This window comes from Fimbriimonadaceae bacterium, from assembly GCA_019454125.1.
GTDB lineage: Bacteria > Armatimonadota > Fimbriimonadia > Fimbriimonadales > Fimbriimonadaceae > JALHNM01.
In genome coordinates, this window is the sequence record CP075365.1 from 624,046 (window position 1) to 1,083,793 (window position 459,748).

Annotated in this window: 448 protein-coding genes, 8 tRNA genes, 1 rRNA gene, 1 other RNA gene, 1 CRISPR repeat array and 1 riboswitch (2 of these 460 running past the window's edge); of the genes, 256 read left to right on the plus strand and 202 right to left on the minus strand. The window is 63.5% G+C overall.

What is annotated here, in order from left to right; genetic code table 11:
* The 4 genes from KF733_03060 to KF733_03075 all read right to left on the minus strand — a co-directional run.
* Positions 1-1,070 carry the 5' portion of a recombinase family protein gene (locus tag KF733_03060; GenBank protein QYK56463.1) on the minus strand. The gene continues 484 nt to the left of window position 1, outside the view, so 1,070 of the gene's 1,554 nt are visible here — the first part of the coding sequence; the start codon lies at positions 1,068-1,070; the stop codon falls past the left edge of the window.
* 293 nt (positions 1,071-1,363) lie between these two features.
* Positions 1,364-2,560, minus strand: coding sequence for a hypothetical protein (locus KF733_03065; protein ID QYK56464.1), 1,197 nt, complete (start codon positions 2,558-2,560; stop codon positions 1,364-1,366).
* Between the two features lie 148 nt (positions 2,561-2,708).
* Positions 2,709-3,182, minus strand: a complete 474-nt coding sequence (locus KF733_03070; GenBank protein QYK56465.1) for a hypothetical protein — start codon at positions 3,180-3,182, stop codon at positions 2,709-2,711.
* The gene (locus KF733_03075) at positions 3,179-3,793 is read right to left on the minus strand and encodes a hypothetical protein (GenBank protein QYK56466.1); all 615 of its coding nucleotides are present in this window, start codon (positions 3,791-3,793) and stop codon (positions 3,179-3,181) included. Before KF733_03075 ends, KF733_03070 begins: the two co-directional genes overlap by 4 nt.
* An 84-nt stretch (positions 3,794-3,877) precedes the next feature.
* On the opposite strand from KF733_03075, the gene KF733_03080 reads away from it, so the two are divergent.
* Positions 3,878-5,701: a DUF4209 domain-containing protein gene (locus tag KF733_03080; protein QYK56467.1), complete on the plus strand. Its 1,824-nt coding sequence runs from the start codon at positions 3,878-3,880 to the stop codon at positions 5,699-5,701.
* Positions 5,702-5,734: 33 nt separating this feature from the next.
* On the opposite strand, the gene KF733_03085 is transcribed toward KF733_03080, so the two are convergent.
* From KF733_03085 to KF733_03110, 6 genes are all read right to left on the minus strand, one after another.
* Positions 5,735-6,757, minus strand: coding sequence for an SAP domain-containing protein (locus KF733_03085; protein QYK56468.1), 1,023 nt, complete (start codon positions 6,755-6,757; stop codon positions 5,735-5,737).
* Between the two features lie 216 nt (positions 6,758-6,973).
* On the minus strand, positions 6,974-7,492 hold the full coding sequence (locus tag KF733_03090; protein QYK56469.1) for a hypothetical protein: 519 nt from the start codon (positions 7,490-7,492) through the stop codon (positions 6,974-6,976).
* Positions 7,489-8,655, minus strand: coding sequence for a hypothetical protein (locus KF733_03095; GenBank protein ID QYK56470.1), 1,167 nt, complete (start codon positions 8,653-8,655; stop codon positions 7,489-7,491). The genes KF733_03090 and KF733_03095 overlap by 4 nt, the downstream gene beginning before the upstream one ends.
* Before the next feature lie 14 nt (positions 8,656-8,669).
* Positions 8,670-10,205, minus strand: coding sequence for an SAM-dependent DNA methyltransferase (locus tag KF733_03100; protein ID QYK56471.1), 1,536 nt, complete (start codon positions 10,203-10,205; stop codon positions 8,670-8,672).
* Positions 10,205-10,879, minus strand: a complete 675-nt coding sequence (locus tag KF733_03105) for a hypothetical protein (protein ID QYK56472.1) — start codon at positions 10,877-10,879, stop codon at positions 10,205-10,207. The genes KF733_03100 and KF733_03105 overlap by 1 nt, the downstream gene beginning before the upstream one ends.
* Positions 10,876-13,095, minus strand: coding sequence for a DEAD/DEAH box helicase family protein (locus KF733_03110; GenBank protein QYK56473.1), 2,220 nt, complete (start codon positions 13,093-13,095; stop codon positions 10,876-10,878). Before KF733_03110 ends, KF733_03105 begins: the two co-directional genes overlap by 4 nt.
* Before the next feature lie 135 nt (positions 13,096-13,230).
* Between KF733_03110 and KF733_03115 the strand changes: the two genes are divergently transcribed.
* The 18 genes from KF733_03115 (at position 13,231) to argH (ending at position 31,468) form a co-directional block, all read left to right on the plus strand.
* Complete coding sequence (locus KF733_03115; GenBank protein ID QYK56474.1) at positions 13,231-13,602, plus strand: helix-turn-helix transcriptional regulator; 372 nt, start codon at positions 13,231-13,233, stop codon at positions 13,600-13,602.
* On the plus strand, positions 13,586-14,191 hold the full coding sequence (locus KF733_03120; GenBank protein ID QYK56475.1) for an ImmA/IrrE family metallo-endopeptidase: 606 nt from the start codon (positions 13,586-13,588) through the stop codon (positions 14,189-14,191). The genes KF733_03115 and KF733_03120 overlap by 17 nt, the downstream gene beginning before the upstream one ends.
* A 177-nt stretch (positions 14,192-14,368) precedes the next feature.
* Positions 14,369-16,114 carry an ATP-binding protein gene (locus tag KF733_03125; protein QYK56476.1) on the plus strand — a complete coding sequence of 582 codons (1,746 nt, stop codon included), beginning with the start codon at positions 14,369-14,371 and terminating at the stop codon, positions 16,112-16,114.
* Positions 16,115-16,167: 53 nt separating this feature from the next.
* Positions 16,168-16,773: a hypothetical protein gene (locus KF733_03130; protein QYK56477.1), complete on the plus strand. Its 606-nt coding sequence runs from the start codon at positions 16,168-16,170 to the stop codon at positions 16,771-16,773.
* Positions 16,774-17,928 carry an exonuclease SbcCD subunit D gene (locus tag KF733_03135; protein QYK56478.1) on the plus strand — a complete coding sequence of 385 codons (1,155 nt, stop codon included), beginning with the start codon at positions 16,774-16,776 and terminating at the stop codon, positions 17,926-17,928.
* A complete protein-coding gene (locus tag KF733_03140) occupies positions 17,909-20,269 on the plus strand; it encodes an SMC family ATPase (GenBank protein ID QYK56479.1) in 2,361 nt (786 codons plus the stop codon). The genes KF733_03135 and KF733_03140 overlap by 20 nt, the downstream gene beginning before the upstream one ends.
* A gap of 1,160 nt (positions 20,270-21,429) precedes the next feature.
* Positions 21,430-21,651, plus strand: coding sequence for a hypothetical protein (locus KF733_03145; GenBank protein ID QYK56480.1), 222 nt, complete (start codon positions 21,430-21,432; stop codon positions 21,649-21,651).
* Positions 21,652-21,698: 47 nt separating this feature from the next.
* A complete protein-coding gene (locus KF733_03150; GenBank protein ID QYK56481.1) occupies positions 21,699-22,043 on the plus strand; it encodes a hypothetical protein in 345 nt (114 codons plus the stop codon).
* 30 nt (positions 22,044-22,073) lie between these two features.
* Positions 22,074-22,334, plus strand: a complete 261-nt coding sequence (locus KF733_03155) for a hypothetical protein (GenBank protein ID QYK56482.1) — start codon at positions 22,074-22,076, stop codon at positions 22,332-22,334.
* A 243-nt stretch (positions 22,335-22,577) separates the two neighbouring features.
* Positions 22,578-22,982: a hypothetical protein gene (locus tag KF733_03160; protein ID QYK56483.1), complete on the plus strand. Its 405-nt coding sequence runs from the start codon at positions 22,578-22,580 to the stop codon at positions 22,980-22,982.
* The gene (gene argG, locus KF733_03165; GenBank protein ID QYK56484.1) at positions 22,979-24,172 is read left to right on the plus strand and encodes an argininosuccinate synthase; all 1,194 of its coding nucleotides are present in this window, start codon (positions 22,979-22,981) and stop codon (positions 24,170-24,172) included. Before KF733_03160 ends, argG begins: the two co-directional genes overlap by 4 nt.
* Positions 24,169-25,224, plus strand: coding sequence for a hypothetical protein (locus KF733_03170; GenBank protein ID QYK56485.1), 1,056 nt, complete (start codon positions 24,169-24,171; stop codon positions 25,222-25,224). Before argG ends, KF733_03170 begins: the two co-directional genes overlap by 4 nt.
* Entirely contained in the window at positions 25,217-26,254 is a 1,038-nt protein-coding gene (gene argC / locus KF733_03175; GenBank protein QYK56486.1) for an N-acetyl-gamma-glutamyl-phosphate reductase, read from the plus strand. Before KF733_03170 ends, argC begins: the two co-directional genes overlap by 8 nt.
* A complete protein-coding gene (locus KF733_03180) occupies positions 26,232-27,380 on the plus strand; it encodes an aminotransferase class III-fold pyridoxal phosphate-dependent enzyme (GenBank protein QYK56487.1) in 1,149 nt (382 codons plus the stop codon). The genes argC and KF733_03180 overlap by 23 nt, the downstream gene beginning before the upstream one ends.
* Entirely contained in the window at positions 27,377-28,381 is a 1,005-nt protein-coding gene (locus KF733_03185; GenBank protein ID QYK56488.1) for an N-acetylornithine carbamoyltransferase, read from the plus strand. The genes KF733_03180 and KF733_03185 overlap by 4 nt, the downstream gene beginning before the upstream one ends.
* Positions 28,372-29,256, plus strand: a complete 885-nt coding sequence (argB, locus tag KF733_03190) for an acetylglutamate kinase (GenBank protein QYK56489.1) — start codon at positions 28,372-28,374, stop codon at positions 29,254-29,256. The genes KF733_03185 and argB overlap by 10 nt, the downstream gene beginning before the upstream one ends.
* Complete coding sequence (locus KF733_03195) at positions 29,253-30,272, plus strand: M20/M25/M40 family metallo-hydrolase (protein ID QYK56490.1); 1,020 nt, start codon at positions 29,253-29,255, stop codon at positions 30,270-30,272. Before argB ends, KF733_03195 begins: the two co-directional genes overlap by 4 nt.
* On the plus strand, positions 30,269-31,468 hold the full coding sequence (gene argH, locus KF733_03200; GenBank protein QYK56491.1) for an argininosuccinate lyase: 1,200 nt from the start codon (positions 30,269-30,271) through the stop codon (positions 31,466-31,468). The genes KF733_03195 and argH overlap by 4 nt, the downstream gene beginning before the upstream one ends.
* 23 nt (positions 31,469-31,491) lie before the next feature.
* Here the strand turns inward: argH and KF733_03205 are convergent, their stop codons facing one another.
* Entirely contained in the window at positions 31,492-31,782 is a 291-nt protein-coding gene (locus tag KF733_03205; protein QYK56492.1) for a metal-sensitive transcriptional regulator, read from the minus strand.
* Between the two features lie 305 nt (positions 31,783-32,087).
* Here KF733_03205 and KF733_03210 point away from each other — a divergent pair, with 305 nt between their 5' ends.
* Positions 32,088-32,528 carry a hypothetical protein gene (locus KF733_03210; GenBank protein QYK56493.1) on the plus strand — a complete coding sequence of 147 codons (441 nt, stop codon included), beginning with the start codon at positions 32,088-32,090 and terminating at the stop codon, positions 32,526-32,528.
* A 9-nt stretch (positions 32,529-32,537) separates the two neighbouring features.
* Here the strand turns inward: KF733_03210 and KF733_03215 are convergent, their stop codons facing one another.
* The 3 genes from KF733_03215 to KF733_03225 all read right to left on the minus strand — a co-directional run bounded on the left by KF733_03215 (position 32,538) and on the right by KF733_03225 (position 34,739).
* Positions 32,538-33,218: a hypothetical protein gene (locus tag KF733_03215; GenBank protein QYK56494.1), complete on the minus strand. Its 681-nt coding sequence runs from the start codon at positions 33,216-33,218 to the stop codon at positions 32,538-32,540.
* Between the two features lie 110 nt (positions 33,219-33,328).
* Positions 33,329-34,087, minus strand: coding sequence for a MinD/ParA family protein (locus KF733_03220; protein QYK56495.1), 759 nt, complete (start codon positions 34,085-34,087; stop codon positions 33,329-33,331).
* Between the two features lie 10 nt (positions 34,088-34,097).
* A complete protein-coding gene (locus tag KF733_03225) occupies positions 34,098-34,739 on the minus strand; it encodes a hypothetical protein (protein QYK56496.1) in 642 nt (213 codons plus the stop codon).
* Between the two features lie 83 nt (positions 34,740-34,822).
* Here KF733_03225 and KF733_03230 point away from each other — a divergent pair, with 83 nt between their 5' ends.
* A complete protein-coding gene (locus tag KF733_03230; GenBank protein ID QYK56497.1) occupies positions 34,823-36,250 on the plus strand; it encodes an aldehyde dehydrogenase family protein in 1,428 nt (475 codons plus the stop codon).
* Here the strand turns inward: KF733_03230 and KF733_03235 are convergent.
* Positions 36,247-37,146 carry a dihydrodipicolinate synthase family protein gene (locus tag KF733_03235; protein QYK56498.1) on the minus strand — a complete coding sequence of 300 codons (900 nt, stop codon included), beginning with the start codon at positions 37,144-37,146 and terminating at the stop codon, positions 36,247-36,249. The two genes, KF733_03230 and KF733_03235, sit on opposite strands and share 4 nt — an antisense overlap.
* 516 nt (positions 37,147-37,662) lie before the next feature.
* Entirely contained in the window at positions 37,663-39,213 is a 1,551-nt protein-coding gene (locus KF733_03240; GenBank protein QYK56499.1) for a 5'-nucleotidase C-terminal domain-containing protein, read from the minus strand.
* 76 nt (positions 39,214-39,289) lie between these two features.
* Between KF733_03240 and KF733_03245 the strand changes: the two genes are divergently transcribed.
* On the plus strand, positions 39,290-40,333 hold the full coding sequence (locus tag KF733_03245) for a hypothetical protein (protein QYK56500.1): 1,044 nt from the start codon (positions 39,290-39,292) through the stop codon (positions 40,331-40,333).
* A gap of 75 nt (positions 40,334-40,408) precedes the next feature.
* Positions 40,409-42,073, plus strand: coding sequence for a hypothetical protein (locus KF733_03250; protein QYK56501.1), 1,665 nt, complete (start codon positions 40,409-40,411; stop codon positions 42,071-42,073).
* 27 nt (positions 42,074-42,100) lie between these two features.
* Here the strand turns inward: KF733_03250 and KF733_03255 are convergent, their stop codons facing one another.
* Both KF733_03255 and KF733_03260 read right to left on the minus strand, forming a co-directional pair.
* Positions 42,101-42,991 (minus strand): aldo/keto reductase, encoded by an 891-nt coding sequence (locus tag KF733_03255; protein QYK56502.1) that lies wholly within the window; start codon positions 42,989-42,991, stop codon positions 42,101-42,103.
* A gap of 59 nt (positions 42,992-43,050) precedes the next feature.
* A complete protein-coding gene (locus tag KF733_03260) occupies positions 43,051-43,806 on the minus strand; it encodes a DUF1698 domain-containing protein (GenBank protein ID QYK56503.1) in 756 nt (251 codons plus the stop codon).
* A 79-nt stretch (positions 43,807-43,885) separates the two neighbouring features.
* On the opposite strand from KF733_03260, the gene KF733_03265 reads away from it, so the two are divergent.
* The 4 genes from KF733_03265 to KF733_03280 are packed head-to-tail and all read left to right on the plus strand — an operon-like array spanning position 43,886 to position 51,195.
* Positions 43,886-45,538, plus strand: a complete 1,653-nt coding sequence (locus tag KF733_03265; GenBank protein ID QYK56504.1) for a tetratricopeptide repeat protein — start codon at positions 43,886-43,888, stop codon at positions 45,536-45,538.
* Positions 45,535-47,322: a tetratricopeptide repeat protein gene (locus KF733_03270; protein QYK56505.1), complete on the plus strand. Its 1,788-nt coding sequence runs from the start codon at positions 45,535-45,537 to the stop codon at positions 47,320-47,322. The genes KF733_03265 and KF733_03270 overlap by 4 nt, the downstream gene beginning before the upstream one ends.
* Positions 47,315-49,405, plus strand: coding sequence for a tetratricopeptide repeat protein (locus KF733_03275; GenBank protein QYK56506.1), 2,091 nt, complete (start codon positions 47,315-47,317; stop codon positions 49,403-49,405). The genes KF733_03270 and KF733_03275 overlap by 8 nt, the downstream gene beginning before the upstream one ends.
* On the plus strand, positions 49,402-51,195 hold the full coding sequence (locus KF733_03280) for a tetratricopeptide repeat protein (GenBank protein ID QYK56507.1): 1,794 nt from the start codon (positions 49,402-49,404) through the stop codon (positions 51,193-51,195). The genes KF733_03275 and KF733_03280 overlap by 4 nt, the downstream gene beginning before the upstream one ends.
* Before the next feature lie 75 nt (positions 51,196-51,270).
* Here KF733_03280 and KF733_03285 read toward each other — a convergent pair whose 3' ends face one another.
* Positions 51,271-52,665, minus strand: a complete 1,395-nt coding sequence (locus tag KF733_03285; protein QYK56508.1) for a hypothetical protein — start codon at positions 52,663-52,665, stop codon at positions 51,271-51,273.
* 176 nt (positions 52,666-52,841) lie between these two features.
* Between KF733_03285 and KF733_03290 the strand changes: the two genes are divergently transcribed.
* The 8 genes from KF733_03290 to KF733_03325 all read left to right on the plus strand — a co-directional run bounded on the left by KF733_03290 (position 52,842) and on the right by KF733_03325 (position 61,252).
* On the plus strand, positions 52,842-53,255 hold the full coding sequence (locus KF733_03290) for a hypothetical protein (GenBank protein ID QYK56509.1): 414 nt from the start codon (positions 52,842-52,844) through the stop codon (positions 53,253-53,255).
* 41 nt (positions 53,256-53,296) lie between these two features.
* Positions 53,297-54,172 carry a N(4)-(beta-N-acetylglucosaminyl)-L-asparaginase gene (locus KF733_03295; protein QYK56510.1) on the plus strand — a complete coding sequence of 292 codons (876 nt, stop codon included), beginning with the start codon at positions 53,297-53,299 and terminating at the stop codon, positions 54,170-54,172.
* A 1-nt stretch (position 54,173) separates the two neighbouring features.
* Positions 54,174-56,027 (plus strand): selenocysteine-specific translation elongation factor, encoded by a 1,854-nt coding sequence (selB, locus tag KF733_03300; protein QYK56511.1) that lies wholly within the window; start codon positions 54,174-54,176, stop codon positions 56,025-56,027.
* 94 nt (positions 56,028-56,121) lie between these two features.
* A complete protein-coding gene (locus tag KF733_03305; GenBank protein QYK56512.1) occupies positions 56,122-56,526 on the plus strand; it encodes a hypothetical protein in 405 nt (134 codons plus the stop codon).
* A 355-nt stretch (positions 56,527-56,881) separates the two neighbouring features.
* Positions 56,882-58,390 (plus strand): 16S ribosomal RNA (locus KF733_03310).
* 684 nt (positions 58,391-59,074) lie between these two features.
* Positions 59,075-59,650 carry a hypothetical protein gene (locus KF733_03315; GenBank protein QYK56513.1) on the plus strand — a complete coding sequence of 192 codons (576 nt, stop codon included), beginning with the start codon at positions 59,075-59,077 and terminating at the stop codon, positions 59,648-59,650.
* A 471-nt stretch (positions 59,651-60,121) separates the two neighbouring features.
* Positions 60,122-60,733: a hypothetical protein gene (locus tag KF733_03320; protein ID QYK56514.1), complete on the plus strand. Its 612-nt coding sequence runs from the start codon at positions 60,122-60,124 to the stop codon at positions 60,731-60,733.
* Between the two features lie 42 nt (positions 60,734-60,775).
* Positions 60,776-61,252 carry a hypothetical protein gene (locus KF733_03325; GenBank protein QYK56515.1) on the plus strand — a complete coding sequence of 159 codons (477 nt, stop codon included), beginning with the start codon at positions 60,776-60,778 and terminating at the stop codon, positions 61,250-61,252.
* Positions 61,253-61,620: 368 nt separating this feature from the next.
* Here the strand turns inward: KF733_03325 and KF733_03330 are convergent, their stop codons facing one another.
* From KF733_03330 to KF733_03385, 12 genes are all read right to left on the minus strand, one after another.
* Positions 61,621-62,589: a bifunctional hydroxymethylpyrimidine kinase/phosphomethylpyrimidine kinase gene (locus KF733_03330; GenBank protein ID QYK56516.1), complete on the minus strand. Its 969-nt coding sequence runs from the start codon at positions 62,587-62,589 to the stop codon at positions 61,621-61,623.
* Positions 62,586-63,386: a prolipoprotein diacylglyceryl transferase gene (locus KF733_03335; GenBank protein ID QYK56517.1), complete on the minus strand. Its 801-nt coding sequence runs from the start codon at positions 63,384-63,386 to the stop codon at positions 62,586-62,588. The genes KF733_03330 and KF733_03335 overlap by 4 nt, the downstream gene beginning before the upstream one ends.
* Positions 63,387-63,430: 44 nt before the next feature.
* Positions 63,431-64,189, minus strand: coding sequence for a hypothetical protein (locus tag KF733_03340; protein QYK56518.1), 759 nt, complete (start codon positions 64,187-64,189; stop codon positions 63,431-63,433).
* Positions 64,170-65,492 carry a dihydroorotase gene (locus tag KF733_03345; protein QYK56519.1) on the minus strand — a complete coding sequence of 441 codons (1,323 nt, stop codon included), beginning with the start codon at positions 65,490-65,492 and terminating at the stop codon, positions 64,170-64,172. Before KF733_03345 ends, KF733_03340 begins: the two co-directional genes overlap by 20 nt.
* On the minus strand, positions 65,489-66,421 hold the full coding sequence (locus tag KF733_03350) for an aspartate carbamoyltransferase catalytic subunit (GenBank protein ID QYK56520.1): 933 nt from the start codon (positions 66,419-66,421) through the stop codon (positions 65,489-65,491). The genes KF733_03345 and KF733_03350 overlap by 4 nt, the downstream gene beginning before the upstream one ends.
* Positions 66,418-66,963, minus strand: a complete 546-nt coding sequence (gene pyrR / locus KF733_03355; GenBank protein ID QYK56521.1) for a bifunctional pyr operon transcriptional regulator/uracil phosphoribosyltransferase PyrR — start codon at positions 66,961-66,963, stop codon at positions 66,418-66,420. The genes KF733_03350 and pyrR overlap by 4 nt, the downstream gene beginning before the upstream one ends.
* Positions 66,964-66,997: 34 nt before the next feature.
* Complete coding sequence (gene rnhC, locus KF733_03360) at positions 66,998-67,717, minus strand: ribonuclease HIII (protein ID QYK56522.1); 720 nt, start codon at positions 67,715-67,717, stop codon at positions 66,998-67,000.
* Positions 67,624-68,757: an aminopeptidase gene (locus tag KF733_03365; protein ID QYK56523.1), complete on the minus strand. Its 1,134-nt coding sequence runs from the start codon at positions 68,755-68,757 to the stop codon at positions 67,624-67,626. The genes rnhC and KF733_03365 overlap by 94 nt, the downstream gene beginning before the upstream one ends.
* A gap of 88 nt (positions 68,758-68,845) precedes the next feature.
* Positions 68,846-69,592 (minus strand): PEP-CTERM sorting domain-containing protein, encoded by a 747-nt coding sequence (locus KF733_03370; protein ID QYK56524.1) that lies wholly within the window; start codon positions 69,590-69,592, stop codon positions 68,846-68,848.
* Between the two features lie 221 nt (positions 69,593-69,813).
* Positions 69,814-70,545 carry a PEP-CTERM sorting domain-containing protein gene (locus KF733_03375; GenBank protein ID QYK56525.1) on the minus strand — a complete coding sequence of 244 codons (732 nt, stop codon included), beginning with the start codon at positions 70,543-70,545 and terminating at the stop codon, positions 69,814-69,816.
* Positions 70,546-70,677: 132 nt separating this feature from the next.
* The gene (locus KF733_03380) at positions 70,678-71,502 is read right to left on the minus strand and encodes a hypothetical protein (protein ID QYK56526.1); all 825 of its coding nucleotides are present in this window, start codon (positions 71,500-71,502) and stop codon (positions 70,678-70,680) included.
* Positions 71,503-71,578: 76 nt separating this feature from the next.
* Complete coding sequence (locus KF733_03385; GenBank protein ID QYK56527.1) at positions 71,579-73,645, minus strand: DNA gyrase subunit B; 2,067 nt, start codon at positions 73,643-73,645, stop codon at positions 71,579-71,581.
* A gap of 210 nt (positions 73,646-73,855) precedes the next feature.
* On the opposite strand from KF733_03385, the gene ubiE reads away from it, so the two are divergent.
* The 5 genes from ubiE to KF733_03410 are packed head-to-tail and all read left to right on the plus strand — an operon-like array spanning position 73,856 to position 78,407.
* Positions 73,856-74,575: a bifunctional demethylmenaquinone methyltransferase/2-methoxy-6-polyprenyl-1,4-benzoquinol methylase UbiE gene (ubiE, locus tag KF733_03390; GenBank protein ID QYK56528.1), complete on the plus strand. Its 720-nt coding sequence runs from the start codon at positions 73,856-73,858 to the stop codon at positions 74,573-74,575.
* Positions 74,572-75,579, plus strand: a complete 1,008-nt coding sequence (locus KF733_03395; protein ID QYK56529.1) for a polyprenyl synthetase family protein — start codon at positions 74,572-74,574, stop codon at positions 75,577-75,579. Before ubiE ends, KF733_03395 begins: the two co-directional genes overlap by 4 nt.
* Complete coding sequence (locus tag KF733_03400) at positions 75,576-76,325, plus strand: HAD-IIA family hydrolase (GenBank protein QYK56530.1); 750 nt, start codon at positions 75,576-75,578, stop codon at positions 76,323-76,325. The genes KF733_03395 and KF733_03400 overlap by 4 nt, the downstream gene beginning before the upstream one ends.
* Positions 76,326-76,341: 16 nt before the next feature.
* Positions 76,342-77,382 (plus strand): dipeptide epimerase, encoded by a 1,041-nt coding sequence (locus KF733_03405; protein ID QYK56531.1) that lies wholly within the window; start codon positions 76,342-76,344, stop codon positions 77,380-77,382.
* A complete protein-coding gene (locus KF733_03410) occupies positions 77,379-78,407 on the plus strand; it encodes a DUF1611 domain-containing protein (protein QYK56532.1) in 1,029 nt (342 codons plus the stop codon). Before KF733_03405 ends, KF733_03410 begins: the two co-directional genes overlap by 4 nt.
* Here KF733_03410 and KF733_03415 read toward each other — a convergent pair.
* Genes KF733_03415 through purS form a run of 3 tightly spaced genes read right to left on the minus strand, consistent with a single transcriptional unit; the run spans position 78,404 to position 80,103 of the window.
* Entirely contained in the window at positions 78,404-79,150 is a 747-nt protein-coding gene (locus KF733_03415; GenBank protein ID QYK56533.1) for a C40 family peptidase, read from the minus strand. The two genes, KF733_03410 and KF733_03415, sit on opposite strands and share 4 nt — an antisense overlap.
* A gap of 39 nt (positions 79,151-79,189) precedes the next feature.
* The gene (purQ, locus tag KF733_03420; GenBank protein ID QYK56534.1) at positions 79,190-79,873 is read right to left on the minus strand and encodes a phosphoribosylformylglycinamidine synthase subunit PurQ; all 684 of its coding nucleotides are present in this window, start codon (positions 79,871-79,873) and stop codon (positions 79,190-79,192) included.
* Positions 79,870-80,103, minus strand: a complete 234-nt coding sequence (purS, locus tag KF733_03425; protein ID QYK56535.1) for a phosphoribosylformylglycinamidine synthase subunit PurS — start codon at positions 80,101-80,103, stop codon at positions 79,870-79,872. Before purS ends, purQ begins: the two co-directional genes overlap by 4 nt.
* A gap of 124 nt (positions 80,104-80,227) precedes the next feature.
* On the opposite strand from purS, the gene KF733_03430 reads away from it, so the two are divergent.
* From KF733_03430 to KF733_03440, 3 genes are read left to right on the plus strand one after another with little or no spacing between them, the layout of a single operon-like run.
* Complete coding sequence (locus KF733_03430) at positions 80,228-80,578, plus strand: hypothetical protein (protein QYK56536.1); 351 nt, start codon at positions 80,228-80,230, stop codon at positions 80,576-80,578.
* Positions 80,579-80,637: 59 nt separating this feature from the next.
* Positions 80,638-82,389: an ABC transporter ATP-binding protein gene (locus tag KF733_03435; GenBank protein QYK56537.1), complete on the plus strand. Its 1,752-nt coding sequence runs from the start codon at positions 80,638-80,640 to the stop codon at positions 82,387-82,389.
* Positions 82,382-83,131, plus strand: a complete 750-nt coding sequence (locus KF733_03440) for an ABC transporter ATP-binding protein (GenBank protein QYK56538.1) — start codon at positions 82,382-82,384, stop codon at positions 83,129-83,131. Before KF733_03435 ends, KF733_03440 begins: the two co-directional genes overlap by 8 nt.
* Before the next feature lie 2 nt (positions 83,132-83,133).
* On the opposite strand, the gene dapF is transcribed toward KF733_03440, so the two are convergent.
* The gene (gene dapF, locus KF733_03445) at positions 83,134-83,976 is read right to left on the minus strand and encodes a diaminopimelate epimerase (protein QYK56539.1); all 843 of its coding nucleotides are present in this window, start codon (positions 83,974-83,976) and stop codon (positions 83,134-83,136) included.
* Between the two features lie 37 nt (positions 83,977-84,013).
* Positions 84,014-85,966, minus strand: coding sequence for a hypothetical protein (locus tag KF733_03450; protein QYK56540.1), 1,953 nt, complete (start codon positions 85,964-85,966; stop codon positions 84,014-84,016).
* A gap of 175 nt (positions 85,967-86,141) precedes the next feature.
* On the opposite strand from KF733_03450, the gene KF733_03455 reads away from it, so the two are divergent.
* Positions 86,142-86,417 (plus strand): MerR family transcriptional regulator, encoded by a 276-nt coding sequence (locus tag KF733_03455; protein QYK56541.1) that lies wholly within the window; start codon positions 86,142-86,144, stop codon positions 86,415-86,417.
* Here KF733_03455 and KF733_03460 read toward each other — a convergent pair.
* Together KF733_03460 and KF733_03465 are read right to left on the minus strand one after the other, a co-directional pair.
* Positions 86,414-86,950 carry a VWA domain-containing protein gene (locus KF733_03460; GenBank protein ID QYK56542.1) on the minus strand — a complete coding sequence of 179 codons (537 nt, stop codon included), beginning with the start codon at positions 86,948-86,950 and terminating at the stop codon, positions 86,414-86,416. The two genes, KF733_03455 and KF733_03460, sit on opposite strands and share 4 nt — an antisense overlap.
* Positions 86,940-88,223 carry a hypothetical protein gene (locus KF733_03465; GenBank protein QYK56543.1) on the minus strand — a complete coding sequence of 428 codons (1,284 nt, stop codon included), beginning with the start codon at positions 88,221-88,223 and terminating at the stop codon, positions 86,940-86,942. The genes KF733_03460 and KF733_03465 overlap by 11 nt, the downstream gene beginning before the upstream one ends.
* A 96-nt stretch (positions 88,224-88,319) precedes the next feature.
* Between KF733_03465 and KF733_03470 the strand changes: the two genes are divergently transcribed.
* The gene (locus KF733_03470; protein ID QYK56544.1) at positions 88,320-89,555 is read left to right on the plus strand and encodes an NAD(P)/FAD-dependent oxidoreductase; all 1,236 of its coding nucleotides are present in this window, start codon (positions 88,320-88,322) and stop codon (positions 89,553-89,555) included.
* Here the strand turns inward: KF733_03470 and KF733_03475 are convergent.
* Complete coding sequence (locus KF733_03475) at positions 89,552-90,664, minus strand: DNA cytosine methyltransferase (protein QYK56545.1); 1,113 nt, start codon at positions 90,662-90,664, stop codon at positions 89,552-89,554. The genes KF733_03470 and KF733_03475 overlap by 4 nt on opposite strands.
* 182 nt (positions 90,665-90,846) lie before the next feature.
* Here KF733_03475 and atpD point away from each other — a divergent pair, with 182 nt between their 5' ends.
* A complete protein-coding gene (gene atpD / locus KF733_03480) occupies positions 90,847-92,280 on the plus strand; it encodes a F0F1 ATP synthase subunit beta (GenBank protein ID QYK56546.1) in 1,434 nt (477 codons plus the stop codon).
* A gap of 352 nt (positions 92,281-92,632) precedes the next feature.
* Here the strand turns inward: atpD and KF733_03485 are convergent, their stop codons facing one another.
* The 11 genes from KF733_03485 to KF733_03535 form a co-directional block, all read right to left on the minus strand.
* The gene (locus KF733_03485; GenBank protein ID QYK56547.1) at positions 92,633-93,337 is read right to left on the minus strand and encodes a hypothetical protein; all 705 of its coding nucleotides are present in this window, start codon (positions 93,335-93,337) and stop codon (positions 92,633-92,635) included.
* A gap of 290 nt (positions 93,338-93,627) precedes the next feature.
* A CRISPR array of direct repeats spans positions 93,628-94,348; the repeat unit is 37 nt; unit sequence GTTTCAATCCTCATCCCCCCGTTAGGAGGGATGCGAC.
* Positions 94,349-94,502: 154 nt separating this feature from the next.
* Complete coding sequence (cas2, locus tag KF733_03490) at positions 94,503-94,805, minus strand: CRISPR-associated endonuclease Cas2 (protein QYK56548.1); 303 nt, start codon at positions 94,803-94,805, stop codon at positions 94,503-94,505.
* Positions 94,802-95,908, minus strand: a complete 1,107-nt coding sequence (gene cas1c, locus KF733_03495; GenBank protein ID QYK56549.1) for a type I-C CRISPR-associated endonuclease Cas1 — start codon at positions 95,906-95,908, stop codon at positions 94,802-94,804. The genes cas2 and cas1c overlap by 4 nt, the downstream gene beginning before the upstream one ends.
* Positions 95,905-96,567 carry a CRISPR-associated protein Cas4 gene (cas4, locus tag KF733_03500; protein ID QYK56550.1) on the minus strand — a complete coding sequence of 221 codons (663 nt, stop codon included), beginning with the start codon at positions 96,565-96,567 and terminating at the stop codon, positions 95,905-95,907. The genes cas1c and cas4 overlap by 4 nt, the downstream gene beginning before the upstream one ends.
* Positions 96,568-96,579: 12 nt before the next feature.
* Positions 96,580-98,772, minus strand: coding sequence for a CRISPR-associated endonuclease Cas3'' (locus KF733_03505; protein QYK56551.1), 2,193 nt, complete (start codon positions 98,770-98,772; stop codon positions 96,580-96,582).
* Position 98,773: 1 nt separating this feature from the next.
* On the minus strand, positions 98,774-99,682 hold the full coding sequence (locus tag KF733_03510; protein ID QYK56552.1) for a type I CRISPR-associated protein Cas7: 909 nt from the start codon (positions 99,680-99,682) through the stop codon (positions 98,774-98,776).
* Positions 99,683-99,698: 16 nt separating this feature from the next.
* Positions 99,699-101,708, minus strand: coding sequence for a hypothetical protein (locus KF733_03515; GenBank protein QYK56553.1), 2,010 nt, complete (start codon positions 101,706-101,708; stop codon positions 99,699-99,701).
* Positions 101,698-102,318 carry a CRISPR-associated protein Cas5 gene (gene cas5 / locus KF733_03520; GenBank protein QYK56554.1) on the minus strand — a complete coding sequence of 207 codons (621 nt, stop codon included), beginning with the start codon at positions 102,316-102,318 and terminating at the stop codon, positions 101,698-101,700. The genes KF733_03515 and cas5 overlap by 11 nt, the downstream gene beginning before the upstream one ends.
* Positions 102,315-103,217: a CRISPR-associated endonuclease Cas3'' gene (locus KF733_03525; GenBank protein ID QYK56555.1), complete on the minus strand. Its 903-nt coding sequence runs from the start codon at positions 103,215-103,217 to the stop codon at positions 102,315-102,317. Before KF733_03525 ends, cas5 begins: the two co-directional genes overlap by 4 nt.
* Before the next feature lie 45 nt (positions 103,218-103,262).
* Positions 103,263-103,490, minus strand: a complete 228-nt coding sequence (locus KF733_03530; GenBank protein QYK56556.1) for a hypothetical protein — start codon at positions 103,488-103,490, stop codon at positions 103,263-103,265.
* Between the two features lie 260 nt (positions 103,491-103,750).
* The gene (locus KF733_03535) at positions 103,751-104,071 is read right to left on the minus strand and encodes a hypothetical protein (GenBank protein ID QYK56557.1); all 321 of its coding nucleotides are present in this window, start codon (positions 104,069-104,071) and stop codon (positions 103,751-103,753) included.
* Between the two features lie 492 nt (positions 104,072-104,563).
* Here KF733_03535 and KF733_03540 point away from each other — a divergent pair, with 492 nt between their 5' ends.
* Complete coding sequence (locus KF733_03540) at positions 104,564-105,220, plus strand: hypothetical protein (protein ID QYK56558.1); 657 nt, start codon at positions 104,564-104,566, stop codon at positions 105,218-105,220.
* A 251-nt stretch (positions 105,221-105,471) separates the two neighbouring features.
* Here KF733_03540 and KF733_03545 read toward each other — a convergent pair whose 3' ends face one another.
* Entirely contained in the window at positions 105,472-106,281 is an 810-nt protein-coding gene (locus KF733_03545) for a hypothetical protein (protein QYK56559.1), read from the minus strand.
* Positions 106,282-106,504: 223 nt separating this feature from the next.
* On the opposite strand from KF733_03545, the gene KF733_03550 reads away from it, so the two are divergent.
* The 4 genes from KF733_03550 to KF733_03565 all read left to right on the plus strand — a co-directional run bounded on the left by KF733_03550 (position 106,505) and on the right by KF733_03565 (position 110,072).
* Positions 106,505-107,764 (plus strand): hypothetical protein, encoded by a 1,260-nt coding sequence (locus KF733_03550; GenBank protein QYK56560.1) that lies wholly within the window; start codon positions 106,505-106,507, stop codon positions 107,762-107,764.
* The gene (locus KF733_03555) at positions 107,701-108,138 is read left to right on the plus strand and encodes a hypothetical protein (protein QYK56561.1); all 438 of its coding nucleotides are present in this window, start codon (positions 107,701-107,703) and stop codon (positions 108,136-108,138) included. The genes KF733_03550 and KF733_03555 overlap by 64 nt, the downstream gene beginning before the upstream one ends.
* A gap of 690 nt (positions 108,139-108,828) precedes the next feature.
* Positions 108,829-109,269: a hypothetical protein gene (locus tag KF733_03560; protein ID QYK56562.1), complete on the plus strand. Its 441-nt coding sequence runs from the start codon at positions 108,829-108,831 to the stop codon at positions 109,267-109,269.
* Between the two features lie 125 nt (positions 109,270-109,394).
* Entirely contained in the window at positions 109,395-110,072 is a 678-nt protein-coding gene (locus tag KF733_03565; GenBank protein ID QYK56563.1) for a hypothetical protein, read from the plus strand.
* Between the two features lie 67 nt (positions 110,073-110,139).
* Here KF733_03565 and KF733_03570 read toward each other — a convergent pair whose 3' ends face one another.
* Complete coding sequence (locus KF733_03570) at positions 110,140-111,411, minus strand: hypothetical protein (GenBank protein ID QYK56564.1); 1,272 nt, start codon at positions 111,409-111,411, stop codon at positions 110,140-110,142.
* Between the two features lie 98 nt (positions 111,412-111,509).
* Between KF733_03570 and KF733_03575 the strand changes: the two genes are divergently transcribed.
* Entirely contained in the window at positions 111,510-112,289 is a 780-nt protein-coding gene (locus KF733_03575; GenBank protein QYK56565.1) for an alpha/beta hydrolase, read from the plus strand.
* On the opposite strand, the gene KF733_03580 is transcribed toward KF733_03575, so the two are convergent.
* Positions 112,286-113,089 (minus strand): CHAD domain-containing protein, encoded by an 804-nt coding sequence (locus tag KF733_03580; GenBank protein QYK56566.1) that lies wholly within the window; start codon positions 113,087-113,089, stop codon positions 112,286-112,288. The two genes, KF733_03575 and KF733_03580, sit on opposite strands and share 4 nt — an antisense overlap.
* 86 nt (positions 113,090-113,175) lie before the next feature.
* Here KF733_03580 and KF733_03585 point away from each other — a divergent pair, with 86 nt between their 5' ends.
* Complete coding sequence (locus tag KF733_03585) at positions 113,176-114,891, plus strand: YbhB/YbcL family Raf kinase inhibitor-like protein (protein QYK56567.1); 1,716 nt, start codon at positions 113,176-113,178, stop codon at positions 114,889-114,891.
* A complete protein-coding gene (locus KF733_03590; protein QYK56568.1) occupies positions 114,884-115,285 on the plus strand; it encodes a nucleotidyltransferase domain-containing protein in 402 nt (133 codons plus the stop codon). Before KF733_03585 ends, KF733_03590 begins: the two co-directional genes overlap by 8 nt.
* Here KF733_03590 and KF733_03595 read toward each other — a convergent pair.
* Complete coding sequence (locus KF733_03595) at positions 115,282-116,001, minus strand: DUF899 domain-containing protein (protein QYK56569.1); 720 nt, start codon at positions 115,999-116,001, stop codon at positions 115,282-115,284. The two genes, KF733_03590 and KF733_03595, sit on opposite strands and share 4 nt — an antisense overlap.
* Before the next feature lie 102 nt (positions 116,002-116,103).
* Here KF733_03595 and KF733_03600 point away from each other — a divergent pair, with 102 nt between their 5' ends.
* The 3 genes from KF733_03600 to KF733_03610 are packed head-to-tail and all read left to right on the plus strand — an operon-like array spanning position 116,104 to position 118,846.
* The gene (locus KF733_03600; protein QYK56570.1) at positions 116,104-116,976 is read left to right on the plus strand and encodes a UDP-2,3-diacylglucosamine diphosphatase; all 873 of its coding nucleotides are present in this window, start codon (positions 116,104-116,106) and stop codon (positions 116,974-116,976) included.
* Positions 116,943-117,716, plus strand: a complete 774-nt coding sequence (locus tag KF733_03605; GenBank protein ID QYK56571.1) for a hypothetical protein — start codon at positions 116,943-116,945, stop codon at positions 117,714-117,716. Before KF733_03600 ends, KF733_03605 begins: the two co-directional genes overlap by 34 nt.
* On the plus strand, positions 117,713-118,846 hold the full coding sequence (locus KF733_03610) for a hypothetical protein (protein QYK56572.1): 1,134 nt from the start codon (positions 117,713-117,715) through the stop codon (positions 118,844-118,846). The genes KF733_03605 and KF733_03610 overlap by 4 nt, the downstream gene beginning before the upstream one ends.
* Here KF733_03610 and KF733_03615 read toward each other — a convergent pair.
* The 6 genes from KF733_03615 to KF733_03640 form a co-directional block, all read right to left on the minus strand.
* Positions 118,843-121,203 carry an MFS transporter gene (locus KF733_03615; GenBank protein ID QYK56573.1) on the minus strand — a complete coding sequence of 787 codons (2,361 nt, stop codon included), beginning with the start codon at positions 121,201-121,203 and terminating at the stop codon, positions 118,843-118,845. The genes KF733_03610 and KF733_03615 overlap by 4 nt on opposite strands.
* A gap of 79 nt (positions 121,204-121,282) precedes the next feature.
* Complete coding sequence (locus KF733_03620; GenBank protein ID QYK56574.1) at positions 121,283-122,110, minus strand: hypothetical protein; 828 nt, start codon at positions 122,108-122,110, stop codon at positions 121,283-121,285.
* On the minus strand, positions 122,107-123,174 hold the full coding sequence (locus KF733_03625) for an aminopeptidase P family protein (GenBank protein ID QYK56575.1): 1,068 nt from the start codon (positions 123,172-123,174) through the stop codon (positions 122,107-122,109). The genes KF733_03620 and KF733_03625 overlap by 4 nt, the downstream gene beginning before the upstream one ends.
* A gap of 5 nt (positions 123,175-123,179) precedes the next feature.
* Positions 123,180-123,635 (minus strand): type II 3-dehydroquinate dehydratase, encoded by a 456-nt coding sequence (aroQ, locus tag KF733_03630; GenBank protein QYK56576.1) that lies wholly within the window; start codon positions 123,633-123,635, stop codon positions 123,180-123,182.
* Positions 123,625-123,807: a hypothetical protein gene (locus KF733_03635; GenBank protein QYK56577.1), complete on the minus strand. Its 183-nt coding sequence runs from the start codon at positions 123,805-123,807 to the stop codon at positions 123,625-123,627. The genes aroQ and KF733_03635 overlap by 11 nt, the downstream gene beginning before the upstream one ends.
* Positions 123,804-124,859 carry a glycosyltransferase family 4 protein gene (locus KF733_03640; protein ID QYK56578.1) on the minus strand — a complete coding sequence of 352 codons (1,056 nt, stop codon included), beginning with the start codon at positions 124,857-124,859 and terminating at the stop codon, positions 123,804-123,806. Before KF733_03640 ends, KF733_03635 begins: the two co-directional genes overlap by 4 nt.
* A gap of 77 nt (positions 124,860-124,936) precedes the next feature.
* Here KF733_03640 and KF733_03645 point away from each other — a divergent pair, with 77 nt between their 5' ends.
* Genes KF733_03645 through KF733_03665 form a run of 5 tightly spaced genes read left to right on the plus strand, consistent with a single transcriptional unit; the run spans position 124,937 to position 127,793 of the window.
* Positions 124,937-125,323, plus strand: a complete 387-nt coding sequence (locus KF733_03645; protein QYK56579.1) for a hypothetical protein — start codon at positions 124,937-124,939, stop codon at positions 125,321-125,323.
* A gap of 31 nt (positions 125,324-125,354) precedes the next feature.
* Complete coding sequence (locus tag KF733_03650) at positions 125,355-125,723, plus strand: hypothetical protein (GenBank protein QYK56580.1); 369 nt, start codon at positions 125,355-125,357, stop codon at positions 125,721-125,723.
* Positions 125,720-126,313, plus strand: a complete 594-nt coding sequence (locus tag KF733_03655) for a hypothetical protein (protein ID QYK56581.1) — start codon at positions 125,720-125,722, stop codon at positions 126,311-126,313. The genes KF733_03650 and KF733_03655 overlap by 4 nt, the downstream gene beginning before the upstream one ends.
* A gap of 23 nt (positions 126,314-126,336) precedes the next feature.
* Positions 126,337-126,984, plus strand: a complete 648-nt coding sequence (locus KF733_03660) for a thioredoxin fold domain-containing protein (protein ID QYK56582.1) — start codon at positions 126,337-126,339, stop codon at positions 126,982-126,984.
* Positions 126,981-127,793, plus strand: a complete 813-nt coding sequence (locus tag KF733_03665) for a nitroreductase family protein (protein QYK56583.1) — start codon at positions 126,981-126,983, stop codon at positions 127,791-127,793. Before KF733_03660 ends, KF733_03665 begins: the two co-directional genes overlap by 4 nt.
* Here KF733_03665 and ftsZ read toward each other — a convergent pair.
* The gene (gene ftsZ, locus KF733_03670) at positions 127,790-128,908 is read right to left on the minus strand and encodes a cell division protein FtsZ (GenBank protein ID QYK56584.1); all 1,119 of its coding nucleotides are present in this window, start codon (positions 128,906-128,908) and stop codon (positions 127,790-127,792) included. The genes KF733_03665 and ftsZ overlap by 4 nt on opposite strands.
* A gap of 173 nt (positions 128,909-129,081) precedes the next feature.
* Between ftsZ and purE the strand changes: the two genes are divergently transcribed.
* The 4 genes from purE (at position 129,082) to KF733_03690 (ending at position 132,803) form a co-directional block, all read left to right on the plus strand.
* Complete coding sequence (gene purE, locus KF733_03675; protein QYK56585.1) at positions 129,082-129,567, plus strand: 5-(carboxyamino)imidazole ribonucleotide mutase; 486 nt, start codon at positions 129,082-129,084, stop codon at positions 129,565-129,567.
* A gap of 48 nt (positions 129,568-129,615) precedes the next feature.
* Positions 129,616-130,467: a bifunctional 5,10-methylenetetrahydrofolate dehydrogenase/5,10-methenyltetrahydrofolate cyclohydrolase gene (locus KF733_03680; protein ID QYK56586.1), complete on the plus strand. Its 852-nt coding sequence runs from the start codon at positions 129,616-129,618 to the stop codon at positions 130,465-130,467.
* Between the two features lie 40 nt (positions 130,468-130,507).
* The gene (locus tag KF733_03685; GenBank protein QYK56587.1) at positions 130,508-131,224 is read left to right on the plus strand and encodes a DUF4397 domain-containing protein; all 717 of its coding nucleotides are present in this window, start codon (positions 130,508-130,510) and stop codon (positions 131,222-131,224) included.
* 88 nt (positions 131,225-131,312) lie between these two features.
* Positions 131,313-132,803: a glutamine synthetase gene (locus KF733_03690; GenBank protein ID QYK56588.1), complete on the plus strand. Its 1,491-nt coding sequence runs from the start codon at positions 131,313-131,315 to the stop codon at positions 132,801-132,803.
* 89 nt (positions 132,804-132,892) lie between these two features.
* Here the strand turns inward: KF733_03690 and KF733_03695 are convergent, their stop codons facing one another.
* Both KF733_03695 and KF733_03700 read right to left on the minus strand, forming a co-directional pair.
* Positions 132,893-134,554: a hypothetical protein gene (locus tag KF733_03695; protein ID QYK56589.1), complete on the minus strand. Its 1,662-nt coding sequence runs from the start codon at positions 134,552-134,554 to the stop codon at positions 132,893-132,895.
* Between the two features lie 75 nt (positions 134,555-134,629).
* Positions 134,630-135,667 (minus strand): hypothetical protein, encoded by a 1,038-nt coding sequence (locus KF733_03700; protein QYK56590.1) that lies wholly within the window; start codon positions 135,665-135,667, stop codon positions 134,630-134,632.
* Positions 135,668-135,779: 112 nt separating this feature from the next.
* Between KF733_03700 and KF733_03705 the strand changes: the two genes are divergently transcribed.
* Positions 135,780-137,303 (plus strand): M28 family peptidase, encoded by a 1,524-nt coding sequence (locus tag KF733_03705; protein QYK56591.1) that lies wholly within the window; start codon positions 135,780-135,782, stop codon positions 137,301-137,303.
* A gap of 746 nt (positions 137,304-138,049) precedes the next feature.
* Complete coding sequence (locus KF733_03710) at positions 138,050-138,868, plus strand: hypothetical protein (protein ID QYK56592.1); 819 nt, start codon at positions 138,050-138,052, stop codon at positions 138,866-138,868.
* 113 nt (positions 138,869-138,981) lie between these two features.
* On the opposite strand, the gene aroF is transcribed toward KF733_03710, so the two are convergent.
* Complete coding sequence (aroF, locus tag KF733_03715; GenBank protein ID QYK56593.1) at positions 138,982-140,025, minus strand: 3-deoxy-7-phosphoheptulonate synthase; 1,044 nt, start codon at positions 140,023-140,025, stop codon at positions 138,982-138,984.
* 94 nt (positions 140,026-140,119) lie between these two features.
* Here aroF and KF733_03720 point away from each other — a divergent pair, with 94 nt between their 5' ends.
* Complete coding sequence (locus tag KF733_03720) at positions 140,120-140,950, plus strand: dienelactone hydrolase family protein (GenBank protein QYK56594.1); 831 nt, start codon at positions 140,120-140,122, stop codon at positions 140,948-140,950.
* Here KF733_03720 and KF733_03725 read toward each other — a convergent pair.
* The 5 genes from KF733_03725 to KF733_03745 all read right to left on the minus strand — a co-directional run bounded on the left by KF733_03725 (position 140,947) and on the right by KF733_03745 (position 147,061).
* Positions 140,947-141,681, minus strand: coding sequence for a hypothetical protein (locus KF733_03725; protein QYK56595.1), 735 nt, complete (start codon positions 141,679-141,681; stop codon positions 140,947-140,949). The two genes, KF733_03720 and KF733_03725, sit on opposite strands and share 4 nt — an antisense overlap.
* Before the next feature lie 35 nt (positions 141,682-141,716).
* Entirely contained in the window at positions 141,717-143,924 is a 2,208-nt protein-coding gene (locus KF733_03730) for a DEAD/DEAH box helicase (protein ID QYK56596.1), read from the minus strand.
* A gap of 2 nt (positions 143,925-143,926) precedes the next feature.
* Positions 143,927-144,733, minus strand: coding sequence for a twin-arginine translocase subunit TatC (gene tatC, locus KF733_03735; GenBank protein QYK56597.1), 807 nt, complete (start codon positions 144,731-144,733; stop codon positions 143,927-143,929).
* 11 nt (positions 144,734-144,744) lie between these two features.
* Positions 144,745-146,286, minus strand: coding sequence for a hypothetical protein (locus KF733_03740; protein QYK56598.1), 1,542 nt, complete (start codon positions 146,284-146,286; stop codon positions 144,745-144,747).
* Positions 146,287-146,473: 187 nt separating this feature from the next.
* Positions 146,474-147,061 carry a prepilin-type N-terminal cleavage/methylation domain-containing protein gene (locus tag KF733_03745; GenBank protein ID QYK56599.1) on the minus strand — a complete coding sequence of 196 codons (588 nt, stop codon included), beginning with the start codon at positions 147,059-147,061 and terminating at the stop codon, positions 146,474-146,476.
* A 160-nt stretch (positions 147,062-147,221) separates the two neighbouring features.
* Between KF733_03745 and KF733_03750 the strand changes: the two genes are divergently transcribed.
* The 6 genes from KF733_03750 (at position 147,222) to KF733_03775 (ending at position 153,195) form a co-directional block, all read left to right on the plus strand.
* On the plus strand, positions 147,222-148,046 hold the full coding sequence (locus tag KF733_03750; protein QYK56600.1) for a helix-turn-helix transcriptional regulator: 825 nt from the start codon (positions 147,222-147,224) through the stop codon (positions 148,044-148,046).
* A gap of 144 nt (positions 148,047-148,190) precedes the next feature.
* Positions 148,191-149,474, plus strand: a complete 1,284-nt coding sequence (gene serS / locus KF733_03755; GenBank protein QYK56601.1) for a serine--tRNA ligase — start codon at positions 148,191-148,193, stop codon at positions 149,472-149,474.
* Between the two features lie 48 nt (positions 149,475-149,522).
* Positions 149,523-149,984 (plus strand): DinB family protein, encoded by a 462-nt coding sequence (locus KF733_03760; GenBank protein QYK56602.1) that lies wholly within the window; start codon positions 149,523-149,525, stop codon positions 149,982-149,984.
* Between the two features lie 95 nt (positions 149,985-150,079).
* On the plus strand, positions 150,080-150,808 hold the full coding sequence (locus KF733_03765) for a hypothetical protein (protein ID QYK56603.1): 729 nt from the start codon (positions 150,080-150,082) through the stop codon (positions 150,806-150,808).
* 279 nt (positions 150,809-151,087) lie between these two features.
* A complete protein-coding gene (locus KF733_03770) occupies positions 151,088-152,455 on the plus strand; it encodes an FAD-binding oxidoreductase (protein ID QYK56604.1) in 1,368 nt (455 codons plus the stop codon).
* A gap of 11 nt (positions 152,456-152,466) precedes the next feature.
* Positions 152,467-153,195: an SDR family oxidoreductase gene (locus KF733_03775; protein QYK56605.1), complete on the plus strand. Its 729-nt coding sequence runs from the start codon at positions 152,467-152,469 to the stop codon at positions 153,193-153,195.
* On the opposite strand, the gene KF733_03780 is transcribed toward KF733_03775, so the two are convergent.
* Complete coding sequence (locus KF733_03780) at positions 153,176-154,042, minus strand: dihydrodipicolinate synthase family protein (GenBank protein ID QYK56606.1); 867 nt, start codon at positions 154,040-154,042, stop codon at positions 153,176-153,178. The two genes, KF733_03775 and KF733_03780, sit on opposite strands and share 20 nt — an antisense overlap.
* Positions 154,043-154,126: 84 nt before the next feature.
* Between KF733_03780 and KF733_03785 the strand changes: the two genes are divergently transcribed.
* Positions 154,127-155,419 carry an HlyC/CorC family transporter gene (locus KF733_03785; GenBank protein ID QYK56607.1) on the plus strand — a complete coding sequence of 431 codons (1,293 nt, stop codon included), beginning with the start codon at positions 154,127-154,129 and terminating at the stop codon, positions 155,417-155,419.
* On the opposite strand, the gene hutH is transcribed toward KF733_03785, so the two are convergent.
* The gene (gene hutH / locus KF733_03790; protein QYK56608.1) at positions 155,416-156,921 is read right to left on the minus strand and encodes a histidine ammonia-lyase; all 1,506 of its coding nucleotides are present in this window, start codon (positions 156,919-156,921) and stop codon (positions 155,416-155,418) included. The genes KF733_03785 and hutH overlap by 4 nt on opposite strands.
* A 16-nt stretch (positions 156,922-156,937) precedes the next feature.
* Complete coding sequence (locus KF733_03795; protein ID QYK56609.1) at positions 156,938-158,002, minus strand: hypothetical protein; 1,065 nt, start codon at positions 158,000-158,002, stop codon at positions 156,938-156,940.
* A 79-nt stretch (positions 158,003-158,081) separates the two neighbouring features.
* On the opposite strand from KF733_03795, the gene coaD reads away from it, so the two are divergent.
* The 8 genes from coaD to KF733_03835 all read left to right on the plus strand — a co-directional run bounded on the left by coaD (position 158,082) and on the right by KF733_03835 (position 164,151).
* Positions 158,082-158,564 carry a pantetheine-phosphate adenylyltransferase gene (coaD, locus tag KF733_03800; GenBank protein QYK56610.1) on the plus strand — a complete coding sequence of 161 codons (483 nt, stop codon included), beginning with the start codon at positions 158,082-158,084 and terminating at the stop codon, positions 158,562-158,564.
* Between the two features lie 100 nt (positions 158,565-158,664).
* Entirely contained in the window at positions 158,665-159,237 is a 573-nt protein-coding gene (locus tag KF733_03805; GenBank protein ID QYK56611.1) for a hypothetical protein, read from the plus strand.
* Positions 159,238-159,610: 373 nt separating this feature from the next.
* Positions 159,611-160,867, plus strand: coding sequence for an FAD-dependent oxidoreductase (locus KF733_03810; GenBank protein ID QYK56612.1), 1,257 nt, complete (start codon positions 159,611-159,613; stop codon positions 160,865-160,867).
* The gene (locus tag KF733_03815) at positions 160,864-161,850 is read left to right on the plus strand and encodes an FAD-dependent oxidoreductase (GenBank protein ID QYK56613.1); all 987 of its coding nucleotides are present in this window, start codon (positions 160,864-160,866) and stop codon (positions 161,848-161,850) included. The genes KF733_03810 and KF733_03815 overlap by 4 nt, the downstream gene beginning before the upstream one ends.
* Positions 161,847-162,482, plus strand: a complete 636-nt coding sequence (locus KF733_03820; protein ID QYK56614.1) for a hypothetical protein — start codon at positions 161,847-161,849, stop codon at positions 162,480-162,482. Before KF733_03815 ends, KF733_03820 begins: the two co-directional genes overlap by 4 nt.
* Complete coding sequence (gene dapB, locus KF733_03825; protein ID QYK56615.1) at positions 162,479-163,285, plus strand: 4-hydroxy-tetrahydrodipicolinate reductase; 807 nt, start codon at positions 162,479-162,481, stop codon at positions 163,283-163,285. The genes KF733_03820 and dapB overlap by 4 nt, the downstream gene beginning before the upstream one ends.
* Before the next feature lie 67 nt (positions 163,286-163,352).
* Positions 163,353-163,703: a transfer-messenger RNA gene (gene ssrA / locus KF733_03830) on the plus strand.
* A 160-nt stretch (positions 163,704-163,863) separates the two neighbouring features.
* Positions 163,864-164,151, plus strand: a complete 288-nt coding sequence (locus KF733_03835) for a hypothetical protein (GenBank protein QYK56616.1) — start codon at positions 163,864-163,866, stop codon at positions 164,149-164,151.
* Between the two features lie 366 nt (positions 164,152-164,517).
* Here the strand turns inward: KF733_03835 and KF733_03840 are convergent, their stop codons facing one another.
* The 19 genes from KF733_03840 to KF733_03930 all read right to left on the minus strand — a co-directional run bounded on the left by KF733_03840 (position 164,518) and on the right by KF733_03930 (position 174,253).
* Positions 164,518-165,564 (minus strand): site-specific integrase, encoded by a 1,047-nt coding sequence (locus KF733_03840; protein ID QYK56617.1) that lies wholly within the window; start codon positions 165,562-165,564, stop codon positions 164,518-164,520.
* Positions 165,485-165,727 carry a hypothetical protein gene (locus tag KF733_03845; protein ID QYK56618.1) on the minus strand — a complete coding sequence of 81 codons (243 nt, stop codon included), beginning with the start codon at positions 165,725-165,727 and terminating at the stop codon, positions 165,485-165,487. Before KF733_03845 ends, KF733_03840 begins: the two co-directional genes overlap by 80 nt.
* A gap of 18 nt (positions 165,728-165,745) precedes the next feature.
* A complete protein-coding gene (locus tag KF733_03850) occupies positions 165,746-166,048 on the minus strand; it encodes a hypothetical protein (GenBank protein QYK56619.1) in 303 nt (100 codons plus the stop codon).
* Positions 166,048-166,386 carry a DUF3850 domain-containing protein gene (locus KF733_03855; protein QYK56620.1) on the minus strand — a complete coding sequence of 113 codons (339 nt, stop codon included), beginning with the start codon at positions 166,384-166,386 and terminating at the stop codon, positions 166,048-166,050. Before KF733_03855 ends, KF733_03850 begins: the two co-directional genes overlap by 1 nt.
* Entirely contained in the window at positions 166,379-166,567 is a 189-nt protein-coding gene (locus KF733_03860; protein ID QYK56621.1) for a hypothetical protein, read from the minus strand. The genes KF733_03855 and KF733_03860 overlap by 8 nt, the downstream gene beginning before the upstream one ends.
* Positions 166,560-167,156, minus strand: coding sequence for a hypothetical protein (locus tag KF733_03865; protein ID QYK56622.1), 597 nt, complete (start codon positions 167,154-167,156; stop codon positions 166,560-166,562). The genes KF733_03860 and KF733_03865 overlap by 8 nt, the downstream gene beginning before the upstream one ends.
* A 12-nt stretch (positions 167,157-167,168) precedes the next feature.
* Complete coding sequence (locus tag KF733_03870; protein QYK56623.1) at positions 167,169-167,477, minus strand: hypothetical protein; 309 nt, start codon at positions 167,475-167,477, stop codon at positions 167,169-167,171.
* 21 nt (positions 167,478-167,498) lie between these two features.
* A complete protein-coding gene (locus KF733_03875) occupies positions 167,499-169,526 on the minus strand; it encodes a DNA cytosine methyltransferase (GenBank protein QYK56624.1) in 2,028 nt (675 codons plus the stop codon).
* A complete protein-coding gene (locus KF733_03880; GenBank protein ID QYK56625.1) occupies positions 169,523-169,735 on the minus strand; it encodes a hypothetical protein in 213 nt (70 codons plus the stop codon). Before KF733_03880 ends, KF733_03875 begins: the two co-directional genes overlap by 4 nt.
* Positions 169,736-169,829: 94 nt before the next feature.
* Positions 169,830-170,327 carry a hypothetical protein gene (locus KF733_03885; protein ID QYK56626.1) on the minus strand — a complete coding sequence of 166 codons (498 nt, stop codon included), beginning with the start codon at positions 170,325-170,327 and terminating at the stop codon, positions 169,830-169,832.
* The gene (locus KF733_03890) at positions 170,261-170,689 is read right to left on the minus strand and encodes a hypothetical protein (protein QYK56627.1); all 429 of its coding nucleotides are present in this window, start codon (positions 170,687-170,689) and stop codon (positions 170,261-170,263) included. The genes KF733_03885 and KF733_03890 overlap by 67 nt, the downstream gene beginning before the upstream one ends.
* Complete coding sequence (locus KF733_03895; GenBank protein ID QYK56628.1) at positions 170,686-170,901, minus strand: KTSC domain-containing protein; 216 nt, start codon at positions 170,899-170,901, stop codon at positions 170,686-170,688. Before KF733_03895 ends, KF733_03890 begins: the two co-directional genes overlap by 4 nt.
* A gap of 11 nt (positions 170,902-170,912) precedes the next feature.
* Positions 170,913-171,152, minus strand: coding sequence for a hypothetical protein (locus KF733_03900; GenBank protein QYK56629.1), 240 nt, complete (start codon positions 171,150-171,152; stop codon positions 170,913-170,915).
* Positions 171,149-171,796, minus strand: coding sequence for a host-nuclease inhibitor Gam family protein (locus KF733_03905; GenBank protein QYK56630.1), 648 nt, complete (start codon positions 171,794-171,796; stop codon positions 171,149-171,151). The genes KF733_03900 and KF733_03905 overlap by 4 nt, the downstream gene beginning before the upstream one ends.
* Before the next feature lie 4 nt (positions 171,797-171,800).
* Positions 171,801-173,249 (minus strand): AAA family ATPase, encoded by a 1,449-nt coding sequence (locus KF733_03910; GenBank protein ID QYK56631.1) that lies wholly within the window; start codon positions 173,247-173,249, stop codon positions 171,801-171,803.
* A 47-nt stretch (positions 173,250-173,296) separates the two neighbouring features.
* Entirely contained in the window at positions 173,297-173,518 is a 222-nt protein-coding gene (locus KF733_03915; protein QYK56632.1) for a type IV toxin-antitoxin system AbiEi family antitoxin domain-containing protein, read from the minus strand.
* Positions 173,515-173,850, minus strand: coding sequence for a hypothetical protein (locus KF733_03920; GenBank protein ID QYK56633.1), 336 nt, complete (start codon positions 173,848-173,850; stop codon positions 173,515-173,517). Before KF733_03920 ends, KF733_03915 begins: the two co-directional genes overlap by 4 nt.
* On the minus strand, positions 173,850-174,089 hold the full coding sequence (locus KF733_03925) for a hypothetical protein (GenBank protein ID QYK56634.1): 240 nt from the start codon (positions 174,087-174,089) through the stop codon (positions 173,850-173,852). Before KF733_03925 ends, KF733_03920 begins: the two co-directional genes overlap by 1 nt.
* Positions 174,086-174,253, minus strand: a complete 168-nt coding sequence (locus KF733_03930; protein QYK56635.1) for a hypothetical protein — start codon at positions 174,251-174,253, stop codon at positions 174,086-174,088. The genes KF733_03925 and KF733_03930 overlap by 4 nt, the downstream gene beginning before the upstream one ends.
* A 334-nt stretch (positions 174,254-174,587) precedes the next feature.
* Between KF733_03930 and KF733_03935 the strand changes: the two genes are divergently transcribed.
* On the plus strand, positions 174,588-174,947 hold the full coding sequence (locus tag KF733_03935) for a hypothetical protein (protein ID QYK56636.1): 360 nt from the start codon (positions 174,588-174,590) through the stop codon (positions 174,945-174,947).
* On the opposite strand, the gene KF733_03940 is transcribed toward KF733_03935, so the two are convergent.
* On the minus strand, positions 174,944-175,579 hold the full coding sequence (locus KF733_03940) for a LexA family transcriptional regulator (GenBank protein ID QYK56637.1): 636 nt from the start codon (positions 175,577-175,579) through the stop codon (positions 174,944-174,946). The genes KF733_03935 and KF733_03940 overlap by 4 nt on opposite strands.
* A gap of 108 nt (positions 175,580-175,687) precedes the next feature.
* Here KF733_03940 and KF733_03945 point away from each other — a divergent pair, with 108 nt between their 5' ends.
* Positions 175,688-175,900: an HTH domain-containing protein gene (locus KF733_03945; protein ID QYK56638.1), complete on the plus strand. Its 213-nt coding sequence runs from the start codon at positions 175,688-175,690 to the stop codon at positions 175,898-175,900.
* Positions 175,897-176,499 (plus strand): hypothetical protein, encoded by a 603-nt coding sequence (locus tag KF733_03950; GenBank protein QYK56639.1) that lies wholly within the window; start codon positions 175,897-175,899, stop codon positions 176,497-176,499. The genes KF733_03945 and KF733_03950 overlap by 4 nt, the downstream gene beginning before the upstream one ends.
* Positions 176,500-176,611: 112 nt before the next feature.
* On the opposite strand, the gene KF733_03955 is transcribed toward KF733_03950, so the two are convergent.
* Positions 176,612-176,680 (minus strand) — tRNA-Arg (locus KF733_03955).
* Positions 176,681-177,379: 699 nt separating this feature from the next.
* Between KF733_03955 and KF733_03960 the strand changes: the two genes are divergently transcribed.
* The 44 genes from KF733_03960 (at position 177,380) to KF733_04175 (ending at position 210,604) form a co-directional block, all read left to right on the plus strand.
* Positions 177,380-177,730: a hypothetical protein gene (locus KF733_03960; GenBank protein ID QYK56640.1), complete on the plus strand. Its 351-nt coding sequence runs from the start codon at positions 177,380-177,382 to the stop codon at positions 177,728-177,730.
* On the plus strand, positions 177,727-177,921 hold the full coding sequence (locus KF733_03965) for a hypothetical protein (GenBank protein ID QYK56641.1): 195 nt from the start codon (positions 177,727-177,729) through the stop codon (positions 177,919-177,921). The genes KF733_03960 and KF733_03965 overlap by 4 nt, the downstream gene beginning before the upstream one ends.
* Positions 177,914-179,635, plus strand: coding sequence for a DEAD/DEAH box helicase (locus tag KF733_03970; GenBank protein QYK56642.1), 1,722 nt, complete (start codon positions 177,914-177,916; stop codon positions 179,633-179,635). The genes KF733_03965 and KF733_03970 overlap by 8 nt, the downstream gene beginning before the upstream one ends.
* A complete protein-coding gene (locus KF733_03975) occupies positions 179,632-180,009 on the plus strand; it encodes a VRR-NUC domain-containing protein (protein ID QYK56643.1) in 378 nt (125 codons plus the stop codon). Before KF733_03970 ends, KF733_03975 begins: the two co-directional genes overlap by 4 nt.
* A 14-nt stretch (positions 180,010-180,023) precedes the next feature.
* Positions 180,024-180,254, plus strand: coding sequence for a hypothetical protein (locus KF733_03980; protein QYK56644.1), 231 nt, complete (start codon positions 180,024-180,026; stop codon positions 180,252-180,254).
* Between the two features lie 15 nt (positions 180,255-180,269).
* Positions 180,270-181,268 carry a hypothetical protein gene (locus KF733_03985; protein ID QYK56645.1) on the plus strand — a complete coding sequence of 333 codons (999 nt, stop codon included), beginning with the start codon at positions 180,270-180,272 and terminating at the stop codon, positions 181,266-181,268.
* The gene (locus KF733_03990) at positions 181,265-181,615 is read left to right on the plus strand and encodes a hypothetical protein (protein ID QYK56646.1); all 351 of its coding nucleotides are present in this window, start codon (positions 181,265-181,267) and stop codon (positions 181,613-181,615) included. The genes KF733_03985 and KF733_03990 overlap by 4 nt, the downstream gene beginning before the upstream one ends.
* Positions 181,612-181,926 carry a hypothetical protein gene (locus KF733_03995; protein ID QYK56647.1) on the plus strand — a complete coding sequence of 105 codons (315 nt, stop codon included), beginning with the start codon at positions 181,612-181,614 and terminating at the stop codon, positions 181,924-181,926. The genes KF733_03990 and KF733_03995 overlap by 4 nt, the downstream gene beginning before the upstream one ends.
* Positions 181,917-182,705 (plus strand): hypothetical protein, encoded by a 789-nt coding sequence (locus KF733_04000; GenBank protein QYK56648.1) that lies wholly within the window; start codon positions 181,917-181,919, stop codon positions 182,703-182,705. The genes KF733_03995 and KF733_04000 overlap by 10 nt, the downstream gene beginning before the upstream one ends.
* Before the next feature lie 175 nt (positions 182,706-182,880).
* A complete protein-coding gene (locus KF733_04005; protein QYK56649.1) occupies positions 182,881-183,282 on the plus strand; it encodes a M15 family metallopeptidase in 402 nt (133 codons plus the stop codon).
* Positions 183,279-183,566 carry a hypothetical protein gene (locus KF733_04010; protein ID QYK56650.1) on the plus strand — a complete coding sequence of 96 codons (288 nt, stop codon included), beginning with the start codon at positions 183,279-183,281 and terminating at the stop codon, positions 183,564-183,566. The genes KF733_04005 and KF733_04010 overlap by 4 nt, the downstream gene beginning before the upstream one ends.
* A 9-nt stretch (positions 183,567-183,575) precedes the next feature.
* Entirely contained in the window at positions 183,576-183,839 is a 264-nt protein-coding gene (locus tag KF733_04015; protein ID QYK56651.1) for a hypothetical protein, read from the plus strand.
* Between the two features lie 47 nt (positions 183,840-183,886).
* Positions 183,887-184,246 (plus strand): hypothetical protein, encoded by a 360-nt coding sequence (locus tag KF733_04020; GenBank protein ID QYK56652.1) that lies wholly within the window; start codon positions 183,887-183,889, stop codon positions 184,244-184,246.
* Between the two features lie 8 nt (positions 184,247-184,254).
* A complete protein-coding gene (locus KF733_04025; GenBank protein ID QYK56653.1) occupies positions 184,255-185,052 on the plus strand; it encodes a hypothetical protein in 798 nt (265 codons plus the stop codon).
* Entirely contained in the window at positions 185,012-186,418 is a 1,407-nt protein-coding gene (locus tag KF733_04030; protein QYK56654.1) for a hypothetical protein, read from the plus strand. The genes KF733_04025 and KF733_04030 overlap by 41 nt, the downstream gene beginning before the upstream one ends.
* A gap of 36 nt (positions 186,419-186,454) precedes the next feature.
* Entirely contained in the window at positions 186,455-187,891 is a 1,437-nt protein-coding gene (locus tag KF733_04035) for a DUF935 family protein (protein ID QYK56655.1), read from the plus strand.
* A 240-nt stretch (positions 187,892-188,131) separates the two neighbouring features.
* The gene (locus KF733_04040; GenBank protein QYK56656.1) at positions 188,132-189,181 is read left to right on the plus strand and encodes a minor capsid protein; all 1,050 of its coding nucleotides are present in this window, start codon (positions 188,132-188,134) and stop codon (positions 189,179-189,181) included.
* A gap of 164 nt (positions 189,182-189,345) precedes the next feature.
* Positions 189,346-189,639, plus strand: a complete 294-nt coding sequence (locus KF733_04045; protein ID QYK56657.1) for a hypothetical protein — start codon at positions 189,346-189,348, stop codon at positions 189,637-189,639.
* A gap of 8 nt (positions 189,640-189,647) precedes the next feature.
* Positions 189,648-189,785: a hypothetical protein gene (locus KF733_04050; GenBank protein ID QYK56658.1), complete on the plus strand. Its 138-nt coding sequence runs from the start codon at positions 189,648-189,650 to the stop codon at positions 189,783-189,785.
* Between the two features lie 17 nt (positions 189,786-189,802).
* Positions 189,803-191,029, plus strand: a complete 1,227-nt coding sequence (locus KF733_04055) for a hypothetical protein (GenBank protein QYK56659.1) — start codon at positions 189,803-189,805, stop codon at positions 191,027-191,029.
* Positions 191,029-191,799, plus strand: coding sequence for a head decoration protein (locus KF733_04060; GenBank protein QYK56660.1), 771 nt, complete (start codon positions 191,029-191,031; stop codon positions 191,797-191,799). Before KF733_04055 ends, KF733_04060 begins: the two co-directional genes overlap by 1 nt.
* 16 nt (positions 191,800-191,815) lie before the next feature.
* Positions 191,816-192,934 carry a major capsid protein gene (locus KF733_04065; GenBank protein ID QYK56661.1) on the plus strand — a complete coding sequence of 373 codons (1,119 nt, stop codon included), beginning with the start codon at positions 191,816-191,818 and terminating at the stop codon, positions 192,932-192,934.
* A 67-nt stretch (positions 192,935-193,001) separates the two neighbouring features.
* Entirely contained in the window at positions 193,002-193,337 is a 336-nt protein-coding gene (locus KF733_04070; protein QYK56662.1) for a hypothetical protein, read from the plus strand.
* Positions 193,338-193,787 carry a hypothetical protein gene (locus KF733_04075; protein QYK56663.1) on the plus strand — a complete coding sequence of 150 codons (450 nt, stop codon included), beginning with the start codon at positions 193,338-193,340 and terminating at the stop codon, positions 193,785-193,787.
* Positions 193,756-193,992, plus strand: coding sequence for a hypothetical protein (locus KF733_04080; GenBank protein ID QYK56664.1), 237 nt, complete (start codon positions 193,756-193,758; stop codon positions 193,990-193,992). Before KF733_04075 ends, KF733_04080 begins: the two co-directional genes overlap by 32 nt.
* A gap of 15 nt (positions 193,993-194,007) precedes the next feature.
* Entirely contained in the window at positions 194,008-194,391 is a 384-nt protein-coding gene (locus KF733_04085; GenBank protein ID QYK56665.1) for a hypothetical protein, read from the plus strand.
* The gene (locus KF733_04090) at positions 194,384-195,028 is read left to right on the plus strand and encodes a hypothetical protein (protein ID QYK56666.1); all 645 of its coding nucleotides are present in this window, start codon (positions 194,384-194,386) and stop codon (positions 195,026-195,028) included. Before KF733_04085 ends, KF733_04090 begins: the two co-directional genes overlap by 8 nt.
* A 3-nt stretch (positions 195,029-195,031) precedes the next feature.
* Positions 195,032-195,409, plus strand: a complete 378-nt coding sequence (locus KF733_04095) for a hypothetical protein (GenBank protein QYK56667.1) — start codon at positions 195,032-195,034, stop codon at positions 195,407-195,409.
* Complete coding sequence (locus tag KF733_04100) at positions 195,409-195,783, plus strand: hypothetical protein (protein QYK56668.1); 375 nt, start codon at positions 195,409-195,411, stop codon at positions 195,781-195,783. Before KF733_04095 ends, KF733_04100 begins: the two co-directional genes overlap by 1 nt.
* The gene (locus KF733_04105; GenBank protein QYK56669.1) at positions 195,780-196,214 is read left to right on the plus strand and encodes a hypothetical protein; all 435 of its coding nucleotides are present in this window, start codon (positions 195,780-195,782) and stop codon (positions 196,212-196,214) included. The genes KF733_04100 and KF733_04105 overlap by 4 nt, the downstream gene beginning before the upstream one ends.
* A 234-nt stretch (positions 196,215-196,448) precedes the next feature.
* Positions 196,449-196,919 carry a hypothetical protein gene (locus tag KF733_04110; GenBank protein QYK56670.1) on the plus strand — a complete coding sequence of 157 codons (471 nt, stop codon included), beginning with the start codon at positions 196,449-196,451 and terminating at the stop codon, positions 196,917-196,919.
* The gene (locus KF733_04115) at positions 196,919-199,201 is read left to right on the plus strand and encodes a hypothetical protein (GenBank protein QYK56671.1); all 2,283 of its coding nucleotides are present in this window, start codon (positions 196,919-196,921) and stop codon (positions 199,199-199,201) included. The genes KF733_04110 and KF733_04115 overlap by 1 nt, the downstream gene beginning before the upstream one ends.
* On the plus strand, positions 199,201-199,602 hold the full coding sequence (locus KF733_04120; GenBank protein QYK56672.1) for a hypothetical protein: 402 nt from the start codon (positions 199,201-199,203) through the stop codon (positions 199,600-199,602). Before KF733_04115 ends, KF733_04120 begins: the two co-directional genes overlap by 1 nt.
* Positions 199,603-199,628: 26 nt before the next feature.
* Positions 199,629-199,799 carry a hypothetical protein gene (locus KF733_04125; GenBank protein ID QYK56673.1) on the plus strand — a complete coding sequence of 57 codons (171 nt, stop codon included), beginning with the start codon at positions 199,629-199,631 and terminating at the stop codon, positions 199,797-199,799.
* Positions 199,800-199,835: 36 nt separating this feature from the next.
* Complete coding sequence (locus KF733_04130; GenBank protein ID QYK56674.1) at positions 199,836-202,436, plus strand: hypothetical protein; 2,601 nt, start codon at positions 199,836-199,838, stop codon at positions 202,434-202,436.
* A 23-nt stretch (positions 202,437-202,459) separates the two neighbouring features.
* Positions 202,460-203,095 (plus strand): DUF2460 domain-containing protein, encoded by a 636-nt coding sequence (locus KF733_04135; protein ID QYK56675.1) that lies wholly within the window; start codon positions 202,460-202,462, stop codon positions 203,093-203,095.
* Positions 203,096-203,110: 15 nt separating this feature from the next.
* The gene (locus KF733_04140; GenBank protein QYK56676.1) at positions 203,111-203,347 is read left to right on the plus strand and encodes a hypothetical protein; all 237 of its coding nucleotides are present in this window, start codon (positions 203,111-203,113) and stop codon (positions 203,345-203,347) included.
* Entirely contained in the window at positions 203,347-203,574 is a 228-nt protein-coding gene (locus tag KF733_04145) for a hypothetical protein (GenBank protein ID QYK56677.1), read from the plus strand. Before KF733_04140 ends, KF733_04145 begins: the two co-directional genes overlap by 1 nt.
* A 46-nt stretch (positions 203,575-203,620) precedes the next feature.
* Positions 203,621-204,235, plus strand: a complete 615-nt coding sequence (locus tag KF733_04150; protein QYK56678.1) for a hypothetical protein — start codon at positions 203,621-203,623, stop codon at positions 204,233-204,235.
* 25 nt (positions 204,236-204,260) lie between these two features.
* Positions 204,261-205,145: a DUF2163 domain-containing protein gene (locus KF733_04155; protein QYK56679.1), complete on the plus strand. Its 885-nt coding sequence runs from the start codon at positions 204,261-204,263 to the stop codon at positions 205,143-205,145.
* Complete coding sequence (locus tag KF733_04160; GenBank protein QYK56680.1) at positions 205,142-205,606, plus strand: C40 family peptidase; 465 nt, start codon at positions 205,142-205,144, stop codon at positions 205,604-205,606. The genes KF733_04155 and KF733_04160 overlap by 4 nt, the downstream gene beginning before the upstream one ends.
* Positions 205,607-207,982 (plus strand): phage tail protein, encoded by a 2,376-nt coding sequence (locus KF733_04165; protein QYK56681.1) that lies wholly within the window; start codon positions 205,607-205,609, stop codon positions 207,980-207,982.
* 9 nt (positions 207,983-207,991) lie between these two features.
* The gene (locus KF733_04170; protein ID QYK56682.1) at positions 207,992-209,071 is read left to right on the plus strand and encodes a hypothetical protein; all 1,080 of its coding nucleotides are present in this window, start codon (positions 207,992-207,994) and stop codon (positions 209,069-209,071) included.
* 24 nt (positions 209,072-209,095) lie between these two features.
* Positions 209,096-210,604 (plus strand): hypothetical protein, encoded by a 1,509-nt coding sequence (locus tag KF733_04175; protein QYK56683.1) that lies wholly within the window; start codon positions 209,096-209,098, stop codon positions 210,602-210,604.
* A 207-nt stretch (positions 210,605-210,811) separates the two neighbouring features.
* Here the strand turns inward: KF733_04175 and ftsY are convergent, their stop codons facing one another.
* Positions 210,812-211,684 (minus strand): signal recognition particle-docking protein FtsY, encoded by an 873-nt coding sequence (gene ftsY, locus KF733_04180; protein QYK56684.1) that lies wholly within the window; start codon positions 211,682-211,684, stop codon positions 210,812-210,814.
* A gap of 82 nt (positions 211,685-211,766) precedes the next feature.
* Here ftsY and KF733_04185 point away from each other — a divergent pair, with 82 nt between their 5' ends.
* Entirely contained in the window at positions 211,767-213,458 is a 1,692-nt protein-coding gene (locus KF733_04185) for a serine hydrolase (GenBank protein ID QYK56685.1), read from the plus strand.
* Here KF733_04185 and KF733_04190 read toward each other — a convergent pair.
* The 8 genes from KF733_04190 to KF733_04225 form a co-directional block, all read right to left on the minus strand.
* Positions 213,436-214,209, minus strand: coding sequence for a hypothetical protein (locus tag KF733_04190; protein ID QYK56686.1), 774 nt, complete (start codon positions 214,207-214,209; stop codon positions 213,436-213,438). The two genes, KF733_04185 and KF733_04190, sit on opposite strands and share 23 nt — an antisense overlap.
* Positions 214,210-214,258: 49 nt before the next feature.
* Positions 214,259-216,055 carry a translation elongation factor 4 gene (gene lepA, locus KF733_04195; protein QYK56687.1) on the minus strand — a complete coding sequence of 599 codons (1,797 nt, stop codon included), beginning with the start codon at positions 216,053-216,055 and terminating at the stop codon, positions 214,259-214,261.
* A gap of 141 nt (positions 216,056-216,196) precedes the next feature.
* Positions 216,197-216,811 (minus strand): PEP-CTERM sorting domain-containing protein, encoded by a 615-nt coding sequence (locus KF733_04200; GenBank protein ID QYK56688.1) that lies wholly within the window; start codon positions 216,809-216,811, stop codon positions 216,197-216,199.
* Positions 216,812-216,942: 131 nt separating this feature from the next.
* A complete protein-coding gene (locus KF733_04205; GenBank protein ID QYK56689.1) occupies positions 216,943-218,115 on the minus strand; it encodes a saccharopine dehydrogenase NADP-binding domain-containing protein in 1,173 nt (390 codons plus the stop codon).
* Between the two features lie 100 nt (positions 218,116-218,215).
* On the minus strand, positions 218,216-219,163 hold the full coding sequence (locus KF733_04210) for a 1-phosphofructokinase family hexose kinase (protein QYK56690.1): 948 nt from the start codon (positions 219,161-219,163) through the stop codon (positions 218,216-218,218).
* Entirely contained in the window at positions 219,160-220,122 is a 963-nt protein-coding gene (gene pfkA / locus KF733_04215; GenBank protein ID QYK56691.1) for a 6-phosphofructokinase, read from the minus strand. Before pfkA ends, KF733_04210 begins: the two co-directional genes overlap by 4 nt.
* A 102-nt stretch (positions 220,123-220,224) precedes the next feature.
* On the minus strand, positions 220,225-220,557 hold the full coding sequence (locus tag KF733_04220) for a TfoX/Sxy family protein (protein QYK56692.1): 333 nt from the start codon (positions 220,555-220,557) through the stop codon (positions 220,225-220,227).
* 145 nt (positions 220,558-220,702) lie between these two features.
* The gene (locus tag KF733_04225) at positions 220,703-221,329 is read right to left on the minus strand and encodes a hypothetical protein (GenBank protein QYK56693.1); all 627 of its coding nucleotides are present in this window, start codon (positions 221,327-221,329) and stop codon (positions 220,703-220,705) included.
* A gap of 14 nt (positions 221,330-221,343) precedes the next feature.
* Here KF733_04225 and KF733_04230 point away from each other — a divergent pair, with 14 nt between their 5' ends.
* The 3 genes from KF733_04230 to KF733_04240 are packed head-to-tail and all read left to right on the plus strand — an operon-like array spanning position 221,344 to position 227,377.
* On the plus strand, positions 221,344-224,211 hold the full coding sequence (locus tag KF733_04230; protein ID QYK56694.1) for a hypothetical protein: 2,868 nt from the start codon (positions 221,344-221,346) through the stop codon (positions 224,209-224,211).
* A gap of 25 nt (positions 224,212-224,236) precedes the next feature.
* A complete protein-coding gene (locus KF733_04235; GenBank protein QYK56695.1) occupies positions 224,237-226,504 on the plus strand; it encodes a UvrD-helicase domain-containing protein in 2,268 nt (755 codons plus the stop codon).
* A 15-nt stretch (positions 226,505-226,519) separates the two neighbouring features.
* Positions 226,520-227,377 (plus strand): hypothetical protein, encoded by an 858-nt coding sequence (locus tag KF733_04240; GenBank protein ID QYK56696.1) that lies wholly within the window; start codon positions 226,520-226,522, stop codon positions 227,375-227,377.
* Here KF733_04240 and rplA read toward each other — a convergent pair.
* A complete protein-coding gene (rplA, locus tag KF733_04245; protein QYK56697.1) occupies positions 227,374-228,099 on the minus strand; it encodes a 50S ribosomal protein L1 in 726 nt (241 codons plus the stop codon). The genes KF733_04240 and rplA overlap by 4 nt on opposite strands.
* A gap of 86 nt (positions 228,100-228,185) precedes the next feature.
* Between rplA and KF733_04250 the strand changes: the two genes are divergently transcribed.
* The 3 genes from KF733_04250 to KF733_04260 are packed head-to-tail and all read left to right on the plus strand — an operon-like array spanning position 228,186 to position 230,658.
* A complete protein-coding gene (locus tag KF733_04250) occupies positions 228,186-228,548 on the plus strand; it encodes a YbjQ family protein (protein ID QYK56698.1) in 363 nt (120 codons plus the stop codon).
* A 56-nt stretch (positions 228,549-228,604) separates the two neighbouring features.
* On the plus strand, positions 228,605-229,681 hold the full coding sequence (gene gmd, locus KF733_04255; protein QYK56699.1) for a GDP-mannose 4,6-dehydratase: 1,077 nt from the start codon (positions 228,605-228,607) through the stop codon (positions 229,679-229,681).
* A gap of 23 nt (positions 229,682-229,704) precedes the next feature.
* Positions 229,705-230,658 carry a GDP-L-fucose synthase gene (locus KF733_04260; protein ID QYK57154.1) on the plus strand — a complete coding sequence of 318 codons (954 nt, stop codon included), beginning with the start codon at positions 229,705-229,707 and terminating at the stop codon, positions 230,656-230,658.
* Positions 230,659-230,660: 2 nt separating this feature from the next.
* Here KF733_04260 and KF733_04265 read toward each other — a convergent pair whose 3' ends face one another.
* From KF733_04265 to KF733_04275, 3 genes are all read right to left on the minus strand, one after another.
* On the minus strand, positions 230,661-230,888 hold the full coding sequence (locus tag KF733_04265; GenBank protein ID QYK56700.1) for a hypothetical protein: 228 nt from the start codon (positions 230,886-230,888) through the stop codon (positions 230,661-230,663).
* Between the two features lie 180 nt (positions 230,889-231,068).
* Entirely contained in the window at positions 231,069-233,195 is a 2,127-nt protein-coding gene (locus tag KF733_04270; GenBank protein QYK56701.1) for an adenylate/guanylate cyclase domain-containing protein, read from the minus strand.
* Positions 233,196-233,500: 305 nt separating this feature from the next.
* The gene (locus KF733_04275) at positions 233,501-233,914 is read right to left on the minus strand and encodes a TSUP family transporter (protein ID QYK56702.1); all 414 of its coding nucleotides are present in this window, start codon (positions 233,912-233,914) and stop codon (positions 233,501-233,503) included.
* Between the two features lie 560 nt (positions 233,915-234,474).
* Between KF733_04275 and kdpF the strand changes: the two genes are divergently transcribed.
* From kdpF to KF733_04310, 7 genes are read left to right on the plus strand one after another with little or no spacing between them, the layout of a single operon-like run.
* Entirely contained in the window at positions 234,475-234,564 is a 90-nt protein-coding gene (kdpF, locus tag KF733_04280) for a K(+)-transporting ATPase subunit F (GenBank protein ID QYK56703.1), read from the plus strand.
* Position 234,565: 1 nt separating this feature from the next.
* Positions 234,566-236,308, plus strand: a complete 1,743-nt coding sequence (kdpA, locus tag KF733_04285; protein QYK56704.1) for a potassium-transporting ATPase subunit KdpA — start codon at positions 234,566-234,568, stop codon at positions 236,306-236,308.
* A gap of 4 nt (positions 236,309-236,312) precedes the next feature.
* Positions 236,313-238,406, plus strand: a complete 2,094-nt coding sequence (gene kdpB / locus KF733_04290; GenBank protein QYK56705.1) for a potassium-transporting ATPase subunit KdpB — start codon at positions 236,313-236,315, stop codon at positions 238,404-238,406.
* Positions 238,403-238,975, plus strand: a complete 573-nt coding sequence (gene kdpC / locus KF733_04295) for a potassium-transporting ATPase subunit KdpC (protein QYK56706.1) — start codon at positions 238,403-238,405, stop codon at positions 238,973-238,975. Before kdpB ends, kdpC begins: the two co-directional genes overlap by 4 nt.
* Entirely contained in the window at positions 238,972-239,394 is a 423-nt protein-coding gene (locus KF733_04300; protein ID QYK56707.1) for a hypothetical protein, read from the plus strand. The genes kdpC and KF733_04300 overlap by 4 nt, the downstream gene beginning before the upstream one ends.
* A 7-nt stretch (positions 239,395-239,401) precedes the next feature.
* Positions 239,402-242,077, plus strand: a complete 2,676-nt coding sequence (locus KF733_04305) for a sensor histidine kinase KdpD (GenBank protein QYK56708.1) — start codon at positions 239,402-239,404, stop codon at positions 242,075-242,077.
* A complete protein-coding gene (locus tag KF733_04310; GenBank protein QYK56709.1) occupies positions 242,070-242,768 on the plus strand; it encodes a response regulator in 699 nt (232 codons plus the stop codon). The genes KF733_04305 and KF733_04310 overlap by 8 nt, the downstream gene beginning before the upstream one ends.
* Positions 242,769-242,957: 189 nt before the next feature.
* On the opposite strand, the gene KF733_04315 is transcribed toward KF733_04310, so the two are convergent.
* The 4 genes from KF733_04315 to ileS all read right to left on the minus strand — a co-directional run bounded on the left by KF733_04315 (position 242,958) and on the right by ileS (position 246,695).
* Positions 242,958-243,032 (minus strand) — tRNA-Val (locus KF733_04315).
* 61 nt (positions 243,033-243,093) lie between these two features.
* Positions 243,094-243,399 carry a hypothetical protein gene (locus tag KF733_04320; GenBank protein QYK56710.1) on the minus strand — a complete coding sequence of 102 codons (306 nt, stop codon included), beginning with the start codon at positions 243,397-243,399 and terminating at the stop codon, positions 243,094-243,096.
* Between the two features lie 9 nt (positions 243,400-243,408).
* Positions 243,409-243,921: a signal peptidase II gene (lspA, locus tag KF733_04325; protein ID QYK56711.1), complete on the minus strand. Its 513-nt coding sequence runs from the start codon at positions 243,919-243,921 to the stop codon at positions 243,409-243,411.
* The gene (ileS, locus tag KF733_04330) at positions 243,918-246,695 is read right to left on the minus strand and encodes an isoleucine--tRNA ligase (GenBank protein QYK56712.1); all 2,778 of its coding nucleotides are present in this window, start codon (positions 246,693-246,695) and stop codon (positions 243,918-243,920) included. The genes lspA and ileS overlap by 4 nt, the downstream gene beginning before the upstream one ends.
* An 84-nt stretch (positions 246,696-246,779) precedes the next feature.
* Between ileS and KF733_04335 the strand changes: the two genes are divergently transcribed.
* Genes KF733_04335 through KF733_04345 form a run of 3 tightly spaced genes read left to right on the plus strand, consistent with a single transcriptional unit; the run spans position 246,780 to position 248,966 of the window.
* Entirely contained in the window at positions 246,780-248,117 is a 1,338-nt protein-coding gene (locus KF733_04335; GenBank protein ID QYK56713.1) for a hypothetical protein, read from the plus strand.
* Between the two features lie 20 nt (positions 248,118-248,137).
* On the plus strand, positions 248,138-248,734 hold the full coding sequence (locus tag KF733_04340; protein QYK56714.1) for a sigma-70 family RNA polymerase sigma factor: 597 nt from the start codon (positions 248,138-248,140) through the stop codon (positions 248,732-248,734).
* Positions 248,727-248,966: a zf-HC2 domain-containing protein gene (locus tag KF733_04345; GenBank protein ID QYK56715.1), complete on the plus strand. Its 240-nt coding sequence runs from the start codon at positions 248,727-248,729 to the stop codon at positions 248,964-248,966. Before KF733_04340 ends, KF733_04345 begins: the two co-directional genes overlap by 8 nt.
* 4 nt (positions 248,967-248,970) lie before the next feature.
* On the opposite strand, the gene KF733_04350 is transcribed toward KF733_04345, so the two are convergent.
* From KF733_04350 to KF733_04360, 3 genes are read right to left on the minus strand one after another with little or no spacing between them, the layout of a single operon-like run.
* Positions 248,971-251,079, minus strand: coding sequence for a S9 family peptidase (locus KF733_04350; GenBank protein ID QYK56716.1), 2,109 nt, complete (start codon positions 251,077-251,079; stop codon positions 248,971-248,973).
* Complete coding sequence (locus tag KF733_04355) at positions 251,076-251,843, minus strand: DUF554 domain-containing protein (protein QYK56717.1); 768 nt, start codon at positions 251,841-251,843, stop codon at positions 251,076-251,078. The genes KF733_04350 and KF733_04355 overlap by 4 nt, the downstream gene beginning before the upstream one ends.
* Positions 251,844-251,873: 30 nt before the next feature.
* Positions 251,874-253,400, minus strand: a complete 1,527-nt coding sequence (locus tag KF733_04360) for a glycosyltransferase family 39 protein (protein ID QYK56718.1) — start codon at positions 253,398-253,400, stop codon at positions 251,874-251,876.
* A 185-nt stretch (positions 253,401-253,585) separates the two neighbouring features.
* Here KF733_04360 and KF733_04365 point away from each other — a divergent pair, with 185 nt between their 5' ends.
* Positions 253,586-254,302 carry a hypothetical protein gene (locus KF733_04365; protein QYK56719.1) on the plus strand — a complete coding sequence of 239 codons (717 nt, stop codon included), beginning with the start codon at positions 253,586-253,588 and terminating at the stop codon, positions 254,300-254,302.
* On the opposite strand, the gene mntR is transcribed toward KF733_04365, so the two are convergent.
* Entirely contained in the window at positions 254,299-254,721 is a 423-nt protein-coding gene (gene mntR / locus KF733_04370; GenBank protein QYK56720.1) for a manganese-binding transcriptional regulator MntR, read from the minus strand. The genes KF733_04365 and mntR overlap by 4 nt on opposite strands.
* Positions 254,722-254,806: 85 nt before the next feature.
* On the opposite strand from mntR, the gene KF733_04375 reads away from it, so the two are divergent.
* The gene (locus KF733_04375; protein QYK56721.1) at positions 254,807-256,264 is read left to right on the plus strand and encodes an Nramp family divalent metal transporter; all 1,458 of its coding nucleotides are present in this window, start codon (positions 254,807-254,809) and stop codon (positions 256,262-256,264) included.
* On the opposite strand, the gene KF733_04380 is transcribed toward KF733_04375, so the two are convergent.
* The 4 genes from KF733_04380 to KF733_04395 form a co-directional block, all read right to left on the minus strand.
* Positions 256,261-257,454 (minus strand): FAD-dependent oxidoreductase, encoded by a 1,194-nt coding sequence (locus KF733_04380; GenBank protein ID QYK56722.1) that lies wholly within the window; start codon positions 257,452-257,454, stop codon positions 256,261-256,263. The two genes, KF733_04375 and KF733_04380, sit on opposite strands and share 4 nt — an antisense overlap.
* 93 nt (positions 257,455-257,547) lie before the next feature.
* Positions 257,548-258,273, minus strand: coding sequence for a PEP-CTERM sorting domain-containing protein (locus KF733_04385; protein QYK56723.1), 726 nt, complete (start codon positions 258,271-258,273; stop codon positions 257,548-257,550).
* A gap of 187 nt (positions 258,274-258,460) precedes the next feature.
* Positions 258,461-259,189, minus strand: a complete 729-nt coding sequence (locus tag KF733_04390) for a PEP-CTERM sorting domain-containing protein (GenBank protein ID QYK56724.1) — start codon at positions 259,187-259,189, stop codon at positions 258,461-258,463.
* Positions 259,190-259,376: 187 nt separating this feature from the next.
* Entirely contained in the window at positions 259,377-260,147 is a 771-nt protein-coding gene (locus tag KF733_04395; GenBank protein QYK56725.1) for a hypothetical protein, read from the minus strand.
* Between the two features lie 70 nt (positions 260,148-260,217).
* On the opposite strand from KF733_04395, the gene KF733_04400 reads away from it, so the two are divergent.
* A complete protein-coding gene (locus KF733_04400) occupies positions 260,218-260,784 on the plus strand; it encodes a hypothetical protein (GenBank protein ID QYK56726.1) in 567 nt (188 codons plus the stop codon).
* 85 nt (positions 260,785-260,869) lie between these two features.
* On the opposite strand, the gene KF733_04405 is transcribed toward KF733_04400, so the two are convergent.
* The 4 genes from KF733_04405 to KF733_04420 all read right to left on the minus strand — a co-directional run bounded on the left by KF733_04405 (position 260,870) and on the right by KF733_04420 (position 265,205).
* Positions 260,870-260,945: transfer RNA gene (locus tag KF733_04405), tRNA-Arg, on the minus strand.
* A gap of 28 nt (positions 260,946-260,973) precedes the next feature.
* The gene (locus tag KF733_04410) at positions 260,974-263,058 is read right to left on the minus strand and encodes a hypothetical protein (GenBank protein QYK56727.1); all 2,085 of its coding nucleotides are present in this window, start codon (positions 263,056-263,058) and stop codon (positions 260,974-260,976) included.
* Positions 263,059-263,114: 56 nt separating this feature from the next.
* Complete coding sequence (gene selD / locus KF733_04415; GenBank protein QYK56728.1) at positions 263,115-264,104, minus strand: selenide, water dikinase SelD; 990 nt, start codon at positions 264,102-264,104, stop codon at positions 263,115-263,117.
* A gap of 99 nt (positions 264,105-264,203) precedes the next feature.
* Positions 264,204-265,205, minus strand: coding sequence for a hypothetical protein (locus tag KF733_04420; GenBank protein ID QYK56729.1), 1,002 nt, complete (start codon positions 265,203-265,205; stop codon positions 264,204-264,206).
* Between the two features lie 338 nt (positions 265,206-265,543).
* Here KF733_04420 and KF733_04425 point away from each other — a divergent pair, with 338 nt between their 5' ends.
* From KF733_04425 to KF733_04445, 5 genes are read left to right on the plus strand one after another with little or no spacing between them, the layout of a single operon-like run.
* A complete protein-coding gene (locus KF733_04425) occupies positions 265,544-267,688 on the plus strand; it encodes a glycosyltransferase (GenBank protein ID QYK56730.1) in 2,145 nt (714 codons plus the stop codon).
* Positions 267,689-267,732: 44 nt separating this feature from the next.
* Positions 267,733-268,674 carry a ring-cleaving dioxygenase gene (locus KF733_04430; protein QYK56731.1) on the plus strand — a complete coding sequence of 314 codons (942 nt, stop codon included), beginning with the start codon at positions 267,733-267,735 and terminating at the stop codon, positions 268,672-268,674.
* Between the two features lie 11 nt (positions 268,675-268,685).
* On the plus strand, positions 268,686-268,895 hold the full coding sequence (locus tag KF733_04435; protein QYK56732.1) for a DUF1003 domain-containing protein: 210 nt from the start codon (positions 268,686-268,688) through the stop codon (positions 268,893-268,895).
* Complete coding sequence (locus tag KF733_04440) at positions 268,892-269,488, plus strand: hypothetical protein (protein ID QYK56733.1); 597 nt, start codon at positions 268,892-268,894, stop codon at positions 269,486-269,488. Before KF733_04435 ends, KF733_04440 begins: the two co-directional genes overlap by 4 nt.
* 47 nt (positions 269,489-269,535) lie before the next feature.
* Complete coding sequence (locus KF733_04445) at positions 269,536-270,009, plus strand: DUF421 domain-containing protein (protein QYK56734.1); 474 nt, start codon at positions 269,536-269,538, stop codon at positions 270,007-270,009.
* Positions 270,010-270,080: 71 nt separating this feature from the next.
* On the opposite strand, the gene mutS is transcribed toward KF733_04445, so the two are convergent.
* The gene (mutS, locus tag KF733_04450) at positions 270,081-272,654 is read right to left on the minus strand and encodes a DNA mismatch repair protein MutS (protein QYK56735.1); all 2,574 of its coding nucleotides are present in this window, start codon (positions 272,652-272,654) and stop codon (positions 270,081-270,083) included.
* Positions 272,655-272,782: 128 nt separating this feature from the next.
* On the opposite strand from mutS, the gene KF733_04455 reads away from it, so the two are divergent.
* Both KF733_04455 and KF733_04460 read left to right on the plus strand, forming a co-directional pair.
* On the plus strand, positions 272,783-274,129 hold the full coding sequence (locus KF733_04455) for a hypothetical protein (GenBank protein ID QYK56736.1): 1,347 nt from the start codon (positions 272,783-272,785) through the stop codon (positions 274,127-274,129).
* Positions 274,126-275,253 (plus strand): hypothetical protein, encoded by a 1,128-nt coding sequence (locus tag KF733_04460; GenBank protein ID QYK56737.1) that lies wholly within the window; start codon positions 274,126-274,128, stop codon positions 275,251-275,253. The genes KF733_04455 and KF733_04460 overlap by 4 nt, the downstream gene beginning before the upstream one ends.
* Before the next feature lie 3 nt (positions 275,254-275,256).
* Here KF733_04460 and KF733_04465 read toward each other — a convergent pair whose 3' ends face one another.
* From KF733_04465 to KF733_04485, 5 genes are all read right to left on the minus strand, one after another.
* Positions 275,257-276,789 (minus strand): cryptochrome/photolyase family protein, encoded by a 1,533-nt coding sequence (locus KF733_04465; protein QYK56738.1) that lies wholly within the window; start codon positions 276,787-276,789, stop codon positions 275,257-275,259.
* 10 nt (positions 276,790-276,799) lie between these two features.
* Positions 276,800-278,038, minus strand: coding sequence for a competence/damage-inducible protein A (locus KF733_04470; protein ID QYK56739.1), 1,239 nt, complete (start codon positions 278,036-278,038; stop codon positions 276,800-276,802).
* A 23-nt stretch (positions 278,039-278,061) separates the two neighbouring features.
* On the minus strand, positions 278,062-278,535 hold the full coding sequence (locus KF733_04475; protein ID QYK56740.1) for a protease complex subunit PrcB family protein: 474 nt from the start codon (positions 278,533-278,535) through the stop codon (positions 278,062-278,064).
* A 20-nt stretch (positions 278,536-278,555) separates the two neighbouring features.
* The gene (locus KF733_04480; GenBank protein QYK56741.1) at positions 278,556-279,119 is read right to left on the minus strand and encodes a hypothetical protein; all 564 of its coding nucleotides are present in this window, start codon (positions 279,117-279,119) and stop codon (positions 278,556-278,558) included.
* Between the two features lie 38 nt (positions 279,120-279,157).
* Positions 279,158-279,243: transfer RNA gene (locus tag KF733_04485), tRNA-Leu, on the minus strand.
* Between the two features lie 81 nt (positions 279,244-279,324).
* On the opposite strand from KF733_04485, the gene KF733_04490 reads away from it, so the two are divergent.
* Together KF733_04490 and KF733_04495 are read left to right on the plus strand one after the other, a co-directional pair.
* Positions 279,325-279,786, plus strand: coding sequence for a hypothetical protein (locus KF733_04490; GenBank protein ID QYK56742.1), 462 nt, complete (start codon positions 279,325-279,327; stop codon positions 279,784-279,786).
* Positions 279,787-279,902: 116 nt separating this feature from the next.
* On the plus strand, positions 279,903-280,256 hold the full coding sequence (locus tag KF733_04495) for a hypothetical protein (protein QYK56743.1): 354 nt from the start codon (positions 279,903-279,905) through the stop codon (positions 280,254-280,256).
* 34 nt (positions 280,257-280,290) lie between these two features.
* Here the strand turns inward: KF733_04495 and KF733_04500 are convergent, their stop codons facing one another.
* Positions 280,291-280,734 (minus strand): SRPBCC family protein, encoded by a 444-nt coding sequence (locus KF733_04500; GenBank protein ID QYK56744.1) that lies wholly within the window; start codon positions 280,732-280,734, stop codon positions 280,291-280,293.
* Between the two features lie 131 nt (positions 280,735-280,865).
* On the opposite strand from KF733_04500, the gene KF733_04505 reads away from it, so the two are divergent.
* Positions 280,866-282,068 (plus strand): M48 family metalloprotease, encoded by a 1,203-nt coding sequence (locus KF733_04505; GenBank protein ID QYK56745.1) that lies wholly within the window; start codon positions 280,866-280,868, stop codon positions 282,066-282,068.
* Here the strand turns inward: KF733_04505 and KF733_04510 are convergent.
* Positions 282,019-283,236 (minus strand): hypothetical protein, encoded by a 1,218-nt coding sequence (locus KF733_04510; protein QYK56746.1) that lies wholly within the window; start codon positions 283,234-283,236, stop codon positions 282,019-282,021. The genes KF733_04505 and KF733_04510 overlap by 50 nt on opposite strands.
* Positions 283,237-283,291: 55 nt before the next feature.
* On the opposite strand from KF733_04510, the gene KF733_04515 reads away from it, so the two are divergent.
* From KF733_04515 to KF733_04555, 9 genes are all read left to right on the plus strand, one after another.
* On the plus strand, positions 283,292-284,875 hold the full coding sequence (locus KF733_04515) for a hypothetical protein (GenBank protein ID QYK56747.1): 1,584 nt from the start codon (positions 283,292-283,294) through the stop codon (positions 284,873-284,875).
* Complete coding sequence (gene purH, locus KF733_04520; GenBank protein QYK56748.1) at positions 284,872-286,404, plus strand: bifunctional phosphoribosylaminoimidazolecarboxamide formyltransferase/IMP cyclohydrolase; 1,533 nt, start codon at positions 284,872-284,874, stop codon at positions 286,402-286,404. Before KF733_04515 ends, purH begins: the two co-directional genes overlap by 4 nt.
* 61 nt (positions 286,405-286,465) lie before the next feature.
* Complete coding sequence (locus KF733_04525) at positions 286,466-286,756, plus strand: hypothetical protein (protein ID QYK56749.1); 291 nt, start codon at positions 286,466-286,468, stop codon at positions 286,754-286,756.
* A gap of 127 nt (positions 286,757-286,883) precedes the next feature.
* On the plus strand, positions 286,884-287,951 hold the full coding sequence (locus KF733_04530; protein ID QYK56750.1) for a rod shape-determining protein: 1,068 nt from the start codon (positions 286,884-286,886) through the stop codon (positions 287,949-287,951).
* A 50-nt stretch (positions 287,952-288,001) separates the two neighbouring features.
* Positions 288,002-288,748: a rod shape-determining protein MreC gene (locus tag KF733_04535; protein ID QYK56751.1), complete on the plus strand. Its 747-nt coding sequence runs from the start codon at positions 288,002-288,004 to the stop codon at positions 288,746-288,748.
* Positions 288,745-289,224 (plus strand): hypothetical protein, encoded by a 480-nt coding sequence (locus KF733_04540; GenBank protein ID QYK56752.1) that lies wholly within the window; start codon positions 288,745-288,747, stop codon positions 289,222-289,224. The genes KF733_04535 and KF733_04540 overlap by 4 nt, the downstream gene beginning before the upstream one ends.
* A gap of 6 nt (positions 289,225-289,230) precedes the next feature.
* Positions 289,231-290,481 (plus strand): Glu/Leu/Phe/Val dehydrogenase, encoded by a 1,251-nt coding sequence (locus tag KF733_04545; protein QYK56753.1) that lies wholly within the window; start codon positions 289,231-289,233, stop codon positions 290,479-290,481.
* A gap of 131 nt (positions 290,482-290,612) precedes the next feature.
* A tRNA-Leu gene (locus KF733_04550) sits at positions 290,613-290,698 on the plus strand.
* A gap of 556 nt (positions 290,699-291,254) precedes the next feature.
* Positions 291,255-293,426: an alpha amylase C-terminal domain-containing protein gene (locus tag KF733_04555; GenBank protein ID QYK56754.1), complete on the plus strand. Its 2,172-nt coding sequence runs from the start codon at positions 291,255-291,257 to the stop codon at positions 293,424-293,426.
* On the opposite strand, the gene KF733_04560 is transcribed toward KF733_04555, so the two are convergent.
* Positions 293,423-294,085, minus strand: coding sequence for an LON peptidase substrate-binding domain-containing protein (locus tag KF733_04560; GenBank protein ID QYK56755.1), 663 nt, complete (start codon positions 294,083-294,085; stop codon positions 293,423-293,425). The two genes, KF733_04555 and KF733_04560, sit on opposite strands and share 4 nt — an antisense overlap.
* Before the next feature lie 100 nt (positions 294,086-294,185).
* On the opposite strand from KF733_04560, the gene KF733_04565 reads away from it, so the two are divergent.
* Positions 294,186-295,907, plus strand: coding sequence for a GAF domain-containing protein (locus KF733_04565; GenBank protein ID QYK56756.1), 1,722 nt, complete (start codon positions 294,186-294,188; stop codon positions 295,905-295,907).
* 13 nt (positions 295,908-295,920) lie between these two features.
* Here KF733_04565 and KF733_04570 read toward each other — a convergent pair whose 3' ends face one another.
* The 9 genes from KF733_04570 to KF733_04610 form a co-directional block, all read right to left on the minus strand.
* On the minus strand, positions 295,921-296,982 hold the full coding sequence (locus tag KF733_04570) for a bifunctional phosphoglucose/phosphomannose isomerase (GenBank protein ID QYK56757.1): 1,062 nt from the start codon (positions 296,980-296,982) through the stop codon (positions 295,921-295,923).
* Positions 296,983-296,984: 2 nt separating this feature from the next.
* Positions 296,985-297,389: a single-stranded DNA-binding protein gene (ssb, locus tag KF733_04575; GenBank protein ID QYK56758.1), complete on the minus strand. Its 405-nt coding sequence runs from the start codon at positions 297,387-297,389 to the stop codon at positions 296,985-296,987.
* Positions 297,386-297,685, minus strand: coding sequence for a 30S ribosomal protein S6 (rpsF, locus tag KF733_04580; protein ID QYK56759.1), 300 nt, complete (start codon positions 297,683-297,685; stop codon positions 297,386-297,388). Before rpsF ends, ssb begins: the two co-directional genes overlap by 4 nt.
* A gap of 116 nt (positions 297,686-297,801) precedes the next feature.
* A complete protein-coding gene (locus tag KF733_04585) occupies positions 297,802-298,458 on the minus strand; it encodes an HD domain-containing protein (GenBank protein ID QYK56760.1) in 657 nt (218 codons plus the stop codon).
* Positions 298,459-298,505: 47 nt separating this feature from the next.
* Positions 298,506-299,234, minus strand: a complete 729-nt coding sequence (locus KF733_04590) for a polysaccharide deacetylase family protein (GenBank protein ID QYK56761.1) — start codon at positions 299,232-299,234, stop codon at positions 298,506-298,508.
* A gap of 176 nt (positions 299,235-299,410) precedes the next feature.
* Positions 299,411-301,927, minus strand: a complete 2,517-nt coding sequence (locus KF733_04595) for an NTP transferase domain-containing protein (protein QYK56762.1) — start codon at positions 301,925-301,927, stop codon at positions 299,411-299,413.
* A 44-nt stretch (positions 301,928-301,971) separates the two neighbouring features.
* Complete coding sequence (locus tag KF733_04600) at positions 301,972-303,081, minus strand: peptidoglycan DD-metalloendopeptidase family protein (protein ID QYK56763.1); 1,110 nt, start codon at positions 303,079-303,081, stop codon at positions 301,972-301,974.
* A 23-nt stretch (positions 303,082-303,104) separates the two neighbouring features.
* Entirely contained in the window at positions 303,105-304,001 is an 897-nt protein-coding gene (locus KF733_04605) for an ABC transporter permease (GenBank protein ID QYK56764.1), read from the minus strand.
* On the minus strand, positions 303,994-304,743 hold the full coding sequence (locus KF733_04610) for an ATP-binding cassette domain-containing protein (protein QYK56765.1): 750 nt from the start codon (positions 304,741-304,743) through the stop codon (positions 303,994-303,996). Before KF733_04610 ends, KF733_04605 begins: the two co-directional genes overlap by 8 nt.
* Positions 304,744-304,838: 95 nt before the next feature.
* Between KF733_04610 and KF733_04615 the strand changes: the two genes are divergently transcribed.
* Positions 304,839-305,495, plus strand: a complete 657-nt coding sequence (locus KF733_04615; GenBank protein ID QYK56766.1) for a hypothetical protein — start codon at positions 304,839-304,841, stop codon at positions 305,493-305,495.
* A 16-nt stretch (positions 305,496-305,511) separates the two neighbouring features.
* Positions 305,512-305,961 carry an acyl-CoA thioesterase gene (locus KF733_04620; protein QYK56767.1) on the plus strand — a complete coding sequence of 150 codons (450 nt, stop codon included), beginning with the start codon at positions 305,512-305,514 and terminating at the stop codon, positions 305,959-305,961.
* Here the strand turns inward: KF733_04620 and KF733_04625 are convergent.
* Both KF733_04625 and msrB read right to left on the minus strand, forming a co-directional pair.
* Positions 305,917-306,903: a proline racemase family protein gene (locus KF733_04625; protein ID QYK56768.1), complete on the minus strand. Its 987-nt coding sequence runs from the start codon at positions 306,901-306,903 to the stop codon at positions 305,917-305,919. The two genes, KF733_04620 and KF733_04625, sit on opposite strands and share 45 nt — an antisense overlap.
* A gap of 80 nt (positions 306,904-306,983) precedes the next feature.
* Positions 306,984-307,424 (minus strand): peptide-methionine (R)-S-oxide reductase MsrB, encoded by a 441-nt coding sequence (msrB, locus tag KF733_04630; GenBank protein QYK56769.1) that lies wholly within the window; start codon positions 307,422-307,424, stop codon positions 306,984-306,986.
* Positions 307,425-307,633: 209 nt separating this feature from the next.
* Between msrB and KF733_04635 the strand changes: the two genes are divergently transcribed.
* Together KF733_04635 and KF733_04640 are read left to right on the plus strand one after the other, a co-directional pair.
* A complete protein-coding gene (locus tag KF733_04635) occupies positions 307,634-308,530 on the plus strand; it encodes a hypothetical protein (GenBank protein QYK56770.1) in 897 nt (298 codons plus the stop codon).
* Positions 308,527-309,690 carry a class I SAM-dependent rRNA methyltransferase gene (locus KF733_04640; GenBank protein ID QYK56771.1) on the plus strand — a complete coding sequence of 388 codons (1,164 nt, stop codon included), beginning with the start codon at positions 308,527-308,529 and terminating at the stop codon, positions 309,688-309,690. The genes KF733_04635 and KF733_04640 overlap by 4 nt, the downstream gene beginning before the upstream one ends.
* 2 nt (positions 309,691-309,692) lie before the next feature.
* Here the strand turns inward: KF733_04640 and KF733_04645 are convergent, their stop codons facing one another.
* Positions 309,693-310,547, minus strand: coding sequence for a radical SAM protein (locus tag KF733_04645; protein QYK56772.1), 855 nt, complete (start codon positions 310,545-310,547; stop codon positions 309,693-309,695).
* A gap of 98 nt (positions 310,548-310,645) precedes the next feature.
* On the opposite strand from KF733_04645, the gene KF733_04650 reads away from it, so the two are divergent.
* From KF733_04650 to rpsI, 9 genes are all read left to right on the plus strand, one after another.
* Positions 310,646-311,599, plus strand: coding sequence for a proline iminopeptidase-family hydrolase (locus tag KF733_04650; GenBank protein QYK56773.1), 954 nt, complete (start codon positions 310,646-310,648; stop codon positions 311,597-311,599).
* 121 nt (positions 311,600-311,720) lie between these two features.
* Positions 311,721-311,834, plus strand: coding sequence for a 50S ribosomal protein L36 (gene rpmJ / locus KF733_04655; GenBank protein QYK56774.1), 114 nt, complete (start codon positions 311,721-311,723; stop codon positions 311,832-311,834).
* A gap of 8 nt (positions 311,835-311,842) precedes the next feature.
* A complete protein-coding gene (gene rpsM, locus KF733_04660) occupies positions 311,843-312,220 on the plus strand; it encodes a 30S ribosomal protein S13 (protein QYK56775.1) in 378 nt (125 codons plus the stop codon).
* Positions 312,220-312,612 carry a 30S ribosomal protein S11 gene (gene rpsK / locus KF733_04665; protein ID QYK56776.1) on the plus strand — a complete coding sequence of 131 codons (393 nt, stop codon included), beginning with the start codon at positions 312,220-312,222 and terminating at the stop codon, positions 312,610-312,612. The genes rpsM and rpsK overlap by 1 nt, the downstream gene beginning before the upstream one ends.
* 6 nt (positions 312,613-312,618) lie before the next feature.
* On the plus strand, positions 312,619-313,605 hold the full coding sequence (locus KF733_04670) for a DNA-directed RNA polymerase subunit alpha (GenBank protein QYK56777.1): 987 nt from the start codon (positions 312,619-312,621) through the stop codon (positions 313,603-313,605).
* Between the two features lie 15 nt (positions 313,606-313,620).
* A complete protein-coding gene (gene rplQ, locus KF733_04675) occupies positions 313,621-314,070 on the plus strand; it encodes a 50S ribosomal protein L17 (GenBank protein ID QYK56778.1) in 450 nt (149 codons plus the stop codon).
* Positions 314,057-314,860, plus strand: a complete 804-nt coding sequence (gene truA, locus KF733_04680; GenBank protein QYK56779.1) for a tRNA pseudouridine(38-40) synthase TruA — start codon at positions 314,057-314,059, stop codon at positions 314,858-314,860. Before rplQ ends, truA begins: the two co-directional genes overlap by 14 nt.
* 22 nt (positions 314,861-314,882) lie before the next feature.
* Positions 314,883-315,323, plus strand: a complete 441-nt coding sequence (rplM, locus tag KF733_04685; GenBank protein ID QYK56780.1) for a 50S ribosomal protein L13 — start codon at positions 314,883-314,885, stop codon at positions 315,321-315,323.
* Complete coding sequence (gene rpsI, locus KF733_04690; GenBank protein QYK56781.1) at positions 315,320-315,715, plus strand: 30S ribosomal protein S9; 396 nt, start codon at positions 315,320-315,322, stop codon at positions 315,713-315,715. Before rplM ends, rpsI begins: the two co-directional genes overlap by 4 nt.
* 73 nt (positions 315,716-315,788) lie before the next feature.
* On the opposite strand, the gene KF733_04695 is transcribed toward rpsI, so the two are convergent.
* Positions 315,789-316,262, minus strand: coding sequence for a hypothetical protein (locus KF733_04695; GenBank protein QYK56782.1), 474 nt, complete (start codon positions 316,260-316,262; stop codon positions 315,789-315,791).
* Between the two features lie 142 nt (positions 316,263-316,404).
* Here KF733_04695 and gap point away from each other — a divergent pair, with 142 nt between their 5' ends.
* Genes gap through KF733_04715 form a run of 4 tightly spaced genes read left to right on the plus strand, consistent with a single transcriptional unit; the run spans position 316,405 to position 318,670 of the window.
* Positions 316,405-317,415, plus strand: coding sequence for a type I glyceraldehyde-3-phosphate dehydrogenase (gap, locus tag KF733_04700; protein ID QYK56783.1), 1,011 nt, complete (start codon positions 316,405-316,407; stop codon positions 317,413-317,415).
* Between the two features lie 55 nt (positions 317,416-317,470).
* The gene (locus tag KF733_04705; GenBank protein QYK56784.1) at positions 317,471-317,911 is read left to right on the plus strand and encodes a hypothetical protein; all 441 of its coding nucleotides are present in this window, start codon (positions 317,471-317,473) and stop codon (positions 317,909-317,911) included.
* A gap of 38 nt (positions 317,912-317,949) precedes the next feature.
* Positions 317,950-318,372 carry a flagellar export chaperone FliS gene (fliS, locus tag KF733_04710; GenBank protein ID QYK56785.1) on the plus strand — a complete coding sequence of 141 codons (423 nt, stop codon included), beginning with the start codon at positions 317,950-317,952 and terminating at the stop codon, positions 318,370-318,372.
* Positions 318,353-318,670, plus strand: coding sequence for a hypothetical protein (locus KF733_04715; GenBank protein ID QYK56786.1), 318 nt, complete (start codon positions 318,353-318,355; stop codon positions 318,668-318,670). Before fliS ends, KF733_04715 begins: the two co-directional genes overlap by 20 nt.
* Positions 318,671-318,988: 318 nt before the next feature.
* Here KF733_04715 and KF733_04720 read toward each other — a convergent pair whose 3' ends face one another.
* Positions 318,989-320,986 carry a hypothetical protein gene (locus KF733_04720; GenBank protein QYK56787.1) on the minus strand — a complete coding sequence of 666 codons (1,998 nt, stop codon included), beginning with the start codon at positions 320,984-320,986 and terminating at the stop codon, positions 318,989-318,991.
* 245 nt (positions 320,987-321,231) lie between these two features.
* Positions 321,232-322,737 carry a hypothetical protein gene (locus KF733_04725; protein QYK56788.1) on the minus strand — a complete coding sequence of 502 codons (1,506 nt, stop codon included), beginning with the start codon at positions 322,735-322,737 and terminating at the stop codon, positions 321,232-321,234.
* A gap of 103 nt (positions 322,738-322,840) precedes the next feature.
* Here KF733_04725 and prfB point away from each other — a divergent pair, with 103 nt between their 5' ends.
* The 5 genes from prfB (at position 322,841) to KF733_04750 (ending at position 329,788) form a co-directional block, all read left to right on the plus strand.
* Positions 322,841-323,917 (plus strand): peptide chain release factor 2, encoded by a 1,077-nt coding sequence (gene prfB / locus KF733_04730; GenBank protein ID QYK56789.1) that lies wholly within the window; start codon positions 322,841-322,843, stop codon positions 323,915-323,917.
* A gap of 9 nt (positions 323,918-323,926) precedes the next feature.
* The gene (locus tag KF733_04735) at positions 323,927-325,477 is read left to right on the plus strand and encodes a hypothetical protein (GenBank protein QYK56790.1); all 1,551 of its coding nucleotides are present in this window, start codon (positions 323,927-323,929) and stop codon (positions 325,475-325,477) included.
* Positions 325,478-325,885: 408 nt separating this feature from the next.
* Positions 325,886-326,749 (plus strand): hypothetical protein, encoded by an 864-nt coding sequence (locus KF733_04740; protein QYK56791.1) that lies wholly within the window; start codon positions 325,886-325,888, stop codon positions 326,747-326,749.
* A gap of 94 nt (positions 326,750-326,843) precedes the next feature.
* On the plus strand, positions 326,844-328,064 hold the full coding sequence (locus KF733_04745; protein QYK56792.1) for a diguanylate cyclase: 1,221 nt from the start codon (positions 326,844-326,846) through the stop codon (positions 328,062-328,064).
* Between the two features lie 68 nt (positions 328,065-328,132).
* The gene (locus KF733_04750) at positions 328,133-329,788 is read left to right on the plus strand and encodes an AAA family ATPase (protein ID QYK56793.1); all 1,656 of its coding nucleotides are present in this window, start codon (positions 328,133-328,135) and stop codon (positions 329,786-329,788) included.
* Between the two features lies 1 nt (position 329,789).
* Here KF733_04750 and KF733_04755 read toward each other — a convergent pair whose 3' ends face one another.
* A complete protein-coding gene (locus KF733_04755) occupies positions 329,790-331,802 on the minus strand; it encodes a hypothetical protein (GenBank protein ID QYK56794.1) in 2,013 nt (670 codons plus the stop codon).
* Positions 331,803-331,858: 56 nt separating this feature from the next.
* Between KF733_04755 and KF733_04760 the strand changes: the two genes are divergently transcribed.
* The 3 genes from KF733_04760 (at position 331,859) to KF733_04770 (ending at position 335,736) form a co-directional block, all read left to right on the plus strand.
* Positions 331,859-332,149 carry a hypothetical protein gene (locus tag KF733_04760; GenBank protein QYK56795.1) on the plus strand — a complete coding sequence of 97 codons (291 nt, stop codon included), beginning with the start codon at positions 331,859-331,861 and terminating at the stop codon, positions 332,147-332,149.
* Between the two features lie 67 nt (positions 332,150-332,216).
* Positions 332,217-335,306 (plus strand): preprotein translocase subunit SecA, encoded by a 3,090-nt coding sequence (locus KF733_04765; protein ID QYK56796.1) that lies wholly within the window; start codon positions 332,217-332,219, stop codon positions 335,304-335,306.
* Between the two features lie 19 nt (positions 335,307-335,325).
* Complete coding sequence (locus tag KF733_04770; GenBank protein ID QYK56797.1) at positions 335,326-335,736, plus strand: hypothetical protein; 411 nt, start codon at positions 335,326-335,328, stop codon at positions 335,734-335,736.
* A gap of 21 nt (positions 335,737-335,757) precedes the next feature.
* On the opposite strand, the gene KF733_04775 is transcribed toward KF733_04770, so the two are convergent.
* Entirely contained in the window at positions 335,758-336,759 is a 1,002-nt protein-coding gene (locus KF733_04775; GenBank protein QYK56798.1) for a CapA family protein, read from the minus strand.
* Between the two features lie 358 nt (positions 336,760-337,117).
* Between KF733_04775 and KF733_04780 the strand changes: the two genes are divergently transcribed.
* The 5 genes from KF733_04780 to KF733_04800 all read left to right on the plus strand — a co-directional run bounded on the left by KF733_04780 (position 337,118) and on the right by KF733_04800 (position 339,463).
* Positions 337,118-337,600, plus strand: coding sequence for a DM13 domain-containing protein (locus KF733_04780; GenBank protein QYK56799.1), 483 nt, complete (start codon positions 337,118-337,120; stop codon positions 337,598-337,600).
* A gap of 45 nt (positions 337,601-337,645) precedes the next feature.
* Positions 337,646-338,050 (plus strand): hypothetical protein, encoded by a 405-nt coding sequence (locus KF733_04785; GenBank protein QYK56800.1) that lies wholly within the window; start codon positions 337,646-337,648, stop codon positions 338,048-338,050.
* 167 nt (positions 338,051-338,217) lie between these two features.
* Positions 338,218-338,661, plus strand: a complete 444-nt coding sequence (locus tag KF733_04790) for a hypothetical protein (GenBank protein QYK56801.1) — start codon at positions 338,218-338,220, stop codon at positions 338,659-338,661.
* Positions 338,662-338,685: 24 nt separating this feature from the next.
* Positions 338,686-339,195: an RNA polymerase sigma factor gene (locus tag KF733_04795; protein QYK56802.1), complete on the plus strand. Its 510-nt coding sequence runs from the start codon at positions 338,686-338,688 to the stop codon at positions 339,193-339,195.
* Positions 339,196-339,211: 16 nt separating this feature from the next.
* Complete coding sequence (locus KF733_04800; protein QYK56803.1) at positions 339,212-339,463, plus strand: hypothetical protein; 252 nt, start codon at positions 339,212-339,214, stop codon at positions 339,461-339,463.
* Between the two features lie 118 nt (positions 339,464-339,581).
* Here KF733_04800 and sufB read toward each other — a convergent pair whose 3' ends face one another.
* The gene (gene sufB, locus KF733_04805; GenBank protein QYK56804.1) at positions 339,582-341,135 is read right to left on the minus strand and encodes a Fe-S cluster assembly protein SufB; all 1,554 of its coding nucleotides are present in this window, start codon (positions 341,133-341,135) and stop codon (positions 339,582-339,584) included.
* A 157-nt stretch (positions 341,136-341,292) separates the two neighbouring features.
* Between sufB and KF733_04810 the strand changes: the two genes are divergently transcribed.
* Positions 341,293-342,447 carry an efflux RND transporter periplasmic adaptor subunit gene (locus tag KF733_04810; GenBank protein ID QYK56805.1) on the plus strand — a complete coding sequence of 385 codons (1,155 nt, stop codon included), beginning with the start codon at positions 341,293-341,295 and terminating at the stop codon, positions 342,445-342,447.
* Positions 342,448-342,498: 51 nt separating this feature from the next.
* Here KF733_04810 and KF733_04815 read toward each other — a convergent pair whose 3' ends face one another.
* The 4 genes from KF733_04815 to KF733_04830 form a co-directional block, all read right to left on the minus strand.
* A complete protein-coding gene (locus KF733_04815) occupies positions 342,499-343,842 on the minus strand; it encodes a hypothetical protein (GenBank protein QYK56806.1) in 1,344 nt (447 codons plus the stop codon).
* A gap of 210 nt (positions 343,843-344,052) precedes the next feature.
* Positions 344,053-345,363: a hypothetical protein gene (locus KF733_04820; protein QYK56807.1), complete on the minus strand. Its 1,311-nt coding sequence runs from the start codon at positions 345,361-345,363 to the stop codon at positions 344,053-344,055.
* 221 nt (positions 345,364-345,584) lie between these two features.
* The gene (locus tag KF733_04825) at positions 345,585-347,951 is read right to left on the minus strand and encodes a hypothetical protein (protein QYK56808.1); all 2,367 of its coding nucleotides are present in this window, start codon (positions 347,949-347,951) and stop codon (positions 345,585-345,587) included.
* Between the two features lie 165 nt (positions 347,952-348,116).
* Positions 348,117-350,486 (minus strand): hypothetical protein, encoded by a 2,370-nt coding sequence (locus tag KF733_04830; GenBank protein QYK56809.1) that lies wholly within the window; start codon positions 350,484-350,486, stop codon positions 348,117-348,119.
* Positions 350,487-350,773: 287 nt separating this feature from the next.
* Here KF733_04830 and nuoG point away from each other — a divergent pair, with 287 nt between their 5' ends.
* From nuoG to ndk, 7 genes are all read left to right on the plus strand, one after another.
* Complete coding sequence (gene nuoG, locus KF733_04835) at positions 350,774-352,951, plus strand: NADH-quinone oxidoreductase subunit NuoG (protein QYK56810.1); 2,178 nt, start codon at positions 350,774-350,776, stop codon at positions 352,949-352,951.
* Between the two features lie 78 nt (positions 352,952-353,029).
* Positions 353,030-354,364: an NADH-quinone oxidoreductase subunit H gene (locus tag KF733_04840; GenBank protein ID QYK57155.1), complete on the plus strand. Its 1,335-nt coding sequence runs from the start codon at positions 353,030-353,032 to the stop codon at positions 354,362-354,364.
* Positions 354,361-354,873 carry an NADH-quinone oxidoreductase subunit J gene (locus KF733_04845; protein QYK56811.1) on the plus strand — a complete coding sequence of 171 codons (513 nt, stop codon included), beginning with the start codon at positions 354,361-354,363 and terminating at the stop codon, positions 354,871-354,873. Before KF733_04840 ends, KF733_04845 begins: the two co-directional genes overlap by 4 nt.
* A gap of 1 nt (position 354,874) precedes the next feature.
* Positions 354,875-355,225: an NADH-quinone oxidoreductase subunit NuoK gene (nuoK, locus tag KF733_04850; GenBank protein ID QYK56812.1), complete on the plus strand. Its 351-nt coding sequence runs from the start codon at positions 354,875-354,877 to the stop codon at positions 355,223-355,225.
* Positions 355,226-355,229: 4 nt separating this feature from the next.
* A complete protein-coding gene (nuoL, locus tag KF733_04855; protein ID QYK56813.1) occupies positions 355,230-357,404 on the plus strand; it encodes an NADH-quinone oxidoreductase subunit L in 2,175 nt (724 codons plus the stop codon).
* A 4-nt stretch (positions 357,405-357,408) separates the two neighbouring features.
* Positions 357,409-359,139 (plus strand): NADH-quinone oxidoreductase subunit M, encoded by a 1,731-nt coding sequence (locus tag KF733_04860; GenBank protein QYK56814.1) that lies wholly within the window; start codon positions 357,409-357,411, stop codon positions 359,137-359,139.
* A 64-nt stretch (positions 359,140-359,203) separates the two neighbouring features.
* Positions 359,204-359,620 carry a nucleoside-diphosphate kinase gene (ndk, locus tag KF733_04865; protein QYK56815.1) on the plus strand — a complete coding sequence of 139 codons (417 nt, stop codon included), beginning with the start codon at positions 359,204-359,206 and terminating at the stop codon, positions 359,618-359,620.
* On the opposite strand, the gene KF733_04870 is transcribed toward ndk, so the two are convergent.
* The 3 genes from KF733_04870 to KF733_04880 all read right to left on the minus strand — a co-directional run bounded on the left by KF733_04870 (position 359,617) and on the right by KF733_04880 (position 363,838).
* Positions 359,617-360,201: a helix-turn-helix transcriptional regulator gene (locus KF733_04870; protein ID QYK56816.1), complete on the minus strand. Its 585-nt coding sequence runs from the start codon at positions 360,199-360,201 to the stop codon at positions 359,617-359,619. The genes ndk and KF733_04870 overlap by 4 nt on opposite strands.
* A 107-nt stretch (positions 360,202-360,308) precedes the next feature.
* The gene (locus KF733_04875; GenBank protein ID QYK56817.1) at positions 360,309-361,589 is read right to left on the minus strand and encodes a carbohydrate ABC transporter permease; all 1,281 of its coding nucleotides are present in this window, start codon (positions 361,587-361,589) and stop codon (positions 360,309-360,311) included.
* Positions 361,586-363,838, minus strand: coding sequence for an extracellular solute-binding protein (locus tag KF733_04880; GenBank protein ID QYK56818.1), 2,253 nt, complete (start codon positions 363,836-363,838; stop codon positions 361,586-361,588). The genes KF733_04875 and KF733_04880 overlap by 4 nt, the downstream gene beginning before the upstream one ends.
* 698 nt (positions 363,839-364,536) lie before the next feature.
* On the opposite strand from KF733_04880, the gene KF733_04885 reads away from it, so the two are divergent.
* The 3 genes from KF733_04885 (at position 364,537) to KF733_04895 (ending at position 366,255) form a co-directional block, all read left to right on the plus strand.
* Positions 364,537-365,730, plus strand: a complete 1,194-nt coding sequence (locus KF733_04885; GenBank protein ID QYK56819.1) for an MFS transporter — start codon at positions 364,537-364,539, stop codon at positions 365,728-365,730.
* A gap of 48 nt (positions 365,731-365,778) precedes the next feature.
* Positions 365,779-366,144: a hypothetical protein gene (locus KF733_04890; protein QYK56820.1), complete on the plus strand. Its 366-nt coding sequence runs from the start codon at positions 365,779-365,781 to the stop codon at positions 366,142-366,144.
* Positions 366,145-366,178: 34 nt separating this feature from the next.
* A tRNA-Pro gene (locus tag KF733_04895) sits at positions 366,179-366,255 on the plus strand.
* Between the two features lie 118 nt (positions 366,256-366,373).
* On the opposite strand, the gene KF733_04900 is transcribed toward KF733_04895, so the two are convergent.
* The 4 genes from KF733_04900 to KF733_04915 form a co-directional block, all read right to left on the minus strand.
* The gene (locus KF733_04900; protein QYK56821.1) at positions 366,374-368,035 is read right to left on the minus strand and encodes a hypothetical protein; all 1,662 of its coding nucleotides are present in this window, start codon (positions 368,033-368,035) and stop codon (positions 366,374-366,376) included.
* 64 nt (positions 368,036-368,099) lie between these two features.
* On the minus strand, positions 368,100-368,768 hold the full coding sequence (locus KF733_04905; GenBank protein ID QYK56822.1) for a hypothetical protein: 669 nt from the start codon (positions 368,766-368,768) through the stop codon (positions 368,100-368,102).
* A 321-nt stretch (positions 368,769-369,089) separates the two neighbouring features.
* Positions 369,090-370,259 carry a CofH family radical SAM protein gene (locus KF733_04910; protein ID QYK56823.1) on the minus strand — a complete coding sequence of 390 codons (1,170 nt, stop codon included), beginning with the start codon at positions 370,257-370,259 and terminating at the stop codon, positions 369,090-369,092.
* A gap of 116 nt (positions 370,260-370,375) precedes the next feature.
* Positions 370,376-371,080: a hypothetical protein gene (locus KF733_04915; protein ID QYK56824.1), complete on the minus strand. Its 705-nt coding sequence runs from the start codon at positions 371,078-371,080 to the stop codon at positions 370,376-370,378.
* A gap of 69 nt (positions 371,081-371,149) precedes the next feature.
* Here KF733_04915 and KF733_04920 point away from each other — a divergent pair, with 69 nt between their 5' ends.
* On the plus strand, positions 371,150-371,992 hold the full coding sequence (locus KF733_04920) for a YihY/virulence factor BrkB family protein (GenBank protein QYK56825.1): 843 nt from the start codon (positions 371,150-371,152) through the stop codon (positions 371,990-371,992).
* On the opposite strand, the gene KF733_04925 is transcribed toward KF733_04920, so the two are convergent.
* Positions 371,989-372,615 (minus strand): HAD-IA family hydrolase, encoded by a 627-nt coding sequence (locus KF733_04925; protein QYK56826.1) that lies wholly within the window; start codon positions 372,613-372,615, stop codon positions 371,989-371,991. The genes KF733_04920 and KF733_04925 overlap by 4 nt on opposite strands.
* 57 nt (positions 372,616-372,672) lie before the next feature.
* On the opposite strand from KF733_04925, the gene KF733_04930 reads away from it, so the two are divergent.
* On the plus strand, positions 372,673-373,617 hold the full coding sequence (locus KF733_04930) for a GDP-mannose 4,6-dehydratase (protein QYK56827.1): 945 nt from the start codon (positions 372,673-372,675) through the stop codon (positions 373,615-373,617).
* Here KF733_04930 and KF733_04935 read toward each other — a convergent pair.
* Positions 373,614-374,348: a sugar phosphate isomerase/epimerase gene (locus KF733_04935; GenBank protein QYK56828.1), complete on the minus strand. Its 735-nt coding sequence runs from the start codon at positions 374,346-374,348 to the stop codon at positions 373,614-373,616. The genes KF733_04930 and KF733_04935 overlap by 4 nt on opposite strands.
* Positions 374,349-374,443: 95 nt before the next feature.
* A riboswitch (TPP riboswitch) is annotated at positions 374,444-374,556 on the plus strand.
* 81 nt (positions 374,557-374,637) lie between these two features.
* Between KF733_04935 and KF733_04940 the strand changes: the two genes are divergently transcribed.
* From KF733_04940 to KF733_04985, 10 genes are read left to right on the plus strand one after another with little or no spacing between them, the layout of a single operon-like run.
* Positions 374,638-375,399 carry a prepilin-type N-terminal cleavage/methylation domain-containing protein gene (locus KF733_04940; protein QYK56829.1) on the plus strand — a complete coding sequence of 254 codons (762 nt, stop codon included), beginning with the start codon at positions 374,638-374,640 and terminating at the stop codon, positions 375,397-375,399.
* Between the two features lie 29 nt (positions 375,400-375,428).
* The gene (locus KF733_04945) at positions 375,429-376,877 is read left to right on the plus strand and encodes an NADP-dependent isocitrate dehydrogenase (protein QYK56830.1); all 1,449 of its coding nucleotides are present in this window, start codon (positions 375,429-375,431) and stop codon (positions 376,875-376,877) included.
* A gap of 58 nt (positions 376,878-376,935) precedes the next feature.
* Entirely contained in the window at positions 376,936-377,970 is a 1,035-nt protein-coding gene (gene egtD, locus KF733_04950; protein ID QYK56831.1) for an L-histidine N(alpha)-methyltransferase, read from the plus strand.
* On the plus strand, positions 377,967-379,253 hold the full coding sequence (locus KF733_04955; GenBank protein ID QYK56832.1) for an SUMF1/EgtB/PvdO family nonheme iron enzyme: 1,287 nt from the start codon (positions 377,967-377,969) through the stop codon (positions 379,251-379,253). Before egtD ends, KF733_04955 begins: the two co-directional genes overlap by 4 nt.
* 12 nt (positions 379,254-379,265) lie before the next feature.
* Complete coding sequence (locus KF733_04960; GenBank protein ID QYK56833.1) at positions 379,266-380,000, plus strand: ABC transporter ATP-binding protein; 735 nt, start codon at positions 379,266-379,268, stop codon at positions 379,998-380,000.
* The gene (locus KF733_04965) at positions 379,997-381,478 is read left to right on the plus strand and encodes an ABC transporter permease subunit (protein ID QYK56834.1); all 1,482 of its coding nucleotides are present in this window, start codon (positions 379,997-379,999) and stop codon (positions 381,476-381,478) included. Before KF733_04960 ends, KF733_04965 begins: the two co-directional genes overlap by 4 nt.
* On the plus strand, positions 381,475-382,200 hold the full coding sequence (locus KF733_04970) for a hypothetical protein (GenBank protein ID QYK56835.1): 726 nt from the start codon (positions 381,475-381,477) through the stop codon (positions 382,198-382,200). Before KF733_04965 ends, KF733_04970 begins: the two co-directional genes overlap by 4 nt.
* Before the next feature lies 1 nt (position 382,201).
* Complete coding sequence (locus tag KF733_04975; GenBank protein ID QYK56836.1) at positions 382,202-383,509, plus strand: hypothetical protein; 1,308 nt, start codon at positions 382,202-382,204, stop codon at positions 383,507-383,509.
* Between the two features lie 33 nt (positions 383,510-383,542).
* Complete coding sequence (locus tag KF733_04980; GenBank protein ID QYK56837.1) at positions 383,543-385,234, plus strand: cation:proton antiporter; 1,692 nt, start codon at positions 383,543-383,545, stop codon at positions 385,232-385,234.
* Positions 385,235-385,239: 5 nt separating this feature from the next.
* Positions 385,240-386,640 (plus strand): hypothetical protein, encoded by a 1,401-nt coding sequence (locus KF733_04985; GenBank protein QYK56838.1) that lies wholly within the window; start codon positions 385,240-385,242, stop codon positions 386,638-386,640.
* Here KF733_04985 and KF733_04990 read toward each other — a convergent pair.
* From KF733_04990 to KF733_05005, 4 genes are read right to left on the minus strand one after another with little or no spacing between them, the layout of a single operon-like run.
* Positions 386,617-387,567, minus strand: a complete 951-nt coding sequence (locus KF733_04990; protein ID QYK56839.1) for a glycosyltransferase — start codon at positions 387,565-387,567, stop codon at positions 386,617-386,619. The genes KF733_04985 and KF733_04990 overlap by 24 nt on opposite strands.
* Positions 387,537-388,235, minus strand: a complete 699-nt coding sequence (locus KF733_04995) for a hypothetical protein (GenBank protein QYK56840.1) — start codon at positions 388,233-388,235, stop codon at positions 387,537-387,539. Before KF733_04995 ends, KF733_04990 begins: the two co-directional genes overlap by 31 nt.
* Complete coding sequence (locus KF733_05000; protein QYK56841.1) at positions 388,232-388,945, minus strand: hypothetical protein; 714 nt, start codon at positions 388,943-388,945, stop codon at positions 388,232-388,234. Before KF733_05000 ends, KF733_04995 begins: the two co-directional genes overlap by 4 nt.
* Before the next feature lie 27 nt (positions 388,946-388,972).
* Positions 388,973-389,119, minus strand: coding sequence for a hypothetical protein (locus KF733_05005; protein ID QYK56842.1), 147 nt, complete (start codon positions 389,117-389,119; stop codon positions 388,973-388,975).
* Between the two features lie 75 nt (positions 389,120-389,194).
* On the opposite strand from KF733_05005, the gene KF733_05010 reads away from it, so the two are divergent.
* From KF733_05010 to KF733_05020, 3 genes are all read left to right on the plus strand, one after another.
* Positions 389,195-390,205, plus strand: coding sequence for a hypothetical protein (locus tag KF733_05010; GenBank protein ID QYK56843.1), 1,011 nt, complete (start codon positions 389,195-389,197; stop codon positions 390,203-390,205).
* Between the two features lies 1 nt (position 390,206).
* Positions 390,207-391,286, plus strand: coding sequence for a hypothetical protein (locus tag KF733_05015; GenBank protein ID QYK56844.1), 1,080 nt, complete (start codon positions 390,207-390,209; stop codon positions 391,284-391,286).
* 422 nt (positions 391,287-391,708) lie between these two features.
* Complete coding sequence (locus KF733_05020) at positions 391,709-392,266, plus strand: GNAT family N-acetyltransferase (protein QYK56845.1); 558 nt, start codon at positions 391,709-391,711, stop codon at positions 392,264-392,266.
* Here KF733_05020 and KF733_05025 read toward each other — a convergent pair.
* A complete protein-coding gene (locus tag KF733_05025; GenBank protein ID QYK56846.1) occupies positions 392,263-393,318 on the minus strand; it encodes a YchF family ATPase in 1,056 nt (351 codons plus the stop codon). The two genes, KF733_05020 and KF733_05025, sit on opposite strands and share 4 nt — an antisense overlap.
* Entirely contained in the window at positions 393,315-393,455 is a 141-nt protein-coding gene (locus KF733_05030) for a hypothetical protein (protein ID QYK56847.1), read from the minus strand. The genes KF733_05025 and KF733_05030 overlap by 4 nt, the downstream gene beginning before the upstream one ends.
* A gap of 78 nt (positions 393,456-393,533) precedes the next feature.
* On the opposite strand from KF733_05030, the gene KF733_05035 reads away from it, so the two are divergent.
* The 4 genes from KF733_05035 (at position 393,534) to KF733_05050 (ending at position 397,583) form a co-directional block, all read left to right on the plus strand.
* On the plus strand, positions 393,534-394,346 hold the full coding sequence (locus KF733_05035; GenBank protein QYK56848.1) for an ABC transporter permease: 813 nt from the start codon (positions 393,534-393,536) through the stop codon (positions 394,344-394,346).
* A 16-nt stretch (positions 394,347-394,362) separates the two neighbouring features.
* Positions 394,363-394,905 (plus strand): hypothetical protein, encoded by a 543-nt coding sequence (locus tag KF733_05040; protein QYK56849.1) that lies wholly within the window; start codon positions 394,363-394,365, stop codon positions 394,903-394,905.
* A 66-nt stretch (positions 394,906-394,971) separates the two neighbouring features.
* A complete protein-coding gene (locus KF733_05045) occupies positions 394,972-396,492 on the plus strand; it encodes an NADH-quinone oxidoreductase subunit N (GenBank protein ID QYK56850.1) in 1,521 nt (506 codons plus the stop codon).
* A 137-nt stretch (positions 396,493-396,629) separates the two neighbouring features.
* A complete protein-coding gene (locus KF733_05050) occupies positions 396,630-397,583 on the plus strand; it encodes a GGDEF domain-containing protein (protein ID QYK56851.1) in 954 nt (317 codons plus the stop codon).
* A gap of 8 nt (positions 397,584-397,591) precedes the next feature.
* On the opposite strand, the gene KF733_05055 is transcribed toward KF733_05050, so the two are convergent.
* Positions 397,592-397,677, minus strand: a tRNA-Leu gene (locus KF733_05055).
* A gap of 152 nt (positions 397,678-397,829) precedes the next feature.
* On the opposite strand from KF733_05055, the gene rpmG reads away from it, so the two are divergent.
* Together rpmG and rpmF are read left to right on the plus strand one after the other, a co-directional pair.
* Complete coding sequence (gene rpmG, locus KF733_05060; GenBank protein ID QYK56852.1) at positions 397,830-398,000, plus strand: 50S ribosomal protein L33; 171 nt, start codon at positions 397,830-397,832, stop codon at positions 397,998-398,000.
* On the plus strand, positions 398,000-398,182 hold the full coding sequence (gene rpmF / locus KF733_05065; protein QYK56853.1) for a 50S ribosomal protein L32: 183 nt from the start codon (positions 398,000-398,002) through the stop codon (positions 398,180-398,182). The genes rpmG and rpmF overlap by 1 nt, the downstream gene beginning before the upstream one ends.
* Before the next feature lie 8 nt (positions 398,183-398,190).
* Here the strand turns inward: rpmF and KF733_05070 are convergent, their stop codons facing one another.
* The 9 genes from KF733_05070 to KF733_05110 form a co-directional block, all read right to left on the minus strand.
* The gene (locus KF733_05070; protein ID QYK56854.1) at positions 398,191-399,312 is read right to left on the minus strand and encodes a phosphopentomutase; all 1,122 of its coding nucleotides are present in this window, start codon (positions 399,310-399,312) and stop codon (positions 398,191-398,193) included.
* Positions 399,309-400,313, minus strand: coding sequence for a Holliday junction branch migration DNA helicase RuvB (gene ruvB, locus KF733_05075; protein ID QYK57156.1), 1,005 nt, complete (start codon positions 400,311-400,313; stop codon positions 399,309-399,311). The genes KF733_05070 and ruvB overlap by 4 nt, the downstream gene beginning before the upstream one ends.
* Before the next feature lie 32 nt (positions 400,314-400,345).
* The gene (ruvA, locus tag KF733_05080) at positions 400,346-400,942 is read right to left on the minus strand and encodes a Holliday junction branch migration protein RuvA (protein ID QYK56855.1); all 597 of its coding nucleotides are present in this window, start codon (positions 400,940-400,942) and stop codon (positions 400,346-400,348) included.
* Between the two features lie 15 nt (positions 400,943-400,957).
* On the minus strand, positions 400,958-402,592 hold the full coding sequence (locus KF733_05085) for a DUF4127 family protein (protein ID QYK56856.1): 1,635 nt from the start codon (positions 402,590-402,592) through the stop codon (positions 400,958-400,960).
* Positions 402,593-402,620: 28 nt separating this feature from the next.
* Positions 402,621-404,126, minus strand: coding sequence for a YifB family Mg chelatase-like AAA ATPase (locus KF733_05090; GenBank protein ID QYK56857.1), 1,506 nt, complete (start codon positions 404,124-404,126; stop codon positions 402,621-402,623).
* A 21-nt stretch (positions 404,127-404,147) separates the two neighbouring features.
* Positions 404,148-404,816: a hypothetical protein gene (locus tag KF733_05095; GenBank protein ID QYK56858.1), complete on the minus strand. Its 669-nt coding sequence runs from the start codon at positions 404,814-404,816 to the stop codon at positions 404,148-404,150.
* The gene (locus KF733_05100; GenBank protein ID QYK56859.1) at positions 404,813-405,076 is read right to left on the minus strand and encodes a hypothetical protein; all 264 of its coding nucleotides are present in this window, start codon (positions 405,074-405,076) and stop codon (positions 404,813-404,815) included. The genes KF733_05095 and KF733_05100 overlap by 4 nt, the downstream gene beginning before the upstream one ends.
* 73 nt (positions 405,077-405,149) lie before the next feature.
* Positions 405,150-406,553: a pyruvate kinase gene (pyk, locus tag KF733_05105; GenBank protein QYK56860.1), complete on the minus strand. Its 1,404-nt coding sequence runs from the start codon at positions 406,551-406,553 to the stop codon at positions 405,150-405,152.
* A 42-nt stretch (positions 406,554-406,595) separates the two neighbouring features.
* Positions 406,596-407,153, minus strand: a complete 558-nt coding sequence (locus tag KF733_05110) for a redoxin domain-containing protein (protein QYK56861.1) — start codon at positions 407,151-407,153, stop codon at positions 406,596-406,598.
* A 62-nt stretch (positions 407,154-407,215) separates the two neighbouring features.
* Here KF733_05110 and KF733_05115 point away from each other — a divergent pair, with 62 nt between their 5' ends.
* A complete protein-coding gene (locus KF733_05115) occupies positions 407,216-408,433 on the plus strand; it encodes a hypothetical protein (GenBank protein QYK56862.1) in 1,218 nt (405 codons plus the stop codon).
* Here KF733_05115 and hutI read toward each other — a convergent pair.
* From hutI to KF733_05130, 3 genes are all read right to left on the minus strand, one after another.
* Positions 408,418-409,644, minus strand: coding sequence for an imidazolonepropionase (gene hutI, locus KF733_05120; protein ID QYK56863.1), 1,227 nt, complete (start codon positions 409,642-409,644; stop codon positions 408,418-408,420). The two genes, KF733_05115 and hutI, sit on opposite strands and share 16 nt — an antisense overlap.
* Positions 409,641-410,561, minus strand: a complete 921-nt coding sequence (locus KF733_05125) for an agmatinase family protein (protein QYK56864.1) — start codon at positions 410,559-410,561, stop codon at positions 409,641-409,643. The genes hutI and KF733_05125 overlap by 4 nt, the downstream gene beginning before the upstream one ends.
* A gap of 473 nt (positions 410,562-411,034) precedes the next feature.
* On the minus strand, positions 411,035-412,825 hold the full coding sequence (locus KF733_05130) for a DUF2207 domain-containing protein (protein ID QYK56865.1): 1,791 nt from the start codon (positions 412,823-412,825) through the stop codon (positions 411,035-411,037).
* Between the two features lie 105 nt (positions 412,826-412,930).
* Here KF733_05130 and KF733_05135 point away from each other — a divergent pair, with 105 nt between their 5' ends.
* The gene (locus KF733_05135) at positions 412,931-413,422 is read left to right on the plus strand and encodes a hypothetical protein (protein ID QYK56866.1); all 492 of its coding nucleotides are present in this window, start codon (positions 412,931-412,933) and stop codon (positions 413,420-413,422) included.
* Positions 413,423-413,487: 65 nt separating this feature from the next.
* Here the strand turns inward: KF733_05135 and KF733_05140 are convergent, their stop codons facing one another.
* On the minus strand, positions 413,488-414,405 hold the full coding sequence (locus tag KF733_05140; GenBank protein ID QYK56867.1) for an AraC family transcriptional regulator: 918 nt from the start codon (positions 414,403-414,405) through the stop codon (positions 413,488-413,490).
* A 138-nt stretch (positions 414,406-414,543) separates the two neighbouring features.
* Here KF733_05140 and KF733_05145 point away from each other — a divergent pair.
* The 3 genes from KF733_05145 (at position 414,544) to hutU (ending at position 416,766) form a co-directional block, all read left to right on the plus strand.
* Positions 414,544-414,620: transfer RNA gene (locus KF733_05145), tRNA-Pro, on the plus strand.
* 16 nt (positions 414,621-414,636) lie between these two features.
* Positions 414,637-415,080 carry a hypothetical protein gene (locus tag KF733_05150; protein QYK56868.1) on the plus strand — a complete coding sequence of 148 codons (444 nt, stop codon included), beginning with the start codon at positions 414,637-414,639 and terminating at the stop codon, positions 415,078-415,080.
* A 42-nt stretch (positions 415,081-415,122) separates the two neighbouring features.
* A complete protein-coding gene (hutU, locus tag KF733_05155; protein QYK56869.1) occupies positions 415,123-416,766 on the plus strand; it encodes a urocanate hydratase in 1,644 nt (547 codons plus the stop codon).
* A gap of 13 nt (positions 416,767-416,779) precedes the next feature.
* Here hutU and proS read toward each other — a convergent pair whose 3' ends face one another.
* Entirely contained in the window at positions 416,780-418,285 is a 1,506-nt protein-coding gene (gene proS, locus KF733_05160; GenBank protein ID QYK56870.1) for a proline--tRNA ligase, read from the minus strand.
* Positions 418,286-418,356: 71 nt separating this feature from the next.
* Here proS and KF733_05165 point away from each other — a divergent pair, with 71 nt between their 5' ends.
* Positions 418,357-419,997, plus strand: a complete 1,641-nt coding sequence (locus KF733_05165; GenBank protein QYK56871.1) for an FAD-dependent oxidoreductase — start codon at positions 418,357-418,359, stop codon at positions 419,995-419,997.
* On the opposite strand, the gene KF733_05170 is transcribed toward KF733_05165, so the two are convergent.
* From KF733_05170 to KF733_05185, 4 genes are all read right to left on the minus strand, one after another.
* Positions 419,994-421,331, minus strand: coding sequence for a hypothetical protein (locus KF733_05170; GenBank protein QYK56872.1), 1,338 nt, complete (start codon positions 421,329-421,331; stop codon positions 419,994-419,996). The genes KF733_05165 and KF733_05170 overlap by 4 nt on opposite strands.
* 45 nt (positions 421,332-421,376) lie before the next feature.
* Positions 421,377-422,201 (minus strand): prepilin-type N-terminal cleavage/methylation domain-containing protein, encoded by an 825-nt coding sequence (locus KF733_05175; protein QYK56873.1) that lies wholly within the window; start codon positions 422,199-422,201, stop codon positions 421,377-421,379.
* Between the two features lie 41 nt (positions 422,202-422,242).
* Positions 422,243-423,553 carry a hypothetical protein gene (locus KF733_05180; GenBank protein QYK56874.1) on the minus strand — a complete coding sequence of 437 codons (1,311 nt, stop codon included), beginning with the start codon at positions 423,551-423,553 and terminating at the stop codon, positions 422,243-422,245.
* A gap of 95 nt (positions 423,554-423,648) precedes the next feature.
* Positions 423,649-424,938, minus strand: coding sequence for a hypothetical protein (locus KF733_05185; protein ID QYK56875.1), 1,290 nt, complete (start codon positions 424,936-424,938; stop codon positions 423,649-423,651).
* Between the two features lie 107 nt (positions 424,939-425,045).
* On the opposite strand from KF733_05185, the gene KF733_05190 reads away from it, so the two are divergent.
* The 7 genes from KF733_05190 (at position 425,046) to speD (ending at position 433,503) form a co-directional block, all read left to right on the plus strand.
* Positions 425,046-426,992, plus strand: coding sequence for a hypothetical protein (locus KF733_05190; protein QYK56876.1), 1,947 nt, complete (start codon positions 425,046-425,048; stop codon positions 426,990-426,992).
* 234 nt (positions 426,993-427,226) lie between these two features.
* Positions 427,227-428,474, plus strand: coding sequence for a type II secretion system F family protein (locus KF733_05195; GenBank protein QYK56877.1), 1,248 nt, complete (start codon positions 427,227-427,229; stop codon positions 428,472-428,474).
* 126 nt (positions 428,475-428,600) lie between these two features.
* Entirely contained in the window at positions 428,601-429,866 is a 1,266-nt protein-coding gene (locus tag KF733_05200; GenBank protein ID QYK56878.1) for a sigma-70 family RNA polymerase sigma factor, read from the plus strand.
* 123 nt (positions 429,867-429,989) lie between these two features.
* Entirely contained in the window at positions 429,990-430,661 is a 672-nt protein-coding gene (locus KF733_05205) for a RibD family protein (GenBank protein ID QYK56879.1), read from the plus strand.
* Complete coding sequence (locus tag KF733_05210) at positions 430,651-431,853, plus strand: ABC transporter permease (protein ID QYK56880.1); 1,203 nt, start codon at positions 430,651-430,653, stop codon at positions 431,851-431,853. The genes KF733_05205 and KF733_05210 overlap by 11 nt, the downstream gene beginning before the upstream one ends.
* Positions 431,850-432,512, plus strand: coding sequence for an ABC transporter ATP-binding protein (locus tag KF733_05215; protein ID QYK56881.1), 663 nt, complete (start codon positions 431,850-431,852; stop codon positions 432,510-432,512). Before KF733_05210 ends, KF733_05215 begins: the two co-directional genes overlap by 4 nt.
* A gap of 385 nt (positions 432,513-432,897) precedes the next feature.
* On the plus strand, positions 432,898-433,503 hold the full coding sequence (speD, locus tag KF733_05220) for an adenosylmethionine decarboxylase (GenBank protein ID QYK56882.1): 606 nt from the start codon (positions 432,898-432,900) through the stop codon (positions 433,501-433,503).
* Between the two features lie 103 nt (positions 433,504-433,606).
* Here the strand turns inward: speD and KF733_05225 are convergent, their stop codons facing one another.
* On the minus strand, positions 433,607-434,719 hold the full coding sequence (locus KF733_05225) for a PD40 domain-containing protein (GenBank protein ID QYK56883.1): 1,113 nt from the start codon (positions 434,717-434,719) through the stop codon (positions 433,607-433,609).
* A gap of 107 nt (positions 434,720-434,826) precedes the next feature.
* Between KF733_05225 and KF733_05230 the strand changes: the two genes are divergently transcribed.
* The 3 genes from KF733_05230 to KF733_05240 all read left to right on the plus strand — a co-directional run bounded on the left by KF733_05230 (position 434,827) and on the right by KF733_05240 (position 437,022).
* Positions 434,827-435,606: a hypothetical protein gene (locus KF733_05230; protein QYK56884.1), complete on the plus strand. Its 780-nt coding sequence runs from the start codon at positions 434,827-434,829 to the stop codon at positions 435,604-435,606.
* A 110-nt stretch (positions 435,607-435,716) separates the two neighbouring features.
* Complete coding sequence (locus tag KF733_05235) at positions 435,717-436,658, plus strand: hypothetical protein (protein QYK56885.1); 942 nt, start codon at positions 435,717-435,719, stop codon at positions 436,656-436,658.
* Between the two features lie 43 nt (positions 436,659-436,701).
* A complete protein-coding gene (locus KF733_05240) occupies positions 436,702-437,022 on the plus strand; it encodes a hypothetical protein (protein ID QYK56886.1) in 321 nt (106 codons plus the stop codon).
* Between the two features lie 61 nt (positions 437,023-437,083).
* On the opposite strand, the gene KF733_05245 is transcribed toward KF733_05240, so the two are convergent.
* The 6 genes from KF733_05245 to KF733_05270 form a co-directional block, all read right to left on the minus strand.
* A complete protein-coding gene (locus tag KF733_05245; protein QYK56887.1) occupies positions 437,084-438,172 on the minus strand; it encodes a SurA N-terminal domain-containing protein in 1,089 nt (362 codons plus the stop codon).
* A 130-nt stretch (positions 438,173-438,302) separates the two neighbouring features.
* Complete coding sequence (locus KF733_05250; protein ID QYK56888.1) at positions 438,303-439,085, minus strand: FliA/WhiG family RNA polymerase sigma factor; 783 nt, start codon at positions 439,083-439,085, stop codon at positions 438,303-438,305.
* Between the two features lie 11 nt (positions 439,086-439,096).
* Positions 439,097-439,357 carry a hypothetical protein gene (locus tag KF733_05255; protein QYK56889.1) on the minus strand — a complete coding sequence of 87 codons (261 nt, stop codon included), beginning with the start codon at positions 439,355-439,357 and terminating at the stop codon, positions 439,097-439,099.
* 92 nt (positions 439,358-439,449) lie between these two features.
* On the minus strand, positions 439,450-440,220 hold the full coding sequence (locus KF733_05260) for an MBL fold metallo-hydrolase (GenBank protein QYK56890.1): 771 nt from the start codon (positions 440,218-440,220) through the stop codon (positions 439,450-439,452).
* On the minus strand, positions 440,220-440,828 hold the full coding sequence (locus KF733_05265) for a hypothetical protein (GenBank protein ID QYK56891.1): 609 nt from the start codon (positions 440,826-440,828) through the stop codon (positions 440,220-440,222). The genes KF733_05260 and KF733_05265 overlap by 1 nt, the downstream gene beginning before the upstream one ends.
* Before the next feature lie 176 nt (positions 440,829-441,004).
* Positions 441,005-442,348, minus strand: a complete 1,344-nt coding sequence (locus tag KF733_05270; GenBank protein ID QYK56892.1) for a hypothetical protein — start codon at positions 442,346-442,348, stop codon at positions 441,005-441,007.
* 39 nt (positions 442,349-442,387) lie between these two features.
* Here KF733_05270 and KF733_05275 point away from each other — a divergent pair, with 39 nt between their 5' ends.
* From KF733_05275 to KF733_05285, 3 genes are all read left to right on the plus strand, one after another.
* Complete coding sequence (locus KF733_05275) at positions 442,388-443,800, plus strand: SLBB domain-containing protein (GenBank protein ID QYK56893.1); 1,413 nt, start codon at positions 442,388-442,390, stop codon at positions 443,798-443,800.
* Between the two features lie 225 nt (positions 443,801-444,025).
* Complete coding sequence (locus tag KF733_05280; protein ID QYK56894.1) at positions 444,026-445,774, plus strand: polysaccharide biosynthesis protein; 1,749 nt, start codon at positions 444,026-444,028, stop codon at positions 445,772-445,774.
* A gap of 270 nt (positions 445,775-446,044) precedes the next feature.
* Entirely contained in the window at positions 446,045-448,213 is a 2,169-nt protein-coding gene (locus KF733_05285) for an ABC transporter ATP-binding protein (protein QYK56895.1), read from the plus strand.
* Positions 448,214-448,257: 44 nt separating this feature from the next.
* On the opposite strand, the gene KF733_05290 is transcribed toward KF733_05285, so the two are convergent.
* Positions 448,258-449,040 carry a hypothetical protein gene (locus KF733_05290; protein ID QYK56896.1) on the minus strand — a complete coding sequence of 261 codons (783 nt, stop codon included), beginning with the start codon at positions 449,038-449,040 and terminating at the stop codon, positions 448,258-448,260.
* Positions 449,041-449,153: 113 nt separating this feature from the next.
* Here KF733_05290 and KF733_05295 point away from each other — a divergent pair, with 113 nt between their 5' ends.
* The 4 genes from KF733_05295 (at position 449,154) to KF733_05310 (ending at position 453,315) form a co-directional block, all read left to right on the plus strand.
* Positions 449,154-450,092, plus strand: coding sequence for an NAD-dependent epimerase/dehydratase family protein (locus KF733_05295; GenBank protein QYK56897.1), 939 nt, complete (start codon positions 449,154-449,156; stop codon positions 450,090-450,092).
* A 55-nt stretch (positions 450,093-450,147) separates the two neighbouring features.
* A complete protein-coding gene (locus tag KF733_05300) occupies positions 450,148-450,660 on the plus strand; it encodes a DUF4142 domain-containing protein (GenBank protein ID QYK56898.1) in 513 nt (170 codons plus the stop codon).
* A 97-nt stretch (positions 450,661-450,757) separates the two neighbouring features.
* Positions 450,758-452,377, plus strand: coding sequence for a menaquinone biosynthesis decarboxylase (locus KF733_05305; protein QYK56899.1), 1,620 nt, complete (start codon positions 450,758-450,760; stop codon positions 452,375-452,377).
* 311 nt (positions 452,378-452,688) lie between these two features.
* Positions 452,689-453,315, plus strand: a complete 627-nt coding sequence (locus KF733_05310) for a PEP-CTERM sorting domain-containing protein (protein ID QYK56900.1) — start codon at positions 452,689-452,691, stop codon at positions 453,313-453,315.
* Positions 453,316-453,344: 29 nt separating this feature from the next.
* On the opposite strand, the gene KF733_05315 is transcribed toward KF733_05310, so the two are convergent.
* The 7 genes from KF733_05315 to KF733_05345 all read right to left on the minus strand — a co-directional run.
* Positions 453,345-453,686 (minus strand): helix-turn-helix transcriptional regulator, encoded by a 342-nt coding sequence (locus KF733_05315; protein QYK56901.1) that lies wholly within the window; start codon positions 453,684-453,686, stop codon positions 453,345-453,347.
* Between the two features lie 42 nt (positions 453,687-453,728).
* A complete protein-coding gene (locus KF733_05320) occupies positions 453,729-454,187 on the minus strand; it encodes an SRPBCC family protein (GenBank protein QYK56902.1) in 459 nt (152 codons plus the stop codon).
* A gap of 83 nt (positions 454,188-454,270) precedes the next feature.
* Complete coding sequence (locus KF733_05325) at positions 454,271-455,080, minus strand: hypothetical protein (GenBank protein ID QYK56903.1); 810 nt, start codon at positions 455,078-455,080, stop codon at positions 454,271-454,273.
* Positions 455,081-455,087: 7 nt separating this feature from the next.
* The gene (locus KF733_05330; protein QYK56904.1) at positions 455,088-456,368 is read right to left on the minus strand and encodes a DUF1015 domain-containing protein; all 1,281 of its coding nucleotides are present in this window, start codon (positions 456,366-456,368) and stop codon (positions 455,088-455,090) included.
* A gap of 107 nt (positions 456,369-456,475) precedes the next feature.
* Positions 456,476-458,602, minus strand: coding sequence for a hypothetical protein (locus tag KF733_05335; GenBank protein ID QYK56905.1), 2,127 nt, complete (start codon positions 458,600-458,602; stop codon positions 456,476-456,478).
* A gap of 55 nt (positions 458,603-458,657) precedes the next feature.
* Positions 458,658-459,407, minus strand: a complete 750-nt coding sequence (locus tag KF733_05340) for a class I SAM-dependent methyltransferase (GenBank protein QYK56906.1) — start codon at positions 459,405-459,407, stop codon at positions 458,658-458,660.
* Positions 459,386-459,748 carry the 3' portion of a polyprenyl synthetase family protein gene (locus KF733_05345; protein QYK56907.1) on the minus strand. It continues 504 nt past the right edge of the window, so 363 of the gene's 867 nt are visible here — the last part of the coding sequence; its start codon lies off the right edge, out of view; its stop codon occupies positions 459,386-459,388. The genes KF733_05340 and KF733_05345 overlap by 22 nt, the downstream gene beginning before the upstream one ends.

Genomic DNA, 459,748 nt, shown 5'->3' on the forward strand with positions numbered 1-459,748 from the left:
AAGTCAGGGAGGACGAGTCCCTCCAAGAGTGAGACGAAGAAATCGTCAAAAACCTCTTCGCGGACGAATGGGCGCGCGCACTCGTGCATGCCCGTGCAGTGATAGTAGGTGTATTTGCCCTTCTTGACCTCCCCCGACATTTGGTGACCACAGGCGCAGCGCAGCATTCCTCGATAAGCAAGGTTCTTGGCTCCGTAACGGACGCGACTCGTGCCACGACCCGACATCACATCCTGAATGGTTTGCCATGTAGCTTCGGAAATCAGGGGCTCATGAACTCCGTCGTGGTCAACACCGTTCCAGCGGATTATCCCGCAGTATGCTGGATTGCGAAGAATGTCCTCCATGCCGCTCTTATGGACGCGTTTGCCCTTCTTCGTCCTCAATCCAAGCTCTTCCGCTCGCACCGCTAAGGTCTTGATCGAGTGCGCGCCGCTTGCATATTCGAGCATCAACTGCCGCACGATCGGGCCGCGCACCGGATCGATGGCAATCATCTTGCGCTTGGTTCCCGGCTCGGGTACGTTCAAGTATCCGAGCGGAGCATGTGTGGGATAGATGCCCTGCTGAACCTTTTCGTCTAGTCCCTTTCGAATTTCTTCCGAAAGGTTGTCTGAATAGTGTTCGGACATCAAGACCTTGAAATTTTGAACTAGTCGTTCGTGGGCCCTGGCGTCAGGCAACCACCACCGGTTTTCTCGTAGAAAATATGCCGAGACACCCATAGCCTCCAAGGCCAATGCATCCTTCCGGTTTCTGATAAGCCGGTCAGTCTTTTCGGTGATGATACATGCTCCAGGAAACTCAGCGAGCACTCTCAACATTCGTGCAAATGCTGGCCTGCCTTCTCGCTTGGCAGAGTGGCTCTCAACGAAATCGTCAAGGATCCTGTACCCATTTCGCTCAGCCCATTGCCTTGCCTCACGCAGTTGGGAATCAAGGCTCCAGCCCTCGTCTTCCTGCTCCTTCGTCGACACGCGCCGATAGAGCACGCACTCCTTAAGGTCGGGGCCAGATGGTGTTAAGACTTGTCGTCCAGCAGATAGTTTTGATTTGAGGTTGCTTTGCATTTTCGGAGTCCTGTAAGGAAATCGCGCAGCCGTCGCTTCGCACTATCGGCTTCTTCGAGAGTCACGTGGCGGCCGTAAGCTCTTGAGAGGTATGAACGGAAATCGTCGTGACAATTGGAAAGTTCGTCGTGAATCGGATCGCGGCGAAATCTACGTGGTCTGGGCCAATAGGGTGCAGGTCGGAATCGAAGGCATGCGGTCATATATGAATATGTTCGTTCTTTTTGGATCAAAATCGGTCGACAAAATGAGAGTGGGCACGAAATTGCTCGTGCCCACCTTCTGACTCTTCCTTAAACCGCGTCTTGCTCGTCGTGGATTTCGCTGGACGCGACACCCGACCAACGAACGAGCAAGAAGTTAACGCGCTCAACTAGAGCGGGCGCGAGTTGGCAATCCTCGTCGCGCATCAATAGTTCGATGAGCACCGTTTCAGCGATGTACGAATCCGCGCCATCGACCTTGGCGTAACCGGGAAAGTTCTTGTTGATTTGAACGACGACTTTGCCATCCTCTTCGACAAGCGCCGAGCGAACCTCAGGGCTTCCCGCGACGACTTCAATTTCCGGGCAGTCCTTGCCATTCTTGAGTCGACGCATCAGGCGACGCAGGGTTCCCACGGCTCCGTCCGGTGCCGGAGATTTCGGCGTGTTCTCGCGGCCCGTCTTCTCACCCTTGGGCTCTTTGGAGCCCTCGGACTTCTCCCTGGGTTCTCGTGGCTTGCGGCCCTCGTTTCCCTCACCAGTCGGGGTCTCTTGCACTTCGACCGGCTCATCCCCCACGCCTTCGGCAAGATGCTTGAACATCTCTTTGAGTTGTCCACGAACTCTTTTTGCCGTCTTCTTCTCACGGCCAAGAATTTTCTCGTCGTGACCTTCGCGAAGTTGCCTTATGAGGGCTGCACACTCCTTCAGAACTTCACGACCCAGGTCTTTGTAGACCTGATCGTCGCGTTCGACGAAGCCACTCTTGTTGAGATTTGGGGTCAGACCGTCAATCTCAAGTTCGGAGACGAACTGATTGAGAGAGCCCTTTGCGGCGAAGTTGAAGCCGAACGATTCGTTTTCGACCATCATGCGGCCCTTAGCAAAGAGCCGGAATCCAGCCTTGACGTATCCGTCTTTCAGCTTTCCGCGTTCCAGTCGACCTGCCCAGCCTCTCGCGGTCACATCGCCAACTTTGACGTCAATCGGGATTTTCCCGATCGACGCATCGAGCGGCAAATCGACTGGCTTGACTAGCGAGCCGTTCACGACAATCTGAAGCTGCCCAAATCGGAGAAGCCGGTCGTACACAGTGGCAAGGTCCCGCATGAGCGAATCGACTCTCCACTGACGGCCGTTGATGACGTCCTCGATTTCGATGCGAACACACCCTGAGTTCAGAGAGCATCGTTGGACGGTCGCAGGAGCGCTTGCTGGGTCATGGGGTGTGGGAGCACCGAAGTCTGCAAAGTCCGTTCGATTTCGCCAGTTGAGGTCCTCGAACATCCAAAGTTCGGACTCTCCCGCCTTCTTTGCCCATAGACGCAGGGAGTCGCCCAGATATCCACAAGCAGATTTGCCGCCTTGGCCATAGTGGCCAATGTCGCTGTCCGTGTGATGGTCGCCTTCACCCCAGTTGAGCCATGTCGCGATTTCAGCGAGCCCACTCCAAAAGCATCGCGTCGAACTCAGAGTCATTGACGCCCTGGCGCTTCTTGAAAGTTGACCTAACTCGATCCGTATCCGCCTTGACCAGCTTGTAATATGCGATGTCGGCATACGCACAGAACTGAAGACAGAGGTCTCGGGTGGTCTTCTCTTTCGGTGTGCCCCGCTTGTCGCGGCGTCGCGGACCACTGTAGAAGATGTAGCAGAGATTGACATAGGCCTCGACGGCCGATCGTTGAGGGATGTGACCTTCCTCGTCGAGCCCCTTCTTTGCAAGGAGGTCACTCGCTATGGCCAGTCGCGTTAGCCTTAACGCGATGGCGAAGAGGACGTTGACTTCGGTAGCCATCGCGGTTGCTTTGACGATCGGGCGGAACTTACGAACCATTTCGCCCCAGCCTGACTCAACGATCGCACTCATCGAGTGCTGGATGGAAATCTCCCTAACCTCCTCGCTCACTGTGAATCCTCCTCTAAGCCTCGCCATAGCTCAACGAACGCTCTTGCTTCGGACCGGAGCAACGGCATTAGGTTGGCCGATGGGAACGGCGACGTGATCAGGTTGGCGCTGGGAATGTCGAGGATCGCCATCTGCGTTCCCTCTTCGACCAAGGGCCCGAGAACGGCGTGCATCATATAGAGGATCATTTCGACCTGCCTCTTTGTAAGCTGGGCTTCCTTCCAATAGAGCTTGATGACCGTACTCGTGCCGTTCCAGTTCAAGCCAAGCTCAGGATTGAGTCTAACGACGAGTTCATCGAAGCGCCACTCGCTCTTCGGTGGCGCGAACCACACGACCCGCTTTCGCCCCAGAAAGCGACGATAGGCTTCAAGCCGCGCCGGACACTTGCTTCCCTTGTGGGTGCTGACATGAACCGAGACGGATTTCTCCAGGATCGTGCCATCAGATGAACCCGCAGCGTGGAACTCAACGATGGCTTCCCTCAACCCCTTGTAGTAGTCCGTGGCAGGACTATATGGACCGCGCTTCCTCAGGGAGTTCACGTGCGTCATCCGGGACGTGCCCGTCTTGACGATGAAGTCGACAAATTCGGTGAGTGAAATTTCCATCAGTTCGTGTCCTTGACTTTGAATGAGTGTTCAGTATACACTAAACACTCACGGATTGCAATCCGCTGATATGGAGAATGCGAATTGGAAGAACACACCCCAGAAGCACCGAAGCTGATGTTCACGGACCTGCACGTCACGGCAGACGACTTGCGCGTAGTCCCGTGGCTTGACACGATCGAGCAAGACAAGCGAGACGAGGTTGACAACTATTCAACCCCGCTCTTCGCCGCCGCCAGAGTCGCCGCTGAAGCTGGAGACAGACGCGCAGAGCAAGTCTACGTGCTGCTTGGATCGGCGTCGTCGATGTTCTATGACTCAAACGACGCAGCCGAGCCGCTGAAGCCCATGTTTGTCATGGCGAACTCGCGATCTGCCGCGCTGAGTGATTTCGAGGATCAACACCTTGACCCAATCGCGGCCGTGTACGCCGAAATCGCCGACCGAGAAATGAAAGCAAGGTTGGCCGACATCCTTTGGATTCGGCGAAAGGATCACCAAGCAGCGCGGGTCGCGGCCGCCGCATATCTGGAGGGTGCCAAGGCGTTGATGGACCCCGCTGAGTGGGTGCACGGATTTCACCGATTGCAGCGAGCCATGCAGATCGCCGGAGCGCTGGGTAAGCAGAGCGCAGAACGCAATGCGGTCGCGGACTATGCTCTCGAACTCCTCGCCAAGTTGGACGGGAGCGATCCTCTGTACTTGACCAGATCAATCATCGACCTCGCCCTTGCATACAAGATTGGTGATCCCGCATTGCTGGCGGGTTACGCGGAAAAGTCCGCAGAGGGCGCTGAAGGTCGCCAAGACTGGATAACCGCTGCCGACTATTGGGCCCTCGTCGCAACGTGTAGAAGGAAGGCGGGGAACGAAGCGGGCGCTACCGAGGCTTCGCTTCGTCAGGGAGAAGCTCAAATTTCAGTCGGAGAGACGATGGCTGGGAAGCCAGGACTCGCTGCTGAGCATTGGTTTGAACAGGGTTTGCTCACGCTGAGGCAGGCAGGTGCTCCCAAGGAACGGCAAGAGGAACTCATGAAGCGCCTTCACGAGCTTCAGAAGGAGCGATTGGAGCACCTGGGCAAGATCGAAACCAGCGTCCCGATAGATCCACAACTGATCGAGCACATCGAGAAGGTCAAGGGTATGAGTCTCCGAGATGCCCTGGCATTCTGGGCAATTCAGGTCCGACCAATCGGCAAGGAACGCCTACGTGAGATGGTCCGAGAGCACGTCACCCAGAGTCCTCTTTCGAGCATCTTCTCGAACTCCATCTTGCGCGAAGACGGCAAGGTCGCCTTCGTGATCCCCGCAATGCCGCTGAATGAGGAGCCAAGCGACGAGTTGCTCCAACTACACATGTGGCGGATGGCGGAGATGACCAGACCGGTGACCGCGTGGATGGCCGAGCAGATCCGACACATGATTGCTGGCGAGCACCCGTGGGAGGAAGGTTGTCTGGACTGGCTATTGAACGACAATCTCTTCGTCCCGAAGGGACGTGAACCGATTTTCGCGCGCGGCCTTCAATCGGGAATTGAAGGCGATTACCTCATTGCGACGCACCTGCTCGTACCGCAGTTGGAGAACTCATTCCGGCACGTGCTGAACCAACACGGCGTTCTCACCACCTTCTTGCGCCAAGATGGGACGCAGGACGAGTTCCCGATCAACAAGATCGTGGAGACTGAGGCATTCAGCCAGATCTTCGGACAAGACCTCGCCTTTGAGTTGAGAGGCTTGCTGGCCGAGCATGCTGGGGCGAACCTTCGGAACAACGTCTCACATGGGCTTGTTTCGGCGGGAAGTTTCTACAGCCCGAGCAACATCATCCTAGTCCCGCTGACCCTTTGGCTGCTGCTTCATGGAGTCGAGCGGGCGAGTGAGAATCAAATCGAGCACAACGACTAACCGAAACAGGACAGCTTCTCCTGATAAGCAATGTTAAAGGTCGCTCAGTCTTGTCACCGGGACGTATACACACCGGCATCCCATGTCGTGAGTGCACTCTGAGTGAGGCAATGGAGGCACGGAATCGAGCGGATAGCGGCCGACTCTGCTCTTGCAGAAGTCGCATGAAGATTGGGCGGCGAGGATCTCTACAGCGATGATCACGTCTCTGTTCGCCCGATAGCCTTCAAGTGTCCTCTCATGGTTTGCTCGGAATGCTTCCATTCGTGCGGCCACCTCCGCTGCCTTCTCTTCCGGTGTGCGGCGTCGGCGTTTACTGGAATCGGACGGTTCCTTGGGGAGCCACTTCTCCGGTCCCGTCCCCCAGAGCAAGCCCATCGCTGCTGCGATCGTGGTCGGCGGTGCTGTCGAAGGTGGTTTATCCTGGAAGAGCGCCACCAGCAGTCCAAGCTCGTGCGAAATGTCGGGATTGGACCAGTCAACGCCCATGCCTCTCGGAAGAGGTTGACGCGCTTCGAACCGCCGCACGATCTGGCAAGCCTGCGCCAGTTCACCTCGTTGGAGCGCATCCATACATGAATCCTCAGCTTCTTGCCGAGCCGCGTCCGCCTTCTGCTTATAAGCGTCAGCCAAGGTAGTCCCAACCTCAGTGCATCGCAGGGGATGCACGTCTGATGTCATGGAAGCGATCTCGCTCGGACTGACTCTTTCGACCAGCGTAGCAATCAGTTCCGCTTTCTTGCCCTTGTGAGCGAGGCCGTGACGTTTGCAGATGTCGACAAGCTCCGGGACGCGGAACTTGACTTCAAGCTTCTCCGCACTGTCGCAGGTGCGCAAAAGACCTTGCGTCACGAAGCCATCGAGGACTCGCGCGGGCTCCTTACCCAATGAAGCTCGCCAGACGTCATTCCATCCTGGCCCCGTAATGGTCTGCCGGAGCCGAGGTTTCAGGAACAACGACAGCAGGAACAACTCCTGCTGAGACAAGGGCTGCGGTTCATTGACCGGTCGCGGCGTGGCGGTTTCGCGCTTGGAGAAGAGTGAACGCAAGTTCATTTCGCAACTCGTGTGAGCCTCACCAGCATTACTCCTCGACCTCCGGAATCATCCCTTCGGGCGTCACGAATGCGGCAAACACAACGCCACCGTAGAACTGGAAGACCCACACTCCAAATCCAGTAGACGCTCCATCAACGGTCCTGTAAGTGAATTTGGTGTGGCTGCCCAGCACCACCGGATCTGGGGCCCCGATAGCTTGAAGTTGCTCCCGGATCAAGCCGTATGAGCCGGGTAATAGCGACCAAGATCAAGATCAAAGGCTTCTGCAAACCGTGTGTTGCTGAGTGCCATAGCGATTCCCTTGATAACCAGACTAAACCACGGAGTGAAAGGATCGTCCGACAGCTTTGTCCCCATCCCCTCAGCGAGAACGATGCCATCCGCACCAACTATGCGATCAGGCGACATGGACTTGGCGAGTTCAAGTAGCGCATTGCGGTGTCCAAGCTCAATCGAACGCTGCACACTGCGTTTGATCTTCCCAGCCATGAGCTTTTGCGCGGTTTCGTGGTTGCCTCCGAAGATATCGATTGCAAAGAGGTCCCTCACCCTCGAATCGAGTTTCGACTTTTCGCCGTTGCACCTCGTGCATGCCCAAACGATGACCGGTTCCCAGTTCGCGGCGTTTTCTGCTTCGAACGAACGCGGAATGACGTGTTCCTTGGTCAAGTCTTCGTTAGAGCCGCAATAAGCGCACTCCTGAGGCAGGTCAGCGATGTTGTTGAAACTCAAAGTTCACCTCGGAAGGCTTTCGAAAGGATCGACCGACGTAGAGCGTCGGCATCCCGTTGAAAGGTGTCGGTTGCTGTGAAGCGCCGCTGGGCGGTGAGGACTTCGGCGATGCGCTCCTGCTCTGGCATAGGTGGCACCCAGGCTTCGTGTGCGAGGATCGCGGGAGGCTGAACGCGTTGGCGTCGGAGGCCAAGTCCTTTGCTCTTTGCAGAAAGTGATTGCCAGATGCGCTCGGGCTTGAAGTGGGCAAATACGAACTCAGCCCGACACTCATTTGGATTGCAGGTGAAGGTTGGGTATTCGCCTGAGACGTAGAATGCGTCGAAGTCGGCCGAAACGTAGCCATACGAACCCTCGAAGGCAAAGAGGCGGCTGAAAATGAACTGTCCCGACTGCACTCGGTTGAGAACCGCCGCGCTTGTCGCCAAACCTGAGATCGGCGGCTTCTCGAACAGCCCCTTAGCGAAGCTGTAGATGCCAAGGTTCGGATAGTCCTCGCTGGGGTCGACTTTAACGGGATCGAGGTCAAGATGCATGACATCGCCGAGACGGAGTTTGCGCCAGCCGCGCTCGCGCTTTTGGTCGTCAGTCAGATCATCGCGGTGGGCGAGGGCGATGAGGAGGCGGTCGAAGTCGGCGACAGTTTGGGCGTGGAATGTGGCCGCGCGATCCAGCGCCCCCATCGCCTCGTGAACCTTGGCTACTATGCGCCTCTGCTCATCGAGCGAGGGGAGGGGGATGGTGAGGGCAAGGAACAGGTCCTCCTTAATCCGAACTCGATTTGTGGAACCCTTGCTCGCGCGCTTGCAAAGCTCCACGAACTCCTCGGCCTTAATTACGAGCGACAAATACTCTGGGATGACCCGCGCAATGTTGAAGTCAAAGAGAGGAAAGTCGTTGGTGACAACGGCTCCATCCAAGGAGTCCGGCAGGAGGGCTACTGCGCCGTGTCGCGCGTCGATGCGGGAAAGGATTAGTTGGCCCGCTCGCGCAAGGTAACGGCTCTCGGACGCGATCTCCGCCCCACGAACCTTTCGGCGCAACTTTGCACCATTGCCATTTAGGCGAACTGTAACCTCGGAATACTCTGCATCCAAAGCAAGTCGCACTGTCTCCGTCGAACGTTGGAGCAATTGACCGAGTGGTACGGGCTCGACCTCCATCGTGCTGGCGATGGTCACGCCGAGCCCTCTCGAACTAGGTTGTTAATGTCCTCAAGAAGGCCGCCCACCAGTCTCTGGTTCTCGATCATGCGTGCCACGATCTCATGCGGGGCGGCATCGTCTTCGACAGAACTGCCTCGCGGATTCTTGATGTCTAGGTTCAGATCGCCAGCCTCAATGTCCGCAATCGGTACACGCCACGCCCGGTCCGACTCTTTCCGATCCATCCACCAGTCGGCGGCGGGTTGGAACTCTTCTTCCAACATCGGAGCGGTCTTGCTGTACTTCTTCTTCCCCTCGGGCAGCGCTACTTCGTAGTACCACACCTCGCGCGTGGGGCCCTCGCGATCGAAGAACAGGAGGTTGGTGGGGATGTCGGTATACGGCGCGAACGCCCCAGAGCCAAGCCGCACGATGGTGTGCAGGTTGAACTCCTTGAGCAAGTCCTCCTTGATACGGGCGCAGATACCATCCCCGAAGAGCACGCCGTTCGGCACAACGACTGCAGCGCGACCTGGTTTGGGCTGCCGTCGAAGTCTGCGCATGATGAGTTGCAGGAAGAGGAGCGCGGTTTCGCTTGTGCGCTTGTCGGCGGGGAAACCGTTCTGGATCGAGCGCTCTTCTTCGCCGCCGAAAGGCGGATTGGTGGCGATGACGTCCACGCGCTCGGCGTCGCCGATTTCAGTGAGCTTGACGGCAAGCGAGTTGCCGATGGTGATATTGGGTGACTCGACGCCGTGGAGCACGAGATTCATCTGAGCAAGGAGATACGGCAAGGACTTGGCTTCGTTGCCGAAGAGCGTGTGCTCTTGAAGCACGCGATAGTGCTCTGCCAATCGAGCTTGCTGTTTGATGTGCTCGTAGGCTTCCACTAAGAAACCACCTGTTCCACAAGCCGGATCGAGCACGGTCTCACCGAGCTTGGGATCAAGCATCTGGATCATGAACTTGACGACGGGGCGAGGGGTGTAGAACTCGCCAGAGTCGCCCGCCGCGTCGCGCATCTCTCGGAGCATCGACTCGTAGAGGTGGCTAAGGGTGTGGATGTTCTCGCTCGACGTAAATTTGACCTCATTGATCTTGTTCACCACGTCGCGCAGAAGATAGCCATTTGCCATCCGATTCTGAAGTTCGCGGAAGACGTACGCAAGAACGTCTCCCCGGCCACCCGAACGAGTCTTCAGGTAGGCAAAGAGGCCGAGTCCGCGCGTCCCGTCTGGCCGGATGGCTTCGTCTTGGTTGATGAACGCTTTGAGTTCGTCGCCGGTCAAACCATCCACGGGTCCAGCCCAATCTCGCCATCTGTATGGCGGCTCGATCAACTCCTTGTGGGGCCGCCCAGCAAGCTCATCGCTGACCTTGTGCATCTCGTCGGAATCGTCGAGGAACTTGAGGAACATCAGCCACGTGAGCATTGGCAGCCGGTCGAGGTCACCGTTCAGGCCCTTGTCCTTCCGCATGATGTTGCGGATAGTCTTGATGGTCGAGCTTAGGGACTCTCGCGTAGAGAGCGGCGCGGCGGCATCGGTGTTTTTCTTTCCTCGGGGCATTAGAGGTCCACTCCCGTGATCGTTTTCAAGTGAGTTGAAACAAGCTTGTCGGTCTTCTTGACAAGCCTCTCGATGTGATTCATCATGCGCTTGGCCGCATCTTTTCGAACGGCACCCAAGTCCTTCTTCCCGTGGGCAAGGTCGCCTCGAAGTGAAATGTATTCGTCTAGCTTGGTCTGGGCGCTGGATGCGGTCATCTTTGACCAGAACCACTGGTCTTCGATCTTCTCAAGGCCCAGCGTATTACTGATCAACGAGGAGGCTTGAGCAGTCTTGGCGGTGTTGAATTCATTTCCCGTCTTTGGAAGGGTGTTGGCGACGCGCTTGGCATTATCTCGGAGAAGGTCGCCAAGGGATTTGGAAGCGAAGTCCCACAGTTTGGAGGCGTCACCTTTGATGATTCCTTGCGAGTGTTTCTCAATCTCGCCAATCAGGTACGCGGGCAGTTTCGTACGATCCGTGCAGTTGGTCGCAAGATGGTTTATTGACTCCTCCACCAGATCTTCGATGTACGCTTCCCAAATGGCTGCACAGAAAAGAATCGCAGACTTGTTCAAAATTTGGTGCTCAGGTGGTCGCCGTCCACGCTTCGCTCCGCTAAGTTTTGAATGGAACCCCAGCAAGTCCTCAACATCCTGCTTGTTCGCTTCGAACCGACTAAGGGACTGACTCATCCGACCTCCGAGATATAGAGCATTTCCTGTAGCTTCGTCACCGCGTCACGCAGTTGAACTGGACCGCCGAACTCAGAGGCAATTTCCTGGATTGAGCCGTGCTCTGAGATGGGGGGAACTTGGAGAACATCGGGGATGACGAACTGACTCGCACCCACCTCCTCGTATTTCGCGAGTAGCTCTTCGAGGATCATCCTCGCGGTCGGACCGAATTGGTCGAAGAACTCGGCCTGCCGCTTCTTGAGGTTCTGCGCGCGTTCTCGCCTGGACCGCAGGGGTGCACCATATGCGAGATGGCACATGAGGTCGAAGGGATCGGCGTCTGGCTTTCCCGCAACCTTAGCAAGTTCGTCAAACTCAATCCCTCTATCACGAAGGGCTTCGATGATCTGCGTGCGCTTGTCCGGCTTCGACCAATCCGCGAGCAAGTCTTCCGCACTTGGATAGAGCCTCCGAACTTGCTCTTTGGTGAAGTCTGTGTATTGAATGACACGAAGTTGGTTGCCGTTCGCATCGAGTTCGTAGACCACATGCGCGACCACCTGAACTACTCCGTCGTCCACGTAATACTTGCGACGTCCTTCTCGAACCTGCGGCGGTTCGCCGTCTCCCCCACCTCCAGGCTCGTCAGGTGGCAATGGCTCGCCGTCGAAGTCTGGATCAGCGAACATCGTGACCGCTGTGCCGGTGTAGTCGAGAATATTGAAAAAGAGCTTGCCGTAGTCTTCGCGCACGCGCGTACCGCGTCCAATGATCTGCTTGAACTCAACCATCGATCCGATGATGCGAGCGAGAACGACATTCTTGACAGTCGGGGCATCGACCCCGGTCGTCAGCAATTGGCTCGTTGTGAGGATAACGGGCGTCGATTTCTCCAAGTCTTGGAAGTCGGAAAGGTGTCCTTTGCCTAGGTCTCCTTCGTCGGCCGTAACGCGACAGACGTAGTTTGGATGCTTCTTAACCAGGTCAGAGTTGAGGTTTATCAACTCCTGCCTCATCTCAGCGGCGTGTTCTTGATCGACGCAGAAGACGATCGTTTTAGCGAACCGATCGTGTGCTTTCATGAAATCTGTCAAGTGCTTCGCGATCGCCTTAGTGCGCGCCCGGAGGGCAATCGTTCGCTCAAAGTCCTTCGTGCTGTACTCACCGTCCGGGATCGCCTGACCGAGCCGATCTACCTCGCCCTGACTGGGCCGGTAGCCAACCGCGTCGTAATGCGTGACGATGCGATGGACTCGGTATGGAGCTAGGAAGCCGTCTTCAATCCCTTGCTTCAGCGAGTAGGTGTAGATCGGATCGCCGAAGTAGTCGTAGCTGTCGCCATCGTGCCGCCTTACTGGTGTGGCGGTGAGACCGAGTTGGAATGCAGGCTCGAAGTATTCCAGGATATCTCGCCAGACCGAATCCTCCCTCGCGCTGCCCCGGTGGCATTCGTCGACGATGATCAAATCGAAGAAGTCCGGAGCATATTCCTTGTACAGCCCCGGTCTGGATTCATCCTCTGCGATGGCCTGATAGGTCGCGAAGTAGAGTTCGCGGGACTTGATCGCGTTCCCGCGCTCGATCTTTCCCCTAGCATCACCGAAGGGAGCAAAGGTCTTGTCCTTCGGGTCGTCGACCAACACCGTTCGATCAGCCAAGTAAAGGATGCGAGGCTTGCGCGTGGGGTCGTTCCTGGCATTCCACTTTGACGTCCAGAGCTTCCAGCAGATTTGGAATGCGGTCGGAGTTTTGCCTGTACCCGTTGCCATGACGAGTAGCACACGCTTCTGCCCACGGACGATCGCCTCAACCGTCCGGTTGATGGCGATCTGCTGGTAATACCGTTCCTCATGAGAGCCAGCGGAATAGATCGGCGCAAGGACATGGGCCGTCTGATCGGCGTCCAACGGCTCCGTGCCATTGAGCCGATGCCAAAGTTCCTCTGGAGTGGGAAACTGACTGACGTTAGCCTCAACTCCCGTGGTTAGGTCGATCTCGATGATATCGTGCCCGTTCGTCGAATAGGCGAAACAGAGTCCGAGCATCTGCGCATACCGGATGGCTTGTTGGACCCCATTCGCAGCAAGCTCCGACTCAGCCTTAGCCTCGACAACCGCGATGTTGAAATCACCCGTGTATTTCAGCAGGTAGTCGGCCTTCAGCGCCTCCCTACGTCGCGCAACCTGGCCCGCGACCACGATTCGTCCTTTCGTGATCCTGTATTGCTCGGTCATCGAGTGAGGACTCGACTCCCAGCCCGACTCCCGAAGTTTTGGTTCGACGAGTTCTCGGCAAGTGTCGTTTTCGTTGCGCACAGGCTCCAAGAGCTTGACATATTCGCGGCCATCGTGTAAAGTGTGCAGTTGACAATGACGGAAGAAGTGGGTCCATCCAATCGCTACGGAGCCAAGCAGCGGGATCTCCGGGTTGCGAAGGGCCTGACGCTCCGGAAGTTCGCAGATGCCCTGGGCGTCAGTCCAACCTATGTGAGCGGGGTTGAGAACGGGACCTTGCCGCCACCAACGCCCGATCGACTCACCAAAATCGCGGAACTGCTCGAAACTTCGCTTGATGATCTAATTGGACTCGCCGGTCGATGGGATGACGTAGCCAAGCAAGCCGTGGAGGATCGACCCGAGTTCGTCAGGTTGTTCCGAGCGGCAAAGGACCTCTCCCGTGAACAGGTCGAACAGCTTTCTAAACTAGCTGAGGAGCTTTCTGAGGATGGCGACGGAGTTTGATCCTGTACCGGCATGCTTCTGCGGAGTGCAGTTTCTACCAGTTGCCCGACTAGAGCGCATCGTCCGGGACAAGCTGGTGCGCTTCGAGCGCGAAACCGGAACCCGGCCCGCACTTCCTATCGACATCGAAGCCCTAGTCGAAATCATGGAGAAAATCGAGGTCGAATACTTCGATGACGACCATCCTGAGTTCGAACCCGATGTCCTTGGCGCGTACGACTTCTCACGGGACAAGATGTTTGTTCGCGAATCGATCGCGCACGAGGGTCGACGTAGGTTTACGTGGGCCCATGAATACGGCCACTACATTCTCCACAAGCCCCATTTTTTGCAGGGAGTCTTCGACTTCTACACAGAGTCGTCAAAGGCAGTCGTTCAGTTGCACCGGGGCGCGGGGGGCACCCGCAACAAACTGGAGTGGCAGGCAAACATGTTTGCGAGCCACATTCTGATGCCGACCGCGCACGTATCCCAACTGTTCCCAAGTGGGTGGACATCGATTGAGGAAGCAGCCAGGATGCTCTCCAGCGAAGCTAATGTCAGCCTCCAGTCGGCACGCATTCGCCTTGAGAACTTCAACAGAAAATGATTCCGACAACCCTTGACACGGCCGAAACGTCTGGTATAGTTGTGCAGTGCGCACTGAACACGTTACACTCAGAGAGGATAGATCGTGTGAGGTTGATTGCGGCTCAATGGCAATAGCGATTCAGGTTCGGATCCAAGCCAGACCTGCCATAGTCTTAATCCCGAGGGCAGAAACCGTATGAATGAAGAGATTGGTCCAGGAATGCCTATCGAGGATCAGGCATCTAGCATCGCAGTCGGTAGAGTACTAGGAACAGAAGACTCTACTCCTCTGGAGTTCTGGGTCGCTGTTGAACCCGGACAGTTCCTTCAACTGGATGACGTGGTTGCCGTGACCCGCGAGGTTCCCGGCCGCGAATCGATAACTGTCTATGGTGTCGTGAACAATGTCCGTGCACGTCACGAAGGTGCTCGCTTTGACAGCGATGTGTTTCTCATATCGCAAGGATTGTTGCCGGCTGAAATTTGTGAAGCCGCGCAAATACTCGTGACCCGCTGTGAGCCCGAGGTCTTCCTGCCGCCGCGACCTGGGCAGGAGGTGCGCAAAACGCAAGGAGCCGAGAGAGCTTCCGCGCTGTACTTTGACGACATGCTGGGGCAAGTTCCGGTGGGCCTCACGCGAGAAAACGAGCCTGTTTATGCGAGTTTGGAGTTCATCGACGGGACTAAGGGAGCCCACATCAACATCAGTGGCATGTCGGGAGTCGCAACCAAGACAAGTTACGCTCTTTTCCTGCTATACAGCCTTTTCGAATCCGGTGTACTCGGTGCCGAGGTAACGAACTCCAAAGCTCTCATCTTCAACGTAAAGGGAGAGGACCTCCTTTTTCTGGATAAGCCCAATTCCGCCTTGTCGGACTCTGACCGAGCAAGATATGCGGCGCTTGGGCTTGCTCCCGGGCCGTTTGAGAGCGTTGCATTCTGGGCACCTCCTCGCCGAGACGATCAGAATGGCGTTCCCGACGTCAATAGTCGAACGGACGGAGCAGTTCGGTCGTTCTTTTGGACACTGCATGAGTTCTGTCGTGACGGTCTCATGGAGTTCTTGTTCGCTGACGTCGATGATGACCGCCAGCAATATACGATCGTTGCACAAAACGTCATTGCCCAACTGCGCCGGGCAGAGGCTGCAGAGCAAGGAGCCATCCGTATTCGCGAAGACAACACCAGCCGCACTCTAACAACATTCGACGATCTCGTGGAGTATGTTACGGTTCAGGTTGAGGGCGCAAATCAACAATGGACGGGATCATCGATCACAACCGGCACAATCAATGCATTCATACGGAGATTGCAAAGCGCTCGACAGCATCTTGGCCATCTCATCCGGGCGGATCTGGTCAATGCCGATCAGCATCGAATTGAGCTTGAGCGAAGAGTCACCGTCGTCGATATCCACAGTCTCAATGATCGAGCCCAGCGATTCGTGGTCGGCGTCTTGCTGCGGAAGACGATGCGCGATAAGGAAGCTCAGGGGCGATCGAGGCCGCTTTGGTTTGTCGTCCTCGACGAGCTAAACAAGTATGCCCCGCGCGAGGGGGGCAGCCCTATCAAAGAGGCTTTGATCGACATCGCGGAACGAGGTCGATCCCTAGGAATGATTCTCATCGGAGCCCAGCAGACGGCAAGCGAGGTTGAGCGCCGCATTACCGGCATGTCTGCAATACGCGTTGTCGGGCGTTTGGATAGCGCTGAAGCAACTCGTTCTGAATACGGATACTTGAAAGGAGCGCTCCAGGCTCGTGCCGTGATTCTTAAGCCCGGCACGATGATCGTATCGCAACCGTTGGTGCCAGTGCCTCTCTCTGTCGAGTTTCCTTTTCCATCTTGGGCAACACGGTTTTCAGAAGTCGATATGAACGCAAGCGGACTCAGCAACCTGTCCCCCGACGAAGATCCCTTTGCTAGAATGGGCGGTAATTGATGGGAGAAGTTCAAGGAGAATCTCCAATGTGCCCCCTAATTCGGGGTGGTTGTGTGAAGAAGCAGTGCATGATGTGGCGCGAAGATGATTGCATCATTGCACTTTGGCTCCAGTTTGGCGTGCGGGCCCCTACCACCGAGAACTCTGAGTATCTAGACGTCGCCGAGCATTTAGCAACTAGGGTCAGCCGCTGGGAGGATGATGACGAGGATCAAGAGTGCCTGCCGAAGTGGTTCCTTGAGACTCAACCAAGCGATTTAGCATCGGAAGCCATAAGCTTTGCTTTATCCAGTGAAGCAGGCGCTCCCGTCAGCCGGCTAAATCCGTTTATGGTTCTGCAAAGCTACTTCACGTCAAAGGGCGTCGAACACGTACACGATTACAGCTTGCCGTCCAACCAACGCAGTCAGTTTCGCAAAGTGCAGGAGTCCATCGCTCAACAACTCCCTGTTGCGGTGGAGCAGGAGACCGCAAGGCGTCGGGATGCACTGGAAGGCTACGTGGCCGAGATCGTCGAAGTTGCTCAACGACGTGGGCTAAAGCGTTTGACTCAATCTGATGTCGACGCGTTCTTCGATGCTCGTGGGGAGCGATACGACTGGGAGTACAAGAGGCAGATTTGGTCCAGCGCAAATGCCAAGTTGAAGGGGTTTATGTAAATGAAGATTCTACATACTGCAGACTGGCACGTTGGGCGCACACTCCGGAACCGCTCACGCGCTACCGAGCACCGTGAGGTCCTGAAGGAAATCGGAGCCATTGCGCTCGGAGAGGCGGTTGATCTGGTTATCGTCGCCGGTGACCTCTTTGACTCAGTATCTCCCACTGCGGAGTCGGAGGACATTGTGTACGAAGCTCTGCTGGACCTCGCGGCGACAGGCGCTCAAGTGGTTGTGATCTCGGGAAACCACGACCACCCTCACCGACTGAGCGCCATCGCACCCCTGCTCAGAAGGGTGAATGTCACTGCCGGCGCTCTCCTCGCGCGCCCCGAGAGCGGGGGAGTCATCTCCGTCCAATCGAAGTCTGGCGAGAAGGTTGCCATCGCCCTTATCCCGTTCCTCTCGCAAAAAGGTGCGGTTAAAGCTGACGCAATCATGTCTGTAGAACCCGCTCAGAACGTCCTTACCTACCAGGAGATTTGCGGCAACATCGTGCGACGACTCTGTGAGGGTCTTGAGGAGGGATGCGTCCAACTCGCAGTAGCTCACCTCGCCGTCCAGGGTGGCAAGGTGGGAGGCGGCGAGCGCGCGGCCCACTCGATCTTCGAGTACTACGTGCCAGCCATGATCTTCCCGGCAACGCTGCACTACGTGGCTCTAGGGCACCTGCACGCCCCGCAGAAAATCGCGGCTGGCTGCCCCATGTGGTACTCCGGCTCGCCGCTTCAGCTTGATTTCGGAGACGCGGAGGTCACGAACTCTGTGCTCCTGGTCGAAGCCCAGGCAGGTACTCCGGCTGAGGTGAGGCCGATTCCCCTCAAGAGTGGGCGTAGGCTGCGTCAACTCAAGGGCACGCTAAACGAGCTTAAACTTCAGCAGGGAAATGTCGGGGACGACTACCTGAAGCTCATCGTCAAGGAATCCCCGCGGGTTGGGTTGGCCGATGAGCTTCGGGAGTTGTTCCCCAATGTCGTGGATGTCGTCCTAGAGTACAGCACCAGCATCAAAGTCGACGACAGGAGCGACCACGAACAAATGACGCCAGCACAGTTGTTCCGCGCCTATCTGGTCGAGGAGAACGAGGAAGAAGATGCAGTAATCGCGGCTTTCGAGGGGATTTTGGAGGACAACTATGCGTCCCGTCAGACTTGAGATCGAAGGTTTTGCCTCTTTCAAAGAACGAACCGTAATCGACTTTGATGGGGTGGAGCTTTTTGCCCTTACTGGCCCGACGGGGGCGGGCAAATCTTCGATTCTTGACGCGATCGTGTTCAGCCTCTATGGTTCGGTGCCCCGCTACGACCGGAAGGCTGTGATGCCGGTGATCACGCAGGGCAAGCTCGAGGCAAAGGTTCGACTGGATTTCAGCGTTGGCGAGGAGCAGTTCTCTATTGCACGTCGGGTGCGGCGAGCCGGAAACCCCACCTGCTCTTTCGAGAAAGAGGGACAGGCGATTGCCGCCGGGATACGAGATGTCCAGCCGGAGATTGAACGCGTGATCGGCCTCACCTTCGATCAGTTCACCAAATGCGTGCTGCTGCCTCAGGGAGCGTTTGCACGATTCCTACACGACTCAGGGGCAGAACGCAATGAGTTATTGCGCAAGCTGATGAGCCTGGAGATCTACTCCCAGCTTCGGCACCGCGCCGTGAATCGGGCCAACTGCCTCAGGAGTGCTCTGCAACTCAAGCAGGGTGAACTCCAGGGAATCGGCGATTTCTCTAGTGCAGGCCTCAAGGCTGCTGAAGAAAGGTCGGCTGTTCTAACTGACCTGTTCGATCGAGTCGACCTTAGTTGGAAGAAGATCGAGGATCTGGAAAGGGAGCGGTTGCGAGCAAGGAGCGAAGCAACTGCTGCAGGCAAGGACTTGGAGTTGCTCGGAAAAGTCGCCATCCCTCCCGAAGTCACAGCTATCTCCGAAACCATTGCCAGAGCCCAAACAAACTTGGAAGTGGCAACGAAGAACGTCGCTGCCGCTCGTGAAACTGTTACAAAGAACCAAGAGATTAGGGACAGGCTCCCTCCCATCGATAGCCTGAAAACACAGATCGGTAGCTATGAAAAGCTGACGACCTCCGAAGCTGACCTAAAGAAGCTCGAGCGAGAGGTCAGTGCCGCAACTGAGGCCAGAGATGGTGCAGTGGCAAAGGAGAAAGCTGCCTCAGAACGCTTGGACGCGTGTAGGACGAAGTTCGAGCTAATCAAGACCTCTCATCAGGGATTTACAGTAGCAAAGCGCCTGAGCGTAGGTGATCCATGCCCTGTTTGCGGAGGGTCGTTCGAACGTTGCCCGACGGAAGAGCCTGAAGACTACAAAACCGCACAAGAAGAAGCCAAGGCTGCAGAAGAAGAGCATGGGAAGATCTTTAAAGCCGTTGTTGAAGCCGAATCACAGGTTAAAAGCAGGAGTGGTCTGCTGACACAGAAACAGGGGGAGGTCCGTGCACAGCTAGAGGAGATTAGTTCCTTGCCAGGAATTGCTGATTTAAAAGCGGCGCTTGCCGATGCGGAAAGAGCGCAGGAGGCCTGCGACGTGGCTCAACGGGCACTCGTCCAAGCCCTCGAGGACGAGGGAACGCGACGAGCAGAACTGGAAACAGCCAGATCTGCAGCCACAATAGTAGCCAGCCAACTCACCGAAACAAAGCAGAGCTTGGTCCACCTCAATCCACCCAGCGACCTTCCGGACGATCCCGCCAAGGGATGGCAAAATCTGCACGATTGGGCGAAGACCACCACAGAACGCGTCGAAACAAGGGCCACGGACGCCCTAACTCTTGCCACAGAGTCGGAAATGCAGCGAGAAGCCCTAGAGAAAGGGCTTTGCGAAGAAGCGGCGAAAGTGGGCGTTCTGCCCGACGACAGGAATATCCGGGATTGTTGCATGGAGGCGCTTTCCAGTGCCAAGCAGCATCTTACAAACTATGGTGCCAGCTTGGAGCGCGCCAAAGCGATCCGAAATGAAATCAAGGAACTAGAAGCCGACGAGCGGGTCTACCGAAAACTCTCGGAGCATCTAAAGACAAACCGTTTCGAGACATGGCTGCTGAACCGATCGTTCCGCGAGCTATGCGATCTTGCTTCTGTCAAGCTCTGCGAGTTGTCTATGGGGCAGTACTCCCTTGGGGTCACCGACGCTAACGACTTCCAGATCATTGACCATGCGAACGCTGACGAGCGGCGCTCAGTCAAATCCCTCTCCGGAGGGGAGACATTCCTCGCCTCCCTGAGCCTTGCCCTTGCGCTGGCCGAAGGAGTTTCCTCCCGTTCGGCTACCGGAGCGCGCCTAGAGTCACTCTTCCTCGACGAAGGCTTCGGCACACTCGACTCGGAAACACTCGAAACCGTGGCGGGAGCGGTGGAAGAGCTTGGATCCAAGGGTCGGATGATCGGAGTTGTTACCCACGTCCGTGACTTTGCCGAACGTCTTCCCGTCAGATTCGAAGTCCGAAAAGATACTGGCGGGTCGAAGGTAGAGCGGGTGCAGGTTTGAGATTCTCGGTCGAGCAGTGGCAGCCAGAGTTCGGATCTCCTATGGAGGCTATGAATGATGAAGCCTCCCCGCAGGCCATTGACCTGGACGTTGAAGTCTCATCCAGCGAGTGGCGACCCATTGCTGCGCGTCCAGAAGCTGCGATTTCACGGATCAAGTTCATCGACGGAGTTCGACGAATTGATGCCCGGGTGTGGATCGAGCGAGAAACCGACGTCCTTCTGGGTCTTTGTGCGTCGTGTGCCGCCGGCGTGGTCTGCTGTGATGGGGCGGCAGAGATTGAGCAGGCTATCGTAAAAAGGCTCCTCATTACTCCTTCACCTGAGGGTGCCCTCGTCACGAAGCACGCAAACTATGCCCCACGTGCAGCTTCGGACGATCGGCTCGATAGCCTATTGAACGGCCTTGCTGCCGGTCTTAGCGCACTGGAGGTCGAGGTGGCCGCAACTAGCGGATCATCGGATATGACCGTGATCGACGGACCCTTACGGGGGCGAGAGCAGATACCAGGGGCCATTGGATACATCAAAAGCCACCGTGTCGGCTATCTTACGCCTGAGTTGAACTCGTTGCTTAGAAATCTTGGCGCGCGTGAACGCAGCCCTGTCTTTCTCGTTGAGACCAGTTGGACTCGCTATTCATGGTACATGAGGCTGGAAGAAGCTGTCGGTCATCCGTGGGCTGGAATTGTGCGCTGCGAAGCACCCGCAACGAATTCACGCTATGAAGTCGTCGGTCTCGCTGACGCTGCCGTTGCTACATTTCCGCGATTCGCATCTGAGCCCCACAAGGATGGTCGGGCACCGCAGAACCTATACCCCATCAAAGGTCTTGAGAATTGTCTTCGTAGTCGGCTTGGCAGTGCTGAACTTCTCTATCGCTCAATTGGGCTGGCATCGAGCCTGGTCCCTTGAGGCCTTACGTTCTGCGTGTCAAACAGTCTTCGTCCGTCGCGCACGCGAGACAGGAAGCTTTTGGTGCGGTGATCGGCACGGACCTGAATGTCTACTAGATGATGGCTTGACTCCGCTACAAGTTCGAAGTGCGTCCACTAATCTCCACCAGATCCCACCGGATCAGGACGGTCCCTAAGGTTGGTTCCTTGCCGGAAGGCCCTTAAGCGCCGTTACTGCCGCAAGTCGCCTAGGATGCCCCGGCCCGTGACGCCTCCGACATCGGTGCACGTTTCCTCGATGCACGCCATGAGGGGATTGGAGAAAGGCGTCGTCCAGAGCGTCCTGTACTGGAGCTGGGCGCCTGCCTGTGACGAAGTGCCGATGCCGCCTGGGTCGTGGTTGGACGCCCCGGTGACGGGGCCTGGCCCTAACTTCTTGAACGGGCCAGTCCGGCGCCCAGCCCGACCGTTGGTCGACCTCTCCTGACCAGGACGCTCCGCGCCCGCTTGCTGCGTCCCTCAGGATAAAGAGTCATGTACGAAAGCAAGAAGCAGCCGCTTTTGCCGCGAGGGGACTTCAATGCCCGCGTTGCCCGCCATATCGCCTTCGCACTGGGAATCATCGCGGCGGCGCTCGGGATCGGCGTGCTGGGCTACCACTATATTGCCGGGCTGGAGTGGGTGGACGCCCTTCTCGACGCCTCGATGATCCTGGGGGGAATGGGGCCGGTCAGCAAGCTGCCCACGGACGGGGCAAAAGTGTTCGCCTCGGTCTACGCGCTCTTTTCCGGCCTGGCGTTCATCGGGATCATGGGCGTCGTGCTCGCTCCCTTCGCCCACCGGATCATGCACCGCTTCCATGTGGAAGAGGGGGAGTAGCCGAGGCTGGCTTCCGAGGTAGAAAGAGACATGCCTAACAAGCACTTCACCACGGAGCAAGCCAAAGAGATCGGGGAGGCCCTCGGCATCGATTGGAGCCGGTTCGATGTGGAGCAGTTCCGCATGGGGATGGACGTCGAGCTGGAGCACGGGAGCCGCGACCCCGCGACGGACGTGACCGGGAACGACCCCGTACTGACGGGCAAGATCGCGCTCGCCCATCTCAACGAGTTTCCCGACTACTACACACGCCTCGACAAGATGGAACGCGAGGCTGAAGCGGGCGGCTGAACCCCGCCGTCAGATCGGCCCGTCGTGGACGCAGTCCACGGCTTATTGGAGGGGGACCGATGCGGCTGTCATGGCGGGCGTCAGTAAGAGGAATGGTGTCATCTTTTCTTCATCCGTGACGCGGGCTGGTGCGGCGGGTCTAACACACTCCCTTTAGCGATTGCCCCAAACCGACGAGAACCTTCATGGGGGCCTAGTACCGAGATGCATAATTATGCGAGTGACGTGCATAATATGCATCTAGTGGAAACCAAGGAGGCCAGGCACGCGTTTATCCGTTCTTCGCTCGCGACGCGGCAGATCACGAGCCAACTCATGCTCGTGCGCGAGCTGACGAGGGCCGGGTTCTCCGTGACCCAGAGCAGCGTCAGCCGCGACTTGGCCGAGCTCGGCGTGGCAAAGGCGAACGGCAAGTACGTGCTGCAGGACGTCCCCTCCATCGGAGTGGAATCCTGCGTCGCGGCCGGGCCGAACTTGCTGGTGCTGCGAACCGGAATCGGGGCGGCGCAGGCGGTGGCCTATCGCTTGGACCAGCTCAACCTCTCCGAGATCGTGGGGACGATCGCGGGCGACGACACGATCTTCGTCGCCTGCGCCTCGCGGAAAGACCAAGAGGCGATCCAGAGGGCACTCGGGGTCGGGCAATGAAAGTCGCCCTGGCCTATTCGGGCGGCCTGGACACGACCTGGTGCATCCCCGTCCTTCGCGACGCCGGGTTCGAGGTCGTCACGGTGACGGTCGACGTCGGCGGCCTCACGCTGGAGGATCTGCAAGAAGCGGCCACGCGGAGCAAGAAGCTCGGTGTGAAGGAGCATGTGGTCGTGGAGGCCGCGGAAGCGTTCTTCGACGAGATCGTGCGATACCTGATCGCCGGCAACGTCCTGCGGGGCGGCTCCTATCCGCTGTGCGTCGGGGCGGAGCGGGCGCTCCAGGCGCGGGAAGTGGCCAAGATCGCGCGCGAAGCGGGTGCGCAGGCGGTGGCCCACGGGTGCACGGCCGCCGGGAACGACCAGTTTCGGTTCGAAACCGCCCTTCGCACCCTCGCTCCAGAGCTCGACGTGCTTGCCCCGGTGCGGGACAAGGCGCCGAGCCGGGGCGACCAGGTCGCGCTTCTCGGCCGGCTCGGGCTTGAATTCCCGGCCGGCAAAGCCAAGTACAGCATCAATTCGGGCCTCTGGGGCGTGACCATCGGGGGCGAGGAGACGACCGGCACGGAGCGGTCCATCCCCGAAGAGGCCTGGCAACGCACACGCGGGGCGTTCGAATCGGCCAAGCCTCCGACGAACCACAGGGTCCGTTTCCACGAGGGGGTCCCGGACGCCCTGGACGGTCGCGCCATGTCGCCGGTGCGCCTGATCGGCGAGCTGGACGCGCTCGCCGCCAGCTATGGCATCGGCCGCGGGATCCACCTGGGCGAGACGATCCTCGGGATCAAAGGCCGGGTCGCGTTCGAAGCGCCGGCGGCGACCGTGCTCGTCACGGCCCACCGCGAGCTCGAAAAACTGACCCTCACGAAGCGCCAGCAATCGCTGAAGGACTTGGTGGGGGCGTTCTACGGCGAGTGGGTGCACGAGGGCCTCTTCACGGAGCCGGCGGCCCGCCAGGCGGAGGCGCTCTTCCGGGAGAGCCAGCGTCACGTCACGGGCGAGGTGAGCTTCGAGCTGCGCCCTGGCTCCCTTTTCGTGACGGGCGTCAACTCACCCCATTCGATGCATGCGGCCTCCCGCGCCGTCTATGGCGAGGCGGCCGGAGAATGGACGCCCGAAGACGCGAAGGGCTTCGCCCGGCTTCACGGCCTCTCGGGCATCCTCTTTTCGCGGTCGGAGGGGGCGTCGTGAGGCCCGTCATCCTGGACAAGATCGCGTCGGTCGCGCTGAACTGCGGGTTGCGCCGCGAAGTGCGCGTTTGCGACGAATATCGCTGCCGGGAGGGGGACGTGGTCGCCGTCCGGCTCTTGACGAGCAAGCCCAACTACAACTCGCTGGAGCTCGTCACGGGGCGCATGTCCACTCTCAAAAAAGGCGACGTTTTTGTCGGGGCGCTTGGCCATAGGAACGCGGTGCAGGGATACGCCGGGGTGGTCCCTAAAACTTTAGCGACCGGCGACGAGATCAACCTCCTGAACCTGGGCGGGGTGTTGGGAGTTTGCGAGTCCTATTCGCCTTTGGTCGGCACTCCGCACATCTGCGAAGTCATTGGGGGGGTGCTCTCGTTTCCGGACCTCCACTCTCGCCGAGGGGTGCCCGCGAACATCGCCTCGAACTGTCCCGAGTTAGATGATAAATTAAACTCGGATTGTGCGCCGATCATTGCCGTCGTCGGAACGAGCATGAACAGTGGGAAGACAGAAGCCTGTCTCACAATAATCCAGCAACTCGTCCATTCCGGATATCACGTTAACGCGGCTAAGACGACGGGCGTAAGCCTCCGGAGAGATATCTTAGGTATGGAGGACGCGGGCGCGCGGGAAGTCTCGATCTTTACCGATTTTGGAGTCGTGACGACCCAAGGTAAGAACGCGCCCCAATTGACGAAGACGATGGTGAACCGATTGAGCCAGTCGAAACCGGACGTCATCGTGCTGGAGCTTGGAGACGGCCTCATCGGCGAGTATGGCGTGAGGGAGATCTTGGGCGATCCAGAAATCGCTAAGGCTTTGCGAGCGATCGTGCTTTGCGCGTCCGACCCGGTGGGTGCTTTGGGCGGGGTCTCCGTGCTTCAGGATCGTCATGGATTGCGGCCGCACCTCGTCACTGGGCCCGCGACCGACAACACGGCCGGCATCCGGATCGTGGAGCGGGAGACAGGAGTCCTGTCGCTGAACTCGCGCCACCACGGGGACGAGATCGTCGAGAAACTCTTGGAAAGACTAGAGGTGGCACATGCTTAAGAAAACCATACCTTCCATCGTCTTAGGAGGAGCCGGATATGTCGCAGGGGAGATGCTCGGTCTCCTCTTGAACCACCCCTCGTTCTTTGTAGAGACCGTTGTTTCTTCTACGCACCAAGGGGAGCGGGTGGACTGCGTCTTTCCCCACTTAACGGGCGTGGCGGGAGACCAAGTCTTTGCGGAGATCGATTCGTGCGCCGAAAGGTTACAAGGGAAGAGGCAGGTCGCTTTATTCAGCGCGCTTCCCCATGGAGAGTCGGCAAAAATCCTGGACCAAGTTATCGGCCAAAGTCCAGCCGTCCGTGTGCTCGACGTTTCCGCAGACTTTCGATTCTCCGACCCCGACCAATACGAAAGGATTTACGGGAGGCCGCATCCCGCTCCCGATCTCCTGAAGAGGTTTACGTGCGCCTTGCCGGACCTCGCGCGCGGGGACGTCGGCGACCTGGTTTCGCATCCCGGATGCTTCTCGACGGGCATCAGCCTTGGGCTCGCCGGCCTGCGCGAGGGCGACTGGATCGAGCCGGAAGTGCAAGTGAGTGCGGTCACGGGGAGCACGGGCGCCGGGCGCCAACTCGGGCCGGGCACCCACCACCCGCACCGCCAAAGCTCGATGTGGGCCTACCAACCGCTTCACCACCGCCACCAGCCCGAGGTCGAGACGCTGCTGCCTGGTCTCAAGGTCGCGTTCGTGCCTCACTCGGGGCCGTTCTCCCGCGGGATCCACTCCACCATCTTTGCGCGGCTGAAGCGTCGGGCTTCCGCGGAAGAACTCGCGGACGCCTTGGCCGAGTACTACGCATCGACCCCGTTCGTGAAGGTCTCGACCCAGATGCCGACCCTGAAGGAGGTCGTCGGGACGAACCGCTGCCACCTCGGCGTCGCCGTCGCGGACGGCCAGCTCGTGGTGACATCGGTCATCGATAACCTCGTGAAGGGGGCCGCCGGCGGCGCAGTCCAGTGGATGAACCGGCTCTTCAGCCTCGACGAGAAGGAGGGGCTGGTCAATGCCGTTCCTGGCTGGATCTGAACCCGAGCTTTCCGTCTACACGCGGCTGCCGGTCACCTTGGTGCGGGGGCACGGGTGCCGCGTCTGGGACGACCAAGGCAAGGAGTACGTGGACTTTTACGGCGGCCATGCCGTCGCGGCCCTGGGCTATGGCCATCCGGCCCTCGTCTCCGCGATCCAGGCGCAAGTGGCAGAGCTGCTTTTCCAGACAAATGCGGTCGACTTGGCGATCCGCGGCGAAGCGCTTGCCAAGCTCGTCGAGACCGCGCCGCCCCATCTGAGGCGCGCGTTCCTGGTGAACAGCGGGGCCGAGGCGGTCGAGGCCGCGTTGCGACTGGCGTTCCTCAAGACGGGGCGCACACGGGTCACCGCGTTGCGCGGGGCCTTCCACGGGCGGACCGCGGCAGCGGCGGCCATCACCGACGGCAACGACACGTGGTACGGGTTTCCCAACGCGCCGTTCGCGGTGGACTGGGTCGGCCCGGAGGACTTCGACCGGCTAGACGACGTGCTCACGGAAGAGACGGCCGCGTTCATCTTCGAGCCGGTGCAAGGAGTCGCGGGGGCGGTGGACCTTTCGCCGGGCTTCCTTCGACAGGCGGCGCGGCTCTCGGCCGAGCGCGGCGCGCTCCTTATCGCGGACGAGGTCCAGACCGGCATCGGCCGCACCGGGACCCTCTACGCGGTGGAGCAGCTCGGAGTCGCCCCGGACCTCCTCACCACGGCGAAAGGCTTGGGCGGGGGTTTCCCGGTCTCGGCTCTCCTCACCACCGATGAGGTCGGCCGAGTCGCCAAGCCCGGGTCGCTCGGCACGACGTTCGGGGGCGGGCCCGTCGCATGCGCTGCGATGAAGGCGGTCCTCGAGACCGTCAGCGAACCGGCCTTCCTGGCAGGGGTCCGCGAGCGGTCCGCGAAGCTCCGGATGGGGTGCCTCTATGCGGGCGCGCGGCGCGTCACCGGCATGGGATTTCTGCTCGGGGCCCACGTCGGGCGGCCGGTCAAGGACGTGCGGGCGGCGCTCTTGGAGCGCGGCTTCCTCACGGGTGACGCGAAGGATCCCCAGGTCTTGCGGCTCCTCCCCCCGCTGACGGTATCCCTGGAGGAGATCGACGCCTTCTGTTCTGCGCTGGGCGAGGTCTTGGCGTGAGGCACTTCCTCAGCCTCGCGGACTTTAGCCGGGAGGAGGTGCAGGGCCTTGTCGATTTAGCGCGCGCGCTGAAGCGTGAGCCCGTCGGGGAGCGACTGCTCCGCAAAGTGGTCGGCCTGCTCTTTATGAACCCGAGCCTGCGCACCCTTGCGAGCTTCCAGGCCGGAGTCGGCCAGCAAGGCGGGACTTCGTTCGTCGTGCAACCCGGCGCCGGCAGCTGGACGCTCGAACTGGAGGACGGGGCGGTGATGGACGGCAGCGCGGTCGAGCACGTCCGCGAAGCGATCCCGGTGCTGGCCTCCTACTGCGACATTCTCGGGGTCCGGTCGTTCGCGGACCAGGCGGACTTGAGCGCAGACCTCGCGGACGCGCGCATGCGCCGCTTCGCGGACCTGAGCCCGAAGCCCCTCATCAATATGGAGTCGGCGAGCGACCATCCCTGCCAAGCCCTGGCCGATTGGACGACCCTCGACGAACTGGGCGTGCCCCCAGACGGCCATTTCGTGCTTTCCTGGGCGTGGCACCCCAAACCGCTGCCGTACGCCGTCCCCGCCGCCGCCCTCCGCATGGCGGCCCAGCGCGGGATGCGGGTGACCGTGCTCTGCCCGGATGGCTACGCCCTTCCCGAAGACCTGACCAATGCCGCCGCCAGTCTCGGCGCTAGGGAAGTCCGCACGGTCCACGAAGTGGGGGAAGGGATGCGGGGCGCACACGTGCTTTACTGCAAGTCTTGGTGCTCGCCGGAGTTCTATGGCCGGCCCACGGAAGAGGCCGGACACCGCGCGGGCTTGCGCGATTGGTGCGTGAAGGAATCGTGGTTCGAGACCGCACACGAGAGCGCGAAGTTCATGCACTGTCTTCCCGTTAGGAGAAATGTAAAAGTGGCAGACGAAGTCCTCGACGGCCCTCGTTCGGCCGTGCTGCAACAAGCCGAGAACAGGCTTCACGCCCAAAAAAGTGTAATGGTCTCGATAGTGCAAGGGAGCGGGCCTTGGAGCTGATCTCAGTCCAAGGATTGCGGGCAGCCCTGCCCTATATCCGCAAGTTTTCCGGCAGCCTCTTCGTCTTTAAGCTGGGCGGTGAGGCGCTCGAATCGACGAAGCCGCTGGACTCGATCGTCGAGCAACTCACGCTGCTGCACCAGCTGGGCATCCGGTTTGTGGTCGTCCATGGGGGCGGGAGCCAATCGACCGAACTGCTTGGGCGGCTCGGCGTCGCAAGCGAGTTCGTCGACGGGCGCCGCGTGACCAGCGCGGAGGCAATCAAGGGCATGGTGATGTCCCTCAATGGCACGGCGAGGACGGCGATCCTTTCCTCCTGCCGGAGACACCGCCTCCCCGCCATCGGCCTTTCAGGCATCGATGCCGCCATCATCCGCGCCGAGAAACGGCCGCCGACGACCGCGACGAGCGGCGCGCCAGTGGACTACGGCTTCGTCGGCGACGTCCTGGAGGTGGACCCCGCTCCGCTACGGCATTTGCTGGATGCGGGGATCGTCCCGATCGTCAGCTGCCTTGCGGCCGACGACGCGGGCACCGTGCTCAACATCAATGCCGACACGGTCGCTTCCGCCCTGGCGGTGAGCCTGCGGGCGGCCAAGCTCATCGTCCTGATGAAGCCGCGCGGCGTGCTCCAGGACGTCTCGGATCCGCTCTCGCTCCTCTCGGAGCTCACCCTCGCCGAGCTCAAGGGCCTAGAAACCGATCAAAGGCTCAACGGCGGGATGCTGCCGAAGGCGAAGGCGATCGAAGCGGCGATTCTTGGCGGGGTCGGGACCGTGCACCTCATCTCCTATGAGGTTCCAGACTCGATCATGGTCGAGGTGTTCACGAACGAGGGTTGCGGCACCATGGTCGTCGCCGGCGAGGGCGTGTGATCGAACGCGCCGCCCTGCTGGAGCTCCATGCGAAGCTGATCGAGGTGCCTTCGGTCTCGCACCATGAAGGGGCGATCGCGGACTTCGTTCAAGCGCGGCTCGAAAGGACGGGGGTGCGCGTCTGGCGGGTCGGCGACAACGTGATCGCCAGCGGGTCGGAAAGGCCGCCCAAGCTGCTCCTCAACTCCCACCTGGACACCGTCCCGCCGAACGAAGGCTGGGCTCGCGACCCGTTCGTCGCCCAGCGCGAGGGGGGCAGGGTCTATGGGCTCGGCTCGAACGACACGAAAGGTTCGGTCGCGGCGATGGTCTTGGCGTTCGAAGCGGCGGTGGCCCTCGGCCTTGACGAGGTCGCCGTGATGCTGGTGCCGGAAGAAGAGACGGGCGGCAAAGGGACCGAGACCGCCTGGCCCTACGTCCGCGACGAACTTGGCTGGCGGCCGGAGGGGGTGCTGGTCGGCGAGCCGACCGAGATGCAGCCCGCCGTCTCCCAGAGCGGACTGGTGGTGCTAGAGCTCATCGCGCGGGGTGAGGCGTGCCATGCGGCCAACGCCACCGCGAACCCGCTCTTCACCCTTGCGCGGGACCTCGGGCGGATCGAAGGGCTCGGGGGGCAGCCCACCGTCGTCACCGGCTCGACCGCTCGGAACCAAGTGCCGGGCCTCGCCAGCGCCTATGTCGACTTCCGAACCGAGCCCGGGGTTTCGCACGAGGAACTGGTGGGCCGCATTTGTGGGGAAACGGAGTGTGAGGTCCGCGTGGTCTCCACGCGGTTGACCCCTTATGCTTGTCCTGCTGACTGTGCCCTCCTCACCGCGATCGACCAGGCGATCGGGGGGAAGAGGTTCCATAGCCGAACCATGTCGGACCTCGTCTATTTCTCTGGGTGCAACGCCGTAAAGATCGGCCCTGGCGTGTCTGCCCGGAGCCATACGGCAGACGAGTACATTCTGGAAGAAGAAGTGGTGCAAGGCGCGGCAGGATATCTGGCGATTATCAGGGAGTTCCTACGATGAAACTGGCCCGTTTATGGGATAAGGGGGACAACATCGACGACCTCGTTCTGCGATTTACAGTCGGCGACGACCAGTTGCTGGACGCCCGGCTCGTTCCGTACGACGTTCTGGCCTCGATCGCCCACGTCCGCATGCTCGGCCATTGCGGCCACCTTTCGGACCAAGAGGTGCAAGACCTGGTCGAGGCGCTGGAACGTACCGGGCAGGAGTTCGAAGAAGGGCGGTGGGAGATCGCGCTTGAGGCCGAGGATTGCCACACGGCGCTCGAACAGCAGATCACGGCCGACCTTGGCCCGCTGGGCGGGAAGGTCCACTTAGGCCGCTCCAGAAACGACCAAGTCTTGACCGCCTTACGGCTTTACTTGAAGGAATCTATCGGCGAAATCGAATCGCTGCTAGAGTCGGTAGTCGTCAGCTTAGAGGAAATCAGGGGCCGTCAAGGTTCGATCGCGATTCCCGGCTATACACACGGCCAGCAGGCGATGCCAAGCTCGGTCGATCTGTGGGCTGGCGCGTTCGCGGCCGAGTTAAAAGACTGCGGCATTCTTCTCGACGCCGCGAGGCAACTGTGCGACCAGTCTCCGTTAGGTTCGGCCGCAGGTTATGGCACACCGGGGCTGCGCCTGGATCGCGAGTTTTCTGCACGGCTGATGGGCTTTAGCAAGGTACAGGACCCGGTCACCGCGGCCCAACTCAGCCGGGGTAAAGCGGAGTCCGCTTATGGGTTCGCGCTTGCGCGGATCCTCGACGACCTTGGCCGCTTGGCCGCCGATCTCTGCCTTTTTGCCACCCAAGAGTTCGGCTTTGTCCGGCTTGCGGACGAGATCTCGACGGGATCCAGCATCATGCCGCAAAAGCGGAACCCCGACGTGTTCGAACTGGTCCGCGCCCACGCTTCCCAAGCACAAGCCGATCTCTTCGCGATCATGGGCGTCGCTTCGCGGCTGCCGTCCGGCTACCACCGCGATCTGCAACTGATGAAACAGCCCCTCTTCCGAATCATCGACCGTGCGGAGGCGGTGCTTTCGGTCATGGCCCACGCCCTAACGAAGATAGGCTTCGATGAAGAGCGGGCTAAAGAAGTCACGACTCCAGGGCTTTATGCGGCGGAGAAAGCCTTCGCCCTTGTCGCGCAAGAAAACATCTCGTTCCGCGAGGCTTATCGCCGAGTGGCCCAAGAGAACAGCCTTCCTTAGGGCCTGCACGGAACCGTTACCCGTTAACGCACAAGTCTCTTTAACGTCGTTCTCAGTTCGTCGATAAGGTCGTCCTTGGACATTTCCAGGGCCTGCACGTGCCCGTTCCCCTTTTCGTGGCCGATGATGCAAGTCTCGACGTGGTTCGCGGCGATTTCGACGGCGGCTTGATCCAGGGCAGACCGGACAGCGGCCATCTGGACGAGAACGTCGCAGCAATAGTCGCCGCCGGTAACCATCCGTCGCAAGCCTCGCACCTGCCCCTCGATCCGGGCAAGGCGTCTGTCGACTGACTGTCGGTTGCATGTCTGCATGCCTTCATGATACTGGTAAGGGTATATCGAAAAACGTCTTTCAGACCAAAAGGGTGTGGTAATTTCTTTGGACATAGTTCGCCGCGGGAAAGGTAGGTTTCGTTCCTTTGCGAAAGCTCTAAGGTTGGCTATTTAGTGAATCTCCAGAGTTCAGAAATCATTGAATGTTCGCGAAGGCAGGATATCCCGTAACGCCCTTCTGGGAGTCCGGCCGGCCCAAATTGCCCGGAGAAAGTCACGGGATTTGGTTTGAATTTGGCCCACCACCGGTTAGGCTTGCGCGTCTATGTGCCGAAAAGAAGGTTGTGCCAGAGTCGGGCGGATTCTTAACGACGTGGACGGCGTGGGTCTTCTTGGTCCCGCTCGCCCTCACGTCGCTCCTTTGCCTGGGGCTCCTGGTCTCCAACGCCCTCAACCGGCCCGTGGCGGACCTTGAGGAGGACGAGGAACTCGAAGAGCTCCCGGTCCCGCGGTGGGCCGTCTTCCTGGGCTTCGACGTCGTGCCCTGGAGCGTGCAATTGATGGCGCTCCTGGGCTCCTTCGGCATCGCCGGCCTTGCTGTTCTGACTGCCCAAGCCTCCCAAAGCCTCAAGAACCCGGAGCCGTGGGCGAGCCTGGCCATCGCCCTTGTCTCGGCCGTCATCGTTAGCCGCGGGGTCCGCGCCGGCTTCCTGCGGACAGAGCTCAAAGAAAAGCTCTCCGGGGACGGGGAACCGTCCTCCGAAGAGCTGGACAAGGCCGCTTAAGCCGAAGGCTTAGTTGCCGCCGCCACCGCCGAAGCGGTTCTGCGGGCGCCAGTTCGGATCCATCTTAAAGGGAGCGCCGCCGAGCTCCTTCAGCTTGGCTTTCTGCTCCGCGGTCAGCACCGCACCCATGGCCTCTTCGTTCTTCTTGCGAAGGTTCTGGGTCTCAGCCTGGGCTTCCTCGCGGTCGATCTCTTGGTTCTGGACGCGGTCCATCGTCTCGCGCATCGTGTCGAACATGCGCTGCTGAAGGTCCGCGATCTGCTTCTTCTGGTCGTCGCTCAGCCCCAGTTTCTCCTGGATTTCCGGCCGGACCAGCACGCCGTTGCCCGCGATCTGGATGTCGAGTTCGTCTAGGCGCTTAGCCTGCTGCGGGGTGAGGATCTCCTTGACGGCCTTGTCGTTCTCCTGGCGCATCTTGGCGAACTCCTGCATCATGGCCTGGCGGTCGCCGCCCTGGCCCGCGTTGCCGCGCATCCCCTGCATGGCGTCGCGCATTTTGGCCTGGAGGGCATCGAGCTTTGACTTTTGGTCGGACGTCAGCTTAAGGTCGGCTTGGACGTCGGGTCGCTGCAGCAAGAAGGTGGATCCGCCGCCGCGGCCCATCATCATTCCGCCGCCGCCTCGGCCCTGGGCAGAAGCCAACGCCGCAAAGACGGCGAGCCCTAACGCGAGTACAAGTTTCGTTTTCATGGTCGTGACCAGCTCTCTATACCTCGGTACACACCGAAAATTCTCCTTCGACAAGGAAACTTTGGCGTGGATCAATACGGAATGGACGTGCGTCCGGGCCGGCGGTTCAGTTAGGCTGCCCTTTCGTCCGCGTTCTGCTCACCGATGAGAGTCGCGGCCAGGTTCGCCAAATCCTGTGTGGCCGGTGAGTTCGGCTTGGAAATCACGAACGGTTTCCGGGCTCGGCCACCCTCGATGACGCCTTCATCGCGGCGCACGACTCCGGCAAAGGCGAGGTCCTTCTTGACGTAAGCCTTCGTCACACGCTCTAACGCCTCAAAGATCTCGCGGCCCTCTTTCTCGTCCTTTGCCATGTTCACGACGACCCGCACGACCGCGTTCTTCTTCACACGGAAGAGGGTCTTGACGGTCGCATAGGCGTCCGCCACGCTGGAGGGGTCCGGCGTCGTCACGAGGAGGACTTCATCGGCCTGCTTCAGAAAGGCCATCACCTTGGCGTCAAGCCCGGCGCCCGTGTCAAAGAGCAGGACGCCGTAGTCCGACGCGAGTTCGCCAAGCTGTTCGAAGAAGGCGCCCAGCCGCTTCGGGCCGCTGCGCATGAGGGTCGGAACGCCGGAGCCTCCCGCAATAAAGCCGACTCCGTCGGGGCCTTCCGCGACGATCTCACTGATCCGTTTCTGTTCCGCCACGACGTGCTGCAGCGTCCACTCGGCCTTGCAACCGAGCTGGACTTCGACGTTAGCGAGGGCTAGGTCTGCATCGAAGATCACGGTCTTCGCGCCCTGTTGCGCCAGGCAGACGCCGAGATTGACGGTCAGGCTCGTCTTGCCGACTCCGCCCTTGCCGCTCGTGACCGCAATTGTCTTCATGGTTGCTTCTTCACGCGGCCCGCGTGACGGCCTCCAGCAGTTCGAAACGATCGTCGTCGGCATAGATCTTCACGGGCCGCTTTCGTCGCGGTGGTTTGCCGCCCGTCGCGGGCGGGGCAAAATTGAGGCGGTGGGGCGGTTCCGCCGGCGTCAAGCCGGACTTCGCCACCTCGTGCGCTCGCTTGGAGTGGGGGTCAAGCTGGTAATGGCGGACGATGGCGTCGAAAAGCGGGCTCGGGGCCGAGAGCTGGAAGTCCACGGCGCGCCCTGCGAGGCGCATCAGGGAATCGGTCAGCCAGATGTCGAGCGGGTCTGCAACGACGCAGAACATCTTGTCGTTCGTCAGCCGCACGGGGAGCACGAGGCCGGTGATTGCCGTCATTGCGGGCACAATCTCGAGCGCTTCCGGTTCAGGGACGATCGTATCGAGGTCGACGACTTCATAGCCGTACTGGTCGGCAAGGCAGAGGGTGACGTCTTCCTCTGTCACGTAGCCGAGCGCTGTCAGCACTTCGCCGAACCGCATGTTGGAGCTGAGCTTTGCCTTCAGCGCCTCCTGCAGCTGGTCTTGCGACAGCAACCCCTTGTGAATCAGCATCTCGCCGATGCGCTGGAAATGGACCATGGGCGACCCTGAGAAGATTCTCGGCAACTCTAGCAACCTTGTTCAGGTCTCTTCGCGCAAAAGTCAAGGCGATCCTGCAGTGTCGTGAGGAGCGGGTGTAGCATTGGCGGATGCCCCTCGACCTGGCCCACTTCATCGCGAACGAACCCTTCCCGGCCCACGACGGGGCGTTCACGGACTCCATCAACCCCTCGAACCCAGGCGAGACCGTCGCCCGCAGTCCGAAGGGTGGGGCAGAGGCGGTCGATAGGGCGGTCGCGGCGGCGGGCGAGGCCTTCCGCAAGAGCTGCAAGACTCCAGGCCCCGTCCGGGGCAATTGGCTTTCCGCCTGGGCCGAAGCGATCGCCGCCCGCCAAGAAGAGCTGGCCCAGGCCGTGGCTCGCGAGGTTGGGAAGCCCATAGGCGAGGCCCGGGGCGAGGCGGGTCGCTGCGTCGCGATCCTCCGCTACTTTGCGGGAGAGTCCGTCCGCCCTTGCGGGCAAGTGATTCCCGCCATTGCGGAGGACTCCCTGCAGGTTTCGCTCGACGCGCCCCTTGGCGTCGTCGGTCTCATCACGCCTTGGAACTTCCCATTGGCGATCCCGCTTTGGAAAGCCGCGCCCGCGTTGGCGTTCGGCAACACCGTCGTCCTAAAGCCCTCGGAAGAAGCGCCCTATTGCGCGTCTCTGTTAGCCGAGACCGCCCTTGCCGCGGGCCTGCCGCAGGGGGCTTTTAACGTCGTTTACGGCCTTGGCGAGACCACGGGCGCAGCGCTGGTGGAGCACCCCGAGGTGGCCGCCGTTAGCTTCACAGGGTCGGAAAGTGTCGGCCGCAAGGTGGCGGTCGCCTGCGCCGCCCGTGGCGCGAAGTGCCAGACCGAGATGGGCGGCAAGAACCCGGCCATCGTCTTCTCGGACGCGGACCTCGGCTTGGCCGCGAACTTGGTGGCGGCCGGGGCGATGCGTTTCGCCGGGCAGAAGTGCACCGCCACAAGCAGGGTGGTGGTGGAGAAAAGCGTCCTGCCCAGCTTCCTAGAGGCGCTTGCCAAGGCGATCGACGCGTTGCCCATCGGGCCCGTCACGGACGCGGCGACGGCCCTCGGCCCCGTGGTCACGGACGAGTCCTTGCAGCGATTGGAAGCGGTGGCCGCAGGGGCGGCGGAGCCGGTCGCCTATCGCGCCAGCGGCCAGGGCGAAGGCTTCTTCTTCGCCCCCACCGTTTTCCGCGACGTCCAGCCAGAGTCCGTGCTGGCGCAGCAAGAGCTCTTCGGCCCCGTCCTGGCGGTGATAGAGGCGTGCGACCGCGACCAAGCCATCGAGCTCGCGAACGCCTCGCGCTACGGCCTTTCCGCGAGCCTCTTTACGAACGACTTACGCTCCGCCATGGACTACGTCCGCCGCATCGAGGCGGGCATGGTTCGCGTCAATGCGGACACCACCGGGGTCGACCCTCACGCGCCCTTCGGCGGCTTCAAGGCGTCCAGCTCGGGCACCCGGGAGCAGGGCCCGGCGGCGCGGGCCTTCTACACCCAGACCAAGACCGTCCAGATAAACGCTTAGACCTTCGGGCGGGTGTCCAGCGCCGCCCGGATCTCTGCGAGTGCGGCCTCGCGCTCCGGGCCTGTGACGGGGAACCGCGGGGGCCGAACGACCTCGGTGCCGCGCCCTGCCTCGTGTTGGGCCAGCTTGATCAGTTGCACGAACTGGGGCCCCGTGTCCATGCGGAGCAACGGCAGGAACCACCGGTAGAGGTCGAGGGCGAGGCCCCACTCCTTGCGACGGCACAGCTCGAAGAGCTCCACGGACTCCCGGGGCAGGGCGTTGACCAGCCCCGCCACCCAACCCGAGGCGCCGATCGCCATGCCTTCGTAGATCATGTCGTCCAGGCCGACGAAGATCGCGAGGCGGTCGCCGAGAAGGGCGCGGATCGCCGTGATGCGGCGAGCGTCGCCCGAAGACTCCTTCACCGCCACCAGGTTGGGATGGGCGTCCGCGAGCTCTTTGATCTGGTCGGCGCGAAGGTCGGTGCCATAGGCGGCGGGGTTGTTGTAGAGCATGCACGGGAGGGCGGTGGCCGCCAAGAGCGCCTCGAAGTGGTCGTCCACCTCTGTGCGCGAGCCCTGGTAGACGTAAGGCGGCAGCACCATCAGCGCCGCCGCCCCCTGGCGCTCGCATTCGATCGCGAAGTCCACCGCCTCCTGGGTGGAAAGGGCGGAAACCCCCGGGATCACGGGCGCACGCTGCCCCACTGCCTTCACGCACGTCCGCACGACCTCGATGCGCTCGTCGTGGCGCAGGGTCGCGCCCTCGCCGAGCGAGCCGCAGGGCACGATGCCTTTGCAGCCGTTGTCGATCAGCCACTCGCAATGGGCCGCCAGCGCCGCATGGTCGACGCTCAGGTCGTCGAGGAACGGCGTCGTCACGGCCGGCATGACCCCCTTCCAAGTCAGTTCCATCCTCAGATTCTATACCCCATCGCCCCCGGTTCGAGGCGCCGTGCTTACACGCATGCTCCAGCTATGTTCCCGGCTTCATGCTTCTTGAGGGACAAAGCGTGAGACCAGTTTGTCTCCTTGGGCGTTGCGCCCCTCCCCCTGGCCCCCTCCCCAAGACGGAGAGGGGGGGTGCGGCCCTCCCCCTGGCCCCTCGCCAAGACGGGGAGGGGGGATGCGGCCCTCCCCTGGCCCCTCGCCGAGGCGGGGAGGGGGGATGCGGCCCTCCCCTGGCCCCTCGCCAAGGCGGGGAGGGGGGATGCGGCCCTCCCCCTGGCCCCCTCCCCAAGACGGGGAGGGGGGATGTGGGCCTTCCCCCTAGCCCTCCCCAAGACGGGGAGGGGGGATGTGACCTTCCTCCTGGCGTCTCGCCAAGGCGGGGAGGGGGGAAGCTGCCCTCCCCCTGGCCCCCTCCCCAAGACGGGGAGGGGGGTGCGGCCCTCCCCCTGGCCCCCTCCCCAAGACGGGGAGGGGGGGTGGTCAGCCCTTAACGACGACCCGGCCTTCGCGCCGGGCGATCACGGGAGAGTTGGACTTGAAATACTCGATCAGGGCGTCGATGTCGAGCAGGCCCGTGTCGGAGCGCTCGCCTTTGGCGTCGCGCAGCCCCTCGTGCCCATCGCCGCCAGCGGCCGTGAAGCTATTGAACGTGATCCGATAGACCTGTCCGTCCTCGACGGGGGAGCCGTCGATGGTGAGCGTCGCCATGCGTTGGCCGGAAGGCTTCGCCGGGTCGAACACCATCTTCACCCCCCGCGAGGGATAGAGGAACCCGCCGCCGAACTCAGGCAGTTTTGAGCCGCCGTGCTCCAGCGCGGCCCTCAGTTCGGCGCCGGTCAGGTCCAGCACGACCAGGGTGTTGTTGAACGGCTGGACGGTGATCGCCTGTCCATAGGTGACCTCGCCCGCTTCGAGCGCGGCCCGCACGCCGCCCGCGTTCATGAAAGCGGCGACGCTGCCCTGCTTTGCCGTTGCGGCGAGCATCGCGTCGGCGATCACGTTGCCCATCAGCGACTCGCCATTGGCCGAGCCCCTGTCGAGCGCGACATCGGCCGAGCCGACCACTTGCTTCATGAGCGACTCAATGGGTTTGGTGAGGGCGCTGACCATCGAGGCGAGCACGGGGTCTTCGGCGATGAGGGGGGTGACGAGCTCGGGCCCGGCGTCGGTCCAGCTCTGCACCTTGCCCGCGTCGTCGAACGTGACCTCGATGCGCCCGACCACTTTGCCCCATTCCCAAGCCTGCACGAGCAGGGTGGTGTCGCCGTCAGCGTTCTTGAAGACTGTGGGGTAGGGGCCGCGCGGCCGGAGGTAGTCCTGGTCGAAGCGGCCCAGGAGACTGTGGCTGTGACCGCCCACGATCACGTCCACCCCGTGGAGCTGTCGGCCCATCTCCTTTTCCTCCTCATAGCCGCAGTGGCTCAGCACGACGACCTTGTTGACCCCTTGCCCGGTCAAAGCGTCGATCTCTTGCTGGACGCTCTCGACCAGGGGCAGCACCTTCACGTTCGGGCCGGGGCTGCTGACTGACTCAAGGTCGGCGGTGACGCAGCCGACGATCCCCACCCGCTCCCCGCCGACTTCCAACACGGTGGAGGGTTTGACCACCCCGGCCAGGGCCGGTTCGGCGGAGACGTCCAGGTTGGCGGCCAGCAGGGGGAACTTGGCGAGGCGGGCGAAGTCGCCGAGCGGGACGGGCCCGCGGTCGAACTCGTGGTTTCCGACCGCCATGGCCTGGTACCCGACGTAGTTCATGTACGCAAGGTCGGCAAGGCCCTGGTAGACGTTGAAGAACAGCGTCCCCTGGAACGTGTCGCCCGCGTTGAGCAGGATCGGGTTGGTGGCACCCTCGCGGAGGTCGCGGATCAGGGTGGCGTGGCGGGCGTAGCCGCCCAGGTCGTACTGGCGCGTCCGGGTCGGTTCCACATGGGCGTGGAGGTCGTTCGTGTGGAGGATCGTGAGCTTGAAGTCGGCGAGCGAAACCGAAGCGAGCGCGAGAGCCGCCCCCAGGGTCAAGATGCGTCGGGTCACCCGAACAAGTTACCCGCCGACGAACCTGGCCCTTATGCGTGCGGCATGCAGCGCTTGGACGGAGTACAACTGCGGTATGGGTCCCCTTTTCTCGCAGCTGGCACTCGTCCTGGCGGTGGTGGCCGGTTCTCCGCCTGAGTACTGGTACCGGATGGTGGACTGCGGCGACCTTCCGGGCGGGCGGTGGGGGCCACAGCGGGTCTACGGCATCGACGACCAGAACCGGATCGTCGGGGAGGCGAACCTCGTCGGGGTCGGGCGGAAGACGTTCCTCTGGAGCCCGGAGGACGGCTACACGATCGTCGAGCCGAACGAGCCGTATCAAGTGTGTTACGCCGGAGACGTTGAAGAAGGCCGCGTTTGCGGCTATTTCCGAGATTCCGAAGGCTACAACATTGCCTACCGCTGGAGCAAAGGCAAGGGGTTCGAGAAGCTCCCGCCCCTGCCCGGGTACCTGGGTTCAAGAGGGGCGGGGATCAACCGACTGGGCGATGTGGTCGGATTCTCGTTTTCGGCCACCGAGAACCAGGCCGTCGTCTGGAAGGCGGACGGCACCCTCGTCGACCTCGGCGGCTACCCCGGCCTTCCCTATTCCCGCGGCACCGCCATCAACGACAATGGCCAGGCCGTCGGCGAACTCGTCGGCGACAACTTCCAGGACTGGGCCTTCTTCTACGACCCCGGCAAGGGGATGCAACTGACCAAGCCGCCCGGGGCGTTCCGGCAACCTTATCCTCGATCCCTGAATAGCCAAGGTGACTCGACGGGCTTTATCGTCGTTGGCCTAGCGGTGTACGCCTACCTCCGCGAGCCGAGTGACGCTTGGACACCGATCAGGATCAACAGTACCGGGATCAGCATCGATGACCGACAGGTCGTGACCGGCCTTTACGACGATTCGCCCACCAGCACGACGGGTTTTTTGTGGTCCAAGCGATCAGGCCTCGTAAGGATTGCCGACAAGGTCAAGGGATGGGACGAGCGGGCGATTCTTGACCTGCCACTGATCAATCGTCGTGGAACGATCGTCATCACCTGGCTCCCCGCGGGCTCGGACACGGCCCGCTCGGCACTGCTCGTGCCGCTTCCGAAACGCTCGGCCGGCCAGTTCCTCCCGTAAGAATTTATGGAAACGCTTGACTCCCCGGTAAAAGCCCGGGCAGCGTCCAGGCGCAAGTCGCAATCGGCTTGCAGGATGACCCCATGCACAAAACGAAGACTCTGTGCGTCCTTCTCAGTATTCTTACTGGGGGGGGGCGTCCAAGCGCAAAGCGCGGCCCTTTATTCGCTCACTGAAAACTCCACCATCGGCGAGAGCTACGACCGCGCCGAGGCCGGTCGGCTCGCCCCGTCCGGCGGCAAGCTTGCCCTCCGCGTCTACAAATCGACCGGCGGCCAAGACAGTAAAGGCGCGTTCCTCAGCGGGACGACCGTCACGCTCCTCCCTCGGATCACCGGGGCGGACTACGCCGCCGCCCTCTCGACCAACGGCACCGCGTTCAGCGGGAGAGGGAACACCAGCACCGGGGGGGATGTCTCGGCCGCCTACTGGCCGGACTCATCGACCGTCTACACTACCCTTTTTCCAAACTCGCGCACGATTGGCTGGGCTAACGACATCAACCAGTCCGGACGCCTGGTCTTCCACGCCCAAGGGAGCTCTTCCCCCCAGCCTGTGCCCTATTGGCGCAACGAGTCTGGCGGGGGCGTGACCGCCCTCAATACCGCCGGCTACACCTACGGCAAGGCGAACGGCATCAACTCGTCGAACGTCATCGGGGGCGAGGTCTTCAGCAATAGCAACGCATCAGATCGCGTGCCCTGCTACTGGACATACAACTCTGGAATCTCTGACTACAACGCCCCGACCCAGCTCACGGGCTGGCCGAGCGGCCGCAGCGGCACCGTGATCGACGTGGGCGACAACGGCGTGCTCGTCGGCTACATGGACCCGGGGGTCTTCTCCTTTCAACTCGCCCAACCGTTCCGCTACACGGTCTCGACCGCAACGCTCGAGTTCATCGGCGAGCCCGGCCTCACCGGGATGCCGGCCCAGGCGAACGCGGACGGCAAGATCGTCGGCAACGGGCCGCACCCCTGGGTCTGGCTGCCTTCGGCCTCACCGTGGAACGGCGCCGTCCTCGACCTCGAAGCCTTTACGGAGCCGGACGAAGAGGAGGAGGAAGTTTCCTACACGCTCACGGGCATCGACGACGGCAGCGCCAACCCGCGGTTTGGGGGCAACGCTACGAACAGGTCCAAGGCTTTTACGACTGTGGAGGCGTCCGGTTGGACGAGGCGGCCCCTCCGCTCGACCGAGGCAGGCTTCGTCGGGGAGAATTTCGAATACCAGCTTCCGTCCTGGCTCGGTTCTTTGTCCCCCACCTTTGGAACGGAAGCCAGCCCGGACGTAGAAGGGACCGCCAAGCTGCCCGACGCCGAATGGTTGCGGTATGAGAGCCTGGTTCCTGCTAGCGACTCCCCGGCTTCGACTCGTTTGGCGTTCTATGCCAAGTGCGGGATGGATGTCCGCACCATAAACAAACTTGGTGTAAAGGTGACCTTGCGCTGCAACTTACCGACGTCAATGAGCTTCAATCTCTATCTGTTCAAGGAGAATCTAATGGACAGTGAATGGGTAAGAATGACCACGCAAGATGTGCCCTGCAGCAGAGGGTTTCGAACCTTGGAAGCCTATGCGGAAGGGGATGAGGCTCGCCAATTTGTGGATCTTAGCTCGATGCTTGATGCGGACATTGCCGACATCAACCTGCTGGTTGTGTCCAGCAGTTCACAAACATGGCCGTCAAATGTCGTGTTAGATATCGACCAAGCAACCTTTTACACCCAGGGGCCCTAGGAGGTAACCCGCGGGCCGGGACTCACGTCAGGTCAACCCGACCCAGTCCGCGCCGGCGACCTCGGCCCAGCGTGACCGGACGGCGTGGTACTCGCTTTCCGGCAGGGGCCCTTGGGCGAGGAGCGCGGCGTTCTCGCGCCAGCGGCTCGGCTTCGTCGTTCCGACGATCGCGGTGGTGACGCCGGGCGTGAAGAGGGTGAAGCGCAAGGCGGTCCCCGCCGCTTCTGGCCGATACGCCCAAGGGTAGGCCAGCTTCTGCAGGCGGTCCCAATAGGGTTTGCGGTAGGCGCTTTCCGGCGGTTCGGGGCTTGCCCAGACCGCGTTCGCGACGGGCCGCTTCACGATGACGCCGAGGTCGTTCGCCTGAGTCACAGGCAAGACGAGGTCGATCGCCTCCTGGTCGCAAACGCTAAGGGAAAGCTGGATCGTGTCGAAGACGCCGCTCTCGGCCGCCCACTTGGCCGCCTCCCCGTCGCCGCTATAGCCGATGAACCGGCTCTTGCCCTGATCTTTTGCGCGCTGGACGACCTCGATCACGTCGCCTTGCTTGAGGACGTCGAGCGAGCACGAGTGGAGCTGGACGAGGTCGACCCGGTCGGTCTTGAGGAGCCGCAGGGAGCGTTCGATCCCCTCGGCCATCATCTTGGGCGACCAGTCCTCGCCGTCCAAGCCAGCCGCGTGGCCGGTCTTGGTGAAGAGGTGGAACTCGTCGCGGCGGTGCGAGACCGCCTTTCCGATCTTCTCCTCGGCGTCCCGATAGCACTCGGCCGTGTCGATGACGTTCAGGCCGTCGTCGAGCGCTTGGTTGAGCAGGGGGCCACAGTCCGCGCCGGGCTCCATCATGAACCCGATCTCGCTCGTGCCGAAGCCGAGCGCCGTCACTTCCAGGCCGGTCCGCCCGAGCCGTCTCCTTTCCATTGGGCGGAGCCTACCGCCCTCCGCGCCCGCCCTGCGGCACCGCGGAGGGCGGATGGAGCTCACTGGCCGGGCTGCAGCTTGCGCCCGTGGGCGAATCCCCGGCACTCAGGCAGGGCTTGCGGCACCATGCTCAGCTTCCAGACGTCGACTTCGTCGAAGCCGCTCGACATGACCATCAGGCCGAGGCAGGCGAGGGAGGGCGCCCACCAGTTCGTGCTGTTGTTGCCGTACTCGTTGTTCGGATAGAACTCGATGACGGGCTGGGCGCCGGGATAGCCCCGGTGCAGGCCGCCTTGGTAAGGGCTGAAATCGTCCAGGATCGCGGTCTCGACGAACATCTCCCGGTCGCAGACCAGCGAGAGGAAGTCCAGCGCGAGCAGGGGGTGGCGCAGGTGGTAGAGCGTGCCGAAGAAGAACACGCAGTCGAACCGGCCAAGCCGCTCCTCGGTGACCTCGTAGACGGACATCTCGATCCGCTCGCAGCGGTCCTTGCCATAGCCCAGGGCGTCGCGGCAGAGGTCGAAGGTCTCCCAGGCGCGGCGGTCCTTGTTCTCGAGCGAGCCGAGGTAGTCGCTGAAGTCGTCGATCGCCACGACCTGCCTCGCGCCGCGTTTCAAGGCTTCGAAGGTCCAATAGCCGTCCCATGCGCCTACGTCCAGCACGCGCATGCCCGTCATGTCCGCCGGAATGCGATAGGCGGCGGGTTCCAGCGGCGCCCAACCGGGGGTCACGACTCCGCCCGGCAACTCGATCTTGTGGTACCAGAACGGGAAGCTGTCGACGTTTGCCTGTAAATCGTAGGCGCGTTGGGCCATAGCAAAACTATCGGGAGATTTGTCCTCTTCGAGAGGGATTTGGGCTCAAGAGTTCGAGTGATCCTCCAATGATGGCAATATGGCCTTCCCGAACCCGCTTTACCAAGTGGTCGAGGACACGGTCCTCGCTGCCACCGAAGCCCACCGACAAGGTCGGTTCGCGGAAGCCGAGGCCCAATACCGAGCTGCCCTCGACACGGCCCCCGGCCACGCCCGGGCCACCCAGTACCTCGGAGTCTTGCTGCTCCAGACCGGCCGCGTCGACGAAGGGCTCTCGCACCTGGAGAGCGCCCTCGTCGCCACGCCGGACGACCCGGAACTGCTCCTGAACTTGGGCAACGCCTATCGCGAGTCCAACCTGCTCGACAAGGCCGAACGCGTCTTGCGCCGGGCTGTCCTGAGCGCGAACACCTGGGGGCTGGCGCACATGAATCTGGGAAGCACCTTGCTGGCCTTGGGCGACGTGACCGGAGCGCAGGGCCATCTGCGCCAAGCGGTCGCGCTCGACCCCCAGAACATGGACGCCCGGTCCAGCCTCATCCTTTCTTGCCTTTACCGCGACGAGACTGCGGCGGAATCGGAGCAGATCGCCAGGGCGACTTGGCCCTCGAGCCCGCCCGAGCGGCCCCGACGAGAAGACCGCGAGCTCCGCACGATCGGATACGTCAGCGGCGACTTGGGCGAGCACCCGGTCGGGTTCTTCCTGGAGCCGGTGCTCCGCGCCCATGACCGCGACCGGTACCGCATCGTTCTCTTCGCGAACCAAACCAACCGCGACGCCCAGACCGCGACCCTCAGCTGGCTCGCCGACGACACGGTTTCGGTCGTGACCGTCTCTGACGAGCGCTTTGCCGAGGTGGTCGCGGAGGCCCGTGTGGACGCCCTCATCGACCTTTCCGGCCACACCGCCAAGAGCCGCCTGAGCGTCTTTGCGCGTCGAGTCGCCCCTGTCCAGTTCACCTGGCTCGGGTTCTCGGGGACAACGGGCCTCGCCGCCTTCGACGGCATCCTGGCCGACACGGTCGTGGCTCCTCCCGGTTCGGAGCCGCAGTACGCCGAGCCGGTCCGACGTTTATCGCACAGCTTCACCTGCGTGCCATTCGAGCGGTTCGTCGCGCCCGAGCACATCGCCCCCGTGACGATGAACGGCGCGGTCACGTTTGGCTGCTTCAATAACATTGCGAAGCTCAGCCAGCGCGTCATCCGGCTCTGGGCCAAGATCCTGGGCGAGTGCCGCGGTTCGCGGCTTGTCCTGAAGTGTCCGGCCTACGCGAACGAGTCCGCCCGCCGCAGGGTCATGGACGCGCTGCGCGAAGAGTGCGTGCACCCGAGCCGCGTCGCCTTCATGGGGCCGACCAGCCGCGAAGACCATCTGGCCGCCTTTGGCGAGATCGACGTCATGTTGGACTCGCTGCCCTATACGGGTGCGACCACGACGGTCGAGTCGCTGGCCATGGGCGTTCCCGTGGTCACCCGGGCAGGCACGCTCTATAGCCAGCGGATGTCCGCCTCGATCCTGACCACGGCCGGCCTGGCTGAATGGGTCGCCCAGGACGATCAGGGCTATATCGACGTCGCCCTCAAGCTCGCGGCCGAGGCGATGGCTGGTGGGTTCGACCGCCAAGCCTTGCGCGACCGCGTCGAGCACTCGCCCCTGGGCGACGCCCACACGTTCGCCAGGGCGATCGAGGGGCTGTGCGAACTCGCCTGGAAGGAGGCGCCCGTCCGATGAGCAGCCTCCGGCGGCGGCTCGCCCACCAAAGGTCGCACGGCCAGACCGACCACCGCGCCCTGTTCCAAATCGCCACGGCCGCCCACCTCGAGGGGCGGCTGGCCGAAGCAGAGGCCGGCTACCTCCGAATCCTTTCGGCCGAGCCGAACCACGCCAAGGCGAGCCAGTACCTTGGGGCGCTTCTCTTCCAGACCGGGCGGGAGACGGACGGCACCAATCTTCTGGAGGCTGCCGTCGAGTCGCACCCGGACGACGCAGAGGCGCTCACCAACCTGGCTAACGTCTACCGCATGCAGGCGAGGTATGCCGAAGCGGTCGCGCTCCTCGAGCGTGCCGTGCGGATCGAGCCGGGCCTTCCTGCCGTCCACATCAATCTCGCGCCGTGCCTGCGCTCCCTGGGGCGCCTGGACGAGGCTCTCGCCGCGGGGCACGAGGCGGTCCGCCTCCAGCCCGATTCGCCTTCGGCCCACAACGCCTTGGCCAGCTGCCTACTTTGGGCCGGGTTCGTGGAAGAAGCGGTGGCACACCTGGACGAGACCCTGCGTCTCGCTCCGGACTTCGCCGAGGCCTCGCAGGTGCGGCTCTTCGCCCTCCTGAACAGCGGGGAATGGACGGCCGAGCGCATCGCCGAAGAAGCCCGCACCTATGGGGCGCGGTTCCGCCCCGTGCCCGCCTCCGTGCCAGACCGACCGCTGAAGTCGGTCGCGTTTCTCTCCGGCGATTTCCGCCGCCATCCCGTGGGGCTCTTCCTCGCCCCGATGCTGGAACAGATGGGCATGGGTCTGCGCATCGTCGCCCTTTCTACCGGGCAGGTCCAGGACGAAGTGACGGAACGGATCGCCGCCGCGTGTGACGCGTGGCACGATGTCCGCTCCTTGCGGACGGCCGATCTGGTCGCGCTGGCCCGGTCCGAGGGCGTCGACGTCCTCGTCGACCTCGCCGGTTACACCGGCGACAACCGTGCCGACGCGGTCGCCGCTCGGATGGCCCCGGTCCAAGTCTCTTGGCTCGGCTACTCCGGCTCGACCGGGCTTCCGACGATGGACTGGGTGTTCGCGGACGACACGGTCGTGCCTCCGGGCCATGAAGGACAGTACACCGAGCGCGTCTTCCGTCTTCCCAGCTTCCTCAGCTTCGACCCCGCCTCCGTGCCCGGCGAGGCCACCGAGCCGCCCATGGTGCGCGAAGGGTGCGTCACGTTTGGATCGTTCAACAGCTGCACGAAGATCGGCCCCGCGGCGATCCACCTGTGGGCGGAGACTTTGCGCGCCGTCCCCGGATCGCGGATCCTTTTGAAAGACCAGCGCTTCTCGTCCGGGATCGCCATGGAGCGGGTCTTGGGCGAGTTCCAGTCCGCCGGTATCGGGCGCGAGCGGGTGGACTTCCTCCCGGGACTCTCGTTCGAAAAGCACCTGGAGGCGTTCTCCAAGATCGACGTCGCCCTGGACACGACCCCTTATGGCGGCGCGACCACGACGCTCGAGGCGCTCGCGATGGGCGTGCCCGTCGTCTCCCTCACGGGTGATCGGTATGTAAGCCTCATGTCCGCTTCGATCCTCGAGCGGGCCGGTTGCGGGGAGTGGGTCTCCGACTCTCCCGCCGGGTATGTCGAGACGGCGAAAGGCCTGGTCGCGGACGCCGCCCGACTCAGCGAGGTCCGGTGCGGCCTTAGGCGGCGCCTGTGCGCCTGCCCCCTCACGGACATCGCTTCCTATGCGGCCTCTTTCGAAGCCGCCCTCAAGACGGTTTGGACCGAATCCCGCACCCAGGAAACCCATGGATAAGTTGGCAAAGCGCGCAATGAAGGCGGTCGGCCCGCGACAGGCCCCTCCCTCCCTCGTCGAGAAAGGGCTTGCCCGGCTCCAGGCCGGAGACGCCCTTGGGGCCTCCGGCTTCCTCAGCCAAGCCGTCGAGGCGGATCCGAACGACGCGCGGGCGCTGCGGCTCCTCGGCACCGCCGCCTTGCACCTCGGGCGGCCCGACCAGGCCCGCCACCTGCTTTCGCGGTCCGTCGAGATCGACCCGGACAGCTTTGACGCCTACTGCAACCTGGGGAGTGCCTACATGGCCCTCCAGCAGCCGCGCGAATCGCTCGGCGCGTGCGACCGCGCCCTTGAACTGAACCCCGACTCTCCGGACGCGCACTACAACACGGGCAACGTCCACCTTGCCCTGGGCGATTCGGCAAGCGCGGTCGGCTGCTACCGCCGGGCGCTCAGTCTTCGGCCGGGTTGGCCCGTCGCGCTCATCAACCTGGGCGTCGCGCTCATGGGGCTTGGCCGCTATGGCGACGCCCTGGGTGTCCTCGACGAGGGCATCGGACTCGCTCCCGCCCACCCGAAGGCTCACCTGAACCGGGGGGCGGCGCTACGCATGCTCGGCCGGATCGAAGAGGCGCAGGCCGCATTCCAACAAGCCGAACGGCTTGACCCAAGTTATCTTGGTGCGAAGACGAACCTCTCCGGCCTCTACCGGGACATCGGCGACATCGCGGCCGCGACCCTCTATGCCGAGGCCGCCGTGAACCTGGATCCGACCGACCCCGAGGCGTTGAACGCCCGCGGGAACGCGCGGCTCATGCAAGGCGACTCGGAAGGGGCCTTGGCTGACTTCCGCACCGCGCGCGACAAGGCTGCGGACCGGCCCGACTACGGCAGCAACCTTGTGCTCGCCACCCACTACTCGTCCGAGGTTGACGGGGCGCGGGTCGCCCGCGAGGCGATCCGCTGGGCTACGCGGCACACCCCGCGCTTCCAGCAAGCCCCTCCTGCACGCGGGCCGATACGGCGCATCGGGTTCGTTTCCGGCGACTTCTGCGAACACCCGGTCGGGCTCTTCTTCGAGCCACTCTTGAACCACCTCGCGCGACGCTACGAGGTCGTCCTCTTTGGGAACGAAGTGGTCCAAGACCGCCGCACGGAGCGGCTACGGGCGGCCACCAGTCTTTGGTCGGACCTGACCGGTCTCAACGCGGCAGACGCGGCCGACGTCGTCCGCTCGGAGGAGATCGACGTCCTCATCGACCTGAGCGGCCACACCCGTTCGGGACGGCTCGACCTTTTCGCCTTGCGCCCCGCACCGATGCAGTTCACTTGGCTCGGTTTCTCGGGCACGACTGGCATGAGCCAGTTCGACGGCATCCTGGTCGACCGGCACCTGGTGCCTTTCGACCAAGAGAACGACTACAGCGAGCCGGTCTTGCGCTTGCCGGACAGCTTCCTTTGCGCCCCGAACTTCGCCGACTATCCGTGGGAAGGCGCCGCGCCTTCGCCGGAAGGGCCGGTGGTCTTTGGCTGTCTGAACTCCCCTGCAAAGGCGTCCGAACCGTACGTGCAGGCGGTGGCCCAGATCGTTGGGGCCGTGCCGGACGCAAAGCTCCGACTGAAGAACACGTTCTTTGGCGACGCCCTGGTAGCCTCCCGGTTCCTCGCGCTCTTCGAGCGTCACGGCATTGGGCCGGAGCGGATCGAAGTCGTCGGCAAACTGGCCCGGCCCGAGCACTGGCGAGCCTTGGCCGCGATCGATGTGGCGCTCGACCCTTTCCCCTATAACGGCGCGACGACAACGGTCGAGTGCTTGACCGCCGGGCTTCCACTGGTCACCCTTTCCGGCGACCGGTACTCGGCTCGTATGGGCGCGAGCCTGCTCGCGGCGGCGGGTCTATCGGGAACGGCCGTCGAAACAGTCGAGGACTATATCGCGAGCGCCGTCTCGCTCGGCAGGGACGTGGCGCAGGTACGGACCGGTCGCGAGGAGCGCCGCCACGCCTTTTTGGCCTCGCCGCTCCACGATGATGCCCGCTTCTCCGCAGGGTTCATCGACGTCCTCGAAGAGGCTTGGACGGGGCTCGCGACCCAAGCCGCATGAGGTTCGACTACCGCAAAGCCTACGAGTCGGGGCAGTACCAAGCGGTCGAAGAGGCGCTCTGGGGCCTATCAGAGGATGCGGACGCCCTCCACGTCTTGGGGCTCTCACGCTTCGCCCGGGGCCAGTTCCCGGAGGCGGTGGAAGCGTTGAGCCGCGCCTTCAGCGCCGATCCCACTAACCTGGAAGTCCGCACGAACCTTGCCATCGCCTTGCGCCGGGCGGGTTCGGGAGAGGCCGCCCGCGAACTCCTGCTCGAGGTCGAGGCAGCCTCTCCGCGCGACGCCCGGTATTGGAACGCGCTTGCGGCCCTTTACCTGGACGGGTCCGCGTGGCTCCCGGCCCGAGAGGCACTGGAGCAGGCGGTGTCGGTCCAACCCGACCATCCGGAGGCGAACGCCAATCTGGCGATTGCGGCCCTGGCCCTCGGGGACTGGTCGAGCGCCTCGCAGGGAGCGCGGGCGGCGACGGCCCTCGCCCCCGAGTCCGCGACGGCTTGGACCGTCCTCGGGCGCGTCCATTTTGCCGCTGGCGAGGTCGAGGAAGGCTTGCGTTGCCTGGAGCTGGCCCACCAACTTGACCCGGACTCCGGCGAGGCGGCGAGCTACCTCTTGCTTCGGGCTGCGGCCTCACCGGACTGGTCGCCCGAGCGCCTCCGCGCCCTTGCCGAAAAGGTTCGGCCGGCCGAGCGCCCGCGTCCCCCTTCCGCTCGCCGCGGCGGTCTTAAGGTCGGCTTTGTCTCCGGCGACCTTCTCCGGCACCCGGTCGGCCTCTTTCTGTTGCCTGTCCTGCGGCACGCAGCGGCGGGAGTCGAGGTCGTCTCCTACGCGAACCAGGCGCGGTCCGACGAGGTCACCGACGAGCTCCGCACCTACGCCCACCAGTGGCGCGACATCTGGCGCCGAGGGCCGCAGGAGGTCTCCGCGCTGATCGAGGCGGACGGGATCGACGTCCTGGTCGACCTATCGGGACATTCGAGCGGCAACCGTCTGGACGTCTTCGCTTTACGGCCCGCCCCCCTCCAGGTGGCGTGGCTCGGCTATTCCGGGACGACCGGTCTCTCGGCGATGGACTTCGTCCTCTTGGATCCGACCGTCGCCGCTGGCGACGTCCGTGGACACTACACGGAATCGATCTTGAAGCTGCCGCACAGCCTCTTTTGCATGCCGAAGCCGGGCGACGCCCCTCCTCCCAACCCGGGTGGCGAAGGGCCGCCAAGGTTCGGGGTTTTCAACAACCCCGCGAAATTCAGCCAGGGATGCGGACAGGCTTGGGGCGAGGTCTTGCGCAGGGTCGAGCACTCGCGGCTGCTCATCAAAGGCCCGCACTTCCATGACCCAGGACTGGCGCGGCGCTTCAAGGCGCGTCTCCGGCGGCTTGGAGTCGATCCTTCGCGCGTCGACTTGGAGGGCTACACCGACCGGGCCGATCATTGGCGGTCGATCCAGTCGGTGGACGTCGCTCTGGATACGTTCCCCTATGGCGGGGCGACGACCACCACCGACTGTCTTTGGGCCGGCGTGCCGGTCGTGACCCTGATCGGCGATCGTTACACCTCCAGGATGGGGGCCAGTATCGTTCGCGCGGCGGGCCATCCGGAATGGGTGGCGGAAGACGACGCCGACTATGTCAATAAGGCAGGGGATCTCGTGGCAGACCGCAGAAAGCTTGCGGCCACACGCCTTGCGCTTCCCGAGGAAGTCGCCTCCTCGCCCTTGGCAGACGAAGCCGGCTTCGCGGCGGCTTTCTGGGGCCTTGTGCAAGAACTCGCGGGCCGCGACCAAGCAGCCTAGTCGAAACGCCAGAAGGCCCCGGCTGGGAGAACCCGACCGGGGCTACTGGGAAATGTCCCTTTGAAGCGGACCCGCTTACCTGAGCAGCGAGAGGACGCTCTGAGGCGCGCTGTTCGCCTGCGCGAGCATCGAGAGGCCCGACTGCTGCAGGATCTGAAGGCGCGTGTAGTTGGTCATTTCCTGGGCGATGTCGATGTCCGCGATACTCGAGAGCGTCGAGTTCAGGTTTTCCTTGGCGACGCCGAGCGAACGGACGTTCGATTCGATCGTGTTGCTCATGAAGGAGCCGATCGTGGCCCGGCCGCTGCTGACCGTCTGGATCGCCGCGTCGATGGCGTCCAAGGCGCTCGTCATGGTCGAACCGGTGATGTCGAGTGCGTTGATGCCGAGAGTGGCCGCAGAGAAGTTGGTGAGGTTGAGCCGCGCCGTCTGGTCGCCATTGGCGCCGATTTGGAAGCTGCTCTGCCCCGCCGTGACCTGGATGACCCCGGTCTGGGCGCCGGCCGTGCCGTTGCCCGTCTCGGTGAGGACGATCTGGTTGCCAGCCGTGTCCTTCAGGGTGAGGCCGGAGCCGCTGCTGAAGGTGACGGTGGCGCCGTTGTAGGTGACGCTCGCGACCGCGTCGACACCCGCGTCGCTGGCCGAACCGGCGCCGGTCTGGATGAGGCCGGCGGTCACGGTGGTCAGGTTGATCGTCTGGTCGCTGCCGAAGGACTTGGAGCGCATTTTGATCGCGCCGCCCGCACCGGTGTACTCGGCGACGACGCCCGTTTGGTCTGAAGCGCTGTTGATCTTGTCCACCAGGTTGGCGACGGTCTCGCCAGTCTTCGTCGTGAAGGCGTACCCGTTGACCGAGAAGTTGCCTGCGGCGACCGTGGTGGAAGAAGTGGCGTACGTCTGCGAACCCGTGATCGTGGCCTGCTCGCCGACGGTGGAGACCGTGATCGAGACTGCGCCGTTGGTGGTCATGGCGGCGCCGTCGAAGGTGCCGGTGAAGTTGACGCTCTTCACGCGGTCCGGGTTGTTGACGGTGCCGAAGGCGCCCGCGGAGCCGTCCAGCAGCTTGCGGTTGCCGAAAGTCGTGGTCGACGAGATGCGGTTGATCGAGTCGACGATGTTGTTGAGCTGGGTCTGGTTCGCCTGCTTCTGGGTGGCGTCGACGGACGCGTTACCGTTGGCGACAGCGAGAGCGCGGGCGTCGCGAAGCAGCTTGCTGACTTCGTCGAGTGCGCCGTCGGCGGTCTTTGCGTAGTTGAGCGCGTCCTGGTTGTTGCGCAGGGCCGCGTCCATGCCGCTGATCTGGCGGCGGAAGTTCTCGGCGGCGATCAGGCCAGCCGGGTCGTCCGCGGCCGAGTTGATGCGTAAGCCGGTCGAGAGTCGCGTAATGGACTTGTTAGTCTCGGCACCGGTGGTGCTCAAGTTCCGAAAAGCGGACATCGCCGCAACGTTCGTGTTGATTCGAAACGACATAGTTCCTCCGTGAAGTCGCTATCAGTGGACGCTGGGCGAGCCCAACGGGCCTTCCTGGCCCTTCGTCCAAGGTCTGCATTCCGCCTCGGGCAGAAGCGGGAGGACAGCAGAGGTACCGGGGTTCCGGCAATCCCCCAGAATTACCGGGGTTCCGGGATGCAGGTACGGTTAAGCCCGTGAACCTCACCGAATACGCGGCCGAGAGGAAGCGGGCGGCCTACGAACGGCTCCGAGCGGGACTGGAGCCAGAGGAAGGTTTGTACGACCAGGCCCTGTTGCAGGAGGCCCGGACTCACGGCGAGCCCCGGGTCGGATCCACCACCTACACCCCCGATTCAATCCGGATGGAGTTCATCTACAGCGGGGCCGGGCAGACCCTTGTCTTCTCTGTCACCCTCCCTGCCCCCGAGCGGATCGTGTTCCTCCCGGTGCCGAAATGGGTGGTCGAGACCATTTGGCAGGGCGACGTGGACGGTTCCTACCACTTTGAGAGCCGGGCTCGCGAGTTGCTCGAAGAGTTCCGGGCCGAGACCGAACCCGGGTCGAACGATAAGTGGTTCGGGGCCCAACGCGCCAAACGGCGAGAGTGAGGTCCCTGGGAACCCTGCCGGGGTCGGGCTAACGTTCTCCCATGCGCACGATCGTCGCGACTTGGAAGGAGCCGGGACGGGTGGCGATCGAAGCCGCCCGCGACCGCGCCCGGCCCGGGTCGCTCTTGGCCGACTGCCTGGAGGCGGGCCTGGCCGCCGCCGAAGACGACCCGAGCCTGCTCGCGATCGGTCGGGGATCGTTCCCGAACAGCGACGGGGAACTGGAACTTGACGCCAGCATCATGGACGGCCGCGACCTGCGGGCCGGCGCCGTCTGCGCGATGCGGGGCGTGCTCCCCGCCATTACGGTCGCCCGTTGGGTCATGGAGCGCACACCCCACATCATGCTGGCCGGGGACCAAGCCCGGCGCTTCGCCATCGAACAAGGGCTGCAACCCCAGAACCTGATGACGGAGGAGAGCGTGCGCCGCTATAACGAATGGCGGGAGAGCCCGGGGGTCGAGGACGAATACGTCCACAGCACCCACGACACCGTCACGATGCTCGGGTTGGAACAGCCGGGCCACCTCGTGGCGGCAAGCTCCACAAGCGGCTGGTCGTTCAAGATGCCGGGCCGGGTGGGAGACTCGCCCATCTTTGGGGCGGGGATTTATGCCGACGACGAACTGGGCGCGGCCGGGGCCACCGGTTGGGGAGAGGAGCTTTGGAAGGCCTGCTCCGCTTTCCGCACGGCCCAGGCGATGGGCCGGGGCCTCAGCCCGCAAGAAGCCTGTGAAGAGACCGTCGCCCACCTCCTGCGACGCCAACCGGAAAGCCGCTTGCGGCCCTGCGTCGTGCTCGCCCTCGGCCTGGACGGCAGCTTCGGCGCCGCCACGACGAACGGCGAGTTCGAACTCTGGGTGTGGCACGAGGGCAGCGACCCCGAGATGAAGGTCTACCGGGCTTCCGGTTCTTGACGTGGCAAGGCTCATCGGAACCGCGGGCCACGTCGACCACGGCAAGACGACCCTGATTCGGGCGTTGACCGGGATCGACGCGGACCGGCTCCCCGAAGAGAAGCGCCGGGGGCTGACCATCGACATCGGCTTCGCCTATATCGACCTCCCCCGGATTGGGAGGGTCTCCATCGTGGATGTCCCCGGTCACGAGAGGTTCCTCGCGAACATGCTCGTCGGGGCCTTGGGGGTCGATGTCGCCCTGCTCTGCGTAGCTGCGGACGAATCGGTCATGCCGCAGACCCGCGAACACCTCCAGATCCTTTCTCTGTTACCGGTCGAGCGGTTGGTGGTGGCCCTGACAAGGGCCGACCTCGTGGACGAGGAGATGGTGGCGCTTGCATCGGACGACGTTGAGGAGCTGCTTCGGCAGGGCCGCTTTGCTGGCTCACCGCTCGTGCCGGTCTCGGCCGTGACCGGCCAAGGACTGGACGCTTTGCGCGAGGCGCTGGCCCAAGCGCTCGACCGGGAGAAGGGCGAAGCGGAAGGCCCCTGGTACCTTCCCATCGACCGGGTCTTCACCGTGAAGGGGCACGGCAGGGTCGTCACGGGCACGCTGATGCGGGGCCGTGTGCACCCTGGGGAAGAAGCGCTGGTGCAACCCGGCGGCCTGCGTGTGCGGATCCGCCAGGTGCGGAGCCACGAGGAAACCCGGGAGGAAGCGGAGAAGGGCCAGCGGACCGCCCTCAACGTCTCCGGCCCGGAGGTCGAGCGCCTAGAGCGGGGCATGCTCTTGGGCGCCCCCGGCTCCGTGGCCGAGACCCTATGCCTCGATGCCCGCATGGAGTGGGTCGGGCAGGCCCGCCACGGCTCCCGCGTCCGGGTCTCGATCGGAGCGGACGAGGCCATGGCGCGGCTCTTCCTCAACGACGGCGACCCCGGCCTTGCCCAGTTGCGGTTCGAGCGTCCGGTCGGGGCGGCGCAGGGCCAGCCTTTGATCCTCCGGCGCTATAGCCCGCCGACTCTGCTGGGAGGGGGGCGGGTGCTGGTCGTGCAAGCCGAGAAGAGGCGGAAGAACGCCAAGGCCCTCGCCGCGAAAGGGGGATCGTTGCGCGATTCGGTGGTCGCGATCCTCACCCAGGCGGCGAGCGGAGCCCCGACCGAGGCGGTCTGCCGCGAGACGGGGCTCACCGCCCAAGCCCTGGGCGGCACCTTTGAGGACCTCCGAAGGGAAGGGGAGGCCCTGGGCTTCGCGGGGCTCTGGTTCACGCCGGAGACCTTCGCGGCCGCCACGGGGAAGCTGGCCGACGCGTTGCGGGCATTGCACGAGTCCGATCCACGGCGGCTTCTCTGGCCCCGGGAGGAGGCGGTGAAGCGGGCGAATCTGGGGTGGAGCGGCAAACCCCTCGACCGCATAGTCGCGAGCCTGGTCGAGAGCGCGCGTCTCCGGGGCGGGGGAAACCAGATCGGCCTGGCCGGCTTCCGGGTCGAACTGCCAGACAAGCAACGGGCGCTGCTCGACCGGGTCGCCCAGGCGCTGCAGGAGGGCGGGCCAAGCCCACTGCCAGCGGTCGAAGTCGCCGACCTCCTCAAGGTGCCGCGTCAGGCGGTGGAAGAAATCCTTCGGATCGGGGTGGCTTCGGGCGAGCTCGTCCGGGTCGGGGAGGGGCTCCACTATCCGGTCGGGGCCTTGGAGGAGTTCCGGCGCCGCGCCCAGGAATCGCTCGGCGCGGGACCGTTCGCCGCCTCGGCGTTCCGCGAGGCGCTGGGCACGACCCGCAAGTACGCAATCCCGATCTTGGAGGCTTTCGACGCCCGAGGTTGGACAGTAAGGCGTGGGGACGAGCGCGTCTTCGTGCGGACCGAGTCAAGTTGAAGCGGCCTGCCGCTCGTGCGTCCTCTTGGCCGCATTCCCGTGGCATAGTAAAGGGCGTTATGGGTCTAGCGATCACGCCCCAGGGGGGCCGCCAGTGAACGAGGTGGAGGCGCTGTCTTTCCTGGCGGGGGACTGGGTGTGCGAGCAGCACGGCGGGCTGTTCTATGAGACTTGGTCCGAGCCCGAGGGCGGCACCCTGCAGGGGCACGGGCGGCTCGTGGTCGGCGGCAAGACCACGTTCATGGAGTTCCTCGCGGTCGAGCCCGGCGAAGACGGACTGGTCATGCACATCCTGATCGGCAAACCCTCGAGAGGGACGCCGCGCCACGCCCGGTTCCTGCTGCAAAGTGCGGCGGGCAGGGAGGCCGTCTTCGTTCGGCTCGGTGGAGACCCGGACGATTTTCCCGCCCAGATCGCCTATTCCGACCGGGGCGGCCTCACCTGCCTCCTCACCGGTCGGGGCAAAGAGGAGACGTACGCTTTCCGCCGCTGCCCCTAAAGCGGCGGGTCCGCCCGTTCTGGCCCTTGCCGGAAGGCCGGTGCTTGGCTGCCCCAGGCTGAGGGGCAAAGGTTCAAGACGGGCGAAACCGAAGGAAAGGACCTAATTTTGCGGGGAAAGGGCACGGGACCCTTGCGTGGGCGGTTGAAGTGTGCCTATAATCGCCCTTGCCTCTGACCACAGGGGCAGCTCCTTGAAAGCTTTATAGGTGGTTGTGACGCAGCCGAAACGCGCGCGGTCTAGGGACCGCGCAATCAGCTCCAACACGGAGCTTGTGAACCCTGTTCACAAAAGTACCGTGAACGGACTGCTTCGAACGACGGCCTGAAGCCGGGTAAGACCGGCCAGAACGTTTTCTTCGGAGAGTTTGATCATGGCTCAGGACGAACGCTGGCGGCGTGCCTAAAACATGCAAGTCGAACGAGGGCTTCGGCCCTAGTGGCGAACGGCGGAGTAATACGTAAGCAACGTGCCCCTGTGTCTGGGATATACGGCCGAAAGGCCGGGCAATACCGGATGTGGCCGGTGAGAGGCATCTTTCACCGATCAAAGGTTTTTCGCGCGGGGAGCGGCTTACGAGCTATCAGCTAGTTGGTGGGGTAACGGCCTACCAAGGCGACGACGGCTAGGGGGTCTGAGAGGATGATCCCCCCGAGTGGGACTGAGACACGGCCCACACACCTACGGGTGGCAGCAGTTGGGAATCTTGCACAATGGGGGAAACCCTGATGCAGCGACGCCGCGTGGAGGATGAAGGATCTAGGTTCGTAAACTCCTTTTACCGGGAAAGACTTAGGACGGTACCCGGTGAATAAGCCCCGGCTAACTACGTGCCAGCAGCCGCGGTGATACGTAGGGGGCAAGCGTTGTCCGGATTTACTGGGCGTAAAGGGCGCGTAGGCGGCTGGTTAAGTGTGGTGTGAAATCCCCAGGGCTCAACCCGGGAACTGCACCGCATACTGGCTAGCTAGAGGGAGGCAGAGGTGAATGGAATTCCAGGTGTAGCGGTGACATGCATTGATATCTGGAGGAACACCCGTGGCGAAGGCGGTTCACTGGGCCTCTCCTGACGCTGAGGCGCGAAAGCGTGGGTAGCAAACAGAATTAGATACTCTGGTAGTCCACGCCCTAAACGATGGATGCTAGGCGTTGGGGGTATCGACCCCCCCAGTGCCGCAGCTAACGCATTAAGCATCCCGCCTGGGGAGTACGGCCGCAAGGTTGAAACTCAAATGAATTGACGGGGACCCGCACAAGCGGTGGAGCATGTGGTTTAATTCGATAATAACCGAAGAACCTTACCCAGGTTTGACATCGAGGGCAAGCCCCCGAAAAGGGGCCCTCGGCCACAAGCCGACCCAAAGACACCTGTTGCATGGCTGTCGTCAGCTCGTGCCGTGAGGTGTTTGGTTAAGTCCAGCAACGAGCGCAACCCTCGTCCTATGTTGCCAGCGGGTAAAGCCGGGAACTCGTGGGAGACCGCCGGTGTAAGCCGGAGGAAGGTGGGGATGACGTCAAGTCAGCATGGCGGTTACGCCTGGGGCTACACACATGCTACAATGGGCGCAACAAAGGGCAGCGATACCGCGAGGTGGAGCTAATCCCAAAAATACGCCCCCAGTTCAGATTGCAGTCTGCAACTCGACTGCATGAAGGTGGAATCGCTAGTAAACGCAGGTCAGATATACTGCGTTGAATACGTTCCCGGGTCTTGTACACACCGCCCGTCAAGTCACCCGAGTCGTCTGCACCCGAAGTCCGTGGCCTAACCGTAAGGAAGGAGCGGCCGAAGGTGCGGGGGGTGAGGGGGACTAAGTCGTAACAAGGTACCCGTACCGGAAGGTGTGGGTGGATCACCTCCTTAAAGAGCTAGAACTCGTGAGCCCCATTGGGGCAAGCACGGCACGCTCAGGTCGATGCTGCGTCCAACCATCTATAGAGCTTGGGAAGTGCCTAAAGGGCCTGACTGCAAAGTCGGGCCCTTTTCACATATCCAAGCAGGCTCTGGTTTCCTGTTGCCGATCGGGACTTAAGCCCCCCCCCCTGTCAATGAGAAGCATAATGCAGCTATGCCGATGTTTGGGAGCCGATGGTTCGAGCCCGCGATGGCGGGAGGGGCGTTCCTTGCAAGCATGACTCTGGCAACTTCAATTTGGTCTTCTAATCAGCCGCGACACTCCAGACAATCCGTCCACGGAAAGAACTTATCGCTTGATCACCTGGAAGGGCGAACAATGCCGAGTGGATCGAAACATCTTGAAGGACGAACCATTCACCTGCTTCCCTGCGGGTCGTGTCTCAGCGAATCGGTAGGGCAAAGACTATCGCCCAAGACTCAAGGACTCGCAATAATTATCGCCGGAAATGGTGCGGAGATACTAGTATCCAGGTGGAACGAAAAGTACAATGGCTCCTTCATAGCGGACGAAAACTACAAGGTTCTGCCAAAGGATTTTTACGACGAAGCGCCCTTAACATTAACTATCATTGGCGGGAAAGCTAGCTCAGTGAGGGCTGCGTTTGGTGAGTGATGCGAAGAGCTTCTACTTTGGCTGAGTTATTGACGGCCCTTACCATCATTCTCGTCCTAGCGAGCGTCATGTACCCGATAATGAGTGGAGCGAAGCGGGGCGCCGCGATCGGAACCAGCGTCCAAAATCTTCGCCAACTGTATGTTACAACGAAGCTATACGCGGGGGATTACGATGGCGACGAGAATGCCTTTCATTCATCCTATGCTATGGGTCTCCCGCCTGAAACCTATTGGTTGCCCGAAGGCGTTAAAAAGCACTGGGATATCCTGAAAAGTCCTTGCGGCGGGAATCAGTACATCGCGGACTTTACACAAGCCCGCATCAACGGTGCCATTACGTACGCATACGTGCTTTACGAAGCTAAATGGTTGGAAAGACCAGGGCTTAACGAATGGACAAAGGGGCATGCCATGGAGTATCGAGAGAACGCCGTGATGTACTTCGACATTTTTTGCAACGGTAATGAAGATATTGCCTCACCTTACGTTCCCAAAAGAGTGCTTTCTGTGCTCTTGTCGGGGCAAATCGTCAACAGAACTCGCACCGGCAATCCTATGCTTCTCGACCTTTACGCGGGTTCCCGACCTTAGCCCAAACTTACTCAAGATGAAAATCCAAGCGAAAAGCAGTAACAATTCGAATCGCAACGAACTGTTAGGATACGTTCGAACGACCCTCTTGGCACTCTGCGCGTGCATCTTGGCACTCGCTGCAGCTGGTGCAGACTATCCCGAACCTGCACCTGAACCGTGGCTGGGGATAGCCACCGAGGATTGCCCCGTTCCTCCAGAGAATGGGCCAAGTTGCGACCAGAGCGGTGATCCGCCCTGCAAGACGTTTCCCAAGCCTTGCAACGGATATGTCGGAGGCGGACAGACAAAGTGCTGCATCGAGCTCACCACAACGTGTAAACAAATCTTTGGAGAGTGGGTGTGCTGGGGCCAGACTTGGAAGGCTTGGTGCCACCACTTCGGAACCCGTGAAGCCTGTGTGGGACAGGGGGATTGTAGCTGACGGACAGAGGCACTGATGAGCGGCAACGACCGAAACGGCTGGCAGTAGTGACAGCCCTCTTCGTTGGTTGCCTGCTCGGCGCATGGCTCCTTCGACCCAAGCCCGGTCTAAGCGATACGGCGGTCCGGGCGGTCGAGGCCGCCAGGGCCGGTGAAGCGGACACTCTGTTCGATCTGGCCGAACCGAACGAAATGAAGGCACTTGGGATGACGAAGGAGAAGTTCCGTATCTTCTTTGCCGGATTTCTCAGTGACCAGATGAAAGGGGCCGCTCCGCAAGGCAAACCGAAGTTTCTACCGAACGATGGCAGGACCCAAGTCAACGTCTCGAACCTCGTCACCTTGCAGGACGGTCGTAAAACGGCCATCGAACTGGACGTGGTCTCCGGGCCGGACGGTCCTCTGCTCCCCGGCTTGGTGAAGGCGCTTGTCCTCACCCGGTTCATGGCGGACTGGCCGGCCGAGAAACCCCTACCGCGCGGAGTCGAGCGGCTCCGTTGGTACCGAAACCGGGTCGCCACCCACAAGGCGGAACTGGAATCGCTTGGTGTGCCCGGGTTCCCCGAGCCCGACCCAGTCGCCATCGATAAGGTCGACATCGTGACCTGGAACGAGCAGTTACGGCGCTATGACGAAAAACTGGCTCAGGCCCAGAATTGACGACCATGCTTCGCCCCCGGAGCGCGCCATAATCTCAACCCTGTGGCGTTGCACTACCTCACCGTCCCCGACATGCTTTGGATCAACCTTCAAGTGACCGGGGCGCCGCAACCGTACCGTTACGACCGGCTTGAGGAAGCCACCTTTTACCAGTACGGCCGCGGCAACAGCCTCGACCCCGTCGCCCAAGCCGCCCGGATGCTTGTCGGATTCCGCAGGATGCGACCCTTTGACCGGGGCAACGAGGCCACCGCCTTCGTCGCCACCGTCACGTTCCTTCGCATGAACGGACACGATGTCGCATTCACTGACGACGAGGCGGGGGATTGGACGGAACGCGCCTCCGCAAGTGAGGCGGACGCCGCCCGACTCCTGCAAGAGAAGCTCGCGAAGACCAAAGGACACGCGGACAATCTCGAGGTTCACGACAGCCACGACGCGGCCAGGTCAGTCCTGGACGCCTTCCCTGGCGCAATCTCCAGCCTACTGGCGAACGAGACCTCGGTACCGTTGGGCTAGCTGGAGCCTGCCGCAACGCGAGCAAGTAGAACTTTAGGCCCCCCCCAAATCTGTAGCGTATCATAAAGTCAATGCGGGACGGGCCTGGTGATGAAGGTCAGAGGCCGAATCGTGGAGGCGACCGAACTTGAGCTCTATTAGCCGCGCAGACGGGAAAGCCGAAGCTCGTACTTTGGGACAGCGTCCTTGAGTCTTATCAGCAAACCATCAAAAAAGCCACCGTGGAGAAATGACCACAACTGCACCCAAAAAAAAACGTGACTTGGAACTAGAGGCCCAGGTTCAAGGGGCTACTAGCTTGATTGTTCTATGGGCAACTTCTCGGAGTGGAACCCGCAATTGCCGCTTAAAGACACCGCAAATGAGCCCTACACTGGGGACTGGTCGGCAAATTGGAGGCGCACAAGGTCTTCACGGCTCGGTACGGCAACGCCGACTTTGCGGACGACCTCGGCCGATGTCGCGACCGCTAGTTTGAAGACCGGCTCCTCATAACCGGCCACGGCGAGGCCGAGGGCCAGGGTCGCGCAGGCCGTATCGCCCGCGCCGGCCGTGTCATAAACCTCGACCTTCGGCGCCGGGCATTGGAACTCTCCGTTTGGGGTGGATGCCACAAGCCCCTCGCCCCCCATCGTGATGGCGACCGCGCGGACGCCGATCTTGGCCGCGATCGCCCTTGCTTGACCAAGGGCGTGCTCGGGAGAAACTTCAGCTCCACCCAGCAAGGCCGAAGCTTCAGCGCGGTTGACGGTCACAAGCGAGGCGCCCTGGAAGCGCTCAGCGCGGTTCGGCTTCGCGTTCACCACGCTCACCCGCGACTCGCGCACCACTGCTGCCGCCACTCCGTCTTGCAAGGCTCCCTTGCTATAGTCGCTGAGCACGCTGACCTGAGCGGCGGCCGCCCAAGGGGCGACCGCTTCGAGCAGCTCGGCTTCCGCTTCGGAGGAGAGCGGGCCAGTCGACTCCTCGTCGATCCGCAACACCTGGTGGGCGGAATCAGCCAGGACGCGCGTCTTGCGGGTCGTCACCCGGGCCGGGTCGCGGACGAGCCGGGCCTCGATCCCATCGGTGGCCAGCGCTTCTGCCAGCGCGCGCCCCGCCGCATCGTCGCCCACCACCCCGATCAGTCGGACTTTCGCGCCCAAGGCGGCAAGGTTCTTTGCGACGTTCGCCGCACCGCCGGGGACGGCGCGCGTCCCCTCTTGGCGGACCACCATGACGGGCGCCTCTGGCGAAATCCGGGTCGCGCGGCCGAAAATGTACTCGTCCAGCATCACGTCACCGACGACGAGCGCCTGCACGCCGACGAACTGCTCGAGAAGGAGTCGGAAACTCACGCGCCCGCAGTCTGGACGGTGCCGGTCTGGCGCCGCTGGAAGTAAACGTAGACGACGAAGCCGATCCCGACCATGAGCAGGCTCACGAGCTGGGCGGTGGTGATCGGCGAGCCCATGAAGTAGGAGGAACTGGCGATGCCCATACGAAACTCCTCCTCCGTCCCCGCCCGGAAGAACTCATAGAAGAACCGGCTGAGCCCATAGGCCACGAGCATGAGCGAGAACGACTGGCCGGCCACGAGCCGACGGTGCCGCTCGACCCAGGCGATGATCCCCGCGCCGGCCAGCATCAGCACCATGTCCGTGAACTGGGCGGGCACGTGCCGCTCGGCCAGGCCATGGATATGGATGCCGTACCACTCGGTCGTGGGCCGCCCATAGCAGCAGCCGTTCATCAGGCATCCCACCCGGCCGATCGCCTGGGCGACGAGCACGGGGACGCCGACGATGTCCAAAAAGACGGGCATCGAGACCTTCTCGCGGCGGGTCCAGAGCAGGAGCCCGATGAATCCGAAGGCAAGGCCACCAAAACTGGTCAGCCCCTCAAAACGCAGGCTCAGGAGCTGGTCGGGGTTCTTGGTGAAGAAGTCCAGGTGCTGAACGATGTAGAAAATGCGTGCGCCGAGAATGCCGGGCAAAACCAGCCAGATCACCGCGTCCCACACCTTCTCGGCCGCGATGCCGTGCCGAGTCGCCCTGCGCTGGGCCATGTAAGTGGCGACAAGCACGCCGACCACCAGCAGGACGCCGAACGTCCGGACAGGGAAATTGCCGATCTGGAAGAGCACGGGATGCATGTCGGCCTACAGCGATTATAGACGCCGGTCACCTGGGGGCTGCTTCAAAAGGCCAGCGAGTCAGAGGCCCTTTGTTCGCGCGCTTCGATCGCTTTCCGGGCCGATTCATCGTCGCCCGCGCTCTGGAAGAGGCGCGCGGCCAGGGTGTAAGCATGGGCGATGTGGAGGGGCTTCGCCTTGAGGAAGTCGCGTCCGGCGTCGGAGGTCGGGTCTACGATGGTCTCGGAGTGCTGCTCGATGGCTTCGAGCAGGAGCCCGGCGAGGTCTTTGTCGCGATCCTTGCCCACGGCTTCGGGCACGATCTCATAGGCGGTCGCCATCAGGATCGGCGCCTTCTCGGTCGGCGGGGCTTTGTAGGTCGAGCGGACGTGGGCAAGGGCCTCGTCGATCTTGCCGAGATGGGCTTCGACCCGGGCGAGCTTCAAGCTGTCGTTCACGAGCCGGTCGTTGGTCTTGGCCGCTTGTACGGCGACTTTGAAAAGACGCTCCGCGGTTTGCCACCGTCCGGCGATGCGGAAGGCGTCGCCATAGCGCCAGGCCTCGGTCGGACGGACTTTCTCGGGGTCGACGTTGGCGACGATCGATCCCACTTCGCGACTGACCACCACGTCGCGCTGGGAGGGGCTCAGTCGACCGCTGCGAACCTGGGCGTCCGCCACGCGAAAAATCTCACGCACCATGGTCTGCACCTGGGCGCCGGAATACTGCTGGCCCGCCAACGGCTCGTTGGGGTCCGGGATCGTCTCCTGCTGAAGGCACCCCGCCGTCACCAGCAGGGCGAGGCTAGGCCACAGGCGTCGCAAAACGGCTCTCGTCAAAGAGGGGGTCTCGATAGACTTCGACTCCACACATCGTCATCACGACTTTCCCGCGGAACTCCGCACCGGCGAAGGGCGAGTTCTTGCCGCGGCTGAAGGTGCGCTGCGGGTCGAACGACCATTCCACGTTCGGGTCGACGAGCACGATCTGGGCGACCGCGGTCGCGGCTGGCCGCAGGGTGCCCGCGTCCAGCCGCAAGATCTCTGTAGGCGTCGTGCTGAGCTTGCGAAACGTCTGTAGCGGCGAAAGGACACCCGGGTGGGTGAGGTAGGTCAGGGTCGCGCCGAGCGTGGTTTCCAGGGCGGCACCGCCGAACGGAGCCTCCTCGATCGGGACGGAGACCTCATGGCTGGCGTATGGCGAGTGGTCGCTGGCGATGGCGTCGATGACGCCCCCCGCCAACCCTTGCATCACGATGTCAAGGTCGACCTGGGTGCGGAGCGGGGGCGAGGTCTTAAAGTGCGGGTTGAACTCGCCGATCTCCTCTTCGGTCAGGATAAAGTGGTGCGGGCAGACGTCGCAGGTCACCGGCGCCCCGAGGTCTTTGAGCCGGCCGATGATCTCGATCGTGCCCCAGGTGCTCACGCGCATCACGTGCAGGCGGCAGCCCGTGTTCAGGGAGAGCAGGCCGTTGCGCATGACCGCGATCTCCTCGGCCGTGCGCGGGATGCCGGGCAGGCCTAGTAGCGCGCTCATCGTGCCCTCGTTGATGCAGCCCCCCTCGCTGAGGGACTTTTCCTCGCAGTGGGCCATGATCGGGAGGTCGATCTGCAGGCAGGTCTCCATCGCCCGCATCATCACCCGCGCGTTCTGGATCGGGTTGCCTTCGTCGCTCACCGCGACGACCCCCGCCCGCTTCAGCGCGGCCATGTCGGAAAGTTGCTCGCCCTCCTGCCCCACCGTGAGCGCGCCGACCGGCGCGACAAAGATGCCGCCGGAATCGGGCGAGGCCGCACGATCCAGGATGAAGTCGACCAGGGCCGGGTTGTCCAGCGGCGGCGACGTGTTCGGCATGCAGCAGAGGTTCGTGTAGCCTCCTGCCGCCCCCGCCATGGTGCCGCTGCGGATGGTCTCGCGGTGCTCCTGCCCGGGCTCTCGCAGGTGGGTGTGCATGTCAACCAGGCCAGGGGCGATCCACAGCCCGGAGCAATCGATCACGCGGTCTGCGTCGCCGGAAGTCTCCGGCCCGAGCTCGATGATCTGCGCGTCTTCGAGCAAGACGTTGCCGACCATGTCAAGGTCTTGCGACGGATCCAGGATGCGCCCGTTTCGAAGGAGTGTCCTCACGCTTTGCCTCCGGCCGCGACTTTGGCTTCCTCGAAGACCCAGTGCAAGGCGGCCATGCGGACGAAGATGCCGTTCGACACCTGGTCCGCGATCGCGCTGTTCGCGCCGTCGGCGGTCGAATCGTCGATCTCGACCCCGCGGTTGAGCGGGCCAGGGTGCATCACCAGCACGTCCTGGTTGGCCGATCGCAAGACAGACCGCGTCACCTGGTATTGGCGGCGGTACTCGCCCACCGAGGTCAGCAGCCCGTCGTCCATTCGCTCACGCTGCAACCGAAGGCACATGATCACGTCGGCGTCCGCCACCCCCGTGCGGAGGTCGTAGTAGACCGAGCCGGGAAGCTTGGCGGGGTTGCTCGGCATGAGCGTCCGCGGGCCGACGAAGCGGACCTCCGCGCCCATCTTCGTGAGCAGCCAGGCGTTCGAGCGGGCCACCCGCGAATGGTTCACGTCGCCGACGATCGCGACCACGAGCCCGTCCAGCCCCCCTTTGCGCTCCATGATCGTGAGCGCGTCGCCCAATGCCTGGGTCGGGTGCTCGTGCTGCCCGTCGCCCGCGTTGATCACGGGGCTTCCGAAGTCTTTGGCGGCCAGGGCGGCCGCGCCCGCGGCAGGGTGTCGCATGACCAGGGCCTCCAACCTTTCGAAACGAAGCGTAAGGATCGTGTCCTTCAGCGTCTCGCCCTTGCGCATCGAACTTCCCGCGCCGCTGAAGTTCACCGTACGGTGGCCCAGGTAGCTGGCCGCCTGCTCGAAGCTGACGCGCGTGCGGGTCGAGTTCTCAAACAGCAGAAGCCCGATGGCCCGGCGCGTCTTCACGGTCGTGTCCTGCCCGGCCACCACGCGCTTCTTGAAGTCGCGGGCCAGGTTTAAGAGCTCGCGAATCTCCGTGGGCTCAAGCTGCCGGATGGCCAGCAAGTGGCGGCTCATCGAGAGGCCGCCTCGCGCTCGTCCGCCCGGACGAGGATCACTGCGTCGTCGCCGTCAAATTCTTGTAGCCGTACTTCCACGTGGTCCCCTCGCTCCGTATCGATCACCTTACCCACCGTGTTGGGCTCGATGGGAAGTTCGCGGTGGCCCCGGTCGGCCAAGACCGCCAGTCGAACACAGGCGGGGCGGCCAAACTTGAGCAAAACGTCCAGTGCGGCGCGGATCGTGCGGCCCGTGAAGATCACCTCGTCCACCAGGATGACGGTCTTGCCCTCCACCTCGAAAGGGATCTCGCTCTGATCCTCGCCCGCCGTCGTGGGGCGGTCGTCTCGGCTGGACCGCACGTCGATCTTGCCGCACGGGATCGTGACCCCCTCGATCTGGGTCATCGTGAAGGCGAGCCGCTTGGCGACGGGATAGCCGCGCCGCAGAATCCCGACGACGACGAGGTTTTCCGACCCGCCGTTAAGCTCCAATATTTCGTGCGCCATGCGCCCGAGCGTCCGCTTCATCCCGGCGGCGTCGAGCAACAACGAAGGCATTCCGCCATTATGGTGGATGGAGCAGGGGGCGGGCCTAGCCCGCGACCACTTGCTGGGTCGTCTTGAAATGGAGCTTGGCGACCTGGGCCAGCGCGTCCCGTCCGCGCTCCTGGTAGAGCCGCTTTGCCGCCTGCACGACTTGGGGCCCCGCCCCCTTCGGCAAAGCGACGCCATAAGGCTCGCCAAGCTTGGCCAGGCGTCGGACGAACTCGTCGCGGGCGACGATCGATGCGGCCGCCACCGCGAGGTCGGATTCGCCGCGGACCCGGCTTTCCAGCGTTACCTTCTGGCCGCGTTCCATGAGCCTGCGCTTGAGCCCGGCAGGGTCGGCGAACTGGTCTGAGATCACATACGTGCAATCGACCTTGACCAGCACGTCCTCGATGGCGCGGGCATGGCCCCAGGCCAGCAGGGAGTTCAAATTGCCGATCTTTTCGTAAAGCTCGTTGTACTTCGAGGGGCCGATGACGACCGTCGCGTAAGGGCAGGTGCGCTTGATGACGCCCGCCAGCGCGTGGCACTTCGCGTCCGTCAGCGTCTTGCTGTCGCGCACGCCTTCCAACTCCGCATAGTGTTCCGGCCCGACGTAGACGGCCGCGACGACCAGCGGGCCGAAGTAGTCGCCCTTCCCGCTCTCATCGACCCCGACCCGGCAATCGACTACGACGAAGCCCCCAACCGGTCTGGGTTCAAGCCCTGAAGATCCGGCAGGACGAAGAGGCCGTCCTTCCGGACCAAAACTCCGTCGAACCACACCTCGCCGCCTCCATATTCGGGGCGCTGGATCACCACCTTGTCCCAATGGATCGCGCTCTTGTTGTCGTTTCCGCCGGGGGGCGCGTAGGAGTTCCCGGGGGTGAAGTGGAAGCTGCCCGCGATCTTCTCGTCGAAGAGGGTGTCCTTCATGGGATGCAATACGAACGGGTTGAACCCAAGCGACCACTCGCCGATATAGCGCGCTCCCTCGTCCGTATCGAGGATCTGGTTGAGGCGCTCGGTGTTCGCGCCAGCGCGGGCGTCCACAATCTTCCCGTCCTTCAGCTCATAGCGCACGTCGGTGAACTCGATGCCCTGGTAGAGCGAGACCGTGTTGTAGGCGATGACGCCGTTCACGGAGTCCCGCACGGGCGCGGAGAAACACTCGCCGTCGGGGATGTTGCGGAGCCCGACGCAGGGCTTGCTGCCGTTCCCCTTGATGCTGAAAGTCAGGTTCGTCTCCCCCGGCCCCTTGATCTCGACGAGATCGGTGCGGTTCATCAGGTCTTCGAGCGGCTTGACCGCCTCCTCCATCCGGGCGTAGTCCATTGTGCAGACATTGAAGTAAAAGTCTTCGAAAGCCTCGGTGGACATGGAGGCCTGTTGCGCCATGCTGGCCGTCGGCCAGCGCAGTCCCACCCACTTCGTGTGGTTGACCCGGTGCTCCAAGTGGACGGGCGTGCCGTGCAGGCGCTGCCAGAGCGAGCGGGTTTCGGCGTCGATGTCGCTCTGCTCGTAGACGTTCATCGCGCCCCGCAGGCTGATATAGGCCGTCGCCGACTTCATTTCGTGCAGGTCGTTGTCCGCGATTTTCCGGACGTTGCGCTCCGTCATGCCGAGAAGGAGCGCCCGGTTCACCCGGGTGGACTCGATCCGCACAAGCACGTCAGCGCCCTTCGTCCGCGCGACGCGCACGACCTCCGCGACCACTTCCTCCGGGATGTCGAAGGCGTGGACCAAGACGGTGTCGTCGGGGTCGAGCCTGGTGGAGTGCGTGCAGAGGAGTTCGGCCAGGCGCGTCACGCGGGGATCGAGCATGGCCCGAGGCTACCCCGCCGTACCGAAAAAATCGAAGCCCCCCGGCCTGAGGCCGAGGGGCTTGCGAGGTCGAGAATGGCTTTTTGGCTTACGCCTTCTTGCGGCGGGCGACGAGGGCGGCGATGCCCGCGCCGAGCGCGATCATCGAAGCCGGCTCCGGAACGACCTGGCCGTCGATCCAGAACGGAAGGCCCTGCGGGTTCGCACCGTCAACGATCGGGGCGAACGCGCCACCCGAGAGGCTCTGCCAGGCGTTGCCCGTGTTCAGCGTGCCGGTCTTGGTGAGCGGCGGCTGCCAGGGGCCGGAGGCGAGAGTGCCCGTGAAGCCCCAGACCATCGTGTAGGTGCCCGGAGCGAGGTTCACGTTCGCGAAGTTCACGGTGACCTGCTGGAGGCGGCGCTGGGTGTCAGTCTTGGCAGTGTCAGTGACGCGGTAGATGTCGGTCAGCGTGACGCCGCCGAAAGAGCCGGTGGCAACGAGCCCGCCCGAGTTGGGGTCGCTACCCGTGCGGATCTCCCAGGAGCCGCCGTTGATGGACGTCGTCGTCGCGCCCGTCTGGTAAGTCCAGAAAGTCGCGGACTGGACGATCCAGCCCGGCCCGCCGACCGTGAAATCGTCAGCGACCTTGGCCGTATTGTTCGCGGCGTTGGCACCAAAGCCGAAAATGGTCATGCCGGAAGCCGTGTCCAGCACGCTCAGGCGACCGCCGGCCGGGCGGTTCTCGGTGGCGAGACCGGTGTTGTCGAAAGAGCCCGGCAGGGCCTGGTTCCAAAGGCTCTGCGCGTTAGCGGCGCCGACCATCGCAAGGGCGGCAAAAAGAATCGTGTTTCGCATGGTGATGTACCTCTCCAGCAGCCTGGGTTAGACAAGCGGCTATAACAATATTATCCGAATAGTCGGCGAGCCACGCCAGACGTTCATAGAAATCAAGTCTATTTACTGGGCTAGGCCCCGAGGGGGAAGCGCTGCCGCTTCGTCGGAGGATAGTTCATGAAGAGAAATGCGCCCTCCGCGTGATGCGGAGGGCGCATTGCAACCTGTGTCGCGGGTGTGGCTTACGCCTTCTTGCGGCGGGCGACGAGGGCGGCGATGCCCGCGCCGAGCGCGATCATCGAAGCCGGCTCCGGAACGACCTGGCCGTTGATCCAGAACGGGGTGTCCTGGGGTCCGCCAGCGTCGACAAGGCCTGCCCACGCGCCGCTGAAGAACTGCTGCGCGTTTGCACCCGTCGTGGTGCCAGCGCCGACTTTAGTAAGCGTGGGAACCCACGGGCCGCTGAACGAGCCGCTGCCGACAAGGTCGTAGGTCAGCCAGTAGTTGCCCGCAACGAGGTTGAGGGCGCCGAAGTTGACGGTCACCATCTGGACGCGGCGGTTGTCAGCCGGCTGCGCGTTGAAGATGCGATAGATGTCCGTGTTGGTCACGCCGCCGAAGGTGCCCGTTCCGACCACGGCGCCGGTGACGCTGCCCGATCGGATCTCGAAGCTGCCGCCGGTGATCGTCGTGGTGGTCGCGCCGGTTTGGTAGGTGAACAGGTTGACGCTGTTGACGATCCAGCCCGGGCCGCCCACGGTGAAGTCGTCGCCGATCCGGGCCTGGGTAGCCTGCGCCAGGTAGCCAGCGTTGGTGTTCGGGTTCTGAACCTCGGAATAGCTGCCGCCAGCCGGGCGAGAACCGGTTCGGAGGCCTTCGGCGGTCAGACCGGCCGGGGTCGCATTGTTATAAAGACTCTGCGCGCTGGCAGTGCCGACCACCGCAAGGGCGGCGATGAGAATCGTGTTTCGCATGTGGATTAAACCTCTCCAAGCAGTCGCCTGGCTTGCACCGTGCTAGACGATGCGTCGCTATAATATCTCACCTGTAAAGGCGACATCTATGGTGCTTATATGAAACAGGTATATGTGCTTGTCACGTTAGGGTTAACGATAAGGCAATCGGCTATAGGCCATCTCGTAGACCAGGGGGTTTAGGTGGACGGGAGCGGTCGGCCTCCAGGGCGCCGCCTCCCAGGAAGGGCTGGGTGCGGCCCCGTGGGATGCCCAGCAGAAGCCGGAAAAACCGCCGAAGGAGGGCACGAGCCCCCAGTAGGAGCCGACCTGGGAAAAGACCCTTTCGAAGTCCGCGCGGATTGCTTCTAGGCTATAAGGGCAAAAGACGAGGTTGTCGGCCTGGGTCACGATCAGGCCCGCGGGCGAGAGGAGCCCGGCCAGGTCGCGGAAGAAAGGCTCCGTAAAGAGGCGCTCGCTCAGCTCGCCGCTCTCCTCCTCATAAACGTCTGTGCTGTCTTGGACGATGAGGTCGTAGCCGGGCTCGGCCGTCTTGACGAACTCGAACGCGTCCGCCACGTGTAGGCGGACCCGGGGATCGTCGAAGGCGCCGTCGCTGAGCGAGGGCATATGCTCCCGGCAGAGGTCCACCACGGCCTGGTCGATCTCCACGATGTCCACCTGCTGGATCTCGGGCCGGCGGCAGATCTCGCGGATCACGCCGCCGTCTCCGCCGCCCACCACCAGCGCACGCCTCGGGGCGGCCAACGCCATAAGCGGGATCTGCACCAGCAACTCGTGGTACGCCTTCTCATCGAACTCGGTCAACTGGATGTGCCCGTCCAGCAACAGGGTCCGCCCGAAGACCTCGGTGTCCACGATCCAGATGTCCTGGAACTTTGACCTTTGCCTCACGACCTCCCGCGAGACCTTGACGTTCATCGAAAGCTTGTCGGATCGGATCGGAAAAGTCAGCATGTCGGGGTTTTGGGGTGTCCGGTTTCGGGGTTCGGGTCGAGGCCCGTCCGAAACCCGCTATTCGAAGCCCCACGCCTCAATAATGCCAGTCGATGTCCGTCGCTTCGCGGGCCTTCTTCTCGATGAACTCGCGGCGCGGTTCGACCTTGTCGCCCATGAGGCGCGAGAACATCATCTCGACGGTCATGTCCCGGGCGGGGTCGAAGTCGATCTTGAGCAACATGCGCTTCTCGGGATTCATGGTCGTCTCCTCGAGTTCCTGCGGGTTCATTTCGCCGAGACCTTTAAAGCGCGTGACGTGGTAGTTCTTCTTCTTCAGACCGGCGATGATGCTGTCCCGTTCCTTTTCGTCCGCGGCGTAGTAGCGGTCGTTGTTGCCGACCTTGATGACGAAGAGCGGCGGTTGGGCGAGGTAGACGTAGCCGTGCTCCAGGAGTGGTTTCATATACCGGTAGAAGAACGTCAGCAGCAGCGTCCGGATGTGCTCGCCGTCAACGTCCGCGTCCGTCATGATGATGATCTTGTGGTAGCGCAGCTTGTCGATGTCGAAGTTCGGATTGCCGTTCTTCTTCTCGTCCAGCGGCTCCTCGCCTTCGTCCTCGGCGACGTCGTTGTTGCGCCCGGTCTGGACCGCGATCCCCACGCCCAACGATGAGATGAGGGCTTTGACCGAGTCGTTGTCCAGGGCTTTGTCCAGACGAGCGCGCTCGACGTTCAGGATCTTGCCGAAGAGCGGCAGGATCGCCTGCGTCATGCGGTCGCGGGCGCCCTTGGCGCTTCCACCGGCCGAGTCGCCCTCGACGATGAAGAGCTCGCTCACGGTCGGGTCTTTGCTCACGCAGTCGGAGAGCTTGCCGGGCAGGCCGAACGAATCCATCGCGCTCGAGCGTTTGACCGCTTCCGCCGCCTTCCGCGCTTCTTCGCGGGCGCGCTGCGCGATCGTCGCCTTGTCCACGATCCGCTTGGCGATCTGCGGGTTCTCTTCGAGGTAGGTAGAGAGGCCGTCGCCCACCAGGGAGTTCGTGACGCCCTGCACTTCCGGCGTAACCAGCTTGACCTTGTCCTGTGAGTTATAGGACGGGTTCTCGAGCTTCAGCGCGATCACCGCGGTCAGGCCTTCCAAAACGTCGTCCGCGGCGAAGTTCTTGTCCTTCTCCTTCAGGAAGTTCATCTTGCGCGCATAGGCGTTGATGACGCGGGTGAGGGCCTGGCTGAATCCGGAGACGTGGGTGCCTCCGTCGGGCTGGTGGATGTTGTTCGAATACGCGAGGATCGAGGTGTTGTAAGAGGTCTGGTACTGGATCGAGACTTCGATCTCCATCCCTTCCCGCACGCGCTGGAAGTAGATGGGCTTGTGGATCGAGTCGTACGCCTCGTTCATGTCCTCGACGAGCTGCACGATGCCCCGCTCGAAGTGGAAGGTCTCGTTGTCCTCTTCGTGGTTGTCGTTCGTGAAATGGATGGTGACGCTGGGGTTGAGGTAGGCGATCTCCCGCAGGCGCGTCTTGATGATGTTCTTGTCGTGGGTGGTTTCGGTGAGGATCTCAGGGTCGGGGAGCCACCGCTGGGTCGTGCCCGTCTCGGTCGTATCGCCGACCACTTCGACCTCGCTCACCGGGATGCCGCGCTCGAAGCGCTGCTGGTAGACCTTGCCGTCACGCCGGACCTCAGAGACCATCCATTGGGAAAGGGCGTTCGTACAGGAGACGCCGACGCCGTGCAGGCCGCCTGAGACCTTGTAGCCTCCGCCTTCGCCGAACTTGCCGCCCGCGTGCAGCACCGTCATCACGACGGTGAGGGTGCTGATCCCCATTTTCTCGTGCTTGCCGACCGGGATGCCGCGGCCGTTGTCCGAGAGGCTCATCGAGCCGTCTGCGTGCATCGCCACGTGGATCGTGTCGCAGTAACCGGCGAGCGCCTCGTCCACCGCGTTGTCCAAGACCTCGCGGAACATCTGGTGCAGGCCCTTCCGGCCGTTGTCGCCAACGTACATGCCGGGCCGTCGGCGCACGGCCTCCAGCCCCTCCAAGACTTGGATGGAACTCTCGTCGTAGGCGGTCTCGACGCGTTGGGCGATGGTCTCGCCGGGGGCGGACGTCAGCTCTTCGTGCTCCGAAGGTTCAAACTTTTCTGGCACAGCCATATTGTTTTAAAAAGAAAGCATCGGTGCAGAGGGCCCTGAAAGGGCGGGCATCCGAACCTGCATTGTACCGGGCGTTCCTACCTCAGCGAAGGGACGGTTCACGAACCCCTTTCGCGGCAGGCCCGAAGTGCTGATAAAAGTTGTTGAACTTTCAAAAAGTTCTGAAACTGGAATGGGCCAGGCCCGGCCGCGCGGTAATATCCCAAGCAGGTGGTAGAAAGCGGGCCCCGGGCAGACGCCCTGGAAAAGGATCGGCGTCAGGCCGACATTCGCGAGATGTTCGGGAGGATCGCCCCGAAGTACGACCGCCTGAACTTCCTCCTCAGCTTCAGTCTCGACCGTTCTTGGCGGTCGCGGGCGGTGGAGCAGCTGGCCCTTTCGCCCGGGGACTCCGTGCTCGACGTCTGCTGCGGCACGGGCGACTTCCTCCTGCCTCTGCTGAAGGCGGTCGGTGAGGGGGGCAACGTGGTGGGTGTCGACTTCAGCTTCCCGATGCTAAGGCTCGCCGGCGGCAAGGTGCGGCCCCGCGCGGCCCTGGGCCTGGCCGACGCGCGGCGGCTGCCTTTCCAATCGGCCTCCTTCAACGCGGTCACGATGGGCTGGGGACTTCGGAACGTCGTGGACCGGGACGCGGCCCTGCGAGAGGTCTGCCGAGTCCTAAAGCCGGGCGGCCGGTTCGTTTGTCTAGACATGGCGGGCCGTTCTGAGGGGAAGCTCGACTTGCCTAGCAAGGTGTTCCATTGGGCCTCGCCCGCGCTGGGGCGGATCTTTGGGGAGCCCGAGGCCTATCGCTACCTGCCGGAGAGCACGCGCGGCTTCCCGACTCCCTCGGACCTCGCCGAGGAGTTCCGCAGGGCGGGCTTTGACGACGTCCGGGTGAAGACGGTCTTCGTCGGAGTGATCGCCATGCACCTGGGGGTGAAGCGGTGAGGCAACTGGGCCTTACGCGGCCGGCGAAGCCGGACGACGCGCTCTTGCGCGAGGCGGACAAGGCGCTCGAACGCATGGAAGCCGTCATGCGGCGCGAAGTAAAGAGCAAGGTCGAGACGGTCGACTTGGTCGGACTCAGCACGCTGCAGGCGGGCGGCAAGCGGCTCCGCCCCGCGCTCACCTATTTTTGTGGCAAGGCGAGCGATCCCGGCGTCTCCGAGGCGCGCCTGGCCGAGGTCGGCGCGTGCCTGGAGCTGATCCACACGGCCACGCTCGTCCACGACGACGTCATCGACCAGGCCGAGACCCGGCGCGGGAAGCGCACGGCTGCGAGCGAGTTCGGAAACACCGCGGCCGTCCTCTCTGGCGACGTGCTCCTCGCCCGGGCCATGCGCATTTTGGCGATGGACGGCGACCTTGCCGTCATTCGCGCCGTCAGCGGCATGGTCGTCGAGATGGCCGAAGGAGAGGTCCGCGAGGTCGAGTGCCGGGGCCGTTTCGACCTGTCCGAAGACGACTATATGGCTGTGCTCCGAATGAAGACCGCCGCGTTCGTCGAGAATTGCTGCCAGGTGGGCGGGCTGGTCGCTTCCGCGCAGCCGGCCGTCATCGAGGCCCTTAAGGTTTACGGGAACTCGCTCGGCATGGCCTTCCAGATCGCGGACGACTTGCTCGACTATCAGGCCGAAGAGTCTGAATCCGGCAAGCCGCGCGGCATCGACTTCCGTGAGGGCCAGGCCACGCTCCCCCTTATCTTGCTGCGGGAAAGCGCCTCCGGGGCGGACCTTGAGTACCTCCGGGCGCGGTTCGGCACGCCCGTCTCAGACGCCGAGTTCCAGCAGATCCGCAACTGGATGGTGGCGCACTGCGCCTTCGCCCGGGCAGAGGCGCTGGCGCTGGATTTCGTCGGCCACGCGCTCGGGGCGTTGGAGGCCCTGGAGCCTTCTCCCTATCGCGAAGGGCTGGCGTCGCTGGCCGAGTTCTCGGTCGCGCGGCGCTCGTGAAGCTGTACAGCCTTTATCTTCTGGACCTGGACGGTACGGTCTACCGGGGCAATGAGCCCGTCCCATACGCGCGTGAGACGCTCGAACGTTTGTTCACGCTGGGCGCGAAGCTTCGCTACATCACGAACAACTCCGCCGCCACGCGCGAAGGGGTGGCCCAGAAGCTGCGCGCGATGGGGATGCCGTGCGAAGAGTCGTGGGTCTATGGCTCAGGCCAGCTGGCCGTGCGCTATGCGCAAGATCAGGGCTATAAGCACGTACATACCTTCGCTGAACCTGCGCTAGAAGCAGCATTTTGGGCGGCCGGCATCGATCCGTCGGCGGTCGAGGGGGCGGAGGCCGTCTTCGTCGGGATATGTCGGGGCATCACATACGAGAAGTTGGACGATGCCGCGCGGCTCGTCCGCGGGGGGGTGCCGTTCTTCGCCACGAACGCCGACCCCACCTATCCGATGCCGGGAGGGCGGTTGCAGCCAGGGAGTGGCGCGATCGTTGCCGCGGTCGAGCGCGCTTCGGGCGTCTCGCCGCGCGTGCTCGGGAAGCCGGCCCCGGACCTTCTGGAGTGGGCGATGGACGAGACGGGCGTCGCTCCCGGCGAAGCGCTCGTCGTGGGCGACCGCGTCGACACCGACATAGACGCGGGCCGGGCCGCCGGTTGCGACACCTTCTTGGTGCTGACCGGGGTCACGGAGCGGATTCCCGAGGGCCAGGCGGGCGCGCCCGATATGCGCGGCCTGCTTCCCTAGGTAGCATTCTTTCCGCATGGAGATCCGCTTCCAGACCGTGCGGTTGAACAAGCGGTTCCCGCTTCAGATCAGCCGCGGGACGTCGGCCGGGTCAGAAAACCTCTACGTTTATATCGACTGGGACGGGGTGACCGGGATCGGGGAATGTGCCCCGGGCATCTCGGAAGAGGATCCGCCCTGTGGCAGCCTGATAGAGCCGCTGGAGCGGCTCTTCCGCGACCACGCGATGCAGGGGCCGGAACGGATCTGGGCGGTGGGCCACGAGGCGGGCGTGCCGAGTTGGGCGCTTGCCGGGCTCGACGTCGCCTATTGGGACTGGCTCGCCAAAAAGGCCAACTTGCCGCTTCACAGGTTGCTCGGATTGGCGAAACCCACGGTGCCGACGAGCGTGACGGTGGGGATCAACCCGCCGGACGTCGTGACATTCCGCTGTCGCGACTGGGTCGAGCGCTTTTCCCCTCGATTTGTGAAGCTCAAACTGGGGAGCCCTGCGGGAATCGAGGCGGACCAGGCGGCCTATGAAGCGGCGGAGACGGCCCTGGCCGGGACAGGCGCCAGCCTCCGCGTCGACGCCAACGGCGGCTGGAACCTGGCGGACGCGAAAACAATGCTCAAGTGGCTGGCAGGGCGGGGGTGCGACTACGTCGAGCAACCTCTGGCGGCGGGAACCGAGGATATGCTGCCCGAGCTCCTTGAGGGCAGGCTCTTGCCCGTGTTCTTGGATGAATCCATTCGCACCAGCCGCGATGTGGTCCGGCACAGCGCCTCTTGCGACGGTGTGAACCTCAAGCTCATGAAGACAGGGGGGATCACCGAAGCGATGCGCGTGATCGGCGTGGCGCGCGCCCATGGCTTGCAGACCATGATCGGCTGTATGGGAGAGAGCAGCGTGGCGATCGGCGCGGCCGCCTCGATAAGCGGCATCATTGATCACATCGATTTGGATTCACACCTGAACCTGGAGCCCGACCCCGCCACCGGTTTGGACTGGAAAGAGGGCATGACCATGCCCTCCGACGCCCCCGGCCACGGGTGCTGGCCGAGGGAGGCGCGATGATCCAGCCGCAACACCGCCTCGCGCTCTATATGGCGGGCGCGTTCGAGGAGGATACGGGCAAGATGGGCCTGGGAGTCTTGCGCTATTCGCGCAATGAAGTCGTGGCCGTCGTCGACCCCGCCCACGCAGGCGACGACCTTAGACACCTTTCTGGCGTCGACCGCGACGCGCCGATTGTGGCGACCGTCGGGGAAGCGGCCGCATTGGGAGCGGACGTCCTCGTGCTCGGTATTGCGCCCTCGGGCGGTCGCATCCCCCAGGCCTGGTGGCCGGTGATGGACGATGCGGTGGCACTCGGCTTGAGCCTGGTCAACGGCCTCCACGACCGCCTCGGCCCGCGCTATCCGAACTTGGCGAGCGGGCAGTTCGTCTGGGACGTCCGCGTCGAGCCGTCGGGACTCGGGGTCAGCCAGGGCCGGACGCGGCTGCTCAAGAACCGCCGGGTGCTGTTCGTGGGTTCGGACATGAGCGTCGGCAAGATGACGGCCGGGCTCGAGACCTTAAAAGCCGCCCGCGACAGAGGGATCCCGACAGGGTTCGTCGCCACCGGCCAGATCGGCATTGTCATCACGGGGGCGGGCATCCCCCTCGACGCCGTCCGCGTCGACTATGCGGCCGGCGCCATCGAGGCCGAGACTTTGAAGCACGAAGGCTGCGAGATTGTACTGGTCGAGGGCCAAGGGGCGTTTATCCATCCGAGCAGCACGAGCCCGTTGCCCTTGTTGCGCGGCTCGCAACCGACCCACCTGGTCCTTTGCCACCGGGCCGGGATGAAGACGCTCGGCAAGTTGCCCTGGGTCGAGATCCCGCCGCTCCGCGCCCTCGCCGAGCTGAACGAGACGGTCGCCGAGGCGGCCGGCGTCTTCCAACGCCCGCGGACGGTGGCGGTCGCGCTGAACACGGCCCACATGAGCGCAGCGGAAGCGGAGCGCGCCGTCCAGGAAGCAAAAGAGGCCACGTGCCTGCCGGCCTGTGACCCCGTCCGCCATGGGGCGGAGGTTCTTCTCGACGCGATCCTAGCCTAGTCGCGGCGGGCCGCGACGAGGATCTTTCGCCACGAGGGCTTAGCTAGGTCGTCGGTCTGCACACCTTTGCGGCCAGAACTTGAGTGGATGAAGTAGGCGCGCCCGTCGCCCTGGAAGCCAAGGAAGATGCCGGTGTGGCCGATCTTGCCGCGCTTGCTCTCCCAGAAATAGAGCCGGTCGCCTGGCAGCAGGTCTTCGAGCCGCTCCACCGGCTTGCCGACCAGAGCCTGCTCGGCTGCCGTCCGGGGGAGGTCTACCCCGATCTTTCCGAAGAGCTGCTGGACGAAGCCGCTGCAGTCGACGCCGTTGTTCAGGCTGTTGCCGCCCCAGACGTAAGGGGTGCCGATATAGTTAAAGCTGTACTGCAGCATCTGCTGCTTTTCCGGGTCGTTGGCGCGGACGGCCACGCCGCCTCGCGAGGTGGTGTTGCCCCTACTGACAGGCTGGTTGATCCGAACGTCATAGGGGAGCCGCGCGACCTTGTCCGCCTCGATGAACCCGCTGCGACCGTTCTGCAACACGACCGAGAGCCAGCCTTCATGCTTGGTGGCGTTCACGATCAGGTACTGGAACTTCTTGGTCCTATAGTAGATCTTGCCCTTCGGGCTGGCGCTGGCATGGATGGCGGCCACGTCGACGGCCTGGCCGAGCTTGCCGATCACCTTGCCGCCACTCGCACCGGCCGTCTGGCCAAAGCACAGTGCACAAAGGAAAACCAATAGGGAGAGCAAGCCAATCCTCATAGCTCTGGTTTCGATTATCGGCACGAACGGCCTGCGAGTCTACCTGGCCAGGACCGTTGCGAAGCCTTGCAGGATCAGACGTCCGTCGGTCGAACCTAAGTTCGCACGGCTCGCCCGTTCTGGGTGCGGCATCATCCCGAGAACGTTTCGAGCCGGGTTAAAGACGCCCGCGATGTCGTTCGCGGAACCGTTCGGATTGATCGGCTGGGCGGGGTCCGGCCCGGCGACGTACCGGAACGCGACCAAGCCTTCGCCCTCGATCCTGCGAAGGTCTTCCTCGCCGGCCGTGAAGCGGCCCTCGTTGTGGGCGATCGGAATCTGCAGGGGCCGGTCGACCGCCTCGGTCCAGATGGACCCCCGCTCTTCGGCCCGGATCCAGACGTCGCGGCACACGAACCGCAGGCCCCGGTTCTTGAGCAACGCCCCGGAGAGGATGCCCGCCTCACAGAGGACCTGGAACCCGTTGCAGGCGCCTAGGACGGGGCGCCCCTCTTGGGCGAACCGCTTGACCTCGTCCATGATCGGCGCCCGCGCCGCGATCGCCCCGCCTCGCAGATAGTCGCCATAGCTGAAGCCGCCAGGCAGGAAGACGCCCTCGAAGCCGGCCAGGCTCGCCTCCTCGTGCCAGACGTATTCGGCCTGAAACCCCATGTCGTCGCGCAGGGCGTGGAGCGCGTCCTGGTCGCAGTTCGCGCCGGGAAACCGGACGACCGCGATCCTCAAGCGAGGACCTCGTAGCGATAGTCCTCGATCACGGGGTTTGCGAGCAGACGGTCGCACATCGCCTTCACTTTGGCCTCGTCGAACTCGGGCATCTGCAGGTCGACCACCTTTCCGATCTTCACTTCCTCGACCTCCGGGTAGCCAAGCTTCCGCAGCGAGCCGAGGACCGTCCGGCCCGCCGAATCCAGGAGCCCTTGCTTGAGCATCACCGTCACCCGCACTTTCACCACGCCCCGATTTTGACAGCGATCTCCCCTAAATCGGGGGTGCCGGAAAAAAGACCTGAAAAGACGGAAACGGCCGAACGTCCCGACCGTCCGACCAACGTCTCCTACACTGGAGGGGGAGCAGAAGATGTTCACGGTAGCGAGTCTGGGTGTTGCGACCTTATGCGTCGGCTTCTCGGCGCCTAGGGCGGAGGCTTTCCGCAAGCCTGTCCTGAATCCAGAAGTCTTCTTCTTCCCGTTGCAGATCCCGGGTGTCGCCCCGGCCACGGTTTTCACTTGGACTTCTGGGACGACGACCCTGACCATTCGTTTCGGGTCCTCTGACGGCCCGGCCGCGCTCGTTCCCCTGCAGTGCGACGTCCTTGCACTGACCCCTCAGGACGTGTGCGCCGAGGCGTGGGCAAGGCGGGCGAGCGAGTCCTTCTGGAGCCGATTGGACGCGATCCGCGCGGTCGAACCGGCCGTCACCGGCTTCTGAGGGCCGCGCCTTATCCCGGCACTGCCCGTCCCTTCGCGCCACACTAGCTTCGCGACCCCATGCGCGCGCTGTTCCGTAGACTAGACCCCCGCATCACCGCCGACCTGCGCAAGCAGAAGGTGCCGATCAGCAAGGGGCTCGCCTGCGTGGCGGTCTCGGGGCTCCTTGCGGCGGCGGTCATTCCCCTGACTAAGTTCGCGGTCGGGGCGATCAACCGCGCGGACCTGCCCACCCTCGGCATCGTCTGCCTCGCGGTCGTCGGCGTCTTTGGCCTCAAATACTTCTTCACCCGGGGGCAGACTTACTTCTTGGGCCTGGCCGCTGCCCGGCTCGGGACAGACCTGCGCCGCCGCCTCTTCGCAAAGCTGCAGCGCCTGCCCGTCGCCTACTTCAACAACAAGCGCGAGGGAGCGTTGCAAAGCGTGCTGAGCAACGACACGAACGTTTATCAGAACGCGGTCACCCTCATCCGCGATAGTATCGACGGGCCCGCCAAGGCGGTCCTCGCACTTGGCGCTGTGTTCATGATGAACTGGCAGCTGGCCCTGGTCGCCTTCGCGTTCGTGCCCGTCATCGCGTGGTTCGTGCACCAGAACGGCAAGCGGTTGAAGCGGGCACAGGCCCAGTTGCAGGACGACCTCGCAGACCTCACCGCCGTCAGTCAGGAGGCGATCGCGGGCCAGCGGGTGGTGAAGGCTTTCGCGGCGGAGAGCCAGGTGCGGGCGATCTTCGAACGCTATCTCGACCGGCAACTTGCCAGCCAGGACTACGCGATCCGCAAGACGGCGCAGCTCCGGCCGATGGTGGAACTAATCGGTGCGGTCTCCCTGGCCGCGATCCTCTACCTCTGCGGGGTGTTCGCGAAGGCTGGCATCCTCGCGGTGGAAGACATCGTCGCCCTGACGCTCGCCCTCGACCTCGTGAACCAGGGCATGCGCAGCGTCGCGAACGTAAACGGCGTTTACAACCAGGTCCAGGCGGCGGCGGACCGCATCCACCGAGAGGTGCTCGACGTGCCGGAGGAATCTCACGGGCAGACCGGCCAGCGAACCTTGCCCAAGCCGAGCGGCCGCATCGAGTTCGAGAACGTGACTTTTGAGTACCCCGACGGCACCCGCGCCCTCGACCAGGTCAGCTTTGTGATCGAGCCCGGCACCTCGCTCGCGCTGGTCGGGCCGAGCGGGGCCGGGAAGAGCACCATCGCCGACCTCCTCTTGCGGTTTTACGACCCGACTTCGGGCCGGGTCCTCTTCGACGGCGTCGACTTGCGCGAGCTCGACACGAGTTGGTACCGCTCGAATTTTGGAGTCGTGCCGCAGAGCACGTTCCTTTTCGCGGGCACGATTGCGGACAATCTCCGGTTAGCCGCACCCGAGGCGGACCAGTCGCGCATCAAGGAAGCGGCCTGCCTGGCCCACGCCCACGACTTCATCTCCTCGACCCCGGAGGGTTACGGCACGGTGCTCGGGGAGCGCGGCGTGCGCTTGAGCGGGGGCGAGGGACAGCGCCTCGCCATCGCCCGCGCCTTGGTGCGCGATCCCCTCGTCCTGCTGCTCGACGAGGCGACAAGCAATCTGGACGCGGTGAGCGAGCAGGCGGTCACGGAGGCGCTGGACGAAGCCATGCGCCGCCGCACGACCCTCTTCATCGCCCACCGGCTCACCACGGCGGCCCGCGCCGACCGCATCGCCGTGCTCCGGAAGGGGCGCATCGTCGAGCTGGGCTCCCATGCCGATCTCATGGCCTCGGGCGGCGCCTACGCGGGAATGTTCCGCGCGTTCACGAGCGGGATGATCGACGCCGATGTCTGACAAGGCCCTCGTCCTCTCGCAAGTCACCGCCTCCTATGGGGCCAAGCCGGTCCTCAAGGGGCTCGACCTCTGCGTCGCGCCAGGGGAGCGCCTCGTGCTCTTGGGGCCCAACGGGGCGGGAAAGACGACACTCCTCAAGGTGCTTTGTGGGGCGATGCCGGCGGGCGGCACGGTCACGGTGATGGGGCGGCCGGTGGCCGCGTTTTCCCGCCGCGAGATGGCCCAGACCGTCGCCTTCGTGCCGCAGGTCGAGGCCCCCGCCTTCGCCATGACCGTCCGTGAGCTGGTCCTCACCGCCCGGCTGCCGTGGTCGAGCGGGATTTTCGAGTCCGCCGCCGACCATGACGCGGTCGAAAAGGCCCTGGCCGACGCGGAGTGCGAAGCGCTCGCCGGGCGCCCGGTCACAGACCTCAGTGGGGGCGAGTTCCAGCGCGCGGTCATCGCCCGGGCCCTGGCCCAAGAGACGCCCATCGTCCTGATGGACGAGCCGACCAACCACCTCGACCCCCTGCACCAAGTGGAGGTGGGCGAGTTGGTGGCCCGAATGGCTGCCCTGGGGCGCACGGTCGTGGCGACGTCGCACGACCTCGGCTGGGCGTTCACCCACTTTCCCCGCGCGGCGTTGCTCTGCGAGGGAAGCATGGCTTTCGACGGCTCCGCCGAAGACTTGGCGTCTTCCGCCGAGTTGGCGAAGGTCTATGGGGTGGGCTTTGCCGGGCGCGGGCTCGTCCCCGTCCGCTAGGTTCAGCTCGCGGCCAAATCCGGCAAGCGTCTGGCGTTGTGGACCAGCGCGGTGCCGTCGAAGACGCGGACAGGAGCGCTGGAGGAGCGGACGGGCGACTCCCAAGAGTCGAGGTCGACCAAGAGCTCGCCCCCTCTGCTCGCGACGCTGAACCGGCCCGAGAAACCCGACCGCCGGGCCCAGACCACCGCGGCCGCCACCATGCCGGTGCCGCAGCCCAGGGTCTCGCCAACCGCCCGCTCCCAAATTCGCAACTCGAGCGACCGGTCACCCGTGGGCCGCGCGTACATGACGCTGACCCGCTCTGGGAAGACGGGGTCGTTCTCGATCAGGCTGCTGAGGCGCGCGAAATCGGGGTCTTGCGGAAGCTCGTCGACGATCGCCACGAAGTGGGCGCTCCCTGTGCTCACGGCGGTGCCGACCACGCCATGGACCGCTTGGTCGATGAACGGGAAGGCGCTGACGACGGGCACCGCCTCGGGCGAAAAGTCCGCGGGCGGAAGCTCGATCGTGGCGAGGCCGTCCTTCACTTCGGCCGGGATCGGCCGACCGCCGTGCCAGATGGTCGTGCGGCCCTCGAACCACCCTTCCAGGTGCCCGTGCCACGCCGCACACCGGAGACCGTTGCCACAAAAGTCCTCACTCCCGTCCGGGTTGAACATGCGCAGGCGCATGTCCCGGCCGTGCCGACCGACCACGAGCAGACCGTCCGAACCGATCCCGAAGCGGCGGCAGCAAGCCTCTCGGGCCAGTTCCGGCAGGGGCAGCCCGACGACGTCCCGCTCGTCCACGAGCACAAAATCGTTTCCGAGCGTCTGGGTCTTGAAAAAGGGAAGGGAGGTCATTCTCTTCTTGGGATTTGAGGGGTGCGAAGCGTCTTGGTCAGATCAGACTTTCGAGCCGGTAATGGGCCGAGCTCGTCGTGCGCCGGAACCATTCGCCCTCTGGGCAGACGAGCGGGAACCACCACGCGGCGGGGCGCTTGCCCGCATGCTCCAGGCCCTCCGTCGAGACCACGGCCTCTCGCACAATTTTGACCCGGGCCAGTTCGGCCTCCAGGGCAATGTCGCGGCGGCGTCGACGGGCATCGGCCATTTGAGGGGATTGGACGAGGGCTTCTTGGGCCGCGACAAGTTCCCGCCACTCGCTTCGGAGCCGGGCGATCTCCGCCATTGCGTCCGCGACGCCGTGGGTCAACCGCTCACGCTCCTCCCAGTCGGCCTCGGTCGGGTCCTTCTCGAAGATCCGGTCGCGCCAGTGGCGCCCCTTCGCCCGTTCGGCCTCTTCGCGCCGTCTGGTGGCCGCCTTTAGACCTTGCACGACCGCTTGCCGCTTGGCCTTGATTTCGGCCACAGAGGCACGGACCGAGCCCATCTCGTCGTTGACAGACTCGTACTGTCGGGCCAGGCAGCTCCAACTTCCTCGAAGTTCGGTGGACAAGAATCGGATCAGTTCCAGCGGGCGGCGAAGCTGGCCCAGCCCGAAAAGGAGGCTGCGTTGCTTTTCGCCGACTTCGCGCCACCGGGCGGCGAAGCTGTTGGCGCTGAGGTCGACGGTCCCGAACGGGCCGCGGAGGGGTTCGGGCAGGCGGAACCAGGAGCAGCAGTCGTAAAGGGCGTCCCAAGGCTCGTAGCCGACGCGAAGGATCGGATTCAGGCGGAGCGGATAGCCGCTCGCGGCGAGGAGCTCGTGCATGTGGCGGCTCTGCTGGACGTAACCGCTCGCCCCCTCGTGGAAGACGAAGACGAACTCCTGGGCGAGCATCCCGATGAGGGTGACGGCCTTGCCTACCAACGTGCAGTCCGGTCCGAACTTGGCTTCGACCAAGGCGGCTAGTTCTTGGGCGTTCCCAGGACGCTTCTTGTAGCTGAAGGCGACGGGGGTCGGGGTCAGCACGACGGCCCCGCGAGTCCCGATCAGGAGCGTTCCACGCCCCGCCCCCGGGATCACGAGGTCGAAGGGGATGGCGCCCGCGCCGAACCGCTCCAAGGAGTAGGTCTCGCTGACGGCGACGGCCTCGTCATAGGCCCGGCAGGCAGCCTCCCGGCTTTCGGGCGCGAGGAACAGGCTCAGGATCTCGAACCGGGGCAGCCCGGCGGTGGCCGAATTGAACTGGAGGAGCTCTGTGGTGGTCGTCGTCTCCAAATCCACCGCTTCGTTCGCGGCGAACTCGTACATCGGCCTCAGGAGCCTGCGGTAGTAGTGGGCCAGGCTCAAGCCGGGCGCGTCCGCGTCCTCGCAAGCCAGGCTAAGAAGGCGCTCTGCGGCCTCACCCGCCGGGTCGCGGTTCGGGCCGGCGATGCAAGCCAGGCTGTCCCGGACGGTCTGCTGCAGGGTGGCGAAAAGTGTGCCGAAGAGGGGGCCGACCTGCTTTTCGGCCGTCACGCGGTGCTGTTCGGCGTTCAAGGCGACCACTCCGCGCCACCCGAAGGCCTCGGTGGCGGCGTCCAGGTAACCGGGGCGCTCTGCTTGGATTCTGCCCAGCTTGGCCCCGTAGTGGGCCAGCGTCTCGCGGGTCACGACCGTCTCCGAACCGAAGAGCGAGGAGAACTCGGCCGCCGCGCTCCAGATCCCCTTCGTCGTCGTGTCGTTGTGGGGGAGCGCCTCGAACCCGCCGCTGCTGCCCTTCTGGGCGAACTTAGCGAAGTAGTCGGTGTCATGGACCCCGGCGATGAAACGACGCCCCGAGCCAAGCCGCTTCGAAGCAAGGGCCACGCCCGCTTTCATGGGCTCGTCCCAGAAGACCGTTTGTCCTAGGGCCAGGAAGGGCGCGCCGGGAGCGATCTTTTCGAGTTCCCGTAGCACCGCGACCTGGGTTGGACAGCTTCCTTCCATGGGGTTGACGAGGGGTTATACGTTGGGCCGCGAATAAGGTCCGACCGGTCCTATCCTCGGAAGGACGGGCGATTGCGGCCGGTTCCCATTTTCCCTGAGAAAAAGGTCGGGAAGAACCGAGAATTGCTAACAAGGAAGCTTCGTGCCCGGAAGGCACGGGGCTCGGAAGTCGGAGATGAACCAGGATAAGCGCGCAGGAAAGGCGGGTGAGGCGGTCAGCATCAGTGCGGCCAGCCGCATCACCGGTGTCGAAGTCCATACCTTGCGCTATTGGGAACGGGAGTTCGCCCAGTTCCTGCATCCGACCCGGACCTCGGGCGGCCAGCGACGCTACCGCACCGAGGACATCCAGACCGTCTTCCTGCTCAAGCGGCTCCTCCGGGACGAAATGTTCTCGATCGCCGGTGCCCGGCGGCACCTTGAGAAACTGGCCCGCGACCAGGCCGCCTAGTCGATCTCGATCGGGCACTTCACCAAGGATCTGAGCTTTTCGCGGTGACCGACGCGGACGCCGACGAACCTCAAGTCGGCCACCTGGCCGCTCCACTTCTCCGAAAGCTCTCGGCACGCTTTGCCGTCTTCGGCGGTCATCATCTCGACCCCGCAATCGGTGAAGACCGTCACCCTGACCGGTTTTGCCGCGGCCGCCAAGTCCCGGTCGATCAGTTCGAAGAGCCTCGCGAGGTTCGTCCCCTTCGTGGCCGAATCGCCCGTCAGGTTCCGCTTCAAGAACTTGCCCGCCTCGGCCTCGTCCGAGAACGGCCCTGAGTTGTAGATCTCGGCCGGCTTGGAGTCGAAGCGGTAGACGATCACCTGCCTCGCGTTGCTCCCCGCCAGAAGGGCCTGGGCTTTGGCGAACGTCCGGGCCTCGAACTCGCGGGCGCTGCCCGAAGTGTCGATCGCGACGATCTCCGTTCCTTTCAGGGGCGGCGGCTCGCAGCCAAGGGCGAGGGCCATCGCCGCGACGAGGAGGCTAGCTCGCATAGGGCTCACCCACTGGCTCGCCAAGCTCCTCCGACACTCCGTTGTCGCTCTCTAGGTGCCTCTTTCGCACCATCGTCCGTGCGTTCTTCTCGTAGCCGTCGGAAATCTTCTGGTTGTTGATCCGCTGGCGTCGCTCCTCGATCTCTTGGGTGAGCACCGCGATCTGGTTCATCAGGCCGCGCAGGGTCTGGTATTCGATGTTGCGCTCGAGCTCCGCCCGGTCTTCCGCGTTCTCCCGCTCCATGCGCATCCGTGCCGAGAACTCTTCTTCGAGCCGTCGATTGGCGGCCTCGCGCTCCTGCTCGGTGGCGCGTTTCTGGGCCTCGTAGGATTCCAGCAACCCCCGGTGCTCGATCGCCACACGCTCTTCCAAGCGCTTCTGGTGCGCGGCGACCTGCTCCTCGTAGACACGGGTGTCCCGCTCGCGCTTGGCGGCGAGCCGCTCCTCTTCCGTCGCGCTCTCCTCGCCGGCGCGGAACGCTTTCAGGGCCGAGGCGAGAAGAAGCGGGGTCGTGATCCCAAGGCAGACGAGGAAGGCTTGCCAGCCGTCCATCGGCGTATCGGTAAAGCTTGCGGCCGCCGTATAGCGTTGCAGGGCCACCGAGCCCAAGAAGGCTTCCAAGCCCAGGAAGACCACGCCCACGCTGATGAACCCGGCCAGGCCCCAACCATTGATCTCGCGAAGCCGCCACCGCCGTCCCGCGAGCAGCGCAAGGTGCGAGACCATCAGCTTGAGCGCGGCGATGAAGGTCACGCCGAGGACGACGGCCGTCCAAAGCGAGGACGGGTTGCGCCGGTCGAAGATCCCGGCGATCGTCGAGATCCCCACTCCGACGAACCCGCCGATCGGCAAGAGGAGCACCCACAGCACGACGTCGCCCAGCCAGGAGAGCCAGCGGTTCTTTGCGGGTTTCTCCTTAGGCTCCTCCGGGGCAGAAGTGGGGGATTGGAGAGAGATCGGAAGGCGCGGCTCCAGTGGAGCGGGCGTCGCGGGCGGGGCTTCCAAGCCCACCGCGGCTGGCGCAGACTCGAGCACGAGCACGCGCGTGCCGACCTCCGGTGTCAGCCGGTGGCACGTGTTGGTCGCGGGGTCATAAGCCAGCGAAACCGCGCCCGCCGCCTCACCCGCCGCAAGTCGAAGCTCACGGCGCCTCTCGCCCAGGACGTCGAGTTCTTTGCGCATATGTTCGAGCCGTTCGCGCGCGGCCGAATCCGCCTGAGCCCACTCGGCTTTAAAACGTTCGCGCCGGGCGCGGGGGTCGCTGCTGTTCACTTCGGATTCCATCCCGTCTCCGGCCCAATTAACGGGGGAGGGCCTGGGTAGGTTGCAGAGGCCCTTCCGCGTCGATCTCGTAACGTCGCATCACAGATGGGGAAGCGCGTGGTGATCGTCGGCGGCGGGTTCGGGGGGATGGCGTGCGCGCGCGCCCTCAAGGGCCGGGACGTGCGCGTCACTCTCCTAGACAGGGAGAACCATCACCTCTTCCAGCCGCTGCTCTATCAGGTGGCGACCGCGGGCCTGTCCCCGGCGGACATCGCCTGGCCGATCCGCGGCGTGCTGAGCGCGCAAAAGAACACCGAGGTGTTTATGACCGAAGTGGAGGCGGTCGACCTGCAGCGCCGAGAGGTGCGGCACAGCCTGGGCACCTTGCCGTTCGACGCGCTCGTGATCGCCACCGGCGCAACCCACAGCTACTTTGGCCACCAGGAATGGGAGACCTTTGCGCCCGGGCTGAAGACCCTCAACGACGCGACCGAGATCCGCAGCCGCATCCTGGGCGCGCTCGAGATGGCCGAGGCGGCGCCCACGCCGGAGGAGCGCCGGGCGTGGCTTTCCTTCGTCGTGGTGGGCGCGGGGCCGACCGGGGTCGAGATGGCTGGCGCGATCAGCGAGCTCATCAGGCGGGCGATGGACTCCGATTTTCGGCACTTCGACCCCTCCGACGCCTGCGTCTTCCTGGTGGAAGGCGCCGCGCGCGTCCTGCCCGGGTTCCCCGAAAAGCTGAGCCAGGCGGCCCTCGACGCGCTGGACAGGCTCGACGTCCGCGTGCTCTTGGGCGAGACCGTTCAGGAGATCGGCGAAGGCTCCGTCCGGACGGACAAGGGGCGCTACCCGGCGCACGTGGTCGTCTGGGCGGCGGGGATCAAGGCTGCGGCCGGCGCGGCCTGGCTCGGCGTCGAACCGGACCGTGCGGGCAGGATCAGGGTCGACGACCGCTGCCGCGTGCTCGGAATCGCCGAGGAGGTCTACGCGATCGGCGACGTCGCGCACTTTCCCACCGAGGACGGCCGCGGTTTGCCGGGAGTCGCCCAAGTGGCGATCCAGCAGGGCCAGTACGTCGCCCGGGCTCTGGTGGGGGAGCCCCAAGGGCCGTTCGTCTACCGCGACCGCGGCTCGTTGGCCACGATCGGGCGCAACCGCGCGGTGGCGGACATCGGCCGGTTCAAGTTCAGCGGGTTCTTCGCCTGGTTGGTCTGGCTCTTCGTGCACGTGTGGCAGCTGCTCGGCGTCCGGAGAAAGCTCTCGGTCCTGACGACCTGGGCGTGGGCGTACTTTCTTTACTACCGGGGCGCGCGCCTGATCACGAAGCACCGCGACTCCTAGGCGACGCCTCGGCGAGTCTTGCGCGGATCGTAGCGGCTGGTCGGCCCCGCCGCCGCGACGGGGTTCAGCAAGTGCCCTGCGATCGCCCGGCCGAGGGGGACGGGAACGGCGTTCCCCAGTTGGCGGTAGCGGCTGGAAAGGCTCCCAAAGAGGCGCCACTCGTCGGAAAAGCCTTGAAGCCGTTGGTACTCTTGGATGCTCAAGGGGCGGAGCTCCTCGGGATGGGCGAGCAGCGTCGCGGGCATCGTCGGGTTCGTGACCAACGTGGGCGAGGGCTCGTCCCAGGCGATACGGCGCATGAAGCCGACCCGCCCTCCGCCAGCCTGGAGCGCCCCGCCCAGCGCCTCCGGCCAGAGCTCGGGCGGCAGGTCGCGCCAGTTCTGGCCCGGTCCGAGCAAGGGCAGGAACTTGCGCTGTCCGGGCCGCAAGGGCAAGTGCTCGTGCCGCGCGATCCCGGAGGTCGCCGAGCGGAAAGTGCGTGCCTCGCCAGGCTCGTTGTGGGGGGCGATGGTCGGCAAGGGATCGCCCAGCGAAGCGACCACCACGAGGCGCTCCCGCCGCTGGGCGGCACCGTAGCGCGAAGCGTCGTAGAGGTCCCAAGTCACCGCATATCCCGATTCGGTGAGGCAGGCGGCGAGGTGGCGCAGGGCGCCGCCGGGGCCTTCCTCCAGGGCCAGGGGCGGGTGGTCCGGCCCGCGCTCTCGGTGCGGCCGGTGGCGGAGCGGGGCCGAGAGCAGTCCCCGGACGTTCTCGATCACGATGAACCGGGGGCGCAACGCGACCGCCAGGGCGAGGAAGTGCATGGCGACGTTTCCGCGTTCGTCCTCCAGCGACTTGCGCCGACCAGCGGTGGAGAAGGCCTGGCACGGCGGCCCCCCCACGACGGCATCGAGTTGGCCGGGCTCCACCCCGAGGCTCGACCGCAAGCCCTCGAGGTCCAGGTCACGGATGTCCCCCTCCAGAAGCGGGGTCTCCGGCCGGTTCTCACGGATCGTCCGGGCCGCGTCGGGGTCCCGCTCGTTCGTCCCGAGGCAGCGCCAACCCGCTTCCTCGAACCCCTGGTCGAGCCCCAGGATCCCGGAGAAGAAGCTGAGAAACGTCGGCCGCACCAGTGACAACGGACGTTCGCGGAGCGTCATTGGACGCTCGCCGCAGGGGGGCGCGTTAGGCCATAGGAACTGCTCTTGGGACGCTGGTGCGACGCTCCGCCTAGTTGGCCCGTCAGGCGGAAAGCTCGTCGGTATACTCGACCGAGCCGGGGATGAGCCCCGGCGGATAGGTTTCACGCGCCATGGCAACTACCGGCACCGTCGTCCAAGTCACCGGCCCCGTCGTCGACTGTCGATTCCCCACCAGCGACCTTCCCGAGATCTACAACGCGATCGAGATCAAGGACGAGAAGCGGCACATCGACCTGACCGTCGAGGTCGCCCAGCACCTGGGCGACGACATGGTGCGTTGCGTCGCGCTCAGCTCGACCGACGGCCTCGTCCGCGGGATGTCCGCGCAAGACAGCGGCGCGCCGATCAGCGTGCCCGTCGGCGAGTCCACCCTCGGGCGCGTCTTTAACCTGCTGGGCAAGCCCATCGACGAGCGCGGCCCGGTCGACGACACCCACCGGTTGCCCATCCACCGCGAACCGCCGGACTTCGCGGACCAGAACGTCAAGGTCGAGCTCCTGCAAACCGGCCTCAAGGTCGTCGACCTCCTGACGCCGTTCAACAAGGGCGGCAAGGTCGGCCTCTTCGGGGGTGCCGGACTGGGCAAGACCGTTCTCATCCAAGAGCTGATCCGCAACATCGCGGTCGAGGCCTCGGGCGTTTCCATGTTCGCCGGGGTCGGCGAGCGCACCCGCGAAGGCAACGACCTTTGGCTGGAAATGCAGCACACGAAGTTCAAGGACAAGGACGGGATCGAAAAGGCCGTCCTTGACAAGACCGCCATGGTCTTCGGCCAGATGAACGAGCCGCCCGGGGCGCGCCTGCGCGTCGCGCTCACCGCGCTGACGATGGCCGAGTACTTCCGCGACGAGGTCGGCACGGACGTGCTGATCTTCATCGACAACATCTTCCGGTTCGTCCAGGCGGGCTCCGAGGTCTCGGCCCTTCTCGGTCGCATGCCGAGCGCCGTCGGCTACCAGCCGACCCTGGCCAACGAGATGGGCTTCCTACAAGAGCGGATCACCTCGACCAATAAGGGATCGATCACCTCGGTCCAGGCCGTCTACGTCCCCGCCGACGACCCGACCGACCCCGCTCCCGCCACCACGTTCCAGCACCTGGACGCCTACGTCTACCTAGAGCGCGCGATCGCCTCGAAGGGCCTCTACCCGGCCGTCGACCCCCTCGCCTCGACCTCCAAGAACCTCGACCCGCGCATCGTCGGCGAGGAGCACTATAGCGTCGCCCTGCGCGTGCAGCAGATCCTGCAGCGCTACCGCGAACTGCAAGACATCATCGCCATCCTCGGCATCGACGAATTGAGCGACGAGGACAAGCAGACCGTCGCCCGAGCCCGCAAGATCGAGCGCTTCTTCAGCCAGCCGAACTTCGTCGCCGAACAGTTCACCGGCAACCCGGGCCGCTACGTCACCGTCGATGAGACCGTCCGGGCGTTCAAGGAACTCGTCGAAGGCAACCTCGACGACATCCCCGAACAGGCCTTCCTCTACTGCGGCGGCCTGGACGACGTGATGGAGAAGGCGAAGAAACTCGCTGCCGTCTAATTCCCCCTCCCCAGGCTCGGGGAGGGGGCCAGGGGGAGGGGAAGGGCGGTATGGCGCCACCCACCCCTCGACCCGAGCCAAGAAGAGAAGAGCGGCCCCCCCCCCCGGTCTTGGGGAGGGGGCCAGGGGGGAGGGGACGAGCGGTATGGCGCCACCCATCCCTCGACCCAAGCCAAGAAGAGAAGAGCGGGAGCTTGCATCCCCCCTCCCCAGGCTTGGGGAGGGGGCCAGGGGGAGGGGACGAGCGGTAAGGCGTGCCACCCAACCCTCGACCCAAGCCAAGAAGAGAAGAGCGGCCCCCCCCAGTCTTGGGGAGGGGGCCAGGGGGAGGGGAAGTCCCGAAGCCTGACGCTTAAGCAGCCTTCTTCTTGCCTTCGGCGCCACCCGCAGCGACCGCGAGCGTCACCTGCACCACCGGCAAAGGCACCAGGTCCGTGGCCTGCCCTGTCAAGGGGTTGACGAAACGATAGGCCGCGGCATACGTGCCCGGGCCCACCGCGATGTCTCGCGAGAGGTTGCCCGTGGCAAAGGCGAAGAACTCCTTTGAGCGATAAGCCTCGGCCGAGGGTTTGCGGTTCTTGCTCTTCAGCTTCTGCAACAAGAGTTCCGTCCTCACGCCCAGGGCGTTGCCCGCCGTGGCCGTGAAGGTCACCTTGCCCGTGCCCGCCACCGCCGTCAGCGAGATCGAGTCGCCGACAAAGGCGTTGGTGGGCGGGACGGTCGGCAGAATCCCCGTCGGCACGATCTGCAAGAACTTCGCGCCGAGCTCGACGAAAGCCTGGATGCCGGTCAGGGTGTAGTCCTCGCCCGTGACCGGGTCGGTGCGCGTCTGCGTCTCGCCAAAGGCGTTCCAGTCCGCCACCTGCTGCGCCGTGAAGTTCTTGAACGTGCGCGCCGCCTTGCTCAGGTTCGCGCGGGCCGACTCCTGCGGGGCCGTGTTCGGGTTGGTCGGGAAGACCCAAGGACGGCATGCGAGCCCGTTCCTGGTCTTGGAGATGACCACAGTCCCGTCGCGCCCGCGAAGGTCCTGGAAGGCCATGGATAACCTTGCTTTCATCTTCTTTCTTTTCTCCTGAAGCCCTGTGTGCCCCTACGCCATGGGCCAGAAACGAACGCGAGGCTCCATGGTACGAATTGTCGGCGCTTCGGCGTCCGAAACTTTAGCTCCCGTTTATCCGGTAACTGTCAGAAGACCTCGAAACCGCCCCGTTCCAAGTGGGATCGACTCAAAGAGGGAGGGGTCTGCTCCTCGGCCAAGGCAACCGCAAGAACCGGGTTGAGAGCGGTGCAATGGTTTTCAGTCCTCATCCTCCCGTTAAGGAGGGATGCAAGGGACTGCTTGCTCTCGTTTCAATCCCCATCCCCCCGTTAGGAGGGATGCGACTTCGTATCGAAAAAGTCCCCGAGAATGCAAAACAGGTGTTTCAATCCTCATCCTCCCGTTAGGAGGGATGCGACGCCCGGTAATAACCCTAATTGGATCATCCGATCTATCCGGTTTCAATCCTCATCCCCCCGTTAGGAGGGATGCGACTTGATCGTCGCCGACCTGGGGACCGGCGTCGCCGCCGCTTGGTTTCAATCCTCATCCCCCCGTTAGGAGGGATGCGACTACACGGTCGCCTACACTGCCGTACAGTCCGTGCCCGTCGCGTTTCAATCCTCATCCCCCCGTTAGGAGGGATGCGACTTGGGCGTGGCCATACGCGGGGTGGACCCCGTCCTCGTTTCAATCCTCATCCCCCCGTTAGGAGGGATGCGACACGACCGTCTCGGTGTTGCGGACGTTCATCGTATCGCAGTTTCAATCCTCATCCCCCCGTTAGGAGGGATGCGACGATCCGCGAGTTCGCGCCCGCCAGTTCCGCCCGGAGCGTTTCAATCCTCATCCCCCCGTTAGGAGGGATGCGACGTCGTCCATGACGGCCGAGCAACATTGGGAGACGATCTCGTTTCAATCCTCATCCCCCCGTTAGGAGGGATGCGACCGTCGTGACCGGGGTCAACCGGTTCGGCGTGGTCACGCTCGGTGTTTCAATCCTCATCCCCCCGTTAGGAGGGATGCGACGGCGGGCGAGACGCCCGCCCCAGGTTCAATTTACCCCTTCCGGACGCCTTATCATTTCACGGCCCCTTTGCAGTTTTCAATGTGCGGCTGGCTGGTTTGTACCTGAAGGGCGGCGCGAACCTCAAGTTCGGCGCGTCATCGCCTCCGATCCGCGCTAGACAATGAGGGGCGCCTCAAAGTCAGTGCCGTGGGCGAGACCGTAGACCTTGACGCAGTCGGCAAACTCCGCCTTAAGGAAATAGACGCGGAAGGTGTCCTGCTCCCTCGAGATGATGCCGAGCACGCGCTTGAGCATCTTCTCGTAATCGACCGGCGTGACGCTCACTTCGAACACCGATTTTTGCACTCGCGTCCCGAAGGCTTCACAGGCTTTGGCGACTTTACGCAAGCGGCGTTCGCCTTCCGGCGTGGTCGTGTCGACGTCGTAACAGGCGACGAGATGCATGCGGCTTTTCATTGCGGTTCGTAAGGGATGTAATGGGGAATGTCGCCACGGAAACAGCGCGCCATAATGCGGGCTTGCACATGCGGCAGCAAGCCGATCGGCACCCTCTCTTTGAACATGGCGTGCCGCACCTCGACCTGCTTGCGTTTCTGATAGGCCACCAGCAACTTCTTGCGCCCGTCGTCGGTGAGCATGACACTGCCACCGGGGCGGACCTTGAAGTCTTCGGCGGTAAGTTGTTTGCGGTTGATCAGGGAGAGGGCTAGGCGGTCGAGGACGATCGCGCGGAACTCTTCGACGAGGTCAAGTCCAAGGCCCGGCCTTCCCGGCCTCAGCACGTGCAGGATGCCGAACTGGGGGTCGAGGCCCACACCTTCGAGGGCCGAGGTGCAGTCGTTCGTCCAGAGACTGTAGAGGAAGGACAGGAGACAGTTGGCCCGGTCGCGCGGGGGCCGGCGGCTCCGGCCATCGAAGCGGAAATCGACTCGCTGGCTCGTGATCATGGCGTCGAAGACGCCGAAGTAGACCTGGGCTGCCATTCCTTCGATACCCCGGGCCTCGTCGATCGTTTGCACATGGGCGAGCTGGGCCAACAGGGACGCGGTCTGACCCGCGGCAGACTCGAACGCAGCGCGGCTGGGCTCCTTGCCTTCCCGCGCAGCCCTGAGAAGCACTTGCCGGGCGTTCTGGAGCTTGGCGGCAACGACGCGCAGGACGAAGTCGAAGCAGAGCCCTTCGTCGTTGTGGAAGTCGTACTGGGCTTTACGGAGGAGGACGTTGCCGCTCGTCTTCCCCTGCACTCTAGCGACGAAGCGGCCGTTCGGGTTCATCAGGACCAGCGCCCGGCCGTCCGTAGCGCAACGCCCTAGAAGAGGAAAGGAGGCCGCCACCCTTCCGAACAGCACGATTGCGCCGAGGTGGTGAAGCGGCACCTTCAGGGCAACCTTTCGCCGGAGCAGTCCGCCGCCGGCCCCCTCCTCACTTTCGAGGCTCGGGCCACTTTCTGCCGATGGGGAGGCGGCTTCTGGCACCTCGACGAAGACCTGGTCGTTCTCCAAGCGGCAGTAGGCGCCGTCGGTGCCGACATAAAGCGTGTTGAGGAAGACCTTGGTCACGGAAGCTCGACCTCGTTCCTCAATACGAACGGAGTTTGGTCGAGTGCCCCGGCCGTCGCGACCGCCCGCGGCAGGCAGGCGTCGATAAGCGAGCATCGAGGGCACCGGCGGTCGTTCAATGCAGGGGGCAGGCTCTGACCGGCGAGCATCCGCCTCACAGCACCAATCGCCTCTAGGGTGCCTTTTCGCAGCTGGTCGTCGAAAGCGACCGTCTTTCGCTCCTTGGTCTTGCCGAAGTAAAGCGCGCCCTCTTCAATGCGCGTCTCGAACATCTCCTCCAGGCAAAGCGCCTGGGCGCAAAGCTGGATGGCCGCGTGCCGCTCGTGCCTAGGGCCACCGGACTTGTACTCGACGGGCACGATCCGACTCCCCCTCCCCACTTCCTTGGGGAGGGGGTTGGTGGAGGGCTCGCGGAACTCGACGACGTCGGCCTTTCCGACGAGCCCCAGTTCGTCCGACCAGATCGGCAGCGCCCGTTCGACCTTAACCCCTTTCTCTACCCGTCCCACGGGCTCGTCCGCCCGCTCGTGGGCGTGCGCCCCCCGGACGGTAAAGACGTTCTCGTCCCACACGCTCTCGAGATGGATGAGCCCGCACTGCCGCGGGCAGTAGCTCCAGTGCTCGAGGGCGGAGATGGGGACGAGGACGTCGTGGGTCACCCCATGAGGCACCTAACCGTAGAAGCCGCCGTTCTTCACGGCTTCTTGCGCCATCGCGCAGTCAGCAAGATAGCCGAGGAAATTGGGGTCGTATTCTCCCTTCCACCGCCACAACTCCGTCCCGAGAAGGAGCTCGCACGGCAAGTTCACGATCTGTGAGGCGTAGATTTGCACAGACCCCTGTACGATCTTGCGGAAGGGCACCTTCTCGCCTCTTTCCAGCGTTTGGGACAATTCTTCGTGAACGACTACGAGTCTGGTGTCGGCGTCGATTACGCGAAAGTGCCGCTGAACTTCAGGATAGCGGCACTCGCGCTCAAGTTGGGAGAGCTCGGACCGCCTTCTTTTCATCGAGTCCTTTAGGGTGCCCGCATGTTCACTGCCAATGATCTCATGAGGAGTTCCCGTGAAGCGACCTAGCTGGATCATGTGGACGACGTTTGGCGCAGTCTCAAGCATGGCGGGGTGGGCGGTGACACCCTCGCCCGTCAGTTGCATACAGTAAAGGTCACCTTTCCACGACTCCTCGTTGCGGCGTACCCTGCCCCCCACCTGGATCAGACTGCTTGCAGTTGAAGCTTCTCGATAAGCGCGCCGAAACGAGAAGTCCATACCAGCCTCGACGCAACTCGTCGATATGAGCAGCCAGTCTCGATCTGGTTCCTCTCGGAGGCGACGCTCTATCTCCTGCACGATCGGCTGCCGGTCAACAGGCGCGAGTGCCGTTGACAGATGAAGCACGTCGAACCCCTTTTCTTTGGCCAGAGACGCGAGCGAGCCTGCGGTGCGAACCGTGTTAACGACCACCAGGCCAGGGCCGCTTGGCCCTTTCAGTCGCTTCAGGAGTGCATCCAGCGTCAACGATTCCTCGACCAACCGGGGCTGCACACGGGCCGTTTCAGCCGCCGTTAGCTCGGCGTGAAGGTCAGGTGGCGTGATCTCGGGAATATCGGACGGATGCGCACTTGAGAGGTACCCCCCATCTTCCCAGAACCGGAACAGAGACCCGCTCGCCAAGACGACCCGTACGCTCCAATTCTCAGTCAACGTCACAAGCCATTTCCAAGCCGTCTCCCAAAGGTGTGCGGGCATCGCCGCATGAGCTTCATCCAAGAAGATCGCACTTCCGGGCAGTTCATGGAACTTACGGAGTCGTGCCGGATGCGCCCCTGCCAGCGTTTCAAAAAACGCTGCGGCTGTGGTGACAATTATCGGGGCGCGCCACAGGGCGGCGTATTCCCTGCTCTCTATGTCTGCAAAGTCCAATTGATGGTGCAATGCCGCGACGACCGCTTCTGGATCTTCCCCTTTCAATACCAGGCCTTGTCGGTACGTCTTGACCGCCTGGTCAATGATGTTGGTGAAAGGAAGCACGACGAAGATATGTCGCAGGGACTCCCGCTTAGCATGAGCGAGCAGGTGGGCCATAACGCCGAGGGTCTTGCCTGTACCCACGGGGCCTTCGCACCTAACAATCCTCTCCTGGAATCTGCCAGCTAAGCAAGCGTCGAAGAACCTCTGACGCCTGCAGTCGCGGTCGGTCGCTTTCGGCAGCATCTGAGCATATTCGGTCATTTGCGTAAGTCGTTCGGCCCAACGACGTCTTGGTCCGCCTTCGGAGCCGTGGCCCCGCTCGTGGGCGGCAGCGTCCGAGTGATCTGCGTCCACCAGGCAACTAAGCGACAGGCGAAGGCTGACCTGATCGGGCGGATTCGAAGTGACAGCCGGAGGCACGACACAGCCTACACTGGTGTGGCTTTCCAACCACAAGTCAAGGCCTGCATCGACCGCTGCTAGCACTTCGGCTTCTAGGTTTCTCAGAAGCGGAGGCGTCTCAACTGACTTGCCTCTTCGCCGTTGCTCCGGGCCGTCGAAGAGTCCCCGGTGATGTGCCGCTACCAGGGCAGCCGGCCACAGATCGGCATTACCCACTAGCCAGGCTACTCCAGCCTCCTCATGCGGTGGCGGAGGGAGCGGGTTCTTGCTTTCGACTGCAAGGATCGCCTGCTTGGCCGCCTCAAGTTTTCCCAGATCGTGTAGCAGAGCGGCAGCCTCGACCGCCTGACGAAAGTCACCGACACCGTTCGCCGAGTACAGGCCAGCGAGCCTGGCCCGGCGAGCAGCACCACGCGCAACGTGCCGAATGTGTTCTTCGTAGGGCTGTCCTGGTCGCCCCCTCCGAGGACTGTGGGCCCACATCGCCACGTCAGATCTTCGCTAGATCGCGGAAATTGACGACCTTGTCTGCAAGTTCTTCAGGATCCGTAGCGACCTCATATTGATCCCAGCTCGTCGAGGGCACAGTCACGTCTCCGTCTTTTCGCACAGGGGTGAAACGCTTGACCAAGGCAAAGTCTGAGCAGGATCCCAATGGTGACTTGTGCTCCATCACAAACGCGTGCCGTACCTCTACGAATGGTCTGGCTTTGGATGCCGTGTTCGGGTAGGCCGGTACGATGAGCTTCAAGAGGAGTTCGATGTCCTGAATCGAACAGTGCGTGCGGTGTGCCAAGGCAGGGTTCACAAAGAACGGCATTACATATACGCCGTGCAGCACACGTCGGTCAGCTAGCGGGGCCATTCCTCTGTCCTTGCCTTCCTGGGCTCCTGACTTCTTCGTGCTGGTGTCGCGCCTGATCTCGACTGGGCAGACAGAGTGCGCGTTTACGAACTGGGCCACGCCGTTTCGCACCGAGTTGCGGAGATTCGCCTTTTGTGCATCGTCGGCCTTCTTCTCCTCATTGGCAGATGACTCCAGGAACGTGTTACCGAAGACTCGCGCGTCCCAGTACTTTTCATGAAATGCCGGGTAGTTCGTGGCCCTCTGATCCTCCTCCTTTTTGCCCTTCAAGAGTGCCGTCACATCCGAACGTGTGACTTCTCGAGACTCTAGAACCTGAAACTTCTCGTCCTCCAAGCGCGGGTTGAACTGGTCACGGACGGTCTGCCAGACTACACCCTGCTTCTCGTGCACCAGGTCGCGAAGCTTACGTTTGAAGGACACGGCACTGATGATGCCTTGACGTGTGGCGGGCAACGTGCGCGGGTCGCTTTCGCGATCCGGGTCGCCGTTGGGGTTTGACTCGTTGACTTCGATTATGAGAATCCCGGTCATCCGGGGAATGGTGGGTTCAGGCATGGTCTTGTTCCGGTTCTGTCGCGGATGGTGCGGTGGTCGGGGAGTACTGGTCGGCGACACAGTCTTTGGATAGATATCCAAGGAGCAGTTCGGCCTTCCCAATCTGGTCAAGTGGACTATGGCAAAGTTGCCCCGAGAGGTTCGTCGAGAGAACAGCAAGGCGACTGAGAGCCTTTTTCGCCATGAGAATGTCGTTCTCGCTTTCGCCACTAGGCTCTTTCGTGGCTGCCCAATCGCTCCAAGGACGGATCCGTTCGAGCAAGTCCGCGAGAGCCCGGGTAGGGTCATCGGCCGCTATCCCCAAGAGCTGGCTTCCACCAAGAGAAGGCGGCACGCTTGCTCGGACGGCGCGGCAATAGGCAAGGTGTAGCGTGTCCACGACCCCAAGCAAGAGGCCGAGGAGATAGGGTGGTGAATGTTGTGTCTGTTCCATAGTTCGATCCATTGCGTCGAGGATTAGAGTAAGGGTGAGGCAGGCTTCCTTGGCACTTCTCTCTGCGGGGCCTAGCTGCTCGTTCTGTGACTCTCCCTTTGCCCTGCGAAGCCTTGAGCCTTCCGAGGTTAGCAGCTTGGTGGAACGATGAAGGAGAATGTCGAGGAAGAGCGCGGCTCGGGCGGCTCGGTCTGGCCCCTTGGCAAGCATGAAGTCGATCACATCACCACCAGACGGACCGTTGACGAGCTCAAATGCTGGCGGCTCGTGCCGCCACTGGCGGGACAAACTGGTTACCACACTGTTCGGTGAGGCCAGATTCGGGCCCTGCAAGAGTAGGTCGGAAAAACTCCACTGCCCAGTCTGCCACCTCCGTCCCGCGCCCAGAACCTCGGACACTTTCGGCGTTCTGCCATACACCGCCTGGAGTTGAGCATTGCTGATTTGGCGGATGACGACAATCTCGATCTCGGCGTTTGGCGTCAGTTGGGCTTTGCCTTCGAGTGCGGTGAGCACCGGCTGCAGCACGTCTTTGTAGTCGGTTTCCGCATCGCCTCCGCCGAAGCCGTCGGCGACTTGAGCATCAATGCCGGAAGCGAATACGATTAGAAGATCCGAGGCTTCCCCCTTTTCGCTTTTCTTGCCGTTCCGCAGAGCCGTCCACGTCTGCCCCTTCCTAGAGGCGTCCGTCACATAGGGGATAGCGTCCAGGCATTTCTTAACAGTCTCAGTCGTCACGCAGATGACCGCGTCGTCCGTCAGACCGTACCTTGTGTTCGTCGGTGCCTTGCTGAACATGGAGAAGACGGCGATTCCGCTTGGCGCAACGATAGGCAGTGCCGGGTTGGGCAGCTTGCCATCGTGTTTGGATCCTTGACGGTTGGCGATCGAGCAAGTCACTTGCGGGCCTGTGCCCCTCTGAACGGCCAGTGCACCTTCGAGCTCTTGGCGCAACTCCCTGGCGTAGACCGTCTCCCCCTCTAGATCGAAAGCCACTTGTCCGAAAGCCTTTGTCTTGTCCCCGTCCTGTTTGCCGTACCAGAGTGCCAGAAGGACTTCGTCCAGGTCTTTGCTTTCGCTAAACGCTTGAGACGTGGCTTCTGCGCTCACCTCCCTGAGGCGTGTTGCCAGCTGCTTGATCCTGTCAGGGCAGCTCTTCAGCTCGAGCTTCTCCAGATGTTCTTCCAACGCCTTCTTTGCTACATCGAGGAGCTTTGAATAGTCGGGCGGGGATGCTTCTAAGCCTGCCCTTTTGACCTTGTCCTTGTCTGCTTTGGTCCTCAATTCCTTCAGCTTACGGTGAAATTCTTTACAATCGTCCTCGGTCTTTAATGGTTTATCGGGGCGCACAACGGGCCAGAAGTGGAAGTTGCCCTTGCGAAGACACCAGAGCGCTTCTAGTTCTCCCAGGGGAACCGCTACAAGTCGAACTTTGAGTTGACCGTCGATGAGAGCCCTGACGACAGGCCCGCCAGCCTTGCCTGGCCGTGCGACATTGGCGCTCTTGGGCTCCGGCACGATGCCCGCCTGCTCCAGGGCCCTTGCGACTCTCCAGCACTCAACGAGCATGTTGCCAGGCCTCCCGAAGGTCGCAGACGCCCTTCTCGATCTTCACTTGCGCGAAACGGGGGCTCCACTGCCCGTTCGCTGGCCTGTCCCACATCTCGACCAAATACCCTTCGATAGTCTCGTTGACGGCCTCCAGCGGCTCAGACTCGGGCCTTACGCTGCCAAAGTACGTTGGCGCAAACTCCTTCCATCCCAGACAGACCGGGAACCGGCTTTGTCCCGATTCTTGGCGACGGACGAGCATCTCGGCGAGCTTACGCGCCGGGTCGTGCTCGGGGTGATCGTGCAGCTTCCTGCATTCTCCAGATACTTGAAAGCAACAATCGGTCAAGACCCTGGCAAGATGCTGGTAACTCGCGTTCTTCTTGATCTGATCAGGCTTTCTGAGAGGGCCGCCATAATTGCAGGCGTACGCTGAGTAAGCAATCGGTTTGCAGACCGCGATTTGCATCGGGACGAAGAACGCGCCTTCCACAAGCGCGATTGATTCGACCATCGCCCTGATTGCGCTTCCGGTTGGAATCGGGTACGACACTGGCGTAGATCCGCTATGCGGCCTCATGAACATGGCCATGGGTCCGGCGATCTCGAATTCAAAAATGTTACTCATCGAAGTTCCTTAGTTGATGCAGGTACAAAGATGCCCTCGTACACGCTCGCGGTCTGGTCGATGATGCTTGTGTAAGGGATCGCAACGATGACGCGCCGCTTGCCGTGTGCGACGGCATGGTTCAGCGCAAAGGCAAGGCCCGAGAGCGTCTTTCCGCCGCCCGTCGGGACGGTGAGGGAGAAAACCCCCGGATCCTGGCTCGCCGCCTGCAGGCAAGACTCCAAGATGGCGCGGCGACGTTTGTTGACATGCCCGGTCGCATTCTTGAAGCCGCCCAGATGTTCCGAGAGGCGGTCACGATACCAACCGATCTCCTCGTATCCTCCACGGGTGTCCGCCGCTTTTTGATCGCGGAACGCTTCTGTGTCCAATCGGTCCGCATCGACCAGGCAACTGAACGCCATCCGAACGAACATCTCGGACTCTAGCGGCGAGTCCACCCATTTGGGCAGCTCGAGCGCCGGGTTAACGGGTGGCGCATGCCCGGCGACGAAGCCGGATGCGGCTGCCACACTCTCCAGGTCGACGGTCTCGGCCATCCCCTTCCAATCGGCCCTGTCGTGCAAGCCGCCATGGTGACCTGCGACCACGAGCGCAAACGTCTTCAGTTCTCCATAGCCTGCTACCGCTCCCGGCACCGAATGCGGACACTTGGGAGCGGGCCTGCCTTCCTGCGCAGCCCTCAGGTACCGCTGAAAGCGAGGGTCTGCCTTTGCGGCGTCGTGCCACCAGCCGAGGCGCCAAGCGACAGGGCCGCCACCGAAGCGGGAGGCGAAACCCGCCGCCCTTTCCGCAACCGCCTTGCTGTGCTCCACGAGGCCGTGCCACTCGGTTTTCCGGAGTCCCGGTGTGTGGGCAAAGAGCTCCTCTGTGCTTGAAATTGAGTCGCTTACAGACATAGATTGGCATCTTAGACTAGACAGACAACGGCTTGTCAATCCCTGTTATGCACTCACCCATCTACCATGGCGGATCCCTTGGCGAGGCGCGCTTTGAACGTCGGCGCGAGTGCTCATCGGGCGGCTGCGGCCCTGGGCCGAGCCGCCGACCTCTTTCGCCGCCTCACCGTCGGTCGCGCGGCCCTTGGACGAGCCCGCGAACTTGTGGCGCAGGAACCGGTCGGCGCACTGGACCAGGGCCGCGTCCTGGTATGGAGGGCGCTTCCGGGACATGCTGCCGGGCACTAAGAGACACCTCTGGCGAGACCGTGCCGGCGAGCTTGCGGTGTGACAGGGGCGGACGGCCTTTTCCATGCCAGGGCCACGCAAAGGCCTCCGCAGAGCCGGTTCATCAATAGGTAAAAAAACATTCGTGCTTCAAAAACCTTAGAACATATACCTGTCCGGGGGTCAGAAGCGTCAAGGGGCGGAATGTTTTCTTATGGCGCGTCAACAGGGGAGTCACGATCTTGCCCGGGTCGCGACCCCTGCGGTCAACTCAGGACCAGCGAGCCCGTGAGGGGGTACCAGGCGCGGCAGGGAAGGCAGACCTCGACGTAGCCCGCACGGCGGCAATGGTTCTTCCAGCACAGCGCATCGCTGCTCCACCATTGCCACTCGGTCGGTTGGCCGCAGAGCTCGCAGGGGCGGGGGGCGGAGTCGGGTTTGGGGAAGACCGGACGCTTCCTGCCGCCCTTCTCGCCGAGCCCAGACTCCAGGTCGTGCCAATCGAGGGGTATCGAAACGTCGAACGGACCCTTGCGCTCGAGCCAGCCGTCTCCTTCCCGGCGCATGCTTTCTGGCTCGCCTGCCATGGCTTCCGATCATGACAGCCTGGTTTCGCTCCCCTCCCCCTGGCCCCCTCCCCAAGCCTGGGGAGGGGGGAAAGGAATGCCATGGCCGCCCTCTTCCAAGCCTGGGGAGGGGGGAAGGGAGTGCCATGGCCGCCCTCTTCCAAGCCTGGGGAGGGGGGAAGGGAGTGCCATGGCCGCCCTCTTCCAAGCCTGGGGAGGGGGGAAAGGAATGTCATGGCCGCCCTCTTCCAAGCCTGGGGAGGGGGGAAGGGAGTGCCATGGCCTCCCCTCTTCAAGCCTGGGGAGGGGGGAGGAGGGACCGAAGCTTGCTAGCGGGGAAATGGGGGCGAATTGCACGGCGCCAGCGGCTCGTCCTTGTGCTGCATCTGTGCTGCCAACGTGCTGCATCTGTGCTGCACACCGCGGTTTGCAGCACGCTTTCTGCACGGTTCCGGCACATTTCCAGCGCGGAGGCACCTCGCGAAAAGGGCTTCGGCGGCCGATTATTGAGCCATGGCACGGGCCAGGTTGGGGTTTGCGCTCCAGGACTTGCGCGGGCGGGTCGGGGAGCAGGTGGTCACGCGGACGCGGGCAGGGCTGGCGCTGCGCTCACGGGCCCGTTACAAGTTCCATGTGACGCCCGCGTTCGGGGCGGCGTCGCAACGCTTGAGGCGGGCGAACGAGGCGTGGAACACGCTCTCGGCGGCCGAGGTGGAGGCGTGGTGGCACTATGCGGACACCCTCCGGCGGGTGGACCGCGTGACCGGCCAGGAGTACTCGCCCACCGCCAAAAACGTCTTCGTGGGCTTGGCGAGCAAGGTGTCGCAGGTCGATCCGCTGGCGCCGGTCCCGCGGGTGCCGCCGGCCGCGGAGTTTCTGGGCGACACGGTCGGGCTCACGGTGACGGGGGTGCCCGGCGGGGCAAGGTTCACGGCGGGAGCGGCGAACGGGGCGGACACGACGACCGAGATCCTGGTGCAGCGGCTGGCGAACGTGCGCCGCCGCCCTACCGGCCGGTACGTCCATGGCGCGTTCCACACCTTCACGCCCGGCTCGCTCTCCTATGACCTCCCGCTGGCCCCCGGCGTCTATGCGCTGGCCTTCCGCTTCGTCCGGCCGAGCACGGGGGAGATGTCGGGGTTGCGAAGGTTGGGCGTGGTCGAGGTGTAGGAACGCTCCGCTCCCGCCCCCTTCCCCCCTCCCCAAGCCTGGGGAGGGGGGGTCTTTTGCTTGCCGATGGCGGGTCTCCCCTCCCCCTGGCCCCCTCCCCAGGCTTGGGGAGGGGGGTTCTTTTGCTTGCCGATGGCGGGTCTCCCCTCCCCCTGGCCCCCTCCCCAAGCCTGGGGAGGGGGGTTCTTTTGCTTGCCGATGGCGGGTCTCCCCTCCCCCTGGCCCCCTCCCCAGGCTTGGGGAGGGGGGAATCAGTCGAGTCGGTTCCAGAGCCACCAGACTGTGACGCAGCCAGGCTCGACGGCCAGGCCCTTCATGAACGCGTTGTTGGGGATCCCGGTGATCGGGGTGACGATGCCGCGGGCGCCCGTCGCGCGGAAGATGCGGACGAGGTTGCGGCCAGTCTGTCCGACCGCGATCAGGCTGGTAGGGTTGAGGCCGACCATGTCCACGGGGTTGGTGGCGAGCGTGTTGTCGTAGCTCATCGTCCCGATATAGGTGGTGGGCACGGCGGCGCCCCGATAGAGGTCGCACCCCAACGAGGGGTTGATGACATCCATCGACCAGAAGAAGCCCGAGTCGAAGCAGAGGCCGTCGGCGTCGGTGGTGAGGAAGGACGGAGAGCCCAGCGCCCCGGTGACAGGGTTGACCGTGGCGAAGCTGCCGGAATAGAAGTTTGTGGGCGGTTGGTTCGAGTAGGTGGCGAAGAGGTTGGCCCCGGCGCCTGCCAGGCCGGCGGCCTCTGCGCCCAAATAGCCGCCGCCGTTGAGCGCTCCGCCGGGGATGGCAAAGCCGGCCCACGCACCGGTGGTCACCAATTGGTAGATGCGCGTGCCGTTGACGGTGGACTGGCTCTTGGCGTAAAGCGCGCCGTTGTGCCAGGTGAGGTCGACGTTGTCCACATCGACCCCGAGCGGCCCGACCGCGGCGGCCGCGCCCGTGAGCGGGTTGATCCGGTAGAGCACGTCGTTCACGGTGTCGACCGAATAGTAGTTCTGGGCGGCACCGAGCGAGGCGACGGCGACAAGGGCCGCGCAAGCGGCCGTTTGAACGTTCTTCATTGTCATCCCTTCCGCGTCGGCGCTGCCTCGGTGACGCCGACGATAAAGCGGATCATAACACACTTTCTATAATGATTTGGAAAGTGCTTGTCCGCTGTCATTTGCCCTTGGACTGGCGGCGCCCCTCCCCCTGGCCCCCTCCCCAAGCCTGGGGAGGGGGGAGTGAGCAGGGCACTGTTCGTTTTAACAGTGCGGAGCCGCAACCGCGTACACTGTTGAGATTGTGTGTGAGTTTGCAAATTGGATAGAACAGGGTCGGAGACTGGCGGAGGATTTAAGAGCCCGCCTTGGAAGAGAGGCCGCTGAGGCCGCGACCGAGTTAGACACCGACCGGCTAAACGCAACGATTCAGGCGGTCGAGTCGGCGAAGAGCCTGGTGGCGCTCCTGGAGCTCGCCGCCTCTCTCGAACCGCAGTTCGTGGCGGCGCCGCCTGGAGAGTGCGGAGCCGCTAAGGATCACGCGCCCACGGAAGAAGGGGAGGCCAAGGAAGAGCAAGCGGCCGAGGAAGGCGCCGTCCTGACTGTCGTCCTTGTTCCCGAGGCGACGGGCGCACCAGTTCCCGAAGGACAGGGTAACGGTCAGGCCAAACCGCGGACGAGCGAGGCTCAGGTCGTGCAGAAGGCCCCGGCCATCGCCACACCGCCAAACTTCGAGCTCCACCAGGTCTTGGCGGAAGTGCGCACGGTCGAGGGGCGTTCTTCCTGGGACGACGCTACCCTGGCGCGCGCCAAGCAAGCGGCCTGTGGCCTGGAAGCGTGGAAGGCCTTTCTGTCGAAAAGGGACGAGCGCCGACCGACTCTGGAGGCGGAATCGGGGAACCTTGCAATGGCGTTCAACCGGGCCAGCAGCGAACCCAGCTTCTTTGCGTTCCGCGGCTTCCAGAGCGTCTCCTGCAAAGAATGGGGGGAACTGCGAGATGCCTATGGGCTCCTGGCGGACGCGTTCGAAGCCGTCCAGTGGCTCTCGAGCCGGGGGAGAAAGCTGACGGTGGACGAGCTAAAGCTTGCCGAGCAAGCGGCTGCGGCTGGAGTGCTCGTGTACCGGCTCACCCAGAAGCCCAACGTGAACTGGGTCGACTATCAGCAGAAAAGGTTGCGTAGCACGTTGTCAGACCTTGTCGGTGCCCACTCTGTGCCCAGTTGGCAGGGGGACGGGGGCGAGCCGCCCGCCCTCGTCTCCGCGGCGCAGCGGGTCAAGGGCTCGCTCTTGCATCTCCGCGGGTCGGTAGAAAAGAAGGCGTGCCAGGAAACGGCCTGGCAAGCCTGGCGCGCGGTCTTGGGCAGCGGCAATGACGAGATCTTTGAGGATGAAATCGTACAGAAGACCGAGGATCTGCTAAAGGCAGGCATTCCTCCGTCTAACCGTGAGATTGTCGAGAACCCTATCGACACCTCTTTTGCCCAAGTAAGCATAAGGTTTTGCGGAGAAACCTTGACAAAAAATGGGTATCCCGTAAGGGCACCGCCCCTATCGACGAGGTAGGGAGCGCGCCGAACACCGCGCCGGAAGTGGTAAAGGCGGCGAAAGCGCGGTTGAAAGGGAAGTCGCTCTTGTTCATTGGTGGCAGCAAGGGCCAAGGCCAACGGAAGAAAGAATATCTCACGACGTTCGAACTCGGGGAGTTTGAATGGCCGGACCTCGAAGTGCACTCTAAACCGGAGTCGGTGCTCCCGAAGATCGAGCGTGCAGATGTCGTCGCCTACCTAATCCGATTCTCTCGCCACAGCTACAAGTCTCTCGTTAACGAGGCGAGGAGCCAGGGAAAAGAGGTTGTCGTTATGAAGGCCGGCCTCAATCTCGTGAAGTTCGCCACGGCGTACTGCGAACAAGTGTTGCGGCTCGAACAGTCCTGTTAATCAGGGCGGGGATAGAACGCCTTCCACTCTCTTCTCCCCCGCGAGTGGGCCACCCTATTTCGGAGGTCGTCCACCCCTCCCCCTTGCCCCCTCCCCAGGCTTGGGGAGGGGGTTTCCTTTGGTTGGGGCTGGCCGGTCTCCCCTCCCCCTGTCCCACTCCCCAAGCCTGGGGAGGGGGATTCCTTAGGTTGGGCCCCTTACCCCCTCCCCAAGCCTGGGGAGGGGGAGGACCGGGCCTTGCACTTTTCCCCGAAGCATCGGTCAGTGCGCGGAGTAGCGCCAAAACCCCCCTCCCCAAGCTTGGGGAGGGGGTCAGGGGGAGGGGCAAAAGCGGTCCCATGGTGAAAAAGGGCCGGAAGAGCTTGTCACGGGCCCGGCGGACGGAGAGGCGGCTTTGGGAAGAGTTCGGCGCAAGAACGTGGCGGGCCTAATGTTCCGTCGCCAGCAGCCGTCGAGAACAACTATCGCCACTGCCTCGCCCGTCTCCCCTCCCCCTTGCCCCCTCCCCAAGCCTGGGGAGGGGGGAGAGCGGGTCTCCCTTTTGTCTTGCGGATGGCCCATCTCCCCTCCCCCTTGCCCCCTCCCCAAGCCTGGGGAGGGAGGAGCCTTCGATGCCGTCGAACGGCAGAACTGGTCTGCGACGTTCGGCCTAGACAAAGCGGGGCGTGTATGTGTAGAATTATGTCTGCTATGACCTATCAAGACGCCCTTGCTCGCTTGATCGAAAACGCCTACGACGAGCTCTTCACGAACGCTGAGAAGCTGAAGGACAACTTGGACTACAAGGCGGCGGAGTCGAACCGCACGCCGCGCCAGATGCTGGTCGAGTGCGCCACGGTGCCCCCGTTCCTCGCCGAGACCCTGAAGAACCGGGCGCTTGCCTCGATGGACGGGGAGGAAGGGAGCGCCTCGATGTCGATCGAAGAGGCGAAGGCCCACTACGAATCGGTGAAGGGCGCCTTGCTCGACGCCGTTCGAAACTTCCCGGCGGACAAGCTCGAGGAGAAGATCGAGACTCCCTGGGGCACCTTCGCGTGGTACGAGTTCATGAGCTACGCGTACTGGAACCCCATGTACCACGTGGGCCAGATGGCCTACATCCAGATGATCCACGGCGATACATCTATGTAAGCCCTCCCGATCTTGGTTCGGGCGTCGGATTTATTGGAGAGGATGGTCTTCTGGCGTAACCGCCGTGGCCTGCCGGCGTCCGAACCAGCGTGAGACCCTCGCTCTTAGCTCTCCTTGCCCTCCCCGTGCTCGCGCCGGCACGGCTCGTCGGTTGGTTCCCGCTGGACGGCAAAGTCGCCGACGTCGTCACGGGGGCGACGGGACGCCTTACCGGCGGCGCTGGGTTTGGACAGATGGCGGGGCGCTCGGGCGTCTTGCTGGACGGCCGCACCGGGGGTGTCGTGGTCCCCGATTCCGCGGCTTATGCCCTGGGGGGCTCCTTCTCGATCGCGGTCGAAGCCTTTGCCCGCCAGGCTCCCTTTGGCGGCAGTTCTCCCCAGGGGCAGCTTGTCTTCCGGGGCGACGACCGCTCGGCTTGTGACAACTACGCGATCTGCCTGGGGACAGACGGGTATTACACCTTCATGATCGACGCGGTCGACGGCTCGCGCGCCCTGCTCCGTGCCCCGGCCAAGACCGGCCAGTGGGAGCGGTTGCTGGCCACCTTCGACGTGCGGACCACGCACATGACGCTTTCGATCGACGGCTACCTCGTTGCGGAGCAATGGGTGCCGATCACTCCGTTCACGCAGATGGTGCCGGACCTCGACCCCGGCGTCTCGTTCGGGAACGTGCAAGCGCCGGAGAAGGGGCGGCACTGGCAGCCGTACAACGGGTTCCTCCGCGACGTGCGGTTCTTCGACGAAGCCGTGCTTTGGGACGCTTCGCTCGTGAACCCGCAGCCGAGGGCGGATCGTCGCTGACGAGCGCCGACCGGAGACCTCACCCCCAACCCCCTCTCCTTCGCTGGAGGAGAGGGGGCTCCGGATCCTAGCGGTGAAACCGTTCGAACGCGGCCCGCTCGAGCGTTTCCCGGTGTTCCGGATGGGCGATCTTGATGAGCTCGGTCGCCCTCTGGCGCAGATTCTTCCCGTAGAGGTCGGCCACGCCGTACTCGGTCACCACGTAGTGCACGTGCGCGCGCGTCGTCACGACCCCCGCGCCTTCCTTCAGCAAGGGCACGATGCGGCTCTCGCCCTTTGACGTGGAACTGGGCATCGCGAAAATCGGCTTGCCCCCTTCGCTCAAGCTGGCGCCCCGGACAAAGTCCATCTGCCCGCCGACCCCGCTGAAGAGCCGCGTCCCGATGGAGTCGGCGCAGACCTGGCCGGAAAGGTCGATCTCGATCGCGCTGTTGATGGCGGTCATGCGCCGGTGGCGCCGGATCACGGTCGTGTCGTTGACGTAGGCGATATCCAGGAACAGCACCTGGGTGTTGTCGTGGACGAAGTCGTAGAGCCGCTTGCTGCCCGTGACGAACCCGGCGACGATCCGTCCGGGGTGGGTCCGCTTCGCCTCGCCCGTGACCACGCCCTGCTGGACCAGGTCCACCACGCCGTCGCTGAACATCTCCGTGTGGATCCCGAGCCGTCGGTGGCCGCCGAGGGCGGCGAGCACGGCGTTCGGAATCCCGCCGATCCCCATCTGGAGCGTGGCCTCGTCCTCGATCAGGCTCGCCACGACCTCGCCGATGCGCCTCTCGACCGGGCCGATCGGGGCGGGCGGAGACTCGTGCAGGGGCTCGTCGACTTCCGTCAACGCGGAGAAACGAGAGACGTGGACGTTGCCGTCGCCCAGAGTCCGCGGCATGTGCGGGTTCACCTGGGCGATGACGGTCTTGGCCGACTGCATGGCAGCCAGGCTCGCGTCGACCGAGACCCCGAGCGAGCAGTAGCCGTGGTTGTCCGGCGGCGAGACCGTCATCATCGCCACGTCGAGCGGCAGAACGCCTCGACGGAAGAGCGCGGGCACTTCGCTCAAGAAGACCGGGACGTAGTCTGCGCGGCCGTCCGCAACCGCGCCGCGGACGTTCGCTCCGATGAAGAGGTTGTTCACGAAGAAGCTCTCACGGAGCTCGGGGGCGGAATAGGGGGCGCCGCCCTCCGTGTGCAGGTGGATGATCTCGACGTCGCGAAGCTCTGGCGCGCGCTCGACGAGGGCGTCGATCAGGCGGTGCGGCGTCGCAGCCATGCCGTGCATGTAGACCCGGTCGCCGGACTGGACGCAGGAGACGGCCTCGCGGGCGCTGACATAAGGGGGCATGTTCGCCCTCTATTCTCCCTGGCTGGCAGGGGCGTAAGGGGCCTTCCGGTCGTGGTCATTGCTAAGGACTTAAAGCCAGTTTGGGTAGGGTCGAGGGCGTGATCCCTGTTCGCCGGTATGGCCAGAGCGGCCCCGTCGTGGTCTTGGTGCACGGCGGGCCGGGGGCGCCCGGGCACATGTCGGGCCTTGCCGAAGACCTGGCCGACGAGTTTCGCGTGCTTGAGCCTTTCCAGCGCGGGAGCGGGGAAGAGCCGCTGAGCGTCGCGCGGCACGTCGAGGACTTGCACGAAGTCTTGTCGGCGGTGCCTCGCCCCGTAGTCATGGGGTCCAGTTGGGGGGCGATGTTGGCGCTCGCGACGGAAGGGGCCCACCCCGGGTCTTCTTCAGGGTTGGTCTTAGTCGGGTCGGGAACGTTCGACGTCGAGGCGCGGGCCGAGATGAAGCGCCGGCTGGCGGAGGAAGCCACGCCGCGGTATCGCGCCATCCTTGAGGCCAAGGCGAGGGGCGCAAAGCCCCCGCTAGAGGAATCGGCGGAGGCCCTCTTCGCGATGTACACCTACGACCCGATCGTGAGCGGCATGCCGGGGTCGGAGTTCGACGAGCGGGCGAACCGCGAGTCTTGGGACGACATGCTCCGGCTCCAGGCGACGGGCCACTATCCGCAGGGGTTCGCGGCGGTCCGTGTCCCCGTCCTCATGCTGCACGGAGAGAACGACCCCCACCCGGGGGCGATGATCCGGGACAGTCTTCTCGCCGTCATCCCGCACCTTGAGTACCACGAGTGGCCGCGGTGCGGGCACTATCCGTGGGTCGAGCGGGAGCACCGCGCGGACTTCCTGGACCGGGTGCGGCAGTTCGTGCGGCGGGCCGCAGGCTAGACCAGCAGCGCTACGCGCGGCGAAAGGTCTTCCACCAGCTTTGCCGAGGCCGCCAGGCCCCGCTCTTCGTCTTCCGACGCTTGGCCCAGCAACCACTTCGCGTATTCGGACAGGCCCCGCCTTTCGGCGCCGACGGCGGCGGCGCGGGCGTCACGGGCCTCGCCCAAGAGGTCTTGCACCTGGGTCAGGTCGTGGATCGCCTGCTGGACCAGGGCGCTGCGCCCGGGCAGAGTCTCGAGCAGGTAGCGGAGCCTCTTCGCGCGGATGCGCAGCTGGTGGAGGCTGTCCGGCGTTGCCGCCTCTCGATAAGCGGCGATCGCAGCCAAGTGGTCGGCGACCAGAACTTCAAGGGCTGCCTGGTCGAGGTCGAGACGGGCCTTCTTCTTGCTCCAAGCCTTCGCGCTCTCCAGCCACTTTGCGTGGCGCTTGCGCTGTACCGACTCCTCCGCCTTGCCTAACGCGAGGCAACGGGCGGCCTCGATCTGGTCGAGCCAACCCGTGGCGGAAAGCTCGCCCAGGCCGTGGCTCCCGGCCTCCTGGGCTAGCCGTCCGGCGAGGACGTCCAATTCGCGGGCGTCGCCCAGGGCGCGGGCGGTGCGCCCGGCTTTGCGCCGCAACCTTTCCGCCTTTCGATCTCCGAGCGCTTCCGCCACGCGCCAGAGCGAGCGGAGGCGGCGCAACGCGACCCGCGCCTCGTGCACCCCTTCCTCGGTCGAAAGGTGCTTCGAGGCTTTCTCGAAAGCCGTGACCAGGGCGCGCGCCCTCTTGGTCACGGCTTTGGGAAGTCGGTCGCGGCCCATCTTCAAAAATCTTCAACGGCCGGCGGCCGCGCCGTGTTCTGTACGCAAGTCCGAAGACCCTTTTAGGATCCGACGTTTACCACACCATGAGAAAGGCATCTTTCAGTCTTGTCCTAGCCTGCTGTCTAGCAGGCGCACAGCGGTACCCGGCGGATGTCGAGATCGTTGGCCACGTCCTGCAACCCAAGCCGGCGGCGCCTACGGCGGAGCGGTTGAAGGGCCTCAAAATGCCGGACGGGTTCCGGCTGACCAAGTTTGCCGGTCTGCAGAACCCCCGGATCATCTGTGTCAACACAGACGGCACCGTTTATGTGAGCCAGCGCGAACCGGGCAACGTCGTGATGCTAAAGGACACGGACGGTGACGGTGTCGCCGACGTTCAGCGGGTAGTTTTCAAGCGCCGACAGGCGCACGGGCTCGCCATTCGCAACAACCGGCTCTATGTCGTCACCATCAAGGAGCTCTATTCAGCGCCGATCCTTCCGGACGGCACGCTTGGCCCGAGCCAGCTTCACTTCGACGACCTGCCCGACGGGGGCCAACACCCGAACCGCACGATGGCCTTCAGTCCGGACGGCGACCTCATGCTTTCGGTCGGTTCGACCACGAACGCCGCCTATGAGCACAACCCCGAGTTGGCCGCGCTCCTCCGCGTGAACGTCTCGGACATGCGCCGAACCGTGTTCGCGTCTGGGCTGCGGAACACGATCGGGTTCGACTGGCACCCCCAGTCGGGACGGTTCTTCGGCTTCGACCATGGCATCGACTGGCTGGGCAACGACTCCCAAAAAGAAGAGCTGAACGAGCTTCTCGAGGACAAGCGCTATGGGTGGCCGTTCATTTTCGAGGACGGCAAGCAGAACCCGCAAGACGAGCCGCCGACCCCTTACACGATGGAATGGTGGGCGCAGAACAGCGAGAGCCCGCTCCTGACCTATGACGCCCACGCCGCACCGATGCAGTTCCTCTTCTATCGCGGCACTAAGTTCCCGGAGGAGTTTCGGGGGTCCGGGTTCGCCACCATGCGCGGTTCTTGGAACCGCAACCCGCCCAGCGGCTATGAGGTCGTCCGCGTCAAGTTCGGAGCCGACGGCACGCCAGGCTCCATCGAACCGTTCCTCGCCGGCTTCCTCGTGAAGGAAGGCGATTCTTACCACCACTTAGGTCGGCTCGTGGGGTTGGCGGAGATGCCTGACGGCAGCCTCCTCCTTGGCGACGACACCAACAACATCCTCTACCGCCTCGCCTATCAGGAAGAGCTCCAAACCATGCCAGACCAAGCCGAAGTCCTCGCCCAGACCCACGGAGGGGAGACCAAGTTCGCCGTCCGTAGCGGCAGCTTTGCCGATGGGGGAACCATCCCCGAGCTGTACACTGAATATGGAGAGGGCCGCTCGCCTTCGCTCGAATGGGACGCGGTGCCGGAGGGCACCCAATCGATCGTCATCGTATGCGAGGACCCGGACGCCCATAGTCCGAAGCCGTTCGGCCATTGGATGGCCGCGAACCTCCCTCCCACGATGAGGAGCTTGCCCGAAGGCATCAAGGCCGGCGACCGGCCTGCGGAGCTACAAGGCATCCACGGGGCAGGGCACGCGAGCGTGGTCGGCTACTTTGGCCCGAAGCCGCCGGCAGGCGACCCGCCGCACGCCTACCACTTCCAGGTCTTTGCCCTCGATAAAAGGCTGGACCTTCCGCCCGGGTTTACAAAGGCGGCACTGATGAAAGCGATGGAAGGCAGTGTCCTTGGGAGCGGCAGTGTGATCGGCCGGTTTGGGAGGCTCTCCCGAACCGGTGGTTGACCATCTCTCCCTGGCGCAGACGCTCCTTTCGCGCTTTGCCATTTGGGCGGACGAGCGGGCCGACGTCCGCGCCGCCGCCCTCGTCGGCTCGCACGCTCGCGGCGATGCCCGGCCAGACTCCGACGTTGACCTCGTTATCTTGGCGAGGGAACCGGCCGTCCTTCTCCTCGCCCCCGACTGGTGCGAGTTTTTCGGTCCTGTGGTGAGGTTGAGTACCGAGGACTACGGTCGTCTTCTTGTCCTGCGGGCTTGGTATGGTTCCGGGATGGAGGTCGAGTTCGGGCTCGCCTCCCCCCGTTGGGCGACGAGCCCGGACAAGGGAACCCGTCGGGTCGTCCGTGAGGGCTGCCGCGTGTTGCTGTACAAGGACTCCCTCTTCGCCGGGCTCCTCTAGCCGTAGGTGGGGTGCTGGGGCCAGCCTTCGGGGGAATCCTCGAAGTCTTCCTGGCGCCCATATGGCGTCAGGTCGAGCAAGGCATATGCGTCCGTCTTTCCCTCGAGCCCGCGGGCATAGACCGAGTACGTGTGATAGACCTCGCCATCCATCTCGAAGAACACACTGGCGCCGGGCATCTCGCCCTCCATCTCGTCCCAGCCGTGCTGGCGCAACTCTTCCTCGTTCCGGTAGTTGTACTCGACGGGCGCGCGCTTCGAGTCCAACGTCGCATGGAAGTCGTAATTGAAGTCCCCGTCCCCGGACGAGAACCACTTGACGTCCCAGCCCATCTCGCCCTTGTACTTCTCCAGCTTATCGAGCGCTGCGCGCGAGACCACGACGAACGTGGTGTCGAGCTCGGCCAAGGCGTGGAGGCGGCCCAGGGCGTTTATGAACCCGGTGCAGCCTGAACACCCCTTATCCCAGTCCGGGGCGAACATGAAGTGGTAAACGATGAGTTGCCGCCGGCCCTCGAAGAGCTCGCGCAGGCTTATCTTCCCGTCCGGGCCGTCGAACGTATAGTCCTTCTCCAGCTTCACCATGGGCAGGCGTCGGCGCTCCGCGTTGATGACGTCGGCCTCGCGGGTGTGCCGTTTCTCGCGATGGAGAAGCTCCTCGCGTTTGGCGCGCCACTCTTCGCGGGATGCGATTGGTGGGTGAGGTAACGATGGCATTGGTTTCTATTACGTCGCGATGGCCGACGGCCAGACGGCGGGAGCGGGCCCGCCCAACCTTTCGGGCCCGTGCCGGGTAGATTCATCTGTCCCCATTAACGAATGACCGATCCGCTCTTCGCGTACCGCTCACTCTTCATATCGGACCTGCACCTGGGTTCGGCCGGTTGCATGGTGGATGAGCTACAGGCGTTTTTGGAGTCCGTCGACTGCGAGAACCTCTACATCGTGGGCGACTTGATCGACCTTTACGTGGTGATGAAAGCGGGGAAGTGGCGCCAGGAGCACACGGAAGTCGTGCGGTCGATCCTGGAGAAATCGAAGGAGGGCACGCGTATCTTCTACACGCCCGGCAACCACGACGCCTTCCTGCGACGCTTGAACGGGTCCGACTTCGGCAACATCCGCATCGACCACCAAGTGGTGCACGAACTTGCGGACGGGCGGAGGCTGCTTGTGATCCATGGCGACCAGTTCGACCGGTCGGTGAAGTTCGTGCCGCTGGCCTGGATCGCGACCTGGGTCTATGAGGGCATGACGGTGCTGACCGGCCTCGTCAACGCCAAGCGCAAGCAGGCGGGGAAGGAGCCGACGGACTTTAGTGGCGGCATGAAGAAGCGGCTGAAGAAGTACGTCAGCCGCAACAGTGGTGCGGACGAGGCGCTCGTGAACCTGGCTCGGTCGATGGGCCTTCAGGGCGTGATTTGCGGCCATACCCACCGCCCCGGCATCACCCTCGACGAGGAAGGGATGCTGTACGTCAACACGGGCGACTGGGTGGAACACGGGACGGCCGTCGCGGAACATGACGACGGACGGCTCGAGTTGATCGTCTGGAACGACGTGCGCCACCTTTATGCAGGGCCGCCCGCGACTGTGCTCACCCGGACGCCGGTCAAGCGGCGCCGTTTGTTCCGCGTCCGTCGCGGCAGGATCTTTGGATGGTCGTCCAACTCTACGAGGCGCTCGGCCTAAGGGGCTATTACCGGCTGATCTCTCGGATCGCCGGTGAAGAGCCCTTACCGCCCTCGAATCAGATCCAGGCCGGGGTCAGTCGCGAGCGGCTGACCGAGATCATCGAGGCGTCGCGGTACTTTCAGTCGGCGAACGTGGCGCGGGCGTTCTGCTATCTTCCCCATATCGTCATTTTTTGGTTGAATACGATGGTCTTTGCCTTGGCCTACACCTGGCTCCTGGTCGGGTTGCACCTGATGACCGTCTTCAACGAGGCTTACAAGAGGCGGCTCGCCAGCATGCACTTGGCGCTGGCCGAGGACGAGCCCGAGACAAAGAAGCCCGAAGTAGGGCATTATCGCGGTCTTGCCGACCTCTATTTCCGACCTAAGTCGTTTGAGACGGAGCGCTTCTACCAGATGTTAGGAATGGAGCACTATCGGTCTTTCGTGCAATGGGTGATGAGAACCCTGACCCACGGTTTTTCGGGAAAACGAATGGTTTATATCCCCCAGCCCACCCGCGCCCACGCCGTCGAGTTCGAGCGGGGGACGCGCGTGTCCGAAGGCGTCCACTTGGTAGGCGTCGGTCTCACCGCGCCGCTGCTTTGGTTCTGTTACGCGGGCGCCCCCCTCGGGTTGTCCCTCTGGTCGTCGTTTATCACCTTGGGAGACATGGGGCTCGCCGTTTTGCAACGTTACCACCGCACCCGCGTTTGGCCCGTGGTGGCGCGCGTGCGCAAGAGGAAGGGGGCGGCGTGAAGGTCGTCATCCTGAGCGCCTCCACCGGCAACGGGCACATGAGCGCGGCTTTCGCGGTCGAGAAAGAGCTCGAGGCCCGCGGGCACCGCGCCATCACCGTGGACACCCTGGATCACACCGGCCTCGCCTTCAAGACCTGGTACCGGGGTGGATACGAGATGCTCGTCCGGCGTATTCCCTGGCTTTGGGGCTGGCTCTACGGAGTCTCAGACTCGCCCGGGTTCGAGTTCAAGATCCAGAACTTCCTGGACACCGCCTTTGTCGAGCGCGTCCGGCCTTTGATCGACCAAGAGCGTCCGGACTGGGTGCTCTGCACGCACTCCCTGCCCCAGCCCGCCCTCGCCCGCTGGCGCCCGCAGATGGGCTTCAAGATGGGGATCATCGTCACCGACCTCTATCCGCAGTTGATGTGGCTACGGGGCGAGCCGGACCACTTCTTTGTCCCTGTCGAATGGACGCGCGAGCGGCTCCTTTCCCGCATGCCCGCATTGAGCGGCAAGGTCACCGTGAGCGGCATGCCGATCGACCGCCGGTTCGGCGAGCGGCCGCTGAAGTCCGAGGTTCGGCAGAGCCTCGGCCTAGACCCGAGCCGGCCGACGGTGCTCGTCACGAGCGGCGGGATCGGGGGCGGCCCCCTGCGGGAGGCGGCGAGGGCGCTAGCGGCGGTGGACGGTGGGCTGCAGGGCATCGTGGTCTGCGGCCGCAACGAGGACGCCAGGCGCGGCGTGCTCGAGGCGCTCGAAGGGCGCGAGGCGTCCTTCAAGGTCCATGGCCATGTCTCCATCGACAAGATGATCGACTTCATGCATGCGGCGGACTTCATCGTGGCGAAGCCGGGCGGGCTCACCACGTTCGAGGCGATGGCGGCTGGCCTCCCGTTCTTGGTCTATAGGCCGTTCCTCATCCCGGGCCAGGAGGAGGGCAACGGCGACTTCTTGCAGGCCAACGGGATTGGCGAGTGGGTCGAAGGGTCGCTTTCGTTGACGAGCACGCTCCGCTCGCTCATCGAGGACCGTGGGCGGCTCGAGGCGATGTCAGCGGCGGCCTTGCGCCACGCCCAGCCGGACGCCACCCGCCTCATCGTGGACTCGCTGGAAACGCTCGGCGCCCCCATGGCCATGGCGCGCTAGGGGGCGTGGCCTGGAAAGCTTCGCGGCGGGCTCCCTTGTGTCGCCGCCTTCGCATAGGCGAGCGCCGCCACGAGGAACACGTCTTCGACGGCGACCTCCGCTAACGGGGCGACAGCGCAGTCGGGACCCTCGCAGAGGGCCGAGATGGCCTCGGACTCGTTGCCGGCCGAATAGAGTTGGAGGGCTCGGCGCAGTTCCGGGCTCTTCGAACTGGCGCGGCGCAGCTCGTTCATCAGGACCGAATCGCGCGAGAACCCATCCAGCATGACGAGCCGGTAGACGCTTTCCTCGACCCCATAGAGGCGGGCGAGGGCGAGGAGGCAGCGCTTGCGCGTGGTGAGGGTTTGAGCGTGGGCCGCGACCCACCCGATGAGGGCGGTGTCTTCCTTCTCGCCGATCGTTCCGAGGGCGTAAGCCAACTCGCTCGAGGTCGCGGGATCGCCGCTCTGGATCGCTTGGCGCACGTTGGGGGCCAGCTCCTTAAGTCGCAATTCGCTCACGGCTTCGGCGGCCGCGGTGCGGACGCTCGGGTGGGGGTCGAGCAGCGCGTCTGCGATGGCGGGGGCCGCTTCGACCGCGCCGAGAAGGCGCAAGGCCTGGATTGCGGCACGGCGCAGGTCGGGGTCGCCCTGCTCCATCGCCGCTGCGGAGAGCGGCTGCACCGCGTCGGCCGAGCCGAGCTTGCCCAGCGTCTTCGCCGCTTGGCGGCGCAGCAGCGATCGCGGGTCTTGCAAGAACCGGGCGACGGTCGGGAAGGCCGTCGGCACGCGCAGGTCGCCCACCGCTTCCAAGGTCTCTTCCTCGACCAGTTCAGGGTGCTCTTCAATGAAGGCAATCAACGCCTGGGTGGTCTCCCGTTCGCGCATTTGGGCGATGGAGATGGCGGCCTGGCGACGGACATGGGGCGAGGGGTCCTCCAGCGCCTTCACCACCTCTCCACCGGCCAGCGAGAACTTGCTGGTGCCGACGGTGGCGATGGCTTCGGCCCGGCCGGTCGCGTCGCCGAGCGTCGAGAGCCGCCGGAAGGCGGCCGCTCCGCGCCGACTGAACCGCCCCAATTGGGACAGGGTCTCTCCCAGCGCGCGGGCGCCCTCCTCCCGGATGGGGAAGACAAAGCCGGTCCCGATGACGCGGATCACCATGACGGAGACGAACAGGACTTTGTAAGCGACCTCCGCGGGCATGCCCGTGCGGAGTTGGGTCATGGCCAGCGCCCCGATCATGGGCGCGATACCGCCCGTGAGCGATTGCACCGCGAGCACGAGGCCGAGGTAGTTCGGCCGGTCTACCGGGTCGCTGGTGGCGATCATCAGGTTCAGGTGGCAGACTCCGATGCCCGACCAAACGGCCCCGTTGTAGATGTGGCCGAGGGTGAGGAGCATCGTGCTCCGGTTGGGGTCGCCCGGGAAGCAGAGCAGCCACATTCCGGGCGTGAGGATCGTGCCCGCCATCAGGATCGCCATGACCGGCTTGTTGCCATAGCGGTCCGCGATCGACCCCCAGAAGCGGGCGGTGAGCACGGTGCCGACGGCGTGCGCCACCTGGGTGATCTGGAGCTGCGTCAGGCTCATCCCGAGCGATTCGAACGCGAAGGAGGCGTAGAGGCCGCCCGCCACCGTCGCCCCGATCATGAAGACCACCGTGAACCAGATCACCCGGCGGAAGTTCACGTCCTTGGCGGGGCGGGTCATCAAGAGCAGGCTCTCGCGCAGCCCAAGGCGCACCGGGTTCGGCCGCACCGTGTCCTTCATCCGCAGGAAGAACACCATGCTGACGATGGCGCAGACAAACCCGAGCCCGAACAGGGCGGAGTAGCCCACTGCCTCTTGTCCGTTCCGCTTGAAGGCGTCCACGATGAGGCCGCCTAAGAAGGCCATGGCCATGGCGACTGCGGTAGAGATCGCCGTACGGCGGCTGAAGTACCACCCACGGCTGTTCGCGGGGACGAGCTCTGCGATCCAGTCGTTGTAGATCGGGCCCACGATCTGGACGGCGAGGGTCGCGAAAAGCAGGCATGCGGCCAACACCAACAGGCTCACCTGGCCGGGCCATGGCAAAAGCGGGAGCAAGATCAGGGGGGCGTAGAGCAGCCTCCAGATCCAGCCCCCGGGCGTGATGAAGCGCTGGTAGTAAGGGAAGCCGCGTCCCCACGCCGCGCCGGGGATCTGGGCCAAGCCCATAAAGCTGGGCAGTGCGACCGTCAACTGCACCCAAAAGTCGTTCCCGCCTAAGAACCGGACGAAGCCGATGAGAAACGCCCCGCCGACGAGGGTACCGAACGCCGTCGAAAAAGCGACGTCGATGTTCGCGACCTGAAGGTTACGCAGGTTTTCAAGGCGGGAGGTGGCGTGCGCCAACGAAAGTGGATTCTATAGCAGGAGGGTTTCGGCGGGAGGGGCGAGCGGCCTTTAAGGGCCTGACGGCGGAGACTTCCCTCTAGATCGAAACGGCGACGATGTGCCGCAGGGCTTCGTCCAGGGTGGGCTCGCGGACGATGACGGCCTTGACCACGCCGTAGCCGTGGGTCAAGAGGCGGGCGGCCATCTCCTGTCCCCGCGCTGCCTGGAGCCGCACGCCCCCCGCCACCACAGTGACGTTCACCGCGAAGGGCTCCACCACTGCCCGCACGGTGGACGGGTCGTCCGTTTCTACGGTGACTTCCACGTTCCCATGCCGACGGCGCAGCTCTTGGACATGACCGGCAAAGACGGGCTCCTCGCCCTTCAGCACGATCACATTCTCCGTCCGTTCGGCGACGGGGCTGAGGTTCGTCTGGACGATGGAGGCTCCCCCCTGCAGCACCAGGTCGAGCGTCTCTCGCCGCGTCCAGGGGTCAAATCGGTCCAACTGTCCGGCGATGAAGACGAGGGGGTCGCGATCGACCAAGGCGCCGACCAGTTCTGCGGCCGCCTGCTTCGACGGCGAGAGTTGGGCGACCGGACGCCGCCGCTCGTCCCAGAGTCCCAGCGCGCTCAGCACGACGGCGGCGCGTTCGGTGCCTTCGGGCAAGCCCTTTCGCGTGGCGAGCGCTTGGGCGGTGACCCGGCGGCTCGGGACGGGGACGCGGGGCCACCGGCCCTCGACGCCGGTCACGGCACCGCGGGCGGGGCGCTCGACACCGGCCATCGCGCGGAGGAACTTGAGGGCGCCCTCCACGTCGGTCCCCATGAGCGCGTAGTGCTCCCCGGGCAAGACGTCCAGGCTCAAGGTGCGACCCTGTGGGGCGGTGGCGAAGCCGTCCAGTCGAAGGAGCGGCGCCGTCAACCCACGATCGTCAGCTCTTTCGGATACGATGTCAGCACCTCCGGCCCGTTCGGAGTCACGAGCACGTCGTCTTCGATGCGCACGCCTCCAAACCCTTCGATGTAGACGCCAGGCTCGACCGTCCAGACCTGCCCCGCTTCGATCTCGTCTTCCGAACGGGGGCCCAGTTGACCCAGATCGTGGACCGCGCGGCCGAGGCCGTGACCCAGCCCGTGGCCGAAATAGCCGTCGAGCCCCTTCTCCTTCAGCACCTCGCGGGCGACGCCGTCCACGTCCTTGGCCTGCCTTCCCGGCAGGAGTGCCTGGGTCGATCTTTCCAAGGCGAGCAGCACCTGGTCATAGACCTCGCGGTGCCGGTCGGAAGCCTCTCCCACCACGAACGTCCGGGTGATGTCGCTGCAATAGCCCTCCAGCCGACAACCGAGGTCGAGGGTGACGAAGTCCCCTTTCTCGATCTTGCGGTCGGAGGGATGGGCGTGGGGCCGCGCGCTGTTCGGTCCGCTCGCGACGATGGGCGAGAACCCAACCTCCGCCCCGTTCTTGCGGAAGTAGAACTCGATCTCCAGACCCAGGTCGAACTCCGTCACGCCCGGCTGGATGGCGCGGCGCACGTGGTTGATGCAGGCTTCCGTAAGGCCGATCGCGCGCCGGATCTTCGCGACTTCGTCCTCGGTCTTCACCATGCGGAGCGGCTTGAGCACGTCCTTGGTCGGGACGAGTCGCAACCCCGTCATGGCCTTCGTCCAGTCTTCCCAGGTCGCATAGATGCACGAGGTCTCAAAGCCGAGTTCCTGGATGCCCATAGCCTGGGCGTTCTCGGCGATGAATTCGGAGGACTTCTTGGGGCTCGCGAAGGATTCGACCCGCATGTTCTTGACCTCTTCGCCAGCCTGGATCGTATAGCGGCTGTCGGTGAGGAAGCGGGCGTCTGTCGGGGTGACGATGACGAATCCCGAAGAGCCGGAGAAGTCGGAAAGCCACTGGACGTTCGCCAGATCACTGACGAGGAGGGCGGCGACCCCTTGGTCGCGGAGGCGGGCCTGCAGGCGTTCTAGGTTGCTCATGGGAATCAGATGGAGCCGGTCTCGGCGGTGGCCAGGGCCCTCAGGGCGAGGATGTACCCGTTGCTGCCGAAGCCGGTGATCGTGCCCAGGCAGATGGGGGCGACCACGGAATGGCGGCGAAAGTCTTCGCGCGCGTCCACGTTCGTCATGTGTACCTCGATCACGGGCAGGCGGACGCTGACTAGAGCGTCGCGGAGGGCGATGGAGTAGTGGGTAAGCCCGCCCGGGTTGATCACGATCGCGTTGGCCCAGCGGCGGTGTTCCTGGATCGCGTCGATGAGGACTCCCTCGTGGTTGCTCTGCAGCGTGCGCACCTCGATGTCCATCTGCGCCGCAGCCTTGAGGATGTCCTCGTCGATCTCCGCCAGCGGCTTCTTGCCGTAGAGCTCGGGCTCACGGAATCCCGTGAGGTTGATGTTCGGCCCGTGAAGCACGAGCACCTTCTTCTGTTCACCCGCCATTTGGCCCCTCCGGGGGTTCGGCTTCCTCAGCCAAGAGGTTTGGGATGCCGTCTTCGATGCGGAAGCGGTAGTGGCAGACCGGGCAGACGAGGCGGTCGCCCTGGAGGGCCAAGGCGGGCCGTTCGTCGCATCGGGGGCAGGCGAGGATCGCAAGCAAGTCCGGGTCGATCAACCGGCCACCTCGCGATACGCGTCCGCCGCGACCCGCGCCGAATCTGCCCAGTCGAAATCCTTGACCCGGGCCGCCCCCCGCTCTCGCATCGCAGCTAATTTACTCGAATCGGCCAAGAGCCCGGTGACGGCGCGTGCCCAGTCCGCAGGTTCGAAGCTGGGGCAGACCTCGGCCGCCCCTCCCGCCACCTCCGGCAACGCCCCACCGCGTGAACAAAGCACGGGGCACTCGCTGGCGAACGCCTCTAGCAGAGGAATTCCAAACCCTTCATGGCAGGATGGCGCGAGGTAAAGCGTGGCCCGCCGGTAGAGCGCTGCGAGCGTGAGGTCGTCCACATATCCGGTGAAGATCGCCCCGTCCGGCTCGGGGCTGCCCCAAGCCTTGCCGGTCAGGACAAGGGGGATTTGGGCCACCTTCGCCGCCTCTGCCGCCAGGGCCATGTTCTTCCTTGGCCAACGGGTCCCGACGCTCAGCAGGTACTGCTCGGGCAGGCCCAGGGGCCGGAGGATTTCCTCTGCTTCGAGCCGAGTCAGTCGGGGCCAGTCGTCGCGGAGCGCGTTGGGGGTCACCGCCGTTTTGCCGGCCGCGCCCGGCAGATAGCGCTCGATCTCCCCCCGGCTGGTCTCCGAGACGGTGAAGACCTTGGCCGCTCGCCGCACGGAACCGGGCAAACCCTTGCGGAGCAGGGCGCCGTCGCGGGCGGAGAACCATGCGGGATCGACGAAGAACGAGACGTCGTGGATGGTCGTCATCCCTGCCCGACCCGCCATCGGCGAGAGAAAGTACTGGGTGTGCAGCGCCTTCGCCGCCTTGCGGGCGGCCAAGGGGAACCGGACGAGGCTCCACCACCGCTCGCTGCCTCCCGGCACATGGAGCCAGGCGAAATCTTCCAGGGCGGGAATCCCGACAGGCTTCGGAGCGTTTGAAACGAGCAGGGCCTGCGAAACGAAGCCGATTCGGCGCAACCCGCCGATCAAACCGCGCCAATAACTGGTGTCCCCAGTCATGGTGCGGGTGGCCAGGCGGGCGTCTATCGCGACGGTGAAGCGCATCGTTCGCAGTCCATTACTAGGGCGATGGAACGGCGACCGGCCTCCATCCGCCTAAAATCTATACCGGAACAGCCATTATGCAAAGTCAGAAGTCCAGACTGATCCTCCTGGCGATCGTCGTGCTCGCCGTCCCGGCGGTCGCGATCTATAACGCGATGAACGCTCCGAAAGCGGGCGGGGAGCACGGGGGCGACGAGCATAAGCTTGAAGCCAAGAAGACGACCGAGGAGGAAAAGGCGGAGTCGAGCGAGCAACTCCGCGGCGCCTTGAAGAAGGCGCCCGTCGCCGTCATCGACGACACCAAGGGCTCGGAGGGGTTGGCCAAGAAGCCTACGATCCTCATCGAGAAGATGGTGGCGAACCGCCCAGCGCCCAACGACGCGGGCACCGCGATCCAGTGGTACAACAAAGACTCCCGATCGGCCATGAAGTCCGAAGAGAACTCCGCCTCACGCGGGGACTGACCGGCCCTGCGCGGCAGGTACGGTAGCGCCAATGCTCTCGGTTCAAGCGTCGCTCTGCTTCCTCCTTTGGATAGGGTGGGGCCTTTGGCAACGGCGTCGGGCGGAGGCCTGGCACCGGCGTTTCGCGTCGATGTCGCGGGGCAAGCTCGCCCTGTTGGGCTCGCTCGGCTTCATTTTCGGCGCCGCGCTGCTGTTCGGCGCCCTCTTTGGCATCTCGGCTGCGGGCGGCATCCAGGACGGCAGCCTGACGCCCTTGGCGTGGGCGGCGGTCGCGCTGACGGGGCTCGTCTTTGTCGCGAGCCAGACGGCGGCGGCCACGGCCCTTGTCCATCTGACGCAGCGCCCTGACACGGCCGAGCCCCACCGACCGTCCGACAACCAGGAGTCTTCAGTTTCGTGAAACCACGTCTTTATCTCGCTCTCGCCGTCCTCGCCTTGGCCGGGGGCGCCTTTGCCCAGCCGAAGGCCGATCCCGCGACCCAGGCGACCCGCATTCTGGAGAAGGTCCGCAAGCTCGACCTTCTCAACCAGATCGTGCCCGTCCTGCTGAAGCCGGACCAACTGCAGAAGCTCCTGACCCCGATCGAGAAGGCCCGCCAGGCCGATAAGCAGCTCCAGGCCAAGGAACTGGAAGAGATGAAGGCGATGGAGGCCAGGGTCGACAAGGCGATCGACGAAGCGAACAAGAAAGACCTCGTGCCGAGCCGCGAGCTGCTGGCGGATTTGATCAAGCTCTTCAAGAAGTTCGAGCTCCGACGGGCGGCGATGGTGCAGGAACAAACGGACAAAGTCTTCGCCTCGGTGAAGGAGGTGCTGGACGAAGGGCAGAGGAAGGCGGCGACCAACTCGCTCGACCCCAGCATCGGGGCCCAGGGCAAGGATCTGTCGAAGCTCACCGACGACGACAAGCTCCGCGCTTGGGTCCGTGTCGTACTTATGGACCCAATGACGTATGACATCCTGAAAGGACTGCTCAAAGAGAAGTCTTGATCGCGGCCAAAATTCTAGTGACTATGTCCCGTGCCCTCTTCCTCGTCGCCGCCCTGGTGCTCGCCTTCGGTTGCGCCAGCAACCCGGAGACGAGCGACGCGAAAAGCGCCCAATTGGGCGAGCCCGTGACGTCCACGTTCGGCGAGAAGCCTGAGGCCGCGCCGGAGGGGACTGTGTCGGGCGGGGCTGCGACCTCCTCAGAAAAGAATGCGGCCGAGGCACAGAAATCGCCGGAAGGGGACAAGCCGGTCGCGAAAGCCGAGGGGGGCGCGACCAAGACCCAGCCGGCAGGAACGGCCGAGAAAGGCAAGCCGGTCCACGCACTGATCAAGACGGCCCCGACCATGGAGGCCGCTCTCAAGCAGGTTTCCTCCGACGGCGTGGTGTTGCTCAAGTTCGAGGCGGACTGGTGCGCACCCTGCCAGTTGATGAAGCGCGAGGCGTTCCAGGACCAGGAAGTCGTAGACCGGTTGAAGAACACCGTCGTCGTCCTCATTGACGCTGACGACGAAAAGAACAACGAGGTGCAGCAGAAGTTCCAGGTTGCGAACCTGCCGACCTTGGTCTTCTTGGACAAGTCCGGCCACGAGTTCGCCCGCATGTTAGGCTATAACGACCTTTCCTGGTTCCGTTCCGAGCTCATCAAGGCGATGGCCAAGAAGGGCGCGTGAAGCCGACTTTCCCGGAGACGGCCGGGGAAGCATGGGTGAAGCGGTATGGCTCTCCGGCCCCGGAAGGGTTGCCGGACCTGGCCCCCTTCTTGAGCCACCGGTCTGTCCGACGCTTCGCGGCCCGCGAGGTTCCCGAGGTGGTTGTGGCCGCGTTGGTGGCGGCGGCGCAAAGCGCATCCACCAGCAGCAACCTGCAGCTTTGGTCGGTCGTCTCGATCCAAGACCCTGAACGGCGCGAACGAGTCGCGAAACTATGCGCCGACCAGGTCCAGGTCCGCGAAGCGGGATGGTTCTTCGCGTTCCTCGCCGACCACTATCGGATCCGGCGCGCGGCCTCTGCGGTAGGCGAGGCGACCGAAGGGTCGGACTACAACGAGTTCTTCACGATGGCGGTGATCGACGCGGCCCTGGCCACGGAGCGGCTGCTCTGCGCGGCCGAATCGATCGGCCTGGCCGGGTGCTACATCGGGGCATTGCGCAACGACCCGGAGGGCATCGCCGCAGAACTCGGCTTGCCGAGCGGGACGGCGGGTCTTTTCGGGCTCTGCCTGGGATACCCCGCCGAGCCCCTCACTGCTGAGATCAAGCCGCGCCTCGCCCAAGAGTCGATCTGGTTCCGCGAAACGTACGACCAAGAGGTCGCAGTCGCGGACTATGACGAGAGGATGGGCGCCTTCTACCGCGAGCAGAACATGAAGGGCGACGTCACCTGGTCCATGCGGAGCGGACGCCGCATGGACGAAGCGCATGTCGGGACGCGCAAGGCGCTGAAGCCGTTCCTCCAGCGCCAAGGCTTCGACCGGCGCTAACCGCCCGACTTGACCCGACGCAAGAAGCTCGGGATGTTCAGGTCAAGGTCTTCGATCTCGATGGGCGGGGCTTCGCGCCTCGTCCGCGCCACTTGCTCGTCGCTGTTCGTGCGCTGCGGCGCTTGGTCGAGGAACATCGAGCGGTCTTGCTGCTCGGGGGCGGCTTCTTCGAAGCCTGCCGCCAGGATCGTGACCTGGACGGTCTCGCCCATGCCCTCGTCCACGACGTGACCAAGGAACACGTTCGCATCCTCGACGTGGGTGAACCGCGCGAGATAGGCCATCGCGTCGGACACCTCGCCGATCGAGAAGTCCGGCCCGGCCGTGATGCTCACGAGCATGCGCTTGGCCGAGTTGATGCGCGTATCGAGCAGCGGCGAAGTGGCGGCCGCCTGGGCCGCGACCCGAGCGCGCTCTTCGCCGATGCCCGTGCCGATTCCCATCAAGGCGACGCCGGCGTCCTTCAGCACGGCGCGCACGTCGTTGAAGTCTACGTTGATCAAGCCTGGACGGGTGACGATGTCGCTGATGCCCTGGACGCCTTGACGGAGGACGTCGTCCGCCACCTTAAACGCGCTGCTGAGCGAAGTGGAGCGCTCGACGACTCCCATCAAGTTCTCGTTCGGCACGACGATGAGGGTGTCGCAGGCGGCCCTCATCCTTTCCAGGCCGGTGTGGGCGACCTTGCTGCGCTTCGGGCCTTCAAAGGCGAAGGGCCGGGTCACAACCCCGACCGTGAGGATGTCCATTCGGCGTGCGAGCTCTGCGATGACGGGGGCCGCGCCCGTACCTGTCCCGCCGCCCATGCCGGCCGTGACGAACACCAGGTCCGCCCCTTCAAGCATCTCTACCAGGGCGCGCTCCGAGTCCTTGGCTGCCTGCTCGCCCCGGGTGGGATCGCCGCCTGCGCCGAGTCCGCGCGTCTGGGAGCCACCGATCACCATCAGGGTCTCCGCGGGGTTGCGCTCGAGCACCTGTCGGTCCGTGTTCACCGCCACAAACGAGACGCCGCCGACGCCCGCCTCGACCATCCGCTCTACCGCGTTGCAGCCGGCACCGCCGACGCCGACGACCTTTATGACAGCGCGCGATTCGAAGAGGTTGAGTGGGCTCATGTCAGTTCCTTCATTAAGACCTGGGTTGGTCTAGGGTCAAGACGCATTCCGGGCCGGGCGAGTCGCAGGATGTTTTCCACAGGGAGCCTTTGGGGTGGTCGGGCGGGGTCCGGGCTTCGGGGGCAAGCTTCGCGAAACCCCGAAAGGGCGCTCTCGCAGCCATACTGTCGCCCATGGCTATCGCCATAGTCGGCATCGTCATGGGTTCCAAGAGCGACCTGGAGACCATGCGGGAGGCAGCGCGCGCTTTGGAGGAGTTCGGCGTGCCCTACGAAATGGACGTCACCAGCGCGCACCGCACCCCAGAGCGCATGGCGAAGTACGCCCAGACCGCGCGCGAACGGGGGCTTAAGGTCGTGATCGCAGGGGCGGGCGGGGCCGCGCACCTGCCGGGAATGGTGGCCGCCTACACATCCCTGCCCGTGATTGGCGTGCCCGTGCCATCGAAGGCGCTCTCGGGGCTCGATTCGTTGCTCTCGATCGTGCAGATGCCGGCTGGAGTGCCCGTCGCCACGGTGGCCATCGGGAACGCCCGGAACGCGGGGCTGCTCGCGGTCGCCATCCTCGCCGCCCACGATGCCGAGCTCGCGGAGAAGCTGGACGACTTCCGGCGGCGGCAGGCGCAAGCCGTGGTGGATTCGGCGAACGACCTTAGCTAAGGCCCGCCACCGAATCATGAAGCCGTCCGCCGTGCAAAATGGGGGCCGATGGCGGCGCAGATCCTGGACGGTAAGGCCCTTTCCCATACAGTGCGACAGGAAGTGGCCGAGAGGACAGCCGCGCTCCGAGCACAGGGAGTGGTGCCGAGGATCGAGGCGGTGGTGGCGGCCCAAGACCCTGCCAGCCTCGCTTACGTCCGCATGAAGCGGAACTGGGCTGAGAAGGCAGGCATGGAGAGCGGCTCCTTCGACGTGACCGCAGAGAGCAACACGGACGAAGTCCTGGCTCAGATCGACCGGTTGAACCACGACCCCAAAGTCCACGGGGTGCTCATTCAGCACCCGTTGCCGAAGCACATCGACGAGGACCGGTGTCTGGCCGCGCTCGATCCGGACAAGGACGTGGACGGCATCACCCCGACCTCGTTGGGGCGCTTGCTCGCGGGATTGCCCGGCTTCCGGTGCGCCACCCCCCTGGGCATCACGATCCTCCTGGCCGCGCACGGGGTCTCCCTGGAAGGCAAGCACGCGGTCGTGGTCGGGCGCAGCGTGATCCTCGGCAAGCCGGCCGCCCTCATGCTGCTCGAAGCGAACGCGACCGTGACCGTCGCCCACTCCCGGACCCGCGATTTGCCCGACCTGGTCCGCACGGCGGACGTCTTGGTGGCGGCCGTCGGCCGCGCGGAAATGGTGCGCGGCGACTGGCTCAAGCCCGGTGCCGTCGTGGTGGACGCGGGATACAACAAGGTGGAGGGCCGCAGCCACGACGTGGGCGACTGCCACTTCGAGGAGTGCGCGGCGGTGGCCTCCTGGATCACCCCGGTCCCAGGCGGGGTTGGCCCGATGACGGTGGCTTCTCTGCTTCGGAACACGGTCTTGGCGGCCGAACTTTCTCGATAACGAACCCTATGGGATTTGCCGGGCGTATACTCCGGACGCTATGCGAGCCCAGAAGCTCTCGTTCCTGACCCTTTTCGTGGTTCTCGTCTCCATGATGCTTTCGGGCTGCGGAGGCAGCAGTGGGAGCGTCGCCCGCTTTGTCCATGCCGTCGTCGACGGAGGGCGGTTCGACGTCCTCGTCAACGACCGCGTCGTCGCCTCCGATGTCCGGTTCCGCACGGCCACCCAGTACCTCGGCATCGATAGCGGCGCCGTTACGGTCAAACTCCGACAGACCGGCACCAGCACGATCGTCCTGACCCGCAACCTGACGGTCAACGCGGGAGACGAGTTCACAATCGTCTTCAGCGGGTTCGTGAACCCCGTCGGTGGGGAACCGTCCCTGCAAGCGAGGACCTTCAGCGACGACCGCTCCGAGCCGGACGAGAACAAGTACGAGGTTCGCGTGATCCACTCCGCGGGCTCGACGGACCTCTCCCCCGCCGACCTCTACATCAACCGCACCAACCAGAACCAGAACGGCACCAACCCCGTCTTCACGAACCTGGACTTCGGGGACGTGACGGGGTACCGCCAGTTCGACACGGGAACCCGTCGCATCATCGTCACGCAGTCGGGAAGCAAGGCGAACGTCTTCTATGACAGCCAGGGCGACGACGTCACCTTTGGCAACAAGTCGAAGCGGACCCTGGTACTCGTCGACGGGCCCGACGTCAATGAAATGGCGCGGCCCATCATCCTGGCCGACCGAAACTAGTTGAGCCCCCTGATCAGGTAATTGATCGATAAATTAGCCCTGGCATTGCGATGTCAGGGCTAATTCTGTGCATAATTAAGTTATGCAGATGCTTGATCCGTCAGGCGGCGCGGCACATGAAGTCGCGAAGCAGCTCTTGACCAGCCCTCGTGAACTGAAGACCTTCCTTGAGATCCCGTACGAAGAACTCGAGGAGCGCAACCTAGAGGCCAAGGCTCTGCAATTGGCCCGGACCCCGGACACGGAGCTCCAAGAGCGGTACCTGAAGTACCTCGCCGACGAGCGCCGGATCAAGGCGGTCACCGTCTTTTTCACGGACCTGGAAGGCCGGTTCCACTCGCTGGACTACGACAAGAAGTTCCTGCTGAAGGCGTGGGACAACCTCACCTTCGACGGGTCCAGCGTCCGCGGCTTCAGCGTCGTGAGCGAGTCGGACCTGCGCCTGGCGATCGACTGGGGCAGTTTCCGCTGGCTGCCGAGCGACGTCTTCGGCCCCGGCAAGGTCATCACTTTCGGCCTGATCCAGGACCGCGACGGGATGCCTTACCCGAGCGACATGCGCAGCCGGTTAAAGGCGCTGAGCGACGAGCTTGCCGTCCAGAACCGGGTCGCCAACGCCGCCGTCGAGTGCGAGGGCTTCCTCTTCGAGGGCCGCAACGCGGAGCAGAACTTCGACGTCGCCCAGGGCTTCTCGACCGTCCACACGGGCGGCTATTTCCACAGCCTCCCCTCGGACCCGCTCCGGGTCTTCATCGACCGCTTGGCCGAGGCGCAGCGCGCCCTCGGATTCGAGAATGAGAAGGACCATCCGGAGGTCGCGCCGAGCCAGTTCGAGCTGAACTACTCCTACACCGAGGCGCTGGTGGCTGCGGACCAGATCCAGCTTTACAAGCTCACCGCGCGACAGGTGGCCGCCTTGATGGGCCTCACCGCGAGCTTCCTGCCCAAGCCGGTGGCCGGCATCAACGGCAGCGGCATGCACACGAACCTCTCCATCAGCGAGAACGGCAAGAACCTGATGTTCGACGCGAAGGGCGAGGACCAGCTTTCGAAGTTCGGCTGGGGGTTCATCGACCGACTGCTGAACAGCGCGAACGACCTCTGCCTTGTGTTGAACCCCTCGGTCAACGCCTATCGCCGGCTCGACCCGAACTACGAGGCCCCGAACCAGATCAAGTCGTCCGCGGTCGACCGCACGTCAATGGTTCGGATCCCGCTGGGCAACGAGAAGTCAGCGCGGGTCGAGGTCCGCACCGTCGCGCCCGATGCGAACCCTTACTTGGCGCTCTACTGCCTCATCAAGACGGGGCTTGAAGGGCCGATGACCGAGAAGATCACGGCCGAAGCGCGCCGCACGCGCACCCGGTTCCTGCCGGACAACATTTACGACGCAATCCGCCACTTCAAGTCGAGCGACTACGTCACCAGGCTCCTGGGCGAAGGGGTGAAGTCGAAGTACGTCGAGCGGAAAGAGGCGGTCGCCCACCGTTGCCCGCGCGAGCTGGGCACGTTGATCAAGGAGCCGGAGATCCACTTCCACCACGAGGTGACGAACCAGTTCCTCTGGTCGAACTTCTAAGCGCCTTGACTAGTAGGCTTGGTAGTCGAAAGAGCAAGGTTTGCCTCCCGCGACATAGACTGCGGGAGGCAATCGCTTTTCCCTTAGGATTACTTGATGTACGCCCTTGACTGGTCTACATCCCAGTCCCAATTGGAGGGCCAGACACCCGGAGTGGTTGAGATTTGAACCTCAACTCTAAAGAACACGTTGTAGAGCTCGGTTTCCGGATCTGGGCTGCTCACGCCTATCATGTAGTCCCTCGCCGACGCTCCCTCGACCACCGCTTCAAGAGTCCGGAAGGTACGGCTGATAGTGCCATCTTCCGGGGTGACGCGTACCCACTCGAATTCAAGAGGGGCGACCTCCTTCAAGAGGTAAAGGATCTCCGTGCGGTTGCTCGGCAATGTGCTTCGAGAGGTCAATTTGAGAGCTAGGCCCGTAGCACTCGACTTCGCGCTGGATTCGACCCCGAACTTTCCGATGAAGACGAGGTAGGAGTTATCACTGACCTCTCCCGTCGGCACAGGGCCTCCATCGAACCGCACGAATTCCGCATCAGGAAACTTGGGCGACCCTTCGTCGTTCTCGGACGCGTTCGTGCCTAATGAAGGAGTTAATGTGGAAATGTTCACTCCCGTAACGACCTCGCCCGACGATCCTCGCAGGGGCAAGCGGGTGGTCCAGGTACTAGCGGCGGTGGTGGCGAAGGCCTTAGTGTTGTCCGTCTTGTTCCCGCCGAAAACGGGGTTGGTGCTCGTGTCATCGATGCCGGTCAGCGTGTGGGCGATGGTTGTCCCAAAGTCGGTGAACGCCTTGAGGTCGAGGACGGCGCCGTTCCACGGTGAGGCCGAAGGCAGCCAGACCCAGGGGTGCGGCCCGTTGCCGACGATCTTGCCGTCCGCGTTCGCCTGGGCCGGCATCCCGGTGAGGCCGGGCTCGCCGATGAACTCGAGCGTTGCGGTCGAGACCGTGTAGCGGAACGGTTGGGCGAGTTGAAAGGAGAAGACCCCCGGGTCCATGTAGCCGACGAGCACGCCGTTGTCGCCCACGTCGATCACGGTGCCGCTGCGGCCGCTCGGCCAGCCCGTGAGCTGGGTCGGGGCGTTGTAGTCAGAGATTCCAGAGTTGTATGTCCAGTAGCAGGGCACGCGATCTGATGCGTTGCTATTGCTGAAGACCTCGCCCCCGATGACGTTCGACGAGTTGATGCCGTTCGCCTTGCCGTAGGTGTAGCCGGCGGTATTGAGGGCGGTCACGCCCCCGCCAGACTCGTTGCGCCAATAGGGCACAGGCTGGGGGGAAGAGCTCCCTTGGGCGTGGAAGACCAGGCGTCCGGACTGGTTGATGTCGTTAGCCCAGCCAATCGTGCGCGAGTTTGGAAAAAGGGTAGTGTAGACGGTCGATGAGTCCGGCCAGTAGGCGGCCGAGACATCCCCCCCGGTGCTGGTGTTCCCTCTCCCGCTGAACGCGGTGCCGTTGGTCGAGAGGGCGGCGGCGTAGTCCGCCCCGGTGATCCGAGGGAGGAGCGTGACGGTCGTCCCGCTGAGGAACGCGCCTTTACTGTCTTGGCCGCCGGTCGATTTGTAGACGCGGAGGGCAAGCTTGCCGCCGGACGGGGCGAGCCGACCGGCCTCGGCGCGGTCGTAGCTCTCGCCGATGGTGGAGTTTTCAGTGAGCGAATAAAGGGCCGCGCTTTGCGCTTGGACGCCCCCCCCCAGTAAGAATACTGAGAAGGACGCACAGAGTCTTCGTTTTGTGCATGGGGTCATCCTGCAAGCCGATTGCGACTTGCGCCTGGACGCTGCCCGGGCTTTTACCGGGGAGTCAAGCGTTTCCATAAATTCTTACGGGAGGAACTGGCCGGCCGAGCGTTTCGGAAGCGGCACGAGCAGTGCCGAGCGGGCGGTGTCCGAGCCCGCGGGGAGCCAGGTCACGCCGAGTGCCCCGCGTCGGTTGATGAACGCTAGCTCCATGAGGTGGCCCTCGTCCCAGCCCACGACCTTGTCGGGAATGCGGACCATTCCCGTTTGGTGAGACCACAAGAACGTCGCTGTGTGAGAAGGACGGTCGTTGTACTTCCCGCTCATCACGTTGCGCTCGTCCAACGCCAGTCCAAGGCTGTCGTAGCGAATGGGAGTCCAGAGCCCTCCGTAGTCTCTGTAATAAGCCCAGATCGACAGCCCCAGCCCCATCGCACCCGCAGAGTTTCCAGCCGAGTTGATGGCGTTGGGGTAAGGCTGGCGGAACGCCCCGGGCGGCTTGGTGAGTTGCATCCCCTTGCCGGGCTCGTAGAAGAACGCCCAGTCCTCCCACTGCCCGTCCACGAGCTCGCCGACGGCCTGGCCATTGTCGTTGATGGCGGTGCCGCGGGAATAGGGAAGGCCGGGGTAGCCGCCGAGGTCGACGATGGTGCCGTCCGCCTTCCAGACGACGGCCTGGTTCTCGGTGAGGCTGAAGGAGTAGCCGACGACGTCGCCGTGCCGGTTGATCCCCGCCGCTCGAGAGTTCAAGTGGCCAGGTAAGGGCGGGAGCTTCTCGAACCCGTTAGCCTTGCTCCAGCGATAGGCGTAAATGTACGACTCCGTGTTCTGGTAGTAGCCGCAGACCCTGCCCTCCTGGACCCCGTAGCCAAAGCAATCCCAATACGGCTCGTTCGGCTCGACGATCTTGTACCCGTCCTCCGGGCTCCAGAGGAACGTCTTCCGCCCGACCCCGACGAGGTTCGCCTCCCCGACGATCCGGTTCTGGTCGTCGATGCCGTAGACCCGCTGCGGCCCCCACCGCCCGCCCGGAAGGTCGCCGCAGTCCACCATCCGGTACCAGTACTCAGGCGGAGGAGAGACGAGGCTCGCCAGATAAAAGGGCAAAAAGAGGCCGACCATCAGCCGTTTGTACTCCCAGACCGGGCCCATTCGTGCGGGCAAAGTCACCTGAAAGCCCTTCGAGCGAAACCGGGAGACATTTCGGGGGGCCGGTCCCGTTAATATAACAACGATGCCGCGCCCGCTCAACCTCGCCTTCCTTGCCCTGGCCAGCCTCGCCCTCGCCCAGGCGCCCCCAAGAGTCTCGCAGGAGCGCTTGCGCGACCACCTGGAGTTCGTGGCAAGCGATCTGATGGAGGGGCGCGACACGCCCTCCCGCGGCCTTGACGTGACCGCGCTCTACTTGGCGACCCAGTGCAAGCTCATGGGTTTGAGGTCGGTCTTGCCGGGCGGCTCCTACTGGCAGACGATCCCGCTTTCCCAGCCACGGGTCGAGGCCGACTCCTTGGTCTTCGAGGTGAACGGGAAGGCGCTACAGGCCGGCACCGACTATGCCCCGCGTCCGACCCAGGGGGCAGCGCAAGGCGAGATGGTCTATTTGGGGAACGGGTGGGTCGTGCCCGCGCAGCGACTCGACCCCTACCAAGGGGTGGATATAAAGGGGAAGATCGCTGTCGTCAACGGCCAGACGCCGGACGGCGTCTCCCTTCGCCGAGGGTCGCAAACCGACGCGGTCGCCCCGGCCCAGGCGGCGCTCCAGCGCGGGGCCGTGGCGATCGTGCAGATCAACCGGCTGCCCGGAGCCGCAAGCATTGAGTCCAGCTATCGCCAGGCCACGCAGTCTCGCCGCGCGAGTCCGCCGGGCGAACCCGGAGGGGCGACGATTCCGACCGTCACGATGACCCAGGCGGCGGCTGACGCGGCCTTTGGGCAGGGCGCCGCAAACGGCGAGATGAAGCCCGGCACCAAACTGGGCAACGGCCGGCTTGAGATCAAAGTGACGGGCACGGACGTCCGGACGCAGAACGTGGTGGCGGTGATCGAGGGGCGCGATCCTCAGCTCAAGGGCGAATACATCGCCATCGGCGCGCACTACGACCACTTGGGCCTGGCGAACCAGGGCGAGGACCGAGTCTTCAACGGGGCCGACGACGATGGTTCCGGCACGGTGTCGCTCCTCGAGATCGCGAGGGTCTTGAGCTTGCCCGAGAACCGTCCCAAACGCTCGGTCGTCTTCGTTTGGCACACGGGCGAGGAGAGAGGGCTTTGGGGCTCGGACTTCTTCACGAAGAACCCGCCTTTCCCGCGGGAGAACATCGTCGCCCAGCTGAACATCGACATGATCGGCCGGTCCCGCACGAGCCCCGACCCAGACCCGAAGTTTCCGCGCCTCACGGCGCGGAACGAAGTGCACGTGGTGGGTGCGCGCCGCCTGAGCACCGAGCTCGGCGACGTGATCTGGGCCGTTAACAAAAAGACGTTCAACCTTTCCTTGAACACGGCCTACGACGCGCCGGACGATCCTGAGCGGATCTACTTCCGCAGCGACCACTACAACTATGCGCGGTATGGCATCCCCGTCGCGTTCTTCTTCAGCGGCATCCACGAGGACTACCACCGGGTCTCGGACGAGGTCGAGAAGATCGACTTCGTAAAGATGGCGGACGTGGCGCAGACGGTGGCGATGGTTGCCAAAGAGCTTGGCAACCGCAAAGACCGGCCGAAGGTCGATAAACCGATCGAGGGTGGCCGGTAGGAAAAGCCCTCTCTCCACCCGGCCACGGGACCATAGGTGTGTCGTACACCCCCCCACACCCCGAAAATGACAAGCTTTCGCGTGTAGGTGCGGTCGATCGGCATCCCGCGGCGCTGTAGGCCGTTAGGCCCACGTCCGGTGGGCGATTCGCGTTAACACGCTATGTGTTTATAGAACTCCTAGCTCTTACAATGGCGTGGTCACACCACCACACCTCCTATGCAAGAAACAGTGATGTTCAGATAGTCTTCCAAATCTTTTATAACGACACAGGTGCCACGGTCGTTGTCGCCGCACATACCGCAACCAACACTCAAGCGTACATTAAGGAGGGCTCAGTAACGGAGAATCCGCCGGTTTGGCCCGATTGGCTTAAGCCGCTTGTATCGAATCAAGTCCAGGCTTCCAGAGAGTTCAACAGCATTAATGTGTTACCGTATTGGACGCTTAAGACCTGGGCCCTTTGGGATCACGAGTTTGGACACGAGATTTGGAAGTGGGTCGCTAGCGGGGACGACGAAGTGTCCATACGGCGGTACGCTTCGCTCTACACAAATGGACGGATCGACCGATCGCTGACCAGCGCAATACCGGACTGAGTTATGCATTGCCTCACGCTTCTCCTGCTGAACGGACTCCTATCCACACCACCAGATATCCTGCTTGTGTCGGCGTCGCCCATACCGGTCGACTTCAGCAAAAGCGTGTTCGCCAGGCTAGCGGCTGGCCGGCAGAATTCAGAGCCCTTGAACGACTGCCTCGTCGTGCAGGAATCTGGATCATTGCTCGTCGCTGCGCCTGACCTCGTCCTTCAGAAGGACCGCGCACAGTTGCTGGACGACTTGCGGTCTTTTCGCGTTGCTAAGCCGGAGAACGCTGTCCTGAGCCGGTCAGCCCTGCCTAAGAGTCTGCAAGATGTCGCAGATTTCTTGGTCGGCAGCCACCACCGACCAGGCCATCACTATGATGGGAGCAAGATGAGCGTTGCTGTCCTCCCCGCGTCAATAATGAAGTTTAAAAGGGGAGAGCGGGAGGTACGGTTGACTCTGACAAATCGTCCGACGAATGACGACCGCCAACGATTAGCCCAACAAGCCGCTAAGCTTGAACCTGGCGAGCGTCAAACAACACTGCCAGCTTGGCTGCAACTTCGAGACGGTAATCAGCTACAAGCTCTCTACTTCGCTTCCAATAGAGCTATGGTTCGCGAGAAGAGGTTGGCCTTGACGGCGGCCTTGTTGGAGAAGTTGGCGGCAATCTCGTCAGAGTGGACCAAGGATTACGAACGCGCTAAGGCAGACTGTGTGGCTGAGTTGTCCGCTGCCCGTGGCTGGTCTTCGCCCGGGGGCCAGCCCCAAGATCCGTTTGGCTCGCTCCCTTCGCAAACCCAAGAACTTTTACTGGCTGAAGCGCAGGGGAACTTTAAGGAGTGGGGGTTTGCAACGGAGACTGAGGCGTTCGAGTTTTTACAGAGTTCGGTCATTGTCAGAAACGAACTTGCACTGCAAATCTTTGTGGCCTTCGAGGGCCAGGCGCCCGGGGTGACCAGCATCGTGTTGCCTTAAAACGGAGGGTTGTTGTCGCTGAGCGAAGAATCGCTTGGCCAGCTATCGCGATTCCGCTCGAGCCAATCGCCCGGTTCTGAAGCGTTGCAGGGCGGCAAAAGACAGGCGGCGCGTCAGGGCACAACGTTCGGCATCGCCAGACCCATGAACGCCGCGATCCGCCCCAAGTCTGCCATCAGCGCCCGGTACTGGGAGGGGTCGAGGGCTTGGGAGCCGTCGCTGAGGGCGACCTTGGGGTTCGGGTGCATCTCCACCATCACGCCGTCCGCCCCTGCGGCGACCGCGGCGCGCGACATCGGGGCGACGTAGCGGGCGACGCCGGTGCCGTGGGAGGGGTCGACCACGACGGGAAGGTGGCTGTGCTCCTTGAGGACGGGCACCGAGGAGAGGTCGAGCGTGTTGCGCGTGTAGGTGCGGTCGATGGGCATCACCCCCCGCTCGCAGAGGATGACCTGGTCGTTGCCCTGGTTCAGGACGTACTCGGCCGCGAGGAGGAACTCGTCGATCGTGGCGCTGGGGCCGCGCTTGAGGAAGACCGGCTTCTTGCTCCGCCCCGCTTCGATGAGAAGCGGGAAGTTCTGCATGGACCGCGCCCCGATCTGCAGCATGTCGACGTACGAGGCGACGGTCTCCACCATGTCCGCACTCATCACCTCGCTGACGGTCGCCAGACCCGTTTCGTCCGCCACCTGCTTGATGATCTTCAGCCCCTCTTCGTGCAAGCCCTGGAAGGAGTAAGGCGAGGTGCGGGGTTTGAAGGCGCCGCCGCGCAGCACTTGGCCGCCGGTCTCCTTCACCAGGTCCGCCGCCGCGCGGAACTGCTCATAGCTCTCCACCGAGCAGGGGCCGCCGAAGACCACGAAGTGGCCGGGGCCGACCGCCACGTCCTTCGCCCTCACGGTCGTCGGTTTTGGCGTGAACTCCCGCGAGGCGAGCTTGTAGGGACTGGTCGTCTGGGTGACCTTGCTGACCCCCTCCAGGGTCGCCAGCGCCGCCTCCATGCCGATCCGCTCGTCGGGGGTGAGCGCCGCCGGAATGCCGACCGCCACCCGGTCTTCACCCGGGAGCGGCAGGGGGTCGAACCCCCGCTCCTTGATCACCGAACAGACCGCCTCGACCTGGTCTTGGGTCGCGCCGAACTTCATGACGATGATCATTCGAGCGCAAGGATACCGAGCCGGTGCCGCCTCCCCGGGCCTGGCGGCGCGCCCGCCCCGCGACCGTACCAGGGTCGGCGTCGTATAAGGATCCATGAGCCGCTTGCTTGCGATTTCGTTGACCAGCGCTTTCTTCTTGGGGACCGGGTGCCAGCCCCAGCAAAATCAAGGAATGGAGCAGTTCGCGAACGATAAAGACTTCCACGCCGCCCATACCTTGCGCGAGACCCCTTCCGGGCCGCACAAGGGCGAGATGGTGGAGATCGCCGTGCCGGGCGGAGAGAAGTCGGTGGCCTATTGGGTGACGCCGGGTGAGGACCCCGACAAGGCGATCGTCATGGTCCACGAGTGGTGGGGCCTGAACGATTACATCAAAGAATCGGCCGACGCCTTCGCAGACGAGGGCTACGCGGTCTTGGCCGTCGACCTCTACGAGGGGCGCGTCGCCAAGAACCGCGATGACGCGGGCAAGTACATGGGTGAGGTGAAGGAGGATCGAGCGACGGCCGTGGTCCGCGCCGCCCTGGACGCCCTGACGGACGGGAAGCTTGCCAAGGACGCCAGCATCGGCACGATCGGCTTCTGCTTCGGCGGCGGCTGGTCGCACCGGGCCGCGATCCTGGGCGGCGACCGGGTCGACGCCTGCGTCATCTATTATGGGGCGCCGGTCATGGACCAAGGCGAGCTCGCCAAGCTCAAAGCGCCGGTGCTCTTCGTCTGGCCGAACAAAGATAAGTGGATCAACGCGGAGATGAAGGACGGCTTCGTGGCGGCGATGCGGCAGGCGGGCAAGGAGCTGACCGTGGCCGAGTACACCGCGGACCACGCGTTCGCCAACCCGAGTTCAGACAGCCACGACGACGAGGCGGCGAAGGACGCCCGGGCGAAGACGCTCGCCTTCTTCAAAGAACACTTGAGGGGCTAGTCGCTTGTCGCCGGTTCGCCGGGGGCTGGCAGGTCGCCCGGCGCGAACATGCGGCTCTTCTTAGAGAGGGCTCCCTTCACGGCGGTGTCCGCCACTTTGCGAACGGAACCGTCTGCCAGCGTGACGCAGCGGAGCTTGTTCGGCCACGGCATGGAGTCGTAGAACTTCATGGTGAGCTGGGGCGCCGAAATCTGGGCAATGGCGAGGCTGTCCAGCTCAGGGTTTCCGAGGATATCGCCGCCGTCCGGGTTCTTGGTCTTCGGCGGCTCCTTCATGCCTTGGACATAGGACTTGACATAGGGGAACGTTGCGGAGACCGACTCCATCCGCGGGGGGTAGCGGTCGTCGAAGTCCGCCACATAGACTGAAAGGCCGCGCTCCAACTGGAAAAGTTCGGTGAGCTCCTGGGTTTGGGCGGCCGCGATCCGGGCCGCGGCGAATACGGGGAAGAGGACCGCCCCCAAGAGCACCGTCGCCACCACGACGACGCCACCGACCACGGCGACCAGGGCGACACTTTGGCTGGCGGGTTTGGCCGCAGGCTTCGCGGCCGCTTGAAAGGCATAGGGGCCGATCGCGTCCCGCAAGTCCATTTGGAGGCCGTCGTCGGCGTCTTCGACGCGGTCGTCCTCCTTCGCCTGGCCGGCTTCGACCTCGGCCTTCAATTCTTCGACCGTGAACGGCCCCCGGCGGGGTCCGGCCGGGTCGAGCACGTAAAACTTACGGTCCACAAAGAAGATTATGGGCGTTTTCTCCGCCCGCCCTCCTACCGGGCTCCAGGGGACTGGGCGCGGAGCCAGGCGATGGCTCCCGCCTTGTCCAACAGTTGGTTTCCGGACTCGCAGCGGGGGCTGAGCACGCAGGCGGGGCAGCCCTCCTCGCAGGGGCAGGTGGAAAGCAGCCGGTTCGCGGCTTCGAGCCAGGTGTCCCGAACTTCATAGAGCTTCTCGCACAGCCCGGTGCCGCCCGGGGTCGAGTCGAAGACGTAGACGGCGGGGGCCATGGTGTCCGGGGATACGACGTACCAGGCGCTACCGAGGTCGCCCCGGTCGCACCCCGCGATGAGGGGGGCTACGGCCGTCAGGGCATGCTCGACGGCGTGGATGGTGCCGAAGTGCTCCTCACCGACGAGGGAGGCGAGGTCGAAGCGAATCCCGATCGAATCGTAAGTCTCCGGGGGCAGGTCCAGAGTGTGCTCGTTGAGAACGGCTTCGCCGTCCAAGGCGCGGATCAGGTAGCCGACGACAGCGGTCGTGACGGTGATGCCAAGGAGCAGGACGCCGGGGGCGGTCTGCAACTCGACCCGGGGCTCGACGACGGTCTGCACATTGGGGGTCGTGAAGTACTCGGGCTTATCCGCCACGAGCTCGGCGATGCGGGCGTGGAGGTCCAAAGAGACCACGCGGTAGGTCTCGCCCCGGTGGAGGTAGACCGCCCCCTCGTGGGCCTGTTGCTTGGCCCGCCACCGCTCCATCTGGCCGAGTTCTCCGCCGGCCGTCCGTAAACGGACGGTGTCGCCATCGATGCCGCGAATGTTCACCTTTGGCGCGGGCGGGTCGTGGAAGGGGTAGTAAAGGGCGCCGGCGGATTCCACAAGGTCGCCCGCCTCCTGCATCGCCTCGGCCACCGCTGGCGCGTTGGGACCGAACATGGCGAGGTCCCCGGGGCTGAGCGCGCGCTCATGGGCGGCGCATCTCAGCTGGGCTTCCAGCACATAGGGGTTGCCGGGGTTGACCACCGCATTCTCGACCGGCCGGTCGAAGACGAGGCCCGGCTCTCGCACCAAGAACTGCTCGAGCGGCTCGGGATGGGCGAGCATCACGGCCAGGCCGGCCCTGCCGCCGCGGCCCGCGCGGCCAGTCTGCTGCCAGAAGCTGCTGAGGCTGCCCGGGTAACCGTTCATGAGCACCGCGTCCAGGCCGCCGACGTCCACGCCAAGCTCCATCGCGTTCGTGGAGACGAGCCCTGTCAGTCTCCCGGAAAAAAGCGCGCCTTCGATCTGCCGCCGTTCGGCGGGCGTATAGCCGCCCCGGTAGCTATCGATCTGGGCGGGGTCTGCGTGCTGACGCTCGAGCTCCGAGCGGGCGCGCCGCAGGACGAGCTCGGTCGTGACCCTGGCCCGGCAGAAGACCATTGTTCGAACGCGGTGGGCCGCGAACTCGGCGAGCAGGTTCGCAGTGTCGCGGTTCGGGCTGGAGGGTTCGTCCTCGGCGGGGGCGTCGACCAGCAGGACGGTGCGGGCTCCGCGTGGCGCCCCGTCCCGGTCCACCACGGTCGGGGTCTTGCCCGTCAGGGCCTCAAAGAGCTCGGCTGGGTTGGCGATGGTCGCGCTGCAGGCGATGATCGTGGGGTCTGCGTTGTGCCAGGCACAGAGCCGCCGCAAGCGCCGCAGGACCCCGCCCACGTGCGCCCCGAAGACGCCGCGATAGGCGTGCATCTCGTCCACGACGATGTAGCGCAGGGCTTGGAGAAACTTGCGCCAGTAGCCGTATTGCGGCAGGATGCCGACGTGCAGCATGTCGGGGTTGGTGAGGAGTAAGTGCGCGTTGCGACGGATGGCCGACCGGGATCCATAGGGCGTGTCGCCGTCGTACGTGGCCACTCGGATCGAAGGGGGAGCGAGGGCCTCCAGCTTCTGGGCTTGGTCTTGGGCAAGGGCCTTGGTGGGGAACAGGTAAAGCGCCCGTGCGGCGGGCTCGGTGAGGCAGGCTTGGAGGATCGGGAGGTTGTAGCAGAGCGACTTGCCGCTCGCGGTCGAGGTGACGACGGCCACGTCCCGGTTCTGGGAGGCGACTTCGAACGCCTGCGTCTGGTGGGAATAGAGGCGCTCCACGCCGAATCTGGAGAGGGCCTTCTGGAGCTCCGGGTGCAACTGCTCCGGGAGGTCTGTGAACTCGCCGCGGACCGCGGGGAACTCGCGGAGCTCGACTTGGCGGTGTCCGAAAAGCCGCCTGACGACGGGCGCGCCGTCCATCGTCAGTCCAGGCTGTCGAGCGCGGGGTCGCGCAGCTCTTGCTTGGTCGTCAGCTTCACGACCATCAACGACCCGAAGAAGAGGATGGTGAGGGGCAGGGCCATGATCAGCATTGTGAAGGGGTCCCCCGTCGGCGTGATGGCGGCTGCGAGGAAGAAGATCGTCACCACCGCCTGACGCCAGTATTGGGCGATCATGTTCGGCGTGATGAGGCCCAGCTTGGCGAGAAGGAACGTCACGACCGGGAGCTGGAAGCCGATGCCGAACGAGAGGACGATCTTCACGACGAGGAAGACCAGCGAGCCGGGCTCCTGATAGAGCGAGGTACCGGGGAAGGATTCAAAGAACCCCGCGAACCAGCCAAAGGCGGCAGGGATCGAGAGCCATCCGAGATAGCACCCGACGAAGAAGAGGCTCGCGCTGAAGGGCGCCAAGAACTTGACGGGCCGTCTCTCGCTGGGCTTGAGCCCGGGGCTGACGAACCCCCAGAGTTCATAGACCGCGTAGGGCAAGGACATGGCGAGTCCGATGTAAGCGGCAAGCTTCAGCTGGAGCAGGAAGGGCTGCGTGATCGTGTTAAACGGTTCTTTGTAATCGAGGGTGGACGGCAGCCCGGCGCGCGCCGTCTCGTTCAGCAGCTTATAGAGCGGCATCTCGATGAACCACCCGATGGTGGCCGCCACGACAAACACGCCAAGAACCCGGAGGACCCGGGTTCTAAACTCTTCCAGGTGTTCGCCGAGAGTCGCACGGAACTCCTCCGGGTCTTCGACCCTTCGGCGAAACCCGGAGAAGATGTATGGCCACATCGGCCGTGTGTTTACCGCTCGAGTTCAGCGACCCACTGGGCCGTGATGCGAAGGATCATTTTCTGACCACCGCCCCCACCGCCGAAGCCGGGGTTCTGGCCGAACTGGCCGCGCGGGCCGGGGTTGTCGCCTTGGTCATCGCTGTCCGGATCCTGGAAGCCGGCCGCGCCGCCTCGGCGTCGCTGCTGGTTCAGGGTCTCTTCGTCGCCCGGGGCGAACGAGCCGCCGCGGATGCCGGGCGCTCCGAACGGCGAGGCCCAGTTCGCCGAAGCGCTGGTGCCGGCGGCACCGCCCTGCTTGCGCCGGAACGTGGCTTCACCGCCACCGGCCGGGTTGCCTAGGCCTCCTCCGCCTCCTCCTCCCACGCCGCTTGTGCTCGACTGGGCGAGCGGCGCGGCGGTTTCGACAAGGGCTTCCTGGACCAGCTTGGACTCGATGCGGACGACCGCACCCCGGTCGAGCGCGAAATACGTTGTTTCCGTCAGCTCAATCTTGGTGGCCTTGCCCTCGACCTGGCGCAGGTTCTGAACGTTGACCAGGTCCGATTCGCCGAGGGCGACGGTCGTGACCAGCTTGGCGCAGGGCAGGCCTTGGTACCACACTACTTCCTGGAAGGTTCCGCGGGCCGGAACGTTCCGCGTGATCTTCTCCTTCATGTGGATGTCCTGCGAGCGCAGGTCTTCGGCGGTGAAGAGGTAGGTGCCCTGCCAGACGTCGCCGGGCTTGACGGGCTTCGAGGGAAGGACCGGGAGCGGGGCGATCATGGTGTACTCCATGCCGCCGACGCTTGCCGACTGGCCCTCGATCCCAAAGTAGGCCGGGATCGAGCTGAAGACTTCGCGGCCGGTGTTCGTGATGCGCATGTAGACCGGCGTCAAGCGATAGTCAGGCAGCTTCGTGGCGCTCTGCTGGCCAGGAAGGATGACGGTCGCGTAGTCCTTTCCTTTGTCGGCAAGGCCCTGGATGCGGACAAGGCCCTCGGTACCGCTAAGGTAGGACTGGTCGATCCCGTAGTTGATACGAAACTCCTGTTGTTGCTCGATGGTGCCGGCCGCACGGCTGCCGAGGCGGGCCTGCGCCTGCGAGACCATCGCGGTGGACTGGGTCACCGTGAACTTGTAAGTCCGGTTCGTGCCCGGGGCAAATTTGTAGCGGAGGGTGAGGCCCTGGGCGGGGACCTTGATGCTCTTGTGGTTGTCCACGACCACGTCCACACTAGACCGGTCGATCACCTGCGGCTTGCCGTTGGCGTCGCGGAAGAGCACGAGCTCGATGCGCCAAGGGCCGTCGGTCAAGCCGCGGGCCTGGGAATCGAGGTCGTAGACGTAGTCGCCGCCGTCGAGGGCCGGCATCGCCGCCTCAAGGAACTTGGACTCGCGCTTGCCGTCGGAAAGGTCGTCGACGTAGACGCCGATATAGCCGCCCTCAGGAATGCCCGTCTTCGGGACGCGGATCTTTATGACCTCGCGGACGGTGGAATTCTCGAGGGGCCGCCGGATTGTGAACGTCCCCTGGGCAAGGGAGCCGGCTGCGGCGGCTAGGAGGATGCTCAAGGCTAGAGTTCTTCTCATTGCGTGCTGACCCACTGGTTTATTTAAATACGTCGGCGTGACGACCGTTGCACCCGACCCTACTTATGAGTAGACGGTCGGGAGGACGACCATGTTACTCTAATTCAAACTTCCTTGCACCACCCGGCGAGAGGCGGCCCCAGGGGCATCCCCGGGGCCGCGGGCGGTTTCAGTCGCGCTGCGGGGGCCGCAACGTGACCTTGAGCGGCGGGTCGCCCGACCGGTAGACGATGTAGCTGACGCCGGGCATGGCCGGGTCGCCGTTAAGCACCCGCCAGGCACCGAACGAGACCTTCATAGGTGTGCCCTCGGCTCTTTGCGGAAGGTCAAAGGTGCCGTCGTCGCGTACTGTGCAGAACAGCTCGCCGTCGACCCAAACCGGCACGTTACGGGCGTTCCGCCGGATTGCGAGCGAATCAAGCTCGCTGGCATGGTGCCTTTTAGGTGCCGGCTTAATACCGAAGTAGGCGCCGGTTGCGAGGACGATCGCGACAACCCCGGCCAAGATCGTTTTACCTACGCCCGATTTGACCTCGCCGGCGACCGCCGACTTAAGCCACCTCCCCCAGGCCCTGACCCGGAAGAAGGCTTTCCTTTTGGGGCCGCCGGGGTTGCTCGTACCTACGACGAGAAACACAGGGGCGGCCGCCGCTGTGGCCGACTTCGCCTGGGCGAAGACCGGGAAGAGGATCGCGGCCAAGATCGCAATGATTGCGATGACGACGAGGAGTTCAATGAGGGTGAAAGCGCGTTTCATGGTCCTATCAACGCTCGGGGAAGTCATAGCCCGCGAATGTTAAGAACACGTTAAAAAGGAGAGGCGATCTCAAAAGGGAGCCGCAGAACGTGCGCATTTGAAATAAATATCATACGCAAGTCGTGCGTAACACAGAGTGTGGGCGGGGTATGATCCGCCTATGCGAATCTCCGGGGACGAGGCCCGTTCCCTTCGCCACCGTCTCGGCTTGACCCAGGTCCAGCTCGCCGAGCGGCTGAGCTGTAGCCTTCGCGGCGTGCAGGCCCTGGAGCAGCGGGGCGGCAACGGCACGTTAGCCCGGGAGCTCCAGCGCCTCGCAGCCAGCGGGGCCCTTGGCAGTTCGGCAGACCACCTGATGATTAGGACGTTTTCTCGCGAGCAAGCGTTCGCGGAGATCTTCCGTCCGGACTGCCGCGCGGTCGGGATTTGCGCCTCGGTCAGTCTTCTTGAAGCGGGAAGCGACTCGGTCGGCCGCATCGTTGACCTGCTTGCCGAGCGCCCGGTCGCCCTTTGCTACGTCTATCCAAGCCCGTCGCCGGCCATGGACTCGCTCGTGGCGTTCGTCCGCTCGGCGCGGATGCAGCATCCTCGTCGCATCCTCCTCGGCCGTGTCTACTTCCTCCCCTTCGATAAAGAAACGTGCAGCTGGCAACTGGACTCAATGACCTCGCAGCTCTCCACTTACATGCTCTTGGAACGGCATACGGAGTCGGGCGTGGTGCGGAGCTTTTCGGCGCTCGCCCGGCACATGGTGGCCCAGCAGCCCCTAACCGGGGACGGGCAGGAAACGACGGTGGAAGCTTTCATTCCGCTGGACCGCCTCGCGGCAAAGGAGTTTTGGGAGGCCCATCACCGCTTCATCCCAGACCCGAACATCGCTCCCGAGCCCGCTCCCATCGAGGAAGTGCTCGATGAATACTATGTGCAGTTCGGCTGGACCCCTTCACTGGCAAGCGACAAGGACGAAATGGAGTTCGTTGGCTAGCCCGGTCCGCGGCCGAGGCGAGCTTAAGTCGTCCCGATCACTCGAAATTGGCGTGCTTTCGCAACTAACCTGGAGCCAGCTTTGCTACTGACCGCCTGACTGGGGCGGGCTCCACTTCACCGACGGGCGGTAAATTGAGCCCGCATGCTCGACCGCAACTTCGTCCGCCAGAACCTCGACCTCGTCAAGGCAGGCGCCAAGCGCAAGGGCGTTGACGCCCCGGTCGACGAGTTCTTGCGAATCGACGCCGAGTTCCGCTCGGTGAAGCACGAGGCCGACGAGGCAAAGGCCGAGATGAACCGGATCAGCAAGTCGATCGGCATGCTCATGGGCCAAGGGAAGAAGGACGAGGCCGAGGCGGCCAAGGCCCAAACCGGCGAGCTCAAGGGCCGGATCGGTGAACTGGACGCGCGTGAGCGCGACTTGGAGCACCGCCTCCACGAGGTCGAACTAAAGTTCCCGAATTTGCCCCACGAAAGCGTTCCGGACGGGGTCGGCGCGGACGACAACGTTCCGGTGCGGCTTTGGGGCGACCCCCCCACCTTCGCGGAGCCGCCCAAGCCCCACTGGGAGATCGCCGAAGAGCACGGCCTCATCGACTTCGAACGGGCCTCGAAGATCAGCGGCAGCGGGTTCGCGGTCTACACAGGCGCGGGAGCGAAGCTCCACCGCGCGCTGATCCAGTTCATGCTGGACCACCAGACCCTGAACCGAGGGTACACGGAGGTCTATCCCCCTGCCCTGGTCACGGGCGAGTCGCTGGTCGGAACCGGCAACTTGCCGAAGTTCGAGGACGACCTTTACCGATGCGGGACAGACGATCTCTACTTGATCCCAACGGCCGAAGTCCCCGTCACCAACCTGCTTCGGGACGAGATCCTCGACCGTGAGCACTTGCCCGTCAAGTACGCCGCCTTTACTCCGTGCTTCCGGCGCGAGGCAGGGGCGGCCGGGCGCGAGACTCGCGGCATCCTGCGCACCCACCAGTTCGAGAAGGTCGAGCTGGTCCAGTTCGTCGAACCGGAGGAGAGCTACCTGGCGCTGGAAGACCTGACCGCGGACGCCGAAAGCGTCCTCCAGGCCCTCGGGCTCTATTACCGGGTCTTGCTCCTGTGCGCGGGCGACATGGGCGAGAAGGGCTGCAAGACGTACGATTTGGAGGTCTGGTCGCCGGGCACGGGGCAATGGCTGGAGGTCTCCAGCTGCACGAACTTCGAGGCTTTCCAGAGCCGAAGGGCGAACGTCAGGTATCGGCCCGCACCCGGGGACAAGCCCGAGTTCGTCCACATCCTGAACGGCAGCGGCCTGGCCGTCCCCCGACTCTATGCCGCGATCCTGGAGACCTTCCACCTGAGCGACAGCGGCGACATCGTGATCCCAGGGGCGCTGGCGCCATACATGGGCGCGGACGTCCTGGTTCGACCGTAACCAGGCGGTGGCGCGCCCGACGAGCCCTGTGCCATCGTTGTGGCGGCTATGGACGAACCCGCCTTGGTGAAAGAACTGGCCGTCGCCTGGGAGTACACGCACGCCCACGACGAGTGGGTCGAGCCCCTCGAACGCCTGCTGTCCGGGGTCACGGCGGAGCAAGCGGCGGAGCGGCAGAGGCCGGACGAGCCCGGCATTTGGGAGATCGTCCTGCACCTGGCCACGCACAACGAGGACATGGTGGAGCGGGTGCGCACCGGCCGGCCTACGGTCAAGCCGCAGGGGGATTGGCCGCCCTTGCCCAGCGTCAAGGGAGAAGCCGAGTGGGGGGAGGCAAAGGCCAGACTGGTCGAATCGGTCAGGGCGCTCGGCGAGATGATTGAACGGACGCCGCTAGCCCAGATCCAGGCCAGCCCGTACGGACTCGCCGACCTGCTCTGCCGCTATACGCATATGGGTTACCACCTTGGGCAAATCACCAAGATGCGGGTGTGGCCGGACGGCTGGTGAGAGGTGCGACGATTCGGACGAAAGAGGGCCCCATGGCTCCCGCATGGGCCGACAGCCTGCGCCTACGGGTGCCTGAGAATCCCATAATCCCCCCAATGGCCCTCGTTCAAGTCGCTTACTGGTCGGACGCGCTGCGGAAGGACCATGCCTGCCACGTGCTGCTGCCGAACGAGAGCGAAGGGCCTTTCGACGTGCTCTTCTTGCTCCACGGCCTGAGCGACGATTCGTCCGCGTGGACGCGCAAGTCCCTCGTGGAGCGGCACGTTCAGGGGAGGCAGCTCGTCGTCGTGATGCCGGACGGGGGCAGGGGGTTCTACACCGACGCCAAGGTTGCCGGGGCAAAGTGGGAGACGGCGCTGGCGGTGGAACTGCCCAAGTTGGTGCGGCGCTGGTTCCACGTCGCCCGCGGCCCCTGGGCCGTGGCGGGGCTCTCGATGGGCGGCTACGGGGCCCTGAAGTTCGCCCTCAAGCACCCTGAGACGTTCGACCGCGGCGTCTCGATGTCGGGAGCGTTGCTCTTCGGCTCGGGCGAGGACTGGCGGGACGACGACTTCGCCAGAGAGTTCCAGCCCGTGCTCGGAGACTCGCCGAAGGGCGGCCCGGACGACCTTCTCGCGATCGCCAAAGGGCTCGACCCGGCCAAGGCCCCGCGCCTGCGCATCGACTGTGGCACCGAGGACTTCCTGCTCGGCCAGAACCGCTCCTTCCACGAAGGGGCCCCCCTCGAACACGAGTACGAGGAGCTGGGCGGAGGGCACACCTGGGATTACTGGGACCGCCAAGTGCAGGTCGCGCTCGAGTTCATCGCCGGCCCGAAACGGTAAGGGGGGCCCGGCGAGGGACCGGCAGCGTGGCTTGGCTCGACACACGTTGCTTCCCAATTTGCGCCACCGCCGCCCCGCCATAGATAGAATGGGGGACGAAGTTCCGTCCTCCGGTCGCGACCGGTGGTCGACCCGTGGTGCACCGGTCGTCCACCCGTGGTCGACCTCTCGTCCCAAAGTGCAAAGACTGAGATGCGAAGGGTCCCGACCCGTTCGCACGCGTCCGGATCGTTCGCGTGGGACACGGCGGCCAAGCCCGGTGCCTCATAATCGAGGGACATGGCTCCTGAGACCGTGGGGGGACTCCCAGCGAAGGCGCTTCCGGAACTCGGCGGCTGGGGCCGCTACCCCGTGAGCGACAACGTCGCGGTCCGGCCCGAGAAGGCACGGCAGCTGGGGCCTGTGGGCGAGAAGACGCTGGCGCGGGGCCTGGGCCGGAGCTATGGCGACGCGGCCCTGAACTCAGCGGGGACGCTGGTCCTCACCGAGAGGCTGAACCGCTTCCTTGAGTTCGACGCCGAAACCGGTGTGCTCCGGGCGGAGGCAGGAGCCAGCCTCGCCGAGGTCGTGGAGGCGATGGTGCCCCAGGGATGGTTCCTGCCGGTCACGCCCGGCACGAAGTTCTGCACGCTCGGAGGCTGCCTCGCCAGTGACGTCCACGGGAAGAACCACCACCGGGACGGCAGCTTCAGCGCCCATGTGACGCGGGCTTCCCTCGTTCTGGCGGACGGAGAACGGCTGGAGATCGGGCCGGACTCGAACCCCGAGCTCTTCTGGGCGACGGCCGGCGGCATGGGCCTCACCGGCATCGTCGCGGACCTCAGCCTCCGGCTGCTCCCGGTGAAGACGGCCTACATGCGGGTGCGGCACACCCGGACGCGCGACCTGGACGAGACGGTGGCGATGCTGGCAGACCCCGCCCACGACGCGCGCTACTCGGTGGCGTGGGTGGACTGCCTCGCCCGGGGGAGGTCGCTCGGACGCGGGATCTACATGGCGGGCGAGCACGCCTTGCCGGAAGAACTCCCCTTGCGGATCGAGCACCCGCTCCGAGTCAAGCCGAAACGGCAGAAGCCGTTCCCCATCGACCTTCCCGCTTGGGCGCTGAATCCCACCTCGATGCGCATGTTCAACCGCTTGCTGGACTGGGTCCAGGGCGGCAAGAAGGATTTCGTTTGCCCGTACGAGCCGTACTTCTATCCGCTGGACTCGGTCCACAACTGGAACCGGATGTATGGGAAACGGGGGTTCGTGCAGTACCAGTACGTCGTCCCGACCCATTCGGCCTTGGAAGCGACCCGCAAGGCGCTGGACCTCCTCTCCACGGCGGGGAAGGCTTCGTTCCTTGCCGTGCTGAAGCGGATGGGGCCGGAGGGGCAGGGGATGCTCTCCTTCCCGAAGGAGGGGCTGACCTTGGCCCTCGACATCCCCTGGTCGGACGGCCTGGAAGACTTGTTGGAGAGGCTGGACGCCGTGGTGCTGGAAGCGGGCGGGCGGCTCTATCTGGCCAAAGACTCGCGGATGCCGCGGGCTATGTTCGAAGCGGGCTATCCTCGCCGCGAGGAGTTTTGCGCGGCCAAGCGCGCGGTCGACCCAGGGGGGCGCTTTACGAGCGACCAAGCGCGGAGGCTCGGGCTCTGTCCATAACCCGTGAGCCCGTGCTGGTCCTCGGCGCCACGAGCGGGATCGCCCGAGAGATCGCGCTGGAGCTTGCTCGGCGGGGGCACCCGCTCTGCCTGGCGGGCCGCGACCGGGAGGAACTGGAGAGGATCGGGGCGGACATCCGGATCCGCACGGGAGTCTCGACCTGGGCCCTGCCCTTCGACGCGGACGACTGCGACTCGCACCAGGAGGCCTTCGACGCGGCGGTTTCGGTCGCGGGGGCGTTCGAGGGCGTGGTCCTGGCGTTCGGCTACTTGGGTGACCAGGAGCGCGCCGAGAAGTATTGGAGCGAGACCCGGGCGATCCTTTCGCGAAACTTCCTGGCCGCGGCCTCGGTGCTGCACGTCGTGGCGCGGTACATGGAAGGACGTAAGTCCGGATGGATTGTCGCTCTCAGCTCGGTCGCGGGCGACCGGGGGCGGATGAGCAACTACGTCTACGGTTCGGCCAAGGGGGGCTTGACCGTCTTCCTCCAGGGCCTGCGGTCACGGTTGCAGAAGTCCGACGTCCACGTCTTGACCGTCAAGCCGGGGCCGGTGGACACGGCGATGACCTTCGGCATGCCGAAACTGCCGCTGCTCGCCCAGCCGGGCCCGGTCGCCAAAGCGATCGTGCGGGCCCTGGAGCGGCGCAAGGACGTCCTCTACGTCCCCGGGCCCTGGGCGCTGGTGATGGCGGTGCTGAAGGCGGTGCCGGAAGGCATCTTCAAGAAGACGAAGCTCTAGGCAGGCCGATCTGGGCTTCCAGGGCCTGGAGGGCTTCGTCTGGGCTGCCCGTCACAAGCGGCAGCCGGGGCGTGGGTCGTTCGATCACCCCGAGCGCGTGGAGCACGGCCTTATGAGTCTCGGGTTGGGGCAGGGCACGCAGGCGGGCCGCCAGCTCTTGCACGATGCGGAGCTTGGGCTCGCTTCGCTCGCGGACGGCTTGCACGAGGAACGCGGGGGCGACGTTGCCCACCCCGCTGATCGTGCCTGTCCAGCCCTCCCGCAGGGCCTCGCCGAGCAGGGTTTCGTCCCCAACAAAGAGCAGCTTGTCCGGCAGGGCCTCGCGGAAGGCGGGCAAGTTCTGCGCGACCCCTGAGCTGTCCTTGAGCCCGAGGAATTGACTATGGCCCGCGAGCTGGGTGACAAACTCGGGCGAGAGTTCGATCCCCGTCATCTTGGGATAGTTGTAGACGAGGATCGGGACGGGGCTGTCCTCGAGCACTTCTCGGAACCACTGGAGCAAACCCGCCTCGGTGGCGCGGCGGAAGTAGCTGGGGGGCATCACCAGTCCGGCGTCGACCCCTGCCTTCCCGGCCTGGGAGAGCAGCCACTTCGCCTCGTCCAGGCTCGGGGTGGCGACCCCTGTCACGATCCGCAACGAGCCGCGGAGCCGGCACGCGACCCGCGCCAAGTCCCTCTTTTCCACCGCGGAGAGGGAAGGCCCCTCACCGTTGGTGCCGGCCACCACCACGCCCTGGCACCCCGCCGCTTCGAACCAAGCGAGGAGGCGCGCCAGCGAGGCTTCATCGACGCGGCCGTCCACCCCGAAAGGGGTGATGGCCGCAGGGTAGACGCCGGGTGAGAGCACCTTAGGAATTATAATAGGGCGTGCCGATGGGTGACGACTGTGTCCGGGCCACCGCTGACGACCCTCTAGAGCCTCGCATGTCCTATGACGCCTGAGGCGACCACCATCTTGGTGAGCGTCTTGTTGCTCATCGCCAACGGGTTTTTCGTCCTTGCCGAATACGGCCTCGTCGGTGCGCGCCGTAGCCGCCTCGAGTCCCTGGCCAAGCAGGGCAACCGTTCGGCGAAGCTCTTCCTGCAGGCGGACAAGGAGCTTGCCAAACACATCGCGGGGGTCCAGGTGAGCATCACGATCATGGGCATCTCGATCGGCGCGATCACCGAACCGTTCTTCACGGGCCTTATCGAGAAGCCCCTCTCGTTCTTGCCGGAGAGCCTGGTCCGCATGATCGCGATCGTCGCCGTCGCCTACCCGCTCGTGGTCTTCGGAGAGCTGGTCCCGAAGTATTGGGCGCTGCAGCAGCCGGAGCGCGCCGCAATGGTGACGATCGGGCCGCTCCGGTTCTTCAACGCGTTGCTGGCGCCGCTCGTGGCCTTAACTCGGTGGACCGGCGAGTTCTTTTTGAAACGACTGGGGATCGACGTGAGCCGGGTCGAGCACGGGGTCACTCGGGAAGAACTGGCTCTGCTTGTGCGGTCGAGTATCGACGAGGGGCAGTTCGAGGCTGAGCAGGCGAAGATGATCAACCGGGCGCTACGGCTGGACAAGCTCGACGCCGCCGACGTCATGATCCACCGCCTCGACATCAAGTGGCTGCCCGCCGGGCTCAACCGCGAGGAACTCGGCGAGGCGCTCAAGGCGTTCCCGCACTCGCGGATCCCGGTCTGCCAGGATGACATTGACGAAGTCCTCGGGATCGTCTATTTGCAGGACATCGTGAAGCACTGGGGCGACCCAGGCTTCTCACTCGCGAGCGTCACGCGGCCGGCAGAGTTCGTACCGGAGAGTCTGACTTTGGACCGGGTCGTGCAGCGCATGCGAGAGGCACGCACCCAGATCCTCATCGTCCGGGACGAGTACGGCGGCACTTCCGGATTGATGACCTTGGAGGACGTCGTCGAGGAGATTTTTGGCGAGCTGGAGGACAGCCTTGAAAGCGAACGGCCGCCCATCGAGCGGACTTCCCGGGCGCGCGTCACCGCCCGAGCGGACGTGCGGTATGACGAGTTGCTCGACTTCTTGGGCCTCGATGAGGAAGGGGGGGCGTTGACGACGGAGACCCTCGCTGAGATCGTCGTCAACAGCCTCAGCCGCCTGCCAAAGACCGGCGACCGGGTGGAGATCCCCGTTGGCACCTTGATCGTCGAGAACATGTCGCGAAGGCGCATCACGCGGATCGCGCTCATCGAACCGACCCGGCCCGTCGAGGAAGTTTAGAGACCCTCGAACCCACCGCGCCGGACCAGGGCCGCAAGCCCTTCGATGTCCGCCGTCGTCGACCGGTCGGCTTCCAGCGGGGGGACGATCGCACGCACGCGCTCAAAGGCTTGGTCTGCCCCGATCCCGGGTTTAAGCGGTCTGCGGTGGTCGAGGCCGACCGCGGCGCACATCAGTTCGATCGCGACCATCAGTTCGCAGAGCTCCACGATCCGCTTCAGCTTGAGGGCGGCGCCCATGCCCATGCTGACGTGGTCCTCCTTTCCGGCGGAGGTCGGGAGGTTGTCGATGCTGGCGGGGTGGGCAAGGGTCTTGGCCTCGTTCAAGAGGGCCACCATCACGACCTGCGGGATCATCATGCCGCTCGAGGTGCCCGCGTCCTTGCTGAGGAAGGGGGGCAGGCCCTCGCTCAGGTCTGGGTTCACCAGGCGCTCGACCCGCCGCTCGGTGATGCTGGCGAGGTCGGTGATGGCAATGGCGGCAAAGTCGAAGGCGTGGGCAAGCGGGGCGCCGTGGAAGTTGCCGCCGCTCACGACTTCGGGATTGTCGTCTGTGAAGACGAGGGGGTTGTCCGTCGCGGCGGCCGTCTCCCGTTCGACCACGGTCGTGGCGAAGCGGAGCGCGTCGCGGCACGCACCGTGGACCTGGGGGGCACAACGCAAGGAATAGGCGTCCTGGACCCGGGGATCGCCGGTCCGGTGCGACTCGCGGATCTCGCTCTCGCGCAAGAGGTGTCGAAGGTGGGCAGCGACCTCGATCTGTCCCGGGGCCCGACGCCCTTCGTGTATGCGGGGGTCGAAGGCGGCGGGCGTTCCTAGGAGCGCCTCCAGGGTCATCGAACACGCGACGTCGGCCGCGCGGGCGACGCGCCAAGCCCGGTGCAGGGCCAGACCCCCAACGGCCCCCATCGCCTGGGTGCCGTTGAGAAGCGCGAGCCCCTCTTTCGCCTCAAGCTCAAGGGGCGTGAGGCCGGCCGCGGCGAGGGCCTCTGGAGCGGGCATCCGACTGCCCCGGAGGCAGCACTCGCCCTCTCCGATCAGACCCAGGGCGAGATGGGCGAGGGGGGCGAGGTCACCGGAAGCCCCGACCGATCCGCGCGAGGGCACGACGGGCAAGACATCGGCGCGGAGGAGGGCCAAGAGCTTTTCGGCCACAAGGGGACGCGCGCCGCTAAAGCCGAGCGCGAGCACGTTGGCCCGGAGGAGAATCATGGCGCGGGTCTCCTCTGGGCTGAGCGGTTCGCCGACCCCGCACGCGTGAGACCGGACCAGATTCACCTGGAGCTGTTTGAGCTGGTCGTCCGGGACGCGCACGTCGCTCAACTTGCCAAAGCCGGTGTTCACCCCGTAGCACGGGTCGCCCTTGCCGACAATGCCCTCGACCAGGGCACGGGAGCGCTGCATCCGCTCGTGTGCGGAGGGGTCGAGAACCGGGCCCACGCCGCCCTCGGCGACGCGGGCCAGTTCGTCTAATGTGACCTCTCGGCCCGTGACCTCGTTCACGGGGACGATTCTACGGCTATTTGGCCACGGCTTGCGGCACGAAGATGTTCATGGACCGGGCGGCTTTGGCCGGTTGCGTCTGGGCGCTGGCCGGTTTCGTGTAGGGCACCAACTCGACGCGTCCCGACGAATAGACCACGAGCGCGACGAACCCTTCGAACGGCTCAGGGCGGGGGCTCCAACCCTCGTCGAGCTTGCCGCCCGAGTTTCCGACGACGATCTGGAAGAACCGGGTGCCTTCCCGCAGGGAGGTCAGCGAGTACTGGCCCGGTCGGCCGCAGATGTAGCCCGCGAACTTGGGATTGGTCAAGAGGAGGTTGCGCACGGCGGCCGCCTCGGGGGAGGCGACCCACTCAAGGTCCGCGTCCGTCAGGCCATCGTCGATGTTCGGCTTGGCGATCGGGTCGCTGCCGAAGACGATGATGGAGTCGACGTTCTGGTCGAGGAGGGTCGGCTTCAGCCGGTCTTGGAGCCAGATGAGGTCGACGCGGCCCTTCTTGCCGAAACTTTGGGGCGTGACGGTATCCAAGAAAACCATCATGGTGCGGCCCACCATGGTCGTATAGTTGGCGGGGCCGGTGGTCTCGGTCTTCGGGAAGACGCCGTTCTCGGCCGCCCAGGCGCGCCACGTCTTGAGGGACTCGGTGTCGACGCCGGCGGCGGAGCCGACTTCGGGCCCCACGGTCGGCGCGATCTTTGTCTGCAGGCCGGATTGCTTGGCGAGTTCGGAGAACGCCTTGAGGCGTTCGGCCAGGCCCTGGCCCCCCGGGGCGACTCCGCCCACTGGGATCAGCATCGCGGGCGGGGAGACGAGCCCGTTCATGTCCTTGAAGGACTGCTGCAAGAGGTCTGTGGCGAGGGTGCCGTCGGGCCGGACAAGGTTTCCGACGACGGCGAAGACGGCGCTGATCGCTTCTTCGGAGGCGACCGATGCGGGGGCGGTCGTCCCCTCAAACTTTTTGACCCGTTGCGGGACCTGGTTCGAGGTCTGGGCGACGGCGGGAAGGGTTAGTAAGGCGATTGCGGTGAGGGCAAGGAACCGCAGCCTCGTGGAGTGGGCGATCCTCTCGAGGTTAAGCATGCTTCTAGTGTGACGCCTCAAACTGCGGGCCGTCACTGACCGCTCCGGGACCTTGGTCTCGGTTAAAATAGCGAGAGCCATGCCGGGGCGAGCGATTTATCCGGGTTCCTTCGACCCTCCCACCCTTGGACACCTCGACATCGTCGAGCGGGCCGCCACGATCTTCGACGAATTGGTGGTGGCGGTCGGGGTCAACTCGGAGAAGGGGCGTTTCCTCTCCTCGGAGGAGCGCGTGGAGAGCCTTCGGGAGTGCACCGGCCATCTGGCCAATGTGCGGGTCAGGGCGTTCGACGGCCTGCTCGTCGAGTTCGCCCGGGCTGAACGGGCGAAAATCTTGGTCCGCGGACTGCGCGCCGTGAGCGACTATGAGTACGAGTTTCGGGTGGGCATGGCGAACCGCCGACTTGCCCCCGAGATCGAGACCCTGTTCCTGATCGCGCGGGACGAGTATTCGTTCCTTGCGAGCTCGGTCGTGCGGGAGGTCGCCCGCCTGGGCGGGGACTATGCTGGGTTCGTACCGGAACCCGTCGCCAGGCGTATTAAGGACAGGTTGGGAGCCTAAGGGCGCTGTGGGACGTCCTTTTTCGGTAGAAACCTTAGTGCCGTGCGGCGAGTACCGGAGCCAAGCCGTGATAAACTCCAAGTCCTTCCCGGAAGTTGCAATGTTGTCGAAGAAAGACTCCACCATAGAGACGCTGCGCCTGCTTGACAATCTCCGCAAGCAAGCGGAAAAGCCCCGGACCTACTTTGGCGTCGCCTTCGGCTACAACAAAGAAGACTACGTGATGCAGATCGAGAAGATCAAAGCGACTCTGCCTCGCGACGTGCGCGACGCGGCCAGCATGGCCAAGGAGAGCGAGCGGATCCTGGAATCGGCCCGCGAAGAGGCGGAGACGCTCGTGGACCAAGCCCAGGCACAAGCCGAACGCGTCGTCCAGGAGGCGCGCCAAGAATCCGAGCGGATGCTTGAGCAGGCCCGTCTGCGCCAGGAGCAGATGGTGAGCGAGGGCGAGATCCTCAAGATCGCGAAGGCGCAGGCTGAAGAAGTCCGGAACACGGCCGAGCGGGAGAGCAACCAGATGCGGCGTGGAGCCGACCGGTATGCCCACGACGTCTTGGAGAACCTGGAGCGCGTCGTCGGTCGTGTGCTAAGCCAGGTCGAGTCGGGGCGGCAAGAGCTTGAAAAGGCGGACAACGGGCCCTTGCCCGCGACACGCGAGAAAGTCAAAGCCTAAGGCCGCTCTCGCCTCGCCGTCCATAGGAAAGGTCTAACTTCTTTCGGGCCGCCGTTCCGTAAAGTGACCGTAAGAGTACCGGGTTGCGCAAGCCATTAAGAAAAGCGGCCCCCGGGGAAATGGGGGCCTTGCTGTGGGGTTTTAGTAGCGCAAGCGCCACTAGTTCTATTTTCCGTCTATTTTGGTATCGCACGTCAAGGAGTAGGACCACTTTCTTTCAAAATACATCTCATATTGTCCTCCTTTCCAGATAATTTTCGTGGAATATCACTCCATCCGGCATTTCGCTAGAAACTGTCTAGTATTTGTTCGGCTTCCTTACGGGCCCTCCACGCCGTGCCAGGGATCCTGAACAGCGGGGATAATCCGGGGCGTGGACGAGTCCGTCATCGTCGTCGGCGCCGGCCTTTCCGGATTGGTCTGCGCGCGCGCCCTCACCCGTGCGAACAAGCGCGTGACCGTCATCGACCGGCTGGGCCACGTCGGAGGGCGGGTCTGGACGAACGAGGTCGACGGGTTTCGCATCGACCAGGGCTTCCAAGTCCTCTTCAACGCTTACCCGAACGCCCGGCGCGAGCTGGATTTTGCCAAGCTCGGCTTCCGCAAGTTCACCCCTGGGGCGCTGGTCCACTGGAACGGCCGCTTGGAAGCGGTGATGCGCGACGACTATATCCATATGGCATTCACAGGCTTTCTCGGGTTACGCGACAAGATGCGGATCGCCCAGTTTTCGAGTGAATCGGTCGGCCGCAAGTTCGAACAGTGTTGGGAATTGGAGGACGTCTCGGCCCTCGTCTTCTTGCGTCGGTATGGGTTTGGCGAGAGCTTCATGGAGCGATTTGCCCGGCCCTTCTTCGGCGGGGTGTTCCTGGACCGCGAACTTTCTGTCTCCGCGCGAAACCTTGCCTTTATCTGGAAGGCGCTTTCCCTTGGGGATACGGGTGTGCCGGAGAGGGGGATGGCGGCCGTCGCCACACAGATAGCGGACGATATTCCAAGCGACCGGCTTTGGCTGGGCACGGAAGTCGCCAAGCTCGACATGGAGGGCGGCACTTGCCGGGGGGTCGTCCTTGCCAACGGTGACCGCGTGGCGGCCACGAAGGTGGTCGTCGCCACCGACCCGGCCGAGGAGGCGCGACTCACCGCGCAACCCGTGGACACGGCTGGAAGGGGCTGCACCACAGTCGCCTTCGACGCGACGATGCCGCCGACCGAAGATCCGATCTTGATCGTGAACGGCAACTTTCCGGGCCGGGTCCAGCACGTCGCACCTATGACCAACGTCGCGAGGTCGCTGGCTCCGCCGGGACGGCACTTGGTGACGGCGACGATCCTGGGCACGCCGCCTATGAGCGACGCCCGCCTCGCGGGGGACGTGCAGTACGAGCTCCAAGAGTGGTTCCCGGATGCGGACGTCAGTTCCTGGCGGCCCTTGCGGGTGGACCGCATCCCGTTCGCCCAGGCCGCCGACCATCCGGGCGCACGGAAATCGGAGCCGGGCCCGACGTCCACCCCGGGGCTCTATCTCGCGGGAGAGGCCACGACGTACTCGGGAATTGACGGCGCGATCCTCTCCGGCCGCAAGTGCGCCCAGGCGCTGCTTCAGTCCGGGGATATGGCCGGCGCATGAGGGTCGGCATCGTCGGGGCGGGGATCTCTGGACTGGGCGCGGCGCGTGAGCTTGCAAGGAACGGGCACGAGGTGGTCGTCTTCGAGAAGTCGAAGGGGGTCGGTGGCCGGTGTGCCACCCGGCGCGTGAACGGCTACGTCTTCGACACCGGCGCAACGTCCATCGCCCCGCGCAGCCAAGCTCTGAACGACGCCATCCTAAACCAGCTCGACCGGACGGACCTTGTCATCATCGACAAGCCGATCTACACCCACGACGGCTCGCGCATCCTGCGGGGCTCCATGGGGAAGGGACTGGCCGAGCGTTACTGCTATGCCCCGGGAATCTCGAAGCTGGGCAAGCTGCTCGCGGAGGGGCTGGACGTCCGGCTGGAAGCCGAGGTGACCGCGATCGAGCGGCCCGGGGACGGTGGCTTCTGCCTGGCGGGAGAGGTTTTCGACGTGGTCGTGCTGACCGCGCCCGCCCCCCAGGCGGAAGCACTCTTGCGCAATGCGCGCGACACCAGGAAGCTCGCGAACGCCAAGTACCGGCCGTGCCTCAGCGTCCTCCTCGGCTATGAGACACCGCTCGAGACGCCCTACCACGCGCTGATCGAACCGGACCAGCGACTTCCCCTGACCTGGCTGAGCGTGGAGACTATGAAGGTGCCGGGCCACCGGGCGCCTGGGCTCGGGACCGCGTTGGTCGCCCAGATGAGCCCTTCTTACAGTCGGTTGCGCTTTGAAGCGACTGCAGACCGCATCATCGACGAGACCTTGATCGATGTCGTGCGGTTGCTAGGCCAGCCCTTCCAGACGCCGGACGTCTCGGACGTGAAGCGTTGGCGGTACAGCCAGCCCGAAACGACCGCTTCGTTCGAATCGGCAAATCCGCCCGGGACACGGCTGGTCGTCGCGGGGGACGGCCTGCTCGGGGGCCGGATCGAACTCGCCTATGAGACGGGCCTCCGTGCCGCCCGTCATATCCAAGGATTGAACTCATGACCGCGCCCCTCGCCCTTCTCGCCTCTTTACTCTCCGCGCCGCTCTCCGAGACCATGATGAGCGTCGTGGGCGCCGACGGCATGTCAGGAAGCGCCACCGTCATTAACCAGCTCCTGCCCGATGGCGGCAAGTATGTGCGGCTGAGCCTCGTGATGACTTATGAGAACGGGGCGCGGGCGGACGTGGTCCAGGAATCCACCTACGACCCCAAGGGGCGGCCCGTGCGCTTCCTGCAGACCGTCACCGGGCTCGGCAAGCGGAACACCATGGTCACCGAGTTCGACGAGGCCGGCGCGCACGTCACGATCGACCCGGCAAAGCCCCCCGCGAACGTGAAGTGGCCCGAAGGGCCGCTCGACGACCCCAGCCAGTTCTGGTTCGTGAAAACTCGGCCGAAGGTCGGTCAAACGGTGAAGTTTCTCCGCTTCCGTCCGGCGAAGCTCGACTGGGTCGAGTCCGCCGTGACCTATATAGGGACGCGCGAGGCGGTGATCCTCGGAAAGCTCGTGACGGGCAACGTCGTGCGGGTCGACGGAGCGGACGCCTTGCTCGACGACTCGGGCGACCCCCTCCGCTTGGAGGTCAGCGGCGTGACCTTCGAGCGGTCGGCAGGTGTAGACTCCGACAAATGAGTGACACTCCCATTCGCGTCTGCTTAGTCGGGGCCGCGGGGAAGATGGGCCGCCATGTCCTGCGCGCCTTGGGGACGGACCGTCGGTTCCAGGTCGTCTCGGCCATCGACCGCCAATCCATCGGCCAGTCCTGCCGGGAGATCGCGGGGCCCGAATCGCCGGACTTGGTGATCGGCGACGCAGTGGGCGCGGCCTTGGAGGCCACCCCTACCGACGTCCTCGTCGACTTCACCCACCCCAGCGCGGCCGCAGCCCACGCCCAATCTGCCCTGAAGCGGCGCGTCCCCCCGGTCATTGGCACGAGCGGACTGAGCAACGAGGACGTCGCCTGCGTCCGCGACGCCTGCAACGAGTTCCAGACCCCGGCGATGATCGTCCCCAACTTCGCGATCGGCGCCCTGCTCATGATGCGCTTTGCCGAGATGGCGGCCGCTTGGATGCCGTTCGTCGAGGTCATCGAGTATCACAACCCGGCCAAGGCCGACGCTCCCAGCGGCACCGCCATCCACACGGCCGAACTGATCAAGGCGGCGCGGCAGAAGGCGGTCGGCCATGGGAGCTCCGTGGAGAAGTTTCCCGGTGCCAGGGGCGCGGACGTGAAGGGCGTGCGGGTCCACTCCGTCCGGCTGCCCGGGCTGGTCGCCCACCAGGAGATCCTCTTTGGCGGGGATGGGGAGCAGCTCACGTTGCGCCACGACTCGCTCGACCGGGTGTCGTTCATGGAAGGGGTGAAGCTGGCCTGCCTGGAGGTCCGCTCCTTCACGGGACTCGTCACCGGGCTCGACAAGGTCATGTTCCGCTGAGCCGACCGCAACGGTCTAGGCTAGAGGAACCCCTTGGGCCAGCCAACGTTATATACTAAGGAAGACTGGGGGCGAAAGGGTTCGACAGGGTCGGATCGAGCACCGGTTGCGAGCCGAGGAGCCGCTGGCCTCGTAAAAAGCGGCAAAAAAGTAAACGCGAACAACAACTTCGCTTACGCTGCTTAATTAGCAGTGCGCTGACCGGAACCTTGCTGACGGGGTCCGCCACCAGTGTCGCAAAAGTCGGCTCGAAGGAAGGGCTTCGGTCCGTAGCCTGACCTTCTAAACTAAACCGGACTAGGCGGAAGCCTTGTGGGCCTCTAGGTAGGGCCCCGCCGAATTCTTCTAGAGGAGACGCTCGTGGTGACCTATGCGGCGACGATTTTGGAACGGGGTTCAATTCCCCGCGCCTCCACCAGCTTTTGAACCTAGCCTTGGGCTAGGGGTGACAGTCAAACCCCGTTGAGCTGTCACCCCTAGACAAAGCTTTGCTTGTCGTTCATGTGAAATCCTATGCAATGCTATAGGTCGATCAGAACCCTCCAGAGGGCAATGATCGTAAACCGATATAAGGACAAATGCCAGACACGGATCGGATTTTAGAGATTCTGCGGCTGACGAAGGTTGGCAGGAAGGAAGAGCGAGAACGTGCGCGTCGCGTGGTTGCTCTGGTCAGCCGGTTGTCCATGGCTGGGCTGATCGATGCGCATGCGGCCGAAAAACTCACATCTCGCGCAGTCGCGAGGATGATGGCTTCAACGTTCACCCTAAGTCCCCAACGGCGCAAGACACTGAAGGCGGTCTACTCAAGGAGCTTCCGCGAGTTCTCTTATGTCAAACAAGCCACTGTCGGCCGAAACAAGTAAGAATTCAGGTGAAAGTCCGGACGAGCAGGCCGTTACTCGCGCCGAACTAAAGGAGTTTGCGGCCAGCTTTCTTGCCGAAAGCCTAAGTTTGGAGTCTCCTTACGAGCCGCCAATTGAACGCACCTGGTCGGGAGATCACACCGAGAAGTGGCTTGAGAGCATGTCTGCGGATTTGAAGCGAGTACGCGACAACGAGCAGGAAAAGTACCGATTGGCGTTTGCCGGTTTCCTTGTCGTGCTTGGCGTTGCGACGGCGCTAGTTCTAATGGGTCATAAGGATATAGTTTCGAACTCCTTTCCTTTCATTTGTGGAGGAGGCGGACTCGCGTGGGGATCCTATTGGTTCGGAAGACAAAAGGGCCAGTCCTAACCGCCGAGCCTGCGGAAATAACCCAGCATCTCATCTCCTCGATCCTCGAGGTACAGCATCGTCGTCTTTATGCTGGAGTGCCCCAGCACGGCCCGCTGAATGAAGGTCTCGGGTACACCGGCGGCCCGGAGGTTCGTAGCCGCGGAGTGCCTCAGGTCGTGGAAGCGGACTCGAGGGACGCCGGCCTCTTTGCAGAGCTCTGGCATCTGTTCTGAGACCCATTCGGGATGGACGGGCTTGCCCTTGTGGCAGAAGAGATAGACAGCGCCTTCGGGTGCAAATGCGAGGAGCCGCTCACCCCATGGCCTGGGGACGACCAAGACTCTCGCTTGGCCACGCTTCTTGCCCTTGAGCCGCTCTTCCTCACCGTGCGGCTGCCGGTTGAAGCGGACGGAAACGACGGCCCGATCCTCGAGCAGCTCGACGTTCGGGATCTTTAGCCCGCACACCTCGTCCCGTCGAAGAGCGAGGGTGCCGGCCGCAAAGACCGGGCCTTCCATGTCGCTGCCGGCTGCCGCATCGAGGAGCTGCCGATACTGGGCCGGATCCAGCGTAGTGGCCACGAAGGCTTCCGTCTCAGGCAGGGCGACCAGGCGGTGGTCGCGGTGAGATATCCGGCCCGTCTTGTGGGCGAGCTCCATCGCCGAGGCTAAGACGCCGAAGACGTTATGGACAGACTTGGCCGAGCCGAGCTGCTCCGTAAGAGACGCCACCCAGGGCTGAAGTACTTCGAGGCGCAGGTCGACCAGCTTCAATGGCTGAAGCGGCGCGATCCACTTGTCGAGAGCTCGTTTGTAGCCCTTCCGCGTGGCCAAGGTCGTGCGGCCAGGCGTTTTGAGGACTGGCCACCAAACGGTCTGGACGAACTCGGCGAGCGATCCCGGCGGCAGGTCGGGCGGGCCCTCGATGTACTCGGCCATCTTTCGCTCGACGATAGCGCAGCCTTCTTCGCCCTCGACCTTGCTACGGAACCACTTTCGCGACTTGCCCGAGCCCACGCTGGCTTCCCAACGCCGATTGGCTTCGTCCCACCTCGGCTTCATCATCGGCGATTATCCTCCTAACGATCTCGTCTGCGAGCCGCTCGACCTCGCTTCTGGCAAAAAGGCCGGTCTCCTTGTCCCGGTGCAGCCGCCCCTCGACCAGGTAGCGCGTGAAGCGCCTGCGGGTCGCCCGCAGGTACTCCATGGCTTCCGATTGGGTCATTAGAGGCGATGAGACCATTCAGAACGCCACCTTCCGAATGTGCTTGAGGTAGCCCCGGCAAAGCCGGTGCGGACGGACGCTCTCTCCCAGCAGCTCACAGTTCTTGGCGTTGCAGGCAGCGAGCGCCTCCATAAGCTGTACGCAACGATGGACCAGCGCGAGGTGCGCGTCGTCGAGCGGCAGCTTGGCCCAGGAGCCGCCCGGAAGCTGCTCCTCGATCTGGTACAGGCCCGAGACGACGACGAGCCGCCTGGCCCTCTTGCTGGCGCTCTCCGGCAGCCCGCAAAGGACGTCGGTGGAGTCGGTGAGCGCTTGGTTCACTAATCATCCCCTTCTGCGTCTTCCGTGGCTTCCGGAACGATCCCGATCATCCGGTCGGTCTTGGCCCTTGGCGCGTGGCAAAGGGTGCGACTCGGGTTAAGCGATAAGACGGCGAAACCTTCGGCAAGCCCTAATTCGGGGTTGTCCTGCAAGACATAGCCGACGGTGACGTCGATATAACGCCCCGTTGTGGCGCCTAAGCTGGTGACCTCGACCAAAATAAGGCGGTCGCCCTTCTTGAAGTTTCGGTCGTTCCTCCTGATCTCGAAGTGCTTATTGCCGGCCTTGACCGATTTGAAGTAGGGCCGCGAGGTTTTAAGGACGTGGACTTTAGCCATTGCCGCCCCCGCTCATGATCTCTGCCAGGATAAGGGCTAAGAACCCGAGGACGGAAAGGCGGAAACAGACACCCTCTTTGGCTTCGCCGCACAGGACGACCGATAGCCATAGGGACGCGCCACCGTAAATGACCAAGAAGATGCCGAAGACACACCGGGCGATAGACGCGACGTCAGCCATTGCCGCCCTCCACTTGCCGGAACGTGAGTACCCCGACTTTGGGGTTATCAGCGAAAAGGCGCTTTTTGCCGTTGATGGAGTCCCACAGGTCTCGAAAAGCAATAATCGCGCCGTGGTCCTCTGTGTACCCCCGGTCGGTTAACCAATTCTTTATGCAGATGTCATGGTCTAAGTAACGAGCGGCGTCTAACGACGTGTAGCCACAAAGTGGGCAAGTAATTCCCTCGCATAGCGCATCCCGGATGCTGATGTCCTGCAACCGCTCTTCATAGGCGTCCTCGGTCGCCTCCAGCGTGATCCGGGAGAAGCGGCGGGGCATAAAGATTGACGGTCGCCATTGGTAGTTTCGCCCAAGCCTGATGTATTCGCGCCTGGTCTCTTCCCCTTCAAGGCTCGTGGACGCCTTATACGCGCATTTGTCATCAATAACGTGGTCAATATCAAATGACATCCACGTTTCCTTAACCCATAGAAGGTCGCCTTTCTTGACCTTCAGCCACTTCTTGTCCAGACGCCTTGTCTGCGTCTTCTTGCCGTCCAGGATCGCCCGCACCATAGGGCCGCTGAAGATGATCGGGTACTCAGCCATTGCCGCCCTCCTTCACCTAAGCCCCTCCGGGAAAAGGAGCGGCGTGGCGACGACGTCGGGGCCGATATAACGAAGGAGCCCGAGCCCGCTTAGCTTGCTTAGGTTGTTCCGATAGCTCGAAGACGTCGCGCTCTGGCCCGTTGCCGTCGCCAGGGCCGAACGGTGGATCCCGTCCGGGTAATGATCGATAAGTCGGGTGAGCATCCGCCCTTGCGGGCCGCTCAGCTTCGATTTCCATGCCCGGTGAAGGTCGGCGAGGCTCGCGGGCGATTCCACCTCGCCGGCCGCTTCCCGCCCTGCCTTGGTTACCGCTTGGGTCATGAGGGGCGATTGGATCACGGCTCAGCCGGTCCTCCGGTAGTCGCGGACGATCAGGCTCTGAGCGTTCGCCCTGACGAGTGCTTCCGCCACGGGCGGGCTGACCGAGTTGCCGACCATCCTGACTTGCGCGGTCTTTGTGAGCGGCTTGCCGTCTGCGCCCCGATCGATGATGTAACCGGGACGGAAGCCTTGGGCCAGGTAGAGCTCGCGCGGCTGGAGCATCCGCATGGCGATGTCGTCGACCACGAAGGTCTGTTCGTCGATATCGACCGTGACCAAGCCGAATCGGTCGCAAGTCGAGACGGTGTGAACTGGCTCGTCAACGGGGGCCCCGGTAGCGGTGCCGTGGTACTTGGCAAGGAAACTAGCGACTAGCGCCGCCTTTCCTTGCCCGCCCCCGGTAACCGTGCCAATCGGATCGCCGGCATGAGAGCCGACGCTCTGGCCGAAGTCGCGCTGGATGTGTGCCGCGACCAGGTTGTGCCTGGCTCCATCGCTCACCACCGTATGGCACGGCTGGTCAGCGCCGTACGAAGGGCTCCTCGAATTGTTGTTCGTGACGAAATGAGCGGCAATCACAGCGTGGTGACCACCCGTCGCGATAGTAGGGGCTGGGGCGTCCGCGGCTCCTCCGCTATGACCGGTGGTGTTCGTCGCAAGATGAGCGGCAACCAAGCCATGGTGCCTTCCGCCTGCAGAGATAGTCTGCAGTGGCCGGTCGATCTCGGCAGCGTCGGCCGTGCCGTGCTGTTCGATCAGGGTCGCAGCGCACAGGCTCTGGAACGATCCGTCGGCGCAGACCGCTCCGTTTGGCTCGTCAAGCGGCCGACCGGCCCCGTTCCTTGAATCGTAGAAACCGCCGTTGTGCTGGGCGAGGAATCCCGCCACCAGCGCGTGGCGGTTCTGTGTGTCGATGGTATGGATCGGATCGTCGACCTCGCATCCGCGAACATCGTCCGGCCCTTTCTCGGAGTGGTAACTACTAAGGCTCGCGGCGACAAGTCCGGCCCCGTTGCCAGAGGGGACGACCACCGGCGACGGCTCTTCGATGGACCGACTTCTAGGTGCTTGGCCCTTCCTCTCGCCGTAGCGGGGCACGAGCAACGGAGAGACCAGGCCGTGCGCGTCCCTTGCGCTGGTGACCGTGCGCATCGGTTCGGAGATGTCCCATGGCCGTTGCCAGTCGCCCCCGTGGTTAAGGGTGACGAGGAAGGGCTTCGGATTGTCGAGTACAAACCGCTTCACCCCTCGTGCGATGCGGCGCATCGTCTTCTCGGCAAGCGGGCGGATCGGCGATGGCCTGCCGAGCTCCTTGCCCCACGCCTTAGCCTCTTCGCGCGTGGCGAAGATCGACAGCAACGGTTCCGACCAGTCGATGCACTCCGCAGCGGCACGGTACGGCTTGGCCCTGCCCGGGCCATGGGTCGGCTCGGGCCAGACGATCGGCCGGCCGTCGCAGCGGGCGATCAAGTAGAGCCGCTTTCGGATGGTCGGCGCCCCATAGTCGCAAGCCCTGAGCTCCCGCCACTCGACCTCGTACCCGTGCTCCTCCAGCGACTTGACCCAGCGGCGGAACGACCTTCCGCGCCTGCGCTTGCACGGTCGCAGCGCATCGGGAGGGCCGACGAGCGGCCCCCAGTCGGCGAACTCCTCGACGTTCTCGAGCATGATCACGCGCGGCCTGACCGTTCCTGCCCATCGAGTGACGACCCAGGCGAGCGCGCGGCGCTTGCTGTTGGCGTGGCGGATCGGCTTGCCGCCCCTTGCCTTGCTGTGGTAGGTGCAGTCCGGACTCGCCCAGAGGAATCCGACCGGCCTCCCCCTTGTAACCTCTCGGGGATCGACCTCGAAGACGTCGCTTACAAGGTGCAACGTCTGGGGATGGTTGGCTTGGTGAAGGGCGACCGCCTCGCGATCGTGGTTGATGGCGATATCGACCATCCGCCCGGTCGCCTGCTCAATCCCGGCCGAAGCGCCGCCACCGCCAGCGAAGAGGTCGACGATTAGCTCTTCATGGACGTCTAGCAGATGCTGCAGGAAGAGGCTCACGCCTGAGCCTCCAAAGCCTCCCGTAGGCGCTTCGCTCTTGTCTGGATACTGTGCGCGGCTGCTTTGTCGTACCTGGCGATGAGCTCCGCTTCTCTTTCCAGTGTGAACGCCAACCTGCTCGACGCTTCCGCGATCCGCTGGGCAGACCTCAGCGCCTGGACCGCTTGCCGTATCATTGCAATCTCCTCGTCTGCCTTCTGCCGAGTCATTCGAGATGTGGCTATGAGTCGAGGGTAGACCCGCTCTCTCATCGCTAGCTCGCGCTGCAAGCACTTGACAAGCTCGTCATTGGAGAAGGTGCGCTCAGCCATCCATCTCCCGGCTGTCCACTGCCGCCTCCGAAAGTGACGCCGGTACCGTGACTTGGACACGCACGCCATGGGCGCGTGCTCGATCGAGCGCGCTGAGCGCAAGCGCCTTCAGACTTTGATCGTTAGTGTTAAGGCACCGGTCCAGTAGTTCGCCTGCAATTTGCGCGACCGTAGCGGCTGCTGGGTCGGGTTGCCATTCGGGCACGATCTCTGGATCGATAGCGACCGAGCCCGAGCCCGCAATGTTCGGCGGCGTAACGCTCACTTCGGCCGTGAAGCGTGGCTCTGGGGCCCAGAGCGTATCGTCGGCGATGACCGTAAGCTCTACGACCTTCTCCCCTGTATGCAACTGGCCAGCTGGAGGCCGCTTCTTGTACATTCTATTGACGTCGCGCCGGTTGAACACCAAGAAGACGGTGTCTTTCACCGTGCCACCTCCACCGAGACTTTTCGGAGTCCGGGCCTTGCACCGTTCGTCAGCCTCCGCCATACCTCGTGGCTAGCGTCGACCCTTGAGCGGGCGCCAAGCCGCGAGGCTGAGAGGCTCTTGCTCATCCGGTCGTTCACCCGCACGGTGAGGGAGCGGCCGCCCAGGGAGAGCACCAGCTTCGTGCCGAGCGGCCACTCGTTACTGGCGACCGTGACGCCGCATTTGTCGTATCGATCGCCGCTTGCCGTCTTACGGCCTTCGTAGCGGTCGCTGTAGACCGACATCGTCCGGATCAGTGGAGGCGCGGGTTTTTCCAAGGCCGCGGCATGAGGCGGAGCCCCTTGCTTGCCTGCAGGAAAACGGGCGATCCCGACCAATATGGCCGCGAGCACCGTCGCGAGCACGACGCCTTTCTCGCTCACGATTCCACCTGCAAGGTCGGGATGACCGATGTGGGATAGGCGCCCCGGATATTGGCGTGGAAATAGGCGCCAGGGGCGTCGGCCATGGCTAGGCGGACAAACTCGACAGGAGGGCAGTCCGAGTATCCGTAGACCGCGCCCGAGTGCATCCTCACGTGCATCACCTGGCCGTCAAGGTCGTAACCGACCGACTCGATCGGCACAGACTTCAAGGGCAGCATTCTCACTGCGGGTCCCCTCCGAACACGAGCCGGTAAACGTGGATGTATGGGTCGGGAAGGTGCACGACGCGGGTGTCGCCCCTCGCCATGACGATCGTCTGCCCGTCCTTCGTCTCCTGGAGACGGTCGATCGCGAGCATTTTCAGGCTGACCTGGTTGCCCTTGACGTCCGCGCCCTGCAGGTACCTCACGCCCTCGACGTTTTTCACGCATGCGGTCACGAGGCCCTTATTCGCGCTCACTGGGACACCTCCGGGAATTTGATCTCCACTGTCTCGCTCGGCGGCACGTACTCGATTCCGTCCGGGTCGTCGAACGCCAGGGCGTCCTTGATCTTCGCCAGCTCGCTCTTCGCGACGGCCTTCTTGACCGCCTGGGCCTGGCCGTTCTTTTCGAGCCACTCGCAAGCGGCTGGCTCGTCAGTGACCAGCCAGCGTTCGGGCTGTGTCCGGAAGGAGACCCGTCCGGTCAGGTAGTCGAAGCTCCGAGCCTTCCCTTTCAGCCTCTGCCGCGCGTCGGCAGCGACCATCGGCAGATAAGCAGCAGTCAGCCAGTCGTTGGCCTTGGCGGCCTTCTCCGCGACGCGCTGCGCCTGGGCGGCCAGTGCGGCCGCCTCCAAGTACTCAGGGCTTTGGCGCGCCTCGTCCATCGCGCGCTGGAGGATGTCGTCGCATTGGGCGGCCGCACCCTCTCTGGCTACCGCCGCGGTGCGGAGCCGGGTGCGGACGCGCAGGATCCGTCGAAGCGCGGCCTCTACGCCTTGCTCGTCGAGCTCGGCCGGGGTGCCGTCGGCCTCTCCGACGACCTCCCCGGTCTCCGGGTCGATCCAGAGGCCGTCGTCGGTGAGCACCGGGTCCACGGGCAGCGCAGACTGGAGGTCGCTCAAGGCCTCAGCCAACGAGCACCCCCTGTCCGTTGTGTTCTGCGACGGCTGCCTTGGCGCGGCCGAGCGCTTGCGCGGCGACGTCGGCAACGGTCAGGGCGGCCAAGACTTTGTCAGCCTGGCCAGCGTCCATCTCTGGAAACTCGGCCGGGACAGGCACGACCTCGTCGTGGGACAGTTCCCATACGATCAGATTCAGGTCTTCTCCGGTAAAGCCGAAACCTTCGCAGGTCGCTTTGATCCTTGCCACCTGGGATTCGCTGGCCGGCGATGGTTCGTGCCCCTCTTCCCTTAGCGTCCCTTCGAACGAGCGTCCGACGCTGTCGAGCAACAAGTCGAGGTCGATTGGTGTGGCGACGTGGCGCGCAAGGCGCGCGGCCTCCTCCTTCCAATTCAGGCCCTTTGCCTTGCAGGCCTCCTTGAACTTCGCCAGGTCGGCGGGTTTAAGCTTAAGCGCGTCCCTTAGCCAGGTCGCGCCGGGATGGTCAGTCGTGTTTCGGCCCGAAGGCGTCGAAGGCGGCGGCGCACTCGTCGCAGTCGCAGTCGTAGTCGTGACTGGCGAGCTTTGCGAGCCATTCGCCGACGGTTCTTGGTGGTCGCGGGGCTTTCCCGAGAGGTCTTCCAGCGCCTCGATGTAGGCGGCCAGCCCAGCCTGACCGCGATGCCCCGAGTTCCAGGCGGCGACCACCGTCTCGTTGAACTTATGCCCCTTGGCACGGCACAGCTCGCTGAGCCGTTGCACCGACGCCTGCTCTACGTTGAAGGCCTTCAGCGCCAGCAGCGGGTCGGACAGGTTCTCGTCCGGCTCTCCTCCGGCTTCGGCCCAGCCCCTCAGCTTTGCCGCGAGGTCAGCGCCAGGTCGCTTCTCCACGAACCCGGTGAACGCCTTTGCCCGAGTCTTGTCCATCACGAAGTTGTTCTCCTGGTCCATCGAGGCGGTGAAGTCGAACTCGTATTCGATTCCGTCCTTCTGCCTGGGCTGAAGGCCGACCTTGCGGGGCACCTTCTTGCCGTTCACGTCCTCCATGACCCACTCGGTCTTCACGCGCATGGTCACGATCACATGGCCGGGGAACTTGAGGATCTCGTCGACCATCTTGTTGTGCATGGGTGTGACCTCTTTCCAGGCGGCGAAGGAATTGCCGCTCTTAGAGCGCTGCGCAGCCTTGTCGACCTCCTCAAGGGCACCCTCCCAGGCGTGGCTCAGGGAGTCGATGACCACGCACTTGAACCCCATCGTCGCCGCCTGCTGAAGCGCGGCGGTGTACGTCTCGGGGCTGAAGTTGGGCAGGTCGTCAATGACGTGGATCCGGCCGTCGTAGTTGAGCTCCTCTGCGTACAGGCCAGCCGTTTTGCGCTCAGTATCGATGACGAGGATGTCTTCGTCGACCAAGCCGCGCGCGAGGGCAAGGCTGGTGTAAGTCTTGCCGCAGCCGGTCGGGCCAAAGATGGCCATTCTGATCTTCTTCCGGCTTTTGCTCAGCTTTTTGATTTGGAACGCCATTACGCTGCGCCCCCTTCGTTGAGCCGGTAATAGGCGACTCCGTCCACCGTGCGCACTTGGACAATCTTCCCGTCCCTCCGCAACCTTGCGAGTGAGCGGCCGGCGAGCGGGGGCCCGATCCCCAAGAGCGCGGCGATGTCCCTGGCCGTGAAAACCGCCGAGGCCGTTTCCGCTCGCTCGACGACGGCGGCGTCTAGGGCTTTCCAGTAGAGGCGGCTCAAGAGACCCTCCAAGAGACCGTCAGGAAGTCGCGGTCGCACGACGTCGAAACGTCGCTGCCAGCGACGGCGACATAACGGGCGATACTCTGCTGAGCCAGGCTCAGGGCCTCGGCCGCGGCCTCAGGGCCCCACCCCGGGGCAAGCCGCACGCTTACACGCCGTTCCGTCGAGGCGCCGTCTTTGGCGGGGACGCTGGCCGCTTCGACCGTGTAGCCCTGGGGCGAACGGGAGGCAGACGCGCCGTGTGGCGCCAACGAGGTCACGCAGAAAGTGAGGCAGTCGTGCAGGTCACGGAGGAGCTCGGCGACGACCGCGTGGACGACGACCGGCATTACCGGCCCCCCTCCGGGCCGGCGAGCCGCAGCACGGCGATCCCAGCCTGTCGCATCGAGGGGTAAGCCTTGCCGTCAGGCTTGCCGTCCTTCACTTCGGTAACGACCCAGCGATGGCTCCCCGTCCATGTGACCATGCCGATCACCCTCCGGCGAAGGATGACGATCCAGTCCACTTCGGTGCGCTTGGCCATCGTGAACGCCGGACCTGCGTAAAAGCTCTTCTTTAGGGCGCTCACGCGGCCCTCCCGTACTTGTCCGACCGGGCGGAGTGGAGGCGGAGCGTCCGTTCTTTGGCACTGGCAGAGCGGCTTCGGTCTCGGGCGCCGGGGGCGCCGGGGAAAGGAGGCCGTCCGCCGTTTACGACGACGACCAGGACGGGCCTGTCGGTGTTGTCTTTCATTTTTCAGTCCTGTGCCACTCGCTTTAGCGGCGGCACACGGACATTATTGTCACAAATGACAATGCGTTTGACAATGCTGACAACTAAACCAGCGATAATACTGGGGCGCTTGTCCTTAAAGCCCTGCTACAAGACTGGCCCTTATGAGGGCTTTTCGGCTAGTCGTCCTATCGTTGCTCTGCGCGACGGTCGGTGCCGCACCGCTTGCGGAGACGGTCTACATCACGCGGACCGGGGACTGTTACCACCGTTCAGGCTGTTCGTTCCTTAAGAAAAGCAAGATCGCGATCGAGCGCTCGGAAGCGGTCAAGAGCGGGTATAGGGCCTGTAAGAGATGCGCCCCTTAGGTCTCAGCCTCCTACTCCTTTGCGTTTGTGGTTGTTCAGGGCCGGACGTCGATGCCCGCTACGGCTCGGAGCCGGCCCGCACGGAGCCGTCCAAGACCGAAGAGGCGGCGAAACGGGGTCGCATAGCGGTGTTAGCCGCCCTCAATGCTAAAGGCGTCCAATTCGTCGGTCACGAGCGCATCGACGTGGTCGAAGGGCGATGGGAAGTTAGGGGGAACCTTGAGCTCGCAGGGCGGTCAAGTCCTTGGCGGGTCTTGTTGGACAGCGACGGCAGCGGTCGCCCGAACAACCCTACCCATGTCTCGGTGCCAGAGTTCGACGTCAGCGTAACGGTCGGCAAGCGTTAATAAAAGTGCTCCGGACGCAGGCCCTCTGCTAGGAGCCATGTCTTCTCCAGGCCTTCCACCCGCCTCACTACAGCCACGAGGCGTGCTATGACTCCCCATCCCTCGCCGTCGGCCGGTGAATCATAGCTTGGGTTGATCGGCTTAAGGACAGGACGGTTGCTCTGCGCGTCCCAGACGAGCTGTTTTACGGTCGGCCCGTGGTCGGCGCGCCTTTGGGCGAGGACGATCTTGTTGTAGCTAGGGTTAAGGTCGGCGTGCCAAATCGCGAGGTCATTGGGCAAAAGCGCCGGGGCGCAGCTGTCCCCGACAATCCTCGTGACGAACCGTTTCGGATGCTCATAGCGGACGTCTAGCTCGATGAAGTCGACAGCCTCGAGCGGGTCGCCCCACTCGCCTGAGGCTGGCACATCGCCAGCATACGGCATGCGGACAAGTGGAAACCCGACCGGGATCATTGGCGGCCCTACCTCTGAGCGCTCGAGCCTGACCTGTTCAGACCCCGATTGGAGCAGGCGCCTTTCCAGTCCGTCTGGCACAGGCGCATAGCCCGTCTCATAGTTGGCATAGGCCGACCTGGTCACGCCAGCGATGGCGGCGGCTTCCGCCTGGGTCAGCCGGAGCCGCTTGCGCACAACCCTCAGTCTTTCACCGTCCTCTCGGGCCACAGCGAAAAACTTATCCCAGGCCGGGGCCAATGTTATTGACATATTTGGCAATCTCGGGTAATTTACTTGACAGCTATGTCAAACGATGCGAGCGGCCCATACAGTCGTGAGGAGAGACGACGGCAAGCCCAGGAGTTAAGCAGCCTCGGGGTGCCGAAGACCAAGATCGCCAAGCGGCTTGGAGTGTCGCGTGAGACGATCCGCCAAGACCTACGGCAAGTCCACACCGACCTGGGTGACGTCGACGATCGCGAGGCCGACCGGATCTCGCGGGAAGGGGCGGCGTGAAGAAGAAGGTGGCGGCAGCGCCCGCTTGGGCCGCTTCCGCGGAAGTCGCGCGAGTGGCCAGGCCGCTCATCTTGTCGCACCACCAAGACTTGGCGCACGCCCGGATCCTCTACGCACTGTGCGACAGGCAAGAAACGGTGAGGGGCGCTACCGCTTGGGCGACCGCCTCCAAACTATCTGGATTCCAAGCCTGGCTTGCATGCCGTGCGTTCTTTAGTGTCGGCCTCGTGCCACCGGAAATGTCTGAATCGCCCGGCGACGTCTTCGTGATGCGAGTGTTCCGCGACTTTTGGAACCAGGCGGACGAGAGGCTGCGTGAGGCGGTCGTCGACCACGAACTTTGCCACTTCGAACTAACGGTCGATGACGAAGGTGAGGAAAGGTACTGGATCAAGCCTCACGACGTCGAGGAGTTTGCGGCTGTGCTGGGTCGCCACGGCGACTATCGCGGAGAAGCGTCGCTGCTCATGTCGTATGTCTCGTCCTACGAGAGGCGAACCGGCCAGACCAAGATCGATATCGAAGAGCAGGCCGTCGCGCCCGGGCAACTGCCCCCCCCCGAATACTTCAGGCCCATGGGTGGTGGGGTGCACCGATGAGACCTTGTACCCAGCTTTTGGAGCTTTCCACAGCTTTTGTCAGCTTCATAAGGTTCGAAGGTGTAGAAAACTCTTGGGCGCCGTCCAACGGCGTCCGAGTAGAACGGCAGAGCGCCCCCGGGGAGACTCGAACTCCCAGTCCCCTGGCTTCGAATCCCGGGCCCGATCCATCGGCGGGGGCGTTCTGCCTGACAAACCTTGAAGGGCTGGGGCGAGCATCGAACCAGGGTTGTGGCGCGTCTGCTCACGTGAGCCCCGCTCCACCGACGACCCGTCTAAAGTCGGTGCCTACCGTCGCCCTACGACGGTTTTTCGAGCCCCACGCGTTTCGCCTCGCGTCGGGGCTCTTTGCTACCGGACGGGTCCGAAGGCTGTATGGTCGCAAGTGTTTTAGCACTCGCGCATTGAGATTGCCAACCGTTTTCCACAAGCTGTTGTGGAAAACGGCGGGTCAGGGGGCTAAATGTCGTTAGCCACGCCGGCCGAGTACTTTCCGGCCATCGCCGCCGTCGCCCTTCTCCTAGTCTTCTGGGGTGTAGACCGGCTCTCACACTACCGCCCGTCGCCGAGGGAAGAGGCCGAGCACCGGTCGAAGGAACGATGAAGAGCCTGATTCAAGCCGCCATGCCTCCGCGAGTCGTCCCAGCCACAGGCAGGGGGGCCGCGCTTTGACCAATGCCGAGAGGGTCCTCGTGTCCGTTCACGCCGGAAAGACCCTTTTCGACGCGATCCTTGCCTTGCCCCCCGACTCCAGGGAGCCCGTGAAGAGGGAGCTAGCCCGCCGCAGGCTGGCAGTGGGCTACAGGCTGACCAGGCTCGGCAAGGAAGAGGCCGGTCGACTGGCAGGAGCCCGTGACCGATGATGCGCCTCGTCAGAGACATGCCGACTAGGGGGCAGAAGAGCCTTCCACCGGCAGTCCGCTATACAAAGAAGCTTGGCCTGGTGTTCAACACTGCTGCCTTGCGGCTCCTCGGGTCTACGCCGGGCCAGGGCGTGGCCGTCACGGTCTATGCCGACCCGGAGACGCGCCAGATAGGTTTGCTCGCGGGGAAGGAAGGGCAGAGCGTGGTCAGCAAGAACGGGATGTCAAAAGGGATCACGCGGCTGGCTCTGGCGCTTTGCCCTGAGTTGCCGGATAAAACGCTCATCACGGTGTCGGTCGACTGCCCGGCGACCGAGGACGGTCGGAAGCTTACGTGCGTGTTGAACCTGCCGCGGAGGAAGCAGTGAACCAGTGCGCTTTCTATGTACTCGGGTATGTCGCCGTAGCGTTCAACCTCTTCGCCTGGGTCTGCACCGTCCTCGGTGTGCTCGAAGCGGATTGTCCGCTGGATACCCCCTCAAGGGTCGTCTTCCCGATTTTCGTGACGTGCTCGCTAGTTTGGGCCGTGATGGTCGTCGCGGCGGTGCGCTTTGACTGACCTCTTTGCGCCCGTAGGGGAGCGGCAGGCGGTCACCCTCCGCCCTTACCAGGACGCGACGGTAGAGGCGGTGGAACGCTTTCGTGACGGTGGTGGACAAAGGGCTTTGGCAGTCCTTGCGACCGGGTTGGGCAAGACGACGGTCTTTTCGGAGCTCGCCCGCAGGGAAGAGGGCCTGGGCGGCAAGACGCTCGTGCTGGCCCACCGCGAGGAACTGATCGGCCAGGCGGTCGAGCGCCTTCGGAGCCAGGCCGGGCTCGACGCCTGGGCGGACATCGGCTCGGACCACGCTCCCCGTGGCGCGAGCACGGTGGTGGCGAGCGTCGCCGGGGTCGGCCGCAAGGGCTCGGCAAGGCTTGACTGGTTCCGGCCGACGAAGGTCGTCGTGGACGAGGCGCACCACGCCGCGGCCGACACATACATGCACGCGCTGCGGAGGTTCGGTTGCTTCGAGGACGGTGGCGCGTTCCTGCTCGGCGTGACGGCGACCCCGCACCGGATGGACAACCGGCCCCTCCATGGCACCGAGTCGGCGATCTTTGAAGAGGTCGTGGCCAGCTACGACATCGTCTGGGCGGTCAAAGAGGGCTGGCTCTGTGACGTGAAGGCTTTCAGGGTCGCCGCCGGATACTCGCTCGACGGTGTCAAAAAGACGGGCGGCGACTTTAACGTCCGCCAACTCGCTGAGCTAGTCGACACAGACGGGGAAAACCTTGAGGCGTTCAAGCACTGGCGAGAGCTTGCGAGCGATAGGCGCACTATCGTTTTCTGCACGACGGTCGACCACGCCAGGCGCATGGCGAACGTCTTCCAGGCGTACGACGTCCGCGCGGAGTTTGTGCACGGTGGCATGGCGAAAGAGGAACGCTCCGCGGTCATGGCCCGCTTTAAGTCTGGCAAGACTCAGGTCCTTACCAACTGCGAGGTCGCGACCGAGGGGTTCGACTGCCCGGAAATCGGTTGCGTCCTCTTGTTACGCCCGACAATGAGCTGGGCCCTCTTCGTGCAGATGGTCGGGCGTGGGCTCCGCACTGCACAAGGCAAGTCGGACTGCATCGTCATCGACGTCCTCGGCACGAGCGACGGCAAGAGCCTCGCGAGCGTGCCCGACGTGTTCGGGATCCCGAAAGGCTACTCGGGAGAAGGCGAGTCGATGAAGCAGACCGTCATGGCGCTCGACGGCCTGCCAGACTTTGTGAAGGCTCGCCTTGCCCTGCGTAAGTTTGACCTGAACAGCCTGCCGGGGATCGTCCAGAAGATCGATATCCTCAGCGAGCTCAGGCCGCCCGAAGAGGTGACCCGCAACTCGCGGCTCGCTTGGATGCCGGTTGGCGACGGTCGGTTCGTCCTGTCAGCGGGAGCGTCGCGCGACGGCAAGGAGACGAAGCGGCAGGCCTCGCTGGCGTCTGACACCCTCGGTCGGTGGATGGTGGCCGTCTCGAGCGCCGAGCGACCGGTAAAGACCGTGCACGTCGGTGACGACGAGGCCTCGGCATTCAGGGCTGCCGACCGGATCGTTGAGGAGACCTGGCCCGGTGTCGGCGCGCTGGTCCGTCATGACGCGGCGTGGCGCTCGCGGACGACTAAGAGCGAGAAGCAGCTCTACTGGCTCCGCAAGTTCGGCCTTGCCGAGGAGGAGATCTCTGCGATGACTGCCGGCGAGGTGAACGCTTTCCTCGAGCGGAAGTTCTCTGACCGCAGGAGGGCTTCATGAAAAAGCCCGTCCCAAGAGAGCGGCAAGTCCAGGAATCGATCGTCGAGGCTCTGCAGCTAGCCGGGTTCGACGTTAAGCACACGTCGGCATGGAGGCAGAAAGGCGCCAGCGGAGTCTCCAAGGGAATCCCCGACCTCCTCGTCTGGCACCCGCGCTGCGAGATGATGTGTTTCGGGATCGAGGTCAAGCGTCCTGGCGGGTGCCTCTCTCCTGAGCAGCGCGAAGCTGTGGAGAAGGGGCGCTACCGAGTTGCGACGGGGCCTGTAGAGGCCCTTGAGGCCGCCCTCGCCTTCTCATCAAAGACGCGGCTTCGAGAAGCGGAGTCAAAGTGCCGCAAGCTCATCACGGCATTACGGGGAGGGACGGATGGCTGAAGTAACATTTGGCGGTGCCGAACGACAATCCGGGCCAATACGCACCCTCGGCTTCGCTGATGGAGGAAGCATCTTCCTGGAAGGAAGACGAAGTGATCACTGTCACACTCTCTCCAACCGCTGCCAGGTTGATTCTGGGAATGATCGAGGACAGCGACGAGAACCTGTTCGACTCGACCGAGGCCCGCGCGGTCCGCTGGATGTTCCAGCAGATCGTCGAGGACTATCCCGCTCCACCAGCGTAGGCGAGGAGGTGCCGCGTGGCTAAGCGCGGGGTCTTTGAACATCCAAAGACTGTGCGGCTCGCGCGAGCGATCGAGGCACCGCCATGGGCCGCACTAGGGTTGTTGGAGGCTTTCTGGCACTGGGTGGCCAAGTACCGCAAACACGGGGCTGTAAGCGCGTCGGACTTCGACGATTGTGCCTACGTCCTGCGCTTCGAGAAGGGCGGCGAGGCGCTGCTTACGGCTCTCTCGGCATCTGGCTGGCTAGACCACTGCGGCGACGGTCGGTACTTCGTCCACGATTGGCACGAGCACGCCGACGAGGCGGTCAAGAAGTCGCTCGCGAACGCAGGCGAAACGTTCGCGAACGGATCTGAACCGTTCTCGAAAAGAAAGGGGGTGGCTCGTGAACATTCGCGATCGGGCCGCGATGAGCCTCGCCAAGTTCTCGACGATGTCGAGACGCGTCGCGAACCATCAAGCTTAAATCGCGACAGCGTCGAGAAAATTCGAGAAGATTCTCGAACGGATCGAGAAAGTTATCGCCTGCCAGAGCCAGAGCCAGAGCCAGAGCCAGAGCCAGAGCCAGGAAACCCTTCGGGCGTGCGCGGGCTCGTGCGCGAGGAGCCGCCCTGGTGGCTGGGGCTCGATCCATGTGACCAGGTCCGTCAGGTTGCGGAGGCCGTGGCGACGATCCAGCACGGTGGCCGACCGTGGTACCCGCCGCCAGACCGTGGCCGTTGCGAGTCACTGGTAGCCTGGGCGATTGCGACGTTCGGGACCGACGGTTGGGACGAGCTGTGGCCCTCTCTCGTCGAGGCGTTCGCCGAATTCCATCTCGGCAAGCGAAAGCGGCCGTACCAAGACCCCGTCCGGGCCCTTCGCGACTGGCTAGGCAGGCGGGAGCCGGACTGGCGCAGGCTCAGGAGGCAGCGCGAGATCGACGCTGAGCGGGCTGCCCGTTCGAGCCCGAAGCCTGGGCTCGTGAACCAGGTGCAAGAGGCGCTCGGCTATCTCCGGGAGGCAGCGTCGTGATCACGGCCAAGGACGTGCTGGAGCAGCTCACTCGCCTCAGGTTGGCCGGATTGTCCGACTACGGACGTTGGCCCAAAGAGCCCCGAGAGCTGGCCGCGATGGCGAGCGTCTACGCCGAGGCCCTTGCCGACCTCGGGGTAGAGGACCAGTCGCACCTCGTCGCAGCGGTCCGCAAGCTCTGCGCGACCGGAGGCGACTTTCCGTCCGCGGCCGAACTGGGCCGGGCTTGCCTTCGTGCAGAGGAGGATTCTACGGTGCTCGTTTGGCGCGAGGTCGAACCCGGCACGCTCGCATTCAAGCGGGTTGCCAAGGATGGGGCGGTAGCTTTGCCGGCGGTGGTCGCGTGAGCGCGCTGAAGACTTGTCCTGACGGGACCGCGCAACTCCAAGCCGATCCCGGGCTAAAGGTTCCGCCTGATGTTTGGGTGGTCATGACCGACGGCACGCGCCATGCGTTCACCGGCCAGGTCGAACCCCGTCGCCTTGGGCTGGCCGTGTTCACGACCGAAGAGGCAGGAGGGCTCTACTGTCGAATTGCCGGGTTCGACGGCTTTCGCCCGGTCGTCGTCACTTCGAGCGAAGCGATCGCGTTGGCGAAGGCCAAGGGCGTTTTGGACGTGGCGACCTGTGACCGTTATCCGGAGGTCTGGTGGTGGTGAACGGGTTTTCCGAAGAGCGCCTGAAGGCGTTGGCAGAGGCCGCCCAGCTTGGCGACCGTAACGCGGAGGCGGCTTTCGTCCAAGCGTTTTGGGACGTGTGCCTGCACGAGGCGCGCGACTTCCGTATCCCGGGCGTGGACCTTGAGGACGCCCATGCGATCGCGCTCCACGCCTGTGTCCTCGCCGCTCGCACCTACACCCCGGGAAGGGGCTCAAAAGTGGAGTCGTACACCAAGATTTTGGTGAGGCGAGCTTTTTGTGACGAGGCCAGGCGCCAAGCGACTGTTTCGCGCTCAGCCTCGCGCGACGCCCTGTCCCTTGACCGGGACGACGGCGACGGGCCGCTTGGCGACCGGGTCGGCTGTAACGACCCCGGGATCGCCCGTTTGCCGTCCGCTTCGCACTGGTCTGCCACGGCCGGCGCCCAGTCCGACCGCTTGCGCAGGCTCGTGGCCCAAGGCGACGCGTCGACGGTCGAGCAGGTGCTCGGCTGGTGGCTCGTCAAAGAGATCCGCGCGGGACGAGCGCGGAGCAAAGACTTCGCCGCCTTCGTCCGTTGGTCCTCGGCGAGACAGGCCTCCCTTTTCGACCCGGGAGAGGTCGGCTTGCCAGAGTGGCAAGACAGCCTTGTGGCTGGGTTCCTTGCCTGGACTGACTCACTGGCTGAAGCGTTCGCAAGCGGCGAGCGGCCGCGGTCGGTAACCGCCGGGGTGCCAAAGCCCGTGCTTGTGGCCGTAAAGACGCTACTGGCCGAGCGCCTTTTAGACCAGCCCGCGTAATTGGGCGGGCATGGCCGATATGGCGTCACTGGTGCCAGCACCAAATCGGAAATGGATCAACTCGGGCCTGTCGCCCTGCAAACCGTCCACTTTGCGCGAGTTGCTGGGTAATCCGCGAAACGGTTATTCCCAAGAGTGCAGAGAACCGACAAATCCGCGAATCGCCAATCGGATTGTGACTGCGACCTTGATAGAGTCGTCCGAGCGTGCCAAGTTCAGAGGGTTGCGAGTCCGTGGCCTTGACGTCGCGGTTGAATCGCTACGGGGTGTCTTCGCGATGATCCGCGAGAACGAAAGGGACGCATTCGAGCAAATCCAGACGGCGGGGATGCTTTGTTGCCGCTACGTGCGGGGATCTAGCCGGGCGCTTTCTAACCATTCATGGGGGACTGCGATCGACCTGACCTTCAATGGTGCGGACGTTGACAGGATGGGTGACGAGCGTTGCCAGGTGGGCCTACTGATGGTCTACAAATACTTCCATGCGGCGGGCTGGTACTGGGGGAGAGGGTTTAGCCGTGAAGATTCCATGCATTTCGAGCTTGCCGACGAGACTGTCCGGAGGCTTCTTGCGTGAGCGAGTCCACCGAGGCCCAACTGGCTGAACGGCTCGAGCGTATCGAGAAGTGGAGCCGGTTCGCCGCGTGGCTGGTCGGCGGGCTGGTCGTCCTGACGGCCTCAGCCGTCTCTTTCGCGCTAGGGTTAAGGTACGACGTCGACCAGCTCAAGGCCGAGAAGCTCGAGGTCCGGACAAAAATCGACTCGCTCGTCGGCAAGCTCGAAAGCCTGAGCACCGACGTCACCGACACCCGTGCCGACGTGAGGTGGATCAGGGAGTCGCTCACGAGTCGGAAGCCGTAATTGGGCGGCATGCTCAGGCACTACCGACTTCCGGTGGCCCTCGTCAAACAACTGGTGGCGGCACTGCTGGCCGTGGTCGCGGTCTTCATCGTCTCGATCGTCAAAGACCCGAAGCTCGCCGAGGCCCTCGTGTCCCTGGCTGGAGTCCTGCTCCCAATCCTTGCCTTCGTCACGTTCGGGGTCGACGCGGCCGGCCTCGCCATTCAGAACGCCCAAGGGCTGAACGATGAGGACACTTTCGTAAAGCACACAGACATCGCGAAGGGCCGCTAAGCGGAGCGAGCCTCGAAAAGCCGAGCAACGCCCGTAATTGGCCCCCGATGCGAAAGCTCTTGACCCTGTCCATGTTCATCGCCGCCATTGCGCTCGCTGTGCCCGGGTGCGACGCCCAGTCGGTCCAGCCGGTGGTCGACGTCTCGTACACGGCGAGCGGGAGGACGTACGTCTCGACCGCCGTCGGCTTTGGCGAGCGACCAATCGGTAAGTCGATCGCTTGGGACTACGGCCTGGTGGCGGCCTTCGACACCGAGACCCGCAAACCGGCCACCGGGCTCGGGGTGTGGGCTGTGTGGCGCGACCCCCGATCGCCCCTGACCGCACGAGTCGGCGTCTATGGCCTTGCCCAAGCGGGCCGTCCGACCGACGTTAGCGTCGGGTTTTCGGTCGGGGCCCGGATCTAAGCCCGGAGATGCGCCGGCCGCTTGCGACGGCCTCCTGTCGGAAGTGCAGGTCGCAGCGCGTCAAGGTCGTCGGCAAGCCGCCGGCGGCCTGCTTTGTCGAATGCGCGGCTTGCGGGGAACGCTACCAGGTGTGCGGGGCCGAGCGGAAAGACGGAAGGCGGTGCCTATCGATCCAGTGTTTCCCGAACGGTCGTTGCCGGATGCACAAGGGAAAGGCCGCGGCTGGCGCGGCGCACCCCAACTTCAAGCATGGCAGGCGGTCGAAGTTCATGCCGGCCCCTTTGGCCGAGATCGTCGAGGAGGCTCTTGCCGACGACACCCTGCTCGGTTTAGAGGAGGACGTCGCGCTCATCGACGGCCTCATCAGCCAAGAGTTGCAGGCGCTGGCTGCGGAGACCCCCGCCGAGATGTGGGCCAAAGCGATCCTCGTGTTCCGGGCGCTAGCGCCAGACAGCGAGACCAAGGAGACTGTGAAGGTGGACAAGGGGCGGCTTACGGCACTGGGGGAAATGCTCTCGAACGGTTTTGGAGAGCGTTCGCGTCGGGCGGAGCTTGTGGCCTTGGCCGAGTCGCGCGCAAAGATCGCGGCAGCGGAGCACAGGCGCCGCCAGTTCCTTGCCGCCCACGTCGACGCTGCCACCCTCAGGGTGTTCCTGGCCCAGCTTCAGGCGGACATCATGGAGGTGGTGCGAGATCCTGAGCAGCGGCGCGAGATCGGTCGGCGGATTGCTGCGAGACTCGGCGCTGTCCCTGGCGGAGACGCTCATGGGCGACAGATCGATCGAGGCCCAGGGCTGCCTGGCTGAACCTGGCGAGAGCTTCTTCGACTACTGCAAGCGCTCGCGCCCCCACTTCTTGTGGCACCGGCCTGCTTTAATGATGATCAGGGCCTTGCAGGCCGTGGCCGACGGCGAGACCAAGAACCTGATCATCAACGTGCCGCCTCGGGTCGGAAAGACCGAGATCGTTAGCAGGCTCTTCCCGGCCTACTTCCTTAGCCGCTATCCCGCCCTTGACGTCGGCATTGCAAGCTACGGCGCCGAGCTTGCACACGACATCAGCAAAGAGGCGAGGGACCTCTACCTCGATGGCGGAGGCACGGTCGACCCGAGCATGCGCTCGAAGCGCCGGTGGATGACGCTCGGCGGAGGTTCCTGCTGGGCGGCCGGTGCCGGCGGCGCCATACGCGGGCGCGGGTACCACGTCGGGATCTGCGACGATCCCCACAAAGATTGGGAAGAGGTCGCGTCCGATGCGAAACGGAGCAAGGTCGAGCGTTGGTGGCCCAACACGTGGGAGAACCGGCGGCAGCTTTACACAGCGTTCAAGCCAGCCCAGGTGGTGGTCATGCAGAGGTTGGCGGTCAACGATCTGACTGGCTTCCTGATGGCGAAGCCCGACGCGGCAAAGTGGACCGTCTTGGCCCTTGACGTCGTGCGAGCTTCGGAACCCTTCCCGGTTCCGGAAGGCGTGCGAGTCGTCACTGACGATCGGAGGCCGGGCGAGGTGATCGACCCGCGCCTCTTCAGCGAGGAGCGCATCAAGGAACTCATGCTCGACGAGGACGACTGGCTCGCACAGTTCCAGCAGCGGCCGCGTCCGGCAGGCGGAGCCGTATTCCGTGAGGAGTGGTTCTTCAAGCGGTGTTCGATCAACCTTGTCCCCCCGATGCTCCGCCGGGTCATGGGCGTAGACCTCGCTCTCACCGAGAACACGCAGAGCGACTACACGTGCGGGATCCCGATCGGGTTCGGCGCGGACGGACTTTACTACCTCTTCCCGCCGTTTTGGGAGCGGCTAGAGGCTCCGGACACCGAGGACGGGATCGCCCGGCACGCGCGCAAGACGCGGTGTTCGGTCATTGCGGTCGAAGCCGTGGCCTACCAGCTCTCTTTCGTGCAGAGGATGCGGCGCCGGCCTGACCTCATGGGTGTGTCCATCGTTCCCGTCCAGGCCGACAGGGACAAGCTCGCGAGGGCCAAGGGTTGGTCGCCGATGGCCGCGGCCGGGCGGTTTGTGATCGTCGAGGACGGCTCAGACTGGTCGGCACGGGCGATCAGGCAGTTGGTCGACTTCCCGAGGGGCAAAAAAGACTTGGTCGACTCTATCGGCATCGGGCTCTCCGGTCTTGCCTCGCTGGCCAGTGGTGACGAGGGCGCGGTGTTCGGATAAAAGAAAGGGGATACGGACAGTCCGTAGTTGGCGCCGATGCCGCCCACGCCTGACCAGCTGGCCGATGAATTTGTGACCGGGGGCTCGCCAGACTTTGTGATGGCGGCCTATGCAGCCGTTCGAGCGGTCTCGCCCCGTTACATCGACGACGTGACGACGGGGCAGTTACCGAGCGACGTTTACGAGCGGATGCTGCGGGAGACGTCTGTGGCCAGCGCGTACGACACCTACAAGCTCGCCACGCTCAGCGGAGGGTACCGGGTCGCCCCGGCGGTGGCTATGCCCCCGGCAGCGCGGAGGGCCGATCGCCCTGAAGAGGTGGCTGCAGCAGACCGGGCGGAGGAACTCGCACAATTCGTGCGCCGGTCGGTCGAGGCGTCTATCCCGACGTTCCGAGAATCGCTCAAAGCGCTTCTCGACGGTGCGGCTTTTGGCAGCAAGGTGCTCGAGGTCGTCCTGAAGCCTGGCGAGGGCGAGGACGCCGGCCGATGGGTGCTCGACGGTTTGCGGCCGAAATCGGCTGGCCGGCTCGCTTACGTGCTCGACGACAAAGACCGGTTGCTCGGCGTGTTGCCGGTGAACACCGGAACGTCAGCGACGATCGGAATGACATTTGCGAGCGAGGCGGAGGTCACGGAAATGCTGCCGCCCGAGAAGTTCGTCATCTATTCGCGCGACCCGCGGGACGGCGACCCGCGAGGACGGTCGGTGCTTCGCCCGGCCTACACGCCGTGGTTCATGCTCACGCAGGTCGTGCCGGAGTTCTTCAAATATCTCGGGAAGTTCAGCAGTCCACAGGTGATCGGGAAGTGCAGCCCGAACGAAAACGGCGAGGTCCCTCAGTACGACGCTGACGGGACGCCGATGACCGACTCCTCGGGAGCCCCTAAAATGACCTCGGCCCAGCGACGTCTGCTGGGCCAGCTGCTCGGCTGGAAGAACGCGTGGGCCCTTGCCGTGCCGGCCGGCACCGAGGTCGAAATGCTCGAAGCCAAGAGCAACGGCGAGGCCTTTCGTCATGCCCTCGATTATTTCAAGCGCGAGATCCACGAGGCGATCCTGGGAACGGCACAGGCCACAACCGAAGCGAAGCACGAGAGTCGCTCCAGCAAGGACATCGGCCAAGACATCTTGGGGCTGCGCGTCTCAGACCAGCGACAAGCGATCGAAGAGGTCGTCGGCGGGTTCTTCCGCTTGCTGGTCGAGTTGAATTTCGGGCCTGACGACGCAAAGCTCGCGCCATACCTTAGCCTCGGCTCTGTCGAGCAGCAGGACAAGTGGAAGGGGCTACAGGCTGTGGCGGACGCGTACGCGAAGGGGTACGTGCACGATTCCCAACTCCCAGAGCTTGACGCGGAGCTCGGCCTCCCCGAGCGCGACATGGAAGCTATCGCCGCGGATAAGGCCGAGCGCGCGTTACGAGAGCAGGCACAGGCTGAGGAGGCCAGGCGGCTATTCACGCCTGCGGGATGAATAGCGTCTCAAACGTTTGAAACATTCCTCCTTTGGGAGCCGTTGCGGGCCCCGATAATAGAGACGTAGAAAGCTGTCGCGATAGAGCACTAGTAGTAGGACTACGACCCAAATCTCTGTTGTCACACTAAGCTTTTACCATGGGTCCTTACATCGCAGAAAACTTCTGCGGCTAGAGATTTTATTTAATAGGCCGTCCTAGAAATTCGCTGGTTCGGCCTGCGGCGTAGTGGGTCGTCCGTGGCCTGGCCTAAAGTGCTGTTCGGCGTCCCCAAGCGAGACCCGGGGGCGAGCGACGTCTATGCCGTCGCGGCCAGGCACCGTCAGCGCTTGCTCGAGGGCGAGGCAAAGGCGGTGCGCGAAATCCAGCGCGCCTACCGGATCGCCGAACGCGGGATGCGCCGGCGGCTCGCAGAAGTCCAGGCACAGGTCGAGCGGGCTACGGCAAACGGCGAATTGGTCAGTCGTGCCTGGCTCGAGCGACAGGAGCGCTGGGCAGCGTTGCTGGCCGCGGTAAACCGTGAGTCGGCCCGTTTTGCCGGAAAGGCGCTGGGCACGGCGACACGGCGCCAGCGCGAGTCGGCGCTGGCCGGGCGGGCCGACTCCGAGGAGCTCGTCCGGGCAACTTCGGTGCGTTCGTCGTTCCGCTCGTTGCCCAAAGCCGCGTTTGAGGACCTGGTCGGCAGCTTTAGCGACGGATCCCCGCTGACGGGCCTGTTCGAAGACGTGGCCAGTGGGGCCGCAAAGGTCGCGCAGGAGGTTTGGTTCGACGGGCTCGCCGCCGGCGAGAACCCGCGCAAGATCGGCAGGCGCCTCAATGAACGGCTGGGCCAGGCGCTGCAAGGCCGTGGCGTATTGATCGCCCGGACCGAGTCGATCCGGGTCTACACAACCGCGCAGCAGCGGAACTACTCCGCCAACAAGGACGTTGTCGAAGCCTCGATCATCGTTTCCGCGTTGGACGCCCGCACCTGCCCGATGTGCGTGGCTCAGCACGGGCAGGTGCTCCAGCACGGCGAGTCGTTCCACCGGCACCCGGGGTGCAGGTGCACGCTCCGTCCGAAGGTCAAGTATTTCGAGACGAAGGTCGAGACCGGGGAAGAGTGGCTCCGCAGGCAGCCCGCCGATGTGGCCCGGGAAAAGCTAGGCAAAGCCAGGTACGAGTTGTGGAGGGACGGCCGGATCGGCCTTTCCGACATCTACGTCGAGACCATGCACCCAAAGTGGGGGCCGGGTCTGCGCATGCGGCCGATCGACAGCGTGCTTGATCGCGCGGGTAAACCCGGCTGAACCCGCTTGCCTCTAACCGAAGGTTCACGCTCATACACGAGTACGGCCATTACCTTGACGAGGGCATCGCCTCGCAGACCGACCGCGGGAGCGTCACTTCCCGTGCCTTAGAGGGCGATGGGCCGGCCCAAAGGTTTTTCGAGGCGGCCCTGGACTCCGACGAGATGTCCATTTGCGCCTACATCGCCCAAACGGGCCGACTGCCAATCCCAGGGGAGCCAGAGGCTGACGAAAACGCGGTCGAGTGGGCCAGGTACCTCCTTCTCCCCCAAGAAATGTGGGCTAGGGCTTACGCGCAGTACATTGCCGCTAAGTCGCGCGACAAGGCAGCGATGGAGGGCGTCCGAACCTCTTTGGAGGGGCATCCCCTCCAGGCGCTGGCACAATGGAGCGACTTTGACCGTATTGGAGAGGCGGTCGAGGAGGTTTTAGAGTCATGGAAGTTCCGAAAAAAGTGAAGCGGCGCATGAAGGGGTTAAATCCCCAAGACTTCGTGGCACCTAAGTTCAAGCCTGACCTGCTCGTCTCCGGCCCGGACGGCCCAAAGCCGTTGAAAGTAGACCCGCTGGCGTTCATCGAGAAGGTCAAGAAGCCCAAGGGTTAGGCGTAGTTGGGCCGGCGATGGCCCAAAAACTGAGCCTTGACGACGTGCGGCAGCTGGTGCGGGCCGCTATCCTCTCGACACTTCCGCCGGACACGCCGGCCTACGTCTACGACCTCTACGACGACGCGGCGGTTTACGGCATCGACCAGCCGAACGGCACCGTGCGGCACTATCGCGTGCCTTACGAGATCGATGACGACGGGAAGGTGACCCTTGGCCAGTCGGAAGAGGTGCGGCAGGTGCGGACTTGGGAGACGATCAAGTACACCAAGTTTACGGCCGGGCACATCGAGGAGCTGGCGGACGGCTCGATCGAGGTCACCGCGAAGTTGTTCACGATCGGTGACTATCCGGACAAAGGGTTTGGCATCAACGAGGCCGAGGCCGACGAGGCCGTCACAGAGATTGACGCGCTCCCGGCGCCGGTGATCGTCGAGCACATGCGCAGCGTCTTTACCCATGCCGACCCGTTCAACGTCGGCAAGCTTGCCAAGGTTTGGCGTGAAGGACTCGACCTGTTCGGCAAGATTCGGTTCAGCGGCTGGGTCAAGGACGCGCTTAAAGGGCAGGCGCCCAAGCTCTCGCTAGGTTGGAGCCAGCATCCCAAGCGCATCGTCGAGGTCTCGCTGGTCCTCGATCCCAGGGTCGAGGACGCGGGCCTGCTCGCCGCCTTCTCCTCAAAGCCGGCACGTATTGGGGGCGCGATGAAGAACTTCTGGGCGGGCCTGAAAGGGCTCCTAAACCAGACGCCGGACGAAGAGCTGGCGCAGTTCGGCGCAGCCGCGCCGGGCTCGCCCGCCCATTCGAGCGGCGTCTCCGCCGAACAGGTCGGCGAGATCGTCACTCAAAAACTGGCGGAGTTCAAGGCCAGTCTTGGCGCTGCCGCGCCCCAGGCTGCCACAGACGGGCAGCTCGACGCGGCGGTGGCCACTTTCACCGCCGAGATCAAGGCAGGGGGCCGCGTCCCGCCCGCCGCGGTCGAGGCCTTTTCTGCGCAGTACCGCCAGGCGCTGCTCGACGATAACGGCGGCACCGTGGTCTTTTCTGCCGGGCGACCCGCGGAGGGCCTGCGGGCGGCTGCCCTTCGCCAGACCATCGCCGGCCTGCCTAAGGTCGGCTGGACCGAGGAGTTGGTGAACGGCAAGCTGGTCGTCATGGGTGCCGAGACAAAGCTTGACGAAGACGGCGTCCTGCCGGTCTCGGTGAGCGCCGAAAAGGTCTTTGGCAAGGGAGGCAAGGCGTAATGCCAGGTTTCGGCCCTACGGACATCGGAAAGACCGGTCGCGGCCTGACCTGCATCGCCGACCCGAGCACCGGCCGGCGGAAGGTCGGGGGCTTGACGATCGACTGGAGCACTGTCCCCACGATCGGCATCAATGAAGTGCAGACTGTGACTGTCACCGGCTCACCGACCGGCGGCACGTTCCAGTTGGGTTTCGGCGGCCAGACCACGTCTAACCTGAACCACAACGCTGACGCGGCGACGATCGAGGCGGCGCTCGAGGCGCTCAGCACGATCGGCAACGGTAACGCCAGGGTCTCTGGCACCGGGCCGTTCACGGTCGAGTTCGTCGAGGGCCTCCGCAACAGCGACGTGGCGTTGATGACCCTCGCCGCGAACAACCTGACGGGCGGTTCCACGCCGAGCGTCACGATCGTCGAGACGACGAAGGGCCGCGCGGAAGCGGATTTGACCCTGACGGACGGCACGGTGGTCAAAGCCGGCGACAAGTTCCTCGAGTACGGCACGGTCTTGGTGGAGATCACGGCCAGCGGGAAGTACGGCCCCTACGACGCTAACGCGAGCGACGGGCGGCAGACGGTGGCCAGCAAGCGTGGCAAAGTGTGGATCAAGGGCCAGACGCTCGTAAAGAGCGAGCTCGGTAGCGACCACACCGGAGACGTCTACGACGAGGGCATCTTCTTCAAGGCGCGGGTCAAGGTCGGTGGCACGGGGCAGCCCACGGAGGCCAACCTCCTCTCCGCCCTGCCGGGAGTGACCTGGACCTCGTAAGAGGGGAGCTAAGACAATGGCATACACCCTCTCCGAGCTCCTGTCGGTAAACCGGATCAGCCGGATCATCGACGACGTCTACGACCGGCGCGGCGCCCAGCTGCCCGCCGCGGCCCAACGCGTCCTGAACGTCGACGCAGACGAGGACGAGATCACGGCCAAGGTCACCGGCCTGATCGTCGCGGCCGACATCATCGCCGACGACGGGAAGGCACGCGTCCGAGGGACCGAGCCTCTCCGCCTTACCCAGACGAAGGTGCCGAACCTCAAGATCGGCATGAACTTCAGCCAGGGCAAACTGAACCTGCTTAACCGTCTGCAAAGCCAGTCTTTGCCGGGCGACCTGCAGAGCTTCGACTCTTACATGATGCGCTCGCTACGGGCGATCTTGGACGGCGTCGAGGCCCGGCGCGCGGCGCTGGTCTGCGCGATGATGTCGGACGTCGGCACCTACAATGCCTTCGGGATCCAGTTCACTAACATGAGCTGGGGCATGCCGGCGAACTTGAAGACGACCCTCGCGGGCAACCGCCGCTGGATCGCGGGCAACGAGGCCACGGCGCTTCCAGTCACGGACATCCGCGAGATGCGCGACACTGCCATCCAGCAGTACGGGATTCGGTACGACCGCGTGACCATGAGCGCCGCGAAGTTGCAGTTCATGGCCTCGACTACGGAGTTCCGAAACCTCGCAGCGGTCGTGCGCCAGCTCGACCTGCCGGTCGGGTTCAACTTCAACACGCTTGAGCTGGGGCCGCTCCGCCAGGTGGTCGGCGCGGTGCTCGACATCGATATCGAGGTCGAGGACGCTGTCTACTTCGTCGAGAACGAGGACGGGACGCAGACATCGAGCCGCTACTTCAACGCGGCGGACGTAATCCTGAGCGTGAAGGCGTTCGATGGGAACACGTCGGTCTGGGACTTCGCGAACGCGGTGGTGACCGAGTCGATCGTCGGGAACAAGGCCAACGTCGCACTGGTCGGCGGGGGGTTTGCCTCGCCAGTCCGGGGCCCGGTCGGCTACGGCACCGGCTCTCCCGACCTTAACCCGCCGAACATCACCCTTTGGGGTGTGCAGCGCGGCTTCCCGCGGAAGCACATGGAGACCGCGACCGCCCGCATCAGCACCGAATAAAAACGCGGCTTACGCCGCTACTACAGGGCCGCCTTCGGGCGGCCCCTTCCTTCGTACTTGGCCGAGTGTGGAAAACACTGAAGACGGGTTTGCAGGGTTTGTCGCAGAGCTCGACCAGATCCTTTGTGGCCCTCCGGACGACGCCGGCACCGTCCTTGAAGCGGCTAGGACGCTCGTCTACGGGGACAGGCAACGGGCTTATGGCAAAGCGCGCGAGAACCACGAGAGGATCGCGAAGGTCTGGGAGGCCGTGCTCGGCGTTCCGATCAGCGCAGAGCAGGTGGTCGCTTGTATGGCCGGGCTGAAGCTCGCCAGGATTGCGGGAAACCTGGACCACCGAGACTCTTGGGTCGACCTCGCCGGATATGCCGCAGTCTGGGACAAAATCAAGCGGGGGGAGTAAGTGGCCGCCCCAAAGTACACCGACCACGAAGACGCGCTGATCATCGCGCACGCTGAGTCCTGCAAGTACGACGAGCGGAGGCAGGCGTGGTTGATGGCCCAGTTGCCGGGCAGGGCCTGGAACGGTGTCTTGAAGCGGGCAAAGCTCCTATCGCAGCATGTGCCCGGCCCACCCCCAGAGGCGCATGAGCCGACCCCGGCCCAAGTGGTGGCGAGGGCTGCGAACCCCTCGAGCGATCCCGGCGAGCTGATCCGGCGGAACGTCGAGCTTGAGGCAGAAGTGGCGATGCTGCGCCAGCAACTGGCCTGGTCGCAAAGGGCCGCTCCCGAACAGCGCACCGGCGGTGTCCTGACCGTAAGGGCCAGCGACCACCACCACGCCGACCTCAAGCACCTAATTCGCAGCTGTGCCCAGGCCCATGCCAAGGTCAGGCCGCTCGTCAGCATGTAATGAAGCGGCTAGGACGCTCGTCTACGGGGACAGGCAACGGGCTTATGGCAAAGCGCGCGAGAACCACGAGAGGATCGCGAAGGTCTGGGAGGCCGTGCTCGGCGTTCCGATCGTGTGCCTGACAGAGTGGTCTTCGGTCATGCAGGAGCGGGGCGAGCTCGCGGCGGAATCGGAGTCTGGGGTCGTCATGGGCGGCCGCTGGTGACGTAATGGGCCAGCGATGCCACACGACAAGAACGGCAACCTTCTACAGGCCGGCGACCACGTTGTGCTCCACTGCACCGTGAAGAGCGTAAGCCCTGACGCAGACCCCCGTTTCTGCAACGCGACCCTTGAGACAGTCGAGCACATGAAGGGGAACGGCCCTGAGCGCGGAAAGACCACGCTTTCCTTGAGTGCCGACATGTGCGAGAAGGTGCCGGACGACGACCTTGCAGCGGAACTGCGACCCATGGAGCCGGCGGCGGTGATCGAGAGCCTGATGGGGCAACTCCGCCAAGGAGGCGAGCGTGGCCCTAATCGCGAGGCGTCGCTCGCCATCACGAAGCTCGAGGAGGCTCTCCTCTGGCTGAAGCGCGAAAAGGAGAAGGCTGACTGTGCCTAAGGATCCGCAAGCGGTCGCGGCAATTGAGCGAGGCGATTCCGTCCGTCTCGACGATGGTCGGCTAGTCTTCACCGTCGCCGAACTCCCTGACGTCGAAGGAGGCAAGCCCTTCACCCTTGGGGGCACCGAGAGCTTGGAACTCCTGGCCACAGAGTGCGGCTGGAAAGACGGTGCCGGCGTTAACCCGGCCCAGTTCATCGTAAATCGGATCGTCGACCTGAAAGCGGCGAACACGCGGCTGGAGGACTATTCGCGAGCCGTTGTAAGCGCGGTCGAAGGCGCTGCCAGAGACCTTGGCTGGGACGGTGTTACCGACGACACGGCCATTGACTGGCTGAAGGCCCAGATCCTTGAGCTTCGCGCCACAGTGGTCGAACTCAGTGTCCCGACCAGCGCGACTGGCGTAAACGATGCCTTTGCGCATGGGGCCGAGCGGGGTTGGAAGATTGAGCCGTCGGCTCGGGTCGTCGAAGGCTCCATCGAGGTTAAAGTCGGCGACGAATGGCTTCCGGCGGCGAAGGCGACGAAGCGCCAGCTGGAGGACGCTGCCGATACCCTCAATGTGAACCTGGATCCCTCGGCCCAGACCAAGGACCAGATGGTGAAGGCCTTGTCGGAGGCGCTCGGCCGAGGCTAAGACATGGCGTTCACGTACGACTCGGTGAACATCGGGGCGGAGGGGCGCGACTACGCCCGCTTTCTCTTGGGCGACGTCGACAGCACGACCCACCTCTTAGAGGACGAGGAGGTCGAAGCGCTCCTCGCGCTCCGCGGCTTCCGCGAGGGTGTCGCCCAGCTGGCCGAGTCGTGCGTGGCGCGTGTCTCCCAGCAGCCTGAACGGTTCGAAGACGAAGCTGGGATCCAGTCCGAATGGACCCAGCAACGCGTGCGCCACTGGACGGAGCTCGCTGCCAGGATGAGGGCGAACGTCACGAAGACGACTGCGACCTCGCTTGGGCCTGACGTTGTGTCCGGTGAGATGGCCCCGACGGCAGGTCTGGACAGGCTGGGGATCTGATGCACTCGCGGCTTACTGGCGGCATGCGCGCCCAAGCCGAGCGCATGCGGTCTGAGACGATGGCCGCCCTTTGCGACCTCCAGCGTGTCGCGAAAGTGGCCAGCGAGTTCGGCGAGACCGATTCGGTCACCGTCGTGGCCGCCAACGTCCGTACCCGCTGGCGGCCGCTGAGGGCGGACGAGGTGCCCGACGGAATGCGTACAGTGCACGAAAGGGCCTGGCGCGTGGCTGTCCCGAAAGAGCTCGCCGCGAAGGCCAACGACCGCTTGCGGCGCCTTTCCGACTCGGCCCTGTTCAACGTGGTAGGCGTTGAGGAGGATCCGGTGGGCCAGGCTTCTGGCAAGTATTTGCTGGTGGTGGACAGCAAGGCGTGAGCGACCTCGCCCCAATCAAGAAGCACATCCCCGCGGTGCTGCGCGCAAGGCCTTTGCTCGCCGGGATCCGCGTTTCGCCTGGGCCGACCACGCCGGATTTCGACAAAGGTATTGTCTATTGGCCGGTTGGCCAGCCGAGCGACGTCGCCGTCCACGGTGGCACTCGGCTCGAGATCGAGGTTGACTATGCCGTGGTCGCCGATCTGCCCGACTCTGAAACGTCGCTCGCTTTCACCTGGGCCCACGAGATTGACGACGCTCTTAATGCGTCCGGGGCGGACTATCCCGGCTTAGGCGCCGTCTACATGTGCGTCCGCAAGCGCACTTGGGACAGGTCTTACGTGGCTATGGACGGCACGAGGAGGATCGAGATCGGTGGGGTTTTCACTCTGCGGGCGCGGGGCATCGACTTCAACAACCCGCCGATCTAGGCTTCAGTCGTCGGTCAGGCTCAGTTGCGCCGCTGACTTGCCCTTGACTCTGGCCGCTTTTCGGTGCGATTCGAGTCCCCAACGCGGAATCTCGGGCGCATGCCCAAGCACGCGGACAAAGAAGTGGTCGAGCGCGCTTGCGCGGCACACGGCAGCAGGCCGCCGGAAAAGCCGTGACCGTCCTAGCGGGTTCGAACCCCGCCCTCCCCGGCGTTTGCCGTACTTGGCACGTTAATGGCAGAGGTGCGCCTGAGAATAGACCGGTTCGACCTCGCAAAAAGCGGTGTCCGCAAAGGCCTTGACGGAGCGGTGCGCGCCCTGGCGTCCGAGTGTCAGGCGCGGGCGATCGATAACATCGGCGCTTACCCAGAAGCCCGTCGGCCCATCGACACGGGCGCCATGCAGGCGAGCATTTACGTAGAGACGGCCGACAGCTCGGAGCGCCAGGAAGCGTTGGCCAGGGCCGCGGAGCAGTACGCCACGGCATCGCGCGCAGAGGCGCCTCCCGAGGGTGCCGCTTCGCCAAGGCCCGCCGACTTGGAGGCCAAAGTGGCGGTCGGTGTCGAGTACGGCGTCTACGTCGAGCAAGGCACCCCGAAAATGGCCGCGCGCCCGTTCCTTGAGCCTGCGCTGGCTTCCCTCGAGGCAGAGACCGAGCGTGTCGTCAAAGAAGCGGTCGCGGAGGCTCTCCGCGAGGTTCTCTGATGCCGCAGCGAGTGCTGGTCTTCCAGTCCGCCGTGGGAACCGGGTGGACGTCACCCACGAACGCGCTAGCCGAAGACGGCTCAGCCGCTGTGTACCCGCCGGGGGGTGCGCAGAGCTGGCTCCGACTGACTGACGCGGCGTCTCGGGTGCTCCCAGAGGACGACGAGGTGCTCGGCGTTGAGGTCGTGGTCGTCGCGCTCGGCACGGGTGGCCCCGGTCGCACGGTCGTCTTAGGGAAAGGGCTGAAGGAGTACGCCGCGGCGCTGGGCGACCTGGTCGACGACGCGCCGGAGACATACGACGGCGTCGCCGGCACTTACTACGGGTGGGCGACACAGTCGCTCTCGGAGTGGCGCGGAGTGACGGTCGTGCACGACCTTGGCTTGGCAACGGGCGTCGGGCGGATCGTCACGATCGGGACGAACTATGCCGGCTCCTCCCGCCGCGAGTGGCACTATTCGGACGACGGGACAACGTGGACGCCGGTGTCATACGCCCCCGACACTCCTCCAGGTTATCTGCCGGGCGACCCTTGGACGTACGACCAAGAGTTGGCCGACTGCACGGTCGCCCGCTATTGGCGCTATTCGAGCCGCGACGAGCTGGACGAACCGCCTGCTTTCGGCGACTCCTCAGGGCCAAGGGTGAACGAGTTCCGCCTTTATGGTTGCGACGGCACGACTCTCCTCACCCCGGGATGGGACGGTGGGGCCGGGCAGCTCGAGCGGCTCGACGTTTCTCTCACCCTCGACGGTTCGACCCCTGTCGGAGAGACCAAGACGTTCACGGTCGGGCCGTCAGGGGGCACCTACACCCTCGGCGGCGTCCTCGACCTTTGGGGGCTGCCCCTTGAGCCTGACGACATCGCGCTCTCCACCTTCGGCGCCATGGTGCGCCGTGGCGGCCCCAGCGGCGAGGCACTGCACACCGAGCGGCGCGTCGACGTCGTCCGCGCAGTGGTGACGCACCAATCCGTAATGGGCTCGCTGGAAATGCCACGCGAGTACCCGTTACAGCGATGCGTCCTAGGAAAAGAGGTCACCCCTGGAACGCCCGTCTCCCCGACGATCCTCTTAAAGGCGGCACGGTTGACCATGCAGTCACAAGAGGCCAGTGAGGAAGTCCGGTTCCAAGGCGAGTTGATCCCCGGGATGCAGGTGAACAACGGCGGGGACATGGCGACCGGCCAGGTCACGGGCAAGCCCACCTACGACGAGCTCGGTCTCCTGCTACGGTCCCTGTTCGGCGACCCGGTGACCACGACCGTCACCACCGGAGTTTACCGGCACGAGTTCAACTTCGACCCTCGTGGCCAATCCCCGTTCAGGACCTACACGAATGAGTGGGGCGACAAGACGAACGCCGAGCGTTACGCCTATGTCCTTTTGACCGCCCTCGGGATGTCCGTCAAGCGCAACGAGTCGCCGTCGATCGACGGCCAAGCGATCGGTCGCAGGATGGTGCTCACAACGCTCACGCCGGGATCGAACGCGGTACAGACCGTCACCGTCACCGGCTCACCGACGGGGGGCAACTTCAAGTTGCGGTTCAAGGGTGCGACGACGGCGAACATCGCCTACAACGCGAACGCGGCGGCCTATCAGGCGGCCCTGGAGGCGCTCAGCACCATCGGTTCGGGCAACGTCACGGTCACTGGCTCTGGGCCGTTCACCGTGACGTTCGGGGCGGCCTTGGCAGGCGAGGCCCAGCCTGCACTCGAGCTAGCGGCGAACAACCTGACAGGCGGTTCGTCGCCGGACGTCACGATTGCGATCACAACGTTGGGCGGTTATACGGAGTTCGCATGTGTGCCGATTGAGCCGGGCCAGGCCAACGTCTACTTCGCGACGTCGCTCGCGGGACTGGCGGCCGGAAAACTGGCGGCCTGCTTCAGCTCGGAGTGGTCTTGTAGCGGCAAGCACGCGCCGGTCTTCGTCCTCGACGACACTCTCGATTCCTTCGCCCACGCGACCGAGGACGACGTCACCCTCAGGGGAGCGGTGCTCATCGAGGCTAACAGCGTCGCCACGACCATGGTGAACGCGAAGCGCGACAACACCCTTAACTACCTGCGGCTGCTGTACACGTCAAAGGTCAACATCCCCGGCACGTCGACCAAGTTCAGCCTCGACGTCACCTTGGCCGGTCAGGTCAACGAACTAGGAGCGATCGAAAACGACCAACAGATCGTCGCCCGTCGGTTTGGGTTCTCCAACCGGTTTGACCCGGCCTGGGGCAAGAGCTGCCAGTTTGTGCTCGTTAACGGGGTGGCGAGCTACTAATGGCCGTCCGCATCGGCAAGCGGGCGAAGAGGGCGCTCGTCGAGGTCGACGAGCTTCTTTCGGAAAGGCAATCGGTCGTGGTCCAGGTCGAGGAAGGCCGCTCGTTCGAGGCGTCTTACTCGTTGCCGAGCTTGACCGTCGAAGCGATGCTCCGCATGGAGCGCGTGCTGAAAGAGTTCGACGACGGCGAGCTTGGCGAGGGCCGCACGGTCTACGACCAAGTGGACGACGTGGTCGGCGTGCTGCTATCGATCGGGATCGAGTGGTCGCTCGCTCGGGGAGGAGAGCCGGTCCCGACCAACGATCCAGGCCTACGCTCGGTGCCGGTGCGGATCCTCAGGAGCACGTTCTTCGCCGTGCTGGGTGCGGCAAGCCCAAACCCATCGACGTCCGCGAGCTGAGGCTTTGGGGCTCGACGGACGGAGAATTGGGCGAGCTGCCTTGGTGGGCCGAGGTCGTCCTTGTCGCCAAGTACCTCCACGCCATGCCCGCCGACGTCTTGTCCATGCGGGCAGACCACTATCAATGGGTGTTGGCAGTGGTGAACGCGGAGCAGCACTCCCAGGCGGAGAGGGCCAGGCAAGCAGGAGGCCGGTAGTGACTGTAGCGCAGGCCGGGACGTATTTGGCGTCCGATGCAGGGCCGGGTCGCTGAGCTTGAGGTCGTCCTACGGGCGGCTCTAGATTCGTTCGACCGCGACATTGACGCGGCCAAGAAAAAGGCGGTCGAAGGCGGCGGGGCCGTCGCCAAGAAGTTCAGCGACGAGTTTGTCAAAGGCATGAAAGCGGCGGGGACGGCCGTCTCGGTCGCGATCGGCGCGCCTTTGGCCGCGGCGGCGGTCAAGGCGGTGAACGCTGCCCGTGACCTCGGGGAGGCGCAGAACGCGACTAACGAGACGTTTAAGCGGGCGGCCGGCGTGGTGCAGGAGTTCGCCGAGACATCGGCCAGCGCCTATGGTGTCTCTAAACGGGCTGCGAACGAGTACGCGGCGTCCCTTGGCGCGATCTACAAGGCGAGCGGCTTGACGGAGAAGGCTTCGGCCGACCTTTCGGTAACGACGGTCAAGCTCGCGGCCGACCTGGCATCGTTCAAGAACCTTTCCGTCGAGGACGCCCTCAATAAGATCCGGTCGGGCCTCGTCGGCGAGATCGAGCCACTGCGCTCGGTCGGGGTGCTGCTCAGCGATCAAACGTTGCAGCGTCGCGCCCTCACCGAGGGCATCACCGAGCAGTTCAGCAAGCTCGATGAGGGGACCAAGGTCCAGCTTCGGTTCAAAGAGATCCTCGAGCAGACCAAGGACGCGCAGGGCGACTACGCGCGGACGTCGGGCGACCTGGCCAACCAACAGCGCACTTTAGCGGCCGAGACCGAGGACGTCGCTGCCGCCCTAGGCGAGACCTTGCTCCCGGTGGCGAAGGACTTTGTCAGTGTGGTGCGCCAGGCCGTCGGCTGGCTGAAGGGCCTCGATAGTGAGCAACGGCAATGGATCGTCCGGGCCGGGGCTGTGGCCATCGCGCTCGGCCCTTTGATGGTCGCGGTCGGGAACCTCGCGGCCGCATGGAACGCGGTCGCCGCAGCGGCGGCACGGGCCCAGGCGGCGCAGGCAAGTGCGGCCGCCGCAGGCGGCGCGGGCGCGTCCGGGGGAGCCCTCGGCGGGTTGCTTGGCCGTGCCGTGCCGTTTATCGGCGGGATGATGCTCGGCAACATGGCGGCCGACGCGCTCGCGAACTTTGCTGACCCGGACCCACAGGCGACGTCCGACCGCGACCTCAAGAAGCTCATCGCGCAGTACCAGGCGAGCGGCCGCTGGGGCGAGCTCGACGCGCGCATGAAGTCCGTGTTGTCGCCTGCGCGCTACCGGCAGTTCCTAGAGTTCTCCCGCCTTGGGCCACAGGCGCCCCCCCGGGCGTCCCAGGGTTCGGGCGGCGGCGGCGCGTCCCAGGGTTCGGGCGGCGGCGGCGCGTCCCAGGGTTCGGGCGCCGGCGGGCTGTCCGGCAAGGTCGGTGGCGGCGGCGCGTCCCGGGGTTCGGGCGGCTTTGCGCCCCTAGACCCCTTTGCGGTCGACGAGACCTTGTCGGGCCGGATCGAGGCAGACCGGTCGGCCTGGGAAGACCAGTTCTCCCGTGTCGTGCGGCTTGCGGTCGACAAGGCGCTCCTCACAGCCGAGACCGAGGTGCAGCGGGTCAAAGTGCTGCAGTCGTTCCGCGAGGGCGCGCCGGGTTACGAGCAAGCGCTGAACGCGTCTCTAGGCAAGACCCCCGCACAGCTTTCGGGGATGGCAGACCGTACCGAGCTCTGGCTTGCGGGGCAACGCGACCGCGCCAGATCGGCCGACGAGCAGGCGCGCGCGGACGAGCAAGACCGCGAGGCGATGGTCAAGCGCGTGATGCAGGACATGATGTCGCAGATCGGCCAGGGCGACGCCGACCGCGACCTAGAGGCTAGGGGCAAGCTCGCCGCCGGCTCTTCGGCGGCAAGGAAGGCCAACGACCGGTTTCGTGCCTGGCTCTCCGACGCGATGGCAGCTGGCGAGCGCTATGGCGCTGCCATGGCCGAGATCCAGCGCCGCACGGCCATGGCCGGCGACGAGGCTTCGCGCACCCGGCAGCGCACGCTCGAGCTGGCGGACTCGTTCGGGGTCGGCACTACGAGCGCCGAGCGGATCGCGAACGGCATGGAGAAGGCAGAGCGGGTCATGGCGGAGACGCTTAAGGTGGAGAAGGTCGAGCGGTTCCGCGTCGAGCTGGAGAGGATGGCGGCGACGGTCGAAGACCGGTTCATGGGCATGTTCGACGACTTGCTGAGGAACGGGTTCAACGGTTTCTTCTCGAACGTCCTGAACGGTTTCAGGCAACTCTTGGCCGACATGGCCCGTGAATGGATCGTGAGCCAAGTGAGGTCTGCCGTCGGCGGACTGATCGGCCGTGTGATCGGCGGTGCCTTCGGCGGCGGCGGTGGCGGCAAGTCGGGGGTTTCGGTAGGCGACCTGTGGAGCGGCGGCGACGGGTTCGCCCGCGCCCAGCGCGTTCTCCGGCCCGGAGGGTCTGCCTTGGGCGGGCAGGAGTCAGCGATGGCGGGCGGCGCATCGGTCACGAGCTCGACGAGCTACGGCGGCGAGGTGAACGTGGCTGTGCACGTATCGACGCCGGACGCCCAGTCGTTCCTTCGTTCGCAAGGGCAGATCGCTGAGGCAATGGGCCGGGCCACGATGCGCGCGATGCGTCGCAACGGTTGAAGGCGGCCCGTACTGGGCAGCTGATGGCCTTCCACGACGTGCGGTTCCCGACCGACGTATCCCGCGGCATGAGGGGAGGGCCTCGGTTCCTCACCACCGTGGTCGGCTCGTCGGCCGGGTTCGAACAACGGATCGGTAACTGGTCCGAGGCCCGCAGGAGCTACACCTGTGACCTTGCGAGCTGGGACAGCGACCGGTTGGCCGCCATCATCGCCTTCTTTAACGCGCGGATGGGCCGCCTGCACAGTTTCAGGTTCAAAGATTGGAGCGACTTTTACGTCGGGACCAGGGCCGCGCCCGGTGTCTACACGTCACCGGTCACGATCGCTACCGGAGACGGGGACGAGACTGAGTTCCAGCTCGCCAAGCTTTATCCCAGCGGCCCGTCGACCGTCGTGCGCAAGGTCACGCGGCCGGTCTCGGGCACTGTAAGGATCTACCTCAATGGGATCCTTAAGGCGGCTGGCACGGACTATTCCGTCGATTACTCGACCGGGTTGGTCACGTTCGTCGCGGCGCCCGGGAACGGTGTCGCAATCGGCTGGACCGGCGAGTTCGACGTGCCTGCCAGGTTCGACACCGACTCTCTCGAGTTTGAGAACCGCGCTGTCTTCTCAGGTTCTTGGCAAGGAATAGCGATCGTCGAAGTCCGCGAGTGACGTAAATGGCAGGCCGTGGAACTACTCGCTGCGTTGAACGCCGACGTGCGTCTCAAAAACCCGATCCGTATGGGCTGCTGGCACCCGGACGCGAAGAACACGATGGTGACGATCGATGGTGTAGAGCGAAAGGACGTGGTCTTCGCCGACGTCGAAGCCGGCCAGGCGCTCGTGGCAGAACCTGCCGCCCATGGCAGGCGCGTCGCCTACAGGCTCGTCTCGGGGCTGGTCGCCCTGAAGAGATGCGGCTGATGGACGCGCCCCGTCAGGTCGTCCTCAAAGTCGTATCGGACGAACTTGGTTACAAAGTCCTTAACGCCATGGGCGAGACTGTCGTGCGCCACAACATGCTCCCCGACGCGATCGGCCTGGCCGTGCGGCACGTGGACGATTGGCTCGGGCATGGAGACGAGATCGTCATCGACGTTTCCCAGGTCGGTAAAAACCACGGGCCGAAATCAGGGATTGGAAACCTGTAATGCGCCAAATCATTATAGTTACATGCTATTAGGGGCATTAATGGTCATGCCGGTAGGTGATTCGCTCACCGCCGGCGCGGGGTCGCCCTGTGGTTACAGGCAGGCCTTAAAGACCTCTTTACCGTTCGCTGTGGACTTTGTCGGGCCGTCGGTCGAAAACTCGTCCGGAATGGACGACCCCGAGCACGCGGGCTTCGGTGGATGGAGGATCCTCGACCTGGTGTATGGGCGGGACGGCCAAGACGGGGTGGTCGCATGGCTCGACCGCTACCGGCCCGACGCGGTGCTGCTGATGGTCGGGACGAACGACTACTGGTCGCCTTTGCCCGAAATGGAGTCTCGGTACCGGCTGCTCTTGGACGCCGTCACTAACGGTCGCCGGGTTACGGTGTTCCTTGGGTCCGTTACCCGGTCGAACTACGGCCAGGCGCGGAACGATTGGGCAGGTGCGGTCGACCGCACGCTTCGGGCGCTATCGCGCGACTACGCGGCCTTCGGCAACGACGTGAGGTACGTCGACATGTACACCGCGATCGACGAGAACACGGACTTAGCCGACCTCGTGCACCCAAACCGTCGTGGATACGACAAGATCGCGGCTCGGTGGAAGGCTGCCTTGACAAAGCCCAGGTGGGCGGCCAACCTCGTATCGATCGATTGAGGCCCAGACGGCGTAGTTGGCCGGGATGCCGAGAACCGTCCCAGCGGGCCTGCTGGCCGCCATCGAGTCCGAGTCGTTCGAGCCCGCCGTCCTCGTCCTTGTTACCCGCAAAGACGGGACGAAGCTTGGCTTCACGAGCGCGGACGAGCCGGTCACGTTCGGCGGGGACGTCTACGAGCCGACCGACGGGCTGCGCCATACCGAGATCCAAAGCAGGTCGGGCAACGGCGTCGATAACCTGGACATCCTAGGATCGCTCAGCTCGGCAAGGATATCAGGGGCCGACCTAGTCGCCGGCGCCTACGACGGGGCCAGGATCGCGGTCCGCGTCATCGACCGTAGGGACGTCGCGGCAGGCGCCGCGCTTCTCCATGTCGGTTTTATTGGTGAGGTCACGAGCAAGAACGGTGAGTTCCGGGCCGAAGTGAGGTCTCTGAGCCACCTGCTCAAACAGAACGTCGGCGACGTCACCAGTAAGGCTTGTCGGGTGAGGCGGCTCGGCGACGCACAGTGCAAGGTCAACCTCTCTGGCAACACGGTCGGCGGGGTGCCGATCTGCGCGACGAAGACGCTTTCTGGCGGGTCCGGCGTCTCCCTGACTTTCGGTTCGGACAGCGCCCCGACCGGTCACTACTCGAACGGCATCGTCAAGTTTACAAGCGGCCCAAACAGCGGCATCGAGCGCGAGGTCAAGACGCACGCGCTCAGTTCAGGCAACGCGGTTATCGAGTTGCGCACCCCGTTCCCGTTCGCCGTGACCGCTGGCGAGACCGCGTTGCTGGAAGCTGGGTGCGACCGGCTTGTCGCCACGTGTCGCAGTAAGTTCGCCAACGCCAACAACTTCCATGGCGAGCCCGACCTGCCGGGCAACGACAAGGTGCTGAAGAGGGGGCGGCCGCCCCGGTCATGACGGAGCTAAACGACGGCGGGGGCTATCTCTGGCTGCGCAGGCGTATCGTCCGCGAGGCTCGGTCGTGGATCGGTACGCCTTGGCACCACTGCGGGCGTGTGAAGGGCGTCGGCGTGGATTGCGCCGGCTTAGTGCTCGCGTCTTGGCAAGCTGCGCGTCTGACCGTCACCGACCCGGGCCGCTACTCGATGTGCGACGAGACAGAGCTCTTCATGAATGTCGCTCTTGGCTGCGCCCGCGCGGTCGAAGAGCCAAGGCCCGGAGACGTGCTGCTGTTTACGCGCAGGTCTCCTAGCTCGCCGATGTACCACCACCTGGGAGTCTGGACGGGGGACGGCTCGTTCGTGCACGCTTGGTCTACCCCGTCGGTCAACGCGGTCGTGGAGACGCCGCTCGACGATTTCTGGGCCGGCTGTGTCGAGTCCGTCTGGCGCCATAACGAGCTGAGGGAGGCCGCCTAGGTGGCGACCCTTGTGCTCGGCGGCGTCGGCGCCCTGGTCGGTTCAGCCTTTGGCGGGCCGGCCGGCGCGCGGTGGGGATGGGCGATCGGGACGACGATCGGCAGCTGGCTCGATGCCCCGGACGCACCGGACTCCGAGTACGGCAAGCTCAGCGACCTGCGCTATTCCGGCTCTCAGTACGGCGTGGGCTACCCGGTCGTGTGGGGCCGTGGCCGCGTGGGCGGGCAGGTCGTCTGGGTGAAAGAGGTGGACGGGAACCACCTAGTCGAGCACAAGCGCTCGCAGGGCGGCGGCGGAGGAGGCTCTGGAGGGGGCGGCGGATCGGTGACGACTTACTGGTACTCCGCGACATTTGCGGTGGCGGTCTGCACCGGCACGTTGCACATGCCGAACGGCGACCTTGTCCACCTCGCGCCCGAGCTCAAGCGCGTCTGGGCGGACGACGTGCTTGTTTACGATTCGGCTGCGCCCAGCAATATCGTGACCCCTGTTTGGCACGACGGCAGTGAAAGCCAGGCCCCAGACTCGACGATCGTCTCGGCCATGGGGCTCGGCAGCTCTGCCACGCCGGCGTTCAGGGGCACGGCCTACATGGTGCTGACCGACATGAGCCTTGAAGAGTTTGGGAACCGGATCCCCAACTTTTCGGTCGAGGTCGAGACTGCCGCCGTCGACTACGGCAAGGTCTTCAGCGACTTGGCACGGATGGTCGGGATACTGCCGAGCGAGCTCGACGTCACTGCAGCGACCTCTGAGGTCAAGGGCGTCGTGAAGCAGGGGCGGGCGGCGCCACAAGACCTTGCCACGTCGCTTCTCACCGCCGGCGCGCTTGAGGCGGTCGAAGTCGACGGTGTCATTCGCCTGGTGCCGCTAGGGGGCTCGCCGGTGTTGACGGTATCGAGCGACCATGTCGGCGCTTCCCTCGAAGGATCCTCCATAGAGGCTGTCGAACGCCGGCGGGCAATGGAGACCGAGCTTCCTGGGCGGATCGACGTTCGCTACTTCGACGTCGATTCCGACGCACAGCAAAACGTGCAGACAGAGGTCCGCCAGACCGCTGACGTTGCGAACAGCCGGACGATCGATTTGCCGATGGCCATGACCGGCGACGAGGCTCGGGCGATCGCGGCCCGCGAGCTAGACCGGCTGTGGACCGAAACTGAGTCGCTGACCCTGCACCTGCTTCCTCGCTACTTGCCGCTGGCCCCAGCGGACGTGGTGCTCGTCCCGACGGACACTGGCGCCGTGAGGACAAGGGTGACGACCGGGCGGCTCATGCCTTTTGGGCCGATCGTGCTCGAGCTCGTACCTGACGGAGCCAGTGTCACGGTACAGGACCCGCCCGGGGCCGGTGGGGGTGGCGGTGGGGCCGTGTACGAAGTAGTGCCGACGACGTTCGTCGTTTGGTCCGGCAGAGAGCTCCTCGACGGCCACCAATACTCGCCGGGGTTCTACGTCGCGGCGACCGGCGAGGCAGGCTGGTCTGGCTGCAGCGTATGGTACTCGCTCGACGGGGGCACGACGTACACGCAGGGGCCGACGATCACCGGCCGGAGCGCTTTCGGTGTGACGGAGACTGCCCTTTCGGACTCCGGAGCGGTCGCGGGCGAGTTCGACCTGGTCAACGATGTTGAAGTCGATTTGACGACGTCCAAGGGCTCGCTCGCGTCGGTCTCGCAAGCCCAGGTGGACGCTGGGGAGAACATAGCCGTCATCGGCGACGAGATCGTCGGCGTCGCGACCGCGGGCCTTGACGCCAGCTACGAGTACACCTTGAGCGACCTCAAGCGCGGTCTGAGGGGCACACCTATGGCCGGCCATTCGATCGGCGAGCTTTTCGTGGCCGCGACGACCGACCTAGGCCGCGTACAAGTCGGCGAAGATTATGTCGGCGAGACGGTTTATGTCAAATGCCTGAGCGCTTACCAGACCCTTGCCGACGTCACGGCCAAGCCGGTGGTGATCGCCCCCAGGACCCCGTCCACCGGCGAGGCGCTGGCGGCCGCCGCCGTTTGGCCGACGTTCCTCGCGGCGCTGGTCTCGCTCGCGTCGGGATCGAGCGCGGTCGGATCGTGGACGCCGATCGATCTAAGCAGTGACGTCCCTGACGGGGCGCGCTTTGCGATACTCCAGGTCACGCTGGTGCTCGCAGGGTCTCACCCACCGTCAGGGGCCAAGATCGAATTGCGTGCGTCGTCCGGCGCCGTAGAGCACACGGCGCTTATGGTCTGGGCCGGCGACACCGATGACACCGGAAGCACTGTCCAGGCCCTGGCGGCGCTTGACCCCGCTCGGTCGCTCGAATACCGGGTCACCGGCGATTACATCGACGACTGGTCCATATCGCTCCTTGGCTACTATGCCGGGCTCCCGTAGTTGGGCCGCATGCCATCCATCTCAAAGGGGCCCTGCGCGCTCCTGGCGGCGCTTGTTTCCTGCCATGCCGCGGCAGACACGCGGGTAATCGACACGCGAGTGTTCCAGTTCCTCACTCCGAGTGAGACGACGCGCGTCTTGAACGCGATGGTCGCGGAGGCCATCGACGGCCCGCACCGCACCGGCCGCGAGGCCCACATCGTCTTTACGGGCGGGGCTGTCGTGGAGACCGACGGACCGCTCGTCTTCCGCCCGGACCGGGCCCGCCGTCCGCCGTGCGCTGTGCTGGTGGTCGAAGGACAGCTCACCGTCAAACCTTCGCCTACCGGCGATTGGTCGGGCGGCGTCGTCCTGTTCGACGGGGTGCGCCCTTCAATGGCCGGGTTCACCCTCTCAGTCCGTGACTACAACTCGTTGACCAGGCCCCTCTTCGCGGTGAAGTTCTCGGCGAGCCAAGTGTTCTCAGCTGGGGGGAACACGTGGGGCAACGCCCCGCTCATTGAGACCGAAGGGTCTTTCCGCGAGGCCGCGGTCGTGCTTGCCGACGCTGAATGCGTCAATTTTCGCGGAGGAGTCTTGACCAACAACCTGGGCCCTGCGCTCGTCGTCAAGCGCATTTCCACCCAGACGCGGGTGAAGTTTGACGGCGTCTTCTTCGATTCCCGCTGTGCCCCGAACGTTTGGCTTGGCGGCGGGGTGGAGGACACCGTGTTCGAGGACTGCAACTTCACAGTGTGCCGCACACCCGTCATGCAGATCGGTGAGCCTAGCGGCGACGCGCGGAACGTCAGCGTCCTGCGCGGCCGGGTCGAGCGGTACGACGAGAGCGGGAAGCCGTTAGACTCGCTCGACACCGACCTCGTCGAAGTCGCCCACTATGTGCACGGGCTGACCTTGGACGCGATCGACGTGCCGAACAGGTTTAGGGCCGCGGTACGCGTGCTCAAGGCGGCGAAGTACGAGGACTGGACGATCCGCCCGGCAAGCCGGGGCCACAAGTTGCCGGTGAGCTGCCCTTCGGGGACAGCGTTCCCTCGCGGGTCGTTCGGCTCGCTGTCCCCGGTAGAGGGCACGATCGTCCCCGGATAGTGCGAGTCCCGTAATTGGGCGGCAATGCCGATTAACCTCGACCCTCTCGACGGGTGGTTCCCGTTTGGCGTCCGTTCAAACCACTACGACGCGGTGACGACGGGTATGACCGGGGGCACCACCTTCCACCACCATGCCGTCGATTGGCTGCCTAACTACCTGCCTGAACCGATCGAGGAGATCGTGCTGGTCTATGGGAACTACACGAAGGACGGCACGACCAACAGTGAGGTGGCGACTGCGAACGCGGTTCGGGTCAAGGCCGCCCTCCAAACGATGGTGCCAGGGAACGTCGACGACTTCAATGACGCGATCGTCAAGTGCGCCTTCGACGGCGACTTCGACGGCGCGAGGATCGCAGCCGGCGCGATCCGTTGCACCGACCCGGTTCCGTTTTTCGTGGCGCCCGGCGAGCGCTTCCGAGAGCGAGTGTCGATCACGCCGGACACGGGGGGCAGCGCACGGCCGAACGGCGGATCGGTGCACGGGGGGACGGCCGAAGGCGGCCGAGGTTATGGCGACGGGTACGTCGACGCTGACCGCGCGTACTCGGGCGACCCATGGGACTTCCGCCGCGACCGCAACATCGCTTACAACGCGATCGCGTGCCTGGTCCGCACCCCGAGCCGTAAACGCTATCCAACGGTCATGGGCTACACCGACTCGATCGGCCGCGGCGCCGGAGACGCTGGTTGGGGAAGGTCTACCGGCGGTTACGTGCGGCGCGCTTGCATCGGTCGGTACGGGGCGCTGGTCCACGGCTACGGGGCGGAGAAGCTCTCGACCATCCTCTCCAGGCCGAACCGTGGGGTGCGAGACCAGATGGCGCGGTTCTGCACCCATGTGCTCTGCCACAACTGGAGGAACGACCTAGCGTCGTTGTCGGCGACCCAGATCATCGACAACATCGTGGCTTTCTGCGCCCCTCACGTCGCGGCCGGCCGAAACGTGATCCTGGGCCTGGCGTTACCCGGCACAACTTCGAGCGACGGCTGGGTGACCGTCGCGAACCAGAGCTACACGACCGCTGACGAGACAAAGCGCCAGGCAGTGAACAACGCTGGGCGAGAGGGGTCTATCTCAAAGGCGGTCATGGCACGTGCCAGGCTACTCAACCCTGCCGGATCGCTTGGGCGGATATTTGTCTGGGATCCTTGCGAGGCGGTCGAGGTCAACAAGCAGGGCGTCCTTGCCTTGAACGGCGGCTACTGGAAGCCAGCGGTCGCATCGATCGTTTTGACTGGCACGGCCGGAGCGGGGACAACGACCACTGCGCTGACGTTGCCGGCAGGCACCTATGCCACCGACCAGTTCCGCGGAATGGTCGTCGTTAAGGGCGCCGAGTCGAGGACCGTTTGGTACAGCGACTCGACAAAGTGCTACTTCGCGGACGGGTTTACGTCGCTGGCCCAGGGGGACACGTTCTCGGTCAGGAGCGATGTGCAGACACAGGACGGTGTCCACCCGGCTTCTCCGGGGCACGATGCTGTCGGTACCCATTTCCAAAGCTTTCTGTCCTCCGTCATGACGTGATCGTGATGAAAAGTGGCTGGGAGAAATGGTCAACATGTGAGCGCGGGGTGGCTGACAGGAGCCGTGTGGCAATGCTGTCACCCCTAGAGCCGCGTCTACTAGTTTGCCGAACCAGGCGACTTCGCACAGGTGTCACCCCTTGTAACCTGATTCGTGGGGTTCAATTCCCCGCGCCTCCACCAGGTTTTGGTGAAGCGCCGCCCTGCGCTAGCTGAAGAGGGACGCGGCGAACTTGGCGGCGTCGAAATCCTGCAGGTCTTCGGGCTTTTCGCCCAAACCGACCAGCTTCACGGGGATGTGGAAGCGGTCCCAGATGCCGATCAAGGCCCCACCCCTTGCGGTGCCGTCCAGCTTCGTCAAGACGAGGCCGGTGACCCCGGCCACCTGGGTGAACTCTTCCGCCTGGCGGATCGCGTTTTGCCCCGTGTTCGCGTCGAGCACAAGCAGCACCTCGTCCGGCGGTCGGCCGTGCGCCTTCTCCGCCACCTTTGCCACTTTCTGCAGCTCCTGCATCAGGTTGCCTTTTGTGTGCTGGCGGCCGGCTGTGTCGGCCAAGACGTAGTCGGCCCCGCGCGCCTTGGCCGCGTTGATGGCGTCGAAGAGGACGCTGGCGGGGTCGGACCCGGGCTGCGCACCGACAAAGTCCGCGCCAGACCGCTCCGCCCACATCTCGAGCTGCTCGATGGCGGCCGCCCGGAAGGTGTCGCCTGCGGCCAGAACGACCTTGCGTCCCTCACGGACGAAGCGCGTCGCGAGCTTACCGATGGTCGTCGTCTTGCCGACCCCGTTGACCCCGACGAAGAGATAAACCGTTGGGTTAGCGATGTGCCGGAAGAGGGCACTCTCCACCTTTTGGTGGAACCGCTCGCGGATCGCTTCCTCAAGGCGTTGCTTGATCCCCTCTGGGGTCGTGACCCGCTCCTTGCGGACGGCTTCGCGCAGCTCCTGAAGGATTGCCCCCGCAGTCTCGACGTTGGTGTCCGCCTGCAGCAGGGCCTCCTCAAGCTCCTCGTAGAGTTCCTCGTCGATCACGCCCCGCCCCAAGGCGCGATCGACCCTTTCCATCAGCCGCTTGAACACCGGCCTAGGTTACGCCAAGCGCCGACGCCGTCCTTCGCTTAGGCCCCGCAACCTCTTGCCCCCGCGAACCGTTTAGGACTTAATGCTTGTTCGTCCGTGGCCCTTCTTCGTCGCCGCCACCTTGATGCCCGTGTTCAGTCTGGGCCAGGTGCCTACAGATTTGGAAGCTCAGATCGACAAGATCGCCGTGGATTGGAACCGCAAAAGCGGCCCCGGGGGCGTGATCGCCGTCGCGCGCGATGGCAAGATGATCTTCTCGAAAAGCTATGGCCTCGCAGACCTTGACCATTCGGTTAAAAACACCCCTGACACGGTCATGGATGTCGGCAGCGTCAGCAAGCAGTTCACCGCCATGGCGATCCTCTTGCTGGAAGAGGATGGAAAGCTGAAAACGAGCGACGAGATCACGAAGTACGTCCCCGAGGTGCCGACCTTCGGAAGGAAGATCACGCTCGACAACCTCTTGCACATGAACAGCGGTCTCCGCGACTACTTGAACGTCTGGTTGATCGGCGGTTACGACTTTATCGAGAAGCGGACTTTCGATGATATGCTGCGGACGCTCTCGCGCCAGCAAGGGTTGAACGCAGACCCTGGCGAAGAGTTCAACTACTGCAACTCCGGTTACGCGCTCATGGCGGTAATCATCGAGCGCGTTTCCGGTAAACCCATCCACACGTTTTGCAAGGAAAGGATCTTCGAACCGCTTGGTATGAAGAACACGTACTTCGCCTCGGAAGGCGATCTGGTGCAAAAAGATAGGGCGGTCAGCTACGTCATCGGCGCCGACGGAAAATGGCGCATGCTCTGGTCCCGACTCGGCACGACCGGTGATGGAGGGCTGCATACGACGGTAGCAGACCTGTTGCTATGGCACGAGAACTTTTACGACAACAAGTTGGGGCAGGGCAAGCCCGATCTGATCACTAAGGCTCTATCGCTTACGAAGCTGAATAATGGTCAAGAAAGCCCTTATGCTTACGGCTACTTTCTTGATGAGATCGGCGGGAACAAGCGCGTGCAGCACGGGGGAAACTGGCTCGGTTACAATGCGGCGACGGCCCGCTTCCCAGACCACCATCTTTCCATCTTTGCCCTAGGCAACGCGGGCGACAACAAAGCGCAGTCGATCGCCGACGAGATCGCCCGCTTTGTGCTTCAAGTGCCTAAGGGCGAGACTCTGAAAGAGATTGAAGTTCCCGCCGCCGACCTTGAAAAGTATGTGGGGACTTACCGGGTGGGTTCAGGGATAGTGTTGGACGTCACTTTGGAAGGCGGCCGACTTATGGTGCAGGCGACCGGGCAAGCCAAGTTCCCAGTGTTTCCGATGTCTGCCACGCGCTTCTTCTGGAAGGTAGTGAAGGCTGAAATCGAGTTCAAAGCGGACGGGAGTTCGGCGACCCTCTTCCAGAACGGCCAAGAAATCGTCTTCAACCGAAGCCAACCCTTTACCCCTTCGCCCGAATTGGTGAAGGATCTTCCGGGTACTTACGAAAGCGTCGAAGCGGAAACTTCGCTGACAATCTATAAGGTTGACGGCATGCTTTATGCGGTAAGCGAACGGGATTCGGAAGCCGTTCCCGTCACACTTTCCTCGAGTGACCGCGCGACGATCCAGGGCTTAGGAGCCGACTTGATGAAAGACGCGACCGGTAAAGTGCGTGGCTTCTTACTTGACTTTGGCCGGGCAAAGGGCATTCGGTTCGTCAAGGCCAAGAGCTCGGTGGTTCCTGAGCCGCCTGAGGACAAAGCTAAGGCTGCGGAAGGGAAGTGACGACCAGGTTCTTCGGGCCATAAATCCGAAGCCGACCAGCGTCGGAACCTTTATCAAGATCAAGGATCGGAAAACCGTCGTCTTCTTGGATAAGGACACGACCGTTCTTCCCAGTACTGTCCGTGGTTAAGACCGCGCCAAGGTTGCCGTTGTTGGTGTGGGCGGCGAACCGGGGAAGGCCGCGGTCGTCAACGCCCATCGTGGCAAGGCTCCTACGCTTTTTTGTGACGCTGAAGCCGGGATTGTTGCCAGATTTCATAAGGAGCGCCACGTCGCTTGAGTTACGAACCTCTATACTACCGCCGTCTCCTTCGGCCCTCAAAAGTGCGACCGGGGAGCCGTTACTTAGGATGCTAAAACCTGCGCTTTCATTAAGGATTGCAAAGGTGGTGCCTGTGCGGCCTTTGGCTTCGACAGTTTCTGCGCTTAAGGCGCGGAAAGCCGCGCGTGCCGCTTGAAAGTTCGTGGCTTCCAGGGCTTCGCACCGGGCGCGGCCCGCCTCGATCTGAGTGGCTCCGACGTAGCTCGACTGGGTGCGGTTTGCGGTCAAGCTGTCCGTGGTGGTGGACGTCGCACGAAGGGTGCCGACGGTTATGGTGTCCGCGTAAATGTTACGCGGATAAGTTTGGCTTTGCTGTTGCGAAAAGCCCGTCGTGAAAAGGGCGACCAGCACGAGAGCCATGACGGCAGCGGCAATCTGGTAGAGCCTTGTTGTGCGCTCGAGGCGAGCGATCCGGTCTTCAAGTGACATTCCTAAAAGTAGACGGCGGATCGACCGGTTGATTTCTCACCCGGGCCGCTTATTCTGCGACTTTGAGGACGCTGAGGAAGGCTTCTTGAGGCACTTCGATGCTGCCAATGTTCTTCATACGCTTCTTTCCTTCCTTTTGCTTCTCGAGTAGTTTGCGCTTCCGAGTGACGTCGCCGCCGTAGCACTTTGCAATAACGTTCTTTCGAAACGGTTTGATGACGTCCGCAGCAATAACCCGCGCTCCGATGGCCGCCTGAATCTTGACTTCATATTGCTGACGGGGAACGACCTTGCGCAATTGTTCGACAATCGCGCGGCCGCGTGGATACGAAAACTGCTTGTTCACGATGAACGACAAAGCGTCAACTGCGTCGCCATTAAGCAGGATATCGACCTTGACGAGCTCGCTCTGTTGATAATCAGCAAGTTCGTAGTCAAATGAGGCATAGCCTTTTGTCATCGACTTGAGCTTATCGAAGAAGTCGAGGAGGATTTCGGCTAGCGGTAACGTGTAATAGAGCATGGCCCTATTGGGAGAAGGCCATTCCGTGCGCTTATAGGTTCCCCTGCGTTCTTGGCAAAGCGTCATTACGGTTCCGACATAGTCATTGGGAACCATAATGGTCGCATCGACCGTCGGTTCTTCGATGAATGCGATGTGGTTCGGATCGGGCATCTCGCTAGGGTTGCTCACGTGGTCGACTACACCAGAAGAACGGTGGACAAGATAGTCCACGCTGGGCGCGGTAAGAATGAGGTCTAAGCCGAATTCGCGCTCTAATCGCTCACGCGCGATCTCCATATGGAGCAGCCCCAAGAAGCCGCACCTAAACCCGAATCCGAGAGCCGCAGAAGTTTCTGGTCCGAACGTTAGTGAAGCGTCGTTAAGTTGGAGTTTTTCGATGGCCTCTCGAAGATCGTTGTACTGGTCGGCATCCGTAGGATAGAGGCCGCAGAAGACCATAGGTTTCGCCTTTCGATAACCCGGAAGGGGCTCGGTCGCCGCGTTTTCAGCCAGAGTGACGGTGTCGCCGACAGAGGCGTCCCCAATCGTCTTGATGGCGCCAGTGATAAATCCAACTTCACCGGTTTCCAGTGCCGTGCCACGCTCCAACTTCGGGCGGAACACGCCGACTTCGTCCACATCAAAAGACTTGCCGGTGGACATCATTTTGATTCGGTCGCCCGGTTTGACACAACCGTCCTTAACGCGGACATAGGCGACGGCACCTTGGTACGTGTCAAAGTGGGAATCGAAGATCAAGGCCCGGAGCGAGGCGTCCGCGTTTCCGTTCGGTGGCGGGATCCTTTCGACGACTGCCTCTAGGATCTCTTCAATGCCAAAACCTGTCTTGGCAGAGCAGGGGATCGCATCTGTCGCATCGAGGGCGAGGGCATTCTCGATCTCTTCCCGAGCCATGATGGGGTCCGCGTGGGGAAGATCCATCTTGTTGATCAGGGGGATGATCTCAAGGTTTTGGTTCATCGCCATGGAGGCGTTCGCAATAGTTTGTGCTTCGACACCCTGGGTGGCGTCCACCACCAAGAGAGCTCCTTCACACGCATAGAGTGCGCGCGAGACCTCGTAAGTGAAGTCGACGTGGCCAGGGGTATCGATTAGATTGAACTGATATTCTTCGCCGTTCTTTGCGGTATAAGCAAGGCGAACAGCGGTCATCTTAATGGTAATACCGCGTTCGCGCTCGAGATCCATGGTATCGAGCATCTGCTCCTGTGCATTGCCGCGCACGTGCCCGCAACGCTCCAGGATTCGATCGGCCAAAGTCGATTTGCCATGGTCGATGTGCGCGATGATGCAGAAGTTGCGGATATGCGACTGATCCATGGTTCGGCGGCTAGCTGAGTTTACCGTTCCGGTTCGGGAGGGGCCGCGCCGATCCCGGCTCAGCCAGAAAAGAAGATGGCCCCGGCAGACACTAAGGGTCTGCCGGGGCGGTACCCGCCCTTTTTGACGAAGGGCGCGGGCTTACGCCTTTCGGCGGCGGGCGACGAGCGCGGCGATGCCAGCGCCGAGGGCCACCATGGTGGCGGGCTCAGGAGTCGCGGAAGACGTGAACGAGGCGGTGTAGCTCTCGATCGCGCCGTTCTGGATCGCGTTGGCAAGGCTGAAGGAGAAGGTCTCTTGGGAAAGGCCAGTCGGGACGCGCGGGCCGCTGAACTGAACGTTATCGGCCGTGATCTTAGAAGCGCCGACGCCGAGGGCTCGGACGAAAGTGCCGCTGTCGAAGGTGATCGTGAAGATCGGGCTGTTCGGGTCGGCATCGTAGAACTTGATATTGCCGGGCCCCATCCGATAGATACCGGGGATGACGAAGGTCAAGGCGACTTCGCTAAAGGTAAAGGTGGCGTTCTCAGTCTGGCCGCCGCCGGTGAAGCCGGGGGTAATCAACGTGAGGCCGGGCTTGTCCCAGCCGCCGCTCAGAGTCTCCTTCGCGAGGTCGAAGGCGAAAAGCGGCTCTGCGCTGGTCGTAGACGGGTCAGCGAAAGTGGCCATCGTGAACTGGGCGCTCGAAATCGCGGCGCCTGCAATCACGGCAATAAGGGCAGAACAACGAAGCATCTTCTCCTCTCGAACCTTCATGACGCCACGTTGCGCCACTTTTGAGAGGGTACCAGACCTTTTTAAGGCCGTGATGCCAATCCGAGGCTATTGGGACCACGTGCGACAAATCTGGTCTTTGCACGTGGTCGGTTAAAACGACTGGCTTTTCGCTAGGCTATTTCCACCGTTTCTCGAATCTTCACGTTGAAGTCGCGCCGGAGGAACTCGTGCATGAACGCCTGGCCGGTCATCGCCTTTTCGTAGCGCACGGCGCCTTTGGCAACACCCCCTTGGACGACCTCTTGGGCGATGATGGCCATCGAGAAGCCCGTGAGCCGTTCCATCGATGTGAACCCGGTGGTCTCGCACTGGCGGTCGAAGATGTCGATCTGGACCGTCGTCGGCTTGCCGCCGCGGGTGCCCCAGCCGATACCGCGCACGGCGCAGAGGTCTTTGTCCTCGAACTTGGCCAACTCGGGGCCGAAGACCGCGTTGAAGACGTCCTTCGGGACGATCTTTGTGCCTTTTACGTCCACCTGGCCCTCGTTCCAGAAGCCGAAGTCTTTGAAGAGCCGCATCAGCTGGGCGTGGCCGGGATGGCGGATGGTCTTGTACTCGTAGTTCCGAACCTGGCCATGGAGCGTATAGGGCGCGGTGCTCGTTCCGCCGCTGGTGACGAACGCCTCCATCTCGCCGAGCTGGTCGATGTACAGGTCTTCGACTTCAGAAAGCGTGTCGATCTTGATGATCTCGTTTTCGCGAAGGGCGACGGCCTGGTAGTCGTACTCCGTCACCAAGCCTTCGACATTGAACGTGAGCTTGTAGTTGAAGGGCGGCTTCGGGTTCTGGGGGAGGACGCCGCAGTAGAGCTTGACCGTGTCGCACTCGTCGAGCGACTCGACGATGTAGAAGCCGATGTTGTTGACGAGGCCAGGGGCGAGGCCCGCGTCGGGGACCAGCGTGACGCCGGCTTCGACGGCCCGGTCGTTCAGGTCCAGCGTCTTCATGGTGACGTCCGTGTTGCCGCCCAGGTCGACCATGTCGGTCATCGTTTCGATCGCGACTTCCGCCACGAGCGGGTGCATCCAGTACGGTAGGCAGCTCAGGACGATATCGGTCCTGTCCAGGAAGTCGGATAGGTTGGCGCGATCCATCGCGTCCACTGTGACGGCCTCGCACACAAGGTCGCCCACGAGCCCGTTCACCCGGTCGGCGCAAGCCTTGGCCTGGGCAGGGTCGACGTCACCGACGAAGATGCGGGCCGGGGCCGCGAACTTGGCCAGGTCGTAGGCGGCCGCCGTGCCTTGCATCCCGGAACCGAGGATCGCGAAAGAGTTCTGCATAAGGAGGGCCCCTCCCCGGGGGCCAAATTCAATATACCGACCGGAAGCGCCGCTTGGCCGGGCCGAACGGCGGGGTCAGGGCTGAGTGGGGCTTTTGAGCCTAAGCGAGACGGACCTTCGCGTGGTCGAAGAGGCCTTCGATCTGGGAACGCCTCCCGATTTCGGTGCCGTCGGTGAGAGCGGTGGCGGCCCCGGCGGCCGAGCCGAGGCGGAGGCAGTCCGCGGGTGAAAGGCCCCGCGAAAGCCCGACCAGGAACCCGGCCACCAGCGAGTCGCCGCTTCCGATCGTGCTGTTCGATTCGACCTCTATCGGTTCGGCGACATAGAGCCGGTCTTGGCACGCCATCACGGCGCCCTGTGCGCCGAGCGAAACGATGACGGTGGGCGAATGGGAGCCGGCTTCATGGAGCCGGTCGGTAAGCGCGTCGGCGGCTTCGAGCGCCTGCTTCACCGTGCGCACGGGCGAGCCCAAAAGCCGCGCGGCCTCGTCGCCGTTCGGCTTGATCAGGTCTGGGCCCGCGTCCAGGCCCTGCTCCATCACGTCCCCGTCGGCATCGAGCGCCCACTTGACGCCCGCGTTTTTGGCCATTTCGCCGAGCAGGCGGAGAGAGTTGGGTTCGAGCCCCTGAGGGTTGGAGCCCCCGGTGCACACCCATGCGGCACGGCCCAGGTGCTGGGCGACGCGGCCCAAGAGGTTCTCCCAGTCCAGGCCCGTGATTACCGGGCCGAGCGCGCTGAAGACGGTGGGGGGCTTCCCGGAGCCGTCCTCCACAAGCACGTTCGTGCGGGTGGGCGTCGCGACCTCCACGAAGTCGTGCCGCACCCCCTGCCGGTCGAGCACGGTGCGGACGAACATGCCCGACTGCCCGCCAAGAAAGCCGGTGGCGACGGTTTCGGCGCCAAGCTCGGCCGCTACCCGGGAAAGGTTCACGCCCTTTCCGCCCGCGTCCGTCTCGACCCGGGTGACGCGATTGCGGTCGTGCGGGTGCAGGCCCTCGACGAAGAGCGTCTCGTCCACCGCCGGGTTCAAGGTGACCGTCAAGATCATTGCGCCATCACGTCCACGAGCAAGAGCTTATCGGGGTCGACAGTGCGCTCGGTGCTGAGGACGTAGCTCAGCGGGTGGCTCACCAGCTTGTTGCCGTCCACACCCACCATCTCCCCTGCGAACCCGCTGAGCAAGCGGTTCGCGGCCAGGGCCCCCAGCCGCAAGGCGAGGACGCGGTCGAACGCGGTCGGGCTCCCGCCCCGCTGCATATGGCCGAGGACGAGGTAGCGGACTTCGAACCCGGTGTTGGCGCTGATGAAGTCTTTGACGTCGCTGGCCCGGGCGGCCCCTTCCGCGACGATGATGATCGAGCTGCGCTTGCCGCGCTCGTGCATCTTGCGGAGGTTGTCGCAGATTTCCAGCAGGGAATAGGGCACCTCGGGGATGAGGACCGCTTCGGCTCCGCTCGAGAGGGCGACTTCCAGCGCGATGAAGCCGTTGGCCCGTCCCATCACCTCGATGATGAAGACGCGCTCGTGGGAGTAGGCCGTGTCGCGGACTTTGTCGATCGCTTCGAGCGCCGTGTTCACGGCCGTGTCGAAACCGATCGAATAGTCGGTGCCGCTGATGTCGTTGTCAATGCTGCCGGGGATGCCCATGATGGGAAAGTCGAACTCTTCCCAAAGGGTCCGGGCGCCGGTGAGGGAACCGTCGCCACCGACCACGACAAGGCCTTCCACCTCCTGCTGGCGTAGGACGGCCATCGCTTCCTGGCGGCCTTCGCGCTCACGGAACCGGGCGGAGCGGGCCGTGCGCAGGATCGTGCCGCCCTCGTCGATGATGCCTCCCACGTCTTTGGAGGCCATGTCCCAGCACTCTCCTTCGATGACGCCTTGCCATCCGTGCAGGAAGCCGGTGACGGCAATGCCGCGGCCCAGGGCGGCCCGCGTCACCGCGCGGACCGCCGCGTTCATGCCCGGGGAATCCCCCCCGCTCGTTAGGAGCCCGATCCGTCGCATTGCGCCACCGATAAATGACGGCGGGGCCCTCGCAGGCCCCGTTGCTCGCAATACGACTTTACCAGGGGTGCCTGGCTCGCCGCCAGGCGAAGCCTGGTGGTTTTAGTGGACGGTGACGCCGGAGGCGTAGGCGGCGCTGCGGGCAACCCACGCGCAAAATGACTCGTAGTTATCGAGCACGGAGGAAGGCATGCGCACGTACTCGCGCATGGGCTCCGCGTCGGGATTGGCCCGGAGCGGTTCCGCTCCGTCGATGGTCATCGCTTCCTTGAAGTCGTCCGGGGACAGTTTCAATCCGATTTCGGCGTCCACCAGGTAAGCGAACATCTTCTCGCCTGAATAGATCGCCATCCCATCGAACATGCGGCGGGCTCGAACGTCCAAACCCTCCGCGGCTTTCATCATCTGTTCATAGCGCAGTGGCCGGTACACCATGTCTTCGGGGACTCCCTGCGCGCCTCACCGCCCCCCACATTCGGGCGGCTCACCTAGGGTCGTGCGCGCTGGCTCAGGATACCCGGAAACGGCACCAAAGTCTCGATTGGCGGGAAACGGGTAGCCTTCCTATGGGCCTATCCCGTCAATTCTTCTTGGGCCCCTTCGCATTAGGTTCGGGGACGGTACCCAGCCAGGCCGCGAGCTTGCGCCGCACCGACCCTGACTCGACAAGGTTTCCGATAAGCGTCGCTTTTTCGCGAGGCTCGACGAGCAGGCGGACGGGCTTGCCGGCCGAGACCCCTTCGACCGAGACCCAACGCCCAAGGCCGACCCATGTGTGCGGGTTGGGCCGGAAGCGCACGGCCTTCACCTCGCTCCGCCAAAGCTCTAAGTGCCGCTCAGCCCCATAGAACTCGAGCCGGTCCGCATGGAGGAGTAAAAAACCCACGTCCTCGTGCGGGTCGAGCATGCCCCGGTAACCCGGTCTTGCGAACCCCACGAAGTGCCGTTCGACCTTTTCGAAGGGCCGCTCGCGCTGGAGCCGCCGCGCCACTTCCTCTTTTAGGCCGGCGCTCGCCAGCGGGCTTAGGAAATTTGTCGCGAGCCACGTCGCCACGGGAAACCCGGCGAGCCAGGCGAGAGCCCAAGTGCCCCCGCGCGCGAACTCCAGCACGCCGACGACGAGAAAGGGAAGCCCCACCAACAGCGGCAGCACGTTGCCAAGGATCTGGCGGCCGACGGTCCATAACGGCTTCTCCTTCGCGCGCATAGTAAGATTCAACTATGGCAGACAAGCGTCTCCGAGTTGTCGGGGTTCCGCCCGGTGGCGCCGGTCTCCGGGCGACCCTTCCGAAGCTTGTCCGCCCCGGCACGGTCGTCACTGCGTTGGAAGACGGCCTTTTGCGGCCTGCGAGGGCTTGCCTCGGCGAAATTGATGACGTCGACTTCGTTCCGATGGGCGACCTCGTCGGTCGCGTCCTCACCATATGCGGCAGCACCCTCAAGCGGATGCCGACCCGGGGGCAGACCCTCGCCATGGTTTCCCTTGCCGCCGAATCGCTGGAGGACTCCTCGCCCTTCAGCGCCTGCGCCAAGTTCCGCGGCACGCTCCGCCTCGTCGAGGAGCGCTTGGGCGAGCTCCGCGACCGCGGTCTGGAGGCGGAGGAACTGCGGACGATCGCGGAGCGTGCGCCCCAGTACCTCGCGGAGAAGCTCGACGACCTGGCGGCGATCGCGGAGCTCGTCCGCGACACCATGGACGCCTCCAACCGTGAGTTCGCCTCAGACCGGGCCGCTCGGTGCCGGGGGCTCAAGATGGGCGAGTGCACCGTGTTCTCGCGACTGGTCGTCCTCGCGGGCAACGAGGAGCGCCCCGTCTACGAGGACTGGATGCGCTGGTGCGCGGACGAAGGAATCCACGTGGACGTGCTGGTCGAACATGTGAGCGGCAGGCCCGACCTCTTCAAGTATGGGCGACGCCTCGCTGAGCGTCTCGCGCCGCCGCTCGTGCCGATGGTGCCGAGCGACCCGTGGTACGCGGCGCTTTACACCGATAAAGTCGCCACGAACGCGCCGAAGGTGGAGGTCATGACCTCCGGCGACCCGCTCTCCGAGTGTGAGTGGGCGGTGCGGACCGCTTTGCGCGCGATCGAAGAGGGCACGCCGATCGAGTCCATCGCCTTTCATGCCCGTGACCTGGAATCCTACGGGCCCTTGCTGGCTTTGGCGGCGGGTCGGCACGGGCTTCGGCTCTCGCTCTCGCGGGCGGTGGCGCTGATGGGTAGCGGCTTCGCCCGGTTGATCGCCGGGCTTCTCTCGGCCCTGGCGACCAACGACCCCAGGACGGTCGGCCGGCTGGGGCGGTTCGGCTATCTGGATCTCACCCGCGACGAGAGGCGCAGGTTGACGGACGCGTGCGCCAATGCCGTCCGTGAGGCGGTCCGCCCTTGGGACAGCCTGAGCGAATGGGCGGATGAGGCGGGGGAGCGGTTCGCTTGGCTTCGCGCGACGCTGGCCTGGAGGCAAGAGGCGCAGGGGGATGCCCGGCTTTCTGTCTGGCTCGACCGCTTGCGGGACTTGGTGGGATCGACCTCGATCGCGGAGGCGGTCTGTCGCGAGGACGCCCCGGACGACCGCGACATACGGGCCCAGACCTTGCTCCAGCGCGCGATCGCGGACTACGCCTATGGCTACGACCAGGCGGGCCTGCCAGAACTGAACCTGGCGAGGTTTTGCAGGCTCGCCAACGACCTGTGGCAGGACGAGACCATCCACTTGCCGGCAGTCCCGGGAGGGGTCACGGTGGTCTCGGACGCGGCGCGGCTGCCCGCGGCGGACCTGGTCGTCGCGCTCGGCCTGCTCGAAGGCACGATGCCTCGAAGGCGCAGCGAGGACACCGTGCTGGACGATGCCGACCGCGAAGAAATCGCCAGGCTGAGCGGGATCGCGTTGCCGAGCTCGATTGAGACGAGCGAGAACGAGCGGGACGAGTTCGTGCGGCTCTGCGCGGCCGCGGGCCAGCGGCTGGTCTTGAGCTACCCGCTCGCCCAGGAGGAGCGCGAGTCCATCCCCGCCTTCGCGATCAAGGAGGTCGAACGGGCGGCGGGCGGCGCGGACTATAGCAACCATCCGCTCACCGAGTGGGCCCCGGCCATGGTCGAGTCCCGGTCCGAAGCGGACCACCGCTTGCGCGCCGCGCTCGAAATGCCCGCCGATAAGGTAGAGCCCCCGAAGCTGGAGGATGCCGACGCCCTGAAGCACGTCCGCCCCAACCTCGCCGCCGGCATCACGCCGGAGGAGATCGGGCTCGTTCTCACGTGCCCCTTCCATGCCGCATGGCGGCACCGGCTCGAGGTCTTTGAGCCGACCCCCCGCCGAGGGCTTTCCCTCCTTCGGCACCTGCCGCGCAAGGCGAAGCTGGCGACCGCGCCCGACGCAGAGTCTGCGATCTCGGCCCTCGAGGCTGAGGCTGACGAGCTCTTCGACCGGCTTTGGCCGCACCTGGAGCCCTGGGAGTTGGCCGTCCTGCGCTCGGGTTCGGAAAGGCTGATCCAGGACTGGGTCGCGAGGGAGTTCAGGGCAAGGACGATTTGGCCGCGGGTGCCGGGGAGCGTGAAAGCGGACGTGGCGATCGAAAATGAAGAGCGTCTGAGGACGACGTTCAAGTCCGCAACGATGAGCGTCACCTTCAAGGCGGACGTCACGTTCCTCGCCGAGGTGAAAGGCGGTCTCGTGCTCGGTTTCGTCGAGCCAGGCAACCCGGACCTCGACGAGAAGGGGAGCACTCGCGACCTCGCCACCTACGGCGTCTATTTCTTGTTGCTGCCCGGCATCGACTGGTGCGGGCTAGAGATCGATTCGATGAGCGGCCAGCGCAAGCTCTGGACCTCGGGCGAATCGGCCCAGACTTTGGTCGGCGACATTGCAAAGGGCTTGGCCCGCGCCCCCGCAAAGACGGACCACGAAGACGACTTCCTGAAGGCGGCGAAGGACTACATGAAAAACGGGCTCAAGTTGCTCCGGCACACGGTGGCGGAGCCACGGCCCGGCGATCATTGCAAGGCTTGCCCCTACGGAGAAATCTGTCGGTTCTCCAGGGAGTTCAGCGAGGAACCCTTCGGGGACCAGCCCGGGGAGGAAGGGAGCGATTAAACCGCTCGAGTTCAACGAACAGCAGATGGGGGTGATCCTTGCGGAGACCCCTCAGTTCTCGGTCCGCGCCGCGGCGGGCTCGGGAAAGACCAGTGTCTTGGTGGAGCGCTACTTCCACCACATCGAGACCGACGGGCTCTCGCCCGACCAAATCCTGGCCGTGACCTTCACGAGGCGCGCGGCGGCGATGATGAAGGAGAGGATCGTCGATCGGTTGCGGTCCGCAGGAAAAATCCGGGAAGCGGAGCTTGCCGAGACCGGGCCGATCTACACGATCCACAGCTTCTGCGAGCGTCTGTTGCGCGAGAACGCGCTGATGGCGGGGATCGACGCGGGGTTCGTCATCGCGGACGATGGCCTGGGCAAGACGATGGTCGATCGCGCGGTCCGAAGGGCGCTCGCGACCGCACCTTCCGAGGGCCCGGAGGCAGCCAGCCTGCTGGTCGCACGTTCCAACACGGTCGAGGGCACCAGCGACGTTTCGCTCCGCAACGTGATCGAAAAGACGATGGATCAACTCCGCTCGGGGGGTAGGAGCCGTGCAGAACTTGGCGAGATCTACCGCTCCGTTGAGACGCTGAAGGTGTTTTGGCGCGACATCTGTCTGGAAGAGCTGCCCCTGGACGTGCGGCAAATCATCTACTCCGAGCCCAGCTATTGGCCGGAGGGTGCGGTCCAACTGGTTCGCAGCAGTGGTTACAAGCCCCCACTTTGGCTACGGACCCAGAGGGGCCAGACCGAGGATGAGGAAGCGAGCGCGACGGTCGGACTGATGCGGTTTGTCTTAGCCGCTTGGGCGCACTTGGACGAGCAGATGACCGCGGAGCAAACGTTCGACTTCACCCGGCTCGAGGCGGAGGCGGTCAGTCTGATCGAGCGCTCGGATTCGGTGCGCGAAAAGCTTGCCCGGCAATACCGGGCCGCGCTCATCGACGAGGCACAGGACGTAAACCCGGTGCAGTACCGGCTACTGGACTCTGTGGCAACGGGTCGTTCCATGATGGTCGGGGACCCCCAGCAATCGATCTACCGATTCCGCTTTGCGGACCCCGAGCTGTTTGTCCGGCGGGCGACGGAACTGCCGTGCCATGACCTGGACCAGAACTACCGTTCAAGGCCCGGCATCCTCCGCTTCGTGGACCTCCTCTTTGGCCGGGAATGGGGCGAGGACTACCGGCCGATGGCGCCAGCTACGCCCGCGACGGTGGAAGACCCCTTTGCACACGGAACGTTCGAGGGTGTGGAAGTCTGGCCCGCGGAGAACGGGAAGGACTCGCTGGGCATGGTCGCTCGGATGGTGGACGACCTTGTCGAAGAGAACGGGGGCGAGAAAGGGATCGCCGTGCTTTGCCTCACCAACCGCTACCTGAGCAACCTCGCGGACATGCTCGTCCGGCGCAAGATCGCGTGCCGCAAGGTCGGGGGCAGCGACAAGTTCTTCGCCAAAATGGAGATCCGCGACCTAGCGAACGCGCTCGACGCCCTCAGCGACCCAACGCGGGACTTTGCCCTGCTGGCCCTCCTGCACAGTCCATTTGTCGGCATCAGCTACGACGCTTTGGTCTTGCTGGCGGAGCGGAGGGAAGTCTTCGAGGCACTCGAAGACTTCAAGCCGAAGCGCGCGGACGACGCCGCCAAGCTCGACGCTTTTCGCCGCTGGTTCTTGCCGCTCTCCGCGCGTGCCGCGCTGGTGCCGGCCTGGGAGCTCTTGGGGCCGATGCTCGACCAGACGCCGTACCTGGAAGTGGTTTCGCGGCCGCCCCGAGGGATGCAGACCTTGGCAAACGTGCGGAAACTGCTTTCCATGGCCGCGGCCGACACCGAGGCAGGCGCGCACGAATTTGCCGAGCGCATCCGTCAGGTGCAGCGATTGGGCCACCACGAAGGGAACGCGCCCGCGATCGACGTCGAGGCCCCCGCAGTGGTGCTGACGACGGTCCACAGGGCGAAAGGGCTGGAGTGGCCGATCGTGGTCGTCGCGGACACGTTCGCCCCGTTCCGTCCCCGCCCGAACCGCAGCTTGGTCGTCTGCAACGGGCAACTGGGGGCGGTGGCCACCCGGTTCCGGACCGAAACCCCGGCCTATTCGTGCCTCTTGCACCGGGCGGTGATCGAGGAAGTGGCCGAAACGAGGCGCAAGATGTACGTTGCCATGACTCGGGCGAAGGAGAGGCTTTGCTGCCTTATTGCGAACGAAGGCGGTGACGAGACGCCCGCCGCGTTGATCGCTTCAGCCGCGGGGTTCCCCCGTCGGGTACTTCCCGGCATCCACGTCCGCCGCGAAGGCGACTAGGTGTAGACTTTTCGCGTGGCGTTCCGTCTTGCCCTCTGCCAGTTCAGCCCGCAAAAGGCGCGGCTCGATGAGAACATCGCTCGGATAGGCGAGGTGGCGCGCCAAGCCTTGAAGGAAGGGGCCGACGTCGTCGCCTTCCCGGAGAGCGCGGCCACCGGCTATATCTTAGAAGGGGGAGCTTCCGACGTCGCCATCTCCGCGGACGAGCTTCTGAGGCGGGTTTCGGCGGAGATCGGGGTGCCGAGCCGCCAAGTCGACCTTTTGGTGGGCTTCTATGAGGCGGCGGCGGGCCAACCCTATAACTCGGCCGCATACCTCACGGTCGGCCCCGCCGGCGACCTAGTGGTTCACGTCCACCGCAAAGTGTTCCTCCCCACCTATCGGTTGTTCGACGAGGAGCGGTTCCATCAACCGGGTGGTGGGTTTCATGCGTTCGACACACGGTTTGGCCGGTTCGGCGCGATGATCTGCGAGGACTGTTGGCACTCGCTCTCGGGAACGCTGCTCGCCCTAGACGGTGCCCAGGTGGTCCTTGTGCCTTCCGCGTCGCCGGTCCGCGATATGGCAGAGGAGACCCCCGGCAACGTCCTGCGCTATGAACGGATGCTCCGCGGGCTCAGCGAGGAGCACGGCGTGTTCTCGGCCGCGATCCTTTTGACAGGCTTCGAAGGCGGGAAGGGCTTCAGCGGCGGGTCGTTCGCGTTCGACCCCTTCGGCAGCCGCATGGTCAGCGCTGCGGTCGGGGAAGAGGCGCTCGTGGTCTGCGAGATCGACCTTGACGTCGTGACCTTGGCCCGGCAACGGACGCCGTTGCTGGACGATCTGCGACAAAGGTGGGACGGCTTGGTCAGCCGTCCCACGAAGTCTGATTAGTGGCCGCTGAACTTGGTCGCCACGGTCGGGTCGAGCGAGACGCCCGGCCCCATGGTCGAAGAGATCGTCACAGAAAGGAGGTAGCGCCCCTTCGCCGAAGCCGGCTTAGCCCGGATGATGGCGTCGAGGGCGGCCGTAAAGTTCTCCTTCAGCTGGTCCTCGGTGAAGTTCACCTTGCCGATCGGGACATGGATGACGCCCGCTTTATCAACGCGGTATTCGACGCGGGTCGCGCCCTTGATCTCCTTGACTGCGGTGGCGATGGAATCGGTGACAGTCCCGTTCTTCTTGTTCGGAGTCCGGGTGCCAAGGAAGCGGCCGATCTTACCGATTTGTGGGGCCATATCGTTCGTGGCCAGCATCACGTCAAAGTCCTTCCAACCGCCTTGGATCTGCTTGATGAGGTCTTCGTCGCCGATAACGTCGGCGCCGGCGGCCTCTGCCTCTTTAGCCAAGTCGCCTTTGGCGAGCACCGCGACCTTTTTGGTCTTACCGGTGCCGTGCGGAAGGTTGGTGGTGCCGCGGACGTTCTGGTCGCCTTTTCGCGGGTCGACGCCCATGCGGACGCTGACGTCGACTCCCTCGACGAACTTGGCGCTTGCAGACTGCTTGACAAGTGCGAACGCTTCGTTTATGTCGTAAAACTTGTCAGCGTCGATCTTTTCCGCCACGGCAAGATAGCGGGCCGAGTGCTTGGACTTACTCTTAATGTTCTTGCGCATTTAGGTTTCCCTTGTGGTCAAGCGGCCGCGCGTCGGCCTCCCACATGAATCGGCTAGGATACCCGGTCCGGTGCTATAGTCCGGGCGTGTCTTCACCGGGAATCTTTAGCCAGCCTGAGATCCATGCCTGGGTGACCACCGCCAACGAGTTCCAGGATCATCGGGTCAAGAAGTACTTGGGGGTCGTGCGGGGGATCACCGTTCGCAGCCGCAGCGTCGTGGGCAACCTGGGTGCCGCCTTGCAGACCCTGGTCGGCGGCAACATCACGATCTATACCCAGCTCTGCGAGCATGCCCGGCAGGAAGCCTACGACATCATGGTCCGGCATGCAGCAGAGGTCGGCGCTAACGCCATTATCGCGATGCGGTACGACGCGAACGAGATCGGACAGGGCGTCACCGAGGTCCTTTGCTACGGGACCGCGGTGATTATCGAGCCCCGGCACTGAAGATTTACCTAAATCACCCCACAATTCTAAGGGCCCGGGACGCGGGTCGTAGGGTTATGAAGCGGGCTCTTATCACGGGGATCACCGGCCAAGACGGCAGTTATCTGGCCGAGCTGTTGCTTTCTAAGGGCTATGAAGTCCACGGGATCAAGCGGCGTTCGTCACAGTTTAACACGCAAAGGGTAGACCACCTCTATCGGCTATCTCAGACCGAGGGTGTGCCGTTCCGGCTCCACTACGGCGATGTGACCGACGCGACCTCCATCATTCGGGTCCTGCAAGAGTGCCGGCCCGACGAAGTCTATAACCTCGCCGCCCAATCCCACGTCAAAGTCAGCTTCGAATGCCCGGAGTACACGGCTCAGTGCGACGCAATCGGAGCTTTGCGGATCCTGGAGGCGATCCGGGTTTTGGGTATGGATCGTGACGTCAAGTTTTACCAGGCCAGCACAAGCGAGATGTTCGGAAAGGTCTGTGAAACGCCGCAAAGAGAGACCACGCCTTTCTATCCTCGCTCTCCTTACGGTGCCGCGAAGGTTTATGCCCACTGGACGACGATCAATTATCGCGAGGCTTATGGTTTCTTCGCGTGTAACGGCATCTTGTTCAACCACGAGTCTCCGCGTCGCGGCGAGACCTTCGTGACCAGGAAGATTACGCGCGCGGCGGCACGGATCAAATACGGTTTGGACGAGCGCTTGTTCCTGGGGAACTTGGACGCGAAGCGCGACTGGGGCCACGCCCGCGACTACGTCGACGGCATGTGGCGCATGCTGCAGCAGGACGAGCCGGACGACTATGTGCTTGCGACGGGCCAAACCCGGACCGTCCGCGAGTTCGTTTCGATCGCCTTCGCAACCGCCGACCTTCCGCTCGTCTGGGAGGGGTCGGGCCTTCACGAGAGCGGCATCGAGCCGAAATCCGGCAAGAAGGTCGTGCGGATCGACCCCAAACTCTACCGACCGACGGAAGTCGACCTGTTGATGGGCGACGCCCGCAAGGCGCGCGAAGTTCTGGGATGGGCCCCTACGACACCCTTTAACCGAATGGTTGAAGAAATGGTCGAGGCGGACTTGGAAGGGGCCGCCGCCGAAGTCGCCGTGGAAAGCCGCAGACCGCGGATTTCGGCTTAACGTGGGATAATGGCGCGGTGGCTTTGACCCGCTCCACAAAGATCTTCCTCGCGGGCCACCGTGGCTTGGTCGGCTCGGCTATCCATCGGCGCCTCCTCGCCGCGGGCTTTGAGAACGTCCTGACGCAGGCCCGGCAAGAACTGGACCTTACCGACCAGGCCAAGACGCTCGACTTTCTCAAAGGCGAACGGCCGGAATGGGTGGTCTGTGCGGCGGCGCTGGTCGGCGGCATCCAGGCAAACCGCTCGCGTCCGGCGGACTTTATCGGCATAAACCTTGCCATCCAGCAAAGCGTGATCTGGGGCAGCCACCTTGCCGATATTCCGAACTTGATGTTCTTAGGCTCCAGCTGCATCTATCCCAAGATCACACCGCAACCCATCCGAGAGGAAGCGCTCATGACCGGGCCGCTAGAGCCCACGAACGCGCCCTACGCGGTCGCAAAGATCGCCGCTTTAACAATGTGCCAAGCACTCCAGGAACAGTACGGTCGAAACTACTTTACGGTCATGCCCCCTAACGTTTATGGAATGGGCGACAATTTTGACCCCATGAACGCTCACGTGATGGGAGCCTTGATCCGCAGGTTCCATGAGAACCTCCCGGACAAGCCGGTCACGTGCTGGGGCACAGGTTCTCCGAAGCGGGAGTTCCTCTTATCGGACGACTTGGCCGAAGCTTGCGTGTTCCTTATGCAAACGGATAAGAAGGTTCCCCCCTATATCAATGTCGGCACCGGAAAATCCATAAGTATTAAAGATCTTGCCTTCGCGATCCAAGGCGTCACCGGCCACTCCGGCGCCATTCAGTGGGACACGAGCATGCCTGACGGGTTTCCGGAAAAAACGATGGACGTCTCGAAGATCGAGGCGCTTGGCTGGCGTCACAAGACCGATGTCCGCGAGGGCGTCAAGATCGCGTACCAAAGCTTCTTGGAGGCTTTCGCGGGCTCCCCTTTGAGCCGCGACGAAAGCTGACTTTACTGAAAGTCGTCGGCGGTGATGGCGCGAGCCGCGAGATACGACTGTCCGCGTGAATCGACCCCCGGGCCCTGGTCGCCGGACGTCACCATGTAGGCTTCGTCGGCCGTTGGGGCGTTAGTTTGGGCGTGGACGACGCTTCCATTGGAAAGCGCCGTCGATTGACAACCTCCTGCAATCAATAGGCCAAAGGCCAAAAGGGCGATGCTCACGAGTTGCGATCGCATGCCCAAGAGTATGCCCGGCAAATGCGAGATTTTCGGGTTTGCCGGGCCGAGAGTGGGTTTTATGTTGAAAAAGTGCCTAGCAGGCCGCCCTTTACCCGGCCTAAAGTCACAGAGATGTCGGAAAGGTATGTGGTCATCTATAAGCGATAAGACGATGTCATAGACGGATTACATCGAAATTTACTTAACGCGAACCTCTATTGAGCCGTTCCAATCGTCAGATGGCGGATCTTTAGAAAACCTGTGCGCTCGGGCTCGCAAGATCTTTGCGGGCCCATCATCGGGCCGCAGCCGCAGGACGGAGTCGAAGGCTTCGACAGACTCCGCAAAGTGTCGTATGCGGTAAAGCCGCATCGCATCATTGTGGCGGCTCGCAAGGGCGATCGTCTCTGGAGCACAGGAGGATGCCAGGGCCAACAACTCGTAGACCGGCACGGCCTGCTCCCTCCCAGCCACCGAGACGAGGTCGACCAGCCGGGTGACGATCCGTTCGCCCGCCTCCTCCCGCGCCGCTTCGTTGATCAAGACCTCCGTCTCGTAATACTTGTTAAGCCCTTGGAGCCGGCTCGCCAAGTTCACCGAGTCTCCGATGACCGTGTAGTTCATCCGCCGCCGGCTCCCGACATTGCCCACCACGACGTCGCCGGTGGCGATCCCGAAGGAGGCCCGCAACCGGGGGATCCCTTGCTCTCGCCATTCGGAGTGCAGCTGCGAGATCGTGGCCCGGCTCTGGAGGGCGGCCCGACAAGCGAGATAGGCGTGGTCAGTCGCCGCCTTCGGCGCCCCCCAAAAGGCCATGACGTCATCGCCGTTGAACTTATCGACCGTTCCGCCAAGGCGCAGGACTTCGCCGCTGAGTACGTCCAGGTACTCGGCCAGCACCTCGACCAGCGCTTCCGGTTCCATCCGCTCGCTTAGGGCGGTGAACCCAATAATGTCGGCGAAGTACACCGTGAGGTGCCGCCGCTCGCCTCCGAGTTTGGCCTCCTGACCGCTTTCCACGAGCCAGCGCGCATAGTCGGTCGGGACGAGCTTTTCAAAGGAGCGGAGGCCGGTCTTCATCTGCTCCATGCCCTCCGCGAGCCAATCAATCTCCTTGATGCGGGACGTCGGAAGCGGTCGCGGTTCGAGGTCGAAGGAGCGGATCCGCGCGGTCTCTGCGGAGAGTTCTTGCAGGGGGAGCGAAACGCTTCGCGCAAGCAAGAGACTGAAGACCACGGCGACGACCACCCCACCCATGGCAAGCACGGCAAGGGCCCACCCGGTCTGCCAAACGCCGCTCATGAAGTCCCGGTCGCGGACGGCGACGCAGGTGATCAGGCGCGGACGCCCTCCTCCTGTGACGGGGAGGAGCCCCGCGATGTAGGGTTCGCCGCTCGCCCGGAGGACGATGCGCTGGACCTCGTCCGCGCGGGTGGCCCACCCGTTTTCCCCGATCCGTGCGAGGGTCGCGCTGGCGACCGGGTCGGTGAATTCGGAGGGCTTGGCAAGTCGCTGGGAGCCACCTTCGGTCACGAGAAGCCGGTTCAAATCCGGATGGGCGACGACACGCGGTTCTCGACCGGGGACGGCTTCCACCAGGAAGGCCAGCCCCGTCTCACCAACCTGGATCGTCTGCAGGAACCGGCTGAGCTCGGTGATCGTGAAATCGACCGTGACGACACCGGCGAAGGCGTTGTCCGCGTCGTAGACCGGCGTGACGCAGGTGAGCCCGGGGGTCTTGACGTCGGCCAAATCGTTGCGAAGGTGAACGCCGTACCAGGACTGCTCTCCCCGGTCGCGGGCCAGCTGGTACCAGGGCTCGCCGCGCACGTCGAGAGCCTCTCGGAGACGACCGGACGTCTGGCGCAGCTCGCGCCCGAACATCGAATACTCTTCCGTGCGGTAGCGGCCGCCCGCTGTCCGCCGGACGACCTCGACGACGAGGGCACCGTTGGCCCGCTGAACGACCTGCACACGGTCGCCCGTGCTCTCGAGCGTGAACTGGACCGCGCCGAACTCGGGCTGCGCCTGCATCAGGTCGAGCATCCGCCGCGCCAGAGAGTCGAAGTTGCCCGCGCTCGGCCGGCGCTGGGTGGCTGATTCCACCACCAAGCCCCGGATCAGCCGCCCCTGCGATTCGGCAAGGCCAAGCAGGCCGGTGACACGCTGGTCGACCAAAACGGCCGTCTGGCGTACGATCCGGCCTGAAAGGTCGTCGACGGTCACGCGAGCGCGCCAGAAAGCGACCGAGCCCAAGACTAGGAGCGTTCCGACGAGCAACAGCGTGGTCCGCAATGTTAGCGTCGCCCGGAGGGAAAGCCGCATTCCTTTGCTGCCCAACCTATTATAAGCGACTTGGGAGCGTCGTTACGATCCAGCGCTTCTGCCAGCTTGGGTTGGGTCTCGGGCCCCCTCACCCCTCCGGGGGAGAGGGGGTTGGGGGTGAGGGGGCTGAGACCCTGGTCCATTGCGAACTTGCGTGCAGCGGGAGTCAAGGGCGTGACCGTAAATGGTTCTGGTGTCTGATCCTGCGAACACCATCAAGAGTGCCACTCAGTGAAATCTCTTCGCCACGCTCTGAACGACCTGGAGCGGATGCAGTCCCGCATGACTTGGCTGAATGCAGCACTTTAGTGTTTGAGGAGCAGCCATAACGCCAGAAAGACCAGGATTACCGAAACGACTTGGAGAAAGAGCCTTTCTGGGATCCGCCTGAGAACCGCCGTTCCCAAGAAAGTGCCCACCAGGACTCCACCAGACATCACGGCGATCTGCGGCCAAACAGAGGCCAATTCCCGCCACTGGTTGGCAAGATAGATGGGCATTCGCGCTCCATCCACGATGAGTCCTATCGCGGTCGCGGTCGCCACGAACGCATCGCGGGATACGCCAAGTCCAGTCATTGCTCCCGTTCGCAAGCCACCCTGGTTGCCGACCAAACCACCGAGGAACCCTGATACAGCCCCCGCACCCCAAGCCCAGGCGCCGGTGAACTTTAGCCGCTTGGTCCAGCCAAAAATGCCTCCCACACCCACGAACAGCAAGAGCGCTGCGACGACTGTGCCGGCTGGCGGTCGAGACTTCCGAGTGGGCAAGAGCTAGCCATCGCTGACATTGGCGGCTTACCAGCAGATAGACGATCTGAACGGGTTCGGCGGCAGCGTCACTTGGTCGCACTTGGGCAAAGGCGTGACCGAGTTTGACCAGTGGGCAGTGGGAATGTACTGGTCGCGCACTTTGAGCCCGAGCTCGGGAGCCTATGCCGAGGTCTACCACGTCATGCCCACCACTCAGGGAGGACCGCGCGCAGCCTTCGCGGATGTGGGTGTGTCGTACCTCGTCAATCCCGCCACAGCGGTCGACATTCGCATTGGCAGCGGGTCTCAATCAGTCTCGGGATGGCTGGTTCGTCGGCTTTGGCATCGGATATCGATTCTAGTTCTTGACCAATTCTTGAGGTTTCGTCACGGCCTCTTGATGCGCCATTGATCTTTCTTTCTTCCACCATTTAACACATGGACCTTGCGGCTCTAGGAATCATTCTCGGTCTCGCTCTCGGCACGTTCGGCTTGATACGCATGTGCGAGAAGCTGGAGGCGGTGGAATGACCTTGCTCTACTGGATCGGCGGCGTCATCGCGCTGATGCTCCTGGTCTATCTGGGAACCGCGCTGCTTCGCCCGGAGAAGTTCTGATATGGTAACCCGCGATTGGATTCAGATCGGCCTCTATCTCCTCGTCCTGTTGCTTTGCGTGAAGCCACTGGGGATCTACATGGCCAAGGTGCTTGAAGGGCAGCGGACGTTTCTAGCCCCTGCATTCGGATGGCTGGAGAAGCTCGCGTACAAGGTAGGAGGGGTCGACCCCGAAGAGGAGATGACCTGGAAGCGGTACGCCGTCAACGCCATAGCATTCAGCGTTGTTGGATTTCTGGCCGTCTTTTTCCTCCAGCGATTTCAAGCATCGCTCCCCTTTAATCCCGCCGGAATGGGACCTGTCTCCGCCGATTCGAGCCTCAATACCGCATCGAGCTTCGCCACCAATACGAACTGGCAAGGTTACGGCGGAGAGTCGACGATGAGCTACCTCACCCAAATGCTCGGGCTGACCGTGCAGAACTTCGTGAGTGCGGCGGCGGGCATCGCGGTTCTTGCTGCTCTGATCAGGGGGCTAAGAGCTCGTGAAGCAACGAGCATCGGAAATTTCTGGGCCGACCTCACACGCTCAACGGTTTACATCCTTATCCCGCTCTCGATCGTCTTCAGCCTCGTACTCGTCAGCCAGGGCGTCGTCCAGACCTTCAACAATTACGAGAAGGCGACACTGGTCCAAGCCACGAAGGACGCGGGTGGCAACCAGCTCATCGAGCAGACCATCGCTCTCGGGCCCGCCGCATCCCAGATCGCCATCAAACAGCTCGGCACCAACGGTGGAGGGTTTTTTAATGTCAACTCGGCCCACCCGCTGGAGAATCCGACGCCGGTCAGCAATTTCTTCGAGTGCCTCGCAATCCTTCTGATTCCTGCTGCACTTTGCTACACATTTGGCGTCATGGTCGGACAGCGGCGTCAGGGTTGGGCGGTGCTTGCGGCGATGACCGTGCTCTTTCTAGCTTTCCTCATCCCAACCGTGGTCCAGGAGCAGCACGGCAACCCCGCCTTTGCCTCAATGGGACTCCAACAGACCGCCAACTGGGAAGGCAAGGAAGCGCGCCATGGCATCGGCAATTCGGCGCTCTGGGCGACCGCCACAACCGCAGCCAGCAACGGCTCGGTGAACTCGATGCACGACTCCTACACGCCTCTCGGTGGACTTTTCCCCATGGTGCTCATGCAGCTCGGCGAAGTGGTTTTCGGCGGAGTCGGCTCGGGGCTCTACGGAATGCTGGTGTTTGCCATAGTCGCGGTGTTCCTTGCGGGGCTGATGGTTGGGCGCACACCCGAATATCTCGGCAAGAAGATCGAGGCCCACGAAATGAAGATGGCCTCGTTGGTGATCCTCATTCCTTGCGTAGTCGTGTTGCTCTGTACGGCGGTTTCGCTAGTCTGGCCATCGGTGGATGCTGGGGTTTCTCAGGGTGCGAAGGGCATGGCTAACCCCGGCGCACACGGCTTTTCCGAACTCCTTTACGCCTATTCAAGCATGGGCAATAACAACGGCTCGGCCTTCGCGGGCTTCGGCGCAAACGTGCCGTTCCACAACTTCCTGGGAGCGGCGGCAATGTGGGTTTCCCGGTTTTGGCTGATGGTTCCAGTGCTGGCGATCGCGGGCTCACTGGCGCGAAAGCGGATCGTTCCGGCGGGACCGGGCACGCTGCCGACCCACACGCCACTCTTTGTTGTTCTGCTCTGCTCGGTCGTGATCGTCGTCGGCGCGCTGACCTTCATCCCCGCGCTCGGGCTCGGCCCCATCGTCGAGCATCTTCAAATTGCCAAATAAGACCATGTCTCTTGTCAAATCCAAACCCATTTTCGATTCTGCGCTCATGAGCCGGGCGGCGGCAGACGCCTTCCGAAAGCTCGATCCACGAGTTCAGTTTAAGAATCCTGTCATGTTCGTCGTCTGGGTTGGCTCCATGTTAACCACGGGGCTCTGGGTCTATGCCTTGAATGGCAGGGGTGAGGCGGCCCCGGGATTCATCCTCGCGATTGCCCTCTGGCTCTGGTTTACCGTGCTCTTTTCCAACTTCGCCGAGGCGATGGCGGAAGGGAGAGGCAAAGCCCAGGCAGATGCCCTTCGCAAGGCCAAGAAGGACGTGCCGGCGACGCGGCTCCAGAACGGCAACTCGGGCAAGTCGGCTTACTCAGAAGAAACGAGGTTTGAGACGGTGTCCGCCTCAGGTCTTAGGAAGGGAGACCTGGTCCTTGTCGAAGCGGGCCACTTCATTCCCGGCGACGGCGACATCGTCGAGGGCGTCGCCACCGTCGACGAATCCGCCATCACCGGCGAGTCCGCGCCGGTCGTCCGGGAAGCCGGCGGCGACCGGAGCGCGGTCACGGGCGGCACGAGGGTCCTAAGCGATTGGATCGTCGTGCGTATCTCGGCTAATCCCGGCGAGAGCTTCCTAGACCGCATGATCGGCATGGTCGAAGGCGCCAAGCGGCAGAAGACGCCGAACGAGATCGCGCTCAACATCCTGCTCGCGGCGATGACGATCATTTTCCTGCTCGCCTGCGCCACCTTGCTGCCCTTTTCCATTTATGCGGTACAGAGCGCGGGCAAGGGTTCGCCGATCACCGTGACCGTCCTTGTGGCCCTGCTCGTCTGCTTGATCCCCACCACGATCGGCGGCCTGCTCAGCGCGATCGGCATCGCGGGTATGGACCGCCTGCTTCGCAAGAATGTGATCGCAATGTCGGGCCGGGCGGTTGAGGCGGCAGGCGACGTGGATGTGCTGCTCCTCGATAAAACGGGCACGATCACGCTCGGCAACCGGCAGGCGGTGGCGTTTGCACCCGCGCCCGGAGTGAGTCCAGAAGAGCTTGCCGACAAGGCACAACTCTCATCGCTTGCCGATGAAACTCCCGAAGGTCGGAGCATTGTAGTGCTCGCAAAAGAGAAGTTCGGGCTTCGGGGCCGAGAAGTTAGCGGAGAGCACTTTGTGCCGTTCACCGCCCAAACGCGCATGTCTGGCGTCGACTTGAACGGTATTATGGTCCGCAAGGGCGCCCAGGACGCGGTCAAGCGCTGGATCGAAGAGCAAGGCGGGCACTTCCCGAGCGAGGTCCAGGCCACCGTCGACGAGATCGCCAAGTCCGGCGGAACTCCCCTCGTCGTCGCCGAGAAGAACGGCGCGGTGCCCCGAGTCCTTGGCACAATCCACCTCAAGGACATCGTTAAGGGTGGCATCCGTGAGAGGTTCCATGACCTGCGTCAGATGGGCATCAAGACGGTCATGATCACGGGCGATAACCCGCTCACTGCCGCCGCGATCGCCGCCGAATCGGGCGTGGATGATTTCCTCGCTGAAGCGACTCCGGAAGCTAAGCTCAAACTCATTCGCGAGTATCAGCAAGGCGGGCGGCTAGTGGCCATGACAGGCGACGGCACGAACGATGCCCCCGCGCTTGCCCAGGCCGATGTGGCGGTGGCGATGAACACTGGCACCCAGGCCGCCAAAGAGGCGGGCAACATGGTGGACCTGGACAGCAACCCCACCAAGTTGATCGAGATCGTAGAGACCGGCAAACAGCTGCTCATGACCCGAGGCGCCCTGACAACGTTCAGCATCGCCAACGACGTGGCAAAGTACTTCGCGATCCTGCCTGCGGCGTTCGTCTCGGTCTATCCCGAACTAGCAAAACTGAACGTCATGGGGCTCAAAACCCCTGAAAGTGCGATCCTCAGCGCGGTGATCTTCAACGCGCTCGTCATCATCGCGCTCATTCCGCTGGCTCTCAAGGGCATCCGTTATCGCCCTGTCGGGGCGGAGCAGGTGCTTCGCCAAAACTTGCTCATCTATGGGCTCGGCGGGCTGATCGTGCCGTTCGTGGGCATCAAGCTCATCGACCTCATTCTTGGAACCTTTATGCGATGAAATCCTTCCTTCACTCTCTTCGAATGCTGCTCTTCTTCACTGTCTTGTGCGGTGTGGCTTATCCGCTGATCATCACGGGTGTTGCCCAACTCACCTTTCCGAAGCAAGCCAACGGCAGCTTGATCGTTGAAAATGGCAAGGTGCGCGGATCTTCTTTGATCGGCCAGGCCTTCGACGCCCAAAAATATTTCTGGGGCCGCCCGTCCGCAACGTCACCGGCTTACAACGCCTCAGCTTCTTCAGGCTCGAACTTTGGTCCAACGAGCCCAGCGCTCAAAGAGGCGATCGCATCGCGCATCAAGGCGCTTCGCAACGCCGATCCCAGCAATGACAAGCCCATTCCCACCGACCTGGTAACGACTTCGGGAAGTGGGCTCGACCCTCACGTCTCCCCAGCCGCCGCCGAATTCCAGGTGCCTCGCGTCGCCCGCGCAAGGGGCCTCGCGGAGGATCGCGTACGACAGCTTGTCCAGAATCACACACAAGGACCACGACTGGGGGTCCTTGGCGAACCGGTGGTCAACGTGCTCGAACTGAACCTCGCCCTGGACCGGGAGGCCGCTCGTTGAAGCCCGATGATCGGCTCCTCCGAGTCCCCGTCGTCGCCCTCGGCTTCCGACCGGGGCTGGAAATGGTCGAGACGTTTCAGACCGCCCTTGCCCTCGACCCCAAGGCCAAGTGTTGGGCCATCGTCTCGAACGGGGATGCGCAAGTCGTTCGCGATGCCTGGCAGGCAGACCCAGACTCCACTCTTGTCATCATCCGCGCGGAAAGGGACGCTGCGCTCGGGGTCGCCTGCGAGCTTTTGGAAACGCTGGCCCCCGGTCCGGCCGCGCTCCTCCTGGCCAACCTCCCGGCGCACCGCTCCCTTCTTCCCTCTAGGAAGTACGCGCCCGAGTCGATCCGCCGTCTCGAAGAGTCGCACCCCGACCTTCAGGTACACCTGCATTGCGCCGAATGGCTGAGAAGGCCCCCGCGCGTCCGATGAGGTGATTGTGTCCCAGCATGAGCGACCCGACCCAGAAGCCCTCCTGAAGCAGCTTCAGGTCGAGCGGGCCGAAGCGGGCGGAAAGGGGCGTCTCAAGGTCTACCTCGGCATGGCGGCGGGGGTCGGCAAGACGTATTCCATGCTCGCCGACGCCCAGGCGCTCAAGGCGCGTGGCGTTGACGTGGTGGTCGGCTACTTGGAGCCCCATGGCAGAAGGGAAACTGAAGACCTCGCCGAGGGGCTGGAGCGCCTCCCCTTGAGAGAGATTCCCCACAGTGGCGTCGTGCTGACCGAGTTCGACACCGATGCCGCCCTCCAACGCAAGCCCGAGTTGCTTCTGCTCGATGAGTTAGCCCACACCAACGCCCCTGGCTCGCGCCACGCCAAGCGCTGGCAGGACGCGGAGGAGTTGCTCCGCGCCGGAATCGACGTTTACGCGACCGTGAACGTGCAGCACCTGGAGAGCCTGAACGACGTTGTCGCCCAGATCACGGGCATTCGCGTCGCGGAGACCCTCCCCGACTCGATCATCGCCGATGCCGCCGAGGTCGAGTTGGTCGACCTCCCGCCTGAGGAACTGATCCAGCGTATCCGCGAGGGCAAGGTCTATATCCCCGAGAAGATTGAACAAGCGCTCGGGGGGTTCTTCAAGAAGAAACACTTGACGGCTCTACGCGAGCTCGCCTTGCGCAAGACGGCCGAGAGTGTGGATCGCCAGGTGCAGGTGTTCCGCGAGATCGAGGGGGCCCGGGAGCCCTGGCATACGACCGAGCGCATTCTCGTCTGCGTCGCCCCCAACCGAATGGCCACGCGGGTCGTGCGAGCCGCGCGCCGCATGGCCGACGCGCTCCACGGTGAGGTGTTGGCCGTCACCGTCGAGAGCCCTCGCCAGGCAAAGCTCGGGGCGGAGGGCCGCCACCTCGCCTACGAGGGCCTGCGCCTGGCCGAGAACCTGGGGGCCCAAACCACCGTGCTCTCGGGCGACGACATTGTCAAGACGGTCATGGAGTTCGCGAGATCGAAGAACGTGACGACATTGATCGTTGGCAAGCCCGTGCGCCCGAAGTGGAAAGAGCTCTTGTTCGGGTCGTTCGTCGACTCCATGGTCCGTTCCAGCGGGGATATCGACGTACACGTTATCACGGGGCCAGAGGAGACGGGGACCAGGCTCGCCTTGACTCCGGCGAAGCAGGCCACTGATTGGAGGGGATGGCTTTTTGCACTTGCCGCCACCGGCGCCACCACCGGCTTGAACGCCGTTCTCGACCCCTACTTGGGGGATGCAGGAAAGGTCTCGCTCTATCTACTCGGTGTGGCAATTGTGGCGAGCCGAAGCTCACAGTCCGCTTCCTTTCTTGCCTCGCTCTTGTCAGTCGCCTCGTTCAACTTCTTCTTCACGGAACCCCGCGCGACGTTCACCGTGAACGACCCGCAGTACTGGGTCGTGTTCCTCGTCATGCTCGTGGTGGGACTCATGATCAGCGTTCTCACGAGCCGCCACAAGGAGCAGAGCCAAAGTGAATCGGAACGGGCGAAGCGGACCTCCGCGCTCTATGACTTGAGCCGCAAGCTTTCCAGCACGCGCAGCCGAAAGGAGCTGGGGGCGTTTGCGGCAGAGCAGATACGGAACGTGTTCGGCTGCGACGTCGCCGTGCTCGTCCGCTCCCGCAAGACCAGTGCCCTGTTCGCCGCACCGCCGTCTCGCACGGGTTTCGAAAGCCAGCCGAAAGAACAAGCCGTGGCCAAGTGGGTTGTGGACCACGGGAAGAGGGCCGGCAAGGGAACGGACACCCTCCCCGGTTCCGACGGCCTTTACTTGCCCTTAACCGGAGGACGGGGCCCCGTCGGCGTTCTCGGAGTTCGATGGGACGGGGGGCCGGAATGGGATATCGGACAGCTTCACCTGCTAGAGACTTTTGCCAACCAACTCGCCGTGGCGATCGAACGCACGAACCTTGCCAAAGACTCGCACGAGTCGGCTATCGAAGCGGAGAGCGAGCGGTTGCGCAGCACCCTCCTCAGCTCTGTCTCCCACGACTTCCGAACGCCGCTCGCGGTCATCTCCGGAGCCGCCGAACAGCTCAGCGAGCGGCTCGAGCCGGGCCGAGACCATGAGCTCGCAGAATCGATCGCGGCGGAAGCATCGCGTTTGGAAAGGCAGGTGCGCAATCTCTTGGACATGACTCGCGTTCGGGCGGGAGCTCTCAAGGTCACGAAGGAGTGGCAGTCCATCGAAGAGTTGGTCGGAGCGGCGCTATCCAGGACGGACTTGTTGCTGGCCGGGCACACGATCCATGTCGAGCTGCCGCCCGACCTCCCCCTCCTCGAACTCGACGGAGTCCTCGTCGAGCAGGTCTTCGTCAACCTTTTCGAAAACGCGGCGCGGCATACCCCGCCCGGCACGAACGTCTGGATCAAGGCGTGGGCAAGCAACGAGGCGATGCGTATCGAGGTCGCCAATGACGGCCCGTCGCTAGAGCCGGGCGAGCTGGCGACGATCTTTGAGAAGTTCAGCCAGGGCTCCCAGGCCCATGGAGGCTCGGGACTGGGGCTCGCGATCTGCCGGGCGATCGTAGAAGCGCACGGAGGCGAGATCACGGCCGTACCGGCACATCCCCAAGGAGTCCGCTTCATCGTCTCGCTGCCCGCTTCCCGAACCGCCCCGGAGGTTCCGATTGGTTGAGCCGATCCGCATCGTCGTCATCGAGGACGAGCCCGCCATCACGAGGCTGATCCGCTCTGGCTACGGCAAGGGCGAGGTTGAAGTGCTGGATGCGGTCACGGGCGAAGATGGAATCCAACTCGTCGCCAAAACGAACCCAGCTGTTGTGCTACTCGACCTCGGTCTGCCCGACATCGATGGGCAAGAGGTCTGCAGACGGCTGCGAGAGTGGACCCAGGTGCCAATCATCGTCCTGTCAGCTCGCGGACAAGAGAGCGACAAGGTTCGGGCGCTTGACAACGGCGCGGACGACTACATGACCAAGCCGTTTGGCTCGAACGAGCTTCAGGCCCGGATTCGGGCGGCATTGCGACACTCCTCGCGAGCACGCCAGGCAGATCCAGAGCCAGTTTTCGAATCCGGTCCGCTCCAAATCGACCTTCAGACGAGAATCGTCAGGCTGAACGGCCAAGAGATCCGTCTCACTCCGATTGAGTACAAGCTCCTGGCGACGCTCGTCCGCCATGCCGGAATGGTCTTGACCCACAAGCAGCTCCTTGAGGAGGTCTGGGGCCCGGCCTACGTCGACGAGCTCCACTACCTCCGCGTCTATATGGGCCAGCTCAGACATAAGCTTGAGTCAGATCCGGCACGACCAAAGCTGATCAGGACAGAGAGCGGGATTGGATATCGACTCTTGGTTGAGAGCTAATTCTCAGGTTGAAGCGGCGATAGGCCGCTAGGACTCCTTAAGAACCAACAAACAAGAAGCGGCGAGTGAATTGAAGCCCTTCGCTCCCTTTCTTCCGCGCGTGGGCTGGCCGTTTGAAGCTCAATTCAGCCCGAGCAGTTTAGGAACCAATCTTAGGAACCAGCATTCGCACCTTCAGGTTCAAAAAGGTGGTGGGCGGTACAGGATTTGAACCTGTGACCCCTACAGTGTCATTGTAGTGCTCTACCACTGAGCTAACCGCCCGGTCGAACCCCGCCGGGCTGGCGGGGCGAACGGATAGTATGGACCGCCCTGGGGTTGAGAATCAAGCGGGGTCGGGCCCTGGGTCATCGGTCGGCTCGGATCCGGGATCCATTCTCGCCCCGTCGTCCTCGACCAGGTCGACGATGACTTCTTCCGGTTCGGTCGGGGAGGCGGCTTCGGACTTAGGTGGGTCTGGGGCTTGACTAGGGCCCGCTTCTTCTGCCGCCTTAACCATCCAATCGCCGATATCGCGGAGGCCTTTGCCGAAAACCTTGGCCAACGGACGGCAAGCGGCGACGGCAAGCGGCAGCGCGGCCGCGAAGAGGATGACGGTCAGCGGCGAGCCGGGAGAGCGTCGGTAGCCCATGGCCGTTCCTTACGGCTGCGAGGCTTCGGCGGTTGCGCCCTCATCGGCGTGTTTCTTGGTCATCGTCTCGCGGATTCCGCCCACCAGCAGAAGGGCGCCGGCCAGCGTGATGCACACATCGGCCACGTTGAAAACGGGGAAGTTGATGGCCCGGATCCAAAAGAGGTCGGTCACTTTCCCCATAAAAATACGGTCAATGAGGTTGCCCACGGCCCCGCTCGCGAGGAGTGCCGCGGTGAGGTGGACGATCATCGGCTCCGTCGCATGGCGGAAACTGTAGTAGGCCGCGGCGCCCGTGATGAGAAGCGCGATGGGGGCGAGGTAGATCCCCGCGCCTTGGAACAGGCCGAAGGCCACCCCCTCGTTGAAGACCAACTTGAGTTCAAAGACCCCGGGCCACAGGGCGAGGATGCTCGTCCCTTCGACCCAGTTCACCGATTCTCGGGCCCAAAACTTAACCATCTGGTCGATGATGAGGAGAGCGATCGCCGACGTGAGGAAGACTAGGGGGCCCCGCTTCATAGACCGAGCACCTTGCGGTCCCTTGCGGTGAGGTTGATCGTTTCGCCGTCGAACACGACTTCCTCTACGTCCTGCCGCACGAGGCGGCTTCGGGCGCATTCGCGCCAGTCGGTGAGTTCGAATTGGGGAGCGTCGACGCCCGCCGAGAATCGGACGGCCGCGATCTTGAGGAAGATCGGTAGCAAGGGCGTGAGCGTCTCAAGATGCGCCGCGGCTTCGGCGCTCGGTTGGGGGAGCGTGGCGAGAACGGCCTTCGGATCCTTCACGCCTGTCTCTTTGCGCCAAGTCTCTAGCGAGGAGAGCACCTGGTTGCGATATTCTGCTAGGAACCAATCCACCGCTTGGTGGAACGGGGCCGACGCCGCTTCCTGCAAGGAGGAGTCGTCGGCCTCGGTGAGGACGTCCATATGGACGGATTCCCTCCGGTCGAGCGCGGGGATCTTGGCGTAAACCTCCTCCGCCGTGTGCGGGAGCACGGTGGAAACCAGCTTCACCAGACGGACGAGGACCGCCTGGCAGGCGGCTTGCGAACTGCGCCGAGATGGCCAGTCAGGCCCGTCGCAGTACATCCGGTCCTTGATCGCGTCCAAGTAGAAGGCGGAAAGTTCCGACGCGCAAAAGTCGTGCATCTCGCGCAATGCGTGGTGGAACTCGAAACCACGGTACCGCGAATGGACTTTCTTCACCAAAAGGTCGGTCGCGGTGACGGCCCAACGGTCGAGGGGATCCGTCGGCTCCGCACCCCCCTCATAGTCGTAGAGGTTCATGAGCAGGAACCGCATCGTGTTGCGGAACCGGCGGTAGGTCTCTCCCGCCACCTTCAGCAGGGCCTCGCTACAAGGGACGTCGTCGTGGTAGTTCACGCTTGCCGCCCAGGTGCGAAGAACGTCCGCGCCGAACCTCTCGCAAACGTCGACCGGGTCGATCGAATTGCCCAGGCGTTTGGACATCTTGACCCCCTTCTCGTCGGTCACGAAGCCGTGCGTGGCGCAGATCCGGTATGGGCTCTGCCCCTCGAGCGCGACGCCTAGGATCATGGAAACGTTGAACCAGCCGCGGTGCTGGTCCGAACCCTCGAAATAGATGTCGGCGGGCCAGGGCTGCCGCCATTCGGAATGGGTCTGGCTCTTAAGCACGGCCTGGCTCGTCGAGCCGCTGTCAAACCAGACGTCGAAGACGTCGGTCTCCTTGCGGAACTCCGTCTCGCCTGTCTCGGGATGCTGGTAGCCAGGGGGAAGGATCTCTTCTGGCGTGCGGACGTACCAAGCGTCGGACCCCTCGCGCTCCACTAATTCGGCGACCGCCTCGATGGCTTCGGGATCCAGGACGGGCTCGCCGGACGCCGCGCCATAGAAGACGGGGATGCCGACCCCCCAGGGGCGCTGGCGGCTGACGCACCAATCCGGACGCCCCGCCATCATCGCGCGGAAGCGCGCGTGGCCTGACTGCGGGTGCCATTCCACCTTATGGTCGACTTCGTCGAGCATGCGTTGCCGCAAGTTCTCGTGGTCGATCGAGATGAACCATTGCTCAGTGGCGCGGAAAATCACCGGTTGGCCGTCGCGCTCCGCATGGGGATAAGAGTGGTGGTAGTCGGCCACTTTGAGCAACGCGCCGACTTCTTGCAGCCGCTCTACGACCACCGAGTCGGACTTCTTGTAGAAGTTGCCGGCGAACTCGCCCGCCTCTTCCGTCAGGACGCCCTTCTCGTCCACCGGGCAAAGGATCGGCAGGCCGTATTTCACCCCGGTCTGGAAGTCCTCGCGGCCGTGGCCGGGAGCGGTGTGGACGATGCCGGTGCCGTCCTCGGTGGTCACGTAATCCGCAAGGACGGCGACCGAGTCGCGCCCAAAGACGGGGTGCCTGAAGAGGACGCCTTCGACCTCCTCGCCGAGGAAGGATTTAACCACATGGTGGCCCTCCCAGCCCAGTTCCTCGCTCAATTTGGGGAGCAGTTCCTTGAGGACGATGAAGTTGTCCTCCGCGACCTTCACGACGACGTACTCCAGCTTCGGGTGGAAAGCCAGCGCCAGGTTCGCGGGAATGGTCCATGGCGTCGTCGTCCAGATTACGGCCGACACGTTCTCCAAGCCGGCGAAAAGGCTCCCTTCGTAGTCTTCGCGCAATGGAAACCGGACGTGGATGGATTTGCTCACCACGTTCTGGTAAACGATCTCCGTATCGGCGAGCGCCGTGCGCGAGGTGGGCGACCACATCACGGGCCGCAGCCCTCGGTAGACATACCCCTTCTCCACCATACGGCGGAAAACGCGGACGACCTCGGACTCAAAGCCATAGTCCATGGTCGTGTAGGGCGCCTCCCACTGGCCGAGGATGCCGAGGCGGCTGAACTGCTGGGTCTGGACCGCGACATATTTGGCGGCGTGCTCCCGGCACGCGCGGCGAAGCTCGGCGAGGTCGGGGGTGAGCCCCTGTTCCGCGAGCTTCTTGGTCACGGCCTGCTCGATCGGAAGGCCGTGGTTGTCATAGCCAGGGACGTACGGGCACTGGAAGCCCATCATCGACCGCGATTTCACCACGAAGTCCTTCAGCAGCTTGTTGAGCGCGGTGCCAAGGTGGATCGGACTGTTCGTATAGGGCGGGCCGTCGTGCAGCACAAAGGTCGGCCTCCCCGCGCGCGCCTCCACGACCCGGTGGTAAAGACCGATTTCCACCCACCGCGCCTGAATTTCCGGCTCGCGCGAGGGCAGGTCTGCACGCATCGGGATGCCAAAGTCGGGGTCAGGTAGGTTCAAGGTCGCCTTGAGGTCCATGGGGCGAAACCGATTCTACCGTCCGGCCTGCCTGAGGCCACCGATTTCACCGAGTCCGCCCGGGCGTCTAAAATAGAGGCCTTTATGTACGCAATTGCGATTGGTGCGATGCTCTCCCTGAGCCAAGTGAGCCTTCCGCCGCTTGGCACGAACCTCGCGCCGATCGCCCAGGGCGCGACCCAGACCGCCTTCACAGACTTCATGCACGCCGCGACCCCCTGGGCAAAGGAAGGGGACACTTGGACGGCGACCGTCTTCAGCAAGTCCGGCCACATCCCCCCCGGCGAGTACCGCGCCGATTGGGAAGGGCGGGGCAGGCTCGTGGGCGTCGATGGCGCGACTCTGGTGGAGTCTGGCGCGGGATCGGCCGTCCTCTCCCTGACGAAGACGGAAGGAAGCGTCACCCTGCGCGTGGAAGGGGGACAGCCCGACCGGTTCAAGCTCTTCGGGGCAGGGTTTGGGCCAGAGTACGGCCCGTTCCACCCCGTCTTTGCCCAGCGCATGAGCCTCTACCGCGGGCTGCGCTTTGCGGACTGGGTGGGCACGGCAGGCTCACAGGAGAAGTCTTGGAGCGACCGTACGCCGCCCGGTACGCCGACCTATTTTGGGGGCAAGGTGCCCTGGGAAGTGGCGATCGACCTCGCGTCTGCTAAGACCACCACGCTCTGGGTGACCCTGCCCGAGGGGGCGGACGAAAGCTATGTCACGGGCCTTGCCCACCTTGTGCGCGACCGGCTGAAGACCTACCTTCCGATCGTCGTCGAGTTGGGCGACGAGCTCTGGAGAGACAAGACGAGCGACCAGGCCATCGTAGCCGCGAAGCGCGCGGCCGAAGTCACCGCCCAGTTCGCCATCGAGACGGGCAGCCCAGAGCGGGTCGTCCGCGTCCTGAGCGTGCCTTTCGAGGATGAGGGCCTGGCGCGCGCGATGCTGGGGGCGGAAGGCGTGAAGGGCCGGTTCCAGGCGATGGCGACCGCCCCGTTTTTCGGCAGTTCGGTGAGCGACGCGGGCAACATCGGCCGGATCAAGGAGGACGAGTACGACGCGGTGATCGAGATTTTGAGCGAGGACGCCGAGAAGGTCGCCGCGCCCCGCCTCCACGTCTTCGGAGAGATCGCCAAGGAGAACGGGCTCAAGCTTCTCGCCTATTCAGGCGGGCTGCGCATGACCGCCCCGAAAGAGGCGCCGGAACTGCAAGGCTTCGTGACCCGCGCGGCCAGCGACACCCGGATCATGGAGGCGTACGACCTCTTCTTCAAGGCCTGGGCGCGGGCAGGGGGCGGGCTCTTCATGCACATGCGCGACACAGGGCCCCCGCGCGAGGACGGCGCTTACCCAGCGCTGGACTACCAAGCCCAGGACACGCTGGACGCGCCGCGCCACCAGGCCCTTGTGCGCTATGGCCTCTTCCCGGAGCGGTGAGCGCGGGCATACTCTTGCGGATGGACGTCGCCATCGCCACCAAGCGGGACGAGTTCCAAGCCCTGCTTGAGCCCGTCGCGGCGGTGGCCTATAAGGTCGCCTATAATCTGACGAGGAACGAGGAGGACGCCATGGATCTGGTGCAGGACTCGACCGTCTCCGCCTTTCGGGCTTTTGACACCTTCCAGAAGGGCACGAACTTCCGGGCCTGGTTCCTGAAAATCCTGACCAACCGGTTCTTCAAGACCCGGTCGCGGGGGCGGGTGGAGACCACCCCGATCGATGAGGCGGAAGACGTCTACCTCTACAAGATGTCCCAGCAGCACGGCCTGCTCGGGAACGAGGACGACCCGGCCCGCCTTGTGCTGGATAGGATGGACGTTGAGGCAGTGGGCGAGGCGATGCAGCGTTTGCCCGTGGAGTTTCGGGCGGCGGCCACGCTGTACTTCCTCAACGACTTCACCTATGAGCAAATCGCTGAGATGTTGGAGATCCCGGTGGGCACCGTGCGGTCGCGCCTGCACCGGGGCCGCAAGCTGATGCAGAAAGTTCTCTGGGACATCGCGCGGGAGCGCGGTATTGTGGACGGGGAAGCACCGGAGGCCACCCATGCCTGAGCCCATGGACTGCCGGGAGGCCTTCGAGAAGCTGCAGGACTACATCGACCGCGAGCTTTGCGCCGAGGAGTACGAGGCCGTCCGCGCCCATCTGGAGCGGTGCCCGCCCTGCAAGGACGAGTTCGTCTTCGAGGGGTCGGTCCTTCGTTGTCTGAAGGAGAAGCTGGCCGAGATGCAGGTCCCGGAAGACCTGATGGCCCGGCTCTGCCAATGCCTTGAGAAAGAGGGCTAGGCCCCTACTTCCAAGGGATCTCCATCCGGTTCAAGAAGAACTCGACCATTCGCGCGTCGTTCACCCCGCTGTGGCCCGCGTCGACCCCGACGATCATATCGTAGGGCTTGCCCGCCCGGTTGAGCGCGTCCACGACCTGAAGGCTGTTGCCGGGCAGCACGTTATCGTCCGCGGTGCCAAAGTAGAACTGGATCCAGCCCTTCAGGTTCGCGACATACGTCATGGCGGAGCCCGCCTTGTACCCTTCCTCGTTGTCCGCGACCACGTTCATGTACCGCTCGGTATAGATGGAATCGTAGTGGCGCCAGTCGGTCACGCCGCTGGAGGCACTGGCCGCGCGGTATAGCTCGGGGTAGCGCAAGATGGATATCAGCGAGGAGTAACCCCCATAGGAGGTGCCGTAGATGCCGATGCGGTCCGGGTCGATATAGCCAGCCTTCAAAAGGGCCCGCACTCCCGCCGCCATATCGTCGATATCGACGATGCCCAGCTTTCCATAGGTGGCGTCGCGGTGGGCCTTGCCCCGGCCCCCCGTCCCACGGTTCGTGAGGTCGGCGACGACGAACCCGTATCCAGCGAGGCGGTCCGGCCCGCCAAAAAACTCCGAGTGGTCGCCGCCGGCGGGGTCTAGCGGCCCGCCGTAGACCGAAATGAGGAGCGGGTACTTCCGCATCGGGTCGAAGTTGCGCGGCTTGCTGATCCGGGCGAACAGCGGGGTCTTGCCGTCCGCGGCCAGGTACTCGAAGCGCTGGGCGGGCGTCATGCCGGCCGGTGCCGTCGGCATGAGGGGCTTGGTGATGTCCAAGAGCACCTTGCCGTCCAGCCCCACGACCCGAAGAGCGGGCGGCGCGTCGATCGATTCATACCGGTCGAGGAACGCGGTCCCGTCCGGGGAGACGTCCACCGAGTGCGAGCGGCTCGGCTCGGTCAACCGGCGATTGTTCTTGCCGTCCAGGCCCACCACCCAAAGCTGCCGTAGGTATGGGTTGCCCTGGCTCCCCGCCATATAGAAGAGCCGGCCGGCGTCCAGCTGCAGCCGCTCGATGCCGGTCACGTCGAACTTGTTGTCGGTCAGCTGCGTGGTCTTGCCGGTGGCCGTATCGAGCAGGAACTCGTTGATGTAACCGTTGCGGTCGCTGGCCCAGAGCACGGACTTCCCGAGGTCGGCGCGTTTCTCGATGTCGGGCTCCAGCGAGAGCCACCGTTTGCCCAGGTTGTTTGGCGTGTAGGTATCGGGGGAGGATTCGCGGACGACCACCCTCGAGCGGCCCGTGGCGGGGTCGGCGGCGCACCATTCCATCGTCTTTTGGCGACGGTCGGTGCGGCGGAAGTAGACCTCGCGCGAGTCCGGCGAGAACTCGATGTCATAGACCAAGTGCCCGACGGCATCGTCGAAGGGGCCTGGTCGGGCCTCGATAAGGCGGGACTCGCCCGTGGCGACCTCGACGACGAAAACATCGGCCTGAGGATTAGGGTCGCCGGTCTTGGGATAGGCCTGTGCGCCAAAGGTGGCCCGGTAGCTCCGCTGACCGCGGACCACCATGTTCATCGGCACTTTGCGTTCGTCCATGCGGTAGTACCAAGCCCAGCGGCCATCGCTGGAAACCCCGCAAGCCTCGCTTTGGTACAGTTCTTCGCCGTAGACCCAGGTGCCGGCCGCATACTTCAGCCCGTTGCCGCCGTCTGTCGTCAACTGGAGAGGGAGCTGGCCTTCACGGTCGAGCCAGGCGTTGTCGTCCTTGTTGTAGATCCGCACCTTGCCATCGGGACTGAAGGCTTCGCCGAACTGGGCGGCGCGCCCGGGAGAACGGCGTCTCGCGTTGCGGTTCTGTCGCCCGCCCCCTTTGATCTCGGACTCGGGCCGCTCTTTCTGCCGCGCTGAGTTGCCGGTCTTCGCGTCGAAGACCGCCCACTCCTCGCCGTCCTGGTAGGCGAGTTTCGCCGGGCCGATCCATTGCGCGATAGGGAGCTGGGTGCGGAAGGCGGCGGCGTCCCGGCTGAACTGTTGCGCCTGGCGCTGGATCTCCGACCCTTCCAGGGTCCTCTGGGCGAAGCACGTGGTTGCCAGGGCCGTGGCGAGCAGGGGTGCCCACAGCGGGCGGTAGATCTTCATGGTTCTGGATTAGGGACGTGTAAGTCGGGCTTGGGGACACGCTTTGCGGCAAACCAGGCCGCGAGCGGCGCTAAGACTAAGGCGGGCAAGTAAACCTCTTTTGGAAGGCTGCGTACGGGCTCGACGCCGAGCAGGCTCAAGCCGATGGCGAGGGTGACCGCCCCTCCGGCCGCCGTGCCCTCGTCCATGACCGCTTTGTTCGCGGCGATGGGGGCGAGCGGGCGGGCCCCCAATGTCAAGCCGCCCTGCACCAAGAGCACCACGGCGGCCGAGGCGAGCACTCCCGCACCGAAGGCCGGGCTCACGGCGGCCAGAAAGAGCGAGGCGATGAAATCGAGCAGCGACTTCAGGCGCAAGAGCTCACTGTCGCCCTCCAGGCCGTCCTGCACGCAACCGATGAGCGTCATCGGCCCGACGCAGAAGAGCACTGAGGCGGTCACAAGCCCGTCGTTGAACGCACGGTCGCTGCCGCCGGTAAGCGCCCGGGCCCTGTCGGCGACCGTGGCCAGGCCGACGTCGATCCCCATCAGCTTGCCGATCACGCCTCCGAGCGCCACCGCCCCCGCTACGATAAGGACGTTGTTCGTCGCGAGGAACATTTTGATCCCGATCCCGACGACGACGAGCCCAATCCCGGCCAGCGCGACGGTTTGGATCTCGGCCGGGAGCCACGATCCCAAAGCCAGGCCAAGGGTCGAGCCAGCCAGGACAGTGCCCGTATTCAGCAACGTCCCGCCGTAAGGAATGCCGCGCTGTCGATCCAACTCCGCGACTATGCCCGAAAACGTCCGGGCTTAGTAAAGGCGGCGCAGCCTTTCATAGAACTCTGCCGGGGCAATTTGGAGGTCGCGCGCGACCCAAACCGGCGACTCGTCCTGTTCCGGCATGGCCCAGGGCGCCTCGACCCGGCCGGCCAGGCGGCTCTGCCGGAAGAGCCCGAGCCATTGCGCACTGGACTCGTTGACGAGAATCGCGACCGACCCGTCCCAATCCGGCTTCGGCCACAGGGAATAGGCGTTGTGCCCGCAGACGACGGGGGGCAGCCGGTAGTGCCGGGCGAGGTGCTCGAGGGCCGCGGCCTCGCCGTAGTTCCAGGTGACCACGACGGCTTTGCCACGGTCTGCTTCCGGGAGCGAATCGAAGACGCGCTGCACCTCGGCTGCAAGCTCCTCCCATCCGAACTCGTCCGCATAGCCTTGGATCGCCGCCTTTGGCGTCTTCTCCTCGTTCGGCGGCTTGATGGGGGACGCACGGACAACCTTGTCGAGCGTATCGACAGGAAGCAGGGGCAGGGCGAGCGGCACCGTCGAGAGCCCCAGGGCGGTGACTGGGGCAAGCGCCCATGCCGGCCGCCACTTGCGGCTTTCGAACAACCGCTGGGTCGCGAGGGCGGCGAGCGGGATGAGGAACGGATACGCGGGGGCCAGGTAGTTCACGCGGCTGCGTCCGTTCAAGAGCAGCACGGTCATCACGGTCAAGAACACCCATGCCATGACGCGCCCAGGCTCGCCAAGGCGGCCCCGCAGGCCCCAGGCCAACCCCAGGACGAGGAACGGGACGGCGCCCAAGTTCATCACGACGGCCTGCTGTCCCAAGAACGTCCAGGGGGGGATCGGTGCGAGCTTCAGGTCTTGCGCGTTCCGCGCGAACTGCACCGTCACCCAGCTGTGCTGTGCCTGCCACAAGACGTGGGGCAGGGCGATGAGGAGGGCCAGACCGGCCGCCAGATAAGGGTGCGGCGTCCCGAGGACACGCCGGTCGCGGCTCGTGAGCAACCCCACGAGGAGCCCCGCGCCCATCCAAAGGATGCTGTACTTATTGAGGAACCCGAGCCCGACCAGGACGCCCAACCCAACCCAGGTCGCAGGCTTTGCTTGGGCCAGCCCACCCGCCACGAGATACGCCACCCCCGCCCAGATGAGGATCTCGAAGGCGTTCATCGTGTAAAGGTGGAAGACCACCAAGTACATGCCTGCCACGCTCGGGATGAGTCCCGCGAGCCAGAGCCCCCAGTCGCTCGCCCCCAGGCGGCGTGCAGTTGCCACGACCAGCGCCACCGTCCCCGCCCCCGCCAGTGCGACGGCCATCCGCATCACGCCGAGCGACTCGCCGAACACGAGGGAGAGCGCCTTCAAGAGGAACACGGACAAAGGCGGATGGTCCACGTAGCCCCAATCGATCCTTTGGGCGCAGGCAAGATAGTAGAACTCGTCGCGGAACGTGCCATAGCGGGTGAGGCACAGCGCGTGGGCGAAGACCACGAGGAGAGGCAAGACGATGCCGGGCGAGTTCCACCGCGCGCTGGGCACTTCCCGGGCCATGCCGGGGTCAAGATACCGCCTGGCCCGGGATGGCGCAAGGCTCGTCTCGGGCGAGGGACCCCGGCGGGGCCGCAAGGCCCCATTTTCCGACCTTCTACAGCCCTTTGCAACGAACCGGCACGTCCTGCGAAGAGTATTCTAGAAAGTTGGGGACGGTTGGAAACGCCCCTGACGTCGTCAGAATTATGCCGAGCAAGAAGCGGTCGCCCAAAGAGGTCTTCGGCTACCTTCGTGAGCTCATCAACCCCGCCTACCATTGGCACAAGCTGATGGACGACTTTCGGGCGAGCCGGCACGCCCTGGAGAACCGAGACCTAGAGTCCATCCGCCACGACGTGATCTCCCTTGCGAAAGCGATCCGGGGCCGTTTGTTCGCGGTCTATTTCATGGTCGGCCCGTTCGGATCCCTCGGCTTCTTCTCCGGGATCGCCTTCCAATATCTCACGCCGAACGACCTTTGGCAAAAAGGTGTCCTCACGATGCTGGTCACGATCATCGGGGGCAACATCGGCAGCATTATCGGCTATCAGGCCATCTGGTTCAGCGCCCACCGGAGCCTCTATCGCGACGAGGACGGGAACCTGCTCGCCCAGCTCAACAACATGTGGCACGACGTGGTGCCGATGCAACTGCAGGGGATCAAGCTTTGGGTCATGGCGAACGCCTTTATGATCCCGGCGTTGGGGCTCTTCATCTCCTTGCTGGAATGGGCGTTTCCCGCGTTCGTCCATGCGGTGCCGTTGGCCGTGGTCGTGCCCGTTCTGGAAGTCTTCTTCGTCCACACCACGCTCGTGCGGCTCATGGGCGATCTCTTCGTCCACGAATCGCAACGCATCGCGGAGAGGCACTACCGCCCTTTAGCTGAGCCCGCCGTGCTCGAGCGCGTGGCGCTCGGCTCCTAAGAGGCGGTCGGCTTCTCCCCAAAGCGGGACATAAGAAGGAGCGTTTTTTCGCTCACGTGGTGCTCGATTCCTTCCGCTTCGAGCTCGGCGGACTCGGCGTCCAGGCCGAGGACGAGGAGGAACCGCACGACGATGCGGTGGCGCTCGCGGCACTCGCGGGCAAGGTTGAGACCCGCGGAGGTGAGCCGGACGGGTCGATAGGGCACGAGTTCCACCAAACCTTCTCGTTCCAGCTTCCTGAGGGCCTTGGCCACGGTCGGGTGCGCCACGCCCAGCTTCGCCGCGATCTCCGTCACCCGTGCCTCGCCCGTATCCTCGATCAGGTCCAAGACGACTTCCACATAGTCCTCGGCCAGCTCAGCCCGATGGGCCTCCCGGGTCCTTTCGAACCGGTCGGCGGTCGATTTTGAGCCCGTCACGACTAAAAGTGTAGCACAGGCTTGATTTAGAATCGTAGCCCCGGCTACACTCTCCGTCCGTAGCCCAGGCTACATCTCAGGGCCTATGGCATTGGAAGCAGGGAGTCAGCCAGGGGGGGGGCCGCCGGACACCGGTTTCCGCTCCCTACCGGAGGTCAACTCGTCGGTCGCGGTCGACCGCACGAAGCCGACCTGGCGGCGCTGGCTCGGCTTTGCGGGGCCAGGCTTTTTGGTCAGCGTCGGCTATATGGACCCCGGCAACTGGGGCACGGACCTCGCCGGCGGCTCGAAGTTCGGCTATGCGCTGCTTTGGGTGATTTTTATCTCCAACCTTATGGCGCAATTCCTCCAGGTGTTGTGCGCCAAGCTGGGTTTGGTAACCGGCAAGGATTTGGCGATGGCCTGCCGGGACTACTACAAAAGGCCTGCGGCGATCGCCATGTGGATCCTTTGCGAAATTGCGATCATCGCGTGCGACCTGGCCGAAGTCGTGGGGTCCGCGGTCGCGCTCTATCTTTTGTTCGGCATCCGGTTGGAAGCCGGCGTTATCCTCACGGGCCTAGACGTCCTGATCCTGCTGTCGTTCATGAAGTTTGGTTTCCGCAAGATTGAGGCGATTATCTTTACCCTGGTGCTCACAATCTTCGGTTGCTTTGCCTATGAGATCTTCTTGGCAAAACCAGACTGGAGCCTCGTTGCGCGGGGTACGTTTGTGCCCACTCTTCCGAATACGGAGGCGTTGCTGATCTCTGTCGGCATTCTCGGGGCCACGGTCATGCCTCATAACCTTTATCTCCACTCCAGCATCGTGCAGACTCGGAAGATAGAGCAAGGCAACGGGGGTCTCGAAGAGGCGATAAAGTTCAATAAGATCGACACCGTGCTCGCCCTCAGCCTCGCGTTCTTTGTGAACGCCGCGATCCTCATTCTTGCCGCGGCACTGTTCCATAACGCCGGTATCGTGGTGGAAGAGTTAGAGCAGGGTCACGTGCTTTTGAATACGGTTCTTGGTGCAGGTTCTGCGACTGCCTTTGCAATCGCCTTATTGGCCTCTGGCCAATCATCCACGATTACCGGCACCCTTGCAGGACAGATCGTCATGGAAGGCTTTATGCGATGGAGGATCGCACCATGGATCCGTCGCTTGGTCACGCGAAGCTTAGCGATTATCCCGGCCGTCATCCTGATCCAGATCAGTGGCGGAAAGGAGACCGTTAACTTACTCGTGCTTTCACAAGTCGTCCTTTCTATGCAACTGCCGTTCGCCATCTTTCCGCTCGTTAGCGTCACGAGCGACAAGACTAAGATGGGGCGTTTTGCGAATAAGCCATTGGTGAAGTGGCTCGGCTATACGATGGGCTTCCTGATCTCCGCCCTTAACGTGTACTTGCTCTACGACGTCTACACGACCTTCCAAAGGGAGCACCAGGTGCCCTGGCTGCCGGCGCTGGTCGTCGGCTTGATCCTTGCCGCCATCGGCTTCGCCGCCTATGTCCACTTTATCTATAAGGACCGGCCAAAGGCCGACGGGGCTGCGGCCTAGCCGAAGCGTACGGGACTAAGCGGGCCGGTCTCCAAGTCGGTCGGCCGCCCGTCCGCCATCTGCGCGATCAAACGACCGGTCAGGGGTGCGAGCGAAACCCCGAGGGTTCCGTGCCCGGTCGCGACGAGGTAGCGCGTGCCCGGGATCTGGCCGATATAGGGCAGGCCGTCAGGGCTGCAAGGCCTCAAGCCGCTCCAGGTGCACGAGAGCGGCGGCCGGACCGATGCCGCGTAGAAGCGGGGCAGGGCGCGATGCAGTCCCTCGACCCGTCGCGCATCCACCGATAAATCGGTGCCGACCAATTCGAGCGTGCCCGCGATCCGAACCCTGTCGGCCATCGGCGTCACCGCGACCCGATCCTCCAGCAGCAGGCTCGGTATCCGGGTCTGGAGCTCCCCTCGCGCCAGTTCGAAGCTGTACCCCTTGCCGCCCTGCAGCGGCATGCGGATCCCCAATCCCTTCGCCAGCTGCTCGGTCCATGCCCCGGCCGCAAGCACGACGACGTCCCCCTGGACTTCCGCAACCTCGCCCACCTGTTCCGCCACGAACTCGACCCCAGTCTCGGCGAGGTGGGCTCGCAGCCCGTCCGTAAGCAGGGGCGGGTCGATCTGGGCGTCGCCGGGATAAAAGACGCCACCGACCGCCTTGTGGCCCGCAAAAGGTTCGAGCGCGGTGAGTCCGCGATGGGCGAGGATCTCGGCTTCGATGCCGAGTTCCCGCGCATGCATGGCCGCTTCGGCTTCTTCCTCGAGCCCGTCTTCCGTCCGGCACAGCATGAGCAGGCCGCGCTCATGGAAGCCGAAGGGGAAGGGAAGCGATTCAGCGGCCTCGCTCCAGAGCCTGCGGCCCCTGGCGCCGAGCTGCATGAGCAACGGTGCGGCGGTCTTCACATGCTCTTGCGTGCAATGGGCCAGGAAGAGGCGCGCCCAGCGCCAAAGGTCGATGTCGGGTCGGGCTTTGAGGCGAAAGGGGCTGTGGGGATCCAGCAGCCAGGTGAAGACTTGGTCCAAAACGCCCGGCGCCGCCAGTGGGACGATGTGGCTCGGGACCAGCATGCCCGCATTGCCCCTGGAGCAAAGGGGGGCGGCGGCACCAGCGTCGTAAAGGGACACCTGCCAGCCGGCCCTTGTCAGCTCGTGTGCGCTGAAGAGGCCGACGATTCCGGCGCCGATGACGGCGGCTCTTGCCACGGGGACAATCTACCGCGAGGAAGCACAAGGCCGCCCCGCCGATTTTTCTCGACGGGGCGGCAGTCCGGGCCTTCGCTTCAAGCGACGGCGGGATTAGGCCTTGCGGCGGCGAGCGACGAGAGCGGCGAGGCCCGTGCCGAGAGCGAGCATCGTGGCGGGCTCCGGAACGACGTTGACCGCGTAGCTGTAGTTGTTGGCGAGCGGGGTGACGGCGCCAGAGCCGAAGCCGTCGCCCGGGTTGATGCCCCAGCCGTTGTTGCCGCCCGGGTTGCCGCCCGAGTGGCCGAGCACGAAGGCCTGGCCGCCGGCGCCGAAGTCGCGCTTAATGGCCATGCCGATGAAGGCGCGGGACCCGCTGACGGCGAGGTTGAGTCCAGTGAACTCCTGGACGTAGGTCGGGTTGGTGGTGCCACCGACGCCGGTGATGCGGGTCGTGGTGCCCTGGGCAGCGTTGAGGTCGACCCAGCTCAGGACGCCGGGGCCGCCGTTGAGGCCGTTGCCGGAGTTGCCCGCGCTCTGCGGATCCGTGTAAATGGCGATGCGCCAGTCGAAGCTGTTGACGGGCATGGACGGGTCGGTGATCTCGAAGGCGATCGCGACCTTGTCGACTCGGTTCCCACCATTGGTGTTAAAGTCGTCGATCGAAGTGCCGCTGAAGTCGCCGAAGTCGCCAAAGATCTGGACGACGCCGAAGTCAGTGATGGTGCTGAGCGAAGAACCGCCAGGAGTGATCTGGTTCATCGCGTTATAGGTGTTGAGAAGCTGAGCGTTGGCAGCGACGGTGGCCGCAGCAAGAGCGAGAAGCAGCGTTTTCTTCATGTGTGTGTCCTCAGGTCAAAGAAGCAATCTCGTGAGAATGCCTCCACGTTCAGATTGTCCGTGTCGCCATTTTCTGTGACAGCGTTTTTTCCCGTGAGGTCACGAACGGGAAAAAAAGAAACCCCAGTCATTGACTGGGGTCCTTCCTTTCTGAGCCTAGGACGCTTGCGCGTCCGTCAACCAGAAATTAGTTGCTGCGGCGTCGGCGAGCGATCGCAGCGAGGCCAGCGCCGAGCGCGAGCATCGTGGCCGGCTCCGGCACGACGTTGACCGCGTAGGCGTAGTTGTTGGCCGTCTGAAGGACGGCGCCGGACCCGAAGCCGTTGCCCGGGTTGATGCCGTAGCCGTTGAAGCCGCCGGGAGTGCCACCCACATTGCTGAGGATGAACGCCTGGCCGCCGAGACCGAAGTCGCGTCGGACAGCCATGCCGATGTAGGCAGTGGAGCCGCTAACAGCGAGGTTCAGACCGGAGAACTCCTGGATGTAGGTCGGGTTGGTGGTGCCACCAACACCGGTGATGCGGGTCGTGGTGCCCTGGGCAGCGTTGAGGTCGACCCAGCTGAGGACGCCGCCGCCGCTGTTGAGGCCGTTGCCCGAGTTACCAGCGCCGTTCGGGCTGCTGTAGATGGCGATGCGCCAATCGAAGCTGTTGATCGGCATGGACGGGTCGGTGATCTCGAAAGCGATGGCGACCTTGTCGACTCGGTTCCCACCACCGGTGTTGAAGTCGTCGATCGAGGTGCCGCTGAACTCGGGGAAGTCACCGAAGATCTGAACGACGCCGAAGTCCGGGGTCGAAACGAGGCTAGCACCGCCAGGGGTGATCTGGTCCATGCTGTTGTAAGGGCCATTAACGAGCTGGGCGTTAGCGGCAACCGCGATGGCCACGAGCGACAGAGAAAGCAGGGTTCGCATGTTCATTTCCTTTTTGTCCTCCGATTGGAAGAACCCGCCGACGCTAGTTCGGCAGTGCACGTTTACTGTGCGATTCGTATGGTACATCTAGATCGCGGCCAATGTCCATCATCTAGAGACAAACAGGCAGAATTGCCTGTCACTTTGTCTGGCCAGGCACTAGACCCTGTCTATTTCCCCGGGGAGGTCAGCGGTCCTCTGGCCCTTCTTCCGAGACACTGGATTCCAGGAGTCGTCGCAGACGCTCCCGTTCGTCCCTTTCCCGCTCGCGATCCTTGACCTTATTTATATAGGCGTCGAACTCCTTAGGCGATTGGGCCGGGCCCCGGCCCGTGCTTACCATTCGGTCTCGGGCTGGCAAGCGCAGGTTGCCCCGGCCATAGAACCAGCCCACCACGCACGGCAGCACGGCAAGGACTCCGATCAAGGGCGCCCCCGCGCCGTATCCAAAGAAGATCAGGACGGCCGCGACCAGCGCCACCCACTTGGCCGCCAGTTGCAGCACGAACATGAAGCGGATCGGCTGGTCGGGCTCGCGGGCGGCCCAGATGCAAGTCAGGCCGGCGATGGGAATCCAAGGGTCGCCCAAGAGGGCGGGTCGGATACCGGAGAGCGCCGCGAGCGCGATCCCGAGGGAGGCGACCAGGGCGAGCCCAAAGAAGAAGAAGAGCAGGCGCCCGCTCCCTTCTCGTTCCTCGATGTACCGGCCCACGCCGTGCAGCCACAATCCGGCGAAGATGTACGACAAGGCTCCGCCCAAGCCGCCGAACGGATAGGTGAGAAGGGTCCAGGGTCGCGAGAGCGAGCCGTCGAAGATGACGGCGGAGCCCCACTGCTGGCCGACCGAGGGGATCCACCCGAGCACGAACCCGACCGCCAGCGAGATGATCAGACCCCAGGTGGCAGGGGAACGCCGCAGGTCGAAAGAAGCAGGGTTCGAGGGAGTCATATCGCTCAAGCCGCTCGTCGCTAGAGACGGACGCGTCCTGTCAAAGGTACGATCACGCCCTCTGGAGAGTCTCGCCCCAATGAAGTACTACGTCATTTGGCCCGATGGCCAGAAGTTTGGGCCCGCCGACGTCGACACGTTGACCCAGTGGGCCGCCGAGGGGCGCATCACGCCCTCCACTGAACTCGAATCGGTCGATACGGGCGCGCGGGCACCCGCCAGTTCGGTGCCCGGCATCATCTTCTCTGGCCCTGCCGCGGCGGCCCCCAGCGACCCCGGGCCAAGCTATCCCGGCCTCACTTCCGAGCCGAGCGCCCCCGGCCCTTCTGCGCCGTACGCGGCGCCAGACCCCTACCAATACCCCCCCAGTTCCTCTGGCGCTTACGCGCCGATGAACGTCGGCGACGACGGCGGTGGGGACGTCACGAAGTCCTTCATCCTTTCCGCAGTCGGGCTCTTCTGCTGCTGTTTCGCCTCGCCCGCTGCGGTCTACTTCGCGAACGAGGCCAAGAAGAAGGGCAATCCCAACGCGCAGGCCGCCTTCATCGTCTCGCTCATCGTTCTGGGCCTGGTGGTCATTGGCTCCATCTTTTATGCGATCGCCTTCGCCACCGGTGTCATCGGGGGCATCGGAGGGTTGGGCTAGACCTCGGCCCGCCGTGGCCCTCAGCCCGGAGCTTCCGCCGCCCGAAGCGGATCGGGCTGGCATCCGGCTGGACGATAAAAGCAGGTGGCGCCCTCGGAGGGAATCGAACCCCCGACGCCCTCCTTAGGACGGAGGCGCTCTATCCACTGAGCTACGAGGGCGCGCCGCCCTATGAGCGTACCGCAGGGCTCAGGGCTTGATGCGACGGCCCTGGTCCTGTTGCGGCGTCATTCTCATGGTTCCACGTTGCTTTCGGTACTCGGCGACCTTCTCCTCCACGGCCCTGCGGGTCTCGGCGTCAAGGCCGTCCAGGCCGGTCGGCGTAGATTCCGGCATTGGAGGTTTCAATTCGAACACCGCACTGGATCCCAGTTTCTCAGGAGTGCTTAGAAGGACGGTGAGTAAAGTCTGTTCTCCTCTGAAAAACCGGAGGGTTCGAATGTACTCGTTCCCCTCGCTGCTCCATAAGTAGCTGGCGATCGTTTCCTTGTCAGCCGCCATGGTCTGTCGATAACCGCCCTCATACTCCAACTCCATGTACTGCTTGTCGCCGAGCTTTAACGAGACGGTGATTTCGGAATTGCTCGGAATGCCGTATGGGAACAAGGACGTCGGCTCACCCCCCGTGCGCTGGACCGCTTGCTGGAACTTGAAATCAACCTCCGAGTGGTCACCTGAAACTGGATTGACCGTGGAGTCTTGGATCCACTCGTCGACACGCTTGGTCAGAGCGTTCTTGACCGTACCGTACTTGAAACGGAACTCGCCCCTTTTGGCTGCTGCTCGTGAGTTAGCATCAAGTGCTCCGTAGATCGAGAGAGCATCGTAGCCGCTCCAATCAAAGCCTGACAGCCCGGGCAGGGCCAGTCCGAGGACTTGGCAACCAAAATTGAACGCTTCTTTGGACCCAGATGCCTGGGCAAAGTCAGCAAGAGTGTCGACGTTAGCCCCTTCCTTCTCGTACTTTCGAGCAAACTTGGCCACCGCGACTCGCGGTACGACGAAGAAGTTGTAAGGGTTTGCCTTGGGTGGGGAAATGACCCACCAATCGTCCGACTGCTCGAAACTGGGTTTGGAGAAGCTTAGGAGCGCCCTTGTTCCCGCGATGGCGTCTTTCTGGTCCGCAAGCATGTAGTTCGACATCAAGATCATGGCGTCGTCAAGACGCGCCACCAGGTTTACGTCGACGGCCTCGGCCGCAGCAAGAAGAGTTTCAGACGGGATCCAAGCGAACGGGTCGTCCTTATCCATCTCCTTGAAATATCCTAACAGAGCTTTTTGGTAATCCGTCGGCTCCTCCGGCTTTGAAGAACGCCCTCGTTGCGACATCGCTTGCTTCATTGCGGTAACAATGTTCTGCGCGCGCTCGGACAATTGAAGTTCCGCTTTAACGTCCGGAAGCTTTATGGTCGTGGCTTGATCGGATCCGGGCGCCTCAATTCCGAACATTTCGTTGCTTTGGGTCGACCAATCGTCGGAGCTAAGGGTGTATTTCAAGTCCAAGAAACCGCCCATCGCGTTCCTACTGAACTTGAACAAAAAGTAGGTCGGTGTCACCCCGGCATCGTCTTCCTGCAAAATCTCCGAGTAATAACCGCCGACCGCGTTGGAGAACGTGCTTTGGCCCAAAGCATCGCGGAGCATCGCCCTTTCATTCAGATAACTCTGGACCGCGGCCTGGAAATCCTTGGGCAAAGCTTCCTGGCGGGGGGTCGGATGGGAACTGAGAACGAGTTGCTCCCCAGAGCGAAGCTTGGCGAGGCGCTCCACCCCGACGCTCTTGACGATGCGCATGATGAGCCGCTTCCTTGCCGACCGTGCGTCAGCGGCCATGACGGCCGACCACCGCGTCTCTTCTGGCAGTTCTTGCGCTGCGATGGCGGCCTTGACGGCCTTTTCGGCCCCCTCGCGCGTGAGCTCCTGGGCAATGTCCGATTCCGTGATCTTCTTGCGGATCTGCGCCGCGATCGCCTCTATCCGCACATTTTCCTGTTCCGCTTCGTAACCAGGCCTCCGGGCAAGAATCTTCTTGCCGCCCTCCGTGCGCCAGACACCGTCAAGAACTTTCGCGACCCTTTCGAGGGCCTCGTCCTTCGGCACATCCTTCAGTCGGACCAGGAGCGGTTCGAAGGCGATCGGTCCCTCGGTGAGCAACGTTTCGCCGGTGTTCTCGGCCAGCGCCTTTACGACCTCGCCGGCTGCAGCGATCCCTTTAGTCAGGGTGACGGTGTCTTTCTGTTGACAAAGGGCGACGAGTAAAGCGAGCGACGTCATGAGGGCACCGGGCCAATATTATTGACGCGTACGGCCGCCAAAACAATCGCGTTACGTTAAATCAACGCGATTTCCGGTCCGCCCGGCAAAACTCGGCCGATGAGGACGCTCCCTTCCACCGGCCGGGCGCTTGCGACCGCCAGCCCGCCACTGGTCTGGGGGTCCAGGGCAAGCTGCACCAGCCACGAAGGCACCCCATCGCTGATTCTTAACCGGTCTGCAAGGAACTCTCGCGTGCGCGTCGCGCCACCCGTCACGCATCCTTCCGCGACCATGCGCTCGATTCCGGGGAGGACGGGGAGCTTGGCGCACTCAATCTCGATCGCGACCCCGCTTGAACGCGCAATGTTGAAGAGGTGGCCGGCAAGGCCGAACCCGGTGACGTCCGTCGCGCAGCGCGCGCCCGCGGCCAGCGCCGCTTCCGCGGCGGCTGCATTGAGGGTGGACATGGATTCGATCGCCGCCGCAAGCTCGTCAGGTCGGCAGCGGTCGTTCTTCGCGGCAGTGGTGGCGATGCCCGTGCCGAGGGGCTTGCTCAGCCAAATCCCGTCGCCAGGCTCGGCCAGGTCGTTGCGCAAGATTTTGTCCGGATCGACCAAGCCGGTGACGCTCATGCCGAACTTCGGCATCGGGTCGTCGATGGTGTGCCCGCCCACGACGACGGCGCCCGCTTCCACCGTCTTGTCGTGCATCCCCAGCAGCACTTGCGCCCAGACCTCGGGCGGCGCGGCGGTCGGATCGAAGCAGGCGATGTTCATCACCGTGATCGGGCGGCCCCCCATGGCGTAAACGTCGCTCAGGGCGTTCGCGGCCGCGATCTGGCCGTAGGAGTAGGGATCGTCGACGATCGGTGTGAAGAAGTCCATCGTCTGCACCAGGGCCGTACGGCGGTGCCCCTCCTTCTCCCCGGGGTGTGAACCAGCTCCCCCAAACAAAGGGGAGGCTCCGGAAGGCACCAGAAAGACGCCCGCGTCGTCGGACGTTTCAAAGCCGACGAGCAGGTCGGGGTTCGCAGACCGCGGCAAACGGCCGAGGACCTCGGCCAACTGGGCTGGGCCCAGCTTGCTCGCTCAACCCGCGCAGGCGACCAGGTGCGTCAAACGCATGCGGGCTAGGTTAGCAGGTCTGGGCGGCCGGCCTTTGCCTTATGGTTCGGTCGTCAACTCCCGGCTTTCCACTTCCGTGCCCGCGACACCGACCATGTGCGTCCCATTGCGGTCGAGCCACTCGAGGAGTTGCCCGATGCTGCCCCGCGCCAGGCCGATGCACGTGTCCGCCGCGCCATAGTAGAGGTTCACGGTGTCGCCGTCGTCGCCCACCGTGTAGCCACACGGGAACACCACGTAGGGCACGTCGCCTTCGATCTCATAGCGCTCGACCGGCGCCATCATCCAGGTTTCGCCGCGCAAGAGGCACACCTCCGGCCGCTCCAGATCGAAGAGGGCCAGCCCGAGACGATAGATCGCCCCGGACGCGTGGCGTCGCACGCCGTGGTACATCACGATCCAGCCGCGCGGGGTCTCGATCGGCGGCGGCGATAGCCCGATCTTGTTCGCGTCCCACCAGGCGCCAAGGCGGGCGGGAAGCATCTGGCGGTGGCCGCCCCAGTTCCGCAGGTCGGGCGACTGCGAGATCCACATGTGCGAGCCCTGCTCGGTGGTCGGCCGGTGGATCAGGACGAACTGGTCGTCGAACAGGCGCGGCAGGAGGGCCGCGTCCTTGTCGTCCGGCTGCATCACGAGGCCCAGCCGCTCAAACGTCTTGAAGTCTTCGGTCGTGGCCAGCGCGACCCCCGGGCCTGTCTTGCTGTACGCGGTGTAGGCGATGACATACTTTCCGAGGTCGGGGACGAACGTGATGCGCGGGTCCTCGATCCCCCAAAGCTCTTCGGCATGGTTGGCCGGGTCTGGGGCGAAGGTCGGGGAAGGGTCGATCTGCCAGTCCGTCACCCCATCGGCCGACCGGGCGGCGGTCAGGTGCGAGATCCCTCGCCGGTCCTCGCATCGGCACAGGAGCAGGGTCGTTCCGTCCTGGAGCCGCGTGGCCCCCGGGTTGAAGACCGAATGAATGGGGTAAGGCCAATCGGAGGCCTTAAGAATCGGGTTCTGCGGTTCACGGACGAACAGCTGTTCATACCCATCGTGCATAGCGTAATGTTCGAGCTGGCTGGAGACAGGCACGGGCACACTGGTTGGAAACGTATTCCTGTGGACCCCGGCTGACCTTTTGCTCAGGCCGAACATACCTGCCGGTTTTTCGGCTTTGCCCGAGGGGGCCCCTAAATTCCCGGCAGACTCTTACAGAAACTTTATGGGCCCTGCCTGACCTCTTTGCCAGGTTCTCACACAAGCGGGCGTAGAGCTAGGTATGCGGGGAGATCGGTTGTGAAATACCCCCGGGATGACTCATGACTGTCACTTTACTTGGTAACCATCCGCCTCGGCGCTGCGGAATTGCCACATTTACAGCAGACCTCGCTGATGCTTTGGAAGGAAAAGGGTGCGACGTTGCGGTAATCGCAATGGACGATGGCAAAGAAAACCCGACCTATCCGTCGCGGGTCGGATTGACCATTGATAAGTGCGATCCCTATTCGCACGTCATGGCCGCAGACTTTATCAATCAGCGTGGGGGCACGCTTTGCGTGCAACACGAGCACGGGATCTTTGGCGGGCCCGACGGTAGTGATCTCCTCCACCTTCTCCGCGGTGTCCAAGTTCCGGTCGTGACGACCCTTCACACGATCCTTTCTAGTCCCACCCAAGGGCAAAGGGACACAGTGCGGGCCATCGCCGACCTTTCGAGCCGCTTAGTCGTCATGAATCCGATAGCGGTTAAACTCTTACAGCGGGCTTATGGCATTGACTCTAGCAAAGTGTGCGTGATCGAGCACGGCGTGCACGAACCGCTTTCTCTCACCCGCGAGGAGGCCAAAGACCAGTTGGGTTGGATCGGGCGAAACATCCTCACATTTGGGCTGCTATCTCCGGGAAAGGGCATCGAGGCCATGGTCCGCGCGATGCCGGAGGTGTTAAAGTTTGCTCCAGAAGCCCGGTACGTGGTCGTCGGGCAGACACACCCCCACGTTAAGCGACAAAGTGGCGAGGCTTATCGAGCAAGCCTTGAGTCCCTCATCGAAGAATTAGGGATTTGCGGGAGCGTGGAGTTCGTCGACCGGTTCGTCGATCTCGAAGAGCTTTTGGTCATGCTTCATGCCTGCGAGGTGTACGTGACTCCTTATCTGAACAGGGAGCAGATTACTTCGGGGACCTTGGCTTATGCGGTAGGTTCCGGCCGCGCCGTCGTCTCCACTGAGTACTGGCACGCGCAAGAGTTGCTCGGCGACGGCACCGGCCTTCTTGTGCCGCCGTCGGATCCCGCTGCGCTCGGCGAGGCGGTCGGCCGTTTGCTCGCCGACGAAGGGTTTAGAAAGGGAGTAGAGGCCCGCGCGACGCAAAAGGCGCAGACCATGACTTGGAAACAAGTCGGCGCGGAGTACACGCGCACTTTCGGACAGTGTCTCCGCGAATACGTGCCTTCTCGAGAGGCGACCCTTGCCCGCTCCTTCGACGGGGAAGTTCCTAACCTTTTCCATTTGCAGGCGCTGACCGACGACACCGGAATCCTGCAACATGCGAACTACGACATTCCGAACCGTCGTGAGGGGTATTGCACAGACGACAACGCCCGCGCCCTCTCCCTGGTCTTAGAACTCGGTAACGTCTATGGGTGGGATCCTAACCTGGTTCGATTAGAGGCCGTCTACGCCAGCTTTCTTGAATACGCCTATAACGAGAAATGCGGAAAGTTCCGAAATTTCATGGATTTCCGACGCCATTGGCTGGAGGATGAGGGGAGCGAAGAAAGCCAGGGCAGGGCCTTCGCAGCCCTCGGGCGGTTAGCCCGCTACGGTTCAAATATCGGCCGCAAGACCCTCGGCGAGAGCCTGTTCCGTCAAGCGCTGCCGAGCATCAAGGAGATGCGTTACGTCCGCTCCCGGGCGAACGCGCTCATAGGTCTCGTAGACCTTACGACGGAAGTTTGGCGCGAAGAGTACGCGCACCTTGCGGGCCAACTGGCGCAGGAGATTCTCGCGCAGTGTCGCGATGAAGAAGGATGGAAGTGGCCTGAAGAGTCTATGACTTATGACAACGGCCGGTTTGCCGAAGCGCTTATCGCATATGGCTACGAGTTCCAAAACGTTAAAAGTCTGAGCCAAGGCCTAGAGATCCTAGAGCATGTCACGGCTGTGCACACGGGCCCCGGCGGAGTCTTCCTTCCGATCGGGTGCCACGGGTTTCATCCGGGCGGGGGCCCCCGCGCGGTCTTCGACCAACAGCCGATCGAGGCGATGTCCATCGTACTGGCTTGTGCCCGTGCATTCGAAGCGACCGGGCGGCGCAAATGGATCCGCGAGGCGGAGCGCGCCTACCGATGGTTCGAGGGCGAAAACGCCGTCGGCGTCCCGGTCATCCCACCGGACGGGACCGGCGCTTACGATGGTCTCGCCCCCGATGGGCCCAGCTTGAACCGGGGCGCGGAATCGACGATCGCTTACTTGACGTCGCGCGTTGTCTACGAGGGCCTCATCCAGCGGGTCGCGCCTTGGGAAGCCGTGACCGTCTGTTAGTCCTGCCGAACCATAGCCGCGACAAACGGCTTTATGGATAAGAAATGGCAGTGCACGGCATCCACCACGTTACGGCGATGTGCGGCGATTCCCAGCGGAACGTCGACTTCTACGCGGGCGTCCTGGGCCTCAGGATGGTCAAGGTGACGGTCAACTTCGACGACCCAGGAACGTACCACCTCTACTATGGGGACGCGACCGGGTCGCCGGGCAGCGCGATGACCTTCTTCCCCTGGCCCGACGCCTATCGCGGCCGGCACGGCACGGGGCAAGTCGGCCGCACAGCGTTCTCGGTGCCGGTCGGGGCTCTCGCCTATTGGCGTGGACGCCTCGCTGAGAACGGCGTTGAGTTCACTGAGGCGACCCGTTTCGGAGAGGCGCGACTCAACTTCGTCGACCCAGACGGCTTGAACCTGGCCCTGGTCGAGGCGGTAGACGATCGCAATGCGTGGGACCAATCGGACGTGCCACTTGAAGCGGCGATTCGCGGGTTCCACTCGACAGAGCTCTGGCTGGAAGCTTGCGAGCAGACCGAGAGGCTGATGGACGAGCAGCTGGGCTTCCGGTTCCTTGCGGAAGAGGGAAACGTCCGACGGCTGGCGAGCGCGGACGGGCCGGGCGGCTTTATCGAACTCGTCTGCCTGCCGAACCAAGGGCGGGGGCGCGACGGGGTCGGCACGGTGCACCATATCGCCTATCGCGTGCCAGACGACGCGGCGCAAGTCGAACTGCTTGGCTCCTTGCGGTCGAGCGGACAGAACGTGACCCCGGTCCAGGAGAGAAAGTACTTCCGCAGCATCTATTTCCGGGAGCCGGGCGGCGTGCTCTTCGAGGTTGCTACGGACACCCCTGGGTTCGCGGTGGACGAGCCGGTCGAGCACCTCGGCGAGACGTTGGTCCTGCCGGAATGGCTCGAAGAGTATCGGCCGCAAATCGTCCGAAGGTTGCCGAAGATCACGACGCCCGCCGGCGTCACCGTGCCCTAGACGCAGAAATGGTGGCCGAAAGCAAGAACCGGCAGGAGGAGAAAGCCCGGGCGCGCGCCGTCCACGATTTCAAGGTAAACCTTAAGGCGGAGTTGGAGGTCCGCCTCTTGCACGACAAACTCGATTATCTTGTCGTCTCTCAAATGAAGCGGCTGTTAGAATTCCAGCAAATCGAAATCGACATGCTAAGAGACCTCATGAACAAGGCGTCCAAGCCTTGAGCGCCTTCGAGCACTTTTCCCGGCCCTCGGAGAACGGGTGGACCGTTCTGTCCTTGCACGGGACGGGCGGCGACGAACGCCAGATGCTGCCGATCGTGGAGCGGGTCGCGCCGAAATGGGGCGTGCTGAGCCCGCGCGGCAAGTCCACCGACGAGCCTGGCTTGCGTTGGTTCCGGCGCTTCGCCGAAGGGAAATTCGACCTCCCGGACCTGAAGGAGAAAGTCGGCGAGCTTGCCGATTGGGTCGAGTCGCTCGAGATTCCGAATCTTGTGGCGGTGGGGTACTCAAACGGCGCGAGTGTCGCGGCCGCCCTCATGTTCCTGCGTCCGCGGTTGCTCAGGGGCGCGGCGATGCTTCGGCCGAGCGTCCCCTTCATCCCCGAAGAGCGCCTGTGCCTGGGCGAGGCCCACGCCTGGCTCGGGGGCGGACGGTTCGACGACATCGTCGACCCGCACCAAACCGAGCAGCTCGGCTCGATGCTGCTCGAGTACGGCGCCTCCGTCGAGGTCGCTTGGGCGGAAACCGGCCATGGGCTGGACGAGTCCGACATGACGAGCCTATCTGCCTGGATGGCCCGGCTCTCGGCTGGTTAGGCTTCTTCCGTTTCTGGCCGCACGACGTTCTTTTGTAGTAACGGACTGTGCGGTGGATCACGACAATCAGCGTGCCTTGGTGGGAGCACGTCCTGCACGGGACGGTCATTTACCTTGGGCTCTTGATCGTTTTCCGGTTCATCTCCAAGCGGGAATCGGGCAGTGTGGGGCGTTCCGACATTCTGCTCATGGTGCTCGTGGCGGAGAGCGTCAGCGACCCGCTGCAAGGCGAGTCGAAGACGGCGGCGGACGGCTTGATCCTGGCGTCGACTATCGTCGGCTGGGCCACCTTGCTCGACTACCTTTCGTACCGTTTCAAATTCGTGCGGCGGCTCGTCCAGTCTCCGCCCACGTTGCTCGTGCAGGATGGCAAGCCCTTGGGACGGAACTTACGAAGGGAGTTCATCTCGCCGGAGGAACTGGAGAGCCAGTTGCGCCTGCAAGGCATCGATGACATCGCGAAGGTCAAGCGCGCTTACATGGAGTCGAACGGGGAAGTGAGCGTGGTCCCCGTGCGGTGACCAACCGTGGTGGCTCGCCTTGGCAGGGGAACCCGCCCTCTTGCGGGTCTAACACGCGTCCGGCAGACAGCTCACGCCTTCCCGAAGCGCCGCTTCCACTCGTCAAGCTTCAACAAGGCCTCGACGGGAGTCAGCTTCGTCACGTCGAGCTCGACTAGCGCTTTGACGATCTCCGGCTGTCCGGCTTCGAAGAGGGTGAGTTGTACGGACTTGGTCGAGGCGCGCATCGCTTCCACCGGCCGTTCGCTTTCGTCCAGTTGGTCCAAGACTTCGCGCGCCCGCGAGAGGACGGAGGGCGGCACACCCGCCATGCGCGCGACCTGGATGCCGTACGACTTGTCCGCCCCGCCGGGCACCACCTTGTGCGTCCAGACCACCCGGTCTCCGATCTCTTCCACGTCGACCCGGCAATTGAAGACCCCTTCGATCTGGTCGGCGAGCGCGTTCAGCTGGTGGTAGTGGGTGGCGAAGAGGGTCTTGGCGCCGATGCCGGCCAGGTGCTCAACCATGGCCCAGGCGATCGCGAGGCCGTCGAAGGTGGCGGTGCCGCGGCCCACCTCGTCCAGAACGACGAGCGACCGCTCGGTCGCGTTATTGAGGATGTTCGCGCTTTCGACCATCTCGACCATAAAGGTCGATTGGCCGAGGGCAAGCTCGTCCTTCGCCCCGACGCGCGTAAAGATGCGGTCGCAGAGCCCCATGCGGCACGAGCGGGCCGGCACGAACGAGCCCATCTGGGCCATCAGCACGGTGAGCGCGGTCTGCCGCAGGTAGGTGCTCTTGCCGCTCATGTTCGGCCCGGTGAGCACCATCGCGCGGCGAGATGCCCCCACGACAAGGTCGTTCGGCACGAAAAGGCCGTTCGTCTCGACGACGGGGTGCCGCGCCCCTTCGACCTCCAGCACGTCTTCGTCGACGATCTCGGGCCGGACGTAGGCGCGGACTACGGCCGCCTCCGCCAAGGACGCGAGGGCGTCGAGCTCGGCGATCGCCCGGGCGGTTCCCAAGAGGGCGGCGGCGTGGTTCGCCACGGTCTGGCGCAACCGGTGGAAGAGGTCGGCCTCCAGGGCGAGCGCCTTTTCCTCCGCGCCCAGCACCGCGCTCTCGTGGTCCTTCAGCTCGGCCGTGATGTAGCGCTCTGCGTTCGCCGTCGTCTGCTTGCGGATGTAGTTCTCCGGGACGCGGTCGGCATGGGCTTTCGGCACTTCGAGGTAGTAGCCGAAGACCGAGTTGTAACCGACCTTCAGCTTCTCGATGCCGGTGGCGGCGCGCTCGGTGGCTTCGAGCGAGGCGATGTAGCCCTTGCCGTCCCGGCTCAGCTCCCGCAGCTTGTCAAGTTCCAGGTCGCAGCCCGGCCTCAGGATGCCGCCGTCGCGCACGGTGGGCGGAGGATCCTCCACCAGCGCGAGGCGGAGTTGGTGGGCGAGGTCGCGGTGGTCGCCCACCCGCTCGCGGATGCTGTAAAGCCCGGCCAGCGCGACTTTGCGCAGGGCCTCGTCGAGTTCAGGCAGGGCGAGCAGCGAGTTTCGGAGGGCGCCGAGGTCGCGGGGACTGGCGACCCCGGTGGCCGCGCGCGCGACCAGCCGCTCGATATCCGACACCTTCTTCATGGCGTCGCGCAGGTCGCCCCTGGTCAGGGAGTGGTCGGCCAGCCGCCCCACCGACTCGTGCCGTTCGCGGATCGCTTCGGGATCCAGCAAAGGCTGCTCCACCCAGCGTCGCAAGAGGCGCGAGCCCATCCCCGTGACGGTGTGGTCCAGCACGGACAAGAGCGTATGGCGGCGGGAACCGTCGCTGAGGTTCTGCGAGAGCTCGAGCGACCGACGCGTCGTCGGGTCGAGCTGCATAAAGCCGTCGACCGAGTAGGTCGAGAGGGTCTCCACGTGGCCGAGGGAAAGGCCGCTCGCCCGGGCGTAGTCCAGCACCATCGAAGCGGCGACGACCGCGCTCGGCTTGCCCTCGATCCCGAACCCGGCCAGGTTGCCGACGTCGAAGTGCTTTAGAAGGGTGCGTTCGGCGCGGTTCCCGTCCGGCTTCTCGCCGGGCGTGACGGTGAGGCCGAGCCCGGCGCTCGCCAGCTCGCCGATCCGCTCTTCTTCCTCGGCCCCAGCGGGGGCGAGGAGTTCGGCTGGTCGCAAGCGGGCAAGCTCCTGAAGGAGCCGCTCGCCCAACCGGTCGCCCTCCACTTCGGTCACGAGGAACTCGCCCGTGCTGGGATCGAGCGTGGCCAGCCCCGCCCGCCCGTCAACCACGCAGACCGCGGCGAGGAAGTTGTTCGCCCGGTCTGGAAGCATCGATTCTTCCAGCACCGTGCCCGCGCTGAGCACGCGCGTCACGCCCCGGCGCACCAGCCCCTTCGCCTTCCTCGGGTCTTCGAGCTGGTCGCAGAGGGCCACCTTGTGCCCCGCGCCGACCAGGCGGGCGAGGTATTTCTCGACGCTGTGGTAGGGGACGCCGGCCATGGCGATCCGGTTCCCCGGCCCGTCCTCGCGCCCGGTGAGGGTGATCTGAAGGCAGGAGGCGGCGACTTCGGCGTCGTCGCCGTAAAACTCGTAGAAGTCGCCCACGCGCATGGCGACCAAGGCCCCCGGATGGGCCGCCTTGGCCTCGCAATACTGCCGCATCATCGGCGTGCGGGGCTGCATCGCCTCAAGTATGGCTCCCAGCTTCGGTTCCCGTACCACCAGCTTCAGGGGAGGTCGTCCCGAGGGAGCGACAATCCGGTGGCTTCGTCATTGCCTTCGAGTTGAACTAAGGAGATACAATCGTGGCGATGAAGTTCGTTCGTGGGTGTGGGTTGGTTGGCTTGGCCATGGCTGCGGTTGCCATGCCGGTCGTCGAGGACCTCTCGTTGCCTGGCCCGTACCAACCGGGGTTCCGCCAAGTCACGGTGCGGCGACCGAACAACTCGACCTTCACGGCCTTCGTCTACTACCCGGCGACAGCGAACGGGACCAACGCGCCGCTAGACCGTAGCGCGGCGCCCTATCCGGCGGTCACGTTCGGACACGGATTCCTGCAGACCTTGGATCGCTACCGCAGCACGCTTGACCACCTGGCCACGCGCGGTTACATTGTCATCGCCACGACGACCGAAGGCGGGCTCTTCCCGAACCATGCCAACTTCGCCGCCGACATGCGCCACTGCCTCACCCACCTTGAGACCGAGAACGGCCAGGCGGGCGCCTTCTTCGAGGACGCGGTGGCGACCGACCGGTTCGGCGCGAGCGGCCACTCGATGGGTGGCGGCGCGAGCATCCTCGCCGCCTCGGCCGACCCTCGCATCAAGGCGCTCGCCAACCTGGCGGCCGCCGAGACGAACCCCAGCGCGATCGCGGCCATGGCAAGCGTCACCGCCCCGGCCTCGCTCATCGCGGGGAGCGAAGACGGGATCGTCCCGCCGAGCACGAACGGCCAGCGAATGTACGAGAACGGAGGCCCGCCGCGCCAACTGCCCGTGGTCACGGGCGGCTGGCACTGCGGCTTCCAAGACGTGAGCAGCTTCGGCTGCGACACCGGCTCCCTCACCCGGCCGCTCCAACTGGCCGAGACCCGCCGCTTACTCACCGCCTTCTTCGACCTCAACCTGAAGCGCGACCAGACGCGGTGGAGGCTGGTCTGGGGGCCGGAGATGGTCGGCAACCCTCAGACGACGACGACCTTCGACCCGGGAGCCCGGGCGACACCCCCCGAGCTGACGCGCGAGGTGCCGCGCAACCAACGGGCGACCTTTGACGTCACGGTCCACGAATACGGGCCGGGCCCCGCAAAGCTTTGCGCTCGCCGTCGAGGGCAACCGCTGGCCGACCTTCTTGACGACGCCGAACACCCGGGTTCTCGACGTCGGAGAGAGCCAGGTCGTCCGTGCGGTCGTCGTGGCCCTCTCGCCCAACCCGAACCTGACGACGGACACGGCCGTCTTCAGTGCCCGCTCGAACGTCGACGGCGTGACGCGGACCTACTCGACCCTGACGACGCGCATCCTGCCCTAGTCAGCGACGCTCGGCGGCGCCTAGCGGAAATGCGGGGTTTTTTGGCGCGCCATAGCCGCGCCCTAACACCCGGGTGTCACACTCTGGGCAAGTCCGCCGAAACCTTTCGACGGAGGATCCCTTTATGAGACGAACTCTTTCGCTTGTGCTTCTGGCCCTCGTGGCCGGTACGGCGCTCGCCGGGCAGCCGCTGGAGCGGTTCCGCGGTGCGACGCGCCTCACCTTCAGCTTCGGGGACAACACGCCCCGCTATGGCAATACCGACGCGAACGTCCGCATCGAGGTCAACGCGTTCCTGCTTGGGAACCAGGTCATCGAGGAAACGGGCGGCGCCGACGAGTTTGAGGCGACCAAGACCGGCGGCTCGCTCAACATGGTCCTCGACCTCTCTAAGATCAATCCGCTCTTTCCGCCCGAGCTGGTGACGCTGACGGGGTCCGATCTAGGAAGCGAACGGGTCCGCCACACCTTGGACACCGTCCTCCCAGGCCCTTACCACATCGAAGGCACCTTTGGGGGCATCGAGGTGAACATGGACCTCTTCGACGTCCGAGTGACAGTGGGGATGAACTCCCAGCTCAGCAACAGCGTGACGCCACCGATCCTGAACCCGGTGCTGAACGCCGAGTGCGACGTGCAGTTCGACGACTATAACGGCGGGGCCGGCAACGTGATCTCGGCCGTTCCGGGCCGCGTCCGCGGCTGGATCGTCGCGCCGATCTTCACGGTGAACTCGGTCCGCGTCGACGTGACGAACATCCAGCAGGCGGGCCAGGTGCCAGCCAACATCGTCGCCCCGACCTCCTTCGTCACACGGCTTGGACGGGTCGACGCGGGCAACGCGGCGAGCCTTTCCGCCGTCGACGGCAACGTGCTCCGAGTCTGCAAGTTCATCGTGCCGAACCAGATCGTCCCGCCTGTGAACGTCGAGGTCTCCGGCAACAATGCGAACTCGACTGCCGCGTTCCTGAAGCTGGTCGCGACGGACCGCATGGCCACCACCGGCGCCTTCCGCCGCAAACTCGAGCTGTTCAACTTCCAGACGAGTACCTGGGACGTGACCGACTTCCGAGAGGACGTCGTGAACACGACCTTCGCCAGCCGGGAACTGCCGGCAAGCGGCGTCCTGTCGCGCTACTTGGGAGCGGGGAACGAGATGCGGGCGCGCTACACCGTGCGCCAGACGGGGCCGGCCGGCTCCAGCCAGTGGTGCCACGAGATGGACGAGCTGCGCTGGGTCGCCACGCCCTGACCGCTAGTCCCCGGTAAGAGTGACGCGGCCGATGAACTCTTCGGCCGCGTCCAAGATCCTCGCCTTCCGCGGCTCTTTCAAGCGGTCGAAGGCGCTCACGGCCTGGGCCGTCCGCGGGTTCCGTGCCATCCACTGACGGTTCCGGCCGACGAACCGCCAGTAGAGCCCGTCCCAGACGTCGCACCAGTCGCCCCTAGGATAGTCGCTCATTTTGAGGATGTAGGCCGACCCGCTGAAGTACGGCTTGGTCGCGAAGTAGCCGCCGTCCGCGAACTGCCCCATGCCCAGCACGTTCGGCCGCATCACCCAATCCGCCGAGTCGACGAACATCTCCATGAACCAGCGGTAAGCGTCCCCGGGGGCGACCTCGCACATCATCATCACCGCCCCCGTCACCATCAGCCGCTCAATGTGGTGGCACCAAGCGGTCTCCTTAAGGTTGTGGATCGTCGTGTCAATCGGGGGTAAGCCGGTCGTCCCTTTCCACCACGCGGGGCCGAGACGACGATAATGCCCGAGGGCGTTGAAGCCTGCCGCGCCGGGCAGGGTACGGCTATCGGCGAGGAACTCGCGCCACGGCCCGTGGGGTTGGTCGTACTCCCGGTCCACCTGCCAAACGAACTCGCGCCAGCCGATGATCTGTCGGACGAACCCCTCGACCGAGTTCAATGGGGCAAAGCCGTCTTGATAGGCGCCGACCGCCGCTTCGACGCACTCCATCGGCCGGATCAACCCCAGGTTGATCGAAGAAGAGAGCCGGCTGTGCCAAAGCGCGGCCTGGCGGGAAGAGACGACGTCCTCGTACGGGCCGAAATCGGCAAGGCGCGTCGCCACGAAGTCGGCCAGCGCCTGGCGCGCCTGCTCGTGCGTGACGGGCCACTGGAAGGGCAGGGCCCGGCCGGGGTGGTCAGGAAACACCGCCTCGACCAGGGCGGCTACCTCACGGACCTCCAGGCCAGGCTCGAACAAGGTCGTTTGAGGCGACACAAGGTTCTTCGGCAAGGGCTTTCGGTTCTCGGTGTCCAGGCTCCACCGCCCGCCTTCGGGCCGCCCGTCCCCATCCACCAGCACGCCCAGGTCCCGCCGCTGCCGGATGTAGAAGTCCCCCATCTTGCCGGCCCTGGTCTCCTCGCGGAACGCGCGCCATGTCTCCGGCCGAGTCACAAAGGCCGGGTTCGCGACCAGTTCGACGGGAGGCAGGTCGGCCCTAGCGAGGGCCTCGTTGAAGAACGGGTCGGCCGGCTCGTAGGCGAAGATGCGTCCGATGCGCTGCTCCCGGCAGTAAACCGCGAGTCCCTCTAGGAACGCTTGGTCCGAGCTGGGATCAAGCTTTTCGTAGTGGCACGCCACGCCAGATTGGGCGAGGCGTCGGCGGAAGGCTCGCATCGCGGAGAGGAAGAGCACGAGCTTCTGCTTGTGGTGCCGCACCCGGCGGCACAGGCCGATGTCCTCGCGCATGAAGACCGGCACGCCGGACGGCATGCCTGGCAGTCCGTCGAAGAGCTGGTCGCCCAGGACGAGGGAAAGTGTCTCCACGCCCTCTGAGTTACGAACTTTCTTTCAGGGCCTCCCAGAGGTTGACAAGGGCGGCCTGGACGGCCCGCTCGCGGACCACGGCCCGCCCGCCCCGGAAGAGGTTCCGGGCCGATCGGGCTCCGCCCGGCCCCGCGAGACCGGTGTAGACCAATCCGACCGGCTTTTCCTCGCTACCTCCGCCGGGTCCGGCGATGCCGGTGACGCTCAGGGCGTAGTCCGCGTCCAGCCGCTCGCGGCAGCCTTCGGCCATAGCCTCTGCACACTCGGGGGAAACCGCGCCGTGCGCCTCGATGAGATCCTTCGGCACTCCGAGTAGGCGGGTCTTGGCCTCATTGGAATAGGTGAGGAACCCGCCGAGGAAGACGTCGGACAATCCCGCGATCGAGGTGAGGCGGTAGCCCAGCCCGCCGCCCGTGCAGCTCTCGGCCACGGCGAGGGTCTGCCCGCGCTGCCGCAGCTCCTGCAAAAGGACGGCCTCGAGTGGAGAGTCGCCCTCGCCATAAACGTTGTGCCCCAGGCGCGACTGAATCTCCTCGCGGACGGGTGCGATGCGTGCGAAGGCTTCGGCCTCTGTCGCGGCTTGGGCGCTCACGCGGATGTGGACCTCGCCGGTCTTAGCGTAAGGGGCGACGGTGGGATCGGTGCCGTGCATGAGATCGCGCAGGCGGTCTTCCACCACCGACTCGCCGATGCCGACCAGCCGCAGGACCACCGAGCGGATGGTCTGGCCCGGGTTCGCCGTGAGAAGCCACTCACGGACCGGGCCGGTGACCATCGGTCGGAACTCGCCACGCGGGCCGGGCAGGGCGAGCACCGTCTTATCGCCCTTCGGGCAGATGAGCCCGGGTGCGGTCCCGTTCGGGTTTGGCACGACGGTCGATCCGGCGGGGCGGCGCGCCTGCTGAAGCTGGGAATCGACCCAGGGAAGCCCCCGGCCCTCGAAGAAGGCGCGGAGACTGCGCGCGACCTCCGGGTCCTCGACCAGTTCCAACCCGAGGGCATCGGCGATCCCGGTCCGGGTGATGTCGTCCTCGGTGGGGCCGAGCCCCCCGATCGTCAGCACGATGTCCGACCGTGAAAGGGCCAGGCGCAAGGCTTCGACCAAGCGGGGCAGGTTGTCGCCCACGGTCTGGCGATTGGTATGGACGACGCCGCACTCGGCGAAGACCTCGCCCGCAAGCGCAGCGTTCGAGTCCACGATCTGCCCTAAGAGCAGCTCGGTGCCGACGCTGACGATCTCCGCGCGCATCGCCTTACTCTACGACGCCGCCGTCACTCTTCGTGGACGACGATCTGCGGGTCGCCCCCGGCGCCCATCGGCTGGACGCGGACGACGGCGAAAGGTCGCGTGAGGGCCTGGGTCACGAGGTCGTCGGGGCCCGGCTTCTTCAGCTTGAACTCCACCGTCCAAGATTTCGCATTCCAACTCACCTTGTAGAACTCGAGCTTGAACCCGCCGCTCGGCCGCTCCTTCTTGTCGCGCGCGAAGACGATGGCCTCCTTGTTCCAGTTGAGGCCGTGGAGCGGCCCATCTTCGCCGGCAAGGTTTGAGAGCTGTTCTTCGCCGAGTCCAAGGTCGTCGGACAGCTTCTGCCACTCCTTCTCGTTCCGCGCGACCACGACGTCCTTTTTCACGCCTGGCGCGCGGTCACCGGTCACGACTTCCACGAGTTTTGAAGATCCATGGTGGCTATGGCCCTGCTGCTGCGGCGTGAGGGCGAGGGCGAAAGCGAGGCTCAGAACCATGAGTGGACTCAATTATGGCCTTAGCGGCCCCTCGAACCGGGTTTGCTGGGCGGCGGCGTCTTCCACCAACCCTCCGGGATCGCGTAGAACTTCGGCGCCGAGCGGACCTCCAAGATCTCTTGGCCCTCGGGAGTGTCGAAGACGAAGTCGTAATTGTTCGGGCCATAGGGCGTGACGATCACGGTGTACGGGCTAAAGATGGAATCGGAACTGGCCGTTCCCATGAAGGAGCCGACCTTCACGCGCACCTCCCAGATATCAGGCCCGATGCTCTTGATGCTGCGGACTTCCACCGTCCGGTTGAAGGTGTTCACCCGGCCGAGGTTGATCGCGATCAGCTGTTGCCGGCAGAAGTCCGGCGTGAAGATGGTGCCGGTCACGCGGTCGCCAAACCCCAGTTGCCAGTTCGAATAAAGCTCCCAGTCGTACTGGCTGCGGATGATGTCGACCCGGGCGTCGGCGAGCTTCCCCGCGAAGTTTCCGTTGACGAAAGCCCACGGGATCTGGTTCCCGCCGAAGACGGTCATGCTCTGCGCGGAGGCGAAGCACGACGCGAGGGCAACGGCAAAAAGGAATGGCTTCATACCAACAGACAGACGCTTCCACGAGGAAGCGGTGTCGCTGGTGCCGGGAGCGGGACTCGAACCCGCACGACCTTGCGGCCAGCGGTTTTTGAGACCGCCGCGTCTACCATTCCGCCATCCCGGCCAGGAAACGGATCATATCAAGTTAACCCGTTCGCGAACTCGCCGGGCCTAGAGCGCGTTCTCCCCAATAATGAAGAAAGGTTTGCTAGGACTTGTGGCCTTGGTCTTGGTAGGTCTCATCGCCCAGGCTTACCTCACCGCGCCGAACGACGAGGCGCTGGTGCGCGAGACCCTGCGGGACATGGTCGCGGCGAGCCGCGAGGGCCGGTCGAACCCCGTGCTCGACGGGCTGGCCCGCTCGTTCACGCTGAACGGTTCGCCGATTGAGGACAAGCGCGAGGTCGCACGGTTCATCCGGGCTAGCAGGCCTCAGATCGAGTTCGAAAGCGTCAATCCGCAGGTGGCGGGGGACCGCGCCATGGTGGTCTCGGCCGTCTCGGTCCGCGCCGATACGGGGCCGTTCCCGATCCAGCAACGATTTCCCCAGGTGACCGTCTCCTTCGAAAAAACCACGGGCACCAGATATTTTGTGTTGCCCTTCGCAAAATGGCGGGTGACGGACGTCTCAATAGACGGGTTGGACTACTCCCAACTCCAGGAATGAGGCTGGCCGTCAAAAATACGGTAGGACTCAGACTTGGCGGAGTTCTGACGGACTGCATAATTTGCCCCCGTCAGGCCAAGTTCGGCCCGGCAAAACAAGTGGTGGTACACAAGAACATGAAAAAACTGATCAGCATTCTCATGCTGGGCTCCCTCTTCGGCCTGTTGGCCGTTGGTTGCACCCCGACCGAGGGCGAGGGCACGACCGGCGAGAAGGTCGAGAACGCGATGGACAAGGCCGGTGACAAGGTCAACGAAGGAATGGACAAGGCTGGCGATGCCGCCGGCAACGCGGCCGAGAAGATGAAGGAAGGCGCCGCGAATGCGGGCGAGGCGGTGAAAGAAGGCGCCGAGAACATGAAGGAAGGGGCCGAGAAGGTCGGTGACGCTGCCAAGGCCGGCGTCGACGCGGCCAAGGAAAAGATGAAGGAGGACGACGGCCACGGTCACAAAGAGGGCGAGAGCCACTAAGTGACGGACTCGCGGGGCCGAGTCCGGCCCCGCGTCATCCCTGCTCGGCCCGGCCCTTGATCGCCTTGAGCGTGTCGTCCATATTCTTGACGACCAGGCCGTGCAAGACCTTCTTCACCAAGGCTCCGATACCTGGCACGGAATACTCGTAGTCGAGCACGCTCTCGAACCTCGTGCCGCCGGCCTCTTCCCGGAACGTCCACTCTCCGGACATTGAGTCGTAATCCCCTGAAACCTGGCGGAACCGGCACACCTTGGCTGAGTCGTCCCAAAGGTCTTCCTGCCGCCACCGGACCTTCACGTTGAAGGCGGAGACGACCCCCACCCAGTCGCTCACGATGCGACCTCCGTCGCGCTCCACGATCGTCAACGATTGGACGTCCTTCATATATTCGGGAAAGGCCTCGTTGTCCTTGGCGATCTCGTAGACCCGCTCGATCGGCGCTTCGATGAGGACGGTGGTTTCCACCCTTGGCATTCCCACGAGTTTGATCGATACGGCCCTCGGGCCCGGGAATGAGAACGACGCGGGGTGGCAAGCGTCCTAGTAGGAAAGCCTCTCGGGCATACTCGCGCCCGTCGACGCGTTTTCTTAGAGAGACAGACCTGATGAGACTTCGGATCCTCCTCGCCCTTGTGCTCGCGCCCCTCCTGGCACTGGCGACCGGTCACGAGCACGCCAGGTACGGCGCCTTGCCGCCGGCCGTGGCCGCGATCCTCGCACGGGTCGACGAGAGGCACGAGAAGGACTTGGCGGCCGACATCGCCCTGGGCAAAGAGGCGGCCAAGGAGGTCGCGAAAGAGACCAAGCTGAGCGAGGACGCCGAGGAGACGGCGCGGGTCCAGAGGATCGGAGACGAACTCGCCAAGATCGCGAACCAGACCATGGTGAAGGTCACCTGGGGCGACTCCCGCCTCAACGCGTTCCACTACGAGTTTCACCTCCTCAAGGGCGACGAGGTCAACGCGTTCTCCCTTCCCGGCGGGTTCATCTACGTCTACGAAGGGCTGGTCAGTTTCGCCGAGACGGACGACGAACTGGCGGGCGTCCTCGCCCACGAGATCGCCCACGCCTCGTTTCGACATGTGGCGACGCTTCGGCGCGAGCAGAGCAAGTTCGACGTGATCAACATCCCCTTGATCGTCGCCGCGATCCTTTCCCGGAGCTCAGAGGCCATGCAGATCACGCAAGGCGTCGGCCTCCTCAACCAAGCGGTCTATAGCGGCTGGAGCCTGAAAGCGGAGGCCTCGGCCGACTACGGCGGCCTCCAATACATGCTGGCCAGCCAGTACGAACCGATGGGGATCCTCACCTTCATGGAGCGTCTTGCGTTCCGCGACCGCTCCAAGCCACAGATCGACTGGGGCATCTATCAGACCCACCCGCCCTCGGCGGACCGTGCCCGCGCCCTCATCCAGCACTTTAAGGAAGCGGGGGTCGAGATTCGGCGCAGTAAGTCCTCTACGTCGCTTCGGGCGACGGTCGCCCCGGGCGAGGACAACCAAGTCGACGTCTTCTTTGGGAAGGCGCTGGTCTATAGCTTCATGGGAGAAGACGCCCTCACCCGTGCGGACCAGTCGGCGGAGGCGCTGAACGCGTTCTTCGATTCGGTGCCCGCCATGTACGAGGTGGAACTGGTCGGCGGCACGCGGGTCATGGGCCGCTACGTCGAGTTGTTGGAAGCGACCCCGGACGACGGCGACGGCTACAGGGAAAAAGCCGACGCCGCGTTCAAGGCCATCAAAAAGCTGGTCTTCGACCTCAACTACCGCCTCTGGCCCAACCACGACCGGGCGACGGCCGACCGCTGAGGCGCGAAGCCGCGCTCCGGACGGCGACGACGACCCGCTCGGACGTCTCCCTGCCATTGAAAGAGAGGTGCGCCTCGTAGCCGCCCCGGTCATAGTCGCTCGGTTCCAGGACGTAACCGATCCAGCCGTTGGCGTGAGAAACGACCAAGGTGCGGGCAAAGCCCCGAGACTTCCCGACCGATTCCAGCCGCCGCCCGAGGGCCGAGCTTGGCTCTCCCGGCACGCCGATCAGGAGAGTGTCCCCGACTGCCACAAGCGATACGGAAGCTGCGGGCGGGGCAAAACGCTGGACGAGAAGCTCGGCCATGGCGTCCGGGATCCCGTACTCCTTTGCGAACTCGGGGTGCGGTTTGGGCGGGTCCAACTTGATCGGAGCTGCGCTCCAGCCGAGGCCCATCTTGGATTTGACGGGGGTCGCGGCGAGCACGGCCTCCTCGAAGACTCGGGCGAACGTGCGCGGACGGTCCTCACCCTCGACCTTTGGCGAGACGTCCCCGATCGCGCCGACGAGGACCAAGCCGGCGGAGCGGTCTGCCAAGGCGCCCGGCCAGTCGCCCGAAAGACGGAGCTGCTCGGGGCCCAAGAGCGTCGCGTGGGCGGCATAGTGCGAAATGCGCGCGCCCATGAGGGTCAACTGGGTCGCGAGCGGACTGGGCCTCGCATGGTCGCGCCGAGGCCGGTTGAGGGCCACCCGGGCGGAGCGGACCTCGGCCGTGTCCACTGCGCGAGGCTGGGCGCATTCCGCTTCGCGGATGCATTGCGCGACACGGTCGGCGTACCACTCGAGCCAGCGCTCGCGGTAGGTCGCGATGCCGGGGACGGCCATCGTCATGCGGGGGTTCAGCATCTGGCTGTCCGGGGCGCAGTGGGTATGGGTCGCAGTCAAGAAGAGCCTCACGTCCGGGACCTGCCGGCTCACCGCGTCTCGCAGCCCCTCGGGAATCGTTAGAGTTTCCAGTGACACGATTGCGACGCGTAAAGAGCCTTGCTCCAGCAGGACGCAGCGGGCGGACAGCCGTTCCGGCCCCGGCTGGAACAACGCCCCTTTTCGTTCGGTGTAGCCGCCGAGGGGCAGTGGTTCGGGCGGCACGACGTCGAGCCTTGCCGTCGAAACCCAGACTTGGGGCGACCCGAGCGCAAGGGCCAAGGCGAGACTGGCAAAGGGCACGGGCGCATGATGGCACGCCCCGCAGGGCTGCCAGGGCTCTGCTACACTACGCCCGATGAGCTTCGCCGCGCAGTTGGCGAACGACTTGGTCCAGGTCGATCCCGGTGCGACAGCGACCCTTGCGGTCGAGGTGGCGAACCGAAGCGACCAGCCGACGGCCTTTGACGTAACGGTGGAAGGCCTGGATCCGTCGTGGGTCGCCGTGCCCGTCGCGCACTTCACGCTGGACCCGCGCGAGGTGCGGTCTGAGCGCATCTTCATCAAACCCCCACGCGAGACCGAGAGCGTGGCGGGCACCTACCCGTTCGTCCTGAACGTGCGGACTTTGGAGACGGGCGAGACGAAGAGCATGCCTTGCGTTCTCGAGGTGAAGTCGTTTCACAACTTTAGCGTGGACGTCCAGCCTCGTCGCGCCTCCGTCTCCCCCTTTGCCCGCGACACTCAGTTCGAGGTCACCGTGATGAACCTCGGTAACAGCGAGCAGACCATGCAGATGTTCGCGACGGACCCGGAAGGGCTGTTCGCGTTCGAGTTCGACGCGGACCAGGTGCTGCTCGGTCCCGGCCAGCAACGCTCGTTGAGCCTCTCCGCTTCGGCGACGCGCAGCGCGCTGCTCGCCAATTCTCGCCTGGCCAATTTTTCCGTGAGCGCCCGGAGCACGGCAAACCCCGCCGTCGCCGCCGCTTCGACCGCCCAGATCGAGCAAAAGGCGCTCGCCACGCCGGGCGCGTTTCTTCTCTTCTTGCTCGTCCTGGGCCTGGCCGCCGCCTGGCTCGCGCTTTGGCCGAAGGCCCCCACGATCGAGAGCCTGACCGTGACGCCGAACACGGTGCAAGTCGGGCACGAGGTCAAGATCGAGTGGAGGACGGCGAACGCCCGCCAGGTCAAGGTGAGGATCGGCAGCGAGTTCCAAGACCGTCTCCCTCCCGTGGGCTCGACCACGTTTACCCCTCAGCAGGCGGGCGACTACGTCGTCGAGGTCTTGGCGACGAACGGCCAGAACACGACCCGCGACGACACGGAGAGGATCAAGGTCACAGAGGCGCCCGTGATCCCCGAGCCGCGCATCCTGGAACTTTCCACCGAGAAGAAGGAACTTGCGCTTGGCGAGAAGTTCACCCTTCGGTACAAGTTCGCGGAAGGAGTCACCCGGGCCACGCTCATGCCCATGCAGCGCGAGCTGGACGTCAAGGAGGATGGCATCCTGCTTGGCGCCGACGAGGTCGGAAAGATCGACCTGACGGTCAAGGCCTATAACGAGGCGGGCGCCATGGTCGAGCGAACCGTCTCCGTCAGCGTCGTCAAGAAGAGCGCGGCCCGAATCGTCAAGTTCACGGCCGGCCCGAAAGAGCTCACCGGCCCGGGAGACGTCACTGTCGACTGGACCGTCGTCGACGCCGCCCGGATCGAGTTGGAGGTCGGCGAGCAACGCACGTTGCTGACGGAGCCGACCGGCACCCGCCTCATTTCGGTGACGGCGGACACGAAGATCCGGATCGTCGCCCTCGACCGAGATGGACTCGCGGTGAACTCGGACGTGGTGACGATCAAGGTGAAGCAGCTTCCTCCTCCGCCGGAGACCACGGGCGGGACGGCAGGAGAGGCGGGCGAGAACATCGGAGGAGGCACGACCGGATGAGGCGCGCGCTCGTCTCCGTGACGGACAAGACCGGGATGGTGGAGTTCGCCCGCCTCTTGTCCGCCGCCGGATTCGAGCTCGTGAGCACGGGAGGAACCGCCGGGACCCTGCGCGAGGCAGGGCTCGCGGTGACGGAGGTCGCCGACATCACCGGCTTCCCGGAGATTTTGGGCGGGCGGGTGAAGACCCTCCACCCCGCGGTCCATGGGGGGCTGCTCGCCGACTTGCGCCGTGACGAGCACCGAGCCCAGCTGGCGGAGCACGGGCTTGCGCCCTTCGAGGTCGTCGCCGTCAACCTCTACGCCTTTGAGAAGACCGTGCTGGGGGAGCCGACCCTCGACCAAGCCGTCGAATCCATCGACATCGGTGGCCCGGCCATGGTCCGCGCCTCGGCGAAGAACTTTGCGAACGTCACCGTCGTCGTGGACCCGTCCGACTATGCGCGCGTTGGGGAAGCCCTTACGAAAGGCCCGACGGACCTGGCCCTCCGTCAAGAGCTCGCGGCAAAGGCGTTTCGTCACACCGCCTTCTACGACTCGCTCGTTTCGCGGTACTTGACCGGGCTCGAGGACGAGCCGTTCCCGACCGAATTGACGATCGGGCTTCGACGCGTCCAGACCCTGCGCTACGGCGAGAACCCGCACCAGAGGGCCGCCGCCTATCTCGACCCCCTGGCCGCTTCCGGCATCGCCCGGGCCAAGAGCCTTTGGGGCAAGGAACTGAGCTACAACAACCTGCTTGACGCCGACGCGGCCTGGGAACTGGTCTCGGACCTGCCGGCGGGGTCTTGCGCGATCATCAAGCACGGCAACCCGTGCGGGGCGGCCTGCGCCAAATCGTTGGGCGAGGCCTACTGCCTGGCGCGCCAGGCTGACCCGGTCAGCGCTTTCGGCGGCATCGCCGCCTTCCACGGGGAAGTCGACCGGGAAACGGCTGAGGCGTTCGTCGAGAAAGGGAACTTCCTGGAGATCGTCCTCGCCACGGGATTCACGCCAGAAGCGCTGGACCTTGTCAAGGGGAGGTCTGGCTGGGGCCAAGACGTGCGGTTGCTCGAAGTCCCCGTTTCGCCAGCCCAGTCAGGGACGACGCTCCGCTCGATCCGCGGCGGCTACTTGGTTCAAGAAGGGGACGAAGAGCCGCTCTCCGAGTGGCGGGTCGCCACGTCGCTGGCTCCCACGGAGATGCAGTGGGCGGCCCTCCGCTTCGCCTGGAAAGTGGTCCAGCACGTGAAGTCGAACGCCATCGTCATCGCCCTGCCGGACCGTCTCTTGGGGGTCGGTGCGGGCCAGATGAACCGGGTCCAGTCCGTCCGGCTTGCCTTGGCCCAAGCAGGCGAGGAGGCAAGGGGAGCGGCCCTGGCCAGCGACGCCTTCTTCCCCTTCTCCGACAGCGTCGAGACGGCGGCCGAGGCCGGCATCGGTTGCATCGTGCAACCTGGGGGCAGCAAGCGCGACGCCGAAGTCGCCGCCAAGGCGGAGGAACTGGGAGTCCCGCTCGTCTTCACCGGAGTCCGCCATTTCCGGCACTAACAGCCGACAATTTGTAACAACGGTGGGCTAGAATACGTCCTAACGTCTGGAGCACAGAGTCATGAAGAGTCAAAACGACCTCATTGTTTCGATCGTGGCGGGGGTTGTCGCCATCGGAGTTTTCTGCGGTTTCTTTTTCACCAAGCGCCAGCCGATCAAGCCGGCTGACCCGACCCCGGTCCCGCTTCAAGACGCCAAGATCGCAGAAGGGAACGTCACTTTTGCGAACAACCTTCCGGGCGGCGGCCAAGGCGCCCCTGGCGGAGCTGCGATCGGTGGCGCAGCACCCGGCGCGGTCGGCGCCGGTGGCTTCCGCCGAAAGCAGGGCGGCGCCGCGGGCGTCGGTAAGTAGTCGCAGGACCAGACCCGCCAGTTCCGCAAGTCGGCCCAGTCGCGGGCCGGCCGGTGTGTCATTGTTCGGTCTTAGCTTGGCAGGTGACCCGTATTCCTGACGGCCTTGCTCCAGGCGCAGAGAGGGAATGGGTAGCAACGGGCATGGCGGTGGCTTCTGGAGGACGTTCCAGAAGAGGTTCACGAGCGAGATCGGCATCGATCTCGGGACCGCGAACACACTCGTCCACGTCGCCGGCCGCGGCATCCTGATCCGCGAGCCCTCGGTGGTCGCCCGCAACAAGGACACGGGCGAGATCCTGCAGGTGGGTGAAGAAGCGCGCCGCATGCTCGGCCGCACGCCTGCAAACATCGTCGCCACCCGGCCCCTCCGCGATGGTGTCATCGCCGACTACGACATGACCCGCGCGATGATCGCGAAGTTCATCAAGATGACGCGCACGGGCGTCACACTCTTCCAGACCGTCGTCGTGGGCATCCCGAGCGGCGTCACCGAGGTCGAGCGGGACGCGGTCCTCGAGGCGGCCAAGAGCGCCGGCGCCCAGAGGGCTTACGTCATCGAAGAGCCCATGGCGGCCGCGATCGGCGCGGGCATGCCGATCGTCGAGCCGATCGGCTCCATGATCGTCGACATCGGCGGCGGCACGACCGAGGTCGCCGTGATCTCGCTCGCGGGCATCGTCCACTCGCGCTCGATCCGCGTCGCGGGGGACGAGATCGACGAAGCGATCTCCGCCTATGTCCGGCGTGCCTATAACCTCTTCATCGGCGACCGCACCGCCGAACAAGCAAAGATCGAGATCGGCTGCGCCTATCCCATGGAGGAGGACTTGGAGATGACGGTGAAAGGGCGCGACCTCGTCACGGGCCTGCCCCGCAGCGCCGTGATCCGCAGCGACGAAGTGCGCGTCGCGATCCAAGAGCCTCTTACCGCGATCGTCGAAGCGGTGAAGCTCACGCTCGAGGCCACGCCGCCGGAGCTCGCGGCCGACTGCATGAACCAGGGGATCGTGCTCGCAGGGGGAGGGGCGCTCCTGCGGGGGATGGACCGGCTTATCCAGCGCGAGACGGGCATCCCCGTCCACATCGCCGCCGACCCCCTCAGCTGCGTGGCGATCGGAACGGGCCATATGCTGGAGGTCCTCCACGAAGAACCGGCGATCCGCCGGATGTTGGAGAAGGCGTCGCGAAGTTAGAGACCTCGACCCGCACCGATTGGGCCGCCCTATTCGCGTTCCTCGCCATAGTGGCGGCGCTCGGCGTTTACCAGAACCGAGAGCGCTCGCAGGGTGGGGCCGATCGGGTCTCCGCCACCGTCCGCGCCGGGCTCCTGCCCGCGGTGGTCGCAATCAATGGCCAGGTGCGGACGTGGACGGACTCGCTCAACGCGAGCCGCAAGGGCCCCGCGGACGAGGCTGAGCTAAGGCGGCTCCGCCAGCTCAAGATCGTCTGGGCGACCTACTCGGAACAGACCAGACGGCTTCAAGCGGACATCGCGCGGCTGCAGAAGCTGCTCGACCAGCCCAACTACGGCCGGGAGCGGATCGCGGTCCGCATCGCTGCCTATTACCCGCTTGAGAACCGGTTCGAGCTGCTCGCTGGCGAGCGTCAGGGCCTTCGTCCGGGGCTTGCGGTCGTCGGCCCGCACGGTCTGCTGGGCGCGGTGCAGACCGTCGAGGCAGACCGGAGCCAGGTGCTCTTTGTGACCAGCCCGGCCCTCCAGATCGGCGCTTTGGTCGAGTCCACGCCGCGCGTTCCCGGGCTCATCCGGGGGCAAACGCCGCGCCGCCTGGTGATGGACGTCCTCGACCTCGGCGAGATCCAGCCGGGCTCGAAGGTGGTGACCTCTGGGCATGGAGGGACGATCCCGCGCGGGATCGAGATCGGCACCGTGAGCGAAGTCGTGCTGGACCCCAGCTATGGGACGCGTCGCGTCTATGTCGTCCCGTCGGCGGACATGGCGGAAGTCGTCGAGGTTTGGGTGCTGAAATGAGGGCCCTGGGCTATCTGGCGTGGCTCTTCGCCGCCGTCACCGCCGTCGTTTTGGCGCATTCCGCGCTCGCCCTTCCGCGGTTGGGCGGGGCTCGGGCGGACCTTCCCTTGGTCGTGGCGCTGCTCTCGTCCGCCTACCTCCGCCCGGCCGGATCGGCCTCGGTCGGGTTCCTCGTGGGGGTGTTGGAAGGCTGCCTCCGAGGGGCCGACCTCGTGGCCTACGGAGTCTCCCGCACGCTTGTCTCGTTCGCGGCTGCCTTCGTCGGGAGGACGGAGTTGAAGATGACCCCGTTTGTCGCTGGGCTGATCGTCTTGGTCGGCACGGTCCTGATCCGCCTTTTGCACCTCTTCCTGGCTCCGCCCTCGGACATGGGAGGGTTCCTTACGGATACAATCGGGACAGCGATTTACAACGGCGTGCTCGCTGCCTTGTTCGACCTTGTCGTCCGGCGTGTGGCGCGGCGTGAAGAAGGTTGACAAGACATGAGCGAAGTAAACGTTCTCGAGATGGCTCGCCAGCAACTGGCGAACGCGGCACGCTACTTGGATCTGGACGAAGGCTTGCACGCGGTTCTCGCGACGCCGAAACGCCAGGTCATCGTCAATTTCCCCGTGGTCATGGACAGCGGCGAGGTCCGCTGCTTCGAGGGCTACCGAGTCCAACACAACGTGAGCCGGGGCCCCACCAAAGGCGGCATCCGCTACCATCCTGAGGTCGACCTCGACGAGACCACCGCCCTATCCATGTGGATGACCTGGAAGTGCGCGGTCGTCAACATCCCCTATGGAGGCGCGAAGGGCGGCGTCAAGGTCAACACCAAGGAGCTTTCCAAGCGCGAGCTTGAGAAGCTGACCCGGCGCTTCATTACGGACATCAACATCATCGTCGGCGAGCGGAGCGACATCCCCGCGCCGGACATCGGCACGAACGCCCAAGTCATGGCTTGGATCATGGACACCCTCTCCATGCAAGCTGGCTACACCGTCCCCGGCGTCGTCACCGGCAAGCCGATCGAACTGGGCGGCTCCGAAGGGCGCGTCGAGGCCACCGGCCGAGGCGTCGTGGTCTGCACCGAGGAAGCCTGCCGCGTGCTGGGCATGGAGCTTTCGGACTGCAAGGTCGTGGTGCAGGGCTTTGGCAACGTCGGTTCTGTCGCGGCCGAACTGGCCGAAGCGGCCGGTGCCAAGGTCATCGCCGTCAGCGACGCCACCTGCGCCATCTATAACGAGAAAGGTCTGCCGATCAAGGAGCTCTACCAACGCTACAGCGGCGTTGAGGGCGGGATCCGAAACTACAAGGACTGCACCCAAATCTCGAACGCCGAGCTGCTGGAGCTGCCGTGCGACATCCTCATGCCGTGCGCGATCCAGGGCCAGATCACGGCAGAGAACGCAGGCAACGTCAAGGCCAAGATCGTGGCCGAGGGCGCGAACGGGCCGACCACGCCGGAGGCCGACCAGATCCTGAGCGACAAGGGCATCTTCGTCGTCCCGGACATCCTCGCCAACGCGGGCGGCGTCGTGACCAGCTACTTCGAATGGGTGCAAGACCTGCAGAACTACTTCTGGGAGGAAGAGCAGGTGAACGACCGCCTGGCCCGCATCATGCGCAGCGCTTTCGCCGCCGTCTACCACACCCGGGAGAAGCACAAAGTGGACATGCGGACCGCGGCCATGATCATCGGCGTCGACCGCGTCGCCCACGCCACGACGATCCGCGGGATCTTTCCGTAGGTTCGGGTTGGTTCGGGTCTGTTCGGGGGTTTGACCTCAGACCCCTCCCGTCCCGAACCTCCGACTAACCCGAACCCCCGAACCAACCGCCCCACCCCAACGCCCCGCCTGCGCTATAATCGCATTCCGCCGCGCGGGTGGTGGAATTGGTAGACACGCTACCTTGAGGTGGTAGTGCCCACAAAGCGTAAGAGTTCGAGTCTCTTCCCGCGCACCATTTTAGGTTCAAACCGGCCCAGGGGGTGACACGTCCTCTTCATGCCTCGGCATGCCCCGTGCCGAGGCTAAACTGGTCAATCGCGAGGCTTGCCCGGAGGGCAGCCAGCAGCCCGAACACTTACCAGGTTTACAGCATCTCATGCCTCGGCACGCCCCGTGCCGAGGCTCTTTCGATGGTGCCCGGGCGCGGATGGGTTCTCATGCCTCGGCACGCCTCGTGCCGAGGCTAGACTCCTGCCGTGCGTAATCGGCACTGGACGAACTGGGCGCAGGCCGCCGGTGGCGTTCGTGACCACGACCGCACTCTCATGCCTCGGCACGCCCCGTGCCGAGGCTCTTTCGATGGTGCCGTGGCGCGGATGGGTGAGACTTGGTCATGGGGTCGGGAGTGCACGACGTACACGAATCGAAGGCGTTGTCTGGGACAGCCTCGGCACGGGGTGTGCCGAGGCATGAAGAAACCAACGAGAAGAGAGCGTTCACCAGGCAGAGTTACTAGGTTACCACTCTCCCGTAGCGCTCGCTAAGTGAAGAATACGTATTCATGGCGTATCATGAGGCGAGAGGCAACGCCGCCCATGCTGAAGCCGCCTGCATTTCTGCTCATCCTCGCCGTCGTCGCCGGTTCTGGCGCCCAAGACCTGGTCGTCAACCCACCGGCGATCAACGTGCTCAAGGCGGGGCAGTGGCGGGTCACCCCGATCCAGCCGAAGGACTGGGAGGGCGAGCTGACCGCGACGGTCACCACGACCCAGGGCAACATCGACCTCTACCTCCGCAAGGGCGCGGCCCCGACCTTGACCGACTTCGACGCGGCCTCCATAACCAACAACCGGACGGAGACCGTCAGGCTGACGAACACGAGCCAGCCAGCCCTGACCAGCGACACCTGGTACATCGGGCTCTACGCGAGGGGGACGAGCTTTTACACGGCTTCGAACAGGGTCGCCCAGGTGCCATCCAGCCGGCCGGGGAACGGGGCGGTGCCGTTCGCGGGAGGCACGACCTTCCGGCTCTGGGCGCCTTTCGCGACCCAGGCCAACGTCGCCGGGCCTTTCAACGGCTGGAACGACTCGAACGCGAAGCTGGTGGCGGAAGGGGGCGGCTGGTGGTCGCTCGACTACCGTCGGACGGTGCCGGGCCAGCAGTACAAGTTCGTGCTGCGCAACGGAAGCCAAGTGCTCTGGAAGAAGGACCCCTGGGCCAAGGCGCTGGTCAGTTCCAACGGCAACGCGATCATCCACAACCCCAACGCCTACGCCTGGCAGACGAACAACTTCGTCACGCCGGCCTGGAACGACCTCGTGGTCTATGAGACCCACATCGGCACGTTCAACGACACCCCGGGGGGCAAGCCAGGGACCTTTTCGACCGCGGAGCAAAAACTGGACTATCTGCAGGGCCTCGGGGTGAACTGCATCGAACTGCTGCCGGTGCAGGAGTTTCCCGGCGATTACTCTTGGGGATACAACCCCTCCGACCCGTTCTCGGTGGAATCGGCCTATGGCGGCCCGGACGCGCTGAAGTCGTTCGTCGACAAGGCGAACGCGCGCGGCATCGCGGTGCTGCTGGACCTGGTCCACAACCACTACGGGCCGAACGACCTTGATCTGTGGCGGTTCGACGGCTGGTCGCAGGGGTCTTGGGGCGGGATCTTCTTCTACCAGGACGATCGTGCGGTGACCCCTTGGGGCAACACCCGGCCGGACTTTGGCCGCCAAGAAGTGCGCGATTATATCCGCGATAACCAGCGCCAATGGTCGGAAGAGTTCCGTGTCTCCGGCTTCCGTTGGGACTCGGTGTTGAACATCCGGACGACGAACCGCGGCGACAACGCCGTCGGTTGGGAACTCCTGCAAACTTTGAACAACGACTTGGACCAGCGCCAGCCCTGGAAGATCAACATTGCGGAGGATCTACAGAACAACAATTGGGTGACGCGCGAAACCGGCCAGGGTGGCGCGGGCTTCGATTCCCAGTGGTCTAACTTTGTCCATACCGTGAGGGCCGCGCTCATTACGCCGGACGATAACTCTCGCGACATGAACGCGGTGGCCGGGGCCATAACGGAACGCTTCAACGGCGACGCCTGGCGACGAGTCATCTATACGGAAAGCCACGACGAGAACGCGAACGGACGCCAGCGCGTCCCGAGCGAGATCGACGCCTCCAACCCCGCCAGCTATTGGGCTCAAAAGCGCTCGACCCTCGGTGCCGCCTTGGTCTTCACCGCCCCTGGAATCCCGATGGTCTTCCAGGGCCAAGAGATCCTTGAAGACGGATGGTTTGCCGATAACGACCCGGTCGATTGGAACAAGCTAAACCTCTATCCAGGGATCAATCTTCTCTACCGGGACTTAATCCGTATGAGGCGGAACCTCGGCGGAACGACGGCAGGCTTAAAAGGGCAGGGCCTGAACCTTTATAAAACGGACAACGCGGCCAAGTTGATCGCCTTCCACCGTTATGACCAAGGCGGGGTCAACGACGATGTCGTCGTCTTATTGAACTTCAAGAACGCGACCGTCAACAACCTCCGACTGGGTTTTCCGAACGCAGGACGGTGGCGCGTGGTGTTCAACAGTGACGCCAGGGTCTATTCGCCTCTCTTCGGCGACCACTTCACTCCGGACGTCGACACCCAAACGGTGCCGTGGGACGGGCTGGGTTACTCGGCGCTCGTGAGCGTCGCGCCCTATACCGCTGTGGTTTTCGCCCGGGGCTAGTTGGGATGGATCCACTCGGCAAACTGGTCGGAGGTGACCCGGCGAGGGGCTTGGACCTGGTCGATGTGGCTCTCCAGCACGGGGATCATCTCGGCGAACCGTTCGAGGGTGTCGGTGGTCTCCAACAGCCTCTGTTTCTCGAGGTTCGCGACCTGCAGCAAGTTCGCCACCACGAACGAGAGGGTCGTCGGCTCTTGTGGGAGCTTGATCTTCGAGACCCGCACCTCGAACCTGGCGAAGTAGCTTTCGATATAGGTTTGCACCAGCTCCCGTGCCCGGCTCAGGACGGCCTCGGTGCGGGGGTCGTCCTCGAGTTCGAGCTCGATGACGGATTCGACCCAGCCCACCGTATATGGGCGGTCGTAATCGAGCCGACGGACCCGGAATCTGCGTTCACCTTGAACACGGACGTCCATTTTGCCGTCTTCGTACGTGTGAACGCTCATGATGCGGACGGCCGTCCCGACCATGTAGGGTTCCGCATCGCCGACTTCGCTCCCGCTCCTGATCAAGACGATGCCGAAGGGCCGGTCAAACTGAGTGCAATGCCGAATCATCTCCCGATACCGATCCTCGAAGACGTGCAGTTGAAGCTGCGCGTACGGGAAAAGGACCGTATCCAGGAGAAAAAGGGGCATCTCCTCAAGGCGATCGCCCATCGGCAGCAAGTATAGCCGGGATGCGGAGGCGGCCCGCCCCAGACCGTTCGCCAAAGGTATCCTCCCCATGCCCCACTTCGACGATCGAGAAGCCTTGACTATGACTCAGACAAACGGGACGCCCGAACCGGAAAACCTCTTAAAGAGGATCGCAGAACTCGAGGCAGAAAATCAAAGGCTGAAATCAAGTGAATCGGCCAAGGCGCAGGGCGAGACGTTGCCCCGGCCGACTCCGATGGAGTCAAGTGCGGACGTCGCCCCGATCCAAGAAGGGGACGTCACCCTCCGCCGCCTGGTCCAGCGGATCGCCATGATCCTGCAAGCCGAGAAGATCGTGATCATGTTCTATGACCGCGAGCTTGGCGAACTGATCGGCATCCCGCCCGCCTACGGCCTGGAAGACGGCAAGCTGGACCATTTCCGGGTCCGCGCGACCCAGGGCGTCAGCGGCGAAGTCTTCCGCTCGGGCGAGCCCCTCATCTTCCACGACGCCCTGAGCGACGAGCGAACGAGGAAGGACATGGTCTCGCTGATGCACGTGGCCAACGGCATTACGGTCCCGCTCATCATCGAGAAGCGCGACGAGGAAAACCGCGTCATCGAGCGGACCACGATCGGCGTCCTCCACGCCTTCAACAAGCGGCACGGGGAAGATTTCAACGACGAGGACGTGCGGCTGCTGGAGCGCATGGCCCGCAACGTCAGCTCGATCATCGCGAACCTCCAGCTCTATAGAGAAGTCGTCGAGGAGAGGGAAGAGCTCCTTCAGACCTTCGAGTCCGTTACGGTCGGCTTGATCCTGGTCTCGCCCGAATCACGCGTGAGCCAGATGAACAGCTCGGCCCGATTCATCTTTGAGGTGGGCAGCGACTCGATCGGTAAACCCTTCGGCGAAGTGGTCAAGAACGACGCCGTCCAGGAAACGATCACTGCAGTCCTTCAAGGTGTAGAAGCGCATAAGAAGGACGTGATCATGGTCCGCCAGGGCAGAGAACGCTTCTTCGAACTGCAAGCCACGCTGGTGAAGAACGAAGAAGGCCGGAACCTGGGGGCGGTCGCGATTTTGAACGACGTGACCGAGCTGCGCAACATCGACAAGATGAAGTCAAGTTTCGTGGCCATGGCCTCCCACGAGCTGCGCACGCCCCTCACCGCGATCAAAGGCTTTAGCAGCACGCTCTTGGAAGGGCTTGACGACGAGATTTATGGCCGGGAAGAGCAACGCGAATTCCTTGGCATTGTCGTCCAAGAGTGCGACCGCCTCCGACGGCTGATCGACGACTTGCTGAACACGGCCCGGATCGAAGCCGGCGAAAGCTTGAAGCCGAACTACAACCGCTTCCAGATCGCGCCGCTGCTGGACAAGGTCGTGGTGGTTCAGAACCAAGCCTCGCACAAGCACAACGTCTATAAGATCCTGCATACCGACCTGCCGGAAACGATCGTGGGCGACGAGGATAAGCTCGACCAGATCCTAACGAACTTGCTTAACAACGCGATTAAGTACTCGCCCGATGGCGGCGACGTCATCGTCCACGCAACTTGGGACGGCGACGAGCTCGAGATGGCCGTGGAAGACCAAGGGATCGGTATTCCGCAGGAACACTTGATGAGGGTTTTCGAGCGTTTCCACCGAGTGGACAACGAGGACAACCGCAAGATTTATGGCACCGGCCTTGGCCTCTTCCTCGTGAAGCACCTTGTCGAGGACGTCCACCTTGGCAAGATTTGGGCGGAGTCCGAAGTCGGCAAGGGTTCGACGTTCAAGTTCCGCATTCCGGTGGAACTGGACATCGACGAGGCAAAAGCCCGAAACCATTAAGGACGCCGGCGGGCTAAGGGACTTTAGATAGCTCGGCCTTAAGCGTGTTGATCGAATCGATGTTTTCGGGGTCTACCCCGTTAAGCGCGGCTAGGTAAATCGAGACAAAGTCGCCGAAGAATGCGAGGGAAAGCATTTTTTGGAGGAGGTCGTTGCCCACAGCGGTCACCGTCTCGGTTTTTGTGACGTTTGCCGTGAGTCGCGCGACAACCTCTGCGCGCTTCTTCATCTTGGCGCTTTCCGAGCCGTCTTGTAGCACGATGGTCAGCCACTGCTTCACGCCCTGTTCATCGGCTTTGACCCAGCCCAAGATCTCGTTGTGGCACAACTCGGGGAAGGTGTTCGCGAACGTCATGCATTTCGCGTTCTCGTTAATCTGACTCTTCCAACGGCTCGCCACCAAACCTTGCCACGATCCAAGGCCGTAAAGGACCGACACAAGACCCTGCATCTTGGTGGCTAACACCTTAGGAGGATTTTGCTCAAGCGGCACATCGACGCTCCAGAGTCTCGAGCACTTTCTGAGGCAATCTAGAAGCCCCGCATAATCTTGCGCGGGGATCAGCCCCATCTCCTCCGCGACCACGACCACAGGTAATGCGAGGTAGGCGAGCGCAGTCCGCGGAGGCCGCCCACCCGGCACGATGATCAGCGGATAGCCGTCATCGCGCGCCATTTCGGCCAGTTGGCCGCCGCTCGTGATCGCAACGATCGAAGCGTTCTTCTTCTTCGCGTCATGATATGCCGCGAGGGTTTCTTCGGTGTTGCCGGAATAGCTGACCGCAAAGATCAACGTCTCCTCGTTGACGAAAGTCGGCAAGGAATAGTCCCTGTTAACGAAGAAGCCGCACGAGCCTTGTTCTTCAAAGAGAGCCCGGACGAAGTCGCCGCCCGCAGCCGATCCGCCCAAGCCGGTTAAAATCGCCAGGTTTGGGCGGCTCAAAGGCTTAACCATCTTAGCGGCCTTGCTAAGCGCTATGGCCTCGTCACACTGATCCGGAAAAGCGACCGTAAGGTCATACATTCCTTTCGGGTCTAATCGCTTTACAAAACTCGGATCATTGAGCTGTGACATGGTTAATCTTCTGCGAACGGGTCGAACTCGTCCTCGGCAGGCACAGGCTTTCCGCCAGCTTCGGCCCTAGGAGCTTCGCCGTCTTCTCGGGGTCGGTCAAGGCCCTGCACGTTATCGGCGATGATCTCTGTGACCTCACGGTTCACGCCTTCATTAGTCGTGTACTTTCGAGTCTGAAGCCGCCCGTCGACCGCGACCAGCCGACCTTTGCCAAGGTAGTTCGCGCAAAACTCAGCGGTGCTACCCCATGCCGAAACGTTGAAGAAGTCGACGTCTACGCCGTCTTGCCCCTTAAACCTTCGGTCAACAGCGATGCCGAAGTTGGCGACGTTCTTGCCCGTTGTGGTCGAACGAAGTTCCGGGTCTCTTGTGAGACGACCGATTAGGATAACGCGGTTAAGGCTCATACTTTCTCGTCGCGAAGGTAGATCCGATGACGAATGACGTTATCGCTAATCCGCATTAGGCGGGAGAGCTCGGCGGGAACGCTGGCAGGCGCCTCGAAGTGCATAAGGATATAGTTTCCTTCGCGGTGCCCCTCGATTTCGTAGGCAAGCTTCCGCTTGTCCCACTTTTCGGCGGACTCGACGGTCCCACCATTCTTTTCGACGATTCCTTTGAAATCGCCGGCGACCTTCGCCACTTCGTCGTCGGACATGTTCGGCGATACGATGTAGAACGCTTCGTATTTTCTTGAGTTCATGGGCTCCCTGTGGACGGCTTCTAAGGCGCGGGGAGGGCCCCACGCAGAGAGCAATGCCGGGACGCGAATCATACCTTGCGGGCGCCCGCCAAGTGGGCCCCGGCCCCCACCCGACGCTATTCTAAGAGGGTTTCGTTAGCTGACAGCGTAAAGCGGTACCCGAAGATGGCAGCGGATTTCCGGCACATAACCATTCGACTGAGGAAGATTTCAAAGAACTCCATCACGCTTGCAAACTGGGAATCGAGTTCGAGCACAAGCCCTATAACCTTTGTCTCCTGGTTCATCTCCACCCGGCTTTTGGTTACCGCATAGTTAACACGGTCATGAATATCGAACGATTCCATAATCGGGTTCTGCACCCTAGACCGGTGGACGTCGCTCTTGTCCGCAATGATGAGTGCGGCTCCAATTGTGCTTGTGGGTGTGCCAAGAAGCTCCTCATGGTTGCCAATTGCACCAAGAATTGGGGCTATGTCTTCCGGAGGCATGCCCATGCCGTTCAAGATGTTATAAGCGATATTGGCGCCTGAGATCGGGTGGTCGTGCCTGTTGATCACGTTGCCGATGTCGTGTAGGTAACCGGCGATCATCCCCAGTTCCACCTCTCGGTCGGGGACTCCAATGTTTTCCAGGATATAACGGGTAATGCTCGAAACAATGCCCACATGCCTATGCCCATGCTCTGTATAACCCATGGACGAGAGCAATGCGTTGGCCCCGTCAATTAGGTGGCGGACTTGAGGATTTGCCTTGACCTCCTTGAGGGTCACAAGGCGTGGGCCGCGTGCTTCTCCTACGGATTGGGTATTAGGTGGATTCATTCGACGACGAGGGGCTTGTAGGCACCGGACCTCACCCGGTCGAGGTAGTAGGTTACGCCGAGTTCGCCCGGATAGGCGAGGATCCGTGGCAAGAGCTTCAGGTTCCGGTTCGGATTGTTCGGCGGGGGTGCCGCGCCGGATCCGGCGAGGACGACCGCATCAAACCAATACTTATTATTGTCAAGAGTAAACCCGTGGAGAAGGGAGCGGTTCTTGGGAATATTGCCATAGGGCAGAGCCATAGTTCTCGGAGCTTTACCCGTCAAGCCCTTGATGTAGACGATAGACCGAGCCATTTCTTGCTTGACCTCATTATCGGTTAACCTGTCGAGCGGTCTATGGGTCATCGTGTGGGACGCAATTTCACTTCCCCAGGAGATAAGTTGTTCCACCTTCTTCTTGCCGGTCGACTTAGTCCCGAAGGGGCCATTCGGAAGGATGAACCACGTCCCCTTAACAGGGAAATCGGGGTATTGATCAGCAAAACTCTTCCAAATCCCCACGGCGCTGTTGGGAGAGATGGCCCCCGACTTTGTGTAAAAGAACTGCGATTCTGACGAATCGTCAAAGGTTATGACGACAGGAGAGGCGCCTGGGCCAATGCTGAAGGAGTTGTCGACATACTCCGCAAGGGTGATGGGACGAAACCCGAGATCGTAAAGGGTCTTGAGATCCTTTCGAAAATTGCTGTAGGAGCGAACCATGTATTGCTCGACCGGGCCCACCCGGTGATACATAAGAATGGGGACTTTCCCACTCGGATTCGCTTTGCGATTCGTGACGCGCGGTGCAGAAACGGCAGGCGACGCGACTCCCGTTACCGGCACCATTGAGGGTCGCGACTCAGAATGGTTCGCCTGCAGGATGTTTAGAAAACTGGCGAGGGGAAGTGCGAGCCTTATCATGATCCTGCTAAGCGCTCTATTTTCCCTGCGAACTCCGCAACCTTGCTGAGGCTTCCCGCATAGTCGGGGCTCTCCGCAAAGAGGTGAAAGACAGGCTCGAACGAATCGGGCCTGACCAGCACCCATGAGCTGTGGTCATAAATCTTTATGCCATCGAGAAGGTCGACCTCGCTCGAGCCGCTGACCTCTTGGGCGAGCACTCTCATCACCATGCCCTTCTTATCCCAATTGCAGGGCACCTGGCGGTACGCCAAGTGAAACTCGGGGAGAACATCCACGATATCGCTTAGTTTGACAGACAGTTCTTCGAGCATCCCGCGAAGGAGGCCGAGTGCGAAAATAGCATCGAAGCCAGGATGCAGCTTAGGAAAGATGAACCCTCCCGTTTCGTCTCCGGCCAGGTCTGCATTCTCAACTGCGGCAGTGTTCATAAGATCGCGAACCGTGGATTTTGATCGTATGACAGTCGCCCCTTCTTTAACCAGGAGGCTCTCGAGCGCAATGGGCGATGTGACCGGCATCACCAACGTGGGTGCGGCATGGGTTCGGGCAATGAGAAGGCACAGTGCCGCAAAGAGTGTTGTGCCCGCGACGATTCGTCCGCGGTCATCGACAAGAAGGATCCTTTCACCTTCGTTGAAGGTGAGTGCGCCGAAATCGTAACCGATAGACGGCACAATATCTTTCAGGTTGTCCAGGTGAGACTGGATCTGCTCCTGTGACCTCGGAGCAAGTCGGGCATCGTTGTACGCGTTAAGGCTCAAGCCTTGGACGTTCATATCGTGTAGAAAACCTGGAAAGATCGGACTGATGCTACTGTAACCGTAGTCCAGAACAAGCCGAAGCCGACGTTGCATGGGATGGGCAGAGAGCAACGCGAAGTAATCGTTCTTATAAGTTTGAACTGCTCCGGTAGCGACATCGATAAGTCCGAGTTCGTCACTATCGACCCGCTGGAACTCTTCTCTATAGAATGCGGCTTCGATCTTACGTTCTAGGTTCTGCGGAATATAGCCCCCGGCGCCGTCGAACGCTTCCATAAGGGTCAACCTCGCGTTTCCAGGCAGTTTCCGAACATTGACCGCGGCGACAGCTTGGGCGGCCCGAATGTAGTGTCGCGCGATGGGCACGGGGGAACCGCGAAGGTCGATTACATTGCATCCCGTGCTCAATAAACTCGCAATGATTGAGCGCTTGATCATCCGCGAACTGCGAGAAGAGTCTCTGGTTGTGACGACGTTTCCGCGAGGGGGAAGAACGGTTCCGAGGGCGAGACCGAAGCGTGTGGCGAACTCAGGTGTGATCTCGATGTTGCTGATCCCGGCTACGCCGAGATCGCGAAAGAGGGAGCCGCGCCAGCGATTCCCGTACACCAACGACATCGTGAGGGTCGAGCCCCGCTCGACGAGCTTGTCCGGCCAAACCTTTATGCGTGGCCTTATCGTACAGCCGACGTCAATGAGACAGCGGTCGCCAATGACGGCTTCCTCTTGAATCTGCGACTCTCGTTTTATCGTGACACGTGAGCAGATGGTAGCGGACTTGACTTTAACGTCCATCCCCAAGTAGGAAGAATCCCAGACGACGCTGCGTTCGACAACCGCACCTTCTTCGACCAAAGTATTGTCCCCCAAAACCGAGTAGGGACCGACTTGAGCACGTCTCTTTATCCGCGAGTTTCTCCCGACACAGATCGGCGGGACAAGTTGGGTCTCGTCGTCGATGACCGTGCCCTCGCCTATCCAGACCCCTGGGTGGAGTTCCTCCCCAACCGGCTTGATCCCGATGCTGCCGCTCAAGACCTGTTGTTGGGCGTCCATGTACTGCGCAATAGTGCCGACATCGCACCAATAGTCGTCCATGATGTAACCATAGAGTGGCGCTCCCATTTCCAACAGGCGTGGGAATATGTCGCGGCTCCAGTCACAGTTGGTATCCGGAAGAAGATGCTGGAAGATCTCTGGTTCCAGAATATAGATACCGGTGTTTACGGTGTCGCTAAAGACGTCCGACCACGCCGGTTTTTCCAGGAACCTCTTTATTCTTCCACCGGGTTCTGTTATAACGATGCCAAATTCTAGAGGGTTAGGGACATGGGTGAGGACGATAGTTGCGAGGGCCCCCGTTTGTTTATGGTGTAAAGCTGCCTTAGTCAGGTCGCAATCGGTTAATGCGTCTCCAGAAATGACGAAGAAAGAGCCATCTTCGAGTAGGGGTTGAGCCAGCTTTACGCTGCCGGCAGTCCCGAGAGGCATCTCCTCGGTGACATACGATAAGTTAAGGGCGTAGTCCGTGCCATCCCCAAACTCATTCTCGATCTCGTCGGCGAGATACCAAAGTGTCCCGACCACGTCTGAAACCCCGTGAGTCTTGAGGAGCGAAAGGATATGGCCCATGATGGGGCGCCCCGCCACTGGAACCAAAGGTTTGGGACGGTTAGCGGTTAGTGGTCGCAATCGCGAGCCCTCACCGCCGGCCATAACCACAGCTTTCCTGACAGGGCTTTCCACCACGGATTGATTATCGCCGAGGGCGGGCCAGAGGTCCCACTGGAGGGCTAACGCCCACGGGGGTCTACCGGCACCCCATTGATGCGGACTTCGAAGTGCAGGTGGGGACCGGTTGAGAAGCCGGTGGAGCCGACGGCGGCGATGTGATGCCCGGCGGAAACTTTCTGGCCCTCTTGCACAAAGAGCCTCGAGCAGTGGCCATAGAGGGTGGACCGGCCGCCACCGTGGTCGATCACGACCGCGTTGCCGTAACCGTTGCGCCAACCGGCGGAGATCACAACGCCTGAGCCCGCAGCATAGATCGGGGTGCCGGTGGGGGCAGCGATATCGACCCCGGTATGGAGCCGCCGAGTGTGGGTGATCGGGTGGATGCGGTAGCCGAAGCCGCTGGTGTGCCGGCCACTCACGGGCGAACGGAAGCCGCCTCGGTACGTTTCAAACCGCCCTTGGTTTTGAGTCTGGAAAGCAAGGATCTGGGCTTGCAGCTCCTTACTCGTCCTCTCCATCGCGGCGAGTTCGTCTTCGAGCTCGTTGCGTTCGTTGCGCAACCGGCCGAGGGCCGTCGCCTTCCTAGCTTTCACCGCGTCAAGTCGAGACTGCTCGGCCGACTGGGTGCTTTCCAGCTTGGCGATCCGCAAGACCTGCGCATCCTGCACCTTCTTCTTAGCCGCGACCTGTTCGCACAGGATCTTCACCTCCTCAAAGAGCGCGCGGTCTCGATGTGCGATGCGTTCGAGCAGCGCTTGCCGGGAGGCGAAATCGGAAAGAGTGCGTGCGCCGATCAGGAGGGATAAGGCCGTCTCATTCGAAGACATGTACATGGAACGGATGCGCCGCGCGGCCATGATCCGCTTCTCCTCAAGCTTTACCTCGCCCTGCCGCAGCTGCTCGACGAGCGCGGCTTGTTCTTTCCGCTCTTTCTCAAGCTGGTCGCGAGTGTTCGCCAGGCTCTCCTCCAGGGTCGTCATCTGGCTGTCGAGCTGACGCAGGTCCTCGGCCACCTGGAACACCTGCTTCTTCTTCTCCTTAAGCTCCGCGCGCACGCCCTGGGCCTGCTTCTGGACCGAAGAAAGCCGGGTCTTCAGTCCGCGCGACTTGAGTTGGGTGCTTTGGGCGATGGCCGATTCGGGCGAGGTCGCAGCCACCAGGGCGCCCATTGCGAGCAGGGCAAGGGCCTTCTTCAGAGGGGCCTCCGTGTGGGTCTTGCGGTTTCTCGCACGGCGATGGACGAGCAGATCAAGCCATAGGCGGCACCGGCTGCGGAGAGAAGGATAAGGGCCTGGTTGAGAGGAAAAGGTTGGCCGCCGCCCATGGCGGAGAAGTTTCTGACCACGGTCGACTGCACGAGGTTGTCCGTCGCCCACAGGATGCCGGCGGCCAGCAAGCCCCCGATCGCCCCTTGGACAAGGCCCTCGATCAGCATTGGCGTCCAAACCATCCCCCGTGTCGCCCCCACCAGCTGCATGATCCTAATCTCGCGCCGTCGAGCCAGGATCGTAAGCCGTATGGCATTGTAGATCAAGACGCCGCTGGTGAGCAACATGACTCCGCCAAGGGTCACGCCCAACCATGGCACGGCGCGCATCGCGTTAGAAAGGAAGTCTTGCTCGGCTTTCGCAAATTTTACGCCGTCCTTTTCAACCTCAGGCAGGGCCTTTAAGGCGGCGACCACGCCATTAAAGTTTGAGATGTCCTTTACGCGGATAACGTAGGAGTTCGGAAGCGGATTATCCTTAAAGAGTCCATTGACGTCGACGTTCGGGTTGTCCTTGGCGAACTCGCGCAGGCCGTCTTCGCGCGAGACAAACCTGACCGTTTGTGTGCCTGGGATTGCGAGGATCTTCGCCCGTAGTGCCCGCGCCTCGCTGGTTGGGATCGAATCCTTAAGGAATATCTTGACCTCGCTCTTATCGCCCAGGCCTTGGACAAAGTGGGCAAGTCCCAGGTAGGCGTAACCCAGTCCACCGAGCAGAAAGAGCGCCATGGCCGCTGTTGTGATCGCGGCGAAGGTCATCCACGCGTTACGGCGTAGCGCCGTCATCGCTTCACCCAGCAAGAACTCTAATCGGTCAAGCATTCTCGACCTCCACGGGCGCCGGGTCTGCGTCGGACGCGCAGTCCGTGGCGCCGGAATCGTCGACGATCAGCCCTTGCTCCATGGTCACGGTCCGGCGATCGACCATACGCACGATCGGCATGTCGTGGGTCGCAAAAATCACGGTGGTCCCCCGCAAGTTGAGCTGCAAGAGCAGTTCTGTGATCTCGACGCTCTGCGCCGGGTCGAGGTTGCCGGTGGGCTCGTCGGCGAGCAAAAGGGGCGGATTGTTGATCAGGGCGCGCCCAATGGCCACCCGCTGCTGCTCGCCCCCGCTTAGCTGCCCTGGGAAAGCGTCGGCTCGGTGCAGCAGGTTCACGCGCTCGAGGATCTCTGGGACCAATTGCCGCACTTCCCGCCGGGTCTTTCCGACGGCCCGCATCGCATAGCCCAGGTTCTCCCAGACCTTCTTCGTCGGCAACAGCCCAAAATCTTGCGGAACGATCCCCATCTGGCGCCGAAGGAGAGGCACCTCCGCCGGTCTGACGGTCGCCAGGTCGCGACCGGCGAGCGTCACCGTGCCGGCCGTATGCTCGACCTCGCGCGTGACGGTCTTAAGCAGGGTGCTCTTGCCACAACCGGTCCGGCCGCAGAGAAATACGAACTCGCCTTTCTCGACCCGGAGCGATACGCCCCTAAGGCCCGTGACCATCTCGTTGTAGGCGACTTCCACATCCTGGAAGAGGATGTATGCCGCCGCACCCTCCCCATTCGGGTGCCCCATGCTGTCGATGCTACCTGTCAACGCTTGCCAGGTCTCCCGGACGTGTGGTCATGTCCAAGAATCAGGACGGGCCAGGACAGGGTGTATGCTCGGCTATGCTTTCAGCACTCGTGCTCTTCGCGGTCACGCCTAGGGACGAAGCGCGCGACCTCTTCCTCAGTGTGCTCGATTCCTATGCAGCCCGAAGCTCCGTGGCGCTCAAGATCGACCACCAGGACTCCAGCGGCCTCTTTCCGGGACGGTTCGAGCAAGAGCTCAAGTGGAAGAAAGGCCGCCGGTTCACGCTCCTGCTCGTGAAGGGCGAAGGGTCAGACGCGGTGTCGAGCGGCCTTCCGCCGGATTACTATTGCGACGGGGAGCGTGTCCTCGTCGTCACCTCGAGTGGCGAGAAAGCCGAAGAGCCGATCGAAAGGGAAAACGTGATGCCGGGCTGGGAGGTCACAGGAGACGTCGTCCTTTCTTGGCTAATGGGCACGGAGAACAAGAAGTACTGGGCCTCTCCACCGGCTGGGATTGAGACGGAGTTCACCATGGGCGAAGACCGGGAATGGATGGGAGAGAAGGCAAAAACCATCAATTTCTCCTTCGTCCGGGAAGACCAAAAGTTCGAAAGCGTGTTTTATATCTCGGAGGATAAAACCCGCTATTTGGGCGCCTCCTACGAACTAAACGGTAAGAAAGCGTGGGTCCACTACAAGGAACAGAAGTTCGACGTCGAACTGCCGGATGATCTGGGTGACGGGCCAGGGTAGCGTGTCGAAGTCTGGGTTGCACGACGAACTTCCGGATTACTTCACGGAAGAGCGGATCCGCGTCCGCTATGGCGAGACCGACCAGATGGGCCACGCTTACTATGCCAACTACCTTTATTGGTTTGAGCAAGCGCGCGGGGCCTGGTGCCGAGACCGTGGATTCACCTACAAGAGCTTGGAGGATATGGGCTATAGGCTGCCTGCTGTAGAGGCTCACTTACGCTATAAGGGTGAAGTCAAGTATGACGACTGGATCGTGGTAAGGGTTTGGATGCCCGAGATCAAGCGCGCGGCGATGAGGTTTGCGTACCAAGTCTACAACGAGTCGTCAGGGACGGTGGTCACGGAAGGTTACACCTGGCACGTACTCGTGGGATCGCAGATGAAGGCTGTCTCGATCCCACCCGAGATCCGCGCGATGTTAGAGCGGGATCCCCGGGCGCATCCCAGGGTCGACCAACCCTAGGGACGAGTTCAGACGAAAGCCGTGCCGGAACGGGTCTTCGGGATCCAGATTGATTCGCGTTTCCGCCGTGACGAAGGCACGGCCCCGAATATAGGGCGTCACCTGGTTCTCGCCCGCCGGCTCATACCAAGCCTCGAAAACGCTCCCTGAAATGCCCTCTTGGCGCCATACCTCACCGGGGAGCAGGTCGCCCCGCGCGGCGAGGCAGGCGAGCTTCGCGGACGTCCCGGTTCCGCAGGGCGAGCGGTCGAAGGCGCCGCCCGGGCAAAGCACAAAGTTCTGCGCGCTGAGGGTGCTGTCGCTCGGCGCACCGAAAAGGGCGATGTGGTCGATGACTTCACCCTCTGGGCCGGTCAGCCCCGCGCGCGAAAGGGCCGCCCGCACCCCGAGGCTGAACTCGTGAAGGTCGTGAACGTTGATCGAGCCGAGGTGGTGGTCCGTATGGTCCGTGAGGAAGAACCAGTTGCCCCCATAGGCCAAGTCCCCCAGGACCGGGCGGTCGTGACTTGTGTCGACGACCACGCTCTGTTGATAGCAATAGGAGGGCACGTTTTTCACTTCGACCCTGGAATCGTCGAGCAGATCGACCGTGACTCGGCCCGCCGGCGTGTGAAACGTGTGCCGGCCAGGAGCGATCTGTCCGAGGAAGCGGAGGCTCTCGACCACGCCAATGAGACCATGGCCGCACATGCCGAGGTAGCCCACGTTGTTGAAGAAGACGACGTCGTAGCCGGGTTCCGCGGACTCCGTCGGGGTCACGACCGCCCCAACCGCCACGTCGCTGCCGCGCGGCTCAAGGCAAAGCGTGCGACGGAGCCAATCGTGAGAACGGCTCAGCTCGTTCCGTATCTGGATGGCGTCGCCTGCCAAGCCCAGATGGTCGCCGAAAACCATTCTCGTAGGCTCGCCGCCCGTGTGGCTGTCGACAACGTCGATGCGCATAAGAAGGGCCAGTTTACGCTTCGCCTGGGATTCTTGGAGGCAGTTACTGGCCCTATATCGCTCGAATCGTTACCAGCTTCTTACTTTTCTGGGACGAACTTGAGGACCTGGCCGTTAAGGCAGTAGCGCAAGCCGCTGGGCGGAGGCCCGTCTTCGAACACATGGCCAAGGTGACCGTCGCACCGCGCGCAAAGGATCTCTGTCCTCACCATGCCGAAGCCCTTATCGCTCTTGTACCAAAGGGCGTCTTTGGTGATGGGTTCGAAGAAAGAGGGCCAGCCGCTGCCCGAATCGAACTTTTCCGTGTTCCGAAAGAGGGGCAGGTCACACCCCACGCAGTGGTAGACGCCGGGGCCTTTGCTCTCTAAGTTCACGCCGCAGAACGCCGGCTCCGTGCCCTTGGCACGGAGTATTCGGTACTGCTCGGGGGTAAGTCGCTTGCGCCACTCTTCGTCCGAGAGCACGAGCTTGTCTTCGCGCTTCGGGCTTTCCTGGTTCAAATTGACGATTTCCTGCTGCATCTTGGTTTTTACCTGCGACTTCGGGAGGGTGGCGTAGCCAGCCGCGAAAACTCCTGCGATTGTTGCTAATGCGAAAAGGGGCGCCGTGAGTTTCATCTCCAATGGCAGGGAACGCAGTTCGGATGGGGCGAGTTCCGCGCGGTTCTGGGACCGGTCCGGCGCCTATGTCCCGAGGTTGTCTTCCCGAGCCGATCAGACTGAGGGCGGCGATGGGACTGAAAGCGTTCATTAACTCGCGGTCCCGGAGAGGCCACGTGGCCAAAGGCGAGGTTGCCTCTGCCGCCGCTGACTTCGGTCTTGCACTGGAGACGTGCGAAGCGGTCGTGGACCTCAAGGAGCTGGCGGCCGGTTTGCGCGCCGCGATCGCCGAGAAGGATCCATATGTCTTCGTTGGCGGCGGGGACGGAACGCTGGGGTTCGCCGCACAGATCCTTAAGAATTCCGGCACGGCCCTTGCGGTCGTTCCCCTCGGTACGGGAAACGCCTTCGCCCAAGACCTAGAGCTGCCGGTCGACGTCCGAGCGGCCGTGCAGGTGGCGGCCACCGGAACCCCACAACCGGTGGACGTCGGCGTGATCGAAGGTCGGACCTTCGTCAACTTCATAAGTTGCGGTCTGCCCGTAGCGATCGCGGACTCCTTGGACAGCAGGCAGAAGCGGACGATAGGGCGACTCGCATACGTGAGCGCGTTCTTCCGCGCCCTGCGAGAAATGCGCCCGTTCGACGCGACCATCGAGCTCAATAGCGAGTCCGTGACGTTCGAAACGATCCTGGTGGTCGCAGGGGTCGGGCGGCGGCACGCGGGCCCTTTCGTTGTTGCCCCAGACGCGCAACGCAACGACGGACAGTTCACAATATATGCGATCACGGGCTCCGGGAGGGGACAACTCTTGCGGCTGTTCTTGGCCCTATTGATCGACCGGCACACCGAACTGCCAGACGTGTTCCACGGCCGAACGGAAAACTTCAAGTTCAAGACGAGCCGCCCAAAGCGAGTGGCGGTCGACGGCGAGCCCGTGGTAAAGACGCCGGTGGAAGCCCGGATCGAGCCGGGCGCACTTTTAGTCATGCAACCCGTCCCGCGACAAGAGGAAGAACCGATATGAGTGGCACACCGGTGGTTCGCCTGAAGCGCGGGAAGGAAAGAAAGGTCCGCAATTTCTACCCGTGGATCCAGCGCGGGGAGTGCCGTGCTGAAGGCGTCGCCGATGGGGAAGTCGCGGACCTGGTGGACGCAGACGGCGACTTTCTTGCGAGAGGCACCTACAACTCCCAGAGCAGGTTCCTGTTCCGGGTCTTGAGCCTCGACAAGGCGGAAAGGATCGACGAGGCCTTCTTCTTCGGCCGGATCCAGGAGGCTGAGCGGAAGCGAAAGGAACTCATCACGGGCACGGACTCCTACCGCCTCGTTTTCGGCGAGGCCGACGGACTCTCCGGGCTCATAGTGGACCGCTATGTCGACCAGCTTATCGTGCAAGTCCGCTCTCTCGGCATGGAGCGGTTGAAGCCCCTCTGGATGCCGGCGCTGCAGGCCGCGACGGGGGCCAGGGGTGCATACGAGCGGAGCGAGATGGCGGGCCGTGCGGAGGAAGGGCTCGAACCGGTCGCAGGCTTGCTCTTCGGCGAAGTCCCCGAATCCATCCCGATCATCGAGAACGGGCTTCGCTATATCGTTCCGCTGAAGGAGGGCCTGAAGACCGGCTTTTATCTTGACCAACGAGAAACGCGGCGCCAGTTCCGCGAGGCGGTGCAGCCAGGTCAAAAGGTGCTGGATGCGTTCTGCTATTCCGGCTCCTTTGCCCTGAACGCGGCCAAGGCGGGAGCCTTGGCCTATGGCGTAGACATCCATACCGCGGCCATTGAGTCCGCCCGCGAACATGCCACGACCAACGGCCTTGAAGCCGTCTTCGTCGAAGCCAACGTGTTCGACTGGCTCAAAGCGGACACCCTCGGGCCTTACGACTGGATCGTGCTCGATCCCCCTGCCATCGCCAAGACCGAGTCGAAGAGGAACTCGCTCAAATGGGCGATCTGGCGGCTCGTGCACGACGCCCTTCCGATACTGAAGCCGGGTGGGCGTATGATCGTCTGCAACTGCTCGTACCAGCTCTCGCTGACGGAGACGGTCGAGACCTGCCGCCTCGCGGGGAGCGACCGGGGTCGTCAACTCTATTTTGAGCGCGTCACGCTCCAGGACCTCGACCACCCCGCCCCGATCCACTTCCCTGAAGCCCTCTATCTGAAGTGCGTTTGGCTCCGCGGGTGACGTCATGCAGCCCTTCGGGCCTCCTCCCAAGTTCGCAGGTTCGGCAAGAGCCGCTGTAGGGTCAGAATCGTGTTGCGGGCCCGCTCGGCGGTCCAGCCGTCTTCTTCGGCAAGGGCGAGGGCCCCTGGGCGGGTGCCCGAGGCGAACTTCCTCGTGCCCACGTGGAACGTGCCGGCTGTGACCTTGTCTGCCCCGGTCGCCCGGAGCATCTCGGCGAACCGCTCGGGGTTCCGCACGGGGAGGACCGGGGAAATGCTGAGACCCGTTTGGATCCCCGCCTGCTTGAGCATCGTGATCGCGGCGAGCCGCCGCTCGATGCTGGCGCAACTGGGCTCATAGCGCCTGCGCACCTCGTCGTCGTCAGTGGTCACGGTCATGTTCACTCGAATATCCGTGAACTTGCGGAACAGGTCTATGTCTCGCTCTACAAGCGGCGACCTGGTCTGGACGACCACTTTCGGCTGCGGGGCGACCTGGACCATTTCCTCAAGAAGCGACCGCGTCAACCTCAGCCGGGCCTCCAACGGCTGGTAACAGTCTGTGACCGAACCCAAGAGGATCTTCGCGCCGGGCAATAGGTGCCGCTCCCGCCGCAAAGTCCCGAGAGCGTTGCGCTTCACCTCGACCCACTTGCCCCATTCCTCCGCCTTCAAATCGTCGCTGACGAAGAACGCGGCATAGCAATAGCTGCAAGCAAAGGCGCAACCGACGTAGGGATTGAGGCTGTAGTCGAACGAGTCGATCCGCCCGGTGGCCGGGTGCAAAATCTTCCCGACCCAACGGTTCGAGACGCTGACCGCGTTAGTCGAAGGCAGTTCGGAAGATTCCTCGACTATCTCCAGGACGAATTGACTCACGTAGACATTATAGGAGAACTAGTAGACAAAGAAGGGCTATAGTCCCAAAAATCACGCAGACACGCCGATTCTGACACCGGGGCGGTAAATTGAACGCCGTGACGAGCTTGTTCTGCGCGCTTCTCGCGCTCGGGGCCCCCGCCCAGGAGGCGATCTCTTCCCCGGGCCACGGTCATGGCGCATACGTTGAGACTGCCGACGGCCGGCTCTACTATGAGAAGAGCGGTGAGGGCCCGGTCGTGGTATTAGTCGCGGGAGGGCCGGGATCCGGGCACTCCAGCTTCCACGGCTATTTCGACCGTGAATTGAAGGGCCGCACGGTGGTCTTCTTCGACAACATCGGCCGGGGGCGGTCAGATCGGCTGAAGGACGCGAGCGGCTACACGGTGGAACGTGACGCGGAAGACATCGAGGCTTTGCGCAGGCACCTAGGGGTCGAGCGGATAACCGTCATCGGACACTCGTATGGAGGCATGCCGGCGATCGCCTATGCCGTCAAGTACCCACAGCACCTTGACCGCCTGGTGCTCTCCGACACCCTTCACAGTGCGAACGGGTTCCAGCAGAACATCGATTCCTGCAACGCGGTCGCCCAGCGCCAATCTCCCGAAAAATGGGCGAAGCTCATGGAGATGCGAAAACGGGGGGTGAAGAGCAGCGCGGACGAATACACCGACCTCTATGGGCCGTGCCTCGAAGGGGTCTACACCTACGACGACACGAGACCTCCGGTCTTCTTCGACTCGGGCGACCCCCAGGACCGGTTCAACCCAGAGGTCTACCTGGCGATGCTCGGCGACGATCCTGAGTGGAAAGTCGCCGGCACCATGAAGCGGTTCGACCCGCGTGGCCGCCTCAAGGACTTGAGGGTGCCGACGCTCATCTGCGTGGGACGGCACGACCAGGTCGCGATTCCCAGGGTGGCCTACGAGATGCACAAACTGATTCCCGGTTCGAGGCTCCACGTGTTCGAAAAGAGCGGCCACTGGCCCTGGCTCGAGGAGAAGCAAATCTACTTTGAGGTGGTCAATGGGTTTTTGGGCCAGTCGTAAAGGGGACAGGTGGAGTCCCCGGAGACCTAAGGACGGGCCAGGTTCTGGTATAGTCGCAGATCGCGCTGGGCATAGCGACGTTTTTGTCGGCTCTGGCGCTCCCAGTAGGAACACCGAACTTATGAAGGTACGCGCGAGCGTGAAGAAGATCTGCGACAAGTGCAAGATCATTAAGCGGGCGGGAGTCGTCCGCGTGATCTGCATTAACCCCAAGCACAAGCAGAGGCAGGGGTAAGGAGGGGTATGGCACGTATCTCCGGCGTCGACCTTCCGCGCGACAAGGGCGCCTACTACGGCATCCAAAGCATCTTCGGCATCGGCCCCTATCGCGCCAACGCGATCTTGCAGCAGACGGGGATCGACCCGCGCAAGAAGGTGCGCGACCTCACCGACGAAGAGGTGGGCCGCCTGCGCAACCTGATCGAGCAGGATTACGAGGTGGAGGGCGACCTTCGCCGCGAGATTTATTCGAACATCCGCCGCCTGATCGAGATCGGCTGCTACCGCGGGCTGAGGCACCGCCGCGGCCTGCCGACGCGCGGCCAGAACACCCGCCGCAACGCCCGCACCCGAAAGGGCAAGGCCAAGACCGTCGCCGGGAAGAAGAAGGCTAAGAAGTAATGGCAAGGAAGCCCACGACCCGCGGGAAGCAAAAGGACAAGCGCCAGGTCGCCCACGGCCACGCCTATATCCACTCGTCGTTCAACAATACGATCGTCACGATCACGGACCCCCAAGGCAACGCCTTGTGCTGGGCGAGCAGCGGCCACGTCGGCTTCAAAGGAAGCCGGAAGGGCACGCCGTTCGCCGCGCAGCTCAGCGCGGAAAAGTGCGCCAACAAGGCTAAGGACCATGGCATGGAGAGCGTCGACGTCTATGTCAGCGGCCCCGGCGGAGGACGCGAGACCGCGATCCGCTCGCTGAACGCCACTGGGTTGGAAGTCCGCTCGATCCGCGACATCACCAAGGTTCCACACAACGGGTGCCGGCCCCCCAAGAAGCGCCGGGTCTAACGACACATGCCGTTTATCCAGACCCTCGATATCAACCAAGAGTACGCGAAGTTCGTCCTCGAGCCGCTTGAACGCGGCTATGGGCAGACGATCGGCAACGCCCTGCGCCGGGTGCTGCTGAGCAGTATCCAGGGCGCGGCCGTCACGGCGATCAAAGTCGACAAGGTCTTCCACGAGTTCGCCCCGATCCCGGGCGTAAAGGAAGACACCAACGAGCTTCTGCTGAACCTGAAAGACCTCGCCATCCGATGGCAGTTCGAAGGGGCGCCGCCGGAAGAAGGCGTCATCCGCCTCGACGTCAAAGGCCCCGGCCGGGTCACGGGTGCAGACGTCGAGTGCCCGCCTGGACTCAGCGTCGTCAACCCCGAGGCCTATATCGCGACGATCAGCGACCCGAAGGCGAACCTCACCGCGGAGTTCTACATCGGCTGGGGCACCGGTTATGTCCTGCCCGAGCGGCACGAGCGCTATAAGGGCGTGATCGGGATCATCCCCACGGGCAGCCAGTACACGCCCGTGAGGAAGGTCAACTATACGGTCGAACCGACCCGCGTGGGAATGCGGACCGACTATGAGAGGCTCGTGCTCGAAGTCTGGACCAACGGAGCTTGCGCACCGAACGACGCCGTCACCCAGGCCGCGCACATCCTCGACAAATATTTCCGCATGTTCTTCGAGCTCGGCAATGCCGGCTTGGACGTGCTCATCGGCGCCGAGGAAGACCTCGCGCCGGAACTCGCCAATGTTCCCGAACTCAAGATCGAGGAGCTTGATTTCAGCCAGCGCACGTTCAACTGCCTGCGCCGCGCCGGGATCTTGACGCTCCGCCAGCTTGCCGCTGTGAACGAGGTCGACCTGACCTCGATCCGAGGCTTCGGCAAGAAGTCGCTCAACGAGGTCCGGGACAAACTCCAGGAACACGGGATCGAGTTGAAAGCGGCCAAAGGCGGCTTCATCAACCTCGACCTTCTCGACGACGAGGACGATTTCTAAGGGACTCACGGAAAAATGCGACACAAGGTTGATCGACGAAAGCTCGGGTTGCCGAGCGACCAGCGCCGCGCGCTTCTGACGAACCTGGCCCGCCAGTTCGTCCGGGTCGGGTATGTCCACACGACCATGGGCCGCGCCAAAGAGCTTCGGCGCATCGTCGAGCGCCTCATCACGATCGGAAAGGAAGACACGCTCCACGCCCGACGAAAGGCGCGGCAGATCCTCGTCGGCCACAGCCGCTCCAGCGCGATGCCGGAAGAATTGCTGGGCAAGACCGAGGCCGAGAAGCTGGAGTTCATGAAGGCCAACAGCCTGATCAACGGGGAGGATCTCGTCAACCACCTTTTCCGGAACGTCTCGCCACTTTACAAAGACCGGCCCGGCGGCTACACCCGCCTGACCCGGACCGGAACGCGAAGGGGCGACGCCGCCGAAACGGCCGTCCTGGAACTTGTCCGGGACTGACAGAAAAAGAATAAAGCTCGTCGTCGCGTACGACGGGGCCGATTTCTGCGGCTGGGCGCCGCAGCGTGGACGGAGGACCGTCCACGGCACATTGACAGAAGCAGTGCGCCGGATTACCGGCGAGGAGACTGAGGTGACGGGAGCGAGCCGCACGGACGCCGGAGCCCACGCAAAGGGCGCCGTTTGCCATTTCGACGCGCCGTCCAGCATTCCCGCGCGGAACCTGCCGCGGGCGCTGAACGATCTGCTTCCGACCGACATCGCGGTGACCCAGGCACGGGACGTGCCGCGGGAGTTCCACGCGAGACATTGGGCAGTGGACCGGTGGTACCGCTACCGCATCCTTTGCGGGCCGCGCGATCCGCACCGGGCCAGGTATGTGTTCCACCATGGGCGCGAGCTTGAACTGGAGCCCATGATCGTAGCGGCCGGAAAGCTTGTGGGACAGCACGACTTTCTCGCCTTCACCCAGGAGTTGGAGCCGGGGGAGAACACCGTGCGGACGCTGAAGAGCCTGCTGGTCCGCCGCGTGCGCGACGAAGTCTGGGTCGATGTCGTCGGGATCGCCTTCGCGAGGGGAATGATGCGACGCATCTCGGGAATGCTTTGGGAGATCGGCCGAGGGCGGCGCGGACTGGACTCAGTCCCGAGACTGCTCGCCGCGCGGCAGAGCGGGGACGCCGAGCACCGACCGAAAGTCTTGCCAGCCTCCGGGCTCTGCCTCATGAAAGTTTCATATGGAAAAAGACCCCGCGACCAGCGGGGACGGTTTGAAGAACGAGAAGATTAGGAAAGGAAGATAAGGAAAGGCAATGAATAGGACATACACGGCGAAGCCGTCGACCATAGAGCGCAAGTGGTACGTCGTAGACGCCACGGGCGTCCCGATCGGTCGTCTGGCGTCACAGGTGGCACAGGTTCTGCGCGGAAAGCACAAGCCCACGTTCACCTATAACATGGACTGTGGCGACTTCGTCGTGGTGACCAATGCGGAGAAGGCGGTCTGGACTGGTTCCAAGGGCAAGGAACTGATCTATTGGCACACCATGTACCCGGGCGGAATCCGCAATATGAGCCGCGAGGACTACCTCGAAAAGAAACCCGCAGAGCTCCTTGAAAAAGTGATCTGGGGCATGTTGCCCAAGACGAAGCTTGGAAAGGCGACCTACAAGAAGTTGAAGGTCTACGTCGGCCCGGACCATCCGCACGCGGCGCAGAACCCTGAGCCCCTCAACATAACCCAGCAACCATGAGCAAGAAAGCGCTTTCCTACGGAACGGGCCGCCGCAAATGCGCCATCGCCCGTGTTTGGCTCGAGCCGGGAGACGGTCAGATCATGATTAACGACCGCGAGTTCGATGCCTACCTCTGTCGGCCTGTCCTAGAAATCCTCGTGAAGAGCCCGTTGAACCATCTTGAGATGGATGGTCGGTTCAATGTTCGTGCGAAGGTCCGCGGTGGTGGCGTCACGGGTCAGGCCGGCGCTGTCCGCCTTGGCATCGCCCGCGCGCTCCTGTCCTACGACGAGAGCCTTCGGCCGAACCTGCGATCCGGCGGTTTCCTCACCCGGGACGCCCGAGTCAAGGAACGAAAGAAGTACGGCCGCAAGAAGGCGCGGCGCGGCTTCCAGTTCGTCAAGCGTTAAGAAAGGGTCGGGCGTTTCGCCCGTCAGCAGGGTCGGTGCCTGCCAAGCAGATTTGGCAGGCACCTTTCTTTGCTCAGTTCGCGATCACGGAGTGGGGCGCGCGGACCACCAGGTCGCCGCGACCGACCAAACCCCGAGTGGAATATTGAAACTCGCGGCTCGTAAACGTGACCGCGAACGTGTCGGGATCCCCGACCCCGAACACTCGTCGGTCTTGGACGCGGACCGAGTAAGTCCCTTCGAACCGGCGCAGGCCCGAGTTCGTGTTGACGACGGCGACAGCCGGGCCGGTGAACTCTGCCACAAGGGTCCGGCTGTTGATGGCAAGGCGCATGGCGCGACCTTCGATTTGGACGGGGCCGGACTCCGACCGGCCGCGATAGGCCAGGTTGCCCTGGACGAGCTCCGTCCCTTCGCGGACGAAGCGGGCGACCGTGAACATGAATTCGCCGGTGGCCTCGCGGTTCGCGTTCACGAGAACTCCCGCGCCCCGAGCCCCTTCGATGAACCTGTCTTGGGCTGGCGCGACGACAGCCGCAGCGAGCACGGCCGAAGCGAATGCAGTTTTGAGAAATGTCATTTGCGTCTCCGCGGCACCGTAGCCAAGCGCCGCAATAGGCCCAGACGCACGGCGGCCCGTATTGTTCGGTCAGCCGAGCCAAAGGCGGCTCGGTTAAAATGGGGTTGGTATGGCGGTCAGGGTCGGCATCAACGGATTCGGCAGGATTGGACGGATTTCGCTACGGGCGATCATCGAGAGGTACCGGGACGACATCGAGGTCGTAGCCTTGAACGACCTGACCGAAGTCACCACGAACGCCTATTTGTTCCAGCACGACTCGGTTTACGGCAACTATCGCGGCGACGTCACCTTCGACGACGATTCGATCCAGGTGGCCGGTTACGACATCAGCGTCTTCAAGGAGAAGGATCCGGCTTCGATCCCCTGGGACAAGGTGGGCGTCGATATCGTCGTGGAGTCCACCGGGGTCTTCACGGACGCGACCAAAGCGGCCGCGCACCGCGAACGTGGCGTCAAGAAGGTCATCATCTCGGCGCCCGCGAAGAACGAGGACGCGACCCTCTTGTTGGGCGTGAACGAAGACGTCTACGACCCCGCGAAGCACCACGTCGTCTCCAACGCAAGTTGCACGACGAACGGCCTTGCACCGGTAGCCAAGGTCCTGCACGACAAGTTCGGCGTGCAAAAGGGGCTCCTGACAACGGTCCACGCCTACACGAACTCGCAGGCGCTCGTGGACACGGTCAAGAAAGACCTCCGCGATTCGCGGTCGGGCGCGCTCAACGTGGTACCGTCCTCCACTGGAGCGGCGAAGGCCGTCGGCCTCGTGATCCCGGAGCTCAAGGGCAGGTTTACGGGAATGGCGTTCCGCGTTCCTGTGCCCACCGTCTCGGTCGTCGACTTTACCGCGCTGCTTAGCCGGGCCGTCTCGGTCGAGGAGATCAATGCGGCCATGAAGGAATATGCCGAGGGCAAGATGAAGGGCATCTTGCGGTACACCGAGGAGCAGCTGGTCTCCAGCGACTTGCAAGGAGACCCGCACAGCTCCATCTTCAGCGCGGCCGATACCATTGCCCTGGAGGACATGGTCAAGTGCGTGGCATGGTACGACAACGAGTGGGGTTATTCCTGCCGCATCGCGGACCTCATTAAGTTCATGGCGAACAAGGGCCTATAAAAGCCAGGACGCAAAGGAGCCAGTGCCTTTCGAGCCACTCCAGACTGACGAGCCTTTGACCGAGCCGGCCAAGAAGATGGCCGATTTTGAGGGCAGCCTCATGAAGGGTTGCTCGACGATCGGCCTCGGCAGCTTCATCACCTACGGGCTTACGGTCTGGCCCTGGCTCACCTTTCCCGAGTACAAAGTTCAGGGTTTGCTCGAGATCGCCCTGGCCGGGTGTCTTCCTGCCGTTGTTTTCGGCATCATCGCGACCAGGAAGTTCGGCTTGGCCGGTGCCAGCGGCTTCTTCGGCGGGGGCATGGCTTCGGCGGTGTTCATGTATCTGAGACTCCAAAGCACCATGCTGGGCCGTTTTTCTGAGCGACTCCCGGCGCCCGAGTACCCGGAGAGGTGGGCTTGGATCGTGCCCCTAGCCTGGTTTTTGGCGGTGGCGGCCATCGCCGCCCTCTTCCTTCCCGCCAGGCATGAAGGAAACGATCCGCCAAGTGGCTGAAGGGGTGTGAGACCGGGCTCGACTGCCCGACAATTCCCTTGGAGTCTGCGATCTTGGCGTACGGAAGCTCCCATCTCGACACCTACCGAAAGACCGCGATCGAAGGGGCAACCCCTCTCGGCCTCGTGGTGATGCTTTACGACGGCGCATTCCGTTTCATTGAAGCTGGCCGACAGGCCATGCGGAAGGAGGATGCCTTTGCCCAGAACCAGGCCTTGCAAAAGGCCCAGAAAATTGTCAGCGAACTGATGGCCTGCTTGGACATGGAGAAGGGCGGTGAAGTCGCCCAGAACCTGTTCGCCCTCTACGCCTTTTGTTACGACCGGCTCGTGATGGCGAACATTGAGCGGCGCGAAGAGGCCCTGGACGAGACCGTCCATGTGCTGAGCCAGCTGCGCGAGGCCTGGAGCGAGCTTGATCTGCAGACGCGAAAGGGAGGGCTTGAGCAACGTGCCGCTTGAAAAATCGGGCGCCGAGAGACTGCTCCTCCTTACGCACGAGCTTGAGATTGCTTGGCGAAACGGCGACTTGGACGCGGTCGAAGACCTGCTGACCCAGCGCGGGGAGACGATCGAGAGCCTTGCCAACTCCGAGGCTGTCAAGATCGAAGTCGTTGCTGCCGCCACCGCGAAAGGGAATGAGTTGATCGAGACATGGAGCCAGGAAAAAGCGGCCCTCACGGAAAAGGCGGAGAGACAGCGCAAGACTCGGACCGCCCGAAAGGCTTACAAAGGCGAGGCCCCGAAGAAGGCCGCCTGAAAACGAAAGAAGACGCCGGCCCGACTTAGGCTGGCGTCTTCTTCGACTTGTCCCGCGTTAGCCCCCCTCCCCAAGCTTGGGGAGGGGGGATCCGGGCTCCCCCTCGCCTTTCCGAGGGAGAGGGGGGCTGGGGGGTGAGGGATGCTCAGCCACCGACGCGCCGCAAAGTCACTTTGACCAGACGCGATCTCTCCGAAGTCGCCTGACCGCGTCCGCAAAGAAGCGGGTGGTTTAGAAGCCGCTTCCCCTCCCCCGGCCCCTCCCCAAGCTTGGGGAGGGGGGCGCTATCACCCGAAACCGAGGGCCTGGTCGGCCCCGTTATCGGGTGACTTCGACCTGAACGGTGTCCGCGCGCATCCGGAACGGAGTCGGGCTCGCGCCGTTGCGCCGCACAGGGTCGTGGACCCGGTACTGCACCTTCATCCGCTTGGACGAGATGTAGTTTTTCGCCGTGCCGACCAACTGGATCTTGTAGTCCGCCGACGTGCCCGTCGTGGTGAAGGACTTGATAAAGTCCCATTTCTTTGTCGCGTAGTTCCAGAGGAACACGGTGCCGGTCGGGTTCTTGCCGGGGACGTTGAAAGCGCGAAGGTAGACATTGATGTCCTTGGCCTCCGCGGCGCTGTAGGGCGAGTCGTAGGAGAGCTCGACGCGCACGTACTGGCTCCGGTCGGGCCGCTGGAAGGAGTCCACCTGGTAGGTGTTCCCATCACCCTCGCGGAGCGAGGCCAGGGTGCCGCTCGCCAGCGTTCCCTCGAAGATGCGCACGTTGTCCGGCCGAGCGAAGTCCGCATTGTTGATGCCGCCCGCGGGAGCAAGGTTCCAGCGATGGATGACCGTGCCCCAACCGCGCGGGTTATTCACCTGCGCGTTGCCCCAGAACGTCTTTCCATCGACCGGGTCGATCGAGACGGAGTAATAGTCGCCCCACCGGGAGCCGTTCTGCTGGAGGCCGGAACTGGTGGCAACTTGAATGGGCGCGGCCATGGTGCCGAGCGGGTCGCTCGCGCGCCGCCCGGTGACAAGCACGTCGGCAGAGACGCTCGCGCTGCTGCGAGTGAAGATCATGCCGATCTCGCCGAACTTGTTGATGCCGATACCCGGCTGATAGGCGTGGACGCCGTTGCCGAACCCAATTACGCCGCTTTGGCGCACGCTGGGGCGCTGGCCCGAATCCGGCCAGCCCGCCATTCGGAACTCGTACCAGGAAACCGCGGCCTCGTTCTTGGTCGCGGAAAGGGTGGTCGTATGGGCCGCCACGAGGGATCCGTTGTTGTAGCCAGCGTCGACGATGCGGCCGGAGAGTGTGTCCTGGCGTCGGCCGCCCGCGCTCGGCGCGCCGCCGACGAACCGGTAGTTGGGCACGTTCAAGAACGTGTAGACCAGCTCCGGGGTGTCCGAACCGATGCCGCGGAAGGCATAGGCGCGGATCTGGGTGGAGGAAGTGAAGTCGATGGAGGCGCCATAGATGCGCGGATCCGTGGTATCGACCGAGCGGGCCCACTGGATGGTGAAGGTTTCGTTATCGACCCACCGGCTGACGGTGACGGGCCCGCCGTTGATCAGCTCGTTCTTATTGAGGAGCTGGGCTTGCACGAACGTCTCGCCCTCGTCGAAGGCGAACATGTTGCCGCTCACCGCGATCGCGTCCTTGTTGAAGCCGAAACCGGGATAGTCGAGCCAGAACTTGTTGTTGTCGACCTCGAGCAGGTCGTCGATTCGGTACCGGTTCCAGCGGCCGTTCGGGTTCTCGTCGTCCGAACAGGCGATCAGGTAATGGCTTTCCACCGCGCCGAAGTCGACGTCGAGGACGATCACGAAGAACCGCTTCGAGCTCGAATCGTAGAAGACCTTCGGGTCGAAGAGGTAGTTGCTCGCGCCGAGACCTGCGAAGAAAGCGTCGAACGTCTGCTGGAACTCAAGCGCGCCGGAGCGATTGAAGAAGGCGATGCTGGAGTTCACGACCTGCACGACGTGCGTGCTGCTCACCGCGATCTGCGGGTCCGGCGGGTACCAGCCGAGCTGGTCCATGCCGGGGAACGACTTCAGGCCCCGCGCCCTGGAATCACTCAGCGCCGTGCCCGGCACCAGGTTGTTCGGCGTTCCCGGCTTGAGCACCCTTCGGCTGTCCGGGTTCATAGGCGGGAAGGGCGGCTGCTTGATCTGCTTGAGGACCTGGGGGCGGAACGTCAGCGTATCGACCACCGAAGCAGGTGCGGTCCGCTTCTGATCAAAGCGCTCGATCTTTTTGTAGTTCTGCGCACCAGCCAACATCGCTACGCACAGCAGGCTGGCAATACCGATGGCGCGACTCACCGGGAGGACGATTCTATGATGCATGGCCATCACTCTCTTTGAAGTAGTACGGGCCCGAAACCAAAAAGGAAACGGGTACGACTTCTCTTCCTAGTTTATACCCCCTTGCAGGAGCAAATCTCCAAGCTTGGGCGAATCTTTACGCCGTGAAGGCGGGCGTGGCCCCCGACGGCGGTGCATTCCGCCGTCGAGCGCCCAAGCCCTCCCGCCGCAGCGATGCTCGGCTACTTTCCAGGGGTAAGCCTTTAGAGGTCCCAGTAAGCGATCGCGGTTGTCCAATCCCCGTTCGCATCGACCGTTTGCCCCGTGCCCCAGAATCGAGCGGCGGCGCCAGGGTCCACGGTCACGCTGAAGTAATCGCCCCACCGGCTGTCCGGGTTCCTGGGCCCGCGGGCGCTCACGCCGAAACGTTGAAGGGGCCCCATCGAGTTCAAGGGGTCCGTGTCTTTCCTGGAGCAATAGTAGAGGTCGGGGTTCACGCTCCCGGAGGTCCGGGTCAGGACGATCGAGATCGCGTTCTTCCCGTTCTTCACGATCGCCGGGACGCACAGGCTGTTCGGCGCGGAGAGGGTCACGTTCCCGGACTGGCGGCGACGGACGGTGCCGGAAGCGGGCCATTGGTCAGGCGAGAACTCGTACCAGCGGACCATCGTGCGGTTGTCGTTGGCGCTCACTTTGACCGTGTGCGCGCACAGAAGGGTGTTGCCGCGGACGGCCGCGTCCATCAGGCGATCCGCGACCGGGTCGATCAGACTCCCCGTCCGAGTCGGCAACTTGCCCGTGAACGTGACGTAAGACGGGATCGTCACTAGCGTCTGATCCATCTTGGGCGAAGAGGTCCCGACGTTGCTCCAAGCGAGAACGGCCATTCGACTCGTCGAATAGAGCGCTGCGCCAAAGATGCGCGCCGTCGTGTTCTCGAGGGTGCGGGCCGCTTGGATCGTGTAGACGTCGTCGTGGACGAAGATGCTGTAGGAGACCGTCTGCCCGGCAAGGAACGGCGCCTTCGGGAACACGTACGACCGGGCAAAGCTGTCATTGCCGCTGAACTGGAAGAAGTTGCCCGTGATGACAAGCCCGTCCTTGTTGTGTCCGACCGTCGGATAATCCATCCAGTAAGGAGAGCCGTTCCGGACGACGCGGGTGTTGACCCGGTACTTCGTCCAGCCGCCTGTTGGGTTTGAAGAGTCGCTGACCGCGATCAGCAAGCCGCTGTTCTGGGGGGAATCGCGGTACTCGATCGCGACCACGAAGAACCGTTTTGAGTGGAAGTCATAGATCACGCGGGGGTCGAAGACGAAGTCGGTCTGCGCCACGCCCTTGAAGAAGCCCACGTTGTCCAGCGACTGCTGGAACACCTTGACGCCGGCCTTCGTGTAAAACGCGATCTCGGTGTTCACGACCTGGATCAGGTGGGCGGGGCCGCACGCCAAGTGGGGGTCCGGAGGGTTCGACCCGTTGTAACTCACGCCGGGGAAGTACTTGCCGAAGGTCGCCCTCGTGTCGTTGGCCACGATGCGCTCTTCAGGCACGAACTCCGAGACCGGGATGGGCCTCGGCATCTTCGGGTTCTCGGGGCGGATCGCCCGCTGGAAGACCGAACGGTTGATCTGTGGGAAGAAAGTCTCGGTCGTGTCCGCCACCGGCTGGCTCACTCCGGTCTCGACCGGCACCTGGGTCGGGCGCGAGGCTGGATCTTGGGCCCGCGCGAAGCAGGCGAGGGCCACGCCGAGAAGGACCAGAGGTCTCACGTTCGGTGTCATGCTAGCCATCTTACGCCCATTCGGACGCGCGAGTCCAGGTAACGTTAGAAAGTGCTGACCATGGAACAGCAAGAAGCGCTGTCGAGAGCCCGTGGGCGCCTTGACTCTATTCGGGGGCATCTTTGACCTCGATCAACTTAAATCCGAGATTTCAAGACTAGAAGCTCGTCGCGACCAGCCCGACTTCTGGAACGATTCCAAGTCCGCCGAAAAAGACCTCCGCAAGATTAAGCGCCTGCAGGGGCGCATCGATCCTTTCGAGGCGCTGGACAAGCGCGAGCGGGACATCGCCGAGTATTACGAGATGCTCGCCGAGGTGCCCGACGAGGGCCTGCAGAAAGAGGCCGACACGGCGGCCCAGCAGTTCCTCAAGGATTTGGACGCCTACGAACTTGCCACCCTTCTCGCAGGCGAGCACGACGATCGCAACGCCCTCATCGAGATCAACGCCGGAGCGGGCGGCAGCGAGGCTTGCGACTGGGCGTCGATCCTCTTCCGCATGTACACCCGCTGGGCGGAGCGGCGCGGCTACAAGGTCGAGATGTTGAACGAAACGCCGGGCGACGTCACCGGGTACCGGAACGTCGGCTTCAGCGTCACGGGCGAGAACGCCTACGGCTATCTGAAGAGCGAGAACGGCGTGCACCGGCTCGTCCGCATCTCTCCCTTCGACGCGGCCAGCCGGCGCCACACGTCGTTCTGCAAGGTCGAGGTCTTGCCGGAGACGGACGAGACCGAGGTCGACATCAATATGGACGACATCAAGGTGGACACCTTGCGCGCGGGCGGTGCGGGGGGACAGCACGTCAACAAGACTGAGAGCGCCGTCCGGCTCACGCACGTGCCGACCGGCATCGTCGTGCTCTGCCAGAACGAGCGCAGCCAGCACAAGAACCGTGCGAGCGCGTTGAAGGTCTTGGCCGCGCGTCTGGCCGAGGTCACACGCGCGGCCGATAAGTCCAAGATCGACGCGTTGCGGGGGGATAGCGGGCCTGCAGAGTGGGGCCGGCAGATCCGCAGCTATGTGATGCAGCCCTACACCATGGTCAAGGACCACCGAACCGGACACGAGACCGGGAACGTCACAGGAGTGCTAGACGGCGAACTGGACGGGTTTATGGAAGCGTTCCTAAAGCAACCGCCCGACAACGACGCGTTCATCGAATAGCCCAAGCCTGTGGTCAGCGTCTTCCTCGCCCTTTTGATGGGTGGCAACCAGGTGTTGCCGCCCGCAGCCCTCTCCTCCGGAGCGCTCCGCGCCGCCGAGCAGGTCTCGGCGCTCTCCCATGAGGGAGACTTCGCGCAAGCGGAGGCCGTGCTGGGACGGATGCCCCGCCTTCAGTTCAGCCTTGAGTACGACGATTCCGCCGTCGCCAAGGCGGACAGGCCCTACTTCGCGGCGGCGAAAGACCGGGCGTTCCAAGCGTGGAAGACCTACCTCACGAGGCTGGAACTGGTGGAGGCCAAGGTGCCGCACGTCCGGGTGTCCTTCGCGGAGACCTTGCCGGGGGCCGAGGGGGCGGCGCTTCCCGCCGGGGCCGTTTGTTTCGAGTCGTTCAATCCGGACGAGCCCTGCGTAGACGTCGTCATCGCCCTGCACCGCGAGACCTCGAAGACGCCGATCGACGCTGCCCAGGTGGAGAACGAGGTGCTTTACGCCATAGGGCGCTATCTCGGCGTCCCGAGCGGGCCCATGCCGGGCGGGGCGATGGACCGCACCGACGAGATGCGCAGCGGGCCTGCGCGTCTCGCCCCGGTCGAGGCGAAGCTCGCGAGTGAGAACGTGCGCTTCACGTCCGTGCTGGAAGCGAAGGTCAAGAAGAAGGAAGCCGTCAATGTCGCCTTCGGCGAGCTCTTCGCGAACCCGATGCAGGTTCGTTTGGACGCGCCCGACGGCAGCTTCGAGGTCGTGAACCGGGGCGATGCGCCCTTGCGGGTCTTGGCGGTCTCGCGGAGCGAAGACTTGGCCGTGAGCCAGCCGGACTTGGTCGAGCCGGGGGCAAGCAAGCTGGTGCAGGTCCGCGCCGAGGAAGGCGCCTTCGCGGGGCCTTTCCGGGCGCAGGTGGACCTCTATGCGAACGACCTGGAGAAGCCGGTGCAGACGATCGAGGTGGTCCGGGCGGCGGGGCCGCGCTACGAGTTCCGGACGGTCGGGGGCGACCGGGTCGTCGTGGGTCGAGACGGAGTCCAAGCAGAGCTCCTCCTCAGCTTTGATCGAGGGCGCGAGCTCAAGGTCGACCGGGCCCAGGCGACCGACGACACCCCCGTCGACGTTTTTCCTTGGGCGCTCGACCCCGAGCCCCAAAGCGGCCAAATGGCGGTCGGATACCGGCTGGTCGCGCACCTGGAACCCTTTGTCGGCGAAAAGACGGTCACCGTCACCGCCTCGATATCGGACCCTGCCCTCCCCACCCTTTCGCGGAAATTCACCGCCATCGGTGGATCGTTCGCAAGGCCTTCGTCGACAAGCCTTGCCGCGCTTGCGGGCCAACGCGAGACCGTAATAGTCGTCGCCTCCGCCCTGTCAGAGTTCGAGGTGACAGGGGTCACGAGCGACCTGGAAGACGTCGAGGTTTCGTTCGCCCGGTTCCGGGGTAACGAGTTTCGTATCCGCGCGAGGCTGAAAACCGATCACGCCATGCCGATCGGATCGGGGGCGGTCAGGATCAAGACGAACGATCCGGAAAGGCCGGAGATCACGGTTCTTGTTAAGGGCCAAAACGAGTGAAGCGGCTCCCCTGTCCTTTAAGGGCGTGCGACCCGGGAGCACGCCGCCGCTTTTGGAGTTCTGGGGGGTTGGGGATAACGTGGGGAAAGCTTTGGTCCCCAGTTCGAACGATACTTCGGGAACCTGCGGATGCCCTTTTTGTACAGGTCGGTGAGTCTGGAGAGTAGATTTCCGCCGGGCGTCCCGGGTCTTGATTCCCCTCGTCCGTTTACCGGAAACTCGCTCGTATCAGCCGCACAGGGTCACCAGCCCGGGCGCGAATCATCGAAAATGTTTGCCGAAGTAAGCACTCCGATTGACCGTCATCGAGCGACTCGACTCTCCACAGTCCTTTCCGCGCCGCCCGGTCGCGGCCTGCAATTCTTCGCCGCGCTGCCCACAAATATTAAGGCGATAGAAGCGGCTCTCATGTTCGCCCACGGGCACAAGTCGCACGTCGTCCTGACCGGCCCCTCCGGATGGGGCAAGTCCCAACTGCTGGAGGTCTCGCGCGACATCCTGCGGTCACAGGGCGTGCCGTGCGAATCGACCACCGCCATCGCCTGGTCGCAGCACCAGGGAGGCGGCGACCGTCGCGAGGCGCTCGTCCTGGAAGACGTCCAGGACGTGCTCATTCATTCGCGCTTGCGGCACCAGTTCCGCCAAGGCCTGGAAAGGCGGGTCCGCACGGGCCGCCGCACCCTGCTTAGCATCACCGACGCCCGCCCGGCCAGCATCGCAAACGCTCTATTGCCGGCAGCCCGAAGCTGGGTGGTCGGCACGGTCGCCGAACCCTCGCCGGAGGAGCGGGCCTTGGTCGTGCGGCAGATCGCGGCCAGCCTGAACGTCGCAATGGGCCGCTCGGTCGAGCGCCTCTTAGCCCGACACGTCCATGGCAACGGCCACTCGCTGATCGGCGCGATCCAGCGGCTGAAACTCGTCAAGCCAGACTGGAGCGACACGATGGACGTGGCCCAGGCTTGCGGCGTCTTGGCGCCCTACTTGATGGGCCAAGACGGCTGGGATCCCCGCGACAAGGTGTTCGAAGCGGTCTCGAGCACATGGTCCAGCAACTTCACGAACCTCGGTGTGACCCCCGTGGACGTCTGTTGCCACCTGATGCTTTGCGACCTGGGGCTGAGCGAGCGTGAGGTTTCCGCATTTTTAGCAGTCACGCCAAGTGAGGCCTACGGGCGATCAAGGTTGGTAAGCTCCGCAATGCAAGACCCGGCCATTTCTCGCGCTGTCGCTGCCTGCAGAAGTGCCGTATTGTTGGGGTTTGAAGACGCTTAGGGCACCTACTGGAGCACATATTGCACCCGAAATCCGTCATACCACGGCGGTAAACGGCGGCCGGAACCTCGGGTCCCGGTCGTCTCGCAACACCATGACGACGGTTCGGGATTTGAGCCTCGTCCGGGTCGCTTTTGACCCCTGGACGACGGCTAGCAACGCCTTGCGCGAGCTCGAAAGGAACGGGCTGGCGTTGGCGGCCGTTGTCGACCGAGGCGTGCCCCTCGGACTCCTGACTCGGGAAAGGGCGGCGGCCTCGGCCCCCGACGTCCCTGTCCGAACCCTTGTCCAGCCGGACTTCGTCGTGATCGACGCGGACACGAGCGTGCGAAGCGCCGCCGCGACCCTGGTGGACGTCGGCGCGGAAGTGGCGGTCGTTACGGAAGGGGGCCGGTTCCTGGGAGCGATGACGGCCCTCGTCCTGCTGGCCGAGCTGGGGCAGTCTTACGATCCCCTCACCGGCCTCTCCTGGGGCGACCGTCTGCGGGAATGGGGAGTCGCGAACTTGGAGGCGGGCCGAGAGGTCACCCTTCTTTTTTTCGACCTCAACGATTTCGGCGCTTACAACAAACGCCACGGCCACGTCATAGGCGACCGCATCGTCCAGGCGATGGCGCGGCTCCTGGATGACTACACCGACCCCGAGCTCGACGTGCTCGTCCGCTATGCCGGGGACGAGTTCGTCATCGGCTCGACACGTCCGCGCGCCGACCTGGAAGAGATGGCGGAGGCCTTGCGCAGCAAGACTCTGCGGGTCGAAGGCATCCAGGAGTCTGTCCAGTACAGCCTGGGCGTGAGCGGAGGCAAGCGCACCCGCGAACGGGACCGCACCCACTTCGCCTCGACGATCGATAACTTGATCAACTTGGCCAGCCAAGATTGTATCGCCCACAAGCCCCAGCGGGCCCGAAACGGAGGGTCGGAAGAGACCCCGGCCCACTTGCACGTACAATCCGTCGAATTCGGCGATGCGGGGCGTGAGTCCGTTCTGGTTGCCTTGGGTCGAGGGGAGGAGAGCGTGACCTCGCGCCGTCCCGTGGCCAGGCGGGAGACGCTGAGCGCGGTGGCCCAAGCTTGCGCTGATGGCATCGCCCGGTTCATGCCCGGCCTCCACCTTCAGCCCTTGGACATCGCGGTCTATCGGGACATAGACGGCGACCAGACCTTGACCCTGGTCTGCGATTGGACGTGGCGCGACGCTTCAGGCACGCTTCGGGGATCCAGCAACGTCGCTGGAAGCGTGCTCCGATCCGTCGCGGAAGCCATGACGTCCGTTGCGATCCGGCTCCAAGCCGAAGGGTTCGGCGGCACTTAGTCCAGTCGCTGGGCATATCCCCGTTTTGCGCCACCAAACGCCGGCCTCACGGCGTAACAAATAGAGGCATGGACCCTGAAACGAGTCGCGCCCTGACGCTCCTTGCGCGGCTCAGCGAATCGATCCCGGCGGAGGACGCCAAGGCAAAGAACTACGTCGACGCCCTACGTGTCGAACTCGAGAACAGTGTTCGCGAGGCGGGCGAGAAGGATAAAGCCCTCGAAGCGTATTCCGAGGCGTACGAGAAGCTGACGGCGCCCGCCAACCGGGTCGGCGCGTTCCTGCGTTCGATCGATGGCGGCCTTGTGGTCGTTGCCCTGGGCGAGACCGAGTACGTGACCAACATCGACCCCAAGGTCGAGGTCGAAAAGCTGGTGCCTGGCACCCGGGTGCGTCTGAACGATGCCTACGCCGTCGTCGGTGTGCTGCCGGACCACCAGGTCGGTCCCGTGACCCGGGTCTCCGAAGTGCTGGCCGACGGCCGGCTCCGGGTCGGTGCGGACGCCCAGAACCAGCAGGGACGGCTCATTGAGGCGTCCCAAGCGATCCAAGGAGCCGAGATCAAGGAAGGGGACGAGGTCCGGCTAGATGCCTCGGGCCGGCTCGCCACCGAGCACTTCGCCCGGCGGGAGGCACGGGACTACCTTGTCGAGGAAATCCCGGAGATCCCGTGGAGCCAGGTCGGTGGTCAAGAAGAAGCCATCACATTGATCCGCGAAACCATCGAGAATCCGCTTCTTTATCCGGAGTTGTACGCTAAATACAACAAGAAACCTGTTAAAGGTGTGCTTCTTTATGGCCCTCCGGGCTGTGGTAAGACCCTAATCGGTAAGGCTACCGCCTATAACTTGGCCAAAGAGTACTCCAAGAGGCTCGACCATCCCGTAAAAGAGTGCTTTATGCACATCAGTGGGCCCAAGATCCTTAACATGTGGCTGGGCGAGACTGAGCGGATGGTCCGCGAGATCTTCGCGGCCGCCCGGGCGCGCGCGAAAGAAGGCCAACTTGTCGTGATCTTTATCGACGAGGCGGAGTCGATCCTGCGCACGAGGTCAAGCGGCCGCTGGTTAAATATCAGCAACACCGTCGTGCCTCAGTTTTGCGCAGAGATGGACGGTATGGTCGAGTTGGAGAACGTTGTCATCATCATAACTTCGAACCGTCCCGACTACATCGATCCTGCTGTGTTGCGTCCAGAGCGAATTGATCGAAAGGTGAAGGTCAAGCGTCCTGGATTAGAAGAGAGTAAAGACATCTTCGGGATTTACCTGAACGAGGCTCTGCCCCTTGACCAAGACTTCGTCCGCGACAATGGCGGTGCCGAGCCAGCGCGGAAGGCAATGGTAGAGGACTCTATTGAGTTCCTCTGGCGTTCGACGAAAGAGACCGAGTTCGTGCGGGTGTCGCTTAAAAACGGAAACTCTGACACGCTTTACTGGCGAGACTTCGTCAGCGGAGCGCTCCTGAAATCGGTCGTCGACCGGGCAAAGGACAGTGCGATCCGACGGGCTATCGCCAGCCCCTCGTGCGACACGGGAATCACCGACGACGACCTTAAGGAAGCGATCAAGGCCGAGTTTCGGGAGAATGAGATCTTTCCGAAGAACGATTCGCTCGATGATTGGCTCAAACTCCTTGACCTGGAACCAGAGGCGGTGGTCAGCGTCCGCCCGGTGCGAACGAGCGCCGAGCCTCGTGACACATTTGGTCGAAGGATCGTTTAGGCTAGAACTTAAGCGATAAAGGAACCACGACTTTCAAGACGAGCTGTCGAGTAAACGTTCGTGAGTTGGGGTCGCCAAGGACGACGAAGTACTCGTTGCCCTTTCTCCCAGATAACCGGTAAGAAAGGTACCAGTTCAGGTCGTCACCAGAATTCACGAGTCGGCCGCCAACCGCTTCGTACCTTCCGATATCGTAGTTAAAGGAAAGGATGTTCTGGCGTCCATAGCCGCGAAACTTGACCACTTGGGTCGCAACATTAAGCTGTAGTCTTCGGACAGGGCGATAAGCGATCTGCGCGTTAATGGAGTCATAGGCCTCTCCACCGAACATCCCGTTCGTATATCCTAGAGACCAGCGTCGGTAGCGGTTGCCGTTCGGCCAGCTGAGGAAGATGGCCCCTAGCCGGTCGGCGGAGCCTTCAAACGTGGAGAAAGAAAACTCCCCGTCGATGCGCAAACGCGAGCGGAGGCTACCTCCGAAATAGGTGTTGGCAGAACGTCTATACGGGCGGGAATCGAAGTGGTCATAGTACAGGACAGAGGCGCCAAAGTAGTGGTCCTGGATCGGGCCGTGCTGTAAAGGAGTCTCCCTGGTAAGTCCCATAGAGAAGCCCCTGAAGTCACGCTCCGGCGAAAAGCCGATTCGCGGAAAGAACTCCGGCGTAACTTGGGTGTACTCAAAGTCGCCCTCCCACCCGTCTGCATTGTAAGTGAACCCTGTCGCATTTCTAGAGCCGGTTTTACGAACCTGGTCGTCTGTAAGTTGGTTATTGATGAAGAGGGTGACTGCATCGTTAAGACGGTCAAAGTAGTTTAGCTGGTAGGCTCGATTCCGCCGTCCAGGATCTTCATTGCTCACGAACGTGGCAGCGATCGTGTCCCCTCCGTTTAATTGGCGGTCGACGCTCACGACATGGGCCGCCCTCTTGCCGAAGTCCGCGACGCTTAGGGCGCCGAAACTCGTATTCGCATCAAGCTTTCCGTATGCGTTCAAGCCTGCATCGATTTTGCGAATTCTTTGACTCGTAAAAAGCTGTTGGTCGAAGCCCGTTCTGCGAAATTGGGAACCTTCTTGAAAGAAAGGCCTTGCCTCGGCAACGAGTCGCTCAAAATAGCTGAAGTCAAGAGAAAGAACGCCCTGTTCGACGTTCCGAAAGTCAGGGTTTATCGTTCCGACGAGTTGGATTTGGTCTCCGATACCCGTCTTGGCATCCAGCCCAGCGTCCGCGATAAGGGCGGTCTTTTCGTCCAACCCCGCATAAGCGTAAGGAAGCAGCTTGATCTCACGGCTATCGACGAAGCGGGGAAGGTAGACATTTAGCCACGAAGCGCTTCGCGAGAAGTCTCCCTTCACATAGCGCCATTGGTAAGTGTTCGCCTTGTTCGTCCTGAACCAGCGAACGTTAAACTTTGCGGTTGTCACCGCCGTTCGGGGACATGTGATCAGGCGCCAAGGAATCTTGGCTTCGCACTGCCAACCATCCGAAACCTTCGCGCCATAAGCCTCGAATTCTCCAAGCCATTCCGTTTTTGCAGCCCGTCCCCCTGCTAAGGATATTGCCGTCGCGCCAGCTGCGTTTACTCCGAAGGAATCGGCTGACTGGCCCGTTCCAAACATGTCCAGGTCAAGGAAAAACGAGTCGTTGCCGCTCAGGGAGACGTTTGCACGGTACTCCTCGTCTATCACTTTGCGAGGATCGGTGAACGCCTTCGCGGCAAAGTAGACAAAGTTTGAGTCATAGGTGAGCCAGAATACGGCGTCTTCGTTGCTAATCTCACCCGTGTCCGCGTCACGGAAACCTCTGCCGGTCGGCTCCGCCGGCCATTCGCTATCCAGTAATTTTCCGTCGATGACGGGGGGCCTTTCGACTCTCTTTGCCTCTATCGAGGCTTGGGACCCTGGCACCTCCTGCTGCTCCTGCGTGTACCCAAATTGGAGGGTCGCAAGGAAGGCGAGAGCAGCGGCGGCAACGGTTCGGCGTGCCTGCACTAGGGCCGTTACGCAGTCCGCCATCGGAAAGTTTCGCCCTACCCAAAGTGGTCGCGCCCGACCATAATTAACCGCAACTGATGCTTCGCGTCCTTCCGGCCGTAATCTGGGTTCTGCTCGGCAGTGCGTTCGCCCTTGGGGGCCTCTCGCACCCCTGCAAGTCGCCCGCTGGTGCGGCCGCCCTTGCGGCCAGCCGTGCCATCGGACATTCGTCCGGCGGCTTCGCTTCTGTTTGCCGCGAAGAGACAGAGGATGCGGGCGCCAACGGCCTTAGGGGCGGGCAGTCCCAGAACACTCTGCCGATTTACGCGGCTACTCGCTTCACCGATTGCATCGTTGTGACGGCTCCGAATCGTGCGGGCCCCCGTTAAGCACCCCCTCGCGTCTTCTGGCGATATCCAGAGGCCCTTCGCTGCTTAACGACTTACAAACACCCCGATGCTTCAATTCCTTAGGAAATTATTCGACACCTCCGACCGCGATGTTAAAGCGGTCATGCCCGTCATAGAACAGATCAACGAGTTAGAGCCCGGCCTTGAGGCTCTGAGCGATGAGCAGTTGCGCCAAAAGACCGACGAGTTTCGAGATCGGATCGGGCGTGGAGAAACGCTTGAAAAGTTACTTCCGGAGGCGTTTGCCGTCGTCCGTGAAGCGAGTCGTCGCGTCCTAAACATGCGTCAGTTCGATGTGCAGTTTGTGGGCGGAACGGTGCTGCACCAGGGTCGGATAGCGGAGATGCGAACCGGGGAAGGTAAGACCCTTGTCGCCGTCGCGCCGATGTACCTCAACGCCCTGTCCGGCAAGGGCGCACACCTCGTTACGGTTAACGACTACCTAGCCAGACGCGACGCCGTATGGATGGGGCCGATTTATCACTTCTTAGGGATGAGTGTCGGCATCATCCAAGGACAAGGGGCTGACAGCGACGAACTGGGAGGGAGCTTCATCTACGATCCCAGTTATATCCACGAGGATCCGAGGTACCTGCACTGTCGCCCGTGCTCGCGCCGTGAGGCATACCTTTGCGATATCACCTACGGGACGAACCACGAGTTTGGCTTCGATTACCTTAGGGACAATATGGCCTTTCAGGTTGACCAGCTGTCGATGCGCGAACTGAACTTTGCGCTTATCGACGAGGTCGACTCAATCCTTATCGACGAAGCGAGAACGCCGCACATCATCAGCGGCCCGAGCGTTGAGGACACGAACGTTTACCGCACGGTCGATGCCGTCGTGAGACAAATGCAACCGGAGTTGCACTTTACTCTTGACAAGAAGAACAAGAGCGCTTCGCTTACCGAAGACGGTATGGACTATGCGGAGGTTGAGCTTGGACTCGACAACATTGCCAGTGATCCCCGCGTGATGCACCACTTGGGCGCTGCGGTAAAGGCTTATGGCGTCTTCGAGAAGAATGTCGACTATGTCGTTCGCGGTAACGAGGTCGTCATTATCGATGAGAATACAGGACGCCCCATGTTCGGAAGGCGATACTCTGACGGTCTCCACCAGGCCCTGGAAGCTAAAGAAAACGTTCCCATTCAGAGAGAGAGCCAAACCGTCGCGGTCATCACGTTCCAGAACCTGTTCCGCATGTATAACAAGCTTGCTGGAATGACGGGTACCGCGAAAACTGAGGAGGACGAGTTCCGCAAGATTTACGGTTTGGACGTGGTCGTCGTGCCCACGCACCGGGACATGATCCGTAAAGACCAGGAGGACGTGGTCTTTAAGTCGATGGACGCAAAAATGCGTGGCATCGCTCGCGAGATCCTCCGGCTTTATTCCAAGCAACAGCCGGTCTTGGTGGGCACGCGTTCGATCGAAATGTCCGAACAGGTGTCGGCACGATTGACTGCGGATTCTTTGCAGAGGTTGATCCTGACCGACAGAGCGTTCGACAAAGTCAACAACGACAAGTCCACAACAAAGGACCAGAAGCGGGAAGCGGAAGTGCTTTTCACACAAGACCTCCTCGAAATGGAGTCTTCTTTGATCACCTCCGTCCTAACGACGTTGGGCTTGCCGAGCAGCGCCACTTCATCGGAAACGATGGAATGGTTCCTCTCGCTACACGACCTTCCGGCTGGCTCCGCGACATACCTTGAAGAGGCACTTAGACACGGAATTCCGCACAACGTCCTGAACGCTAAGTATCACGAGAAGGAAGCGGCGATCATCAGCGAAGCAGGTCGCAAAGGGGCTGTGACCATCGCCACAAACATGGCGGGCCGCGGCGTCGACATTCTCTTGGGCGGCCGTGTCGCGGACGAGACGGTTAAGCTGGCCCGGCAACAGGAGGCTGAGGACGGCGGCGTGGCCAGCGAATACGCTGACACGTTCATGTCCTTCCGGCGCGGAGGCAAGGAAAGAGCGGCGCCACCACTACCGCTTAACGATACGGAAAGGCGCGAACTTGCCGAAGAGGTGCGGGCGCTGGGCGGCCTCTACATTCTGGGAACGGAACGCCACGAGAGCCGCCGCATCGACAACCAGCTGCGCGGCCGCGCTGGCCGCCAGGGTGACCCGGGTGAATCTCGCTTCTTCGTTTCGTTAGAGGACATGCTGTGGCGGATCTTCAATGCCAAGATGCTTGAAAATCCGGTGCTCAAGGCCTGGCCACCCATGGAGGAGGTGCGCGCAAAGTTCATCACTGGAATGATCCAGAAGACGCAAGAAAGGATTGAGAACCACTTCTTCGAAGCGCGTAAGCACGTGCTTGAATACGACGACGTTCTTAACGCTCAACGCGAGACGATCTACGGCCTGCGGCGAGAGATCCTTCTTGGGAAGGACTGCGGGAGCGAACTGGACCAAGCCGTGCGTGAAGTCATCCCGTCCGTATGCGATACGGGTTGGGGTGTGGACGAAGAGACAGCCGCGCCAATCTACAACTACGAGAAGGTCTATGAACACCTTAACGAAATCTTCCCGCTCATCGACGACATGAGCCTCTCGCAGTTCAAGACACTTGAGCCAGGGCCGGGCATGGTTCAAGAAGTCATGGCAGTGGCGGACCGATCGCTCAATCGAAAGATGGAGGAGTTCGGCAAGGACTTGACCGGGGAAGTGCAACGGCATGTCATGTTGCGGGCCGTCAACGACAAGTGGATGGAGCACCTGCAAATGATCGACTACATCCGCGAGGGTATCGGCCTTCGCGGCTATGGACAGGTCGACCCGCTTGTGGCTTACAAGCGCGAGACGTTCGACCTCTTCAAAGGGACGATGAAGTCGATTCGCGAACAGGCCGTTAAAATGCTTTTCCATGCGCAGGTCCGGGCCGAGCAAGCCGAGCAACCGCAGATGGCGCGCGTGGAAGAAGACCCGGGGAGCCTCAACGGTAGCGGCGCGGAAACGGCTGCGGCGAGCCAGGTTTCGGCTGTCGCAGTTGCCTCTAGAGACTTTGACGAGGACAACTACGACTGGACGAAGGTTGGGCGCAACGACTTGTGCCCGTGTGGCAGCGGCAAGAAGTTTAAGTCTTGCCACTATCCGCAACTTCGAGCGAAGGGCGTCCTCTAAGTCCCGTGCAAACTAAGCAATGATCGTGCCGATCGGGCTCTTGGTCGTTAAGTGCACATTCTGTGCGCTGTTCGCGATCGCTTTCCTCCAGTCAGGGATCGACAAGGTCTCTGACTGGGCAGGGAACTTAGGCTGGCTGAAAGGCCACTTCGAGAAGACGTTCTTGGCGAAAAGTATCCCGGCCATGCTCGGAGTGCTGACGGTTATGGAACTGTCGACGGGCCTTGCCTGCGCAGGCTCGTTCTTTGCACTCCTCATGGGCATCGATACCGTTTTGCCCGTCTATGCGCTGGCCGGCTGTTGCGCCACGCTTCTTGCGTTGTTCTTCGGGCAAAGAATCGCAAAGGACTATGCAGGAGCTGCCGGACTGGTCCCCTATATCCTTGCGGCCGGGTTCGGAACTCTAGTGGTCAGTTTCACGCCCACTTAAAGGATAAGTTCGCTAAGACACTTAGCGTCGAGCAGTGGTTCGGCTCTTCTCGTGAGGGTATCTCTTCTGGAACTGGGCGTTCAGACTGCCAAATGCCTTCGCGGTGCCTGGGAGCAGCGTCACTCTCCCGCCTTTGATCGAGGCAGGCAGCATTTCGACCCCTTCGCAGACGCGGTCTCGAAAACGGAGGCGGGCTACCGCGGTATGGGCGGGTAGGGGAGAGACGGCGTTGCCCATCGAATAAAGAATGGGTTTGCCCTGGAAGAACTCGTAGGGTTGCAGAACGTGCGGGTGGGCACCGATCACCGCGTCGGCCCCGGCCCGGACGAACGCTCGGCCCAGTTCCACCTGATAGGGTTTAGGCAAGGTCTTGCGCTCATCGCCCCAGTGCAGCGCGACGATAACGAGGTCCGCCTGCCTCCGTGCGTTTTGAACAATCGTTCGGAGCCGCGCTTCTTGCCTTGCGCCCACGGTGCCGCCCAGGTCGAGCGTGGCGATCCCTGCCGTGTCCTGGGTCGCAGGGCCACACTTCCAGAGCGCCGAGGTCGAGACGAATGCGAGGTAAGAGACGAAGGCGACGCGGGGGCCGTTTGGAGCCTTGAGCACGGCGGCGCGCTCCGCTTCCGCCAGGTTGCGTCCTGCGCCGCACCACTTCACCTTGTTTTGGTCGAGCAACCGCAGCATCTCGTCGAGCCCTGCCTTGCCGTAGTCCATCGCGTGGTTGTTGGCGAGACTCACGACGTCGAAGCCGGCCTCGGCCAAAGGCTTCGCATGACCGGGGTCGGCCTTCAAGACGAACTGGGTGCGGGCTTTCAGCTCGGCCGCGTTCTTCCGGTTTGTGCTTGTCCGTGCCCGCGTCAGGGGGATCTCCAGGTTCGCATAGGCGATATCAGCCTGGCGAACCACGGGGGCGATCCCTTCAAAAGTCCGGCTGCTGGGCGTGACGGCGTTGAGCATCACGTCGCCGACGGCCACCATCGACCAGCTTTGGGCCAGCGCTAAGTAGGCGCCGAACACGGTCATGCGGCACGTTTTACCAGCGAGCAGGCTTTCTAAATAGTCACAGAGCCTCGCGAGGGATAGCCACCGCCCCTATCCGACGGAGTGTTCGAGGCTGACTGCGAGAAGCTTTTGCGCCTCGACCGCGAACTCCATCGGAAGCTCGCGGAAGACGTCTTTGCAGGAGCCGCTGACGATTCTGTCCGCTCCTGCGCTAATCCTGGTCTAGATCGGACTTTCCACCCGCACGTAGTCCGCTAAGGCCAGCTCAAGGCGCTTGGCCCCCCGTCCCTCTCCCCATCCGTACGCCGCAATTGGGCCAGGCTCTCCCACAAAATTCGCCTTCCCCAGCGGGACCTGAGAATTCTCTTGAAACGGGTTCGTGGAGTCGTCCCTTACCCCCGTCGTGAAACAGAAAAAGCTGATCGCTCTCGGAATCGCGATCCCCGCCGCAGCTATCTGCTGGGCGCTTTTCCGCCCCGAGCTGCTCTTCGTCAACCAGGAAGTAAACGAGAAACTAGCGGTTGACAAGATTCTCGCCTCGGGAAGCTTTGACTCGTATGCCCACGAGACCAAGGGCACGGCAAAGTTGGTCGAATCGGACGGAACCCACTATCTTCGACTGGACGGCTTCCACACCTCGAACGGCCCCGACGTCCGCGTCTACCTTGTGAAGGATAGCGACGCAGGAAAGGGCGCGAACGCCGGCAACTACGTCGACCTCGGCTCGATCAAGGGCAACATCGGATCGCAAAACTACAAGATTCCCTCGACGATTAACCCAGGGGAGATCAAGTCGATCGCCATCTGGTGCAAACGGTTCAACGTAGGATTTGGAGGTGCGACTCTGACGAAGGCTCAATGAATACCACTCTCGCGACTTGACGTCCATCTAGCACGAACGACCCATATGCACACCACCACGAAATCCTCACTCGTCCTTCTCGCCTTGACCACGACCCTATCCGCCTTTGCCGCGAACGACATCACGGTGACGAGCGGCAAGTTCCAGGGCTCGACCAGCCTCTCTGGAACCGCGTCCGTCGTCGAGCGAAACGACAAGCGGTTCCTCGACTTTAAATGGTCCAAGGCCCCCGTCAAGACCGTAAAGTTTCGCCTAGTCAAGAAAGAATCGCTCTCGACCGGTGCCTTCCCGACCGGCGTGGAGTTTGTCGAACTTGGCACGACGACCACGAGCGTACCCATCTCCAAGTCGCTCGACGTCTGGCTCTACCGCTCCGTCGCCGCGATCGACGCCAAAGGCAACGTGATCGCTTTCGCCAACCTCCGCTCGGCCCAAGAGAAGGGTCGCTAGGAGACACCCGCTAAGGGACCCCCACCAATCCAAAACAACCCAAGACAACCCAAACCAACCCGAACCAACCCGAACCAACCCGAACCAACCCGAACCAACCCGAACCAACCCGAACCAACCCGAACCAACCCGAACCAACCCGAACCAACCCGAACAACCCCAACTCAATGAAACTCAACACGATCACCCTCATTGCCGCTGCTGCGACTCTCTTCGCCGCCGTCCCGTCCGTTAGCTATGCGAGCTCCGTGCTTGCAAGCCCCTCACCGACCGTTTTCGCTCCGTCCTACCACGAGGCCAAGACTTCGATGTTCAAGGGCATAGAAGTCAACAAGGGTCACGCCATGCTCGTCCATAAGGAGAACAAGCATTTCTTAAAGGTCAGCGACGACTTCCAGATTCCGAACTCGCCGGCGCCGCACTGGCAGGTCGTCGATTCGATGGGCAACACTTACCTGCTCAACCAGCTGAAGATTGTCGGTGAAAAGACGAACCGACAGATCGAACTCCCCGGCTACATCAAGGACGTCAAGTACGTGCAGATCTGGTGCTCCTTCGCTGAGGTCCTCTTGGGCGAAGCGTCCTTCGCCGAGGCCCAAAAGGTCAACTAAGGGCCTAAGAGCCACCAAGACGCCATGACTAGCATCCTTGACCGTCGCGAATCCTTCGAACAGGTGGCACTTCGCGAGGTCGAGGTCCTCTACCGCGTGGCAAAACGCCTGACACTGAACAGTAACGACGCCGAAGACCTTGTCGGCCAGACGATGCTCAACGCAGCGAAAAACTGGCAGGCTTTCGACGGCCGTCATGCGAGGAGTTGGCTCATTCGGATCCTCCGGAACGAGTGGAACCAGCTCCTACGCAAGAGAAAAGTGCGCCAAGAGGTCGACATGGAGTCGATCTCCGAGCCGAGCGAAGAGGGCTTCTGGCAGAAGGTCGAAGTCCGACTGGACGTCGAGACGATCCTGGTCGCGCTTGACACGATCGGCGAGGACTACCGCGCCGCGATCACGCTGTGCGACGTCGAAGAGATGGACTACGCCGAGGCGGCCATCGCCCTCGACATCCCCCAGGCGACTCTTCGCACGCGGCTCCACCGCGGGCGCAAGCAACTTCAGGCGAAGTTGGTGAGTCTTAGACCGTAAAATAGGAGAAACGCAGATGAGCTTTCACAAGACAGAAGGGCCCCCCTGCCGGCACATGGAGTCGTTGCTCCAGGAAGTCGCCGATGGCCACGCGAAGGGCTTGCGCCGATGGTACGCGGTCGCCCACGCCACCCGGTGCGTCCGCTGCGGCTCGTTTCTACAGCGCCTCAGCCTTTCGCTGCAGGTTCTCAGGGCCGCAAAGCAGTCTTCCGGCGACCCCGAGGCCGTCGATCGCCTGAGCGCAAAGATCCGTTCCCTCTCCAGCTAGCAACGAGTTTCGCTCTTCCCGAAGCGCGAGTTCGAGTAAGACGCTTTCGACCGGTACGCCCCAGCTAACTTGGAACGTATCAATCGCCATTGCGGCCAGCGCCTGGAGAATAGTGCCCTTATCCTACCGAGTGCTCGAGGCTGACTGCGAGAAGCTTTTGCGCCTCGACCGCGAACTCCATCGGAAGCTCGCGGAAGACGTCTTTGCAGAAGCCGCTGACGATCATGTTGACCGCGTCCTCCTCGCTGATGCCTCGCTGGGCGAGGTAGAAGAGCTGGTCTTCGCCAATCTTGGACGTGGTCGCCTCGTGCTCCATCTTGGCCGTGTTGTTCTTGACCTCGATGTACGGGAACGTGTGGGCGCCGCAACGGTCGCCCATAAGCATGGAGTCGCACACGCTGTAGTTGCGGGCGCCGTCCGCACCGGCGTTGATCTTCACCAAGCCCCGGTAGGTGTTCTGGCCGTTCCCGGCGCTGATCCCCTTCGACACGATGGTCGACCGGGTGCGCTTGCCGATATGGATCATCTTGGTGCCCGTATCGGCCTGCTGCTTGTTGGCGGTCAGGGCGACGCTGTAAAACTCGCCCACGCTGTCGTCACCTTTTAGGATCACGCTGGGGTACTTCCAGGTGATGGCGCTGCCGGTCTCGACCTGCGTCCACGTGATCTTGGCCCCGCTTTCGCGGCAGATGCCCCGCTTTGTGACGAAGTTGAAGATGCCGCCCTTGCCGGTGTGGGGGTCGCCCGGGTACCAGTTCTGGACGGTCGAATACTTAATGGTGGCGTCCTTAAGCGCAACGAGCTCGACCACGGCGGCGTGGAGTTGGTTCTCATCGCGGCGGGGGGCGGTGCAGCCCTCGAGGTAGCTCACATAAGCGCCCTCTTCGGCGATGATGAGGGTGCGCTCGAACTGGCCGGTGTTCTCGGCGTTGATGCGGAAATATGTGGAGAGCTCCATCGGGCAGCGCGTGTTCTTCGGAATGAACACGAACGAGCCGTCGCTGAAGACGGCGCTGTTCAGGGTCGCGAAGTAGTTGTCGCTGTAAGGGACGACGGAGCCGAGGTACTCCCGGATGAGCTCGGGGTAATCGCGGATGGCCTCACTGATCGAGCAGAAAAGCACTCCCGCCTTCTTAAGCTCTTCCTTGAACGTCGTGACTACTGAGACGGAGTCGAACACGGCGTCGATGGCAACGCCGCCGCTAGGCGGTTGGCCGTTGGCGGTTGGCTGTCCAGCGGCGTGGGCCTCGGCCGCGCCCCGCACGTTCAGCAAGATCTCTTGCTCACGCAGCGGGATGCCCAGCTTCTCAAACGTGCGGACCAGTTCCGGGTCAGCCTCGTCGATCGAGTTCAAGACCGGCTTCTTTTTCGGCGCGGAGTAGTAGCTGATGGACTGGAGGTCGGGGAGCTCGTAGCCCACGTTCGGCCACTTCGGATAGGGCATGGTGGCGAGGTGCCGGAACGCCTTCAGCCGCCATTCCAGCATCCAATCGGGCTCGCCTTTCTTGGCGCTGATGAAGCGGACGGTGTCTTCGCTGAGGCCGGGCGGAAGGGTGTCCGCCTCGACGTCGCTGACGAATCCCCACTGGTACTCCCGCTCGGCGACGTGCTCTAGAAGGGCGTCGTCGTCCATTCCCTCGGTTTGCTTGTCCAGATGGTCAGAGATCGCCATAGTCCCTGCTACTATACGCGCCCCTGCGTCAAACCTCCCGGAAGTTGAGCCTAAATGTCGGTCGGAGACGGCCGCAGGGCCTACAGCTCATTACGGGGCCAGACCGTTTATCGGCGTTTCTATTCTTACGGGCTGCATAGGGCCCAGGAAAAAGTTAATGCTGAAGAAAGGTTGGCCACTGGCCCTTATCGCGTTCCTCATCGCCGGATGCGGCGAGGGCTCCGGCCCCATCGCAAAGGGGGATGCAAAGCGAGCAGAGCCCAAGACGGTGGCGGTAGCGAAGCAGGACATCGTCGGATACGAGTTTTTTGACGGTGAGCTCATGACGCCTCCGGACGCTCAAGCGGTCATTACCTCCCCCTACGACACGCGCGTCGAAGAGGTCGTCTCAGCCGTTGGCAACCCGGTGAACCGGGGAGAGACACTCATCAAGCTCCAGATCCCGGGGGTCGACTCGGCAAAGGCGAACGCCAAGGCAGGCGCCGCGTCGGCCGAAGCGGCGTATGAAGCCGAGAGGGCGCAAGTGTCACAGCCACTTCGGGATGCTCGAAAGCACCTTGAGGAAGCCCGGGCGAACGAGAAGGCGGGGCGCGATGCGGCCGCGGCGGGCGAGACAGTGGACCTCGAGGCCCTGACGGTGGAGCGCAAGGCCGCGGAATCCGAAGTCGCCCGGCTCCAGGCGGAAGTCAATGCGACCCTACAGCCGAGCAAGTCGGCCGTCCGTGCCGCCCAAACCGACCTAGAATTGGCCAAAGAGGCTGAGGAGAAGGGAATTCTTCGATCGCCGATCGGAGGCTACATCGTCGCAATGGATGCCAAGCCCGGTCTCGACGCGAAAGCAAAACAGGTTCTCGCGACCGTCGTGAATCCCAGCCAGCTCAGGGTCAAGGGCAAAGTCCCTCCCGAGATGAAGGACATGGTCAAGGAAGGCACCGACGTCGTCGTAACGATGGTGGGTGCAGAAAAGCCCCTGCTCGGCCGCGTGCTTTCGGTTTCCGTCCTCCCTCCTGTGGGCGACAGTGGAACGAGCCCGGGCTACGAAGCGGTGATCCGTTTCCGGGATATCAAGGGCGCGATAAGTCCGAGTAAGGTCACGGGCATCGGCGTGAAAACAGGAACGGCAGACGACGTCCTTGTCGTTCCGGTCGGCGCTATCCACAATAAGGACGGCGAAAAGTACGTCGAGGTCAAGCGAGGCAACGACTGGGTCAGCACGCCCGTCGAGACCGGATTGTCAGACGGCGCCCTCATTGAGGTCAAGATGGGCCTCAAGGAAGGCGACATGGTTCGCTTCTTCCCAGAGACCGAGTGAAACGAATCCGGGGGCCAGCGATAACGCCGGCCCCCGGTTTGTGGACCTCGACTAGTTGCTGATCGTCCACGCGACCATGTCGGTCTCGTGGCACCAGTTGATGACGGCCGCGGGGCCGGTCTGGCGAATGGTGTAGCGGCAGCGGACGGCGCCGGCCGGGCCGACGTAACGCGCCAGGCTGCCGGTGGCGGTCAATTCGCGCTTCGTCATGACCGTATTGATCGCGTCGGACCGAACGTCGGTGGCGTCCCAGTTGTTCGTCACGAAGTTAAAGAGCTCGATCGTCTGGCGGAACGAGCCGGTGTGGAACATGCGGCTCGTGACCGACGTCTTGAGCGCGCTCGGGGAGGCCGTCGGCGATGTGCTGTTCACCTCGACGTTGACGGGCGGCTCTGCGAGGTTCTGCACGATGAACTTGCAGACGCGCAGCGAGTTGTTGTCCTCGGTCTGCAGGCTCTGAAGGTTGCCGGCGTCGACACGGCCGCGGCGGACCGTGAAGCTCTCCGGCTTGACCACGACCTCCGACGATCCCGGGATCGTCACGTACTGCACGCCCGGAATGTTGCCGAAGTTCACTTGGCGCGGATCGCCCAGGTTGTCGCCGCCGCCAATGCCCGGCAGAACCTGGTTCGAAAGGAAGTCGAACCCATCGTTGAAGACGAAGACGCACAACCGGATGTCCCCGGTCGGGCTGCCCAGTTGGGTGAGCGGGATCTTCAGCTCGATGCCGGTGGTCACCGCGTCGGTGACCGCCGTGTTCATCGTCCCGAGTCCGTCGGTCGCACCCGCGATGTTCGAGTTGTTGATCGTGCCGGCGACGCCGTTCGGGTTGTTGCCGCCCGTGAGCGTGCCGTTGCTGCCCGGCGTGGTGGAGCCGACATAGTAGGCGGTGCCACCGTTGGCGACCGTTTCAACCTGCGAAAAGTTGACGAAGACGCCGACCGGCGAACCCCCCGCGACAAAGCCCATCCAGCTGTCCGCCGCAAAACCGGCGTCGAACGTGAGGCCGTTCCCCGAGCCGTCGTCGCCGAACAGTTGGAAGCGGTTGAAGTCGACGTCCGGCAGACCGGCGGGCAAGCGGTTGTAACCTCCCGTCTTGTGGTCGAAGAAGAGCGAGACCTTGTTGTACACGCCGTTGTCCGCACCGACGTTGCCGCCGATGAAAAGGTAAAGGTCGGTCGCAGTCCGCACGTAGTAAACGTTATCGGCCTCTGAGCCGTTGGCGAAGTCGATCAGGCCCAAGTTGTTGTCGCCAAAGGCGGTCTGGGTGTCCTGGGCAGACGCCTTGACATAAACGGCGTCCCGCTGCCCATCGATCGTTGGAATTTGGGCGAAGGCAGCGCCGCAAACCGTGAGGGCCAGCGACGCTATGAGAATGCGAGGAAAGTTGACCATATGTTCTCCACTCTGAGGTTTTAAGGATTCTGGGAACCCGTCGCCTTACCGGCTTATGAATACGAATTCCCATGGTGACGATACAACACTGGCCGCAAGAAAGAAAACCCTACCGGCAATTTCCAGCAGAGATATTTGCTGGTTCTTAATAAAAAGCGGCGCGCCCAGGGAGAATCCTGAGCGCGCCGCCCGCCTTGACGGGGTCGCCTTTTACCGACCGACCGTGAAGTCGATGCTGTCCACTTCGTGGCACCAGAGGCTGGCGCCGGCAGGACCGGTCTGCTTGACGGTGTAGCGCATCAGCAATCGGCCACCGGAGACGAACCGAGCGTAGGGCCCGCCTGCAACGACCGTCCGGTCGCTGAACGAGGTGTTGACCGGGAACTCGGCACGGTTCACCCAAGCGCCGGCAGTGAAGTCGCGCAGCTCAAGGGCAACGCGGAAAGAGCCAGTGGTCTGCATTCGATTGCGATAGTGCATCTCCAGGCTCGAAGGGTTGCTCACTGTAGTCGGCGCGCCCACTTCCACGTTGACCGGGTCAACGGACTGGTTCGGCACGATGAACTTGCAGACGCGGAGCACGTTGCCGTCCGATTGGGCAAGGCTCGCCACGTTGCCCGCGTCGAGTCGGCCCAGGCGGATCACGAAGTTGTCCGGCACGGCTTTCTCAGCCGCGGCCGGAACCGTGAACCATTGCTCGCCATTGATCGCGGAGAAGTCCGCCAAGCGCGGTTCGGCAAGGTTGTCACCGCCATTGAGGCCGCTCAAGACCTGGTTGGACAGGTAATCGTGGCCGCCGCCGTTCACGAAGATGCAAAGCTTGATCGGACCGGTCGGGTTGCCGATCGCAGCCAGCGGGATCCTGAATTCCATGCCCGTGGTGACGCCCGCGCCGTTGCCCGGGTCGATCCCGTTGCCGCCCGGCACGCCGGCCGTGTTGGAGTTGTCCAGGGTCGCTTCGATCCCGAACGGGTTGGTGCCGCCATTGAGCGTGCCGTTACCCTGCACTCCCATGCCGAGGTAGTAACCGACGCCGCCGTTCGCGACAGCCTTGACCTCGCTGTAGTTTGCGTAGAGCTCAAGCGGGCTGTTGCCGCAGGTCAAGCCAAGCCAGTAGTCCGCCGCAAGGGCCGTGTCGAAGGTCAGGCCGTTGCCGGTGCCATCGTCGCTCATGCGGTTCAAGGCGCCGAAGTCCACGTCCGGATAGTCGCCCGTCAGCCTCGTGTGCCCGCCGGCGATGCTGTCGATGAAGATCTCAAGCTTGTTAAAATTGCTCTCCAGGTTGCCGCCGACCAGGATGTAGAGGTCCGTGGCCGTCCGGTAGACGTAGCAGTTGTCGAGCTCGCTGCCGTTCGCGAAGTCGGGAAGTCCGAGGTTGCTGTCGCCGAACTGGGTCTGCGTATTTTGTACGACTATCGGGCTGCCGTAGACAGGGTCGGCGATCCCGTCCACAGTCTGCGCAACGGCGAGCCCACAGGCTGCCATGAGCGCGGTGGTGAAAATGCCTTTTGTCAGTTTCATGTCTCTTCTCCTCATTGAGTCCGTCATGCGAGGCGGAAGCTACTGCTCCTGCCTGTGAATACGAATTCACAGTTAGTATACGGCACAAATCACCCTGAGTGGCAAGTGCATCTGCCCGCAGGTGTGCGAGATTTCCACCAGCCCCGCAAAGCTGCTGGAGAGACAAAAAGAAGGCCGCCCCCGCTAGAGGGGCGGCCTTTGGCCTTCTGTCGAGCCAGGCGTTACTGGCCGACGGTCCAGACCGCGCGGTCTGTGAGCTGGCACCAGATGCTGGCGCCGGCAGGGCCGGTCTGCTTGATGCGGTATCGCGCGCGCAGGGCGTTCCCGCCCCCGACGTAGCGGCCCAAGGAACCGGTTCCGTTCAGAGTGCGCTCAGTGAACGTCGTGCCGACGGCGTCGGTGCGGACGTCGGTCGCATCGAACGAGTTCGTCTGCCAGTTGTACATGTCCAGGATCTGGCTGAACGAGCCCGTAGTGTCCATCCTGGAAAGGACGGTGAAGCTCAGCGAGGTCGGGTTGCTTCCCGGCGCCGTGCCGTCGATTTCGACGTTGATCGGTTCGACGAACTGGTTCGGCACGATGAACTTGCACACGACGAGCGAGTCGCCGTCACGCCCCGCAAGGCTCTGGACGTTGCCGGAGGCGAGGCGGCCCAGGCGGACCGTGAAGCTGCCCGGCGCGACTTCGACGTTCGAGCCGCCCGTCACGGTGAGGACGGCGTTGCCGGTCGCCGTCTGGCGGTCCGGGTTGGTCAGGGTCAGGTTGCGAGTGCCGGTGGCGGCGTTCGCCGCGACCGTGACGTTCAGTACGACCTGGGTCGGGTTGCTGTGGTTGAACGTGATGCTGTTGACGGTGACGCCCGTGCCGCTGAAGAGCGCTTCGAGGCGCTGCGGGAAGCTGGCGTCGTTGTCGTAGTACTCACGGCCGTTGGAGCCGTCGCCGGTCACCGTGATGTTGGTCGTCTGGCCCTGGGCCACCGAGTTCGGAGCGAGGCTGACGATCGGGCACGGAGCCGGAGCCTTCAGTTCGGCCCAGCGGGTGGACCACACGCCGGCGGAGGCCACCGTCTCCTGGATCGTCCAGACGGTCTGGTCGTCCGCGGGGTCCACGAAGGTTCCAGAATAGTCGCCCCAGCGGCCAGCGTTATAGCCGGCCGTGCTCTGGAAGTACGTTTCCGGGGCGCCGGTCTGGCCGAGCGGGGCACCAAACAAGCGGCCCGCATGGATCGCGCGGATGAACGTCGAGGAGTTGGCGCTGTTCGCGCCGATGGCGAGGTGGCCCTGGCCCGTCATGGCGCAGCTGCCCATCCAGTAGTACTGGAAGCCGCTGCTGGCCGGGTCGAAGAGGGTGCCGGCCTGGCGAAGGGTCGGCGTGGCGTTCGTAAGGTTGACGAGCTCGTACCAGCGCATGCCGACACGGGTCGCGCCGACGCCGCCGTTGGCGTTCCCGTTTTGGTCGCAGTTCGTCGCGTGGGCGCATGTGAGCGTCCACGTGTTCGTCTTTCGGTTCAGGCGGATCTGGGCGTGGAAGATGCGGTCGCCGAGGCTCGGCTGGCTACCGCCGTTGCTCGGGATGTTGCCCGGGACTGACGTCGCCGGCACGTTGATCACGATGTTGCCGGAGATCGAGGGAACGTTGTTCGACCAGCTAAGCTTGCGCATAACGAGCTGGCCTGTCGCGCCCTGGTTAGGGCCGATGATGTAAGACTCCGGCGCGTTCGGATCCGGATTGTCCACACCGCGAGGCGAAAACGGAGCGGTGCCGCTGGTGCCGCCAGTCGTGAACCGGAACCCCGTCACAAGCCCAGAGCCAACCAGGTTGGCCTTGGGGATGACCGTCACGGCCGTTCCGAGGAACGCGGAAAGGCTCGTGTTGAACGTGTTCTCGCCGACGATGACGCCGTACCGGTCGACGCCGCAAGACTCATAGTCCGAGAAGGCGCCCGGAACCTGGTAGTACCAGAACGTGAAGTTCGACTGGTTCGTGATCGTCGGCCCGTTCGAAACGGCGAGGCAAATGCGGTTCGGGGCGTTGAAGGTGATCGCGACGATGTACCACTTCTGGCTCAGCGGGTCGTACGTGGCCCGCGGGTCGATCGCGTCGGACCCGCCGCCGACCGACGAGAAGAACGCCTGAGAGGTGATTCGTGGCCCCAGGTTTCCGTCCTTGTCGCGCCAGTTGATCATGCCGTTCACGAACGTGCAGACCTGGGTGGGGCCGATCGAGCCGAAGCTGTCCGGAGGGGTGTACTGCGTGGCGGGCTCACCAACGAAGCTGCGGCCGAGGGTCTGCGGCGCCAAGGGGCCGCTCGCCGGGCCCTCGTCCATCGGGTACCGGTTGCCCGGCAGGGCTTCCTTCGCCAGAGGCAGGTTCTCGCGACCGAGTTCCTGTTCTTCCGTTCGCTTCGGAACGATGAAGCCTGCGTAAGTGGGATTGTCGAGGCGGGCCAGCTCTTCAATGCTGAACGTGTAGCCGCCTTGGAGCTGGATAGGCGTGCCTTCGGTGTAACCCTTGGGCGCTTGCGCGGGCGATATTGATGTAAGGACCGCCGCGAAAAGCAACGGACGGCAAAGGCGAGTGAGTGTCAAATGCATCTCCTAGGTGGGGGCAACGGCTCGTTAAGGCACGAAGCACGCCAATTTGGAAGATACCGTCCCAATCTGTCAAAAAAAATCTCTGCCAGACAATCTGGCAGAGATGCGGGTTTTTTGGCCAACCCGCCTGAGGGCGGGCTGGCCGTTCGCGGTCACGCCTTAAGGCGTGTAGATCCACTTGGCCTGGTCAGCCTGGTGGCACCAGATGCTGGCGCCGGCCGGGCCGGTCTGCTTGATGCGGTACCGGGCGCGGACGGCGTTTCCGGCCGAGAAGTAGCGGCCCAAGTTGCCGGTCGCGGTGAGCGTCCGGGTCGCATAGGTCGTGTTGATCGAGTCCGTGCGGACGTCGTTCGAGTCGAACGCGTTCGTCTGGAAGTCGTACAGGTCGAGCGTCTGGCTAAAGGCGCCTGTCGTGTCCATCTTCGCGACCATCTCGAACTTCAGGTCGGTCGGGTTGTTGCCCGGGGCCGTGCCGTTGACTTCGACGTTGATCGGTTCGACGAACTGGTTCGGGACGATGAACTTGCAGACCTTCAGGGCGTCGCCATCGACGTTGGCCAAGCTGGCAACGTTGCCCGAATCCAGGCGGCCGAGACGGACGGTGAAGGAGTTCGGGGCGATCGCGACCGCGCCGCCGCCCGCGGTGACGGTGAAGACACCGGTTCCCACAGTGGCCTGGCGGTCAGGGTTGGTGATCGTCAAGTCGCGGGCGCCGAGGGCGGCACCGTTGTCGACGGTCACGTTCAACACGACCTGGGTCGGGTTGTTGTGGTCGAACGAGATGCTGTTGACCGTGACGCCCGCACCGCTGAAGGCGGCTTCAAGGCGCTGCGGATAAGAAGCGTCCGTATCGTAGTACTCCTGGCCGTTGCCGGAGCTGCCTGTCACGGTGACGTTCGCCGTCTGCCCTTGCTGAAGGCTGTTCGGGGAAACGGTCGTGATCGGACAAGGCGCCGGCGCCAAGAGCTGGGCCCAGCGGACGCCCCAGGTATCGGCAGAACGGACGATTTCCTGGACGGTCCAGATGGTCTGGTCGTCGTTCGGGTCGACGAAGGTGCCCGAGTAGTCGCCCCAGCGCTGCACGCCACTGAACGGGTCAATGTAGCGGGCCGTGCTCTGGAAGTAAACGGTGGGAGTGCGGGTCGTGCCCAGCGTGTCGTTGAAGAGGCGGCCGGAGTAGACGCCCTGGACGTACGTGGCCGAGTTGGAGCCGCTATAGCCGAAGGCCATGTGGCCCTGGCCCGTCATGACCCCGCTGCCCATCCAGTAGTGGATCGGCGTGCCGCCCGGGTCGACGATCGAGCCGGCCTGGCGGAGCGTCGGCGTGGGCTGGGTCAGGTCGACGAGCTCGTACCATCGCATTCCCATGCGGTCACCACCGGCGACACCGGTGCTGGTCATGCGGAAGTGGTGGGCCGTGACCAGCGTCCATATGCCCGTCTTGCGGTTCTTGCGGATCTGGGCGTGGAACAGGCGGTCGGAGACCGAGCTGAGCAGGCGGGACGTGTCCCGCGTGGGGACGTTGATCGGTGTGGAAGTCGACGGCGTGCTGATGATGATGTTGCCGCTGATGGAGGGTGTGGTGCCGCTCCAGCTCAGCTTGCGCATCACCAACTGGCTGAAGTTCGAGTTGCTGACGCCGATGATGTAGGACTCGGGGGCGTTCGGATCCGGGTTGTCGACGCCGCGGGGCGAGTCGACGCCTTGACCACCGCTCGAAGACGTGTTGAACCGGAAACCGGTGATCAGGCCGCCCGCGCCAAGGTTGGCGAGCGGGAAGATGGTCACGTTCGTGCCGAGGTACTGGGTGAGGCCCGTGTTGAACGTGTTCTCACCGACCATGACCGAGTACTTGTCGACGCCGAGCGACGGGTAGTCGCAGAACGCGCTGGGCACCTGGTAGTAGTACTGGGTGAAGTCCGCCTGGGCCGTGATCGTCGGGCCGTTCGAAACGGCCAGGATGATGCGGTTCGGCGAATTGACCGTGATCGCGACGACGTACCACTTCTGCGTGATCGGGTCGAACGTCACGCGAGGGTCGGAGGTGCCGAACGAAGTGCCGCCGACCAGGTTGAAGAAGGTGTCGAGGTTGATCGAGACCTGGATCGTGCCGGTGCGGCTGCGCCAGTTGATGCGGCCGTTCACGGCCGTGCAGACCTGGCTGGGGCCGATCGCGCCGAACGAGTCGGGCGGGTAGAAGCCCGTCGCGCCCTGGCCCTCAAAGTTGGCGCCAACGGTTTGCGGGGTGAACGGAAGTCCGTGGCTCTTACCGTTTTGGCTCAGCGGGAACGAGCCGCCAGGAAGGGCGTCGGGGTTCTGTTGCAGGTTCGAGCGGTCGCGACCTTTGACCTCCGTCTCCTTGATGATCCGGGCGACCTTGTTCAAGAAGGGATATTCGCGGTCGGCGCGGATCAAGTCCGCGACAGAGACCTTACCGGCATTGACAATCGTGATTTTTTCGCCGAGCGTATAGCCAGGCTTTAGGTTCTGTGCCGTGCCAAGCGTCGCCAAGCTGAGTGCAGCGACCAAGAACACGCTTCTAGTTCGGATTTTTCCGAGCGGGATCGGCATAGTAAGTTTCCAGTCCTCCCCACCCTTATCGTCAGGCGACAGGGCGCAGCCTTTAAGGTAGGGCGGCAGCAAGGGGCCGCCATAACGACCACCTCCAGGCCAAAGGTAATCTACCATTTAAGAGGCTGGGATTCACTTGAATTCTCACAACCCCAGCAACGATGCTGTGGGACCTTTAGCCGCATCCGTCCCTTGGCACGTCGACGGGCCCCGCTGATCGCCCGGGTCGGATAGAATCGGGCGGAATGGCAGGCGCGAACCAAGGACAGACCGTGAAGCTCACGATCAACGACGTCGAAATCGACGTGCCTCAAGGCGAGTTGATCGTTGAATCGGTCAAGCGGCTTGGACTTGAGATCCCGATTTTCTGCTACCACCCCCGGATGAAGCCCGTGGGAATGTGCCGCATGTGCCTCGTCGAAGTCGGCTTCAAACAACCGGACGGGTCGGTCCGCAAGATGCCCAAGCCCCAAGCGGGGTGCACCCTGCCTGCAAGCGAGGGGATGGTCGTCTATACCGACACCGAACTTATCCACAACGACCGAAGGGGCGTCCTCGAGTTTCTCCTGGCCAACCATCCTTTGGACTGCCCGATCTGCGACAGGGGCGGTGAGTGCCCGCTGCAGAACAACACCTTGGCCTATGGCCCTTCCACCAGCCGCTTCATCGAGTTGAAGCGCCACCTGCCCAAGGCCTTCCCGCTCTCCAAGTACGTCACCCTGGACTTGGAGCGGTGCATCCAGTGCGGCCGTTGCGTCCGCTTCACCGAGGAGATCAGTGGCGACCACGACCTCGCCTTCCGCTTCCGCGGCGCAGAGATGCAGCCGAGCACCTTCCAGTTGACGGAGTTCGAGAGCAAGTTCAGCGGGAACGTGATCGAAATTTGCCCGGTCGGCGCTTTGACCTCCGCCCGTTACCGGTTCCGCGCCCGCCCTTGGGACCTGGAAACCGCGCCGTCGGTCTGCACCCAGTGCTCCAACGGGTGCAACACCTGGTTCGACCACCGCGTCGGCCGCTTCGTGCGCGTCAACGCGCGCACGAACGAAGCCGTGAACGAGGATTGGACGTGCGACCGTGGCAAGTTCGGCCACGACAACTACAACTCGCCGGGACGCCTCACCACCCCGCTCGTGCGCCAAGGGGAGGGCCTCGCCGAAACGGGCTGGTCCGAAGCGTATGAAGCGCTCTTCCAAGGCTTCGAGCCCGGTGGAGCGGAAGTGGCCGGTCTCGTCGGGCCTGAAGTCTCGAACGAGGCCCTCTTCCTCTTCGCCAACCTCTTCCGAACCGCTTTCAAATCCCCGAACCTGGACTACCGATGGCGGCAGAACCTCGTGCCGGCGGGCCAGTCCGTCTCGGCCCGCTTGGGCGTCGAGCCCGTGCAGGGCCGCATCGCCGACCTTGAAACGGCCGGGTCGATCCTCGTCTTTGGGACGTCGCTGGCCGACGAACTCCCGATCGCCTACCTGCGCGTCCGCAAGGCGGCCACCCACCACGGCGCCAAAGTCGTGGTCGCCACCGACCGCCCGACCGAGGTCGAACGGTTCGCAACAGTCACCTTGCACTACCGGCCGGGCACCGGCGCCACCCTCGCGGCCGGTCTGCTCGCACAGTTGGTCAAAGACGGCCGTGCCGAATTCCCGCCCGCGACCCGCGACGAACTCGCCAAGTTCGACGCCGCCCGGGTCGAGAACGAGACCGGGGTCTCGCAAGGCGGCTTGCGCGCCGCCGCGGCCCTCCTGCCAGGCGCGCGCGTCCTCACGAGCCACGCGCTCTATAACTTCCCGGACGCCGCCAGCGTGATGGAGCACTTGGCCGGGATGGCCATGGCCACCGGCGGCCGCTTCGATTGCTGGGCCACCGGCGCGAACGACCAAGGCGCTGAGGAACTCGGCGTGCGGCCGGACGCAGTGCCGGGCGCGACCGGCCTGGATACGCGGGCCGTCCTCGAAGGCTGCGCCACGGGCCGCATCAAGGCGCTCTGGCTCTTTGGCGCGGACCCCTTCGTTTTGCACCCGGACCAAGACCTGGTCCGCCGTGCCCTGGAGACTGTGCCGTTCCTGGCCTATGCCGGCTCGCTCACAAACGAGGCCGTGCACTACGCCAGCGTCGTCCTCCCCATGGCGCTGCCCGCCGAGGCGGAAGGGACGTTCACGAACTGCGAGCGCCGCGTCCAACTGGTCCGGCCCGCGGTGCCGCCGCCGGGGCTCGCCAAGCCCGCCTGGCGCATCGTGAGCGAGTGCCTGCTCCGCGCCACGGACCAAACCCCGTTCTTTAACCCGGCAGAAGTGCTGACCAAAATTGCGGAAACGGTGCCCGCGTTCGCGGGGATCGGTGCGGATTCCCTGGCCGGCGAAGGCTTCTTGCTCGGCGCGCGGTCCGGTGCGTCCCACGCCGAGGCCGTCGGGGTAGGACAAGGCGCCTGACCTCCGGGTAAAGTCCCCGCGTTGAATCTGCCGGCTTACGTTGAGGCACTGTCGCAAGGAGGCTCCGGTCCCCTCGGTATCCCTGGCCCCTTCTACCTGGCTATTTTGCGGGTGCTTATCCTGGTCGGCGCCACACTCACGCTCGTTCCTGGGCTCATTTGGTTCGAGCGAAGGCTCCTTTCCTGGATGCAGGACCGCCAAGGCCCGAACCGAACGGGGACCATCACCTTCGGCACCTCGTTCCTGGGCATTCCGATTCCCAAGGGCCTGCAGGGGCGAAAGATCCAAACGTTCGGGCTCTTGCAGCCCATCGCCGACGGTCTGAAGCTCTTCCTCAAGGAAGACATCACCCCCGCCAACATTGACCGCAAGGTTTATTTCATAGCCCCGTTCGTCGCGCTCTTTCCCGCCTTCACGCTCGGGGGCACGCTCCCCTGGGGAGCGACCCACCTGCCGTTCTCGGCGGTGGCGGGCGGCCTTTACAGCCATCTCACCCCGGTCGCCGACGTCGAGATCGGCCTGCTCTTCGTTCTCGCCATCTCCAGCCTCGGCGTCTATGGCGTCGTCCTCGCCGGCTATGCGAGCAACAACAAGTACTCGCTGATGGGCGGCCTGCGCGCGTCGGCGCAGCTCATAAGTTATGAACTGGGCATGGGGGTCTCCCTCGCGTGCATCGCGATGGCGGTCGGTTCGCTCAAGATGTCCGAGATCGTCCGCGCGCAAGAAGGCCCCCTTTGGGGCGCGTTCCCGGTCGTGCAAAACTGGTTCGTCTTCACACCGTTCGGCTTCGTAAGCTTTGTGGTCTTCTTGGTCTGCATGATCGCGGAGACCAACCGCGCGCCCTTCGACCTTCCCGAAGCTGAGAACGAACTCATCGCCGGCTACCACACCGAGTACAGTTCCATGAAGTTCGCGGTTTTCTTCATGGGTGAATACGCCGCGATGTTCATCTTTAGCGGCATTCTTTCCGCAGTCTTCCTTGGCGGCTATAACCTGATGCCTTTCCGGTGGGAATACCTTGCGGAAGCGGTGCCGGCAGCCCGCGGATTCTTCCAGAACATGGCGTGGGCGAACTACTGGCTCGGACCCCTAAGTTTCGTCGCAAAGTGCGCGGCGGGCATCGCGCTTTACATCTGGATCCGCGCCACCTTGCCGCGGCTTCGCTATGACCAACTGATGAACCTGGGTTGGAAGACCTTGCTGCCCGTCGCAGTGGCAAACTTTATCATCGTCGGGATCTGGGTCGTCTGCACAGAATTGTACGGTGCGGCGGGCGGATGGGCGGCCGTCCTCGCCGCTTTTGTCGTGGTCGCTATCCTCTATACCAACGTCGTCGCCGCCGTGCAGAAGGCCGCGCCGGCCTCCGCCGGGCCGCGCCGCTCGATCCGGCTCGTTAAACCGGAGGGCAGATGAACGCGGGCAAAGTAGTCTTCTTCATCCTCGCGGCGGTCGCGCTGCTCTCCGCCCTGGGATTGGTCGCGTTCGGCAAAAACCCGGTGCGCGCCGCGATCATGCTTGTCCTCAATTTCTTTACGCTGGCGATCATGTACTTTTCGCTAGGCGCGCAGCTACTGGGCATCACGCAGATCATGGTCTATGCGGGAGCGATCATGGTGCTATTCCTCTTCGTCATCATGGTTTTGCAGAACCAAGGTGCGATGGAGCGGATCGAGGAAAAGACGCGTGACCGCAAAGGAATCCTCGCGCTCTTGGGGGCGCTGGCCCTTTGGCTTATCGTCCATGTTGGCGTGATCGTCCCTATCTCGACTTCAAGGGGCTCGCGCGTCGCGGACGATTATGGGTCGCCCCAAGCGATCGGCACCATCTTGTTCACGACGTATGCCTGGCCCTTCCTCGTTGCGAGCGTGCTACTCCTAGTCGGAATCGTCGGCTCGATCTTGCTGGCTAAGAGGAGGCTATAAGTTGATCGCTTTTCAAGTCCCTGTCGGATATTGGCTCTCGCTCGCGGTCGCGATGTTTGCGATCGGTTCTGCCGGCGTTGTCATCCACCGGAACCCGGTCGTGGTCTTCATGTGCATCGAACTCATGCTGAACTCGACAAACCTCGCGTTCCTGACAATGGCCCGGTATCAGATAACGGCTAACCAGACCGACACGCTTGCGACCCAATCTTCGATGCACGGGCAGATGATGGTGATCTTCGTTATGGCCGTCGCCGCGGCGGAAGTCGCCGTCGGACTAGGCATTATCATGGCAATATTCCGTCAAAGAAACCAGGCGGACGTGGACGATATGAGCACAATGAGGCTGTAACGGAATGAGCCCGGATTTCTCGAACGTCTCGCTCGTCATCTTATTCCCGTTCTTGGGCTTCCTCGTCCAAGCACTGTTCGGTAAGGCGATCATAGACACCTTGGGCACGAAGATCGGCCGAACGGTCTGCGGAGCGCTCGCCGTGCTTCCGATCTTCGCCTCGTTCCTTATCGGTTTGGGCCTCACCGGCCAGCTCGCAAACTTGGGGGAAGAAAGCCGATCCGCGATCGTTACTTTCTTTGATTGGATAACCCTTAAGAGTATCAGTATCCCATTTGAGCTTCGCGTCGACCCCTTGTCGATGACGATGGTGCTCATCATCACGGGAATCGGCTCGCTCATCCATCTCTACGCGATGGGTTACATGTCCGATGAGCGCGACTACGCGCGGTTCTTCACGTACATGAACCTCTTCGTGACGGCGATGCTGATCCTGGTGTTAGGGAACAACTTGGTCCTAACCTTTATGGGTTGGGAAGGGGTCGGCCTCTGTTCCTACCTGTTGATCGGCTTCTGGTACAAGGACGTCGCGAACAGCAAAGCCGCCAACAAAGCGTTTATCGTTAACCGGATCGGCGACTGGGGCTTTACGCTCGGCATGTTCGGAATCGTCGTCCTTATGGCGGCGAACCGCGGTTCGCTCGGAATCACGGACTCTCGCTGGTTAAGTTTCGACATCATCCTGCCATATGCGCACCAGATTCTGGAGAACCACCCAGCTTGGGCCACTGGGATCGCCTTGCTCTTGTTCGTAGGCGCTATGGGCAAGTCCGCCCAGTATCCTTTGGCCATATGGCTGCCCGACGCGATGGCGGGCCCGACCCCAGTCTCCGCACTCATCCACGCGGCGACAATGGTCACTTCAGGTATCTATCTGCTCACAAGAATGAGCGAATGGTTTGTGGCTTCGCCACTTGCCATGGCCGTCGTTGCCGGAGTCGGCGCGCTCACCGCCCTTATCGGTGCCATCACCGCTTTCGGACAGACCGACATCAAGAAAGTCCTCGCTTATTCTACGGTTTCGCAGCTGGGCTACATGTTCATCGGTTGTGGCGTTGGCGCGTTCTATGCCGGCATGTTCCACGTTGTCACCCACGCCTTCTTCAAAGCACTTTTGTTCCTTGGTGCAGGCGCGGTCATCCACGCCATGGCCCACGACCAAGACATGCGTAATTATGGTGGCCTATGGAAGAAGGTTCCGATCACCTTTTGGACCATGGTGGCCGGCTGGGGCGCGATCGCCGGCATCCCCTGGCTCTTTAGTGGTTTTTGGTCGAAGGAAGCGATTCTTGGTACGGCCGTTAATTCGGAAAACCCGTATGGTTTCGCCGGACTCACGGTCGGTGCCTGGGCGGGATGGGTCGGCTTCGGCGTCGCTTTTCTCACTGCCTGCTACATGACAAGGATGATGATCCTGACCTTCGCCGGAAAGGAGCAAAGGTGGAGGATTGCGCACGCGGTCGAGCACGCGCACGATGACCATGGTCACGCACACGCCGCCGACCACCATGAAGATCATGCAGGGCACGAACTCTCCCCGATCTTCTTCGCCTCTACAGCGGAAGCAGAGGCGGAACAGCTTGCCTTGCAGGAAGACCACCATCACCACCTTGACGAGCACCACGAGCCGCACGAGGTGCCCCCGGTCATGTGGATGCCGCTCGTGGTCCTAGCCATTTTCTCGCTGGGTTGGTTCGGCTACTTGCTCTACGAATCGCCGCAGTTTTCGCTCGAACACTGGCTTGGTTTCGCCCATGGACATGGTGAAGAGGGCCACCACGGCCCGGTTTCCCACACCACGTTACTGTTGATTTCTGCCGTCACATCCCTCGGCGGCATCGCCCTCGCCTTCGCGCTTTATTGGAAGAAACTTCCCGAGCGGGAAGGCTGGGACATGGCCAAGTGGAACCCGGTGCAAAGGTTCGTCGGTGGAAGGGGAATCGACATCACTGGGTTTTCATTGTCCGTCGGCAATATGCTGGGCAGTTTGAGCAAAGCCTTCGACGCGACGATCGACTTCGTGGTGAATGGGGTCGGCATGGTTTCTAAAGGCCTTGGAGGCGTCGGGCGCTTAGTCCAAACGGGTTATGTCCGAGCCTATGCTTTGCTGATGCAGATAGGCGTTATCCTGCTGGTGGGGTACGTCATCTTAACGATCATGATGCGAGGAATGCAGTAGGCTCATGGTGACGCAACCGACCGGCTTCGGACTGATAAGTCTCTTGCTCCTTGTTCCCTTGTTGGGCGCGCTAGCCATTTCGTTCGTCCCAGAACAATTCAAGGGTGGGATCAAGGCCGGCGCGATGGTCACGAGTCTTCTGACCTTCTTCGTCAGCATAGGCGTGCTTGTGCAGTTCGATTCGAACACGTTCCACTTTCAAATGGTGGAGTTCGTGCCGTGGATCGACCAATTGGGCATCCACTACCGGGTCGGCATCGACGGCATCTCGATCTGGCTTGTCGTCCTCACGACGTTCTTAAACGTGATTGCGGTTTGGTTCAGTACATACATCGAGCAACGCGTCAAGGCATATTTCGTCATGATGATGCTCTTGCTGACGGCAATGCTTGGTGTTTTCGTTAGCCTCGATCTCATCCTGTTCTACACCTTCTTCGAGGCTTCGCTGATCCCCATGGCCGTTATGATCTGGATTTGGGGCGGGGCGAACCGCAACTATGCGGCCACAAAATTCTTCGTTTACACCTTCGCCGCATCGATTTTTATGCTCGTCGGCATGATCGCGATGGCCCAACTTGCCGCCAAGGCGACAGGCGTCTTAACGTTCGACATGGTCGCCCTTCAAAGCTTGGTCGCAAACGGCAAACTTTGGACCGGCGCGATGCAGATGCAACCCTTGATCTTCTGGTCGTTCGTGATCGCCTTTATGGTCAAGTGTCCGATGTTCCCGTTCCACACTTGGCTGCCGGACGCGCACACCGAGGCGCCGACCGCCGGCTCCATCATCCTTGCCGGCGTGCTCCTCAAGATGGGCACCTACGGCTTCCTGCGGCTGACTTTCCCCTTCTTCCCAGAGGCTACCGTGGCTGCGGTGCCGATCATCGTCGGGCTCGGCGTGGTCGGGATCTTGTACGGCGCGATCGTCGCGGCGATGCAGCCGGACGTGAAGAAACTGGTCGCCTACTCCTCCGTCGCCCACATGGGCTTCGTCGTCATCGGGCTGTTCTCCCTTAACCATTCGGGCGTCATGGGCGGCGCCTACCAACAGCTCAGCCACGGCATTTCTACGGGTGCCTTGTTCCTGTTGATCGGCCTGCTTTACGAGCGGATCCATACGCGGCTCTTCGCAGACATGGGCGGCCTCAAGGCGCGCATGCCGATCTACTCGGCGCTCTTTCTCATCACGATGTTGTCATCGGTCGGCCTCCCGGGCTTGAACGGCTTCGTCGGCGAGTTCCTCGCCATGCTCGGCCTCTTCGAGTCGAGCGCGGCAAACCTTTTCGGGCTGAACCTAGCGCTGCCGGCGCTGGCCGGCATCGGGGTCATCCTCGCCGCCGTGTACCTGCTTTGGATGTTCCAGAAGGTCTTCTACGGCAAGGTGACCAACCCGATGCTCGAGCGTATCCGCGACATCAAGGGTTGGGAGATCGCGATGGTCGGCTGCCTCGTCGTCTTCATGGTCTGGGGCGGGCTCTATCCGAACACGTTCTTGAAGCCGATGGAGCGCGCGATCCAGGCGGCCCGCCTGATGGCCGTCAACCCGCCCGGCCAGCGCCCGGATTGGGCGGACCCCAGCATGGAGATCGACGCCTCCGGCGACTTGGTCAGGATCATCCCGCGGTCGCCGGACAACCCAGACGCCGAGCCGATCATCGTGAGCGTCATCGCCCCGGCGAACTATCACAACGACCTAGCCCCAGAAGAGCGAAACCCCGTCCGCGAAGCGAGGCGATAGAGCCTAGGCCCGCACCCGGCAAAGCCCGCAAAATCCGGCCGCGCTTGGTATCCTGCCGCAGTCCATGGAGCAGACCACTCTCGTCCTTATCAAGCCTGGTGGAGTCCAGCGCAACCTCATCGGTGAGATCACCCGACGCATCGAAGCGCGACAGCTGAAGGTGACCGGCCTTCGGCTCATGCGCGCGGACCGGGCGATCGTCGAAGAGCACTACGCAGAGCACCGCGAGCGCCCGTTCTTCAAGGACGTCTGCGACTATCTCACGAGCGGCCCGGTGGTCGCGATGGCCGTGCAAGGCACGAACGCGGTGAAGGCGATCCGCGCGATGATGGGCGCGACGAACCCGCTGGAGGCCGAGCCGGGCACGATCCGCGGCGATTTCGCCCTCACGATCGAAGACAACTTGACCCACAGTAGCAGCGACGAGTCCGCGGCAAGCCGCGAACTCGCCCTATGGTTCCCGGAAGGAACGGTCGGTTAAGCAGCGAAGACGTTGCTTCGGGCCACGTTCAACGCCCGCCCATGGACGAGCGCCAGGACGTGGCCCGTTTTCACAAGGCTGATGTCGAGGTGGACCACCTCGTCAGCCCCGCACTTGCGGAAGAGAGCCTGCACGTAGCGGGAGTTCCCGTCATTGATGGTGGCGTGGACCTCGTCCATGATGCGCGTGGCGAGCTTTACGCCAAAGGCGTTGTGCAGCGCGTGTCCGCCGAAGCCGACGCTGAACTGCTTGCTCGCTTGTTCGGTGAAAGCGACGATCCCGTCGCGGCTTAGGACAAGGGCGGAGACAGGCAGGCTCCCAAAGGGCGAAGCCCCCGACCTGCCCGCACCATCAGGTTGAAAGGTGCCGTTCCGATCTGGATCCAGCGTGCAGAGAACGAGAGAGCCGATGACGGCACTCAAGGAATCCACGACCTCCGACCGCGCGAACGCGGCAGAAAGCGCAGACCGATTCGTGAGCCCCGTCTTCAGCCGAATTCGGCTCCAATAGGTGCCGAGTGTGCCAGATTTAATTTGCAGCCGGTCACATATGAGCCGGTCGCTTAATCCTTGGCAAGCCAAGGTGAGAATCGCAGATTCTCGTGTTGATAGTAAAGCAGTACGCATGATGTTCCAAGGCGAATGATGTGGCGGACGTTGAAATCCGCAAAGAATACGACGCCAAGTTCCTACCCGTTTTGTTCATTTCGCTGGAGATTTTTTGCAAACGCCCGTTGCGCGAGGGCAAAGACCAGCGCGACTGGAAGCACGGCCAGAGTCGTCATCGCCATCATCACCCCAGCATTTGCCCCCTGCTCTGAACTCGCGAGCTGGAGCGCATAGCTCACCGGCATTTTTCCCGGAGAATTGATATAGATCAATGGCCCGGAAAAGTCGCTCCACGAAGTAACAAACGTCCAAACTGCCACGACGCCGAGGGCCGGTACCGCCTGCGGGAGTGAGACGCTCGCGAAGATTCGCAGAGGGCCTGCACCGTCCAGGCGCGCGGCCTCCTCAGTTTGCGCAGGAAGCGTCGAGAAGAACCGCGTGAGAAGAAAAACAGAAAACGCGCTCCCAAAGAACTCGGGCAGCCACAGCGGCACGAGGGAGTCCACGAACCCAAGGTTTCGCCAGAGGAGGAATTTGGGCACCATCGTGACCGCGCCAGGCAGCATCAAAGTTGCGAGCAAGAGCCCGAAGAGCACCGACCGTCCCGGGAACCGGAACCGAGCGAAACCATAGGCGACGATAGCCGAGCTCAAGGTCGCCCCGAAGACGCGCAGGCTGACGAGCCAGAGCGTATTGCGAAGGGGGGCCAAACCCCATTCAGCCTCCGGCGGGAGCGCCCTCACAGCCGAGCGATAGCTCTCGAACGTGTGATCCCAAGCCGGTGCGAGCGTGTGCCCCCCAAGGCTCACCACGACCATCCATAAAGTAGGCAGTGCGAAGAGGGCGCACACTCCGAGCACCGCGAGGCCGCGGCCCCACGCCTCCTCCCCTCGCGAGGATGAAGGTCGGAGCAGGGCCAGCACAACAAGGGCGAGGCCGCCGGCGGCGCTTCCGGAGACCGGCCATGCCCCCAAGAGCCAAGCGCCCTGCTCGCCCGAAATCCCTGCGCCAATGAGGAAGAGCGCGGCAATCGTTGCCGCGAGCCAGGCACGCCGCACCTTCGTGCCGTATTCGGGCGACGTTTTGCCCGCTGCCCACGCGAACGAGGCGAGATGCACTGCATAGGCGCCCGTCACGAGCCCTGCCCAAGCCGTCCAAGGGAGGACGGGCCAAGCGACCGGGACGACCGGCCGCGGCAAGACGGGCCGGTCCGCGAAGGCGAGCGCAGCGAGCAAGAGCGCGCCCGCCGCCGCGCGCACACCCGGGACGCTCCGGCGTACGAAAAAACTCCAGAGTGCGAAAACGGTCGCCGCCCACCCGGCAAGATCCGCCACGGCGGACATCAAGCTCAAAAAGGTCATGCCCCGCCTCGGTCGCCACTCCAAAGGCGGGCGATCGCGAACTGGGCGAGGGTCGCGAGCGCGGCGACGACGAACACGACCCAAGCTAGCGCACTCGCGTAGCCCAGCCGTAGCTCGGCAAACCCGGACACGAACACCTGGTAAACGGGGAAGAGCAGCGAATCGCCCGGCCCCGCCCCCGCCCCGGTCGCGACATACGCAGTATCGAACGTCTGGAGCGCCCCGATGACGCCCGCGACCGCCGTGAAGGCAAGGATGGGCGCCAGATGGGGAAGAGTGACGGCCCGGAACCGGGCGCCGGGGCCGGCGCCATCGATCTCGGCAGCGTCCTGCAGGTCGCGCGGCACCCGGCGCAGCCCGGCGAGGAAGACAAGCGCGCCCGAGCCCGCGCCCCAAAGGCCAAGCGCCACCAGGGCCGGCTTCGCCCACTCGGCGGAGGCGAACCAGCCGGGCGGGGGAAGCGACTTGCCAAAGACCGCGGTCCAGGTGGCGTTGACAGCCCCGATAGCGGGATCGGGGTGGAAGAGCCACAGCCAAAGGATGGTCGTGGCGACTGCGGGCAAGATGCTGGGCAGCCCCACCACCCAACGCACCGCACCGCCGAAACGCGAGGCCCAGTCCATCACCAAGGCGAGCCCAAGCGAGGCGAAGACGCTGAGCGGCACGCCGACCCCCACCAGGTAAGCGACGTTGCCGAAGGCGTGTGCAGTGCGCTCGCGGTCGGGCCCGAAGAGCTCTCGATAGTTGGCGAGGCCGATCCAGCGCGGGGGTTCCACGCCGTTCCACAAGGTCGTGCTCAGGACGAGCGAGGCCACTAGGGGCCCGATCGTGAACAGGATCGCGCCGACCAGCCAAGGGGCGACCAGGAGAAGCCCCCAGCGGGCCTCCCAGCGACCGAGCGGGCCGAGCCTGCGCCAGCCAAGCCCACAGGCCGTGAGCGCGGCAAGCGCGACGGCGGTGCTGCCGAGCACGACCGGCGCGCGCAGGTCCGCACGGGGGGCCCTCGCGAGCCGCGCGCGTTCATCGAGCGCGCCTTGGATCTGGGCTTGCGCGTCCGCCAGGGCTTCGGTCGCGTTCCGCTTCCCGGCGAGGAACGCCTCCGTCGCCCGGTTCTGCTCTTGCCAGATCGTCTGGCCGATCGCCGAGCGCGGGCGCGAAGCAGCCACCGCCAGGAGCTGGAAATGAGTCTGGACCGCGGAAGCCGTGCGAGCGTCCTTCGGGTTGAACTCCGCCAGGGCCTCCCGGTTCGAAGGGATGTGGGCGCTGGGACGCGGATAGGTGGGCAGGCCGCGCGCGGCGTCGCTCGCCATTTGTGCCCGCCGCTCGATGCCGCGCCCCTCGGTGCTGGTCGCAAACTTGATGTAATCCCAGGCGGCTTCCCGGTGTCGGGCCCCGCGCGGGATGCAGTAGGCAAAGCCGCCCACCCAAGTCCGCGCCTGGCCAGACTTCGCGTCGGCGGGCATGGGCGGCGGAGCGACGCCGAAGTCAAGGTCGGGGGCTGCGAGGAGAAGCCGTCGGAGCGACCAGTCCCCATCGATCTTCATCGCGACCTGGCCCCGCGAGAATGCGTCCGCCGGGGACGCGCCGGAAGTCACGGAGAGCGTCCGCGAAGCCTCGTAACCTCCGGCGAGCCCGTAAGCCTCCCCCATGAATTCCAGCGCCGCGCGTGACCGCTCGTTCTGGAGGACGCATCGCTCGCCGTCCAGGACCGGCGCCTGCTTCTGCAACGCGAAGAGCGCGAAGTACGAGTTGCCGACCAGCGGCAGGAACCCGTACCGGCCCTTGCCCGTGAGAAGGCGACTGACGGCAAGCGTCTCGTCCCAAGTCGCGGGGGGGCGGTCCGGCAGGCCCGCTTCGCGGAAGCGGGACCTGTTCCAATAAAGCGCGCGCGTGTCGCACTGGATCGGCACCCCGTAGAGCTCACCGTCCCAGCTGGCCTCGTCCCAAGCCGCCGGAACGTAGTCCTCGCGCCGGGGGGCGGCAGGGTCGGGCCTGTCGCGCGCGACAAGGCTTTCGAGGGACTCGAAGGCCCCTCTGCTCGCCCAGTCCGCCACTGAGAATCGGTCTTGGTAGACCACGTCCGGGGGATCGCCCGCGAGCAGGGAAGTCATGAGTTTCTGGGGGTTCATGCCCCCCAGTCCCATACCGAGGACTTCGATCTTGATGTTCGGATTGCGGCGCTCAAATTCGCGCACGACCTCGGCCTGCCCCACGTCGTCCAGCCCCAGGTTCAAGCCCCACACGCGCACGACCGTGCGGCTGGGCTCCTGCCTCTGGCACGCCGGACCAGACAGAAAGAGGGCAGCGAGGAAAATTGCGCGCCCAAGGCACTTAATCGCAGCCAACCCGTGTATAATTCCCTGTGACGGCGACCCGTTGCCGTCGATTCCAAGGCCTAATACCAGTTTACTGGTAGCGGGGGACCCGGTTCCGGGGTGAATCGTCCACTGTGACGAAGGGTGGTTCTTGGCCCTAACCCGTCAGCTAACCTCGTCGGCCGATGCAAGGATCAGGCGCGATCGCGCCTGGAGGAGGAGTTAGCTGGATCGCGTCTCGACTAAAAACCGTAAGCGCTCGCACAACGGCGTGCTCTCACAGCGCTCGGCGATTGGCGGGCACGGTCTTTGGGTCGCACCCACCGATTTTGACGGCCAAACCACAACGAGGCTGACTGGTCGGATTGCGCCTTTGCACCTCCCAGCCCGTCCGTTTTCCGCGTTGCCCCACGCCACCACAGGGGTCTATACGCGCGGCGACGGCGTCGGGTGATCCCGAAAGGTGCCCGGGCCCCTCAACGTCGAGGGGCCACCGGGCTTGTCCGCCTCCTGACGATCGCCCAGAGAAGGTCGGAGCCCAGCCGCCATCCCGCGAACTTTGATATCGTCCCGGGCGTAGCTCTGCTTGGAGCCAGAACCCTTCCGTGCCCGTGATGAAAAAACCCTCGCCGATGGTGGCCATCTGGCTCACCGTCTTCTTCGACTTGATGTCCTTCGGCCTGGTCATCCCGGACGTCCAGCTCCGAGCGGAGAACCTCGGCGCGAAGGGCGCGATGGTGGGTCTCGTCATCGCGATCTATTCGATCAGCCAGTTCCTCTTCTCGCCGTACCTGGGCAGCCTGAGCGACCGGCACGGGCGGCGCGTGGTGCTCCTCTTCACCTCCATTTTTTCCGTGCTCGCTGCGTTCGCGTACAGCTTCTCGCACTCGATCTGGATCATGCTTGGTGCTCGTTTCCTGTTGGGCCTTAGCGGGGCTAGCCTCGGCGTGGCCTACGCTTACATCTCGGACGTCACGGCACCGGAGAACCGGGCCGCCGCGATGGGCAAGATAGGCATGGCGTTTGGCGTGGGCTTCATGATCGGGCCACCGCTCGGCGCGTACCTGGTGACGGCCGGAGGCGGGCAGCCCTTTCTCCTCGGCGTGGTCTCAGCCGCCTTCGCGTTCGTCAACCTCTTGTTCGTCTATTTCTTCCTGCCCCATATCCCACCGAAGAAGCGGGAAAGCGCGGGCGGGCTCCTGGGTGAGATGAAGGCGGTGGGGCAGGCGCTCCGCACCCCTGGCCTCAGTGTGTTGCTGTTGATGTTCTTCGTCGCGAACTTTGCGTTCTCAAACCTGGAAAGCACGTACTTCCGGCTCGCCAAGGACGTGTACGCCATCAACCAGCAGCAGACTTCGTTCGTGCTCGTCTACGTGGGTTTGGTCGCGGCTGTGTTCCAAGGCGGCATGATCCCGCGGCTCGTCGCCGGCTTTGGCGAAGTGAAGCTCCTGCGCGTCGCGTACCTTTTGCAGGGCCCGGCGTTGGCGCTCGTACCGTTTACTCCAATATGGATCCCGCTCTTGATCGGGGCGCTGTTCCTGGGCGTGGGCAATGGCATGGCGCAGCCAAGTCTGAGCAGCCTTCTCAGCCGCAATGCGCCTGTGACCTTGGTCGGCGGCATTTTCGGCGTGCAGTCCGCCCTCGGGGCCATTGCCCGCATCTTCGGCCCGGTGCTGGGCAACCAGCTTTACGAGGTGCGGCCCTGGGTGCCGTACGCTCTCGCCGGTGCCCTGATGCTGGCCCCTCTGGCCCTGGCCCAGACCATCCCCGACCCGACCTCTGGGCCCGGAAGCGCGGGAGAACCCGCCGCCGAACCTTTGGTATGATCCCCGCAGTCATGGCGGGTTGGGGGATGGCATTCTTCAGGGTGGGCAGTGCCCGCTGACCGCCGGGACGGGTTCGTCGGCTTCCTGGGATTGCTGGTCTTCCTGGCCGGTGTCGGGCTGGTCGCCTTCACCTTCTACCGGGCATTCCAGATGTTCTCGACCCCCCCGCGGATCCAACTCGGGATCAGCGTGAACGAGCCGATGGACCTGAACGCCGTTGCCTCGAACTTCTTGAACGTGGTCGTCCAAGTCTTGCTCCTAGCCGTGATGGGCGGCATCGGGTCTTTGATCGCGAACCGGGGAGTGAAACTGTACGCCGCCTCGCGCGGAGCGGAGGACCCGGCCCCCAAACGCGACCGCAAAGAGCCCAAGAAGGCCGAACCGGCCCCCCAGGGCCAGAAAGACGGGACCTAGAAGCCCGGCGGCAGAGGTATCATAGCGATCCCGTCGGGATGTGGCTCAGCTTGGTAGAGCGCTGCGTTCGGGACGCAGAGGTCGCTGGTTCGAATCCAGTCATCCCGACCACTAGTTTCCTGATGGCCTTGCCCTGCCCTCGGCAGGGTTGAGAGTCGGGGCGACGTCCAAGCAAAAAAGGGAGAGTGAGGACATCCTCACTCTCCCTTTCCTCTTCCGGCAGGCCGGGCTAAACGCCCGGAGGGGCGAGGTAGGGTACCCGGCCCGAAGCGAAGAAATAGCGCCACGCAGTCAGCGCGTCCGGCACTGGGCGTCCTTCAAGGCCTTTCTGGTCAAGCGTGCCCGCTTTCTTCAGCGCTTGGGTCGCCTGGGCGGACTGCTTGGCGGCGAAGAGCGCCGCTGCCTGGGCGTAGTGGGCTGCCGCATAGTCCGGCCCGGCGGCCACGGCCGCGTTGCCGGTGCGGACCGCGTCCGCCGTCTTGCCGTCCATCAAGTTTACGAGGGTCAGACCGGTGAGAACTTCGAACGACTCGGGACGGGCCGCGGCGGCGGCGTCCAGGTACGCGCGGGCGATGGAGCGCTGGTACTCGGCCTCGTCCGACTCGATGCCGGGCTGCACCGCAAAGGCGATCGCCTGGTTCGCGCGCTCGATGTAGAGGTCCCAGCTCGCCGGCTCCGCCAGCAGCCCGCTCTCGAAGTGGTTGCGCGCTTCGTCGAAGCGGTTGAGGAGGAAGTAGAGCGCGGCCAGGTCGTACTGCACGACGGGGCTCTGCCCCGCGACGTTCAGCATGTCCGAGGCGAGGTTCGCCATCGTCTTCGTGTCCCGACGCTTCAGCGCAAGGTAAGTCTGGGCCGACTTCACGGTGACGCTTGCGGGATCGGAGAGGATCGCTTCCTTCTCCATCTCCAGGGCCGTCGCCACGTCGCCGAGGTAGGCGTGGGCGGCGGATTGGATCGCGTAAGTCGACCCGTCCGGAGCCCCGTACCGGGCGAAGTCCTTCATCGTCTGCGCGAGGCCGCGAAGCCGCACCGCGCGGAGCTGGGCGTAGAGAAGGCGGTTGCCCACCGCCGTGTTCTTGAAATCGGCGCGGAACGCGGGCTCTAGCATGGAGATCGCGCGCGAATAGCGCCCGGCTTCGATCAGGGCGTCCGCGAGCCTGAGCCGGTTGGCGTTGTTCGGCTCGCCGATGGCGTCGATCGTCAGTTCGTGAGACTGGGCACGGGACTCGGCGGCCGCCTTCAGGGCGCGGCCAATGCTTGCCACCGTTTCCATCCGGTCGCCGGAGCGGTTGAAGGTCGCAAAGGCCCGGCGTAAATGGACCGCACTCAGCAGATCGCGGGCAGCCGCGCTCTTGGGGTCGTCCTTGGCCGCGTCCTCGACGTACTTTTGGGCGATGTCAAAGGCGCCGAGGCCCATGTTCGCCCGGGCCATCACCAGGCGGGCCCGGTTGTCCTTCGGGTCGATCTTGAGCGCGATGCGGCCGTGCCCGATCGCCTGCTCCCACTTGCTGTCGGCCAGCGCGGCCTGGGCTTCCTCGATTTGAAAGTCGATGCCTTTCTCGATTCCATTGTCGACCTGCAGGCGGTAAGTCTGTTTGGCGCTCGCCCCTTTCTCGGTGTAGGCGGCAAAAGTGACCGTGAGGGGCCCCTGCTCTTCGGCGAGGGTGTCGAGCTTGAACTCGTACGGGCGGCTGGAATCGGTGCCCCGCAGGTCGTCCCCGACGTAGAACTCAACGCTGGTGACAAGGTCGTTCGACTGGACCGTCACCAGGAAGTTGAACTCGCCGGAGATCGAGTCTCCCTCTTTGACGTTCACGCTCAACTGGACCTGGGCGGCGGCCAAGGTGGCCAAGGCGCAAAGGGACGCGGCGATTACGGATCGAAAACTCATAAGAACGCTCGGTTTGTACCGGGATTATGACGCGACGCCCGGCGAGAAGATTCGAGTCTATCTGTCAGACGAACTTGAGGCGACGCCAGTGTCGCCAGGTCCTCCAAGCGTAGGAGAAGAGGTTCAGGGGGTCCCGGAAGACGTCGACGATCGCAGGCACGACCTCCGCAGGCCGACGCCGACGCACGATCATGGAGAGGTCGTAGCAAAGATATCCCAGCCAGGTCGCCGCTACCGCGAACGTGAGCCCTGCGCCCGGGAGCGAGGCGAAGCCGAGAAGGTCCTCAAGCAGGCACAGGACGCCCGCGGCAAGCAGCCCCAAAAAGTACAGCCCGTAGTACGAGAAGTCTCGTCCGGCCACGGCCGTGTAGAGCACGACAAGGACGGTGCCCATCGCCAAGCCGGCCGCGAGCCACGGCTCCGCGCCCGCCAAGACCTGGCCCCAGAGCAAGAGCACCGCCAGGAGGACGACGACGTCCAAGACGACCAGGGTCGGCGTGCGCTTGCCCACCACGCGCAGAAAGGAGAGCGCCACCATCGAACCGAGCAGGGCCGACCCCGCCAGCCGGGCGTCGAGGACGGCGCCAAAGCTCATCGAGACCCCCGCCAGCGCGACGCACAGGGCCTGGCCGAACGCCACGCGCCGCACGAATTCGACGCGCACGCCATAGCGGTGCTGGGTCACGTTTCCGGGCACCGTCACGGGCTCGGGGAAAAAGGGCTGGAGGTACACCTCTGCCCCCTAGGATATCCGCCTTTCGCAGAATGCTCCGCCGGATAGAATCACGGCATGCATCAGCTCGGATTGGGATAGGTTTGGTCAGCGCAGCATCCTTGTGGGCGAGGTACGGAGCCCTGTCCCTCGCCATTCCTGAAGCAGTGCTGTGGGCATTGCAAATGACGGCGAGCTCGGTTTTGGCGCATGTCTTCGGACGACGCATGCAACGTGAGCATACAGTCAAGCAATCGTGAGCGGGATGAACGCACCAAGCGATCCCCCAGCTTCCCAAAGCCTCTCTTAGCTGGCCCTTAGCGCCAGACCTGGGCCACGACTCTAAGCCTTGGCCATCGCGACCGGCGTCAACGTCCGCTTCGGCACCGACGGAGCGGCGCTCTCCGGGCGGACGATCTCGCGATATAGCGAATCCCGCTCGATCGGTTCGCGGCCGGCTTCGCGGATCATCGCGCACATGTTGGTGTAGGTCAGCGCCTGCGTCTTGTTCCCGAATTCGCCTTCCTTGTAGGTGATCTCGTACTCGTGCACGAGGCCGTCGGTGTCGTCTGCGCCGTACCAGAGCGACATCTGGGTGACCTCGGGGGTGTTCATGATCCAGAAGCTCTTGACGTGCTCGAAGTTGTCGAGCATCAGGCGAGCGACGGCGATGTTGCGCAGGTCGGTGTAACCGGTCTGGGGCTTAACGTGCTCCAGCTCGGTGGCCTCCGGGTGGAAGCTGAGGGGGGTGTAGCAGACGAAGTGGCCGGTCTCGTCCTGCAGCTCGCGCAGTTGGCGCAGGTGGTCTGCGCGTTCCTCGTCCGTCTCGATATGGCCGTAGAGCAGGGTTGCGTATTGCTTCAGGCCGAGCTTCGCTGCGGCGCGGGCGACCGACTTCCAACCCTCGCCGTCCATCTTACGCCCGAAGAGCTCGCGGTGGACGCGGTCGCTGAGCACCTCGATCCCGCCGCCGGGCAGCGAGTCGAGCCCGGCCTCGATGAGGTCGCGCAGCGCCTGCTCGTGCGAGACCTTGCCGACCCGGGCGATCTCCTCGATCTCGATCGCGGTGAAGGCCTTCACATGGACGCCGGGCAGAGTCTCCTTCACAGTCCGGACGAGGTCCATGTAGTACTGGTAGGGCAGGCGCGGGTTGATGCCTCCGACCATATGGACCTCCGTGATCTCGACGTCCCGGTGCCATTCCAGCCGCCGCTTGACTTCTTCGATGCTGAACTCGTACGGGTCGGGCCCGCCCTTCTTGGCATAGAACGAGCAGAACTTGCAGAACTTGTTGCAGATGTTCGTGTAGTTGATGTGCTGGTTGCGGACGAAGTACGTCCGCGCCCCGTGCAACCGCTCGCGCACCAGGTTCGCCATATAGCCGACCGCGGTCAGGTTCGGGTGCTGGAAGAGCCGCACGCCTTCCTCGACGCTCAGCCGCTGCCCGGCGTCGACCTTGGCGTAGATGTCCATGAGGTCGGCGGGGACGATGCGTTCGGGGGCGATAGCCATCTGTTCTTAGCTACGAAGGGTACCCGGCACGAGTTTTCAATCCCGGGTGAAAGTTCCCCCTTCCATGAGGGGTCGGCCGCTCTCTTCCCATGTCGACCGACCGGAAGAGGGGAGCGTCACACGGAGACAATCGGGCTCTTGGAAGGTTCTGTGTTCGCCATCACGACCATAAGCAGGCTCCAGCAAGCCTCCACGAGCATCGCAAGCGGGAATTGGAGCGGCAGCGGCAAGGTGTACAGCGCCGAGAGCACAGGAACCCAGACCAGCCAATTCATCACCTGGATTGAGAAGACCCGGTCTCGATAGACCTTCCATGAGAAGAGGCCACGTAGCTGCGCCGTGCGAAAGCCGGACTCCTTCCAAAGAAGGGCCCCCACCGAGAGCGGCACAAAGAGGAGCGGGGCGAAGACGCCCATATCCACCGCCAACTTCTTCGCCACGGTCAAAAGGTCGTTCGAATGGCCGAACCAGACGCCCTGCATCGTGTAGAAAACGTCCACGACCACGCCCAGGACGCCATAGACCAAGCCGACGAAGAGGGCGTCCGCGGGCGAAAGGCGCGGGCGGCCAGTCAGGAGCTTCGCGATCTCGGGCAAGACGCCGCCCGCCACGAACCCCGCTACGAACGCGCCGCCCAGCCCCGCCGCGAGCTTGACAGCCATCACCTTGTCCGCGATGGGCCGCATGGGCGGCCAGACGAAGTAAGCGACCGCGACCGCGATGGCGAGAGCCTGGATGAGGAGGATGGCGGGGAGGTTCTTGGCTGCGGCGGCTGCGCCTTCCCGAAACGCCCTTCGAATCGCGCCGCCTTCGTTCGCCACCCGGCAGTTCTACTCAGTCTCGGTCGGCCGTCTCCGGGTCTGGTCGTCTAGTTTCTTGTGAAAGGGGCCGTGGACCTTATCAAGAAGTCGTTCCAAGAGTGGACGAAGGACGAAGCCCCCCGGCTGGCGGCCGCGCTTGCGTTCTATGTCGTCCTAACTCTGGCTCCGACCTTGCTCCTTGTGATCGCGGTCGCCTCTATCGTCTACGGCGAGCAGGCTGTGCAGGGCGAAATTTTTGGCCAGATCGAAAAGTTCGTGGGCGCGGGGGCGGCGGAGACCATCCAATCCCTGCTCGCGAACAACCAACGTTCCGGTTCGGGCCCCTGGGCTGCGGCGATCGGTCTCGGAGCGCTTCTTTTCGGCGCCTCGGGTGTGGCCGTGGAACTCCAGAGCTCGCTGCGGAAGATCTGGGGTGGCGACCCACCCGCAGGCGGGCTCTGGGTGATGCTGAAGGAGCGCGGGCTCTCGCTGCTGTTCGTGCTCGTGGCGGGCTCGCTCCTTCTCGTTTCGCTCCTCGTAAGTTCCGCGCTTCGCGCACTTTCCGAACGCGTCCTGTTCCTTGGCGATTTTCAGTCCGAGGTCGCGTACGGACTCGACATCGTCACCTCCTTTGTCGTCAGCACCGTGCTGTTCGCGTTCGTCTTCAAATTCCTCGCGAACGCCAGACTGGACCGGCGCGACATCCTCTTCGGGGCGGTCCTCACCGCGCTCCTCTTCAACATTGCCAAGTACGCGCTCAGCCTCTACTTGGGCAGCAGTCTGGCCGCAGGTTTTGCGGGGGCGGGCTCGTTCCTGGCGCTGCTTATCTGGATCTACTTTGTGGCGCAGATCTTCTTCTTCGGCGCGGAGATGACGAAGGTGCGGGCGCAATCCGAGGGGCGGGCACTCAGGGGGCCGCGGCCCGCGCCCTAGGCGGGGACGACGACGCCGAGGTTGGCGAGTGCGTCGCTCATCTGCTTGGCGGTGTCCCCCTTGGGGTCGATCCAAACCGCCTGCCACCCGCAGGCCACCGCTCCCTCCACATAGGCCGGGATGTCCTCGAAGAAAAGGCACTCGTCCGCCCGGATCCCCGCCGCGTTCTCAAAGGCCCGATAAATCTCGCAGCTCGGCTTGTTCGCGCCGACCAGGTGCGAGGCGACCTTGACCTGTAGGTCCACCAGGGCGGGAAACCGTCCGTTCTTCACGAGGTCGTCCCAATGAAGCGCGTTCGTGTTAGAGAGGCAACCCGTGACGAGTCCGGCCCGGCGGACGGCTTCAACGACCCGGTCAGTCCCGGGATAGGGTTCGACCAAGATGTGGCAGTGGGCCGCTTTGGCTTCTTCGGGAGCAACGCCCAGGTAGGCGGTGAGCGCCGCCAAATAGGCAGCTTCATCCAGAAGCCCGGCCTGGTATTCGTCGAACCCTGCGAAGTCCTGCAACCGGCCAAGGGGGGCGGCGGGAACAGGGAGCCCGGCGGCGGCCAGCGCCTCGTCCCATGTCTGGCATATCCGGGCCATCACCCCGCCGAGGTCAAAGACCACCGCCTTGATTCCCATAGCCCTGGGGTGCTTATACCAGGCGGGCAGGCCTGGAGCCAGGGGTAAATTGCCGGTGTGCGGGTTTTGGTCACGGGCGCGGCAGGGTTCCTCGGTTCGCACCTCGTCGACCGCCTCCTGGCCCGTGGCGACGAGGTCGTGGGACTCGACAACGGCTCGACCGGCCGCTGGGAGAACCTGCGGCCCCACGCCAACCTCCGAATCCTCGAAGGGGACGCCTGTGACCCCCTTTCGGTCGACGGGCCCCTTGAGGGCATTGTCCACATGGCTAGCCCAGCCTCCCCGGCGGACTTCGCCCGAATGCCTCTGGAGATCCTCCGCGCGAACTCCATCGGAACCGAGCGGTGCCTCCAGTTGGCCATGGAGAGAGGGGCGAGGATGGTTTTTGCCTCGACCAGCGAGGTCTATGGCGACCCCGCCGTTTCTCCACAGGCAGAAGCGTATTGGGGCAACGTCAACCCGGTCGGCCCTCGTAGCCCTTACGACGAGTCCAAGCGCTTTGGGGAGGCGATGGCCATGGCCTACCACCGCCTCCACGGGCTCTCAGTGGGAATCGCGCGCTACTTCAACACGTTCGGGCCCAGAATGCGCGCGGACGATGGGAGGGCAGTGCCCACATTGATCCACCAAGCCCTACGGGGAGAGCCGCTCACGATTCAAGGCACGGGCGAACAGACGCGCTCGTTCGGTTACGTCGACGACACCATCGAGGGCACGCTCCTACTGCTCGATTCGCCCTTAGTGGGCCCTGTCAACATTGGCTCGGAGGAAGAGTTGACAGTGCTTACACTAGCCAAGACCATCTTGGTGGCGACGGGTTCGGCGAGCGAGATCGTGCACGTACCGGCACCACAGGACGACCCGAGGCAACGCAAGCCGGACCTTACGCGCGCACGTCGCGAACTTGGCTTCGAGCCGCGCGTCTCGCTCGAAGACGGCCTTTCGCGAACGATCGAGTGGATGCGCGAATCGAACGGTGACCGCGCGCAAGCGCTCGCCTAAGTGTCGAGCCCGCGGCTTCGTAGGAACTCAAAGCTCTCCGCGACGGCGTCGAACGGATCGCCCGGCGACTGGTCCAGCTCAATGATCGCGTACTCGACTCCGGCCTCCCGCGCGGCGGGAATAATCGCGCCCCAATCCAGCTCGCCCTGCCCGACGGGGAGGAAGCGGTCCTTGTCGCCGTCCTTGAAGTGGGTCAAGGGCACGCGCCCCTCGATCCTGCGCAACCAGGCCGCGGGGTCTTGGCCCGCCCGCCACGCCCAATAGAGGTCGAGCTCCGCGTGCAGCCCGCGCGGATTCGTCGACCACAGCCGCTCGTATCCAGGCACGCCTTCTTGCAGGTCAAATTCGAAACTGTGGTTATGGTATGCGAAGCGCAAGCCGAAGGGTTTGAGCGAATCCGCGACCGCCGTGAAGCGGGCGCCCAGCTTGTCCCAGCCCGGGCCGTATTCGCTTTCGCCTACTGCGGGCACGACCAAGAGGCCGGCGCCGAGGGTCTGCGCCATGACCACCGTCTCCGCGAGGCGCCCCTCCAGGTCTCCCAAGCCGACGTGGCAAGAGATGGTGTGCAGCCCGTTCTCATCCAGCAGCGCGCGGAACGCGGCCGGATCGAGGCCGTGCAGGCCGGCGGTCTCGACGTACCTGCATCCAATCTGGGCGAGCCGGGCCAGAGACCCCGCCGTATCGGCCGCCAAGGGGTCTCGCAGGGTGTAGAGCTGTGTCCCGATGCGCACGGCCCATCTTGGCAAAAGCGGTCCCGGCAACGGTCGAGGGACCTAGCGTCCCAACCGACCGGGTTGGGAATCGCGTAAAAGCGATTTAGAGAGCAAAGTTCCGCAGGGGGTGCCGTAGCCGGCTGAGATGAGTCGCGTAGAGTCGCGACCTGTCCCCAAGAACCTGATCTGGGTAATGCCAGCGTAGGGATTGCGGCGAGCCTTACCGAAGGCCTCAGGGGCCAATGGGATGCGCCGTCCAGCAATCGCCGGACGGCGCTTTCTTATTCTGAACCCAAGAGGCCGACCGTTGAACAAAAGCAAAGCGTTTACGCTCATCGAACTTCTCGTCGTCATCGCGATCATCGCGATCCTTGCCGCAATCCTTTTTCCCGTTTTCGCCCAGGCGAAGCAGTCTGCGAAGAACACGGTTTGTCTGTCGAACGCGAAACAGATCGCGCTTGCCGTAAAGCTCTACCAAGGCGATGCAGACGACAACATGCCGATCTTTTACGCCTACAACACCGAGCCAGGGCCGAAGGATCCGCTGCACAAGGGGACTGAACGGCTCCTGCTCCCTTACAGCAAGAGCAAAGACATCTTCCTTTCGCCGAACGACTTTGGCACTCCGTTCCAAAAGCGCGACGTACCCGGGACAAAGAACTACTGGCAGGCTTATGGGTCGTCCTATAGGTTTACGAAGTGCCTCCACACCGTCGTCGAGGGCGAGTCTCGCCAGAACAACGTGCCTTTTGACTACTCGCAAAGCGTTACGGAGACTATGGTGGAGTTTCCGGCCGAAGCCCGCGCGTTGCGCATTGAGATCTTCCCGTTCTTTTCGCGACAGAAAGACCCGGACTGTGAGAAATATGGCTACGATTGCGACTCCCCCTATGACTACTACAGTCAGTGGTCTCCGACCGGGGGTTCCGTCGTCTTCATGGACGGCCATGCGAAGTGGACAAGCGGCGCGGGCCAGTTTGATCAACAAGTCGTCTCGTGGGAAGGGCACCGCTCGAACGACCCGAACCCGGACTCTTGGTCCGGGACATGGTACGGAGCGTGCGACTGAGGCAAGGGCCAAGCTAGAATAGCGGGCGCATGTCTGCGCCCGTTCCCATCACAGTCGCCTATGGCGACGGCATTGGCCCCGAGATCATGACCGCGACCTTACGCATTCTTGACGCGGGAGGAGCAAAGATCCAACCGGAAATCGTCGAGATCGGCGAGAAGGTTTACCTTCGTGGTTTGACTGCGGGGATCGAGGACTCCACTTGGGAGAGCCTGTGCCGCACAAAGGTCTTCTTGAAGGCGCCGATCACGACTCCGCAGGGCGGAGGCTTCAAGAGCCTTAATGTAACGGTCCGTAAAACCCTAAGCCTCTTCGCGAACGTGCGCCCATGTGTGAGCTATTCGCCTTTCGTGGCCACCCGGCACCCGGGCATGGACGTCGTGATCGTGCGCGAAAACGAAGAGGACCTCTATGCGGGAATCGAGCACCGGCAGACCGACGACGTCTATCAATGTCTAAAGCTGGTCACTCGTCCGGGCAGCGAGCGGATCATTCGGTACGCGTTCGAGTACGCCAAGGCCAACAACCGCAAGAAGGTGAGCTGCTTCACGAAGGACAACATCATGAAGCTGTCCGACGGGCTTTTCCACAAGATCTTCAACGAGATCGGCGAAGAATATCCCGAGATCGAGAAAGACCACTGGATCATTGATATCGGAGCGGCGCGCCTGGCCGACACCCCCACGATCTTCGACGTGATCGTGACGCTCAACCTCTATGGGGACATCATCAGCGACATCGCCGCCCAGATCACGGGCTCGGTCGGACTCGGCGGTAGCTCGAACATTGGTGATTCCTGCGCGATGTTCGAGGCCATCCATGGCTCGGCGCCGCCATTGGCGGGTAAGAACGCGGCGAACCCGAGCGGACTGTTGCTTGCCGCCGTGATGATGCTGGTCCACATCGGACAGAAGGAAGAAGCCGAGCTTGTCCACAACGCCTGGCTAAAGACGATCGAGGACGGCGTCCACACGGCGGACATCTTCAACCAGGGCGTCAGCAACCAGCTCGTCGGCACCAAGGAGTTCGCAGACGCGGTCGTGGAGCGCATTGGGAAGAAGCCTTCGCGCTTGATCCCGGCCAGTTACGACAAATCGTCGCGATCCGCCCTCTCGATCCCGCCCCCTAGAGAGATCCCCCCTGCGAAGAAGGAGTACGTCGGGTTCGACCTCTTCGTCCACGACCGGTCGCGCAAGGCTGAGAGTTTTGTGGACTTGGTCCAGCAAGCGGCGGGGGAGGCGTTCGAGCTCGTGCTTGTCACTAACCGCGGCGTCAAGGTATGGCCCGGCGGTAACCCGGAGACGTACTGTGCGGACCATTTTCGGTGCCGCTTGATGGGGAAGAACCCGCCCGTCACCCACGCGGAAATCGCCCAGGTCTTGGTCCGAGCGGCGGAGCTGGGCATCGACTTCATCAAGACCGAGGGTCTCTGCACGTTCGACGGAGAACCGGGGTTCAGTCTTGGACAGGGCCAATAGGCCCTTTCCGCGGGAACCGGAAGGGCGCACAACCAATTTTGGAGACGTAAATATGGCAATGCCGAGGACGACACGGCCCGATGGCGTCTGCGCGGACGTCCGTGAGCGGTTGTCCTTTTTCGAGGTTGCCCCAAACCGCCCCGGGGTCACCTTGGTGGGTGCCGTCCGAGACGGGCTCCTGGCCCCGCGAAAGAAGTTGCCGAGCCACCTCTTGTACGACGAGGAGGGGTCGCGGCTTTTCGACCTCATTACTGAACTTCCGGAATACTATCTGACGCGGTGCGAACGGGCGATCCTTGAGAAGTACGCGCCAGAGATCGTGGCCGGCTTGGGTCAGGAGATCGACCTCGTCGAATTCGGTTGCGGGAGCGGCGCCAAGACCCGCGCCATGCTCCGCGCCACGACCGAGACCCAGGGAACGACGCGGTACATCCCGATCGATATCTCGGGCGAGCACATGCGGGCTTCGGCCTTGGCGTGGCTCGCCGAGTTCCCCAAGCTTGAGGTCCATGCCCTGGCGGCCGAATACCGCGACGGGCTCGACGCTGTGCCGGACGGCGACCGCGCCCGGCTCTTCCTCTTTATGGGGAGCAACATCGGGAACCTGGAACTGGAGGAGGCCACGTCGTTCCTGAACGACGTCCGAAGGCGCATGAAGGACGCCGACGGCCTGCTCATCGGCTTCGACCTTGTGAAAGACCCCCGGGCCCTGATCGCGGCGTACAACGACGCGCGAGGCGTCACCGCGCGGTTCACGAAGAACCTCCTCGTCCGCATCAATGCCGAGCTCGGCGCGGACTTCGACCTTGCGCATTTCGAGCACGACGCGCAGTGGGAAGCCGAGAAGGAGCGCATGACGATGCACATCGTGTGCACCCGCCGCCAGTGCGTCAGGATCGAAGCGCTCGACCTCTTCGTGCCCTTTGAAGAAGGCGAGAAGATTTGGACGGAGATCAGCCAGAAGTACACTTTGGACTCGATGCGAAGCCTTCTTTCCTCAGCGGGGTTCGAATTGGGCCACGTCTGGCACGACCCGGACCAGTACTTTGCGGTCGGGCTGGCCCGCCCGGTGGGGAAGGACACTCTACGGTGAGCCCGATAGCCGTCGACACGCGCAAGGACGCCTTGCGCCGCAAGCTCTCTGAGGTGCGCCAGGCAACGCTCGATTTGCTGGACACCGTGCCGGACGACTTCTGGCGGAGGCGGATACACGGCTTCTACTCCCCGATCGGGTGGCACTTCGGCCACGTGGGCCGCACAGAGGAGTTTTGGGCGTGCCACCGCGCCATGCAGTGGCCCGTCGCAGACGACCGCCTCACCTTCCTCTTCCACGACTGCCCCGAGAACCCGAAGGACAACCGTGTGAACGTGCCGGACCGCGAAGGCTGCGTCGCCTATCTTGAAGAGACGCGCGCCTCCGCCCTAAGGGCCCTGGAGCAAGCCGATCTCGGCGCGGACGACCCGCTCATCCGGGCCGGTTACGCTTGGGAGTTTGCCTATCAGCACGAGTGCCAGCACCAGGAGACCATCTTGGAGATGCTGTGCCTCATCCACCAGGAGCTCGGATCCGCTCCCCAAGGCCCGGCGGGGGTCGAGGAAGCAGGACCCACCGGCCCCGAGTTCGTCCCCGTCGCGGGCGGGACGTTCGTGATGGGCACGGACGACCCCTTCGCCTATGACAACGAGCAAGACCCGCACTCCGTGACGGTGGCCCCTTTCGAGATCGCCCGGAGGCCCGTGACGGTTCGGGAGTGGCGCGACTTTATCGCCGACGGCGGCTACAAAGCGGACCGGTACTGGTCGTCTGAAGGCGTCGCATGGCGCGAGGCGAGCTCGGTGGTGCGCCCAGAGTACTGGCTGGAAGACCTCTGCCACGCCTATGGCGTGCGCGGGCCAAGAGAACTCGAACCGGACCAGCCGGTCCAAGGCGTCTCGTGGTTCGAGGCCGAGGCGTTCGCCAACTGGAGCGGGTGCCGGCTGCCGACGGAAGCGGAATGGGAGAGCCTTTGGGGAAGTGCGCGGTGGCCTTGGGGCGAGCAGGATCCCACACCCGACCGTGCCAACCTCCGGCCACAGGCGGAGCACCCAGTGCCGCCACCGGACGGCGGGGCGACCACGAGCGGCGTCCTGGGCCTGGCTGGCGGCGTCTGGGAATGGACGTCAACCCCGTTTTCGCCCTATCCCGGTTTCTCCGCCTTTCCGTACGAAGGTTATTCCGCCGCCCACATGGACGGCCGTCACCGCGTCTGCCGTGGAGGGTCGTGGGCGACCTCGCCCGCGATCGCCCGCCGCACGTTCCGCAACTGGTACGTCCCGACGTACCGCCAAGGCTTTCTCGGGGTTCGACTGGCGCGTTCGACCGCTTCTGGCGGGTAGGGTTGCAGACTCGTGGTCGAATTCCGCGATGTGAGCGTTTCCTACGGCCCGCTGAAGGCCGTTGACGGGGTGGACTTGACCGTGCCGGACGGGCGGACCTATGCCCTCATCGGCCCGAGCGGGTGCGGCAAATCGACTCTGTTGAGGTGCGTGGTCGGTCTCGTTTGGCCGACCAGCGGCTCGGTGAGAGTGCAAGGCGAGCCCGTTACGCGGGAGCGAGTCGTGACCTTGCGCCGAAAGCTGGGCTACGTCATCCAGGACGGCGGCCTTTTCCCGCACCTTACGGCCCGGGCGAACGTGGAAGCCATGCCGAGGCACTTGGGCTGGGACGGGACCAAGACCAGAGAACGGACGCGAGAGCTGGCCGAGACCGTCCACCTCGCCGAAGACGCGCTCGACCGCTACCCTGCGGAACTGAGCGGCGGTCAGCGGCAACGGGTCGCGCTGATGCGCGCGCTCGCCTTGGACCCGCCCGTGCTGCTGCTTGACGAGCCGCTCGCCGCGCTCGACCCCATGGTCCGGAACTCCTTGCAGACCGAGCTCAAGGAAGTCTGTGACCGGCTCAAGAAGACGGTGGTGCTCGTCACCCACGACATGGCCGAAGCCGCGTACCTGGCCGAAACGATTGTCTTGGTGCGTGAAGGCCGCATCGTGCAGCAAGGCTCGCTGGATGAGCTCCGCTCTAGGCCGGCCGTCCCGTTCGTCGAAGAGTTCATCGCCGCCCAAAGGAGCCTGGTGGCGCTGTGAGGGTTCACGCCTTCCTCCTCTGCCTGCTTGCCGGGTTTGCCGCCGGGGAGACCGTCACGGTCGGTTCAAAGCGGTTTGTGGAGAGCTACGTGCTCGCGGAGATCGCAAAGGGCCTGGCGGAACGCGAGGGCCTTACCGTCGACCATAAGCAGGGGATGGGCGGGACGGCCGTCCTTTGGCAAGCCTTGGAAGGGGGCCAGATCCAGGCCTATCCGGAATACACGGGGACGATCAGCGAGGAGATCCTCAAGCTGAAGGGGAAGGCGACGCCCGAGCAGCTGAGCGAAGGCTTGAAAGCGCGCGGCATCGGCATGACGGCCGAGCTCGGTTTCAACAACACCTACGCCTTCGTGATGCGCGAGGACAGGGCAGAGCGGCTTGGGGTCGCCACCATAAGCGACCTCTTGCGGCAACCCGACATGCGGGTGGCGCTGACCCCAGAGTTCTTGAACCGGAGCGACGGCTGGCCCGCAGTCAGCCGTGCCTATGGCCTCCCGCAAAAGGACGTCACGTCCGTCGACCACGCCCTGGGTTACCAGGCGCTCTCGAGCGGCCGGGCCGACGTCAAGGATGCTTACTCCACAGACGCCCAGATCGCAGACCTGAAACTGCGGCTGTTGGTGGACGACAAAAACTTCTTCCCGGCGTACCGGGCCGTCTATCTCTACCGGCTTGACGCCCCCAGGGCCCTGGTCGCGGCTTTGGAGAAAGCGGCGGGCACGTTGGACGAGCCGAAGATGACGGCGCTGAACGCCGAGGCGACCCGTACGACCGACTACGCCGCCGCGGCCCAGAAGTACCTTGCCGAACAGCCTGCGGGCGCGGCGGCCCCGGAGGCACCTGCCCCACAACGGGATTTGCTGGCAGAGACGATGCAACTGGTCGGCCAGCACCTGACGATGGTTGCGGCGGCGGTGGTCCTCGGGGTGGCGGCAGGCGTCCCCCTGGGCGTGCTGGCAGCGCGGGGCCACCCGCTCGGTCAGGCAGCGCTGGCGCTTGCCGGAATCGTCCAGACCGTGCCGAGCATCGCCCTCCTCCTGTTCCTGATCCCGGTCTTCGGGCTCGGGGCGGGCGCGGCGATCGCGGCCCTTTTCCTCTATTCGCTTTTGCCCATCGTGCGAAACACGGCGGCGGGTCTGCAGAGCGTGCCCCTCTCTATCCGAGAGTCAGCGGCTGCCATTGGTTTCGAGCCGGGCGCCCAGTTGCGAAAGGTGGGCCTGCCCTTGGCGGCCCGCACCATCGTCGCCGGGATAAAGACCAGTGCCGTCATCAGCGTCGGCAACGCGACTTTGGCCGCGTTCATCGGGGCGGGCGGCCTGGGCCAACCGATTGTGAGCGGCCTCGCCCTGAATAACATCGGAGTGATGATGCAAGGTGCTGTCCCCGCCGCGCTCCTCGCCCTCGCCGTGCAGTTCGCGTTCGAGGGGGTCGAGCGACTCGTGGTGCCGGAAGGGCTGCGGCGGGAGGCAGCCCGTTGAGCGAGGTAAAGCGCCGCATCTCGCTGGCCGAGCCCGTCACCCAGCTGAAGTCCATCAAGATCGTGGACAACGGCGAGCCGCTGGTCGACTACACCACGCTCAGCCCGCGGATCCGGGTGAGCCGCCCGCGCTTCCTCTATAAGCGCGTCACCTATCTGCGGCAGTCCGTCGCGGAGATGCTCTTTCGCGCGGCGGAGGCGCTCCCACCGGGATACTCGCTCTCCGTGATCGAGGGGTGGCGCCCTCCCTACATCCAGCGTCGGATGTACCTCTCGACTTGGGCCCGCTTCAAGGCCAGGAACCCGGAGTGGAGCGACGCGCAGCTCCGTAGGGTCGTCAACCAGTTCACTGCGCCGATCCACGGGCGCGTACCTCCTCCGCATTCGACTGGCGCCGCCTTAGACGTCGTCCTGAGTGACAAGGACGGCAACGAATACGACCACTCGAAGCCCTACGAGCTTCACGACGCCCGGTCGTTCGCGTTCGAGGCGCCTGAGCTTTCGGCCGAGTCCCGCGAGTACCGGACGATCTTGGCCGGGGCCCTTCGCGCCGGCGGGCTGACCAACTACCCCAGCGAGTGGTGGCACTGGTCTTACGGCGACCAGGGCTGGGCGTACCGGACCGGTGCCCCCCATGCGATTTACGGCCCCACCGAACCGCCCGATTGGGCCGGGGCCCCAGAAGACATGCACGATGGCCCCCTCGTCTGGGCAGAAGCCTAACGTGGTCTGGATCTATAACCTGCTGATCGTCCTGACGTTCCCCCTCTGGGTGCCCTGGATGCTGTTGCGCGCGAGCCGCCGCAGCGAGAAGGTCGACTGGAACCAGAGGCTCGGAGACTACCGCCTCCCGAAGCGAGACCCGGCCCGGCCACGGCTCTGGCTGCACGCGGTCTCGGTGGGCGAGGTCGTTGCCGCCCGCCCCGTCCTGCGCGCCTTGCGGCGGCGGATGCCCGAAGCCGAGGTCGTTCTAAGCGTGACCACCAGCAGCGGCCACCGCACCGCCCGCGAGACGGCCGAAGGGCTCTACGACCACCTCGTCTACTTCCCGATCGACGTGCCGCGCTTTACGATCGGGGCCCTGGTGCGGGTCCGGCCGGCCGTCGTCGCGATCATGGAGACCGAACTCTGGATGAACTTCCTCTGGGCGTGCGACCTGGTCGAGGCCGAGACCTTCGTCATCAACGCCCGCATGAGCGACGGCGCGTTTCGCCGGGCGAAGTTCGTCCGGTTCTTCTACCGCTCACTGCTCTCCTACGTGGACCGAGTCCTCGCCCAGACCGAGACCGACGCCGAGCGCTTCCGGTTCTTGGGCGCACGCGAAGTCGAAGTCCTTGGCAACACGAAGTTCGACGAGGCGGCGGACGCCCTCCCTGGCGCGGACGGCCAGGACCGCGTCGACCTGCGCCAGCAGTTGGGGTTCTCGCCCGACGACCCCGTGATCGTGGTCGGTTCGACGCGGAGCGAGATTGAGGAGCACCTCGTGCGGGACACCCTGCTGGACCCCTCTCTGGCCGAGGCCCGGGTCGTCTGGGCACCGCGCCACATCGAACGCGCAGGACATGTGGAGGCCTGCCTCCGCGTTGTGGCAGACCGACACGGCGGCGAAGTCCGACGGCGGTCCGCCGCCGAAACGGGGAAGTACCTCGTGCTCGATACTTATGGCGAGTTGGCCCGCCTCTACGCCGTAGGAGACGTGGTCGTGGTCGGCGGCGGGTTTGACCGGCTTGGCGGACAGAACATCCTCCAGCCATTGGCCCATGGGAAGCCGGTCGTCCATGGCCCGCACATGGGGAACTTCCGCGACGTGAGCCGTGCCGCCCTTCGGGCGGGCGCCAGCTTCGTGGCGGCGGACAGCACCTCCCTCGCCGCTACCCTATCGAACCTGCTCATCGACGCCGAGCGTCGGCGCGAGTGCGGCGACGCGGGGCGGGCCCTGGTCGAATCCAACCTTGGTGCAAGCGAGCACTACGCCGAAATCCTCGCAAGAGCGCTCGAGGAAGCTAAGACTCCCGCCTCCGCAAAGGTCTAGCGCCCGACGGACTCCTGGTACAACGGTCAAAGGATGCACCGTGGCTGGGAGCTTCTGCTCGACCTTCTCGTGACCTTGACCGCCGCCACGGTCTTCGGGCTGCTCATGGAGCGGATCCGACAAAGCTCGGTCGTGGGCTTCATCATCGCCGGGGTCATCGTCGGGCCGAGCGTGGCTAGGCTCGTCCAGGATCCCGACACCGTCACGGTCATCGCCGAGCTTGGCGTCGCCCTGCTCCTTTTCACGATCGGCCTGGAATTCTCACTGCAACGTTTGATCCGGCTCGGCCGGGTCGCGACCTTAGGAGGGCTGCTCCAGATCAGCTTGGTGACGGTCGTGACCGGGTTGGTCGCCTTGGCTTTTGGGCTCGACTGGCGGGCCGCCCTCGCCCTTGGCCTTGTCGCGAGCCTTGCCAGCACCGCCGTCGTGCTCCGACTGCTGAAGACGAACAAAGCGCTGGAGGGCGCCCACGGCAAGAACTCAATCGGCATTTTGCTCATGCAGGACGTCGCCGTCGTGCCCATCGTGATCCTCCTGACCACTCTGGGGACGTCCGGCGAGAGAGCCGCGCCGCTCGGCGAGACCCTCATCAAAGCGAGCCTCCTCGTCGGCGCCTTGGCCCTCTTCGTGATGCTGGTCCTGCCGCGAATGCTCGACACGAAGACTTTTGCCCGAAACCGAGAGTTCGCGGTCCTCGTTGCGATGGCGACCGCCGTCGCCGCCACCTGGGGTGGGCATGCGGCCGGGCTCTCACCCGCCCTTGGCACCTTTCTCGCCGGGTTGCTGCTGGCCGAATCACCCTTCGCACACCAGATGCGGGCCGACGTGAACGCCTTCAAAACGCTCTTCATCACGCTCTTCTTCGCCTCGATCGGGATGGTGCTCGACCTTCGGTTCGTGGGTGAGAACCTCGGGATCGTCCTCGCGACCCTGATCCCGGTGATGGTCGGCAAGGCCGTCCTCACCGCATTGGCCTGCCGCCCTTTCGTGGCGTCCTTCGTCACGTGCCTGGCGGCGGGACTCGTGCTTTCCCAGATCGGGGAGTTCTCCTTTGTGGTTGCCAAAGTCGCCCAGAGCGGCGGTTTGCTTTCTCCGTTCGTGTTCCAGCTCGTGATCGCGGTGAGCGTCCTGAGCTTAATCGTAACTCCGTATATCGTTCCGCGGGCCGTGCCTTGGGCAAAGTGGGTCGCGCTCCGCTTCTTCCCGAAAAGGGCATTAGCTGTGGAAGAACGGGCCATGCGCCCGAAGCGGTCGGGCCACGTCATCGTGGTCGGCTTCGGCGAGGCCGGCGAGCAGTCTTGCATGGCGATTTCGGCCGCCGGCCACCAAGTGCTTGTGCTGGATACGGATCCGCGACAGGTGAGGCGAGCGGAGGCACAAGGCTTCGAGGCGCATCTTGGCGACGCCACCCAGGACGCCACTCTCGATAGGCTGAACTATCAGGATGCGCTTTGCTTGGTCGTGAGCGTGCCGGAGCCGTTGGTCTCCGCCCAGATTGTCGGCATGGCGAAATCGATCTGCCCGCATGTGCGGGTCGTCGCCCGTGCCCGGCACCACGTGCTGGCGGCAGAGATCCAGGCGGGCGGCGCCGATTTCATCGCGGACGAAGAGGCCCTCGTCGGTCAATCGCTCGGCGACCTGGTTTCCGTGTGCGCCGCCGAATGGCGACAGGGACAAAGAAACGACTTTAGGGACTCCAGTCCTTTGAAAAGCGCGTCAGAATAAATAGAGTGCGGCGCTATTCGACTGGCTTCTCCTCACGCTTAGCCCTTTTCGGGGTCTTTGGGCTCGGGCTTTCTGCGTGCGCCTATCCGGAAGTTTTTGAGGCTTCCGAGCGGAGAGCGGTCCAAGAGTATTGGCAGAAAGTCGGGAAGATCGTCGTCGAATCCGCCGGCCCAAAGGGGCAAGAATGGGTAGCGCGCCAAACCGCCGAAGGCTCGCAGTACCTCCACGCAGTCCTTTACTTCCGGGGCAAAGATAAGCTGCCCCCCAACCAGGCAAACTCGGGTGCGCCCAGCTCGGTGGCTGCCTGGCAAGCATGGCTCGACCGCAAATACGCATTCGACGGCGAAAGGGCGGAGATTGAGGCCGCGCGACGCGACGGGCGACCTGCACCCCCGACAACGGCGCTCGACCCGGGGCCCGCTCCGGCGGACATGGTGGCTGCGCTTGGCGAGCCTCCAGAGTTGGTGGCCGCGACCCGTCCAAAGCGCTACGCATTGACCTTTGATGACGGCTACCATGTCGATTTTGTCGACAACGTAAAGGTTCGTCCGAAGTATCCCTACTACCGTTTTACCGACGGCGTTATCGCTTACGGAACTCGTTTGGGTGAAGAAACCCCCGAAAGACTCCGTGCGACCTTCGCTGCCGCGGGCGTTAGCGACTCTCTCCAGAAAGTTATGATCCGGGTTTCCCGCCTAGAAGGGGGATTCGCGTCGGTGAACACTTATGACACGGGCGTCGTGAGCGTCGGCTTTATCCAGTTCGCGGCGCTCCAACAGGGAGGAGGTTCGCTAGGGCGGATGTTGCAGTGTTTCAAAGGTTCTTCGCCAGAAGAGTTCCATAGTTCCTTTAGGCGCTATGGCATTGATGTCACAGATGATGGCTTGGTCGCGGCGGTGGACCCCTCGACCGCAGAGGAATACATCGGCGCCGAAGCTTGCATGCTTATTGTGCGCGACAAACGGCTCACGGCTGTCTTTCAGCGCGCCGGCGAGAAGTGCGAGGCGTACCGCGTCGCCCAGGTGGTGGCGGCGCGTAACGACTTCTGCCCTGACCAGGATCGCATCCAGTTGAACCTTGGGGGGAAAACCGTCTCCGTTTGTTTTGGCGATGTTGTCCGATCCGAGGCAGGCTTGGCGACCCTCATGGACCGTAAAGTTAACGTTGGCAACTTGAGGGAGGTGGCCCGGACACTGCAACGTCTTGTGGACGCCTATGGGATCACTGACCTAAGCGGTTTGCCTAGTGTTGAGTACGACCTCATCCGCGCAAGTTCTTATCGAGAAGATTTTCTTGTAGCCGCCGACCTCTCTCAGCCTCGACAGGTCGCGGCCCCGCAGTCTCGTGCGGGAACGCGCGAGATGCGAAAGGGCTCGACCCCTTCAAAGAAGGCGTCTAAAAAGTGAGGTAGGCAGGAAAGTCGCGAGATAGCGAAGACGGCTTTGCCAGCGGCTCGGATTTATCCGTAAGGATTCTGCATAAGCGGCTCTACCCTCGGCCGCTTTTCCGTTTAGTGTTTTGACTGTTCCCAAGCAGGCCCAATTGTGCGCTATGGCATGGTTTAGCGCATCTTGGGAAAAGCGGTGTTTATAAGATTCCATCCGAGGTGCCAGCCATGACCTGAGAGTTTCATCATCGCGCCAAATTCGCTCAAGCTTGTGGCTCGCGTTTTCTCCATGGACGCGGTAGTCGGTCAGGAATTCATCGATATAGCCGACCTCATACTTCTCGGAAATCCTGATCCACATTTCCCAGTCGCCTGACCCAAAGTACGCGGTGTTGAAGCCACCCAGCTCCTCAAAACATTGGCGTCGCACCAGGGCCGCGCTGGCGATGATTTTGTTGGCATAAGCCAGTGCGAGCAGCACGTCGCCCGTTTCCGTCCGTGGAAACTCGAAGCCTAACGGCGAACCCTCCGTCACCTTGCCCGCGCCGTCGATGAAACGACCGTTCGTGTGCACCAAGCCGACCTTAGCGTGCGCGTCCATAAGCGCGACTTGCTTCCTTAACTTTTCTGGCCCCCACCGGTCGTCGTCGTTCATGATGGCGATGAACTCGCCGGTCGCGCGCTCAAGCCCGGCATTGAGAGTTCCGTAAGTCCCTAAGTTCGTCTCATTGAAGACAAGTGTCTTTGGACGCGTGTCAGACTGCAAAAACTCCCGGGTTCCGTCTTGCGACCCATCGTCCAAGGCGATAACCTCGAAATCTGTATAGTCTTGCGCATATATCGAGTCAAGGCACTCGCCAACATAACGAATGTGGTTGTAGCAAGTGACGAGGACGGAAACGCGGGGCACTGCAGTTAGTTGTTCAGCCGAACGTCGATAGACCAATCTCGGATGTCCAGGTCAGGATCCGGACAGTCGCCCACTGGTTCTATGCGTCCTGTATTGTCATTGGTCAGCGTACGACTTTGATCGAGACGGAACGTCACATAACTATTGATCTCCGTGAGGTTTCGGCTGTCACCAAGGGCGTCCCAAATGCGTCCCCCGCCGGTCACGTTCCGATTGTTCATCGTCAGGAAGTTCGCCTGAATACTATTGATGGAGTCTACGTTTGCCGCGCCAACTAATTGGCTAAGGTCGATCTCGAAGCCGATCGTGTCGCTATCGACGCCTCCTGGAAGATAATTGATCGGAACCCCGATTGGGAAGGAGGTTTCCAAGGTTGCGTCGGCGAATTGATAAATCGTATAGGGCGGCGAGTTAAGGGGGTTAAAGAGGATGTAGTGCGTGGCGTTGCCCGTGACGAAGCCGTTACCACCAGGGATCACGATCGGAATAGGGCCGTCGTCGGTGGGATTGGCGACCTCCGAAAGACGCAAGGGAATGATATAGATGTATGGGAGACCTCCCGTTGCTCCTGTGCGAATCTTGCCGTCGACGGCCATTCGAAAAACGAGCCGCTTTGTGAAGGAGGACGAGCCGTTACTCGGAAACTTTGCACACCCGGAGAGCAAGATCAACAGGGCAGAAAGGAGGAGGGCAAAGTATCTCATGTTTGCTGAAGCTGGAAGAGGATCCGCTTGCATTGTTCGCAATGCACCACACGATCCAAGGCGACCATTTCCAACGCGCGTTCTGGGACATGCATTCCGCACGCCGCACATTCCTTTAGCAGAGTGATAGTGCTCATGCCAGTTCCGAGTTTGTCCCGCAACCTTTCATAGCTGAAAAGGAGGTCTGGTGGCACAGCTTTCGCCAATTTCGCACGTTTGGCGACGATCGACTTATACTGGGCTTGAAACTCCTCGTGGCGTGCCTTCGCGGTGGTCTGCTTCCCCATAGCCTCGATCCGAATCGCATCAATGCGATCCGTATACTCCTTGGCCGCTTCCTGGGCAATCGGGATCTTCTCGTAAAGTTCGAGGAGGCGGTCGTCTATATCGGAGATATGTTTCTTGACCGACTCAATCTCTTTTTCAATAGCCTCTGCCTCTTTCGAACTGACGACACTTCCGCCAAAGAGGTCTTTGTTCAAGCGGGCGACCTTGTCCGATAAGCTCTTTTGTTGCAGTTCCAGGTCTAGCTGTTCGGTGTGCAGCCTCTTGGCCTCGTCAATGACAGAGGCCCCCTCCTGCTGAAGGGCCCGCATCTGCTCGGCCTCCTCTTTGCCGACGTCAAGGTTCGCCGCACGCTGACGCACCTCGAAGAGCGCGGCGTCCACCTGGTGCAACTTGTATAGCGCGAAGAGCCCTGTGTCCGCCATCGGCCTATTATGGGGCCACGCGGCGGATCACCTAAGGTCGGGGCGAGCGGTAAGATTTAGCAGGCCGAACCGGCCGGAGACCAGTCGCTCCCGGTGGACGTTAAACATGCAGATGCTGCGGATGCCCATGAGGTTCGCGACGTCGACCGCCTGGTCCCAACGGCCCGGGTTCACCTTGGAATCTAGGCAGGTGCGTTTCTCGGCGTCGAATCGGGGACAATCTCGGCAATCCATCGTCCTAATGACCAAATGTTAAGTTCCCTGGCTCTGCTCGCGATTGGCCAATCGGCCAGTGCGACCGTCTCTTTTAGCGACGGAAAATTCATCGTATCCGGTTCAGCGGGTCGCGTGCTGGTGCCGCTCGCGGTGGAGCCCGACCCGCTTGTGGCCGGCCGGTCTACGGACTCGGTGACCCTCAAGAACGGGCAGGTCACGGTCTCTTTCTCCAAGCAGGGTCTCAAGTTGACCGGGCCCGGGGGCACTCGATCGACGACGCTAAAGGAAGTGCCCGTGAGCGGAAAGATTTCCTCCCGCTCGTCCAATTCCGAGCTCATGGCGAAGGTGAAAGCGGGCGAGCGGCGGTTGGAAGTCACGGGGCTTTCTGGGTACGAGCTCATGGGCGACGACCTCTATCTTGTGGCGCGATGGGCCGGCAAGGACGGGAAGACTTGGCTGGAGACGTTGCTAAGGGTCGAGTCGTCGGGTTCGGCCGCGCCCACGGCGACGCTGGTCGGCAAGCTGCCGGGCTTCACCACGGGGCGGGGCGTCGTGGACGACGTCGTCGGTTCGCGCTTCGGACGGCTCGTCGTCCCGACAAACCGCGACGGGAAACTCGGGTGCGCGGAGATCGCGCCGGACGGCAACGGGCCCTGGACCCCGTTGAGCGCCTTCGTTTCTCGCGCCCTACCCTCGGCAGACGGCACAAAGGTTTTTGGCATTGTCGCGACGGGGCACAAAACCTTCTTGGTCGGATTTGGCTCGGTTAACGAGGCGAACTCCTACCACACTTCGGCAGAGATCAGTGGAACGGTCATGGGTTTCTACGACCCACACTATCTCGCCTATCGGAACGCGGACAAGGTCAATTTAGTCAACCTTTCGACCGGCGCGACCTTGGAATTGACGCCCGATAGCGGATTTCGGTATTCCAGCTACGGAATGTTAGTTTGGAGGCCCGAGAAGGCACCGATATTTGCCACTCTTTACGATGGCAGTTTCCGGCCCACTGCTTATTGGCGAAAACCCGCCCAATCCCAATAACGTGCGCCTTTTCATCAGTGCGGGCGAGGCGAGCGGCGACGCTTACGGGGCCGAGATCGTCCGCGCCCTTTCGCCAGAGCGGGGAAGCGTCGTCGCGATCGGCGGCCGAAGGCTGCAAGAAGCGGGGGCAAGGCTCCTGGCGGACTCCTCGACCTGGGGCGCGGTCGGAATTCTGGAATCGCTAAAGGTGGTGCCCAAGGTCTATCGAAGCTATGCGCGGGCTCGGAGCGACCTTGACGCCGACCCCGGCCTCTTTATCCCGATCGATTTTGGCTACGTCAATGTCCGTTTGGCGAAGAGGGCGAAGAGCCGAGGCTGGAAAGTCCTTTACTTTATTCCGCCCGGCTCCTGGAGACGGAGCGACCAAGGTGCGGACCTCCCGCAAATCACAGACGCAGTGGTCACGCCCTTTCCGTGGAGTGCACAGATTCTGAGAGATAAAGGCGTAGACGCCTATTTCTTCGGCCATCCGCTAAAGGAAATGGTCGCGCGGACTCCAGAACCGCCGTTTCGCGAAGGAATCGCGGTCTTACCCGGGAGCCGGACCCACGAAATCCAGCACAATTTGGAGGCGATCATCCCAGCGATCAACCGCCTCGGTTTACCCGCTAACGTGGCGCTTGCCCCCAATGTCCGGGAGAGTAGCTTCCTCGTTCAATGGAGGGCCCTGGGCGGCGGGGAAGTGACCCTGAGCCGCGACACTTATGCGGTGCTGAAGGGGGCTCGCGCCGGCGTGGTCTGCAGCGGCACCGCCACCCTGGAGGCGGCCCTTTCCAACCTGCCGATGGTCGTCGTTTACCGAGGGTCCAGGCTGATGCAGTTCGAGTACCGCATTCGACGGCCTAAGTTCGACTTCTTCAGCCTGCCGAACATCATCCTCGACCGGAAGGCGGTCCCGGAACTGCTCCAGGACGAGGCCTCGCCCGAAGGGATCGAGGGCCATTTGGCCGGGCTCTTGGCTTCCGGGTCGCTCCGAGAGGCGCAACTCCATGCGTTCGCCGAGATCAATGGGCTCCTTGGGGCCGAGAACTGCTTTGAGGACACCGCCAAAGTTGCCAGAAAACTCATGGGGCCGCAATAGGGTCCTGAACTTGGGAACGTTCTGCTCCCCTCCTTAGTTAGTCTGAGTGATCCTCCTTCAAGAAAAGGGACGCGGACGAAGGCGAGAGCGACCGATACGTCCCGGAAGCCAGGCAAAGCAAGAAAGAGAACAAGCGAGAATGGCGCCGGGCCTTGAGCGATCAAGCCCGGCCTCTTTTTTTGCCAGCCTCCTTGAAACCAAAGGGATCCGCTTGCGGCTCAGACGACCTCCAGAATCGCACGCAGGTGCCGAAACTAGGTGGTAGAAGAGATTCCTGGGCCAGACCGAGCGCTTGACTCCCTGGACACTTGGAACGACGAAACCGCAAACGAGACCTGGCCCGCATGGATCTGTCCTCTCCGTCCATACGGGCCTTTTTTATTGCCCAGATAGGGTTGCCGGCGAACGTATAGACTTCCAAGATGGTTGTCGGCTGGCAAGGCGACAGGGTGCGGCTCGTCCCCCTCGACATGGACCGCCACTTCGAGAACTGTGTCGCCTGGATGAACGATCCCGAGATCACGCAGTGGTTGCTTGTGGGCGACTTCCCGATGACCCGGATCGCCGAGCGCGAATGGTTTGAGGAGGCTTCTAAAGGCCGCACTGACGAGGTCGTGCTTGCGATTGAGACCCTGGCCGGCGAGCACCTGGGCACAAGTGGCATCCACCGCATCGACTACCGTCACGGGACCTGCTTTACGGGAAGCCTGATCGGCAAGAAGGAGCTCTGGGGCCAGGGCTATGGCAGCGACCAGGTTCGCACCCGCGCCCGCTACATTTTCGAGGTCCTCGGCCTGCGGATGATCATGACGGCCTACCTGGAAGGGAACGAGGCGAGCCGACGGATGAGCGAAAAGGCCGGATTCGTCGAGTGCGGCCGGTGGCCCAAGAAGTTCTGGAAGCGCGGGGCTTATCGGGACGAAGTCTTGTTGTGCCTGACGCGCGACCAGTGGCTCGCCCAGCAAGAGCCCGGCGTCTAGCTCTTGTTCCTGATGTGCAGGAGGTCGCCGTCCTGCACGACATATTCCTTTCCTTCGAGCCGCATCTTGTTCGACTTGTAGGCCGCGTCGAGGCTGCCTGCCTCGGAGTAGTCGGCATAGGAGACCACCTCTGCGCGGATAAAGCCCTTCGCGATGTCGTTGTGGATCGTGGCGGCGGCCTTAAGCGCACTGGAGCCGCGCCGGAGCGGCCACGCGCGCGTGTCGTTCTCGCCTGCCGTGAAGAAGGTCACCAGGCCCAGAGCGTCGTAGATCGCCCGGACGAGCCTGTGGCTGGCCGGTTCCACCAAACCCATGGACTGCAGGAACTCGGGCTGGTCCGCAGGGTCGAGCGAAGCGATCTCTTCCTCCAGGGTCGCGCACGCCGCGAACGCCTGGTTGCCCTTCGCTTTCATCTGTTCGATCCGTTGGGCGATCTCGGCCGGGGGGTCCGACGCGTTGTCTTCGCCCACGTTGAACACCACGACCGTCTCCTTCGCGCTGAGGAACTGGTAGTTGCGAAGGACCTTCTCGTCCTCTTCCTCCAGGTCCATGCGCTTGATGGGCGTGCCCTCTTCGAGCGGACCCTTGATGCGGTCGAAGACCGCTTTTTCCGCCGCGTCGGGATGGCCCGCAGTCCGGACGTTCATGGATTTTGCGAGCCTCTCAAGCCGGTTCTCGATGATCTGCAGGTCGGTGAGGACCATTTCGACCTCCACCGCCTCCTGGTCCCGCAAGGGGTCGATCTCGGCGTGGAAGGGCACCATCGGGCTCTCGAACGCGCGGACGACGTGCAGCAAAAGGTCCGCCTTGCGCGCTTGGTCCAGGCAGCGCTGGCTGAACATCTTGCCGGTCCCCGCCAAGTCGTCGATCTCGTCCTCGAAGATCACCGTGGCCGGGGTCTGCTTCTTCGGCTGGACCTGCTTGACGATCGCATCGAAGCGGGGGTCAGGAACCGGAACGGCCGTCACGCTGCCTTTTGCCTGGCCCTGCGAGGCGGCGCGGTATAGCGTGCTCTTTCCCGCCCCCAAGAAGCCGATGATGCCCACTTTCATCGGGGGTCTCCCTCAAACGTGACCTCGACCGGCCGGTCGCGCCATGCGTACGGAACCGCCCAAAAAGCTATCGCCGTCACGATGAGAATCGCGAGCGGTACCGCCCAGCGGCGGATCTCCTCTTGCCCCTGCCTCACGGCTGACGATTATAGGCCCCAAAGCGATGTGGGCGGGGCTCAGCGCCCCAGCAGGGTCGGCTACACTCTCGCCCAAGCATGGCAACCAGCCCGCGCGCCGTCGGCAATCCCGCGCCCCCGAGTTGGAACTCGCCCGTCGCGGCGGTGCTCGCCGTGCTGACGTTCGTCGGCGAGTGCACCCTACTCCTGGGCGACGCGTTCCGGCGCGTCTGGAAAAAGCCCCGCGAGGTCCAGGAAACGTTGAACCAGATGGCATTCATCGGGGTGGCGAGCGTGCCGATCGTCGTCCTCACCACGTTCGCCTCTGGGGCGGTGCTCAGCCTCTACAGCGCGGAACTTCTGGTCCGCTATGGCGCCGCGAACCTGGCCGGAGCGGCCATCGGCTTGGCGGTGACCCGCGAGATCGCGCCCGTCCTCACCGGCATCATGGTCGCGGCGCGGGCGGGGTCGGCGATGGCGGCGCAGATCGGCACGATGGCGGTGAGCGAACAGGTGGACGCGCTCAAGTCACTCAACGTCCATCCCACGAACTACCTCGTCCTGCCCCGCATCATCGCCTCGGTGACGATGCTGCCGATCCTGGCCCTCGTCGGGGTCTATGGCGGCGTCCTGGGGGGCTACTCGGTCTCTGTCTTCGTCGCAGGCGTTCCGGACGGGGCGTTCTGGCAATCGATCCGGCAATTCGTCGAACCGGCGGACTTCGTCAAGGGGATGGTGAAGACAGTGGCCTTCGGGCTGATCGTCTCCGTGGTCGCATGCCAACAAGGCCTTCGGACAAAGGAGGGTGCGGTCGGGGTCGGGCGAGCCACGACGAACACCGTGGTGATCACGATGGTCCTCATCTACGTCGCCAACTATTTCCTTACGGCCATCTTCTACACCGGTCGATAGGGCCCATACTTCCGTGATGCGTCCCACCCTCAGCTTGTTTGACGACCCGAAAGCGGACGCGGTCGCGGTTCCCTCCGCCTTGCTGGCCGGGATCGAGCGGCGCGGGAGGCGCGTCCTCGCCCTTGTGAATTCGCCCTCCGCCCGCCTTGTCGCGAGCGGGAGATTGCGCGAAGTCCTGGAGAAACCCGAGGAGACGCACGAGACGGTCAGCAAACTCGCCTTGGCTTCTGGGGGGGAAGGCAGGTCGGCCCTCGAGGCCGGCGCGGACGGGATCGTCTACCGGATCCTGGGCGCAAGCCCGGCACACACCACTCCGATGCAATATGGTGGCCACTTCTTGGAAGAAGACCGGGGCGTGCTCGCCGCCTGGGACGGGGCCGAAGTGGTCGTCCTGGTCGCGGACTTGCTCGAGCCTTACCTAGACTTCTGCGCGGACCTTCCCGGTGCGACGTTCGCATGGCTCGCGCCGGTCCCCGTCGCCGAAGTCCGGGCGATCCGCCCTGGTCCTTTGGCAGCGAACGCCCCCGAGGCTGACACACTGCTCGTCGCCCTTCCCTGATTCACTGGTCCTTCTTGCGGGTGCCTGCGGGAGAGGGCACCGACCTGCCATGATTCGCAACGGCGTATGGCGGAAGGCCCCATCCCAGTCGTCGATCTTTGGGCGATCGCACCCGTGAGCCTCGTGATGCTGACCGGCATCGTTGTGCTCATCGTCGAGATGTTCCGCCCGAAGCACAACAACAACGTGATCGTCGGTCTGAGCCTGCTCGGTCTGACGGGGGCGATCGCAGCCGCCTGCATGCAGTTCGGCATGCCCGCCGGCAAGAGCTTCGGCGACATGGTCTATCGAGACCACTTCGGACTGGTCCTGCAGATCTTGATCGTCGGCGCGTGCTTCGTCGCGTTCCTTTTCAGCGAGCCCTACCTGCGGGAAAAACGGATCGCGTTCGGCGAGTTCTATCCCCTTGCCCTTTGGGCTTGCAGCGGCGCGATGATCATGGTCACCACGACCAACATGCTGATGCTCTTCCTCGGCCTGGAAGTCCTCAGCATCGCGCTCTACTGCCTTGCAGGGATGAGCCGCGCGGAAGCACGCTCGGAAGAAAGCGCCCTTAAGTACTTTCTCCTGGGAGCGTTCGCGAGCGCGTTCCTCCTGATGGGCATCGCCTTCCTCTATGGCCCCAGCGGCACACTAGACCTGAGCGCGGCGACCGCAGCGGCTGCGGCCGACCTCGAATCCTACAATGCCTTGGCCGCCTTCGGCGTCTCGATGCTCTTGATCGGGCTCGCGTTCAAGGCAGGCCTCGTGCCCTTCCACCAGTGGACCCCGGACGTCTACCAGGGAGCGCCCACGAACGTCACCGCGCTGATGGCCGCGGTCGTCAAGGTGGCGGCCTTCGGAGCCTTGGTCCGGGTTCTCGACGCGACCAGCGTCTTCCAGCAGTACTGGTTCCCGATGCTGTACTGGATCGCGATCCTCTCGATGACCCTGGGCAACCTCATCGCCCTCATCCAGAGGGACGTCAAGCGGACCCTTGGTTATTCGAGCATTGCGAACGCTGGCTATATCCTGGTCGCGCTCCTGGCGCACCTCAAGATGCCGGACCGAATCCCGCTTACGACGACCATTTTCTTCCTGGGCGCCTATAGCCTCATGACCCTGGGCGCCTTCGCCGTCGTCTCGCTCACCGCTAAAAATGGGTCCGAGGGTACGAGGTTCGCCGACCTTCGCGGGCTCTGGCACCGCGCCCCCTTCGCGACCGGCTGCTTCATCGTCTTCTCGGCCAGCCTTATCGGGGTGCCGCCTACCGTCGGCTTCTTCGGCAAGCTTTTGATCTTCCAGGACGCCCTCACGGCAGGCTTGCCGACCCTGGCCATCCTCCTCGCCGTTAACTCGGCGATCAGTGCTTACTACTACCTCGGCATGATCCAGGCCGCCTTCGTCAGCCCCGAAGGGGCTCTGCCGGCCCGCTCGGCCCGCCCAAGCGCGGGGACTAACCTGGCCACCCTTGTCTGCGTTGTCGGGATTTTTGCTATAACGATCGCTCAAACACCGGTGCTGAAAGCGATCGAAACTCCCGCCCTCAAGTACGCCCGCCCCGTACCCAAGGAAGAGCTCCGGATCTTTACCGCGCCTGGACAATAAGGTTGACCGGAAATCCGTCGCCGGATCCTGAACGCGGGGGCAGAATCAGCCGAAATCATTAGATGGTGCTTGACCTGGATCGGGATTGCTCGATAGGACTGGCTATGTCGAACTTCCACAAGGCTCAACAGTCAGCAATGGGGCTCCCGATCGAGATCCTTGCGTGGATTTGCGCCGCCAGCCCCAGTCGCCTTTGGGTCGTGGACTCGCTCGGGGAGCCTTGCTACCAAAACCAGCAGGCGGAAGAGATGGGCGCGGCCATGTGGCCCGCTTTCCGCCAGGCGATCTGCCTGGCCCTGGGATTCAAGGACTGGCAGAGCCTGGCCTCGGAAGAGTGTGGCAAGCCCATCGGGGCGACCATCGCCGACCCCCTAGGCTCGAGCGTGCGCTACGAGTCCCTCGTGCTCACGATCCCGGGCGACCCGGTGCAGGTCCTGGTCTGGATCCTGCCCACGTCCGGCGCTGAGAAAGCGGCCCGTCCGCCCCTAGAAGGGCCGGACTTGACCGATCTCCAGTCCGAGCTGGTGGTCAGGGCCATGCAGTACCAGGAGATGTACCTCCGCGAGGAGAAGCTCGCCCATACGGACGGCCTCACCGGGGTCCTCAACCGGCGTGCTCTCGTCAACCGGCTCGAGCGGTCGCTCGCCGAAGCGGGCTTCGCCGGCGAACCGGTCTCCTTCATCCTGCTGGACATCGACCATTTCAAGCGGCTAAACGACACCTTCGGCCACCAAACGGGCGACCAGGCCCTGAAGGGGATGGGCGTCCTGATGAAGGAGAGGGTGCGCGACATCGACTACGTCGGCCGAATGGGCGGCGAAGAGTTCGGCGTGGTGCTACCCCATATCCCGGCTCCAGCTGCCGTGAACGTGGCAAACCGGTTGCGGGCTGCGATCGAGGGGGCGGAGCTGTGCTGCACGCCGTTCACGGCGAGCTTTGGGGTCGCGACTACGGTCGATGGCAAGGCCACCGCAGACGAGATCTACAACCAGGCGGACAAGGCGCTTTACGCCTCTAAGCACGGGGGCAGGAACCGCGTGACCCACTTCGGCGACTTGCCCGCGGAATCCGCCGACGCGCCCGCCGCCTAGCCTGAAAGTGGTGCCCAGCGTGGGACTCGAACCCACACGGCCTTGCGGCCAACGGATTTTAAGTCCGCTGCGTCTACCATTCCGCCAGCCGGGCCCACACCGCATTTTGGGAGATAGCCCGCCCTGAATACCGGGCATGGCCGTGGCCCTAGAGTCCTGGTTTTTGTCGGTGAACTGAGCACGGGCTCGTCAATGGGGCCATAATCAAAGTTCGTCGAGCCCATCCAGGGCCGGAGCGTTTGACCAATGGCAAAGAAGAAAGGCGAAAAGCGCGAGATCATCCGGCTCGTTTGCACCGAAGACGGTAAGCATTACGTGACGACGACGAAGAACAAGCAGAACACTCCGGACAAGCTCGAGCTACAAAAGTTCAACAGCAATCTCCGCAAAGTGACCCTGCACCGAGAGAAGAAGTAATGCCGAATCCGAAACGAAAGTTTAGCCACCAGCGGACGGCCAAGCGCCGCACCCACTATACGACGGACTTGCCTGAAGTCACGCCGACCAAGAACGTGGGCGGCGAGGCCTTCTCCAAGAACCACTGCGCGTCGCCGGACGGCTACTATAAGGGTCGCCGGCTCCCCGGCTTCCGCGACTAGCCTCGGGTTCAACCGAGCAACGACTTCCCGATCGGCCAGTCCACCCCTAGGTGGCTGGCTACGGTCGCTCCCACCGCGGTGTAGCCCGCGAACTCGCCTAAGTCCGCCTCAGGGCCTCCTTGGACCAGCGCTAACGGCGCGTATTCTCGTGTGTGGTCGGTCGAGGTGTCCGTCGGGTCGTTCCCGTGGTCGGCGGTGAGGGCCAGCAACGTCTCCGGGCCCAACCGGGATAGCCTGAGGCCCAGTTCGTGGTCGAAAGATTCCAGACACTTCGCGAACCCGGCTGGGTCGTTCCGATGCCCGTAGAGCATGTCGAAGTCTTCGAAATTTGCGAAGACGAACCGGGCGTCGCTGGTCAGCGCTTGATCCAGGGCCAGCCAGTGCTCCGCGTTGCTCTGGGAACGCCTCGTCTCCCTAAAGCCCCGCCCGCCGAAGAGCTCGGCGACCACCCCCACCCCGTAAACGTCGCCGATCCGATCGACCAGGTTCGGCGGCGCCTCGAGTGAGAAGTCCTTGCGGCGCTCGGTTCGGACGTACGCGCCCGGCGAGCCTGAAAAGGGGCGGGCGATCACGCGCTGGACGTTGTTCTGCCCGGAGCAAAGTCTTCGCGCCACGCGGCACATTCCGTAGAGCTCTTCAACCGGGACGGTCTCCTCGTGGCACGCGATCTGGAAAACGCTGTCAGCACTTGTATAAACGATCGGGAAGCCCGTTTCCTGGTGGAGCTCGCCGAGTTCCGCAATGATCTGGGTGCCGCTCGCCGCGCGGTTTCCCAGCGTCTGCGTCCCGATTTCCCGCTCAAACTGCTTGATGAGCGAAATGGGGAAGCCCTCGGGGTAGGTGGGGAAGGGCCTCTCGACCACCGCGCCCATCATCTCCCAATGCCCGGTGACGGAGTCCTTGCCCATCCCGAGAGGCCGCAGGCGGGCAAACCGCCCGTTTGGCGTGCCAATGCCGCAGGCCGCTAAGAAGCCGGACCGTCCCAGGTTTGGGGCGGAGAAGCCCCCGACCGCCTCCCAGACGTGGCGGACGGTCGCGGAGTCGAGCGGGTCGCCGAAGTCCGGCGCGTCGGGCGCAGCCCCCGCCCCGCAACCATCCAGCACGAGCACCACTGCGCGGCGGTCGCTCACTCCGCGTTCCCCGGTTCGGAGAAGAGGCTCGCGGGCCTTGCCGGTGCCTTCATGCCCAGGTGCTCGTAGGCGGCGGCCGTGACGCACCGCCCGCGCGGCGTCCGCTGCAAGAAGCCCTGTTGCATCAGGTAGGGCTCGCACACGTCCTCGATCGTCCCTGAGTCTTCGCCGGTGGTCGCGGCAAGGGTTTCCAGTCCGACCGGTCCTCCCTGGTATTTCTCGATGATCGCCCGCAGTAAGTCCCGGTCGAGGCGGTCCAGCCCGCGATGGTCCACGTCGAGCGCGGTGAGCGCTGCGTCCGCGACCCCCCGCGTGATCACGTCTTGGCCGTCCACTTGGGCGAAGTCGCGCACGCGGCGAAGGAGGCGGTTCGCGATGCGGGGCGTGCCTCGCGAACGCCGTGCGATCTCTTCTGCGCCACCCGGATTAGCCGAAACGCCGAGGATGCCGCAGGACCGCGTCACGATCTCCAGTAGCGCCGCCTGGTCATAGAAGGGGAACTGGAGGACGATCCCGAACCGGTCGCGAAGCGGCCCGGTCAGCAGCCCTTGCCGAGTCGTGGCCCCGACCACCGTGAAGGGCGGAACGTCGAGCCGGATGGAACGGGCCGCCGGCCCTTTGCCGATCATCACGTCGACCTTGCGGTCCTCCATGGCGGGATAGAGGATCTCCTCGACCGGCCGCGCCAGACGGTGGATCTCGTCGATAAAGAGGACCGCCCCGGGATCCAAGTTGGTAAGGATGCCGACGAGGTCGCCGGGTCGCTCGATCGCGGGGCCGCTCGTGACGTGGAACGTGGCTTCCATCTCGGTCGCCACAATGTGGGCCAAGGTCGTCTTGCCGAGACCCGGCGGCCCATAGAGCAACACATGGTCGACCGGCTCCTGCCGCTGGCGGGCCGCCAGGAGGAAGACCCCAAGGTTGCGCTTGATCGCTTCCTGTCCGATGAATTCGGCCAGGCGGCGGGGTCGGAGCGACTGCTCGACGCCGAGCTCTTCCAGCTGTTCGCCGGGATCGAGTTCGGGGGTTCGGCTCACCGGCGCAAACTCCTCAGCGCGGCGCGAAGCTGCTGGGTCTCGTCTTCGTGCTCCTCGCGGGCTTGGGCGGCGGCCGCTTCGGCTTCCTGGCGCTTATAGCCGAGCGTCATGAGGGCGTCGACGATCTCGTCCCCAGTTCCGTTTCGCTCGGTGACGACCGCGGTGGCGGGCACCGCCCGGCTTGAGAGGCTGAGGTCGGAGACCTTAGTCTTGAGTTCCAACGCGATCCGTTCGGCGAGCCGGGGCCCGACTCCCGGGACCTGGGTCAGCGTCCTGGTGTCGCCTTCGGCGATCGCGCGGGCCGCGCTCGTCTCGCCGAGGGTGCTCAAGACGGCGAGACTAATTTTTGGCCCGCACCCCTTTACATCGCGGAGGAAGTCGAAGAGCTGCCGTTGGTCCGCGTTGGCGAAGCCGTAGAGGGTCACGTCGTCCTCGCGGAAGATCTGCCGAACGACGAGCGTCAGCGGTTCCCCGACCGCGACCGCCGCTGAGAGCGACAAGGGGGCCGAAACGGCATAGCCAACCCCGGCACAGTCGACGACCAACCCTTCGGTTGAAATCTCGACGACGGTTCCAGTGAGACGGGCGATCATGGCTCCACCTTTTGGTCAGCCACTGGTGGGCGTACCCTTCGTCTGCGCCACTTCGATCTTGAAATCGAGCTTTACTTCGTAAGCCCGCGGCCAGGGGAGCTTGATCTGAACGTCGGTCAGCCGCTCGACCTCGTACTGCCGGTTTCCGGCGAAGAACCTCGTGCCCTGTAGCTGTTCCTTGAAGCGTTGCTGGAGCCGTGAGCCGAGGTCTTCCCGAACCATTTCATCCACTTGGTCGAACGCGCTCCCATAGGTCTCCTCCCGGTTAGCGCCAGGAGTCGAATCCAGCATTTTGTACGCGAGGGGACGGACGTACTTGTGGTACTCGAAGTCGTTCACCAAACGGTGGAGGATGAAGGCGCGCAGGGCGACCTCGCGCCGCACGGGGTCCACGCCGAGCTTGCGAGCAAGTAGATAGACGTTCGCGGCGGGGATCGTGGTCCCCATCGTGTTGCCGGCCGTGTTCCAGCCTGCATAGGCGAGAACGCGCGAGGAGCGGCCCTCGTCGGTCAATGCGCGGAACACGCGCTCGTCGCCGGTCCCGCTTGAGCCCAAGTTCACGTCCGCGACAGCCACAGGCATCCCTTGGTCCACCTCGCTCTTCAGCGAGCCGAGGAACGCGTCCAGCGCGAACTCGCGCGGGTCGGGCGTGTTCACGTAGAGGGAATAGTCGAAGCTCTCGCCCTGCCGGGCCACCCGCGCCCCCGAGGAGGCGATCTGCTCCATCAGTGAGTTGTCGATCGTGTCCGACTCGTAGAACGCGACCTTCTGACGTCCCGCCTCGTCCGCATAGACCACGCGGACGACCGGTGACCATTGCGCCGCCTGGACCAGCGCCCGTGAAAGGAGCAGGTTGCCGATCTGGTCGATTCCCTCGGCAAAGGTCGTCCGGTCCCGCACGCCGAGGTTGGTCGCCATCGCCTTGAGGCGGGCCGTCTCGGGGACGTGAGGGCCGGTCGGCCGAGCGTCGTCCTGGCCGAACACGGCATAGTCGAACACCCCGAAGTTCGTCATGCGCACCAGCTCTTGCTGGATGCGGTGGTCGCGGTCGCGGATCACGTCGTAGCGCTCGATCTCCCCGGCGGGGATCCGCTCCTTAAGGTTCTTCAGGCTTTGAAGAAGGTTCTTATCGCCGCTCGTGCGATGGGCCTCGCGCAATTCGACGTATCGGGCCAGGTCGAGCCGCCACTTCGAGGCGGTGCGCGTCGCGGTCGGCGCAAGCCGCATCAGCGTGCTGAACGCATAGACCCGCGTGCCCGGGGCGGTCTTCCGGATCCTCCACCAGTCGCGCAGGCGCTTGATAGCGAGGTTATAGCTTGTGCGGTCGGTGCGCGAAGCGATCAGACCACCATAGGCGATCATGTCCGTGTTCAGGATGACCGCCTCGTACCCAGCCATGCGGGGCCCCAGCCACTCAATGATCTGCTCCGGGCGCCCGGGCTGGGTGAAGCGGCCGAGCAACTCGGCCGGAGGGGTCTCGACCGTGACTCCCGCGAGCTCGCCGATCATCTGCGCGAACTGAGTCGTCGCAGGGCGGTCGTCCAGCGGGACCAACAGCACGCGCCGCTCTGCGCGGGCGTCCTGCTGGCCGCCCGCCATCGCCGCCGCCGCCAGGCATCCGAGGGCCAGGGACAAGAAACGGCGGCGCATAGGGAGACAGAAGAATACCATTGCTGGCCTAGGCGTCTTGCCCTCTATACTGGACGGCCTCGGAGAGATGTTCGCGTCGCACGTCCTCGCTCGACGCGAGGTCGGCGATGGTCCGCGCGACTTTCAGCACCCGGTCGTAGACGCGGGCGGAGAGGTTTAGGCGCCCCGCCACGAGCTTCATAAACTCGGCGCAGTCTGGGTCCAGGTGGACCGCCGCCTTCACCTCTCGCGGCGTCATCTTTGCGTTGACCTTCGCCTTGCCGAAGCGCTGGTTCTGGCGTTCGCGCGCGGCGGCGACGCGCTCGCGGAGTTTCTCGCTCGGCTCGCCTCCCGGCTTCCCGATCAGCTCCTCCGGGCGGAGCCTCGGCACGGTCAGGTGCAGGTCGATGCGGTCGATCAGCGGCCCGCTAATCTTGCTCGCGTAGCGTTCGCAAGAGGCCCCGCCGATGCACTTCGCCTCCGGATACCCCTTATAGCCGCAGGGGCAGGGGTTCATCGCCCCGATCAGGATGCACTCCGCGGGGAAGTCGAGCGAGGCGGAGACCCGGCTGACGCTCACCACTCCGTCTTCCAGCGGCTGCCTAAGGGCCTCCAGCACGTCCCGGTCGTACTCTGGCATCTCGTCCAGGAAGAGGACCCCCAGGTGCGCCATGCTGATCTCGCCCGGCTTCGGGTTCTTGCCGCCGCCCACGAGCGCGGCGTAGCTGGTCGTGTGGTGGGGCGAGCGGAAGGGCCGCTCCCAGACCAGCCCCTCGCGACCGGACTTGATTCCACACGCGCTGTGGATGCGCGTCACCTCGATCGCTTCCGGCAGCGTTAGCGGCGGCAGGATTGTGGGCAACCGGCGGGCGAGCATCGTCTTGCCGGAGCCGGGAGGCCCGTTCATCAGGAGGTTGTGGCCCCCGGCCGCGGCGATCTCGAGCGCGCGGATCGCGTGGGTCTGGCCCTTCACGTCGGCAAAGTCGATCTCGTATTCCGTCTTCGGCCGGGCCGATTCTTCGTGCTGGAAGGGCTTGACATCGAGGGCGCCGTTCAGCAGTTCGACGGCCTCGGTGAGGTTCCGGACGCCATAGACCTCCAGCTCCGGCGTGATGGCGGACTCGGCCGCGTTCTCAACGGGCACCACGAGCCGCTCCGCCTTGAGGTTGCGACACATGAGCGCCACGCTCACCGCCCCGTCGACCGGGCGGAGCGAGCCGTCCAGGCCGAGCTCGCCGATGAACACGGTCGAGCGAAGGGCCGCCATCGGGACTTGGCCGCTGGCCGCCAGAATCGCCATCGCTATTGGCAGGTCGAGCGATGGGCCCTCCTTGCGCACGTCCCCTGGGGCGAGGTTGCACACGATCTTCGTGAAGGGGAAGCTCAGGTCGCTGTTGCGGATCGCGGTGCTCACCCGATCCTGGCTTTCTTGCACGGCTTTGTCCGGCAGGCCGACAAGGATGAACTTCGTCGCGCCGCCCTGCAGGTCGACTTCGACCGTCACGGGAACCGCTTCGATCCCCGCCAGAGTCGCCGCCAGGGCCTGCGCGATCATGCGGGGGAAAGCATAGCCCCGCTAGGGGAGCCGCGACAAGGTCAAAGTCAGCTTTGCCGGGACTTGGAGCTCGTCGCTCGGCATCGTGACGCCGGTGACCGTCACTTTCGCCTCCAGCGGCCAGCCCTTCGCGCGGGAGATTACAAAGTCCCCTTCCGCCGTGACCGGTTTCGGGACGTCGGTCTCCGCGAACACCATGTGTACGGTGGCCTTTTCCTTATCGAACGCAGTCAGCGTCCACTGCCATTTTGCGGCCGGCAGGTCGCCCACGCCCTCCGTCCGCTCCCAGGTTTGGCCAAGCTCCACCGGGGCGGCGAGATAGACAAGGTCGAGCGGGCGCAACGTGCGGGCTAAGAGGAAAGGCTCGGTGGGGCGCGGCGAGCGGTCGCGGACTTGGCCGCGCACGTCCCGCCTTTCACTCAGCTTCATGGGCACCGCTTCGTCGGAGGCGGGGTAGGTCTCGCCGTCGAACACATGCTCGGTGACGCTCGCCGCGACCTCGAGCGGGAAGAGGCCGTCGTCCCCCGGCTTGCCCACGGTCAGGCGCCATTCTTCCGTGAAACTGATCGCCTCGTCGTCCTCGGTCTCATAGGCGAAGACCGCGCGGTAACCGTGGACAGCCTCCTCCCGCATCTCGTAGCGTAGGGTCAAGGCGTCCTGGAAGAGGGCGAGGCTGAGGAGAAAAGTCATTTGACGGATTCGACGGGCGTCTCGTCCTTGTGGCGGTAGCCCCTTTCTCGGGCCAGCCGCTCTCGGCCGAGCGGGCCGTCCACGGCTGCGGCTTCCCGCGCGAGGTCTGTGCGGTCCTTTTCTGCCGCGCGCGTCTCTTCGGCGGCTTGGCGCTGCAAGTCGCGCTGTTTGCGGGCTTCCTGCCAGGGCTTCGCGCCGGCGACTGCGCCTGCGAGGGCTCCGACGGCCAAGGCGATGATGATCCATGTCGTCCGTGACATTGCTCTTCATTCTGACGGCCGACCTTGCCGTGCGGGTTCATACGGCGGGCCCCAAGGCCTCGCAAGACCCGCGCTACGCCTGCCGGACCAGCACCATGTTCGTCAGGCCGCGCGTGCCGGGCGGGTAGGCAGAGGTGACGACATAGGTGTCGCCCCGTTGCAGGACTCCGCGCGCGACAAAGCTTTCGCTCAGGAACGCGACCGCTTCGTCCGTGTTCGTGGTCGGCGGCATCAAGATGGATTGAACACCCCAGACCAGCGCCATTTGCCGCTGGGTCGATTCTTCGAACGCGGCGCAGAGGATCGGGGCCTTAGGGCGGTGCTTGCTCACCAGGCGCGAGGTCGTGCCCGTCGTGCTTGCGGTGAGGATCGCGCGCACGTGCAACGCGTCGGCCAGCGTCACCGCGGCCAGCGCGACCGCCTCGGTCGAAGAATCGGGGATTGGGCGCCCCGCGCCCATCCACGCCCGCGGCTCGTGCCCCAGTTCCTCTTCAGTCCGCTCGGCCACCCGGGCCATGGTGCGCACGGCTTCGATCGGGAAGCGGCCGGAGGCCGTCTCCCCGCTCAGCATCACCGCATCGGTCCCGTCGATGATCGCGTTGGCGATGTCGCTCACCTCCGCCCGGGTCGGCCGTGCGTGGTCCAGCATGCTCTCCAGCATCTGGGTGGCGGTGATGACGGGCTTGCCGAGCCGGTTGCAGCAAGCGATGATCTTCTTTTGGGCCAGGGGCACGTCTTCGATGTCCATCTGCAACCCGAGGTCGCCGCGCGCCACCATCACCGCGTCGGAGGCATCCACGACGTCCCCGATGGTCTCCAGCGCCTCCGGCGTCTCGACCTTCGCCACGATCTGGATCGTGTCGCTGTACTGCTCCACCACCCTGCGCAGCTGGCGCAAGTCGTCCGCGCTGCGGACGTAGCTCAAGGCGATGTAGTCCGCGCCGAAATGGACGGCCTGGCGCACGTCCTCAAGGTCTTTCTCGGTCAAAGCGGGGGCGTCGAAAGACTTGCCGACAAGAGTCACGCCTTGGCGCGACTTGATCGTGCCGCTCGTGACGACGGTCGCCTGTAAGTGGTGGCCTAAATCCGTCTCGATGCGGAGCTCCACGTCTCCGTCCCCGAGCAGGACCCGGTCGCCCGGGGCCATCGCGTCCCAGACCGCCGATTCCGGGGCCTGGATCGTCGCGGTCGGGTCGGGGCCGATCGTGAGGGAGTCGCCCGCAACGACTTCGATCTGGCCGTCCTGGATCTGGCCGATGCGGAACTTCGGCCCCTGGAGGTCGACCAGGATCGCGACGGGTGAGAACCCCTGGTCGCACTCGCGGACCCACTTGACGAACTCTCGCTTCGATTCCCAGTCACCGTGCGAACAGTTGAGGCGGGCTACGTTCATCCCAGCCTCGATCAAGAGCTCGACCTTCTCCGGTGAGGCGACCGCCGGCCCCAGGGTCGCGACTATCTTTGTCCGCCGACGCATCTGGCGTGGTAGTACCTGATTCCCCCGCCCTTTGGTGGGGGGTCACTGGATGTCCGGGATGCCGCAACCGATCGCCTGGGTGAGGGGCACCGAGACGGGCTTGCCCGCGAGGATCTCGTCGAGCGCCTCGCGCACATCCTGGCGGACCGTGCCTTCCTTAAACCGCCCGTGGTCGGAATAGGTCTCGTTCAAACGGCCGCGGTAAAGCATCGTGCCGTCCGGGCCGATGATGGCCACCTCCGGCGTGACCGAGATCGCCAGCTTCTTCACAAGTTCCAGCTTAGGATCCATAAAGCCCGGGAAGTTCAACTTGAACTCCTTCGCGTGGGCATCGATCTCCTCCTTGGTCACCGAGTCGTCCAGCAGCACCCGGAAGAAGCGGACGCCCTTCGGCTCGTAGGCCCCTTGGATGCGGGTGTACTCAGGCGTGAACCGGTTCGAGATGGGGCAATCGATGGCGATGAAGAGGAGGACAGTCGCCTTGAAATCGGCGTCCACGAGGTTGTGGGACGCCCCCTGGAAGTCGGTAACCGGGGTCGAAGGGAGTTTGATCGTGGCTTGGGGGGCCAGGATCGCGGCGGCCAGCAGCGTCGACAGCATCTCTTTGCTCTGACGCCCAAGAACGGCGTGTCGTCACCGTGCGTCAATGTAAGCTAGGAACGATGCGGTTTGGACGCCTCCTCATTATGGTCTCAGCGGCTGGAACCCTGCTTCTGGGCTTGACCTGGCCCTCGAGGCCGGTCGTGGGCGAGCCAGTGACCTTCTCGCGCTCGATCGCACCGCTCATCCAGACCAAGTGCACGCCCTGCCACACCCGTGGCGGGCCCGCCCCCTTCCCCCTGGAGACCTACCGCCAGGTGAAGAAGAGGGGCGACCTCGTCCGCCGCATGATGCTCACCCGGCAGATGCCGCCTTGCTATGGCGGAAGCGACTTCGGCGAATTCTGCTCGGCGGGTGGCCCGATCACGGACGAACAAGGCGTCCTCGTCCAACAGTGGTTGAACGAAGGGGCGCCAGAAGGCGAGCCGATCGAAAAGCTGGAAGTCCCTGACCCCACCAAGTGGCGCATGGGCGAGCCCGACGCCATCCTAGAGTTCGCCAACGGCGTCGAGACGAAGCTGGAGGGCCGGCCCTATTGGCAAGGGTACGCGCTGCCCCTGGGCGCGCTGAAGGGCAAGCGGCTCCGCGCCATCGACCTCCGGGCAAACCAGCCCCTCGCCATGCGCTACAGCCATTTCGGCATCGCCAAGGACGGGCTGACCCCGCAGCAGCTCGATCCCCGCGGATGGGAGACGGGCGGAAGCATCGAGCGGTTCTCCAAGAAGCTGGTCGGCACATGGGCGCCGGGCTACCACCCCTGGAAGATGCCGGACGGCGTCTCGATGAAGTTGGACTCGGACTATCTGCTGGTGCAGCCCCTCTACCTGCCCCGCGGCCGGCACGAGGACGCGGGCTTCAAGGTCGCTCTCTACTTCTCGGACGGCACGGCCGACAAGGAGCCGCAATGGGAGCGGGTCGGCGACGACCGCTTCGCGATCCCGGCGCCGGGCGCCGTCTTGCTCGAGCCGGTCGGCGAGCTCCCCCCCTGCCGGGTGATCGGCGTGATCCCAGAAGCCCGCTTCTTCTGCTCGTTCGCGGGCGTGACGGTAGGAGAGAAGCACCTCTTCCGGAGCTTCCGCTGGGAGCCGTACTGGACAGGTTCCTACTGCTTCCCCGAACCCGTCCCGTTCCCGCAAGGGGCCAAGCTCCAAGGGCGGTTCCAGATGGACAACGACATCCACATGGGCAACAACGAGGGAACGCGCCCGGTGCAGATCCTGAGCGGCGACGATGAGCGGGACGAGATGGCCCGCATCCACGTGCTCTACGTCCGGGACTGATTGAGGGTCGCGGCCAACTGCCGTCCGCCTAACAGGATCCCCGTCGGTCGCAAGGGGTCGAGCCAATACGCCAGCTCCCGCTCGTCTTCGCGGGGCCATAGGCAAATGTCCGCACGCTTCCCGGGGGCTAGCACCCCACGGTCACTGGAGCCCAGGCTCGCTGCCGCGTTCACGGTCGTCGCGACGAGCGCCTCGTGCGGGGTCATCCCGAGATACCGCGCGGCCAGAGCCATCACGAGCGGCAGGCCGTAGCCCGGCGAAGACCCGGGGTTGAAGTCGCTGGCGAGCACCACGGGTAACCCGGCCGCCATCATTTCAGGCGCGTCGGGATACTTCGCGAGGCCGAGGCCGAGCACGCTCAGGGGCAGGAGCACGGGCACGACCCCGGCCTTCGCCAAGGCCGCGATGCCGTCCGGCCCGGTGTGCTCCAGATGGTCGGCCGTCTTCGCGCCGAGTTCGGCTGCCAGCGCGGCCCCACCATGGTCGCCGAACTGGTCGACGTGGAGCCGCATCCCGAGCCCATGGGTCTTGGCCGCGTCGGCCAGGCGTCGGGCCTCTTCCGCTTCGAAATAGCCCTTCTCCACGAACATGTCCGCGTACTGGGCCCGTGCCGCGGCTTCCGGCAGCCCCGCCAAGACGACCTCCTCGAAGTAGGCCTCACGCCTCTCCCGGTACTCGGGGGGCACCGCGTGGGCGGCCAGATAAGTCGGCACGATCGGAGGGCCGGCGGTCCCGTTCGTCGCCGTATAGGCGTCTAGGATGCCGAGCTCGGATGCGACGCTTAAGCCGTACCCGCTCTTCCCCTCGATGAGGGTCGTGCCGGCCAGGGCCATGCGGTCTCGATGCCCCGAGACGACCTTTTCCAAGTCGGCCGGGCTCAACTCGCGCGTCGCCCGGACCGTACTGAGGATCCCGCCGCCCGCGGCGGCCACTTCCTGGTAGCTCGCGCCTTTGGCCCGAAGCTCGAGTTCCCGGTAGCGGCTCCCGCCAAAGCCGAGGTGGGTGTGGGCGTCCACCAACCCTGGGGTCGCGACGCCCCCTTGCGCATCGTGCGTTTCGTCGGCACCGGAAGGCGCGTCCTTCGCCTTGCCGACCCACGCGATGGTCTCGCCTTCCACGAGGATCGCGGCGTCGGTCGTGACCTCGACCTCCCAAGAACCGTGACACCGGGGGGTCGCCAAACGACCGATGTTCTGGATGAGAAGGCTCACGAGAGCCGCGTCACCAATCCGCTCGCGAAGTACATCAACGCCCCTGACCCAACAAGCGCCGTCAGCCCGGACGGATCGCGCTCCGGGTCGATCTCGACGATGTCCACAACGCGCACCCGGTGCGAGACCCCGCACCGCCGCACCGCGTCCAACAGCTCCCATGACGCGAAGCCGCCGGGCCTCGCCCCTGGGCAACCCGGAGCGAACGCAGAGTCGAGGCAGTCGATGTCCACGTCCACATAGACGGCCTCGCAGTGCATGGGAAGGGAAGAGATGGCGCGCGTGACCGCCGTCCCCAATCCTTCAGACCGCGCGCGTTCCAGGGTCACACGCTTCACGCCGGAACTCGAACCAAACCGCGCGTAGAACTCGGAGTTTGTGAAGGCCGCGATGCCCACCTGCACGATGTTCTGGCCGGGGAGGTCGTCGTCCAGAAGCGCGCGGACCGGATTGCCGTTGTGGAGGCCGTCTCCCAGGTGGCGCATATCCAAGTGCGCGTCGATCGTGACCAGCCCCACCTGCTCCAGCTTCAGGTTCAGCGCCTGCGCCATGCCAAGGACGCCCGCCCGCGTGACGCCGTTGTCGCCGCCGAGCAACACCGTCGCCTCGAACCCCGGCACCGCGCCCATCATCGCCTCCATGATCGGCGCGGCCGCGTCTTCGGGGCTCGACCCGTTCAAACCCACGTCGCCCAGGTCCACCGCACGTAGCGACCGCACGTCCAGGTCGCGCTCCACGTCGTACGTTCCCCAGCGGGCAAGCGCCTGGCGGACCGCGTCTGGTGCCAAGTCGCACCTGCCCGGGGAGATCGAGTGGTTGAGCGGGACGCCGAGCACGGACAAGCTCCCCTTGGTTTGGTCAAGCCGGGCGCCTTCCAGCCACGACCTAGCCCTCGTCCATTGCAGGTCTTCGTGCATGGCCTTTAGCATAGCCCGAGGCACGCGGAAATGCGGGCGTTCGCGGCGTTCTTGAACTTCCCCCAGGCTCGTGGAAAACTTTTCGCGAGAAAATTGCGCGGCCCCCTAGTATTTTCACGTTAAGAGCGTGTAAAGTTCCAGTTGTTGAATCGCAACGGGCCCGAACGTTCCGGTTACCTACCGGTGTGGCCCTGGGATTTAGCGACAGGGAACTGACCTGATCCCGGGGGAATCGCATAAGGGCGGATCGGGAGATGGAAGGGACACGCGGATGCCGAGCGGCGCGATACGGAAAGCGCACCGAGAGCGTCGGAAGCGTGGACAGGCATAGGCCATAGAAGCCCGGCCAGGCGCACCGAGGGGCGTAGACCGGGCTGGCCACTAGAGATCGCGCTCACATGGAGGGCGCGACGCCGGCAAAGCAAGCGAGGGCGCGGCGTGTTATTGGGATCGAAATACACGCCGCCCTTTTTTTACCAACTTCCGCCGCCACCGCCGCCGAAACCTCCCCCGCTGAAGCCTCCGCCCCCTCCCCCGCCGAATCCGGATCCTCCACTGGACGACTCCGATCGAGGCACCGTCGTGGCCGCAGAGCCGATCGCCCTGGTCGTCGAGTCCAACGAGTTCGCAAAATAGACCGGCGAGAAGGTCGTGTCGCGGGGCCCCACCCACCACACCGGCGGGCTTTGGACGACTTCCTTAAACGTGTCCGACCACCTATCGACCAACCCGAAGGCCACCGCGTAGGGGAGCAACTCCTCATAGCGCGCCTGGGCGATCTCCTTCTCAGCCACCCATTCCAGATAGGAACGCCGCCCCTTCATGGCTTCGTAGAAACCCGCCACGCGGTGCCGCGCGCGAGCGCCGAGCTGAGTTCGCCGCGGCATGATCGAGGCAAAGCTTATGACGAGACCGGCCCCGAGGGCCCCCCCGATAACGCTCGAGGCCAGCGAAACCTGTCCGTGCAGGATGTTGCGGCTAATAATGAAGAGGAACACCAGCAAAACCCCGCCCCCGATAAACGTGGCGAGCTTTGCCATGTCTGGACGGAGATGGTAATAGCCACGTCCCACGAAGTCGTCGAAAATCTTCTCCTTTAGGCGGGAAATCTTTACGCCAACGTCTGACACGAGTTTCGCGCGGGTGACGACCGATCCTTCTGGGCCGAGCGCTGCCAAGAGCTGGTCCTCGAACGCGGTGAGGCGCTGGGTCGGTTTTTTCGAAACGACGTTGATTACGGGATCTGTGCCAAAGAGGAACCTTTTCTCTGCGGAGAGCGTCAGGCACCCTTTAGCGGCGAGGGACACGATAGCGGCAGAGACATCGCGATTGTCCACTCGCTCGTCGATCAAAGCGCCGCATTCGGCCGGGCCAAGGCCGTCGGGAGGTTCAAACTCGACTCCAACCGGGCCAAGCTTGGGATCTTTCCCAAAGGCGTACCAGATTGGGAGCATCACGGCCAGAATCAAGACGGGGATCAGAAACCCCGAGTTCGGCCAGATCCACCAGCTAGCCAGGGTAAGAGGGTCTGGGTGCGGAACGACCGTGTCCGGCACAGAAAAGACGATGGTCAATCCCTCTCCAGGAATCAGCGGTTGTTTGCGTTGTCCGGAGAACTCGGTCTGCGAAAGCTTGATGGAAGTGAAGGTCTCGGGGTCAGCGGGGGAAGAGCCGGGAGAAGGTAGATAGTTCTGCGCCGAGGAACCGGTGTAACCGGTAAGAACCTTAGCCCTTGCCTTATCGGTCTCAGGGAAAGACACCTTAAAGCTTGACTCCTGGATCTCGGTGTCCCAGTCGTTGCCAGTGACGTTCCAATAAAGCTCGGCTTGCGGCTCCCAGTCCTTCCTTTTGTCGAACCAGTTAAACGCGTTGGTCACGGTGTAAGCGATGACGTAAGTCTTGTTGGTCCCCGGAGGAAACGTGACGTCTTCGTCACCGATCCGGATATTGAGATAGGCGCCGTCGCTCGTCACTAAAGTCGTCAGCGGTCGTCCGCTTTCGTCCTTGACCTGGATATCGCTCAAGGCGACCTGCCTCCGGAACGGAGTGTTGGTCTCATAGAGGAACGGGATCTTGCGAAAAATTCCGCGCCGAGGCTCCTGGAACTCGACCGAGATCGTCTCCTTCACGCGCAAGAGGGAATCCTTGCCGATTGAGATTTCTGCGTCGAAGCTCTTGATCAGGAACGGATAACCGCCACCATATTGTCCGCAGGCGAGAGCCGCCCACAGCAGGAGAAGAAGCGCCACCGCCCGTCGAGCCATCACTAACTAGAACGGCAGAGCGCCGCATAAGGCTTCAACGGGGCGCGGAGCCATTGGTCCCTCGGGAAAAGGCGGGGTCCGCGGCAGGGATAGACTCCGGCTCCCATGAGCACGAATTCGCAAGGAATCGACGCGCGCGCCTATTTGGCCGGCTGGCTGCAAGGCCTGACCGGGATGTACACGTCCGACATCAACGCCATCCCCGAGGACAAATGGACTGCGACCTTCGGCGGCTGCACCCGCCCGGCGAGCGAGATTTCGGCAGACGCCATTTCGCTTATGGAATGGACGACGAACGCCATGAAGGGCCAGGTTGAAAGTGACTACATGGGCCACATGGACAAGGTCAAGGAGGCTTGCGCCACGCGGGCCGGAACGGTCGAGCGCCTCGGAACTGCCGCCCAGGCCTTTACGGCCGCGCTCAATTCATGCAGCGACCAAGATCTCCAGAAGATGGTCACTCCGCCTTGGCAGATGGAGTCGCCGCTCTTCGGCATCGCCCAAGTAGCCGTCAGCCACCTTTGGTACCACGACGGCCAGTTGAACTACATCCAGTGCCTGCTCGGCGACGACAAAGTCCACTGGATGGGCGAATAACCCGGGCGGGACAGCCGACGAACCTGGCCCCCCTCCCCGGGAGAGGGGGCCTTTCGTCGTTCTCCTCAGACTTCGGCGCCAACCGGCGCAAGCGGCATGTAGAGGTCGGTGCGCACCTCCTCAAGAGGGACCTTGGTGCAGTCGTTCACGTAGACCTCGAAGCTGGCGGACGGGGCGGGCTCGCGACCGGTCGCGGGCACCGCTTGCCCCGCGAACCGCGCCCAAGCGTCGCTCAGGCCCTCATACGACCCCATGTGCGTCGCAACGGCGTAGTCGCCGCCAGCGATCTCCAGCATAGTCACGCCGACCGGAGTGTCATCCGGCAGGGTGTAGCCGGGCGGAACGGCAATGCAGGCGTCCGAACGAAGCTCCCCGGCAGGGACGCTGCCCGGGTCGTCATGAAAGACGCCCAGGACGGTCTCCACGGGCACTCCCGCAGGCCCCGCCCACTCGAAGAGCGCGCCGAACTTCGACCCGATCAGGTGGTAGGGGCCGGTGTGGCGCAAGGCGATGCAGCGCATCGGTTCGATTGTCTTGATTGTCGCTTCCATTGTCGTCTCCTGGGTGATGGTGAGCGCGGCGGCGGAGCGGCGGCCGTCCGGCCACCAGTGCACCTGGCTGTGGGCCCGGAGCTCATGGCGGCTGGGCGAGCGCCGATAGTCCGTCGGAGCCATCAGGTAGGCGCTCCGAAAGGCGCGGCTGAAGGCTTCCAGGCTGTCGTAACCCGCGTCCAGCGCGATCTCGCTCACGGACTGGTCCGTGTGCTCCAGCCGGTGGGCCGCCCGTTCCAATCGGAGCCGACGGACGAACTCGGCGATGGACTCACCGACTGCGCCCGAAAAGACGCGGCCGAAATGGTGACGCGAGAACCCGGCTTTGTCGGCGACTTCGGCCGGGCTCGGAGGCTGGTCGAGCCGCTCCAGGACGAACCGAATCGCTTCTCGAACGCGGGCCTCGTACTCGGCCACCGTGCTCTTTCTCATCCGCCGCCCATGGTAATCGCTTCGCTACCCCGAAAGCCTGATCAGATTAGCTCGTTTGCGCTTCAGATGTCCCACCGTGACTAAAGTGACGCGAAGCGATGGAGCGGGGCGTCTATCTTGGGTAGCATGGATAGGAATCGGGGCATGGCGCAGTTTGGTAGCGCGCTTCTCTGGGGGGGAAGAGGTCGTGGGTTCAAATCCCGCTGCCCCGACCATCGTTTTCCGCTGGTCTTGGCCTTGGCATTGGCCATCGGGTGCGGCGGCTCGGTCGGCGCCTTTTTTGAACGAGTGTTCGTCAGCCCCACGACTCGCGTCGTCCAGGGGTTGGACGGACGACTGCGGTTCGACATTCTCAACGGCACCTTCACCCAGGCCGTCACTTTTCTCCTCGCCAACGTCCTCTCGATCCCGCAGCTGCCGGCCCTGCTGGTCCTCAATGCGATCGACTTCAAAATCGAGGGCCAGGCGCCGACGAAGCCCCTCAGCTTGAAGGTCAAGTACGACCCCTCAAAGTTAGAGCAAGGCGTCGCGGAGACCGACCTCAAACTCTACCGGCTGGACGGCGGGGAAGCGGTCGAGGTCACTGGCGCGACGGCAGACCCCGAGAACAATCGAGTCGTCGCAGAGGTCATGGCCGAGGGCACTTACCTGGTCGCGGCCGAAAAGCCAGAGTAAGTCGCGGCTGGTTCTCGCCGGATATCGGCGTAAAATCCAGTCATGGCCACCGCGACACAGATCCGCGCCCCTCGCGGAACGACGATCTCATGCAAGGGCTGGCAGCAGGAGGCCGCGCTGCGCATGCTCATGAACAACCTCGACCCCGAGGTGGCCGAGCGGCCCGACGACCTCGTCGTCTACGGTGGCACCGGGAAGGCAGCGAGGAACTGGGAGTGTTTCGAGGCGATCGTCCGCACCCTTCGCGAGCTCGAAGACGACGAGACGCTGCTCGTCCAGAGCGGCAAGCCGGTCGCCGTCTTCCGGACCCACGACCTGGCGCCGCGCGTGCTCATCGCGAACTCGAACCTGGTGGGCAAGTGGTCGAACTGGGAGCACTTCAACGAGCTCGAGGCGAAAGGACTGATGATGTACGGCCAGATGACGGCCGGCTCTTGGATCTACATCGGCTCGCAGGGCATCGTGCAGGGGACTTTCGAGACGTTCGCCGCCTGTGCCGACCGTCACTTCGGCGGGTCGCTCAAGGGACGACTGGTCGTGAGCGCGGGCATGGGTGGCATGGGCGGAGCCCAGCCGCTCGCCGCGACCATGAACGGCGCAGCCTTCCTCGGCATCGACGTCGACCCCACCCGCATCCAGAAGCGCATTGACACTGGCTATATCGACACGATGACCGACGACCTGGAGGAAGCGCTCGCCCTTCTCGAATCCAGGCCGAACCTGAGCGTCGGGCTCGTGGGCAACGCGGCGGACGTCCTGCCCGAACTCGCTCGCCGGGGCGTCGTGCCGGATGTGCTCACCGACCAGACCAGCGCCCATGACCCAATCAACGGCTACGTGCCGAGCGGGATGTCTCTTTCCGAAGCCCTGGCCCTTCGCAAAGCCGACCCCGCCGAGTATCGTAAGCGATCAGTCGAGACGATGGGCCTGCACGTGGACGCAATGCTTGAGCTCAAGCGACTAGGGGCCGTCACATTCGACTACGGCAACAACATCCGCGCCTTCGCCGTCGAGGCGGGCGTGGCCGACGCCTTCGACATCCCCGGCTTCGTACCCGAGTACATCAGACCGCTTTTCTGCGAGGGCAAAGGGCCGTTCCGCTGGGCTGCACTCAGCGGCGACCCGGAGGACATCCGACGCACCGACCGCCTCGCGCTCGAGGTCTTCCCCGAGAACGAGACCCTCAAGCGTTGGATGGTTCTGGCGAGTGAGAAGATCCACTTCCAAGGGCTGCCTTGCCGCATCTGCTGGCTCGGCTATGGCGAACGCGCCGAGTTCGGCCTGGCGATGAATGACCTGGTCAAGCGGGGCGAGCTCCAGGCGCCGGTTGTGATCGGCCGCGACCACCTGGATTGCGGCTCGGTGGCTTCCCCGAACCGCGAGACGGAGGCCATGAGGGACGGAACCGACGCGGTGGCCGACTGGCCGCTCTTGAACGCGATGGTGAACACGGCCGCCGGGGCATCATGGGTGAGCATCCACAACGGCGGCGGCGTCGGGATCGGCTATTCGCAGCACGCGGGCATGGTCGTGGTCGCGGACGGCACAGAAAACGCGGCCTTCCGGCTGGAGCGGGTGCTGACGAGCGACCCCGGCATGGGCGTCGTGCGCCACGTCGATGCGGGCTACCCGGAGGCCGAAGCCTTCGCCAAGCGGCACGGCGTCAAGATTCCAATGAACCCCTAGCCCTTCGCGGGACTTAGTACGCCTTGGCGAAGACCACCCGCTGCTGGCTGGGCTGGCCGGAGAACACGCACCTGCCCGGTTCGGCGTCATCGGCGCGCAGCGGCGTTCGCGGGATGCAGCGGATGGTCGCCTTCGTCGCCTCGTTGATCTTCTGCTCGGTCTCGCGCGTCCCGTCCCAGTGGGCGAGGACAAATCCGCCTCCGCCCTCGCCGCTAAACCTTTCGGTGAAGTCATCCCAAGCGTCCACCCGATGGGTGTTGGCCTCGCGCATGGCGAGGGCGCGCTCAAAGAGACCGTGCTGCATCGCGTCGAGCCCGGCATGGATTCCGTCCACCAATTGCTCAAGGCTCAAGGTGCGCTTTTCTCCATCGTCCCTGCGGACGAGGATGCAGGTGCCGGCCTCCAAGTCGCGGGGCCCGAGCTCGACCCGGACGCACGCGCCCTTTAGCTCCCAATCGTTGAATTTGAAGCCGGGCGACTCCTTCTCGCGCTTGTCGACCTTGACTCGGACAGGGAGCCCGTTCCAATTCGTATCCGTTAACGTTTGAGCGATCCGGTCGGCCGCTTCAACGACCCGGACATAATCGTCCTTCCGCCCGATCGGAACGATCGCCACCTGCACAGGGGCGAGCCGAGGCGGGCAAACGAGCCCCTTATCGTCGGAATGCACCATGAGGAGAGTTCCAACCAAACGGGTGGAAACTCCCCAACTGGTTGCATAAACGTACTCCTGCTTGCCTTCTTGGGATTGGAACATAACGTCGAACGCCTTCGCGAAGTTCTGGCCCAAATGGTGAGAAGTGCCCGCTTGAATCGCGCGCAAGTCTTGGGTCATGGCTTCGATCGTGTACGTGTGGTCTGCCCCCGCGAACTTCTCGCCGTCGCTCTTGATCCCAGCCACGACAGGCACCGCCATCCAGTCTTGGGCGAACCGGGTGTAGATCTCCAGGATCGTCAGCGCTTCCTCTTCCGCCTCGTCATAGGTGACGTGAGCGGTGTGGCCCTCCTGCCAAAGGAACTCGGCGGTCCGCAAAAAAAGGCGCGGCCTAAGCTCCCAGCGCATGACGTTCGCCCACTGGTTGATGAGCAGCGGGAGATCACGGTAGGACTGGATCCAACTTTTGTAAGAGTGCCAGATGATCGTTTCGCTCGTCGGGCGGATGATCAACTCTTCCTCTAACCGCGCGTCGGGGTCCACGATCACACCGTTTGGTGAATCTTTAAGCCTATGGTGGGTCACGACCGCACACTCCTTGGCGAAGCCCTCGACGTGTTCCGCCTCCCGACTCAGGAACGACTTTGGGATGAGCAGCGGGAAATAGGCGTTTTGGTGCCCGGTGGCCTTGAACATGCCGTCCAGGGCGTCGCGCATCAATTCCCACATCGCATAGCCATGCGGTTTGATGACCATGCAACCGCGGACAACGCTGTTGTCCGCCAGCCCGGCCCGTTTGACCAGGTCGTTGTACCACTCGGCGTAGTTTTCGTCCCGCGGCGTTATTCCCAAGTCGCTCGCCATGAGGGGAGATTGTGACACCCGGCGTCCGCCTTTGCGGCGATAGGTCCGGAAGGTGCGGATACACTTGCAGAATGAGCACAGACCGCGACCCCGTGGCCTTTCCAACGCTGAGCGAGGCCCAAATCGCGCAGATCGCCCAGTTCTCCGAGCCCAAAACGTTCGCGGACGGCGAGTACCTGTTCCAAGCCGGGGTAGCTGGTTTCAGCTTTTTCCTTATCCAAGAAGGCGCTGTCGAGATCGTTGAAGATTCCGATGTTAGGCGTCGCCGTGTCGTCGTGCACGGCCCAGGCGAGTTCACGGGCGACGTCGATATGATCACGGGCCGACCTCCGGTCGTGAGCGCAGTGGCCCAGGGCAAGACGACTGTGCTCGAGGTCTGTCCCGAAAGGCTTAAGAAGATTGTCAGTGAACTGCCGGTCTTAAGCGATTTAATCCTTCGAGCTTTTATCCAGCGGCGCGCGCTTCTTTTAGAGGGTCCGTTTGTTGGGATTCGGGTCATCGGCTCGCGGTTCAACCGTGAAACATTGCGGATCCGAGAATTCTTGGCCAGGAATGACGTCCCCTACACTTGGACCGATGTCGAATCTGATCGCGACGTGCAGACCCTGCTCGATCGGTTTAACCTTTGCGTCGCAGACACGCCGGTGGTGATCCTTTTGGACGGCACAATCCTTAAGAGTCCCAGCACGGTCGAGATCGCCCATCATTTGGGGTTGAGCCAGTCTGTCAACCGCTCGCTCTACGACCTCATCGTGATCGGGTCCGGCCCGGCAGGTTTGGCCGCGGCGGTTTATGGAGCCAGCGAAGGATTGCGGACCCTCGTGATCGACAGCAGCGGCCCAGGTGGCCAAGCCGGGGCCAGTAGCAGGATTGAGAACTATATGGGGTTCCCCACGGGCTTGAGTGGCGCTGATCTCGCCCACCGGGCAATTATCCAGGCCCAGAGGTTTGGGGCGAGTTTCTTGACGCCGGGAGACGTGACGCAGCTGAGTTGTCGCAACCAGACAGCCCATAACATCCACCTTTCCGATGGCCGCGTCATCGCCGCAAGGTGCATCATTATCGCGACGGGCGCAAGTTACCGAAAACTTGAGCTTCCTGAATTGCCCAAGTTCGAAGGACAAGGCGTCTACTATGCGGCGACGCAGGTGGAGGCCGTACTCTGCAATGAGAAGCCTGTCGCGGTCGTCGGCGCGGGCAACTCGGCCGGTCAAGCGGCCGTGTTCCTCAGCGACCGGAGCGAGAAGGTCTACCTTGTCGTGCGAGGCGACGACCTTCGCAAATCGATGTCCTCTTACCTGGCAGACCGCATCGAGAACACTCCAAACATCGAGCTGGTTTGCGACTCGGAGATTGTTGAACTTTGCGGAGACTCCATGCTTGAAAGAGTCAAGATCGCCAACCGCTGCACGAAGGACGTGATGGATGTGAGTCTCTCAGGCTTGTTCGTAATGATCGGTGCCGATCCTTGTACGGACTGGCTTGCGTCAGGGCTGGGCCTGGACTCTAAAGGTTTCATCCTAACGGGCCCGGCGGCCAAGGAGAGCGGTGCATGGAGGCTCCTGCGCGACCCGTTCCTGCTTGAGACCACTTGCCCTGGGGTTTTTGCCGCTGGGGACGTCCGCTCAGGTTCAGTCAAACGAGTGTCGAGCGCGGTCGGCGAAGGTTCGATGGCGGTCTCGTTCGCGCACCAATTCCTCGCGACGCGTTAGGGCCTTAGGCGCACGCGAATCGTCTTCGTACTAACGCTCTTGTTCGCTACGAAGACCTTCGTCGTCAACTTCGCCCAGCCGGGAGCGTCGTTCGGGTTGATCCAAGTCGCCCAGTCGTTGCCGGAAGTCGAAAGCCCCTTACCGTTTAATAGGAACTCGACGCGGTGCTGGGGATCTCGCAGCCGGCTCCAGGCGGAGATAAGGGTGCGCTTTCCGATCGTGTCCCCATCCTTCAGAACAACGGGAACTATGGGATACTTTGCCTTTTCAGTCTCCGGATAACTGTTGACCGTTACACTTTGGCCCATACCTTTGCTTAAGAAATAGTCGCTCGAGATGGCCTGCGAATAGGCGGCGAGCACGCTTCGGTTCTGGGTCACAGCGTAGTTGTTGTTCTGTCGGTGGGCCAGTTCAAGGTTGTTGCCGTCAAAATAGTAGATTGCCTTGACGCGGGGAAACTTTCGAGGAAGGGCAGAGTAAAGCCCTCTAATGTTTTGGATCGCAAAGCTACTTTGGTCCTTGCCCTCCAGCGCTGAGAAATGAGTGGTTCCATATTCGCCGATCATGACCGGCTTGCGCGCCCCATACTTTTGGTAAATGTAGGTGAGCATGTCCACGGGATGGACGTGCCTCGCCGGGGTCCTGGGATTCTGGTTGAAGTAGGTGACGTTGTACATGTTAACGCCAACCCAATCCACCGCGTCGTCACCAGGATAGTAGGAAGGAATGTCACGGATCGGCGTCGAGTATGGGCACCAAACCATAGCTACGTTCGGTGCCTCCTCCCGCATGACTTTCGCGACCAGGCGGAATTTTTCGCGGTAAAGCTTTGGGTCTCGGTGCCAAGCCGTCCAATCCCCGTTCATCTCGCTCGCAAAACGCAACAAGATTCGGGCTCCTGTGTCTTTCATACCGCGAGCCAACATTCGGAGGGTTTGGTCGTCGCGAACGTGCTCCAATCCTTCGTTGGGCTCAAGGGCAATGTGGACCAGCTTGCCACTCATGGCAAGGAGCGTCACCCAGTCTTCGGGGAGGGGAGTCCCGTAACCCAAGTAGAAGAAGTAGGAAGCGTGTTCCTTGCCGGTCACGCTCTCGAACTCTTCCGGCAATCGGCGTGACTTACCGATGCTGTCGACGTAAGTTTGCTTTAGCGAAGAGTCGAGGTCGATGAAGGCCCCGAGATAACAGCCGTAAAGAGGCTCAAACTTGGCCTTGGTATAGTTCTTAAGGACTTCGGTCTCTGTCGGCGACCGGTGCAGATAGAGACTCAGATCGGCAGCGCTGGCCGAGCCGAGCAAGCCCACGGCTACGACAAGGCCAAGAAACCCCCTCATTCCCCTCAAATTTACCTCTAGCTAGATTCTCGGCGGCCGAGCGGCTCAGGGCCAGTCCGGATAGATATCCTTGCGGACCGAGAAGTAGGGGCGCTTAAGCTCCTTATAGGTCATACGTCTGGCCCGGCTATCGGCCCAGAGCGTCATCGCGCCCTCGCGATGAAGAAAGTTGAAGTGCTCTATGAGGGATTGGGAGCTCGGAGGCGGCCCGTCCCAATCATAAACCTGTAAGAAGACGCAGGCCGGCGCCCAAGCCCCGTGTTCCCAGGCGACGAGCGTCTTGACGGGATCGTCGATCTCGCCGTCGTTCACGCCTTCGGAAACGTAGTAGCGCGGACCGACAAAGCGGGCGTTCTTGGCCCCAGGGCCGTACTCGTTCAGGCGGGCGGCCGGGTTGCGCCGGTAATAGGCAAGGGTGCTGTTGCTTGCCTCGTTGTTGAAAAAGTTATAGGCGATTACCATTTGGTAATTGCCGGGAGAAAGGGGGCAACGTTTGATCTGGTGGTTCTTAAGGTAGGGGTCGATCTTTCCCGGCGCAGGGCTTTTTGTGGCGGGCCGGTCCATGTCCCCGTACCACCCGCCACGGAGGGCCCCGCCCGTGTTGTCATAGCCGATCCAGGGGTTTTGGGGCGGGTATCCGGGAACGTTGATCGTGCTTGCACCAGGAGCCCAAAAGTCCGAATGGTCCGTGCGATAAAGCTGGAGCCCGATGCCGACTTGCCGCATGTTCATCATGCAGGTCGTTTGGAACGCCGACGCTTTGGCGTTCGCAAAGACGGGGAAGATGATCGCGGCGAGGATCGAGATGATGGCGATCACGACAAGCAGCTCGATCAATGTAAAGGCGCCTGAGCGGGAGGGGCGGCGCATAAGAATCAGTATCCCTCACCCGGTCTTGCCGACACAACTTCTTATACGGGCGCAGCCTTGACTTTCGTCCGCGACCATGCGCCAAAAAGGACGGAGAGCTCGGCGAACTGCGCGGCGAGGACGGCGATGGCGGCGACCAGCACGCCCGGCATGCTCGCGGCGACCCCGATCGCCAGCAGCAGGGCCATGGTCAGGAGGGAAGCGACCGTCGACGTGAGCCGGACCTTGGTGAGGCGCATCGCGGTCAGTCCGCCGCGGACGAAGGCCACTGCCGAATAAAGAAGCGGCAGGATGGCCGTCAAGAAAATAGCGAGGTGTGCCCCTTGGACGTCCGCCTCAGGCGTGCCCTGCACGTGGCGCAGGAAGAGAATGTCGAGCCCGGTTACGCACAGCAGGAGCGTCAGGCCCGTCATCGCCGCACCGATCTGGGTGCAGAAGCGGCGCAAGACCGGCTCCGCGCCCTTGTCGTGGTAGAAGCGGATCACCACTTCGGGGAGCGCGAAGGTCAGGGTCCGCATCAAGAAACCCAGCCCCGTGCTGTTTTGCCAGGCGGAAAGGGCGTGGACCCCGTCTGGGAGCCGCGAGAGCGCGCCGCTGATCAGGGGGCCGGTGGCGATCTGGATCATGGTCGCGCCCGTCAGAGGCAGGTGGAAAGCGGTCAGGGCACGCATATCGAGCTCGACCGCGTCGTCGGGATCCTTCTGTTGGGCCAGTTGGCGCAGGGCGGGGCGGGCCGCCCAGTGGATGAAGAGCGCTTCCGCGATGACGGCCGCGGTGAGGGCGCCGGCCGCGACGACGATCCCCGTGAACTGGCGGCTCGCGAGCATGCCAAGGCCGACCGCCGTGATGGTGACGAGCCGCACCATGGTGCCAAACCCGATCATCCGGGTGATGCCCGAGCGGATGAGCACGCCTTGCAAGTGACGCCGCCAGCCGATGGCCGGGCTCCAGGGGATCATGATCGCCATGGGCAATCGGGCCGCCTCGGCGACCTCCGGCTTCAGCGCGAGAACGCCGTAGGCGATGACGTCGTAAAGGGGGGTCAGCGCGACCAAGGCGTGGGCCGCGCCAGTCCACAACATCAGCAGGAGGGTGAAGCGCCGGATCGCGCCATAGGTAGCGCGGCCCCGGACCAGAGTCGTCGCCGTCGAAAGAAGGTCGATGACCGGACTTTCCAGGAACAGGGCGAGCGCGAACAGCGGCTGGAACGCCGCCATGTTGACGGTCGGATCCGGCAGCCGGTTGATGTAGCTCATCGTGACCGGCCCCTCGACCGCCATCAGCAACCAGCTCAAGGCAAGGGGAAGGTAGACCGCCCAGACCGCGCGGCTCGTCAATGTCTGGGAGGTCACAGAGCGCAAAGTACCGCAGGCGCGGCACCGGTTCCGCCGCCCTACCAGGACGCGCGCAACCCCGATCCAGCACGCTTCGCCCTAGGCGGGAGCCTTCAGTCGTCTCGATGGCCGCGGAAGGTGTCGGGCCACTCGTTGTCGCCTTTCCCTTCGCTAAAGAGCCACGTCTTGTTGAACGCGATCTTCTCGCTGGCGCGGTCTTTGGCCTTTTCGATCGAGGCCAAGTAGACGCTGTTCTTGCCGAACTTCTGGTTGATGCGGTCTACCGCCCGGCTCATCTCCGCCCGGGCGATCGTGTCGTCGAAGAGCGAAGGGGTGAAGCCGGTTGGCTCGGCGAGGTGGGTGAAGGTGACGCCGACCTTGATCGGCCCTTCAAAGTCGCGTCCCTCCCAAAGTTCCAGCAGCCGTTCGGTCACGGTGACGCTGTCCTGGGTCGGGGGGAGCGGCCCCTCCGCGTGCCACGACCTCTTGCCGCTCACTCCGATCGAGATTCGCTGCGCCCAGAGTCCGTTCTTGCGGAGCCGCGCGCTGGCCTTATGGGCGAGCCGGAGCAGCACGTCGCGGCAGCCCTGGTCGGTGCGGAGCTCCGGGGCGAGCACGTTCGAATGCCCCAGGCTCTTGTTCGTCGCGTTCTCGCGGTCGAGTTGGTAGCCGCGGAGCAGGTAGTACCACCGCTCTCCGCCCACGCTGCCGAAAGCCCGCCGAAGCTGGGCCGGCGAACGGGCCAGCATGTCGTCGCTCGTGAAGATCCCCGCGCCCTTCAGGCGCGCTTCCGTCCGGGTGTTGATCCCAGGGAAGGTCGTGAGCTTGAGCCCCTTCAGCCGGTCGGGCAGCTCGTGCGACTGGATCGTGGCCAGTCCGTCCGGCTTTTCGAACTCGGTTGCGAGTTTTGCCAAGAAGCCGTTCGGCGCGATGCCGATGCTACAGGACATGTTTTCGGCGACGCGCTCGCGGATCGCCTTCTTCAGTCTCCGTGCGATCGCCTTCGCTTCCTCGGGCTGGCGTTCCTTGCCGATCAGTTGGAACCGCATCTCGTCGATGCTGCAGACCTTCTCGATCGGCAGCACGTCCTCGCACACCTCGAGCACCCGGTGGTGGTAGTGGACGTAGAGCGGGGGCCGGGCCTCGACCAGAACGAGGTCGGGACACAACAGCTTCGCCTCGCCGACCCGCGTGCCCGTCTTGATCCCGAACCGCTTGGCCTCGTAGCTCGCGGCGATCGCGAAGGTCGTGTCCGCCATGAGCGGCACGACGATGACCGGCCGCCCGCGCAGCTCCGGCCGCTCCGCCTGCTCGACGCTGGCGAAGTAGGCGTTGAGGTCGAGGAAAAGCGCCCGCAAAGGCCGCTCGTCCTTGAACTCAAAAGGTAGCCGCGCGTCTACCACACCTCATTATACGCCTGCGGCTCCCCCCAAGGACCAGCTTAGCTGGACATTAAGGCAGGGCCGGTAGCCCGGAGCGTCGGCGGGGCGGGTAGGTAATCTCATACCTCATGCAGATCGCCGTCCTGCCCCTGAACGCCGGGCCTGACACCCGTCCCGCCTTGGCCCGCCAGATCTCGAACTTCGCGTGCGAGATCGCCCGGAACGTGACCGGACAGGAGATCCACGCCGTCAACTATCTCGCCCAATACCAGGACGAGGGCGTGCAGCGGGTGGCGATGGTGAACCCGAGCGAAGCCCTGAACGAGCCGGAGATGATCGGCCAGTTCTGGCAGCAGGCGCCGATGGAGACCTTGATCGACGGCCTGCTGAACGAGCGTGACGGGGCTGGATCCATGATCCTTCGCGTCTACCAGCGCCCGGAGACCGAGCCGCAGGAGACACAGGAGTTCGACTTCATCGGCGGCGCCCTCTTCGCGCCCGTCCGCGGATTCGTCGAGACTTTGCTCCGGTGCTACGGCGCTTCACTGCCGGAGCAGATGGGCGACGACATCGGCCTCTTCGGCACCGAGAACGCGGAGGCGTTCGCGGAGTTCCTGCTGGGATTCGACGCCGTCCAGTATATCGAAAAGGCGAACGGCATGGTCGCCCGCGAGTTCAACCCGCAAGGCGCCTATGAGTCGCTGGAGAAAGCCATGGCCCTCGACCCGGACTGGGAGGCGCCGTACCTCGCGCTCCTGAACCTGGCACGGCTTTGCACCCAGTTCCGCATCGGTGCCGGAGACGCGGCCGAAGCGGCCCTGAAGAAGGTGACCGAGACCGAACCGGACGACCCGCGCGGCTTCTATGCCTTGGCCGAGTTCTACGGCGCGGTCAACAACCTGCAGGCCTCTGCCGACACCCTGGAAAAGACCCTGGTCAAGCTTCAACAGCACGCCGCCAAGCTCCGCAAAGAAGCGGAAGGGGCCAAGGCCGTCGGGGACGTCGAGGCCTCGCAGAGCCTCCTGCAAGAAGCGGACCAGACCGACCGGGACCAGTCGCCCGTCCTCGCCCGCCTAGGCATCGCCCAGATGAACATGGGCATGCCCGCCAACGCGGAGCGGAACCTGCGAAAGGCGGTGGAGAACGAAGGGGAGGACAAACCGAGCCTCGCCCTCCTGAGCCAGGTCCTCACCCAGACTGGTCGCGCCCACGAGGTGCCGCCCATGTGGAAGGAGCTGATCGACAAGTCCCCGCAGAACGCGGTGGCCCATGTGAACTACGCCCAGGCGCTGATGGCCAGCGGCAACCAGGACGGGGCGACCCGCGCCCTGGACGTCGCGCTAGAAACCCTGGAAGACACATCCTTCGTCAAGAGGTTCTACGCGCCGCTCCTCGCCCAAAAGGAGGAGTTCGACCGGGCGATGGACTACTACGAGGACTACCTCGACGAGAACCCGACCGACGTGCAGGTGATGCTCGAATACGCCCAGACGCTCCAAAACGCCAAGCGTGAGTTCGAGGTGCCGCAGGTCCTCAAGAATGTGCTGTCCGCCAATATCGACCCCAACACCAGGGCGCAGACCCAGGCTTGGCTGATCGAGCTCGAGCAGAAGAACCGGGTGGAAGCGGTGCGGGCCGCCAGCGAGAAGGTGGAGTCGGGCGACTTCCAGGGCGCGGTCAACGAGATCAAGCCGCTACGCAACTGGCTCGCCGACTACTGGAAGATGTGGGCGATCCTGGCCGCCGCCTACAACCGGCTCGGCGAGTACACCGAGGCGGAACAAGCCGCCCACCAGCTCCTCAACATCTTCCCGGGCTGCGAGCCGGCCTACAACGAACTGGCCAACGCCCTCGGCGGGCAGGGCCGGAACGAGGAGGCCTACAACGTCCTTCGTGCCGGTATGCAGAACGTCCAGAACTCCCTGCCGATCGCCGTGAACTTTGGCCTGGCCGCGAAGCGGACCGGCCGCGGCGATGAGGCCAAGGCCATGGCCCGGCAGCTCCGCGAAGCAACGCGGGGACAGGAACAACCTGGGCTGGGAGAACTGCTGGACGAAATGGAAAGCGACCTCTGAGGAGCCTCGCTGGACCCAGGGCTAGCCGGGCCGGAGACCCCCGGCAAGCTTTGTAGTCCCCGAAAATAAGGAAGGGGCTTTCGCAACCGTCCCGTCCGAGTCCAAGCCTCCTGCAGAGGCTCAGCTTTTCGCCGTATAAAAGCTAAAGTTTTCAACTTTTATTAGCTTTCTCCAAGATCGCGAATCTAGCAATCCGCCCTGGGGAAGCGGCTCCAGAGGTTCCGACAATCCTTGTTGGGAAAGGGTGGCCAGGACGGCACCCTGGAGCACGGCAAGATGCCACACTATGCTTACACTGCGGTAGATCGGAACGGTCGCCAAGTCAAGTCCGTCATGGAGGCGGAGAACGAAGCCCTTGTTCTGAGTAACTTGCGCGAGAGCCAGCTTCAGATCCTTGACCTCAGGGAGACGAAGAAGGGCGCCGGCATGAAGTTCGGCAAGAAGAAGATGAAGCCGAAGGCTCTGGTCGTCTTCTCCCGGCAGTTCGCCACGATGATCGACGCAGGCATCCCGATCCTGCGCTGCCTGGACATCCTGACCTCGCAGACGAAAGACCCGACGCTGAAAGAGGCGCTCGAAGGGGTCCGCTCCGACGTGAAGAGCGGCGCGACCTTGCACGAGGCGATGGCCAAGCACCCCGTCGTCTTCAACAAGCTTTACGTGAACATGATCCGGGCGGCGGAGCTCGGCGGCATCTTGGACACGATCCTTGACCGCCTCAGCGGCTTCCTGGAGTACGAGGCGGAGGTCAAGGGCAAGATCAAGAGCGCGATGATGTACCCCGTGCTCGTCCTCTGCTTCTCGCAGCTTATGCTCTTCGTGCTCTTCAGCTTCGTGCTTCCCAAGTTCAAGGACATTTTCAAAGGCATGAACGTCGAGATGCCCGCCATGACCGCCATGCTCTTCGGCATCGGCGACTTCATGTCCGGCTTCTGGTGGGTGATCCTGCTGGCGATCGGCGGTGTGATCGTCGGCATCAAGATCTGGGGGGCCACGCCGAAAGGGCGCTACCAGCTCGACTTCTTCAAGCTCAAACTGCCGATCATCGGCGAGCTTACGCTCAAGATGAGCGTGGCCCGTTTCTGCCGCACGTTCGGCACGCTCATCAATAGCGGCGTCCCTATGATGCGATCCCTGGAGATCGTTGGAGAGACCCTGGCGAACGCCGTCTTGGCGCAGGCCATCGACGACACCAGGGCGAGCATCCGAGAGGGTCGCAAACTCAGCGCTCCGCTGGCCGAGTCCGGCCTCTTCCCGTCCATGGTCACGCACATGATCGACGTCGGCGAAGAATCGGGCCGCCTCAGCGACATGCTCGTGAAGGTCGGAGACTTTTACGACCAAGAAGTCGAATCGACGGTCAAAGGCTTGACCTCGATGATCGAGCCTATGCTTATCATCTTCCTCGGTGGCGTCGTCGGCTTCATCGCCATCTCCGTTATGACCCCGATCTTCTCGATCGTGAATAACGTGGACAAATAATCCGCCCTGACGGCGGTCGCCAAGTACAAAAACAGTTTCGCATTGTCCGGGATGCTTTCTAGTCCAAGGATGGACTGACTGCGCCCCCCTGACCAGACAAACAACGACTGATCGAAGGAACGAAGAATGTCGGAATCTATCGCACAAAGCCGGGTTGACGGAGAACGCCTCGTCAAGGACTATGTCGCTGACCCGCGGCCAGACATGAAGGACATCATCATCGTCCACTATTCGACGATGGTCGAGCGGATCGCGCGCCGCTTTAGCGGAGTGGAACCGTTCGAAGACCTTGTCCAGGTCGGCTATATCGGACTGCTCAACGCTTTGAGCAAGTTCGACCCCTCGGAGGGCGTGAGGTTCAACACCTACGCCACCCACCTTGTCGCCGGTGAGATCAAACACTATCTCCGCGACAAGACCCAGATGATCCGCCACCCAGCCTGGGTGCAGGAGCTGCGCCAGAGGCTGAACCGGGCCTCGATCGAGCTGCAAGCCCGCTATGGGCGGGTGCCCTCCCATCGGGAGATCGCCGACCATTGCAAGGTCAGCGAGCAAGCGGTGCAGGAAGTCTTGGCGGCGCAGGACCTGTTGCGAGTTGCCTCGCTCGACACTCCTATCCTTGAGGACGAGGAAGGCGACAGCGACCTCGATAAGCTCGAATCGGGAGGCGGCAACCCTGTGCCGGTCGAAGACCGCGTCGTGCTGGAAGCGGCCATGCGCCAGCTCCGAGAGCTTGAACGCGAAGTCCTCGTCATGTTCCACTTCGACGGGCTGAGCCAGACCGAGATCGCGACGGACCTCGGCATCTCGTGCAACTACGTCTCACACATTCTGCGCCAGTCTGTCTCCAAGCTCCGCAAGATCCTGACGAACGAGGAGCGGGCCGACCGCGCCCTGCGACCGGAGTCGGACCACGCCCAGGACGTCCTATGCCCCGAGACCGGGGTCTATTCGAGCCACTATTTCAAGGGGCGCCTGACTGAAGAGGCGCACCGGGCGGCGGCCGGCGAAGGCGAGGTCGCCACGATCATCGTCCGCTTTGACGGCCTTGAGTCCTTGCGCTCGTTCTATGGCGATGACAGCGTCCGAGACTTCCTTGTGGACGCGGGGGAGTATCTCAAGGCCTGTGTCCGTGGACTGGACGTTGTGTGCCGATATGACAAGACTGGCTTTGGCATCGTGCTCCCGCTGACGGGTGCGAACGCCATCGTCGTCCGTCAGAGGATCGAGGCGCGATGCCAGCAGTGGGTCGCCTCGCGCCTGGGCCCGATCGGTGGCATCTCGGTTTTCGTCGGCCACGCGTTCGCCCCGGAGGCGGGCAGATCCTACCAGGAGCTCCTCGCCGTCGCCCTCTCCGAGACCGGCCGGCCCGAAGCGCAGAAAGCCGCCTAGCGGGAGGGCCGTTGGGCCTGTTACAACAAACTCCGGTTTGTTTCGAATCATAAAGATGATCGTGGCCCGGCCGTTCGGTCGGCCCGACGTCTTAACGAGATGCCCTCGAACCTAGCCAATCCCGTGTACGAAGGGCTCTCGTTTCCCGATCCTCCCGCAGACCGGCCCTACGTCTTCCTGAACATGGTCACGACCATGGACGGAAAGATCCTCACCGGTCCGCGAGACGAGCACGTCATGGACCTCGGCAGCGCCGTCGACCATGCGACCATGCGGTTCTTGGAGGGCCAGGCCGACGCCGTCATGATCGGTGCGGGCTCGTTGCGGGCGACCCCCGGGCTCTGGTACGGGGGGCACCTCTACCGCTTTGTTGTGAGCGGATCGGGCGTCGTGCCCGAGACGGGCCGCTTCTTCACGGACGCGCCGGACAAGGCGTTCATCGTGACGCCGGCGGGCCGTGGGCAAGGCCGCGAGAACCGGATAGAGAGCCCAGGCGCCACGGTCGACTTCAATGCGCTGCTTAACCAAATGGTGGGCCGCTTCGGAATCCGGCGCCTTCTGGTGGAGGGGGGCAGCGAGCTGAATGCCAGCCTCTTCGAATCGGACCTGATCGACGACGTTTTTTGGACGGTCGCGCCGAAGGTCAAGCTGGGTCGCGACGTTCCGACCATGGCCGACGGCGACCCTTTGCCAGGTCGCCAGACCTTGGCCTTCCGGCTCGTCGAGTCCCACGTCGTGGGCGACGAGCTTTTCCTGCGCTATCGGCGCGACCGGGAGGCGGCGGATGGCGGTTAAGGAGCAGAGCGCAGAGGGACCGGCGGCCGACCAAGTCGAGTATTCCAAGGCGAACCCCCTCTCGCCGACCGTCTTCCTCCGGCGCAATTTCGCCAAGACGGCGCCGCTGGTCGCGGTCATCGTGCTCGCCGTGATGCTGATCGCGGGGATCGTCTCCATCATGAACTCGATACCGCTCTCGATCCGGACGACCTACGGCTACAGCCGCAACTATTTCGGGGTCTCGCCGCGGGGCGACAACGCCCTCACGCCGCGCCTGCGCTCCATCATCGAAGGCGAGGCGCCCGTCCCGATCGAACCCATCATGGTCTGCAGGGCCAGCGACTGCGAGGTGAAGAGCATCGTCGGGCCATGGCGCTTCGTGGTCCTTGGGCTTGGACATGAGGACATGACCCGGTACATCGACCGCCTCGGCGGGGCGAAAATCGAAGGGCGTCTCCCAATGGGCGGCGAGGCGCCGGAGGCGGTCGTCAGCGAGCCGGTCGCTCGGAACCTAGGGCTTAAAATGGGCGACACCATCCTCGGCCCGGACAATCCGGACTCCTATTCGCCGAAGGAAGTCCGCGTGGTCGGCATTGCCCAGATGGACTCCTGGATGATCTTGGTGCCCATTGAGTATCATCGCGCGAACCACTTTCCGCCCATCGATCTGATGATCGTCATGGCGAAAGACCCCAAGCAGCAGGGGAGGCTCGACAAATGGGCGTTCGACCGGTTGCAAGGGGAGAGGGCGCGGGTCTTCGCGTTTTTCCGACTGGAACGCGAAACCGACGAGATGTTCAGAATCCTCTACTCGATCCTGAACGTCGTAATTGGGTTACTCGTCGTCGTCATCACCATCATGATGGCCATGTTGATCAACATTTATCACTCCCAGCGGCTTCAAGAGTTCGGCCTGTTGCAGGCCCTGGGCTACACGCGGAAGTGGCTTTTGCGCCGGACGCTAGGAGAAACGGCCCTTGTTGTGGTGGTTGGATGGTTCCTTGGAGTCATTTGCGCGTTTGGATTGTTACAAATCGTTAAGAGCATCCTGATGGATCCCCGAGCCTTTATGCTGGATCCCTCCGATCCGGCCGCGTTGAGCTACACGCTGCCCGTCCCGGCGGCCATTTTCCTGGCCGCTGCCTTTTCGGTCGTGGCCCGTTTCCGCCATGTCGACCCCGTGAGCATCGTCGAGAGGAGGCTCGCTTGATCGAAGTCAGCAACGCCTCTTTGGTCTATAAGGACCAGGGGAGGAAGATATTCGCCTGCCGCGAGCTAGACCTCGAAGTGCGGGACGGCGAGTTCCTCGGCATTCTGGGCCCAAGCGGCAGCGGCAAGTCCTCGCTGCTCTATCTCATGAGCGCGTTGAAGGTGCCGACGAGCGGCGACGTTCGCTATAAGGGCCGGTCCTTGACCGAGATGTCCGAGTCCCAGCGGGCCAACCTCCGCCTCACCGAGTTCGGCTTCGTCTTCCAGTACCCGTACCTCCTGGGCTATCTCTCCGCCCTGGAGAACATCGTGGTCGGCACGCCGGGCCCGCCGCGACGGAAGGAAGCGATCGAACTGCTAGAGTCCCTGGGACTCGCCCACAAGAGCCACCGGCTCCCCCACGAACTGAGCGGCGGGGAACGCCAGCGGGTGTGCATCGCCCGGGCCGTCCTTGGCGACCGAAGCTGCGTCTTTGCCGACGAGCCCACCGCCAACCTCGACCACGAGAACGGCCATGCCGTGGTCGATATGCTCGTCGCCCTGCGGGGCAAGGGAAGCCTTGTCATGGTCACCCACGACCCCGAGATGCTTCAGAAGGCCGACCGGATCATTAGAATCCGGGATGGAAGGCTCGACGAAGACACGGCCATTCCGGCCTGACGGCGCGTGGGCCGGCCGGAGCCGGGCTCCTGGGCCCCCGGGCCCAGTACGCTGAACATCGGCACGAAAGTTGCCGTTCTAATGGGGACGTCGCAGGATTTTCGACCATTTTTCCCAAGGTTGTTGACATGGGAAATGCGGGTCGGTATCATGCGGCACTGCGCCCAAGCCATCGGTTTTCCCGGTAGCCGGCGCCAAGAGCGGAACGCCTCCTTCCTGGTTTACCGGAGGAGGGGCAGGTTGAGTGGACTGGTGCGTGACGTACGGCGGTTCCTCAGCATGGCGGGTTACACGAACGGCCCGCAGGCTATCCGTCTCGCTGTTCGGTACCGCCGTGAAGGGGCTCGTGTTCTTCCGGCATGACGGAAAAACGAGGAAAACTTGATTGGCTACCACTCTTATCATCCTGGGTAGCGCGTGCCTGATGGCCGCGCTCGCACCGCTTTCGGCCCGGCCCCTTTCGTGGCTGGACCGATTCGCCCGCCGCTTTAACCGCCGCGATATCGTCGCCGAGCCGCCGCGCATCAAGAACGACGCCGGCTGGCACTTGATCCACAGCGAGAACGAGGAGGACTTCCGAGGATGGCTCGGCAAGGACAGCGAAGGGCTGCCCTTCGAGCCCGGCGAAATGCCGTCGCTCGGGTCCCACCTTTTGGTCGAATTGTTCGGCTGCGACCCCGAGACGCTCAAGACCGAGTCCGTCGTCGGCGAGGCGATGCGCTCCGCCGCCGTCGAAAGCAAGGCCACCGTCGTCGAGCAGTCATTCCACGAGTTCAAGCCTTGGGGCGTGAGCGGCGCCGTGATCATCCAGGAGTCGCACTACACGATCCACACCTGGCCGGAGCACGGCTACGCCGCCGTCGACCTCTTCTATTGCGGGGGCACCGTCCACGTCGATCAGGCGGTCGAAGTGCTCCGCAAGCGCTTCCAACCGAAGCGCATCAAATTCTTGGTCGTCCGACGTGGCGTCCAGAGCGAAGTCGAGGCCTGACCAGGCCTCTCTACAACCATACTCCCCGCGCGGCACGGCCACGCGGGGAGTATGTCATTGTCGCCCCCCGGCAATGGGGTGACGCGAAGGCGCGGAGCCGCGCCTAGTCCACCCAGTCGGCCACAAAGATGTTCGTTTCGTGGGGAACGGACCCGTGGCGGTTCGAAGCCCAAATCAAGCGCTTGCCGTCCCGGCTGACCATCGGAAAGCCGTCGAAGTCGGGCGTGAACGTGACCTGCTTCAGCCCCGTTCCATCAACGTTGACCACAAAGAGGTCGAACTCGCGGCCCTGCGGGTCGTGGTGGTTGCTGCTGAAGATGATACGCTTGCCGTCCGGCAGCAGGAACGGCGCGAAAGAGGCGCCCGGCAGGCGCGTGACCTGGCGCTTGTTGCGGCCGTCCGCGTCCATGATCCAAACGTCCATTCGCGAGGGCCGGACAAGGTGCTGGTCGCGAAGGCTCTTGTACTCGTCGGTCTCGGCCTGGCTCGTCAACGGGCCCCTGCGGTAGACGATCTTCTTGCCGTCCCAGCTGATGAAGGGGCCGCCGTCATAGCCGACCGCGTTGGTCAAGCGCTTGATCTTGGTGCCATCCAGGTTTGCCCGGTAGATGTCGATGTCGTTCTCGAAGTCGCCGGTGAAGACCATAAACTTGCCGTCCGGCGAGATGGTCGTCTCGGCCACATAACCGTTCTTCTTGAGGACCGCTTCCGGGGCGCGCCCTGAAGGCGCCGTCATCGAGACACGGTAGAGCGCGAAGTCGGGGTTCACCCGCCAGACGTAGCCCTTGCTCATATCGACCGCCTGTTGCGCCCCTCGGTTGCGCTCGTGGGTCGAGCTGAAATAGAGCCACTTTCCATCCGGCGAAAAGTAGCTGCAAGTGCAGCGTCCGAGCCCGGTAGAGCGCAGGGCCTTCCTCGAACCGTCCGCGTCCATCGTAAAGATCTGTTCGTCCGGGTACCCAGGCTGCCGGGTCTGGTAAGTGATCTGACGGCCGTCCAGGCTCCAATAGGCCTCTGCGTTTTGGCCGCCAAAGGTGAGCTGGCGAATGTTCTTAAGGTGGGTTTCCTTGGCGTCCGGCTTCCAGGGCTTGTTATCCGGCCATTCGGCCATGGGTCTCGCCTCCTGGGGCCCTTCGGGCAAATAGGCGTGGCACGAGCAATCGGCGACAGTCGGGCTGGCATGGGAACCTAAGGCGCAGAGCGCCAAGATGAGCATGGCTTGAAGCTACCCCCGGGCTCCCCGGGCGGGCTTTGCCCTCGTGCCGGAGCCTTTGCGCGCCTGACGAACCCGCAAGGGACGGTTCCGCGTCAGAATAGGGGGTGTTGCCCGTCCTCTTGTGCCTCTGCACGTTGGTCATTCAGGATCGCACGGAGTGGTTCCCAGACCATCGCGTCGTGACCCTGCCAGCGAACACCTTTGCCTTCCAAGAAGGAGGGACCCAGACCGTCAAACTGGTCGCTCTCAGTTCGGGGAGCGGGGACGTGGTGACCGTCTGGGCGCCCGACGGCAAGCGGCTGCCGGACCTACCGGAGGGCCACACACTGACGGAAAAGGGGACGGAAGCGGTCCATGCCCACTTCGACGTCACGGGCCCGCAGAAAGAAATCGAGAAGGCGCTCGACTTTGAGCGGACCGAGCAGACCGGGCCAACTCTTGCCTCGACGTACAGCTGGTCAGACGACGTCGGCCGGGCCACCCTCGCCTTTTCGCCGAGGGACCGTGGGGCGCTAGACCTGAGGGTTCGTGTGCCAATTGAAGAGCGGTGCGTGGCCCGTTATCCGTTCGCCACCGAGAAATGGACGCAAGACTTCACCGAGGGCAAGGTGGAACTCGTGACGGCGAAAGAAGAGGCCGAGGGCCTTCTTGTCAAGGTCAACTTGTTCCTCGGCGAGCGAGATTTTCCGACCCTCAAGGTGGTGCTGAACAACGGGAGAACCCTTAGGGGGACGCACACCGGCAAGGGCATTCAGGCCCGCCCTGGCTGGGTAGAAGTCGAAGCTGTCTTCGAAGGAGTGGGGAGGCAGGACGTCAAGGCCGTTGAATTGAAGGTGATGGACGCAGTGACCGTGGTCTTTCCCGGCGTGCGGCTTTCGCCCAAATAGTCGCGCAAACGGCCTGCCCGCAACGTCCGGCTCGCCCTCCTCCTGACCCGCACAAGCCATCAGGCCGCATCGGAGAAGCGGGCTGCGGAGCCGGTATCATGTCGCGTCCCATGAGCGAGCGCCTCTTCAGTCAGAGCACAGGAATGTTCATTGCGGAGACGCACACCGAGGGCGTCACGTGGTTCTTCAGCGTCGACCGATTCCTGGTCGAAGGCAAGTCCCAGTATCAGCAGTACCAGATCGTCGACATCCCGGTTTGGGGCAAGACGCTCTTCCTCGACTACAAGATCCAGTCGAGCCTCCTCGACGAATACGTCTACCACGAGAGCATGGTCCAGCCTGCCATGACCACGCATCCGAACCCGAAGAAGGTTCTGGTCTGCGGCGGGGGCGAGGGCGCGACGCTCTGGCAGGCGCTGCGTCACAGCACGGTCGAGGAGGCCCACATGGTGGACCTCGACGAGGAACTGATCCAGTGGGTGAAGGTGCACATGAAGGAGTGGCACCATGACTGCTTCGACGACCCCCGTGTGACGCTGGTGCACCAAGACGCGCGCAAATGGGTCGAGGACCACAAGGGTTATGGTTACGACGTGATCCTCAGCGACCTGCCTGGCCCGCATGAAGGTTCGCCGGCGAGGATGCTCTATACCAAGGAGTACTTCCAGCACATCGCGGAGGCGTTGAGCGATGACGGGGTGTTCGTGCTCCAGTCCGGAGCGTGCAACGAGACCTATCCCTACCTGTTTGCCCAAATCCACGCGACCCTCGGCTCGATGACGGACACTTTCGCCTTCGTCCGCGGCTACTACGGGTTGGTCACCACGTTCCAGATGCCCTGGGGCTTCATCCTCGCGAGCAAGAGGCACGACCCGGCCGCACTGAGCGTGGACGAGGTTGCGGCAAGGCTCGGCCAACGAGGAGTCGCCAACCGCTACGCCACCCCGCGGTTCTTCCCCGCGATGTTCACCCTCCCCGAATACATGTTGCGGGCGATCGAGGAGCACGGCAAGGTCTTGACGGACTCCGAGCCCTTCCTTTGGACGGCGTGACGGGACTGGTTTTCGATCCTGGTACCCTCCGCACCTGGGAACAATGAAGTTTCGAAAACTCTACTGGGTCACCGAGCAGGTGGGGGAATGCGGGTGCTCGACGGTTGCAGGTGTCTATACGTCGATTCACGACCTCCTGAACCGGGGCGTACGGTGGATGGAAGGCATCGAGCACGACCACAGTTACCGCATCTCCTTGGTCCAGCTCGATTCGATCCAGAAGCCGTTGGGCACGTGGTCGGCGCCTGCCTTTGACCACCTTGAGAACGACTTGCAACACTACGTGCAGACCAACGAGATGACGGAAAGCGAGATCCTGGAGCTCGGAACCGGGCTGCGCAGGTTCTATGAAGAGAAGGCGTAAATGAGAACGGCCCTCGGCGGAAGCCGGGGGCCGTTTTTCTCTGTCGCTGGACTGGCCGGCTCTAGCCGCCGGTCCCAGGGATGGCCGAGTCGTCCTTCGGAGTGACGCCCGTGGTGCCCGTTGCCGGCGTCGAGCCCGACTTCTGGTTCGCGGCCTGGTCGGCCTGGGCCTTCAGCAGGTCGGCGAAGCGCTTCCAAGCTTCCTTGAGCGATTCGCGCTTGACTTCGATATTGCTCTGGCGGACGCGGTCCACGAGCCTGGTGCGGAGGTCGTTGGCCTTGTTGCCCTCTTGGAGGGCGAGGCTGCGCTTGACGTTCTCAAGTCGCTCCTTGGTCTTTTCGATCTCCTTCTCCGGGTTCTTGGAGTCTATGTAAAACTTCGCCCAACCCTCGGTGAAGCGGATCCAATCGGTCGCCTGCCCCTGGCTGGTCTTTTCGACCTGAGACCGGAGGTTTTCGGCTAGGCGCTCGATAGGCAGTGGGCCGCGCTCCGGCAGGTACTTGCCCTCGACGAGGGCCGCGCTAGGAGCCTTGCTGTACCGGACGGCCACGTCCTTAAAGGACTGGCCGGACTTCAGCGCTTTGTCCGCTTCGTCCCGCTCGGTGGGGGTCGTCGCGAGGATCCAGCTCATCTCGACCTTGGCGGGATCGACGAAGGCCCGAGGATTCTCCTTGAGCCATTGCTCGACCTCTTCGTCCGTCACTTGGATGCCCTTGGTGATGAGCTTCTCTTGGACCAAGCTGAACATGACTTCTTGTCGGATCTGGCCGATCGTCATGCCGCGTGCCTGATAGTTCCGGATGAAGTTCGGGTCGAGGTTCTTCTGGAACTCCAGCTCGGCGTTCACGTCCTGCTCGGAAGGCATCATGTTCTCGTCCTTCGCCATCTGGAAGAGGACGGTGCGGGACACCAAGTCCTGCATGGCCTGGAAAGCCAGGGTGTCGGAAACGGGGAGCTCAACGACCTGGCCCTGCACGAAGACGCGGGCCGTCGGCTTGACGCCGAGGTAGGAGTTGAACTGGTCGATCGTGATTGGCTCGCCTTCGACAGTCGCGAGAGTCTCCCCTCCGCCGCCACCGCTGTTGCACCCCCCGAGAAGTGCGAGGGCGGCAAATGCGCCCAGAACCAGAAGGGAGTTCGTCCTTGTCATCATATTTCGTCGCTCGTCGAATTCTTGAGTCGGCGAGATCGTACCCGCCCATTAGCCCCCGCACCGGGGACGGGAGGTTCAACACCGCCGGGAGGGCTTCAAGTGCCCGGAATCTTTTGCCGTTTGAATCTTATGCCACTTGGGCGGCGCCGTGGTCCCGCATGTAGGTGCGGAGCCGTCCCATCGCCTGGGTGTGCAGCTGATAGACCCGGCTTTCGCTCACGCCGAGGACTTTGCCGATCTCTTTGAAGGTCAGCCCTTCAAAGTAGTAAAGCGCGACCACGAGGCGTTCGCGATCCGGCAGGTGGTCGACACCGCCTGCCAGGATGCGGCGAAGCTCTTTGCCCTCGACCTCGCCGGACGGGCTCGCGTCCTCGTCCACGATCATCTCGATGAAGTGGATGTGGTCCTCACCGTCGTGCCCGCCTCCCACCACGTCGTCCAGGCTATAAACGCCGGTGCGGCTGATGCGGACCATAAGGTCGCTGATTTCCGACTCCGACAGGCCCATGTGGTCGCTAATCTCGCGGACCGTGGGCGGTCGGCCCAGCCGAGTCTCCAGGGCGTGCTGCGCACGCTCGAGCCCTTTCAGCTTCTCGCGGATGGAGCGGGGCACCCAGTCCTCGTCGCGGAGCATCTCTAGGATCGCGCCGCGGATCAAGGCGATCGCATAAGTCTCGAACTTGACGTCCCGGGAGGGGTCGTACTGGTCGACGCTCTTAATGAGGCCGATCACCCCGGCGCTCACGAGGTCTTCGCGGTCCAGGCCCCCGGGGACGTTCGCCACAAGGCGCCCGGAGGTGATCTTAACGAGATAGGAATAGTGGTTAATGAGTTCGTCGCGGGCCCGCTGGTCTTTGTACACCTTGTACTCGACCCAAGCCCGCTGCAACTGGTCATGTGAAATTGCCATGATGTCCTCCCCTAGGCCGCAGCCTTCTCTTCGTCCGACACTTCGGTGGCCCCCGGCTTCAGAACCTCAAGTTCGACGACCGTATCGACGTCCGAAGCAGGGAAAAGGGCGCACCAGAGCCCAGCCAATGACCTTCCCACTAGGTACGCGATACCTCCACGAACAAGGCTTGTGACAGGGTCGACCCCCGACATGAGGCAGGCCGTCAACGCTGCCAAAGCCATGAGGCCCGAAGCGAGCTGGGTCGCAAGGGGCACGGGCTTCCGCTTCAATTCGGGATCCTCACCACATGAGTTCTCGGCACTACGCCCCGGCTTCTTTAGCCAAGATATCCAGTAATTCGTCAGGTTTCCGAGTTTGGGCCCTAAAGCATTAGACGAAGGCCGTCATAGGCCAGGCGAATTGAGGCCGGAAGTCCCAATTCGACCTCATCGTGGTCATAGTCGTCGCTCAAATGGGTGAAGTAGGTCCGCTTTGCCCCCAGCTCTTGGGCGACCTCCACCGCCTTCTCGAAGTGGAAGTGGTTTGGGTGCGGTTTGTAGCGGACGGCGTCGAGGATAAGGTCGTCCAGGCCGAGTAGCCGCTTCCAAGCCTGCGGCGGGATGTGTCCGACGTCGGTGACGTAGGCGAAGTTGCCGACCCGCAGCGCCAGGACGGGCAAGGGGCCGTGCTCGACCCACAGAGTCTCGATCTCGAGGCCCCCGAGCGAGACCACGTCCGGCACGTCGTGCAGTTCGAACCGCGGCACAAAGATGCCGGGGGGAAAGTCTTCGAAGGCGTAGGGAAAGAGTCGGCGGATGTCCTCTTGGTATTGGGGCGCCGTGTAAATGTCGATCGCTCGGCCGTACTTCAGGCAGAGCGACCGGAGGTCGTCCATGCCCATCACGTGGTCCGCATGGGTGTGGGTGATCATGACCGCCTCAAGGTCATAGATCTGCTCCCGCAGCATCTGGAGCCGGAGCTCCGGAGCGCAGTCCACAAGGACGTTGCCCGTGGGGCCGCAGATGACGATGGAGGGCCTCGTCCGGTGGTTCTTCGGATTCGCCAGGAAGTGGGGCGGGTAGTGCTTGCCCAGCGAGGGGACGCCGTTGCTCGTGCCGGATCCCAGCACGATAACTTCGCCCCGGCCGCCCATCACCCCTCGAACGACTTCTCCATGACCTTCACTGCGACCAGGGTGCTGGGAATCTCGGCGTATTGGCTGATGCGCTCGATGCAGCGCGCGAAGTTCCTTTCGGCAAGGTCGTCCGTGATCGGCGTATCGAGCAGGGCGTTCGCCACGATATCGACGGCGTCCAAGAAGAACCGGGCCCGGTTCTGAGGGAGCGACCGGTTGGGCGTCTCTGAGTACTTGCGGCTCAGCTGCTCGTAGATCCCTTCCCAACTAGAAGAGCTTTGCACCTGGGCTTTCGCCCGGGCGATCGCTTGTTCTTGGAGCCGTCGCTTTTCGCCGTCGCGCTTCTTCTCCGTCTCCCAGTCGGAAAGCGTGGTGCCCTCGATGACGCGCAGGGTCACGGCAGACTCGACGAGTTTGCCGACTTCCGTCTCGATAAGACGCCGTGTCTGCGGGAGGCGAAGGTGGCCCGCAAGTTCGGTCTCGGTAGGGGGAAGACCAAGTACGAGGACGCCGTCCTCCAGCGCCACAGGCTTTGCCGCGTTAAGCGCGGCCCAAACTCCGACCCCCGTGACCGCCCTCCGGATATCCGGCAGGGTCTCCGACCAAACTTCGGCGAGTTCCGCCATTTAAGGCATTATGACGGAGCCCGCCAATTTCCGGCCCGGCGTCCGAGGGGCAGACTCAAAAAATGAACCGGGCTGCCAAGATCTGGCGGCCCGGTTTTCGATCGAACTCGCGGTGCCTTACGCCTTCTCCCGGCGGCGAAGCAGGCCGGCGACGACGAAACAGAGGGCGGCCATGGTCACTCTTCCGCGTAAACGACGCGGCTCCGCAGGATCCACCACGAGCCTAGCGCGAGCGCGAGCGCGCCGACCGCGCCAGAAAGCAGCCCACGGCGAGGCGCCACGGGCCGCGGGTTTTCGTCCGGCGGATCAATGACCTGGTAACGGGCAGGGTCGCGCTCTTCCGTGATGCGCGCCTGTTCCAAACCGATCCGGTTGCTCGCGAGCAGCCGCATGGCGTTCTCAAAGTCGGCCTTGGCCCGCTGGACGGCGGCCGCGTCAGACGGAGCTCGCTTCAGCATCGCCTCGAACTGGCTCAGGGCCGCTTCGTAGGTCTTCACGGCCTGGTCGAGCGCGGCGAAGTCCGCCTCCGCGAGCGCGATGGGCGCGACGAACCGCTTGTCGATCCCGATCTTGATCTGATCGACAGTCCGCTCGGCTGTGATCTTCGCCGCCTCTGCGGAATCGACCGCCGCCTTGAATTCTGGACTTTGCTCCGTAAAGGTCTTCTTTGCGTCCTCCAGCGCGATTCGCCGCTTCGTCAGTTCTGCGGCCAGGCTATTGATCGCCTGCGAGAGCCCGGCTTGGCCGCCCAAAGCCTGTAGCGCCTCCTCCTTGTCCTTGGTCTCCATCGCCCGGCGCAACGTGGATTCGATCTCCCTCAACTTCTGCTGCGACGCGTCGCGGGCGGCCCGCGCCTCCACGAGGTTCTTGAGTGAAGTCGTGAAAAGCTCTTGGAGCGCGTCCTGGTCTGTATAAGGATGCTCGCGCATCACTTGAGTCAGCCTGTCTTCAGAGCGGTCCACCACTCGCTCGGCCTCCTTGACCCGCGATTCCAGCACCTGGCGGTTCTTTGCGCCCAGGTTCAAGGTGAGCCGAACACCTTCCGAATCGAGGTGCCCGATGAGGGCTTTGCCGATCTCTTGGGCCAGCGCCGGAGACTCCACTTGGACCGAGATGTTGACCATGCCGTTCTCGTCCTGGCGGATGCCGACCTTGTCAGATAGCTCGGCGGCGGCGTCCATGCGCGAGAGCTTCCACGCCTTGTCGAGCTCGAGTTTATCGACCACGAAAAGGCGGCAGGTCTTGCTCTTCAAGATGCCGATCGCGGTCTGTGGGCTGCTCCCGATGACCGGCGAGGAAAGACCGCCCGGCGCGGCATAGAGCGGCGAGTCACCTGCGTTGGCCGGGGAAGAGGAGATCGTCTGGCTCAGCAGCAACTGGGGCGCGCTGGAACTCGCCGGGAAGAATAGCGAAGCCTGGCTCTGATAGACCCTGGGAAGAAAGCCCGTGAACAGATAGGCCAGCGCGGCTGCAACACCGGAAACGGCGACGACGACGACGACTTGACGGCCCAAGCTCATGAGGCGGTGGCCCCGCGGGGACGGGAAGCATTATCGCCCATGCTGTTTTTTGTACGGGACGCGCACTGGGGCCCCGGTATCCTGTCGCTTGTGCTCGGTGTCGTGTTGGTCGCCATCGTTGCGGGGTCGTCGCTGATTCAAGACGCTCAGCCCGTGCGAATCGTGCCCGGTGACAAGTTAAAGCTCGTTACGGCAGGTCTTCAGGAGTACAGCGGTGACTTCACCGTCGCCTCCGACGGCACGATCCAGATTCCCGTCGCGGGTTCGGTGAAGGTCGTGGGAATGACGATCGAGGAAGCGCGCGTCACGGTGGAAGTGAAGGTGAGACAATACGTGCGGCGCCCGGTCGTGTCGCTCGTCCTCACCGAGCAGGCCGAGCGGTTCGTCTATATGGTCGGCGAAAACATCCCGACCGGCCCCGTGACCTGGCGCCAGGGCCTCACCCTGCGGCAGCTCGTCTCCTCGGTGCCGAACCTTGCCGGGCTCGACACCTACGACGCGAGACTCTACCGCCCGGGCGAACCTTCGAGGCCGATCGACCTGAAGGAGCTCTTCACCCCCGGGAACGAGCACCTCGACGCGCCCCTTACCCCGGGGGACGTGGTCTCGTTCCTCCCTGCCGCGGATGTGCCGGTCTGGGTCTTGGGCCAGGTTAAGCTCCCGGGAGAGGTGAGGTTGCGGCCTGGCGGGACGGTTTCGCAAGCGATCGCGAAGGCGGGCGGTTTCGAAGAGCGCTCGTACCTGCAACAGGATATGTCGGTCCAGTACCGCACCAAAGGCGGATCGATGACCATGAGCCTGAGCGACGCGCTGAAGCGCGACGACTTAGTGCTTTCGGCGGGCGACAGCGTGACAGTCCTCGATCCCGCGCTCGTGAACGTGACGGTGGGGGGCAAGGTCGGAAACGCCCGCCTGCTCAACCTGCGGGAAGGGGCGACGGTCGGCCAGGCGATAGAGGCGGCGGGCGGCGTCCAAGCAGAGGGCAGCCTGGAGCGCGTCCTCGTCTTTCGGAACGGCGAAGCCACTCAGTACGACCTTCGCGACCTCGCCCGGGGCGAGGCAAAGGTCGGGCCCCAGGTGCGGCCCAACGACTTCATATACGTCCCCGAGAACCAGCGCCAGATCCGCGTCCTCGGGTTCGTGCTGCGGCCCGGGCGCTTCCCGATGCCCGACGCGCGCGACCTCCGCTTGGACGACGCCCTCGCCTTGGCGGGCGGTCTCAACCAACGCGGCACACTGCGCCGAGCTGTCGTGGTGCGCGCCGATTCCTTTGGTCACCTGGCCGGGCATAGGTATGACCTGGACCGGTATTTGCGGGACGGTGTGGGAGACCAGAACCCTCTCCTCCAGCCGGGAGACGTCGTCTATTTCGACAAGACGCAGACGACGGATTGGGCCGATTTGCTTAGGATCCTGCAGTCGGTCTATTTCTTCGACCGTCTGTTCGATTAGGTTTGGACCGCCCCTAGGTAGAATGGCTAGCGCCGGGAGAGGGCCACGGATTGCACCTTCGGCGAGTTGGGTTGGCAGGCAAGGATGTCAGGCGAGACTGGATCGGTCAGGCAACGTCCGAGGTGGGTAAGTATTGCCGCAATTGTCGCGGCAGACCTCATCCTTACTAACGTTGCCCTCTGCCTAAGTATCGGCCTTTCCCAGAACTTTCGATATCCTGAAGGTTTGGCCGGATACATAACCCGGTATGGGGCACCGATCACCGCCCTCGCAGTGGCCCTCATCGCGTGGCGCCGCCTTTACCGGATCAACCCGCGCTACGTCGGCGTCCACGACCTCCTCGGGATCGCCTTGGTCGGCACCCTTTTGGCGGTCGCGCTCCGCGGGCTTGTGTCCCTTGGCGGCCTACCGCCCGAGACCAACCCGTGGACGAGCCCCGTGCTCTTCGGCTTCATGGTCACGGGGTTCTTGGCCATGGTGCGGATCTATCAGCGGCTGGTCGCCTCCAGGACCCTCGCCGCCATCCAAGCCAAACTTGGCGGCCGTCTTCGACGCGCCATGATCGTCGGCGCGGGGGACGCGGGCGAGTCGCTCCTGCGCGAGATCGCCAAACTCGACCCGCCCGAGTACGCCGTGGTCGGGTTCTTGGACGATGATCCCCGCCGGCACGAGACCACGATCAACGGGGTCCCGGTCCTCGGCGACGTCAACCGTCTGCGACTCCTGGCCGAAGAGCACGAGATCGACGACCTCCTCATCGCCCTCCCCGAGACCTCCGCCGAGGAGATCCGGCGTATCACGGCGCTCTGCAACGACACGAAGGCGCGCGTCCGCACTCTCCCGAACCTTTCGCGCTTCGTCCGCGGGGGGACGAGCGTACTGCCGCTCTTGCAGGACGTCAACGTGGACGACCTGCTTCGAAGGGAGTCGACGATGCCGGAGGCCAAACCCGTCGCGCGGTACCTGAGCGGCGAGCGCGTGCTCATCACGGGGGCGGGCGGTTCCATCGGTTCCGAGCTCGCCCGCCAGGTCGCCCAGCTCTCGCCGGCGAGCCTCGTCCTCATCGGCAAGGGCGAGAACTCGATCTTTGAGATCGACCAAGAGTTGCGCCACGGCAACATTTTCCAGCCGATCCCCATCGTGGCGGACGTCCGGGACGCCTCCTCGATGGAGGAGCACTTCCGCGTCCATCGGCCCACCGTCGTCTTCCACGCAGCCGCCCATAAGCATGTCCCCTTGATGGAAGCGGTGCCGATCGAAGCCGTGCGCAACAACGTGTTCGGGACGCTCAACACGGCCGAACTCGCCATCCGCAACGGGGTGCAGAAGTTCATCCTGGTCTCGACCGACAAGGCGGTGAACCCTTCCAACGTGATGGGCGCCACAAAGCGGGTCGCGGAGATGATCATCTCGGCGCTCGCCTCCCGCAGCGAGACGAGCTTCGCCGCAGTGCGGTTCGGAAACGTTCTGGGCTCGCGCGGATCGCTGGTGCCGGTGCTCAAGAAGCAGATCCTGGCCGGGGGGCCGATCACCATCACCCACCCGCAGATGACCCGGTTCTTCATGACGATCCCCGAAGCGGTGCAGCTCATCCTTCAGGCTGGCGCCATGGGCGACCGCGGCGAGATCTTCATCCTGGACATGGGCGAGCCCGTCTCGATCGTGGAACTCGCGAAGGACATGGTGCGGCTCCACGGCCTGGTGCCGGGGCACGACATCGAGATCAAATACACGGGCATCAGACCCGGCGAGAAGATCCACGAAGAGCTTTCTTACGAGACCGAGAACATCGTGCCCAGCGGCTACGAAAAGATCAGCCGGGTCTCGCACCAGCGTCCGGTCGATTGGCTCTGGCTCCGCGACCAACTCGCCGAGCTTAAGGACTTCTGCGATGCGGGCAACGCTGAAGCCGCCCGGGCCTTCCTTCTCGAACTCTCCTGGGGCAAGACCATGCCCCCGGTGCGGTCCTCCTGATTCGCGGGCGCGGCACCTTGAGTCGGTGACAGATCGCATTGGGCCGACACGCCGCTCCTGCGGGCGATGTCGCACCGGGGCCTAGGCCGGGCCGAGAGCCCGGCCATACTAGAGACACCGCAGGATGCCGCCCCTGCGCCGCCCATTTCAGTCCGCTCTCCGGCTTCCCGCGCGTGTCACGCGGCCCTGAAAAGACGAAGCCCCCGAACCAGCGTCGAACTGACGTTGCGTCCCGTCGCATAGCTTGAACGGGACGGTCGAACACAGAGCATGAGTTTCCCGACGGCCTTGATTGAAGAAGGCGTCTCCGATCCTTCGCGTCCGCTCATAGAACTGGACGCGGACCTGACCGAAGACGCGAACTATGGCGTCCGCCGCCTCGTCGTCACGCGAGAGGCGGTGGCCGTCACTTTGCCCGGCGGCGCGGAACTTCTCCGCGTCCCTATCGCCGACTTGACGACCGCCCGCCACGAACCGCTCGTGAGCGGCGGCCGCCTGTTGCTCCGAACCAAGACGGGGGAGGAGATCCCCGCCGTCACCTACTCCCTCAGCCACGCTCACCAGTTCAGCGAGGCCGCACGCGGCATCGAACAGCTGGCCAAGGGCGAAGAGCTGCTCATCAACCTCAACCCCGAGCAGACCCGGTGCACGAAGTGCGGCCGCCTGCTCCCGGAGAAGGACGGGGTCTGCCCGAGCTGCATCAACCGAGGCAAGACGCTCTTGCGCGTCGCCGGATACCTCGGCCCCTATAAGAAGCAAGCCCTCACCCTCGCCGGGGTGGCGGTCGTGCAGACCGGCATCAACCTGGTGCCGCCGCAGATCCAGCGCCACATCGTGGACTCGTTCCAGTTCGGACGAGCGGACGTCGGCTTGCTTGTGCGCGACATCGGGCTCTGGCTGCTTATCATCGCAGTCGCCACGGTGCTGGACGTTTGGCGCGGACGGACGAACGCCTTTCTCGCGGCCAGCATCAGCGCGGACTTGCGCAGCGCCGTCTACCGCGCGGTCGAGTTCCTCAACCTGAAGTACTTCGACAAGAAGCCGGTCGGCGCCATCGCCAGCCGCGTCACGAACGACACCGAGCGACTCTGGTTCTTCTTGGTCGACGGTTTGCCCTACCTGGTCATCAACCTGTTGATCCTAGTCGGCGTCGCCGTGTTCCTTCTCTTGACGAACTGGGCGCTCGCCCTGGCCATCCTCACCCCGATCCCGCTCATGCTGGGCATCGGTTTCGCCTTCTGGGGCAGGCTGGGGAACATGTTCCACCGCGTCAGCCAGAAGATGGCGCGGTTGCATATGCACCTGAACGAGAGCCTGCACGGCATCCGCGTCGTGAAGGCCTTCGTGAAGGAGAACGACGAGTACGAGCGGTTCCGCCGCCGCAACCACGAATGGCGGGACGCGGCCATGCGCTCCGAGCAGACCTGGGTCACGAGCTTCGGACTCATGACGTTCTGCGTCGCGCTCGGCACGCTCATCCACTGGGGATATGGCGGCTGGCTGACCATGACTGGCAAGCTCACGCTGGGACAGTTCTTCATGGTCCACCTGTACCTGCAGATGATCTACGGGCCGCTGCAGTGGTTCGCCCAGATCAACAACTGGTTCAGCCGGGCGATGGCCGGTGCCGAACGTGTCTTCGAGGTGCTCGACATGACGCCGGAGACCAAGAGCGGCCTTGTCCGCCCGATCGTCGGCGCGGTCGAGTTCGAGAACGTCCGCTTCGGCTACGACAAGTCGAACCCGGTGATCAAGGGCGTCTCGTTCAAGGTCAAGCCGGGCGAGATGATCGGCTTGGTCGGCCACTCTGGCGCGGGCAAGTCGACGACCATCAACCTCATCGCGCGGTTCTACGAGCCGGACGTGGGGTCGATCAAGATCGACGGCGTCGACTATCGCGACCTCGACCTCTCAGACTATCGTCAGCAGATCGGGATCGTGTTGCAGGAGCCGTTCCTCTTCAACGGGACGATCGCCGAGAACATCGCCTATGGCAAGCCCGGGGCGACGTTCGAGGAAATCATGGTCGCCGCCAAAGCGGCCAATGCCCACGACTTCATCCTTTCGAAGGCGGACGGTTACGACACCTTCGTCGGAGAACGGGGTGGCCGGTTGAGCGGAGGCGAGCGTCAGCGTGTCTCCATCGCTCGCGCCATCCTGCACGACCCGAAGATCCTGATCCTCGACGAAGCGACCTCCAGCGTCGACGTGGAGACGGAGAAGCAGATCCAAGAGGCGATCAGCCACCTTGTGGCGGGCCGGACGACGTTCGCGATCGCCCACCGGCTCTCGACCTTGCGCAACGCCAACCGGCTGTTCGTCTTGGAGCACGGCTCCATCAGCGAGGAAGGGACCCACGAAGAGCTGCTCGCCAAGAACGGCACGTTCAAGAAGCTGGTCGATACCCAGTCCCAGATAAACGCGGCCCTCACCAGCTGAACCCACAAATAGGGGCGGGCACCATGCCCGCCCCTTCCTTTCCCTTAGCCCTTGCGCTTTGGTTGTCGCGCCGCCTTTGGTACGCTCGCCATTGCCCTGACCTTAGATTTGCCCGCTTGGCTCGGGGCCGCCATTGGCTTCGTCCCAGACCGGTCCCGCTTTTGCTCGATCTTGACGTTGCTGCCGTCACGCTCGCCGTCCCGCGTGCGGACTGTCTTAGCTCCCTGGGGGAAGGTGGTCGTGGTCTTCCGAGTCCATGAGTTGTCGCCCGTCTTCTGCCACGTGTCGCTCCGCGTCACGACCTCGCCGTTCGGCCCCGTGATGACGGCGTCGCTGTTCCAGCCGCTCTCCGTCCTTTGTCCCTGCCGGTTAACCGTGTAGACCGCGCCGTCCGGCCCGATGACCGTGTTCTCCACTGTCCGACTGCCCTCACCCGTGCGGGTCGCCACCTTGGTGGACCTCCAATTGCCGCCGCGCGGGCCGGTGCCGGTTGTGACCTTGGTGTAGCCCATCGCGTTCATGATCCACTCGCTATCGGAGGTAGCGGACCTTCCGTTGGGGCCGGTGGTCGTACGGTGCCGCGTGGCGCCCGTGCTTGTGCGGGCGTAGTTTTCCGTGGCCGTGACCTGCTGGCCGCCAGGTCCGGTGGTCTCGATCACCCGCAAAGCTCCACCCTCAGTCCGCGAGAGCTCGAAGTAGCGGGTGAACTCGCGCCCGTTAAGCGTATAGGTGACGGATCGGGTCGTGGGCTCAACCTGGGTCGCGAAGGCCCGGCCGAAGGCGAGGCACGCCACCAGGGCGAAGAGGAGTCCGTTGCGTCGGGTCATGGTCATTCTCCTTATCGGCCAAGGACGATGCCGCCCGAAAACCGTTCACCGGCCAGACTTCATTGGCAGGGCCGTCGGCCCCAGCCAGAACCCGGCTAACCCATACTTATCCCATGAACCTCCTGGTCCTTGGCGGAACCCAGTTCGTCGGACGCCACTTCGTCGAGGCCGCGCTGGCCGGCTCTCATGAGGTCACGCTGTTCCACCGGGGGAAGACAGGCGCCGACCTTTTCCCGGAAGCTGAGCACGTCCTCGGGGATAGGCTGCAGAGCCTAGCCGCCTTGGAAGGGGGGAAGTGGGACGCGGTGGTCGACGTCAGCGCGTATGTGCCCCGCGCCGTGAGGATGGCAGCCGAAGCCCTGGCGGACTGCACCCCCTATTACCTGCAGGTTTCCACGGTCTCAGTCTATGCGACGGGCGCGGGGCATGTGGACGAAACTTCGCCTCTGGCCACAGTCGAGGATCCTGCCGGCGAAGTGGTCGACGCGGAGACTTACGGCGGGCTCAAGGCGCTGTGCGAGGAGGCCGCCTTGGCCGGGTTTGGGCAAGTCGGAATCGTCCGTCCCACCTTCGTCGTGGGCCCGTATGACCACACGGAGCGCTTCACCTATTGGGTGGACCGAATCGGCCGCAACGCGCCCGTGACCCTGCCCCTGCGCGGGGACGGATCCTCGCCGCCGCTCCAGTTCATCGACGCGCGCGACCTTGGCGCCTTCATGCTCCATATGGTGGAGCAGGGCACGACGGGCGCCTATAACGCGGCCGCCCCTTCGCTCGCGTTCCTCGAGGCCTTGGAACGGACCAGGGCCGCGCTCGGCTCAGCCTCGGAGATTTTCACGCCAAGGGCGGAAGGGGACGCGGACCTTCCGATGGTGCTGCCGAGCGACGGCTCGGCAGACCCGATGCTGACCATTCCAAACGAGAGGGCCGTGGCGGCCGGTCTGCGTCCAAGGACTTTGGAGGCGACGGTGCAAGACCTCTGGCAGTGGTGGCGCACGATGGGAAGGCCGACTAAGTTCGACGGCGTGCCGTGGCAAGGCAGCCGGTCTTAGGGCTTATTCCCTGTGGCGCGTCCTCTGCATTTAGACCGATTCACGAGGTTGACAAATGCAGCACACCGTTTTCCTTTTTGCGCTCGCCCTGACCAGCCCATTCGTGCCCGAGGGCCAGACCCGGCAGACCCTGCCGCCCGCTGACCGGAAAGCCGTCATGGAGGCGGCACAGGGCAACATGGCTGAGGTGAGGCTCGGCAAGCTTGCCCAACAAAAGGGAAGTTCCGCGTTCGTTAGAGACTTCGGCAGAATGATGGTCCGCGACCACGGTGCGGCTTACGCCGAACTGCAAAGGATTGAGAGGGAGTATTCCTTAAGCTTTCCGCGCGACATTTCGGCAAAGCACAAGGCGGTCTACAACCGGCTTTCTAAACTCTCTGGCACAGCCTTTGACCGCGCCTACCGCGCCGAAATGCGAAAAGACCACGAGAGGGACGTGAAGGTCTACACCAAGAACAGCAGGGTCCTAAAGAACGACGACGTCCGCGGTTATTTCGTGAAGAACCTTCCGGCCATTGAGATGCACCTAAGGATCATCAAGGAAGGCAGAATGCCGACACCGCACTAAAGCGCGCTTGTTGCCTGGGAAGGTCCGCACGAAGGTGGCACCGTGAGGTGCTATCCGGAGAGTCCGCGACTCTGCTTGCGTAGAATGCGGCAGCCGCATGGCCTACCGCGACTACCAGCACTTCCTCGACACCCTCGCCGCCGCAGGCGAGCTGAAGCGGATCACCGAACCCGTAAGCCCCCACCTTGAGATCACGGAGATCGCCGACCGGGTCATGAAGAAAGGCGGCCCGGCACTGCTGTTCGAGAACGTCGTGGGCCCTCCGCCGCGGATCGGCACGCCGGATCCGACGAGTGCGGTGATGGGAAGGCCGTCGATCCATCGCGAGGGGAGCTGGGGTTGGTCGGGAGTTGGTTCGGGGTCGGGTTCGGATGAGGAAGGCTTCCCCAAACCCGAACAAACCCCAACCAACCCCAACCTCCTCCGCTACCCCATGCCCGTCAGCATCAACGCCATGGGCAGCCGCCGACGCATGAGCATGGCTCTGAGTTGCGACGATTACACGGAGCACGCCGAGCGCATCGCGGCTCTGCTCAAGCCCGATATCCCGAAGAGCCCCGTCGACGCCCTCAGGTTTGCCCAGCGAACGTTTGCCGAACTGAAGGACGTTCCCCCCCGCCGGGTCAAGAGCGGAATCTGCCAGGAGGTCGTCCTGCAGGGGGGCGAGATCGACCTCACCAAGCTACCGGTTCTTACCTGCTGGCCCGAGGATGGCGGCCCCTACATCACGCTCCCGATGGTCTTCACCCACGACCCTTCGACCGGTCGCCGCAACGTCGGCATGTACCGCGTCCAGGTTCAGGGCCGGGACGTGTGCGGCATGCACTGGCAGATGCACAAGACCGGCATGCGCCATATGGAGGAGGCGGGCGCGAAGGGGAGACGGATCGATGTCGCCGTCGCGCTCGGGGGAGACCCGGTCTACGCCTTCGGGGCCATCGCCCCGCTTCCGCCCGGCATCGACGAGATGCTCTTCTGCGGCTTCCTGCGTCGCCGACGCGTCGACCTTGTGCAGTGCAAGACCGTGGACGTCGCCGTCCCAGCCGACTGCGAGATCGTCATCGAGGGCTATGTCGATCCGAGCGAGCGCCGGCTCGAGGGCCCTTTCGGCGACCACACCGGCTACTACTCGCTCGCCGAGGACTTCCCGGTGCTGCACGTCACCTGCGTCACGATGCGCGAAAAGCCCGTCTACCCTGCGACGATCGTCGGTCGCCCACCAATGGAGGACGGCTGGATGGGGAAGGCGGTCGAGCAAGTCTTCCTCCCCATGATCCAACTCACCGTTCCCGAGGTTATCGATATGAACCTTCCAGTCGAGGCCACCTTCCACAACATGGCCTTCGTGCGGATAAGGAAGAAGTATCCTGGCCACGCGTTTAAGGTCATGAACGCGATCTGGGGACTCGGGGGCCTCGCCTTCACGAAGTTCGTCTTCGTCTTTGACGAAGACGTCGATGTCCACGACATCGGCGAAGTGCTTTTCCGGATCGGCGCTAACTGTGATCCAGGCCGGGACCACCTGCTTACCAAAGGGCCGGTAGACCAACTCGACCACGCGGCCGTTCAGGAAGGGTTCGGAGGGAAGATCGGCTTTGACTGCACGCACAAATGGCCGGGCGAAAATGGGTTCAGCCGACCCTATCCCAAGTTGATCAGCATGGCCGATGACGTGATAAGACGTATCGACGACATCTGGCCGAAACTTGGGCTTTAGTCACTGGGGACCAACGCCTTACCCTACAGACGAAAGCCCTATAAGGACGCGGTTCTGCTTACTCGTTTTGCTGACAGTAAGTCCCGATGGTTCCTAGTAATTATCTGCGAGATCCGCTGGTAATTGTCTCGTACTTTTGGTCTAACGTACTATCCAGGAGCTAGATTGAGGGGCAAGCATGATATCATTGGTAGTACTTTCGCAGGGAGTCAGGACTATTACTTGTATTGATAGTCCGTGGCCGGAATTGGCACGGATGTTCCACGCCCTAGCAAAAGTGAGATTGCGACTGCAATCGGGACTTCTTGAACATGACGACTAAAACTTTCGCGCTCGCCTTGAACGTGGCAGGAATTCTGCTCTGCACAGGGGTGGCCCAAGCCATCACCTTCGATTTCGACACCAAGGTCACCGGCGACAACCCGGTCGGGACGAACATTGCGACCCTGGAGATCGTGGACACGGCTGCGGACACGGTCACGCTGACCCTCACCCACAACGCGAGCTCCGCCGCGGGCCAGTTTATTTCCAAGCTCTACCTCAACGTAGACCCGTACGTGTTCCTGGTCCAATCTGGCCAAACCCCCGCGAGCAAGTTCGACGGCGGCATTCAACAGTCGCTGAATGGATTGTTGGACGCGGGCCTCAACTTCGACCTCAGCCAGGAGTTCCAGGTCTCGGGTGCGAACAGTGGAGCCAATCGGCTCAAGCCGGGTGAATCGGTCAGCTTCATGCTCACGGGCACCGGCCTCACCGCGTCCTCGTTCCTTTCGAACGCCGTCCCGCAGGGCGGGAACCGCGATGACGTCCTCGCCATGATCCACCTGCAAGGCATTCCCGGTGGTGGTTCGGTAAAGCTCGCCGCCGTGCCGGAACCGGCTTCCATGGCCGCTCTCGGCCTTGGCATCGCCGCCCTTCTTCGCCGCCGCGCGCGGTAAGGCCCGTGCTCGGGGCCCGTCCTAGTTAGCTAGGGCGGGCCCTTTTCTGTGCCCAAATCTTCCTCCAGCGACCGTTTGAGGGCAGTGAGCCGGGCATCCCAGCGCTCCTCAAGCTCCGCGACGAACCGCCGGGGCATGTCGAGCACGCCCTCGTTGAGTTCGACCAAAGTCTCGCGCCCAGAGGGCCGCAGGCATACCAGGCCCGCTTCCACCAGCACCTGTAAGTGCTTGCGGGCTCCTTGCCGGCTGATTCCGAGCCCGTCGGATAGCCGCGAGATCGGCTGGGGCTTCTCCGGTCCCAGCCTGCGCAGCATCTCTAGACGGATTGGATCGCCAAGTGCGCGGAAGACGAGGGCGACGTTCTCACTCACGCGGTGTCCCCCTCATCTTGCCCCACCCTGCGTCCGTTTGGCTCAATCTGCGTCCACGTACTTGCGAAGGTGCTCCAGCATCTCGGACCACCCTCCCGTGTTGTCCTTCAAGTTCTGCGCGGCGTAAGCCTCCGGTAGCGAGGCAAAGCCGGATTCGACCACACGAACCCGCGTCCCTTCGTCCACCTCGTCGATGAAGAACTCGACGAGCGTGTTCGGGTGCTGAAGGGGGTCGCCCTCGAAGCCTTGGGGGACGAACTCGCTCCCGCTCACCCATCGGTAGGCGAAGTAGCTGGGCGGCTCGGCGGCGACGATCGCATACCGAAACTTTCCGTACTTTCCGCAATCGACCAGGGGCTGGTCGCCCACGTTCATCGTGCCTTCCACGCCGTCGGCGAACCAGGTGCCGATGCCCTCGGGCGTCGAAACGGCGCGGTAAACGCGCTCCGCGCTGGCCTGGACCAGGATTTCCTTCTCGATCTTGTCTTGAATACTCACCATATGCAACCTCTCGGTTGCCTATTATCATGGCACACAAGATTCGCGAAAAGGCAACCTTTCGGATGCAATTCTCCGAAAACGGTCTAGAACTCGATCTTCAGGCCGTCGTAGCCGACGGTCACGCCGAACGGTTCCAGGGTCTGGCAGAGTTCCTCGTGGGTGGCCTCGCCGTTGTGGCTGTGGTGCGTCGTCACGATCTTTGTGCCAGAGTCCACGATGCCGGACCCACGGAGGCGGGCGACGACGTGCCGAAACTCGTCGATGTCCAGGTGCCCGTTGTAGGGCGTCAGGACAAACCCCTCGCTGCATTCAAGCACCAGGCAGTCGAACCGGAAGTCGCTCAAGAACTCCCACGTCTCCTCCTCCCATACCCCCGTGTCGGTGCCGTAGAGAAGGGTGCGGTGCCCGTCTTGCACGATCCAGTTGTGGGCGTCCTCCATGCCATTGCCGTGCTTGGCCCGAATCGGGGTGAGCAGGTATCCCGCGTGGCGGACGGGGCAATAGCTCCGCGTCGTCACCAGCTCGAAGGGCCAGTCCGGATAGCGGGCATCGATCGTGCGGGTCACCGCCTCGTTGCCGTAGATCGTGAACTCGGCCAGTTCGCACTCGTTAAAGGGGTAGAGCACGTACTGCAGTTCTTCCACTGCGAAGTGGTCGGCGTCGCTATGGGTGAAGACGACCCCAGTCCAGTCTCGCGCGTCGAGACCGTTCGCCGTCACTTGGTGCCACGTGTCCGGCCCAAAGTCGAGCTTCAGCGTCTCGTCGACGACGGCGGCGGCACGACTCCGAACGTCCTTTCCCCCGTGCTGCCTCGCGTATTGGCTCACGCGAGAGCCGCTGTACAGGGCAGGGACTCCATCGGCCCCGCCGGTGCCCAGCAAGTGGACGACCATCTCTTACTTAGTAGTCCTTCAACGACCAGATCGCAAGCCCACTTAGCAACTTTGGGTAGTAATAGGTGGATTTTTGTGGCATTTTCTCCCCGCCGAGGGCAATTTGCCTCATGTCTTCGACTGTCGGGGGATTCATGAGGAAACTTGCCGGAGAGCCCTCTTCGACGGCGCCGACCGCCTCCTTCTCGTCCCTCGTGTAGCCGAAAAAGTCCATGCCGGTCAGGCCCAGAAGCTTCGCGAAGATGTAGCCGTGGAGGATCGAGACGTCCAGCGATTTCAGCGAAAGGGAGGCGTCCCCCTCGATCTGCCCTGCAATCGCGTCCGCGCTCGAAGCGGCCGCCACAAAGCCCTGTCCGCCCGGAAGGGCCACGCCGAAGGCGATCTGCCCGCCTTGCTGGACCTCGGCGATCCGCGTCATGAGGCCGTCGTTCGGGCAGTCGAAGACGTCGAACGCCTCGGACATTCGCTTGCGCAGCTCGGCCGCGTCGATCGGCATCGTCTTGAGGATCCGGTGGGTCGGCAGGAGCACCAAACCGGGGTCGGTCATGCTGCAGACCGCCATCATCATGAAGTCTTCCGCGACCAAGCCGTCCCGTTGGCCAAGCGCCTCGCGGAAGGCCAGCGCCGTCTCGTAGCGGTGGTGCCCGTCCGCGATCCAGAGACGCTTGGCGGCTAAGCCTGTCACGATGCTCGCGGTCTCCTCAGGGCCGTCGATGATCTCCAACTGGTGCTCGATGCCGTCGTCGTCGGTGACGATGTCGGCCAAAGCGCGCGCGGGGGCGCCCGTCACCAGCGAGTGGAGGGCGTTGTCGTCGTCCTCATAGAGCCCAAAGATGCACTCCAGGTGGGAGCGCGTGGCCTCCAGAATGCGGAGTCGGTCTTCCTTGTGCTTCGGGAACGTCTGCTCGTGGGGCAGGACGACGCCGTTCGCATAAGGCTCGACCTTCAGCAGCACGATCAATTTCGTGCGGCTCAGGCGCTCGCCGCTTCCCGGAACGGTGAAGGTCTGGGTATACCGATAGAAGCCGGGCTCCTGCTCTAAGGCCAGGACGCCCTCGCGCCTCCAATCTTCCAGCCGGGCGGCCGAACGGGCGTACTTCACGAACTTCGACCGGTCGCCTTCCTCCTGTTCCGGCAACGTCAGGTGAACGACGTTATACGGCGAGCGGCGGGCGAGTTCCTCCCTCTGCGACTCGCTAATGACGTCGTAGGGCGGCGCGACCAGGTCTTTCAGGTCGCCAGCGGTTTCGGCATAACGAAGTCCGCGAAAAGGCCGAATAGTCGCCATCGGTTTGCCGACGTTACCCGGCGAAAGCAGTGCCGACAGGTAACAAAGCGGTAAACGCGAGCAAGGAATAGGCACTTGGACGAGCGCCCATTCCCGGTCGCCGAGCGCTATCCTTCGGCGAGGGTCTTGACTTGGAGCTCGCGCAAAGTCAGGCTGCCCCCGCGCGGCAGGCGCACGCGCAGGAACCGGGCACGGACCCCGCCCGCCCGGTACGTTGCCTTCTGGTCGAAGGTGACAAAGCGGAGCTTCGCATAGGGCTCCCGAATCCAGATGCGGGAGTCAGAGACGGCTTCGCCCGTGGTCCGGACGTCGATGACCAAGTCGCTCGCCTCGCAGGAATCTGCGTGGAGTGTCACCTCGCCGACGAGGAGGTCGCGTCCAAGGTCCACTTCGAGCCAAGCGTTGTCCCCTTCCAGGGTGACAGTGGTGTCAGCGTTCCCATCCACCAGAGCGAGCAGCTGGGCGGGGAAGCGGCCCCCGCTGTCGGTCACGGCCCGGTTCAGGGCGGCGTTCTCCTCGCGGAGAGGGCCGTTGGTCATGGGCACGCGCACCTTGATAAAGGCTGCCGCGCTGCGGCCCCGCGCCATCTCGCGAAGCACCTCGTAGGCGGGAAGCCAGGCGGTTCCCCGCGCCGTGCCCCGTTCCGCGTCGATCCGCACCCAGCCGTTCTTGCCGCCCGGGTCGAGGGTCTCGCCAAAGAGCGCGGTGCCGCGCCCCGCCATCATGTCGCCCTGCGCCCCCGTGAGCTTGTTCACTTGGCGGGCCGAAGCCGACGGTTGACCGTCGGCATAAGGCGTCAGCGTCACGGACGTCTCTGAAAGGGGCTGTCCCGCATCGTCGACCAAGCTTAGGAAGAGCGTCGCCTCCGGCTTAAGCTGCAGGCCCGCCCGGGCGGCCAGAGGCTTGCCCGCCAGTTCGTTCAGGACCGCGACCTCCGCGCCCCCAAGGCCCTCGTTGGGCGTCAGGTTCAGTTGGTCCATTTCGGGCGCGCCCCAAGGAAAGTCGGGCAGGGGCGAAAAGGACGGCCAGAACGTGTCGTCCCGGGTGTCCGGGATCGCGCCGCCTCCGAAATCGATCCGCGCGGAGCCGTCCGGCGGCTGTCGCCACGAGTCTCCGAACACCGTGAGCGCGCGGAGCACACGTCTCGCGAGCTCCGCAGAGCCTGGCTCCAGTCCAGTGCCGTCGACCTCGATGGCAGGCTCCCCTTCCGAGGCCCGCCGGACGCGCATCCGGCACCCGTCGGCGGCGAACGAAAAGCGGCTCCGCACCAGGGCCTCGTTCACCTGGCCCACCCAATCGCCCAGCCCGCGGTCCCCGGAGATTCTCACGGGCTGGCCGGTCGCGTAAGTGTATGCGGAGGCGCCGCCGGTCTCCACGACGAGGCGGTTGAACCTCTCATCGCCGGCGATCGCCCGTGCGGGGATCGGCGCGGCGACCGTGGCCGTCTCGCCCGGGGCGACGGCAGGCGCCCGGCTTTCTGCCACCTGCCGCCCGTCCAGCGACCACGTCACCTTCTGGGCTTGGGTCTCGGCGCTGCCGTAGTTCCGTAGGGTCGCGACCCATTGGCCGTCGCCCGCGGCGGGGACGACCGATTCGATCCGCAGCCCGCTCGGAGCGCTGGCCCTCGTGCCGCGCACGACCAGGCTCGGCCCTTCGGGCGACTCCGAACTCACGAATGCGCACTCGCCCTCGAACTCAAGCCGCAAGCCGTAGTTCCGGGACGGGTGCCTCGCCCAGTCCTCGACGATACGCCCGAGGCCCGCAATGACGAACTGGCCCTCTTGAACGACGCCCGCCGCGCCCTCGACATCGATCGCGTCCCGCTCTCCGGCAGCTCCGTTCGAGTCCCAAGCGCCGTTCGGCGCATGGGTCCAGCGCGCCTTCCAGGTTGCGGCGAAGCGCGGGGTCTTGTCCTCGGGGTCGATGGGCGGGTCGAAAGGTTTGCCCGGCCCCTCGCCCCAGCCGACGACCATGCGCCTCACTGACTTGAGCCGGGGAACGGAGTCCGAGGCCATCGTCAGCCGGAGCGCCGTCTCGGTCGGTGTGAACCCTTCGCCCAAGCGAAAGGTGTCGAAGCGCACCAAGACCACCTTGCCCGGGCCAGCCACGAGGATCGGGTCGCGACCAAGGTTGATCTCGGGTTGGCTCGAGTCCAGGACAGTGTCTTCCGCGGGGCCGAGCGTTACCGTGGCGGCCTCTTGCCTGGCGACGAAAGCGAGGACGAAAGCAAGCATTGCTACGATGATTCTAGACGTGCGGCCACGCAAGGTGGCGCGGTCCGGCCCCCGCCTAAGGGAGGCACGCGGCGATATGGATCCTGTCGCTCCGCTTGCGCGGCGGGTCCAAGGTGTAGCTGTTGAAGCTTCGGATCTCGACAAATCCAGCCTCGGCGAGGTACGCCCGGACCTCCTCCTCGGGGTGCGCCCGTTGCACGTGTGTCTCGTGCATGACCACCCCGTCCCGCTCGAACTCCATGGCCACATGGATCACGCGCGTGCCGGGGTCGTAGTCGCCCTTCCACTTGTAGCGGATCGGCGCCTTGGCGCGGCTCTCGCTCTGGTCGAACATCTTCTTCTCGAACGCGTAGGCGGTGTTGAGGTCGAAGATGAAGGTGCCGCCCGGGCTGAGGTGCGCGGCCACACGCGCCAGTCCGAGCCGTAGCCGGCCCGGGTCCACAACGTAGTTCAAGCTGTCAAAGAACGAATAGGCCCCGTCGAACCGACGGCCGAGCGCGAGTTCGGCGACGTCTGCCACGTGGTAGTCGATCTCCAGACGCCCGGCCTCAGCCTTCCTCTTAGCCTCCTTGACCATCGCCTCGCTGAGGTCGAAGCCGGTCAGGCAATAGCCCTTCGCGTCCAGCATCTCGGCGACCGTCCCCGTGCCGCAACACACGTCGAGCAGCGTCGCGGGATCCGCGTCGAGTTGCAAGAGCAAGAGCTCGTAATAGCTCACCCACATGTCGTACGGCACGTTCTGCATGAGCACGTCGTAGTGCTCCGCGATTGGGCCGAAGCTGGCTAGCTGGTCCGATCTACGCATCGTGTCGCGATCTCGATGAGAAGGGTGGGGTCCCCGGGCGCGTCCTGCAGGCCGGAGACGGCGTGGGCGAGAAGGGTATGGGCCTCCAGGCGGCTCGCCTCCACGCCAATCTTCGCAGGGTAGGTGGCTTTGGAGCGTTCGCGGTCCGATCCCCCGGCTTTGCCAAGTTGCTCTGTGGTCGCGGTCTCGTTGAGGACATCGTCGATGATTTGGAACGCAAGTCCGACTGTCGCGCCAAATTCTCTCAAGCAAGCGACAACGCCCTCCGGTGCACCGGCGCAAAGACCTCCCACCGCGCACGCGCAGGCGATGAGCGCGCCGGTCTTCTTTTGGTGTATCTC

Excerpts from the sequence above, each read along its gene's own strand:
- KF733_03065 (QYK56464.1), bottom strand. The coding sequence starts at position 2,560 with ATGTTCGAGGACCTCAACTGGCGAAATCGAACGGACTTTGCAGACTTC.
- KF733_03075 (QYK56466.1), bottom strand. The coding sequence starts at position 3,793 with ATGGAAATTTCACTCACCGAATTTGTCGACTTCATCGTCAAGACGGGC.
- KF733_03085 (QYK56468.1), bottom strand. The coding sequence starts at position 6,757 with ATGAACTTGCGTTCACTCTTCTCCAAGCGCGAAACCGCCACGCCGCGA.
- KF733_03095 (QYK56470.1), bottom strand. The coding sequence starts at position 8,655 with ATGGAGGTCGAGCCCGTACCACTCGGTCAATTGCTCCAACGTTCGACG.
- KF733_03100 (QYK56471.1), bottom strand. The coding sequence starts at position 10,205 with ATGCCCCGAGGAAAGAAAAACACCGATGCCGCCGCGCCGCTCTCTACG.
- KF733_03105 (QYK56472.1), bottom strand. The coding sequence starts at position 10,879 with ATGAGTCAGTCCCTTAGTCGGTTCGAAGCGAACAAGCAGGATGTTGAG.
- KF733_03110 (QYK56473.1), bottom strand. The coding sequence starts at position 13,095 with ATGACCGAGCAATACAGGATCACGAAAGGACGAATCGTGGTCGCGGGC.
- KF733_03115 (QYK56474.1), top strand. The coding sequence starts at position 13,231 with ATGACGGAAGAAGTGGGTCCATCCAATCGCTACGGAGCCAAGCAGCGG.
- KF733_03120 (QYK56475.1), top strand. The coding sequence starts at position 13,586 with ATGGCGACGGAGTTTGATCCTGTACCGGCATGCTTCTGCGGAGTGCAG.
- KF733_03125 (QYK56476.1), top strand. The coding sequence starts at position 14,369 with ATGAATGAAGAGATTGGTCCAGGAATGCCTATCGAGGATCAGGCATCT.
- KF733_03135 (QYK56478.1), top strand. The coding sequence starts at position 16,774 with ATGAAGATTCTACATACTGCAGACTGGCACGTTGGGCGCACACTCCGG.
- KF733_03140 (QYK56479.1), top strand. The coding sequence starts at position 17,909 with ATGCGTCCCGTCAGACTTGAGATCGAAGGTTTTGCCTCTTTCAAAGAA.
- KF733_03150 (QYK56481.1), top strand. The coding sequence starts at position 21,699 with ATGTACGAAAGCAAGAAGCAGCCGCTTTTGCCGCGAGGGGACTTCAAT.
- KF733_03155 (QYK56482.1), top strand. The coding sequence starts at position 22,074 with ATGCCTAACAAGCACTTCACCACGGAGCAAGCCAAAGAGATCGGGGAG.
- argG (QYK56484.1), top strand. The coding sequence starts at position 22,979 with ATGAAAGTCGCCCTGGCCTATTCGGGCGGCCTGGACACGACCTGGTGC.
- argC (QYK56486.1), top strand. The coding sequence starts at position 25,217 with ATGCTTAAGAAAACCATACCTTCCATCGTCTTAGGAGGAGCCGGATAT.
- KF733_03180 (QYK56487.1), top strand. The coding sequence starts at position 26,232 with ATGCCGTTCCTGGCTGGATCTGAACCCGAGCTTTCCGTCTACACGCGG.
- argH (QYK56491.1), top strand. The coding sequence starts at position 30,269 with ATGAAACTGGCCCGTTTATGGGATAAGGGGGACAACATCGACGACCTC.
- KF733_03205 (QYK56492.1), bottom strand. The coding sequence starts at position 31,782 with ATGCAGACATGCAACCGACAGTCAGTCGACAGACGCCTTGCCCGGATC.
- KF733_03215 (QYK56494.1), bottom strand. The coding sequence starts at position 33,218 with ATGAAAACGAAACTTGTACTCGCGTTAGGGCTCGCCGTCTTTGCGGCG.
- KF733_03220 (QYK56495.1), bottom strand. The coding sequence starts at position 34,087 with ATGAAGACAATTGCGGTCACGAGCGGCAAGGGCGGAGTCGGCAAGACG.
- KF733_03230 (QYK56497.1), top strand. The coding sequence starts at position 34,823 with ATGCCCCTCGACCTGGCCCACTTCATCGCGAACGAACCCTTCCCGGCC.
- KF733_03235 (QYK56498.1), bottom strand. The coding sequence starts at position 37,146 with ATGGAACTGACTTGGAAGGGGGTCATGCCGGCCGTGACGACGCCGTTC.
- KF733_03245 (QYK56500.1), top strand. The coding sequence starts at position 39,290 with ATGGGTCCCCTTTTCTCGCAGCTGGCACTCGTCCTGGCGGTGGTGGCC.
- KF733_03250 (QYK56501.1), top strand. The coding sequence starts at position 40,409 with ATGACCCCATGCACAAAACGAAGACTCTGTGCGTCCTTCTCAGTATTC.
- KF733_03255 (QYK56502.1), bottom strand. The coding sequence starts at position 42,991 with ATGGAAAGGAGACGGCTCGGGCGGACCGGCCTGGAAGTGACGGCGCTC.
- KF733_03260 (QYK56503.1), bottom strand. The coding sequence starts at position 43,806 with ATGGCCCAACGCGCCTACGATTTACAGGCAAACGTCGACAGCTTCCCG.
- KF733_03265 (QYK56504.1), top strand. The coding sequence starts at position 43,886 with ATGGCCTTCCCGAACCCGCTTTACCAAGTGGTCGAGGACACGGTCCTC.
- KF733_03270 (QYK56505.1), top strand. The coding sequence starts at position 45,535 with ATGAGCAGCCTCCGGCGGCGGCTCGCCCACCAAAGGTCGCACGGCCAG.
- KF733_03275 (QYK56506.1), top strand. The coding sequence starts at position 47,315 with ATGGATAAGTTGGCAAAGCGCGCAATGAAGGCGGTCGGCCCGCGACAG.
- KF733_03280 (QYK56507.1), top strand. The coding sequence starts at position 49,402 with ATGAGGTTCGACTACCGCAAAGCCTACGAGTCGGGGCAGTACCAAGCG.
- KF733_03285 (QYK56508.1), bottom strand. The coding sequence starts at position 52,665 with ATGTCGTTTCGAATCAACACGAACGTTGCGGCGATGTCCGCTTTTCGG.
- KF733_03295 (QYK56510.1), top strand. The coding sequence starts at position 53,297 with ATGCGCACGATCGTCGCGACTTGGAAGGAGCCGGGACGGGTGGCGATC.
- KF733_03335 (QYK56517.1), bottom strand. The coding sequence starts at position 63,386 with ATGCATCCCGTGCTCTTCCAGATCGGCAATTTCCCTGTCCGGACGTTC.
- KF733_03350 (QYK56520.1), bottom strand. The coding sequence starts at position 66,421 with ATGAGCCGCCACTTGCTGGCCATCCGGCAGCTTGAGCCCACGGAGATT.
- pyrR (QYK56521.1), bottom strand. The coding sequence starts at position 66,963 with ATGCCTTCGTTGTTGCTCGACGCCGCCGGGATGAAGCGGACGCTCGGG.
- KF733_03365 (QYK56523.1), bottom strand. The coding sequence starts at position 68,757 with ATGCTCGATCCCCGCGTGACGCGCCTGGCCGAACTCCTCTGCACGCAC.
- KF733_03370 (QYK56524.1), bottom strand. The coding sequence starts at position 69,592 with ATGCGAAACACGATTCTTTTTGCCGCCCTTGCGATGGTCGGCGCCGCT.
- KF733_03375 (QYK56525.1), bottom strand. The coding sequence starts at position 70,545 with ATGCGAAACACGATTCTCATCGCCGCCCTTGCGGTGGTCGGCACTGCC.
- KF733_03380 (QYK56526.1), bottom strand. The coding sequence starts at position 71,502 with ATGCTGACTTTTCCGATCCGATCCGACAAGCTTTCGATGAACGTCAAG.
- KF733_03385 (QYK56527.1), bottom strand. The coding sequence starts at position 73,645 with ATGGCTGTGCCAGAAAAGTTTGAACCTTCGGAGCACGAAGAGCTGACG.
- KF733_03405 (QYK56531.1), top strand. The coding sequence starts at position 76,342 with ATGGAGATCCGCTTCCAGACCGTGCGGTTGAACAAGCGGTTCCCGCTT.
- KF733_03410 (QYK56532.1), top strand. The coding sequence starts at position 77,379 with ATGATCCAGCCGCAACACCGCCTCGCGCTCTATATGGCGGGCGCGTTC.
- KF733_03415 (QYK56533.1), bottom strand. The coding sequence starts at position 79,150 with ATGAGGATTGGCTTGCTCTCCCTATTGGTTTTCCTTTGTGCACTGTGC.
- KF733_03430 (QYK56536.1), top strand. The coding sequence starts at position 80,228 with ATGTTCACGGTAGCGAGTCTGGGTGTTGCGACCTTATGCGTCGGCTTC.
- KF733_03435 (QYK56537.1), top strand. The coding sequence starts at position 80,638 with ATGCGCGCGCTGTTCCGTAGACTAGACCCCCGCATCACCGCCGACCTG.
- KF733_03440 (QYK56538.1), top strand. The coding sequence starts at position 82,382 with ATGTCTGACAAGGCCCTCGTCCTCTCGCAAGTCACCGCCTCCTATGGG.
- dapF (QYK56539.1), bottom strand. The coding sequence starts at position 83,976 with ATGACCTCCCTTCCCTTTTTCAAGACCCAGACGCTCGGAAACGATTTT.
- KF733_03450 (QYK56540.1), bottom strand. The coding sequence starts at position 85,966 with ATGGAAGGAAGCTGTCCAACCCAGGTCGCGGTGCTACGGGAACTCGAA.
- KF733_03455 (QYK56541.1), top strand. The coding sequence starts at position 86,142 with ATGAACCAGGATAAGCGCGCAGGAAAGGCGGGTGAGGCGGTCAGCATC.
- KF733_03460 (QYK56542.1), bottom strand. The coding sequence starts at position 86,950 with ATGCGAGCTAGCCTCCTCGTCGCGGCGATGGCCCTCGCCCTTGGCTGC.
- KF733_03470 (QYK56544.1), top strand. The coding sequence starts at position 88,320 with ATGGGGAAGCGCGTGGTGATCGTCGGCGGCGGGTTCGGGGGGATGGCG.
- atpD (QYK56546.1), top strand. The coding sequence starts at position 90,847 with ATGGCAACTACCGGCACCGTCGTCCAAGTCACCGGCCCCGTCGTCGAC.
- KF733_03485 (QYK56547.1), bottom strand. The coding sequence starts at position 93,337 with ATGAAAGCAAGGTTATCCATGGCCTTCCAGGACCTTCGCGGGCGCGAC.
- cas2 (QYK56548.1), bottom strand. The coding sequence starts at position 94,805 with ATGAAAAGCCGCATGCATCTCGTCGCCTGTTACGACGTCGACACGACC.
- KF733_03510 (QYK56552.1), bottom strand. The coding sequence starts at position 99,682 with ATGACCGGGATTCTCATAATCGAAGTCAACGAGTCAAACCCCAACGGC.
- KF733_03515 (QYK56553.1), bottom strand. The coding sequence starts at position 101,708 with ATGCTCGTTGAGTGCTGGAGAGTCGCAAGGGCCCTGGAGCAGGCGGGC.
- cas5 (QYK56554.1), bottom strand. The coding sequence starts at position 102,318 with ATGAGTAACATTTTTGAATTCGAGATCGCCGGACCCATGGCCATGTTC.
- KF733_03525 (QYK56555.1), bottom strand. The coding sequence starts at position 103,217 with ATGTCTGTAAGCGACTCAATTTCAAGCACAGAGGAGCTCTTTGCCCAC.
- KF733_03530 (QYK56556.1), bottom strand. The coding sequence starts at position 103,490 with ATGTCCCGGAAGCGCCCTCCATACCAGGACGCGGCCCTGGTCCAGTGC.
- KF733_03535 (QYK56557.1), bottom strand. The coding sequence starts at position 104,071 with ATGGCAGGCGAGCCAGAAAGCATGCGCCGGGAAGGAGACGGCTGGCTC.
- KF733_03540 (QYK56558.1), top strand. The coding sequence starts at position 104,564 with ATGGCACGGGCCAGGTTGGGGTTTGCGCTCCAGGACTTGCGCGGGCGG.
- KF733_03545 (QYK56559.1), bottom strand. The coding sequence starts at position 106,281 with ATGAAGAACGTTCAAACGGCCGCTTGCGCGGCCCTTGTCGCCGTCGCC.
- KF733_03560 (QYK56562.1), top strand. The coding sequence starts at position 108,829 with ATGACCTATCAAGACGCCCTTGCTCGCTTGATCGAAAACGCCTACGAC.
- KF733_03570 (QYK56564.1), bottom strand. The coding sequence starts at position 111,411 with ATGCCCCCTTATGTCAGCGCCCGCGAGGCCGTCTCCTGCGTCCAGTCC.
- KF733_03580 (QYK56566.1), bottom strand. The coding sequence starts at position 113,089 with ATGGGCCGCGACCGACTTCCCAAAGCCGTGACCAAGAGGGCGCGCGCC.
- KF733_03585 (QYK56567.1), top strand. The coding sequence starts at position 113,176 with ATGAGAAAGGCATCTTTCAGTCTTGTCCTAGCCTGCTGTCTAGCAGGC.
- KF733_03595 (QYK56569.1), bottom strand. The coding sequence starts at position 116,001 with ATGCCATCGTTACCTCACCCACCAATCGCATCCCGCGAAGAGTGGCGC.
- KF733_03600 (QYK56570.1), top strand. The coding sequence starts at position 116,104 with ATGACCGATCCGCTCTTCGCGTACCGCTCACTCTTCATATCGGACCTG.
- KF733_03605 (QYK56571.1), top strand. The coding sequence starts at position 116,943 with ATGGTCGTCCAACTCTACGAGGCGCTCGGCCTAAGGGGCTATTACCGG.
- KF733_03625 (QYK56575.1), bottom strand. The coding sequence starts at position 123,174 with ATGAGCAACCTAGAACGCCTGCAGGCCCGCCTCCGCGACCAAGGGGTC.
- aroQ (QYK56576.1), bottom strand. The coding sequence starts at position 123,635 with ATGGCGGGTGAACAGAAGAAGGTGCTCGTGCTTCACGGGCCGAACATC.
- KF733_03640 (QYK56578.1), bottom strand. The coding sequence starts at position 124,859 with ATGCGCTTCACCGTCGCGATAGACGCCCGCCTGGCCACCCGCACCATG.
- KF733_03645 (QYK56579.1), top strand. The coding sequence starts at position 124,937 with ATGCAAAGTCAGAAGTCCAGACTGATCCTCCTGGCGATCGTCGTGCTC.
- KF733_03650 (QYK56580.1), top strand. The coding sequence starts at position 125,355 with ATGCTCTCGGTTCAAGCGTCGCTCTGCTTCCTCCTTTGGATAGGGTGG.
- KF733_03660 (QYK56582.1), top strand. The coding sequence starts at position 126,337 with ATGTCCCGTGCCCTCTTCCTCGTCGCCGCCCTGGTGCTCGCCTTCGGT.
- ftsZ (QYK56584.1), bottom strand. The coding sequence starts at position 128,908 with ATGAGCCCACTCAACCTCTTCGAATCGCGCGCTGTCATAAAGGTCGTC.
- purE (QYK56585.1), top strand. The coding sequence starts at position 129,082 with ATGGCTATCGCCATAGTCGGCATCGTCATGGGTTCCAAGAGCGACCTG.
- KF733_03680 (QYK56586.1), top strand. The coding sequence starts at position 129,616 with ATGGCGGCGCAGATCCTGGACGGTAAGGCCCTTTCCCATACAGTGCGA.
- KF733_03685 (QYK56587.1), top strand. The coding sequence starts at position 130,508 with ATGCGAGCCCAGAAGCTCTCGTTCCTGACCCTTTTCGTGGTTCTCGTC.
- KF733_03690 (QYK56588.1), top strand. The coding sequence starts at position 131,313 with ATGCTTGATCCGTCAGGCGGCGCGGCACATGAAGTCGCGAAGCAGCTC.
- KF733_03695 (QYK56589.1), bottom strand. The coding sequence starts at position 134,554 with ATGACCCCATGCACAAAACGAAGACTCTGTGCGTCCTTCTCAGTATTC.
- KF733_03700 (QYK56590.1), bottom strand. The coding sequence starts at position 135,667 with ATGGTCGGCCTCTTTTTGCCCTTTTATCTGGCGAGCCTCGTCTCTCCT.
- KF733_03705 (QYK56591.1), top strand. The coding sequence starts at position 135,780 with ATGCCGCGCCCGCTCAACCTCGCCTTCCTTGCCCTGGCCAGCCTCGCC.
- aroF (QYK56593.1), bottom strand. The coding sequence starts at position 140,025 with ATGATCATCGTCATGAAGTTCGGCGCGACCCAAGACCAGGTCGAGGCG.
- KF733_03720 (QYK56594.1), top strand. The coding sequence starts at position 140,120 with ATGAGCCGCTTGCTTGCGATTTCGTTGACCAGCGCTTTCTTCTTGGGG.
- KF733_03730 (QYK56596.1), bottom strand. The coding sequence starts at position 143,924 with ATGGACGGCGCGCCCGTCGTCAGGCGGCTTTTCGGACACCGCCAAGTC.
- tatC (QYK56597.1), bottom strand. The coding sequence starts at position 144,733 with ATGTGGCCATACATCTTCTCCGGGTTTCGCCGAAGGGTCGAAGACCCG.
- KF733_03745 (QYK56599.1), bottom strand. The coding sequence starts at position 147,061 with ATGAAACGCGCTTTCACCCTCATTGAACTCCTCGTCGTCATCGCAATC.
- KF733_03750 (QYK56600.1), top strand. The coding sequence starts at position 147,222 with ATGCGAATCTCCGGGGACGAGGCCCGTTCCCTTCGCCACCGTCTCGGC.
- serS (QYK56601.1), top strand. The coding sequence starts at position 148,191 with ATGCTCGACCGCAACTTCGTCCGCCAGAACCTCGACCTCGTCAAGGCA.
- KF733_03760 (QYK56602.1), top strand. The coding sequence starts at position 149,523 with ATGGACGAACCCGCCTTGGTGAAAGAACTGGCCGTCGCCTGGGAGTAC.
- KF733_03765 (QYK56603.1), top strand. The coding sequence starts at position 150,080 with ATGGCCCTCGTTCAAGTCGCTTACTGGTCGGACGCGCTGCGGAAGGAC.
- KF733_03770 (QYK56604.1), top strand. The coding sequence starts at position 151,088 with ATGGCTCCTGAGACCGTGGGGGGACTCCCAGCGAAGGCGCTTCCGGAA.
- KF733_03785 (QYK56607.1), top strand. The coding sequence starts at position 154,127 with ATGACGCCTGAGGCGACCACCATCTTGGTGAGCGTCTTGTTGCTCATC.
- KF733_03795 (QYK56609.1), bottom strand. The coding sequence starts at position 158,002 with ATGCTTAACCTCGAGAGGATCGCCCACTCCACGAGGCTGCGGTTCCTT.
- coaD (QYK56610.1), top strand. The coding sequence starts at position 158,082 with ATGCCGGGGCGAGCGATTTATCCGGGTTCCTTCGACCCTCCCACCCTT.
- KF733_03805 (QYK56611.1), top strand. The coding sequence starts at position 158,665 with ATGTTGTCGAAGAAAGACTCCACCATAGAGACGCTGCGCCTGCTTGAC.
- KF733_03815 (QYK56613.1), top strand. The coding sequence starts at position 160,864 with ATGAGGGTCGGCATCGTCGGGGCGGGGATCTCTGGACTGGGCGCGGCG.
- KF733_03820 (QYK56614.1), top strand. The coding sequence starts at position 161,847 with ATGACCGCGCCCCTCGCCCTTCTCGCCTCTTTACTCTCCGCGCCGCTC.
- dapB (QYK56615.1), top strand. The coding sequence starts at position 162,479 with ATGAGTGACACTCCCATTCGCGTCTGCTTAGTCGGGGCCGCGGGGAAG.
- KF733_03835 (QYK56616.1), top strand. The coding sequence starts at position 163,864 with ATGCCAGACACGGATCGGATTTTAGAGATTCTGCGGCTGACGAAGGTT.
- KF733_03840 (QYK56617.1), bottom strand. The coding sequence starts at position 165,564 with ATGAAGCCGAGGTGGGACGAAGCCAATCGGCGTTGGGAAGCCAGCGTG.
- KF733_03845 (QYK56618.1), bottom strand. The coding sequence starts at position 165,727 with ATGACCCAATCGGAAGCCATGGAGTACCTGCGGGCGACCCGCAGGCGC.
- KF733_03855 (QYK56620.1), bottom strand. The coding sequence starts at position 166,386 with ATGGCTAAAGTCCACGTCCTTAAAACCTCGCGGCCCTACTTCAAATCG.
- KF733_03860 (QYK56621.1), bottom strand. The coding sequence starts at position 166,567 with ATGGCTGACGTCGCGTCTATCGCCCGGTGTGTCTTCGGCATCTTCTTG.
- KF733_03865 (QYK56622.1), bottom strand. The coding sequence starts at position 167,156 with ATGGCTGAGTACCCGATCATCTTCAGCGGCCCTATGGTGCGGGCGATC.
- KF733_03870 (QYK56623.1), bottom strand. The coding sequence starts at position 167,477 with ATGACCCAAGCGGTAACCAAGGCAGGGCGGGAAGCGGCCGGCGAGGTG.
- KF733_03880 (QYK56625.1), bottom strand. The coding sequence starts at position 169,735 with ATGACTCGGCAGAAGGCAGACGAGGAGATTGCAATGATACGGCAAGCG.
- KF733_03885 (QYK56626.1), bottom strand. The coding sequence starts at position 170,327 with ATGGCGGAGGCTGACGAACGGTGCAAGGCCCGGACTCCGAAAAGTCTC.
- KF733_03910 (QYK56631.1), bottom strand. The coding sequence starts at position 173,249 with ATGGCCATCTTTGGCCCGACCGGCTGCGGCAAGACTTACACCAGCCTT.
- KF733_03920 (QYK56633.1), bottom strand. The coding sequence starts at position 173,850 with ATGCCGGTCGTCGTCCACGCGGTCGTCGCCGAGCTCCTCCGTGACCTG.
- KF733_03930 (QYK56635.1), bottom strand. The coding sequence starts at position 174,253 with ATGAAAGACAACACCGACAGGCCCGTCCTGGTCGTCGTCGTAAACGGC.
- KF733_03935 (QYK56636.1), top strand. The coding sequence starts at position 174,588 with ATGCGCCCCTTAGGTCTCAGCCTCCTACTCCTTTGCGTTTGTGGTTGT.
- KF733_03945 (QYK56638.1), top strand. The coding sequence starts at position 175,688 with ATGTCAAACGATGCGAGCGGCCCATACAGTCGTGAGGAGAGACGACGG.
- KF733_03960 (QYK56640.1), top strand. The coding sequence starts at position 177,380 with ATGCCGACTAGGGGGCAGAAGAGCCTTCCACCGGCAGTCCGCTATACA.
- KF733_03975 (QYK56643.1), top strand. The coding sequence starts at position 179,632 with ATGAAAAAGCCCGTCCCAAGAGAGCGGCAAGTCCAGGAATCGATCGTC.
- KF733_04015 (QYK56651.1), top strand. The coding sequence starts at position 183,576 with ATGCTCAGGCACTACCGACTTCCGGTGGCCCTCGTCAAACAACTGGTG.
- KF733_04020 (QYK56652.1), top strand. The coding sequence starts at position 183,887 with ATGCGAAAGCTCTTGACCCTGTCCATGTTCATCGCCGCCATTGCGCTC.
- KF733_04025 (QYK56653.1), top strand. The coding sequence starts at position 184,255 with ATGCGCCGGCCGCTTGCGACGGCCTCCTGTCGGAAGTGCAGGTCGCAG.
- KF733_04030 (QYK56654.1), top strand. The coding sequence starts at position 185,012 with ATGGGCGACAGATCGATCGAGGCCCAGGGCTGCCTGGCTGAACCTGGC.
- KF733_04035 (QYK56655.1), top strand. The coding sequence starts at position 186,455 with ATGCCGCCCACGCCTGACCAGCTGGCCGATGAATTTGTGACCGGGGGC.
- KF733_04045 (QYK56657.1), top strand. The coding sequence starts at position 189,346 with ATGTCCATTTGCGCCTACATCGCCCAAACGGGCCGACTGCCAATCCCA.
- KF733_04050 (QYK56658.1), top strand. The coding sequence starts at position 189,648 with ATGAAGGGGTTAAATCCCCAAGACTTCGTGGCACCTAAGTTCAAGCCT.
- KF733_04055 (QYK56659.1), top strand. The coding sequence starts at position 189,803 with ATGGCCCAAAAACTGAGCCTTGACGACGTGCGGCAGCTGGTGCGGGCC.
- KF733_04060 (QYK56660.1), top strand. The coding sequence starts at position 191,029 with ATGCCAGGTTTCGGCCCTACGGACATCGGAAAGACCGGTCGCGGCCTG.
- KF733_04065 (QYK56661.1), top strand. The coding sequence starts at position 191,816 with ATGGCATACACCCTCTCCGAGCTCCTGTCGGTAAACCGGATCAGCCGG.
- KF733_04080 (QYK56664.1), top strand. The coding sequence starts at position 193,756 with ATGCCAAGGTCAGGCCGCTCGTCAGCATGTAATGAAGCGGCTAGGACG.
- KF733_04085 (QYK56665.1), top strand. The coding sequence starts at position 194,008 with ATGCCACACGACAAGAACGGCAACCTTCTACAGGCCGGCGACCACGTT.
- KF733_04095 (QYK56667.1), top strand. The coding sequence starts at position 195,032 with ATGGCGTTCACGTACGACTCGGTGAACATCGGGGCGGAGGGGCGCGAC.
- KF733_04100 (QYK56668.1), top strand. The coding sequence starts at position 195,409 with ATGCACTCGCGGCTTACTGGCGGCATGCGCGCCCAAGCCGAGCGCATG.
- KF733_04110 (QYK56670.1), top strand. The coding sequence starts at position 196,449 with ATGGCAGAGGTGCGCCTGAGAATAGACCGGTTCGACCTCGCAAAAAGC.
- KF733_04115 (QYK56671.1), top strand. The coding sequence starts at position 196,919 with ATGCCGCAGCGAGTGCTGGTCTTCCAGTCCGCCGTGGGAACCGGGTGG.
- KF733_04120 (QYK56672.1), top strand. The coding sequence starts at position 199,201 with ATGGCCGTCCGCATCGGCAAGCGGGCGAAGAGGGCGCTCGTCGAGGTC.
- KF733_04130 (QYK56674.1), top strand. The coding sequence starts at position 199,836 with ATGCAGGGCCGGGTCGCTGAGCTTGAGGTCGTCCTACGGGCGGCTCTA.
- KF733_04135 (QYK56675.1), top strand. The coding sequence starts at position 202,460 with ATGGCCTTCCACGACGTGCGGTTCCCGACCGACGTATCCCGCGGCATG.
- KF733_04145 (QYK56677.1), top strand. The coding sequence starts at position 203,347 with ATGGACGCGCCCCGTCAGGTCGTCCTCAAAGTCGTATCGGACGAACTT.
- KF733_04150 (QYK56678.1), top strand. The coding sequence starts at position 203,621 with ATGCCGGTAGGTGATTCGCTCACCGCCGGCGCGGGGTCGCCCTGTGGT.
- KF733_04155 (QYK56679.1), top strand. The coding sequence starts at position 204,261 with ATGCCGAGAACCGTCCCAGCGGGCCTGCTGGCCGCCATCGAGTCCGAG.
- KF733_04160 (QYK56680.1), top strand. The coding sequence starts at position 205,142 with ATGACGGAGCTAAACGACGGCGGGGGCTATCTCTGGCTGCGCAGGCGT.
- KF733_04170 (QYK56682.1), top strand. The coding sequence starts at position 207,992 with ATGCCATCCATCTCAAAGGGGCCCTGCGCGCTCCTGGCGGCGCTTGTT.
- KF733_04175 (QYK56683.1), top strand. The coding sequence starts at position 209,096 with ATGCCGATTAACCTCGACCCTCTCGACGGGTGGTTCCCGTTTGGCGTC.
- KF733_04185 (QYK56685.1), top strand. The coding sequence starts at position 211,767 with ATGCTTGTTCGTCCGTGGCCCTTCTTCGTCGCCGCCACCTTGATGCCC.
- KF733_04190 (QYK56686.1), bottom strand. The coding sequence starts at position 214,209 with ATGTCACTTGAAGACCGGATCGCTCGCCTCGAGCGCACAACAAGGCTC.
- lepA (QYK56687.1), bottom strand. The coding sequence starts at position 216,055 with ATGGATCAGTCGCATATCCGCAACTTCTGCATCATCGCGCACATCGAC.
- KF733_04200 (QYK56688.1), bottom strand. The coding sequence starts at position 216,811 with ATGAAGGTTCGAGAGGAGAAGATGCTTCGTTGTTCTGCCCTTATTGCC.
- KF733_04205 (QYK56689.1), bottom strand. The coding sequence starts at position 218,115 with ATGCAGAACTCTTTCGCGATCCTCGGTTCCGGGATGCAAGGCACGGCG.
- KF733_04210 (QYK56690.1), bottom strand. The coding sequence starts at position 219,163 with ATGATCTTGACGGTCACCTTGAACCCGGCGGTGGACGAGACGCTCTTC.
- pfkA (QYK56691.1), bottom strand. The coding sequence starts at position 220,122 with ATGCGACGGATCGGGCTCCTAACGAGCGGGGGGGATTCCCCGGGCATG.
- KF733_04220 (QYK56692.1), bottom strand. The coding sequence starts at position 220,557 with ATGGTGTACCGGCCACTGCGCTATGAACAGATGATGAAAGCCGCGGAG.
- KF733_04225 (QYK56693.1), bottom strand. The coding sequence starts at position 221,329 with ATGCGCGCGAAGGAGAAGCCGTTATGGACCGTCGGCCGCCAGATCCTT.
- KF733_04230 (QYK56694.1), top strand. The coding sequence starts at position 221,344 with ATGGCAGACAAGCGTCTCCGAGTTGTCGGGGTTCCGCCCGGTGGCGCC.
- KF733_04235 (QYK56695.1), top strand. The coding sequence starts at position 224,237 with ATGGGGGTGATCCTTGCGGAGACCCCTCAGTTCTCGGTCCGCGCCGCG.
- rplA (QYK56697.1), bottom strand. The coding sequence starts at position 228,099 with ATGCGCAAGAACATTAAGAGTAAGTCCAAGCACTCGGCCCGCTATCTT.
- gmd (QYK56699.1), top strand. The coding sequence starts at position 228,605 with ATGAAGCGGGCTCTTATCACGGGGATCACCGGCCAAGACGGCAGTTAT.
- KF733_04265 (QYK56700.1), bottom strand. The coding sequence starts at position 230,888 with ATGCGATCGCAACTCGTGAGCATCGCCCTTTTGGCCTTTGGCCTATTG.
- KF733_04270 (QYK56701.1), bottom strand. The coding sequence starts at position 233,195 with ATGCGGCTTTCCCTCCGGGCGACGCTAACATTGCGGACCACGCTGTTG.
- kdpF (QYK56703.1), top strand. The coding sequence starts at position 234,475 with ATGACCTTGCTCTACTGGATCGGCGGCGTCATCGCGCTGATGCTCCTG.
- kdpA (QYK56704.1), top strand. The coding sequence starts at position 234,566 with ATGGTAACCCGCGATTGGATTCAGATCGGCCTCTATCTCCTCGTCCTG.
- kdpB (QYK56705.1), top strand. The coding sequence starts at position 236,313 with ATGTCTCTTGTCAAATCCAAACCCATTTTCGATTCTGCGCTCATGAGC.
- kdpC (QYK56706.1), top strand. The coding sequence starts at position 238,403 with ATGAAATCCTTCCTTCACTCTCTTCGAATGCTGCTCTTCTTCACTGTC.
- KF733_04320 (QYK56710.1), bottom strand. The coding sequence starts at position 243,399 with ATGGGCTACCGACGCTCTCCCGGCTCGCCGCTGACCGTCATCCTCTTC.
- lspA (QYK56711.1), bottom strand. The coding sequence starts at position 243,921 with ATGAAGCGGGGCCCCCTAGTCTTCCTCACGTCGGCGATCGCTCTCCTC.
- ileS (QYK56712.1), bottom strand. The coding sequence starts at position 246,695 with ATGGACCTCAAGGCGACCTTGAACCTACCTGACCCCGACTTTGGCATC.
- KF733_04335 (QYK56713.1), top strand. The coding sequence starts at position 246,780 with ATGTACGCAATTGCGATTGGTGCGATGCTCTCCCTGAGCCAAGTGAGC.
- KF733_04340 (QYK56714.1), top strand. The coding sequence starts at position 248,138 with ATGGACGTCGCCATCGCCACCAAGCGGGACGAGTTCCAAGCCCTGCTT.
- KF733_04345 (QYK56715.1), top strand. The coding sequence starts at position 248,727 with ATGCCTGAGCCCATGGACTGCCGGGAGGCCTTCGAGAAGCTGCAGGAC.
- KF733_04350 (QYK56716.1), bottom strand. The coding sequence starts at position 251,079 with ATGAAGATCTACCGCCCGCTGTGGGCACCCCTGCTCGCCACGGCCCTG.
- KF733_04360 (QYK56718.1), bottom strand. The coding sequence starts at position 253,400 with ATGGCCCGGGAAGTGCCCAGCGCGCGGTGGAACTCGCCCGGCATCGTC.
- KF733_04365 (QYK56719.1), top strand. The coding sequence starts at position 253,586 with ATGCCGAGCAAGAAGCGGTCGCCCAAAGAGGTCTTCGGCTACCTTCGT.
- KF733_04375 (QYK56721.1), top strand. The coding sequence starts at position 254,807 with ATGGCATTGGAAGCAGGGAGTCAGCCAGGGGGGGGGCCGCCGGACACC.
- KF733_04385 (QYK56723.1), bottom strand. The coding sequence starts at position 258,273 with ATGAAGAAAACGCTGCTTCTCGCTCTTGCTGCGGCCACCGTCGCTGCC.
- KF733_04390 (QYK56724.1), bottom strand. The coding sequence starts at position 259,189 with ATGCGAACCCTGCTTTCTCTGTCGCTCGTGGCCATCGCGGTTGCCGCT.
- KF733_04400 (QYK56726.1), top strand. The coding sequence starts at position 260,218 with ATGAAGTACTACGTCATTTGGCCCGATGGCCAGAAGTTTGGGCCCGCC.
- KF733_04410 (QYK56727.1), bottom strand. The coding sequence starts at position 263,058 with ATGACGTCGCTCGCTTTACTCGTCGCCCTTTGTCAACAGAAAGACACC.
- KF733_04420 (QYK56729.1), bottom strand. The coding sequence starts at position 265,205 with ATGCACGATGGGTATGAACAGCTGTTCGTCCGTGAACCGCAGAACCCG.
- KF733_04430 (QYK56731.1), top strand. The coding sequence starts at position 267,733 with ATGGCAGTGCACGGCATCCACCACGTTACGGCGATGTGCGGCGATTCC.
- mutS (QYK56735.1), bottom strand. The coding sequence starts at position 272,654 with ATGCAGCCCCGCACGCCGATGATGCGGCAGTATTGCGAGGCCAAGGCG.
- KF733_04455 (QYK56736.1), top strand. The coding sequence starts at position 272,783 with ATGAAGTTCGTTCGTGGGTGTGGGTTGGTTGGCTTGGCCATGGCTGCG.
- KF733_04460 (QYK56737.1), top strand. The coding sequence starts at position 274,126 with ATGAGACGAACTCTTTCGCTTGTGCTTCTGGCCCTCGTGGCCGGTACG.
- KF733_04470 (QYK56739.1), bottom strand. The coding sequence starts at position 278,038 with ATGCGCGCGGAGATCGTCAGCGTCGGCACCGAGCTGCTCTTAGGGCAG.
- KF733_04475 (QYK56740.1), bottom strand. The coding sequence starts at position 278,535 with ATGGTTCTGAGCCTCGCTTTCGCCCTCGCCCTCACGCCGCAGCAGCAG.
- KF733_04480 (QYK56741.1), bottom strand. The coding sequence starts at position 279,119 with ATGAAGCCATTCCTTTTTGCCGTTGCCCTCGCGTCGTGCTTCGCCTCC.
- KF733_04495 (QYK56743.1), top strand. The coding sequence starts at position 279,903 with ATGAAAAAACTGATCAGCATTCTCATGCTGGGCTCCCTCTTCGGCCTG.
- KF733_04500 (QYK56744.1), bottom strand. The coding sequence starts at position 280,734 with ATGCCAAGGGTGGAAACCACCGTCCTCATCGAAGCGCCGATCGAGCGG.
- KF733_04505 (QYK56745.1), top strand. The coding sequence starts at position 280,866 with ATGAGACTTCGGATCCTCCTCGCCCTTGTGCTCGCGCCCCTCCTGGCA.
- KF733_04515 (QYK56747.1), top strand. The coding sequence starts at position 283,292 with ATGAGCTTCGCCGCGCAGTTGGCGAACGACTTGGTCCAGGTCGATCCC.
- purH (QYK56748.1), top strand. The coding sequence starts at position 284,872 with ATGAGGCGCGCGCTCGTCTCCGTGACGGACAAGACCGGGATGGTGGAG.
- KF733_04525 (QYK56749.1), top strand. The coding sequence starts at position 286,466 with ATGAAGAGTCAAAACGACCTCATTGTTTCGATCGTGGCGGGGGTTGTC.
- KF733_04530 (QYK56750.1), top strand. The coding sequence starts at position 286,884 with ATGGGTAGCAACGGGCATGGCGGTGGCTTCTGGAGGACGTTCCAGAAG.
- KF733_04540 (QYK56752.1), top strand. The coding sequence starts at position 288,745 with ATGAGGGCCCTGGGCTATCTGGCGTGGCTCTTCGCCGCCGTCACCGCC.
- KF733_04545 (QYK56753.1), top strand. The coding sequence starts at position 289,231 with ATGAGCGAAGTAAACGTTCTCGAGATGGCTCGCCAGCAACTGGCGAAC.
- KF733_04555 (QYK56754.1), top strand. The coding sequence starts at position 291,255 with ATGAGGCGAGAGGCAACGCCGCCCATGCTGAAGCCGCCTGCATTTCTG.
- KF733_04560 (QYK56755.1), bottom strand. The coding sequence starts at position 294,085 with ATGGGCGATCGCCTTGAGGAGATGCCCCTTTTTCTCCTGGATACGGTC.
- KF733_04565 (QYK56756.1), top strand. The coding sequence starts at position 294,186 with ATGACTCAGACAAACGGGACGCCCGAACCGGAAAACCTCTTAAAGAGG.
- KF733_04570 (QYK56757.1), bottom strand. The coding sequence starts at position 296,982 with ATGTCACAGCTCAATGATCCGAGTTTTGTAAAGCGATTAGACCCGAAA.
- ssb (QYK56758.1), bottom strand. The coding sequence starts at position 297,389 with ATGAGCCTTAACCGCGTTATCCTAATCGGTCGTCTCACAAGAGACCCG.
- rpsF (QYK56759.1), bottom strand. The coding sequence starts at position 297,685 with ATGAACTCAAGAAAATACGAAGCGTTCTACATCGTATCGCCGAACATG.
- KF733_04600 (QYK56763.1), bottom strand. The coding sequence starts at position 303,081 with ATGGGCGCCCTGGTGGCTGCGACCTCGCCCGAATCGGCCATCGCCCAA.
- KF733_04605 (QYK56764.1), bottom strand. The coding sequence starts at position 304,001 with ATGCTTGACCGATTAGAGTTCTTGCTGGGTGAAGCGATGACGGCGCTA.
- KF733_04610 (QYK56765.1), bottom strand. The coding sequence starts at position 304,743 with ATGGGGCACCCGAATGGGGAGGGTGCGGCGGCATACATCCTCTTCCAG.
- KF733_04615 (QYK56766.1), top strand. The coding sequence starts at position 304,839 with ATGCTTTCAGCACTCGTGCTCTTCGCGGTCACGCCTAGGGACGAAGCG.
- KF733_04625 (QYK56768.1), bottom strand. The coding sequence starts at position 306,903 with ATGCGCATCGACGTTGTCGACAGCCACACGGGCGGCGAGCCTACGAGA.
- msrB (QYK56769.1), bottom strand. The coding sequence starts at position 307,424 with ATGCAGCAGGAAATCGTCAATTTGAACCAGGAAAGCCCGAAGCGCGAA.
- KF733_04635 (QYK56770.1), top strand. The coding sequence starts at position 307,634 with ATGGGACTGAAAGCGTTCATTAACTCGCGGTCCCGGAGAGGCCACGTG.
- KF733_04640 (QYK56771.1), top strand. The coding sequence starts at position 308,527 with ATGAGTGGCACACCGGTGGTTCGCCTGAAGCGCGGGAAGGAAAGAAAG.
- rpmJ (QYK56774.1), top strand. The coding sequence starts at position 311,721 with ATGAAGGTACGCGCGAGCGTGAAGAAGATCTGCGACAAGTGCAAGATC.
- rpsM (QYK56775.1), top strand. The coding sequence starts at position 311,843 with ATGGCACGTATCTCCGGCGTCGACCTTCCGCGCGACAAGGGCGCCTAC.
- rpsK (QYK56776.1), top strand. The coding sequence starts at position 312,220 with ATGGCAAGGAAGCCCACGACCCGCGGGAAGCAAAAGGACAAGCGCCAG.
- KF733_04670 (QYK56777.1), top strand. The coding sequence starts at position 312,619 with ATGCCGTTTATCCAGACCCTCGATATCAACCAAGAGTACGCGAAGTTC.
- rplQ (QYK56778.1), top strand. The coding sequence starts at position 313,621 with ATGCGACACAAGGTTGATCGACGAAAGCTCGGGTTGCCGAGCGACCAG.
- rplM (QYK56780.1), top strand. The coding sequence starts at position 314,883 with ATGAATAGGACATACACGGCGAAGCCGTCGACCATAGAGCGCAAGTGG.
- rpsI (QYK56781.1), top strand. The coding sequence starts at position 315,320 with ATGAGCAAGAAAGCGCTTTCCTACGGAACGGGCCGCCGCAAATGCGCC.
- gap (QYK56783.1), top strand. The coding sequence starts at position 316,405 with ATGGCGGTCAGGGTCGGCATCAACGGATTCGGCAGGATTGGACGGATT.
- KF733_04740 (QYK56791.1), top strand. The coding sequence starts at position 325,886 with ATGTTCGCCCACGGGCACAAGTCGCACGTCGTCCTGACCGGCCCCTCC.
- KF733_04745 (QYK56792.1), top strand. The coding sequence starts at position 326,844 with ATGACGACGGTTCGGGATTTGAGCCTCGTCCGGGTCGCTTTTGACCCC.
- KF733_04750 (QYK56793.1), top strand. The coding sequence starts at position 328,133 with ATGGACCCTGAAACGAGTCGCGCCCTGACGCTCCTTGCGCGGCTCAGC.
- KF733_04755 (QYK56794.1), bottom strand. The coding sequence starts at position 331,802 with ATGGCGGACTGCGTAACGGCCCTAGTGCAGGCACGCCGAACCGTTGCC.
- KF733_04760 (QYK56795.1), top strand. The coding sequence starts at position 331,859 with ATGCTTCGCGTCCTTCCGGCCGTAATCTGGGTTCTGCTCGGCAGTGCG.
- KF733_04765 (QYK56796.1), top strand. The coding sequence starts at position 332,217 with ATGCTTCAATTCCTTAGGAAATTATTCGACACCTCCGACCGCGATGTT.
- KF733_04770 (QYK56797.1), top strand. The coding sequence starts at position 335,326 with ATGATCGTGCCGATCGGGCTCTTGGTCGTTAAGTGCACATTCTGTGCG.
- KF733_04775 (QYK56798.1), bottom strand. The coding sequence starts at position 336,759 with ATGACCGTGTTCGGCGCCTACTTAGCGCTGGCCCAAAGCTGGTCGATG.
- KF733_04785 (QYK56800.1), top strand. The coding sequence starts at position 337,646 with ATGCACACCACCACGAAATCCTCACTCGTCCTTCTCGCCTTGACCACG.
- KF733_04790 (QYK56801.1), top strand. The coding sequence starts at position 338,218 with ATGAAACTCAACACGATCACCCTCATTGCCGCTGCTGCGACTCTCTTC.
- KF733_04795 (QYK56802.1), top strand. The coding sequence starts at position 338,686 with ATGACTAGCATCCTTGACCGTCGCGAATCCTTCGAACAGGTGGCACTT.
- KF733_04800 (QYK56803.1), top strand. The coding sequence starts at position 339,212 with ATGAGCTTTCACAAGACAGAAGGGCCCCCCTGCCGGCACATGGAGTCG.
- sufB (QYK56804.1), bottom strand. The coding sequence starts at position 341,135 with ATGGCGATCTCTGACCATCTGGACAAGCAAACCGAGGGAATGGACGAC.
- KF733_04810 (QYK56805.1), top strand. The coding sequence starts at position 341,293 with ATGCTGAAGAAAGGTTGGCCACTGGCCCTTATCGCGTTCCTCATCGCC.
- KF733_04815 (QYK56806.1), bottom strand. The coding sequence starts at position 343,842 with ATGGTCAACTTTCCTCGCATTCTCATAGCGTCGCTGGCCCTCACGGTT.
- KF733_04820 (QYK56807.1), bottom strand. The coding sequence starts at position 345,363 with ATGAAACTGACAAAAGGCATTTTCACCACCGCGCTCATGGCAGCCTGT.
- nuoG (QYK56810.1), top strand. The coding sequence starts at position 350,774 with ATGGCAGGCGCGAACCAAGGACAGACCGTGAAGCTCACGATCAACGAC.
- KF733_04845 (QYK56811.1), top strand. The coding sequence starts at position 354,361 with ATGAACGCGGGCAAAGTAGTCTTCTTCATCCTCGCGGCGGTCGCGCTG.
- nuoL (QYK56813.1), top strand. The coding sequence starts at position 355,230 with ATGAGCCCGGATTTCTCGAACGTCTCGCTCGTCATCTTATTCCCGTTC.
- KF733_04860 (QYK56814.1), top strand. The coding sequence starts at position 357,409 with ATGGTGACGCAACCGACCGGCTTCGGACTGATAAGTCTCTTGCTCCTT.
- ndk (QYK56815.1), top strand. The coding sequence starts at position 359,204 with ATGGAGCAGACCACTCTCGTCCTTATCAAGCCTGGTGGAGTCCAGCGC.
- KF733_04875 (QYK56817.1), bottom strand. The coding sequence starts at position 361,589 with ATGACCTTTTTGAGCTTGATGTCCGCCGTGGCGGATCTTGCCGGGTGG.
- KF733_04885 (QYK56819.1), top strand. The coding sequence starts at position 364,537 with ATGGTGGCCATCTGGCTCACCGTCTTCTTCGACTTGATGTCCTTCGGC.
- KF733_04900 (QYK56821.1), bottom strand. The coding sequence starts at position 368,035 with ATGAGTTTTCGATCCGTAATCGCCGCGTCCCTTTGCGCCTTGGCCACC.
- KF733_04910 (QYK56823.1), bottom strand. The coding sequence starts at position 370,259 with ATGGCTATCGCCCCCGAACGCATCGTCCCCGCCGACCTCATGGACATC.
- KF733_04925 (QYK56826.1), bottom strand. The coding sequence starts at position 372,615 with ATGGGAATCAAGGCGGTGGTCTTTGACCTCGGCGGGGTGATGGCCCGG.
- KF733_04945 (QYK56830.1), top strand. The coding sequence starts at position 375,429 with ATGTCTGCGCCCGTTCCCATCACAGTCGCCTATGGCGACGGCATTGGC.
- egtD (QYK56831.1), top strand. The coding sequence starts at position 376,936 with ATGCCGAGGACGACACGGCCCGATGGCGTCTGCGCGGACGTCCGTGAG.
- KF733_04980 (QYK56837.1), top strand. The coding sequence starts at position 383,543 with ATGCACCGTGGCTGGGAGCTTCTGCTCGACCTTCTCGTGACCTTGACC.
- KF733_04995 (QYK56840.1), bottom strand. The coding sequence starts at position 388,235 with ATGAGATACTTTGCCCTCCTCCTTTCTGCCCTGTTGATCTTGCTCTCC.
- KF733_05000 (QYK56841.1), bottom strand. The coding sequence starts at position 388,945 with ATGGCGGACACAGGGCTCTTCGCGCTATACAAGTTGCACCAGGTGGAC.
- KF733_05010 (QYK56843.1), top strand. The coding sequence starts at position 389,195 with ATGTTAAGTTCCCTGGCTCTGCTCGCGATTGGCCAATCGGCCAGTGCG.
- KF733_05020 (QYK56845.1), top strand. The coding sequence starts at position 391,709 with ATGGTTGTCGGCTGGCAAGGCGACAGGGTGCGGCTCGTCCCCCTCGAC.
- KF733_05025 (QYK56846.1), bottom strand. The coding sequence starts at position 393,318 with ATGAAAGTGGGCATCATCGGCTTCTTGGGGGCGGGAAAGAGCACGCTA.
- KF733_05035 (QYK56848.1), top strand. The coding sequence starts at position 393,534 with ATGGCAACCAGCCCGCGCGCCGTCGGCAATCCCGCGCCCCCGAGTTGG.
- KF733_05040 (QYK56849.1), top strand. The coding sequence starts at position 394,363 with ATGCGTCCCACCCTCAGCTTGTTTGACGACCCGAAAGCGGACGCGGTC.
- KF733_05045 (QYK56850.1), top strand. The coding sequence starts at position 394,972 with ATGGCGGAAGGCCCCATCCCAGTCGTCGATCTTTGGGCGATCGCACCC.
- KF733_05050 (QYK56851.1), top strand. The coding sequence starts at position 396,630 with ATGGGGCTCCCGATCGAGATCCTTGCGTGGATTTGCGCCGCCAGCCCC.
- rpmG (QYK56852.1), top strand. The coding sequence starts at position 397,830 with ATGGCAAAGAAGAAAGGCGAAAAGCGCGAGATCATCCGGCTCGTTTGC.
- rpmF (QYK56853.1), top strand. The coding sequence starts at position 398,000 with ATGCCGAATCCGAAACGAAAGTTTAGCCACCAGCGGACGGCCAAGCGC.
- ruvA (QYK56855.1), bottom strand. The coding sequence starts at position 400,942 with ATGATCGCCCGTCTCACTGGAACCGTCGTCGAGATTTCAACCGAAGGG.
- KF733_05085 (QYK56856.1), bottom strand. The coding sequence starts at position 402,592 with ATGCGCCGCCGTTTCTTGTCCCTGGCCCTCGGATGCCTGGCGGCGGCG.
- KF733_05090 (QYK56857.1), bottom strand. The coding sequence starts at position 404,126 with ATGATCGCGCAGGCCCTGGCGGCGACTCTGGCGGGGATCGAAGCGGTT.
- KF733_05095 (QYK56858.1), bottom strand. The coding sequence starts at position 404,816 with ATGACTTTTCTCCTCAGCCTCGCCCTCTTCCAGGACGCCTTGACCCTA.
- KF733_05100 (QYK56859.1), bottom strand. The coding sequence starts at position 405,076 with ATGTCACGGACGACATGGATCATCATCGCCTTGGCCGTCGGAGCCCTC.
- pyk (QYK56860.1), bottom strand. The coding sequence starts at position 406,553 with ATGCGTCGGCGGACAAAGATAGTCGCGACCCTGGGGCCGGCGGTCGCC.
- KF733_05110 (QYK56861.1), bottom strand. The coding sequence starts at position 407,153 with ATGCTGTCGACGCTGCTGGCCGCCGCGATCCTGGCCCCCCAAGCCACG.
- KF733_05115 (QYK56862.1), top strand. The coding sequence starts at position 407,216 with ATGCGGTTTGGACGCCTCCTCATTATGGTCTCAGCGGCTGGAACCCTG.
- KF733_05125 (QYK56864.1), bottom strand. The coding sequence starts at position 410,561 with ATGCACGAAGACCTGCAATGGACGAGGGCTAGGTCGTGGCTGGAAGGC.
- KF733_05130 (QYK56865.1), bottom strand. The coding sequence starts at position 412,825 with ATGGCTCGACGGGCGGTGGCGCTTCTTCTCCTGCTGTGGGCGGCTCTC.
- KF733_05135 (QYK56866.1), top strand. The coding sequence starts at position 412,931 with ATGAGCACGAATTCGCAAGGAATCGACGCGCGCGCCTATTTGGCCGGC.
- KF733_05140 (QYK56867.1), bottom strand. The coding sequence starts at position 414,405 with ATGAGAAAGAGCACGGTGGCCGAGTACGAGGCCCGCGTTCGAGAAGCG.
- hutU (QYK56869.1), top strand. The coding sequence starts at position 415,123 with ATGGCCACCGCGACACAGATCCGCGCCCCTCGCGGAACGACGATCTCA.
- proS (QYK56870.1), bottom strand. The coding sequence starts at position 418,285 with ATGGCGAGCGACTTGGGAATAACGCCGCGGGACGAAAACTACGCCGAG.
- KF733_05165 (QYK56871.1), top strand. The coding sequence starts at position 418,357 with ATGAGCACAGACCGCGACCCCGTGGCCTTTCCAACGCTGAGCGAGGCC.
- KF733_05170 (QYK56872.1), bottom strand. The coding sequence starts at position 421,331 with ATGAGGGGGTTTCTTGGCCTTGTCGTAGCCGTGGGCTTGCTCGGCTCG.
- KF733_05175 (QYK56873.1), bottom strand. The coding sequence starts at position 422,201 with ATGCGCCGCCCCTCCCGCTCAGGCGCCTTTACATTGATCGAGCTGCTT.
- KF733_05190 (QYK56876.1), top strand. The coding sequence starts at position 425,046 with ATGCAGATCGCCGTCCTGCCCCTGAACGCCGGGCCTGACACCCGTCCC.
- KF733_05200 (QYK56878.1), top strand. The coding sequence starts at position 428,601 with ATGTCGGAATCTATCGCACAAAGCCGGGTTGACGGAGAACGCCTCGTC.
- KF733_05210 (QYK56880.1), top strand. The coding sequence starts at position 430,651 with ATGGCGGTTAAGGAGCAGAGCGCAGAGGGACCGGCGGCCGACCAAGTC.
- KF733_05225 (QYK56883.1), bottom strand. The coding sequence starts at position 434,719 with ATGCTCATCTTGGCGCTCTGCGCCTTAGGTTCCCATGCCAGCCCGACT.
- KF733_05235 (QYK56885.1), top strand. The coding sequence starts at position 435,717 with ATGAGCGAGCGCCTCTTCAGTCAGAGCACAGGAATGTTCATTGCGGAG.
- KF733_05240 (QYK56886.1), top strand. The coding sequence starts at position 436,702 with ATGAAGTTTCGAAAACTCTACTGGGTCACCGAGCAGGTGGGGGAATGC.
- KF733_05245 (QYK56887.1), bottom strand. The coding sequence starts at position 438,172 with ATGACAAGGACGAACTCCCTTCTGGTTCTGGGCGCATTTGCCGCCCTC.
- KF733_05250 (QYK56888.1), bottom strand. The coding sequence starts at position 439,085 with ATGGCAATTTCACATGACCAGTTGCAGCGGGCTTGGGTCGAGTACAAG.
- KF733_05260 (QYK56890.1), bottom strand. The coding sequence starts at position 440,220 with ATGGGCGGCCGGGGCGAAGTTATCGTGCTGGGATCCGGCACGAGCAAC.
- KF733_05265 (QYK56891.1), bottom strand. The coding sequence starts at position 440,828 with ATGGCGGAACTCGCCGAAGTTTGGTCGGAGACCCTGCCGGATATCCGG.
- KF733_05270 (QYK56892.1), bottom strand. The coding sequence starts at position 442,348 with ATGAGCTTGGGCCGTCAAGTCGTCGTCGTCGTCGCCGTTTCCGGTGTT.
- KF733_05275 (QYK56893.1), top strand. The coding sequence starts at position 442,388 with ATGCTGTTTTTTGTACGGGACGCGCACTGGGGCCCCGGTATCCTGTCG.
- KF733_05285 (QYK56895.1), top strand. The coding sequence starts at position 446,045 with ATGAGTTTCCCGACGGCCTTGATTGAAGAAGGCGTCTCCGATCCTTCG.
- KF733_05290 (QYK56896.1), bottom strand. The coding sequence starts at position 449,040 with ATGACCCGACGCAACGGACTCCTCTTCGCCCTGGTGGCGTGCCTCGCC.
- KF733_05295 (QYK56897.1), top strand. The coding sequence starts at position 449,154 with ATGAACCTCCTGGTCCTTGGCGGAACCCAGTTCGTCGGACGCCACTTC.
- KF733_05300 (QYK56898.1), top strand. The coding sequence starts at position 450,148 with ATGCAGCACACCGTTTTCCTTTTTGCGCTCGCCCTGACCAGCCCATTC.
- KF733_05305 (QYK56899.1), top strand. The coding sequence starts at position 450,758 with ATGGCCTACCGCGACTACCAGCACTTCCTCGACACCCTCGCCGCCGCA.
- KF733_05310 (QYK56900.1), top strand. The coding sequence starts at position 452,689 with ATGACGACTAAAACTTTCGCGCTCGCCTTGAACGTGGCAGGAATTCTG.
- KF733_05320 (QYK56902.1), bottom strand. The coding sequence starts at position 454,187 with ATGGTGAGTATTCAAGACAAGATCGAGAAGGAAATCCTGGTCCAGGCC.
- KF733_05325 (QYK56903.1), bottom strand. The coding sequence starts at position 455,080 with ATGGTCGTCCACTTGCTGGGCACCGGCGGGGCCGATGGAGTCCCTGCC.
- KF733_05330 (QYK56904.1), bottom strand. The coding sequence starts at position 456,368 with ATGGCGACTATTCGGCCTTTTCGCGGACTTCGTTATGCCGAAACCGCT.
- KF733_05335 (QYK56905.1), bottom strand. The coding sequence starts at position 458,602 with ATGCTTGCTTTCGTCCTCGCTTTCGTCGCCAGGCAAGAGGCCGCCACG.
- KF733_05340 (QYK56906.1), bottom strand. The coding sequence starts at position 459,407 with ATGCGTAGATCGGACCAGCTAGCCAGCTTCGGCCCAATCGCGGAGCAC.